397 protein-coding genes, 10 tRNA genes, 1 other RNA gene and 1 pseudogene (1 of these 409 cut by a window edge) are annotated in these 461,373 nt (G+C 67.6%); 195 read left to right on the top strand and 214 right to left on the bottom strand.

Translation table 11 applies throughout. From position 1 onward, the window contains the following. On the top strand, positions 1 to 565 hold the 3' portion of the coding sequence (locus tag ACFVVI_RS18465) for an NAD-dependent epimerase/dehydratase family protein (RefSeq protein WP_387446080.1). It extends 362 nt beyond the left edge of the window; 565 of the gene's 927 nt are visible here — the last part of the coding sequence; the start codon falls outside the window, past its left edge; it ends in the stop codon at positions 563 to 565. A 34-nt stretch (positions 566 to 599) separates the two neighbouring features. Here the strand turns inward: ACFVVI_RS18465 and ACFVVI_RS18460 are convergent, their stop codons facing one another. The 4 genes from ACFVVI_RS18460 to ACFVVI_RS18445 form a co-directional block, all read right to left on the bottom strand. Beyond that, positions 600 to 1,541 carry an MBL fold metallo-hydrolase gene (locus ACFVVI_RS18460; protein WP_378989286.1) on the bottom strand — a complete coding sequence of 314 codons (942 nt, stop codon included), beginning with the start codon at positions 1,539 to 1,541 and terminating at the stop codon, positions 600 to 602. 91 nt (positions 1,542 to 1,632) lie between these two features. Then, on the bottom strand, positions 1,633 to 2,019 hold the full coding sequence (locus tag ACFVVI_RS18455; protein ID WP_378989287.1) for an RNA-binding S4 domain-containing protein: 387 nt from the start codon (positions 2,017 to 2,019) through the stop codon (positions 1,633 to 1,635). Positions 2,020 to 2,022: 3 nt separating this feature from the next. Further along, positions 2,023 to 2,586: a C40 family peptidase gene (locus ACFVVI_RS18450; protein WP_387446177.1), complete on the bottom strand. Its 564-nt coding sequence runs from the start codon at positions 2,584 to 2,586 to the stop codon at positions 2,023 to 2,025. 330 nt (positions 2,587 to 2,916) lie between these two features. After that, entirely contained in the window at positions 2,917 to 3,189 is a 273-nt protein-coding gene (locus ACFVVI_RS18445) for a hypothetical protein (protein ID WP_378989288.1), read from the bottom strand. Between the two features lie 108 nt (positions 3,190 to 3,297). Between ACFVVI_RS18445 and ACFVVI_RS18440 the strand changes: the two genes are divergently transcribed. The 3 genes from ACFVVI_RS18440 to ACFVVI_RS18430 all read left to right on the top strand — a co-directional run bounded on the left by ACFVVI_RS18440 (position 3,298) and on the right by ACFVVI_RS18430 (position 6,174). Continuing rightward, positions 3,298 to 4,479 (top strand): AAA family ATPase, encoded by a 1,182-nt coding sequence (locus ACFVVI_RS18440; RefSeq protein WP_378989289.1) that lies wholly within the window; start codon positions 3,298 to 3,300, stop codon positions 4,477 to 4,479. A 262-nt stretch (positions 4,480 to 4,741) separates the two neighbouring features. Further along, on the top strand, positions 4,742 to 5,692 hold the full coding sequence (locus ACFVVI_RS18435) for an alpha/beta fold hydrolase (protein ID WP_387446079.1): 951 nt from the start codon (positions 4,742 to 4,744) through the stop codon (positions 5,690 to 5,692). Positions 5,693 to 5,883: 191 nt separating this feature from the next. Then, positions 5,884 to 6,174, top strand: a complete 291-nt coding sequence (locus tag ACFVVI_RS18430) for a hypothetical protein (RefSeq protein WP_056824003.1) — start codon at positions 5,884 to 5,886, stop codon at positions 6,172 to 6,174. Positions 6,175 to 6,258: 84 nt separating this feature from the next. Here ACFVVI_RS18430 and ACFVVI_RS18425 read toward each other — a convergent pair whose 3' ends face one another. Next, positions 6,259 to 7,437: an acetyl-CoA acetyltransferase gene (locus ACFVVI_RS18425; protein ID WP_378989291.1), complete on the bottom strand. Its 1,179-nt coding sequence runs from the start codon at positions 7,435 to 7,437 to the stop codon at positions 6,259 to 6,261. A 247-nt stretch (positions 7,438 to 7,684) separates the two neighbouring features. Here ACFVVI_RS18425 and ACFVVI_RS18420 point away from each other — a divergent pair, with 247 nt between their 5' ends. From ACFVVI_RS18420 to ACFVVI_RS18410, 3 genes are read left to right on the top strand one after another with little or no spacing between them, the layout of a single operon-like run. Further along, a complete protein-coding gene (locus ACFVVI_RS18420; protein ID WP_378634809.1) occupies positions 7,685 to 8,524 on the top strand; it encodes a hypothetical protein in 840 nt (279 codons plus the stop codon). Between the two features lie 30 nt (positions 8,525 to 8,554). Continuing rightward, positions 8,555 to 10,477, top strand: a complete 1,923-nt coding sequence (locus tag ACFVVI_RS18415; RefSeq protein ID WP_378989292.1) for a fumarate reductase/succinate dehydrogenase flavoprotein subunit — start codon at positions 8,555 to 8,557, stop codon at positions 10,475 to 10,477. Between the two features lie 2 nt (positions 10,478 to 10,479). Further along, positions 10,480 to 11,226 (top strand): succinate dehydrogenase/fumarate reductase iron-sulfur subunit, encoded by a 747-nt coding sequence (locus ACFVVI_RS18410; RefSeq protein ID WP_378989293.1) that lies wholly within the window; start codon positions 10,480 to 10,482, stop codon positions 11,224 to 11,226. Positions 11,227 to 11,548: 322 nt separating this feature from the next. Here ACFVVI_RS18410 and ACFVVI_RS18405 read toward each other — a convergent pair whose 3' ends face one another. Genes ACFVVI_RS18405 through ACFVVI_RS18395 form a run of 3 tightly spaced genes read right to left on the bottom strand, consistent with a single transcriptional unit; the run spans position 11,549 to position 12,866 of the window. Next, entirely contained in the window at positions 11,549 to 11,758 is a 210-nt protein-coding gene (locus ACFVVI_RS18405) for a DUF397 domain-containing protein (protein ID WP_378634801.1), read from the bottom strand. After that, a complete protein-coding gene (locus ACFVVI_RS18400) occupies positions 11,755 to 11,955 on the bottom strand; it encodes a DUF397 domain-containing protein (RefSeq protein WP_378634799.1) in 201 nt (66 codons plus the stop codon). The genes ACFVVI_RS18405 and ACFVVI_RS18400 overlap by 4 nt, the downstream gene beginning before the upstream one ends. After that, positions 11,952 to 12,866: a helix-turn-helix domain-containing protein gene (locus ACFVVI_RS18395; RefSeq protein ID WP_378989294.1), complete on the bottom strand. Its 915-nt coding sequence runs from the start codon at positions 12,864 to 12,866 to the stop codon at positions 11,952 to 11,954. Before ACFVVI_RS18395 ends, ACFVVI_RS18400 begins: the two co-directional genes overlap by 4 nt. A 182-nt stretch (positions 12,867 to 13,048) precedes the next feature. Between ACFVVI_RS18395 and ACFVVI_RS18390 the strand changes: the two genes are divergently transcribed. After that, on the top strand, positions 13,049 to 13,255 hold the full coding sequence (locus tag ACFVVI_RS18390; protein ID WP_101465132.1) for a hypothetical protein: 207 nt from the start codon (positions 13,049 to 13,051) through the stop codon (positions 13,253 to 13,255). Here the strand turns inward: ACFVVI_RS18390 and ACFVVI_RS18385 are convergent. Continuing rightward, the gene (locus ACFVVI_RS18385; protein WP_387446078.1) at positions 13,252 to 14,199 is read right to left on the bottom strand and encodes a DNA-3-methyladenine glycosylase family protein; all 948 of its coding nucleotides are present in this window, start codon (positions 14,197 to 14,199) and stop codon (positions 13,252 to 13,254) included. The genes ACFVVI_RS18390 and ACFVVI_RS18385 overlap by 4 nt on opposite strands. A 27-nt stretch (positions 14,200 to 14,226) precedes the next feature. Continuing rightward, positions 14,227 to 17,040 carry an FAD-binding and (Fe-S)-binding domain-containing protein gene (locus tag ACFVVI_RS18380; protein WP_387446077.1) on the bottom strand — a complete coding sequence of 938 codons (2,814 nt, stop codon included), beginning with the start codon at positions 17,038 to 17,040 and terminating at the stop codon, positions 14,227 to 14,229. A 158-nt stretch (positions 17,041 to 17,198) separates the two neighbouring features. On the opposite strand from ACFVVI_RS18380, the gene ACFVVI_RS18375 reads away from it, so the two are divergent. Next, positions 17,199 to 19,082 carry an ABC transporter ATP-binding protein gene (locus tag ACFVVI_RS18375; RefSeq protein WP_387446076.1) on the top strand — a complete coding sequence of 628 codons (1,884 nt, stop codon included), beginning with the start codon at positions 17,199 to 17,201 and terminating at the stop codon, positions 19,080 to 19,082. A 44-nt stretch (positions 19,083 to 19,126) separates the two neighbouring features. Here ACFVVI_RS18375 and ACFVVI_RS18370 read toward each other — a convergent pair whose 3' ends face one another. Beyond that, positions 19,127 to 19,840, bottom strand: coding sequence for a GntR family transcriptional regulator (locus ACFVVI_RS18370; RefSeq protein ID WP_378989298.1), 714 nt, complete (start codon positions 19,838 to 19,840; stop codon positions 19,127 to 19,129). 287 nt (positions 19,841 to 20,127) lie between these two features. Between ACFVVI_RS18370 and ACFVVI_RS18365 the strand changes: the two genes are divergently transcribed. From ACFVVI_RS18365 to ACFVVI_RS18335, 7 genes are read left to right on the top strand one after another with little or no spacing between them, the layout of a single operon-like run. Next, on the top strand, positions 20,128 to 21,048 hold the full coding sequence (locus ACFVVI_RS18365) for an ABC transporter permease (RefSeq protein WP_378989299.1): 921 nt from the start codon (positions 20,128 to 20,130) through the stop codon (positions 21,046 to 21,048). Beyond that, positions 21,045 to 21,917: an ABC transporter permease gene (locus ACFVVI_RS18360; protein WP_387446075.1), complete on the top strand. Its 873-nt coding sequence runs from the start codon at positions 21,045 to 21,047 to the stop codon at positions 21,915 to 21,917. The genes ACFVVI_RS18365 and ACFVVI_RS18360 overlap by 4 nt, the downstream gene beginning before the upstream one ends. Then, the gene (locus ACFVVI_RS18355; protein ID WP_387446074.1) at positions 21,914 to 22,912 is read left to right on the top strand and encodes an ABC transporter ATP-binding protein; all 999 of its coding nucleotides are present in this window, start codon (positions 21,914 to 21,916) and stop codon (positions 22,910 to 22,912) included. The genes ACFVVI_RS18360 and ACFVVI_RS18355 overlap by 4 nt, the downstream gene beginning before the upstream one ends. Beyond that, positions 22,909 to 23,901 (top strand): ABC transporter ATP-binding protein, encoded by a 993-nt coding sequence (locus tag ACFVVI_RS18350; protein ID WP_387446073.1) that lies wholly within the window; start codon positions 22,909 to 22,911, stop codon positions 23,899 to 23,901. The genes ACFVVI_RS18355 and ACFVVI_RS18350 overlap by 4 nt, the downstream gene beginning before the upstream one ends. A 7-nt stretch (positions 23,902 to 23,908) precedes the next feature. Then, a complete protein-coding gene (locus tag ACFVVI_RS18345; RefSeq protein ID WP_387446072.1) occupies positions 23,909 to 25,438 on the top strand; it encodes an ABC transporter substrate-binding protein in 1,530 nt (509 codons plus the stop codon). Positions 25,439 to 25,442: 4 nt separating this feature from the next. After that, positions 25,443 to 26,696: an amidohydrolase family protein gene (locus ACFVVI_RS18340; protein WP_387446071.1), complete on the top strand. Its 1,254-nt coding sequence runs from the start codon at positions 25,443 to 25,445 to the stop codon at positions 26,694 to 26,696. A gap of 1 nt (position 26,697) precedes the next feature. Continuing rightward, the gene (locus ACFVVI_RS18335; protein ID WP_387446070.1) at positions 26,698 to 28,269 is read left to right on the top strand and encodes a chlorohydrolase family protein; all 1,572 of its coding nucleotides are present in this window, start codon (positions 26,698 to 26,700) and stop codon (positions 28,267 to 28,269) included. Here ACFVVI_RS18335 and ACFVVI_RS18330 read toward each other — a convergent pair. From ACFVVI_RS18330 to ACFVVI_RS18320, 3 genes are read right to left on the bottom strand one after another with little or no spacing between them, the layout of a single operon-like run. Then, on the bottom strand, positions 28,223 to 29,665 hold the full coding sequence (locus ACFVVI_RS18330; protein WP_387446069.1) for an amidase: 1,443 nt from the start codon (positions 29,663 to 29,665) through the stop codon (positions 28,223 to 28,225). The two genes, ACFVVI_RS18335 and ACFVVI_RS18330, sit on opposite strands and share 47 nt — an antisense overlap. A 53-nt stretch (positions 29,666 to 29,718) precedes the next feature. Beyond that, a complete protein-coding gene (locus ACFVVI_RS18325; RefSeq protein ID WP_387446068.1) occupies positions 29,719 to 30,714 on the bottom strand; it encodes an acryloyl-CoA reductase in 996 nt (331 codons plus the stop codon). A gap of 44 nt (positions 30,715 to 30,758) precedes the next feature. Beyond that, positions 30,759 to 31,826: a DNA polymerase IV gene (locus ACFVVI_RS18320; protein ID WP_387446067.1), complete on the bottom strand. Its 1,068-nt coding sequence runs from the start codon at positions 31,824 to 31,826 to the stop codon at positions 30,759 to 30,761. Positions 31,827 to 31,898: 72 nt separating this feature from the next. Between ACFVVI_RS18320 and ACFVVI_RS18315 the strand changes: the two genes are divergently transcribed. Further along, the gene (locus ACFVVI_RS18315; protein ID WP_387446066.1) at positions 31,899 to 32,462 is read left to right on the top strand and encodes a TetR/AcrR family transcriptional regulator; all 564 of its coding nucleotides are present in this window, start codon (positions 31,899 to 31,901) and stop codon (positions 32,460 to 32,462) included. Between the two features lie 41 nt (positions 32,463 to 32,503). Further along, positions 32,504 to 32,911: pseudogene (locus ACFVVI_RS18310) on the top strand (PaaI family thioesterase); the annotation flags it as partial. A gap of 240 nt (positions 32,912 to 33,151) precedes the next feature. On the opposite strand, the gene lon reads toward ACFVVI_RS18310, so the two are convergent. Then, positions 33,152 to 35,638, bottom strand: coding sequence for an endopeptidase La (gene lon / locus ACFVVI_RS18305; RefSeq protein ID WP_387446065.1), 2,487 nt, complete (start codon positions 35,636 to 35,638; stop codon positions 33,152 to 33,154). A gap of 188 nt (positions 35,639 to 35,826) precedes the next feature. Between lon and ACFVVI_RS18300 the strand changes: the two genes are divergently transcribed. Together ACFVVI_RS18300 and ACFVVI_RS18295 are read left to right on the top strand one after the other, a co-directional pair. After that, the gene (locus tag ACFVVI_RS18300) at positions 35,827 to 36,234 is read left to right on the top strand and encodes a YciI family protein (protein ID WP_387446064.1); all 408 of its coding nucleotides are present in this window, start codon (positions 35,827 to 35,829) and stop codon (positions 36,232 to 36,234) included. Further along, positions 36,231 to 37,373 carry an RNA polymerase sigma factor gene (locus ACFVVI_RS18295; RefSeq protein ID WP_387446063.1) on the top strand — a complete coding sequence of 381 codons (1,143 nt, stop codon included), beginning with the start codon at positions 36,231 to 36,233 and terminating at the stop codon, positions 37,371 to 37,373. The genes ACFVVI_RS18300 and ACFVVI_RS18295 overlap by 4 nt, the downstream gene beginning before the upstream one ends. A 100-nt stretch (positions 37,374 to 37,473) precedes the next feature. On the opposite strand, the gene ACFVVI_RS18290 is transcribed toward ACFVVI_RS18295, so the two are convergent. From ACFVVI_RS18290 to ACFVVI_RS18280, 3 genes are read right to left on the bottom strand one after another with little or no spacing between them, the layout of a single operon-like run. Further along, positions 37,474 to 38,547, bottom strand: a complete 1,074-nt coding sequence (locus tag ACFVVI_RS18290; RefSeq protein WP_378989313.1) for a DUF3068 domain-containing protein — start codon at positions 38,545 to 38,547, stop codon at positions 37,474 to 37,476. Beyond that, complete coding sequence (locus tag ACFVVI_RS18285; protein WP_082844323.1) at positions 38,544 to 38,714, bottom strand: DUF2613 domain-containing protein; 171 nt, start codon at positions 38,712 to 38,714, stop codon at positions 38,544 to 38,546. The genes ACFVVI_RS18290 and ACFVVI_RS18285 overlap by 4 nt, the downstream gene beginning before the upstream one ends. A 30-nt stretch (positions 38,715 to 38,744) precedes the next feature. Next, the gene (locus ACFVVI_RS18280; protein ID WP_378989314.1) at positions 38,745 to 39,524 is read right to left on the bottom strand and encodes a hypothetical protein; all 780 of its coding nucleotides are present in this window, start codon (positions 39,522 to 39,524) and stop codon (positions 38,745 to 38,747) included. 83 nt (positions 39,525 to 39,607) lie between these two features. On the opposite strand from ACFVVI_RS18280, the gene ACFVVI_RS18275 reads away from it, so the two are divergent. Next, positions 39,608 to 40,225 (top strand): TetR/AcrR family transcriptional regulator, encoded by a 618-nt coding sequence (locus tag ACFVVI_RS18275; protein ID WP_378989315.1) that lies wholly within the window; start codon positions 39,608 to 39,610, stop codon positions 40,223 to 40,225. Positions 40,226 to 40,542: 317 nt separating this feature from the next. On the opposite strand, the gene ACFVVI_RS18270 is transcribed toward ACFVVI_RS18275, so the two are convergent. From ACFVVI_RS18270 to ACFVVI_RS18255, 4 genes are all read right to left on the bottom strand, one after another. After that, on the bottom strand, positions 40,543 to 42,279 hold the full coding sequence (locus tag ACFVVI_RS18270; protein ID WP_387446062.1) for a protein kinase: 1,737 nt from the start codon (positions 42,277 to 42,279) through the stop codon (positions 40,543 to 40,545). Between the two features lie 30 nt (positions 42,280 to 42,309). Then, on the bottom strand, positions 42,310 to 45,141 hold the full coding sequence (locus tag ACFVVI_RS18265; RefSeq protein ID WP_387446061.1) for a hypothetical protein: 2,832 nt from the start codon (positions 45,139 to 45,141) through the stop codon (positions 42,310 to 42,312). After that, entirely contained in the window at positions 45,141 to 46,937 is a 1,797-nt protein-coding gene (locus ACFVVI_RS18260; protein ID WP_387446060.1) for an HSP90 family protein, read from the bottom strand. The genes ACFVVI_RS18265 and ACFVVI_RS18260 overlap by 1 nt, the downstream gene beginning before the upstream one ends. A gap of 117 nt (positions 46,938 to 47,054) precedes the next feature. Then, positions 47,055 to 49,850, bottom strand: a complete 2,796-nt coding sequence (locus tag ACFVVI_RS18255) for an AAA family ATPase (RefSeq protein WP_387446059.1) — start codon at positions 49,848 to 49,850, stop codon at positions 47,055 to 47,057. 122 nt (positions 49,851 to 49,972) lie between these two features. Between ACFVVI_RS18255 and ACFVVI_RS18250 the strand changes: the two genes are divergently transcribed. Next, positions 49,973 to 50,308 carry a hypothetical protein gene (locus ACFVVI_RS18250; RefSeq protein ID WP_378989320.1) on the top strand — a complete coding sequence of 112 codons (336 nt, stop codon included), beginning with the start codon at positions 49,973 to 49,975 and terminating at the stop codon, positions 50,306 to 50,308. Positions 50,309 to 50,414: 106 nt separating this feature from the next. Here the strand turns inward: ACFVVI_RS18250 and ACFVVI_RS18245 are convergent, their stop codons facing one another. After that, positions 50,415 to 51,272 (bottom strand): hypothetical protein, encoded by an 858-nt coding sequence (locus ACFVVI_RS18245; protein ID WP_378989321.1) that lies wholly within the window; start codon positions 51,270 to 51,272, stop codon positions 50,415 to 50,417. A gap of 45 nt (positions 51,273 to 51,317) precedes the next feature. Continuing rightward, positions 51,318 to 52,193, bottom strand: a complete 876-nt coding sequence (locus ACFVVI_RS18240; protein ID WP_387446058.1) for a 3-hydroxyacyl-CoA dehydrogenase family protein — start codon at positions 52,191 to 52,193, stop codon at positions 51,318 to 51,320. Positions 52,194 to 52,343: 150 nt separating this feature from the next. Here ACFVVI_RS18240 and ACFVVI_RS18235 point away from each other — a divergent pair, with 150 nt between their 5' ends. From ACFVVI_RS18235 to ACFVVI_RS18205, 7 genes are all read left to right on the top strand, one after another. Beyond that, on the top strand, positions 52,344 to 52,637 hold the full coding sequence (locus ACFVVI_RS18235) for a zinc ribbon domain-containing protein (protein ID WP_387446057.1): 294 nt from the start codon (positions 52,344 to 52,346) through the stop codon (positions 52,635 to 52,637). A gap of 184 nt (positions 52,638 to 52,821) precedes the next feature. After that, a complete protein-coding gene (locus ACFVVI_RS18230; RefSeq protein WP_378653593.1) occupies positions 52,822 to 54,177 on the top strand; it encodes a hypothetical protein in 1,356 nt (451 codons plus the stop codon). A gap of 99 nt (positions 54,178 to 54,276) precedes the next feature. Then, positions 54,277 to 55,068 carry a TIGR03084 family metal-binding protein gene (locus ACFVVI_RS18225; protein WP_387446056.1) on the top strand — a complete coding sequence of 264 codons (792 nt, stop codon included), beginning with the start codon at positions 54,277 to 54,279 and terminating at the stop codon, positions 55,066 to 55,068. A gap of 335 nt (positions 55,069 to 55,403) precedes the next feature. Continuing rightward, positions 55,404 to 56,105, top strand: a complete 702-nt coding sequence (locus ACFVVI_RS18220) for a hypothetical protein (protein ID WP_387446055.1) — start codon at positions 55,404 to 55,406, stop codon at positions 56,103 to 56,105. Continuing rightward, positions 56,102 to 57,319: an L-2-hydroxyglutarate oxidase gene (gene lhgO, locus ACFVVI_RS18215; protein WP_387446054.1), complete on the top strand. Its 1,218-nt coding sequence runs from the start codon at positions 56,102 to 56,104 to the stop codon at positions 57,317 to 57,319. Before ACFVVI_RS18220 ends, lhgO begins: the two co-directional genes overlap by 4 nt. 71 nt (positions 57,320 to 57,390) lie before the next feature. Beyond that, on the top strand, positions 57,391 to 57,864 hold the full coding sequence (locus ACFVVI_RS18210; protein ID WP_378989329.1) for an SRPBCC family protein: 474 nt from the start codon (positions 57,391 to 57,393) through the stop codon (positions 57,862 to 57,864). 10 nt (positions 57,865 to 57,874) lie between these two features. After that, on the top strand, positions 57,875 to 58,459 hold the full coding sequence (locus ACFVVI_RS18205; RefSeq protein WP_378989330.1) for a ribonuclease H: 585 nt from the start codon (positions 57,875 to 57,877) through the stop codon (positions 58,457 to 58,459). Between the two features lie 92 nt (positions 58,460 to 58,551). Here the strand turns inward: ACFVVI_RS18205 and ACFVVI_RS18200 are convergent, their stop codons facing one another. The 9 genes from ACFVVI_RS18200 to ACFVVI_RS18160 form a co-directional block, all read right to left on the bottom strand. Continuing rightward, a complete protein-coding gene (locus tag ACFVVI_RS18200; RefSeq protein ID WP_378989331.1) occupies positions 58,552 to 59,310 on the bottom strand; it encodes a hypothetical protein in 759 nt (252 codons plus the stop codon). Positions 59,311 to 59,439: 129 nt separating this feature from the next. Next, a complete protein-coding gene (locus ACFVVI_RS18195; RefSeq protein WP_387446053.1) occupies positions 59,440 to 60,618 on the bottom strand; it encodes an MlaD family protein in 1,179 nt (392 codons plus the stop codon). Further along, on the bottom strand, positions 60,615 to 61,703 hold the full coding sequence (locus ACFVVI_RS18190; protein WP_387446052.1) for an MCE family protein: 1,089 nt from the start codon (positions 61,701 to 61,703) through the stop codon (positions 60,615 to 60,617). The genes ACFVVI_RS18195 and ACFVVI_RS18190 overlap by 4 nt, the downstream gene beginning before the upstream one ends. An 8-nt stretch (positions 61,704 to 61,711) precedes the next feature. Beyond that, entirely contained in the window at positions 61,712 to 62,815 is a 1,104-nt protein-coding gene (locus ACFVVI_RS18185) for an MlaD family protein (RefSeq protein WP_387446051.1), read from the bottom strand. Further along, complete coding sequence (locus ACFVVI_RS18180) at positions 62,812 to 63,807, bottom strand: MCE family protein (protein ID WP_387446050.1); 996 nt, start codon at positions 63,805 to 63,807, stop codon at positions 62,812 to 62,814. Before ACFVVI_RS18180 ends, ACFVVI_RS18185 begins: the two co-directional genes overlap by 4 nt. Further along, complete coding sequence (locus tag ACFVVI_RS18175; RefSeq protein ID WP_378989338.1) at positions 63,804 to 64,829, bottom strand: MCE family protein; 1,026 nt, start codon at positions 64,827 to 64,829, stop codon at positions 63,804 to 63,806. Before ACFVVI_RS18175 ends, ACFVVI_RS18180 begins: the two co-directional genes overlap by 4 nt. Beyond that, complete coding sequence (locus ACFVVI_RS18170) at positions 64,826 to 66,325, bottom strand: MlaD family protein (RefSeq protein WP_387446049.1); 1,500 nt, start codon at positions 66,323 to 66,325, stop codon at positions 64,826 to 64,828. Before ACFVVI_RS18170 ends, ACFVVI_RS18175 begins: the two co-directional genes overlap by 4 nt. A gap of 7 nt (positions 66,326 to 66,332) precedes the next feature. Continuing rightward, entirely contained in the window at positions 66,333 to 67,196 is an 864-nt protein-coding gene (locus ACFVVI_RS18165) for an MlaE family ABC transporter permease (RefSeq protein WP_378989340.1), read from the bottom strand. Positions 67,197 to 67,199: 3 nt separating this feature from the next. Further along, entirely contained in the window at positions 67,200 to 68,054 is an 855-nt protein-coding gene (locus ACFVVI_RS18160; protein WP_266294734.1) for an ABC transporter permease, read from the bottom strand. Between the two features lie 489 nt (positions 68,055 to 68,543). On the opposite strand from ACFVVI_RS18160, the gene ACFVVI_RS18155 reads away from it, so the two are divergent. Next, the gene (locus ACFVVI_RS18155; RefSeq protein ID WP_379314142.1) at positions 68,544 to 69,212 is read left to right on the top strand and encodes a S1 family peptidase; all 669 of its coding nucleotides are present in this window, start codon (positions 68,544 to 68,546) and stop codon (positions 69,210 to 69,212) included. Between the two features lie 63 nt (positions 69,213 to 69,275). On the opposite strand, the gene ACFVVI_RS18150 is transcribed toward ACFVVI_RS18155, so the two are convergent. Both ACFVVI_RS18150 and ACFVVI_RS18145 read right to left on the bottom strand, forming a co-directional pair. After that, positions 69,276 to 70,724, bottom strand: a complete 1,449-nt coding sequence (locus ACFVVI_RS18150; protein WP_387446048.1) for an MFS transporter — start codon at positions 70,722 to 70,724, stop codon at positions 69,276 to 69,278. A 38-nt stretch (positions 70,725 to 70,762) separates the two neighbouring features. After that, positions 70,763 to 71,395, bottom strand: a complete 633-nt coding sequence (locus ACFVVI_RS18145) for a hypothetical protein (protein ID WP_378989343.1) — start codon at positions 71,393 to 71,395, stop codon at positions 70,763 to 70,765. 171 nt (positions 71,396 to 71,566) lie between these two features. On the opposite strand from ACFVVI_RS18145, the gene ACFVVI_RS18140 reads away from it, so the two are divergent. From ACFVVI_RS18140 to ACFVVI_RS18110, 7 genes are all read left to right on the top strand, one after another. Further along, positions 71,567 to 72,745 carry a serine hydrolase domain-containing protein gene (locus ACFVVI_RS18140; RefSeq protein ID WP_378989545.1) on the top strand — a complete coding sequence of 393 codons (1,179 nt, stop codon included), beginning with the start codon at positions 71,567 to 71,569 and terminating at the stop codon, positions 72,743 to 72,745. Between the two features lie 8 nt (positions 72,746 to 72,753). Then, positions 72,754 to 74,091, top strand: coding sequence for a cytochrome P450 (locus tag ACFVVI_RS18135; protein ID WP_387446047.1), 1,338 nt, complete (start codon positions 72,754 to 72,756; stop codon positions 74,089 to 74,091). 320 nt (positions 74,092 to 74,411) lie between these two features. Continuing rightward, positions 74,412 to 75,302 carry a L,D-transpeptidase gene (locus tag ACFVVI_RS18130; RefSeq protein ID WP_378989345.1) on the top strand — a complete coding sequence of 297 codons (891 nt, stop codon included), beginning with the start codon at positions 74,412 to 74,414 and terminating at the stop codon, positions 75,300 to 75,302. A 158-nt stretch (positions 75,303 to 75,460) separates the two neighbouring features. Continuing rightward, on the top strand, positions 75,461 to 76,372 hold the full coding sequence (locus ACFVVI_RS18125) for a carbohydrate ABC transporter permease (RefSeq protein WP_378989547.1): 912 nt from the start codon (positions 75,461 to 75,463) through the stop codon (positions 76,370 to 76,372). Further along, positions 76,369 to 77,235 (top strand): carbohydrate ABC transporter permease, encoded by an 867-nt coding sequence (locus ACFVVI_RS18120; RefSeq protein WP_387446046.1) that lies wholly within the window; start codon positions 76,369 to 76,371, stop codon positions 77,233 to 77,235. Before ACFVVI_RS18125 ends, ACFVVI_RS18120 begins: the two co-directional genes overlap by 4 nt. A gap of 21 nt (positions 77,236 to 77,256) precedes the next feature. After that, positions 77,257 to 78,585, top strand: a complete 1,329-nt coding sequence (locus ACFVVI_RS18115) for an ABC transporter substrate-binding protein (protein ID WP_378634671.1) — start codon at positions 77,257 to 77,259, stop codon at positions 78,583 to 78,585. A 69-nt stretch (positions 78,586 to 78,654) separates the two neighbouring features. Then, positions 78,655 to 79,731, top strand: a complete 1,077-nt coding sequence (locus ACFVVI_RS18110) for an ABC transporter ATP-binding protein (RefSeq protein ID WP_387446045.1) — start codon at positions 78,655 to 78,657, stop codon at positions 79,729 to 79,731. Positions 79,732 to 79,779: 48 nt separating this feature from the next. On the opposite strand, the gene ACFVVI_RS18105 is transcribed toward ACFVVI_RS18110, so the two are convergent. From ACFVVI_RS18105 to ACFVVI_RS18085, 5 genes are all read right to left on the bottom strand, one after another. Further along, positions 79,780 to 80,961, bottom strand: a complete 1,182-nt coding sequence (locus ACFVVI_RS18105) for a Fic family protein (protein WP_387446044.1) — start codon at positions 80,959 to 80,961, stop codon at positions 79,780 to 79,782. A 94-nt stretch (positions 80,962 to 81,055) separates the two neighbouring features. Next, a complete protein-coding gene (locus tag ACFVVI_RS18100) occupies positions 81,056 to 81,811 on the bottom strand; it encodes an MBL fold metallo-hydrolase (protein WP_387446043.1) in 756 nt (251 codons plus the stop codon). A gap of 64 nt (positions 81,812 to 81,875) precedes the next feature. Continuing rightward, positions 81,876 to 83,891 carry a M13 family metallopeptidase gene (locus tag ACFVVI_RS18095; RefSeq protein ID WP_387446042.1) on the bottom strand — a complete coding sequence of 672 codons (2,016 nt, stop codon included), beginning with the start codon at positions 83,889 to 83,891 and terminating at the stop codon, positions 81,876 to 81,878. 42 nt (positions 83,892 to 83,933) lie between these two features. Next, entirely contained in the window at positions 83,934 to 84,299 is a 366-nt protein-coding gene (locus tag ACFVVI_RS18090) for a DUF397 domain-containing protein (RefSeq protein ID WP_387446041.1), read from the bottom strand. Between the two features lie 10 nt (positions 84,300 to 84,309). After that, the gene (locus tag ACFVVI_RS18085) at positions 84,310 to 85,164 is read right to left on the bottom strand and encodes a helix-turn-helix domain-containing protein (protein WP_378989353.1); all 855 of its coding nucleotides are present in this window, start codon (positions 85,162 to 85,164) and stop codon (positions 84,310 to 84,312) included. Positions 85,165 to 85,385: 221 nt separating this feature from the next. On the opposite strand from ACFVVI_RS18085, the gene ACFVVI_RS18080 reads away from it, so the two are divergent. Next, positions 85,386 to 85,916, top strand: coding sequence for a hypothetical protein (locus ACFVVI_RS18080; RefSeq protein WP_378989354.1), 531 nt, complete (start codon positions 85,386 to 85,388; stop codon positions 85,914 to 85,916). Position 85,917: 1 nt separating this feature from the next. Here the strand turns inward: ACFVVI_RS18080 and ACFVVI_RS18075 are convergent, their stop codons facing one another. Next, complete coding sequence (locus ACFVVI_RS18075) at positions 85,918 to 86,637, bottom strand: pirin family protein (RefSeq protein WP_378989548.1); 720 nt, start codon at positions 86,635 to 86,637, stop codon at positions 85,918 to 85,920. Between the two features lie 142 nt (positions 86,638 to 86,779). Here ACFVVI_RS18075 and ACFVVI_RS18070 point away from each other — a divergent pair, with 142 nt between their 5' ends. Then, positions 86,780 to 88,093, top strand: coding sequence for an MFS transporter (locus ACFVVI_RS18070; protein ID WP_387446040.1), 1,314 nt, complete (start codon positions 86,780 to 86,782; stop codon positions 88,091 to 88,093). Here the strand turns inward: ACFVVI_RS18070 and ACFVVI_RS18065 are convergent. Then, positions 88,062 to 88,298, bottom strand: a complete 237-nt coding sequence (locus ACFVVI_RS18065; RefSeq protein WP_387446039.1) for a hypothetical protein — start codon at positions 88,296 to 88,298, stop codon at positions 88,062 to 88,064. The genes ACFVVI_RS18070 and ACFVVI_RS18065 overlap by 32 nt on opposite strands. Before the next feature lie 92 nt (positions 88,299 to 88,390). Here ACFVVI_RS18065 and ACFVVI_RS18060 point away from each other — a divergent pair, with 92 nt between their 5' ends. Beyond that, a complete protein-coding gene (locus tag ACFVVI_RS18060) occupies positions 88,391 to 89,914 on the top strand; it encodes a DUF4185 domain-containing protein (RefSeq protein ID WP_387446038.1) in 1,524 nt (507 codons plus the stop codon). 1 nt (position 89,915) lies between these two features. Here the strand turns inward: ACFVVI_RS18060 and ACFVVI_RS18055 are convergent, their stop codons facing one another. The 7 genes from ACFVVI_RS18055 to ACFVVI_RS18025 form a co-directional block, all read right to left on the bottom strand. After that, positions 89,916 to 90,773, bottom strand: coding sequence for a biotin-dependent carboxyltransferase family protein (locus tag ACFVVI_RS18055; protein WP_378989359.1), 858 nt, complete (start codon positions 90,771 to 90,773; stop codon positions 89,916 to 89,918). Positions 90,774 to 90,842: 69 nt separating this feature from the next. After that, complete coding sequence (locus ACFVVI_RS18050) at positions 90,843 to 91,517, bottom strand: allophanate hydrolase subunit 1 (RefSeq protein WP_378989360.1); 675 nt, start codon at positions 91,515 to 91,517, stop codon at positions 90,843 to 90,845. Between the two features lie 15 nt (positions 91,518 to 91,532). Beyond that, entirely contained in the window at positions 91,533 to 92,282 is a 750-nt protein-coding gene (locus ACFVVI_RS18045) for a LamB/YcsF family protein (RefSeq protein ID WP_378989361.1), read from the bottom strand. A gap of 99 nt (positions 92,283 to 92,381) precedes the next feature. Further along, positions 92,382 to 93,626 (bottom strand): sulfate/molybdate ABC transporter ATP-binding protein, encoded by a 1,245-nt coding sequence (locus tag ACFVVI_RS18040; protein WP_387446037.1) that lies wholly within the window; start codon positions 93,624 to 93,626, stop codon positions 92,382 to 92,384. Between the two features lies 1 nt (position 93,627). Then, complete coding sequence (locus ACFVVI_RS18035) at positions 93,628 to 94,458, bottom strand: ABC transporter permease (RefSeq protein WP_378989363.1); 831 nt, start codon at positions 94,456 to 94,458, stop codon at positions 93,628 to 93,630. A gap of 121 nt (positions 94,459 to 94,579) precedes the next feature. Then, complete coding sequence (modA, locus tag ACFVVI_RS18030; protein WP_387446036.1) at positions 94,580 to 95,323, bottom strand: molybdate ABC transporter substrate-binding protein; 744 nt, start codon at positions 95,321 to 95,323, stop codon at positions 94,580 to 94,582. Continuing rightward, the gene (locus ACFVVI_RS18025) at positions 95,320 to 95,718 is read right to left on the bottom strand and encodes a molybdopterin-binding protein (RefSeq protein ID WP_387446035.1); all 399 of its coding nucleotides are present in this window, start codon (positions 95,716 to 95,718) and stop codon (positions 95,320 to 95,322) included. The genes modA and ACFVVI_RS18025 overlap by 4 nt, the downstream gene beginning before the upstream one ends. Positions 95,719 to 95,856: 138 nt before the next feature. On the opposite strand from ACFVVI_RS18025, the gene ACFVVI_RS18020 reads away from it, so the two are divergent. Beyond that, positions 95,857 to 96,672, top strand: a complete 816-nt coding sequence (locus ACFVVI_RS18020) for a hypothetical protein (RefSeq protein WP_387446034.1) — start codon at positions 95,857 to 95,859, stop codon at positions 96,670 to 96,672. Here the strand turns inward: ACFVVI_RS18020 and ACFVVI_RS18015 are convergent, their stop codons facing one another. Further along, positions 96,673 to 98,136, bottom strand: coding sequence for a CCA tRNA nucleotidyltransferase (locus ACFVVI_RS18015; protein ID WP_387446033.1), 1,464 nt, complete (start codon positions 98,134 to 98,136; stop codon positions 96,673 to 96,675). A 221-nt stretch (positions 98,137 to 98,357) separates the two neighbouring features. On the opposite strand from ACFVVI_RS18015, the gene ACFVVI_RS18010 reads away from it, so the two are divergent. Beyond that, a complete protein-coding gene (locus ACFVVI_RS18010) occupies positions 98,358 to 98,813 on the top strand; it encodes an NUDIX hydrolase (RefSeq protein WP_228536794.1) in 456 nt (151 codons plus the stop codon). Beyond that, positions 98,810 to 101,278: a DUF6049 family protein gene (locus ACFVVI_RS18005; RefSeq protein WP_378989367.1), complete on the top strand. Its 2,469-nt coding sequence runs from the start codon at positions 98,810 to 98,812 to the stop codon at positions 101,276 to 101,278. The genes ACFVVI_RS18010 and ACFVVI_RS18005 overlap by 4 nt, the downstream gene beginning before the upstream one ends. 72 nt (positions 101,279 to 101,350) lie before the next feature. On the opposite strand, the gene ACFVVI_RS18000 is transcribed toward ACFVVI_RS18005, so the two are convergent. Beyond that, on the bottom strand, positions 101,351 to 101,968 hold the full coding sequence (locus tag ACFVVI_RS18000) for a hypothetical protein (RefSeq protein ID WP_387446032.1): 618 nt from the start codon (positions 101,966 to 101,968) through the stop codon (positions 101,351 to 101,353). Between the two features lie 660 nt (positions 101,969 to 102,628). On the opposite strand from ACFVVI_RS18000, the gene ACFVVI_RS17995 reads away from it, so the two are divergent. From ACFVVI_RS17995 to ACFVVI_RS17970, 6 genes are all read left to right on the top strand, one after another. Beyond that, on the top strand, positions 102,629 to 106,246 hold the full coding sequence (locus ACFVVI_RS17995) for a murein biosynthesis integral membrane protein MurJ (RefSeq protein WP_387446175.1): 3,618 nt from the start codon (positions 102,629 to 102,631) through the stop codon (positions 106,244 to 106,246). A 295-nt stretch (positions 106,247 to 106,541) separates the two neighbouring features. Further along, positions 106,542 to 107,138, top strand: coding sequence for an RNA polymerase sigma factor SigM (sigM, locus tag ACFVVI_RS17990; protein ID WP_378635242.1), 597 nt, complete (start codon positions 106,542 to 106,544; stop codon positions 107,136 to 107,138). Between the two features lie 96 nt (positions 107,139 to 107,234). After that, positions 107,235 to 107,975 (top strand): hypothetical protein, encoded by a 741-nt coding sequence (locus ACFVVI_RS17985; RefSeq protein ID WP_387446031.1) that lies wholly within the window; start codon positions 107,235 to 107,237, stop codon positions 107,973 to 107,975. Between the two features lie 88 nt (positions 107,976 to 108,063). Continuing rightward, positions 108,064 to 109,050, top strand: a complete 987-nt coding sequence (gene trxB / locus ACFVVI_RS17980) for a thioredoxin-disulfide reductase (RefSeq protein WP_378634632.1) — start codon at positions 108,064 to 108,066, stop codon at positions 109,048 to 109,050. Between the two features lie 32 nt (positions 109,051 to 109,082). Beyond that, positions 109,083 to 109,415: a thioredoxin gene (gene trxA, locus ACFVVI_RS17975; protein WP_189031738.1), complete on the top strand. Its 333-nt coding sequence runs from the start codon at positions 109,083 to 109,085 to the stop codon at positions 109,413 to 109,415. 132 nt (positions 109,416 to 109,547) lie between these two features. Further along, on the top strand, positions 109,548 to 110,759 hold the full coding sequence (locus ACFVVI_RS17970) for a peptidoglycan-binding protein (protein WP_378989372.1): 1,212 nt from the start codon (positions 109,548 to 109,550) through the stop codon (positions 110,757 to 110,759). Positions 110,760 to 110,817: 58 nt separating this feature from the next. Here ACFVVI_RS17970 and ACFVVI_RS17965 read toward each other — a convergent pair whose 3' ends face one another. The 9 genes from ACFVVI_RS17965 to rpmH form a co-directional block, all read right to left on the bottom strand. Continuing rightward, positions 110,818 to 111,543, bottom strand: a complete 726-nt coding sequence (locus tag ACFVVI_RS17965) for a GNAT family N-acetyltransferase (protein WP_378635240.1) — start codon at positions 111,541 to 111,543, stop codon at positions 110,818 to 110,820. Positions 111,544 to 111,623: 80 nt separating this feature from the next. Beyond that, positions 111,624 to 112,667 carry a ParB/RepB/Spo0J family partition protein gene (locus ACFVVI_RS17960; RefSeq protein WP_387446030.1) on the bottom strand — a complete coding sequence of 348 codons (1,044 nt, stop codon included), beginning with the start codon at positions 112,665 to 112,667 and terminating at the stop codon, positions 111,624 to 111,626. A gap of 34 nt (positions 112,668 to 112,701) precedes the next feature. Continuing rightward, positions 112,702 to 113,697 carry a ParA family protein gene (locus tag ACFVVI_RS17955; RefSeq protein ID WP_378989374.1) on the bottom strand — a complete coding sequence of 332 codons (996 nt, stop codon included), beginning with the start codon at positions 113,695 to 113,697 and terminating at the stop codon, positions 112,702 to 112,704. Positions 113,698 to 115,233: 1,536 nt separating this feature from the next. Next, positions 115,234 to 115,980, bottom strand: a complete 747-nt coding sequence (gene rsmG, locus ACFVVI_RS17950; protein WP_378989375.1) for a 16S rRNA (guanine(527)-N(7))-methyltransferase RsmG — start codon at positions 115,978 to 115,980, stop codon at positions 115,234 to 115,236. An 84-nt stretch (positions 115,981 to 116,064) separates the two neighbouring features. Next, positions 116,065 to 116,601, bottom strand: coding sequence for a R3H domain-containing nucleic acid-binding protein (locus ACFVVI_RS17945; protein ID WP_266294803.1), 537 nt, complete (start codon positions 116,599 to 116,601; stop codon positions 116,065 to 116,067). Between the two features lie 25 nt (positions 116,602 to 116,626). Beyond that, positions 116,627 to 117,709: a membrane protein insertase YidC gene (yidC, locus tag ACFVVI_RS17940; RefSeq protein WP_378989376.1), complete on the bottom strand. Its 1,083-nt coding sequence runs from the start codon at positions 117,707 to 117,709 to the stop codon at positions 116,627 to 116,629. 4 nt (positions 117,710 to 117,713) lie between these two features. After that, positions 117,714 to 118,013 (bottom strand): membrane protein insertion efficiency factor YidD, encoded by a 300-nt coding sequence (yidD, locus tag ACFVVI_RS17935; RefSeq protein ID WP_101465063.1) that lies wholly within the window; start codon positions 118,011 to 118,013, stop codon positions 117,714 to 117,716. After that, on the bottom strand, positions 118,010 to 118,429 hold the full coding sequence (gene rnpA, locus ACFVVI_RS17930; protein ID WP_378634616.1) for a ribonuclease P protein component: 420 nt from the start codon (positions 118,427 to 118,429) through the stop codon (positions 118,010 to 118,012). The genes yidD and rnpA overlap by 4 nt, the downstream gene beginning before the upstream one ends. A gap of 22 nt (positions 118,430 to 118,451) precedes the next feature. After that, positions 118,452 to 118,595, bottom strand: a complete 144-nt coding sequence (gene rpmH / locus ACFVVI_RS17925) for a 50S ribosomal protein L34 (protein ID WP_082843828.1) — start codon at positions 118,593 to 118,595, stop codon at positions 118,452 to 118,454. 648 nt (positions 118,596 to 119,243) lie between these two features. Between rpmH and dnaA the strand changes: the two genes are divergently transcribed. The 11 genes from dnaA (at position 119,244) to ACFVVI_RS17870 (ending at position 132,796) form a co-directional block, all read left to right on the top strand. Beyond that, positions 119,244 to 121,529 carry a chromosomal replication initiator protein DnaA gene (gene dnaA / locus ACFVVI_RS17920; protein WP_387446029.1) on the top strand — a complete coding sequence of 762 codons (2,286 nt, stop codon included), beginning with the start codon at positions 119,244 to 119,246 and terminating at the stop codon, positions 121,527 to 121,529. Between the two features lie 786 nt (positions 121,530 to 122,315). Next, entirely contained in the window at positions 122,316 to 123,491 is a 1,176-nt protein-coding gene (dnaN, locus tag ACFVVI_RS17915; protein ID WP_378634611.1) for a DNA polymerase III subunit beta, read from the top strand. A 24-nt stretch (positions 123,492 to 123,515) separates the two neighbouring features. Continuing rightward, positions 123,516 to 124,718 carry a DNA replication/repair protein RecF gene (recF, locus tag ACFVVI_RS17910; RefSeq protein ID WP_378989378.1) on the top strand — a complete coding sequence of 401 codons (1,203 nt, stop codon included), beginning with the start codon at positions 123,516 to 123,518 and terminating at the stop codon, positions 124,716 to 124,718. 132 nt (positions 124,719 to 124,850) lie between these two features. Beyond that, positions 124,851 to 125,387: a DUF721 family protein gene (locus ACFVVI_RS17905; RefSeq protein ID WP_245914449.1), complete on the top strand. Its 537-nt coding sequence runs from the start codon at positions 124,851 to 124,853 to the stop codon at positions 125,385 to 125,387. A 441-nt stretch (positions 125,388 to 125,828) separates the two neighbouring features. Then, entirely contained in the window at positions 125,829 to 127,862 is a 2,034-nt protein-coding gene (gyrB, locus tag ACFVVI_RS17900) for a DNA topoisomerase (ATP-hydrolyzing) subunit B (protein ID WP_378989379.1), read from the top strand. A 58-nt stretch (positions 127,863 to 127,920) separates the two neighbouring features. Beyond that, entirely contained in the window at positions 127,921 to 130,428 is a 2,508-nt protein-coding gene (gene gyrA, locus ACFVVI_RS17895; protein WP_378634601.1) for a DNA gyrase subunit A, read from the top strand. A gap of 42 nt (positions 130,429 to 130,470) precedes the next feature. Then, complete coding sequence (locus ACFVVI_RS17890) at positions 130,471 to 131,442, top strand: DUF3566 domain-containing protein (protein WP_378989380.1); 972 nt, start codon at positions 130,471 to 130,473, stop codon at positions 131,440 to 131,442. A gap of 133 nt (positions 131,443 to 131,575) precedes the next feature. Then, positions 131,576 to 131,649 (top strand) — tRNA-Ile (locus tag ACFVVI_RS17885). 29 nt (positions 131,650 to 131,678) lie between these two features. Continuing rightward, positions 131,679 to 131,786 carry a DLW-39 family protein gene (locus ACFVVI_RS17880; protein ID WP_214516728.1) on the top strand — a complete coding sequence of 36 codons (108 nt, stop codon included), beginning with the start codon at positions 131,679 to 131,681 and terminating at the stop codon, positions 131,784 to 131,786. Positions 131,787 to 131,818: 32 nt separating this feature from the next. Next, positions 131,819 to 131,891 (top strand) — tRNA-Ala (locus ACFVVI_RS17875). Between the two features lie 5 nt (positions 131,892 to 131,896). Further along, complete coding sequence (locus tag ACFVVI_RS17870; protein WP_387446028.1) at positions 131,897 to 132,796, top strand: acyl-CoA dehydrogenase; 900 nt, start codon at positions 131,897 to 131,899, stop codon at positions 132,794 to 132,796. Positions 132,797 to 132,858: 62 nt separating this feature from the next. Here ACFVVI_RS17870 and ACFVVI_RS17865 read toward each other — a convergent pair whose 3' ends face one another. Next, entirely contained in the window at positions 132,859 to 134,442 is a 1,584-nt protein-coding gene (locus ACFVVI_RS17865) for a serine hydrolase (protein ID WP_387446027.1), read from the bottom strand. Between the two features lie 607 nt (positions 134,443 to 135,049). On the opposite strand from ACFVVI_RS17865, the gene ACFVVI_RS17860 reads away from it, so the two are divergent. Together ACFVVI_RS17860 and ACFVVI_RS17855 are read left to right on the top strand one after the other, a co-directional pair. After that, entirely contained in the window at positions 135,050 to 136,051 is a 1,002-nt protein-coding gene (locus tag ACFVVI_RS17860; RefSeq protein ID WP_387446026.1) for an ATP-binding cassette domain-containing protein, read from the top strand. After that, positions 136,048 to 136,902: an ABC transporter permease gene (locus tag ACFVVI_RS17855; protein ID WP_378989384.1), complete on the top strand. Its 855-nt coding sequence runs from the start codon at positions 136,048 to 136,050 to the stop codon at positions 136,900 to 136,902. The genes ACFVVI_RS17860 and ACFVVI_RS17855 overlap by 4 nt, the downstream gene beginning before the upstream one ends. Positions 136,903 to 136,915: 13 nt before the next feature. Here ACFVVI_RS17855 and ACFVVI_RS17850 read toward each other — a convergent pair whose 3' ends face one another. Beyond that, positions 136,916 to 137,065 (bottom strand): hypothetical protein, encoded by a 150-nt coding sequence (locus ACFVVI_RS17850; RefSeq protein WP_170112099.1) that lies wholly within the window; start codon positions 137,063 to 137,065, stop codon positions 136,916 to 136,918. A gap of 52 nt (positions 137,066 to 137,117) precedes the next feature. Here ACFVVI_RS17850 and ACFVVI_RS17845 point away from each other — a divergent pair, with 52 nt between their 5' ends. Continuing rightward, on the top strand, positions 137,118 to 137,651 hold the full coding sequence (locus tag ACFVVI_RS17845; RefSeq protein WP_378634585.1) for a peptidylprolyl isomerase: 534 nt from the start codon (positions 137,118 to 137,120) through the stop codon (positions 137,649 to 137,651). A 74-nt stretch (positions 137,652 to 137,725) separates the two neighbouring features. Here the strand turns inward: ACFVVI_RS17845 and ACFVVI_RS17840 are convergent, their stop codons facing one another. Together ACFVVI_RS17840 and crgA are read right to left on the bottom strand one after the other, a co-directional pair. After that, entirely contained in the window at positions 137,726 to 138,175 is a 450-nt protein-coding gene (locus ACFVVI_RS17840; protein ID WP_378989385.1) for a PH domain-containing protein, read from the bottom strand. Between the two features lie 84 nt (positions 138,176 to 138,259). Continuing rightward, positions 138,260 to 138,523 carry a cell division protein CrgA gene (gene crgA / locus ACFVVI_RS17835; RefSeq protein ID WP_387446025.1) on the bottom strand — a complete coding sequence of 88 codons (264 nt, stop codon included), beginning with the start codon at positions 138,521 to 138,523 and terminating at the stop codon, positions 138,260 to 138,262. A 63-nt stretch (positions 138,524 to 138,586) separates the two neighbouring features. Here crgA and ACFVVI_RS17830 point away from each other — a divergent pair, with 63 nt between their 5' ends. The 3 genes from ACFVVI_RS17830 to ACFVVI_RS17820 all read left to right on the top strand — a co-directional run bounded on the left by ACFVVI_RS17830 (position 138,587) and on the right by ACFVVI_RS17820 (position 140,535). Continuing rightward, entirely contained in the window at positions 138,587 to 139,249 is a 663-nt protein-coding gene (locus tag ACFVVI_RS17830; protein WP_387446024.1) for an aminodeoxychorismate/anthranilate synthase component II, read from the top strand. An 8-nt stretch (positions 139,250 to 139,257) separates the two neighbouring features. Further along, positions 139,258 to 139,932, top strand: a complete 675-nt coding sequence (locus ACFVVI_RS17825; RefSeq protein WP_387446023.1) for a RibD family protein — start codon at positions 139,258 to 139,260, stop codon at positions 139,930 to 139,932. Between the two features lie 144 nt (positions 139,933 to 140,076). Further along, positions 140,077 to 140,535: a deaminase gene (locus ACFVVI_RS17820; RefSeq protein WP_387446022.1), complete on the top strand. Its 459-nt coding sequence runs from the start codon at positions 140,077 to 140,079 to the stop codon at positions 140,533 to 140,535. Position 140,536: 1 nt separating this feature from the next. On the opposite strand, the gene ACFVVI_RS17815 is transcribed toward ACFVVI_RS17820, so the two are convergent. From ACFVVI_RS17815 to ACFVVI_RS17780, 8 genes are all read right to left on the bottom strand, one after another. Continuing rightward, entirely contained in the window at positions 140,537 to 140,956 is a 420-nt protein-coding gene (locus ACFVVI_RS17815; protein ID WP_378634571.1) for a CBS domain-containing protein, read from the bottom strand. Positions 140,957 to 141,056: 100 nt separating this feature from the next. Beyond that, positions 141,057 to 142,952, bottom strand: a complete 1,896-nt coding sequence (pknB, locus tag ACFVVI_RS17810) for a Stk1 family PASTA domain-containing Ser/Thr kinase (protein WP_378989389.1) — start codon at positions 142,950 to 142,952, stop codon at positions 141,057 to 141,059. Beyond that, a complete protein-coding gene (locus ACFVVI_RS17805) occupies positions 142,949 to 144,478 on the bottom strand; it encodes a protein kinase (protein WP_378989390.1) in 1,530 nt (509 codons plus the stop codon). The genes pknB and ACFVVI_RS17805 overlap by 4 nt, the downstream gene beginning before the upstream one ends. A gap of 37 nt (positions 144,479 to 144,515) precedes the next feature. Further along, the gene (locus ACFVVI_RS17800; protein WP_378989391.1) at positions 144,516 to 145,988 is read right to left on the bottom strand and encodes a peptidoglycan D,D-transpeptidase FtsI family protein; all 1,473 of its coding nucleotides are present in this window, start codon (positions 145,986 to 145,988) and stop codon (positions 144,516 to 144,518) included. After that, positions 145,985 to 147,457, bottom strand: a complete 1,473-nt coding sequence (locus ACFVVI_RS17795) for an FtsW/RodA/SpoVE family cell cycle protein (protein ID WP_378634561.1) — start codon at positions 147,455 to 147,457, stop codon at positions 145,985 to 145,987. The genes ACFVVI_RS17800 and ACFVVI_RS17795 overlap by 4 nt, the downstream gene beginning before the upstream one ends. Further along, positions 147,457 to 148,908, bottom strand: a complete 1,452-nt coding sequence (locus ACFVVI_RS17790) for a PP2C family protein-serine/threonine phosphatase (RefSeq protein ID WP_378989392.1) — start codon at positions 148,906 to 148,908, stop codon at positions 147,457 to 147,459. Before ACFVVI_RS17790 ends, ACFVVI_RS17795 begins: the two co-directional genes overlap by 1 nt. Then, positions 148,905 to 149,381, bottom strand: coding sequence for an FHA domain-containing protein (locus ACFVVI_RS17785; RefSeq protein ID WP_062992366.1), 477 nt, complete (start codon positions 149,379 to 149,381; stop codon positions 148,905 to 148,907). The genes ACFVVI_RS17790 and ACFVVI_RS17785 overlap by 4 nt, the downstream gene beginning before the upstream one ends. Positions 149,382 to 149,549: 168 nt before the next feature. Next, on the bottom strand, positions 149,550 to 150,974 hold the full coding sequence (locus tag ACFVVI_RS17780) for a DUF3662 and FHA domain-containing protein (protein WP_387446021.1): 1,425 nt from the start codon (positions 150,972 to 150,974) through the stop codon (positions 149,550 to 149,552). 219 nt (positions 150,975 to 151,193) lie between these two features. Here ACFVVI_RS17780 and ACFVVI_RS17775 point away from each other — a divergent pair. Beyond that, positions 151,194 to 151,276, top strand: a tRNA-Leu gene (locus ACFVVI_RS17775). 51 nt (positions 151,277 to 151,327) lie between these two features. Here ACFVVI_RS17775 and ACFVVI_RS17770 read toward each other — a convergent pair. From ACFVVI_RS17770 to ACFVVI_RS17755, 4 genes are all read right to left on the bottom strand, one after another. After that, on the bottom strand, positions 151,328 to 151,864 hold the full coding sequence (locus ACFVVI_RS17770) for a TetR/AcrR family transcriptional regulator (protein WP_378989394.1): 537 nt from the start codon (positions 151,862 to 151,864) through the stop codon (positions 151,328 to 151,330). Beyond that, a complete protein-coding gene (locus ACFVVI_RS17765) occupies positions 151,861 to 152,700 on the bottom strand; it encodes an alpha/beta hydrolase (RefSeq protein WP_387446020.1) in 840 nt (279 codons plus the stop codon). The genes ACFVVI_RS17770 and ACFVVI_RS17765 overlap by 4 nt, the downstream gene beginning before the upstream one ends. Positions 152,701 to 152,743: 43 nt before the next feature. After that, a complete protein-coding gene (locus ACFVVI_RS17760; RefSeq protein ID WP_387446019.1) occupies positions 152,744 to 153,382 on the bottom strand; it encodes a class I SAM-dependent methyltransferase in 639 nt (212 codons plus the stop codon). Between the two features lie 1,126 nt (positions 153,383 to 154,508). Beyond that, on the bottom strand, positions 154,509 to 155,543 hold the full coding sequence (locus ACFVVI_RS17755) for a stage II sporulation protein M (RefSeq protein ID WP_378989397.1): 1,035 nt from the start codon (positions 155,541 to 155,543) through the stop codon (positions 154,509 to 154,511). Positions 155,544 to 155,561: 18 nt separating this feature from the next. Here ACFVVI_RS17755 and ACFVVI_RS17750 point away from each other — a divergent pair, with 18 nt between their 5' ends. Beyond that, positions 155,562 to 156,308 (top strand): RDD family protein, encoded by a 747-nt coding sequence (locus tag ACFVVI_RS17750; protein ID WP_379312232.1) that lies wholly within the window; start codon positions 155,562 to 155,564, stop codon positions 156,306 to 156,308. A 178-nt stretch (positions 156,309 to 156,486) separates the two neighbouring features. Here ACFVVI_RS17750 and ACFVVI_RS17745 read toward each other — a convergent pair whose 3' ends face one another. The 6 genes from ACFVVI_RS17745 to ACFVVI_RS17720 form a co-directional block, all read right to left on the bottom strand. Further along, positions 156,487 to 157,773 (bottom strand): DUF58 domain-containing protein, encoded by a 1,287-nt coding sequence (locus ACFVVI_RS17745; RefSeq protein WP_387446018.1) that lies wholly within the window; start codon positions 157,771 to 157,773, stop codon positions 156,487 to 156,489. Positions 157,774 to 157,777: 4 nt separating this feature from the next. Then, positions 157,778 to 158,773: an AAA family ATPase gene (locus ACFVVI_RS17740; RefSeq protein WP_378634537.1), complete on the bottom strand. Its 996-nt coding sequence runs from the start codon at positions 158,771 to 158,773 to the stop codon at positions 157,778 to 157,780. Then, positions 158,770 to 159,795, bottom strand: coding sequence for a DUF4129 domain-containing protein (locus tag ACFVVI_RS17735; protein WP_387446017.1), 1,026 nt, complete (start codon positions 159,793 to 159,795; stop codon positions 158,770 to 158,772). The genes ACFVVI_RS17740 and ACFVVI_RS17735 overlap by 4 nt, the downstream gene beginning before the upstream one ends. Next, positions 159,792 to 160,646, bottom strand: a complete 855-nt coding sequence (locus ACFVVI_RS17730) for a hypothetical protein (protein WP_387446016.1) — start codon at positions 160,644 to 160,646, stop codon at positions 159,792 to 159,794. Before ACFVVI_RS17730 ends, ACFVVI_RS17735 begins: the two co-directional genes overlap by 4 nt. A gap of 239 nt (positions 160,647 to 160,885) precedes the next feature. After that, on the bottom strand, positions 160,886 to 162,499 hold the full coding sequence (locus ACFVVI_RS17725; protein WP_387446015.1) for an adenylate/guanylate cyclase domain-containing protein: 1,614 nt from the start codon (positions 162,497 to 162,499) through the stop codon (positions 160,886 to 160,888). Positions 162,500 to 162,662: 163 nt separating this feature from the next. After that, entirely contained in the window at positions 162,663 to 163,208 is a 546-nt protein-coding gene (locus ACFVVI_RS17720; RefSeq protein WP_387446014.1) for a TetR/AcrR family transcriptional regulator, read from the bottom strand. A gap of 80 nt (positions 163,209 to 163,288) precedes the next feature. On the opposite strand from ACFVVI_RS17720, the gene ACFVVI_RS17715 reads away from it, so the two are divergent. Then, positions 163,289 to 164,800: an MFS transporter gene (locus ACFVVI_RS17715; RefSeq protein WP_387446013.1), complete on the top strand. Its 1,512-nt coding sequence runs from the start codon at positions 163,289 to 163,291 to the stop codon at positions 164,798 to 164,800. Between the two features lie 36 nt (positions 164,801 to 164,836). Here the strand turns inward: ACFVVI_RS17715 and ACFVVI_RS17710 are convergent, their stop codons facing one another. Continuing rightward, the gene (locus ACFVVI_RS17710; RefSeq protein ID WP_387446012.1) at positions 164,837 to 166,660 is read right to left on the bottom strand and encodes a DUF4407 domain-containing protein; all 1,824 of its coding nucleotides are present in this window, start codon (positions 166,658 to 166,660) and stop codon (positions 164,837 to 164,839) included. A 928-nt stretch (positions 166,661 to 167,588) separates the two neighbouring features. Here ACFVVI_RS17710 and gltB point away from each other — a divergent pair. The 8 genes from gltB (at position 167,589) to ACFVVI_RS17670 (ending at position 178,199) form a co-directional block, all read left to right on the top strand. Further along, entirely contained in the window at positions 167,589 to 172,256 is a 4,668-nt protein-coding gene (gltB, locus tag ACFVVI_RS17705) for a glutamate synthase large subunit (RefSeq protein ID WP_387446011.1), read from the top strand. After that, positions 172,249 to 173,721 (top strand): glutamate synthase subunit beta, encoded by a 1,473-nt coding sequence (locus tag ACFVVI_RS17700; RefSeq protein ID WP_378989407.1) that lies wholly within the window; start codon positions 172,249 to 172,251, stop codon positions 173,719 to 173,721. The genes gltB and ACFVVI_RS17700 overlap by 8 nt, the downstream gene beginning before the upstream one ends. Before the next feature lie 256 nt (positions 173,722 to 173,977). Continuing rightward, complete coding sequence (locus ACFVVI_RS17695; protein WP_378989408.1) at positions 173,978 to 174,604, top strand: tetratricopeptide repeat protein; 627 nt, start codon at positions 173,978 to 173,980, stop codon at positions 174,602 to 174,604. Positions 174,605 to 174,944: 340 nt separating this feature from the next. Beyond that, on the top strand, positions 174,945 to 175,292 hold the full coding sequence (locus ACFVVI_RS17690) for a hypothetical protein (protein WP_378989409.1): 348 nt from the start codon (positions 174,945 to 174,947) through the stop codon (positions 175,290 to 175,292). Then, entirely contained in the window at positions 175,289 to 176,221 is a 933-nt protein-coding gene (locus tag ACFVVI_RS17685; protein ID WP_378989410.1) for a hypothetical protein, read from the top strand. Before ACFVVI_RS17690 ends, ACFVVI_RS17685 begins: the two co-directional genes overlap by 4 nt. Next, on the top strand, positions 176,218 to 176,694 hold the full coding sequence (locus tag ACFVVI_RS17680) for a roadblock/LC7 domain-containing protein (RefSeq protein WP_378989411.1): 477 nt from the start codon (positions 176,218 to 176,220) through the stop codon (positions 176,692 to 176,694). The genes ACFVVI_RS17685 and ACFVVI_RS17680 overlap by 4 nt, the downstream gene beginning before the upstream one ends. A gap of 10 nt (positions 176,695 to 176,704) precedes the next feature. Continuing rightward, positions 176,705 to 177,076 carry a hypothetical protein gene (locus tag ACFVVI_RS17675; RefSeq protein WP_378653460.1) on the top strand — a complete coding sequence of 124 codons (372 nt, stop codon included), beginning with the start codon at positions 176,705 to 176,707 and terminating at the stop codon, positions 177,074 to 177,076. 223 nt (positions 177,077 to 177,299) lie between these two features. Then, positions 177,300 to 178,199: a cutinase family protein gene (locus tag ACFVVI_RS17670; RefSeq protein ID WP_378989549.1), complete on the top strand. Its 900-nt coding sequence runs from the start codon at positions 177,300 to 177,302 to the stop codon at positions 178,197 to 178,199. A gap of 54 nt (positions 178,200 to 178,253) precedes the next feature. Here the strand turns inward: ACFVVI_RS17670 and ACFVVI_RS17665 are convergent, their stop codons facing one another. The 3 genes from ACFVVI_RS17665 to lysX form a co-directional block, all read right to left on the bottom strand. Beyond that, positions 178,254 to 178,874 (bottom strand): histidine phosphatase family protein, encoded by a 621-nt coding sequence (locus ACFVVI_RS17665; protein WP_387446010.1) that lies wholly within the window; start codon positions 178,872 to 178,874, stop codon positions 178,254 to 178,256. A gap of 118 nt (positions 178,875 to 178,992) precedes the next feature. Continuing rightward, a complete protein-coding gene (locus tag ACFVVI_RS17660) occupies positions 178,993 to 179,310 on the bottom strand; it encodes a hypothetical protein (RefSeq protein ID WP_378989413.1) in 318 nt (105 codons plus the stop codon). A gap of 162 nt (positions 179,311 to 179,472) precedes the next feature. Further along, a complete protein-coding gene (gene lysX / locus ACFVVI_RS17655) occupies positions 179,473 to 182,781 on the bottom strand; it encodes a bifunctional lysylphosphatidylglycerol synthetase/lysine--tRNA ligase LysX (protein WP_387446009.1) in 3,309 nt (1,102 codons plus the stop codon). Positions 182,782 to 182,902: 121 nt separating this feature from the next. On the opposite strand from lysX, the gene ACFVVI_RS17650 reads away from it, so the two are divergent. Further along, positions 182,903 to 183,124, top strand: a complete 222-nt coding sequence (locus ACFVVI_RS17650) for an RNA-binding S4 domain-containing protein (protein WP_378989415.1) — start codon at positions 182,903 to 182,905, stop codon at positions 183,122 to 183,124. 22 nt (positions 183,125 to 183,146) lie between these two features. Here ACFVVI_RS17650 and rraA read toward each other — a convergent pair whose 3' ends face one another. The 7 genes from rraA to ACFVVI_RS17615 form a co-directional block, all read right to left on the bottom strand. Further along, a complete protein-coding gene (gene rraA / locus ACFVVI_RS17645; RefSeq protein WP_378989416.1) occupies positions 183,147 to 183,635 on the bottom strand; it encodes a ribonuclease E activity regulator RraA in 489 nt (162 codons plus the stop codon). A gap of 46 nt (positions 183,636 to 183,681) precedes the next feature. Next, positions 183,682 to 184,137 carry an SRPBCC family protein gene (locus tag ACFVVI_RS17640; RefSeq protein WP_378989418.1) on the bottom strand — a complete coding sequence of 152 codons (456 nt, stop codon included), beginning with the start codon at positions 184,135 to 184,137 and terminating at the stop codon, positions 183,682 to 183,684. Positions 184,138 to 184,202: 65 nt separating this feature from the next. Continuing rightward, positions 184,203 to 185,147, bottom strand: a complete 945-nt coding sequence (locus ACFVVI_RS17635; RefSeq protein ID WP_387446008.1) for a copper resistance D family protein — start codon at positions 185,145 to 185,147, stop codon at positions 184,203 to 184,205. Between the two features lie 6 nt (positions 185,148 to 185,153). After that, on the bottom strand, positions 185,154 to 185,678 hold the full coding sequence (locus tag ACFVVI_RS17630) for a copper resistance protein CopC (RefSeq protein WP_378989420.1): 525 nt from the start codon (positions 185,676 to 185,678) through the stop codon (positions 185,154 to 185,156). Then, positions 185,678 to 186,331, bottom strand: a complete 654-nt coding sequence (locus ACFVVI_RS17625; RefSeq protein WP_387446007.1) for a YcnI family protein — start codon at positions 186,329 to 186,331, stop codon at positions 185,678 to 185,680. The genes ACFVVI_RS17630 and ACFVVI_RS17625 overlap by 1 nt, the downstream gene beginning before the upstream one ends. 41 nt (positions 186,332 to 186,372) lie before the next feature. Then, a complete protein-coding gene (locus ACFVVI_RS17620; protein WP_387446006.1) occupies positions 186,373 to 186,906 on the bottom strand; it encodes a hypothetical protein in 534 nt (177 codons plus the stop codon). A gap of 7 nt (positions 186,907 to 186,913) precedes the next feature. Then, complete coding sequence (locus ACFVVI_RS17615; RefSeq protein WP_387446005.1) at positions 186,914 to 187,588, bottom strand: DUF6474 family protein; 675 nt, start codon at positions 187,586 to 187,588, stop codon at positions 186,914 to 186,916. Positions 187,589 to 187,758: 170 nt separating this feature from the next. On the opposite strand from ACFVVI_RS17615, the gene ACFVVI_RS17610 reads away from it, so the two are divergent. The 4 genes from ACFVVI_RS17610 (at position 187,759) to ACFVVI_RS17595 (ending at position 192,811) form a co-directional block, all read left to right on the top strand. Further along, the gene (locus tag ACFVVI_RS17610; protein ID WP_387446174.1) at positions 187,759 to 189,471 is read left to right on the top strand and encodes a TM0106 family RecB-like putative nuclease; all 1,713 of its coding nucleotides are present in this window, start codon (positions 187,759 to 187,761) and stop codon (positions 189,469 to 189,471) included. Positions 189,472 to 189,484: 13 nt separating this feature from the next. Next, positions 189,485 to 191,446, top strand: coding sequence for a molecular chaperone HtpG (gene htpG, locus ACFVVI_RS17605; protein ID WP_378989424.1), 1,962 nt, complete (start codon positions 189,485 to 189,487; stop codon positions 191,444 to 191,446). 100 nt (positions 191,447 to 191,546) lie between these two features. Next, positions 191,547 to 191,996, top strand: coding sequence for a GNAT family N-acetyltransferase (locus tag ACFVVI_RS17600; RefSeq protein ID WP_378989425.1), 450 nt, complete (start codon positions 191,547 to 191,549; stop codon positions 191,994 to 191,996). Between the two features lie 8 nt (positions 191,997 to 192,004). Continuing rightward, positions 192,005 to 192,811 (top strand): class I SAM-dependent methyltransferase, encoded by an 807-nt coding sequence (locus ACFVVI_RS17595; RefSeq protein WP_387446004.1) that lies wholly within the window; start codon positions 192,005 to 192,007, stop codon positions 192,809 to 192,811. Positions 192,812 to 192,867: 56 nt separating this feature from the next. Here the strand turns inward: ACFVVI_RS17595 and ACFVVI_RS17590 are convergent, their stop codons facing one another. Continuing rightward, entirely contained in the window at positions 192,868 to 193,635 is a 768-nt protein-coding gene (locus ACFVVI_RS17590) for an SDR family NAD(P)-dependent oxidoreductase (RefSeq protein ID WP_379222154.1), read from the bottom strand. A gap of 149 nt (positions 193,636 to 193,784) precedes the next feature. Here ACFVVI_RS17590 and ACFVVI_RS17585 point away from each other — a divergent pair, with 149 nt between their 5' ends. Next, complete coding sequence (locus ACFVVI_RS17585; protein ID WP_378637828.1) at positions 193,785 to 194,663, top strand: SDR family NAD(P)-dependent oxidoreductase; 879 nt, start codon at positions 193,785 to 193,787, stop codon at positions 194,661 to 194,663. Continuing rightward, positions 194,660 to 195,298 (top strand): TetR/AcrR family transcriptional regulator, encoded by a 639-nt coding sequence (locus ACFVVI_RS17580; protein ID WP_387446003.1) that lies wholly within the window; start codon positions 194,660 to 194,662, stop codon positions 195,296 to 195,298. The genes ACFVVI_RS17585 and ACFVVI_RS17580 overlap by 4 nt, the downstream gene beginning before the upstream one ends. Here the strand turns inward: ACFVVI_RS17580 and ACFVVI_RS17575 are convergent. The 5 genes from ACFVVI_RS17575 to ACFVVI_RS17555 form a co-directional block, all read right to left on the bottom strand. Further along, a complete protein-coding gene (locus ACFVVI_RS17575) occupies positions 195,295 to 198,879 on the bottom strand; it encodes a P-loop NTPase fold protein (RefSeq protein ID WP_387446002.1) in 3,585 nt (1,194 codons plus the stop codon). The genes ACFVVI_RS17580 and ACFVVI_RS17575 overlap by 4 nt on opposite strands. A gap of 117 nt (positions 198,880 to 198,996) precedes the next feature. After that, positions 198,997 to 199,704: a TMEM165/GDT1 family protein gene (locus ACFVVI_RS17570; RefSeq protein WP_387446001.1), complete on the bottom strand. Its 708-nt coding sequence runs from the start codon at positions 199,702 to 199,704 to the stop codon at positions 198,997 to 198,999. Positions 199,705 to 200,063: 359 nt separating this feature from the next. After that, positions 200,064 to 200,591, bottom strand: a complete 528-nt coding sequence (locus ACFVVI_RS17565; protein WP_378989431.1) for a peptidase — start codon at positions 200,589 to 200,591, stop codon at positions 200,064 to 200,066. 271 nt (positions 200,592 to 200,862) lie between these two features. Further along, complete coding sequence (locus tag ACFVVI_RS17560; RefSeq protein WP_194825332.1) at positions 200,863 to 201,486, bottom strand: superoxide dismutase; 624 nt, start codon at positions 201,484 to 201,486, stop codon at positions 200,863 to 200,865. A gap of 167 nt (positions 201,487 to 201,653) precedes the next feature. Then, a complete protein-coding gene (locus tag ACFVVI_RS17555; protein WP_378989432.1) occupies positions 201,654 to 202,265 on the bottom strand; it encodes a hypothetical protein in 612 nt (203 codons plus the stop codon). Between the two features lie 336 nt (positions 202,266 to 202,601). Between ACFVVI_RS17555 and ACFVVI_RS17550 the strand changes: the two genes are divergently transcribed. The 4 genes from ACFVVI_RS17550 (at position 202,602) to ACFVVI_RS17535 (ending at position 205,779) form a co-directional block, all read left to right on the top strand. Next, complete coding sequence (locus ACFVVI_RS17550) at positions 202,602 to 202,961, top strand: rhodanese-like domain-containing protein (protein ID WP_378989433.1); 360 nt, start codon at positions 202,602 to 202,604, stop codon at positions 202,959 to 202,961. 20 nt (positions 202,962 to 202,981) lie between these two features. Continuing rightward, on the top strand, positions 202,982 to 204,031 hold the full coding sequence (locus ACFVVI_RS17545; protein WP_387446000.1) for a DUF4328 domain-containing protein: 1,050 nt from the start codon (positions 202,982 to 202,984) through the stop codon (positions 204,029 to 204,031). Continuing rightward, on the top strand, positions 204,028 to 204,795 hold the full coding sequence (locus ACFVVI_RS17540) for a glycerophosphodiester phosphodiesterase (protein WP_378989435.1): 768 nt from the start codon (positions 204,028 to 204,030) through the stop codon (positions 204,793 to 204,795). Before ACFVVI_RS17545 ends, ACFVVI_RS17540 begins: the two co-directional genes overlap by 4 nt. A gap of 63 nt (positions 204,796 to 204,858) precedes the next feature. Then, positions 204,859 to 205,779 carry a DUF5926 family protein gene (locus tag ACFVVI_RS17535; protein ID WP_378637844.1) on the top strand — a complete coding sequence of 307 codons (921 nt, stop codon included), beginning with the start codon at positions 204,859 to 204,861 and terminating at the stop codon, positions 205,777 to 205,779. A 242-nt stretch (positions 205,780 to 206,021) separates the two neighbouring features. Here ACFVVI_RS17535 and ACFVVI_RS17530 read toward each other — a convergent pair whose 3' ends face one another. The 5 genes from ACFVVI_RS17530 to ACFVVI_RS17510 all read right to left on the bottom strand — a co-directional run bounded on the left by ACFVVI_RS17530 (position 206,022) and on the right by ACFVVI_RS17510 (position 210,668). Continuing rightward, positions 206,022 to 206,570, bottom strand: coding sequence for a ferritin (locus ACFVVI_RS17530; protein ID WP_378989436.1), 549 nt, complete (start codon positions 206,568 to 206,570; stop codon positions 206,022 to 206,024). Between the two features lie 142 nt (positions 206,571 to 206,712). After that, on the bottom strand, positions 206,713 to 207,249 hold the full coding sequence (locus ACFVVI_RS17525) for a ferritin (RefSeq protein WP_387445999.1): 537 nt from the start codon (positions 207,247 to 207,249) through the stop codon (positions 206,713 to 206,715). 9 nt (positions 207,250 to 207,258) lie between these two features. Then, positions 207,259 to 208,653, bottom strand: a complete 1,395-nt coding sequence (locus ACFVVI_RS17520; RefSeq protein ID WP_378989551.1) for an LCP family protein — start codon at positions 208,651 to 208,653, stop codon at positions 207,259 to 207,261. A 167-nt stretch (positions 208,654 to 208,820) separates the two neighbouring features. Further along, entirely contained in the window at positions 208,821 to 209,597 is a 777-nt protein-coding gene (locus ACFVVI_RS17515) for a type II CAAX prenyl endopeptidase Rce1 family protein (protein WP_378989438.1), read from the bottom strand. 309 nt (positions 209,598 to 209,906) lie between these two features. Further along, the gene (locus ACFVVI_RS17510) at positions 209,907 to 210,668 is read right to left on the bottom strand and encodes a DUF2470 domain-containing protein (protein WP_266294944.1); all 762 of its coding nucleotides are present in this window, start codon (positions 210,666 to 210,668) and stop codon (positions 209,907 to 209,909) included. A 101-nt stretch (positions 210,669 to 210,769) separates the two neighbouring features. On the opposite strand from ACFVVI_RS17510, the gene ACFVVI_RS17505 reads away from it, so the two are divergent. From ACFVVI_RS17505 to ACFVVI_RS17495, 3 genes are all read left to right on the top strand, one after another. Beyond that, positions 210,770 to 211,189 (top strand): hypothetical protein, encoded by a 420-nt coding sequence (locus ACFVVI_RS17505; RefSeq protein WP_387445998.1) that lies wholly within the window; start codon positions 210,770 to 210,772, stop codon positions 211,187 to 211,189. A gap of 337 nt (positions 211,190 to 211,526) precedes the next feature. Further along, positions 211,527 to 212,441 carry a prephenate dehydratase gene (gene pheA / locus ACFVVI_RS17500; RefSeq protein WP_387445997.1) on the top strand — a complete coding sequence of 305 codons (915 nt, stop codon included), beginning with the start codon at positions 211,527 to 211,529 and terminating at the stop codon, positions 212,439 to 212,441. After that, on the top strand, positions 212,438 to 213,106 hold the full coding sequence (locus tag ACFVVI_RS17495; RefSeq protein WP_379313866.1) for a histidine phosphatase family protein: 669 nt from the start codon (positions 212,438 to 212,440) through the stop codon (positions 213,104 to 213,106). Before pheA ends, ACFVVI_RS17495 begins: the two co-directional genes overlap by 4 nt. Positions 213,107 to 213,178: 72 nt before the next feature. On the opposite strand, the gene ACFVVI_RS17490 is transcribed toward ACFVVI_RS17495, so the two are convergent. From ACFVVI_RS17490 to ACFVVI_RS17465, 6 genes are all read right to left on the bottom strand, one after another. Next, positions 213,179 to 214,015 (bottom strand): ESX secretion-associated protein EspG, encoded by an 837-nt coding sequence (locus ACFVVI_RS17490; protein WP_379313865.1) that lies wholly within the window; start codon positions 214,013 to 214,015, stop codon positions 213,179 to 213,181. Beyond that, positions 214,012 to 215,133: a PPE family protein gene (locus ACFVVI_RS17485; RefSeq protein ID WP_387445996.1), complete on the bottom strand. Its 1,122-nt coding sequence runs from the start codon at positions 215,131 to 215,133 to the stop codon at positions 214,012 to 214,014. The genes ACFVVI_RS17490 and ACFVVI_RS17485 overlap by 4 nt, the downstream gene beginning before the upstream one ends. 48 nt (positions 215,134 to 215,181) lie before the next feature. Further along, positions 215,182 to 215,493: a PE family protein gene (locus tag ACFVVI_RS17480; RefSeq protein ID WP_378637867.1), complete on the bottom strand. Its 312-nt coding sequence runs from the start codon at positions 215,491 to 215,493 to the stop codon at positions 215,182 to 215,184. 109 nt (positions 215,494 to 215,602) lie between these two features. Further along, positions 215,603 to 215,941, bottom strand: coding sequence for a metallopeptidase family protein (locus ACFVVI_RS17475; RefSeq protein ID WP_378661368.1), 339 nt, complete (start codon positions 215,939 to 215,941; stop codon positions 215,603 to 215,605). 14 nt (positions 215,942 to 215,955) lie between these two features. Continuing rightward, positions 215,956 to 217,023: a septum formation family protein gene (locus tag ACFVVI_RS17470; protein ID WP_387445995.1), complete on the bottom strand. Its 1,068-nt coding sequence runs from the start codon at positions 217,021 to 217,023 to the stop codon at positions 215,956 to 215,958. A 36-nt stretch (positions 217,024 to 217,059) separates the two neighbouring features. Beyond that, entirely contained in the window at positions 217,060 to 218,742 is a 1,683-nt protein-coding gene (locus ACFVVI_RS17465; protein ID WP_387445994.1) for an aldehyde dehydrogenase family protein, read from the bottom strand. A 55-nt stretch (positions 218,743 to 218,797) separates the two neighbouring features. On the opposite strand from ACFVVI_RS17465, the gene serS reads away from it, so the two are divergent. From serS to ACFVVI_RS17420, 9 genes are all read left to right on the top strand, one after another. Then, positions 218,798 to 220,054, top strand: a complete 1,257-nt coding sequence (gene serS / locus ACFVVI_RS17460; protein WP_378989447.1) for a serine--tRNA ligase — start codon at positions 218,798 to 218,800, stop codon at positions 220,052 to 220,054. Positions 220,055 to 220,131: 77 nt separating this feature from the next. Continuing rightward, entirely contained in the window at positions 220,132 to 221,964 is a 1,833-nt protein-coding gene (locus ACFVVI_RS17455) for a putative bifunctional diguanylate cyclase/phosphodiesterase (protein WP_378637876.1), read from the top strand. 88 nt (positions 221,965 to 222,052) lie between these two features. Next, complete coding sequence (locus ACFVVI_RS17450; protein WP_387445993.1) at positions 222,053 to 223,414, top strand: MFS transporter; 1,362 nt, start codon at positions 222,053 to 222,055, stop codon at positions 223,412 to 223,414. A 101-nt stretch (positions 223,415 to 223,515) separates the two neighbouring features. Next, a complete protein-coding gene (locus ACFVVI_RS17445) occupies positions 223,516 to 224,421 on the top strand; it encodes a DMT family transporter (RefSeq protein WP_387445992.1) in 906 nt (301 codons plus the stop codon). Positions 224,422 to 224,549: 128 nt separating this feature from the next. Beyond that, positions 224,550 to 226,412, top strand: coding sequence for a protein kinase (locus ACFVVI_RS17440; protein WP_387445991.1), 1,863 nt, complete (start codon positions 224,550 to 224,552; stop codon positions 226,410 to 226,412). Between the two features lie 83 nt (positions 226,413 to 226,495). Further along, the gene (locus tag ACFVVI_RS17435; RefSeq protein WP_387445990.1) at positions 226,496 to 227,656 is read left to right on the top strand and encodes a hypothetical protein; all 1,161 of its coding nucleotides are present in this window, start codon (positions 226,496 to 226,498) and stop codon (positions 227,654 to 227,656) included. A 17-nt stretch (positions 227,657 to 227,673) separates the two neighbouring features. Further along, positions 227,674 to 229,539 carry a serine/threonine-protein kinase gene (locus ACFVVI_RS17430; RefSeq protein WP_387445989.1) on the top strand — a complete coding sequence of 622 codons (1,866 nt, stop codon included), beginning with the start codon at positions 227,674 to 227,676 and terminating at the stop codon, positions 229,537 to 229,539. Beyond that, entirely contained in the window at positions 229,536 to 231,452 is a 1,917-nt protein-coding gene (locus ACFVVI_RS17425; RefSeq protein ID WP_387445988.1) for a protein kinase, read from the top strand. The genes ACFVVI_RS17430 and ACFVVI_RS17425 overlap by 4 nt, the downstream gene beginning before the upstream one ends. 56 nt (positions 231,453 to 231,508) lie before the next feature. Next, positions 231,509 to 232,558: a Gfo/Idh/MocA family oxidoreductase gene (locus ACFVVI_RS17420; RefSeq protein ID WP_387445987.1), complete on the top strand. Its 1,050-nt coding sequence runs from the start codon at positions 231,509 to 231,511 to the stop codon at positions 232,556 to 232,558. Positions 232,559 to 232,656: 98 nt separating this feature from the next. Here the strand turns inward: ACFVVI_RS17420 and ACFVVI_RS17415 are convergent, their stop codons facing one another. The 3 genes from ACFVVI_RS17415 to ACFVVI_RS17405 form a co-directional block, all read right to left on the bottom strand. Next, positions 232,657 to 234,033: an FAD-binding oxidoreductase gene (locus tag ACFVVI_RS17415; protein WP_387445986.1), complete on the bottom strand. Its 1,377-nt coding sequence runs from the start codon at positions 234,031 to 234,033 to the stop codon at positions 232,657 to 232,659. A gap of 131 nt (positions 234,034 to 234,164) precedes the next feature. Beyond that, complete coding sequence (locus tag ACFVVI_RS17410) at positions 234,165 to 235,700, bottom strand: Rieske 2Fe-2S domain-containing protein (RefSeq protein ID WP_378989456.1); 1,536 nt, start codon at positions 235,698 to 235,700, stop codon at positions 234,165 to 234,167. 101 nt (positions 235,701 to 235,801) lie between these two features. Beyond that, entirely contained in the window at positions 235,802 to 236,695 is an 894-nt protein-coding gene (locus tag ACFVVI_RS17405; RefSeq protein ID WP_387445985.1) for a hypothetical protein, read from the bottom strand. A gap of 206 nt (positions 236,696 to 236,901) precedes the next feature. On the opposite strand from ACFVVI_RS17405, the gene ACFVVI_RS17400 reads away from it, so the two are divergent. Then, positions 236,902 to 237,663, top strand: coding sequence for a lysophospholipid acyltransferase family protein (locus tag ACFVVI_RS17400; RefSeq protein ID WP_378989458.1), 762 nt, complete (start codon positions 236,902 to 236,904; stop codon positions 237,661 to 237,663). 33 nt (positions 237,664 to 237,696) lie between these two features. After that, complete coding sequence (locus tag ACFVVI_RS17395; protein ID WP_378989460.1) at positions 237,697 to 238,218, top strand: OsmC family protein; 522 nt, start codon at positions 237,697 to 237,699, stop codon at positions 238,216 to 238,218. Between the two features lie 57 nt (positions 238,219 to 238,275). On the opposite strand, the gene ACFVVI_RS17390 is transcribed toward ACFVVI_RS17395, so the two are convergent. After that, complete coding sequence (locus ACFVVI_RS17390) at positions 238,276 to 239,067, bottom strand: helix-turn-helix domain-containing protein (protein ID WP_387445984.1); 792 nt, start codon at positions 239,065 to 239,067, stop codon at positions 238,276 to 238,278. Between the two features lie 85 nt (positions 239,068 to 239,152). On the opposite strand from ACFVVI_RS17390, the gene ACFVVI_RS17385 reads away from it, so the two are divergent. After that, positions 239,153 to 240,034: an SDR family oxidoreductase gene (locus tag ACFVVI_RS17385; protein ID WP_387445983.1), complete on the top strand. Its 882-nt coding sequence runs from the start codon at positions 239,153 to 239,155 to the stop codon at positions 240,032 to 240,034. 19 nt (positions 240,035 to 240,053) lie between these two features. Here ACFVVI_RS17385 and ACFVVI_RS17380 read toward each other — a convergent pair whose 3' ends face one another. Continuing rightward, entirely contained in the window at positions 240,054 to 240,476 is a 423-nt protein-coding gene (locus ACFVVI_RS17380) for a hypothetical protein (protein ID WP_387445982.1), read from the bottom strand. A 227-nt stretch (positions 240,477 to 240,703) separates the two neighbouring features. On the opposite strand from ACFVVI_RS17380, the gene ACFVVI_RS17375 reads away from it, so the two are divergent. Then, a tRNA-Gly gene (locus tag ACFVVI_RS17375) sits at positions 240,704 to 240,775 on the top strand. Between the two features lie 34 nt (positions 240,776 to 240,809). Here ACFVVI_RS17375 and ACFVVI_RS17370 read toward each other — a convergent pair. Both ACFVVI_RS17370 and ACFVVI_RS17365 read right to left on the bottom strand, forming a co-directional pair. Continuing rightward, complete coding sequence (locus ACFVVI_RS17370; protein WP_387445981.1) at positions 240,810 to 242,240, bottom strand: lipase maturation factor family protein; 1,431 nt, start codon at positions 242,238 to 242,240, stop codon at positions 240,810 to 240,812. A 63-nt stretch (positions 242,241 to 242,303) separates the two neighbouring features. Continuing rightward, positions 242,304 to 242,960 carry a histone deacetylase gene (locus tag ACFVVI_RS17365; protein ID WP_378989465.1) on the bottom strand — a complete coding sequence of 219 codons (657 nt, stop codon included), beginning with the start codon at positions 242,958 to 242,960 and terminating at the stop codon, positions 242,304 to 242,306. 102 nt (positions 242,961 to 243,062) lie between these two features. Between ACFVVI_RS17365 and ACFVVI_RS17360 the strand changes: the two genes are divergently transcribed. Continuing rightward, the gene (locus ACFVVI_RS17360; RefSeq protein ID WP_378989466.1) at positions 243,063 to 243,674 is read left to right on the top strand and encodes a DUF6636 domain-containing protein; all 612 of its coding nucleotides are present in this window, start codon (positions 243,063 to 243,065) and stop codon (positions 243,672 to 243,674) included. Positions 243,675 to 243,741: 67 nt separating this feature from the next. Here the strand turns inward: ACFVVI_RS17360 and ACFVVI_RS17355 are convergent, their stop codons facing one another. The 13 genes from ACFVVI_RS17355 to ACFVVI_RS17295 form a co-directional block, all read right to left on the bottom strand. Beyond that, positions 243,742 to 245,997 (bottom strand): heavy metal translocating P-type ATPase, encoded by a 2,256-nt coding sequence (locus tag ACFVVI_RS17355; protein WP_387445980.1) that lies wholly within the window; start codon positions 245,995 to 245,997, stop codon positions 243,742 to 243,744. Positions 245,998 to 246,059: 62 nt separating this feature from the next. After that, entirely contained in the window at positions 246,060 to 246,998 is a 939-nt protein-coding gene (locus ACFVVI_RS17350; protein ID WP_378989468.1) for a hypothetical protein, read from the bottom strand. 19 nt (positions 246,999 to 247,017) lie between these two features. After that, entirely contained in the window at positions 247,018 to 247,221 is a 204-nt protein-coding gene (locus ACFVVI_RS17345) for a heavy-metal-associated domain-containing protein (protein WP_101464960.1), read from the bottom strand. 54 nt (positions 247,222 to 247,275) lie between these two features. Further along, a complete protein-coding gene (locus tag ACFVVI_RS17340) occupies positions 247,276 to 248,691 on the bottom strand; it encodes an MFS transporter (RefSeq protein ID WP_387445979.1) in 1,416 nt (471 codons plus the stop codon). A 138-nt stretch (positions 248,692 to 248,829) separates the two neighbouring features. Continuing rightward, positions 248,830 to 249,456, bottom strand: a complete 627-nt coding sequence (locus ACFVVI_RS17335; protein ID WP_387446173.1) for a sterol desaturase family protein — start codon at positions 249,454 to 249,456, stop codon at positions 248,830 to 248,832. A gap of 125 nt (positions 249,457 to 249,581) precedes the next feature. Beyond that, a complete protein-coding gene (locus ACFVVI_RS17330; RefSeq protein WP_387445978.1) occupies positions 249,582 to 250,319 on the bottom strand; it encodes a FadR/GntR family transcriptional regulator in 738 nt (245 codons plus the stop codon). Positions 250,320 to 250,406: 87 nt separating this feature from the next. Next, entirely contained in the window at positions 250,407 to 251,048 is a 642-nt protein-coding gene (locus tag ACFVVI_RS17325; RefSeq protein ID WP_387445977.1) for a hypothetical protein, read from the bottom strand. After that, positions 251,045 to 252,715 (bottom strand): ABC transporter family substrate-binding protein, encoded by a 1,671-nt coding sequence (locus ACFVVI_RS17320; RefSeq protein ID WP_378989474.1) that lies wholly within the window; start codon positions 252,713 to 252,715, stop codon positions 251,045 to 251,047. The genes ACFVVI_RS17325 and ACFVVI_RS17320 overlap by 4 nt, the downstream gene beginning before the upstream one ends. Before the next feature lie 32 nt (positions 252,716 to 252,747). After that, entirely contained in the window at positions 252,748 to 254,436 is a 1,689-nt protein-coding gene (locus ACFVVI_RS17315; RefSeq protein WP_378989475.1) for an ABC transporter family substrate-binding protein, read from the bottom strand. Further along, positions 254,433 to 256,127, bottom strand: coding sequence for an ABC transporter family substrate-binding protein (locus ACFVVI_RS17310; protein WP_387445976.1), 1,695 nt, complete (start codon positions 256,125 to 256,127; stop codon positions 254,433 to 254,435). The genes ACFVVI_RS17315 and ACFVVI_RS17310 overlap by 4 nt, the downstream gene beginning before the upstream one ends. A gap of 31 nt (positions 256,128 to 256,158) precedes the next feature. After that, positions 256,159 to 258,003, bottom strand: a complete 1,845-nt coding sequence (locus tag ACFVVI_RS17305; protein ID WP_387445975.1) for an ABC transporter ATP-binding protein — start codon at positions 258,001 to 258,003, stop codon at positions 256,159 to 256,161. Continuing rightward, positions 258,000 to 258,968, bottom strand: a complete 969-nt coding sequence (locus tag ACFVVI_RS17300) for an ABC transporter permease (RefSeq protein WP_378989479.1) — start codon at positions 258,966 to 258,968, stop codon at positions 258,000 to 258,002. Before ACFVVI_RS17300 ends, ACFVVI_RS17305 begins: the two co-directional genes overlap by 4 nt. Beyond that, complete coding sequence (locus ACFVVI_RS17295) at positions 258,965 to 259,942, bottom strand: ABC transporter permease (protein ID WP_378661275.1); 978 nt, start codon at positions 259,940 to 259,942, stop codon at positions 258,965 to 258,967. The genes ACFVVI_RS17300 and ACFVVI_RS17295 overlap by 4 nt, the downstream gene beginning before the upstream one ends. Before the next feature lie 86 nt (positions 259,943 to 260,028). Here ACFVVI_RS17295 and ACFVVI_RS17290 point away from each other — a divergent pair, with 86 nt between their 5' ends. Continuing rightward, complete coding sequence (locus ACFVVI_RS17290; protein WP_387445974.1) at positions 260,029 to 260,856, top strand: HAD family hydrolase; 828 nt, start codon at positions 260,029 to 260,031, stop codon at positions 260,854 to 260,856. Positions 260,857 to 261,057: 201 nt separating this feature from the next. On the opposite strand, the gene ACFVVI_RS17285 is transcribed toward ACFVVI_RS17290, so the two are convergent. Next, positions 261,058 to 263,505 carry an N-acetylmuramoyl-L-alanine amidase gene (locus tag ACFVVI_RS17285; RefSeq protein WP_387445973.1) on the bottom strand — a complete coding sequence of 816 codons (2,448 nt, stop codon included), beginning with the start codon at positions 263,503 to 263,505 and terminating at the stop codon, positions 261,058 to 261,060. A gap of 216 nt (positions 263,506 to 263,721) precedes the next feature. On the opposite strand from ACFVVI_RS17285, the gene ACFVVI_RS17280 reads away from it, so the two are divergent. Further along, positions 263,722 to 265,242: a SpoIID/LytB domain-containing protein gene (locus tag ACFVVI_RS17280; protein ID WP_387445972.1), complete on the top strand. Its 1,521-nt coding sequence runs from the start codon at positions 263,722 to 263,724 to the stop codon at positions 265,240 to 265,242. Positions 265,243 to 265,265: 23 nt separating this feature from the next. On the opposite strand, the gene ACFVVI_RS17275 is transcribed toward ACFVVI_RS17280, so the two are convergent. Beyond that, a complete protein-coding gene (locus tag ACFVVI_RS17275; RefSeq protein WP_378989483.1) occupies positions 265,266 to 265,766 on the bottom strand; it encodes a MarR family winged helix-turn-helix transcriptional regulator in 501 nt (166 codons plus the stop codon). A 103-nt stretch (positions 265,767 to 265,869) separates the two neighbouring features. Between ACFVVI_RS17275 and ACFVVI_RS17270 the strand changes: the two genes are divergently transcribed. Beyond that, positions 265,870 to 266,886, top strand: coding sequence for an EamA family transporter (locus ACFVVI_RS17270; RefSeq protein ID WP_387445971.1), 1,017 nt, complete (start codon positions 265,870 to 265,872; stop codon positions 266,884 to 266,886). Between the two features lie 12 nt (positions 266,887 to 266,898). Here ACFVVI_RS17270 and ACFVVI_RS17265 read toward each other — a convergent pair whose 3' ends face one another. After that, a complete protein-coding gene (locus tag ACFVVI_RS17265) occupies positions 266,899 to 267,525 on the bottom strand; it encodes a TetR/AcrR family transcriptional regulator (protein ID WP_387445970.1) in 627 nt (208 codons plus the stop codon). Positions 267,526 to 267,628: 103 nt separating this feature from the next. On the opposite strand from ACFVVI_RS17265, the gene ACFVVI_RS17260 reads away from it, so the two are divergent. The 20 genes from ACFVVI_RS17260 to ACFVVI_RS17165 all read left to right on the top strand — a co-directional run bounded on the left by ACFVVI_RS17260 (position 267,629) and on the right by ACFVVI_RS17165 (position 295,548). Beyond that, positions 267,629 to 268,339, top strand: a complete 711-nt coding sequence (locus ACFVVI_RS17260) for an SDR family NAD(P)-dependent oxidoreductase (protein WP_387445969.1) — start codon at positions 267,629 to 267,631, stop codon at positions 268,337 to 268,339. Between the two features lie 55 nt (positions 268,340 to 268,394). Beyond that, the gene (locus ACFVVI_RS17255; RefSeq protein WP_387445968.1) at positions 268,395 to 269,153 is read left to right on the top strand and encodes a MerR family transcriptional regulator; all 759 of its coding nucleotides are present in this window, start codon (positions 268,395 to 268,397) and stop codon (positions 269,151 to 269,153) included. 111 nt (positions 269,154 to 269,264) lie between these two features. After that, positions 269,265 to 269,675: a hypothetical protein gene (locus ACFVVI_RS17250; RefSeq protein ID WP_378989488.1), complete on the top strand. Its 411-nt coding sequence runs from the start codon at positions 269,265 to 269,267 to the stop codon at positions 269,673 to 269,675. A 79-nt stretch (positions 269,676 to 269,754) separates the two neighbouring features. Further along, entirely contained in the window at positions 269,755 to 270,300 is a 546-nt protein-coding gene (locus ACFVVI_RS17245) for a hypothetical protein (RefSeq protein WP_378989489.1), read from the top strand. A gap of 91 nt (positions 270,301 to 270,391) precedes the next feature. After that, positions 270,392 to 271,045: a hypothetical protein gene (locus ACFVVI_RS17240; protein WP_387445967.1), complete on the top strand. Its 654-nt coding sequence runs from the start codon at positions 270,392 to 270,394 to the stop codon at positions 271,043 to 271,045. A 206-nt stretch (positions 271,046 to 271,251) separates the two neighbouring features. Then, the gene (gene glf / locus ACFVVI_RS17235; RefSeq protein WP_378989491.1) at positions 271,252 to 272,490 is read left to right on the top strand and encodes a UDP-galactopyranose mutase; all 1,239 of its coding nucleotides are present in this window, start codon (positions 271,252 to 271,254) and stop codon (positions 272,488 to 272,490) included. A gap of 8 nt (positions 272,491 to 272,498) precedes the next feature. Next, positions 272,499 to 274,409 (top strand): glycosyltransferase, encoded by a 1,911-nt coding sequence (locus ACFVVI_RS17230; protein ID WP_387446172.1) that lies wholly within the window; start codon positions 272,499 to 272,501, stop codon positions 274,407 to 274,409. A 74-nt stretch (positions 274,410 to 274,483) separates the two neighbouring features. Next, positions 274,484 to 274,996 (top strand): phosphatase PAP2 family protein, encoded by a 513-nt coding sequence (locus ACFVVI_RS17225; protein ID WP_364403367.1) that lies wholly within the window; start codon positions 274,484 to 274,486, stop codon positions 274,994 to 274,996. 26 nt (positions 274,997 to 275,022) lie between these two features. After that, positions 275,023 to 275,955 (top strand): decaprenyl-phosphate phosphoribosyltransferase, encoded by a 933-nt coding sequence (locus ACFVVI_RS17220; protein ID WP_378989492.1) that lies wholly within the window; start codon positions 275,023 to 275,025, stop codon positions 275,953 to 275,955. Positions 275,956 to 275,959: 4 nt separating this feature from the next. Beyond that, positions 275,960 to 277,855 carry a flagellar motor control protein ZomB gene (zomB, locus tag ACFVVI_RS17215; protein ID WP_378989493.1) on the top strand — a complete coding sequence of 632 codons (1,896 nt, stop codon included), beginning with the start codon at positions 275,960 to 275,962 and terminating at the stop codon, positions 277,853 to 277,855. A gap of 233 nt (positions 277,856 to 278,088) precedes the next feature. Continuing rightward, a complete protein-coding gene (locus tag ACFVVI_RS17210; protein ID WP_378637999.1) occupies positions 278,089 to 279,159 on the top strand; it encodes an alpha/beta hydrolase in 1,071 nt (356 codons plus the stop codon). A 301-nt stretch (positions 279,160 to 279,460) separates the two neighbouring features. After that, positions 279,461 to 280,522: an alpha/beta hydrolase gene (locus tag ACFVVI_RS17205; protein WP_378989494.1), complete on the top strand. Its 1,062-nt coding sequence runs from the start codon at positions 279,461 to 279,463 to the stop codon at positions 280,520 to 280,522. Positions 280,523 to 280,820: 298 nt separating this feature from the next. Then, on the top strand, positions 280,821 to 281,825 hold the full coding sequence (locus ACFVVI_RS17200; protein WP_378989495.1) for an alpha/beta hydrolase: 1,005 nt from the start codon (positions 280,821 to 280,823) through the stop codon (positions 281,823 to 281,825). 203 nt (positions 281,826 to 282,028) lie between these two features. After that, positions 282,029 to 283,822 carry an alpha/beta hydrolase-fold protein gene (locus ACFVVI_RS17195; protein WP_387445966.1) on the top strand — a complete coding sequence of 598 codons (1,794 nt, stop codon included), beginning with the start codon at positions 282,029 to 282,031 and terminating at the stop codon, positions 283,820 to 283,822. A gap of 113 nt (positions 283,823 to 283,935) precedes the next feature. Further along, on the top strand, positions 283,936 to 284,439 hold the full coding sequence (locus ACFVVI_RS17190) for a DUF732 domain-containing protein (RefSeq protein ID WP_378989498.1): 504 nt from the start codon (positions 283,936 to 283,938) through the stop codon (positions 284,437 to 284,439). Continuing rightward, on the top strand, positions 284,433 to 285,425 hold the full coding sequence (locus tag ACFVVI_RS17185) for a cutinase family protein (RefSeq protein WP_378989553.1): 993 nt from the start codon (positions 284,433 to 284,435) through the stop codon (positions 285,423 to 285,425). Before ACFVVI_RS17190 ends, ACFVVI_RS17185 begins: the two co-directional genes overlap by 7 nt. A gap of 140 nt (positions 285,426 to 285,565) precedes the next feature. Continuing rightward, on the top strand, positions 285,566 to 286,585 hold the full coding sequence (locus ACFVVI_RS17180) for an LLM class F420-dependent oxidoreductase (RefSeq protein WP_378638012.1): 1,020 nt from the start codon (positions 285,566 to 285,568) through the stop codon (positions 286,583 to 286,585). A gap of 181 nt (positions 286,586 to 286,766) precedes the next feature. Further along, a complete protein-coding gene (gene fadD32, locus ACFVVI_RS17175) occupies positions 286,767 to 288,677 on the top strand; it encodes a long-chain-fatty-acid--AMP ligase FadD32 (protein ID WP_378989499.1) in 1,911 nt (636 codons plus the stop codon). A 99-nt stretch (positions 288,678 to 288,776) separates the two neighbouring features. After that, positions 288,777 to 293,999 carry a polyketide synthase Pks13 gene (pks13, locus tag ACFVVI_RS17170; RefSeq protein WP_387445965.1) on the top strand — a complete coding sequence of 1,741 codons (5,223 nt, stop codon included), beginning with the start codon at positions 288,777 to 288,779 and terminating at the stop codon, positions 293,997 to 293,999. A 4-nt stretch (positions 294,000 to 294,003) separates the two neighbouring features. After that, positions 294,004 to 295,548, top strand: coding sequence for an acyl-CoA carboxylase subunit beta (locus tag ACFVVI_RS17165; protein WP_378638019.1), 1,545 nt, complete (start codon positions 294,004 to 294,006; stop codon positions 295,546 to 295,548). A 214-nt stretch (positions 295,549 to 295,762) separates the two neighbouring features. Here the strand turns inward: ACFVVI_RS17165 and ACFVVI_RS17160 are convergent, their stop codons facing one another. Both ACFVVI_RS17160 and ACFVVI_RS17155 read right to left on the bottom strand, forming a co-directional pair. Further along, the gene (locus tag ACFVVI_RS17160) at positions 295,763 to 296,296 is read right to left on the bottom strand and encodes a hypothetical protein (protein ID WP_378989501.1); all 534 of its coding nucleotides are present in this window, start codon (positions 296,294 to 296,296) and stop codon (positions 295,763 to 295,765) included. A gap of 170 nt (positions 296,297 to 296,466) precedes the next feature. After that, on the bottom strand, positions 296,467 to 296,964 hold the full coding sequence (locus tag ACFVVI_RS17155; RefSeq protein ID WP_378638030.1) for a peptidylprolyl isomerase: 498 nt from the start codon (positions 296,962 to 296,964) through the stop codon (positions 296,467 to 296,469). A gap of 78 nt (positions 296,965 to 297,042) precedes the next feature. On the opposite strand from ACFVVI_RS17155, the gene ACFVVI_RS17150 reads away from it, so the two are divergent. Next, positions 297,043 to 300,375: an arabinosyltransferase domain-containing protein gene (locus ACFVVI_RS17150; RefSeq protein WP_387445964.1), complete on the top strand. Its 3,333-nt coding sequence runs from the start codon at positions 297,043 to 297,045 to the stop codon at positions 300,373 to 300,375. A gap of 73 nt (positions 300,376 to 300,448) precedes the next feature. Here the strand turns inward: ACFVVI_RS17150 and ACFVVI_RS17145 are convergent, their stop codons facing one another. From ACFVVI_RS17145 to ACFVVI_RS17125, 5 genes are all read right to left on the bottom strand, one after another. Next, positions 300,449 to 300,610 carry a hypothetical protein gene (locus ACFVVI_RS17145; RefSeq protein ID WP_156677619.1) on the bottom strand — a complete coding sequence of 54 codons (162 nt, stop codon included), beginning with the start codon at positions 300,608 to 300,610 and terminating at the stop codon, positions 300,449 to 300,451. 162 nt (positions 300,611 to 300,772) lie between these two features. After that, positions 300,773 to 304,177 carry an arabinosyltransferase domain-containing protein gene (locus tag ACFVVI_RS17140; RefSeq protein WP_387445963.1) on the bottom strand — a complete coding sequence of 1,135 codons (3,405 nt, stop codon included), beginning with the start codon at positions 304,175 to 304,177 and terminating at the stop codon, positions 300,773 to 300,775. A gap of 82 nt (positions 304,178 to 304,259) precedes the next feature. Next, entirely contained in the window at positions 304,260 to 304,772 is a 513-nt protein-coding gene (locus ACFVVI_RS17135) for a hypothetical protein (RefSeq protein WP_387445962.1), read from the bottom strand. A 215-nt stretch (positions 304,773 to 304,987) separates the two neighbouring features. Then, positions 304,988 to 305,530: a hypothetical protein gene (locus tag ACFVVI_RS17130; RefSeq protein WP_378989507.1), complete on the bottom strand. Its 543-nt coding sequence runs from the start codon at positions 305,528 to 305,530 to the stop codon at positions 304,988 to 304,990. Between the two features lie 176 nt (positions 305,531 to 305,706). Continuing rightward, complete coding sequence (locus ACFVVI_RS17125) at positions 305,707 to 306,669, bottom strand: helix-turn-helix transcriptional regulator (RefSeq protein WP_387445961.1); 963 nt, start codon at positions 306,667 to 306,669, stop codon at positions 305,707 to 305,709. Between the two features lie 83 nt (positions 306,670 to 306,752). Between ACFVVI_RS17125 and ACFVVI_RS17120 the strand changes: the two genes are divergently transcribed. After that, the gene (locus ACFVVI_RS17120; RefSeq protein WP_378989509.1) at positions 306,753 to 307,382 is read left to right on the top strand and encodes a TIGR03086 family metal-binding protein; all 630 of its coding nucleotides are present in this window, start codon (positions 306,753 to 306,755) and stop codon (positions 307,380 to 307,382) included. 55 nt (positions 307,383 to 307,437) lie between these two features. On the opposite strand, the gene ACFVVI_RS17115 is transcribed toward ACFVVI_RS17120, so the two are convergent. From ACFVVI_RS17115 to ACFVVI_RS17105, 3 genes are all read right to left on the bottom strand, one after another. After that, entirely contained in the window at positions 307,438 to 309,447 is a 2,010-nt protein-coding gene (locus ACFVVI_RS17115) for an arabinofuranosyltransferase (RefSeq protein WP_387445960.1), read from the bottom strand. Between the two features lie 115 nt (positions 309,448 to 309,562). After that, a complete protein-coding gene (locus ACFVVI_RS17110; RefSeq protein ID WP_378989511.1) occupies positions 309,563 to 310,342 on the bottom strand; it encodes a decaprenylphospho-beta-D-erythro-pentofuranosid-2-ulose 2-reductase in 780 nt (259 codons plus the stop codon). After that, positions 310,339 to 311,754, bottom strand: coding sequence for an FAD-binding protein (locus ACFVVI_RS17105; RefSeq protein ID WP_378989554.1), 1,416 nt, complete (start codon positions 311,752 to 311,754; stop codon positions 310,339 to 310,341). The genes ACFVVI_RS17110 and ACFVVI_RS17105 overlap by 4 nt, the downstream gene beginning before the upstream one ends. A 27-nt stretch (positions 311,755 to 311,781) precedes the next feature. Here ACFVVI_RS17105 and ACFVVI_RS17100 point away from each other — a divergent pair, with 27 nt between their 5' ends. After that, positions 311,782 to 312,279 (top strand): GtrA family protein, encoded by a 498-nt coding sequence (locus tag ACFVVI_RS17100; RefSeq protein ID WP_378989513.1) that lies wholly within the window; start codon positions 311,782 to 311,784, stop codon positions 312,277 to 312,279. Here the strand turns inward: ACFVVI_RS17100 and ACFVVI_RS17095 are convergent, their stop codons facing one another. The 3 genes from ACFVVI_RS17095 to ACFVVI_RS17085 form a co-directional block, all read right to left on the bottom strand. Further along, on the bottom strand, positions 312,280 to 312,906 hold the full coding sequence (locus tag ACFVVI_RS17095; protein WP_378989514.1) for a pyridoxamine 5'-phosphate oxidase family protein: 627 nt from the start codon (positions 312,904 to 312,906) through the stop codon (positions 312,280 to 312,282). A 168-nt stretch (positions 312,907 to 313,074) separates the two neighbouring features. After that, positions 313,075 to 315,234, bottom strand: a complete 2,160-nt coding sequence (locus ACFVVI_RS17090; protein ID WP_387445959.1) for a molybdopterin oxidoreductase family protein — start codon at positions 315,232 to 315,234, stop codon at positions 313,075 to 313,077. Between the two features lie 107 nt (positions 315,235 to 315,341). Beyond that, the gene (locus ACFVVI_RS17085) at positions 315,342 to 315,845 is read right to left on the bottom strand and encodes a hypothetical protein (protein ID WP_378989518.1); all 504 of its coding nucleotides are present in this window, start codon (positions 315,843 to 315,845) and stop codon (positions 315,342 to 315,344) included. 191 nt (positions 315,846 to 316,036) lie between these two features. On the opposite strand from ACFVVI_RS17085, the gene ACFVVI_RS17080 reads away from it, so the two are divergent. Further along, positions 316,037 to 316,621 (top strand): DUF4282 domain-containing protein, encoded by a 585-nt coding sequence (locus tag ACFVVI_RS17080; RefSeq protein ID WP_378638068.1) that lies wholly within the window; start codon positions 316,037 to 316,039, stop codon positions 316,619 to 316,621. A gap of 121 nt (positions 316,622 to 316,742) precedes the next feature. Further along, positions 316,743 to 317,588, top strand: coding sequence for a helix-turn-helix domain-containing protein (locus ACFVVI_RS17075; protein WP_378989519.1), 846 nt, complete (start codon positions 316,743 to 316,745; stop codon positions 317,586 to 317,588). On the opposite strand, the gene ACFVVI_RS17070 is transcribed toward ACFVVI_RS17075, so the two are convergent. Beyond that, entirely contained in the window at positions 317,572 to 317,991 is a 420-nt protein-coding gene (locus ACFVVI_RS17070; protein WP_378638073.1) for a MarR family winged helix-turn-helix transcriptional regulator, read from the bottom strand. The two genes, ACFVVI_RS17075 and ACFVVI_RS17070, sit on opposite strands and share 17 nt — an antisense overlap. Positions 317,992 to 318,076: 85 nt before the next feature. On the opposite strand from ACFVVI_RS17070, the gene ACFVVI_RS17065 reads away from it, so the two are divergent. Then, positions 318,077 to 319,552: an MFS transporter gene (locus tag ACFVVI_RS17065; RefSeq protein WP_387445958.1), complete on the top strand. Its 1,476-nt coding sequence runs from the start codon at positions 318,077 to 318,079 to the stop codon at positions 319,550 to 319,552. Positions 319,553 to 319,612: 60 nt separating this feature from the next. Here the strand turns inward: ACFVVI_RS17065 and ACFVVI_RS17060 are convergent, their stop codons facing one another. Next, positions 319,613 to 320,164: a dTDP-4-dehydrorhamnose 3,5-epimerase family protein gene (locus ACFVVI_RS17060; RefSeq protein WP_387445957.1), complete on the bottom strand. Its 552-nt coding sequence runs from the start codon at positions 320,162 to 320,164 to the stop codon at positions 319,613 to 319,615. Positions 320,165 to 320,167: 3 nt separating this feature from the next. Continuing rightward, positions 320,168 to 321,040: a glucose-1-phosphate thymidylyltransferase RfbA gene (gene rfbA / locus ACFVVI_RS17055; protein ID WP_378638078.1), complete on the bottom strand. Its 873-nt coding sequence runs from the start codon at positions 321,038 to 321,040 to the stop codon at positions 320,168 to 320,170. Positions 321,041 to 321,285: 245 nt separating this feature from the next. On the opposite strand from rfbA, the gene ACFVVI_RS17050 reads away from it, so the two are divergent. Further along, positions 321,286 to 322,332: an alpha/beta hydrolase gene (locus tag ACFVVI_RS17050; RefSeq protein ID WP_378989523.1), complete on the top strand. Its 1,047-nt coding sequence runs from the start codon at positions 321,286 to 321,288 to the stop codon at positions 322,330 to 322,332. 118 nt (positions 322,333 to 322,450) lie between these two features. Here ACFVVI_RS17050 and ACFVVI_RS17045 read toward each other — a convergent pair whose 3' ends face one another. After that, complete coding sequence (locus ACFVVI_RS17045; protein WP_378989524.1) at positions 322,451 to 323,149, bottom strand: hypothetical protein; 699 nt, start codon at positions 323,147 to 323,149, stop codon at positions 322,451 to 322,453. A 326-nt stretch (positions 323,150 to 323,475) separates the two neighbouring features. On the opposite strand from ACFVVI_RS17045, the gene rfbB reads away from it, so the two are divergent. Continuing rightward, positions 323,476 to 324,477 carry a dTDP-glucose 4,6-dehydratase gene (gene rfbB, locus ACFVVI_RS17040; protein ID WP_378989525.1) on the top strand — a complete coding sequence of 334 codons (1,002 nt, stop codon included), beginning with the start codon at positions 323,476 to 323,478 and terminating at the stop codon, positions 324,475 to 324,477. A gap of 21 nt (positions 324,478 to 324,498) precedes the next feature. Here the strand turns inward: rfbB and ACFVVI_RS17035 are convergent, their stop codons facing one another. Together ACFVVI_RS17035 and ACFVVI_RS17030 are read right to left on the bottom strand one after the other, a co-directional pair. Further along, positions 324,499 to 326,022, bottom strand: a complete 1,524-nt coding sequence (locus tag ACFVVI_RS17035) for a DUF2142 domain-containing protein (protein WP_378989526.1) — start codon at positions 326,020 to 326,022, stop codon at positions 324,499 to 324,501. Beyond that, positions 326,019 to 326,987, bottom strand: coding sequence for a glycosyltransferase family 2 protein (locus ACFVVI_RS17030; protein ID WP_378989527.1), 969 nt, complete (start codon positions 326,985 to 326,987; stop codon positions 326,019 to 326,021). Before ACFVVI_RS17030 ends, ACFVVI_RS17035 begins: the two co-directional genes overlap by 4 nt. Positions 326,988 to 327,191: 204 nt before the next feature. Between ACFVVI_RS17030 and ACFVVI_RS17025 the strand changes: the two genes are divergently transcribed. The 3 genes from ACFVVI_RS17025 to ACFVVI_RS17015 all read left to right on the top strand — a co-directional run bounded on the left by ACFVVI_RS17025 (position 327,192) and on the right by ACFVVI_RS17015 (position 330,666). After that, a complete protein-coding gene (locus ACFVVI_RS17025) occupies positions 327,192 to 327,740 on the top strand; it encodes a GtrA family protein (RefSeq protein WP_378996790.1) in 549 nt (182 codons plus the stop codon). Positions 327,741 to 327,849: 109 nt separating this feature from the next. Next, a complete protein-coding gene (locus ACFVVI_RS17020; RefSeq protein WP_378996792.1) occupies positions 327,850 to 329,748 on the top strand; it encodes a glycosyltransferase in 1,899 nt (632 codons plus the stop codon). Positions 329,749 to 329,751: 3 nt separating this feature from the next. Continuing rightward, the gene (locus ACFVVI_RS17015; protein WP_387445956.1) at positions 329,752 to 330,666 is read left to right on the top strand and encodes a GNAT family N-acetyltransferase; all 915 of its coding nucleotides are present in this window, start codon (positions 329,752 to 329,754) and stop codon (positions 330,664 to 330,666) included. 76 nt (positions 330,667 to 330,742) lie between these two features. Here the strand turns inward: ACFVVI_RS17015 and rsgA are convergent, their stop codons facing one another. The 6 genes from rsgA to ACFVVI_RS16985 form a co-directional block, all read right to left on the bottom strand. Then, positions 330,743 to 331,774 carry a ribosome small subunit-dependent GTPase A gene (rsgA, locus tag ACFVVI_RS17010; RefSeq protein WP_387445955.1) on the bottom strand — a complete coding sequence of 344 codons (1,032 nt, stop codon included), beginning with the start codon at positions 331,772 to 331,774 and terminating at the stop codon, positions 330,743 to 330,745. Positions 331,775 to 332,071: 297 nt separating this feature from the next. Then, positions 332,072 to 332,608: a hypothetical protein gene (locus ACFVVI_RS17005; protein ID WP_378996799.1), complete on the bottom strand. Its 537-nt coding sequence runs from the start codon at positions 332,606 to 332,608 to the stop codon at positions 332,072 to 332,074. 64 nt (positions 332,609 to 332,672) lie between these two features. Further along, complete coding sequence (locus tag ACFVVI_RS17000) at positions 332,673 to 333,761, bottom strand: glycosyltransferase (RefSeq protein ID WP_378996802.1); 1,089 nt, start codon at positions 333,759 to 333,761, stop codon at positions 332,673 to 332,675. Next, positions 333,758 to 334,600 carry an ABC transporter ATP-binding protein gene (locus ACFVVI_RS16995; RefSeq protein WP_378996804.1) on the bottom strand — a complete coding sequence of 281 codons (843 nt, stop codon included), beginning with the start codon at positions 334,598 to 334,600 and terminating at the stop codon, positions 333,758 to 333,760. The genes ACFVVI_RS17000 and ACFVVI_RS16995 overlap by 4 nt, the downstream gene beginning before the upstream one ends. Positions 334,601 to 334,612: 12 nt before the next feature. Further along, complete coding sequence (locus ACFVVI_RS16990; protein ID WP_379301792.1) at positions 334,613 to 335,440, bottom strand: ABC transporter permease; 828 nt, start codon at positions 335,438 to 335,440, stop codon at positions 334,613 to 334,615. Between the two features lie 311 nt (positions 335,441 to 335,751). Then, positions 335,752 to 336,330 (bottom strand): bacterial proteasome activator family protein, encoded by a 579-nt coding sequence (locus ACFVVI_RS16985; RefSeq protein WP_387445954.1) that lies wholly within the window; start codon positions 336,328 to 336,330, stop codon positions 335,752 to 335,754. Positions 336,331 to 336,416: 86 nt separating this feature from the next. Between ACFVVI_RS16985 and ACFVVI_RS16980 the strand changes: the two genes are divergently transcribed. Beyond that, the gene (locus tag ACFVVI_RS16980; RefSeq protein ID WP_358185869.1) at positions 336,417 to 337,619 is read left to right on the top strand and encodes a cysteine desulfurase-like protein; all 1,203 of its coding nucleotides are present in this window, start codon (positions 336,417 to 336,419) and stop codon (positions 337,617 to 337,619) included. A gap of 6 nt (positions 337,620 to 337,625) precedes the next feature. Here the strand turns inward: ACFVVI_RS16980 and ACFVVI_RS16975 are convergent, their stop codons facing one another. Then, entirely contained in the window at positions 337,626 to 338,609 is a 984-nt protein-coding gene (locus ACFVVI_RS16975) for an NAD(P)H-quinone oxidoreductase (RefSeq protein ID WP_379316834.1), read from the bottom strand. 144 nt (positions 338,610 to 338,753) lie between these two features. Between ACFVVI_RS16975 and ACFVVI_RS16970 the strand changes: the two genes are divergently transcribed. Continuing rightward, positions 338,754 to 338,841, top strand: a tRNA-Ser gene (locus ACFVVI_RS16970). Positions 338,842 to 338,853: 12 nt separating this feature from the next. Here ACFVVI_RS16970 and ACFVVI_RS16965 read toward each other — a convergent pair. Continuing rightward, positions 338,854 to 339,270 carry a winged helix-turn-helix transcriptional regulator gene (locus tag ACFVVI_RS16965; RefSeq protein ID WP_378996810.1) on the bottom strand — a complete coding sequence of 139 codons (417 nt, stop codon included), beginning with the start codon at positions 339,268 to 339,270 and terminating at the stop codon, positions 338,854 to 338,856. A gap of 62 nt (positions 339,271 to 339,332) precedes the next feature. Here ACFVVI_RS16965 and ACFVVI_RS16960 point away from each other — a divergent pair, with 62 nt between their 5' ends. Continuing rightward, positions 339,333 to 340,187 (top strand): NAD(P)H-binding protein, encoded by an 855-nt coding sequence (locus ACFVVI_RS16960; protein WP_387445953.1) that lies wholly within the window; start codon positions 339,333 to 339,335, stop codon positions 340,185 to 340,187. On the opposite strand, the gene ACFVVI_RS16955 is transcribed toward ACFVVI_RS16960, so the two are convergent. The 4 genes from ACFVVI_RS16955 to hisC form a co-directional block, all read right to left on the bottom strand. Further along, the gene (locus ACFVVI_RS16955) at positions 340,188 to 340,556 is read right to left on the bottom strand and encodes a nuclear transport factor 2 family protein (RefSeq protein ID WP_378638491.1); all 369 of its coding nucleotides are present in this window, start codon (positions 340,554 to 340,556) and stop codon (positions 340,188 to 340,190) included. It abuts the gene before it with no gap. Between the two features lie 156 nt (positions 340,557 to 340,712). Further along, positions 340,713 to 341,510, bottom strand: coding sequence for a DUF2382 domain-containing protein (locus ACFVVI_RS16950; RefSeq protein ID WP_378996818.1), 798 nt, complete (start codon positions 341,508 to 341,510; stop codon positions 340,713 to 340,715). 170 nt (positions 341,511 to 341,680) lie between these two features. Then, positions 341,681 to 342,793 carry a nitric oxide synthase oxygenase gene (locus tag ACFVVI_RS16945; protein WP_379312393.1) on the bottom strand — a complete coding sequence of 371 codons (1,113 nt, stop codon included), beginning with the start codon at positions 342,791 to 342,793 and terminating at the stop codon, positions 341,681 to 341,683. 276 nt (positions 342,794 to 343,069) lie between these two features. After that, positions 343,070 to 344,146, bottom strand: coding sequence for a histidinol-phosphate transaminase (gene hisC / locus ACFVVI_RS16940; protein ID WP_378996822.1), 1,077 nt, complete (start codon positions 344,144 to 344,146; stop codon positions 343,070 to 343,072). An 89-nt stretch (positions 344,147 to 344,235) separates the two neighbouring features. On the opposite strand from hisC, the gene ACFVVI_RS16935 reads away from it, so the two are divergent. The 3 genes from ACFVVI_RS16935 (at position 344,236) to ACFVVI_RS16925 (ending at position 345,248) form a co-directional block, all read left to right on the top strand. Beyond that, positions 344,236 to 344,952: a dienelactone hydrolase family protein gene (locus tag ACFVVI_RS16935; RefSeq protein ID WP_387445952.1), complete on the top strand. Its 717-nt coding sequence runs from the start codon at positions 344,236 to 344,238 to the stop codon at positions 344,950 to 344,952. A gap of 93 nt (positions 344,953 to 345,045) precedes the next feature. Further along, positions 345,046 to 345,135, top strand: a tRNA-Ser gene (locus tag ACFVVI_RS16930). Positions 345,136 to 345,175: 40 nt separating this feature from the next. Beyond that, positions 345,176 to 345,248 (top strand) — tRNA-Arg (locus ACFVVI_RS16925). A gap of 56 nt (positions 345,249 to 345,304) precedes the next feature. Here ACFVVI_RS16925 and ACFVVI_RS16920 read toward each other — a convergent pair. Then, complete coding sequence (locus ACFVVI_RS16920; RefSeq protein WP_378994490.1) at positions 345,305 to 346,354, bottom strand: isopenicillin N synthase family dioxygenase; 1,050 nt, start codon at positions 346,352 to 346,354, stop codon at positions 345,305 to 345,307. A gap of 145 nt (positions 346,355 to 346,499) precedes the next feature. Between ACFVVI_RS16920 and ACFVVI_RS16915 the strand changes: the two genes are divergently transcribed. Then, a complete protein-coding gene (locus ACFVVI_RS16915; RefSeq protein ID WP_378994488.1) occupies positions 346,500 to 347,678 on the top strand; it encodes a nitrate ABC transporter substrate-binding protein in 1,179 nt (392 codons plus the stop codon). A gap of 69 nt (positions 347,679 to 347,747) precedes the next feature. Here the strand turns inward: ACFVVI_RS16915 and ACFVVI_RS16910 are convergent, their stop codons facing one another. Both ACFVVI_RS16910 and ACFVVI_RS16905 read right to left on the bottom strand, forming a co-directional pair. Continuing rightward, entirely contained in the window at positions 347,748 to 348,473 is a 726-nt protein-coding gene (locus tag ACFVVI_RS16910) for a maleylpyruvate isomerase family mycothiol-dependent enzyme (RefSeq protein WP_378994486.1), read from the bottom strand. Between the two features lie 143 nt (positions 348,474 to 348,616). After that, complete coding sequence (locus tag ACFVVI_RS16905; protein WP_387445951.1) at positions 348,617 to 349,012, bottom strand: RidA family protein; 396 nt, start codon at positions 349,010 to 349,012, stop codon at positions 348,617 to 348,619. Positions 349,013 to 349,097: 85 nt separating this feature from the next. On the opposite strand from ACFVVI_RS16905, the gene ACFVVI_RS16900 reads away from it, so the two are divergent. Then, complete coding sequence (locus ACFVVI_RS16900) at positions 349,098 to 350,678, top strand: esterase-like activity of phytase family protein (protein WP_387445950.1); 1,581 nt, start codon at positions 349,098 to 349,100, stop codon at positions 350,676 to 350,678. On the opposite strand, the gene ACFVVI_RS16895 is transcribed toward ACFVVI_RS16900, so the two are convergent. Next, positions 350,671 to 351,351: a DUF998 domain-containing protein gene (locus ACFVVI_RS16895; protein WP_387445949.1), complete on the bottom strand. Its 681-nt coding sequence runs from the start codon at positions 351,349 to 351,351 to the stop codon at positions 350,671 to 350,673. The two genes, ACFVVI_RS16900 and ACFVVI_RS16895, sit on opposite strands and share 8 nt — an antisense overlap. Positions 351,352 to 351,498: 147 nt before the next feature. Here ACFVVI_RS16895 and ACFVVI_RS16890 point away from each other — a divergent pair, with 147 nt between their 5' ends. After that, on the top strand, positions 351,499 to 351,627 hold the full coding sequence (locus ACFVVI_RS16890; RefSeq protein WP_387445948.1) for a hypothetical protein: 129 nt from the start codon (positions 351,499 to 351,501) through the stop codon (positions 351,625 to 351,627). Positions 351,628 to 351,639: 12 nt separating this feature from the next. Here the strand turns inward: ACFVVI_RS16890 and ACFVVI_RS16885 are convergent, their stop codons facing one another. Both ACFVVI_RS16885 and ACFVVI_RS16880 read right to left on the bottom strand, forming a co-directional pair. Continuing rightward, complete coding sequence (locus ACFVVI_RS16885; RefSeq protein ID WP_387445947.1) at positions 351,640 to 352,131, bottom strand: very short patch repair endonuclease; 492 nt, start codon at positions 352,129 to 352,131, stop codon at positions 351,640 to 351,642. Continuing rightward, positions 352,128 to 353,261 (bottom strand): DNA cytosine methyltransferase, encoded by a 1,134-nt coding sequence (locus ACFVVI_RS16880; RefSeq protein WP_378638684.1) that lies wholly within the window; start codon positions 353,259 to 353,261, stop codon positions 352,128 to 352,130. The genes ACFVVI_RS16885 and ACFVVI_RS16880 overlap by 4 nt, the downstream gene beginning before the upstream one ends. A 336-nt stretch (positions 353,262 to 353,597) precedes the next feature. Here ACFVVI_RS16880 and ACFVVI_RS16875 point away from each other — a divergent pair, with 336 nt between their 5' ends. Genes ACFVVI_RS16875 through ACFVVI_RS16865 form a run of 3 tightly spaced genes read left to right on the top strand, consistent with a single transcriptional unit; the run spans position 353,598 to position 357,950 of the window. Next, positions 353,598 to 355,427: an ABC transporter ATP-binding protein gene (locus ACFVVI_RS16875; RefSeq protein ID WP_387445946.1), complete on the top strand. Its 1,830-nt coding sequence runs from the start codon at positions 353,598 to 353,600 to the stop codon at positions 355,425 to 355,427. Further along, positions 355,424 to 357,283, top strand: coding sequence for an ABC transporter ATP-binding protein (locus ACFVVI_RS16870; protein ID WP_387445945.1), 1,860 nt, complete (start codon positions 355,424 to 355,426; stop codon positions 357,281 to 357,283). The genes ACFVVI_RS16875 and ACFVVI_RS16870 overlap by 4 nt, the downstream gene beginning before the upstream one ends. A gap of 49 nt (positions 357,284 to 357,332) precedes the next feature. Continuing rightward, entirely contained in the window at positions 357,333 to 357,950 is a 618-nt protein-coding gene (locus tag ACFVVI_RS16865) for a putative glycolipid-binding domain-containing protein (protein ID WP_378994471.1), read from the top strand. Positions 357,951 to 357,965: 15 nt separating this feature from the next. On the opposite strand, the gene ACFVVI_RS16860 is transcribed toward ACFVVI_RS16865, so the two are convergent. Then, positions 357,966 to 358,913 (bottom strand): prephenate dehydrogenase, encoded by a 948-nt coding sequence (locus tag ACFVVI_RS16860; RefSeq protein ID WP_378994468.1) that lies wholly within the window; start codon positions 358,911 to 358,913, stop codon positions 357,966 to 357,968. 58 nt (positions 358,914 to 358,971) lie between these two features. On the opposite strand from ACFVVI_RS16860, the gene ACFVVI_RS16855 reads away from it, so the two are divergent. The 3 genes from ACFVVI_RS16855 (at position 358,972) to ACFVVI_RS16845 (ending at position 360,094) form a co-directional block, all read left to right on the top strand. Further along, on the top strand, positions 358,972 to 359,511 hold the full coding sequence (locus ACFVVI_RS16855; protein WP_378638527.1) for a tRNA adenosine deaminase-associated protein: 540 nt from the start codon (positions 358,972 to 358,974) through the stop codon (positions 359,509 to 359,511). 11 nt (positions 359,512 to 359,522) lie between these two features. Then, positions 359,523 to 359,957, top strand: coding sequence for a nucleoside deaminase (locus ACFVVI_RS16850; protein ID WP_378638685.1), 435 nt, complete (start codon positions 359,523 to 359,525; stop codon positions 359,955 to 359,957). A gap of 46 nt (positions 359,958 to 360,003) precedes the next feature. After that, a tRNA-Ser gene (locus ACFVVI_RS16845) sits at positions 360,004 to 360,094 on the top strand. A 16-nt stretch (positions 360,095 to 360,110) separates the two neighbouring features. Here ACFVVI_RS16845 and ACFVVI_RS16840 read toward each other — a convergent pair. Next, on the bottom strand, positions 360,111 to 361,079 hold the full coding sequence (locus ACFVVI_RS16840) for a GlxA family transcriptional regulator (RefSeq protein WP_387445944.1): 969 nt from the start codon (positions 361,077 to 361,079) through the stop codon (positions 360,111 to 360,113). A gap of 303 nt (positions 361,080 to 361,382) precedes the next feature. Between ACFVVI_RS16840 and ACFVVI_RS16835 the strand changes: the two genes are divergently transcribed. Next, positions 361,383 to 361,631, top strand: a complete 249-nt coding sequence (locus ACFVVI_RS16835) for a hypothetical protein (RefSeq protein WP_378638529.1) — start codon at positions 361,383 to 361,385, stop codon at positions 361,629 to 361,631. Between the two features lie 40 nt (positions 361,632 to 361,671). Here the strand turns inward: ACFVVI_RS16835 and ACFVVI_RS16830 are convergent, their stop codons facing one another. Both ACFVVI_RS16830 and ACFVVI_RS16825 read right to left on the bottom strand, forming a co-directional pair. Then, positions 361,672 to 363,963, bottom strand: a complete 2,292-nt coding sequence (locus ACFVVI_RS16830; protein ID WP_378994460.1) for an MMPL family transporter — start codon at positions 363,961 to 363,963, stop codon at positions 361,672 to 361,674. A 176-nt stretch (positions 363,964 to 364,139) separates the two neighbouring features. After that, entirely contained in the window at positions 364,140 to 366,434 is a 2,295-nt protein-coding gene (locus ACFVVI_RS16825) for an MMPL family transporter (RefSeq protein WP_378994458.1), read from the bottom strand. Between the two features lie 201 nt (positions 366,435 to 366,635). Between ACFVVI_RS16825 and ACFVVI_RS16820 the strand changes: the two genes are divergently transcribed. From ACFVVI_RS16820 to tgt, 5 genes are all read left to right on the top strand, one after another. Beyond that, positions 366,636 to 367,232 (top strand): TetR/AcrR family transcriptional regulator, encoded by a 597-nt coding sequence (locus ACFVVI_RS16820; RefSeq protein ID WP_379313779.1) that lies wholly within the window; start codon positions 366,636 to 366,638, stop codon positions 367,230 to 367,232. Between the two features lie 83 nt (positions 367,233 to 367,315). Then, positions 367,316 to 367,792: an Rrf2 family transcriptional regulator gene (locus ACFVVI_RS16815; RefSeq protein WP_358102957.1), complete on the top strand. Its 477-nt coding sequence runs from the start codon at positions 367,316 to 367,318 to the stop codon at positions 367,790 to 367,792. An 84-nt stretch (positions 367,793 to 367,876) separates the two neighbouring features. Further along, complete coding sequence (locus ACFVVI_RS16810; protein ID WP_378994454.1) at positions 367,877 to 369,610, top strand: ABC transporter ATP-binding protein; 1,734 nt, start codon at positions 367,877 to 367,879, stop codon at positions 369,608 to 369,610. After that, positions 369,607 to 371,511 carry an ABC transporter ATP-binding protein gene (locus ACFVVI_RS16805; RefSeq protein WP_378994451.1) on the top strand — a complete coding sequence of 635 codons (1,905 nt, stop codon included), beginning with the start codon at positions 369,607 to 369,609 and terminating at the stop codon, positions 371,509 to 371,511. Before ACFVVI_RS16810 ends, ACFVVI_RS16805 begins: the two co-directional genes overlap by 4 nt. 20 nt (positions 371,512 to 371,531) lie before the next feature. Beyond that, the gene (gene tgt / locus ACFVVI_RS16800; RefSeq protein ID WP_378994448.1) at positions 371,532 to 372,785 is read left to right on the top strand and encodes a tRNA guanosine(34) transglycosylase Tgt; all 1,254 of its coding nucleotides are present in this window, start codon (positions 371,532 to 371,534) and stop codon (positions 372,783 to 372,785) included. A gap of 36 nt (positions 372,786 to 372,821) precedes the next feature. On the opposite strand, the gene ACFVVI_RS16795 is transcribed toward tgt, so the two are convergent. Beyond that, positions 372,822 to 373,604, bottom strand: coding sequence for a queuosine precursor transporter (locus tag ACFVVI_RS16795; protein WP_378994446.1), 783 nt, complete (start codon positions 373,602 to 373,604; stop codon positions 372,822 to 372,824). A 274-nt stretch (positions 373,605 to 373,878) separates the two neighbouring features. Here ACFVVI_RS16795 and ACFVVI_RS16790 point away from each other — a divergent pair, with 274 nt between their 5' ends. Further along, entirely contained in the window at positions 373,879 to 374,469 is a 591-nt protein-coding gene (locus ACFVVI_RS16790; RefSeq protein WP_378994444.1) for a DUF4190 domain-containing protein, read from the top strand. A 69-nt stretch (positions 374,470 to 374,538) separates the two neighbouring features. Here ACFVVI_RS16790 and ACFVVI_RS16785 read toward each other — a convergent pair whose 3' ends face one another. Genes ACFVVI_RS16785 through ACFVVI_RS16775 form a run of 3 tightly spaced genes read right to left on the bottom strand, consistent with a single transcriptional unit; the run spans position 374,539 to position 376,701 of the window. Next, the gene (locus tag ACFVVI_RS16785; protein WP_378994442.1) at positions 374,539 to 375,240 is read right to left on the bottom strand and encodes an RDD family protein; all 702 of its coding nucleotides are present in this window, start codon (positions 375,238 to 375,240) and stop codon (positions 374,539 to 374,541) included. 45 nt (positions 375,241 to 375,285) lie between these two features. Continuing rightward, on the bottom strand, positions 375,286 to 376,206 hold the full coding sequence (gene gluQRS / locus ACFVVI_RS16780; protein ID WP_387445943.1) for a tRNA glutamyl-Q(34) synthetase GluQRS: 921 nt from the start codon (positions 376,204 to 376,206) through the stop codon (positions 375,286 to 375,288). 9 nt (positions 376,207 to 376,215) lie between these two features. Next, the gene (locus ACFVVI_RS16775; RefSeq protein WP_378994438.1) at positions 376,216 to 376,701 is read right to left on the bottom strand and encodes a DUF309 domain-containing protein; all 486 of its coding nucleotides are present in this window, start codon (positions 376,699 to 376,701) and stop codon (positions 376,216 to 376,218) included. Positions 376,702 to 377,121: 420 nt separating this feature from the next. Between ACFVVI_RS16775 and ACFVVI_RS16770 the strand changes: the two genes are divergently transcribed. Together ACFVVI_RS16770 and ACFVVI_RS16765 are read left to right on the top strand one after the other, a co-directional pair. Beyond that, positions 377,122 to 377,331 carry a DUF397 domain-containing protein gene (locus tag ACFVVI_RS16770; protein ID WP_378638552.1) on the top strand — a complete coding sequence of 70 codons (210 nt, stop codon included), beginning with the start codon at positions 377,122 to 377,124 and terminating at the stop codon, positions 377,329 to 377,331. Between the two features lie 96 nt (positions 377,332 to 377,427). After that, on the top strand, positions 377,428 to 378,858 hold the full coding sequence (locus ACFVVI_RS16765) for a hypothetical protein (RefSeq protein ID WP_387445942.1): 1,431 nt from the start codon (positions 377,428 to 377,430) through the stop codon (positions 378,856 to 378,858). 21 nt (positions 378,859 to 378,879) lie between these two features. On the opposite strand, the gene ACFVVI_RS16760 is transcribed toward ACFVVI_RS16765, so the two are convergent. Then, entirely contained in the window at positions 378,880 to 379,362 is a 483-nt protein-coding gene (locus tag ACFVVI_RS16760; RefSeq protein WP_378994434.1) for a helix-turn-helix domain-containing protein, read from the bottom strand. A gap of 267 nt (positions 379,363 to 379,629) precedes the next feature. Beyond that, a complete protein-coding gene (locus tag ACFVVI_RS16755) occupies positions 379,630 to 380,274 on the bottom strand; it encodes a helix-turn-helix domain-containing protein (RefSeq protein WP_378994432.1) in 645 nt (214 codons plus the stop codon). Positions 380,275 to 380,653: 379 nt separating this feature from the next. Between ACFVVI_RS16755 and ACFVVI_RS16750 the strand changes: the two genes are divergently transcribed. After that, entirely contained in the window at positions 380,654 to 382,105 is a 1,452-nt protein-coding gene (locus tag ACFVVI_RS16750; protein WP_378994430.1) for a threonine/serine exporter ThrE family protein, read from the top strand. A 39-nt stretch (positions 382,106 to 382,144) separates the two neighbouring features. On the opposite strand, the gene ACFVVI_RS16745 is transcribed toward ACFVVI_RS16750, so the two are convergent. From ACFVVI_RS16745 to ACFVVI_RS16735, 3 genes are all read right to left on the bottom strand, one after another. After that, the gene (locus ACFVVI_RS16745) at positions 382,145 to 382,573 is read right to left on the bottom strand and encodes a DUF5994 family protein (protein WP_378638566.1); all 429 of its coding nucleotides are present in this window, start codon (positions 382,571 to 382,573) and stop codon (positions 382,145 to 382,147) included. A gap of 263 nt (positions 382,574 to 382,836) precedes the next feature. Next, a tRNA-Ser gene (locus ACFVVI_RS16740) sits at positions 382,837 to 382,921 on the bottom strand. 67 nt (positions 382,922 to 382,988) lie between these two features. Next, entirely contained in the window at positions 382,989 to 383,978 is a 990-nt protein-coding gene (locus ACFVVI_RS16735) for a hypothetical protein (RefSeq protein ID WP_378994428.1), read from the bottom strand. Between the two features lie 153 nt (positions 383,979 to 384,131). Here ACFVVI_RS16735 and ACFVVI_RS16730 point away from each other — a divergent pair, with 153 nt between their 5' ends. From ACFVVI_RS16730 to ACFVVI_RS16720, 3 genes are all read left to right on the top strand, one after another. After that, positions 384,132 to 384,698, top strand: a complete 567-nt coding sequence (locus ACFVVI_RS16730) for a TetR/AcrR family transcriptional regulator (RefSeq protein ID WP_378638571.1) — start codon at positions 384,132 to 384,134, stop codon at positions 384,696 to 384,698. Between the two features lie 26 nt (positions 384,699 to 384,724). Then, positions 384,725 to 384,819: signal recognition particle sRNA small type (ffs, locus tag ACFVVI_RS16725), an RNA gene on the top strand. Between the two features lie 164 nt (positions 384,820 to 384,983). Then, entirely contained in the window at positions 384,984 to 386,267 is a 1,284-nt protein-coding gene (locus ACFVVI_RS16720) for an aminotransferase class I/II-fold pyridoxal phosphate-dependent enzyme (RefSeq protein ID WP_387445941.1), read from the top strand. 40 nt (positions 386,268 to 386,307) lie between these two features. Here ACFVVI_RS16720 and ACFVVI_RS16715 read toward each other — a convergent pair whose 3' ends face one another. Next, entirely contained in the window at positions 386,308 to 387,114 is an 807-nt protein-coding gene (locus ACFVVI_RS16715) for a methyltransferase domain-containing protein (RefSeq protein ID WP_387446171.1), read from the bottom strand. Between the two features lie 76 nt (positions 387,115 to 387,190). Between ACFVVI_RS16715 and ACFVVI_RS16710 the strand changes: the two genes are divergently transcribed. The 3 genes from ACFVVI_RS16710 to ACFVVI_RS16700 all read left to right on the top strand — a co-directional run bounded on the left by ACFVVI_RS16710 (position 387,191) and on the right by ACFVVI_RS16700 (position 390,225). Next, positions 387,191 to 387,769: an HhH-GPD-type base excision DNA repair protein gene (locus ACFVVI_RS16710; RefSeq protein WP_378994424.1), complete on the top strand. Its 579-nt coding sequence runs from the start codon at positions 387,191 to 387,193 to the stop codon at positions 387,767 to 387,769. A gap of 105 nt (positions 387,770 to 387,874) precedes the next feature. Further along, positions 387,875 to 388,579, top strand: coding sequence for a hypothetical protein (locus ACFVVI_RS16705; RefSeq protein ID WP_378638579.1), 705 nt, complete (start codon positions 387,875 to 387,877; stop codon positions 388,577 to 388,579). A 365-nt stretch (positions 388,580 to 388,944) separates the two neighbouring features. Continuing rightward, positions 388,945 to 390,225, top strand: a complete 1,281-nt coding sequence (locus ACFVVI_RS16700) for an ROK family protein (RefSeq protein ID WP_378994422.1) — start codon at positions 388,945 to 388,947, stop codon at positions 390,223 to 390,225. 61 nt (positions 390,226 to 390,286) lie between these two features. Here ACFVVI_RS16700 and ACFVVI_RS16695 read toward each other — a convergent pair whose 3' ends face one another. Then, positions 390,287 to 391,909, bottom strand: a complete 1,623-nt coding sequence (locus ACFVVI_RS16695; RefSeq protein ID WP_387445940.1) for a DUF2207 family protein — start codon at positions 391,907 to 391,909, stop codon at positions 390,287 to 390,289. A gap of 278 nt (positions 391,910 to 392,187) precedes the next feature. Here ACFVVI_RS16695 and ACFVVI_RS16690 point away from each other — a divergent pair, with 278 nt between their 5' ends. Both ACFVVI_RS16690 and ACFVVI_RS16685 read left to right on the top strand, forming a co-directional pair. Then, entirely contained in the window at positions 392,188 to 393,099 is a 912-nt protein-coding gene (locus ACFVVI_RS16690; RefSeq protein ID WP_378994418.1) for a neutral zinc metallopeptidase, read from the top strand. 204 nt (positions 393,100 to 393,303) lie between these two features. Beyond that, the gene (locus tag ACFVVI_RS16685; RefSeq protein WP_387445939.1) at positions 393,304 to 394,350 is read left to right on the top strand and encodes a neutral zinc metallopeptidase; all 1,047 of its coding nucleotides are present in this window, start codon (positions 393,304 to 393,306) and stop codon (positions 394,348 to 394,350) included. On the opposite strand, the gene ACFVVI_RS16680 is transcribed toward ACFVVI_RS16685, so the two are convergent. Both ACFVVI_RS16680 and ACFVVI_RS16675 read right to left on the bottom strand, forming a co-directional pair. Then, positions 394,347 to 395,624 (bottom strand): ammonium transporter, encoded by a 1,278-nt coding sequence (locus ACFVVI_RS16680; protein ID WP_378994414.1) that lies wholly within the window; start codon positions 395,622 to 395,624, stop codon positions 394,347 to 394,349. The genes ACFVVI_RS16685 and ACFVVI_RS16680 overlap by 4 nt on opposite strands. A 66-nt stretch (positions 395,625 to 395,690) precedes the next feature. After that, positions 395,691 to 396,515, bottom strand: coding sequence for a hypothetical protein (locus ACFVVI_RS16675; RefSeq protein ID WP_378994412.1), 825 nt, complete (start codon positions 396,513 to 396,515; stop codon positions 395,691 to 395,693). Between the two features lie 445 nt (positions 396,516 to 396,960). Between ACFVVI_RS16675 and ACFVVI_RS16670 the strand changes: the two genes are divergently transcribed. The 5 genes from ACFVVI_RS16670 to ACFVVI_RS16650 all read left to right on the top strand — a co-directional run bounded on the left by ACFVVI_RS16670 (position 396,961) and on the right by ACFVVI_RS16650 (position 407,989). After that, on the top strand, positions 396,961 to 399,429 hold the full coding sequence (locus ACFVVI_RS16670; RefSeq protein ID WP_387445938.1) for a DNA polymerase III subunit gamma and tau: 2,469 nt from the start codon (positions 396,961 to 396,963) through the stop codon (positions 399,427 to 399,429). Between the two features lie 189 nt (positions 399,430 to 399,618). Next, positions 399,619 to 400,833, top strand: a complete 1,215-nt coding sequence (locus tag ACFVVI_RS16665) for an acetyl-CoA C-acetyltransferase (protein ID WP_379219863.1) — start codon at positions 399,619 to 399,621, stop codon at positions 400,831 to 400,833. Between the two features lie 43 nt (positions 400,834 to 400,876). After that, complete coding sequence (locus ACFVVI_RS16660) at positions 400,877 to 403,033, top strand: 3-hydroxyacyl-CoA dehydrogenase NAD-binding domain-containing protein (RefSeq protein ID WP_378994405.1); 2,157 nt, start codon at positions 400,877 to 400,879, stop codon at positions 403,031 to 403,033. Between the two features lie 190 nt (positions 403,034 to 403,223). After that, a complete protein-coding gene (locus ACFVVI_RS16655) occupies positions 403,224 to 404,297 on the top strand; it encodes an esterase-like activity of phytase family protein (RefSeq protein WP_387445937.1) in 1,074 nt (357 codons plus the stop codon). Between the two features lie 152 nt (positions 404,298 to 404,449). Next, complete coding sequence (locus ACFVVI_RS16650; protein ID WP_387445936.1) at positions 404,450 to 407,989, top strand: protein kinase; 3,540 nt, start codon at positions 404,450 to 404,452, stop codon at positions 407,987 to 407,989. A 34-nt stretch (positions 407,990 to 408,023) separates the two neighbouring features. Here ACFVVI_RS16650 and ACFVVI_RS16645 read toward each other — a convergent pair whose 3' ends face one another. Together ACFVVI_RS16645 and ACFVVI_RS16640 are read right to left on the bottom strand one after the other, a co-directional pair. Next, the gene (locus tag ACFVVI_RS16645) at positions 408,024 to 409,340 is read right to left on the bottom strand and encodes a class I SAM-dependent methyltransferase (RefSeq protein WP_378994398.1); all 1,317 of its coding nucleotides are present in this window, start codon (positions 409,338 to 409,340) and stop codon (positions 408,024 to 408,026) included. Then, a complete protein-coding gene (locus tag ACFVVI_RS16640) occupies positions 409,337 to 410,779 on the bottom strand; it encodes an FAD-binding oxidoreductase (RefSeq protein WP_387446170.1) in 1,443 nt (480 codons plus the stop codon). The genes ACFVVI_RS16645 and ACFVVI_RS16640 overlap by 4 nt, the downstream gene beginning before the upstream one ends. A 177-nt stretch (positions 410,780 to 410,956) precedes the next feature. Between ACFVVI_RS16640 and ACFVVI_RS16635 the strand changes: the two genes are divergently transcribed. Continuing rightward, positions 410,957 to 411,391: an SRPBCC family protein gene (locus ACFVVI_RS16635; protein ID WP_056822013.1), complete on the top strand. Its 435-nt coding sequence runs from the start codon at positions 410,957 to 410,959 to the stop codon at positions 411,389 to 411,391. A gap of 14 nt (positions 411,392 to 411,405) precedes the next feature. On the opposite strand, the gene ACFVVI_RS16630 is transcribed toward ACFVVI_RS16635, so the two are convergent. Genes ACFVVI_RS16630 through ACFVVI_RS16620 form a run of 3 tightly spaced genes read right to left on the bottom strand, consistent with a single transcriptional unit; the run spans position 411,406 to position 413,204 of the window. Beyond that, positions 411,406 to 411,756 carry a VOC family protein gene (locus tag ACFVVI_RS16630; protein WP_378994395.1) on the bottom strand — a complete coding sequence of 117 codons (351 nt, stop codon included), beginning with the start codon at positions 411,754 to 411,756 and terminating at the stop codon, positions 411,406 to 411,408. Beyond that, a complete protein-coding gene (locus tag ACFVVI_RS16625) occupies positions 411,756 to 412,583 on the bottom strand; it encodes a MerR family transcriptional regulator (protein ID WP_378994393.1) in 828 nt (275 codons plus the stop codon). Before ACFVVI_RS16625 ends, ACFVVI_RS16630 begins: the two co-directional genes overlap by 1 nt. 45 nt (positions 412,584 to 412,628) lie before the next feature. Then, positions 412,629 to 413,204 (bottom strand): hypothetical protein, encoded by a 576-nt coding sequence (locus tag ACFVVI_RS16620; protein WP_378994391.1) that lies wholly within the window; start codon positions 413,202 to 413,204, stop codon positions 412,629 to 412,631. 300 nt (positions 413,205 to 413,504) lie between these two features. Between ACFVVI_RS16620 and ACFVVI_RS16615 the strand changes: the two genes are divergently transcribed. Beyond that, entirely contained in the window at positions 413,505 to 413,822 is a 318-nt protein-coding gene (locus tag ACFVVI_RS16615) for a YbaB/EbfC family nucleoid-associated protein (protein ID WP_378994502.1), read from the top strand. Beyond that, positions 413,822 to 414,430, top strand: a complete 609-nt coding sequence (gene recR, locus ACFVVI_RS16610; protein WP_056822003.1) for a recombination mediator RecR — start codon at positions 413,822 to 413,824, stop codon at positions 414,428 to 414,430. Before ACFVVI_RS16615 ends, recR begins: the two co-directional genes overlap by 1 nt. Before the next feature lie 47 nt (positions 414,431 to 414,477). Here the strand turns inward: recR and ACFVVI_RS16605 are convergent, their stop codons facing one another. After that, entirely contained in the window at positions 414,478 to 415,119 is a 642-nt protein-coding gene (locus ACFVVI_RS16605) for a hypothetical protein (protein WP_378638622.1), read from the bottom strand. Positions 415,120 to 415,267: 148 nt separating this feature from the next. Between ACFVVI_RS16605 and ACFVVI_RS16600 the strand changes: the two genes are divergently transcribed. The 5 genes from ACFVVI_RS16600 (at position 415,268) to ACFVVI_RS16580 (ending at position 425,681) form a co-directional block, all read left to right on the top strand. Beyond that, positions 415,268 to 419,380, top strand: a complete 4,113-nt coding sequence (locus ACFVVI_RS16600) for a transglutaminase family protein (RefSeq protein ID WP_387445935.1) — start codon at positions 415,268 to 415,270, stop codon at positions 419,378 to 419,380. Positions 419,381 to 419,597: 217 nt separating this feature from the next. Next, positions 419,598 to 422,726 (top strand): circularly permuted type 2 ATP-grasp protein, encoded by a 3,129-nt coding sequence (locus ACFVVI_RS16595; protein WP_387445934.1) that lies wholly within the window; start codon positions 419,598 to 419,600, stop codon positions 422,724 to 422,726. Next, positions 422,723 to 423,619: a transglutaminase N-terminal domain-containing protein gene (locus ACFVVI_RS16590; RefSeq protein WP_379312832.1), complete on the top strand. Its 897-nt coding sequence runs from the start codon at positions 422,723 to 422,725 to the stop codon at positions 423,617 to 423,619. Before ACFVVI_RS16595 ends, ACFVVI_RS16590 begins: the two co-directional genes overlap by 4 nt. A gap of 3 nt (positions 423,620 to 423,622) precedes the next feature. Next, positions 423,623 to 424,690 (top strand): putative zinc-binding metallopeptidase, encoded by a 1,068-nt coding sequence (locus tag ACFVVI_RS16585; RefSeq protein WP_378994383.1) that lies wholly within the window; start codon positions 423,623 to 423,625, stop codon positions 424,688 to 424,690. Positions 424,691 to 424,808: 118 nt separating this feature from the next. Further along, positions 424,809 to 425,681, top strand: coding sequence for a bile acid:sodium symporter family protein (locus tag ACFVVI_RS16580; RefSeq protein WP_378994381.1), 873 nt, complete (start codon positions 424,809 to 424,811; stop codon positions 425,679 to 425,681). Between the two features lies 1 nt (position 425,682). Here the strand turns inward: ACFVVI_RS16580 and ACFVVI_RS16575 are convergent, their stop codons facing one another. The 7 genes from ACFVVI_RS16575 to ACFVVI_RS16545 all read right to left on the bottom strand — a co-directional run bounded on the left by ACFVVI_RS16575 (position 425,683) and on the right by ACFVVI_RS16545 (position 433,420). Continuing rightward, positions 425,683 to 426,474: an ABC transporter ATP-binding protein gene (locus tag ACFVVI_RS16575; RefSeq protein ID WP_387445933.1), complete on the bottom strand. Its 792-nt coding sequence runs from the start codon at positions 426,472 to 426,474 to the stop codon at positions 425,683 to 425,685. Further along, entirely contained in the window at positions 426,471 to 427,529 is a 1,059-nt protein-coding gene (locus tag ACFVVI_RS16570; protein ID WP_387445932.1) for an ABC transporter substrate-binding protein, read from the bottom strand. The genes ACFVVI_RS16575 and ACFVVI_RS16570 overlap by 4 nt, the downstream gene beginning before the upstream one ends. Beyond that, positions 427,526 to 428,392 carry an ABC transporter permease gene (locus ACFVVI_RS16565; protein WP_387446168.1) on the bottom strand — a complete coding sequence of 289 codons (867 nt, stop codon included), beginning with the start codon at positions 428,390 to 428,392 and terminating at the stop codon, positions 427,526 to 427,528. The genes ACFVVI_RS16570 and ACFVVI_RS16565 overlap by 4 nt, the downstream gene beginning before the upstream one ends. A gap of 149 nt (positions 428,393 to 428,541) precedes the next feature. Next, positions 428,542 to 429,258 (bottom strand): type 1 glutamine amidotransferase, encoded by a 717-nt coding sequence (locus ACFVVI_RS16560; protein WP_378660960.1) that lies wholly within the window; start codon positions 429,256 to 429,258, stop codon positions 428,542 to 428,544. Next, positions 429,255 to 430,490, bottom strand: coding sequence for a MurT ligase domain-containing protein (locus ACFVVI_RS16555; RefSeq protein WP_387445931.1), 1,236 nt, complete (start codon positions 430,488 to 430,490; stop codon positions 429,255 to 429,257). The genes ACFVVI_RS16560 and ACFVVI_RS16555 overlap by 4 nt, the downstream gene beginning before the upstream one ends. Positions 430,491 to 430,552: 62 nt before the next feature. Next, entirely contained in the window at positions 430,553 to 432,307 is a 1,755-nt protein-coding gene (locus tag ACFVVI_RS16550) for an FAD-dependent oxidoreductase (protein ID WP_378994372.1), read from the bottom strand. 186 nt (positions 432,308 to 432,493) lie between these two features. After that, positions 432,494 to 433,420 carry an EamA family transporter gene (locus ACFVVI_RS16545; RefSeq protein WP_378994370.1) on the bottom strand — a complete coding sequence of 309 codons (927 nt, stop codon included), beginning with the start codon at positions 433,418 to 433,420 and terminating at the stop codon, positions 432,494 to 432,496. 71 nt (positions 433,421 to 433,491) lie between these two features. On the opposite strand from ACFVVI_RS16545, the gene ACFVVI_RS16540 reads away from it, so the two are divergent. Next, positions 433,492 to 434,391: a LysR family transcriptional regulator gene (locus ACFVVI_RS16540; RefSeq protein WP_387445930.1), complete on the top strand. Its 900-nt coding sequence runs from the start codon at positions 433,492 to 433,494 to the stop codon at positions 434,389 to 434,391. Between the two features lie 10 nt (positions 434,392 to 434,401). On the opposite strand, the gene ACFVVI_RS16535 is transcribed toward ACFVVI_RS16540, so the two are convergent. Both ACFVVI_RS16535 and leuA read right to left on the bottom strand, forming a co-directional pair. Then, positions 434,402 to 436,132 carry an AAA family ATPase gene (locus ACFVVI_RS16535; RefSeq protein WP_387445929.1) on the bottom strand — a complete coding sequence of 577 codons (1,731 nt, stop codon included), beginning with the start codon at positions 436,130 to 436,132 and terminating at the stop codon, positions 434,402 to 434,404. A 314-nt stretch (positions 436,133 to 436,446) separates the two neighbouring features. Next, positions 436,447 to 438,243: a 2-isopropylmalate synthase gene (leuA, locus tag ACFVVI_RS16530; RefSeq protein WP_387445928.1), complete on the bottom strand. Its 1,797-nt coding sequence runs from the start codon at positions 438,241 to 438,243 to the stop codon at positions 436,447 to 436,449. Positions 438,244 to 438,542: 299 nt separating this feature from the next. Between leuA and ACFVVI_RS16525 the strand changes: the two genes are divergently transcribed. From ACFVVI_RS16525 to ACFVVI_RS16515, 3 genes are all read left to right on the top strand, one after another. Next, entirely contained in the window at positions 438,543 to 439,310 is a 768-nt protein-coding gene (locus ACFVVI_RS16525) for a sulfite exporter TauE/SafE family protein (protein ID WP_378994362.1), read from the top strand. 118 nt (positions 439,311 to 439,428) lie between these two features. Beyond that, entirely contained in the window at positions 439,429 to 441,039 is a 1,611-nt protein-coding gene (locus tag ACFVVI_RS16520; RefSeq protein WP_387445927.1) for a GMC oxidoreductase, read from the top strand. Positions 441,040 to 441,156: 117 nt separating this feature from the next. Continuing rightward, a complete protein-coding gene (locus ACFVVI_RS16515; protein WP_378994358.1) occupies positions 441,157 to 441,990 on the top strand; it encodes an ion transporter in 834 nt (277 codons plus the stop codon). Here ACFVVI_RS16515 and ACFVVI_RS16510 read toward each other — a convergent pair. From ACFVVI_RS16510 to ACFVVI_RS16500, 3 genes are all read right to left on the bottom strand, one after another. Then, positions 441,977 to 443,179 carry a low temperature requirement protein A gene (locus ACFVVI_RS16510; protein ID WP_387445926.1) on the bottom strand — a complete coding sequence of 401 codons (1,203 nt, stop codon included), beginning with the start codon at positions 443,177 to 443,179 and terminating at the stop codon, positions 441,977 to 441,979. The genes ACFVVI_RS16515 and ACFVVI_RS16510 overlap by 14 nt on opposite strands. A gap of 76 nt (positions 443,180 to 443,255) precedes the next feature. Further along, complete coding sequence (locus tag ACFVVI_RS16505; RefSeq protein WP_378994354.1) at positions 443,256 to 443,714, bottom strand: SRPBCC family protein; 459 nt, start codon at positions 443,712 to 443,714, stop codon at positions 443,256 to 443,258. A gap of 98 nt (positions 443,715 to 443,812) precedes the next feature. Next, positions 443,813 to 444,385, bottom strand: coding sequence for a TetR/AcrR family transcriptional regulator (locus tag ACFVVI_RS16500; RefSeq protein WP_378994352.1), 573 nt, complete (start codon positions 444,383 to 444,385; stop codon positions 443,813 to 443,815). Between the two features lie 71 nt (positions 444,386 to 444,456). Here ACFVVI_RS16500 and ACFVVI_RS16495 point away from each other — a divergent pair, with 71 nt between their 5' ends. The 3 genes from ACFVVI_RS16495 (at position 444,457) to ACFVVI_RS16485 (ending at position 447,468) form a co-directional block, all read left to right on the top strand. After that, a complete protein-coding gene (locus tag ACFVVI_RS16495; RefSeq protein WP_387445925.1) occupies positions 444,457 to 445,029 on the top strand; it encodes a dihydrofolate reductase family protein in 573 nt (190 codons plus the stop codon). Between the two features lie 135 nt (positions 445,030 to 445,164). Beyond that, positions 445,165 to 446,430: an aspartate kinase gene (locus ACFVVI_RS16490; RefSeq protein WP_378638675.1), complete on the top strand. Its 1,266-nt coding sequence runs from the start codon at positions 445,165 to 445,167 to the stop codon at positions 446,428 to 446,430. Positions 446,431 to 446,433: 3 nt separating this feature from the next. Beyond that, positions 446,434 to 447,468 carry an aspartate-semialdehyde dehydrogenase gene (locus tag ACFVVI_RS16485; RefSeq protein ID WP_387445924.1) on the top strand — a complete coding sequence of 345 codons (1,035 nt, stop codon included), beginning with the start codon at positions 446,434 to 446,436 and terminating at the stop codon, positions 447,466 to 447,468. Positions 447,469 to 447,519: 51 nt separating this feature from the next. On the opposite strand, the gene ACFVVI_RS16480 is transcribed toward ACFVVI_RS16485, so the two are convergent. Next, positions 447,520 to 448,077, bottom strand: coding sequence for a TetR/AcrR family transcriptional regulator (locus ACFVVI_RS16480; protein WP_387445923.1), 558 nt, complete (start codon positions 448,075 to 448,077; stop codon positions 447,520 to 447,522). 91 nt (positions 448,078 to 448,168) lie between these two features. On the opposite strand from ACFVVI_RS16480, the gene ACFVVI_RS16475 reads away from it, so the two are divergent. Beyond that, on the top strand, positions 448,169 to 448,576 hold the full coding sequence (locus tag ACFVVI_RS16475) for a nuclear transport factor 2 family protein (protein ID WP_387445922.1): 408 nt from the start codon (positions 448,169 to 448,171) through the stop codon (positions 448,574 to 448,576). Here ACFVVI_RS16475 and ACFVVI_RS16470 read toward each other — a convergent pair. Together ACFVVI_RS16470 and ACFVVI_RS16465 are read right to left on the bottom strand one after the other, a co-directional pair. Then, entirely contained in the window at positions 448,573 to 449,916 is a 1,344-nt protein-coding gene (locus ACFVVI_RS16470) for a serine hydrolase domain-containing protein (protein ID WP_378994341.1), read from the bottom strand. The genes ACFVVI_RS16475 and ACFVVI_RS16470 overlap by 4 nt on opposite strands. Positions 449,917 to 449,991: 75 nt before the next feature. After that, complete coding sequence (locus tag ACFVVI_RS16465; RefSeq protein WP_387445921.1) at positions 449,992 to 451,230, bottom strand: APC family permease; 1,239 nt, start codon at positions 451,228 to 451,230, stop codon at positions 449,992 to 449,994. Between the two features lie 762 nt (positions 451,231 to 451,992). Here ACFVVI_RS16465 and ACFVVI_RS16460 point away from each other — a divergent pair. Next, entirely contained in the window at positions 451,993 to 452,661 is a 669-nt protein-coding gene (locus tag ACFVVI_RS16460; RefSeq protein WP_378994336.1) for an arsenate reductase ArsC, read from the top strand. Here ACFVVI_RS16460 and atzF read toward each other — a convergent pair. The 5 genes from atzF to ACFVVI_RS16435 all read right to left on the bottom strand — a co-directional run bounded on the left by atzF (position 452,618) and on the right by ACFVVI_RS16435 (position 458,149). Further along, entirely contained in the window at positions 452,618 to 454,315 is a 1,698-nt protein-coding gene (atzF, locus tag ACFVVI_RS16455; RefSeq protein ID WP_387445920.1) for an allophanate hydrolase, read from the bottom strand. The genes ACFVVI_RS16460 and atzF overlap by 44 nt on opposite strands. Before the next feature lie 10 nt (positions 454,316 to 454,325). Then, positions 454,326 to 455,030: a GntR family transcriptional regulator gene (locus ACFVVI_RS16450; protein ID WP_387445919.1), complete on the bottom strand. Its 705-nt coding sequence runs from the start codon at positions 455,028 to 455,030 to the stop codon at positions 454,326 to 454,328. A 382-nt stretch (positions 455,031 to 455,412) separates the two neighbouring features. Beyond that, positions 455,413 to 455,486: transfer RNA gene (locus ACFVVI_RS16445), tRNA-Pro, on the bottom strand. Between the two features lie 67 nt (positions 455,487 to 455,553). After that, positions 455,554 to 457,137 (bottom strand): hypothetical protein, encoded by a 1,584-nt coding sequence (locus ACFVVI_RS16440; protein ID WP_387445918.1) that lies wholly within the window; start codon positions 457,135 to 457,137, stop codon positions 455,554 to 455,556. 49 nt (positions 457,138 to 457,186) lie between these two features. After that, positions 457,187 to 458,149 carry a metallophosphoesterase gene (locus ACFVVI_RS16435; RefSeq protein ID WP_101464816.1) on the bottom strand — a complete coding sequence of 321 codons (963 nt, stop codon included), beginning with the start codon at positions 458,147 to 458,149 and terminating at the stop codon, positions 457,187 to 457,189. Between the two features lie 122 nt (positions 458,150 to 458,271). Between ACFVVI_RS16435 and ACFVVI_RS16430 the strand changes: the two genes are divergently transcribed. Then, positions 458,272 to 458,736, top strand: a complete 465-nt coding sequence (locus tag ACFVVI_RS16430; RefSeq protein WP_378994328.1) for a GatB/YqeY domain-containing protein — start codon at positions 458,272 to 458,274, stop codon at positions 458,734 to 458,736. Positions 458,737 to 458,786: 50 nt separating this feature from the next. Here ACFVVI_RS16430 and ACFVVI_RS16425 read toward each other — a convergent pair whose 3' ends face one another. Beyond that, positions 458,787 to 461,165, bottom strand: a complete 2,379-nt coding sequence (locus tag ACFVVI_RS16425; RefSeq protein ID WP_387445917.1) for a penicillin-binding protein — start codon at positions 461,163 to 461,165, stop codon at positions 458,787 to 458,789. Between the last annotated feature and the right edge of the window lie 208 nt (positions 461,166 to 461,373).

Below are 461,373 nucleotides of genomic sequence, written 5' to 3'. Positions count from 1 at the left end.
CCTCGGCTACGGGTACCACGACCACGGTGACCGGCTGGTCACCGAGCGCGATCAGTTCGGGGTGTACGACGGTGGGGTGGCCGACGAGGTGGTCCGAGCGTGCGTGGCCGGCGAGAGCCAGGTCTTCGACGCGCCCGGTGTCGACGCCATCGCGTTGCGGTACGGGCTCTTCTACGGTCCCGGCGCGTTCAGTGACCTGTTCGCGGACATGATGCGCAAGCACCGCCCGGTCGGCCCGCTCGGTTCCGGCGGGGTGAATACCTGGGTCCATGTCGACGACGCGGCCGCCGCGACTGTGGCCGCACTCGAGCGCGGCACACCTGGTCGCGCCTACAACATCGCCGATGACCATCCGATCACCTGGCGGGAGTTCTTCACGGAGGTCTCCCGAGCTCAGCGGACCCCACGCCCGATCCGGCTGCCCGCCTGGATGATCCGATGGGCGGTCCCCTATATCGGCGCCCTCATGTCCGACACCTCGATGCGGATCTCGAGTCAGCTCGCCCACGATGAATTGGGTTGGCGTCCGAGGTACGCCGATGTCGCCGCCGGTCTCGCGGACTGATCCTCCGGTCGGGCACCACGCCGATATCCGGCGATCAGGGTGCGGTGCGGGCGGTCACGGCGGCACGGTCGTGACCGGGGATCACTTCGATCTCGGCGGGAAGCGCGTGCAGGCGGTGGATGGTCTCGAACGCCCGGTTGCGGTCGGCGTCGAGGAGTTCCCCGAGCAGCGGCGCTTTCTCGCGCAGGAGGTCGATCTGCAGGGTGCTCCAGACCGCGTCGCCCGCGAGCAGGACGCGGGAGCCGTCGTCGACCGCGAGCAGGATCCCGACGCTGCCGGGGGTGTGCCCCGCCAGGTCGACGATCAGCACGGATCCGTCGCCGAACAGGTCGTGACTGCGGGCGAAGGTCAGCACCGGCGGGCCGTCGAGTTCGTAGAGATCGAACGCGCGACCGCGCAGCGGCCCGCGGGCCACGCCGAGGGGGGCGTGCGAACCGGTCATGGCCCAGCTGTATTCGACGGTGGGCACCCGGATCGGAACCAGGCCGGGTAGTTCGTACAGCCCGGCGACGTGGTCCCAGTGCAGATGTGTCGGCAGCACGAAGTCGATGTCGTTGCCGGTGAGGTCGTGGGCGGCCAGTACCTCGCTCAGTCCGCGCACCGGGCTGTCGGGCCCGACCAGCAGCGGCACCGGGAAGGGCAGCTCGGGCAGCACCCGCTGGTGCACGCCCGCGCAGATCGCCGGGTCGACCAGGAAGGTGGCGTCCGGGTGGCGGATCAGGAAGGTCGACATGGTCAGCGGCGTCGACCGCAGGGTCCGCACCCCCTCGGCGACGATCGTCGTCGGCGCGGACAGCTCCGCCTGGGTGAGCGCGGTCAGGGCGACGGTGTTGTGCGCGGGAGGAACAGGAGCGCACTCCAGTCCGTCGAGAAATGCGGTATCGGCGCCGCGCGGCCAGAGCAGCCGCGGCCCCGTGGTGGCGACAGCGATACAGCAGGCGAGAACAGTCGATAACATCGTCGTGCGCTCACCCATACGTGCCACCGTAGGCGATCGCCCACACCGCGACCACCAGACCCGGTCGAGCCGCCGCTGTTCATCGCTAACGCCCGATTACATCCAGCGGCTAGTCGGTGCGACCCATGAGCCGATCTGTTTCGCGCCGTTCACGTTTCGTAGGCCGACCGGCACCACGCTCACGCTGCGGCAGGGTGGCGAGGACTTCCTTCGGCGGCGGCGGGGGGCTGCGATCGATCAGGCACTGGGCGGCGACGGGCGGGCCGACGCGCTTGTGAATGATCCGCTCGACCACGACGATGCGCTCGAGACCTGCGTGGCGAATCCTGATCTCGTCACCGGGGCGGACGGTCAGCGCCGGTTTCGCGGTAACCCCATTAACGCGCACATGCCCGGCGCGACAGGCTTCTGCCGCGGCCGAGCGTGTTTTGAACAGGCGCACCGACCAGGTCCACGCGTCGACGCGGGCCTGGCTGTCGGAGTGCTGGGGGGTCACCCCTTAGACGATACGGCGAGCCGTGACGACGTCGTCTGCGCTGAGGTGGGTGTAGGACACCGGGGTGCCCGACTGCACGGCGTTGAGGAGCTGACCGTTGCCCGCGTAGATACCGACGTGGCCACCACCGTTGGTGATGACGATGTCACCGGCCTGCAGGTTGTCGAACGAGACGGGAGCGCCGACGTGCGACTGCTCGAAGCTGGTGCGCGGCAGTTCGACACCGGCCTGGCGGTATGCCCACTGCACGAGGCCGGAGCAGTCGAAGCTCTGCGGGCCTGCGGCACCCCAGTTGTACTGGGCGCCCAGCTTGCCGCGGGCGGCGTCGAGGGCGATATTGCCCGCCGTCTGCTGCTGCTGCTGGAACGGGTTTTCGAACTGGACACTCGGGAGCTGCGGTGCGGCCTGGCCCTGCGGGGCGACCATCGCCTGGAGCTGCTTCTCGACCTGCTGTGCCGGCTGCTCGAGCTCTGGCGGCAGATCGAAGTTACCGAGACCGGGAATGTTGATCGTGGCGGCCTGCGAAATCGCGGGCATCGCACCGGTTGTAGCGGCCACCGCGCCCATGACGAGGGCACCCTTGACGGAATTCGGCAGTCGAGAATCCCGCTGCAAGCTGTGTTTACCCACCGAGACGAGTCTCCGATCTTGCTACTCTCCCGCCGCTCGGTCGCGAATCGCTTGGCGACAACGACTTTTCGGCGGTGACCCAATGGCGCCGCTTCTCTGACGAACCGACAGACTCCACTAAGTCACGAGAAGATTACGGCCTGTGATGAGCGCTGTCCAGCGAAGCACGCAAGTTGTTTTCCTACGACCGGAAAAGCCCAGAACAGAGGCCACGGTACCGGCGTGTCGGCGCGAGTAACGATTTCATCGTCCGCGCCGCGCGGCGCGTTACCCAGTGCGCCGCTCGCGCAGGGCGCGCTCGAGTTCGTCGATGCGCGTTCGGGCGTCGGCCAGGTCGACCTCGAGCCTGCCGAGCACGATCATCATCGGTCCGAGCGCCAGGTGAGCGAGCGACTCCGGCGGTATTTCGCCGTAGCCCCCCTCCAGCGTCGCCTCGAGCGTCGCCAGCAGGTTGCGCCGGACCGCGTCGGCCAGGTGCGCTTCCGGCGGCAGCGGCCATGCGGCGACGATTTCGGCGGCGGACACAGGTTGCTCGGACATCACCCTCCATCTCGGACCCAAGGACAGTCTCGTGTTCGCTAGCAGTATCTAGGACACAGCCCAGAGTTACCGAGATTCTCCCGTGCACACGCGCTACGGTTGTCCGGCATGGACCCCGTGCGCAATCCGTATGCACCCGGCGCCGGCCAGCGTCCGCCCGAATTGGCCGGGCGCGACAAACAACTCGCGGCGTTCGACATCGTGCTCGAGCGCATTGCCCGCGGTCGGCCCGAACGCAGCGTGATGCTCACCGGCCTGCGCGGTGTCGGGAAGACCGTGCTGCTCAACCAGCTTCGCTCGGCCGCCATCTCGCGCGGCTGGGGCACCGGCAAGATCGAAGCGAGACCCGACCAGGATCTGCGCAGACCGCTGTCCTCGGCGCTGCACATGGCGGTGCGCGCGATCGCGATGTCGGCCCGCAACGCCGAACAGGTCGACGATTTCCTCGGCATTCTCAAGGCCTTCGCGTTGCGCGCCACCGCGGACAAGGGCATGCGCGAACGGTGGCAGCCCGGTATCGATGTACCCGCGGTGACCGGCCGCGCCGACTCGGGCGATATCGAGATCGATCTGATCGAACTGTTCAAAGAGGCTGCGGCCCTTGCCTCCGACATCGGTGTCGGCATTGCCATCTTCATCGACGAAATGCAAGACCTCGGACCCGCCGACGTGTCCGCGATCTGCGGTGCCTGCCACGAACTGAGCCAGGACGGCGCCCCGCTGATCGTCGTCGGCGCGGGCCTACCCCACCTCCCCGCGGTGCTCTCGGCCTCGAAAAGCTACTCGGAGCGACTGTTCAGCTACCACCGCATAGATCGCCTCGACCGCGAATCGGCCGACCTCGCGCTCATCGCGCCCGCCGAACGCGAAGAGGTGAAGTTCACCGAAACCGCACTCGATTCGCTCTATCAAAGAGCCGACGGCTACCCGTATTTCGTGCAGGCCTACGGCAAGGCGGCCTGGGATCAGGCACCCGAGAGCCCGATCACCGCCGAGGACGTCGCGGTGGCCTCCCCCGCCGCCGAGGAGGAACTCGCGGTCGGTTTCTTCGGCTCCCGCTACGAACGCGCGACCCCCGCCGAACGCGAGTACATGCGTGCCATGGCCGACCTCGCCGGCGACGACGCCCCGGTCGCCACCTCGGCGGTGGCCGCCGAGCTCGGCCGCAAACCCGCCTCGGTGTCCCCCGCGCGCGACGGCCTGATCAAGAAGGGCCTCATCTACTCGGCCGAACGCGGCACCATCGGCTTCACCGTCCCTCACTTCGGGCGCTACCTCCGGAGCGTATGAAAATCTTCGGGATTCTAGGGAATCACCTAGAGAGTCTGAGAAAGTTCTGCCGAACGACTCCTCGACAACTATCTACAGTTTTCTAGTTCAAGGGCTAGATATCCGAAGAATTTCCTGGGTAACGGTATGAGCCTGCCCGGGATCGGTTGCGCATCGGGTGGATAACGCGAGGGTTGACCGGCTAACACGCTGGAAACCTTCTCCGAAACACCAGCAGGACCCGCCGCTGAAGGTGGTCCCGCCGGAGGCGGAGGAGGCTCCAATGTCGAAGACCTTCCCTATCACCGACACCGACGGCCGTCGCTGCACCGTCGTCGCCGATGACGGCGTGCCGATCGCGGTCCGCAGCTTCGGCGCAGCGGACGCGGCCCTGACCGTGGTTTTCGTGCACGGCCACTGCCTGCACACCGAATCCTGGTCGTTCCTGCGCGAACATCTTCTGCGGGAGTGGGACGCCGACGCCCGCATGGTCTTCTACGACCACCGCGGCCACGGCGAGTCCGGGCACGCTCACCACACCACCTACACGATCGACCAGCTCGCCACCGATCTCGACGCGGTACTGCGCGCGGTCGCCCCGACCGGGCCCTTGGTGCTCGTCGGTCATTCGATGGGCGCGATGGTGGTGCTCGCCTACGCCCGCCTCTATCCGGCGGCCATCGGTCACCGGGTCGCCGGGATCGGCCTGATCGCCGGCGCCGCGGGCGGCATCACCGAGGCCGGCCTCGGCAGGCTGCTCAACCGGCACGCCGTTGCCTCACTGCAGCGCGCCGTCGTGCACGCACCGCGAGTGATGCAGGCGTCGAAGCGCTTGTCCCGCTGGATCTTCGCACCCCTGATCCGCGAGGCGAGCACGGGTACCCGGCGGGTGAATCCGCGCGTCGCGGCCATCGCCACGGCGGTGCTCAACGAGACCGCGCTGCTGACCATGTCCGGCTTCCTGAGCTCGCTGCTCGACTTCGACGAGGCCCACACCCTGCCCCACTTCGGCGATCTGCCCGCCCTCGTCCTGTCGGGCTCGGCCGACCTCATGGTGCCGTTCGCGCACTCGGTGGTGCTGGCCTCGCAGCTGGCGGGCGCCGAACTGGTGCGGGTCGAGGGCGCGGGTCACAGCGTCATCCTCGAACGCGCGGAGGAGGTGGCCCGGTCGATCATCGCGTTGGTCGAGCGGGCGAGCATCGACGCCCGTACGCGCTACGCCGTCGCCGGGTGAACGCAACAGTTACCGGATGGCAATCCTGTGATCCCCGACAACATCGGGCGTAAACCGAAAAGATCCGTTATTGTGGTGGAGATCACGTTGTGTGGTGAGTCACACAGCTCGGTGCAGTGCGGCCCGAGGCTTTTCGGGCGTGCCCGTGATCCGGCGAGTCGGTATGCCCGCCATATACACAGGAGGTAACGATGACACGCAGCGATATCGCGGAACTGCGCTACGCGGTCGGCCAACTCCGGCAATCGATAGGCGCACTGCGCTCCAACTACGGCGACGCGGCCACCATCCGTCGTCTGGAGAACGACCTCGAGCGGCTCGTCATCGACGCCGAGGACTTCGAGCAGGCACCACCGCCGGAACTCGCCGTCCCCCGCAGGTCGGAGCCGATCTACGTGCCCGACAGCAAGTCCGACGAAGCGGCATGGATGGGCGCTCAGGACGAAGGGCTCGGGTTTCATTCGCGCCCTAGAACAAAGTAAGACCTGATCACCGGCGCGACGGCCCTGCTGACAGGGTCGTCGCGCCGACCTCTTTCTGTCGGCCCCGGCCCGGGTGTCTCAGGACTACCCGGCTCGGTGTCGGCCCAGTTTGCGGGTTCGGGAGCCGTGGAAGCGGGCGCCTCGGGGGACTTCGGTCGGTTCGTCGATTTCGGCGGATTCGAACAGGGCGGCGATGCCGTGGTCGTGGCCGAGGGCGATGGCCTCGAGGCCGTAGCGGCCGCCGGTGCGGCCCAGTTCGTGCAGCATCGTGGTCATGATTCGCAGGCCGGTGGCGCCGACCGGGTGCCCGAGTGCGATATCGGAGCCGTTCACGTTGAGCCGGTCGAGTGGGTCGAGTTCCCACTCGGTGGCCAACGCGAGCACCTCCACCGCGTAGCCCTCGTTGATTTCGAGCAGATCGATCTCGTCCAGCGAGCATCCGGTACGCCCGAGCAGCTTCGACACCGCCGGTGCCGCCCCGAGCCCTGGCCCCGCGTTGTCACAACCGGCCGCGGCCCAGCCCGCGAGAAACGCCATCGGCGTCAGCCCGAGCTCGCCGAGCCGATCCTCGGCCACGACCAGGCACGCCGACGCCCCGAGCCGATGCGAACTCATGTTCCCTACCGTCACCACGCCCTCGCGCAGCAGCGGGCGCAAACCGGCCAGCGTGTGGGTCGACAGGTCGTCGCGCACACCCTCGTCCCGGGTGATCTGGTGATCGCCGTAACCGGCGGCCACCCCGACGACCTCGGCCGCGAACGCACCCTGGCGCCAGGCGCGGGCCGCCTTGCGATGACTGGCCACCGCGAATTCGTCGGCGGCACTGCGGTCGATCCCGTAGTAGTGCGCCAACCGCTCGGCATTGTGCAATCCCGCGGTCCCGCCGGGCAGCCCGGCCGGTGTCGCCGCGCACTCCACCCCGCCCGCGACCACCACGTCGGCGGCGCCGGTCTGCACCATCATCGCCGCGGTGATCACCGCCTGCAGGCCGCTGCCGCCGTGTTTGTCGGTCACAAAACCGGGTACTGCGAAAGGTAATCCGGCACCACGAGCGGCGAGCGAGCCCACCGCGGGTTTGTCGGAGAGGCCGCCGTCGATACAGGCCATGGCCACATCGTCGATGCGTAGCGGGTCGATGCCCGAGCGTTCGATCACGGCGGACAACACCGTGGTCGCCAGCCACTCGGCGGGCATACCCGACAGCGCGCCACCCTCGACGCCACTGGGCGTGCGGACGGGTGCCACGATCGCGGCTCTTCTCATTGCGCGTCACGCTCCTCTCCCCGGTGCGGGGAATACCTGTCACAGGGCACCACAGGTTTGTTGCACGGGCATGACGGGTCGTCACGGACGTCACGGCTGTGATCGAGATCACCGGCATGTGTGACAACCGAGTGGGTGAGACCCACCGCGAGCGGCGCGAACACAGGCGTATGGTGCTCCACATCACAATCCATCGCGGTGGGTAATGATCACTGCCGCAGACCCGAGGATCAGCGAGGCATCCACCGTGAGTGCCGCACCGACCGCCTCCCCCGCGTCACACTCCGCGGGCACCGGCGTCTTCAGCAGAACGCGTGCCCGCATCTCCGCGCGCACCCTCCGCACCGACCGCTGGTGGCTACCACCGCTGTTCACCGCGCTCGGGCTCGCCGCGTTCGTCATCTACGCGACGATCAGATCCTTTGTGCGGACGGCCTACTGGGTCCCCGAGTTCCACTATCTGACGCCGTTCTACTCGCCGTGTCTGAGCGACTCGTGCGCACCGGGATCGGCGCACTTCGGCACCCCGTTCCCCGAGCTGCCGATGTGGATTCCGCTCGGTTTCGTGGTGCTGCCGTTCCTGCTCGGCTTCCGGCTCACCTGCTACTACTACCGCAAGGCCTACTACCGCTCGGTGTGGTTCTCGCCGCCGGCCTGCGCGGTGGCCGAGCCGCACGCGCGCTACACCGGAGAGTCGCGGCTGCCGTTGATCATCCAGAACGCGCACCGCTACTTCTTCTACGTGGCGCTGGTGGTCTCGCTGGTCAACACCTACGACGCGATCACCGCGTTCCATGGCAGCAGTGGCGGTTTCGGTTTCGGCCTCGGCAACATCGTGCTGCTGGTGAACGTGATCCTGCTGTGGGCCTACACCCTGTCGTGTCATTCGTGCAGGCACATCGCGGGCGGGCGGCTCAAGAACTTCTCCGCCCACCCGGTGCGGTACTGGTACTGGACCCAGATCTCCAAGCTCAACACCCGCCACATGGCGCTGGCCTGGACCACCCTCGGCACCCTCGTGCTCACCGACTTCTACGTGATGTTGGTTGCGAGCCACACCATTTCGGACCTGCGGTTCGTCAACTGAGCTGCGACAACGCGAGGAGCTTGTATTTCAATGCCAGACGTGGAACGGCACGACTACGACGTCGTGGTGATCGGGGCGGGCGGCGCGGGTCTGCGAGCCGTGATCGAGGCACGCGAACAAGGGCTTTCGGTGGCGGTGGTGTGTAAGTCGTTGTTCGGCAAGGCACATACCGTGATGGCCGAGGGCGGCTGCGCGGCCTCGATGGGCAATGCCAACGAGAAGGACAACTGGCAGACGCACTTCAAGGACACCATGCGCGGCGGCAAGTTCCTCAACAACTGGCGCATGGCCGAACTGCATGCCCAGGAGGCCGCCGACCGGGTGTGGGAGCTGGAAACCTATGGCGCGCTGTTCGATCGGACGCCCGACGGCCGGATCAGCCAGCGCAACTTCGGCGGCCACACCTATCCGCGCCTGGCCCATGTCGGCGACCGGACCGGCCTCGAACTGATCCGCACGATGCAGCAGAAGATCGTCTCGTTGCAGCAGGAGGACTACGCGGCCACGGGCGACTACGAGGCCAGGATCAAGGTCTTCGCCGAGTGCACGATCACCGAATTGCTCACCGACGCCGGCGCTGTCGCGGGTGCGTTCGGCTACTGGCGCGAATCCGGCGGCTTCGTGCTGTTCAAGGCGCCGGCCATCGTGTTGGCCACCGGCGGAATCGGCAAGTCCTACAAGGTGACATCGAACTCCTGGGAGTACACCGGCGACGGCCACGCGCTGGCGCTGCGCTCCGGCGCGACGCTGATCAATATGGAGTTCCTGCAGTTCCACCCCACCGGCATGGTCTGGCCACCGAGTGTGAAGGGCATCCTCGTCACCGAGGGCGTGCGCGGCGACGGCGGGGTGCTGAAGAACTCCGACGGCAAGCGGTTCATGTTCGACTACATCCCGCCGGTCTTCAAGGGCCAGTACGCCGAAACCGAGGAGGAAGCCGATCAGTGGTTGCGCGACAACGATTCCGCGCGCCGCACTCCTGATCTCCTCCCCCGCGACGAGGTCGCGCGGGCGATCAACGAGGAGGTGAAGGCGGGCCGCGGCACCGAGCACGGCGGCGTCTATCTCGACATCGCCTCCCGCATGCCCGCCGACGAGATCGTGCGCAGGCTGCCGTCGATGCACCATCAGTTCAAGGAACTGGCCGATGTCGACATCACGGCCGAGCCGATGGAAGTCGGCCCCACCTGCCACTACGTGATGGGTGGGATCGAGGTGAACCCCGATTCCGGTGCGGCGGTCGTGCCCGGATTGTTCGCTGCCGGTGAGTGTTCCGGCGGCATGCACGGCTCGAACCGGCTCGGCGGCAACTCGCTGTCGGACCTGTTGGTGTTCGGCCGCCGCGCGGGGCTCGGCGCGTCGGCCTACGTGCAGCAACTCACCGACAAGCCGACACCCGCCGAAACCGATATCGAGGCGGCTGTGAAAACCGCGCTGGCGCCGTTCGATTCGCGTGCGGAGGGCTCCGGCGAGAACCCGTACACCCTGCACTCCGAACTCCAGCAGACGATGAACGACCTGGTCGGCATCATCCGCAAGGAACACGAGGTGCGCGCGGCGATCGACAAACTCGGCGAGCTGCGTGTCCGCTACGCCGATGTGGCGGTGGAGGGCAAGCGACCGTTCAACCCCGGTTGGCACCTGGCGCTGGACCTGGCCAACATGCTGATCGTGAGCGAATGTGTCGCGCAGGCAGCGCTGTTGCGCACCGAGAGTCGCGGTGGCCACACCCGCGACGATCATCCCGGCATGAACCCGGACTGGCGCAACACACTGCTGGTCTGCGCCGTCGATCCGGCGTCGGACGCGCAGATCCCCGACGTCACCGTCACCCCGGCCGATCAGACGCCGATGCGCGACGACCTACTCGCCCTGTTCGAACTGAGCGAGCTCGAAAAGTACTACACCGAGCAAGAATTGGCTGCGCACCCGGCAGCCGAGGGAAAGGCGTAACCATGGGATACGACGCCCGGTTCCGGGTCTGGCGCGGCGACATCGACGGCGGGAGCCTCGAGGACTACACGGTGGCGGTGAACGAGGGCGAAGTGGTGCTCGACATCATCCACCGGCTCCAGGCCACCCAGACCCCCGACCTCGCTGTGCGCTGGAATTGCAAAGCGGGCAAGTGTGGTTCGTGTTCGGCGGAGGTGAACGGGCGCCCGCGCCTGCTGTGCATGACGCGGATGTCGACGTTCACCCCGGACGAGGTCATCACTGTCACCCCGATGCGGACGTTCCCGATCATCAAGGATCTGGTCACCGACGTCTCGTTCAACTACGAGAAGGCAAGGGAGATACCGTCGTTCGCGCCACCGGCCGGTCTCGCTCCGGGCGAGTACCGAATGAAGCAGGTCGACGTCGAGCGCTCACAGGAGTTCCGCAAGTGCATCGAGTGCTTCCTGTGTCAGGACACCTGCCATGTGGTGCGTGATCACGAGGAGAACAAGACCTCCTTCGCGGGTCCGCGTTATCTGATGCGTATCACGGAGTTGGAGATGCACCCGCTCGACACCCGTGACCGACGCGAAATGGCCCAGGAGGAAGCAGGTTTGGGCTATTGCAATATCACCAAGTGCTGCACCGATGTGTGCCCCGAGCACATCAAGATCACCGACAACGCGTTGATTCCCTTGAAAGAACGGGTCGTGGATAGGCGATATGACCCGATTGTCTGGCTCGGCAATAAATTGTTCCGGCGGTAGGAAACTGTTGTCGCTGCGGGGTGCGAAACCCCGCAGCGACGGCTGCCTACAAGACAGCGACAGTCCCTACAGCGACTAATCCGACCAGTAATCCGATGAACAGCGCCGACAGCAAAGAGGCGGTGAGTACGTAGATTCCGATCGCGGATACCGCGAACAGCAGTACCACGATCAGGCGTTCCACACCGTCCTCAGGCGCTAGCCTCCGGTACCGGGGTGGCATTTTCTTCAACCCTCGGTCCATATACCTGGGTTACCCGACCCGACGCCGCACCAAACCTCGACCTATGCCGAAAATCTATCGTTCCGTGATCTACCGTGATCAAGGACGATCGAACTCGCCGTCGTGTACGCCCGCGGTGAAGGCGGTCCATTCACTCGGGGTGAAGATCAGCACGGGGCCGCCGGGATTCTTGCTGTCGCGTAGCGCGACGTACCCGTCTGCCAGCATGGCGACCTCCACGCTGCCGTCGTCGGTGCCCGCGCGCAGCCAGGTGGCACCGGAGGTGTCGATGTCGCGCTTGGTGTTCACGCGAACGCGCCGGTGTCAATGCCGCGGGTGAAGGCGTCCCAGCTCGCGCCGTCGAAGACCAGGGCGGGACCGGCGGGATTCTTGCTGTCGCGCACCCCGACGTGCCCGCCGAACAGGAAAGCAACTTCGACGCAATCCTTGCCCGCACCACTGCGGGTGCTCTTGAACCAGTGTGCGTCGACGAGATCGAAACTCATGCCACATACTCCTTCGCGACCTGCCGCAGCAGGTGTCTACTCGGTTGGATATCCAGCGCATGACGCTGGAGGCATTCGTGAGCCCGGTCGTACCTTCGAACATCCGCGCGTCGTTCCAGGTAGAGGTCACCGGTAAAGCCTTCGGCGTACACCACTGGTGGTTCGACCGGTTGCCCTTTGCTGTCGGTACCGAACTCGAGAACCGTGAAAGGTCCGGTAGAGACTCCGAGTGGAACACCGGCGGCAAACGGCAGGATGCGCAATGCCACATTACTTCGGGTACTCGCGTCGGCGAGGTGTCGCAACTGCGCAGCCATCACCTTTGCATCACCGACGATGCTACGCAATACCGATTCGTGCAGAACCACGTCGATCTCGGCGGGCGAATGCTTGCGGGTGATCAACACCTGCCGTTGCAGCCGCAGTGCGACCCGCCGATCGAGCTCGTCGACCGAATCCTGGGGGAAGCCCAGATGATTCAGCGCGCGAGCGTATTCCGCGGTCTGCAGCAGACCGGGAACCAGCTCGGACTGGTAGGCGCGTAACCGTTGCGCCGATGCCTCCAAACCCACATAGATATCGAAGTTTTCGGGAATCAAGTCGCCGTAGGCGTGCCACCAGCTCTTGACGGCGGCCTGCTGCGCCAGACCGGCGAAGCCTTCGGCGAGATCGTCGGGAATGCCGTAGATCCGGCACAGCTCGTGGATGTCGATGGTGCGAATGCGATCGGCCTGACCCTTTTCCAGTCGCTGGAGGGTGCTGGCTCCCCACTCCATCAGCCGTGCCGCCTCGGCGATGGTGAGCCCGGCCTGGGTGCGCCAATCACGCAGGTAGCGACCGAGTTGGCGGCGCGGCAGAGTCGAGGAGACGCCCGCCTGCCCCGCTGTTCCGTTCGATGCGTTCGCTGCCACAGCCCCACTCCTTCTGTGTCGCATACCCGTCATCCCCGCCATGCCCCGCTGCGGCGGTGGATTCGTCCAGTCTGGGGAATCCTGCACTCCCCGTTGGATGTCGTGCTGGGAATTCGCGGTAAATCCCATCTTTCGCGCGTGTACTCACCGTTAGCCGGGCGTTTGCGTGCTGTGCTGTTTTCATGCAATTGAGCGAAGTGAACATGCGCGTCGCCACAGCACTGCTGAGTTGCTCCATCGATCCGGGCCCGATGGAGCCCGAACAAGCCCACGCCGCAATGCAACTACACCTCGACTGCACAGTCGAAGAGTGCCGGGTGCGCCGACGGGCGCGCAACACCCTCGTCGAAGCGGGCCGCTGCGTGCTGGACGCACGCGCGACACGCTAGTGATGACGATGGTCGGTGATCGGGTCGCGCGGGCCGAACTTCGGTTTGCGCGCCTGCCCGCTGAGCCCCAGCAGCCGCACCGCGCGGTAGCGGTGGGGTTGTAGCGGTCGCAGGTATTCGATCATCGCGTCGTCGTCGATCGGGTGGCCGAGCAGACTCCAGCCGACGACGGCGGCGAGGTGGTAGTCGCCGACCGAGAGGGCATCAGCGTCACCGAACGCGCGTTGCGCGGTCTCGGCCACCGTCCACACCCCGATACCGGGCAGGCTGCGCAGACGTCGCGCGGCCTCGGCCGGGTCGAGCGTGGCGGTGCGTTCGATCGCGTCGGCGACTCTGGCAGCGCGCACGATGGTCTGTGCGCGCTGCGGCCCGACATTGGCCCGGTGGTACTTCCACGACGGGATCAATCGCCAGGTCTCGGCGTCCGGCGCCACCATCAGGCCGGTCGGCGCCGGGCCGGGGGCCTTGGTCCCGAACTCGCGGACCAGGGTGCGCCAGGCGGCGAACGACGACTTCGTGTGCACCTTCTGTTCGAGGATGGCCGGGATGAGCGACTCCATCACCAGGCCGGTCTTCAGCATGCGCAGGCCGGGCACCGTGCGGTGGGCTTCGACCAGCTTGGGGTGTGCGGGGGCGAAGTCGTCGAGGTCTTCCTCGAGACAGAGCATGCGGTCGAGGCCGGCCAGGAATTCCTCGGCTCCCGGCCCCCAGGCGCGGGCGGCGGCGCCGTCACGGCCGTCCTGGGTCAGCCGGTAGGTGACCACGCCGGTCGGCATTCGCGAAGCGTGCCAGTGGCTGCCGTCCGGGCCGATGTGGTGGCAGGGATCGCCGCCGCCGCGGCGCAGGGGCGAGACGGTGATGCCGACGTCGAAGGGCCTGCTCGACCGGACGGTCCTGGACAGGCAGGCCGAGGCCAGGTCCGGGTCCAGGGTTTGGTCACGCATTCGACCATTGTGCGCCTGTGATCGGCGTCAACCGGCAGCCGGTGCGCTCGAACAATCGAGCAGGTACCTGGCCAGATGCACGCCGGGGGTATGGGCGAGTTGGTCGGCCTGGGTGCGGCAGGAGAAGCCGTCGGCCAGGAAGACGGCATGCGGCGGGGCGTTCCTCAGCGCCGGGAGCAGGGCGTTCTCGGCGACCGCGACCGAGATGTCGTAGTGGCCGCGTTGCATGCCGAAGTTGCCGGCCAGACCGCAGCAGCCCGCCAGTTCCCCGACGGTGACGCCCATCGCGGCGAGGATTCGGCGTTCGGCGTCGAAGCCGCCTACCGCGTGCTGGTGGCAGTGCGGCTGGACGATCACGGTGTCGTGCGGTCGACGGGGTGGTTGCCAGCCGGGGTGCTCCAGCAGGAACTCGGCGAGGGTGCGGACCGCGGCGGCGACCTGTTTCGCTCGTGGATCGCCGGGGAGCAGTTCGGGGAGGTCGGCACGCAGGGTGGCGGTGCAGGACGGTTCGAGACCGACGATCAGGCCACCGGCGGCTACGTGGGTGGCCAGTGCGTCCACGGTGGCGCGCAGCCGGGCGCGGGCGCCGTCCAGTTGGCCGGTGCTGATCCAGGTCAGGCCACAGCACACCCGGTCACTGGGGATGCGCACGCGATAGCCGAGTTGTTCGATCAGTTGGGTCGCGGCTGCCGCGTTTTCCGGGTCGAAGGTGTCGGTGAAGGTGTCGATCCACAGCATGACCTCGGTGGCCGAGGTCTCGCTGTGGCCTGTGCGGTCGTCGCTGCCCAGCGATCGGCGAAACGACTTCGAGGCGAGTCGCGGCGCTGCTCGCCTCGGGTCGATTCCGGCCAGGCGCATGCCGGCCCGGCGCAGGCGCGGACGGGCCGCGACGGCATTGGCCAGGCGTGGGAAGTGCTGGGCGATGGCGAGCCAGCGCGGGAGCCGGCCGAGCACGTAGTGATCCACCGGCCGTAAGCGTCCGCGGTAGCGCCGATACAGCGCCTCGGATTTGTAAGTGGCCATGTCGACGCCCGCGGGGCAGTCGGCGGCGCAGGCCTTGCACGAGAGGCAGAGATCGAGGGATTGCTCGACTGCCGGTGCACGCCAGTCGAGTTCGCCTCGAACGACTTCCTGGAGAACTCTGGCCCTGGCCCGGGTGGTGTCCTTCTCGTCGGCGGTGGCCAGGTACGAGGGACACATGAAGCCGCCGGAACCGCCGGTGTCCGCGCGGCACTTGCCGATTCCTACACATCTGTGCACAGCTGTGGACAAATCGCCGGAGTCCGCGGACAGGGCGAACCCCCGCGAGGGGACCGGCGCGATCCCGGCTACCCGCAGGTCGGCGTCGACGGGGCTCGGGGCGACGAGGACGCCGGGGTTGAGCAGGTCGCCGGGATCGAACAGGGACTTGAAGCCCGCGAAGGCCGCGCGAGCGGCCGGTGAGTACATCACTTCGAGCAGTTCGGATCTGGCGCGGCCGTCACCGTGTTCGCCCGAGAGCGATCCACCGTGGCGCACAACGAGTTCGGCGGCGTCGAAGAGGAAGGTGCGAAAACGCCGGGGCGCGTCGGTGATCGGGAAGTCGAGGCGCACGTGGATGCAACCGTCGCCGATGTGTCCGTACAGCAGGCCACCCACGTCGTATTCTGCGGTGAGCGTGGCGAATTCGCGCAGGTACGCCCCCAGATTCTCCGGCGGGACAGCGGCGTCCTCCCACCCGGGCCAGGCGGGCTTCCCGTCGGGGGTTCGTCCCGCCAGACCGGCACCATCGGCCCGAATGCGCCAGAGTGCCGCTGTGGCCACCGGATCGGTGACGATCCGGTGATCATCGGCGTGGCTCGCCGCGCACAGCCGCCGGGCCGCGGCCAGCGCCTCGGCCGGGCTCGCCCCCGCGGTTTCGACGAACAGCCAGCCGCGACCTCGTGGCAACTCCGGCACGGCCCCCCGATGCGCGCGGACCACATCGACCAGTCCGGCATCGATGCCTTCGACCGCGATCGGCGCGCAGCTGGTCACCGCGGCGATATCGTCCGCGGCCGAGGCGATGTCGGGATACCCGAGCACCGTGAGCACCGTCGCGGCGGGCACCGGCGTGAGCGCGACCTCCGCTTCCAGGAGTAGTCCACAGGTGCCTTCGGAACCGGCGAACGCCTTCGCCACCGACGAACCGCGTTCCGGTAGTAGGTGTTCCAGCCCGTAGCCGGATGCCTGCCGATCGAACCGTCCCAGCTCGGTGCGCAGTATCGCCAGATTCGTGGTGGTGAACTTCGCCAGGCCGGGCACCGCGGCCAGGTCGGTACCGAGTGTCCGCCGTTCCCCCGTGCCGTCGAGAACGCGCAGCTCACGCACCGTATCGGAGGTACGACCCCAGGCCAGCGCATGCGGTCCGCACGCGTTGTTGCCGATCATCCCGCCCAGGGTGCACCGGTCCTGCGTCGACGGGTCGGGCCCGAACCGCAACCCGTGCGGCCGCAGCTGCCGTTGCAGATCCGACAGCACCAGCCCCGGCTGCACGATCGCTGTTCGCGCCTCGAGGTCGACCGCGCGCACGGCGTTCATCTGCCTGCTGAAATCCAGCACGATGCCGGGTCCGATGGCGTTGCCCGCGACCGAGGTGCCCGCGCCGCGAGCGGTGATCGACAGCCCGTTCTCGCGGGCGAAGTTCACGGTGGCGGCGACGTCGTCCTCGCCACGGGGAAACACGACCATGGCGGGCCGGACGCGGTAGTTGGAGGCGTCGGCGGAGTACTCGACGCGTCTGCGCACCGACGCGTCGACCGGGCAGCCGGTCCGCGTGCGCAGTGCGTCGGCCAGCTTTTCCGAGCTCCGGTCGTCGTCCACCCGACCAGCCTATTCCGGTCACCTGGTGGTGATCGGCCGCTGGTTTCGCTGTGCGCTGAACCCGGTGCGCCCGGAAAGTATTTGCGGTCAACCTTTGTTGAGGTTTTAGTGTCGGTGGGCAGGAGTTCAATGGGCGGGGAGCCTCGAGGAGAGTGGCAGTGAGTATCGAATCAGTGGCCTACAGCCAGATGTACCGGCGCGTGAACGCACCGGAGGAACAGCGCCCGTTCAGCATGGTGACAGCACGGCGGATCCTGCGCTTCGCCGAGCATCACCGGCGCCGGATCGGCGGGTTCCTGCTGCTCAGCGTGGTGGCGGCGGTGCTCGGTGTGGCCACCCCGGTGCTGGCGGGGCGGGTTGTCAACGGGATCGTCGACGGTGCGGCGCCGCGCACCGTGGTGCTGCTCGCACTCGCCATCGCGGCCCTGGCCGTCCTCGACGCGGCCCTCGGCATCGCCATCCGCTGGCTGTCGGCAAGGATCGGCGAGGGCCTGATCCTCGATCTGCGCACCGCCGTGTTCGATCACGTGCAGAAGATGCCCGTCGCGTTCTTCACCCGGACCCGCACCGGCGCGCTGGTGAGCCGGCTGAACAGCGATGTGATCGGCGCGCAGCGCGCGTTCAGCGACACTCTGTCCGGCGTGATCACCAACCTCGTCACCCTGGTGCTCACGCTCGCCGTGATGCTCAGCATCTCCTGGCAGATCACCCTGCTCGCCCTTGTCCTTCTCCCCGTCTTCGTGATCCCCGCCCGGCGCGCCGGCAACAAACTCGCCGCCATGCAGCGTGAGGCGGCCCAGCTCAATGCCGCCATGAGCACCCAGATGACCGAGCGTTTCTCCGCACCGGGCGCCACGTTGGTGAAGCTGTTCGGCAGGCCGAAGCAGGAATCGTCGGAGTTCGCGGAGCGCGCCACCCGCGTGCGCGACATCGGCGTACGCACCGCGATGCTGCAGACCACCTTCGTCACCTCGCTCACCCTGGTCTCCGCGCTCGCGCTCGCCCTGGTCTACGGGCTCGGCGGCTGGTACGCGCTGACGGGCAGCCTCGACGCGGGCTCGGTCGTCGCGCTTTCGCTGCTGCTCACCCGCCTCTACACCCCGCTCACCGCGCTGGCCAGCGCCCGCCTGGAGATCATGTCCGCGCTGGTGAGTTTCGAGCGTGTCTTCGAGGTGCTCGACCTGAAGCCGCTGATCGAGGACGCCCCGCACGCCACCTCGGTGCCCGACGGCCCGGTCGCGGTGGAACTGGACGCGGTGAACTTCGGTTACCCGTCGGCCGACAAGGTCTCGCTCGCTTCGCTGGAAGATGTCGCGACACTGGACCGCCGTGGCGGCGTCGAGGTGCTGCACGAGGTGTCGCTGCGCGCCGAACCCGGACAGCTCATCGCGCTGGTCGGCTCCTCCGGCGCGGGCAAATCCACTATCGCCCAGCTGGTTTCGCGCCTCTACGACGTCGACTCCGGCGCGGTCCGCCTCAACGGGTCCGACGTGCGCGACCTGACCACCGAATCCATCCAGCGCACTGTCGGCCTGGTCACCCAGGACGGGCACCTCTTCCACGACACCATCCGCGCGAATCTCCTGCTGGCCCGGCCGGAAGCCACCGAAAACGAACTGTGGGACGCCCTCGGTCGCGCCCGGCTCGGCGACCTGGTCGATTCGCTGTCCGACGGTCTGGACACGGTGGTCGGCGAACGCGGTTACCGCCTCTCCGGCGGTGAACGCCAACGCCTCACCATCGCCCGCCTGCTTCTCAAGCAGCCGAGAGTCGTCATCCTCGACGAGGCGACCGCGTCCCTCGACTCCACCTCGGAGGCCGCGGTTCAGGAAGCCCTCACCGAAGCGCTGACCGGCCGCACCGCACTGGTCATCGCCCACCGCCTGTCCACCATCCGCGCCGCCGACCAGATCCTGGTCCTCGAGGACGGCCGCGTCGTCGAGCGTGGCACCCACGCCACCCTCCTCAACGCCGACGGCCGGTACGCCGAGCTCTACCGAACCCAGTTCGCCGACAACCCGGTGGCCCCTGCCACCGTCTGAGCGAACGGTCTGTTCAGCCCAGCTCCCCGATCGTGGGGGCTGGGCTAGCGGTCGTCGCCAGGAGCATGGTCATGGTCGGCATGCCGTAGCGCGGTGACGATCGTGAGGGTGGGGGTGCGACCTGCTTCGGTGTGGCTGAGCATGGCGTATTCGGCCAGGCGTTCGTCGCCCGAGGAGATCGCGTCGATGAGGTGCTGGTGTTCGTCGCGCTGTTCCTCGGTGTTGCGTTCGGTGGTGAGGAAGAACAGCCAGGCCATCCGGGCGAGGATGGTGCGCATCAGCTGAGTGAGCAGCGAGTTGCCGGACAGTTCCACGATGGCGCCGTGCAGCTTCGCGTTCGTCTCGGCGATCCGGAGCGGATCACCAGAATCGGTGGCCTCCTGCGCTTCTCGCAACGCGGCCCGCAGGGGCGAGCTGTCGTGCCCCTGCCTGATCCGGGCAGCGGCGAGTCGGGCCGCCAGCGGTTCCAGGCCGATGCGGACATCGAAGAGTTCTTCCACCGCGGTGGTATCCCAGGACCGCACGACCGCGCTGCGACGCGGCAGCGCGCTGACGATGCCGTCGAATTCGAGTAATGCCAGGGCTTCTCGCACCGGCAGGCGCGAGGTGCCGAGCATGGCGGCCAGGCGCGCCTCCGGCAGTTTCTCGCCTTCGCGGTACTCCCCCGTGATGATCGCGCGGCGCAGATCGTCGTATATCCGTCGCGTCTGCGAAGTGTCGTCGACGACTTCTACCGGCGGACGTAGGTTTCGGGCCACCCGAACAGTCTACGAAGCCGCGCCGATGGTGACGGCCGGCGATCGCACAGTCTAGCGGCGGACCTACCGAATTCAATCCGGTAGACCAAATATATCTTTGTCCACCTCAGACCACCTGCAAACCAGCCTGCCCAGCGGGTCGAGTATGGCCCTTGACGAAGGCATTCCTGCCGGTTGGCAGCATCGAAATCATTCACGGACCCGAAACTTTCGGAACACAATGGGGATACACGGGAATCCAATTCTGTATACCGAATGACATTCTCGGCACACAGAGAGGATCAGTGTTGGCCGTCTATCTGATCCGCCGCCTCATCCAGGCGGTGATCACCGTGTTCGCCGTCATCTCGCTGGCGTTCCTGCTCGGCAGATCGACCGGAAGTCCCGTGGCCTCTCTCCTGCCGGAAACGGCGAGCGAGGCCGACATCGCGGCGCTGGAAGCCGAACTCGGCTTCGACAAACCGCCACTGACCCAGTACTTCGACTACGTGACCGGCGTGCTGTCCGGCGATTTCGGTGACTCGTACCAGCAGACCGGCACCTCGTCGATGACGCTGGTCCTGCAACGCCTGCCCGCTTCGCTCCAACTCGGTGTCGCGGGCTTCGCGATCGGTCTCGCACTCGCTTTCGCCGTGGTGCTCGCCATCCACCTGAGCGGCCGCTGGTCGCTACGCGGGGTAGCGCTCGGTGTCGGCGCGGCGCGACTGGCGGTGCCGGACTTCCTGTTCGGGCTGCTGCTGGTGCTGGTGTTCTCGGTGACGCTCGGCTGGTTGCCCTCACTCGCCGGTGCCGACCCGCTCGCGATCATCATGCCCGCCCTCACCATCGCCACCGCGCAGTTCGTCGTCTACTCACGGCTGCTGGACAATTCGCTGGTCGCCGAGAGCTCCCAGGACTATGTGCGCACCGCGTACGCGCGCGGCGAGCGCAGATCCTCGGTGCTCCTGCGCGATGTGCTGCCGAACGCGCTGCTGCCGGTGCTCACCATCTCCGGAATCACGCTCGGCACGCTGCTCGGTGGGCTGGTGATCGTCGAAAACGTCTTCGCCTGGCCCGGTTTGGGCACGTTGATGCTCGACGCGGTGTTCAACCGGGACTTTCCGGTGGTCCAGTCCGGGCTGGTGGTGATCGCGACCATCTTCGTAATCGTCAACTTCGGAATCGACGTCCTCTACGGCGTCATCGATCCGAGAGCGAGAGTCCGATGATCCGTCCCCGCGACTACGCCACGATCGCGGGCGTCGCCATGATCCTCGCAGTCGTGCTGTTCTCCCTGCTGTATCCCCTCTTCCCCGGTTACGACCCCTACGGGCAGGACCTCGCGGCCGCGTTCTCCGCGCCGTTCACCACCGGGAACTACCCGCTCGGAACCGATTCGCTCGGTCGCGATCTGGCGAGCAGGCTGGCGCTGGCCGGACGGATCACGCTCGGGTTGGTCCTGGTGATCGTGCTGGTCAACGCGGTGATCGGCATGACGATCGGCACGGTGTCGGGCTACTTTCGCGGTGTCACCGACAGCGTGCTGATGGGTGTCGCCGATGTGCAGCTCGCGGTCCCGATGACGCTGGTGATCATGGCGGTGTCGGCGATACGCGGGCCGAGTACCGCGCTGATGGCGACGATCCTCGGCGTCACCTTCTGGGTCGGCTACGCCAGGGTGGCGCGCTCGGTCGCGCTCGGGCTGTCCGGTCGCGATTTCGTGATCGCGCCGAAACTGCTCGGCGCGCGCTCTGGCTGGGTGATGCGCAAGCACGTCGTCGGACACGTCACGGTCCCTGTGCTGATTCTGGCGACCGCCGATCTCGGCAATGTGCTGATCATGATCTCGTCGTTCGACTATCTCGGCCTCGGCGTGCAACCACCAACTCCCAGTTGGGGATTGATGATCACCGACGGACAGAAGTACCTGCGCCAGGCGCCCTATCTGACGATCGTTCCGGCGGTGGCACTGCTGCTGGTGATCGGCGGAACCCTGTTGGCCAGCCGGCGATTCACCGATGAAGGCCAGGGGTTGCGCCGAGTTCGACGGGCACCACGCGCTCGCCGCGGCGCTCTCGCGAAAGAGGTTGTGGCATGAGCCCATTGCTGGAGATCACCGATCTCACCGTCGGCTACGAGACAGCCGCGGGCGACCGTGTGGTGCTCGTCGACGGGGTGAGCCTGCGCCTGGAGGAGAGCGAAGTGCTCTGTCTCGTCGGCGAATCCGGATCGGGCAAGTCGGTGACGATGCTCGCCGCCCTCGGCCTGCTCCCCCCGGCATTGACGATCTTCTCGGGCAGCGTGCGTTTCCGCGGCGACGAACTCGTCGGCGCCGACGACGAAACCCTGCGCCGCCTGCGGGGCGCCGAACTCGGCATGGTCTTCCAGGACCCGATGACCACCCTCAATCCGGTGCGCCGGGTCGGCACGCAGATCGGTCGCGCGCTGGCGGTGCATCAGCGGCTCGACGCAAGGAAACGCAAGCAGCGCGTAGTCGAACTCCTTGCCTCCGTGGGTATCCCACAACCTGCCGAGCGGGCGCGCGCCTATCCCCACCAGTGGTCGGGTGGTATGCGCCAGCGTGCGGTGATCGCCATGGCGATGGCCAACGATCCGGCGGTGCTCATCGCCGACGAGCCGACCACCGCGCTCGACGTGACCATCCAGGCCCAGCTCATGGAGGTGCTGGCACAGGCTCGCGCCCGCAGCGGCGCGGCGATGGTGTTGATCACCCATGATCTCGGGTTGGTCGCCCAGTACGCCGATCGGGTGGCGATCATGTACGCGGGCCGGGTGGTCGAGACCGGCACGGTGTGGCAGATCTTCGACGACGCCGCCCACCCGTACACCCGTGGCCTGCAGGGCAGTCTGCTCGGGCAGGCGGGCGCGGGCCGCGCCTACGCCATCCCCGGCTCGCCACCATCACCGACGAAACGTCCGGCCGGGTGCGGGTTCGCCCCGCGTTGCGAGTTCGCGGGCAAGAGCCGCGAATGCGACACAGCCCCACCACCTCTCGTCGCCATCGGCGACGGTCGCGCGCTCGCCTGCCCGCCCGCGCTCGCCGCCCCTCTCCGAGAGGACATTTCGGCATGACCGTGATCGATACCGCAGAGGAAGTGATCCGGGTCGACGGCCTCGAGGTGAGCTTCACCAGCAGGCGCGGTCTCACCGGCAAGCGCAGACTGCGAGCCCTCGACGGCGTGAGCTTCGGGGTCGTACGCGGTGAAACCTTCGGCTTGGTCGGCGAATCCGGTGGCGGGAAGTCCACGCTGGTCCGCACGATCTTCGGCATCAACACCCCGACCGCGGGTTCGGTGCGCATCCTCGGCCACGACCTGGCCGCCCTGCGACCGGCCGCGCGCAGGGCGCTGCGCAACCGGGTGCAGCTGGTGTTCCAGGACCCGTACTCCTCCCTCGACCCGCGAATGAGCGCGCACGACATCATCGCCGAACCGCTCCGGATCGCGGGCGGTTACTCCCGCGCCCGCGTGCTCGGACTGCTCGACCAGGTCGGGCTCGGACCGGACGCGCTCGACCGGCGCCCGGCCGAGTTCTCCGGCGGACAGCGGCAACGGCTCGGGATCGCCAGGGCGCTCGCGCCGAGGCCGGAGGTGCTGGTGCTCGACGAACCGGTGTCCGCGCTCGACGCCTCGGTACAGGCCCAGGTGATCAACCTGCTCCAAGACCTGCAAGAACAGCTCGGCCTGTCGTATCTGTTCATCGCCCACGATCTCTCGGTCGTGCGGCACCTGTCGGACCGGGTCGCGGTGATGCATCTGGGCAAGCTCGTCGAGATCGGCGCCACCGAGGACGTGTTCACCAGTCCCCGGCATCCGTACACGCGCGCGCTGATCGCCTCGGCTCCCGTACCCGACCCCCATCAACGCCGCCGCGACACCTCGGCGCTGATCCGCGGCGAACTCCCCGATGCCGCGAATCCACCGAGCGGCTGCACCTTCCGCACCCGCTGCCCATCGGCGACCGGCGAATGCGCCACGCGCATACCGGAACTCGAGCCGCTCGGGCCCGCCGGGCATGTCGCGGCGTGCCTGCATCCACTTCCCCGCTCCACGAAAGATTAGGAAACCCATGAGACCGATCACCCGCAGTGTGGCTACCGGACTCGCGATCCTCGCGTTCTCCACCGTCACCCTGAGTGCCTGCGCACCCGCGGGCACCGACACCGCGTCGACGAAGACCCTCGTGGTCGGCGCGGTCACCGAACCGACGGACGTGCCGGACCCGATCAGCGACGGTTCGCTGGCAGGCTACAACTACTACTTCGCGACCTTCGACCAGCTCGCCCGATTCGACGCGGAAGGCGTGATCGGCCCGAAGCTCGCGACCTCGTGGGAGCACAACGCCGATTTCACCCAGTGGACGTTCACGATTCGTGAGGACGCGAAGTTCCACAACGGCGAACCGGTGAAAGCCTCCGATGTCGCGTTCACCTACAACCAGATCAAGGCGACACCCAACGGCGATCCGGCCACCTATATGGAGATGTTCACCTCAGCCGCCGCCGGTCCCGGCAATACCGTGGTGTTCAGCCTCAACGCCCCTTTCTCCGCGTGGCCGACCATCACCACCGGCGTCTCGATCGTGCCCGAAAGTGTTTACACCAAGCTCGGTTCCGCGGGATTCGCGGCCGCACCGGTCGGCTCGGGGCCGTTCGTGTTCGACCACTACACGCGCGGCGTCGAATACGTCGTCAAGCGCAATCCGAACTACTGGGGCGACAAGGCCGCACTGGAGACCGTGACCTTCAAGACGGTGGCCGACGCCGACGCCCGACTCAACGGTGTTCAGTCCGGCAGTCTCGATGTGGCCTTGATCGCGCCCAATCAGGTTGCCGCCGTGGATGGTTCGAAGAGTGTGCACATCGAGTCGCGGGTCTCCAACGGCGTCACCTTCCTCGGCATGAACGCCACGGCGGGTCCGCTGGCCGACCAGCGGGTACGCGAGGCGATCGCACTGTCGATCGACCGGGACGCCATCGTCAAGAGTCTGCTCGCGGGCCGCGCGACGGTCGACAGCCAACTGGTCGCCAAGAACGTCGGCGGCTACGACCCGAAATATGCCGCGCCGGTGCGTGATACGGCCAGGGCCAAGCAGCTGCTGGCCGCGGCGGGCTACAACGGCACGCCGATCCCCTTCCAGTACGCGACGAACGGACGCATCCCGCTGAGCTCGGAGATCGCCCAGTCGATCCAGGCGAACCTTGCCGAAGTCGGCATCACCATCACCCTGCACGGCACCGATCAGAGCAGCCATTCCCAGATGATCTACACGAAGAAGGCCGCCACCGGCATCTACCTCAACACCTACGCACCGTCCACCATGGACGGCGACGCCCCGATCGCCTCGATGTTCGGCGGGCAGTGGAACGACTACGCGATGCTGCCGGAAACCCAGGCCCTGGTCGCCAAGACCCGGACCGTCGCCGGACAGGCCAGGATCGATGTCTACCGAGATCTGTTCACCCTCAACGATTCCAAGGCGCTGCTGCTCGGCCTCTACACCCCCGATGCCAGCTACGCGGTGGACCCGGCGCTGAACTGGAAGCCGCGGGCGGACGGGATGATCACCGTCGACGCCGCGACCTTCGGCAAGGACTGAGCGCGTGGGTGATTCGCTGTTGATCACCGATGTTCGCCCCTGGGGCGGCCCGCCGGTGGACCTGCTGATCGAGAACGGCACGGTGGCCGCGGTATCCGCGGCCACCGGTTCGCCGGTGCCCGCCGGCGAGCTCGTCGACGGCGCGGGCCGGTTGATCCTGCCCGCACTGTCGGATGTGCACCTGCATCTCGACTCGAGCAGGCTCGGGCTGCCGTTCCGTGCCCAGACCGGGATGCCGGGACGGTGGGGCCGGATCATGAACGATCGCGAGCACTGGCGGTCGGCGGAACGTTCCGTGGCCGAACGTGCCTCGTTCACCCTCGCGGTGGCAGTGGCCAACGGGGCCACCAGGATTCGCAGTCACGCCCAGGTGGACGCCGATTCCGGGCTCACCAAGCTCGAAGGCGAACTCGCGGCGCGGGAACGCTACGACAACGTGTGCGACGTGGAGATCGTGGCGTTTCCACAGGTCGGAATCCTGCTCGAGCCCGGCGTCGTCGACCTCATGGACGCGGCACTGTCGGCCGGGGCCGACCTGGTCGGCGGGATGGATCCGTGCGAACTCGACCGCGATCCGGTGCGACATCTCGACGCGGTGTTCGGGCTGGCCGACAAGCATCAGGTCGGCGTCGACATCCACCTGCACGAAGCGGGTGAGCTGGGGCTGTTCACCCTGTCGCTGATCATCGAACGGGTGCGGGCGCTCGGGATGACCGGTCTGGCGACCATCTCCCATGCCCGGTGCCTGGCCGGTGGGCTGCCCGCTGTGCCTGCGGCGATCGAGCAGCTGGCGGAGCTCGACATCGCCCTCACCCACGCGGCGGGCGCGCAGGGTTGGGCGTTGCCGTTGCTCGACCTGGCCGCGGCCGGTGTGCGCGTCGGGGTCGGGATGGACGGTCAGCGGGACTACTGGTCGCCCTACGGCAACGGCGACATGCTCGACCGCGCCTGGCAACTGGCGTTCGTCAACGGGTTCGGATCCGACGAGCACGTGGAACACGCTCTCGCCGTGGCCAGTTGGGGTGGTGCGAGCGTGCTCGACCGCAGTCTGCGCCCGCTCGGCCGGAGCGAGCCGCATCCAGGTTTCGAGGTCGGTGACCCGGCCGAGTTCTTCCTCGTCGACGCGGCCAGCCCGACTTCGGCTGTGATGGACCGCCCGGCCGAGCGCACTGTAATCCACCGGGGCAGTGTCGTTTCCGTCGATACGGCACTGGACGGATTCGAGATTCCCGGTCGTTGGGGCAGGGGGAGGAGCTGAGATGCGGCGCGGTATTCGAGCACGCCATGTGCTCGCGTCGGGGATCGTCGGCGGCCACGTGATGCTCACCGATGGCGAAGTGGTGGTGGAGGATTCGCGCATCGTCGCCGCCGGTCCGCGCGGTCTGGAGACCGTCGACGAGGTGATCGAGCTCGGGGACGCGATCTTGATGCCCGGGCTCATCGACCTCGACGCGCTCACCGACATCGACCACACGATCCTGGATTCGTGGCAGTCGCGCGAGCTCGGCCTCGGTCTGCAATGGTCGCGCGAGTACGCCACGCAGCGGCGGCGCGCGGTGTTCGACGCCGAGGAGCGGGCGTTCATCCGTGAGTACGGGTTCGTCCAGCTGCTGCTGCACGGGGTGACGACGGCGATGCCGATCGCGTCGGAGGTACACAGCGATTGGGCGGAGACCTACTCCGACGCCGTGGCGATGGCCGAATCCGCACAACGTCTGGGCCTGCGGGTGTACCTCGGGCCCGCGTACCGATCCGGGGTCAACGTGGTCGACGACGACGGCTCGCGGTCCATCTACTGGAACGAAGAACTCGGGCTCGACGGGTTCGAGGGTGCGGCGCGGTTCCTGGAGTGGGCCTCGGCGCAGGACACCGATCTGATCCACGGGACGCTGCTCCCGTGCCGGATCGAGACGCTGTCCGAGGATCTGCTGCACCGGACCTCCGCGCTGGCCGCGGCGACCGGTGCGCTGGTCCGCCTGCACGCGCTCCAAGGGCTGCACGAACGCGCGTTCGTGATCGAGCGGTTCGGCATGTCACCGCTGGCCGTGCTCGAGCGGACCGGTCTCCTCGGACCGAATCTGCTCATCCCCCACGGGATCTACATCGACTCGAACCCGCACGTGGACGCCGATACCGATGACGATCTCGGCACGCTCGCGGCGTCGGGAGCATCGATCGTGCACTGCCCGCTCACCTCGGCCAGACACGGATCGGCGCTCGACAGTTTCGATCGGTACCGGGCAGCGGGCGTGCGCATCGCCCTCGGCACCGACTCTTTTCCGCCGGATCTGGTGCGCGGCATCGACATCGGCGTCACCCTGGCCAAGGTGCTGGCATCGCGGCTCGACGCGGCCACCTACGGCGACTACGTCTCGGCGGCGACGCTCGGCGGTGCCGAAGCGCTGCACCGACCGGACCTGGGCACGATCGCGGTGGGGGCGACCGCCGACCTGGTCGCCTTCCGCCTCGACGACCCGCGCGACGGCGTCCTCGACGATCCGATCCGGACCCTGTGCATGAACAGCACCGGGCGCGCGGCGGATTTCTCCATGGTCGCCGGGCGGATCACTCTGCGCGACGGGGTAATTCCCGGCATCGACCTGCCTGCGATGACCCGGCGGGCGCAGTCACTGTTCGACCGGATGCGGGCGGCCTACACCGAGCGCGACTACCTACGCCGTCCCGCCGGCGAACTGTTCCCGGCGTCCTTTCCGGCCGAGCCGTCGATACCGCGCGGCGATGGCGTTGCTCCCGAGCACGTGAGCACACCCGGAGGGGGAGTGGTCAGCCCCGCGGGCGGACCCAGCCGCCGAACGCCTTCTCGAGAGTGAGGGCCGCGGCGATCGAGAGGTGATCGCGGTTGGGTCCCGCAACCACCTGTACCCCGAGTGGCAGACCGTGGGTGCCGCGGCCGAGCGGCACCTGGGTGACGGGGAGCCCGGCGAGGCTGAACGGTGCGACCGTGTTCGTGCGCCACAGGCGGCCGGTGGTGCGGCCGTGACGGGGCGCGACCGTGCTCAGGGTCGGATGCAGGAGCAATCCGTCACCGATGATCTCGGTGATCTCGGCGGCAGTGCGGTGTGCGGCGGCGGTGATGCGCCGGGCCACCCGGGTGGGTAGCCGGGCCGCGATCAGCTCGCCGAGTGCGAGGAGACGGGTGGCGAGGGTGTGGTCGCCGCGCAGGGCGGTGAGTTGACCCGGCGCGAGGATGTCGGCGCCCTCGCCGCGCATGATCTCGGCGAAGCTGATCCCGGTCTCCTCGGCCAGCACGATCGTGGCGAAGAGCCCGATCGTCCGCAGCGAACGCATCGGTACCCGGGTGACCTCGGCGCCCGCCTCGGTGAGCGCGGCGGCGGCGCGGTCGCGCGCGGCCAGTACCTCACGGCCGAAGCCGGGGGCGAAGGTTCCGTCGAGCAGCACGACGGGCACACCTCGCATCGAGGTGGTCGCCGGATCGCCGAGGGTGGCCGCGCGGACCAGGGGATCGGTCCCGTCGGGGCCTGCCATGATCCGCAGCAGCGGCATGAGATCGGCCGCACGGCGGGCGATGACCCCGTTGGAGCACAGGGCGGCCACGCCGAACGGTGGTGGCCACGCACCGGTGGTCGGGAGCAGGCCGGTCGACGGGCGGTGCCCGAAGACGCCGTTGCAGAAGGCGGGCACCCGGATCGAGCCGAGGGTATCGGTGGCCAGGCCGAGCGGGGAGCCGCCGCTGCCGACGGCGGCGCCCTCACCGCCCGATGACCCGCCCGCCGTTCGTGTCCGGTCGTGCACGTTGCTGGTTCGCCCGTAGACCCGGTTCGTCGACTCGAGCCACATGCACCCCTCGGCGGTGTTGGTCAGCCCGAGCACGATCGCACCCGCGTCCAGAACTCGTTGCACCACCGTGGCATTCGCGGTGGGCCGCAGGTGCCGCCGAGCCACGACGCCCGCCGTGTTGGGCAGGCCCGCGACCGCCAAGGACTCCTTGACGGTGATCGGGACGCCGAACAGCGGCGGCAGGTGCTCCGGCCCGGTCGCGAGGTGGGCGTCGGCGGCGTCGGCCTGTGCCCGCGCGGTGTCGTAGCAGTCCACCACCACGGCGTTCGTGGCGGGCGCGAAACGTTCCAGCACGGCGATGTGGGCATCGATCACCGCGCGGACGCTGACCTCACGGGCGCGAATGGACGCGGCCAGCGCGATCGCGGACTCGTCGGTGATCGTGGTGCCGTCTGGGCGGAGCATCATGTCGTTACAGTATTACATTATCCGTAACGTCGTCGTGTGGACTTCTGGCGGGCTCAGAACTCGTTGGCCACGCCGATCACGGTGCGCCCGGAGTGGGTGCCGTCCTTGATCGACTGCAGGACGGTGCCGACCTCGGTGATCGGTGCGAAGGACTCGATCGTCGACAGATGCTGGGGGCGAAGCTGTTTGCCCAGTGCTGTCCACAGTGCGCGGCGCTTCTCGATCGGGAGCTGGACCGAGTCGATGCCGAGCAGGCTGACGCCGCGCAGGATGAACGGGAGCACGGTGGTGGGAAGCTCGGCGCCGCCGGTGAGGCCGCTGGCCGCTACCGCCCCGCCGTAACCGATGGCGCTGAGGACGTGGGCCAGCGACGCGCCGCCGACGCTGTCCACCGCCGACGCCCAGTTGGCCTTGTTGAGCGGGCGCGGCTTGGCATCGGGGTCGAGGGGCAGCCGGCCGATGACCTCGTTGGCGCCGAGCTCGGCCAGCAGGTCGTTCGCGTCGGTCTTGCCGGTGGAAGCGATCACCTCGAAGCCGAGGCCGGAGAGGATGTCGATGGCCACGGTGCCGACACCGCCGGTCGCGCCGGTGACCAGGACGGCGCCGTCGTCGGGGGTCAGGCCGTGGTCGAGCAGGGCCTGCACGCTCAGGGCGGCGGTGAAGCCCGCGGTGCCGATGGTGGCGGCGTCTCGGGTGTCGAGGCAGTCGAGCTTCACCACCCATTCGGCAGGCACCTTGGTGTATTCGGCAAAGCCACCGTTGCGCGAAACGCCCAGGTCGTAGCCATGGGCGATGACCTGATCGCCGGGGGAGAAGTCATCGATCTCCGAGGCGATCACCTCACCGGTGAGGTCGATGCCCGGCACGATCGGATAGTTGCGCACCACCCCACCGCGCGGCGTGATCGCCAGCAGATCTTTGTAGTTCGCGCTCGAGTAATGAACCTTGATCGTCACCTCGCCGCTACCGAGGAAGTCGTCTCCCACCGTTTCACGAGCGAGAACGATCCCACCATCGGATTCACGGGCCACCATCGCAGAAAACTCCATTGCCCGAGCATACGAGTTCGCGAGACCGCGGGGGAGGACCCACGTCAGGGCGGGACGAGTTCCAGGCGGACGCCGAGGAGGCGGATCGGGCGGTCCAGGTCGAAGCGGTCGATGATCGCCAGGGCGGTGTCGGTGATGGTGGTGATGTCGTCGGTGGGGGCGGGGAGTTTTTGCTGTTTGCTGCGGGTGTAGAAGGTTTTCGTGCGGACGGTGACCGAGACCCGGGTGCTGACGCGGTGGTGTTCGCGCATCTCCTCGGCGACCTCGGTGGCGATGCGGGCGACCTCGCGGCGGATTTCGCCGGGATCGGTGAGGTCGTGCGGGAAGGTCTCGGACTTGCTGCGGCCCACGGGGATTCGTGGGGTGGTCGAGAGTTCGGTGTCGCCTTTGCCGTGGCCGAGGACCCACAGGTAGGGGCCGGTGCTCGGGCCGAACTCGGCGGCCAGGCGCGCGCGGTCGGCGGACATGAGATCGGCGACCGTGGTGATGTCGAGGTCGGCCAGACGGTGGGCGATGCGGGCACCGACGCCCCAGAGCGCGTCGGTGGGGCGGTGGCCCATGAGTTCGGTCCAGTTGGCGGCGGTGAGCTCGAAGATGCCGGTGGCGGCGCCGGGGTCGTGCTCGGGTTCGGCGGAGGTCTTGCCGGTGGACTTGGCGAAACCGGTGGCGAGCTTCGCGGTGAGCTTGTTGTCGCCGATGCCGACCGCGCACGTGAGGCCGAGTTCGATGATGGCGGTGCGGATTTCGGCGGCCAGCTGCCACGGATCGCCGTCGGTGGCGACGAACGCCTCGTCCATCCCCCACACCTCGACCGCGCCGGCCACCCGGCCCAGCGTCGCCATGATCTCTTCGGAGGCCACCTCGTAGGCGGCCATGTCGACCGGCAGGAAAACGCCCTCCGGGCACTTGCGCTGCGCCATTCTCAACGCCATCCCCGCACGCACGCCGTAGGCCCGCGCGGGATAAGACGCGCAGGTCACGACCTTGCGGGGCTGCGCGGGATCGCCCTCGCCGCCGACGATCACCGGCAGGCCGCGCAGCTCAGGGCGACGCCGGAATTCCACCGCCGCCTGGAACTGGTCGAGATCCACATGCAGGAGCCACCGGGGCACAGTTCCGTCTTACCGCATCGCACCGACAGATCGGCTCTTGCCACGTCAGCCGGACAGAACTAAATTCTGTATATGGAGATGCGAGATCGGTTGTTGCTCGCCGCGGAGCGGCAGTTCGCCGAACACGGCGTGCTCGATGCCACGCTGAGCGATATCCGCGCCGCCGCCGATGCCAGCGTCGGCGCGCTGTACCACCACTTTCCGGACAAGTCCGACCTCTATCGGCAGGTCTGGATGGCCGCGCTCACCGACTACCAGCAACACTTCTGGAATGCCGTCGCCGACAGTCCCGACGCGCGGACCGGCGTCGAGGCCGGGGTGCGCGCGCACCTGCACTGGGTGCACGAATATCAATATCGCGCAACGGTTCTCACGGGTTCGCGGCCGCCCGGGGCCCGGGAGAGCGAGCGCAATGTGGAGTTCCTCACGGCCGTCCGGCGGTGGTGGCGCACGCACGCGGGATACGGCGCGGTGCGTGACCTGGAACTCGATCTCGTCTACGCGCTGTGGCTCGGTGCGGCACAGGAATACTCCCGCCAATGGCTTGGTGGCAATATCCGTACCGCGCCAACCGATGTCGCCCCCGAGCTCGCCGCCGCCGCGTGGGCGACACTGCGGGCCGACGGCACCGAATAGTCACCATGCAGGGCCACGCAACTCGAAGAACGGAACACCCGATGCCGACCGAAGCTTCCACCCTCGACCTCGACCTGGCGCGCCAGGTACTAGCCGCGCAGCCGTTCGCCCGTCTGGTCGGCACCGAGCTCACCGAATTCGGTGAGGGCGCAGCCACTCTCATCATCGACATCCAGCCAGAACACGGCCAGCAGTTCGGCTTCGTGCACGGCGGGGTGCTCGCCTACGCCGCCGACAACGCCCTCACCTTCGCCGCGGGTACCGTCCTGGGCCCCAACGTCCTCACCGGCGGCTTCACCATCACCTACCTGCGCCCTGCCCAGGGCGAGCGCCTGCGCGTGCACGCCACCGTCCTTGGCGCCACCCGCCGCCAGGCCGTCACCCACTGCGACGTCTACGCCGAGACCGAGGGCGAGGAACCTGTCCTCTGCGCGGTCGCCCAGGGCACCACTCGCCGCGTCGAGAAGGACCTCGCCCCCACCACCGAGGAAGACGCGGACGGTTTCGACGACGACGATCTCGACGACGACCTCGACGACCTCGACGACCTCGACGACCAGGACAACTACGACACCGACCAACTCGCCGTAGTCACCGTCGCGGGCCCGATGCTGCCGCCGACCGTCAGCCGCTAGCCGGACACGTCAACGGGCCGTACACAGCTGTGCACGGCCCGTTGACAGCGGGGATCAGGCGCTGACGGCCAAGGTCTTGCCGTCGGCGGCGGGTTCGGCGATCGGCTCGATCGCGTAGGCCAGGATGTCTGCCACGTCGGCGACGGGGCGGACGTTCAGGGCGGCCAGTACTTCCGCCGGGACTTCGTCCAGGTCCGGTTCGTTGCGGGCCGGGATGAAGACGGTCTTCAGGCCGGCTCGCTGGGCGGCGAGCAGCTTCTGCTTCACGCCGCCGATCGGCAGGACACTGCCGTTCAGGGTGACCTCGCCGGTCATCCCCACATCGCCGCGGACCGGGCGACCGAGGGCCAGCGACACCAGGGCGGTGACCATGGTGACGCCCGCCGAAGGGCCGTCCTTGGGGACCGCACCCGCGGGGAAGTGGATGTGGATGTTGCGGTCGAGGACCTTCGGCTCGATACCGATTTCCTCCAGGTGCGAGCGGACGTAGGTGAGGGCGATCTGAGCCGATTCCTTCATCACGTCACCGAGCTGGCCGGTGAGGGTGAGCGAACGCTCGCCCTCGGCGCCGTTGGCCTCGATGTAGAGGACATCGCCGCCCGCACCGGTCACCGCGAGGCCGGTCGCCACGCCCGGGACGGAGGTGCGCTCCATCGAGTCCGGGGTGAAGCGGGGACGCCCGAGGTAGTCGGTGAGGTTGTCGAGGTCGACCACCAGGCTCGTCACCTGACCGACCGGCTGTGGACCGGCCGCGATGTCGATGACGTTGTCGTAGCCGAGTTCGGGGTCGTACCCGAGCACCGCGCCCTCGCCCAGCGCGCCCTTGTCGACGAGCGGGGCGTCCACGGCAGCGTCGCCGACGCTCGCGGGGTCGCCTGTGACCAGGCGAGTTGCCGCCTTGCGCAAGGCTTTTGCCACCAGGCGCTCCATTTGACGCACGCCCGCCTCCCGGGTGTAGTTCGCCGCGATCTCGCGCAGGGCCGCGTCGGTGATCGACACTTCTTCCGCGGTCAGCGCGTTGCGCTCCAGCTGGCGGGGAACCAGGAAGTCGCGCGCGATCGCCACCTTGTCGGCCTCGGTGTAACCGTCGACGGTGATGAGCTCCATACGGTCCAGCAGGGGACCGGGGATGGTGTCCATGACGTTGGCGGTCGCGATGAACAGGACATTCGACAGGTCGAGGTCCAGGTCCAGGTAGTGGTCGCGGAAGGTGTGGTTCTGCGCGGGGTCGAGGACCTCGAGCAGAGCCGCCGCCGGATCACCACGGAAGTCGGAGCCGACCTTGTCGATCTCGTCCAGCAGGACAACGGGATTCATCGAACCCGCCTCCTTCACCGCACGCACGATCCGGCCCGGCAGCGCGCCGACGTAGGTGCGGCGGTGGCCACGGATCTCGGCCTCGTCGCGCACGCCGCCGAGGGCGACGCGAACGAACTTGCGGCCCAGCGCCTTGGCGACCGATTCACCCAGCGAGGTCTTACCGACACCGGGGGGACCCACCAGCACGAGCACCGCGCCGGACCCGCGTCCGCCCACGACCTCGAGACCGCGCGCGGCCCGCCGCGAACGCACCGCCAGGTACTCGACCATCCGGTCCTTCACCTCGTCGAGGCCGTGGTGATCGGCGTCGAGCACCGCTCGCGCGGCCGAGACATCGGTGCTGTCCTCGGTTTTCACCGTCCACGGCAGATCGAGCACGGTGTCGAGCCAGGTACGGATCCAGCCGGATTCCGGGCTCTGGTCGCTGGCGCGCTCCAACCGGCCGACCTCGCGCAGCGCCTCCGCGCGCACGTTCTCGGGCAGGTCCGCGTTCTCCACGCGAGTGCGGTAATCGTCGGCGCCGTCGGGTTCGTCCTCGCCGAGTTCCTTGCGGATGGCGTTGAGCTGCTGACGCAGCAGGAACTCGCGCTGACTCTTCTCCATGCCGTCGCGGACGTCTTCGGAGATCTTGTCGGTGACCTCCACCTCGGCGATGTGGTCCTTGATCCAGTCGATCTGCTTGGTCAGCCGCACCGCTACATCGGGGGTCTCGAGCAGTTCGCGCTTCTGGTCGTCGGACAGGTACGGCGCGTAGCCCGCGGTGTCGGCGATGGCCTCTACGTCGTCGAGCTGGTTGACGATGTCGATGATCTGCCAGGCCTCACGCCGCTGCAGCACGGCGACGACCAGCTTCTTGTACTCGGCGGCGAGCTCGGTGGTCCGCTCGTCGGGCTCGACCGCCTCGACGAGTTCGGCCTCCACCCACAGCGCGGCTCCCGGCCCGGTGACACCGTGCCCGATCCGGGCGCGGCGCTCGGCCTTCAACACGGCGGCGGGCGCGCCGCCGCGCATCCGGCCGACCTGTTCGATGGTGGCGACGACGCCGTAGGACGCGTAGCCCTCGTCGAGGCGCGGCGCGACCAGCACCGAACCGGTTTTGGCCGCCTGGGCGGCATCGATGGCGGCCTGCGCGGATTCGTCCAGTTCGATGGGCACGACCATGCCCGGCAGCACGATCGGATCGGTCAGGAACAGCACCGGCAGGTTCTGAGCTGAAGTCATGTCGACCCTTCCAAAGTTGAGCTTTGCTGACTCAACATGGACCCCCGGCGGTTTGTTCCTGCAGGTGGCGCCGTTCACTCACGGCGAAAATAATCGGCCGGGATTCTTGTGCCGCCGATGTCGAGAACGCGTGGGTGGCTCCGTCCCAGGGGTACAACCCACACAGAACACCAACCGAGGAGAACATCATGGCCAAGTACCTGCTGCTCAAGCACTACCGTGGCGCGCCGGCATCGGTCAACGACGCGCCGATGGATCAGTGGACGGCGGACGAGGTGTCCGCGCATGTGCAGTACATGGTGGATTTCGCCGATCGATTGCGATCGACCGGCGAGTTCGTCGACGGTCAGGCACTGTCCACCCAGGGCACGTGGGTCCGCTCGGACGGCGCGGGTCGCCCGCCGGTCACCGACGGGCCGTTCGCGGAGACCAAGGACCTGATCGCCGGGTGGATGGTCATCGATGTCGAGACCTATGACCGGGCGCTCGAACTCGCCGGGGAGCTGTCGGCGGCACCGGGCGCAGGTGGGAAGCCGGTGCAGGAATGGCTCGAACTGCGGCCGTTCTACACAGAGTTGCCCACGGTGACCGAATGAACGACGCGCTACTGCGCGAACTCGTCCCCGCGGTGATCGCGATCCTCGTCCGCCGCGGGGCCGGGTTCGCGGCGGCCGAGGACGCGGTGCAGGAGGCGCTGATCCGGGCGCTGGAAACCTGGCCCGACGATCCACCGCGCGACGCGAAGGGCTGGCTCGTCGCCGTCGCCTGGCGGAAGTTCATCGATGCGACACGGGCCGAAACATCCAGGCGTGGGCGGGAATTCGCGGTCGATGCCGAGCCCGAAGCCGGTCCGGTGCCCGCCACGGACGACACGCTGTGGCTGTATTTCCTGTGCGCGCATCCCTCGCTGTCGCCGGGCTCGGCCGTCGCGCTGACCTTGCGTGCGGTCGGCGGCCTGACGACCCGGCAGATCGCGACGGCCTACCTGGTTCCGGAATCGACTATGGCGCAACGGATCAGCCGGGCCAAGAAGCGGATCACGGGCTTACCGCTGGACCGTCCCAGCGATCCGGCAACGGTGCTGCGGGTGCTCTACCTCGTCTTCAACGAGGGCTACAGCGGCGACATCGATCTGGCCGCCGAAGCCATCCGCCTCACCCGTCAGCTCGCCGCCTCGACCGGCGAACCCGAGGTCTCGGGGCTGCTCGCGCTGATGCTGCTGCACCACGCCCGCCGTGCGTCGCGTATCGAGGGCGGGCGCTTGATCTCGCTGGCCGCACAGGACCGATCCCGTTGGGACACACACCTTATCGCCGAGGGCGTGACGATCCTGCAAGCCGCACTGGCCCGTGACCGCCTGGGCGAATACCAGGCCCAAGCCGCGATCGCGGCCCTGCACGCGGACGCCCCGAGCACCGCCGAAACGGACTGGATACAGATCGTGGAGTGGTACGACGAACTACTGCTTCTCACCGACAGCCCGGTGGTGCGCCTGAATCGCGCGGTCGCGGTCGGTGAGGCCGACGGCCCCCGAGCAGGGCTGGCCGCCCTCGCGGATCTCGACCCGGAACTACCGCGCCACAGCGCATCCCGGGCCTACCTACTCGAACGAGCGGGCGAACTCGAAGAGGCCGCGACCCTGTACGCCGCAGCGGCCCGCGCGGCCACCACAGTTCTCGAGCGCGACCATCTCACCCGCGAGGCGGCTCGAGTTCGGCAATTACCGCGACCCTGAATCCGATTGCCGCGCGGTCGCACTGGGCAAACCTGCCCGCAAAACAGCTCGGCCTCCCCCGGGTTGAGGACCGGGGGAGGCCGAGTTGTGGACAGGTGGCTTACAGGTTCGAGGAACGAATCCGCTCGGTCGGGGGATCGAACGGACGGCCCGCGGTGGAGCCCGAGCTCAGGAATCCGAGGACCGCGCCGCCGATGAGGAAGATGGCGGCGAGGATGCCCAGGATGATCGGCAGGGTCTTGCCGTACAGGTCGAGCTTGTCGAGGCTCTCCTGGGTGACGGCCATCTGGGCTTCGATGGTCTCTTCGTCGAAGACGAGGTGCGACTTCAGGATGTTGACGTCCACCTGCCCGGCGCTACGGCCGTAGTACATGTGGAGGTTCTCGCCACCCTTGAGAACCGCGCCGGTCCTCGGCTCCACCCACACGTCGCGGGTGTTGGTGTAGAAGCGCGTCATGGTGACCGGCTCGGTGCCCTCGAGGCCCCACTTGGCGGCGGGCAGGGCGAGCTGATGGGACGGGTGCTTGACGACGTCCCACATGTTCGTCACCGGGATGGTCTGCCGGAAGTGGTAGACCGGCACGCCGTTGATCTCCGACTCGTCGATGAAATCGATGTCGTAGGTGGCGCGGGCGTTGAGGTCGAAGTACGGGTACGACTTCTTCTCGGTGCCGATCGGGAAGCGGTACTGCAGGCCGCGCCGCTGCGACTCGGTGGGGATCGCGGCGCCCGACTTGGGGTCCTGAGCCACGGCGATCGAACCGTTGGGCGAGGCGTCGATCGGCGCGCCGGTGACGCGGTCGATGGTGACGCGGTCGACCGAGGCGGTGAGCAGGCCGTCCTTGGGGTCCTGGTCGTCGCGACGCAGGGTCTGGCCGGCCTGGACGGTCATCTCGTCGGCGTCCGAGGGCTCCTCGACCGTCAGGAAGCGCTGGGAAACGAGCGGCACATTGGTGTTCACCTTGGCAGCGCCCTCGGTCGCGGTGAGCGACTTCGCGTCCAGCACGAGGCTTTCCTCGCCGGGCACGCTCTTGGCGACCGTGGTGATGCGCAGGTCGAGCGGGGTCTTGGCGACCTTGCCGACCGTGTAGGTGGGAATCATGACCGCGGCCGCGAGCAGCAGCGCGCCGAGACCGACGAGGATGCAGGCGATGAGCCTGCGTACGTTGCTCATCGCGAGCCGTACTGCACGTTGCCGAGCAGCGACGAGCCCGGGTCACCGGACTCCTCGGGCGCGGGGATCGAATTCTGTTGCGCGCCCGCGGTGATGCCGAGTACGGCAATCACCCCGATGACCGCGCCGGCCAGGCCGCTGACCAGGCCGGGGACGACAAACTTCATAGATCGAACTCCAATTGCGTGGTGCGAGACTCAGCCGACGGAGAAGAAACCGAGGGTCGGGGCGAACGAGCAGGTGCGGTCACCATCGGCGGTGGCCGTGGTGAGCGAACCGGTGATCACTGCCGCGACCCGGCCGGGACCGGTGTCGGCGATAGCGGTGAGAGTGGCCGGGCCGTCGGCGTTGATGCCCGCCTCGGTGGTGAGCGGCTGGGTACCGGTGCGACGGTTGTCGAGGTTGACCCACTGCACCGTCATCGGCGGATTCTGCACGACCGTGGCGGTCTTCGTGCCGAGCGCGGTGAAGACGAAGCCGGTCTGGCCCGCGGCCGGTCCGGGCGGCGGCAGCGTCGCCGGGCCGGGGACCGCCAGCGCGGTGCCGACGGAATCCGACGTCGGGCCGATGCAGCCCTTGCCGATGGTCGGGTAGAGGAACTGCGCGATGCGCGGACCGTCCGAAGGCGGCAATTCGGGACCGCCGCCGCCACTGCCGTCGAGGAAGGTGATGACCTTTTCGAGGGTGGCCTTGACCTGCGCCGGGATGCCGGGCGTGGCCAGCAGCACGCGAGCCTGGGCCAGGATCGCGGCCTGTCCGCCGTCGGCGATGGGGCCGGGGGCCGAAATCGCGCCTACGATCGTCGGAGCCAGCGCCGCGAGTGTCCCGGAGGGGACGTTCTCGGCGATGGCGGGGACGCTCGGCTGCGTCGCGGCGGACTGCGGGGCAGCCATCGTGGGCGTGGGTGCCACGAGTGCCGCACCCGCCGCTAGTACGAGGGCGGACAATGCGGTCCGCGATGCTCGGGTGCTCAGCACTGGTCGGCCGTCCTTTGTTCGGTGGATAGATGAAGCGACCCGGAAAGGTCAGTGTTATCCCGGGTTTCAGATACTTTGGAGAGGTGACTACAGCGGACAGGCGGTATGGGGGTCGTACGGTCGTCGCGCGAAAAGCCGAACGACGACTGCGATTCCTGGAAGCAGCGACGCAGATCTTCGCGGAACGTGGCTACGCCACGTGCTCGCTCGCCGAGGTGTGCGCGGCGGCCGGGCTGTCCAAGCGGCAGTTCTACGAGGAGTTCGAAACTCGTGAAGACGTGCTGGTAGCGGCCTACGACCGGATCCAGGACGACGCGGCGGCCGCGGTCGGCACCGCGCTGGTCGCGCTCGGCTCGACCGATCCGCAGCTCGCGTTGCGAGCCGGCTTCGGCGCGTACCTGGAGTCGCTCGGCTCCGACCCGTATCGCGCGCAGGTGGCGCTGATCGAGGTGGTCGGGGTGAGCGATCGGATGGAGACCCATCGCCGGACCCGCAGGCACGCCTGGTCGGCACTGATCGAGGGCGCGCTGGAGCGGGTGGGGGTGCGCCTGCGCGGTGATGCCGAGCTGACCACCGCGCTGATCACGGGCGCGGTCACCGGCGTGGCGCACGAATGGTTGCTGCGCAAGTCGCGTCCGCCCGTCGACGAGCTGGTCGATCTGCTCACCGGCGCCGCTCTGGCACTGGTCACGTTCGACTGACATCAAGGCAGCCTTCGGGACGGTGGCAACCTTGCTCACCTGCCGCCCGCTCAATCGACTCCCTTTCCAGACATTGTGAGACCGACTGGCTTCACAGTGTGGGCGAGAGTTTGACATATTAGTGACCCAGATCGCAACGGCAGAGTTTGCGAGACCGACGCTACCTGCGGGTATGGATTGACGGCGCTGCCCGTCAGCGGCGCGACACCGCGTTTCACGTAGAGGTTTGCTACTGGACGAACGACCGGGTGCACCTGCGCCGAGGGCATCGCGGGCTATCCGGTAGCAACCTGTTCCAGTTCGGTCGGAGCCCATTGTCAGCCCTTCCGCAGGGTGCCGGCGATGGTGCCGCCGAGGACACCAGGGGTTCGATAGGCCAGCGTGCCGTCGGGTTGCAGAGTGACCGTCGAGGTAGCGCCCTCGTCGAAGCATCCGCTACCGGCGGTGAGCCTGGCCCGGAAGGTGAGGCGCTGCGCGGTGGCCTCGGTGAGGGTTTCCGCACGGCCGCAGCGGTCGCGGGAGAGGGCGCCGGTGTTGGCCGAGGTCGCGAGTTCCTGACCGACCGCACCGGCGGCGATGGTGAGTTCGATGTCGAACTGAACCGGGCCGTCGGCGGCACGGCCCTTCCAGGTGCCGACGAACTCGGCCGGGACGGAGTCCGTGCCCGATCCGGTGGCGGTCGAGCTGGGTGCGGTCTCGGTCGAGCTCGAAGCGACGGAGGTCGAGGCGGCGGAGGTCGAGGCGGCGGAGGTCGAGGCGGCGGAGGTGCTCGATCCGGTGCCGCCGGTGGACCCGGCATGCAGTTGGGTCCCGATCAGATAGGCGCCACCCGCGACCGCCACCGCCACCGTCGCGGACGCGGCGATCAACAGAGTCCGGGTTCGTCGCGACGCGGTGGCACGTGCCGGCGCGGGCGGCGGGCGACCGGTGAACGTGTCGGCGGAATTGTGCGCGACCACAAAGGGCGGCGGGGTGAATTCGCCGGGCTCTCCATAGGGAGTCGGCGGCGATCCGCTGGTGACGGTCGGTCCGTGCGGTCTCGAGGAGCCGGTCGGAGAGACCTGCGCGGGGTTCGCGGCCGGCAGGTTCGGTACCGAAGTGCCTGTCGACCAGCCTGGTGCGGAAGTCGCGGCGGCATCGAGAGGCGATGCGCCGGAGGGGTCGGCAGGATCGAAATCCAGGTCGAGTAGCCGGACGGCGCTGGTACTGATGTGCGCGACTACTTGTGGCGGCAGCCAATCGGTTCGTTCGGCAGTGCCGATGCGGGCCAGTTCCGAAAGGACTTGTTCCGGGGTCGGTCTGGCAGCGGGGTCTTTGGCCAAACAGGACGAGACGAGCGGTCGCAGGGCGGAAGGAAGAGCCTCGAGACGGGGTTCCTCGTACACGATGCGCCAGAGCATCTGCATCACCTCGGCCGTACCGAAGGGGCCGTGACCCGCGGCGGCGAAGGTGAGGACGCCGCCGAGAGCGAAGACATCGCAGGCGGGACTGAGGGTTTCGCCGCTCACCTGCTCGGGACACATGAAACCCGGTGAGCCGAGAAACTTTCCGGTGGTGGTGAGGGCGGAATCCGCGATCACCCTGGCAATGCCGAAATCGATCACCTTGGGGCCGTCGATCGCGAGCATCACGTTCGACGGCTTCAGGTCGCGGTGCACGATGCCTGCCGCGTGCACCGCCACGAGCGCTTCGGCGAGCCCGTGTGCCAACGCCGGCAGCGCGGGCTCGGCGAACGGCCCGAACCGGTTGACCGCGTCGGTCAGCGAGATCCCGGCGACATAGCCGGTGGCCAGCCACGGCGCCCGCGCATCGACATCGGCGTCGAGCACCGGCGCGGTGTAGGCCCCGCCGACGCGCTGAGCCGCCGCGACCTCACGACGGAACCTCGCACGGAACTCCGCATCGATCAGATCCGGGCGGATCACCTTCACGGCGACCGTGCGCCCGCCCGGGTTCCGGCCCAGATACACCTTGCCCATGCCCCCGGCACCCAGCACGCCCAGCAGTCGGTAGTCGCCGATCCGCCGAGGATCGTTCGGGTCGAGCGGTTGCATCGCGGGTGGTTCCTTCGGATCAGGTGCGCGTCAGGCGAGCTGGGCTCGGGTGTCGGCCAGCAGTTCCGACAGCATCGGCTTGGCCGCGTGGTCGTCGGCCAATTCCGCGACGGCCTCGGTGAGGATCTTCTCGGCTTCGGTGGGGCGGTTCAGCTCGATCAGGAGTACGGCGCGCTCGTAGTCGGAACGGGTGGCCTGGTCGCCTGCGTCGATGGCGCGGAAACCCGCGGCGGCGGCGTCTGCGCGCGGAAGGGCGTCGTCGGGGCGTTGCGCGCGACGCAGGATCCGGGCGGCGTTGTGGTTGTGCCGGGCCGTGTGCCAGGTGAGCAGTTCGGTGTCCGGGTGGGCGGTGGCGAGCTTCGCGATCGCTTCGTCGGAGGCCGCGATGGCCGTGATCGCGGCGGCGTAGTCGCCGGTCCAGTGCAGCGACAGCGCGGCGCTGTAGCGGCAGTAGGCGACGCGCACCGGATCACCGAATCTCGCGGCGACCTCGGCGGCCAGCACGTAGCGCTCGGCGGCCTCGGCATCGCGATCGAGCACGTCGAGCAGATCGGCGGTCTCGACGAGGGCATGGGATTCGCCGCCGAGATTGCCGGTGGCGCGGTCGAATTCGATGATCTCGTCGAGGACGGTGAGTGCCGGTTCGTCCTCGTCCAGCCGGCGATGCAGATCGACCAGCAGGAAGCGGCAGGTCCTGGCCTGCTCGAGGGCGCCGGCGCGCTCCAGCCCGGCGATCGCCTCTTCGGCCTGGTCGGCGGCATCGAGCAACTGGCCGACGGCGCGGTAGGCGACAGCCAGATCCCATTGCACGTACGGCACCTGCGGACTCCCCGCCGCGATACCGATCGCGATGGCGGTCAACAGCTCGCTGACTGCCTCCTCGTGCCTGTTCAGGTGGATGAGCAGGGCACCGCGCCGGGCGTGCACGATGAGGCGCACGCTGTCGGGGAGGTCGGCGTCGACCAGCCGAACCGCCTCATCGATCATTTCCAGCGCCGCGACCGAATCGCCCGCGTCGAGGTGGATTCCGGAAAGGTACTGGGCCACATCGGCGACCCGCCACGCCTGACCGGCCCGGCGATACGCCGCGACGGCTTCCTGTCCAGCCACTACCGCGTCGGCGAGTTCAGTGTTGTTCTGGTGCAGATACATTCGGTGCCGGGCGACATTACCGAGCAGGATGTCCTCGCCGGCCTCGGCGGCGTCGGCCGCGGCCCGGTCGAGCAACGCGGGTAGCTCGGCGGCGTCCTCCTCGGACAGCTCGCCGCGATCGAACAGTGCGAACATGCCGCCGGAAAGCCTCAGTGTCGCAGCCGCTCTCGTCTGCGGTTCCGGCGAATTCGCCAGGTGTGACAGGGAATCCCGCAGCAGCCCGACAGCTTCCGCCACGTCGCCGTGCCTACTGAGGAGCAGGCCGAGCCGACCCAGGTCGGTTTGACGGCGATCCTGCTCGCCGGTCGCGGCGAAATACGCTGCCGCCCGGCGTAACAGTGATTCGGCGTGATCGTGATCGGTCGTCTGCAAGGCTGCGCCGGCCAGCACGGAGGCGCGTCGCCCGGCCAGACTCGGATCGCCCGGCTCCGGCTCGGCCGCCAACCGCTGCGCCAGGGCCCGTATTTCGGCGGGGGCGTGCTGCGTGGTCGCCTGTTCCGCGCGTTCGATCAGTTCGAGGGTGGTGAGCTCGGGGATCTCGACCGCCGCAGCCGCCGGACCCCGCTCGACCGGCACCCGGTGCGCGGCGGCCGCGGACAGCGGCAGGTAGTCGACGATCGGGCGGCTCGCCAGCTTCTGGTGGACCGATGCCGTCTGGTGATCGGTCCCGTTGCGGTGATCGAAGCGAGCGGCGATGGCCAGTGCCTCGTCGGTGAGCTCCACGTGCATTGCGCGCACGGTGGATTCGGCGGCGGGACGATCGGCGGCGGCCGGGCGGCAGAGCAACGTATCACCGTTGCCCGCATCGACGAGGGTGCGCAGGAGCAGCGCCGCGCAGGTCAGGAAGGCTAGCGCGTCCTTCGGGCTCGGCGCGCGATCGAGCCAGGAGAAATGGCGGTCGAGCAGTTCCAAGCCGCGCACCTGATTGCCCGACAGCGCGCAGAACTCGAGGTGGTCGCCGATCGCGGCGAGGTCCTGCGGCTTGGTGCGCAGCAGACGGTAGGAGCGGCGGTGCGCGCTGCGCGCCTCGTCGAGCTGGCCGGTGCGCAGGTAGGGCAGCAGCAGTTCGGTCAGAATGAGCTGCGGTTGCTCCGAACAGCCGAGTTCGCCGGCGAGGACCGGAGCGGCGAGCTCGACGGCTTCGATGTCGCGGCCCTGGCTCGCCAGCCAGGCGACCCGGTTGGTGGGGTCACAGCCTTCACAATCGGAGTTCTCGTCACGCGGTGTGGTGCACCACCTTTCGTACCACTCGGCGGCCGCGTCGAGGTCGCCGATGTGGACCGCCACCCGATGCCTACGGCCGTACACCGCGTTCAGGCTCTGACCCTCGACCCGATAGCGGCGTTCCATCTGATCGAGGGCGGCCAGCGCCCGATCCATCGGTACCTCGGGGAATTTCGTCATCGCGCCCACCGCGGTCTTGAACTTCCACCGCAGCGACGGCGCCACCCACGACTCGTGGGCGCCGGGGTCGCGATCGTATTCGGCCAGGCAGCGGGCGAACGGGACGAACAATTTGGCCGGGCTCATCCCGTGTCCGTACGCGTCGACCATCGCCATGCGAACGTGGAACGCGAGCTCGGTGTGCGCGCCCGCCTCCGCGTGCCGCAGCACCTGTTCCAGCAGTGCGTCTTTGGCGTCACCGTAGGGCATGTCGTAGGCCTGGAACAGCAGCCGTTGCAGGTCGTCGGGGGTATTGGCGTCGGACATCAGAGCTCTCCCCGGGGATCGTGAACCGCCCAGTCGAGCAACCCGACGAATGATTTGTTCAGCAGCGCGGTGTCGACCGGCCGCATCGGATGCTGGCCCAGCAGCAGCGCCTGACTGTAGAGCGCCTCGACCGCCGTGGTGACCAAACGGGCATCGGCGAGCCCGGTGATGCGGCGTACCAGCGGATTCCGGTAGTTGAGCACGAGCTGCGGACGGTCGCCCGCCTGGTCGGTATCGAAAGCACCCAGAACATCGGCCCACAGTTCGTCGGCGACCTCGCGGGTGGCGCGCAGTTCGGCGCGATGCTGGGCATCGCGGTCGAGCAGATACAGCGCGGCCAGCGACGGCGGATCGAAAGTGCGCAGTACCACTTCGCATTCGAGGCGATCGAGCACCCGCTGGGCGGTGGTCAGGAAGGGCCGAAGCGCCAGCTCCGTCGCCGGATCGACGAGATCGAAATGGGTGGCCAGTTCGGCGGGATCCAAACGGCGCACCCGGATCTCGGGATCGATCGCGGGCAAGCGCTCGAGAATGTCGGTGATATAGGAGTAGCCGCCGTTCACCAAGCCGATGCCCGCGGCACTCGCCACCGCGGCCAGCTGCCGGAACTCCTCCACCGACGGGGTGTAGCGGACCTCGCCGAAGCGGCGGCGGAATTCGGCGAGCGGGATCTGGCCCGCGTTGGTCTCCACCGGCAACCAGCGGTCGACCAGGCGCAACATGTCGTCGTCGTGCAGGGCGAGGGCCTTCACGCCGAGATCGTGAATACGCAGGAAACGGTGCAGCGCGGACGGATCGGAGGTGGACAGTTCCACCAGCCAGTCCCTGATCCGGCCGCCGAGCGCTTCCCTCGTGCTCTCCAGCAGGTCGTCCTCGTAGAGGGCTTCGCGGCTCGCGGTGGGGCGCAGCTCGGTGGTGTCGACCACACAGCGGACGAAGAAGGCCCAGTCGGGCAGCAGGCCGGTGACGCTCTCCGCCAACAGCATTCGCTTCAGATACACACGGTGTCCGGCCTTCGCCGCCGGGTTGACCGGCTGCGGGAGCACGAAAGCCACACCGCTGACGCCGGATTCGGCGCACGCGAGATCAAAGGTGGCGAACGGAGTGAAGCCGAAGGTGTCCTCGGCGTACGCAGCGAGCGCGTTCGTGCGGTCCGAAGGAGTGGGGTGGGTTGCGCGCCAAGGAACTTCGGGCTCGGTGATCGGCTCACCGTCGACGGTGACCTCGAACGGCAGCAGGCTACCGAACAGCCGCGCCAGCTCGACGACGGTCGTCGGAGTGAGCCACTGCTCGGCGCCTCGGCGCGGCGCGAGGATCACGGTGGTGCCGGGTTCGTCGCGTTCCCGCGCGGCGGGCTCGACGCGGTAGCGGCCGTCGGCGAAACCGGTCCAGCGCACGGTCGGGCCGCCGCGCGCGGACCGGGTGAGAACCTCGGCCTCGTCCGCGACCAGGAAGCACGACAGCAGGCCGATACCGAACTGGCCGAGGAACTCGTGCCGGGCGAAGCCGAGGTCGTCGCGCTTGCCGCTGCGGCCGATCGTGGCGAGGAAGGTGTGCACCTCGGCCTCGGTCAGGCCGACACCGCTGTCATGGACACGGATGGTGCCGTCACCGGTGCCGGCGGGCGTCTCGATCCTGACCTGCGCGCGAGCCTGTGGGTCGAGGGCGTGGCGGGCGGTGATGGCGTCGACCGCGTTCTGCAGCAACTCGCGGACGTAGACCCGTGGGCTGCCGTACAGGTGATGGCTGAGCAGGTCGACGATGCCCCGCAAGTCGACCTGGAATACCTGCTCCACCGGGGTTCCCTCCCAAAACGCTGACCATCCGCTGGGTCACTGTAACTGGATCTCCGTTGGCTGGCGGCGCAGTTCTTCGCGCTCGACTCCGCCGAGAACGCAGCGGCCGGGGTTCGGTCAGTGGGGACCGCGGGTGAGCTCGGTGCGGTTGGTGACGGCGAGTTTGGCGAGGATGTTGCGGACGTGGGTTTCCACCGTGCGCTCGGAAAGGACCAGGTGGGTCGCGATTTCCCGATTGGTGAGGCCGGTGGCGACGAGGCCGTGCACTTCGCGTTCGCGGCGGGTCAGTGGGTCGGCGGTGCGGGTGGCCGTGGTGATGTCGGCGAGTAGGGTGTCGGCCGCGCGCAGACGGTGTGGCATGTCGAGGCGGCGGAAGGCGGCGGCGGCCCGGTCGGCTGCTTCGCGGGCGGCGGGGAGGTCGCCGCGGGCGAAGAGGGTGCGGGCCAGGCCGAGGTGGCCGAGGGCGACGAAGGGGCGCGCCCCGATCGCGGCGTCCATCGTCAGGCCCTGCTGGTAGAGGCCGACGGCGGCGTCGAGATGGCCTGCGACGCGGGCGTTGTCGGCGCGGATACGCGCGATCGAACCCACACAGATGAGCGCGCCCGTGCCGTCGGCGGCGTAGTGGTGTTCGCGGCCCCGCAAGGCCCGAAAGACGCGGTCGGCAGTCTCGGCGTCGTCCAGGAATTCGGCCACGATGCCCACCGAATACACCGTGCCGGACCAGCGCGGGCCGATCTCGAGGGTGTCGGGCAGCAGGCGGAACGGCGCGAACAGGGCCTGCGCCTCCTCGAGATCGCCTGCCATCGCGTGCAGCATCGGGGCGAACAGCTGGGCGATCGTGATCTTCGGGGCGAAGGCCAGCGAAGCCAGCGCCGCGGTGAGCTCGTCGCGGTCGATGTGACCGACGATCACGGCATACATGCCACGGAAGGCATGGTGCAGGCCGGCGAGGGAGTAGTCGCCGATGCCGACCGCCAGTTCGTGGGCGGCGGTGTCGGATGCCAGGGCAGCGGGGAAGTCGCCGACCAGGGCCGCGCGGGTGGCCCGCAGGCGCAACAGGTGCCAGCGGGCGAGCGGGAGGCGGCGGCGGTCGGCGAGGAGTTCGATGTGGTCGAGGGCGTTGTCGAAGGCAGGCAGGTCGCCGTGTTGCAGGGATGCGTCAGCTGTCCACACGTATCCCCAGAGTTGTGCCAGCGGCTGCTCGGCGTCGGCCGCGATCTCGATTGCCCTCGCCGCGAGCACCGTTCGCTCCGCCAGGAAGTCCACAGCCGCAAGCGAGAGATGGCGGGCGTGGATCGCGTCGAGGACGACGTCGGGATCGGTGGACCGTTCGGCGGCGCGCATGGCCCGGTCGGAGAGTTCCCTGGCCCGCGCGCCCGCGCCGCGGTCGGCGGCCGACAGGGCACGCTGCGCGAGGATGCGGGCGACGAGGTCGGGATGCTTGTCGGTTTCGAGCAGGCGTAATGCCTTGCCGCAGAGGGCATCCAGTTGCGTCATCACGGTCGGGGTGGTGACGCCCTGCACCACCAAGCCTGCTTCCGCGAGCAGGTCGGGGCGGTCTGCTCGTTCGGCCGACGCGCCCGCCGCGACACAGTGGTCGAGGCTGGTGGCCACCCAACCGGCGGCGAACTCGTCGCGCGCCAGCTCGATCAGCAGCTCGGCGCGCTCGGCATCGGAGGCGGTGCCGCCCGCGGCATCGATGGCCCACTGCCCGAATCGGATCGCCTCGGCGTAGGCGGCACTCGCGCGGGCCGATCGCGCGGCCCGACGGGACCAATGGCGGCCGGACGGGGAGTCCGCACAGCCGCTCGCCTGCCGCCAGTGGGTCGCGATCGCCCCTGCCACCGCCGAATCCGGACCACCTCGCCCACTCAGCACCTCGGCGGCCGCGCGGTGACAGGCCGCTCGCCGCGAAGGGGCGAGGTCGGCGTACACGGCATCGCGCACCACAGCGTGCGTGAAACCCGTGGTGTCGTCGGCGAAACGACGGACGATACCGGCCGCGGTTGCCGCATCGAGCGCCTTCGCCACCGGATCGGAGACCGGAACGGGCTCCGACGGCAGCACCGATCCGTAGACCTGCGCCAGCAATTCGGTATCGATGCGTTCACCGAGCACGCTCGCGGCACCGAGAACCTCGATATGGGTGGGGTCGATACGGTCGAGCTGGGCGAGGATCAGGCGGCGGATTCCGGGGACCGACAGGAGCGGGTCGTCGCCGGCGCCCATGTCGGCATCGATGACCAGGCGGACCAGCAGGGGAGTGCCGCCGGTGCGTTCGTGCACGCGGTGCGCGAGATCCGGTGTGAGGCCGCGCTGTTCGAGCCAGTAGCGGACCTCGTGTTCGGAAAGACCTGGTACGGACAGGGACTGGAAGTGGGGTAGGCGCAGCCAGGCGGGCTGGTCGGCGAGCAGGGTTTCGCCCATCGGTTCGCGAGCGGTGCCGACGATGAGCACCTTGGTGCGCGGCGTTTCGGTCGCCACGTGGGTGAGCAGCGCCAGCGACGTGGGATCGGACCAGTGCAGATCCTCGAGCACCAGCAGCAAACCCGACGGCGCGGCGGCCGCGACGAGGACATCGGCGACCTCGGTGAACATCCGGAAGCGCTGGGCGGCGGGCCCGCCACCGGGCTCGGTGACGGTGTCGAGGGCGGCGGCCAGTTCGGGGAGCTCGCGCGCGGCCCGGCGCCACGGCCACAGCGGCGGCATCCCCGCGTCGTCGAGGGCACTGCCACGGGCAACCCGCAATCCCGCCTCGGCGGCCAGCGAGCCGACCTGCTCGGCCAACCACGATTTGCCGATCCCCGCTGTGCCGCTGACCAGCACGAATCGGCCCGCACCCGAGGCCGCGGCCACCACCGCGGCGCGCAGGCGGGCGATCTCCTCATGCCGTCCGACGGCCGGAGTCTGCACCGCCCCAGTATCTCGCGCGGGCGCGAGTTCAGTACTGCGAATACGTACCGGCACTGATCCGCGCGATGCCGTTCGGCGCGACGCTTGATCTGTCCGATTCCCCCAGTTCAGGAGATGAAATCATGTACGCACACGTCATCTGGTTCGACCAGCCACGCACGGCGACCGAACTCGCCGCCGTAGACTTCGCCAACGCCAACCGCATCGAGCCCGCCGTCGCGGGAGTGCCTGGGCTGCTCGACTTCTACGAACTGCGGCGCGCCGACGGCTCCGGCATGGTGATCGGCATCGCCGAGACCGAGGACGCCCTGCACGCGGTGCGCGAGGCGATCCTGGCCACCGAACTGCTGCCGGGGGAGGACCCCGCCCTGCTGCCCGGCCCCGACCGGGTGGAGATCTGCCCGGTGCTCACCCACCGCGACCGAGCCGCCATCTACGCCAGGGCGGACGAGTCATGAACCTGATCATGCTGGGCAGCCGGATGCCGGTCGGCCGGTGCGTCGGCCTCGCCGTGCAAGCCGTGCTGCGGTCGGCGGTTCCCGCCCGCGAGCGGGAACCGCGGCGCTACAGGTCGGCCAGGGCGATACCCGTGAGCGGGCTGCCGATACGGACCAGGTCGGTATCGGTACCGGTGCCGATGTCGACCAGGCGGATCGTGCCGCCGAGATCGCTCACATAGAAGCGGGAATCGAAACCGGTGACGCCGATCGCCTCGCGGTAGCCGGTGGAGATGATCGCCGGGGTCCCGACCTCCGGCTGGACCTTGGCCTCGTACAGCGCGTTGCCGCGGGGGGCGGCACCGCGGTCGGTCCAGACGAGATCGCCGAGACCGTGGAGTTCGACATCGATCGGCTCGGGCAAGTTCTCCCAGAGCAGCTCGATATCGGTGCGGGCGGCAGGATCCGCGCCGGGGGGCAGATCCATCCGAGTGCGGAAGATCCGGCCCTCGCCGCCCTTGGCCGCGCCCTTCTGCGTCCAGTAGAGCAGGCGGCGGTCGAGGTCGAGGCAGATGCCGACGCACCAGTTGCGCGGGAGGGAGGCATCGGCATCGCCCTCGCCGGTCACCACGAGGGCGTGCAGGTCGTCACCGTTCAGATCACAGGTGAGAACCTGCATGCCCTCGCGATCACACCAATACAGCCTGCCCCCTTCAACATCGGCGGCGAGCTGTTTGCCGGTGGTGAAGGCGCCGATCGGGACGATCGTGGTGCGGTTGCCGCCGTCGAGGTCGACCCGTTCGATGGAACCGTTGCGGGAGAAGAACTCCGGTTCGACGCCCGGCTCCGGACGCGCGTCGGGGGTGCCCATGTTGGTCCAATAGATATGGCCACGCAATTTGTCGACGACGACACCGTCGGGAAAACGATCGAGGCCGTCGACCACGGTGCGCACGTGTTTGCCGTCGAGCGAAATAGCATGCATCGCAGCTGCTTCGAGATCTAGAGCGACTATCTCGGTCATGGGGGCTCAGCCCTGCTTCGGCTTCGGGTAGTCGTCGTAGAAACCCGCACCCGTCTTCACCCCGAGTTTGCCCGCGTCGACATATTTCTTGAGCAGCTCGACCGGGCCCTTCGGCAGGTTCGGGTTCTCCTGCTCGTAGTGCTCCTCGATATCGAGCACCACATCCAGACCCACCTGGTCCATCATCCGGAACGGGCCCGCCTTGGTGCCGAAATTCCGCATGAACATCTCGTCGACATCATGGGGAATCGACACACCCTCGTGCACCACCTCGAGCGACTCGCGCTTGATGGCGGCCCAGATGCGGTTGAAGATGAAGCCGGTCGACTCCTTGCGCACCAGGTACGGGTGCAGGCCGTACTCCGGGAAGGTCTTCAGGACGAAGTCGAGGACGTCCTGCGAGGTCTGACCGTCCGACATCACGTCGAGCACCGTCGACTGCGGCGGCATATAGAAGTGGGTGTTGAGCATCCGGTCGTTGGTCGTCAAACCCTCGGTGAACAACCGGCTCGCGTACGACGACGAGTTCGAGGCGACGATCGCGTCGGCATCGGCATCGGCGTCGAGCTGGGCGAAGACCTTCTTCTTCAGGTCGAGGATCTCCGGCACCGCCTCGACCACCAGCCACGCGCCCTTCACGCCGATCGCCTGATCGGGCACATACTCAGCGGTGCCCGGCTTACCGTCGGGCACCGCCGCGGCCACCTCGGGCAGCTGTTTCTCCACGAAGGCCACAGCCGCATTGCCTACCTCGCCAGCGGGATCGATGATGCGGACCTCACCGCCCCTGGTGGCGAACATCAGGGCGATCCTTCTACCCAAGGTGCCACCACCGATCACCGCGACCGGACGCTCGAAATGATTCTTCGGAACATTGCTCACAGCGACTCCCTCTGCACAGGCGACGGGGGAAGAACTCAGTGACGCAGACAACAGCTATGCCAGCCTAGCTCCGACGTGCGACAGCGCGGTTGTCCCACGCACGCCTCGCGTTGACTCCCCTCGCGACCCGGGCCGCATCAGCGATGTCGGGTGGGCCGACTTCGCCCGACTTTTGACCTACAACAGGCATGGCGTAGCGGCACGGTCGCCACCGCGGATCGTTGGTACCCGTCGAGTAAGCGGTGCTCGGCCTGCGCGACAATCAATCCCGCCCTGAAGTTGGCCGATCGAGTGTTTATCTGCGGGTGTGGGTTTCGTGCCGACCGTGACCACAACGGCGATCAACCTTGCTTGCTGGCCCACGATTCACCAAGACGCTCCACGATCCCCGGACCCCCGAGCAAGAGGCCGGGTTACCGAAGTCCGCCGACGGGAAGGCGCTGACCGATACCCTTCGGGTGTCGGTGTAACCGACCCGGGAGAAGCGGAAACCGACGTTCACGCCGCATTCGTGGCCTGAACCGAGGACGCCCGAGAAGGGCGGTGTCTGGCCCCATCGGGTGCCCAGACATGCTGTTATCCTCACGTTCTTCACGTATTTCGCGCGTCAGCACTAGGGGGCTCCTCGATGACCACACTGGCCTCCGGACTCTTCATCGATTGGGAAGAGCTGACGGGGCAGTCGAAGTTCGTCGTCGAGCTGATCAGTTTCCCGATCTTCAGCGCGCTGGCCGGTTGGCTCACCAACTGGACCGGCGTGCTGATGCTGTTCTGGCCGCTGTACTTCAAGGGCTTCCGGGTGCCGATGCTGCACGTGCTGTACCCGTACCTACCCCGGCGCGTGCAGGTGCTGCCCACGTTTTCCGGTGACGGGCGCATGCTCGGTTTCCAGGGCTTCATCCCGGCACGCGCGGAGAAGATGGCGAGCATCTGCGTCGATTCGGCGCTGTTGCGGATCGGCAGCCCACGCGACTTCATCCATGAACTCGATCTCGACGGGATCGGCGACTATCTCGCCGAACGGGCGCGCGATCAGGTGCAGCCGATCGTCGACGAGATCATGTACCGGGAGAACCCCGATTTGTGGCGCTCGCTGCCCAGACCCGTGAAACAGGCCATCTACCAGCGGGTCGACCGGCAGCTGCCCGCGCTGTGCCGGCGCGCGTTCGAGAGCCTCGGCGACAATATCGACCAGCTGCTCGACGTGAAGAACTTCGTGATCCGGTACCTGGAGAAGAACCCGGCCATCCTGAAGGACCTGACCACCACCATCGCCGCGCCCGAACTCAAGTTCATGGCGCGGATCGGTCTGCTCGGCGCGCCCTTCGGCTTGATTCTGGCGCTCTACCTGCACGTGCACTCGAAGATCCCGTACTTCGGCGCGATCCCGGCCTGGGTGATCGTGCTGTTCGCGTCGGCCATGATCGGCGTGACGGTGAACGTGATCGCGATCAAGATGGTGTTCGAACCCGGCGATCCGCAGCCGCGCTACAAGTATCTGTGGCGTCAGGCGCTGCTGGCCAAGCGTCAGCCCCAGGCCGCCACCGACCTCGCCCACATCCTGGCGTACCAGGTGCTGACCGTGGAGAACCTCTCCGTCGAGCTCTTGGAAGGGCCGAACGGGGACAAGACGCGTCAGCTCATCGAGCGGGTGGTGTCGGAGGAGATCCACAAGCAGCTCGGCGCGACCGCGTTCATGGTGCGAGCCGCACTCGGCAAGAAACAGTTCGAGAATCTGGCGGTCTCGGGCGCCGGCGCCGGGCTGGTTTCGGCGCGCACGATGATCGAGGACGAGCAGTTCGTGCTGGAACAGGCGAAGAAGATCGACGACTTCGCGGCGCGCAAGCTGCGGACATTGACGCCCGGCGAGTTCATGGAGATGTTCTACGCGTCGGTCGAACAGGACGCGTGGTTGCTGTATCTGCACGGTGGGGCGCTGGGCATCGGTGTCGGCGCGCTCCACCTGCTGACCTTCGGCTGGTAATAACAAGCACGCGTGCTTGCATTTTTTGACGGTCGCTGCGACTCTTGGTGACGACGGCGCACCGGCACCGGGTCGCGCCATGATCGGCAAGGGAACTCCATGGCTGACCTCGCAGCGCTGCTCGACGATTACGCCGCCGAATGCGCGGATCTGGAAAACCTGGTCGCACCGCTGACCCCCGAGCAGTGGCAGACGCCGACACCCGCGCCACGCTGGGACATCGCCACCCAGATCGCCCACCTGACCTGGACCGACGAGGTATCGCTGATCGCCGCCACCGACGCCGAGGGCTTCGCGGCCTTCCTCGCCGAAGCTGCCCCGCGCGGCCTGACCATCGTCGACGACGGCGCCGAGGAAATCGCCCGGACCCCACCCGCCGACCTGCTGGTTCGCTGGCGGACCGGACGCGAGCAGTTGATCGCCGCGCTGGCCGCCGTCCCCGCGGGCACCAAGCTGCCGTGGTTCGGCCCGCCGATGAGCGCCGCGTCGATGATCTCGGCCCGCATCATGGAAACCTGGGCCCACGGGCAGGACGTCGCCGACGCGCTCGACGTCACCCGCGTCCCCACCGCCCGCCTGCGCACAGTGGCCCACATCAGCGTCCGCGCCAGGAACTACGCCTACCTGGTCAACGGCGAATCCGGCCCCACCGATGAATTCCGCGTGGAACTGACCGCCCCCGACGGCACTCTGTGGACCTGGGGCCCCGAAGACGCACCCCAGCGCGTCACCGGCCCCGCCATCGATTTCTGCCTCGTGGCGACCCAGCGTCGCCACCGCGAAGACACCGCCCTGACCACCGAGGGCCCGGACGCCGACCACTGGCTCGGCATCGCCCAGGCCTTCGCCGGCCCGCCCGGACCAGGCCGCCACGCAGGCCAGTTCGCCTGAAAGTCAGCATGAGAACAGGCGAGCGCCTTCCCAGAGCGCCATTCGTGCCGACTGCCCCGGACTTCGTTGGCCGGGGGTGACCACCGTGGCAGTCGTGAATGACGCTCGCCTGCTCCCTTCAGATACCCGATACCGGGTGTGAGAAACACTTGCCCAGCCGAAAACCCGCCCCGACTAGGACTGATACGGCGCCGTTTCGGATGTGGCTCTGATCTCAGCCGTGGGAGGCGCTCACCGCGCGCGGTACTCGGTACCGTAGGTATCAGCACGTGGCTTTCAACGATGCGGGCCCGCTCTACTCGGGTATACCCACAGCCACAGGAGGGAACCGCATCGTGACCGCACATCGGCCTGCTCAGATCGTGCGCCTGTCCGCGATCATCTTCTCCGGCGCCGCCAGCCTCTGCCTCACCGTGGCCGCGGGCGCCTACATCGTCAATCACATGCCGGAACTGGCACCGCCGCCCACCGAATTCGCGGGACCGGCCGCGACGCCGAATCCCGGCCACCACCGCCCCTTCTCGATCGAGGACTCCGCACCCCGCGTCGGCGGTGTGGAGCTGGCCATGTCCTTCGGCGCGCCGACGCTGTCCACGGAGCGCTCCGACCCCGCCGCCACGCGCACGCCGATCACCGCGCAGCAGTCCGGAGTCGGTGCGCGACCGGGTAATTCACCGCTGACCGGGCGGGTCGGGATCGGCGGCACCTATGTCGGCGCGCAGGTGACGCCGCCGCGCAGCGATACCGTGGCGTTCACCGTCGACACCAACCTCGTCACGGTGGCGGCGAAATACCTCGGCCTGGCGGTGGATCCGGCCGCGGTCACCGCGCTGCACACCGAATTCGACGCGCGCCGTGGCGAGTTGGTTTTCGTGCTGTCGGATCCCGGCCTCGGCAGCCACACGTTGCGGGTCGAGGGCACAGGCACCGAACCGGCCGAGACCCCCGGCACCGTCGCGACATCGTCCGAAGACGAGGGCGACGCCGAGGCACCGCGATCCGCGACCGAGGAACTGCCGACTACCGTCGGCGTGTGACTCCTCGCGGCACCTCGAACGGTGCGTACGACTTCTGCGTGGTCGGCGGCGGCATCGTCGGCGTGGCCACCGCGCATCGGTTGCTGACCCAGCATCCCGAGGCGAGCCTGGTGCTCATCGAGAAGGAAGACACGCTCGGCGCGCATCAGACCGGGCACAACAGCGGCGTCATCCACTCCGGGATCTATTACCCCCCGGACAGTTTGAAGGCACGGCTGTGCCGGGCCGGTGCGCGATGGACGAAGGAATTCGCCGCGGCCCACGACATTCCGTTCCGTGAATGCGGAAAGTTGCTGGTAGCCACCGATTCCGCCGAACACGCGCGGATGCTGGCGCTGTACGAGCGTTCGATCGCCAACGGCGTGGAGGTCGAGGCGATCGACGCGGCCGAACTGCGGCGGCGCGAACCACGGATCGCTGGGGTCGGCGCGCTGTTCGTGCCCGCCACCGGCATCATCGACTACACGTTGGTCACCGCCGCGCTCGCCGCCGAGGTCGAGTCGATGGGCGGCAGGATTCTGCTCGGCACCGCAGTCGAGGCGATCACCGAGAGTGTCTCCGCCGTCACTGTTTCGGGTCCGGGTGGTTCGGTCACCGCGGGCACACTGATCGTGTGCGCGGGCCTGCAGGCCGACCGGATGGCACGAAAGGCCGGGATAGAAACGGACTTTCGGATCGTTCCGTTCCGTGGCGAGTACTACCGGCTCCCCGCCGAGCGATCGGATCTGGTACGCACGCTGATCTATCCGGTGCCCGACCCCGCGCTGCCGTTCCTCGGCGTGCACCTGAGCCCCACCATCGACGGCGAACTCACCGTCGGCCCCAACGCGGTGCTCGGGTTGTCGCGGGAGGGGTATCGCAAGGGCAGCGTGAACCGACGTGACGCCATCGACGTGCTGGGTTTCGCCGGCGTGCGCCGGGTGGCCCGCGACCATCTCGCCACCGGGATCCGCGAGCTCCGCAATTCGGTGTTCAAGCGCGGCTACCTCGCCGAATGCCGCAAATATTGCCCCGAACTCAGCACCAACGACCTGCTCCCGCACCGTGCGGGCATCCGGGCCCAGGCGGTGCTGCGTGACGGCACGCTGGTGCACGACTTCCTCATCGAACGCACGCCGCGCTCCATCCACGTGCTCAACGCACCGTCCCCGGCCGCCACGTCGGCGATGCCGATTGCGGAATACCTGGTCGAACAACTCCATTCCGCTAAATAAAGAGGAGATTTGTAGTACTTTTGGCTCCTGTACGCGTGGGCGAGGAAACCCATCCGGAGCAGGGAGGGCCGATGGGCCACATCAGGTTTGCGAGTGACGTCGGCGCACCGGTCGATGCCGCCTTCGCCTACACCGAGGATTTCCGCCACGCGCCGCAGTGGCTGGTCGGCGTCACCGACGTCGCGCCGCTGGGCGAACCGGATCAGGGCTTGGGCGCCGCGTTCGCGGTGAAAGTCCGGTTGTTCGGAGTGATCCCGCTGCGTTCATCGGTGGAGATCACCGAATATCGGCGCAATGCCGTCATCGGGTATACCCTGCGTGGGCGGGTATACGGAACCGTTACCCTGCGATTCGATCCACTCGGCTACGAACGGTCGGTGCTGACCTCCGAAGCCGACTATCCACCACCACGCGGCATGTTCGGCCGCCTGTGCCACGGCCTCGTCGACGCGGCCGCGAAATCGGCACTGCGCCGAACGGAATCGCGGTTGCGAAGGGAGATAGAGGCATTCCACGGTACCGATCTTGTCGGCCGCATCGCCTAGGGTGGCGGTCATGATCATCGTGAGCACCGACGGGTCCTGCCTGCGCAATCCCGGTGGTGCCATCGGCTGGGCATGGGTGAATCATTCCGGGCCCGCCGACAGTGGTGGCGCGGCCAGCGGCACCAACCAGATCGCCGAACTGCGCGGGGTACTGGAAGCCATCCTCGCCCACCCCGGCGCCGAACCGATGCTCATCGAGAGCGACTCCCAGTACGCCATCAAGTGCGCCTCGGAATGGATCACCAGCTGGCGACGCAACGGCTGGCGCACCTCCACCGGCGGCGCGGTGAAGAACGTCGAGATCATCAAGCAGATCGACCGGGCAATCACCGGCCGCGAAGGACCGGTGCGGTTCCGCTGGGTGCGCGGCCACGTGGGCAACTACTTCAACGAACAAGCCGACAAACTGGCGGGCGAAGCGGCACGAGCCGTCCGCGAGAACCCGGCTCTCGGCCGCGAGTCGGCCCCGGTCGCGCCGGAACCGGCAAGGATTCGGCGCCGGGAACCCGCGGCGCCTGTCCCCACGAACTCGGTCTCCACAGGGAAGTCGGTCGCAGCTGAAGTGCCGGTAGCAGGGACTCTGACCCTGTTCTAGGTGCGGTGCGACCGGAGTGGGACCGCACAGCGAAACGCCGCGGGCGATGAATCTGCCCGCGGCGTTTCGATTGGCTCGGTTTCCCCGTGCGCTCAGTTCCCGGGTGTCGGGACAGGCGCGGGAGCCGGAGACGGAACGGCCTGACCGGGCGCCGTACCACCGGCGGCCTCGCCGCCGCCGTTCTTGAGCAACGGCGAGTCCAGCTTGCTGACCAGCCACTTGTCGCCCGAGTGCTCGAGGCTCATCTCGATCGCGAACATCATCCGGTCGGGCTGGGTCTGGGTGAAGTTGGTGCGGTACTGGGTCATGGTGACCATGGCCTTGACATCGTCGGTGCTGCCCGAGATGTAGGCGCACTGCACGTCTTCACCGGTCGACTTGACCTGGGCCTGCACCATGGCGCCCTTGAGCGCATCGCTGGCGTCGCTGAACTCCTTGAGGTAGTCGCCGGTGGCGCCCGCCTTCATCGACGCGATGTAGCCGTCGAGATCCTTGGAGTAGTCGTAGTTGGCCAGGATGGCACCGTAATCACAGGCGGCCTTGGTGGACTCGGCGATCGCGTCGAGCTTCTCGGCCTTGTTGCTGTTCTGCAGGAAGAACACCACGCCCGCGGTGATCGCGCCGACCGCGACCACACCGGCCACACCTGCGGCGATCCAGCCCTTCGAGCTCGATGCCGCGCTCGGGGCAGCGGCCGGAGCCGGCGCCTCGGTCACGGTCTGTGCCTGCACAGTCGGCTGATCGACCTCGGGAGTCGCCGCCGCACCCTTCACAGTGTCGTCGGCCTTCGCCAGATCGGGCTTGTCTGCTGCGGCAGCATCGGACTTACTCTGGGCATCGTCGCTGGTCATCGAATCAATCCTGCTCTTTCCCGGCGCACATATCGCACCGATTTCCGATCGTGGTCCGTGAGCCGGGCCACACGTTCTTCCCCGCGAGTATGCCCGGTCAAGCTGTGAACAGCCTGGCCGGGCACCATCTCACTTGGCGGGAATGGGTGTCCGCTCGTTCGGGTCGACACCGGGCGGCATCTGCGCGCCGTTGTTGGGCACGTTCGGCCGCGGGGCGTTGGCCGAACCACGGATCTGCAGGTCAGAGGTCGGGTTGGTGCAGTAGTTCCACTTCGGAATGCTGCCGTCCTGTACCTCTTCGTTGCGCCGGTACGCGGTGTCGTAGTTACACGTCGGGCGCGGCCAGATGTCGAGGATGGTGTGGAACTCGCCGTCGTGCGCCGGAGCGCTGATCGACCCGAGCCCCAGTGCCAGCGACGGGAACAGCAGCCGCAGCGCGGGCGTACGCAGCTGCGCGGCCTTGGTGATCGCCACGAAGTTGGCCGCCAGCGAACTGATCGGATCGGCGGTCGCGTCAAGCACCGCGCCGAGCGTTTCGAACTGCGCAGGCGCGTTGTCGAGCACGCTCTGCAGCTCGGCGTTGGCGTTGTTGAACTGCGTGAGCAGCGCACCCGAATTCTGGGTGAGCGTCTGCAGATCGGGCTGGGCGTGCGAGGTGGTCTCGGCGATCACCCGCAGGTTGGCGATGAGGTTCACCGTCTGCGGAAGCAGGTTGTCCAGACCCGCGACCACCAGGCTGACGCCGTTGATCAGGCCGCGCAGCTGATCGGGACCGGCACCGAGCGCGATGTCGAGCTCGTCGAGGATCACGTCGAACTGCTTCGGATTCACCTGGGCGATCAGCGCGCTGGTGTCGTCGAGCACAGCCCACACCGGAACCGGCGTCTGGATCTGCTCCGGGTTGTACTTGATCACCGCGCCGTCCCGGAGGAACGGACCGACATCGCTCTTCGGCCGGAAGTCGATGTACTGCTCGCCCGCGGCCGAGAGCGCCGCCACCTGGATCATGGTGTCGACCGGGATCTTGAAATCCTTGTCGATCCGGGTCTTGGCGGCGATCGCCTCGCCGTCGTTGATCAGCTCGATCGAGGTGACCTTGCCGATCCGGAACCCGCGCATGGTCACGTCGTTGCCCGGCTGCAGACCGCCGGAGCGATCCAGGTTCACGGTGACGTCGTACTCGGACCGCAGCGGGTTGACCCGCATCACGTTGACCAGCAGGTACGACCCACCGAGCAACAGCACGACTACGAGCGCGCTGTTCGCCAGCAAGATCTTGCTGCTCGCGAACTTCTTCAGCCTGCTCATCGGTGGCCTCCCACTCGGCCCTGAACGATCTGCAGCACCTGGATGAAGCTGCCGACGAAATCGTTCACATCTTTCAAGTCCCAGAGCTTGCTGTTCGCCGGGTCGGTCAACAGGCCCACATCGAGGTTGGTCAGCGTCGCGTACGGCGCCAGGCTCTTGCCCTTGAACGTCTGGTTGGCGCCGGGTCGGATCGCGTGCAACTGATCCATCACATACCCGAAGTCGCTGCCGGTCGCGGCCAGCGCGTTCATCAGGTTGTCGAGATTGGTGAGCAGCTCGGACAGCTGGTCACCGGTGGTGTTGGAGTAGTCGCCGATGGCGGCGGTGGCCGTGGCGAGCTTGCTGAGCAGGTCGCCGATCGCCCGGTTGTTCTCGGCGATCGCGCCGATGGCCTGGGGCAGTGTGTCGGCCACCTGGCCGAGCTGACCCTTGTTGGCCTCGATGGTGTTGGCGAGGGTGTTGAACTCCGTCAGCACCGAGTCGACCTTGGTGCTGTTGGCGTTCAGTTCGCCGATGACACCGGTCATCTCGTAGATCAGATGGCCGAGTTCGGTGCCGTGCCCGTTGAGAATCGAGCCGAGTTCGGTGCCGAGCCGGCTCAGGCTGGCGACACCGCCGCCGTTGAACAGCATCGACACCGAGACCAGCAGCTCTTCCACCGTGGCGCCGGCCGAGGTGGCTTCCAGGGTGAACGTGTCGCCCGCGGCCATATCGGGCGCGCCCGCCGCGTTCTTCGGGCTGCTCAGCGCGATGAAGACGTCACCGAGGGGAGTGGCCTGGCGCAACTCCGCCGTACTGCCCTTCGGCAACTTGAAATCGGTGTTGATCTCCATGTCGACCACGGCTTCGAAGTTCTTGGTCGTGATCGCCGACACGACGCCGACATCGGAACCACCGACCTTCACCTTGGCCTGATCGGGCAGGTTCAGCGCGTTCTCGAACTTCGCGTGCAGGGTGTAGGTGTCGCCGCCGGTGCCCGGTTTGGGCAGCGGCAGGTCCTCTACAGTGAAGCCACAGCCGGTCGTGATCGTGACCGTGGCCAGTGCGGCCGCGGAGAGCAGCGCGCGGCGGGCCTTCATCGTCATTCGTCGGTTCATTTCGTCAGTCCGAGCAGTGCGGCGGTGAGCCCGTAGTCGGGGCCGAAGTCCTGGACGTTGCCGGTGGTGCGGCACCCATCGGGCCGCATCTGGATCCGCTCACAGAACGCGCTGACGATCTCGCCCGAGAGGGCGGTGCCGATCAGCGCCTGCAGGCGGACGAAGCCCTTTTCCTTGTTGATCGCGCCGTCGATGTTCTGCATGAGCAGCGGCACCACGTCGACGATCTCGACCATCGCGCCCGAGTTGGCGCGCAACTGGTTGGTCACGGTGGTCAGGCCGGTCAGCGAGGCGGCCAGTTCTTCCTGATGCCCGGCGAAGGTCGTCGAGGTGTTGTTCAGGAACTGGTTGAGCTGATCGAGGGTGGCCTGCAGACCGGGCGCCTGGTCGGCGAGCAGCCCCGACATGGCGGTCACCCGGTCGCTGAAGTCGCGCACGGACTGATCGTTGTCGGCCAGCATCGTCGTGAGCTCGTTGAGCTTGATGATGATGTTGGCGATGGCGTCCTTGTTGTCGACACCGACCTTCAAAGCACCCGAGAGCGCGTCGAGGGTCTCGCGGATCTTCTGACCGTTGCCGTTGAGCACCGGGTAGAGCACCCGGCCCGACAGCGGGCCCAGACCCTCCTGGCCGGGTTCGGGCTTCAGCGAGGCGGCGAACTGGTCGATCGTCTTGATCATCGTGTCCAGCTCGACCGGGGTCCTGGTGCGCGCCTTGGGCAGGTGATCGCCGGACTTCAGTGTCTCACCGCCGGTGAACGGCGGGCTCACCTCGATGTGGCGATCGGTGACGATCGAGGGCGAAATGATCGCCGCGATCGCGTCTTTCGGAACCTTGACGCCGGCGTCGATGGTCATGTGGACCTCGACATAGGTGCCCTTGGGCACGATCTTGTCGACCTTGCCCACCGCGAGACCGAGGACCATGATCTCGTTGCCCTCGTACATGCCGGCGATGTTCTCGAAGTCGGCGGTGATCTTGGTCGAGCGGCCGAGCGCGTCGTCGAACTGGCTCGGCATCAGCGAGCAGCTGCCGAGGGCCAGCGCGGTGGTGGCGATCATCATGGTCCGCGCGATGCGGAGCTTGTTGGTCAGTTTCATCCTTGGCACCCCTGGATCACCTGAACGAAGCACAGCCAGTTGTCCGGGAAAATCCACGGCAGTGCGACCGAGCCGTAGTTACCGTTGCCGAGCGCGTTGTTGAAGTAGCGCGCCGTGGGCTGACCGATCTGCAGCAGCTTGTCGAGATTGTCCTTGTTCTTCTGCAGACCCTCGGCCATGGTGTTGAGCTGGCTGATGGTGCCGCCGAACTGGTCGCCGTTCTGGGCGCCGATCTCCTCCAGCTGACGGGTCAGCGTGGCGACGTTGTCCAGCAGCTGGCGCAGCAGGCTCTGCCGTTCCATCACCCGGTTGGCGATGGCCTCGCCCTGGGTGATCACGAGCAGGATCGAGTTGCGGTTGTCGGCGAGCAGCTGGGTGACCCGGTTGAGGTCCTTGATCAGACTGTCGACCTCACCCTTGCGCTGGTCGACGACCTTCGCGACCGCACCGACACTGTCGAGCGCCTGGGCGACCAGCTCCGGCGAATCGCCGAGCTGGGAGTTGATGGTGTTGAGCGAGGCGGCGAGCTTCTTGGTGTCGAGCGCCTCGAACTTCGGCGTACCGACCTGCACCACATCGGCGATGTTGTACGGCACGTCGGTGTTGCTGCGCGGGATCGTCTTGTTCTTCAGACCCGATCCGTCGCCGGGCTGCAGGTCGACGTAGCGCGCGCCGAGCAGGGTCGCCATCTTGATCGCGGCGTGCGCGTCGGGACCGAGCTTCAGCGAGCTGTCCACGTCGAGGGTGATCACCACGTGATCGCCCTCGATCTTGGCGCCGGAGACCGTGCCGACCTGCACACCCGAGACAGCGACCTTGTCACCGGTCTTGATGCCCGCGGCCTGCACGAATTCGGCGTCGATGGACTGTTTTCCGAGCCCGATGAACTGGAAGATGCTCGAACCGACCAGCAGCAGCACGATGCACAGCGCACCGACCACCCCCAGCCAGAAGTTGCGGTTGCCGACGAAGGCTGACTTGATCTTGCTCATCTGCACACCTCGGAATGGCCGGTGCCACCGATCTGGCTGACCAGGCCGCGCGGGAACAGAACCCCGTACAGCGAGATGTCCAGACCACACAGGTAGGCGTTGGCGTGGGTGCCTTCCGATGTCATCCGGCCGAGGTCGGCGAGCATCGAAGGCATGTCGATCGCGACCTGGTCGAGCTTGGCACCGTTGGCCAGCAGCAGATTCAGCGCCGCGGTGGTCGAGTTCTGGGTCGCGGCCAGCTTCGGCTGGATCTTGGTCATCATCCCGACCAGCGCGGTCGTGGAATCGGCGAGGGTGACCGTGGACGCCTGCAGCGACTGACCCTGGTCGTAGAGTCCGCCGATCAATGCCCTGGTCTGGGTAATCAGGGTCTCCAATTCATCCCCTCGCTTCGCCAACCCGGCCATCACACCGGACAGGTTGGTGATCACGTCGGACAGGATCGCGTCGCGACGCTGGAAATCGGTGGCCAGCTGGGCCGCCTGAACGATGAACGCCGACAGCGAGACCCCATCGCCCTGCAGCGCCTGGATCAGGGTCTCCGACATCGCGTTGACCTCGGCGGGCTCGAGCGCCTGGAACAGCGGCTGGAAACCGTTGAGCAGGGCCGAGATGTCGAACGAGGGCTCGGTGCGGTCGAGCGGAATGGTGGAGCCGCTCTTGAGCGGCTCCGGGCTCGGCGTCGCGCCCGGGGTCAGCGCCACGTAGCGCTGACCGATCAGGTTCTGGTACCTGACCAGCGCCTTGGTGTCGTTGAACAGGGTCTGGTCGCTCTGCACGATGAACGACACCTTGGCGTCGTTCTTGCCGTCGAGCTCGATGGCCTCGACCTTGCCGACGCGCACGCCGGCCATCCGGACATCGTCGCCGGGCCGCAGCCCGAGGACGTCGGTGAAGATCGCGGTGTACTTGCGGGTGTCACCGTCGACCGTGCGGGCCAGTGTGTTCCACACGACCACGGTGACGAGCAGTGAGACGAGCGCGAAGATACTGAACCCGATCAGTGGCTTACGGATACTCATGCGCCACCCCCGTTTTCGGACACTTGCAGGGTTCCGCCCTTCAAAATCGGACCGAGCAGCAGATATTCGGACGCGTTCGGCTTGCGACCGAGCAGCTGAGTCATCGCCGCGTCACCGGAGTAGGAGATCGGTGTCGCGGTGGGCACGCTCGCCGCAGCGGGCGCCGCGGCCGGAGCGGCCGCGGGAGCGGGCGCACCGCCCAGCACACCGGGCAGGCCCGGAATCTGGATCGACGGGACGAGACCCTCGAGCGGGGTGCCCTGGAACGGCTTGATCTCGGTGCCGTTGGCCGTGTGCATCGGCGCCACACCGGGACTGGTGAGACCCGGGATGTCGGGCATGCCCGGGATCGACACCAGCGGCGGGAGGCCCGCGGCCGTGTCGAGCCTGCGCGGACGCAGGTTGTCCGGGATCGCCGGCAGCGAGGCTTCGGCCGGTGCGGTGAAGCAGCTCGGTCCGAGCAGGTCGCCGTAGCGCGGGCAGTCGGCGACGGTGTTGGGCTGGTACGGCGTGAAGGTCAGGCCGGCGTTCCACACCATCTGCTTGCCGCTCGGGCCACCGTGGAAGGTGGTGTTGAGCTGGGCCAGCGAGGGACCGAAGACCTGGAAGGTCCTGGTGATCGACGCGGGGTCGGCGGCCAGCGCACCCAGGGTGGCGTTCATGCCGACCGTGACTTCCTTGCCCACATCGGGATTCGATGCGAACAGGTCGTTCACCCGGTCGGTGGTGGCGCTCGCACCGGCCAGCAGCGCGATCAGCTGTTCGCGCTTGGTGGCGATGGTGTTCGCGGTCTGTACCGAGGAGCCGAGCACGTCGAGCAGTTCCGGCGCCGACTGGTTCAGCGCGTGCGCGGAGTCGGAGAAGTTGTCCAGCATGCCGCCCAGGTTCGGTCCCGCGTCGGCGACCGTGGTCAGCCAGTGGTCGAGGCGCTGAATGGTCGAGCCGGGGACCCGGCCGCTGCCGTCGAGTGCCTGGGTGAGCGTGCCGAGCACGCGACCGAACTGCACCGGATCGACCTCGTCGAGGATGTCGCGCACCGTGGTGAGCGTGTCCTGCAGCGCGATGGTGCCCTGGCTGCGGTCCTCGGGGATCTGCGAGCCCTCCTTCAGGTGCTGGCTGTTCGCACCGTTGTAGACCAGCTCCACGGAGGTGACCGCGAACAGGTTGGAGGGCACCACGCGGGCGGTGACGGTGTTGGGGATGCCGTCGGCGAACTCGGGCTTGAGCTCGATGTTCACCTTCTGCTCGGCGTCCTTGCCGATCTCGACGTTCTTCACCACGCCCACGAGCACGCCGCGGAACTTCACGTCGGCGTCCGACGGCAGGCCGTCACCGGTGGTCGACAGGTTCGCGACCACGTTGACCTTGGGAACGAAGTAGCCCTGGTAGCGGGCCGTGAGGAAAGCCAGGATGACGCCGAAGACGATCAGACCGGCCGCGCCGGCCACGTACAGCTGCTTCATGGTGGGACCGCGCCCACTCGGATCGATGATCATCGCGCCCTTACCCCGAGATCCTGATGCCGGGGTTGATGCCCCAGATCGCCAACGTCATGACGAGGTCGGCGAACACGACCAGGATGATGCACATCTTGATCGCGCGGCCTGCCGCCACACCGACGCCTTCGGGACCGCCCGAGGCGAAGAAGCCGTAGTAGCACTGGATGAACGTCGTGATCATGACGAAGATGATCGCCTTGAGCAGGGAGTAGAGCACGTCCGTCGGCACCAGGAATTGGAAGAAGTAGTGCGAGTAGGTGCCCGACGCCGTACCGCCGATCAATTGCACGGTGACCGAGCAGGCCAGGTAGGCCATGGTCAAACCGAGGGCGTACAGCGGCACGATCGCCATCACCGCGGCCATCATCCGGGTGCTCACCAGGTAGGGCAGCGGGCGAATCGCCACCGACTCGAGCGCGTCGATCTCCTCGGAGATGCGCATGGCGCCCAGCTGTGCGGTGAATCGACAGCCCGCCTGGGCCGCGAAGGCCAGGGCCGCCAGCAGCGGGCCGAGCTCGCGGGTGGTGGCGAAGGCGGAGATCGCGCCCGTGATGGGGCTCAATCCGAGCAGGTTCAGCGAGGTGTGGCCCTGAATGGCCACCGTCATGCCGCCGAAGGCACTGATGATCAGGATGACGCCGATGGTGCCGCCACCGACGACGATGTTGCCGTTACCCCAGGTGACGTCGGAGAGCAGACGCCAGACCTCCTTCGGGTACTGCTTGAAGGCCAGCGGGATGGACCCGACCGAACGCAGGAAGAAGAAGACCTGGTGGCCGAGGCGGGCGAGCAGGTCGCCGGGCGCCTTGCTGGCCTTCTGCAGCGACCGGATCGGTCGCAGTAGCGGAGGTACGTATGTGGATGACATGGCTCAGACCACCTGTGGGGGGAAGACGGCGGCGTAGATCTGGGTGATCGCCACGTTGACACCGAGCAGCATGACGGTGGAGCTGACCACCGCGGAGTTCACCGCGTTGGCGACACCACCGGGACCACCGCGAGCGTTCAGGCCGCAGTCGCAGGCGATGATCGAGGCGATCAGACCGAACAGGACCGACTTCAACAGCGCCACCGCGAGGTCGCGGGTGACCGCGAACGAGGCGAAGGTGCTCATGTAGGAGCCGGGCGTACCGCCCTGGGCGAAGATGTTGAACATGTAGCCGGTGAGGAAGCCGACGAAGACGACGAAGCCACAGAGCAGGAAGCTGACCAGCATCGCGGCGCCCAGGCGGGGAGCCACCAGGCGGCGCAGCGGGTCGACACCCATGACCTTCATCGCGTCGATCTCTTCACGGATGGTGCGGGAACCGAGGTCGGCGCAGATGGCCGAACCGACGGCACCGGCGATCATCAGCGCGGTGACCAGCGGGGCGCCCTGCTGGATGATGCCGAGCCCGTTGGCCGCACCGATGAACGAGGTGGCACCGACCTGGCCCGCGACCGCGCCGACCTGGATCGAGACGATCACCGCGATCGGGATGGCGACCAGCAGCGTCGGCGCCGCGGCGACACTGGCCATGAACGCGGACTGCCGGACGAACTCGTCGAAAGGAAAACGCCGACGGAAGATCGCGACGATCAACTCCGTGATCGCTTCGATACCCATCGTGATCTGTCGACCGAAGGTTTCCAGCGACTTCTTCGGATGGTCGTCCCAAAGGCCCTTCGTCCAGTCGACAGCCTCGCTGACTCGTGAACGTGTGGGCGGACTCTCGGTCGACTGCACTGCATAACCCCTCTCGACGCCGGGCCCTCAACGCCCCGGCGACTTGTTTGCTTGACGCACCTTACTACGGAGTAGCGCAGAACACATCACCGACATGTGAGCGCTGTCATAGATAGAGGTCACTGTCCGAAACGGCTATGAGACCGGCCATGCCGGACCCTACCGCCCGTAATTCCGGGATTCCAGGGATTACCCGCGAAGTCCTTTTCCAGCATGGTTTCCCAGTACCAGCGGTCGCGGTAAAGGAATATTGCGGAATTTTGTCATTCATAACGAAGTCCTCGTCGAATTATCCGAACACATCACGCGAGAAACACGAACGACGCGCCGCGCCGCGATTGCAATAGGGAATCGCTATGACAACCAACTCAGGAAGGCCAGCACGACACGGCGGCAAACGCACCGGTCCGGAGGCGCGCCCGGGACCGAATACAGGCACGATAGACAGACCGTATTGATACTGTGCGAACTTCCGACATCTGGAGGGACATGTTCAGCAAACTCGCCAAGGTGGCCAACACCGCCTTCGCCCTCGCCCTCGGTGCAGCTCTGCTGGGCACCGGTGCGGCCAACGCGCAAGCAGGCCCCCCGGTGATCGGCGGCGGCTCCGGCATCGTGATCGACAACGCGTTCGAGTGCACCGTCACCACGGTGGGACACGACGGCGCGGGCAGGCTGGTCGGACTGACCGCGGGCCACTGCGGCGACGCGGGCGCTCCGGTCAGCGCCGAGGTGGATCGAGGCTACGGCGAGATCGGCCGTTTCGTGTACAGCAACTCCGAACTCGACTACGCGGTCATCGAGTTCACGCCGGGCCGGATCATCCCGGTCAACCGGATCGGCAACGTCACCATCACCGGCGTCGGCGGACCGGCGCAGTTCCCGACGATCGTCTGTAAGGAAGGCCGGACCACCGGCAATACCTGCGGCATCACCTGGGGCGACGTGTTCGCGACCAATACCGAGACCTGGTCGCAGATGTGCGTGGTCGAGGGCGATTCCGGTGCGCCGGTCGTCGTCGGCTCGACACTGGTGGGCATGGTCAACGCCTATCTGGCGCTGGCCTGCTTCGGGCCGGAGGTCGGGACGAACATGAACTCGATCATGGCCGACATCAACGCCCGCGGCGGCGTGGGTTCGGGGTATCACCCGATCTAGTCCCTCGCCCGTACTCCCCGGATGTCGAGCGGGTCGCGTGGTTGTCCACGCGGCCCGCTCTTGCTATGTGGCAAGCGATTTCGGTGCGAGCGCGGGTCCGTCGGCGCCGGCGCAGTGCGGCAGGCAGTCGACGCGTTCGGGCTGCGGAGGCTGACGCGGCACGCGGAGCAGGACCGCCGCGACACCCCCGCCGAGCAGCAGCAGCACCGCGCACCAGCGCATCGCGGTGTCGAAGCCGGCGGCGAAGGCGACCGGGTCGCCGAACGCGCCGGACAACCCGGCCAGCCCTGGCAACGCCGCCACGGCGAGTAGCTGTGCCGTTCGCGCCACGGCGTTGTTCACCCCGGAGGCGATGCCGGCCTCGCCCTCGCGCACCGCGGCGAGCACCGCACCGGTCAATGGCGCTACCAGCACCGACAGTCCGAGCCCGAAGACGAATACGCCGGGCAGCACATCGGTGAGATAGTCCGCGCCCGGTCCGATCCGCTGCAACGCGAACACCCCACCCGCGGCCAGCAGCGGACCGAACGTCATCGGAATCCGCGGCCCGTGCTGTTGCGCCCATCGGCCCGCGGGCGCCGAGAGCACCAGCATCAGCAGGGTGACGGGCAGTCCGGCGGCGCCCGACGCCATCGGCGAGTACCCGGCCACCAGCTGCAGTTGCAGCACCAGCAGGAAGAAGACGCCGCCGAGCGCGGCGTACACGAACAACGTCACCAGGTTCGCCACCGTGAACACCCGCGACCGGAACAGCGACGGCGGTACCAGCGGATTCGGGCTGCGCAGTTCCACCAGCACGAAACACGCCAGCGCGGCCAGCCCGACCGCCACCAGCACCACCCGGGAATCGATGAGTCCCAGCGTGAGCGCACCGAGCGCGAGCGCGACGATCACCGCGCCCGGTATGTCGATCCGCGCGGGCGCCTCCGGATCACGGCTCTCCGGGACATATTTGAGCGTGACGACGGCGACCACCAGCGCGAGCGGCACATTGAGCAGGAAGATCGCCCGCCAGCCGACCAGATCGATCAAGCCGCCACCGAGCAGTGGCCCGAACGCACCGGCCACCCCGCCGAGACCGGACCACAGTCCGATCGCACTGCCCTGATCGCCTTTGTCGATCGACGCCGAGATCAGCGCGAGGCTCCCCGGCGTGAGCAACGCGCCCGCCACGCCCTGGAGCAAGCGCGCGGCCACGAGCATCTCGATGTTCACCGCGGCCGCGCACAGCAGCGAGGTGATCGCGAATCCGACGATGCCCCAGACGAAGACGCGCCGGCGGCCGAGCCGGTCGCCGAGCGAACCGCCGAGCAGGATGAAGGAGGCCAGGGTGAGCGTGTAACCGTTCACGGTCCACTGCAACCCGGCGACATCGGTGTGCAGCGATTCGCCGATCCGCGGCAGCGCGACGGAGACGACGGTGGCGTCCAGCGACGCCATCGACGAGCCGAGGATGGTGGCGAGCAGAATCCACCGGCCCGTGGCCGAGTTCAGCCGAACCGTCTGTGGCACTACTCCAAACTAGCCGCCACCCACGTCTTTCGTCGGGACTACAGGCTCTCCACGCAGACGACGACGTGGCGCTCGGCGTACTTGAAGCCGGAATCGGCGGCATCGGGGCAGTCGTCGACGCTGTCGGAGTTCTTGTTGATCGTGATGACCTTGACCGGTTCGGTCCCGCCCTCGCCGCACTCGATGCGCTTGGGTTCGTCGCCGCCCACGTCGATGCAGCCGCCGACGACCCAGTCGATGTCGAGGCACAGCGCGCCGGTCTCGATGCCGTTGAGCGTCTCGGCGTAGAAGTTGTCGCGGTCGCCGACGCAGCCGTTGCTGGTCTTGGCCTTGCCGATGACCTTGTAGTTCGACGAACGGCTACCGCACGCGGCCTTCTCGATGGTCGCGTCGTTGACCGTGCCGCCGAGCGCGACGCAGTCGCCGACGTTGGCCTGGAAGTCGGTCTTGCCGCCCTTGCTCGATGTCGGCGCGGGCTTGCTGGCGGTGGGTTTGCCGGTGGTCGACTTGCCCGGCTTGGTGGTCGGCGTCGCGGTGCTGGTCGCGGGGACGACATCGATCGCCGGCTGAGCGTGGCCGTCGATGGTGCCTCCGCAACCGGTCGAGACGAACGCGGTCACGGTGATGGCGATCGCGCCGACGAGCCGGCCGATTGGCAAATCTGCAAACACCCATTGTGAATACACCACCGGTGCCACCCCCGTCGACTCCAACCGGCGGGTCTGTCCCTGCGATACCCTTGGGATTCCGGTCGCCGTGTGCGGCGCGGGGCCCCCGATCGCGTGTATCAGGAGGTATCCATCGTGTCAGCACCGGTCGACGACTTCGCGGCGCCACGGCAAATGGTGGTCGATCCGCGCTTCATCCGGCTCGCGGATCATTTCTTCGGGATGTTCACCCAGCCCAGTCGTGGCGGCGGGGCGCTGGCGATCTACCTGGACGGACGCCCGGTCGTCGATATCTGGGCGGGCTGGGCGGCCAAGGATCAGCGCTGGACCGGCGAGAACATCGCGCTCACCTTCTCCACCGGCAAGGGTGTCGCCGCCACCGTGCTGCATCGCCTGGCCGAGCGCGGGCTCATCGATTACGAGGAGCCGGTGGCCACCTACTGGCCGGAGTTCGGGTCGCACGGCAAGGACGACATCACCGTGCGCGATGTGCTGTCCCATCGCGCGGGCCTGCACCGCGTACGCGGGCTGGTGCCGGGTCGCGAGGGCATTCTCGACTACGACGCGGTGGTGGCCGCCCTCGCCGAGAGCCCCGCCGACCCGCGCCGCATCCGCACCTCGGGCTATCACGCGATCACTTTCGGCTGGTTGGTCGCCGAGATCGTGCAGCGGGTCACCGGCGATCCGTTCACGGCGGTATTGCGCCGAGAAGTGGCCCAGCCCTTGGGAATCGACGAGTTCTGGTTTCAGGTACCGCCGGGCGAGCGGCATCGGATCGCGAAGATCTTTCCGCATCTGGCGCCACCGGGGATCCGCTGGAACACCGCGTCGTCGGTGCTGTCGTGGGTGCGACCCGCGCGTGGTCTGGCCGAGGCGGGTATGCCGGAGAGCTTCGACGAACTGGTCCGCGATCCACGGGTGCACGACGCGGTGATGCCCGGCTGGAACGGGGTGTTCTCGGCGCGGGCGCTGGCCAGGATGTACGGGGCTCTCGCCAACGGTGGGCAGGTGGGCGACGTGCGGTTCCTGCGCCCGGAGACGATCGAGACGATCAACCGCACCCAGCAGACCAGCAGCCGCGACTATGTCCTCGGACTGCCACTGCGGTTCACCCTCGGCTACCACCGGCCGGTACTGATGACCAAGCAGCAACCACGACATGCCTTCGGCCACTACGGTGTCGGCGGTTCCGGTGCCTATGCCGATCCCGATCTGGGGATGTCGATCGCGTTCGTCACCAATCGGCTGGGCGGGGCCGTGACGGCGCTCGGTGACGCGCGGTTGGCCAAGCTGGCGGCGATGGCGCAGGGGACGGTGCGGGGCGATCGAACCTCTCGAAGAGATGCCACGTAGTACCAGGTATGAGTTCGCCGAGCCCCGCGCCCACCGCGCCGCGGTTGTCCCTGCTGCACGGCGTGGCCGCGGGGCGGGATTTCGAGGGCTACCTGCGACGACGCGCCGCGCGCAGTGATCCGTTCGCAGTCGGGTTCCCCGGGTTTCCGCCGGTGCTGTTCACCGGAACGGCCGAGGGCGCACGCGCGTTGTTCCGGGCGCCGGTGGCGCTGCTGGAGCCGCCGCGGCCCAATCCGATCGAGCCGATGGTCGGGGCCGCATCGCTGATTCTGAGTTCGGGGACACGCCATCGCACCGATCGCGCGCTGCTGGCGCCCGCACTGCACGGCGCGCGGGTGCGACTGCTGGGCAAGGTGATTCGCGAGGCGACACTGAACGAGATCCATCATGGCGCGCGAGGTCCCTGGCAACTCGGCACGCGAATCGATGCGCTCGCGGCCGCGCGCGCCATCACCTTGCGCGTCATCCTCGCCGCGGTGTTCGGCGCCGATTCCGATCGCGCAGCCGAATACGGCGGCGTGGTCACCGATTTCCTCACCGCCTTCACCACCCCGCTTCTGGTGGCACCCGTATTGCGCCGTGACATCGGCGGTTTCGGTCCGTGGGAGCGGTTCACCGCGGCTCGGGAGCAGCTCGACGAGCTGATCCTGGCCGACATCACCCGCCGGCGCCGCACCGGCCCCGCCGACGGTGACCTGCTCGATCTCCTCCTCGCCACCCGCTACGACGACGGCACCACCCTCACCGACGCCGAACTGTGCGAGCAGCTGCGCACCCTGCTCGTCGCGGGCCACGAAACCACCGCGACCACTCTCACCTGGGCGCTGTATCACCTGCACCGCGAACCCGGCCTGCTCGCCCGACTGCTCACCGAGCTACCCACCGCGGGCGGCGACCCGGCCGAGCAGGCCCGGCTACCGCTGCTCGACGCCGTCTGCCAGGAAACCCTGCGCCTGCATCCACCGGTGCCGATCGTGCTGCGCACGGTGAAGGAGCCGCTGCGCTGGCTCGGAGTCGACGTGGCGGCGGGCGCCACCATCGGCCTCGCCGTCGGCGTCCTGCACAGCCAACCGTCCACCTGGCCCGCACCGCACCTGTTCCACCCCGACCGGTTCCTCGACCGCACCGTCACGCCGTTCGAGTTCGCGCCGTTCGGCGGTGGTCACCGGCGCTGTATCGGCGCGACACTGGCCGACTACGAGCTGCGGATCGTGCTGGCAACGCTGCTGACCGAGGTCCGGTTGACCCTGGATCCCGCGCTGGCGCTCGGTGGACGACCGCGCACCGTGCCCCGCAATCTCGCGACCGCACCGGATCGGGCGATCCACTTCACACGCACCGGGTGATCTGCCTCACGTGACGTTTGAGAGTCACACCGGTGTGTTTCCCCGCTGTTCGCACGCACCGCCGCCGACTCGCCGCTGTGAGCGCGGCGTTTGACGGAAGCCGATGAATAACAGCATGTTATGTGACCCACGGCACATAGTTGCGCGCCTGTTATCACCGCTCGGCGCGGCTGGCACCGTGTCACCTGGTGCGGGTAGTAATGGAGGGTCAGGGTCGGGGAAGTCGTTACCCCGTAGAGACCCGTTGCGGCCTCTACGGCACATGAGAACGAGCGTCACTGAGTAGATCTCGCGCCGCCGCATGCGGAACGAGAGATGGAATGGACGAGAAACCTATGCACTACGAGGCAAATATGCGGCAATCGCACTGGCTCCGCCGGGGTCTGCTGCTGTCGGCGGCGATCGCAGCGACCGGCGCGTTGATCGCCGTGCCCGCGCAGGCTCAGCCGACTCTGCCGGGCTTCGGCGCCGGTTCGAGCCAGCCCGCGGTGAACGAGCCCGCGCAGCAGGCGCCCTTCGCGCCGCCGAACATCAACATCGCCGACGGCGAGACCGTCGGCGTCGCGCAGCCGATCATCATCACCTTCCAGGAGCCGGTCGAGGACCGCGCGGCCGCCGAGCGGGCCATCAAGGTCACCTCGAGCACCAACGCGCCCGGCTACTTCTACTGGACCTCGAGCAAGCAGGTCCGCTGGAAGCCCACCGAGTTCTGGCCGGCCAACACCAACGTGACCGTGGTCGCGGGTGGTACCTCCAGCGCGTTCCACATCGGTGACGCGTTCGTCGCCACCGTCGACGACGCCACCAAGATGATCGTCGTGACGATCAACGGTGAAGTCGTGCGCGAGATGCCGACCTCGCTCGGCAAGACCGGCCACGAGACCCCCAACGGCACCTACATCGTGGGTGAGCGGCTCGAGAAGATGACCATGGACTCGTCCACCTACGGCGTGCCGGTCACCGATCCCGAGGGCTACAAGCTCGAGGTCGAATACGCGACCCGCATCTCCAACAGCGGCATCTTCGTGCACGCCGCACCGTGGTCGGTTGCGCAGCAGGGCTATTCCAACGCCAGCCACGGCTGCCTCAACGTGAGCACCGAGGACGCGAAGTGGTTCCTGGAGAACTCGCACCGCGGTGACGCCGTGGTCATCACCGGCACCCAGGGCGGAACCCTCAGTGCGGGCGACGGTCTCGGCGACTGGAACTGATGTACTGAGCGCACTGCGCTGAACAAAACCCGAACAATACGATCAATCGAGGTCGTGTTGTTCGGGTTTTTGCTGTAATCGGCACTGTGTGCCCGATGTTCAGGAAATCGGCGGGCAGGGTTAACCAATGGTTCGCCGTGCACCGTAAAGCTGCCGCGGTGCGAAAGAGTCCAGAGCGGGTACTCCCCGGGAGAAGCCGTCCGTGGCAGGACTACGCGCTGTTCGCGGTACTCGTGGTGCCGAACCTGGCGCTGCTCACCCTGTTCGTTTACCGACCGCTTGCCGATAACATCCGGCTATCGTTCACCGACTGGAATATCGCTGACCCGGTGGCGAATTCGGTCGGGTTCGACAACTACATCGAGTGGTGGCAGCGCGACGACTCATGGAAGGTCGTCAGCAATACGCTGATCTTCACCGTGGCGGCGGTTGTGGTGAGTATGGCGCTCGGTCTCGCGCTCGCCATGCTGCTCGATCGAAAACTGTTCGGGCGCAATGTAGTCCGCTCGGCAATTTTCGCCCCGTTCGTGATTTCGGGCGCGGCGATCGGCGTAGCTTTTCAATTCATCTTCGATCCGAGTTTCGGTCTGGTACAGGACGTCCTGCACCGGCTCGGCGTCGACAATGTGCCGGATTTCTATCAGGACCCGAATTGGGCCCTGTTCATGGTGACGCTCACCTACATCTGGAAGAACCTCGGCTATGCCTTCGTGATCTATCTGGCCGCGCTGCAAGGCGTGCGCGCCGAATTGCTCGAAGCAGCCGAAATGGATGGCGCGAGCAGCTGGACTCGATTCACGAAAGTTCTTCTGCCACAACTGCGTCCGACAACCTTCTTTCTGTCGATCACCGTGTTGCTGAACTCGCTGCAAGTCTTCGACATCATCAATGTGATGACGCGCGGCGGACCGCTCGGCAACGGCACGACGACGATGGTGTTCCAGGTGTACGAGGAGTCGTTCCGCAATTTCCGGGCCGGCTACGGCGCCACCGTGGCCACGATCATGTTCGTGGTGCTGCTGGTGGTCACGTTGATCCAGGTGCGCGTGATGGACCGAGGCGAACGATGAAACATATAGGCCCGCAGACACTCTCGTACAAGCGGCGCGAACGTGCCGTCACCGGACTCGGCTACGCGGCGATGGTGTGTGTGCTGATCATCGTCGGAGTCCCGCTGTTCTGGATCCTGATCACCTCGCTCAAGGACCGCTCCGACATCTACACCCAGCCCGCGGTCTACTGGCCGCACAGCTGGCACCCGGAGAACTACAGCCACGCCACCACTACGGTGCCGTTCTGGACGTTCCTGCGCAACTCGCTGATCGTCACCGGCGTGGTGTCGGTGGTGAAGTTCGCGCTCGGGGTGTTCAGCGCCTACGGCCTGGTGTTCCTGCGCTTCCCCGGCAAGAACATCGTGTTCCTGGTGATCATCGCGGCGCTGATGGTGCCCAACCAGATCACCGTCATCTCCAACTACGCGTTCATCGCGCAGCTCGGCTGGCGAAACACCTTCCAGGGCATCATCATTCCGCTCTGCGGGGTCGCCTTCGGCACCTTCCTGATGCGCAACCACTTCCTGTCGCTGCCCGCCGAGGTGATCGAGGCGGCGCGGATGGACGGGGCGAACTGGTGGCGGCTGCTCACTCGCGTGGTGCTGCCCATGTCGGGACCGACGATGGTGGCGTTCGCGGTGGTGACGCTGGTCAACGAATGGAACGAGTACCTCTGGCCGTTCCTGATGGCCGATTCCGCCGATGTCGCGACGCTGCCGGTGGGGCTGACCCTGCTGCAGAACACCGAGAACCCCAGCGTCACCAACTGGGGGCCGGTGATGGCGGGCACCGTGCTCACCATGTTGCCGATCCTCATCGTCTTCCTTGCCCTGCAACGTCACATGATCAAGGGCCTCACCTCCGGTGCGGTCAAGGGATAGATCTCGAACAGGAGTTCGCCAGTGTCCAACTCACGATTCCCGGCGTTGAGCCGCCGTGGCTTCCTCGGCCTGACCGGCGGCGTCGCCGCTGCCGCGGCGCTGTCCGCGTGCGCGGGCACCGGCGGCGGATCCGGTGATTCCGGTGACGCCAACACCATCACCTTCTGGTCCAACCACCCCGGCACCTCCAAGGAGCTGGAGCTGGAGCTGATCAACCGGTTCCAGGCGAAGAACCCCGACCTGAAGGTGAACCTGGTCGACGCGGGCAAGAACTACGAGGAGGTGGCGCAGAAGTTCAACGCCGCGCTCACCGGTGGTGACCTGCCCGATGTTGTGGTGCTGTCGGATGTCTGGTGGTTCAACTACGCGCTGAGCAAGGCCATCGAACCGCTCGACGGACACTTCGGCGCCGCGGGTGTGCAGCTGAGCGACTACGTCGACTCCCTCGCCGCCGACTACCTGTTCGACGGCAAGCACTACGCGCTGCCCTACGCCCGCTCGACGCCGCTGTTCTACTACAACAAGGACGTCTGGGCGAAGGCCGGGCTGCCCGACCGCGGCCCGAACTCCTGGCAGGAATTCGACGAGTGGGGCCCGAAGCTGCAGTCGCTCGTCGGCGCCGACAAGTTCGCGCACGCCTGGGGTGACGCGAAGAACTACCTGGGCTGGACCTTCCAGGGCCCGAACTGGACCTTCGGCGGCGCCTACTCCGATCAGTGGAAGCTGAAGTTCACCGATCCGGGTTCGATCGCCGCGGCCACGTACCTGCGCGACTCGATCAACGTCAAGAAGTACGCCGCGATCCGCCCGCAGATCGCGGTCGACTTCGGCACCGGCGTCGCGGCCTCGACCATCGCCTCCACCGGCGACCTCAAGGGCATCAAGAAGAACGCCGACGGCAAGTTCGAGGTCGGCACCGCGTTCCTGCCGCACCCGAACGGTCCCGGCGTCACCACCGGCGGCGCCGGTCTGGCGATTCCGTCGCGGATCTCGGATACGCGAAAGGTCAACGCGCTCAAGTTCATCGAGTTCATCACCAATGCGGCCAACACGGCGTACTTCACGCAGAACACGGGCTATATGCCGGTGCGCAAGTCGGCCGTGACCGACCCCAGCGAGATCGACTTCCTGGCGAAGAACCCCAACTCCAAGGTCGCCATCGACCAGCTCTCGGTAGCGAAGTCGCAGGACTACGCGCGCGTGTTCGTGCCCGGCGCCGATCAGATCATCGGTACCGGCTACGAGCAGATCGGTCTCCAGAACGCCGATCCGGCCACGGTTCTCGCGAAGGTGGCCGCCGACGTGCAGGCGATCATCGACCGGCAGATCACGCCCAAGCTGCCCAAGTAGTTCCCCCACGGGCCGGTGGTTCGTTGTGACCACCGGCCCGTTTCGCTTTCCCCGCTAGGAGAATTCGCCATGGCGACAGTGCAGTTCGACGGTGTGACCCATCGCTATCCCGGCGCCGACGCCCCCGCCGTCGACGCACTCGACATCGACATCGCCGATGGTGAATTCCTCGTGCTGGTCGGCCCATCCGGCTGCGGCAAGTCGACCAGTCTGCGGATGCTGGCCGGACTCGAATCCGTCGAGGGGGGCACGATTCGGATCGGTGAGCGCGATGTCACCGACCTGCCGCCGCGCGCCCGCGACGTGGCGATGGTGTTCCAGAGCTACGCGCTCTACCCGAACATGACCGTCGCCGAGAACATGGGCTTCGCGCTGCGCAACGTGGGAATGTCGAAGTCCGACACCTTGGTTCGGGTGAAGGAAGCCGCGGCGATGCTCGAACTCGAGCCGCTGCTCGACCGCAAACCGGCCAAGCTCTCCGGCGGTCAGCGTCAGCGCGTGGCCATGGGCCGGGCCATCGTGCGCCGCCCCCAGGTGTTCTGCATGGACGAGCCGCTGTCCAACCTGGACGCGAAGTTGCGGGTGAGCACCAGATCCCAGATCGCCGCGTTGCAGCAGCGACTCGGCACGACCACTGTCTACGTCACCCACGACCAGGTGGAGGCGATGACGATGGGGCACCGTGTCGCGGTGCTGCGCGACGGAAGGTTGCAGCAGATCGCGTCTCCGCGTGAGCTGTACGACAATCCGCTGAACACCTTCGTCGCCGGGTTCATCGGCTCGCCCGGCATGAACCTGCTCGAAGCGCCCGTCGTCGACGGCGAGGCGGTGCTCGACGGACTGCGAATCCCGGTGCCCCGCACTGTTTCCGGTACGCGCGTCGTTCTGGGCATCCGCCCCGAATCCTGGGAAGTCACCACCGATCCCGCCGGGATCACCGTCGTCGCCGAACTACTCGAGGAACTCGGCGCCGAATCCTTCGTCTACACCCACGGCGCGGGCACCGACTGGTCCACCCGCTCGGGCAAGATCGTGGTCCGAGTCGATCGCCGGTTCCAGACCACGCTCGGCGAGACCTTGCACCTGCGGCCGAAGCCGGAGGAAGTCTTCTTCTTCGACGCCGGCACCGAACTGCGTCTGCGCTGATCAGGGCATTCGGTCAGGCGGTACCGCGACGCGGCCGAGCGGCCTGCGCTAGGACAGGCCCGCCGCGGTGCGTCGGCCGATCGCGGCGTTGAGGGCGTCGAGTTCGGCGAGGATGTCGGTGGCGGCCCATATTCGGTTTCGTTTGGAGTCGGAGACGACGTCGAGGATCCCCGCGTCGACGAGTCGTTCGAGGGCACGGTAGGTAGCCGAATCGGTGGTCGCCGTGATGGCGTTCGCGCCGGCGACAGTGAGAATCGGGTGCCCGACCAGGTTCGCCAGGAGCGCTTCGTCCGCGGAACCGCCGCGAGGGCGGGCGCGGTCTCGCCATCGCTGGGGGAGCGCGGCGAGCGTGCGGGCCGAGTCGATCGCCGCCTCGCTGGCGTACACCGCGGCGAGCGCCAGATAGATGACGAATTCGTCGGCGGCGCCGGCGCGGTAGGCGGCCAGTTGGGCGAAATAGCGCGAGGTGTCGGCGAGCATGACCGATGCCAGGGGAACGGTGACTCTGTCGGTCAGCCCGCGTCTGCGCAGAATGGCGCTCACCAGGGCGCGTCCGATCCGGCCGTTGCCGCTGACGAACGGGTGGATCGACACGAACTGCGCGTGCGCGATCGCGGCTTGGACCAGGATCGGCAGATCACCACGCGCGACGAAGGCCAGCAGGTCGGCGACCAATTCGGGCACGAGTTCCGGTGGCGGCGGTACGTACAGGGCGTGCAGCGGCGTGTAATCGCTTCCGCCGATCCAGGTTTGGACGGTCCGGAAGCGTCCCGCCTTCTCCCATTCCGGAGCGATCAGCACGCGATGGGCGCTGAGCAGATTCGCCTCCGTGATCCGGCCGGTCGCCGCACTGTCGACCAGTCCGGTGAGGGCCCGGACCGCGCTGACCTGTGACGCCGCCTCAGGTCCGGTCGTCGCGCCGCCGAAGGATTTGCTGAATGCTCGCCACCCCGCATCGATGTGCTCGATCCGCGACGACGCGACAGCCTCGCTGCGCAGCAGGAATTCGCGCAGCGGTGCCGAATACTGGCCCTGGCCGGCTTCGAGATGTGTCACCGCGATCACCGCGGCCTCGCTCGCCGATGTTGTTCGCCTGGTGGCGAAGTCGAGTTCGGCGATGCGCGGTGGGATCGACACCGCTGCCTGCTCGGGGACGGGGCCGACTCGCGGACTTCGTCCGTCACGCGCCTGCCAGGAATGTTGTTCCGTGCGGTGGGCCGGCCAATCCATCTGCTCTTACTGTACTTTCGCTATCACAAACTCTACTTACATGGTCACTACTCGCGTTTGCCCAGAGTGACGACAGCAATCAGCTGACTACTCGTTATTCGCGCCGTTCGGTTCTCGCGTGGGTTCGCGCCCGGTCGACAGCTTGCCGGATGCCCTCGGTGAAGGGGGCACCGTGGCCGGGGAGAACCAGATCGGCGGCGAGCGGCTCGAGGGCCTCGAGTGCGGTGAGGGTTTCCGGGGTCGAGTGGTTGAAGAAGTCGGGAAGTAATTGGGGGCCTGTGAATTTCGAGGTGGGATGCGCGGTAACCAGGGTGTCGCCGGTAACTACCGCACCGGCCGCTGCGAGATGGAAGGCCGAATGACCCGAGGTGTGTCCCGGGGTGGCGATCGGCGTGGGGCGGCCGGGAAGATCCAGCTCGCCCGCAGTGCGGAAGGGCTGGATATGGGGGACCGGGTTCTTGCGGAGGCCACCCGCGCGAGTGATCCGCAGCGCCCAGCCGCAGGTGGAGACGTCGGTGAGCCGTTTGATGACGTCGAGCGGAGTGGCGGACTCATGGACCTCACCTTTGGCATGGGCCACCTCGAGCCGGCTGGTGTAGGCGGGGATGCCGTACTTCGCTTGGAGGTGGTTGAGGGCGCCGACGTGATCCAGGTGCGCATGGGTCAGCAGAACCGCGGCGATGTCTTCGACGCGATGTCCGAGGGCCTCGACACTGGCCTCGATCAGGCCGGCGTCGCCGTACCACCCCGCGTCGATCAGCGTGAGGTCACGGCCCTCGCGGAGTAGGACCATGTTCACGTCCGTACCCGCGATGGTGAAGACGTTGTCGGCTACCTGCTGGTGACGCATGAGATTGCCCCTCTGCGATGGAGTGGTGTCGACCCTACCGGCGACCGGCAGGGTCGAGACCGCGTCACCAGATGGTCACACGTTCCTCCGGCTTCAAGTAGAGCTTGTCGTCCGGAGTCACACCGAAAGCGTCATAGAAGCTGTCGATATTGCGGATCACCGCGTTGCAGCGGAACTCCGGCGGGGAGTGCGGGTCGACGGCGAGGCGGCGGATGGCCTCCTCGGTGCGGGCCTTGGTGCGCCAGACCTGCGCCCAGCCGTAGAAGACGCGCTGCAGACCGGTGAGGCCGTCGATCACCGGAGGCTGATGGCCTTCGAGCGAAATCTTGTAGGCGGCAAGAGCGATGGACAGTCCGCCGAGGTCGCCGATGTTCTCACCGATGGTGAATTCGCCGTTCACGGTGTGCTCGTCGTCCAGGTCGGCGGGGGAGAGCACGTTGTACTGGTCGATCAGGGCCTTGGTGCGCTTGCCGAACTCGGCGCGATCCTCGTCGGTCCACCAGTCCTGCATGTTGCCGTCGCCGTCGTATTTCGCGCCCTGGTCGTCGAAGCCGTGCCCGATCTCGTGGCCGATCACCGCGCCGATCCCGCCGTAGTTGGCGGCGTCGTCGGCGTTCATGTCGAAGAACGGCGGCTGCAGGATCGCCGCGGGGAACACGATCTCGTTCATGCCGGGGTTGTAGTAGGCGTTCACGGTCTGCGGGGTCATGAACCATTCGCCGCGATCGACTTCGCCACCCAGTTTGCCCAGGTCGCGGTCGTGCTCGGCGGCATGGCCACGGCGGTAGTTGCCGACGAGGTCGCTCGCGTCGATCTCGACCGCGGAGTAGTCGCGCCAGGTGTCGGGGTAGCCGATCTTGGGGGTGAACTTCTCCAGCTTGGTCAGTGCGGCCGCGCGGGTGTCGGGGCCCATCCACTCGAGGTCGGCGATATTGCGGCGGTAGGCCTCCTGGAGATTGGCTACCAGCTCCACCATGCGGGCCTTGGCCTGCGGCGGGAAGTGCCGGGCCACATACAATTTGCCGACTGCTTCGCCGAGCAGTTCCTGCACCAGCGACACTCCGCGCTTCCAGCGTTCGCGGTTCTCCTCGGCGCCGGTGAGGGTGCGTCCGTAGAAGTCGAAGTACTCCTCGACGATCTCGTCGGTGAGGAACCCCGAGCGCGCGTGCAGCACCTGCCACGCCGCCCACGCTTGCCAATCCGCCTGCGGCACCTCGGCCCAGGCGGTGGCGAAGGCGCGCAGGTAGCCGGGCTGGCGCACGACGAGCTCGGCGAACAGGTCCTTGCCGTCACGGTCGAGTCCGGTGGCGACACCGTCTACCCAAGCGGCCCAGTCGAATTCCGGGTTCTCGGCGACCAGGTCGGCGAAAGTGGTGAGGTTGTAGCTCTTCTCGGCGTCGCGGCGCCGCACGACATCCCAATGACCCGCGGCGAGTGTGCGTTCCAGCTCGAACACGCGACGGGCGGCGTCGGCCGGGTCGGCGGGGAGCAGGCCCGCCAGCGACGCGTCCGCGGCGGCGATGGTGAACGTCTTGGTGATGTGCGCGAGGTACGCGTCGCGGATGTCCGCGAACTCGTCGGCGCGGTAGTAGGACTCGTCGGGCAGCCCGATGCCCGACTGGGTCGCGTGCACGAGGTAGCGGGTGGAGTTCTTGTCGTCGGTGTCCACGTAGTAGGCGAGCGCGCCACGGATCCCCGTGCGCTGCAAGCGCCCGAGCAGCGCGGCGAACGCGCTCGGATCGCCGACCTCGGCGATCGCGCGCAGCTCCTCGGCGACAGGCGTGAACCCGGCCGCCGCGACCACATCGGTGGCCATGAAGCTCGAGAACAGATCCCCGATCTTGCGGGCATCGGCATCGTCGGCGGCACCAGCCGCGCTATCGGTGATGATCGCCTGCACATCTAGCTCGGCCTGGTCGTAGAGCGTGCGAAAAGCACCGTCGACGGCCCGGTCGGCCGGGATCTCGTACCCGGCCAACCACTGCCCGTTGACATGCGCGAACAGATCGTCCTGCACCCGCACATCCTGATCGCGGAAGGACAGATCAATACCGGAGGGAGCGCTCAGATCAGAAGTCACGCCCCCCAGTATGCCGAAATACCGATGGCCGGCGATGTGGTCTTACGCGCAGGCGAACTCGTCGTCTCGGACGCCGGCGGTGAAGGCATTCCACTCTTCGGGGGTGAAGTGCAGCAGGACGGCTTCGTGGCGGAGCGTGGTCGAGCCGTCGGAGGAGGTGTGGGCTACCAGTTCCGAGTGGGGGCGGGCGGTGAGCAGGCAGTGGAGGAAGGCTGTCCACAGGGGGGCGTCGACGGTGATGACGGGCTCGACCAAGCCGGCGTTCATCGGATTGCGGCGAAATTTGCTGTCTCGTATCTGGACAGCGTCTCCGTCGAAACGAACCTCGACACACTGGTTGCCGTTATTCGAGCGTGACGAGGTGAACCAGCCGTGTTCGGCCGGGCGGCGGCGAGCGGTGGTGGACATAACCAGAATCTTACACGCTTGCATACTCCCTGATCAGGGCGAGAGATTCGGTGCGGGAAAGGGATTGCTCGCGGGCGCGCACGTAGGCGAAGCCGAGATCGCGGACCTGTTCGGCATCGTCGACATGGCCGCCGAACACCGCGCTCTCAGCCCAGGCGAAGGTAGGTAGCTGATCGCTTGCGAAGTCGAGCAGATGGAAGCTGGAACCGCCGAGCACGGCCCCCTCGGGCGCGCTGAACGGGATGACGCGCACGTCGACGGTGTCGAGTTCGCGCACCAGCGCGACCAGGTGCCGCAACTGCCCGCGCAGCACCTCGCCACCGCCGGTCTGCTGACGCAAGGTCGCCTCACCGAGCACCGCGGTGAGTTCCAGCGGATCGGGCCCGCGCAGCCGCTGCTGGCGGCGTAGTCGTATCGAGACTAATTGGTCAACCTGAACCGGGCGGATCATCACATCGGCACTGATCAGCGCCCGCGCGTACGCCTCGGTCTGCAGCAGACCGGGCACGATCATGCTGTCGTAGCTGCGGATACTCTGCGCGCCCGCCTCCATCCCGTACAGCCGCTGCAACTCGGGACCGATCAGCGCCGAGGAGGCCGTCGTCCACCAGCCACGCTGTTTACTCGCCTCGAGCAGGGCGAGCAGTTCGCGGCGTTCGTCGGGTGTCACATCGAGAACATCGAGGACCGGCTCGATGGTGGTGCGGGTGAGCACCCGCCTGCCCTTCTCGACATGCGACCAGTTCGCGGGCGTGAACCCGACACGACGGGCGAACCCGGCCGAATCGAATCCGCGCTGCTCGCGGAGTTCGCGCAGCCGCAGGACGAGTTCCCAGCGCGCGACGGTCGGCGAAACGGGAGCCATGGGCGAATATCGTACGCCGATCGACACGCCAGCTACTGACTATTGTCAGCATGGTTGTGCGGCTATAGGCTGTCCGGAACGGTCTTTTTCTCTCACGTCCTGCCGTTATGAAAAAGTTTCCCGCGCCACCCGGTCGTGATGCTCCACCACCCACCGAGTTTCGCCCCGATCGAGCGAACTCACAGCTACATCGAACCACCGTCGACAGAGACGAGGTCGTGATGAGCACGTTGCACACCGATGAGGACAAGGGCGGGTATACGGCGGCCGAGGAATACTCGGCCACCCAGGACGCTTTGGCGCGCTGTCGCCAATACCGCAAGCACCATGGCCTCTACGGCGTCGTCGACGCGGCGCTGGGGCGGATCGTGCTCGAGATCGGCTCGGTCGGCGCGGTGGTGATGCCGTCGACGCTGGGCGAACGGGTCCGCGGGCTGCTCGTCACGCGGGGCCTGCGCTGCGGGCCGATCATCGCCCACCCACGCTCCGGTCGCTGGACCTTCCTCACCGGCCCGGTAGACAACTCCTACCTCGACACCGTGCTGTTCGCCGAGCTGTTCCGGGTCTGCGCCTCGGTCGCCCTGCCCGGTAGCGAGGTGGTGCTGCCCTCGCCGGCCGACGAGCGCAGCGGATATCGCACCTGGATGCAGGCGCCAGACGGCGACTTCCGACCCGAATTCGCGCAGATCGTCGCCGCTACCAGGACAAATGCCAAGTCGGCGACCTTGACCCGGCAGCCGGGTTCAGCCTGAGCTACCCGCCGCCGAGGCGCGCGTGCATCTCCCAGACGAGCACCTCGGCGTCGCCGTGCGGACGGATCAACTGACCACCGGAGCGGGTCAGCCGAATCGCGTCGCCCTGGGACAGGGTGCCGAGGCCCTCGACGTCGACCTCACCGCGTGCGACGAAGACATGCAGGTAGGGAGCATCGGGGAGGGTGACGCCGGGACTGTCGGCCGTCATCCTGGCAACGTGCATGGCGGCATGTGAGGAATTGATCGCGATGGCCGTGCGGTCGCGATAGCGGGGTAGGCCCGACGCGACCGTCACCAGATCGCCGCGCGCGAGTTCGTCGTCGATCTCGAGCTGCTGGTAGCCGGGGTCGACGCCCGGCTCATCCGGAACCACCCACATCTGCACGAAGTGCACCGGCTCGTCGTGGGTCTTGCCGTCGAGGCGCCACGAATCGTTCTTCTCCGAGTGCTGGATGCCGGTGCCCGCGCTCATCCGCTGGGCCAGACCCGGATAGATGACGCCGTTGTGGCCGAGCGAATCCTGATGCACGAGGCTGCCGCCGAGCACCCAGGTGACGATTTCCATGTCCCGATGCGGATGGGTGTCGAAGCCCTCGCCGGGCAGCACCACGTCCTCGTTGTTCACCAGCAGCAGCCCGTGATGGGTGTTGTCGGGGTCGTAGTGCTCGCCGAAGGAGAACGAATGCTTGGAGTCGAGCCACGGGATCCGCGTCTTCATCCGGTCGCCACCGCGGTGTAGTTCGATCCGCGGCGGTGTCGTCGATGTGGGCGTCACCCTTCAATTCTGGCACCACTATGGTCATGACGTGTCGACTCATCCCCCTGACGGCTCGAATACGGCGGATGAGCAGCCGATCTCGATGAGACATCTGCTTCGCGACACCCGCGAGGTGGTCCGCCGGAACCCGCGGGTGCCACGTCTGGCCCTGTTGCGGCTGGCCGCGCAGTTCGGTGACGGGATGTTCCAGGCGGCCCTGTCGGGCGCGATCCTGTTCAACCCGGAACGCGAGACCGATCCGCTGGCCATCGCCGCCGGTTTCGCGGTGCTGCTGCTGCCCTATTCGGTGCTCGGGCCGTATGCGGGCGCGCTGCTGGATCGATGGGATCGGCGCAATGTGCTGCTGGTGGCGAGTGTGGCGCGGGCGGTACTGATCGGCGTGGCCGCGATCGGGCTGTTCGTGGGCGTGGGGGAGACGCCACTGCTGGTGCTGGCGCTGGCGACGGTGGGGATCAGCAGGTTCGTGCTGGCCGGTGTGTCGGCGGCGCTGCCGCGCGTGCTCGAACAGCGCTGGCTGGTGCCGATGAATTCGGTGCTGGCGACGGTGGCCTCGGTATGTGCCGGGATCGGCGCCGCGGCGTCGGTGGCGGTGATCGCGCTGATCGGCGCGGGTGACGCGGCCTCGGCGGTCGCGGTCGCGTTGAGCGGGATCGGCTCGCTGGTCGGCGCGGTGCTGGCCTTGGGGTTCCGCCCGCATGTGCTCGGTCCCGACCGCGGCTCGGCGGGGACCGAGAGCACCGTGCACGCCATCGCGACCGGTCTGCGCACCGGCGCGCGGGCCGTGTGGCATTCGGCCCAGGTGACCACGGCGATGATCGGGATCGGCGCGCATCGCGTCGTCTTCGGGATGAACACGCTGATCATGGTGCTGGTGCTGCGTCAGCCCACCGACGGCACCGAGATGAGCGGCGGGCTGGTCGGCTTCGGGGTCGCGATCGGCTTCGCGGCGGCGGGCATGCTGCTGGCCGCGATCGGCGCGCCGATCCTGATTCCGCGCCTCGGCAGGCCGCGCACGGTACTGGTGGGGCTCTCGACGGCGGTGATCGTGCAACTCACGCTCGTGACGCCCATCGCGCTGGCCACCGGGCCCGCGGTCGACAACGCGCACCGGCTGCTGCTGGCAGGCGCGTTCGGGCTCGGCCTCGCCGGGCAGACGATCAAGCTCACCGGCGACGCGAGCATGCAGATCGACATCGACGACGACCAGCGCGGGCAGGTATTCGCCCTGCAGGACACGGTTTTCAACGTCTGCTTCGTCTTGGCGATCGCGGTGACCGCGCTGGTGATCCCGGCCGACGGACGTTCGATCGGGGTGGTGCTGGCCGGCGCCGGGGTGTACGCCCTCGGCATCGCGGCCATCGCGCTCAATTCCCGTCGAGCCAGGGTGGCCTGCTGAGGGTGCCCGCGGTTTCCTGGGCCAGCACCGTGCGGTGATCGGCGGTGGCCAGCGGGATATCGGGCAGGAGCGTGTCGTGGTCGATCCCGGTGTCGTAATCGATCCAGAGGGCGTCGACGACGCTCGTGTCGGCCAGTTCGTCGTGGCTCGACCAGTGGTGCACGACCGCGTCGCCGGTTCCGAAGACGTACTCGATTTCGTTCACATGTGTTTGGACGCACGGCAACAGCGATCGGTTCCGGTAAGTTCTCACAAGATCACAGGTGTTCCTCGCCGACACCGATTCGAGGGAGCCAGATGCGCGCAAGACCGGTATCGCACGGAACTGCCGCCGTGGGTGTGGTGCTGTCCGCCATCCTCGCCGTCCCCGCGCAGGCGGGCCCACTGCCGTGGGTGCCCCCGCCGGTGAATCTCTGCGGAGAAACAGGATTCGACCCGGTCAACCGGCTGCCCGACCCGGCCGCACCGCCGGCGCCGGTCCTGCCGCCGAGCATCGACATCCCCGTCTGGGTGCCGCAGCTGACGCCGGTACCGATTCCCGACCCGCCGCACGACAACACGCGCGTCGCACAGGTTCCGCTGCCCACGGATCCGTGCCGCAATCCGTGCCCGGAGGTCCGTGACACGCCGGAACCCGAACCCGAAAGTTCGGACGAGTCCACCTCGACCGGATCGGCGATCGCGTTGCCGCGGATCAGGATCAACCCGGAGATCGAGCCGATTCCGATCCCGGTGCCCGGCGGCGAGAGCGAACCGGCCCAGGAAGCGCCGGAACCGGTGATCCGGCCGATCGAACGTGGCCCGCTCGCGGCGCCGGTCGCGCCCGCGAAGGTGGAATCCGTCCGCCTCGTGGACCAGGTCACCGGACACGGCTCGACCAACCGGACCGATATGCGCTGGCAGGTCGACGGCACCGACCTCGGGCTGTTCTGGGAAACCGAACCGGGCAAGGTGGCCATGGTGTTCGGCGACACCTTCGGCGAGGGCTGGGCCTACGGCGGCGCGGGCTCCGACGGCGCCGACTGGCGATCGAATGTGCTGGCCTACAGCACCGACAAGGATCTGAACGATGGCATCACCATCGACTCGATGGTGCAGGACAGCCCCTGTCACGCCGCCGAACTCCTCGGCAGCCGCAAGATCAAGAACTGGGAGACCACCACGATCCCGACCTCGGGGTTCGCGCTCGGCAAACGGCAGTTCATGAGCTACATGTCGGTGAACCACTGGTCGAAGATCCCCGGCATGTGGATGACGAACTACGGCGGACTCGCCTACTCCGACGACGGCGGCTCGACCTGGACCAAAGATCAGTATGCCCGCTGGGAGAACATGTTCGGTCTCGGGCAGTTCCAGGTGGCGGCGATGGTGCCGCACGGGGATTACGTCTACATGTTCGGCACGCCCAACGGCCGGATCGGGATGATCGGCCTGGCCAGGGTGCGCAAGGCCGACGTGCTCAACAAGACCGCCTATCAGTACTGGGTGGACGGCAATTGGGCGCCCGCGGCGCAGAACTCGGCGACACCGCTCGTGAACGGGATGGCCAGCGAGCTGTCGGTGCGGTTCGACGAGGAAAGCCGGCAGTGGCAGATGGTCTATCTCGATTCGGCCGCGAGCCAGATCGTGTTGCGGACCGCGGGCCAGCCACAGGGCGCCTGGACCTCGACCGTGCCGCTGGTGTCCACCGAGATGTATCCGAAGGCGTACGGCGGGTTCATCCATCCCTGGTCGACCGCGCAGGACCTCTACTTCACGATGTCGGCGTGGGACAGCTACAACGTGTACCTCATGCACGCGCGATTGAATCCGCCGCGCTGAGTCAGGACGCCGCTACGAACAGCAGCCGGTCGCCGGGGCGAGCCTGCGCGACACGGTCGACATCGGCATCGAGGACGACGGCGATCACCGGATAACCGCCGGTGATCGGGTGATCGGCCAGGAAGACGACGGGCTGACCGCTCGGTGGCACCTGCACCGAGCCCAGCGCTACACCCTCGGAGGGCAATTCGCGGCCGATCGACCGCACCAGCGGGGGTCCGTCGGCGCGATCCAGCCGGGCGCCGACCCGGTCGGTGTCGGTGGAAACGATCCAGGAACCGCGGAACAGCTGATCGGGATCGGTGAACCAGTCCGCGCGCGGGCCCGGACACGCTCGGACCGTGAGCACTTTCGGCGGCAACGGAACCGGCGCGAATTCCACGGTCGGCAGGGTGCGCGGCGGGGGACCGACCGGCAACTGCGTGCCGACCACCAGCGGGTCGGGACCGATACCGGACAAGGTGTCGCGGCTACGCGAACCCAGCACCTTGGCCACATCGATACCGCCGCGCACCGCCACGTAGCTGCGCAGACCGGTGTTCGCGAGGCCGAGTCGCAGCACCTGGCCCTCGTCGAGTTCGAGCACACTCGCATGCCCGACCGGGGTGCCGTCGACGGTGGCGGGGGCGGGCGCGCCGGTGACCGCGACGGTGAGGTGACCGTCGGCTCGCAGGGCGAGGCCGCCGAGCAGTGCTTCGATGGCGGCGAAGTTCTCCGGATTGCCGACCAGCCGGTTCGCCAGCCGCAGCGACCCGCGGTCGGCCGCACCCGCCTGGCCGACGCCGGAATCGAACCAGCCCTGTCTGCCCAGGTCCTGCACTGTCGCGAGCGGCCCCACCCGTTCGATGAAGATCAGCATTCGATCTCTCCCCGATTCGCTGTCGAGGCGGCGCACCGTTGAGCAGCCCTTGATTTTCCGCCGAAGCAGCTATTCCTCGGAAGCGACGAACCTGATCGCCGAACCCGCCCGCACCAGCGCGGGTGGATCGCGGTCCACCGCCCACATTCGCAGATCGGTGGTGCCGATCAACTGCCAACCGCCCGGCGTGCCGCGCGGGTAGACCGCCGAATATCCGCCGGCCAGCGCCACCGCGCCCGCCGGGATGGCCGTGCGGGCATGGGTGCGGCGTGGCACCGTGAGCCTGCCGTCGGGCGAGGTGAGGTAGCCGAAACCGGGCGCGAAACCGACGAACGCGCACCGCCAGACAGTGCCGGTGTGCGCCGCGATCACCTCCGGGATCGACAGGTCGAGCAACCGGGCCACCTCGGGCAGGTCCGCGCCGTCGTAGTGCACCGGGATCTCCACGACCGCCTCGGTATCCGGCACTGTTCCACGGGAAACATCCGGCGAATCCGCTTGCGGTGGCTCGTGATCCAGCCGGTCGAGCAGCGCGACGAGTTCACGGCGGACCTGCACGCCATAACTCACCGAATGCATGGTGACCAGCACGGTTTCCGCCGCGGGCAGCACATCCTCGACACCGGCTATCGCGTGCACGCGCAGCGCGGAGGCCAACCGCTGTACCGGGCGCGGGTCGTCGAGGGTGATGAGCACGGCGCGGTCACCCGCGGGCCGGATCCGCGCGTTCCAATCGATGTCCATCGTGCCTCCCACCCCTCAGCTGAACGGCTCCACCGGTATCCCGGCTTCGTCGAGCGCCCCCCGGATCCGGCGGGCCATCTCGACGGCCGCCGGAGAGTCGCCGTGGACGCACACGCTGGCCACGGACACGGCGACCGTACCGGGACCGTCTACGGTACGCGCGGTCCCCGACAGCGCAAGAGTTGTCGCCTGGGCCACGGCGTCGTCGGCCGACAGCACCGCCCCGGCAACTCCGCGCGGGGCCAGCGAACCCGTTGCAGTGTAAGCCCGGTCGGCGAATCCCTCACCGACGAAACGCACCCGCTGAGCGGCCCGTTCCAGTTCGGTACCCGCCGGTCCGAGCAGCGCGAGACCGGGTTCGGCTTCGGCCACCGCGGCGACAAGGGCTTCGGCGAGCAGGCGATCGCGGGCGGCCGCGTGGTAGAGCGCGCCGTGCGGTTTCACATAGCGGACCCGGTCGCCCGCCGCCCGCGCGAAGGCCGCGAGCGCGCCGATCTGATAGAGCACCTCGTCGCGCAGATCGGCCGGGGCGATGGCGATATCGCGGCGGCCGAAACCGACCAGATCGCGATAGCCGACGTGCGCGCCGATCCGCACACCCTTGGCCACGGCGAGTTCGCAGGTGCGGCGCATGGTGGCCGGGTCGCCTGCATGGAAACCACACGCGATGTTCGCGCTGGTCACGATGTCGAGCATGGCGGCGTCGTCGCCCATCCGCCACGGGCCGAAGCCCTCGCCCAGATCACTGTTCAGGTCCAGCGGCATGTGATGCCCTCCGGTCTTCGCGGGTCACTCGCCGGGAATGTACCCCGGTATTTCGAGCATGAACGCACAGATTCATACCGTTATCACCCGGGGCGTGGTTCAGCAGGCGTACACGCGGACCTCGGTGGCCTTCACCGCGAAGTACACCCGCGCACCGATGGTGAGCTGGAGTTGGGCGACGGCCGCCGGGGTCAGATCGGCGCACAGGCCGGGAGCCCGCGGTGCGTCACCGCGGACTCGGACGATGCCGCCCCGGTCGGTGATCTCCGCGATGTCGACGGTGAAGACGTTGCGTGGGCTGCCGCCGGGCCGGGTGCGGAAGACCGACACCGCGGCCGGGGAGAACACCGCGGCCGCGCGGGCACCGGGTACGAAATCCCCGACAACGCGGCCGTCGACGCCGAGGTCTTCGACCAGCACAGTCCCGAAGGCCGGGGCCTGCTCGTCGAGGGGCGTACGCGGCATCGCCGGTTCATCGGCACCTGGCTGATCCGCTGAACTCGGCTGATCCCAGGATTGAGCCGCCGACGCGGGCAGCAGCGCCGACTCGACCCCGGTGCCGCGCAGGAGGTTGAGGCCGGCGACGCGGGCGGCGAAGGGGTTGCGCGGGTGCGACATCACCTCCGCGACCGGGCCGGACTCGACGACGCGGCCCGCCTCCAGAACGACGAGGCGGTCAGCGAGGGTGATGGCGTCGATGATGTCGTGGGTGACCAGGACGGCGCATCGGGGGTGGGCGCGGCCGGGTTCGTCGCGCAGGACACGACGCAGCAGGGTGCGCATGGCCGGGGCTACGTCGACGTCGAGCGCCGACATGGGTTCGTCGAGGAGCAGCAGGTCGGGGTCGACAGCGAGGGCGCGGGCCAGGGCGACGCGCTGGGCCTGGCCGCCGGAGAGGGCACCGGGGTGGCGGTCGGCGAAAGCGGTCGCGTCGACCGCGGTCAGCCAGTCTTCCGCGATTTTCCGGGCGGTGCGGGTGCTCGCGCCGCGGCTGCGCGGGCCGAACGCGACGTTGTCGCGCACGCTGAGGTGGGGGAACAGGAGCGGATCCTGGGCGAGGAGGGAGACGGCGCGTCGATGTGGCGGTAGCGCGATGCCTTCGGCGGTGTCGGTGAGGCTGCGATCGCCGAGTAGTACGTGGCCGTCGTCTGGGACGACCAGCCCGGCGATCACCTGGAGCAGACTGGATTTGCCGGCACCGTTGGGGCCGAGCACGGCAAGCACCTCGCCCGGGGCGACGTCGATCCGCACGTCGAGATCGCGGGCGGCGATCCGCGCCGATACCGACAGACCGGTCGGATGGTTCGACGCCGCAGCGGGCGAGAGCGCGGATTCCTCGGTCACTTCACGCCGCCGATCGCTCTCGCGGAGCACCGGCGCCGCTGCGCAGCTGGGTGCCGGGGATCGGGCTGGTGCGGCGGTAGGCGAGCAGGACGATCAGGACGGCGACGACGATCAGCACCACCGACAGGGCGACGGCCGCGTCGGGATCGGCTTCCCGCTGGAGGTAGATCTCCAGCGGGAGGGTGCGGGTGCGGCCTTGGAGACTGCCCGCGAAGGTGAGGGTGGCGCCGAATTCGCCGAGTGCGCGGGCGAAGGCGAGGACCGCGCCGGAGATCAGCGCGGGTCGAAGCAGGGGCAGGGTGATCCGCCACCAGACCGTATTCGGGCCCGCACCCAGCGTCGCGGCGATCTGCTCGTAGCGGCTACCCGCCGTCCGCAACGCCCCTTCGAGAGTGAGCACCAGAAAGGGCAGTGCCACAAAGGTTTGCGCCAGCACGACCGCGGTCGTGCTGAACGCGATCTGAATCCCCGCGGCTTCCAGGTGTTCGCCGAGCAGCCCCCGTCGGCCGAAGGTGTAGAGCAGCGCGATACCGCCGACCACCGGCGGTAATACCAAGGGCAACAACACCAGAGCGCGCAACACCGGCATCCCCGGCCACCGTGCCCGGGCCAGCACCGCCGCCATCGGCACCCCGAACACCAGGCACAGCACGGTGCTCGCGGTCGCGGTGCGCAGGCTCAACCACAGTGCGTCCCTTGATGCTTCGGTACTCACGAGCTCGACGAACCGACCCCACTCCACTCCCCAGGCCAACGCGGCCAGCGGGAGCACCACCAGCGCGAACCCGATGACGGCGGGCACCGGCAACCACCGAGGCAACCCGGTGCTCACGCGACACCGACCCCCGGCCGATCCGGAATCTTCACGACACCAGCCAACCAGCAGGCCCGGGCACGGCCCGCGCAACACGCGGCGATGCCGGGTCCGCCTGCGCCGCCGATGCCGACACCGATCACGGCGCGCCGAACCCCGCCGCGGCCAAGGCTGCCCGACCGGTGGGGCCGGTGACCAGTTCGGAGAATTTCTGCGCGTTCGCGGCTTGCTTCGAATCCGCCACCACGGCAATCGGATACGTGTTCACGGCCGCCGACGCCTCGGGCACCGCCACGACGCCCACCTTCGCGCCCGCGGCGGACGCATCGGTGACGTAGACGAAGCCGGCGTCGGCCTGGCCGGAGGTCACCTTGGTGAGAACATCGGCCACGGAGGACTCCTCACTCACCGGACGCAGCGTGGCGCCCGCGGCGTCGGCGACCTTCTTCGTCGCCCGGCCGCACGGAACCTGGGGAGCACAGACCACCAGGGTGGCGTCGGCGAGGTCGTTGATTCCGTTGATGCCCTTGGGATTTCCCGGTGCGGTGACCAAGGTGAGGACGTTGGTAGCGAAAGTGGCCGGGGCCGCGGTGATTCGGCCGCTCTGGACCGCCTTGTCCATGGTCGGCTGGTCGGCCGAGGCGAAAACATCAGCGGGAGCGCCCGCTTGGAGCTGGGCGGCCAGGTCCGACGAACCGGCGAACGAGAACTGCACATCCACACCGGGATTGGCGGTCTCGAAGTCCTTCTCCAAACCGGTGAACACGCTCTTCAGTGACGCCGCGGCGAACACGGTGAGCGTGGATTGCTCGGTATCGCCACTCCCGCAACCACTCACGGTGACCAGCACCAGCGCGGCACCGAGCGCGACCCGGCCGATCATTCGGCGGCCTTCTCGACCACCACTGTCGTGGCCTTGACGCTCGCCAGCGCGACGCTGCCCGGCTCGAGCCCCAGCTCGCGCACCGATTCGCTGCTCATCAGCGAAACCACCGTGAAAGGACCGCATTGCATCTCCACCTGTGCCATCACCGTGTCGGTCACCACGCGAGTGACCAGACCCGGAAACCGATTGCGTGCCGAACTGGCACTACCCACCTGGGTGTGTGGCGTGCGTGCCTGGTCGACGGCGTGTTCGGCCAGCTCCCGGCCGTCCAGCACCAGGCGGCCCGCGGCGTCCTTGGTCGCCGAGAGGGCGCCCGTGTCGATCCAGCGACGCACCGTGTCGTCGCTGACACCGAGCAGATCGGCCGCTTCCTTGATTCGCAGTTTCGCCACCCGATCAGAATATGTCCGCATATTCGGATGTAACAAGAAAACAACTCCGCACCTTCGGAAGCAACCGGTGGTGATATCCCATAAACGGGTCACACTTCATGGCCACCGGCGACGCGGCCAAGTACGCTCGGAGCCATCATGGCCACGTATTTCGATCCGAAGTCCTGGTCACTGGCAGGCGCTGTCGATATGGGCAAACGTCTGCTCGACCCGTCATGGATCGACCAGTGGCTCGGCTTCACCACGTCCTGGGCCGACCCCTTTGCCGACCTCGGTTCCGGCACCGTCACCGCGCTCATGCCCGATGTGCTGATGACCGTGCTCAGCGAGGGCATCCTCAGCCGTTTCGGCGGCCAGGAGATCAGTGCCACGCTGCTCGGGCACGACCTCACCGCCACCCTCGACACGTTCAAGCTGCGCAGACGCAGCGCTCACTTCCAGAGCAAGACCGTGCTGTCGAACCTGGTCTGGGACTCACATCCGTTCGACACGGTCACCGTGGTCGCGCACGGTGTGCGGCTGATTCCCGGTGTGCCGACCAAGGTCCGGGTCCAGCAACTCGACATCGAGGGCGCCATCGGCATCGGCGCGCTGGCGGACTGGGTGGACGCCCAGAACCTGGATTGGCGGGTGCGCCTCGACCAGCGCGGACAGATCGTCGCGACGCATCGCACGCGCAAGATGCGGGCGGTCGTCGACGGGCAGGTCTACGACAACCTGCTCACCCTCGACATCCGCAAGGCCAGTTGGTACGGCATCCGGCTCCCCAAGCGCGTGGTGCCCGCGCCCGCGCTACTGCTCGACGACCTGCCCAACCGGGCCAGCATCTCCTACGCGCACCGGCGCGGTGACGTGGTGAAATTCCGGCTCGAACTGCCCGAGACCACCGGCTCGTTCGACCTGACCCAGATCCGCGACGCCATCATCGCGGGAACAACGCTGATCGTCTTCTGATCAGTTCTGCGTGGCCCACCATTCCCGCAGGGCGGCTTCGGCCTCGTCGCGCGTCATCGGGCCGCGGTCGAGTCGCAGATCCTTCAGGTACTTCCATGCCTTACCGACCTGCGGCCCCGGCGGCAGGCCGAGCAGTTCCATGATCGCGTTGCCGTCCAGATCCGGGCGCACCCGGGCCAGGTCCTCCTGCTCACGCAGCGCCGCGATCCGCTCCTCCAGCTCGTCGTAGGTCGAGCGCAGGGCCGCGGCGCGGCGCTTGTTGCGGGTGGTGCAGTCGGCGCGCACGAGCTTGTGCAGGCGTTCGAGCAGGTCGTCGGCGTCGGTGACGTATCGGCGCACCGCCGAATCGGTCCACTGTCCCTTGCCGTAACCGTGGAAACGCAGGTGCAGGAACACCAGGCGCGCAACCTCTTCGGTGAACGCCTTCGGGTACTTCAGCGCTCGCATCCGCTTGCGCACCATCTTCGCGCCGACCACCTCGTGGTGGTGGAAGCTCACGCCGCCCGCGGGCTCGTTGCGTTTGGTGTCGGGCTTGCCGATGTCGTGCAGCAGTGCCGCCCAGCGCAATACCAGGTCGGCGTCGCCTTCCTCCTGGTCGATCGCCTGCTGCAGCACGGTCAGCGAATGCTGGTACACGTCCTTGTGCTGGTGGTGCTCGTCGATCTCGAGCTTCATCGCGGGCACCTCGGGCAGCACGCGCTGCGCCAGTCCGGTGTCGCACATGAGGTTGATGCCGTCGATCGGGTGGTCGGCGCCGATCAGTTTGTCGAGTTCGGCGCGCACCCGCTCGGCGGTGATCCGGTCGATCTGATCGGCCATCTCGATGATCGCCGCACGCACCCGCGGCGCGACCTCGAAACCCAGCTGGGCGACGAAGCGCGCGGCCCGCAGCATCCGCAGCGGATCGTCGTCGAACGAATCCTGTGGCGCCGCAGGAGTATCCAGCACGCCTTCGAGCAGCGCTTCGATCCCGTTGAGCGGGTCGACGAATTCCAGCGACCCGTCGGCGGCGATCTTGACCGCCATCGCGTTCACCGTGAAATCGCGGCGCACCAGGTCACCCTCGAGTGAGTCGCCGAAGGTGACCTCGGGATTACGCGAGACCCGGTCGTAGGTATCGGCGCGGAAGGTGGTGATCTCGAGCTGCTGATCTTTCTTGGCCGCGCTGACCGTACCGAAGGCCAAGCCGCCGGTATCCCACAGGTGGTCGGCCCACCCACGCATCAGCTCCTGCACGACCTCCGGCCGCGCGTCGGTGGTGAAATCCAGGTCGTTGCCGAGCCGGCCGAGCACCGCGTCACGCACGCTGCCACCGACCAGATAAAGACTGTGCCCCTTCTCGGCGAACATCGCCCCCAACGGCGTCAAAACATCATTGAGCTGCCCCAAAGTCACCGCCGCCCCCGCCAGCAGGCGAGCACGACGATCCGCCACAGCATCAGGGACAACATCGGGGGAAACCACGAACGTCGACTTTACCGACCCGGTCCAATCGATTGCGCCCCTGCCGCCTCTGAGCGCCCCCAACTGCGGGACACCAGGGGGCGCAAACCCCGCGGCACCGCAGGTGCCGCAAAAACAAACCCAGCTAAGCTGGCGAGGTGTCTCCTCCGGCCGATCGCGCGAACAGTCGACGCCGCCAGCCGCGGCGGCGCGGTTCGGCGAACAACGCCGGCAAACCCCGCATGCGCACCGTGCGGGAAACCTCGGCGGGCGGCCTGGTCGTCGAAGGGCTCGACGGCCCCAAGGAACAGCGCACCGCCGCGCTGATCGGGCGCACCGACCGTCGCGGACGACTGTTGTGGTCGCTGCCCAAAGGGCATATCGAAGAGGGCGAGACCTCCGAGCAGACCGCGATCCGCGAAGTCGCCGAGGAAACCGGAATCGACGGGGAAGTGGTCGCCGAGCTCGGCAGCATCGATTACTGGTTCGTCACCGAGGGCAGACGGGTACACAAGACCGTGCACCATTTTCTGCTGCGGTGTCTGGGCGGTGAGCTGTCCGACGCCGACGTCGAAGTGACCCAGGTTGCGTGGGTTCCGTTGAGCGAGTTGGATTCCCGACTGGCCTACGCCGACGAACGGCGGTTGGCCGAAGTGGCGAACCGATTGATCGACCGGATGGAGACCGGCAAGCGATGACGGGTGGACTGATCCGGCTGATCACGGCGGTCCTGACCATCTTGGGTTCGATGACGCTGCTGCCCGCGGTCGCGCACGCTCAAACGGACGGGTCGGGAACGCCGAAGTTTCTCAAGCTGACCCTGGACGCGGTGGCGCCGGGCACGGTCACCACCGGCAGCGACCCGAAGCTGACCATCTCCGGCACAGTCACCAATATCGGCGACCGGGTCGTCGACGACGTGAGCGTGCGGATCCAACGGGCCGCCGCGGTGGCTTCGCCGAGTGGGTTGCGCAGTTCGCTACGGCTGGACCAGGTGAACTACGAGGTGACCGGTCCGTTCCAGGATGTGGCGCCGCAGTTGAGTCCCGGTCAGCGCAAACAGTTCTCGGTGAGCATCGCGTTGCGCGCGGGCTCGGAGGCATCGCTCGGGCTCACCGATCCCGGGGTGTATCCGCTGCTGCTCAACGTCAACGGTGAACCCGCCTACGGCACCCAGGCCAGGCTCGACGACGCGCGCTTCCTGCTCCCCGTCCTCGGACTGCCGCCGACCGGTGTGGACGGCAGCGCGGAACCGGCGGTGACACCGCCGCCGGAAGCGTCACCGATCGCGACCACGATGATCTGGCCGCTGGCCGACCGGCCGCGCATGGTCGCGGGCAAGCCCGGCTCGGTGAACGGCCAGGCCGAACTGCTCGATGACGAACTGGCGGCCTCGGTCGGCAAGGGCGGGCGGCTCGAACAGCTCGTCGCCGCGCTGGAATCGGTGGTGCCCGCGCCGGGCAAGGACAGAAGTGTGGCCGGATCGGTGTGTATCGCCATCGATCCGGACCTGGTCTCGACCGTGCAGACGATGACGCGCGGCTATCGGGTGCTGGCCAGTCCGTCGGATCCGAGCGGGGCGACCAGGGAAGGGACCGGGGCGGCCAACGCGCAAGCCTGGCTCGACCGGTTGCGTGCGCTGGCCGGGTCGATGTGCACGGTGGCCCTGCCGTTCGCGCAGGTCGACGTGTCGGCACTGGCCGCGGTGAACGATCCGGGTCTGTCGGCGCGGGCCCTGCTCGCGCCCGCCGACGTCGTGGACTCGATCCTCGGCACGCAGTCGCTGCGCGGGGTGAGCCTGCCCGATTCGGGCAGCATCGACGATCCGGCCGGGCTGTTGTTGCGCGAGCACGGATACGGCACGGCGGTGCTGGCCGGTTCCGCGGTGTCGGGTGACGGGTCGCCCGCCGATACCGACAACGCGCTCACCTCCGCCCCGACCACGCTCACCCCCGATGTGGTCGTCGGTGGGGAACAGTCCGCGCCCGATGTCGTGCGGGTGCCGGGCGTGAGCGTGGAACCGCCCGCCGGCGCCGCCGCCGGGACCGATCCCGCGCTGCGGGTGACCACCTTCGACATCTGGTCGGCGACCGCGCTGGCCGCGGTCGGCTCGAACCCCCCGACGCCGTCGTTCACACCGTCGAAGGTGCGGTTCGACGTCACCAACGACTCACGCGCGGCCCGGTTGCAGGACGCGCTCGGCGCGATGGCCTGGAGTGCGCTCAATCCGTCGCCGGACCGGCCGCGCTCGCAGCTGCTGATGCCACCGCAGCAGTGGGGTGCCAGCCGGGAGGAGGGCGTCGCGCTGCTCAAGCAGGTCGAACTGCTCACCCGCAACAACCTCGCCGGCCCGCGCAGCTTCACCGACCTCGTCACACAGGCACCCGACCCGCGGCCGTTCGCGCTGGAGTATCTGCCGCGCGCCGCCCAGGACGCCGCGCCGGAACAGTTCATCGGACCGGTGCACGACCAGGGCGCCCGGGTGACCGAGCTGATGCGCGCGCTGGTCGAACTGCCCGAATCCGAGCTCACCCCGCACGCGTTCCTCACCCCGGCACGCGAGGATCTGCTGCGCGCGCTGAGCCTGTCCGACCGCAGGGCCGACAACGACACGCTCGCCGACCTGCACGCCCAGCGGCGCATCGACCAGGCGACCCGCGAACTGGACACGATGTTCTCCTCGGTCTCGGTGCTGCCACCGGGCGGGGTGTACACGCTGGCCTCCGAGCAGAGCCCGTTGTTGCTGGTGGCGCGCAATGAACTGCCCGTCGCCATCCGGGTGATGTTCCGGATCGAAGCGCCCGCCGAGACGAACATCACCGATATCGGCGAACAGCTGCTTCCGCCGTCCGGGACCCGGTCGTTCCAGATCCCGACCGAGGTGAGCGACAGCCGTAAGCTGGTCATTCCGATCGCCCTTACCACCCCGGACGGGATAGCGCTAGGAGAGGCGACCTCGGTCTCGGTGCGCTCGAACGCCTACGGTCAGGCCCTGGCCATAATTACCGCATGTGCCGCGATACTGCTGTTGCTGCTGGCCGGGCGCCGACTGCTGCGGCGGTTCCGCGGACAGCCCGACCCCGCCGACGAAGGGTTCACCCCGGAGACGGTCGAACGGGCGGGTCGACTGCGGCGGGCACGTCAGCGGCTGCAACGGCAGTGAACACCCGCGCCTGACGCGCGGTCAGGGCACCATGACAGACAAGGACGAGAGTGGCACTGGTGAGCGAAACGCTCATCGGACCGGCGGGATTCGCGGGTTACGCCGGGTACAGGAGGCATGATGGGCGACGATGATTCCGCTCATCGGCGTGACCACGACGACGACCCGACCCTGCGCCGGGCGCCCAGTGCTCCGTGGGAACGCGGGATGACGGCCGGACAGGACGCCGACCGCGACGAGGCTGCACAGCACGTGGATCGGCGGCCCGGCGCGCCTGGTCATCGACCGGACCCCGCGCCTCGCGATGGCCGACCGCCGGTACGCCCCGGTGATCCGGCGTTCGAACAGCCCGGTGGATTTCGTCAGCCGGGGAATCGGCCCGCGGTGGATCTGCCCGGCGCGCCACGTCATCCCGGTGAGCGGCCCGCCGCGCCAGGTCCTCGGCCCGGCGTGCGCCCCGAACAGGCCGGATACCGTCCCGGGCCGGATCACGGCGCCGCGCCGGCTCCCGGTCGCCCCACTGAACAGCCACCGGCCGGGTTCCGCCCGGCACAGGGTCAGCCACGCCCGGCCGACTACCGCCCGGATCAGCAGCGCCCGCCCCAGGGCGACCGCCAAGGGCGCGGGCCCGCTCCACGTCAACGACCGCCCGGCCAGGCGAATCGTTCGGGTGAATTCCCGCAGCAGCAACGTCCCGGACCGCCGCCGCGCCCCGGTGTAGGCGGCCCTCCCGGCGCACCGCAGCCTCCTGCCGGTCCGCCCGGCCTGCCCCCGCGCCCCCCTGCTTACGGGCCGGACGGTCGCCCTGTACCTCCCCAGCAACGCCACGCACCTGGTTCCGGCGCGCGCTCGGGCGAATTCCCGCAACAGCAGCGCCCCGGACCTGGTTCCGCCGGCCGTTCGGGCGAATTCCCGCAACAGCAGCGCCCCGGACCTGGTTCCGCCGGGCGCTCGGGTGAGTTTCCGCAGCAGCAACGTCCCGGACCGGACGGGTTCGCCCCGCGGCGATCCGGGCCGAACCCGTCGGGCGAGTTCCCCCAGCAACGACCGGTCCCGCCGCGCGGTGGGCAGTCCGGCGCCATTCCGAGACAGGATCGGCCCGATCAGGCCGGTGGCCGCAGGCAAACTCCGCCGGAGCAGGGACGTCCAATGCCGTCGCGGGGGAGTTTCCCCGGGATGCCCGCCGCGGACCCCGCCCGGGATGGCCGCCAGGCAGGCGCCGGATTCGGCGATCGTGGACGGAACGCGAGCGGTGTGCCCGCCGGCGATCGGTCAGCGGAGCGGACTCAGGTCATCGCCCGGCCGAAGAAGGTAGCGGCCGAACCTGCCGCCAAGGCGGGCGGCGCCCCGATGAGTGCCAACGCGAAGCTGCTCAAGGACTCGGGTTCGATCGCCGTCGCGACGCTGATCAGCCGGATCACCGGATTCGCCAAGCAGCTGCTGTTGCTGACCGTGCTCGGTCCGGCCATCGCGAGTGCGTTCATCTCGGCGAACCTGATCCCGAACATGGTCGCCGAGCTCGTCCTCGGCGCCGTGCTCACCGCCATCGTCGTGCCGACCCTGATCCGCGCCGAGCAGGAGGACGCCGACAACGGCGCCGCGTTCGTGCGCAGATTGGTGACAGCGGCCTTCACCGTGCTGTTCGTCGCCACGGTGCTCACCTTGGCGGCCACGCCGATCCTGGCCGGTCACGTGCTCGTCTCCTCCGACGGCAAGGTGAATACGAACCTGACCGTCGCGCTGACCTACCTACTGGCACCCGCGCTGCTCTTCTATGGCATGTCCGCGCTGTTCACCGCGATCCTCAACACCAGACAGGCGTTCAAACCGGGTGCGTGGGCACCCGTGATGAACAATGTGGTCGCGTTGACGGTGCTGGCGGTCTACGCGCTGACACCCGGCGAGATCACGCTCGACCCGGTGCGCATGAGCGACCCGAAACTGCTGGTCCTCGGCCTCGGCATCACCGCGGGCGTGGCGACACAGGCGCTCTGCCTGCTGCCCGCGATCCGCAGGCACGGGATCAACCTGCGTCCGCTGTGGGGAGTCGACGCGCGGCTCAAGCAGTTCGGCAAGATGGGCATCGCGATCATCTTGTACGTGCTGATCAGCCAGGTCGGCTTGGTGGTCGCGAACAACATCGCCTCCTCGGCCGACGAAGCGGGTCCCGCGATCTTCGCGAACGCGTGGGCGCTGTTGCAGCTGCCCTACGGCGTGATCGGGGTAACCCTGCTCACCGCGATCATGCCGAGGCTGAGCCGCAGCGCCGCCGACGACGACACCCCCGCCGTGGTCGACGACCTGTCCGTAGCCACGCGACTCACGATGATCGCGATGCTGCCGATCGTCACCTTCATGACGCTCGCGGGCCCGGAGATCGGCCAGGCGCTCTACGGCTACGCGCGATTCTCCGGTGACGCCGAACGGCTCGGCAGCGCGGTGAGCTGGTCGGCGTTCTCGCTCATCCCGTATTCGCTCGTACTCATCCATCTGCGGGTGTTCTATGCGCGCGAGCAGGCATGGACACCGACCTGGATCATCCTCGGCATCACGACGATCAAGATCCTGATCTCGGCGCTGGCACCGGTCATCGCCCGCGACAGCGACGACGTGGTGATCGTTCTCGGTGTCGCCACCGGCCTCGGATTCACCGCGGGCGCGGTGATCGGCGGCGTGCTGCTGCACCGCAGCCTCGGCGACCTGCGAATGGTCAATGTCGGCCGAACTGTGACCAGAGTGTTGCTCGCCTCGATCGCGGGCGGCGCGGTGATGCTGATCGTCGACTCGGTGACCGGACTCGACCGTGTCTCCGGCGGCGCGGGCTCGCTGCTGCGCGTTGTCGTCGATTCGCTGGTCATGTTCTCGGTGGCCTTCGGCCTGATGCGTCTGGCCGGTATCCCCGAGGTCGTCGCCATCACCGTGGCGATCTCGCGCAAGCTCGGCATCACCCCGCCCGCGCCGGATCTCGGACTCGACGACACCCCGGCAGACGACATCTACGCGACCACCGTCCTGCGCCGTCCCGATACCTACGGATTCCCCGCATATGGGCAGTCTTTGGACACCCAGACCATGGTGCTTCCCGTCATTCGACCGGGCGCTGTTGACAGCACCGGTAAAGCACAGTTCCCGTACGCTGTTCCGCAGACCGACACGGGTTTTCAGGCCGAAGGAGGACCGAGGGTGAGCGATGACGCGGTGGGCGGCGTCCCGGCCGCTGATTCTGCGGCGCGCGCGGCAGCAGGAATGTCCACCGAGGTCGGGCCCGATGCGCCGAACTCGACGGATTCCGAACATACCGACGCGCCAGACGAAGGCGATACGCACGAAGACGACGCACGTTCGGCCATGCCGCCGCACGATCCGACGTACGACACCGGCATGCTGCCGATTCCCCCGCAGGTGCCCCCGAGCGCGGCGGCCAACCGTGGACAGCGTGGCCCCAAGCTCATCCCCGGCGCGTCCGTCGCCGGTGGCCGGTACCGATTGCTGGCCGGTCACGGGGGTGCGCGCGGGCTGAAGTTCTGGCAGGCACTCGATATCAAGCTCGATCGCGAGGTCGCGCTGACCTTCGTGGACGCGGATCAGACCTCGGGCGAGAACTCCGGTCACGACGGCCCGCAGGCGGTGCTGTCGCGCACGCTGCGATTGGGCAGGATCAATTCGCCCGGCCTGGCCAGGGTGCTCGACGTGGTCCGTGGCAGCTCCGGCGGCATCGTCGTGGCCGAGTGGACCCCCGGTCGTTCGCTGCGTGAGATGGCCGAGACCGTGCCGTCGCCGGTCGGCGCGGCGCGGGCCATCAGGGCGCTCGCCTCGGCGGCCGAACTCGCGCACCGTGGCGGCGGCTCGCTGTCGATCGATCACCCCGATCGGATCCGGATCAGTGCCTCCGGTGACGCCGTCCTCGCGTTCCCCGGCACCCTCGGCGATTCCGACGCGCAAGGCGACGTCCGCGGCCTCGGCGCGATGCTCTACGCCCTGATCACCGCACGCTGGCCGATTCGCGTCGGCGGTGTCACCGGGTCGGCGGCCACCATCGGCGGCCTGCGACTGGCCGATTTCGGGCCGGACGGCACGCCGGTGGAACCGCGGCAGATCCGGCCGGAGGTGCCGTTCGAGATCTCGGCCGTCGCGGTTCGCTCGCTGGAATCCAACAAGGGCGTGCGCACCGCTGCCACCGTGCAGCACGTGCTCGAGCAGGCCTCGGTCGTCGATCAGAAGACCGACTTCATTCCGGTCTTACGTCTGGGTCAGCGGGCTGTGGCCCCCGGTGCCGATTCACTCGCCGACCCGGAACTGCTCGCGGCCGAGCGGGAACGCTCCAAGCGGATGATGTGGATCATGGTCGGCCTCGGCGTGCTCGCCGCGCTGGTGGTCGGCGTGCTGATCTGGTGGATGGTCAGCATCTTCGCGCCCGGCGCGTCGGACAAGCCGCTGGACCAGCAGATCAATATCGGCCTCACCTCGAGTGTGGCTCCGCCCGCGGCGTCCGCACCGCCCGCCGACGACCCCGCGGCACCGCCGACGAGTGTGCCGGTGCCGGTCACCGGTGCCGCGGTGTTCTCCCCGGAGGGCACCCCCGACGGCGCCGCGGCGGCGGGCGCGGTGCTCGACCACAACGCGGCGACGGTGTGGCGCACCGATCAGTACTTCCAGCAGTTCCCCGCCCTCAAGAAGGGCGTGGGGCTGCTGGCCACGCTGCCGACGCCGGCCAAGCTCACCAATGTGTCGATCACCTCACCCAGTGCGGGCAGCACGGTCGAGATCCGTACCTCGCCCACCGAGGCGCCCACGCTCGACCAGACCCAGCTGATCGGTTCGGCCAAGCTCGGTGACGGCGTCACCGATATCGCCGTGCAGACCGATCAGGCCGCTCGTTTCGTGCTCGTCTGGATCACCGGACTGGCGAATTCCGGCGGTCAGTTCCAGACCGCGATCGCCGACGTCCGCTTCGACGCGGCCCCTTAGTCTCATCGCGCCGTAAAACCCTCCCACCTCTGCTATCTGCGCAGGTGGTCGATCATTTCCGGGCCCATTGCCGATCTTCATCGAACCGCGGTCCGGTTGGTGCGTAATTGTTATCAACGATATGATCCCCCCGCGCTCTCGGTTGAGAGTTACCCAGGATTTGTTGACGTCGATCCTGGACGTCGCGTTGTAGTCAGGTGATGGATCGGCCTTGTTCGTCGGCTCGAAGTCGCCGTAATGAGCGCTGTCCAAGGGGTCAGTTTTGTCGCCGGATGTCAACGAGCAAGTCCGCGGTGTGCCACCGCGGCAGGTCGCGCCCAGCGTCCGCTCGTTCCTGGAGAACGGCAGCGACAAGCAACTGCTTGCCGCCCACGTTCGCGGGGAACCGTATGTCTTCGCCGAACTGCTGCGCAGGCATTCCGACCATCTCTGGCAGACCGCGCTGCGCACGTCCTACAACCGCGAGGACGCCGCCGACTGTCTGCAGGACGCCTTGTTCTCGGCCCATCGCACCGCCGACTCGTTCCGCGCCGAATCCGAGGTGCGTAGCTGGCTGCACGCGATCGTGGTGAATGCCTGCCTCGACCGGATCCGGCGCAACAAGACCCGTCGCGCCGTGTCGATCCTGCCCGACACCATGCCCGAGGCGGTCGACCCGCACGACGCCTTCGCGCATTACGAACTGTCCACCGTCGTGAGCGAGGCGCTGTTCACCCTCCCTGACGAACAACGATTGGCCCTGGTCATGACCGAGATGGAGGGCCGCAGCGTCGCCGAAACCGCCGCTGCGCTCGGCGTGGCGCCGGGCACGATCAAGAGCCGATGCGCCCGAGCGCGCGTACGTTTGCAAGAACGTTTGGAATTTTTCCGGGATCCAGGGAACCGGATGTAGTCGGGATGCGTCATTAACAGTGACGAACAAGTCAGCGATGTAAATCCTGCGATCCGATATCGACAGAACAGGGGAGGTGCGAGGGTGTCTCGATCCGTGCCGCAGCCTCCGTTCCCGTCGGAACTGCTGGCCGATCTGCATGCCGACAACCTCGCGCCCGAATTGTGCGAGCAGCTGTGGCCCATGGTCCGCACCGACGAAGACGCGCTGCACTACCTGAACAAGCTCGACGAGGTGAACACCCACCTCCGCACGCTCGCCACCGACGAGCGGGTCATGCACCGCATGCCCGACGACGTGGCCGACCGCATGTTCCGATTCGTCGCCGAACTCGACGCGGGGGAGGGCCCGACCGAGCGCATCACGCCGCTCGCTGCTGTTCCCCCCGCACCGGCCGGCGAGGCCCCGATCTCGCTGGACCGCTACCGCTCCCGGCGCCGACTGGGGCTACTCGCCGCGGCCGCCGCCACCGTGGCCGTCCTGGCGGGCGCCGGTGCCGTGTTCAGCACGTTCGACACCACCGAGGGCACCCCCACCGCCGCGCCGTTCACCGAACCGGCGGCCGCCGACGAACTCACCACCGCCGCCGCACTCCGCGCACTGGGCAAACGCGACGTGATCGGCCCGCTGGCCGACGAAGCGGCCCTCACCCGCTGCGTGCAAGCCAACGGCATCGACCGCGCGGTACTGGGAGCGTCGAATATCACTTTCCGTGGCTCCGACGCCGTCCTGGTCCTCGTCCAGGGCGAGCAGGCCCCCACCATCACCGCCCTGGTGGTCGGTACCGGCTGCACCACCGGCACCCCGGAACGGCTCACCCTGCGCGACATCGGTTGAGGGACCAGCCGCAAAGAAATACCGGGAACAACACCGTTTAGGCTGTTGTTGACCGACACGTCCCAGCTTTACTTCTCGGAAGGTCCCCATGAGCACGCCAGTTCGCGACCTGATCATCGTCGGCTCAGGACCCGCCGGCTACACGGCGGCCGTCTACGCCGCCCGCGCGGAGCTTTCGCCGCTGGTCTTCGAGGGCACCCAGTTCGGTGGCGCCCTGATGACCACCACCGAGGTGGAGAACTTCCCCGGCTTCCGCGACGGCATCATGGGCCCCGACCTCATGGAGCAGATGCGCGACCAGGCCAAGCGTTTCGGCGCCGAGCTGCGCACCGAGGACGTCGACGCGATCGACCTGTCCGGCCCCGTGAAGAAGGTCACCGTCGGTGACGAGACCTTCGAGGCCTACGCCGTGATCCTCGCGATGGGTTCGGCCGCGCGCTACCTGAACGTGCCGGGGGAGCAGGACCTGCTCGGCCGCGGTGTGAGCGCCTGCGCCACCTGCGACGGCTTCTTCTTCAAGGGCCAGGACATCGTCGTGGTCGGCGGCGGCGACTCCGCCATGGAGGAAGCGACCTTCCTCACCAAGTTCGCCGCGAGCGTCACCATCGTGCACCGCCGTGAGGAGTTCCGTGCGTCACGGATCATGCTCGAGCGTGCCAAGGCCAACGAGAAGATCAAGTTCCAGCTCAACTCCGAGGTCGTGAAGGTCAACGGTGAGAAGAGCGTCACCAGCCTCACCCTGCGCGACACCCGCACCGGCGCGGAGTCCGAGCTCGACGCGACCGGCCTGTTCGTCGCCATCGGGCACGATCCGCGCAGCGAACTCGTCAAGGGCCAGGTCGCACTCGACGGCGAAGGCTATGTGCAGGTGACCGATCCGGGCACCGCCACCGATGTCGCGGGCGTTTTCGCCGTGGGCGACCTCGTCGACCACACCTACCGGCAGGCGATCACCGCCGCGGGCACCGGCTGCCGCGCCGCGATCGACGCCGAACGCTGGCTCGCCGAGCAGGGCGACATCACCGCCAACACGCTCGACCACGCCGATGGCCCGGCCGCCGTGCGCGCCAACTGATTTCGAGTTCCACCCCTGTCGAGGAGACACCCATGGCCGAGAGTGCCAACACCATCACCGTCACCGACCAGTCCTTCGCCGACGACGTCCTGCTCAGCGAAAAGCCGGTGCTCGTCGACTTCTGGGCCGACTGGTGCGGCCCGTGCAAGATGGTCGCCCCCGTGCTGGAGGAGATCGCAGGCACCCACGCCGACAAGCTGACCATCGCCAAGCTCGACACCGAGGCCAATCCCGGCACCGCCCGCGACTACCAGATCCTGTCGCTGCCCACGATGATCTTGTTCCAGGGTGGCAAGCCGGTGAAGCAGATCGTCGGCGCGAAAGGTAAGGCGGCGCTGCTGCGCGAGCTCGACGGTCTCATCTAACACAGAGCATCCGATAAAAGCGTCTCCTACCGGCCGACGCGCCGTAGGATGCCTGGACCCGGGATTCCCGCAAAGCGGCCCGGGTCTGAGACAATCGACGGACGCTCCGGCCGAAGGAAAGGGCTCTTACGCATGCACCGACTTCGTCACGGCGATTCAGGACCAGCCGTCGCAGAGGTTCGGAGCACCCTCGCAAGCCTCGGTTTCCTGCATCTCCCACACGTCGAATCCACTGACGGACCGGAGTATTGGAAGGACACCGAGGCGGTGTTCGATCGGCCCCTCGATTCGGCGATCCGCGCGTTCCAGCAGCAGCGCGGTCTGCTCGTCGACGGGGTGGTCGGTCCGGCCACCTATCGCGCGCTGAAGGAAGCCTCCTACCGGCTGGGTGCTCGCACGTTGATCTACCAATTGTCGGCGCCGCTCTACGGTGACGACGTGGCCACCCTGCAGCGCAAGCTGCAGGATCTCGGCTTCTACGTGTACCGGGTGGACGGGCACTTCGGCCCGCATACCCACGACGGGCTCAGCGCGTTCCAGCGCGAGATCGGCCTGTCCGCCGACGGTATCTGCGGACCCGACACCTTGCGCTCGCTGGATCTGCTCGGCGCGCGCGTCACCGGTGGCAACCCGCATCGCATCGCCGAGGAAGAAGTGGTGCACCGGGCGGGCCCGCAGCTCACCGGCAAGCGGATCGTCATCGACCCCGGATTCGGCGGCGCCGACAAGGGTTTCGCGGTACCCACCGAATACGGTGACGTCTACGAGTCGGAGATCCTGTGGGATCTCGCTTCCAGGCTCGAAGGCCGGATGGCCGCGACCGGTATGGAAACCTTCCTGTCCCGGCCGTGGGGCGCCAACCCCACCGATGTCGAACGCGCCGACACCTCCAACGCCTTCGATGCCGACCTGATGATCTCGTTGCGCTGCGCGACCAGCGACAACCCGTCCGCGAAGGGAGTGGCCGGTTTCTACTGGGGCAACTCGCACGGTTCGGTGTCGATGATCGGTCAGGTACTGGCCGGTTTCATCCAGCGCGAAGTGGTGGCCCGAACCTCGGTGCAGGACTGCCGGACTCATCAGCGCACCTGGGACCTGTTGCGCCTGACCAAGATGCCGACCGTGCAGGTCGACCTCGGCTACCTCACCAACGACTACGACGCCTCGGTGCTCACCAACCCGCGCATGCGCGACGTGATCGCCGAAGCGATTCTGATCTCGGTGAAGCGGCTCTATCTGCTCGGCCAGGACGATCAGCCGACCGGCACCTACACCTTCGCCGAGTTGCTCGCCGAAGAGCTGGCGGCCGCCGACGCGGGCAATGTTCCCGCCCCGCGCGTCTAGCCTCACACAAGACCAACGGCCCCGCGGTTATCCGCGGGGCCGTTCTTGTTGTCTCGGGTCAGTGCGCGCCGACGCGCGAGGGCGGTTCCATCGACGCCGCCGCCAGGAGTTGATCGAGCGCGCGCTCGACATCCTCCTTCCAGCCGTGATCGGAGTCGAGTTCCAGGCGCAGCCGGGGGAAGCGGTGGTGCGGGGCCACCACTTCGAAACCGACCTCGGCGAGGAAATCCGCGTCGATCATGCAGGTTTCGGGAGTGCACCTCGTCGCGGACGACGGGTCCCGCAGCGGCGCCGCGATCCGTTCCATCAGCCGCATCGACGATCCGAAGCCGCGATCGGCTACCGAACTCGACGGTGGGCCGTTGCGAATGCCGAATGCTTCCAGCGCCCGCACGCCACGACGCACCAGATCGGCCACCACGGCCTGAACAAGGCGATGGGCTACATCGGCCTCATCGTAGGGGAATTCGGCCTGCAGCGTGGTCAGCAGGACCGCGTCCGGGCTTACTGGGGACGTGGGGAACAGCGCGGAACGTGGCACGGCACTCGGGGGGGAGTACAGCGCACAGCCCGCGAGGTTGTTGTCCACGTGGGCCACCTGCCCGCACGAACCCCACTCGAGCATCACCGTCGAGAGCCAGGCTTCCTTTTCGAAGACCGGATCGCTGAACGCGTGCGAGTCCGCGGCGACGGCCGGGTCGAGCTCCCAGAACACACACCGCCGGGTGTGCGCCGGGAGCTGACCGAGCCCGTCGAGAGTCAAAGCCGTGACGCTGGTCGACACCGCTCTGTTCAGCCTCCAGCTGTCGGATTCATCCACGCTCACGCCACATCACTATCCACAGTACGTGCCGCCTCTTTCAGTCACAGTGACGTTTCGGGGCCGACTTGCTCCATCAGCGCCACGATGCGCTCGAGATCTTCGACGGACCCGAACTCGACAACGATCTTGCCCTTGTTCTTGCCGAGGCTGACCGTGACTCGGGTGTCGTAGGACCCCGACAGTCTCTCGGCAACATCTTGCAGACCCGGCATGTGGATCGGTTTGCGCTTCGGTGCCGGGGGAGCGGTCGGCGTGGGCTCGCGGTTCGCGAGTTGCACCGCTTCCTCCGTAGACCGAACCGACATTCCCTCACGAACGATTCGTGCAGCCAATTCTTCCTGTGCGTCCGCGCCGGCATCCAAGCCGAGCAGCGCCCTGGCGTGTCCGGCCGAGAGCACCCCGGCGGCCACCCGACGCTGCACGGGAATCGGCAGCTTCAGCAAACGAATCATATTCGTCACCACCGGCCGCGAGCGACCGATTCGCGAAGCCAATTCCTCGTGCGTGACGTCGAACTCCTCGAGCAGCTGCTGATAGGCCGCCGCCTCCTCGAGGGGGTTCAGCTGCACGCGGTGGATGTTCTCCAGGAGCGCGTCGCGCAGCATCGAGCCGTCGTCGGTGTCCCGGATGATGGCCGGGATCGTGGCGAGTCCGGCCTCTTGGCATGCGCGCCAGCGGCGCTCGCCCATGACCAACTGGAACTTGTCGACGCCCGGTTCGAGGCGGCGCACGACGATCGGCTGCATGAGACCGAACTCGCGAATCGAGTGCACGAGCTCCGCGAGTGCGTCTTCCTCGAAGACCTGACGCGGCTGCTTCGGGTTCGGCTCGATCAGGTCGGCGGGAACCTCGCGGTACACCGCGCCGCCGGGGGAGACCAGATCGGATTCGGGCTCGGGTTCGGGCTCCGGCTCGGGCTCCGCGTCCGGAACACGATGCAGGAACGCCTCGGCCGGTTGCGGGCCGATCGGGTTGATTCCGATCACGCTCGCGGCGGCACTGCTCAAGCCCGGCGCCACTGCCGGACCCGTCGGGATCAATGCGGCCAACCCGCGACCGAGACCGCCCTTTTTCGCCTGACTCATCGGCTACCGATCCCTTCCTCGTTCCAACTCACGCTTAAGACGCGTCTTGCTTCAGCTGCGCACGAGCGGCCAGCTCGCGCCCCGCGTCCATGTAGCTCATCGCACCGCGCGAGCCTGGATCGTAATCGAGCACGGTCATCCCATAGCCCGGCGCCTCCGAGACCTTCACGCTGCGCGGGATCATCGACTTGAGGACCACATCGCCGAAGTGATTACGCACTTCCTCGGCCACCTGGTCGGCCAGCTTGGTGCGGCCGTCGTACATCGTCAGCAGGACGGTCGACACATGTAGCTCCGGGTTCAGGTGCGCCTGCACCAGCCCGATATTGCGGAGCAGCTGACCGACACCCTCCAGCGCGTAGTACTCACACTGGATCGGAATCAGCACCTCCTTGGCCGCCACGAGCGCGTTGACCGTGAGCAAACCGAGGGAGGGCGGGCAGTCGATCAACACGTAATCGATGTCGAAGCCGACCATGCCCGCCTCGCGGATCGCGGTCTTCAACCGGCCTTCCCGGGCGACCATCGAGACCAGTTCGATCTCCGCGCCGGCCAGGTCGATCGTGGCCGGGACACACAGCAATCGCTCGCTGTGCGGGCTCACTTGGATCGCGTCCTTGACCGTCACTTCACCGATCAGGAGCTCGTAGCTGGACGGCACACCCGAGTTGTGTGCGACGCCCAGCGCCGTACTCGCGTTGCCCTGCGGATCAAGATCGACCACAAGGACCGTCATTCCCTGGTGCGCTAGCGCCGCAGCGAGATTGACCGTCGTAGTCGTCTTACCGACGCCGCCCTTCTGGTTGGCGATAGTGATGATCCGTTGCTCGCGAGGTTTCGGCACAGTGACCTTTCCTGGATGCAGAATCTGGCTGGCGCGTTGCGCTTCCGCCGCGATCGGGGTCTCGGCCGGGGAGATGTGCCCGAAAGGAGTATTCCCGAACGTCTCCGCGTCGAAGCTGCTGGAATCCAGCATCCCCGGGACCCGCGACGCTGTTTCCCGTGAAACATTCGCCGGACCGCTCGACATAGATTGCTCCTAACCCGAGAAACTTCAGATCACGTATCCCCGACGAACGTCGGCGCCGTGTCGTCACAAACTAACTGTGTCGGTGGAGAACTCGAAGACTCGAGGAGGGTGGCTCACTCCCGCCCGACTCTGACAGCTTGCCAGCCTCGAGACACTTAGGAAAGCTGAATCGCGGCACGCCGACAAGGACACACCCAACACTCACAAATTAGCGCCCGCGATCGATGTTTCACGGGAAACAACGGGGGAGCGGGGCACCACATCAGACGGCCGATGAGTGCCGCAACGCATGGTCCGAGCTCGCCCAAGAGCTCCCACACTCAGCCCGTCCCATCCACCCCTGCCCTCAAATCCATCTGGGGTCCGCACTCCCACCCAGCATCCAGACCGCGCACCGCACTCCCATCCAGACAGCACGCCCCGCCACACCGCACTCCCCAGATCCGCCATGACCGCACACCCAACCCCGCACCCGCGACCCCTAGGGAGCGGCGGCCACGAAGTGGCCGGTCCGCGGCCGGGTCGCCGGTCAGCGCTCGAAGCGCATGCGCCGCAGGCGCGAGTCTCGAGCGCTGACCGGCGGCCCCTCAGGGCCGCGGACACGCGCGCGCCAGCGCGCCAAAAACACAGCCTCAAACCCCTGGGACTACCGAACACCCAATCCCAGCCACAAATCCCACCCGCACTCCCCATCACCCACGCACCCCGGAGTCAGCCGAGAAGCACCCCCTCAGCATCAGCACAGCACCCCAACCAATTCACCGCTCGCCCCGCGCCCCATCTCACACAGATCCACATGAGTCATCGGCTCACAGTCCCAGCCCGCCTCGCCGACATCCGACTCGCCAAGTTTCTGACCCCACCCCTACGTGGACCAAACGACGCCCGATCACCACCAGACTTCTCCGCACCGATCTCCACACACCCAAGCGGTCGACGAGCGTCCGGCCGAACACGTCGCCCGCGACGATCACCGTGTCGCTACTCAACGAGAGAAGCGGAGCCCAGCTGCCGCCGAGAAGAACCGATGCCACACATCTTCCGATAGGACACCAACGCCCATTGCTGATCGGCAAACACGCGCTGCCGAACACGCTCGCTCACGGCAACTTCCATCCCAGGAACTGCCACACAACAGACGACCAGATTCTCCCTCGACTTCGCCGACGCTCACCCACCCAACGGACGCCCGACGATCACCCCCACCCGTGAGCCCGAAGATTCGATCTCACCAGACCTGCCTCGACTCACAGGCAACGCACTTCCCGGACAGATCGCGTTCCGCTTCAAACCGAGCGAGCGAATCCACCACGACCAAACCCGACTGGCGAAGTCCGCCCGACGCATACGAAATTCGATCAACAACGAAGAGGAGCGGCTGTCGCGTTCCACGTGAAACACTTCCGCTCCCCGAACGCGACACCCATCCGCAACTACCGAAAATAGACCCGCCTCAAGCCCATACAACGACCCTCGGCATGATTCGTCACGTTACGAAACGCGCGAACCCGCTAGATGGAAGAGATTTCAGGTCGATCAGGATTCGCGACGCTTCCGAGCTTTCTTCTCCACTCCGGCGGCCTTCCGTTCACTGCGACGAGTCGGACGCTCGGCACGGGGGAGTAGCTCGGCACTGATGACAAGAGTGGGGATTTCCACGATGCCGGCGCCACACCCGACGACCCGGAGATCGGTCGCACCGTCACGAATCAGCTCGGCACCGTCGCGTTCGAGTTCTTCGGCGGCACTGGTTCCTTTGAGAGCGAGCATGCGACCGTGGTCGCGAAGAAGGGGGAGCGACCAGTGGGCGAGTTTGGCGAGAGGAGCCACCGCGCGCGAAGTGACGACATCCGCGCCGCCCGCTTCTTTGATCACGCCGGACTGCTCCGCCCGACCGCGAACCACCGTGACATCCAACCCGGCTTCTTCGATGAACTCGCTCAGGAAGATCGTCCGCCGCAGCAGCGGTTCCACGAGAGTGATGCGAAGGTCGGGCCGGGCGATCGCGAGGGGGATTCCGGGAAGCCCGGCACCGCTGCCGATATCGACAACCGAAGCGCCTTCATCGATCAGCTCGCCGATGACGGCACAGTTGAGAATGTGGCGCTCCCACAGCCGGGGAACCTCACGGGGACCGATGAGACCGCGTTCCACACCGGCCGTCGCCAGCGCCGCGTAGTACCGGCGGGCGATGTCCAAGCGGTCGCCGAACACTCGGGCAGCGGCGGCGGGCGGTTCCTGCTCGTCGGACGGCGCACCCAGTTCTCGTTCCACGTGAAACATCCTTCCGAGTGATGGCAATGAAAAAGCCCCCGGTCCAAGACCGGAGGCCTAATCACATCGTTCGTGGTTACGGCGGAAGTCAGCCTACTCGGGCACTACCACCACATGACGATTCGGCTCGACGCCTTCACTCTCGCTCGCTACGCCATCGATATCGGCGACAGCGTCGTGCACGATCTTGCGCTCGAACGGAGTCATCGCGGACAGCGCTTCGGGTGCGCCCGACTCGAGCACCCGCTTCGCGGCGGCGACGCCGATCTCGCTCAGATCGGTCCGGCGCTGTGCACGCCAGCCGGCCACATCGAGCATCAGACGGCTACGCACGCCGGTCGCCTGCTGCACGGCGAGCCGAGTCAGCTCCTGCAGCGCGTCGAGCACTTCACCGTTTCGCCCGACGAGCTTGGTCAGATCACGGCCGCCGTCGATGCTCACGATGGCGCGGTCGCCCTCGACATCGAGGTCGATATCGCCGTCGAAGTCGAGCACATCGAGTAGCTGCTCGAGGTAGTCGCCCGCGATCTCGCCCTCTTCGATCAACGCTTCTTCGGCGTCGTTCACGACGTCAACAGCAGTCGTCGCCACAGTGGCGTCCCCTCCGTCGGTCTCGGTCTCAACAGTCATTGGATTCCCTCTATCCGATCGCGTCTCAGCGCTTACGCTTCTGGTTCGCACGGCCACGGTTACCCGGCCGCTGCTGCCCGCCGGGCCTGCGCTTGCCACCGCCCTGCTTGGCCGACTGTTTAGGAGTGGTGCCGTTGGTCGCCGCGGTGCCGTTCACCGAAGGCTCGTCATCGACGGCCGGGGCGTCCTGCTTCTTGCGGACGTCGACCGGCTTGGCACCGGGCTTGGGCGCGTTCTGCGACCGCAGCTCCAGCTTCTTCTGCTTACGCTCTTCGTCTTCCTTTTCCATCCGGCCGAACACCAGGTGCTGCTGTCCGTAGGTCCAGATGTTGTTGGCCACCCAGTAGAGCAGGATGCCGATCATCAGGAAGGGGCCACCGACCATCACGCCGAGCGGGAAGACCCACAGCGACAGCTTGTTCATGATGGCGGCCTGCGGGTTGGCGGCGGCTTCGGGAGTCTGCCGCTGCACCGAGGCGCGGGCGTTGAAGTGGGTCGCCAGACCGGCGATGATCATCAGCGGCACGGCGACGAGAGCGATGTTCAGCTTGGTGGGCGTACCGCCCCAGTCCGCGAAGGCTTCCAGCTGCTCGGGCGGCGCGGTGATGAACGCCGCGATCGGCGCACCGAAGATACGGGCACTCAGGAACGACTGGACGTCGGCCGCGCTGAAGATGTAGTTCGCGGTATGCGCGTTGTCATAGTTCGACATCCCGACCTGGCCCCAGCCGGTGCCGGTTCGGTTGAACGAACGAAGCACGTGGAACAGACCGAGGAAGACCGGCACCTGCACCAGGACGGGCAGGCAGCCCATGAGCGGGTTGAAGCCGTGCTCCTTCTGGAGCTTCTGCATCTCCTTCGCCATGGTCTCGCGGTCGTTCTTGTACTTCTTCTGCAGCTCCTTGATCTGGGGCTGCAGCTCTTGCATCTGTTTGGTTGTGCGTACCTGCTTGACGAACGGCTTGTACAGCACCAGGCGCAGCGTGAACACGAGGAACACGATCGCCAGTGCCCAAGTGAGACCGCTGTCAGGCCCGAACACAAAGCCGAAGGCTTTGTGCCAGAACCACAGAATTGCGGATACCGGCCAATAGATGATGTCGAGCACGGCTCTAGGTACTCCCGTCGTTCGTATCGCCGATCAGCGCGGGCGATGACTTTGTGCAGGCATTCGACCCGCGCTCTGGCACGGGATCCCACCCTCCAGGGTGCCAGGGCGCGCATTTCGCGAGCCGCACGACCGTGAGGGCCGATCCGACGACCAGCCCGCGGGTACGCAAGGCAGTCACCGCGTACTCACTGCAGGTGGGGGTGAACCGGCAGATCGGCATTCGGGTGGGGGAGACATAGGTCCGGTAGAGCTCGATCAGGGCGATCAGGGCTTTCGCGGGCAGGCGGGTGAGGGTCCTCATCGCCGTTCACCGGCCGAGGTGCGACCGAGCGCGAGCTCCGGTTCCCCGCGCAAGCCGAGCTTGCGCAGGCCGGTGCGCAGCTGGCGCAGCAACTCGGCGGAATCGGCGGTGGCGGCGCCGGGCAGTGCCCGGATCACGACATCGGTGCCGACCGGCAGTTCATCGACCACCTGGGCGCACATATGACGCAGGCGGCGGGCCACCCGGTGGCGAACCACCGCGTTTCCCACCGCCTTGCTGACAATCAGTCCGAACCGAGGACCACCTACGCGGACCAGAGAATCGCCGTCGGCGACATCGTCGTACGCGTGCGTGAGCGCGTGTACGACGAGATCTCGCCTCCCGATTCGCTGACCGCGGCGCACCGTGCGGGAGAATTCGGCACGGTGGTGCAACCGATACGGCTCAGGCAACACCCGAGCGTCCGACTACGCGCGATCAGGCAGTCAGTTCGGTACGGCCCTTACGGCGACGCGCCGCAACGATGGCGCGGCCCGCACGGGTCCGCATCCGGAGACGGAAGCCGTGGACGCGCGCCCGACGACGGTTGTTCGGCTGGAACGTCCGCTTGCCCTTGGCCACGGTCAACACTCCTGTAGTAGGTGGGCACCATTCGGCGCCCGAAGTCTGTACAAATGATTTGTCTGCGCTGCGGACCGCGGTCTACGCACAGATTGCCTTGGCGATCGATGTGCAGCAGACAGCCGCCAACCGCGCCAAGGGGTGACTGTACGAGGGTACTTATCCCGAAGGAACGGGTCAAACTCGGCCCCCACGTACCTGTCACCGGCACAGGTCAAGGCTACCGGACGCCCGAACGGACCAGAGGTCTGGCCCGACCAGGCACGACACGCCCGGGCCGCAGTGACGCATGCGGCCACTTTTCGTGAGTTCTTCCACACCCCTGGCGTTGTGCGGCGCGGCCAGCTAACCTCTGTAGCCGGGGGATTGCTGAAGAACCGCAGGTCCAGCCCCATTCACTGCCACACGCTGGCAGAATTCCTTTATCCCCAGGTTTGTCCACATCTGTGGATAATTATGTGGACAGACGGCCGCAGTGGCATATTCGTAAGGCCGTCGGTGCCCGCGCCGCAGTCCGAATTACCGGGCCACAGCGTTCGAACCGGCTTCGGTTGTACGCAGGATCACTGGATTACACCTGTTCACGGGTGCTTTCCGGCGTGCGCGAAGGCCGTGGGCCCCAACAAACCGGTCCGGGGAGGACGCTGTATGGACGACGAGCAGAACGTGCTGGCCACAGTGTGGCCGGAGGTGGTTGCCGAGCTCACCACCGGCTCTGCCGACGGCGCCATCCCCGCGGTGAGTCGTGCACAGCAGGCCTGGTTGAAGCTGGTGAAGCCACTCACCGTCGCGCAGGGTTTCGCGTTGCTGTCGGTCCCGTCCTCGCTGGCACAGGAGGCGATCGAGCGTGATCTGCGCGAGCCGATCCTGCGATCGCTCGGCCGTCGGCTGGGTCCCCAGGTGGAAGGACTCGGGGTGCGCATCGCCGCGCCGAGCCCGGCCGCGGGGGAGCGGGCCGGTAGTTCGCCCCGGCACGCCAGGATGACGAGCAGGCCGGAGCGTCCGCGCGAGCAGGTGCGCCCACCCGCCGGTTATCCCGGTCCCGATTTCAGTGTTCCCGATTACGCCACCCGTGGTGAGTACGGCAGGCCGCGCTACGGCGCGGGCGAGTACCCCGGCCAGGGTGGCGAGTACGGCAACGACTATCAGTCGTCCCCCGACTATCCGGCCAACGGCGAGTACCCGAGCAGCTACGGCGGCCGTGAGTACCCCGGGCAGGCCGGCGAGTACGGCGAGCGCAACGACTACGCGGGGCACCGCGAGTACCCGGCCGAATCGGAGTACCAGCAGCAACAGCCCGATTACCAGCAGCAGCCGGAGTACCAGCAGAATCCGTCGGAATTCGGCCAGCAGCCCGAGTACCAGCAGACACCGCCGGAGTACGGCCAGCAACCGGAGTACAAGCAGCCGCCCGCGGAATACGGCCAGCAGTCCGAATACCAGCAGGCACCGTCCGATTTCGGCCAGCCTGCCGAGTACCAGGGCGACCGCAACGAGTTCCCCGGCACCGATTTCGAGCCGACTGGGGCGTACCCCGTCCCCGACTATCCCGGCGCCGAGTTCGGTGGGCGCGGTGAGTTTCGTGGCGCGCGTCCGGACCAGCGAGTTCCTGAGACCGCACCGCCCGCCCGCCGCGAGCAAGCCGCGGCACCGCGTCGCGACCACTCCGGCCAGGAGTCGCTGTTCACTCCCGACCCGGCGCCGCAGCGCGCGCCGAACCGCGGCAGGCCGTCCGAAGAGCCCGCCGCCGCTCGTGCCGAGGAACCGAGCGCCGAGGGCCAGGACAAGCCGTTCCCCGGTCAGCCCGGCGCGCAGCCGGCCGACGACGAACCCGTGGTGAGCAACCGCAACAACTGGCCGACCTATTTCAGCAAGTCGCCCGAGGCGCCGCCGCAGTCCTCCTCGTCGGCCAGTCTCAATGCCAAGTACACGTTCGAGACCTTCGTCATCGGCGCGTCCAACCGGTTCGCGCATGCTGCCGCGGTCGCCATCGCGGAGGCGCCTGCGCGCGCCTACAACCCGCTGTTCGTCTGGGGCGCTTCGGGATTGGGCAAAACCCACCTGCTGCACGCGGCGGGTCACTACGCACAGCGGCTGTTCCCCGGCATGCGGGTGAAGTACGTATCGACCGAGGAATTCACCAACGACTTCATCAACAGCCTGCGCGACGACCGCAAGGTCGCGTTCAAGCGGCGCTACCGCGAGACCGACATCCTGCTGGTCGACGACATCCAGTTCATCGAGGGCAAGGAAGGCATCCAGGAGGAGTTCTTCCACACCTTCAACACCCTGCACAACGCGAACAAGCAGATCGTGGTGTCCTCGGACCGCCCGCCCAAGCAGCTGGCCACCCTGGAGGAACGGCTGCGGACTCGCTTCGAGTGGGGCCTGATCACCGATGTGCAGCCGCCTGAGCTGGAGACTCGCATCGCGATTCTGCGCAAGAAGGCGCGGATGGACCGGCTCGATGTGCCGCACGACGTGCTCGAGCTGATCGCGAGCCGGGTGGAGCGCAATATCCGCGAGCTCGAGGGTGCGCTGATCCGGGTGACGGCGTTCGCCTCGCTCAACGGTCAGCCGCTCGACCTCTCGCTGGCCGAGGTGGTGCTGCGCGACCTGATGCCCGACACGGCGGCACTGGAGATCAACGCGGCGACGATCATGGCTGTCACCGCCGAGTACTTCAACACCACGCTCGAGGAGCTGACCGGCCCTGGTAAGGCGCGTCCGCTGGCGCAGGCCAGGCAGATCGCGATGTACCTGTGCCGCGAGCTCACCGATCTGTCGCTGCCCAAGATCGGGCAGGCGTTCGGTCGAGACCACACCACGGTGATGTACGCGGAGAAAAAAGTCCGCAAGGAGATGACCGAGCGCCGTCGGGTCTACGACCAGGTCCAAGAACTCACAGCCCGAATCAAACAGCGCTCCCGCTGATTTCATCCCCAACCCGGAACACCGCCCTGACCTGGGGCGGTGTTCTTTTTTGCCCTGGGGATTCCTCGAGGAATTCCTGTGGATTCCTCGAGGAATCCACACCTTTGTGCACCGGTCGGTGCACAGGGTGTTGGGCGAGGGTGTGCAGCGTTCATGCACAGGCAGTTGTCCACATCATCCACAAGACGCTCCACTAACACCTGTGCACTAGCGGTGACCTGCGGCGTCACCGAATCCGGCCTGTGGATTCCTCGAGGAGTCCCTGTGGAGTCCTCGAGGAATCCACACCGTTGCCACCAGGCTGACCCGACGTGTGAACAACTGGGTGAATCCGGTGGAACAACTCGAGGACAACTCGAGGATGGAATGGGGACAACTTCACGCCTCCACAGCCACCGCTGATTCATCCTCGAGTCACCCCAAGGCCATCCCCATGCCATCAAGCGCTCTGACCTGCGGATTCGGGCGAAATCCACAGATTCCACAGTGCCTACTACTACTTCAGTTCTCCTTCTAGAGAGAACTCTTTTAAAACAGGGTGTGTGGAAACTCGGTTGGGGAGGCTTGAGTCGAGCGGTCGTTCACTCACAGACAGGCAAGGAGGAGCGGAGTGGTTCGACGAGCGGGAATCGACCGGGAGGGTCGATGCGGAGTTCGCGCACTGCACGGGTACCGTTTGGTTGTCGGTCGGTTGTGCGAGACTCAATGCGCGGCCGACACAGCAGTTCAACTCCGCTGACACACACCCGCACACGGATTCGAAACTCGGAGAGGACAAATCGGGCGATGGAGCTTGCGAGCATGAAGTTTCGGGTCGCCCGAGAGGACTTCGCCGAATCGGTGGCCTGGGTGGCGCGCAGTCTCCCGTCCCGGCCTCCGGTGCCTGTTCTGGGCGGTGTGCTGCTGGTGGCCGACGAGAACGGCCTGACGGTCTCCGGATTCGACTACGAGGTCTCCGCGCAGATGCGTGTCGCGGCCGAGGTCGCCGGTCCCGGCCAGGTGCTGGTCTCGGGCCGCCTGCTCGCCGACATCACCAAGTCGCTGTCGAACAAGCCGGTCGATGTCTCCGTCGACGGCACCCGTGTGCTCATCGCCTGTGGCAGCGCGAAGTTCTCGCTGCCGACCATGCCGGTCGAGGACTATCCCCAACTGCCCGAGGTGCCGCAGCAAACCGGTGAACTCACCGTCGACGTGTTCGCCGAGGCGGTCGGCCAGGTCGCCGTCGCCGCGGGCCGTGACGACACCCTGCCGATGCTCACCGGCATCCGGGTCGAGATCGAGGGCAACGACGTGGTGCTCGCCGCCACCGACCGTTTCCGACTCGCTGTGCGCCACTTGCAGTGGAACCCGACCCGCTCCGACATCGAGACCGCGGTGCTCATTCCCGCGCGCACGCTGTCCGAGGCCGCCAAGACTCTCGGTGCCGCCGAGGCCCCGGTCCAGCTGTCGCTGGGCAGTGGTGGCGGCGCCGACGGCCTGCTCGGCATCGTCAACGGCGGCCGGCGGACCACCACCCGACTGCTCGACGCGGAATTCCCCAAGTTCCGCCAGTTGCTCCCCAAGGAGCACACCTCCATCGCCACCCTGCCCGTCGCGGTGCTGTCCGAGGCGATCAAGCGTGTCGCCCTGGTGGCCGAGCGCGGTGCCCAGGTGCGGCTCGAGTTCTCCACAGACGGCGTGCTGCTGTCGGCGGGTGGGGACGATGCGGGCCGGGCCGAGGAATGGCTGGAAGCCGATTTCCGCGGCGAACCGCTCACCATCGCGTTCAACCCCGGCTACCTGACCGAGGGCCTGGCCGCGCTGCACACCGACCGGGTCACGTTCGGGTTCACCACGCCCAGCCGTCCGGCGGTGCTGCTGCCCGCCTCCGACGAGGAGCCCAAGGTGCTCGAGTCGGGTGCGTTCGCGGCGCTGGAGAGCCAGTACATCTACCTGTTGATGCCGGTCCGGCTGCCCGGCTGAGCAGGCAGGGGCGGCTAGGCCTACATGTTCATCCGTGAGCTGTCGGTCCGTGATTTCCGTTCGTGGGAACACGCCGATCTCGAGTTGTCCCCAGGGCGCACGGTGCTCCTGGGGGCAAATGGCAACGGCAAGACGAATCTGCTCGAGGCCGTCGGTTATCTGGCGACGCTCGGCTCGCACCGGGTCTCCGCCGACGCGCCGCTGATCCGGATGGGCGCCACCCAGGCCAGGATCGGGGCCACCGTGGTGAACACCGGGCGGGAACTGCGCGTGGATGTGGAACTCAAGGCGGGCAGCGCCAACCGCGCGCAGATCAATCGCTCGCCGGTGCGCCGCTCGCGCGAGATCCTGGGGATTCTGCAGACCGTGTTGTTCGCGCCGGAGGATCTGGCGCTGGTGCGTGGGGATCCGGGGGAGCGGCGCCGGTTCCTCGACGAGTTGTCCACAGCCCGGTTGCCCAGGCTCGCGGGTGTGCGCGCCGATTACGACAAGGTGTTGCGGCAGCGTTCGGCGCTGTTGAAAACCGCTGGGCGCCAATCGCGTTCACGTGCCGATCTGGGCACCCTCGACGTGTGGGACGGGCACCTCGCCGATCATGCGGCGGTGCTGCTCGCCGAACGATTGCGCTTGGTCCACGACCTGTATCCCCATCTGTCCCAGGCATATCGGTCGATCGCACCCGAATCACGTCCTGCCGCAATCACTTACCGCTCCGGGTATCTCCCACCGGAACTCCTCGATCCGGCCAGAGTGCCCGCGGCCGGTGACGCACAGCTGCTGCACGAGATCATGCTGCGCGAGCTGGCCGCTGCGAGGAACCGGGAACTCGATCGCGGGGTCTGTCTGGTCGGCCCGCATCGCGACGATCTCGAGTTACTGCTCGGCAGCGCACCGGCGAAGGGATTCGCCAGTCATGGGGAGTCCTGGTCGTTCGCTCTCGCGCTGCGGTTGGCCTCGTTCGAGCTGTTGCGCGGAGAAGGTTCCGAACCGGTGCTGCTGCTCGACGACGTGTTCGCCGAGCTCGACCGCCGGCGGCGCACCGCGCTCGCGGAGGTGGCCGCGGGTGCCGAGCAGGTGTTGATCACGGCCGCGGTGGCCGAGGACGTGCCGTCGGAACTGGCCGCCGAACCGTTGCGTGTGCACACGACCGGCGAGGCGGACCGGCGTACCTCACAGATCGTCCCCGAAGTCGTCCAACACGCCGAAGATATGCACAGATCGCGATAGTTATCCCCAGCCCCTGTGGAAAACCGGCAACATGCTGGATATATGCCGGATCGGTGCTCGACGAGCCCGTCGGCGCCCCGGCGTAGACTCCATCCACACTCGGCCACCCTCGACACCGGAAGGCGGAAACCCGTGCCGGAAGAACCCGCACCGGAGCTGCGCGGCATCGATCTGGCCCGCCGGGCGCTGGAAGAGGCGCGGGCCGCGGCCAAGGCCAGCGGCAAGTCCGTGGGGCAGGGCAGGGCCTCGCCGGTACGCAAGCTGCGGGCCGGTGGCAGGCGCCGTAGTGGTTGGTCCGGGTCGGGTCCCGATGCCCGTGATCCCCAGCTCCTCGGTGCGCTCAGCGGCACGCTTGCGAAGAATCGTGGCTGGTCAGGCAAGGTAGCCGAGGGCACGGTGTTCGGCAGCTGGCCGCGGGTGGTCGGTGAGGACATCGCCTCCCACGCCACTCCGGTGACCTTGGAGAACGGTGTGCTCAAGATCGCCGCCGAGTCCACCGCGTGGGCCACCCAGCTACGCATGTTGCAGAGCCAGATCCTGGCCAAGATCAATGCCGCGGTCGGTCATGGCGTGGTGACGTCGCTGCGCATCACCGGCCCCGCCGCGCCGAGCTGGCGCAAGGGCGATCGCCACATCAAGGGCCGCGGCCCGCGCGACACCTACGGGTAGCCGCGCGGTGACCGGAGCGAGATCCGTTGCGCCCGCGCCGCTCTCAGGCCCCAAGTTGTGGACATGTGCATAGAGCCTGTGGATAACTTCGGAGGCGACATCTGATCCCGCGCGGACACGGGTAACTCCCCGGGAACCCCACACATCTCACGCGTCCCGGCAGCCGGTCCGAGGACATACTCTATTCGCGCCTACGACCGGCAAAATACCCGAGGAGGCGGAACCGCCTCGCGGTCGGACGATTTCTTGCATTCACGGCGAAGCCAGGGGTGTCGTAGGTGCACTGTAAGTTGGGCTTACCAGTAGGATGGTGACGTAACCAGCGGCGAACCCTCGGCGCGTGCTGTGCAGTCCGTGATATTCGATGGCTCTTTCCGAGCCGTGCGCGTGCTGCCCGGATCGCTGCGCCAGGGATCAGCAAGTAAGGAGAGCTACCGAGAAGTGGCTGCCAACGACTCCAACGCATCGGGCAACAATTCAGGCTACGGTGCCTCTTCCATCACGGTCCTCGAAGGCCTCGAGGCGGTGCGCAAGCGCCCTGGCATGTACATCGGTTCCACCGGTGAACGCGGTCTGCACCACCTCATCTGGGAGGTTGTGGACAACTCGGTCGATGAGGCGATGGCCGGCTACGCCACCAAGGTCGAGGTGACCTTGCTCGCCGACGGCGGCGTCGAGGTGATCGACGACGGCCGTGGTATCCCGGTCGGGATGCACGCACAGGGCGTGCCCACGATCGAGGTCGTCATGACCCAGCTGCACGCCGGTGGCAAGTTCGACTCCGACTCCTACGCGGTGTCGGGTGGTCTGCACGGTGTCGGTATCTCGGTGGTGAACGCGCTCTCGACCAAGGTCGAGGTCGAGATCGACGTCGACGGCTACCACTGGACCCAGACCTACAAGGACGCCAAGCCCGGCAAGCTGGCGCAGGGCGAGCCGACCAAGGTCACCGGCACCACGGTGCGATTCTGGGCCGATCCCGACATCTTCGAGACCACGACCTACAACTTCGAGACCGTGGCGCGGCGCCTGCAGGAGATGGCCTTCCTGAACAAGGGCCTCACCATCAAGCTCACCGACGAGCGGGTCGCCGTCGGCGACGTGACCGACGAAGTGGTCAGTGAGACCGCCGAGGCGCCCAAGCACGCCGAGGAGGTCGCCGCCGAAGCGGTCGAGCACAAGGTGAAGACCCGCACCTACCACTACCCGGGCGGCCTGGTGGACTTCGTCCGCCACATCAACCGCACCAAGTCGGCCATCCACAACTCGGTCGTCGGCTACACGGTCAAGGGCACCGGCCACGAGCTCGAGGTCGCGATGCAGTGGAACTCGGGCTACTCCGAGTCGGTCCACACCTTCGCCAACACGATCAACACCCATGAGGGCGGCACCCACGAAGAGGGCTTCCGCGCGGCGCTCACCACGGTGGTCAACAAGTACGCCAAGGAGAAGAAGCTCCTCAAGGAGAAGGACGGCAACCTCACCGGTGACGACATCCGCGAGGGCCTGGCCGCCATCGTGAGCGTCAAGGTCGGCGAGCCGCAGTTCGAGGGCCAGACCAAGACCAAGCTCGGCAACACCGAGGTCAAGTCGTTCGTGCAGCGTGCCTGCAACGAGCACCTGCAGCACTGGTTCGAGGCCAATCCGGCCGACGCGAAGACCATCGTGCAGAAGGCGGTGTCCTCGGCACAGGCCCGCATGGCCGCCCGCAAGGCGCGCGAGCTGGTGCGTCGCAAGTCGGCGACCGACCTGGGCGGACTGCCGGGCAAGCTGGCCGACTGCCGGTCGAAGGACCCGGGCAAGTGCGAGATCTACATCGTCGAGGGTGACTCCGCCGGTGGCTCGGCGAAGTCGGGCCGCGACTCGATGTACCAGGCGATCCTGCCGCTGCGCGGCAAGATCATCAACGTCGAGAAGGCCCGCATCGACCGCGTCCTCAAGAACAACGAGGTCCAGTCGATCATCACCGCGTTCGGCACCGGTATCCACGACGAGTTCGATATCGCCAAGCTGCGCTACAACAAGATCATCCTGATGGCCGACGCCGACGTCGACGGCCAGCACATCGCGACGCTGCTGCTCACGCTGCTGTTCCGCTTCATGCGTCCGCTGGTCGAGCACGGTCACGTGTTCCTCGCGCAGCCGCCGCTGTACAAGCTCAAGTGGATGCGGTCCGATCCCGAGTTCGCCTACTCCGACCGTGAGCGCGACGCGCTGGTCGAGGCCGGGCTCGCCGCGGGCAAGAAGATCAACAAGGACGACGGGATCCAGCGCTACAAGGGTCTGGGCGAGATGAACGCCAAGGAGCTGTGGGAGACCACGATGGATCCCTCGGTGCGGGTGCTTCGTCAGGTGACGCTGGACGACGCGGCCGCGGCCGACGAACTGTTCTCCGTGCTGATGGGCGAGGACGTGGAGGCGCGTCGCAGCTTCATCACCCGCAATGCCAAGGACGTCCGTTTCCTCGATGTGTAAGCGGCGCTGCGCCTGATAGGCGCGCCCGCTCGCATGTCGGCCCCTCGAAGGAGATTTGATGACTGAGACCACGCTGCCCCCGTCCGGCGGTGCGGGCGACCGGACCGAACCGGTCGATATCCAGACCGAGATGCAGAACAGCTACATCGACTACGCGATGAGCGTGATCGTGGGCCGTGCGCTGCCCGACGTGCGCGACGGCCTCAAGCCGGTGCACCGTCGCGTGCTCTACGCGATGTACGACAACGGCTACCGCCCGGACCGCGGCTACGTGAAGTCCGCGCGCCCGGTCGCCGAGACCATGGGTAACTACCACCCGCACGGCGACTCGTCGATCTACGACACCCTCGTGCGCATGGCTCAGCCGTGGTCGCTGCGCTATCCGCTGGTCGACGGCCAGGGCAACTTCGGTTCCCGCGGCAACGACGGCGCGGCCGCCATGCGCTACACCGAGTGCCGCCTGACGCCGCTCGCGATGGAGATGCTGCGCGATATCGACTCCGAGACGGTCGATTTCGTCCCGAACTACGACGGTCGCTCGCAGGAGCCGACCGTGCTGCCCGCCCGCGTGCCCGCCCTGTTGATGAACGGCTCCAACGGCATCGCGGTCGGCATGGCCACCAACATCCCGCCGCACAACCTCAACGAGCTGGCCGACGCCATCTACTGGGCGCTGGAGAACTACGAGGCCGACGAGGAATCCACCCTCGCCGCCTGCATGGAACGGGTCAAGGGCCCCGACTTCCCGACGCACGGCCTGATCGTCGGCAGCCAGGGCATCCACGACGCGTACACCACCGGCCGCGGTTCCATCCGCATGCGCGGTGTGGTGGAGATCGAGGAAGACGCGCGTGGCCGCACCACGATCGTCATCACCGAACTGCCGTACCAGGTCAACACCGACAACTTCGTCAACTCCATCGCCGAGCAGGTGAAGGACGCGAAGATCGCGGGTATCTCCGATATCCACGACGAGTCCTCGGACCGCGTCGGCATGCGCATCGTGGTCACGGTCAAGCGTGACGCGGTGGCCAAGGTGGTGCTGAACAACCTCTACAAGCACACCCAGCTGCAGACCAGCTTCGGCGCGAACATGCTCTCGATCGTCGACGGTGTCCCGCGCACGCTGCGGCTGGATCAGATGATTCGCTACTACGTGAATCACCAGCTCGAGGTCATCGTGCGGCGCACCCGCTACCTGCTGCGCAAGGCCGAGGAGCGGGCCCACATCCTGCGCGGCCTGGTCAAGGCACTGGACATGCTCGACCAGGTCATCGCGTTGATCCGCGGCGCGGCCAACACCGATACCGCGCGCACCGGCCTGATGCAGTTGCTCGACATCGACGAGATCCAGTCGACCGCCATCCTCGACATGCAGCTGCGTCGCCTGTCGGCCCTGGAACGTCAGCGCATCATCGACGATCTGGCCAAGATCGAGATCGAGATCGCCGACTACAAGGACATTCTCGACAAGCCCGAGCGTCAGCGCGCGATCGTGCGCGACGAGCTGGCCGAGATCGTCGAGAAGTACGGCGACGACCGCCGGACCAGGATCATCGCCGCCGACGGTGACGTCGCCGACGAGGATCTGATCGCCCGCGAAGACGTAGTGGTCACGATCACCGAGACCGGCTACGCCAAGCGCACCAAGACCGACCTCTACCGCTCGCAGAAGCGCGGCGGCAAGGGCGTGATGGGCGCGGGTCTCAAGCAGGACGACATCGTCAAGCACTTCTTCGTGTCGTCCACGCACGACTGGCTGCTGTTCTTCACCAACAAGGGCCGCGTCTACCGGGCCAAGGCGTACGAGCTGCCCGAGGCCAACCGGACCGCGCGTGGTCAGCACGTGGCCAACCTGCTCGCCTTCCAGCCGGACGAGAAGATCGCCCAGATCATCCAGCTCAAGACCTACGAGGACGCGCCGTACCTCGTGCTCGCGACACGCGCGGGTTTGGTGAAGAAGTCGAAACTCACCGATTTCGACTCCAACCGCTCCGGCGGCATCGTCGCGGTGAACCTGCGCGATGACGACGAATTGGTCGGTGCGGTGCTGTGCTCGTCCGACGATGACCTGCTCCTGGTCTCGGCGCACGGTCAGTCGATCCGCTTCGCGGCGACCGATGAGGCGCTGCGTCCGATGGGCCGCGCCACCTCCGGCGTGCAGGGTATGCGCTTCAACACCGACGACGAGCTGCTCTCGCTCAATGTGGTGCGTCTGGAGACATATCTGCTGGTCGCGACGGCCGGCGGGTACGCGAAGCGGACCGCGATCGAGGAGTACACCGCGCAGGGACGTGGCGGAAAAGGCGTATTGACAATCCAATACGATCCGAAGCGTGGCAGCCTGGTGGGTGCGCTCATCGTCGACGACGAGGACGAGTTGTACGCGATCACTTCCAGTGGTGGCGTCATCCGCACCGCAGCCAAGCAGGTTCGTAAGGCCGGACGCCAGACCAAGGGCGTGCGATTGATGAACCTCGCGGATGGCGATACCTTGCTAGCGATCGCGCGCAACGCCGACGAGCCCGATCCCGATCAGCTCCTCGGCGACGTGGCTTCGGAGTAACACACCAAATAGCGGCGGCAACGAACGGATCTGAGGATTCCATTGACCACACCGAATCAGTCGAACGACGATCGGAACCAGACCAACGGCGTCACCGAGCGGATCGCCACGTCTCCGATCCCGCCGCGGCCGATCCCACGCCAGGGCGGTCCGGCCGAGGGCGCGGCGCCGGAATCCGGTGCGGCCGGGACCGATTCGTTCGACGGCAAGGGCAGCAAATCCTCGCCCTACCAGGACGGGTGGGCTCAGCTTCCGCAGCGTGAACCGCAGTCGAACCTGTACCGGCCCGGCGAATCGCCGAGTCAGGGGCGGCCTTCGTCCGGGGCACCGGGCGGCGGCGGTCTCAAGGGCAGTGGGGCGTCCAATGCCCGCACCACCGCCGACCTGGCGGCCAAGGCGGCTCGCAAGGAAGCGGCGATGGTGAAGTCCGTCGGGATCGACGGGCCGACCCGCAGCATCGCGCGTCCGGAGCTGGTCAAGGACATGCCAGACCTGTCCGACGTGCGCCACCCGGCACCCGAGGCGCCGGTGGCGCCGCCCGGGCTGCCGATGGCGCCGCAGCCCCAGCACAACATGGGGCCGAGCGCGCGGGCAGCCGCGGCGGGCAGCGTCTCGCCCGCGGTGCCGGTGGCCATCGCGGCTGCCGCGTCGGGCGAGCCACTACGCGCGACCGTGCAGATCCGCCGGATCGACCCGTGGTCGACCCTGAAGATCACCCTGGTGATCAGTGTCGCGCTGTTCTTCGTGTGGATGCTGGCCGTCGGCCTGCTCTACATCGTGCTGGCGGGCATGGGCGTGTGGGACAACCTGGACAACTCGCTGGGCGAGATGCTGAACCAGGAGGGCAGCTCGTCGAGCCTGATCGACGCTGGCACAGTGTTCGGCTACGCGGGTGTGATCGGCCTGATCAACGTGGTGCTGTTCACCGCGCTGGCCACGGTCGGCGTGTTCATCTACAACCAGTGCTGCGATCTGGTCGGCGGCATCCAGATAACCCTGGCCGATCCCGACTAGGAGCAGGTTTCCGGTACGGCCGGTCGGTCCCAGGAAACTGGGTCTGACCGGCCGTTTTGGTTATCGGCAGGCAGGTAAGGTAACCTCGTTTCTCGTTGCGGTTCACTGCTCCGGCGGGGATCGAAATGAGTTCGGGCCTATAGCTCAGGCGGTTAGAGCGCTTCGCTGATAACGAAGAGGTCGGAGGTTCAAGTCCTCCTAGGCCCACTCCCGAACAGCACAGTAGGGTGGGAATCATGAAGATTGTCCTCATGGTCGGTGTTGTGATCGCCGTTCTCATCGGTGTCAACAAATTCCGCAAGCGCGACGACGCAGACCTCTGGCGCGAGGTCACCACCCGCTGATTTCGGGTTGCCAACCGGTCGATGACCGGTAAGGGGCCTTAGCTCAATTGGCAGAGCACTGCCTTTGCAAGGCAGGGGTTAGGGGTTCGATTCCCCTAGGCTCCACATCTGTGAATTCCTCGGTATTCGATTTTCTTCTCACCACCACTCCCGCCGACGCCGTTTCGGCTGATTTCGCGGCGGACTGGGCGCGACACCGCACCAGGACAGCCGGGTTCCCGAGTTCGCTCGATCGGGCCGCGATCGCCGGATTCGACGGTGCGGGAACAGGTCCCGCCTTCCTCGGTGGCTATCAGGAAGCCCTGCACGCGCTGGTTCCCTCGCTCGATCCCGCCGAGCTCTCCTCGATGTGCGCGACCGAGGGCGCCGGTGCGCGACCGTCGACGATGACGACAACAGTGCGCGAGGACGGCACCGTCAGCGGCACCAAATCCTTCGCCACGCTGGGCGCGTTCGCCGATCGGTTCCTGGTGATCGCCCGCTCCGGCACCCAGCCCGACGGCAGGCCGCTGCTGCGCGCCGTGCTCGTCGGCGCCGGTGCGTCCGCCGCGGTGACGCCGCTGCCCACGCTGCCGTTCGCGCCGGAGATCCCACACGCGGAAGTCGTCTTCGATGCCGCGCCGGGCGAGCTGCTGCCCGGTGACGGCTACGCCGACTACCTGAAGCCGTTCCGGACGGTCGAGGACCTGCATGTGCTGGCCGCTGTGCTCGGTCAGCTCGTTCGGGTCGCCCGGCTAGCGCAGTGGCCCGCGGAGCCCGTAGAACAGCTGCTGGCGCTGTTTGCGGCGGTGCGTGGGGTCGGTGCCGAGGATCCGAGCTCCCCGGGTGTGCACATCGCGCTCGGCGGCATCTTCGATCGGCTGACCGGTCTGCGTACCGAACTGGAGCCGCTGTGGGCGCCGGTGGATCCGGAGGTCAGGAAGCGCTGGGAGCGTGATGCGCCGCTGCTCGGGGTCGCGGGCAAGGTGCGGGCGGCGCGGCTGGCGACCGCGTGGCGCACGCTCGCCTGATCGACCGGTTCCGGTGCTGTGTCACTCGCTCTGGTGCTGCGTCACTTCGTTCTGGTGCTGCGTCATTTTGTTCTGGTGAACGTGCCGAGACCGCTCTCGTCGAAGTAGTCGATGGTCAGTGTGCCGTCGGCGAACCGTGCCGAGGTGACGCTGCCGGGCGGGGCGTTCTCGCCGCTCAGGTCGAAGGCGAAGGTGTCGCCGTCCCAGTGCCGGAGTTGATAGGTCCGCTGCTCGGGGCCGATGGTCAGGCGCAAGCCGTTATCGGTCGCGACGATCGTGGCGGGTCCCCAATAGGCGCTGTCGTAGCTGCCCTCGTAGGTCGGTAGCGGCTGTGCGGGGGCAGGATTCGCCGGGGCGGGCTGACCGGACAGGGCACCTTCCGGATCGTCGATGGCGGCGAAAGCGTCGCGGTACAGGCCGCGCCAGTCCTCGCGCACCTCGCCGAACTGCACCAGATCGGCGAACTCGGCGGTCAACGTCTCCGGGATGCCGAGCGGCGCGGCGTTCGTCAGCGCGACGATGGCCACGTCGGCGGACGGGATCACCAGGAAGTTGGTCGCCGCGCCGAGGCCGAAGGCGCCGGAATGACTGGTGACCGTGCGCCCGGCCGCGGAGACCGACACATTGAAGCCGTACCCGTAGCTGCCCGCCCGCGCGGTGGGGGAGGCGGGCGGCGCCGAGACGATCTGGGGTGTGACGGCGGGCAGCAGCGCTTCGGGCGGGGCGATGGTTGTCGCGCCCGCCGTGCCGTTACCGAGCAGCATCGTCAGCCAGCGGGCCATATCGTTCACCGAGGAGCTCGCCCCGCCGGCGGGGGACTGGGGGTCGGGGTCACGCACGTAGCGGGCCACCCAGTCGCCGTCGATGTTCACGTGTCCCACCGCGTGATTCGGCCGGGCGAGGAAGTCGTCGAAGCGAGAGCTGGTGTCGCGCATGCCGAGTGGCGTGTAGAGGGCATCCGACGAGAGTTGGGCCCAATCCTTCCCGGCCGCCGCGGCCACGGCTTCGGCGCCGGCGGTGAGTCCGAAGTTGGTGTAGTGATAGGTGATCCGGAAGGGGTCGAGGGGCTCGAGGCGCAGCTTGTCGAAGATCGCGGCCTGGTCGTAGCCGAGGTCTTCGAGCCGGTCGCCCGCGTGATCGGGCAGGCCGCTGCGGTGCGCGAACAGGTCGCCGACGGTGAGCTGGGCGGTGGTGGCGGGATCGGCCAGCGCGAACGACGGGAGGTGGGCGACCACCGGGGTCGTCCACTCGATCGTGTCCGCGCCGACCTGGTTGGCCACGACGGTCGCGGCGAGCGACTTCGACACCGAGGCGAGTTGGAAGACGGTGTCGGCGTCGACCTTGTCGGGCGTGCCTGCCGCGCGAACACCGAAACCCTTGGCGTACACGGTCTTTCCACCATGGACCACGGCGACAGCCATGCCGGGAATGCGGCTGGAGTCCATCAGCGAGCCCACCAGTTCGTCGAGCTGCCCGACGGCTTTGCCGACCGCGTCGGCGGGCAGGGCGACGCCTGCGACTTGATTCGGGGGGAGCTCGGCGGTGGTCGTCGTGGTGGTGTGCGTGTCGTCGGTGGATCCGCTACAACCAACGAGGATCGTCATCGAGAGGACGACCCCGGCGATCGCACCGCGACCAGGCACCATGGGCCGACGATAACCCTGGTTGCCGGGTGATCGCCGGAACGTGGCCGGACTGTGACGCCCGGCGTTGCGGTGCGCTTCGGCTGATCTGCCGAGCTGCGACCTTGCCGGAAAATGGGGAGCGGGCCTCGGCGAAGGGGGGGAGTTAGCCGAGGCCCGCGTAGGGTCGGCCCGGGGGGGAGGGGCCGACCTGAACGATCCTACGCGATACGCGCGGAATTCGTGTACGCGCACCGGGCGAGTTCACGAGATTTTTCGGGTGCCGGTGCGGGTGTCGGCGGTGGTCCGGGGTGCGGCGGTCGGCCGGTGCGCGCTCCCGGTACCTGTCAGGTGTCTTACGAACATCGGAATCGGCTGGTACGCAACGTTTTACGGGGAATCAACGGTGAACATGTTCTCGTCTCGCGTGTGGCGACCGTCCAGCGAACAGGCGCTCTTGTTCGTGTCGGGAGACAGAAAATCAGTCCGATTCGCCGCGTGTCGCGACACGTCGGCATGTCGAACAATTGTGTACATCTGACTTGCGGTCGCGCGGAAATTTGGGATGCGACTTGTCGGTGGGTAGGGCAATACTGGGCACAGCATCGCCAACCACGACTTCAGGAGAATCATGCCCGACGCAATCGTCGCCGAGGGTCTGGTCAAACGGTATGGGCAGCTCGTCGCCCTCGACGGACTCGACCTGTCCGTTCCGGAAGGTACCGTCACCGCGCTTCTCGGCCCCAACGGCGCGGGAAAGACCACGACTGTTCGCGTTCTCACCACGCTGCTGATACCCGACGAGGGCACCGCCACCGTCGCCGGCATCGACGTGCTCGGCAACCCACAGGCCCTGCGCTCGCGCATCGGCGCCTCCGGCCAGTATTCCGCCGTCGACGAATACCTCACCGGTTTCGAGAACCTCGAAATGGTCGGCAGGCTCTACCACCTCGGCACCCAGCGAAGTAAGGAGCGGGCCCGCGAACTGCTCGACCGCTTCCGCCTCAGCGACGCGGCCGACCGGCCGGTGAAGGGTTACTCGGGCGGTATGCGCAGGCGCCTCGACCTGGCAGGCGCCCTCGTGGCCAACCCGCCGGTGCTGTTCCTCGACGAACCGACCACGGGTCTGGACCCGCGTGCCCGGCTCGACCTGTGGGACGTCATCGAGGAGCTGGTCGCCGGCGGCACCACCCTGCTGCTCACCACCCAGTACATGGACGAGGCCGACCGCCTCGCCGATTCGATCGCGGTGATCGACCACGGCAAGGTGATCGCCCGCGGCACCGCCGACGAACTCAAGGCCCTCGTCGGCGGCGACCGGATCGAACTCACCGTCGGCGCCGCCGACCAGCTCGCCGTCGCCCAGCAGGTGCTCAGCGGGCTCGCCGACGGCGAGATCCATCTCGAACCCGGCCTGCGCAAGCTCATCGTGCCGGTCTCCGACGGGTCACAGGACCTGGTCACCGCCATCGGCAGGCTCACCGAGCACAAGGTGGACATCAACGATGTCGCCCTGCGCAGACCCTCGCTCGACGACGTCTTCCTGACGCTCACCGGGCACGAGGCCGAAGAACTCGTCAACGGCGATCGCGAGTCGGAGACCGTGGGCGCCGCGGAAGGAAAGAACCGATGACCGTCGCACTCGACAAGGCCGAGCTGCACCCTCCCAGCCTCGGCGAACGACTGTCGATGGTGGTGAGCGACAGCATCACCATCGCCAAACGCAACGTCATCAAGATCAAGCGCGTACCCGACGTGCTGATCTTCACGACGCTGTCGCCCATCATGTTCGTGCTGCTGTTCGCCTACGTCTTCGGCTCGGCGATCTCGATCCCCGGGCTCGAAGGTGGCTATCGGGAGTTCTTGATCGCCGGCATTTTCGCCCAGACCGTGGTGTTCGGCGCCACCTTCACCGGTGCGGGCCTGGCCGAAGACATGCAGAAGGGCATCATCGACCGGTTCCGGTCGCTGCCGATGGCGCCGTCGGCCGTGCTGGTCGGGCGCACGATCAGCGATGTGGTGATCAACGTGGTCAGCCTGGTAGTGATGTCGCTGACCGGTCTGGTCGTGGGCTGGCGGATCCGCGGATCGTTCCTCGACGCGGTGCTCGCGTACGCGCTGATGCTGCTGTTCGCCTACGCGCTGTCGTGGATGATGGCCGTGGTCGGCCTGATCGTGCGCGCGCCGGAGGTGTTCAACAACGCCAGCTTCATGGTGATCTTCCCGCTGACGTTCCTGTCCAACGCGTTCGTTCCGCTCGACAACATGCCTGCTCCGCTGCGGGTCTTCGCCGAATGGAACCCGGTCTCGGCGCTCACCCAGGCGGTGCGTGACCTGTTCGGCAACGTCAACCCGATGGCGCCGCCCTCGGACGCGTGGCCGATGCAGCATCCAGTGACCACCACGCTGATGTGGATCGTGGTGATCCTGATCGTCTTCGTGCCGCTGGCTCAGATCCAGTACAAGAAGTCGGTCAGTCGCTGAACAACAGCCGGAACTAGTGCGCCGAGCCGTTGCGGGAATACCCCAGACGCGGCGGCTCGGCGGCGGGTTCCGGCAGTTGTGGACGCTTGGCGCGGGCCAGGTAGGCCAGGGCGCCCGCCCCGGCGAGCGCGATCGACGCGAGCAGCGGATTACGAAGCTTCATTCGACCACTGTGGCACAAACAGATTCGACGTGTCGCGTGGCACCATAACTGCGTGACCTCACCCAACCAGACGGCCGTGGCAACTCTGCACACCAACCACGGCGATATCAGGATCGCGCTTTTCGGTAACCACGCCCCGAAGACGGTGCGCAACTTCGTCGGTCTCGCCGACGGCACCGCGCCGTACTCCACCGTCAATGCCGGTGGGACGGAAAGTGGCCCGTTCTACGACGGCGCCGTCTTTCACCGGATCATTCCGGGGTTCATGATCCAGGGCGGCGATCCGACAGGCACCGGCCGTGGTGGGCCGGGCTTCGAGTTCGCCGACGAGTTCCACCCGGATCTGCGCTTCGACCGGGGCTATCTGCTCGCGATGGCGAATGCGGGCGCCGGCACCGAGACCAACGGTTCGCAGTTCTTCATCACCGTCGGCGCGCAGCCGCACCTCAACCGCAAGCATTCGATCTTCGGGGAGGTGGTCGACCCCGATTCGCGCAAGGTCGTCGACGCCATCGCCTCGGTGAAGACCGATCGCAATGATCGACCCGACGAGCCGGTCATCATCTCGGCCGTCACGATCGACTGATCAAGGCCATACACAGAACTCCCCGCCGCGGACCGTCGCGGCGGGGAGTTCTCTTTGCTTCACGTGAAACAACGTCAGTCCGAAGTCACCGAGGCGAAGCCGTTGACGACCAGAGCGTCGTACACGTCGTGGGGATTGGTACCGAGGTCCCAGCGGCCGAAGATCAGCAATCGCTCGGTGTCCTCGTGGCGCACGTCGACCTCGAGCATCGCGGATTTGCGGCCGATGCGGCGGTAAGAGACCATCCGGATCCGGTCGATCCGGTCGAGTGGGTAGTCCTTCGGGCCGGTGAGCGTGCCGACCACCAGCCGCGGCGCGGGGCCGGGAACCATGGTGAGCCGAGGGCGCTGCCGGATGCCGAGTGCGGACATCGCCAGCACGGCGACGGCGGCGATGCCGATGAGCAGCCTGCTCGGGCCGTCCTGGGCGAGGACTGCCAGCACGGCCAGCAGGATTCCGCCACCGCTGATGGCGAGCAGACCTGCGACAGGGGTGGACCACGAGACGGGTTGTGCATCGTTCACGCGGTTGTTCGCCCCTCTATCCTCGAGTTGTGCACAGGGTTATCCACAGGTGTGCATGAATAACACCGGTGTAATCCGCTGCGATCAGCGCCATCGCATGGTCATGACCAGGCCGATGACCATCAGGCCGAACCCGATCAGGAAGTTCCAGGCGCCCAGATCGAGCATGAAGCTGATGTGGTCCTGCGCCAGGTAGTAGACGATCAGCCACACCAAGCCGGCGAGCATGAAGCCCAGCATGATCGCGACGTACCAGACCGGCGACGGCCCCGCTTTCACCTTCACCGGCGTGCGGCTGGCGGGGCTCGGGGTGTAGTCGGCCTTCTTGCGGACCTTGGACTTGGGCATGACGTCCTCGAATTCGGAGTACAGGTAACTCCTAGGCTATCGCAACTCCCGTACCCTCGACGCATGCGTGTATTGGTCGTCGACAACTACGACAGCTTCGTGTTCAACCTGGTGCAGTACCTCGGCCAGCTTGGTGCCGACGTCGTGGTCTGGCGCAATGATGACCCCCGCCTCGACGATCTGGACACCCTGCTCACCGTCGGGGACGAGGGTGGAGCGTTCGACGGCGTGCTGGTGAGCCCCGGCCCAGGCAGTCCCGACCGGGCGGGCGCGAGCATCCCGCTCGTGCACGCGGCGGCCCGGCACAACAAGCCGCTGCTCGGCGTGTGCCTCGGGCACCAGGCGATCGGCGAGGCGTTCGGCGGCACCGTCGACCGGGCGCCCGAATTGCTGCACGGCAAGACCAGTGATGTTTTCCATCTCGGGTCCGGCGTGTTGGCCGGCCTGCCCGACCCCTTCACCGCCACCCGATACCACTCGCTGACGGTTCTCCCGGAAACCATTCCCGAGGAGCTGGTGGTGGTCGGCCACACCGAGAGCGGCATCGTGATGGCGATGCGTCACCGCACGCTGCCCATCCACGGCGTGCAGTTCCACCCCGAGTCCGTGCTCACCCAGGGCGGCCACCGGATGCTCGCCAACTGGCTCGAGGTCTGCGGCGAACGTCCGTCCGAGGCACTCGTCGCCGCGCTCGAGGCGGAGGTCGCCGCGCTGGTCACGCAGTGAGGCCGTGGGTGCGGTTGTCGGTGGCGGCGAGTCTGGACGGCTATATCGACGACGCGAGCGCACAGCGCCTGCTGCTGTCGAACAGTGCCGACTTCGATCGGGTTGACCAGATCCGTGCCGAATCCGACGCGATCCTGATCGGTGCGCACACGCTGCGCACCGACAACCCCCGCCTGCTGGTGAACAGCGCCGAGCGCCGGGCCGCTCGGGTGGCAGCGGGCGAACCGGAGTTCCCGGTGAAGGTGACCGTCACCGATTCCGGTGATCTCGATCCGGGGCTGCGCTTCTGGCACACCGGCGGCGACAAACTCGTCTACACCTCCGATGCGGGTGCCGGGAGGCTGGGCGACCGGCTCGACGGACTCGCCGAGGTGGTGAGCCTCGGCGAGCGTCTCGCGCTCCCGGCCCTCGTCGCCGACCTCGGCGCGCGAGGTATCCACAGGCTGATGGTCGAAGGGGGTACCGGCATGCACACCGGCTTCCTCGCGGCCGATCTGGTCGACGAGATCCGGCTGGCGATCGCGCCGATCCTGGTCGGCGATCCGGCTGCGCCGCGCTTCGTCGGACCGGCGCAGTTCCCCGGCGGGGCCGGTCGCAGGTTGCACCTGGCGGGTGTGGAACAACTTGGGGATGTCGCTGTGCTGAACTACCTGGTCAGCCCCGATCCACAGCCCCGCAACTAACTGATACCGCGAACAGAATCACTGCATTGACCTGGGAAAATTCAGCTGTCCACAGTTCACGGACAACTTTGCTCCACACCTGAACATGACCGATTCCACATCACGCGAGAGTTGTGGATAACTCGCCGACCACAGGGAAATGACATGAGCCACGACGACACCGACCACCGGTTCATGCACAGGGCGATAGCGCTCGCCAGGAACTGTCCGCCCAGCGAGACGGCCTATTCGGTCGGCGCCGTAATCGTCGCCGACGGGGTGGAGATCGCGACCGGCTTCTCTCGCGAAACCGACGAGAAGGTGCACGCCGAGGAGTCCGCGCTCAACAAGCTCGACCCCGACGACCCCCGCCTGACCAGGGCCACGATCTACAGCACCCTCGAACCGTGCTCCACCCGCGCCACCGCCACCCGGCTGCCGTGCACCGATCGCATCCTGGCCGCCGGCATTCCCACGGTGGTGATCGCCTGGCGCGAGCCGAGCCTGTTCGTCGCCGCCTGCGAGGGTGTGGACAAACTGCGCACCCATGGCGTGCGCGTGGTGGAGCTCACCGACCTGGCCGCGGAAGCCAAGTCGATGAACATCCACCTCGACCTGAGTTAGCTCAGGGCCGCCCGTAGATGGCGGTCACGAATTCGCCGAGCTGATTGTCATCGAGGTGCCGAGCCAGATCGGCCTCGCTGATCATCCCGACCAGGCGCTTGTTCTCGATCACCGGCATCCGCTTCACGCGGTGCGATTCCATCTGGTCGAGCACGTCTTCCACATCGGCGTCCGCGCTGACCCACCGCGGCGTCGACTCGCAGAGTTCCGCCGCTGTCGTCAGATCAGGTGACAGACCGAGCGCGACGCACTTCACCACGATGTCGCGGTCGGTGATGATGCCGCACATGCGCTCGTCGTCATCGGCGACGACGATCGATCCGACCCCGAGATCGGCCATCGCCGTCGCCGCGGTCGTCACGGTGTCACCACGGGTGATCCACTGCGCACCGGGCTTCATGATGTCCCTGGCTGTCGTCATAGGGGGCTACCTCCTCGTCAGCAACGCTGGATGGGATGAAAGCAGCCTCATTCTGCGCCCGCGCGGACGCGGCGGGCGTGTTCGCCATCCAATCGAGACCTCATCGCGGAATCGGCGACGCTCCCACGTGCAGCACCACATTGCCGTTGATCGTCACTGCCGAACCGGCCGCCGGATTCTGCCCGACGACCTTGCCCGAGGCATTGCCGTCGAGCGTGATCACCGTGGTCTGGCTGAGCTGACCGGTCCATCCGAGCCCGCGCAACGTCTCCTGCGCCTGCACCGGCGTGAGCCCGGTCAGATCGGGGACGGTGATCCGGTCACCGGCGGAGACCTGGACCGTGATGGTCGAGCCCTTCTCCGCGTTGCTACCGCCGGCCGGGTTGGTGGCGAGCACCTGGCCCTTGGGCAGCGAGGACTTCACTTCCTGGATCTCGACCTTGAAACCGGCGGAGGCGACCAGATTCGGCTGAGCGATGGAGATGTCCTGGCCCACCACGGTCGGCACACGCACCTCTTCCGGCCCGCCGCCGATGGTGACGACGATCGGCCGGTCGATGTCCACCCGCACACCCGCGCTCGGGTCCTGGGCGATCACCTTGTCGGTCTCGGCGGTGCTCGACGGTTTGCGCACCACATTCGGATCCAGTTGCAGACCGAGCGAATTCAGCTTCTGCTCGGCATCGGCCTGACTCATCCCGATCAGCCGCGGCAACTGCACCTGCGTGGGCCCGGTCGAGACCTGCAACGTCACCGTGCTGCCTTTGTCGATGCGCGAACCGCCGAGCGGCTGGGTCGCGATCACATTGCCCGGCGCCACCTTGCCGTCCGGCTTCTCCAGCCTGGCCACGTGGAAACCGGCCTGCTGGAGGTCGTCCTGTGCCTGCTGCGCGGGCTTGCCTGACAGATCGGGGACGGCAACTTGATCGGCCCGGCTACCTGGACCGACCAGCACCCAGAACAGGCCGAACGCCACAGCGAGCGCGGCCGCGACACCGAGCGCGATCAGCCCGGTGCGGTTACGTTCCTCGCCGTCGGGCCCGACCACGGGGTGCTCGGAGGTGTCGTCGCGGCGGTCGTGGAAACTCCGCGGCCCCGGCTCGTCGTCGTAATCGGTGCGGTCTTCCTCGTTCATCACCATCGGCGCGCTGGGCTTCTGCCCACCGAGCACCCGGATCAGGTCGGCGCGCATCTCCGCTGCCGTCTGGTAGCGGTTGGCCGGGTTCTTGGCCATCGCCTTGAGGATCACCGAATCGAGCTCACGCGGCACGCCGGGATTGACCGACGACGGTAGCGGCGGATCCTCCTTCACATGCTGGTAGGCGACCGCGACCGGCGAATCACCGGTGAACGGCGGCTGCCCGGTGAGGATCTCGAAGAGCACGCAGCCCACCGAGTACACGTCCGAGCGCGCGTCGACGGTCTCGCCGCGCGCCTGCTCGGGCGAGAGGTACTGGGCGGTGCCGATCACCGCGGCGGTCTGGGTCATCGGGTTGGCGCTGTCGGCGATCGCGCGCGCGATGCCGAAGTCCATCACCTTCACCGCACCGGCGCGGTTGATCATGATGTTGGCCGGCTTCATATCGCGGTGCACGATCCCGGCTTTATGGCTGAAGTCGAGCGCGGCGCACACGTCGGCCACGACTTCCATCGCCTTGCGCGGCGCGAGCGGTCCCTTGCCGCGCACGATGTCGCGCAGGGTGTCGCCCTCGACGTATTCCATGACGATGTAGGGCAGCGGCCCGCCGTCGACGGTGGCTTCGCCGGTGTCGTACACGGCCACGATGGCCGGGTGGTTCAGCGCGGCCGCGTTCTGGGCTTCGCGCTTGAACCGCAGGTAGAACGTGGGATCGCGGGCCAGATCGGCCCGCAGCACCTTGATCGCCACGTCACGCGACAGCCGCACGTCGCGGGCGCGGTGCACCTCCGACATGCCGCCGAACCCGATGATCTCGCCCAGCTCGTACCGCGAGGAGAGGTTCTTCGGGGTCGTCATGGTTGTCCTATGGTCGGGCCTACCGCCGTGTCGCCATCGGGGAACGGCAGGTCGAAGGTGGGCAGCCGGGGACGACCGACGGTGGTGGTGCCCGCGGCCGGCGCCGTGGTGGTCGGCTCCGGTTTGGTCGGCTTCGGTGTGGTCGTCGGCTTGGTCTTGGTCGTGGTGGTCGGCGGCACCGTCGTGGTGGTCGGCGGCTCGGTGGTCGTCGTCGGCGGCTCGGTGGTCGTCGTCGGACGTTGCGTGGTGGTCGGCGGTTCCTCGGTGGTCACCGGCGGCGGCGGGACCGGCCGGGTGGTGGTCACCGGCGGCGGCAGCGGTTTGGTGGTCTGCACGGTGGTGGTCGTGGTCCCCGAATCCCGGTTCGGTTCACCGCCGAACAGCAGCCACAGCACACCACCGCCGAGCAGCAGCGCGCCGACACCGAGCGCGATCAGCCACTTCTGGTTGTTCTTGGCGTTGCTCGCGGGCACCGGCGCGGGCGCGGAAGCCTGGGTGGCCGGACCGCCGTAACCGCCGGTGGGCGGACCGACCGGACCGCCGGGCTGATGGCCGAAGCGCATGGTCGCGCCGTCGTAGTCCGCCGCGGCCGCGGCTGCCGCGGCGGCGGGGAGCACCACGGTCGGGCCGGGCGGAAGTACCCGGGTGGCCCCGGTCATCGACGGACCGGTGGCGCCACCGGGGAGCGGCGGCATGTGCCCGGCACGCACCGCGGCCACGGCATCAGCGAACTCGCCGCCGCTGCGGTAGCGCTGCAGCGGGTCCTTGGCCATGGTGATGGCGATCAGTTCGTGCACGTTCGCGGGCAGGTCGTCGGGCATCGGCGGCGGTGCGTCGCGCACGTGCTTCATCGCGACGGTGATCGCGCCCTCACCGGTGAACGGGCGGACGCCGGCCAGTGCTTCGTAGCCGACGATGCCGAGGGAGTAGACGTCCGACGCCGCGGTGGCGTCCTCGCCGACGGCCTGTTCGGGCGCGATGTACTGGGCGGTGCCCATCACCATGCCGGTCTTGGTCACCGGTGAGGCGTCGACCGCCTTGGCGATGCCGAAGTCGGTGATCTTCACCTGTCCGGTCGGCGTCACCAGGATGTTGCCCGGCTTCACGTCACGGTGCACCACCCCGGCCGCGTGGGCGACCTCGAGCGCGCGCCCGGTCTGCTCGAGCATGTCGAGACCCTGGACGACCGAGAGCCTGCCCATCCGGTTGAGCACCGCGTTGAGCGGTTCGCCCTGCACGAGCTCCATCACCAGGTAGGCGGTCTCGCCGCCCGACGGGTCGGTGGTCTCGCCGTAGTCGTAGATACCCGCGATCCCGGGCGCGTTGAGCTGCGCGGTGGTCCGCGCCTCGACGCGGAACCGCGCACGGAAGGTCGGGTCGGCGGAGAACTCGGTCTTGAGGACCTTGACCGCCACCCGGCGATCCAGCCGGGTGTCCATCGCCTCCCACACCTGACCCATACCGCCCGTGGCGATGAGCCGCTGCAGGCGGTAGCGGTCGGCGATCATGGCGCCGTTGTTCAGCATCGGGGCCCCCGTGTTGTCACTCGCACACTCATTTCGTTCAGCCCCCTGCCAGGCCCGCGTCCAGTACCGACCTGGCGATCGGCGCGGCTACCGAACCTCCGGTGGCCGCCAGGGCCCGATCGCCGCCGTTCTCGACGATCACCGCGATGGCGATCTTCGGGTTCTGCGCGGGCGCGAAGGCCATATACCAGGCGTGTGGCGGGGTGTTACGGGGATTACTGCCGTGTTCGGCGGTTCCGGTCTTGGACGCGATCTGGTACGGCGACCGTCCGCCGCCCGCGGTATTGGCTTCCGAGGCGACCATCAGATCCGTCAGGGTCGACGCTACCTGGGGGCTCACCGCCTGCCCGACGCTGACCGGCTTGGTCTTGCTGAGCTCCGACAGATCGGGCGCTTGGGTCTGATCGACCAGATACGGCTGCATCCTGGTGCCGCCGTTGGCGATGGTCGCGGCGATCACCGCGACATTGAGCGGCGTCACCGACACATCGCGCTGGCCGATGCTCGACTGGCCGAGCGCGGCGTTGTCCGGGATCGGGCCGACGGTCGATTCGGCGACCGGGATCGGCACACCGGGCGGATCCTCGACTCCGATGCCGAACGCGGCGGCCTCGTCCTTGAGCTTCGCCGCGCCGACCTTCACGCCGAGTTCGACGAACGCGGTGTTGCACGAACGCCGGAACGCGTCGTAGAGGCTGGCCGTCGGCTGGTCGCCGCAGGTGCTGCCGTTGTAGTTCTCCAGCGTGGTGCTGGTTCCGGGCAGGGTGATGTTGGGCGCGGCTGTGAACTGGTCGTTCGGACCGGCGACGCCGTTGGACAGTGCGGCCGCGGTGACGACGGTCTTGAACGTCGACCCCGGCGGATAGGTCTGCGAGACGGCGCGATTGAGCATCGGCTGACTCGGATCGGTGCTCAGTCGTTCCCAGGCGGCGCGACCCGCCGCGCCGTCGTGGCCCGACAGCTCGTTGGGGTCGTAGCTGGGCGTGGAGACCATGGTCAAGATCTTGCCGGTGCTCGGCTCGATCGCCACGACGGCGCCGGTGTAGCCCTTCGACGTCATCTGTTCGTAGGCGACCTGCTGCATCATCGGATTCAGCGTGGTGAGCACGTTCGCGCCGCGCGGATCGCGTCCGGAGAACATGTCGATGAGCCGGCGGCCGAACAGACTCGAGTCGTTGCCGGAGAGCAGCGGATCCGCGGCCAGCTCGAGCCCGGTCTTGCCGTACTGCATCGAGTAGAAGCCGGTGACCGGCGCGTACGCCGAGGGGTCGGAGGGGTATTCGCGCAGGTACTTGTACCGGTCGTCGGTCGCGACGGAGCCGGCGAGCACCGTGCCGCCCGCGGAGATCTGACCGCGCTGGCGTGAGTACTCGTCGAGCAGCACCCGCGAGTTGCGCGGATCGCTGCGCAGGTCGTCGGCCTTGACCACCTGCAGGTAGGTCGCGTTCACGAGCAACGCCACCACCATCACCATCACGGCGACGGCGACGCGACGCAGAGGTGTGTTCATTCGCTCACCCTGCTTTCCGGCCTGCGGACCAGTTCGGTGGCCGCGTCCGCGATCGGGGCGGGCGCGCGCTTACGGGCCGGTGCCGGTGCGCGGGCCGCATCGGAGATCTTGATCAACAGCCCGAGCAGCGCGTAGTTCGCCAGCAGCGACGAACCACCATAGGAGATGAACGGCGTGGTCAGACCGGTGAGTGGAATCAGTTTGGTGACACCGCCGACGACCACGAAGATCTGGATCGCGATGGTGAAGGACAGGCCCGCCGCGAGCAACTTGCCGAAGCTGTCCCGCACGGCGAGCGCGGTGCGCAGCCCGCGGACGATGAAGATCAGGAACAGCATCAGCACCGCGGTGAGCCCGATCAGGCCGAGTTCCTCGCCGATGGTGGTGACGATGAAGTCGGTCTTGGCGAAGGGCACCTGCTGGGGCCGTCCGCTGCCGAGGCCGGTGCCTGCGAGTCCGCCGGTGGCGAAGCCGAACATCGACTGCGAGATCTGGTAGCCGGTGTTGTGGTAGTCGTCGAACGGGTGCAGCCAGGTGTCCACGCGCACGCGTACGTGCCCGAACAGTTCGTAGGCGAACACGAATCCGAGCGCGAGCAGGCCGCCGCCGATGATCAGCCAGCCCACCCGTTCGGTGGCGATGTAGATCATCACCAGCACCGTGCCGAAGATGAGCAGCGAAGTGCCGAGGTCTTTTTCGAGCACGAGTACGCCGATGCAGACGATCCACACGATCAGGATCGGGCCCATATCGCGCGGTCGCGGCCATTCCATGCCGAGGAAGTGCTTGCCCGCCGCGGTGAACAGGTCACGCTTAGCCACCAGCACGCCCGCGAAGAAGATGATCAGCAGGATCTTCGCGAATTCGCCCGGCTGCATGCTGAATCCGGGCAGCCGGATCCAGATCTTGGCGCCGTTGACTTCGGAGAACCGGCTCGGCAACAGTGCCGGAATCGCCAGCGCGACCAGCCCTACCAGGCCTAGTGTGTAGGTGTAGCGCGCCAGCGTGCGGTAGTCCCGCAAGACGATGAGCAGGCTGATGAACACCACGATGCCGAGGCCGGTCCACATGATCTGCTGGTTGGCGTCGGGGGAGGGGACCGATGTCGCGTCGTACGCCGCCTTCTGCGCTTCGGCGAGATCGAGCCGGTGGATCAGCACCAGCCCCAATCCGTTGAGCAGCGCCACAATCGGTAGTAGGAGCGGGTCCGCGAACGGCGCGAACCGGCGCACCGCGAGATGCGCGATCCCGAACAGCGCGAGGAAAGCCACCCCGTACTTGGCGATGTCGGTGGTGATCGACTGTTCCTGGCTCGCCTCGACGATGAACAACGACACCGTGGTGATGCCCGCCGCGCCCGCCAGCAGCAGCAACTCCTGGTTGCGTCGCGTCGACGGCGGCGGCGCCGGCGCGAATCCACCAGGGGGACTGGGGAACGCCCCAGCCGACGGCGGTGGCGGTGCGGACATCAGTCCGTCACCCGGCAGTTCTCCCCTGAGATCTGCGGGGTTGTCGGGGGGACGGTGGTGGTGGTCGGGGCAGGCGTGGTCGTGGTCGGTGTCGCGGGCTGGTCGGGGCCGGGAGTCGGTGCGCCGCCGGGGATCACCGGGGTCTGCTCGGGCGGCAGCACGCCGGGCTGCGGTACCGATTCCTTCTTCGGGCACGGCGGCAGGAGCTCGTTCTGCGCCAGCACCTTCATGCTGCCGCGCGCCTTGTCCAGCGAATCCGGCGGCAGGCCCTTCTGCACCTGGTCGCGCCCGGTCTGCTTCAGGTCACTGACCAGCAGCGGCTTGCACCCACTCGGCGCGGACTTGCCGACCTCGACGAGCGTGAGCTCGCTCTTGCTGTTCACACAGCCCGTCAGCTCCACATCGTGGATCGAGTAGCCGAGGATCGAACCGGGCAGGCCGCGCATCACGACCACCTTGTCGTTGTCGGCGCCCACGTAGTAGTTGCTGCGAATCATCTTGTAGCCCACCACGAGTCCGACGGCGACCGCGGCGATCAACGCCAGCGACAGCAGCAGCCAGCGCAGCTTGTGCGACTTCGTCTCCGGCGGCGGTGGTGCGGCGGCTGCCCGGCGCGGTTGCGCCCGCGGCGGACGCATCGCGGCGGCACGCCCTGCCGCGGTGTTCGGCGGCGGGGAGTCTTCCTCCTCCTCGGTGGAGGCGGCGCCCGCGAGAATCGGGTGGCTCTGGCCGTAGTCGAGGTCGATCACATCGGCGACGACAACGGTCACATTGTCGGGCCCACCACTGCGCAGCGCCAATTCGATGAGCCGGTCGGCGCACTCGTCGGTGTTGCCCTCGCGCATGGTGTTGCCGATGGTCTCGTCACTCACCACGTCCGAAAGTCCGTCGGAGCACAGCAGATAACGATCACCGGCGCGGGCTTCGCGCATGATCAGCGTCGGCTCGATCTCGTTGCCGGTGAGGGCACGCATGATCAGCGAACGCTGGGGATGGGTGTGCGCCTGTTCGGCGGTGATCCGGCCCTCGTCGACGAGCGACTGCACGAACGTGTCGTCGCGGGTGATCTGGGCGAGTTCGCTGTCGCGCAGCAGGTAGGCACGCGAGTCGCCGATGTGGACCAGGCCGAGTTTGCGGCCCGCGAACAGGATGGCGGTGAGCGTGGTGCCCATGCCGTCGAGTTCGGGTTCGGCCTCGACGTGGTCGGCGATGGCGGCGTTGCCGGAATGCGTGGCGTGGTCGAGCTTGCCGAGGATGTCGTCGCCGGGCTCGTCGTCGTCGAGATGCGCCAGCGCGGCGATCATCAACTGGGAGGCCACTTCTCCGGCGGCGTGCCCACCCATGCCGTCGGCCAGCGCTAGCAGGCGTGCGCCCGCGTAGACCGAATCTTCGTTGTTGCCCCGGACGAGTCCGCGGTCGCTTCGCGCGGTGTAGCGCAGAACAAGTGTCACGATCGCAGCTCGATCACTGTTTTGCCGACTCGCACAGGAGTGCCGAGCGGAACACGGACGGCGGTGGTGACTTTCGCGCGGTCTAGATATGTGCCGTTGGTGGAACCGAGGTCTTCCACGTACCAGTCGTCACCACGCTGAGACAGTCGCGCGTGCCTGGTCGAGGCGTAGTCGTCGGTGAGTACCAGCGTGGAATCGTCGGCGCGTCCGATGAGGACCGGTTGCGTGCCGAGGGTGATTCGAGTGCCGGCGAGTGAACCATGAGTCACCACTAGATACTTGGCGCCCTTCTGGCTTCGGCTGAAGGAGGGCAGACCGATGGATCCGCGATTTCCGCGGGTTGCCCTCGGCTGTATCCGTATGCCGGATGCCGCGTAGATATCGCTGCGCAAGGTCCGCAGAACGGCCCAGACGAACAACCAGAGCAGCAGCAGGAACCCCGCGCGGGTCAATTGCAGGATCAATCCCTGCACGGCGTTCCACCTCCTGTTCGCCCGGGTACGTCGGTACGGCAGGTGCGGGGCGAACCACCCCCACCAGCGTGCTGGCTTGCGGGCCCCGAGGTCGGGACCGTGCGTGTAATGGCAGCATCATAGAGCCGACAGCGTCGACTCGTGACGTGCACCGCGCAGCTTACGGGATCAGACGATCCGGATCAGGATCTCGGAATGTCCGGCCCGGATGACGTCGCCATCGGCGAGCTGCCAATCCTGCACGGGGGATCCGTTGACGAGCGTTCCGTTGGTGGAACCCAGGTCGGAGAGCATGGCCGTCTGGCCGTCCCAGCGCACCTCGATATGGCGACGCGACACCCCCGTGTCGGGTAGCCGGAAGTGGGCGTCCTGGCCGCGGCCGATGATGTTGGAACCCTCGCGCAGCGCGTAGGTGCGGCCGCTGCCGTCGTCGAGCTGGAGCGTGGCCGAGTAGCTCGACTGGGCGGCGCCGTAGCCCGCGCCCTGCTGCTGGCCGTAGCCCTGCTGGCCGTAACCGGCGGCGGGCTGGGCGTAGCCGCCCTGCTCCTCCTGGCCGTAGGCGGGCTCGGCGTAACCGGGCTGCGCGCCGTATCCCTGCTGGCCGTAGCCCTGCTGCTGGGGTTCGGCGTAGCCCTGCTGGCCGTAGCCGCCCTGCTGGTCGTAGCCCGGGTCGGCGTAGCCCTGCTGGCCGTACCCACCCTGCTGGCCGTAGCCCTGCTGGGGTTCGGCGTAGCCCTGCTGGCCGTAGCCGCCCTGCTGGTCGTAGCCCGGGTCGGCGTAACCGGCCTGGCCGCCCTGCGCGCCGTAGCCGCCCTGCTGGCTGTAGGCCTGCTGGCCGTAGCCGCCCTGCTGGTCGTAGCCGGGCTCGCCGTACGCGGGCGCGGCGCCGTAGCCACCCTGCTGGCCGTAGCCCTGCTGGGCGGGCGCGGCGGGGTCGTAGCCGTTCTGGTATTCGCCGCCCTGCTGGCCGTATGCGTCGCCGTATCCGGGCTGCGCCTCGGGCGCGCCGTAGCCGCCACCGCGGCCGTAATCGTCGGCCGGGTAGGAAGCCCCTGGTGCGCCGGCGGGCGGCGGTGCGTACCCGCGGTTGCGTGGATCGGACTCCGCGGGCTCTCGGCCGGGCTCGTAGCCTGAGTTATGCGTCATGGGGCCAGCTCCTGGTTGCGGGTGTGCGGGTCGTTGTGGCGGTCCGGGGCGAGGTGGGGCCGTCCCACGACCGGCGTCGGGGTCGACGCGGCCGCTCGCTCTGAACATTCCGGTGTGCAGCGTAGGTGATGCCTCGAACGCCACGTGTACTTCGCCGTAGGTCTGCCAGCCCTGCTCGCGGATGTAATCCTGCAGATGTTTGGCGAACGCTTTGGTTGTCAGGTCGTGATCGGCGTCCAGCTTGCCGTGATCGGTCTCGTTGATCGTGATCACGTAACTGTTCGGCGCGAGACGGTGCCCGCCCTCCAGATCCTGGATCTGATCTGCGGCTTCCTGCTGCAGCGCGGCCTCCACTTCCTGGGGAACCACACTGCCGCCGAACACCCTCGCGAACACGTCACCGACAGCGCCCTGCAAGCGACGTTCGAATCTCGACACGATGCCCATCACAGCCCTCCCTTCGGTGCGCGTGTCCGCCCTCCTCGACACGCTGGTTACGGCGTGTCCGGACCCGACCACGTTCCTTGCATGATATCCACGATCCTCTACCTGGGTAACTCCCGGCGGCGTGACCCAGTTCCCGCGCCCTTTCAATCGACATCGCCGCAGGTCAGGGAATCGATTTTATTTTCGGCCGCGGGGCATGTTAGATTTTTCCAGTCGCTCGGGCGAGTGGCGGAATGGCAGACGCGCTGGCTTCAGGTGCCAGTGTCCGTAAGGACGTGGGGGTTCAAGTCCCCCTTCGCCCACAAGACTAAAGGCTCGATCCTTCCGGATCGGGCCTTCGGTCGTTTCCGGGGTCAGTGACGGGCGATGCGAAACAGGGCCGCCCGCAGATCCGGCCGGGGCGACTGTGCGTCCAGCTCGAGTAGGGCGGTTTCGGCTATCGCGGCTACCAACAGGACGGCGACGGGCGCGGCGTCGGACCAGCCCATCGCCGTGAGGTTCGTGGCGAGCAGGCCGGCGGCGGCGGAATTGCGGGCGCTCACCTCGGTGGCCAGACCCGCGTCGGTTCTGGCCTGTACTAATAGGCCCTTCGTCGCGGGGGCGGCCAGACAGCCGTCGAGGTAGGCGGCGATCCCGGCCGCGAGGCGTGCTTCGCCGGGTGGGAGGTCGGCGGTCGCCGCGCTGACCTGGTCGTCGAGATCGTCGTGGAAGGCGCGGTGCAGGGCGAGTATGTAGGACTCGCGGCTCGGCCAGTGCTGGTAGAAGCTGCCCTTGGCCATGTTGGCCTCGGCCGCGATCGCGTTGACCGAGAGCTTGCTCAGATTCTCGGTGGCCAGTAGCTGCCTGCCCGCGTTCAGGAGGGCGCGGCGCCCGGGTTCGGCGGATCTCATTGCGGCATTCCAGCACGGGCGGTGAGGAACTCGCGCACAGCGTCGAGGAACAACCGGGGCGCCTGAGCGAACGGTTCGTGCCGCGTGGGCAGTACGGCGACCGGCGCGCCGGGCAGGGCGCGGGTGATGCCGCGCCGGTTCATCAGCCAGGGATTGGTGGGGTCGTCGCGGCCCCAGACGACCTGGACGGGTAGCCCGGGCAGCAGTGGGGCCGCGGCGGGCAGGTCGACGCGCGGGTCGTCCAGGCTCCGCCAGAGGCTGCGATATACGGCGAGCCGGATCGGATCGCCGGATACCTCGCGTGCCCGCTCGAAGAGGGGGCGAACACCCTCGTTGCGCAGCGAGCCCAGGTAGAGCCGCGCGTGCGGGACGACGAACCGCCGGGCTACCGAGGGGCGCGCGATCAGCCCGAACATGGTTCTGGTCAACGGATTCAGCGGTGCGAACCCGGCCGACTGCACCAGGACCAGCCCGCGCACCAGGTCCGGTGCGCGCTCGGCCAACCGCACTGCGGCGTATCCGCCGACGCTGTTGCCGATCACGGTGAGTGAACCGAAACCGATCTGCGCCAACGATGTCGACACCTGCACGGCGATGTCGCCGAGCGCGTCGACGGTGACGGCGTTCGGGTCGGTGACCGTGGACGCGCCGTAGCCCGGCCAGTCGACCGCGGCGACGGCCCACGTCTTGCCCAGCGTCGGCACGATCTGATCGAAGTCGCGATGGTCACCCGGATTCGCGTGCAGCAGAAGCAGTCCCGGTGCGTCGTCGGGCGAGCATCCGCTCAGGTGTACCGCGATCTCGCCGTACGGCGTGGTGACGGTGAACGGTGTCATGGACCGACGGTAGCCATGACCGACCGGTCGGTCAAGGCTTGGGTCAGGCCTTGCGGGCGATCAGCAGGTGGTGGGGGATGGGCGGATTCGGCAAGGTGCGCTGCTCCACCGTCAGTCCCGCGGAACTCAGCGCCGCCACCACATCGGCGACCGGGCGCAAGGTGAATCCATAAGGGGTGAAGGGCATTCTGGCCATGGCGTCGGGATCTCCGATGCCGATCACCGCGACGCCGCCCCGGCGCAGGACTCGGGCGAGTTCGGTGCAGGCGGCCGGGAGATCGGCGAGGAAGTAGATGGTGTTGACGGTGATCGCCGCGTGCAGGCTCGCGTCGGGCAGTGGGAGCGCGGTGAGCGTGCCGTCGGCGAGGAGGAGGCGGCCCTCCGCGACCTCCACCGCGAAAGGACCACGGGCACGGGCGAGCATGTCGGGGGAGGGCTCGATGCCGTGCACCGTGCCCTCGGCACCGACGCGCGCCAGCAGCAACTCCAGTCCCACCCCGCCGCCGAAGCCGATATCGGCGACCGTCGCTCCGGTGGGCGGCGCCGCGGCATCGACCGCCGCCGCGATGGCCCGCTTGTTCCCGCGATTGAGGACGAACGCCACGCCCTTACCGAGCACACCGTGCGGATTCCCGAGCTGTCCGGCGATTGTCGTGAGCAGGCGATCTTTGACCCCGGTCATTTCGCCATCGTAGGCGGCGTTTTCGCGCCGCCGTCGGCCGTCGGCCGAGGGCGGCTTGCTCGGCGCGGTGGTACGCCTCTCTCGGCAACGGGGGTCGGCTGGTCGTCGACGGCGGCATCCGCACCCGGCGGCGCATCGGGGCCGACGCGACAACCCCCCTCGACGGATTCGACTCTGCCGTTGTCGACCCCTCGACCGGCGCCGTACGCCCCTCGACTCCGCTGCCGGGCACGGTCGCCGGGGACCCGCTACAGCGAGCCGCGCTCATCACCAGGGGCGGCGGCTCCGGCAGGCAACGTCACCGAGGTCGTTCGAATCGGCTGAGCCCCTCTCGCGCGCTGAACCCGACCTCGCGTCTGTTTCGGCAGCCCGATGACCACCGTGGCCTGCCGGTATCGCTGCTGCCCCTGCCGAGGCGCACATGCCCGCTCGCGCCGTCGGATACTCCTGATCCTCGCAGGTGAGGCGAAGGTCACACTGCCTGTGCAACCTTGTATTCCGGATGTTCTTCTGCCGATTTCTGTCCGTTCGGCGGACCGTTCGCAACCAGTCGTTCGTCCAGTTTGAGGCGATGAATTCGGTGTTTCACTGTGATTGCTGGGCGCGCATCTCGTTTGCAACGTAGTTAACAAACCTGAGGTTTCTTTTAACGTTTCAAGTAGGCGGCAACCGTAATTCCGTTGCCGAAACCCCAGGTGACAGCTATGTCTTGGCCTCAGTGTGATCCGAAGCAACCTTGCCCGACATTCGCGAGCGGGACCCGTCGAGGGTGCGTGATTCGTTATCGAAGGTTTGCTCGGGGTGAATTCTCGGTGCCGCCGACTGCTCGGTGAGGGGCGCGCCAGAAGTTTGCTAGAGGTGTGAAAATCGGTGCGTCCACAGGGCTTTGCAGGTTCACAATTCCTACCCCGGACCTGCGCGTTGGGGGTTGCGTGGGCATAACGATTGTGTACAGTTGACGGTAACGCTGGCCGCAGTTCGAGCCCGACTCACTGCGGCCAGCGGAACTCAAATGGGGGAGTTCGTCACCGTCTCTTAACCTTCTGTAGCTGCCGATTGTCCGGTGCTGTCCCGACGCGGTGTGCTCGGAGTTGTCGGCCTCACAAATGCACGCACAGTTGCGAACTCACGCCCGGTCAACGGCCTTCGCCGGCGTCATCAGCCACCGATCGGCCGGATCCGCCGCCGCGACCGGCACCGCCGCCGCGGCATCCTGTTCCTCGGCCACCCGCCTGCCGATCCCGAACACGTAGTAGAGGAACAGCGCCTCGGCCGCGAACCCCAGTGCGATCCGTACGGGCGCAGGCAGCGGACTCGGCGTCACGAAACCCTCGAGCAGGCCGCATACCAGCAGCACGCACACCAGCCCGAGGGCCACGGTCGCGGTCGCACGCCCCTGCCTGGCCATCGCCGCCGCCCTGCTGCGCCGACCCGGGTCGACCAGCGTCCACCCGAGCTTCAACCCCACCCCGCCCGCGACGAACAGCGCGGTGAGCTCCAGCGTGCCGTGCGGCAGGATGAAGCCGAAGAACGAATCCAGTCGCCCCGCCTCGGCCATCAATCCACCGGTTATCCCCAGATTCAGCGCATTCATGAACAGTGCGTACACAGCCGGGAGGATCAGGACACCGGTGAACAACGCGATCGCCGATACCAGCGAATTGTGTGTCCACACCTTCGCGGCGAAGGCCTCGTTGGGGTGGGCGGAGTAGTACGACTCGAACGAACCCCCAGGTCCGGTGACATCCGACAGGTCGCCCTCCGGTATCCCCAGCGCATCGCGGGCCGCCGCCGAACGATCCACAAGCACGCCGATCACGCCCGCGACGCCGAGGAAGATCGCAGTTGTCCCCAACCACCACGGCCAAGCTCTGTACACAGCCGCGGGAAAGTGCCGGGTGAAGAACCGGCCGACTTCGCGCCACGGCTGCGACCGCGCCGCCAGCACCCGCCCACGGGCCCGCGCCAGCAGCGCGCTCAGCCGGCCGACGAGCTCCGGATCCGGGTGGTGCCCCTGCAATCTCGCCAGCTGCTGCGACGTGGACCGGTACAACCGGACCAGCTCGTCGGCCTCCGCGCCGGACAGCTTGCGCTGGCGGACGAGCTGATCGAGCCGATACCACGACCGTTGACGTGCCCAGCTGTAGGCATCGGTGTCCATATCGGGAATGCTAGCCACATGGCTGAATTCACCACCGGCGAAGCGGTGGCGCTCGACCTCCCCATCGCGCGCATCCCCAGCCGTGCGGGCGCTTTTCTGCTCGACCTGATGCTCCAGTTGGCCCTCGCCGCGACGCTGGAATATGTCCTGATGCTCGTGCTGTTGGCCACCGATGCCGACTCGGCCTGGTTCTCGGTGACGGCGGTCATCACGCTGGTGGCCGTGCTGATCGCCTATCCGGTGGTCAGCGAAACCGTCTCGCGCGGCCGGTCACTGGGCAAGCTGGCCTTCGGCCTGCGTGTTGTGCGCGCCGACGCCGGGCCGATCGACTTCCGGCACGCGCTCACCCGCGGCCTCGCGGGCGCGATTGTGGATTTCTGGATGCTCGGTGCGTTCGGCGCGGTCGCGGTTGTCACGTCGCTGTGTTCGCGCGAGGGCAGACGAGTGGGTGACGTGCTCGCCGGGACGGTAGTTGTGCACACCCGCCAGACCATGCCGGTACCGTCGCTGGCGGTCGCCCCGCCCTGGTTGACAGGCTGGTCGGCGCAGCTGGATCCGAGCGGGATCTCCGACGAACTGGCCGCGGCAGCACGGCGGTATCTGACCAGGCTGCCCACGCTGACGCCGCCCACACAGCACTATCTGGGCACCCAGCTCGTCGAGGCCATGTGCGCCGCACTGCGCTGCCCGGTGCCCGTCGGCTACCCGCCCTATCACGTGCTCGGCGCGATTCTCGCTCGGCGACAGCAGCTTTCACGGGTCTAGCTCCACAGCCTGTGGATGAATCGCCTGTGTACGAATCAGGTTGCGCGGGAACCCACCTGTGCACAAACCCACCTGTGGATGAATCTGTTGGTGAGTCGGTGGATGAACTGTGAGTACCGGTGGAAACTGCGGTTATCCACAACCACGTGCGGTTGTGCACAATTCGCGATGCCACCGATCACAGCGAGCCGGACTGCTTGAGCTCGAGGTATTCGTCGGCCAGCGCCTCGGGCAGTCGATCGGGTGCCGCGGCCACCGCGGCCACCCCGCGCCGCCGCAGCGATTCCTGCACGAGCGCACGCTCGGCCAGCACAGTCTCGGCCGCGGCCGCCGTGTAGACCTGCGAACGGTCACTCGCCGCCGCCGCGATGTCGGGATCGATCACAGAGACGATCAGCACCCGATGACGCCGTGTCAGCGTCGGCAGCGCGGGCAACAGGTGCTCGGTGACGGTCGGCCCGTCGAGACTGGTGAACCATACGATCAATGCCCGCCGTCGAACCCGCGAGATCACGGCGCGTACCAGCCCATCGGTGTCGGTGTCCACCAGCTGTGGAGTAACCCCGGCGAGGGTGTGCATAAGTTTCAAAGGCAGCTGATTACCGCCTACGCCACTCACTTCCGCGCGGACTCGGCGGTCGTAGGCCAGCAGGTCGACCGTGTCGCCCGCGGCGGCGGCCAGACCACCGAGTAGCAGCGCCGCTTCGATCGCGCTGTCGAGCCGCGTTCCCTCACCGACCCGGCCCGCGCCGGCCCGCCCGGTATCGAGGACCATCAGCATGTGCCGGTTGCGTTCCGGCCGCCACGTCCGCACCAGCACGCCGTTCGCGCGCGCGGTGGCCCGCCAGTCGATGCTGCGCACGTCGTCGCCCGCCACGTACTCGCGGAACGAATCGAACTCGGTGCCCTGCCCGCGCGTATTGGCGACATTGCGCCCCTCGAGATGATGCAGCCGCTTCACCTTCGAACGCAGCAGCCGCTCACTGCGAAACGCGGGCAGTGCGCGCACCCTGGCAGGCACGTCGATCCGGCTCTGCCGTCCGGCCAGACCCAGCGGACCGAGCAGCCGCACCGTCACCGGGCCTGCGACCCGATCACCGCGATAAGTGGGAGTCAGGCTGGTGCGCAGCCGGATTCGGGTGTGCGGGGCCAGATCCAGCTGGTGTTCGCGGATGTCGGCACGCGCGCTGTCGGGCCAGGCGTCCCACAGCAGGCCCCGCACCGTGGCCGTGCCGGTATTGGTGACCGCCAACTCCACCTCGGTGCCGCGTCCCAGCCGCACCACCGTCAGCGGATCACGGGTCAGCGACAGCGCATCCGCCCGCGCGGCGAGCGCGATATCGGTCAGCAGCAGCGCCACCAGCACCGCGCAGGCGCCGAGCACGCCGGCCCATGTCGGCACCACGAACATCACCACCGCCGCCGCGACCGTGGCGAGCAGCGCGAACCGGCCTGTGACCACCACGTCGCTAGACCGGAACCGGTACCGAGACCAGCAACGACGAGAGCACGCCCTCGGTGCTCACCCCGTCCAGCTCGGCCTCCGGCCGCAACTGCAAGCGATGCCGAAGGACCGCCATCGCCACGGTTTTCACGTCGTCGGGCGTCACGTACGCGCGGCCGTTGAGCCAGGCGAAGGCGCGGGCGGCGGCCAGCAGCGCGGTCGCGCCACGGGTGGACGCGCCGTGCGCGACGGCGGGGGAGGAGCGGGTGGCACGGCACAGATCGACGATGTAGGCCAGCACCTCCGGGCTCACGGTCACCTGGCCCACCGCGGCGCGCGCGGCCGCGATGTGTTCGGGTCCGGCCACCGGTCGCAGTCCGGCGGCGCCGAGGTCGCGCGGATCGAAGCCGCTCGCGTGGCGTTGCAGGATGCGGAACTCGTCGTCGCGGTCGGGCAGCCGGATGTCGACCTTGAACAGGAACCGGTCGAGTTGCGCCTCGGGCAGGGGATAGGTGCCCTCCTGCTCGATCGGGTTCTGGGTGGCGACCACCACGAACGGATCGGGCAGCGGACGCGGCTGACCGTCCACCGAAACCTGGCGCTCCTCCATCGATTCCAGCAGCGAGGACTGGGTTTTCGGTGGGGTGCGGTTGATCTCGTCGGCCAGCAGCAGGTTGGTGAAGACCGGACCCTTGCGGAAGGTGAACTCGGCCGAATGCGGGTCGTAGATCTGGGATCCGGTGACATCGCCCGGCATCAGATCCGGGGTGAACTGCACGCGTGCGTGCTCGAGCGCCAACGAGGTGGCAAGGGCGCGCACCAGCAGCGTCTTCGCCACGCCGGGAACACCTTCGAGCAGCACGTGACCTCGGCACAGCAGGGCGAGCACGAGGTACAGCACGGCCTGGTCGTTGCCGACCACCGCCTTGCCGATCTCGGTGCGCAGTGCGGCCAGTGCCGCCGCGGCCTCCTGCGCGCTCGGCGTCTCGAGCAGCACAGCGTCCTTGGAAATATTTGTCATCCGAGCTCCGTCTCGATCCATTCGAGGTGTGCGGCAATGTAATGGAGGGTTGTCTCGTCCGGCACCTCGCCGAACAGGACAGTGCCGATCTGCCGACCGGGTACGCCGAGACGGCTGGACACGGCTTCGACGAGTTGATCGCCGGTGAGTTCGCCGCCCAGCCGCGGTGTGATCCGGCGCAGCGTCGCCGCGCGCAGGACATGGGCCACATGGGCCACGTCGCCGGAGCGGCGATACAGGCCCGCCTGTCCCGCGAGCAGCTCGTTCGCGGGGACCTCGACCGGGCGCGGCTCGCCGACCAGCGCGCCACGCCTGCGGGCCCGCCACCAGATCAGCGCCACGAAGGCGAGCAGGAACTGCAAGCCGCCGAACGCCAGCCAGCCGGGCAGGCGGGTGAAGATCGAGTCCTTGCCGCTGCCGAAATCGAGGTCGTTGTCATCAGGAGGTGACTCGGGCGGGTCGGGTGGGTTGGGCAGATCGGGCGGGTGGGGTGCGTTGGGGGCGCCGCACGACTGCATGGTGGCGTAGACCAGCAGGGCGATGGCGAGTCCCGCCGCGAGCACCGCCCAGAAGCGGGGGCTGCGCAGGATCGGGGGCAGGGGTGGAAGCTTCCTGCGCTGCTTGGGTTCTCGCTCGACCACCTCGACCTCGAGCGGATCGAGAACGGGAGGTGGTGCGGACTGGGAGTACCGGTCGGCGTATTCGAGCCGACGGTACTCGTCCTCGGTGGCGCTACGTCCGCCGTAGACGACCTCGTCGAAACTCCTTGCCGCCGGATGCAATTCGGTGGACTGCTCCAGCGGCAATGCCGTGGTCGCGTCGTCGGCGGTCTCCTGCGCGGTGCGCGAGCGGCGCACCGGCAAGCTGCCGTCCTGTTCGAGTCCGCGCAGGACGGCGCGGAAGCGTTCGCGCAGTGCGCGGTCGTAATCGCGGCGGCCCGCGGCGTTCTCGGCGGCGGCGCGATGTTCGGCGGCGGCGCCGAGACGGGGCTGCGGTGGGACGCCGTCAGGGAACTCGGTCACCGGCGATCACCGGGAATTCGAATGTCCATGCCTTCGCGCACACACCGCCGGCTGATGTAGCACAGCACGCGGCTGGTCGCCTCGACGATCTCGCTCACGGTCACCACCAGCAGAAACCCGCCGACGAGCAGGGTGATGAAAGCCCAGCGATGAGTGCCGGAGAAGTCGGAGAGGAAGAACGGAATTCCGAACGCGGGCACCGCGAGGACCGCGAAGATGCACCGCTGGGTGAGCCACAGACCCGCGGTCGACCAGTCGGCACCCTGCACGAGCTCCTTCGAACGGGCAACGCCCACACCGAAACCCGCGTGCTCGGCCACGATCGCCGGCTCGGTGACGAACCGCCGCGCCCGGACATACGAAAGCCAGATCAGCGCGAGCGGATAGGTGATCACCAGAATGCTGCCGAGCAGCAGCACCCCGATCCCGGTGAGCGTGAACATGATCTGCGCGAGCACCAGCGGCGTCGCCTGCCTGCCCGCGGCCCGCAACCCGTCGAGCACGCCGTAGCGCACCCCGTGGAAGTCGGCGAGCGCGATCGCGACGGTCGCGCCGCGCAGGACCAGGCGAACCACCCACACGCAGGCCGCGGTCGCCAGGATCGCCGCCCACGCGGTGCCCGCGTCGGAGCCGTCGGTGAGGTGGGAAACCAGACCGGTCACCCCGAGCGTGACGAGCACACCGATCACGAGCGCACTGCCGCCGAGCACCGCGAAGGTCCGGATATGGGCCTGGATCAGGGCGAACGGCTCATCGAGCAATTCGCGGAAACGCAAGGGGCGGATCGGCACCGTCGGCGGTGTTGGCGGCCCCGGCGCAGGCCCCGGTGCCGGATCGACTCCCGCCCTCACGACGCCAACCGTATCGGCGGGACGCACGGGCCGAGTCTAGTCAATCCCGTCCGCCCCGCCCGGTATGTCTTCACCGAGAGGGGCCCGCCCCGATCTGGACTGACCGGAGGGTGCGACGAAGGAGTACCCGGAGGGAGGGAAGATCGGGGGCCCGAAGGGCCCCGACTCGAGCGCGTCAGCGCTCCGGCAAACACAGCAAGGTACACCCGCCCCTGGCCCGGTTTTACGGTTGACAATTCCTACCGAACATCGGCGGACCCGCGCCCGACAGCTGACCGCTCATCAACCGACGCCGATACCCTCGGCAGCGCAACCTGCGTGGGCTTCAATCGCCCACGCAGCGTGACCGTCTCACCGAGAATCCACTGCGCGGATTCTGAGTCGGCCGCAGCGGCAAGCGTGGTCGCCGACGTGAGCAAACGTTCGTCGTGCTGCTTGGACAGCTCGCACAGCCGAGCCGCCTCGTTCACAGCGTCACCGATCACCGTGAACTCGTACCGATTGTGCGTACCGACGTTGCCCGCGACCACCCGCCCCGCCGCGACGCCGATACCCGCGTCGAGATCGGAGGCGTCGCGCAATCGGCGCTGGATCGCCCGACCGCACGACAGCGCCGATCCAGCCAGGTCGTCGAGCGGAGCGGGGGTACCGAACACCGCCAGCGCCGCGTCGCCCTCGAACTTGTTGAGCAGCCCGCCGTGCCGTTCCACCTCGTCGACGACGATGTCGAAGAACCGGTTGAGAATGCCGACGATCTCGGGTGCGGGCAGGGTGGCCGCCATCGTGGTGGAGCCGATGATGTCGATGAACAGGGCCGCTGCCTCGGTTTCGGTGCCGCCGAGCACCGGCTGGGAGGCGATCGCCGCCATCGCGACATCGTGGCCGACATGCTTGCCGAACAGGTCCTCGATCATCGCCCGCTCGCGTAGCCCGTGCACCATCGTGTTGAAGCCGCTCTGCAGTTCGCCCAGTTCGGTGCCGTCGTAGAGGGCGATCTCGGCGTCGAGGTCGCCGTTCTCCACGTGCCGCAGCGCCTGGCGCACCCCCTTGATCGGGGCCACTGTCGCCGCGACGACCTGGGCCATCAGGATCAACCCGAACACCAGCGCGGAGCCGCCGAGGCTGAGCATGCACACCGCCAGCCTGGCCTTGCTCACCGCGGGATCGGCCAGCGCCCACACCGCCACCGTCATCGTGAGCGCCACCGGTACGCCGACCCCGACGAACCACGACAGCATGGTCCGGCCGAACACGCCGATGCCACGGCGGCGGTGCGGGTCGGCGGCCAGCACGCGCGCGGTCACCGGGCGCAGCGCGAATTCGATGATCAGGTAGCTGTTGGCGCACACGACGATCGCGGCGGCGCCGGTGGAGAGGATGACCTTGGGGATCAGCGCCGGCTCGAGCACCCCGTAGACGATGGTGAGCACGGTCAACGTCAGCGTCCACAGGATGGCCTGCTGCAGCACCATCCAGCGCGGCGCCGACACGGTGACCTGCTGTTCGGCCGGCGTCGGCACGTGCTCGGGATCGGTGGCCCAGCCCATCGAGCGCACCCCGGCCACGGTGCCCCACACGGTGCCGCCCGCCAGCGCGAGCGCAGCGCACAGCGGTGTGAACACGCTGTTGACCAGCAGGAGTTGCCGAGTGAACACGGTGGGACCGGGCAGCACGAAGCCCGCGAGCACCACCACCATGGCGATGCCGATCAGATTGGCGATGAGCAGCGGGACGGTGAGTAGTAACTGCACCCGAACTCGACGGATCTTCGATGCCTCGTCGACTGGCCCGAGCAGCGGCGAGCCCCATGGCGCTGATCGTGCCGCGCCCGCCGGTCCATCGCGGTTGATCACTTCTGAACTGTAAACCGGTGAACCCGGTGTCGGCCACAGAGTTGCGCAGGTCACTGCATTAGTCAGGCGGCTATACCAACTGGTCGCACCCAGTTTTGTGACCGTCCACCGGTCCGTCGACCGTCCTGTTGTCCGCAGCCTCGTTCGGTGTACAAATGTGCACTCAACCCTGGAGCAGGTTGTCGACGACGGCCCGGTAGCGCGCGGGTTCGATCTGCGGCAGACCGAGCAGGGCGCGCAGGTAGACCCCGTCGCCCACCAGTCGGATGGTGTCGGCGCGGACGGGGTCGTCCACCTCGGTCTCGAGGTTGTCCGACCAGGCCGCCATCACCTCGTCGAGCGCGCGCTGCACCTCGTCGGGTTCGCTGCCCGCCGACGCGTCGATCGTGCGCATGGTCGCCAGCAGTGAGCGGTACAGGGCGAGTTCTACAGCGTCGTCCTGCGCGGTGGGGTCGGGCGTCTGCAGGTACCACTCGGCGATGGAGCTCCCGCTCGATCTGGCGTCGTCGAGTTGGGTGCGGGCACGCTCGCCGAGCCGCTGTACCAGGCCGACGAGCAGGGCGTCCTTGCTCTTGAAGTGGTAGAGGAGCCCGCCCTTCGACACGCCCGCCGCGGCGGCGACGTTGTCGAGGGTCATCTGTGCCGCGCCGCGTTCGAGCAGCAGGGTCTCCAGGGCGTCGAGGATGCGATCGCGGGTGTCAGAGCTCACGGCAATCACTGTACCGTCTGGACGGTTTTCTTGTTACTGTACCGTCTGGACGGTTTACCAACCTGAAAGACGAGAGACCGATGAACACCCCCACAGCACTCACCCCGACGCGCGCCACCCCGCGTGAGTGGGCGGGCCTCGGCGTACTCGCCCTGGCCCTGCTGCTGCTCGCCGTGGACGCGACCGTGCTGGACCTGGCCGTGCCCGCGATCAGCGCCGACCTCGCCCCGAGCACGCCACAGCTGCTCTGGATCATCGACGTGTACTCCTTCGTGCTCGCCGGTCTGCTGGTGGTGATGGGCAATCTCGGCGACCGGATCGGCAGGCGCAAGCTCCTGCTGATCGGTGCGGTCGGCTTCGGCATCGCCTCGGCGCTGGCCGCGTGGGCGGTGTCGCCGGAGATGCTGATCGCCGCGCGCGTCCTACAGGGCGTCGCGGGCGCCACGCTGATGCCCGCCACGCTCGGCCTGATCCGATCGATGTTCCAGAACCCGCGTCAGCGCACCGTCGCGATCGGTGTGTGGAGTGCGATGGCCGGTGGCGGCGCCGCGGCCGGTCCGCTGGTCGGCGGCTGGCTGCTCGAGCACTTCTGGTGGGGCTCGGTGTTCCTGGTGAACCTGCCGGTGATGCTGGTGCTGCTCGCCCTCGCCCCGCTGCTCATCCCCGAGTCACGTGACCCGAACCCGGGCCGGTTCGACGCGCTGAGCGCGCTGCTGTCGATGCTGGCGCTGGTGCCGGTGGTCTACGCGGTGAAGGAAACCGCCGCGCACGGTCCGGCGGTGAGCGCGCTGCTGGTCGGCCTGGTCGGTGTGGTCTCGGCCGTGCTGTTCGTGCGCAGGCAGCGTCGCCTGACCGATCCGATGCTCGACCTGCGGCTGTTCGAACTGCCGCGGTTCCGGGTGGCGGTGTTCACCAACCTGCTCGCGGTGTTCGCGCTGGCGGGCGTGCTGTTCTTCGGATCGCAGTATCTGCAGCTGGTGCTCGGCCGCACGCCCTTGGAGGCGGGTCTGCTGATGCTGCCGGGGCTCGCGGCGAGCGTGTTCGGTTCGCTGGCGGCGGCCTGGCTCGTGCGGCGCTGGCGTGCGGCGCTGGTACTGGCCGGTGCGCTGGTCGTCACCGCGATCGGCGCGGCGGCCTTCCTCGCGGTCGACGCGGTGAGCGGCGCCGAGGCGTTCGTGCTCGGTTTCGTCGGCATCGGTCTGGGTGCCGGTGTGGCCATGACCGTGGCCGCCGACCTGGTCGTCGGATCGGCGCCGGAGGAACGCGCCGGTGCGGCCGCGGCGATCTCGGAGACCGCCTACGAAACGGGTCTTGCCCTCGGTGTCGCCCTGCTCGGCAGCACCGTGATGGCGATCTTCCGGCGTGGTCTGGACGTGTCCTTGCTGCCGGATGACGCCGTGGCGGCCGCGTCGGGCTCGCTCAGCGGTGCCGTCGAGGTGGCCGGTGAGCTGCCCGCCGCGGTGGCGGCGGAGTTCCTGTCGTCGGCGAACCAGGCGTTCGTCAGCGGCATCCATCTGACGGTGCTCGGCATCGTCGCGGTGCTGTTGTTCGCGGCCTACAGCGCGGTCCGGACGAAGACCACGCGCGGCTGAGCCGGGGTGGCCGAGATTGTCGGCCACCCCGTGCGATCAGCGGGCGGGCGGCAGCTGACGCCGGTTGCCGGGCAGCTCGTTGGCGTTTCCGCCGGCGAGCTCGCCGTGGCTGTCCGCCTCGGGCAGGCCATTGCCTTGACCGGCGGGCAGCGCGGTGTAGTTCGGCGCCGAGGGGTACTGACGCGGGTCCGGGTGGAAGCGGCTCGACGGCGCGTCGACCACGTTCGAGGCGATCTGCTGGGCGTACGGCTGGTACGGCTGCTGGTACTGCTGCTGCGGGTAGGCGCCGGGCGGCAGGAAACCCTGCGCGGGCTGACCCTGCAACTGATATCCGGCGGGGACCTGCTGTTGCTGCGCGGAATCCTGCGTGTCGACGGTGACCTTGCGCGTGCGGCGCAGCGTGAACGTCACCTCTTCGACCTCTTCGAACGCCTGCCGCGCGGTCCGCATCGGGTGGGTGGCCGAGTCGAAGGCATTGGCCACGAAAGCCGGTACCAGCGGACGGATCCAGCGGGCGGCGGTGTCGGTGAACGGCACCGTCCCGATGATCGGCAACTCCAAACCGCCACCGCCGGCCGGTGCTTGCGCGGGCGGCTGCTGGGTGGGCGTCTGGTGGGCGGGGACGAGAGCCCCGGCGGTGCCGGCGGGCAGCGCGTGCTGGACGTACCCCGCGGGCAGCTGCGATGTGACGTTCGGCTCCAGAGACACGGAGTCGTCCTTTCGATGCGGCTCGGTGAACCCGAGCTCGAAACCGCCGATCGCGGCGATGATCCTGGTGCGCTGACGTTCTCGATCGATCACGGTATCGGCTTCGATGGCCAGTTGCGCGGCGGTGAGCTCGTGTTCGGCGCGCAAGGCGGCCGTCTCGGTGCGCACTTCGGCGCGTTTCACCGCGATGGCGGCGTCGGCCTCGCGCTGGGCCCGATCGGCCACCTCCGCGGCGTCGACCCGGCGGTCGAGCGAGGTTTCCCCGCGCCACCAGCGCAGCAGCAGCGGCAGCAGGGCCACGACGATGCCCGCGAGCAGGATGAGCAGGCGCAGCGCGGCGGCGCCCGCGTGTGACGCGGTGTAGCTGTTCATGGCCAGCCAGCGGGCGCCCAAGCCACGGTCGCCGTCGGCGAACGCGCTGGTCCGCGCGGTGGCGAGCGCGGCGGACTCGGTGCGAACCCGCTGGTCGAGGCCCTCGATGCGGCCCTGCGCCGTGGCGAGCTGTTTGCGGGCGTCGTCGAGCATGTCGTTGGCGGTCTGCGTTTCCGGACCGCGACCCGGTACCCCGGTGATTCTGGTCCGCGGGCATTCCGCGGTGGGGTTGTACTCGCAGCGGGCGATCACCAGCGCGCGGTCGATGTCGGCCTGCGACTTGGCGATACTCAGATCGAGCGCGGCCCGGTCGGCGGTGGCGAGGTCGAACGAGGTGCGGGCGGCGACCACGGCAGGCGCGTTCTCGGCACTCGCCTGGGCGCGCACATCCAGTTCCCGGTCGACGGTCCCGCCGAGCAGCACGGTGGCGGCGAGTTCGGCCACGAAGACCCCGGCCAGCACCCCGACCCCGATCCGGGCCGCGATTCCGAACCGATCGTCGTCCGCACCGGGCCGCGCGGTCGCCAGTGCCCGGCCGAGCGCTCCCGCGGCGACGGCGATGACCAGCGCGAACAGCACCGCGACGAGCACGGCAGCGTCGGCGGCGAGCAGTGCGGACATCGCGACGAGACCGGCGATCACGGCGAACAACGTCACGGCGGCACCGGTGACGAGATAACGGCCCTGTTCATGGCTGAAAGCCAGGTCGGCGCCCGATTCGTGGTCCCGGCGCCGTGGCGAGGCGAGGCCTCCGCCGAGCCAGGTGAGTAAGCCGGTCATGAGTTCTCCCCGGGTCGTGCGCTCCACTGGGCATGGCGAAACTGGTAGATAAGGCGAAACTGGCATGGATTCGTTGTGTCAGCGTGACAGGCCGGACACCGACACACCGAGTGCCGAGGTACTGCTTGTGGTCAGCCTCACAGTGGATGGGTCCAGTCATCGCGCTGACCGAAACATTTCTGTGCCGACCTCGGCGTGTCGCGCGCGGCGAGCCGGGCCGCACCGCCGTCTGTGCCCGATTTGTGTCGAACGACACTGCCAGAAGTTTGCCAGCAGTGTGCTGTGGCGCACATTTCGCAATACAGACCGTACGGTCGGCTGACTGGAGCGCTTGTGGGGGCCCGTGTCGGGAATATCTCACAGTCCCCACCCCTGGTTAGCGGAGGTGGGAGGTTTGACCAGGGCATCTGCAGGGAAATCTGCTGCGGTGCAGGTGAGTTCAGCTTTCGGCCCCCGGCCGACGGTGGAACCGAGTCTGCTCGTCGACTGTGTTCACGCAGGTAGGCGGGGGTTGTCCGGGATCGATCCGGTCCCCGGTCTGCTTTACACTGGACGACGCGCGCGACGATGCAAGCAGCCGTTACAAACCCCAGCTAGACGGGTTACTTAGCACAACCTTAGTTGGTTGGGTCTGCGGTCTGACTTATCGTTTGCTCTTACGCCGAACGCACCCAGTTCGGCACAACCACCTGTTCGAGGTCCGGTGAAACCGGGCCAAGAGTAGCGGGTGAAACCCCGCGCAGAGGTAAGGGAGAAGTAAGCATCCCGTTACCTCTGAGCACCCCAACTACGTCAACGCCGCAAACCACCACCGTCGCTGGTTTCGGATCGTACGGACGCAGTCTTGACGGAGGCGAAACGACGAAGGGCCCACGCTCAGCTTGCTGGGTGGCCGACATCGACAGCCGACTTTCTTGAAGGCAGAGGCATGACGCAACTTCCTGGCCACAGGTCACCCGGAGTCACCGGGCTCTACGATCCGGCATTCGAACACGACGCCTGCGGCGTCGCGTTCGTTGCCGACATGCATGGACGACGCAGTCGAGACATCGTCGACAAGGCCATCACGGCCCTCCTGAACCTGGAGCACCGCGGTGCTGCGGGTGCCGAGCCGAACTCCGGCGACGGCGCGGGCGTCCTGCTGCAGCTCCCGGACAAGTTCTTCCGTGCGATCCTCGCCGAAGAAGGCGCCGCTTTCGAGTTGCCCCCGGAAGGCTCCTACGCCTCCGGTATCGCCTTCCTGCCGCAGGCCCGCCGCGAAGCCGCGCGGGCCGCCTACGGCGTCGAGAAGATCGTCACCGAAGAGGGCCTGGCCGTGCTCGGCTGGCGCGAGGTGCCGATCGACGAGACCTCGCTCGGCGCGCTGGCCCGCGATGCCATGCCCACCTTCCGGCAGATCTTCATCGGCTCGCCGAAGAACTCCGCCGAGCAGCTCTCGGGCATGGACCTGGAGCGTCGCGCCTACGTGATCCGCAAGCGGATCGAGCACGAGCTCGGCAAGGCAGGCCCCGGCGAGGGCACCGTCGGCAAGGAATCGGTGTACTTCCCGAGCCTGTCCGGCCAGACCTTCATCTACAAGGGCATGTTCACCACGCCCCAGCTGCGTGCGTTCTACCTGGACCTGCAGGACGAGCGCGTCGAGTCGGCCATCGGCATCGTGCACTCGCGCTTCTCCACCAACACCTTCCCCTCGTGGCCGCTGGCGCACCCGTTCCGCCGGGTCGCCCACAACGGTGAGATCAACACCGTCACCGGTAACGAGAACTGGATGCGCGCCCGTGAGGCGCTGCTGCGCAGCGACGTGTTCGGCAAGGACGAAGCGGGCAAGGACCGGCTGCAGAAGATCTTCCCCGTCTGCACCCCCGGCGCCTCCGACACCGCGCGTTTCGATGAGGTGCTCGAACTGCTGCACCTGGGCGGTCGCGAACTGCACCACGCCATCATGATGATGATTCCCGAGGCGTGGGAGCGTAACGAGAACCTCGACCCCGACCGGCGCGCGTTCTACGAGTACCACTCGATGCTGATGGAGCCGTGGGACGGCCCGGCAGCGGTGTGCTTCTCCGACGGCACCAAGATCGGCGCCGTGCTCGACCGCAACGGTCTGCGCCCGGGTCGCATCTGGGTCACCGAGGACGGCCTCGTCGTGCTCGCCTCCGAGGTCGGCGTGCTCGACATCGACCCCGCCACCGTGGTCCAGAAGATCCGCCTGCAGCCGGGCAAGATGTTCCTGGTCGACACCGAGCAGGGCCGCATCGTCACCGACGAGGAGGTCAAGTCGGAACTGGCCGCGGCGCAGCCGTACCAGCAGTGGCTCGACGAGGGCGTCAGCCGCCTGGCCGACCTGCCCGACCGCCCGCACGTGCACATGTCGCACGACCGCGTGCTGATCCGTCAGCAGATCTTCGGTTACACCACCGAGGACCTGAACCTGCTGATCACGCCGATGGCCAAGACCGGCGGCGAGGCACTGGGCTCGATGGGTACCGATACGCCGATCGCGGTGCTGTCGAACCGGTCGCGTCTGCTGTTCGACTACTTCTCGCAGCTGTTCGCGCAGGTCACCAACCCGCCGCTGGACGCCATCCGCGAGAAGGTCGTCACCAGCCTCAAGCGCAACCTCGGCCCCGAGGCCGATCTGCTGCATCCGGGTCCCGACTCCTGTCGCATGATCGCGCTCGAACAGCCCATTCTCGACAACGACGAGCTGGCCAAGCTCGTCCACATCAACGACGACGGCAGCCAGCCGGGCCTGCGCTCGGTGGTCGTGCGCGGTCTGTACCCGGTCGCCGAGGGCGGCGAGGGTCTGCGCAAGGCGCTCGCGGCCATCAACACCCAGGTCTCGGCCGCCATCGACGGCGGCGCGCGCATCATCGTGCTGTCCGACCGTGAGTCCAACGAGAAGCTGGCGCCGATCCCGTCGCTGCTGCTCACCTCGTCGGTGCACCACCACCTGGTGCGCGAGCGGACCCGCACCATGGTCGGCCTGGTCGTGGAGGCCGGTGACGCCCGCGAGGTGCACCACATGGCCCTGCTGATCGGTTTCGGCGCCGCCGCGATCAACCCGTACATGGCCTTCGAGACCATCGAGGACATGCTCGAGCGCGGCTCGCTGCAGATTCCGGGCAGCACCGGCGATCTGGGCGCCGACTTCCGCAAGGCCGTCGCGAACTACTGCACCGCGGCCAGCAACGGCGTGCTCAAGGTGATGTCGAAGATGGGCATCTCCACCCTGGCCTCCTACAACGGCGCCCAGCTGTACCAGGTCATCGGCCTGGCCCAGGACCTGGTCGACGAGTACTTCACCGGCCTGCGCTCCGCGCTGGGCGGCATCGGTCTCGACGAGATCGCCGAAGAGGTGGCCATCCGCCACCGCGTCGCGTTCCTGGAGAACCGCAACGAGCGCGCGCATCGCGAGCTCGAGGTCGGTGGCGAGTACCAGTGGCGTCGTGAGGGCGAGTACCACCTGTTCAACCCGGACACGGTGTTCAAGCTCCAGCACGCGACCCGCACCGGCCAGTACTCGATCTTCAAGGAGTACACCAAGCTGGTCGACGATCAGTCCGAGCGCTTGGCGGCGCTGCGTGGCCTGTTCAAGTTCAAGTCGAACCAGCGCGCGTCGATCTCCATCGACGAGGTCGAGCCCGCGAGCGAGATCGTGAAGCGCTTCTCGACCGGTGCGATGAGCTACGGCTCCATCTCCGCCGAGGCGCACGAGTCCCTCGCCATCGCGATGAACCGCATCGGCGCTCGCTCGAACTCCGGTGAGGGCGGCGAGAGCCCCGCTCGCTTCGAGGTCGAGGAGAACGGTGACTGGCGTCGTTCGGCGATCAAGCAGGTCGCGTCGGGTCGCTTCGGCGTCACCGCGCACTACCTGACCAACGCCACCGACATCCAGATCAAGATGGCCCAGGGTGCCAAGCCGGGCGAGGGCGGCCAGCTGCCCGCGCACAAGGTGTACCCGTGGGTCGCCGAGGTGCGCCACTCCACGCCGGGCGTCGGCCTGATCTCGCCGCCGCCGCACCACGACATCTACTCGATCGAGGATCTGGCGCAGCTGATCCACGATCTGAAGAACGCGAACCCGCAGGCTCGGATTCACGTGAAACTTGTCGCGGAGCCGGGTGTCGGCACCGTCGCCACCGGTGTGTCCAAGGCACACGCCGACGTCGTGCTCATCTCGGGCCACGACGGCGGCACCGGCGCGTCGCCGCTGACCTCGCTCAAGCACGCGGGTGGACCCTGGGAGCTCGGCCTGGCCGAGACCCAGCAGACCCTGCTGCTCAACGGCCTGCGTGACCGCATCGTCGTCCAGGTCGACGGTCAGATGAAGACCGGCCGCGACGTGATGATCGCCGCCCTGCTCGGCGCCGAGGAGTTCGGTTTCGCGACCGCGCCCCTGGTGGTCTCGGGTTGCGTCATGATGCGCGTGTGTCACCTCGACACCTGTCCGGTCGGCATCGCCACCCAGAACCCGGTGCTGCGCGAGCGCTTCACCGGCAAGCCGGAATTCGTCGAGAACTTCATGATGTTCATCGCCGAGGAGGTGCGTGAGCTGCTCGCCGAGCTGGGCTTCCGCACCCTCGACGAGGCCGTCGGCCGGGTCGACCTGCTCGACACCGCCAAGGCCAAGCAGCACTACAAGGCCGCCAAGCTGGACCTGTCGCCGATCCTGGACATGCCGGAGACGGCGTTCATGAACCAGAACACCCGGTGCACCGGTACCCAGGACCACGGTCTGGACAAGGCGCTGGACAACGAGCTGATCGCGCAGAGCGCTCCCGCGCTCGAGCGTGGCCAGGCGGTCAAGATCGAAACCAAGATCACCAACGTGAACCGCACGGTCGGCACCATGCTCGGCCACGAGGTGACCAAGCTCTACGGTGGCGCGGGCCTGCCCGACGACACCATCGACATCACCTTCACCGGTTCGGCGGGCAACAGCTTCGGCGCGTTCGTCCCGGCCGGCATCACGCTGCGGGTCTTCGGTGACGCCAACGACTACGTCGGCAAGGGTCTGTCGGGTGGCCGCATCGTGGTCCGCCCGTCGGCTTCGGCTCCGGAAGCCTTTGTCGCCGAAGACAACATCATCGCGGGCAACGTGATCATGTTCGGCGCCACCAGCGGTCGCATCCTGATCAACGGTGTCGCGGGCGAGCGCTTCGGCGTGCGTAACTCCGGTGCCACCGCGGTCGTCGAGGGTGTGGGCGACCACGCGCTCGAGTACATGACCGGTGGCCGCGTGGTCATCCTCGGTGACACCGGCCGCAACCTCGGTGCCGGTATGTCCGGTGGCGTCGCCTACTTCTACGACCCCGAGGGCAAGCTGCCCGGCCGGGTCAACCCGGATCAGGTCGACGCGATCGAGCAGCTCTCCGGTGACGACTTCACCTGGCTGCGCGACATCATCGCGACCCACCGCGACGAAACGGGATCGGCTGTGGCCGAACGCATCCTGAGCGACTGGTCCCAGCAGGTGAACCACTTCGTGAAGGTCATGCCCCGCGAATACAAGAAGGTTCTACTCGCCATTTCCGAAGCCGAGAAGGCCGGCAAGGACGTGGATACCGCGATCATGGAGGCGGCTCGTGGCTGACCCACAGGGATTTTTGAAGCACACCTCGAGGGAAACCCCGGCCCGTCGTCCGGTCGAGCTGCGTCTGCTCGACTGGAAAGAGGTCTACGAGGAGAAGAAGTTCTCCCAGGACACCTTGAAGACCCAGGCCAGCCGCTGCATGGACTGCGGTATCCCCTTCTGTCACAACGGCTGTCCGCTCGGGAACCTGATTCCCGAGTGGAACGACCTGGTCTACAAGGGCGCGTGGCGCGAAGGCATCGACCGCCTGCACGCCACCAACAACTTCCCGGAGTTCACCGGCCGCCTGTGCCCGGCTCCGTGTGAGGCGTCCTGCGTGCTCGGCATCAACCAGGAGCCGGTCACGATCAAGCAGGTCGAGGTCGAGCTCATCGAGAACGCCTTCGACGAGGGCTGGGTCACCCCGGTGTACCCGACCCGTCTCACCGGCAAGAAGATCGCCGTCGTCGGCTCGGGCCCGGCCGGTCTGGCCGCCGCCCAGCAGCTCACTCGCGCCGGTCACACCGTGACCGTGTTCGAGCGTGACGACCGCATCGGCGGCCTGATGCGCTACGGCATCCCGGAATTCAAGATGGAGAAGTCGGTCATCGACCGTCGTCTGGCCCAGATGGAAGCCGAAGGCACCATCTTCAAGGCGGGCGTCAACGTGGGTGTCGACATCACCGCCGAGCAGCTGCGTGAGCGTTTCGACGCGATCGTGCTGGCCGGTGGCGCCACCATCGCCCGCGATCTGCCGATCCCGGGCCGCGAGCTCGACGGCATCCACCAGGCGATGGAGTTCCTGCCGCTGTCCAACCGGGTGCAGCTCGGTGACGACATCGCCGACTCCGACGGCCTGCCGCCGATCCACGCCAAGGGCAAGAAGGTCATCATCATCGGCGGTGGCGACACCGGCGCCGACTGCCTGGGCACCTCGCACCGTCACGGCGCCGAGTCGGTGCACCAGTTCGAGATCATGCCGCGTCCTCCCGAGGAGCGCGCGGGCTCGACCCCGTGGCCGACCTACCCGCTGATGTACCGGGTCGCCTCGGCGCACGAAGAGGGCGGCGAACGTCTGTTCTCGGTGAACACCGAGCGTTTCGTCGGCGCGGACGGCAAGGTCACCGGTCTCGATGCGCACGAGGTCAAGATGGTCAACGGCCGTTTCGAAAAGGTCGAGGGCACCGACTTCACCCTCGAAGCCGACCTGGTCCTGCTGGCCATGGGCTTCGTCGGTCCCCAGAAGCCGGGCCTGCTCACCGATCTCGGTGTCGGCTACGACGGTCGCGGCAATGTCCAGCGCGACAAGAGCTGGGCCACCAACATCCCCGGCGTCTTCGTGGCCGGTGACATGGGCCGTGGCCAGTCGCTGATCGTCTGGGCCATTGCCGAGGGCCGCGCCGCCGCGTCGGCCGTCGACAAGTTCCTCGAGGGCGAGACCGCGCTGCCTGCGCCGATCCCCCCGACGGCTGTCGCCCAGCGCTAGCCGCGCAACCAGTAAGGCGCCCGCAGGCTTTCGAGCCCGCGGGCGTCTTTTTTTGTCATTCCCCCCACACGAGGCAGGTGTCCCGCCGAATCCGGACGCCTTGCCAGATACCTGCGGGTTTGCGGGGAATGTGCGTAGGGGGGTGAACGGGGAAGGGGTGCAAGGGGTTCGGTAGGCGAGCGAACGACGTGGCTGATCTTCCCTGCAGCACATAGACTTTCCGTGTCGAGGTGTACGGGAGATCCGAGGGGGAGCTGTGCCGTTGCCGCCGGAAGCGTTGGCGAACCTTCGCCGCGCCGCAGAGCGTGGTGACGGTACCGCCATGCACAATCTCGCCCACTTCTACCACGACCACAGCGATTTCGAAGCCGCCGAGTACTGGTTCCGGCGCGCCGCCGCCGCGGGGCACACACGCTCGATGAACAACCTGGCCGTGTTGCTCGACCAGTTCGGTGAACTCGACGAGGCCGAGTCCTGGTACCGCCGTGCGGCTGTCGCGGGCAATGCCAACGCCATGTTCAATCTGGCCACCATGCTCTACCAGTGCGGTGACCGCCGGGACGCCGAAACCTGGTACCACCACGCCGCGATGGCGGGCCATGTCGACGCCATGTTCAATCTCGCGCGACTCCTCCAGGATCAGGACCGCCTCGACGACGCCGAAGCCTGGTTCGGCGAGGCCGCCGACCACGGCGACATCGACGCCGTGAACAACCTCGGCATCCTGCTGCGCCACCGCGGCGCCATCACCGAGGCCCGCCGCTGCTTCCGTCGCGCGGCCGATCTCGGCCACCCGCGGGCCATGGCCAACCTCGCCGCCCTGCTGGAATCCCAAGGCGCCCACCGCGAAGCGGAAACCTGGTACCGCCGCGCCGCCGGCTGATCGCACACTCCGAGCACATCGGTGGGGAACCGCTGTGCGTCGGGTTCGGCGAGGTCTGCGAAGACACAATTATCGATGTTTACGCGATGATCGCTGGCGGGTGGAACAGGCGAGTGATCACCGGTTATAGCTGCTCGCAGCGAATGGGCGCCGAAGTTACTCAAAAGTATTGATACCGAGCGGTTTTCCAGCAACCATCAGCAAACATATTGTGCGGCAGCAATTTTCCGGCGTTCAAGATGCGAGGAATAGCGGAGGGGTATAACGTCTCGTCTCGATCAATAGTCGATGACGGTTCGGGGGCTCGGTGAATTCTCTTGATGGGTGTCTGAAACGCATCATGGATATTCCCGGGGCGCGCAGTGTGACGCTGGTGGACGGGGCGAGCGGGTTGGCCGTCGCCGGTGCAGGCGAGCGCCGAGGCGTCGACGAGCACGAGGACGCGGCGGGGACCACCGATGTGATGCGGGCCGCGCTCGCGTGTCCGGCCCTGGGGAGCTCCGACGACGACCTCACCGAGATCGTGGTGTGCCGGACCAGGGGATTTCACCTCCTCCACCTGGTCGACGGCGATTTCGACGGCAGGTTGTTCATGCATGTCGTCTTCGACGGCGACACCGGCAATCTCGGGATGGCCCGCTATCAGCTCAGGTCGGCACTGCAGGAATTGACGGGCGGGGATCGATGAGTGTCGCGCTCGCCGATGAATTGCATCGGCTCGGCGAAGAAGGCTCGACCGGAGTATTGCGCGCAGGCGACGGCGAATTCCACTTGGTGCGCGGCACTATCGCCTCGGTCGGCTGCGGGCGGACCATCGGACTCGACAGATTGGTCGTCGAAGCGGGCGTAGCAACGGCGGAGGATTGGCGTCGCGCCGGTGCGGGCGACCCGGGTCCGCTGCTGGACCAGCCACAACTGGAAACCCTGGCGCTGCTGTCGGTGTTCGACGCCGCCTATTTTTTGCTGGCCTCCGCGGGTGAGCCGGAATTCCGTCCGACAACCGAACACTGGCTGGCGCCGGTCTGCCACATCGCGCCCCGCGCGCTTGTTCACGAATGCGAACGCCGCACCGACAACGAGTACGGCCCGTGGACCGCCGACCTCGTCACCCTGGTTCCGGTGGTCCCGGCCCGCCGGATCAAGCGGAACCAGGTGGTACTCACCGGAAGTCAGGCAGAGGTTCTCGCCGCCGCCGACACCCGCCGCAGCATCGCCGACATCGCCCGCGATCTGGGCCGCACCACCTACGGCTGCCTCGTCGCGGTCCGCGACCTGACCACAGCGGGCCTGATCGAAGCGCCGGAACCCGTCGCGACCGAACAACCACCGCGCGGGCGCCACCTCGCCCTCGCACCGGACCCGGCCGACCACCGGAGCTCGACTCGGTCGACAACATCCGTGCCCACGCTGCCCCGACGCGTTCCGGGCAGCGCGGGACCGACCCGCCCCCAGCAGGAGACGGGTGCACGACAGGGCAGGCACGCGATCGACGAGGAAGCGACCGCGACCGCCCGACACCGCGGAAAACCGGCCGGCGCAGCGGAACCCGAACGCTGGCAGCAGGTCGACCGCGAAACACTCATCCGGCTCAGGGCGGCGTTGGAGGAGCTTGCGTGACCGTGCGGAAGAAGCTGCTCGGTGATTGGAGGGGAAGGTTGACCAAGGTGGCGATGACCACACCCGAACCCAGGGCGCCCGAACACACAGCGCCCCAGAACTACCCGGCTGTGCAGGCCGAACTGCAGTCGTTGCGCGAACGGCTACCTCAGCTCACCGGGTCGCTGGTGGCCTCCAGCGACGGGCTGCTCATCGAACACGACCTCCCCGCCCATCTCGAACCCGCGGGCCTGGCCGCGCTGTCGGCCGCGCAGTTGTCGCTGTCGTACCGGCTGGCGAACACCGCGCACGGCGGCGGGTTCAGCGAGGTCGTCGTGCACGGCACCGAGGGGCAGGTGGTGATCTACGCCGCCGGGCGCACCTCGCTGACCGTGCTCGCCGGACCCGAAGTGAATGTCGGTCGACTTCATCTGGAGTCGCGACCGGTAGCTCGCGCGATCGCCGGCCATCTGGCGGCGGCGCACAACGATTGAAAGGCACACGATGTCGAATATGGATCTGGCTCTGAAGGACATGATGGTGATCGAGGGCGCGATCGGCGCCGCGATCGTCGACTACAGCAGTGGCATGGCCCTCGGAATGCTCAGCAGCACCAAGTCGCTAGACCTGCAGGTCGCCGCGGCGGGCAACACCGAGGTGGTGCGGGCGAAGATGCGCACCATCGAGCAGCTCGGCCTCAACGAGGAGATCGAGGACATCCTCATCACCCTGGGCACGCAATACCACCTGATCCGCCCGATGACGGGGCGCAAGTCCAAAGGGCTGTTCCTCTACCTCGCCCTCGATCGCGGCCGGGCCAATCTGGCGCTGGCGCGGCACAAGCTCAAGGGCATCGAAGAAGACCTGGAGGTGTGAGTTTCGCGAACGGGGGGCGTGTCGGCGGTGACGTGCCGCCGACATCCCGTCATCGGCGGGGTGAACCCTGCGCGATCAGTCGGTGCGACCCATCACAAGATCGAGAGGTTGTGTGGCATGGGATGGCTCGTACGCCTATTGTGATTCGCGGCGAGGTCTGGGGCCACAACGTCAGTAATCGGGGTTGCTCTCACATCGACGAGCAAGGGTGAACTGGAGCGGTATGCAGTTGAAGAAGGTTGTCGCGGCTCTGGGAGCGTCCGCGGCGATGATGTCCGGAATTGTTGTCGGCAGCACGAGCGCGAGCGCGGCGCCCGCCTGCCCGAGTCTTTATGTCGTCGCCATTCCCGGCACCTGGGAAACCGGCCACGAGAAGGCCCCCGGCCCCGGCATGCTCGCCGGCGTCACCAACGGCCTACCGAGAAACACCGACGTCGACTACGTCACCTATGCCGCGACCGCGTTCCCCTGGGAGGGCGATGTCTACGGCAACTCCAAGAAGCAGGCGGTCGACGCCGCCCGCGGGCTGATCAGCGAGAAGCTGGCCTCCTGCGGCAACACCAAGGCCGCGATCGTCGGCTACAGCCAGGGTGCCGACGCCGCAGGCGATCTGGCCGCCGAGATCGGCACGGGTATCAGCCCGATCCCGCAGGACCGGGTCGCCGCTGTCGGCCTCATCTCCGATCCTCGTCGTTCGCCGACCGATATCCAGGTCGGCCCGCATGCCGCGGGCGCCGGTGCCGGTGGCGCTCGGCCGGGTGGCTTCGGTTGGCTGAGCGACCGCACCCGCACGATCTGCGCGGTCGACGATCTGTACTGCGCGACCGCTACCGACGACTTCGTGACGCGGTTCGCCGGCTTCCTCGCACAGAGCTCGGACGCGAACCCGGCCAACCTGTGGCGCTACCAGCTCGAGGCCGGAGCGATCGTGAGCGACCTGATGTCGTTCGGCGGCATCCCGACGCTGGGGGCGCAGCTGACGGACGCGGCCAACCAGAAGCGGGCCAAGGACCTGGAGCAGTTCTACCGTTCGCAGGCGCACACGCTGTACGGCAGTTACTCGGTGGGTGGCGGGCAGACCGCCATCAGCTGGATGCACAACTGGATCGCTCAGGCGGCCTGAGTCGTTCGCGCAGAGCCCGGTATCGCTTCGGCGGTGCCGGGCTCTTTCGTGGATCTAGGGCGTGGTTCGGGACAGGTACCTGGGGAGCAGGTTCCAGACGTGGGCGTTCTCGTTGATGGTGGCGGCGGTGCGGGTGCCGGTGCGGGAGTAGAGGATTCGGGTGATCGAGCAGTAGTCGATCGGGAAGGTGAGGGGGCGGGGGAGGGCCAGGATGTCGGCCAGGAGGACGTTGATGACGCCACCGTGGGCGAAGGCTACGACGGTGTCGCCGGGAGCTGTGGTGGCGACCAGGGTTTCGACGGCGGTGAGGACTCGCGTGGTGAAGGCGGGGCCGTCGATCTGGTCGGGGAGATGGCCCGCCTTGATGCGGGCGTAGGCGTCGGCGAATTCGGTTTTCGCGTCTTCGATCGGGATGTAGGCGGGTAGGTCGCGGTCGTACTCGGCGAGGTCGTCGATGACGTCGACCGGTAGGTCGCGTGCGGTCGCGGTGGGGAGCGCGGTGTCGCGGGCGCGGCGCTGGGGGCTGCTGACGATGCGAGCGATGTCGTGGGGTGCGAGCGCGGCGGGGACGCGGTCGGCTTGGAGCTTGCCGATGTCGGTGAGGCCGGGGTCGGCGGCGGTGGTGTCGCCGACTACGCGTTCGGGTTGGGCATGACGCACGAGTATCAGCTGCACGGTCAACACTCTGCCCTATCCGCCGGATACCAGGGCTCGGGGCCACCCACAGCCGAAACGGACTCGCGGGGATGCCTCGTCGTCGACCGAGGGTATCGCCGCGAGTCCTCCGGCTAGGTCAGGACTGGCCGTAGGGCGGCTGGCCGTAAGGCGGCTGACCACCCTGCGGGCCGTTGTACGGCGGCTGACCACCGTTGTACGGCGGCTGGTCGCCCTTCTTCTTGTTCTTGAGCAGGAAGATGCCGCCGACGATGAGCACCACGATGATCAGGCAGCAGATGCCGCCGATGATCAGGCCGGAGCTGTTCTTCTTTTTCTTCTTGGCCGCGAGTTCCAGCGCGGTGTTGACTGCGTCCGAGCTCGCCAGGGTGTCGAAACTGCTGGTGAACATGTGCGGATCGACGAGTGTGGCTGTGGTCAGCAAGTCCAGATACATGAAATCCCATCCCGATGTGTTGGTGGTCCGGCATCCTCCCGGTGCCGGAACTCCGAGAGTAACGGTCTCACTGTGGCTTTCGGTTCGAAAGCCTCGCAAGCGCCACACAGAGCATGTGTTGATCGCGAACGCGTCGCGATCCGTATACACCTGTACCCGATTTCACCGCGGTTTCACCAACGGGAACGGCAGCGTCTCACGGATGCTGCGCCCGGTGATCAACATGACCACCCGGTCGACGCCCATCCCGAGTCCGCCCGTGGGCGGCATCGCGTGTTCGAGCGCGGTCAGGAAGTCCTCGTCGAGTTCCATCGCCTCCGGATCGCCACCGGCGGCCAGCATCGACTGCTCGGTGAGCCTGCGCCGCTGGTCCACCGGGTCGGTGAGTTCGCTGTAGGCCGTGCCCAACTCGACGCCCCAGGCCACCAGGTCCCAGCGCTCGGCCACCCCCTCGATGCTGCGGTGCGAGCGGGTGAGCGGGGAGACCGAGGTGGGGAAGTCCAGGTAGAAGGTGGGGTAGGTGGTCTGCGACTCCACCAGGTGCTCGTACATCTCCAGCACCACTTGGCCCGCGTCCCAACCGTGTTGGTAGGCCACGCCCGCCTCGTCGCACAGCTCGCGCAGCCGGGCCAGCTCGGTCCGCGCGGTCACCTCGGCGCCGATCGCCTCGGAGACCGCGCCGTGCACGGTCTTCACCCGCCACTCGCCGGAGATGTCGACGGTGTCGAAGCCGCCGTCGTCGTTGGGCCGCAATGCCACCTCGGCACCGTTGGCGGCCATCGCCGCGTGCTGGATCAGCCTGCGGCACAGGTGCATCATCTGCTGGTAATCGCTGTGTGCCTCATAGGCTTCCAGGATCGTGAACTCGGGATTATGGCTGAAGTCGACGCCTTCGTTGCGGAAGGTACGGCCGATCTCGAACACCTTCTCCATGCCACCGACGCACAGCCGTTTGAGGTAGAGCTCGGGGGCGATGCGCAGGTACAGGTCGAGGTCGTAGGCATTGATGTGGGTGCGGAACGGAGTGGCGTTGGCGCCGCCGTGCACCTGTTGCAGAATCGGCGTCTCCACCTCGAGAAAGCCCCAGACATAGAGCGAATCGCGCAGTGAGTGCAGGACCGCGCTGCGCTTGGCCATCACCTCGCGGGTCTCGGGGTTGATCGCCATGTCCACATAGCGTTGCCGGACCTTGGCTTCCTGATCGGCCAGCCCACGCCACTTGTCGGGCAGCGGATGCAGGCATTTGCCGTTCATCCGCCAGTCCTGCGCGAGCAGTGACAGCTCACCGTTGCGGCTGGCGCCGATCTGCCCGCTCACCTCGATGAGATCGCCCAGGTCGAAGAATTCGGTGAACTCGTTGCTGCGATCGGCGCCCACCCGTTCGCGATCGATCACCAGCTGGATCTCGCCGGTCCAATCGCGGACCAGCGCGAAGATCACGCCGCCGTAGTCGCGAATCCGCAAGAGCCTGCCCGCGATACGCACGGTGGTGCCCTTGGGGCAGCGTCTGGCCTCGGCGATGTCGTGGGTCGGCGGGTAGGCGACCGGATAGGCATCGATGCCCGAAGCCGTGAGCCGGTCGAGTTTGTCCAGGCGCACCCGCACCTGTTCGGGCCTGCGTGGACCCTGTTCGGCATCGGCGCCCTCCGGTGCGTCCGGTGCGCTGCCGTCGGCGTGCAGGCCGGTGACCGTCGCGGGGACCGCCGCCGTCGTGCCGGTGTGCACGCCCGCGTCGGGCGCCTTGCCGATGCGCGGCAGGAACCCTTCGGCCAGCCCGCTCGCCGTGGCCACCCGCGGCAACTGCCTGCGTTCCTCGAACAGGAAGAACCGCGGCACCCAGCGCGGGTGGTATTTCACGTTCGACCGGTACAGGGCCTCGAGCTGCCACCAGCGCGAGAAGAACAGCAGCACCCCGCGCCAGGCCCGCAGGATCGGACCTGCGCCGATCCGGCCGCCTTCTTCGAACACCGATCGGAACACCGCGAAGTTCAGCGACACCTTGGTGATGCCGTACTGGTCGGAGTTCAGGGCGAGCTGCGAGATCATCAGCTCCATCACGCCGTTCGGGCTCTGCGGGTCGCGGCGCATCAGTTCCAGCGAGACGCCGGTGCGCCCCCACGGGACCAGCGAGAGCATGCCGTGCACGCGGTCGTCGTGGTCCACCGCTTCGACCAGCAGGCAGTCGCCGTCGAGTGGGTCGCCGAGGCGGCCCAGCGCCATCGAGAAGCCGCGCTCGGTCTCGGTATCGCGCCAGGCGTCGGCCCGCGTGACGATCTCGGCGAACTCGGTGGCGGGAATGTCTCGGTGCCTGCGGATCCGCACCTCGAGGCCGTTCTTGCGCAACCGGTTCGCGGCCTGACGCACCTGCTTCATCTCCGGGCCCGCCAGCGAGAACGTGCGGGTGTCGAGGATCGCCTCGTCACCCAGCCGCAGCGCCGACAGGCCCGCCTTGCGGTACGCGGTGGCGCCGAGTTCGCCGGCGCCCATCACCGCCGGCTGCCAGCCGAACCGGTCGGCCTGCTCGAGCCACGCCTGAATCGCCTGTGGCCACGCCTGTTTCGGGCCGATCGGATCGCCACTGGCCAGGCACACACCCAACTCGACGCGATAGGTGATCGCCGCCTTGCCGTTCGGCGCGAACACCACCGCCTTGTCGCGACGGGTCGCGAAGTAGCCGAGTGAGTCCTCGACATCGCTGCTCGCGAGCAGGCCGCGGATCGCCGACTCGTCCAGCGCGGTCATCGCGTTGTCGGCGCGCTGCGAGCGCAACAGCACGACCACCGCGGCCAGCAGCGCGATCGCGCCGAACAGGCCGAGCAGGAAGTTCACCCAGGCTCGCGGATGCCCGTCGAAATGCTCGTTGTTCACCAGCACGGCGGCGGTGACGCGGTACACCGCCCACAGCGGACGCTGCACACCCGCGGGCAGCGAACCGGGGAACAGTTCGACCAGGCCCCAGCCGAGCAGGCAGCCGAGCGCGAGCCCGGACACCAGGACACCCAGCGCCTTCCACAGCGCGCCGGGCCGAACCCGGGTGTAGAACTCCTTGCGCGCGGCCACCAGTATCGCGATGACCACCACATGCACGACGAAGGCGACCAGCGCGTCCACATCGTCGTCGGCGAAGAAGTCCAGGATGTTCGCCACCGCGTACAGCAGCAGGTACACGACCAGCAGCCACCAGGCGATCCGCTTGCGGGCCGCGGTCGCCCCCGCGAGCAAGCCGACGATCAACGCCCATACGAGGCTCGTGTCGGGGGCATCGAAATAGTAGGTGTCCACATAGTGCCGCGGCACCTGCGTGAGGATCCGCAGGCTGGGCGAAACACTCCACAAGAACAGCAGCACCGCGAACACACCGAGGACCAATCCGGCGATGTGCGGTACCTCGGACAACTTGCCGTGCGCGCGATGGGGCACCGGCGTGCGGTCCTCGACGATGGGGTGCTGCTCGGCCTGCGTGGAAGTCACCGATCCAGTGTGCGTCCAATCGAGCCGGAACCGGGTGGCGGTGGCTGCGGCGTGTTCGTCACCACCCGCAACGCCGGGGCCGGTGGTGACCGGTTTCGCGCGACGGGGTAAGTATTAGCGCATGTCGGAACCAGTTGATGTGCCGATCGATGACGCTGTCATCCGGCTCGGGCAATTCCTGAAACTGGCCAACCTGATCGATTCGGGTTCCGAGGCCAAGACGGTGATCGCGCAGGGCTTGGTGCGCGTGAACGACGAAGTGGAGCTACGCCGCGGCAGGCAACTCGAGATCGGCGACATCGTCGTCCTGGCCGGCAACAAAGTACGGGTGTCCGAGGGCTGACCCTCGAACACCCGCGTCGCCGTCAGTCTTCGGCGCGAACGACCACGCCGTCGGAGTCGCTGTAGAGCATCTCGCCCGGCACGAAGGTGATGCCGCCGAACTCGACGGGCACATCCTGCTCGCCGCTGCCGGTCTGGGTGCTCTTGCGCGGGTTGGTGCCCAGCGCCTTCACCCCGATGTCGAGGGTGCGCAGGATCGCGGAGTCGCGCACGGCGCCGTTGACGACCACGCCGGCCCAGCCGTTGTCCACGCCACGGCCGGCGATGATGTCGCCCACCAGCGCGGTGTGCACGCTCGCGCCGCCGTCGACGACGAGCACCTTGCCCTCGCCCGGCCCGCTCAGTGTCTGCTTGACCAGCAGGTTGTCCTGGAAGCAGCGGATCGTGGTGATCCGGCCCGAGAATTCGGCACGGCCGCCGAACTGGATGAACTGCGTATCGCAGCTACGGATCTCGGGGCCGATCTCGTCGGCCAGATCGGCGGTGGCCACAACATTCGCTGATTCGGTCATGGATCAGATTGTGTCAGGCCCGCCAGGCCGCGCCATTCGTAGGCTCTCAGACCTGCTCGCTGTGTGATTTCTCGATCTCGCGAATGAGCGCGTCGGTGGTGTGCTGAACCGCGATCTTCACGAACGGCTCGATCGTCTTGCCGAGCATCTTGCCTGTGATGCCGCCGCCGACGGAGAAATCGATGTCCGCGTCCACGGTGCACGCGATCTCACCCTTGGGAATGAACCTGAAGGTGGCGACGATCTCGATGCCCTTGATCGACTTGGTGGCGATCAACCGGCCCTCTTCCCAGCCGACGACCTCGACGCGCGAGGTCAGCGACGCGGGGCCGAGCTTCATCTTCCCGTCGAACGTCGCGCCGAGGCCGTCGGTCTGCGCGGTGAGGGGTGTGAAGGATTCGATGCCGTACCAGAACTTCGGCAGATTGCGGTAGTCGTTCATGAACGCGAACGCCGCTTCGGCGGGCGCGGCGCAATCTTCGGCGATCCTCACTTCGGTCATAGCGGCCACTCTAATCGGTGGAATCGACGCCGAACGGCACTCGACGCCGAACGTGATCGAGGTGACTACCCGGTCACGGCCAGCGTCGCTGCCAGGCCGAATGCCACCGCCATCACCAGTACCTCGGCCGCCGCGTTGCGCAGGGAGACCTCGGCGGTCACGCGGTGGTCGCCGGCCTTGGGGACCCAGGATCGACGCCACCACCAGCCCAGCGCGACGAGCACACCCAGGATGATGAGCTTCGCGAGCAGAATCCGTCCGTAGCCGCTGGTCAGCAGCGAGGTGATGTCGCCGAGGCGGACCAGTCCGTTGATCAGGCCGGTGAGCGCGACGACAACGACCAGGGGCGCGGCGAGCCTCGAGTAGTGCGGCAGCGTCGCGGCCCATTCGCCCCGGGTGCGCAGCACCAGGACCATCGCGAGCAGCAGGCCGAGCCACAAGGCGGCGGCGAGTGCGTGGACCGCGGCGAGTACCGAGCCGAACATCTGCTGGGACATGTGCCCGGTGATCGGCCGCAGCGACAGCGCGACCGCCGCGAACACGAGCACCAGATCCGCCGACGCGGTGTCGGGTCTGCGGAAGGCCAGCGCCGAGTAGCAGGCGATCGCGCCGGTGCAGAACAGGATCGCGATCCCGATCTGGCCGCCGCTGAGTCTGCCGAGGAAGGTGATGAAATCGCCCGCGTCGAGCTGGGTCACGGGCACGCCGACGATCTCGGCGGCCTCACACACCAGCACGGTGAACTCGGCAGCGAACCAGATACCGGCCAGCGCGGCCAGCGGTCGCCAGGTGACCGTCAGCCGGTCGTTGAGCCGGGGCAGCGCGGCCAGGCCGAGCACCACCGCGCCCACGCCATCGGCGAGCACGCGCGCGAACGCCACCCACGCGAACCCGCCGGAGCTGCGCAGTATCCAGGCCAGCACCACCCCGAGCAGCGCGGCGACCACGACCGGCACCAGGACACGCCACTGCCGCAGCGCGGCACCGGGCACCCGGCGACCGGTCGTCATCGTCGACTACTTCTTGCGGCCGGACCGGCCGCCGAGCAACGCCACCGCGAGGCCGGCGCCGAACAGCACCACGCCGCCGGCGATGAACACCCACACGGGCACCCCGCCGTCGCCGCCGTCGTCGGCCGTGTCCGCACCCGGACGCGCGCCCGGCGTGCCGGTGCCCGCCTTGCTCAGCGTGAAAGTCCGCGTGCCGCTCACGGGATGACCGTCGGCCGAGGTGACCCGGAACGCGATCGTGTACTCGCCGACCGGCCCCAGCTCACCCAGTTCCACACTCACACTGCGTCCTTCGACCAGCGCCTTGCCCTTCGACCACAGCCTGCCATCCGGGCCGACCACGGTCAGCGACGGAAAGTTCTGCTGCAGTTCCTCATTGAAGGTGACGCTGGCCCGCGCCGGTCCGGCCTCGACGGTCGAACCGTTCTCGGGAACGCTGCTCACCGCGCCGGAATGCGCACTCGCCGTGCCTGCCGCCGCGAAGGCGCAGGCGAACAGCACCGCGAGCAGGCCGACGAGCATCTTGCGCATCACGACGACCGCCGGGAGCGCACGACCAGGCCGAGGCCGAGCGCGGCGGCGAACAGGCCGAGGGCCAGGCCGATGCCACCCATCCATCGGGCGACGTCGTCGGTCTCCGACTGGGTCGATTCGCCGGAGGCGACCTGGTGATCGCCGCCCTCTGCGCCGCCCTTCGCAGTCAGCGTGATAACCGGCGCGGGGTGCTCGGGCTCGGCGCCGCCGGTGCTCAGCTGGTTCCAGGCCACGACCTTGCCGTCGCTGTAGGTCTGCTGGGTCGGGAAGTTCACGGTGTCCTGGGTCGGCAGCGGGCCGAGCGAGAGCACGAACCGCTGGAACTGGCCGGGTCCGACACCGGGATTACCCGGATCGGCGGACCACGCTACGGCTACCGTCTCGCCCTTGTCGTTGCGCTCGACCTTCGACGTCCAGCCCGGCATCGGCTCGGTCCGAACACTTTTCAGGTTCGGCACGGTGACGCGCAGCGCGGTGGTGGACGCGGTATCGGATTCGGTCGGCACCTTGAAGGTGGCGACGGTGTACTTGCCCTGGGCGGCGCCCGGAGCGTCGACGGTGACGTGCGCGGCCGCCGAACCGCAGGCAGCGAGGACCAGGCCCGCCGCGAGAGCGACGGTGCCGGTGCCGCGGGTGATGAAGTTGTGCATGGAATGCCTTGTCGTCCGAAGAATTCTGAGGTGGTCGCGAATCAGGCGAACACCGGCGGTGCGCGCGGACATCGCGCACCCCTCGGACGAGTCCCGCGCGCGACGGCGAGCGGGCCGAACCAGCGAGCGGTCGGGTGGGCAACAGCGAAGGGACTGCCGAGTACAGCCCGAATCACGCTCGACGCAACGAGGTACAGCCGCTCGGCGACGAGAATCAGTGCGGCACAGGCACACGCTGCCACCAGGTGCGCGGCGATCATCGGCAGGCTCGGCAGATGCAGTAGTCCGTGATGGTCGAGTGTTGCCGACAGCGCGAAGTGCCCGGCCCACTGACCACCGATCAACGCGGCGGCCGTGCGCATCGTCGCGGCATTCGCGAATCGGGCGGAGGGCCCGCGTGGCCCGGTGCCATGGGCGAACATCCCGGCGGTCAGCGAAACCAGCAGCAGCAGTGCGATTTCCGACGACCGCGGCACCCCGCCGCCGCCGATCCCGTGGGCGGCCACCGCCAGCCCGCCCACGAGTACGCCGCAGCCACCACCGCGTAAGCGGGAGGTGAGCTGCGGCGTTGTCACGGCAGGATCAGCGGACGCCGAGGCGGGCGAGCACGTCGTTTTCCAGCACGGACAGCTCGGCCGAGATCGACGCGTGCACGGCCTTGCGACGCGCGGCAGGCATCTGCTCGGCCGTGCGCACGGCCACGTTCAGATCGGCCATGCGCGAGCGGGCCGCTTCGACGAACTTCGTGGTGTCGGCATCGCCCGCCTTGTCGGCGGCGATCTTGTCGAGGGCTTCTTCGGTGTTGGTGATGCGGGCCTGCAGGCGCGCTCCGTGCCCGCTGAACTCGCTCAGCTGGTCCATGCCGATACCGAGCTGCTGGGCCTTGCGCGCGTCGAGCTGCCCGCGCACCATCGTCGCGCCGCGGTAGGCCAGCGGGGCGAGCACGGGGATCAGTACCCGGGCCACGCCGATGTACTTGCGGATCTGGCTCGCGCTGAACAGTTCGCGATCGGCCTTCGCGGCCGCCTTCTGCGCGGCCTTCTCCTCGGCCTGCAGGGTCGCGATCTGCGCCTTGGCCACCTTGTCGGCCGTGCGTGTCTGAGCCTTGGCCGCGCGCCGGGTGACGCGCTCGCCCGCCTTGGCCGCCTTGCGCTCGTTCTTGGCGCTCAGCTTCGCCTCCACCGCGGCTTTGTGCTTGAGTGCTTTCGCCTCAGCGCGTCGGCTCGGCCGCCGCTTCCGCTTGCTGAACAACCCCATGGGATCAGGCCCTCCGTCATGCTCGCCAAGTCATGAGGCAGGACCGCCTTCAAGCGGCCTGCCGTTCTTCGTAGCGTAGTGGGATGAGGGTAGCGATTGGGCATTGTGTCGGGGGTAAGGCCCATACTGCTTGCGTGCGTGCAGCCGAGGACGACTTCGACGGCGGGCCGGTGCGTAGCCCGGTCCCCGCTTCCGCTGCGGATTTCCGCATCGCCTTCCTGGACGCGCGTTCACTGATCGGATGCAGGCATCGCCTGCGCCTCGATGCCGAGAATCCGGGCGTGCTCGCCGAGGTGCGCGAGGATCCGGGCGTGCAGCAGCGGCGCGACGCCGCCACCGCCCATCGCACCAAGGTCCGCGACGAACTGGTCGCGGCCGCCCCCGCCGACTGGGTGGTGATCGACCCGGACCTGCGTGGCGCCGCCAAGGCCGCGGCGACGATGGCCGCCATCGAGGCGGGCGCCCCGCGCATCTGGGGCGGGCTGCTGCCCCAGGAAGCCGACACCGGGCGACGCGGCGGTGTCGAGATCCTGCTGCGCGACGACGATCGTGGCGGTTATATCCCGATCATCGTGGTCAACCACAAGGTCACCGACCCGCGCAGGCCCGACCCGGCCGATTTCCACCCACTGACCTCGGACCTGTTCCGCTGGCAGCCCCGCCGCGACAAGCACGTGAAACTGCGCCCGCAGCCGCGCGACCAGCAGCGCCTGGCCCACCTGTACCGCATGTTGCAGCGCTACGGAATGGCGAGCCCCGCCCTGATCGGCGGCGCGATCGGCCTGGTCAGCGACCGCATCCTGGTGCACGATCTGACGAACGTGCTGGCCGATTACGACCAGCGCTACGCCGACCGTATCGCGGTGGTGCGCGGCGAACTGCCGACCCAGCCGTCGAAGGTGCCCGAGTGCAGGCAGTGCCCGTGGTGGGTGCGCGGGCCCGACGCGCAGCGACCGGCGGGCCCGGAGGCGGTAGCGGAGCGTGACCACGCAGGGCCCTCGGGAGCGCAGCAGTCAGGCACAGCCGAGCCGAGTTGTGAGGCCACACTGGCGCAGATGCGGGATGTGAGCCTGGTCGCGCCGGGTTCGCGGGCCGACGTGCTGCGCCTGCACGGGATCGAAACGGTCGACGAGCTGGCCGCGTGGGAAGGCGACGATCCCGACGACTGGCAGCACGGACCGTTCGCCGAAACCGTCGTCACCGCACGCGCCTGGATCGACGGCGCCCCGCTCGTGCGCCGGTTCGAGCAGGTCAGCGTGCGTCGCGCCGATGTGGAGATCGACGTCGACCTGGAGAGTTACCAGGAGGACGGCGCCTACCTGTGGGGCACCCTGCTCGACGACGTCTACCGCCCGTTCGTCACCTGGGATCCGCTGCCCACCGAGGACGAGGGCCGCTCGTTCGGCGAGTTCTGGACCTGGCTGATGGAGCGGCGCGCCGAAGCCCACGCCCAGGGCAAAACCTTCGCGGCCTACTGCTATTCGCGAACCGCCGAGGACAAGTGGCTCTACGAATCGGCCCGCCGGTTCGCCGGCCGCCCCGGCGTGCCTACCCACGAGGAAGTGCGCGCGTTCGTCGACTCCAAGGAATGGGTCGACATGTTCCAGGCCGTCACCGAGCAGTTCATCTGCCCGAACGGCAAGGGGCTCAAGAAGATCGCGCCGGTCGCCGGGTTCGGCTGGCGTGATCCGGAAGCGGGCGGTGAGGCGTCGATGGGCTGGTACCGCCGGGCCGTCGGTTACGACGACGACATCGACATGTCGCAGCGCACCCGCCTGTTCGTCTACAACGAAGACGATGTCCGCGCCACCCAGGTGCTGCGCGATTGGATGTCGAAGCGGGCCGTAGCCGAGGTTCCCTCACTGGCCGATTTCGGACGGTAATAACATCGGGGGCGTGACTGAGCAGCACGTCGAAACCCTCGAGTTCCAGGCCGAAACCCACCAGCTCCTCGAGCTGATGATCCACTCGGTCTACTCCAACAAAGACACCTTCCTGCGGGAGCTGATCTCGAACGCTTCCGATGCGCTGGACAAGCTCAAACTTGCCGCTTACCAGGACAAAGACCTGGGCGCAGACACCTCCGACCTGCACATCGAGCTGGAGGTCGACCAGGACAAGCGAGTCCTGACCGTCCGCGACAACGGCATCGGCATGTCCCGCGCCGAAGTGATCGACCTGATCGGCACCCTCGCCAAATCCGGCACCGCCGACCTGCGCCGCAAGCTCACCGAGGCCAAGTCCGACGCCGCCGCCGAGGAGCTGATCGGCCAGTTCGGCATCGGCTTCTACTCCACGTTCATGGTCGCCGACAAGGTCGTCCTCACCACCCGCAAGGCGGGCGAGACCGAAGGCACCCGCTGGGAAGCCGCCGCGGGCAGCTCCACCTACTCCATCGACACCGTCGCCGACGCACCGCAGGGCACCTCGGTGACCCTCGAGCTCAAGCCCGCCGACGAAGACGATCACCTCTTCGATTACACGCAGGAATGGAAGCTGCGCGAGATCGTCCGCAAGTACTCCGACTTCATCGCCTGGCCGATCCGCATGCAGGTCGAGCGCACGGTGACCGAAGGGGAAGGCGAGGACAAGGTCGAGAAGACCGTCGTCGAGGACCAGATCCTCAACTCGCAGAAGGCGTTGTGGACGCGACCGCGCAGCGAGGTGAGCGACGAGGAATACAAGGAGTTCTACCACCACGTCAGCCACGCCTGGGACGAGCCGCTCGAGATCATCCCGATGAAGGCCGAAGGCACCTTCGAATACCAAGCGCTGCTGTTCGTTCCGTCGATCGCGCCGTTCGACCTGTTCACCCGTGAGCACAAGCGCGGTGTGCAGCTCTACGTGCGTCGCGTGTTCATCATGGACAACTGCGAAGAACTGATGCCGGAGTACCTGCGTTTCGTCAAGGGCGTCGTCGACGCCCAGGACCTCTCGCTCAACGTCTCGCGCGAGATCCTGCAGCAGGACCGCCAGATCCAGATGATCCGCAAGCGCCTGGTGAAGAAGGTGCTGTCCACGGTCAAGGACATGCAGGGCGCCGAGGACCAGACCAAGTACCAGACGTTCTGGGCGCAGTTCGGCCGAGTCCTCAAGGAGGGCTTGCTCTCCGATACCGACAACCGCGAAACCCTGCTCACCGTCTCGTCTTTCGCCTCCACGGCCTCGGAGTCCGAGCTCACCACGCTCGCGCAGTACGTGGAGCGGATGAAGGACGGGCAGGACTCGATCTACTACATGACCGGCGAAAGCCGTGCGCAGGTGGAGAATTCGCCGCACCTGGAAGCCTTCACGGCCAAGGGTCGCGAGGTGCTGATCCTCACCGATCCGGTCGACGAGATGTGGGTCGGTTCGGTGCCGGAATTCCAGGGCAAGACCTTCCAGTCCATCGCCAAGGGCGAGGTCGACCTGGAAACCGAGGACGAGAAGAAGGAAACCGAAGCCCTGCGCGAACAGCAGGACAAGGACTTCGGTGACCTGCTCACCTGGCTCGGCGGCACGCTCACCGACGTCGCCAAGGAAGTCCGCCTCACCAACCGTCTCACCACCTCGCCCGCGTGCCTGGTCGGTGACGTCTACGACTTCACCCCCATGCTCGAGCGCATGTACCGGGCCTCGGGCCAGGCCCTGCCGGAGTCCAAGCGCATCCTCGAGCTCAACCCGGCCCACCCCCTGGTGACGGGCCTGCGCGACGCCTACGACGCCCGCAAGTCCGACGCGGACGAAGGCAAGGTCCCCGAGCTCGCCGAAACCGCCGAGCTCCTCTACGGCACAGCGGTTCTCGCCGAGGGCGGCGAACTCAAGGACCCCGCCCGCTTCGCCCAGCTGCTGACCGAACGCCTGACCCGCACCGTCTGATCTGGAAATACTGAACTGCCCGCTGCCGTTTCGGTGGCGGGCAGTTTTGTTCACCGGCAATTCTGGTGCTGACTGGTCACATCGGGGTCACCATGGAGTGATGGTGGGGCACGAGATTCGTCGCGCAAGACCCGGCGACTACGACAGCATCATCGGCGTGGTCGACAACTGGTGGGGAAGAGCGGCCGTCCACAACCTTCCCCGCATGTTCCTCGACCACTTCCATCGCACCAGCCTGATCGCCTCCGACGACAACGGAATCTCCGGTTTCCTGGTGGGTTTCGGCTCACCCTCCGACCCCTACACGGCCTACATCCATTTCGTCGCCGTCCGCCCGGATGCTCGCAAAGCCGGCCTGGGCAGAACCCTCTACGAAGCGTTCTTCACCATCGCCCGCTCCGACAACCGCACCGTCGTCACCGCGATAACCTCGCCCGCCAATTACACCTCGATCGACTTCCACCGCAGCCTCGGTTTCGCGGTCGCAGGCCCCATCCCGGACTACAACGGTCCCGGCCGCGCCCTGATCACCTTCTCCCGCCCGGTATGAATGTTGTTATGTCAGAACAGTTGTCCTCCGATGTTCGTCCGTGGGACCTCGTCGCCGAGGGATATGCCGAGACCGGTGCGACCGTGCTCGCGCCCTTCGCCGCGCACGCACTCGAATACGTCACTCTCAGCTCGGAATCGGAGATCGTCGACATCGCGGCGGGTACCGGGTTGCTGAGCATCGCCGCCGCCGAGCTCGGCGCCCGAGTGCAGGCCATCGATCTCTCGCCGTCGATGATCGACCAGCTGGTCGCGGCGGCCGCCGACCACCCCACGGTCATCGCGCAGGTCGGCGACGGACAGGCCCTGCCCTACGAAGACAACCGATTCGACGCGGGCTTCTCCCTGTTCGGGCTGATGTTCTTCCCCGACCGGCCCGAGGGCTTCGCCGAGCTGTGCCGCGTCCTGCGCCCCGGTGCCACCGCGGTGGTCGCCGCCTGGGCGCCCGCGGCCGAATCCTCCCTCATGCGAGCGTTGTTCGGCGCATTGACCGCGGCGGACCCGACAGCCACACTCCCGCAACCGGATTCGCGCAGCCTCCAGAATCCCCGAGTGTTCGGCGCGGAGATGCGCGCGGCGGGCCTGCTCGACGTGCGGATCGAGCAGCACACCGCCGAGCTCTGCTACCCGGACGCCACCACCCTGTGGGAATCCCTGACCCGCAGCAGCGCGCCGCTGGCTGTCGTGAGAGACGAAGTGGGCGAGGAGGAATGGCAGCGCCGCAGCGAAGCGGCCATCGCCCACCTCACCGTCACCTACCGCCCGAACACCCCGCTGCGCACCACCGCCCTCTTCGGCATCGGTACCGCACCCTGAGACGCCGACGGCGCCCTGCCCGGGTGGGCAGAGCGCCGTGTGGGTGTGCCGCGTGACTAGCGCGGGGCCATGCGCAGCGCGCCGTCCATGCGGATGGTCTCGCCGTTGAGGTAGTCGTGGGAGGCGATGTACTCCACCAGCTGGGCGTACTCGTCCGGACGGCCGAGACGCGACGGGAACGGGACGCCTGCTTCGAGGCCCGCGCGGTACTCGGGGGTGACGCCGGCGAGCATCGGGGTGTCGATGATGCCGGGGGCGATGGTGTTGACGCGGATGCCGAACTGGGCGAGGTCGCGCGCGGCGGGGACGGTCATGCCGTGGACGCCGCCCTTGGACGCGGAGTAGGCGATCTGACCGACCTGGCCCTCGAAGGCCGCGACCGAGGCGGTGTTGATCACCACGCCGCGCTGGCCGTACTCGTCGACCGGCTCGGTCTTGGCGATGGCGTCGGCGGCCAGGCGCATCACGTTGAACGTGCCGAGCAGGTTCACGGTGATGACCGTGCGGAACAGCTCCAGGTCGTGCGGGCCGTTCTTGGACAGGATGCGACCCGCCCAGCCGACACCGGCACAGTTCACCACGATGCGCAGCGGCGCCGGGCCCTCGGTGATCTGGGCGATCGCCGCGGCGACCTCGTCACCGCTGGTCACGTCGGCCGCGATCAAGGTGACGCCCGCGGGCACGTTGTCGCCCGCGCGCTCGATGGACGCGGGTACATCAAGCCCGAACACAGTGGCGCCCGCGTCGGCGAGGCGCTTGGCGGTGGCGGCACCGAGACCGGACGCGCCTCCCGTAACGATGGCAGCGGAACCCGAAATCTCCACGACAAATCCTCCTGTATTGAATGGCGGCTTATTGTGCCGCTTGCCAATAGTGGCACCCTAGCGTGAACCGGGTGTGGTCTGGAACACGCAGCCACAGCGCTGGGGAAATCGTCGTGAACACCGGTGTTTACCGGTGGTAGCGTGCCGTCATGAGATCGTTCGCCGGTCCGTCGGTAGCCGGACGCAGGGTCCTGATCACCGGGGCCGCTCGTGGGATCGGTGCCGCGCTCGCCCGCAGACTGGCCGCGCGCGGGGCCCACGTCGCCTTGCTCGGGCTGGAGCCGGAACTGCTGGCCGAAGTGGCCGCGGAATGCGGCGACGTGCCGTGGCGGTATTGCGATGTGGCCGATCGGGGGCAGGTCGAGCGGGTGGTCGAGGTACTGGTCGCCGAACTCGGCGGCCTCGATGTGCTGGTGGCCAACGCGGGAGTCGCCAAGCAGATGGCGATGATCGGCGGGGATCCGTCGGTGCTGGAGGAAACCCTCGCGGTGAACGTGCTCGGGGTCGCCTACACAGTGTCGGCGGCGGGTGCGCATCTTTCGCATCCGGGCGGGTATGTGCTGATGATGTCGTCTATCTCCACCGCCGTGCAGTTGCCGCTGGGCGGGGCCTACAGCGCCTCGGCGGCGGCGGTTGCCTCGCTCGGCGCCACGCTGCGCGCGGAACTCCGGTCGACCGGGGCCAAGGTGGGGGTCAGCTATTTCGCCGGGATCGACACCGACATGACGGCGCGTGGATTCGGCACGGCCGCCGCGCACACCGTGCTGGGGGAGACCAGCCTCACCGGGAGCTCACCCGTCGGTCCCGCCGTCGAAGCCCTGGAACGCGCCATCGCCCGACGACGCAAGACCGTGGTCTCGCCCTGGTGGGTAGCGTTGGTCCGCCCGTTCCGGCTGCTGGCCCAACTGGTCGTGCAGCGCGTGCAGGGCGATCGCCTGGCCCGCGCCATCGACATCGCCCGGACCGAGGATGTCCCCTTCACCACCGAACAGCCGGCCCGGCCCCGCAGAATGGAACGGCAATCATGAGCGATTCGACCCTGCGGCAACAACTTCCGCGTGGACGCCACCACCTGTCGCGTGAGGAAGTGATCGCCTCTCAGCGTGAGCGCATTCTGGTCGCGATGGGGGAGGCGATGACCGTGGGCGGCTATGTCGGCACGCCGGTGGCGGCCGTGCTCAAGCGCGCCGGGGTTTCCCGGGAAACGTTCTACGAGCTGTTCCGGTCGAAGGAGGACTGCTTCAACGCGGCCTTCGACCGGGTGTCGAGCGCGCTGGCCGAGAAGCTCCGGACGGTGATCGCCGACTGCGCCGACACCGACGCGCTCACCAGAATGGATCGGATCCTCACCGCCTACTTCGACCACATGATCGACGACCCGGCCTCGGCCCGGCTGTTCCTGGTGGAGGTCTACGCGGTCGGCCCGTCGGCCATCGAGGCGCGGATGGACTTGCAACATCGATTCGTCGAGGTGGTCTCCACCATGCTCGGCGCCGAATCCGAGGACCAGCGGTTCGCCTGCGCGACCCTGGCCGCCGCGATCGGCGCCATGGTCACCGGCCGGATCGCCGCCGACGACCCGGAAAGTCTGCGCGGCATCAAGGATCAGCTGATCGCATTGGCCCGCCGTTCCGGAACGCTCTACGGCAACGCGTTCGCTTAGGTTCGGTGGCGGCTGAGCCCGGAAATCACCCGGCCCGCCGGGAACGACAGCCTGCCGACCTGCTGCACCCACCGCTGCCACGCCGTGATGCTCTCGGGCAACACGATCCCGGCCTGTCCGGCGCGTGCGGTGATATCGCGCAGCGAATCGGACAGCAGCCGCCACGCCTGCGCCTCGGTCGCCGTGAGCCTGGCGTCGGCGGCATTGGCCCAGTGCTCGGTCGACGATCGCGGGCAGAGCCCTTCGACGAATTCCGTCCACGTCGAGGTCGGCGCCGCAGTGTGCAGATGCGTGAGTAGCACCGGGCCCAACTGCGGGAACGCGACGAGGGCGCCGAGCAGGACGAGCGCGGGCAGACGAGCTTCGTCGGAGCCCTCGTCGGATCGGAGCCGTTCGATCGCGGAGAACAAGCCGTAGCTGTTGGCCAGCCGTTTGACCGAGCGCGGAGTGTTGATCAGTGGGGGACCGAGGAGCCCGAGCAACGTGATCTCGTTGTCGCCCATCGTCATCGGCGCGATGGTCTCGGTGAGCTCGAGGCGGCCGAGGTCGGGAACGGTGGTGGTGCGTCGCGGTGCGGGCAGAGATTCCTGGCGACGGGTCGGCGACGGTGGCGGGGGAGTCGTTGTCGCGGTGGACTGTTCGACCGGCACGACCGTGCTCGGCGCCTCGGCCCGGCGGCCCACGAGGGTGTTCATCATCGAGAGATAGCCGCCCGTTGCGAGCGGCGGCAAGGTGAACACCACCTGGAAGATCTTCTCCAGGTACTGCGGGGGCGTCGACGACCAGTGACCGTCATCGTCGGGGTCGACGACCAAACCGTCGGATTCCGTTCCACCCATGAGCATTTCGCGGTAGTGCGTGGCGATCGAGCGCAGCATCCAGCGCGGGTCGACGGCGACGACAACGACGAACAGTTCGACCGCGAGCAGGAGGTGGATGGCCTCGAGCAGTTGCACCACCCGCTGCGGCGGACAGCGATCGAGGTCGTCGATGTAGAGGACGATGCGGTCGATCGACGGAAACTCGTCGCCTACCGAATCCCGTGCGTTCCGCGGTGATTCGGTGTCGTTCGCGAGCAACAGCCGCGACATCTTGTCGAAGTCCTCACGGATGCGCGTCATCACACCGAGGCTGCTCCGATAGCCGCCCTCGGCCGCACGGTCGGTGACCAGACCTGCCAATTGGCCTGCGGCGGTGAGGTTGTGCTTCTCGCGTCGCAAGGCATCGAGGTTGGCTCGGCTGACCGCCAGCGCGGTCGCGCGCTTACTCGCGATGCGTGCGCGTTCGACCTCGACGTTGCGCATGAGCTCCGCGACCGAGTCGGTGTAGCGCTTGCTCATGTGGTGCAACCGTTGCAGGAAGGCGATGGCGAGCACCACCGCCGCGGTGCTCGCGCCACGGGCCAGGTCGGAGAGGAAGAACAGGCCGACGACGCCGGCGATCACCAAGATCAAGGTCAGTGCCCAGCGGACGCGGTTGCCCTTACCGCACAATGCCGCGGTCTCGCGGGCGTTCTGCCACCACTTCTCGTCGGTGGCGGCGCCGGCCCGCTGGTCGAGGGCGTCGCGCTGCTGTATCGCCCGCTCCCACAGCGCGTTCGAGAAGGCGGCACGCAACGCCAGCAGTTCCATCTGCCATCGCGGCGTGGCGGACGGCTCGGCTTCCAGCTCGGCGATCCGCTCGGACTCGGCGGCGATCCGCTCATCGATGTGATGCGCGGCGACGAGGGCGGTCTCCAGCCGCGACATCTGACGCTGCGCTGTCGCGGGATCGATGCCTTCGGTGCGAGACAACTGCCCGAACATCTCGGTGACCAGGCTCGACCACAGATCGGTCTCGGCGTAGTGCCAGGCATTGAACCGCACCTGCCGCACATGGTGACACGCCCACTGCTGCTTCATGGCGTCGCGCACCCGGTCGTGCAGGAGTCCGAGGAAATGACTCTTGCCCTCACCCCACTCACCGAAGAGGCCGACAGCCAACGGCAGGCTGGTCGAGGCGGAGGTGAGCAGCTCGGCCAGCGCTGTGGCCTCGGTGGTGCGGTCGAGTTGGTCGACGGTGGTGGTGTTGTCGGTGCGATAGGCCGGCAGGCGCGGGTGTTCGAGCTCGGCCTCGAGTCGCCGGACGGTGACGGTGCCGGTGGCGGCGTCGCCGGTGGTGAGGGTGGGTTTGCCGTCGATCAGCTGCCAGATACCCCAATTGCCCTGGGGACGGGTCGCTGTCAGATCGACCACGAGTCGTCGATCGAAGAGTTGCAGCTGCATGACACCGCCGGCATAGCCCGTCGCCAGCACGGGGAGACCATTGATTCTCGCCCACGATCCCCAGGTGCTCGGCCCGGCCGAGGAAGCCGGGACCGCCATGTGGGAATCCGCGAATCTCGCGGGGTTCATCGGCGACGTCTCCGAGCGGGCGCCGACGGTGAAGTGGCTGATGCGGGTAATGACGGTCAAGCCGTCGTCGAAGCCGCACGCGAGCCAATAGCGAGGTTCCTCCGGCGAACTCGAGCCGTCGGCGGGGAACCTGTCATCGAACGTGGCCAACCAGCGGGCAGGGCCCAGGTGACCGCCCTGCGAGCTCGCCGCACCCGGTTGCCGCGCCGGGTGGTTGTCGAAAAGCGAGGTGCGCTGGAGCTGGTCGTACCCGACGGACAGGTATACCTCGACCTCTCCTCGGCCGGTGCCGACCACCAGCAGCCTGCCGTCTTCGGTCTCGGCGACCCAGGCACCGCAGGTGGCAGCGCTGCCGACCTCGACCCGCCCCACCGCTTCCCATGGGCCGGGGGCGTTCGGCTGAATTCGCCAGACGATGACGACGCCGTCGTCGTCCCCGGTGGCGAGCAGATCGGTGCCCGCGTTCCACGCCCCCCACCGCACCTCGGCGAGATGACCGCGCAGCAGTCGTTCGATGTATGGCGCGGTCGGATCGTCCGCACCGGAAGGGGGCCGCTTGACCGGCACCTGACGCACCACCACCGCGCCGTTGCCGTATCCGCAGGCCAGGGTCGGTCGCCCGGCGATCGTGGTCCACGCGCCCCATCGCGCCGGTCCACCCGGTTGGTCACTGAACACCCAGAGCGGGTCGAAGAACGAATCCGCGATATCCGCGGAGGTCCGCCGTACCGGCGGCGCCGCGAAGTCGCGCCACTCGGGTGCCGACCAGACGCGTACCTCGCCGTTGCCCATCCCGACCGCGAGCAACCACGCGCCGTCCACCTCGGTTTGCGTGCCCCACAGTGCCGGCCCGCTGCCGTCGGTCCGCAGGTATATCGACCGCCCGTCGGGCGCTGTCCGTGACTCGCTTCGGCTGATGGCGGTCGCGGTGGATCCGGACGACAGTCTGCCCGCCGGGATATCGGTAGCCCCGGACTGAAACCGCAAGGTCCCGTCGGCGCAGCCACAAACGAGCACCTGCCGACCTTCGATCGTCGCCCACAGGCCCCATTCGGTGGGTGACGCGGCCAGGCTGTCCGGGTCGTCGCTGCCGAAATAGGTGGCCGACGGCGTCAGCCGTAGGTGGTCGAAAGCTGTCGCCGGTTCACCGGTTGTCGCTGAGCCCGCATCGCCTGCGGCCGCTGTCATCGGACAATTCAACCGCCGAATACCGCGGCCCCGCAACAGATTCGCGCGTATCGAGGGGGGTGCACAGCAGTGGCGCGACACCGTGTCGGTGTCGCGCCGCTGCGAACCGGCGTGAACTCAGCGTGCGGTCTCGGCCAGCTCATCGCCGTGCACGGCGGGCTTCGCACGCGTGCGCCAGACGGCGACACCGAGGCCGAGCAGCGTGGGTGCGATCAGGGCGAGCACGGCCGAACCCCAACCGCCCAGCTGGGGCGCGAACGCGTCGAGCACGGTTTTGCCCGCGAAGAACAGGAACAGCAGGCCCGAGGCGATGGCGATGCCGCGCTCGGGCAGGTGCTTGCCCGCGAACTTGCCGACCAGGATTGCCAGTCCGCCCGCGGCAACCATGCCGGCGACCGAGCCGATCCAGACGGCCAGCCAGTTGTTGTTGGAGGCGAGGGCGGCGGCGGCGAACATGGTGCGGTCGCCGAGTTCGGCGAGGGTGAAGGCGGAGATGACCACCAGGAAGGCGTTGCGGGCGCTCGGCGGCTCCGGGGCCTCTTCGGAGTCGCTGTCGCTGCTCAGCGCGTCGTGCAGGGTCCAGAGGCCGACTACCAGCAGGGTGAGCGCGGTGATGACGGCGATCGCGTTCGCGGGCAGGGCGGTGCCGAGGAAGTGGCCGACGCCCGCGGCGATGAGGTTCACGGCGACGCTGGCGACGCTGATGCCTGCCAGCACCACCCACCAGCGGTAACGCAGCGAGAAGGTCAGCGCCATGAGTTGGGATTTGTCGCCGAGTTCGGCGAGGAAGAGCACGCCGAAGCTCAGCAGGATCGTGGCGATCATGAAGTCAGCTCCCAGGAAAATACTCCGGCCTGTGGCTGAAAGACGGGTGCGCCTTCAGCCACACCGGTCGACGGATCGGTTCGTGGCCGAAGGTCTCGCCCACCGGTGGTCACCGGTTCACGCAGCCGGACCGCGCCGAATTCGGCGGCGATCAGTATGTCGACTGGGCGATTGCGGGCTACTCCCCTTCGCTGTTCACCACTCTAGTCCGGTTGCTCCCGGTATGCCAAGTCCTGGTAATCCAAATCTCAATGGGCACAATAAGTTTGGGTGTGCGGCGGTGATAGTTCGGTTTCCCTGATTTCAGTGGCACGCAGACCCGTTGCCGAACATTCGCCCGCCCGTCGCGGGCGAAAGAGTCAGGCCGCCAGCAGCATTGCGAGCACGGCGGTATCGGGATCGCTGATCAGATCCATCCCGACCCGGCTCACCAGCGAGGTGATGGTGCCGTCGAGTTCGGCCTCGGCCCATGCCGCGCGATGCTCCAAACCGAGGTGTGGCACGCCGGGCAGCAGCACGCAGCCCGAGGCCGCACCCGCGCATTCGGGCAGCGACGGACGGGTCTCCGACGGTGGGTGCAGCATCAGCAGCGCCGGCGGGGTGTGCGCGGCGAACCGGCCGGGTTCGATCGCTTCATCGCCGAGTACCGGCCCCTCGGCCATCACCAGGCCCACCGTGCCCGGTTCCGGGTCGTCGGGTAGCTCCTCGCGCACCCCGAACACCGTGCTGGTCACCAGCAAGCCCGGCATCGACGCCACCCGCACGGCCAGCACCAGCACCTGTGCCCATTCCTTGGTGGTATCCGGCCACCGCCCCGACACCACGAACCCGCTCAATCGTCCCCGCGCCTGAAACGGCGTGATCCCGATCGGACCCTGTGTATTCATGATGGCCTCCCGACTAACGGGGGCGACTGTGCCCGTATGACAGGAATAACCCCAAACCCGTCTGGCACACAAGTACCAGTGAGTGCCAGAACGGGCAATCCACGCAAAAGACCTCCCAGTCGATGACCGGGAGGTCTTTCGCGCAACGCCTGATTTCGCAAGAACATGGGTAACTCGTCGGGCACGCCCAGAAGCCTGGGGCACACGACCGCGAGTCCGGTCAAGAACCCGTGGAGCTACCTACGACCGGCAAAATACGCGGAGAGGCGGATCAGCCGAAGATGAGGCCCTTGCCCTGGCCGACGGCCCGGGCGAAGCGGTCCTGCACGTCGGCCCAGTTGACGACGTTCCAGAACGCGGTCACGTAATCGGCCTTGACGTTCTTGTACTGCAGGTAGAACGCGTGCTCCCACATGTCCACCTGCAGCAGCGGGATGATGCCGGTGGGCACGTTGGCCTGCTGGTCGTACAGCTGGAAGGTCAGCAGCTTCTGGCCCAGGGTGTCGTAACCCAGGACGGCCCAGCCGGAGCCCTGCAGCCCGTTGGCGGCAGCGGTGAACTGCGCGCGGAACTTGTCGAACGAACCGAACTGGTCGGCGATGGCCGCGGCCAGGTCGCCGTCCGGCTGGTCGCCGCCGTTGGGGGAGAGGTTCTTCCACCAGACGGAGTGGTTGTAGTGGCCACCGAGGTGGAAGGCCAGGTTCTTCTCCAGCAGCAGGATGGCAGCCAGGTCGCCGGACTCACGGGCTTCCTCGAGCTGCTCGAGTGCCTTGTTCGCGCCTGCGACGTAGGCGGCGTGGTGCTTGGTGTAGTGGATCTCGTTGATCTCACCGGAGATGTGAGGCTCCAGTGCGCCGAAGTCGTAATCCAGTTCCGGCAGCGTGTAGACGGCCACGATGTCCCTTTCCGTGTGTCGGGCTGTGTGCGCCCAGTTCGGACGACAACACCAACCATCATTCGTACACCCGCTCGCTGCAACCCCGCACACGCGGTTCCGCATTCCCTTGCGATCACCGAGATGGAAACTTCGCGGGCGTGGCCTGCGGTCGCGGGCCGCGAACACTACAGCGGCGGTGCGATGTCGGCTTTGGTGGTCCGGGCGTCCCCGGTGGCATGCGCGTCCCACCACCGACGACCACCCTCGATGAACTCGTTCATCGGAATCTCCAGGCCGGCGGTGTTCGTGACGACGATCTTGTCGAACCACACGCGGACGTCGAGTTCGCGCGGGTCGATGCCTTCTTCCTGGGAGAACTCGATGACGTGCGCGGCGATGCGCTGATCGAGCACCGTGTCGAAGCTGAGCAACTCGCTCCACAGCGTCCAGCCGCTGTCGTCGAGGTCGATGAACTCCCAGCCGTGCAACCCGCCGCCGCCGAAGCTCTCGATGGCCTCGTCGAGCTGGTCGAGGCTCAGGGGAAGCACACGGGCGTCGACATCGTCCCAGCGCTGGATGCGCAGGGAGGCCGCGACGCGGGTGACTCCGGTGAAGGTGAGCAGAACTTTCGTGTCGATCGGCGCGGGTCCATCCGTGGGTAGCGTCAGCACCTCCAGAGCGAGTTGCAGCCGGCCCGCCGCGGCATCCACTTCTACCCCTAGACACGTGGATTCGGACAAAGCGGTATTCAAGCCGTTGATGTCGAAACTGTCGAGTAGCCCCCTGCTCACGTTCATGCGCCCAGGCTACCGATCTGGCCGCCCAGATCCCAGGATTTAAGATTTTCTCTAGTGTTCTCGTTTTTATGGAACCGAATCGGTCCCGCTTGCGTCCAAGTAGATGTCGGGACAGAACACACTCCACGAATCCCGACGTCAGCGGCGAACGACCGCTCCGGGATGACATGGAGGGGAGTCCCGGATCGGTCGTTCCCGGCTGGTTCCACCCGGCTGTCGGCGTTGTCGGCAGCCGGTTCCCGTTGGCCATGTGCTGACCGGTAGCTGAGGCCCGCGCAGCACCTCGTCGTCGCCCAGGCTCGCCCGGCAACGCGCGCGGCATGGCAGGATCGAGGCGTGACGAGCTCCGATGTCCCCACCGTGCCGGTGGGTGCGGTACCCGCCGCGTTCGACGACGCGGACCCCGCGCCGGGTGCGCAGCTGCTCGACGTGCGCGAACCCGACGAATGGAACCTCGGGCACGCGCCGGGCGCGATCCACATCCCGATGGTCGACGTGCCCGCCCGCCTCGACGAGCTCGATATCGACGCCGAGCTCTACGTCGTGTGCCGACAGGGCGGCCGGTCCATCGAGGTCGTCCGGTATCTCGCCCACATCGGGTACGAAGCGGTCAACGTCGCGGGGGGCATGGTGGCCTGGCAGCAGACCGGCCGCCCGGTGGTCGCCGACGGCGACCACGAAGCCAAGATCTACTAGTCCGGAAGCGGGGTGCGCGGGTGAGTTCGGTGGTGCAACCATGTGCACGCTGTGGTGCGCGGTGGGCCGTGCAGGGCGCGCCGATGCACTGGTGCCCGCGCTGCCGAGGAGTACTGCTCTCGCCCGGCAAGGTCGACGCGCCCGCGACCCAGCGCAACTACCGCTGGGTCGCGCGCCGACCCGACCACCGCACCCGTAAGGCGGGCGCCACCAGCACCGCCCCGCTCGGGCCGACTCCGCGCTACGCCCAGACCCCGCGCTGGGGGCTGCTCGACCCGCCGCCGTCCGCGACCCCCACGCCCGAACGTCCGCTGCGCGGCATCGCGGCCCACCGCGACCGGCTGCTGCTCGGCACCACGATCGTCTTCCTGCTCGCCGGGCTGGCCGAGTACGGCCGCTACCTGATCCTGTTGCAGAACCGCGCCCGGCTCATCCCCGGCTGGCTGCTGTCGATCTCCGACGCGACGGTGCTGGTGTTCGGCGTCATCGCGCCGATCTACGCGCTGGTGACCGCGGTGGCGCTGGTCGCCTGGCTGATCGAGGCGCGCACGATCGTGTTCACCGCCTACGGCAAGCGCGACCCACGCAAGCGCTGGTCGCTGATCGCGGGATGCCTTGTGCCGGGCGTCAATCTGATCTGGCCGGGCGTGTTCCTCACCGAGCTCCTCGGTGCCGACCCCGATCCGCGTTCGTGGCGGGCCGTGCGGATCTGGTGGGCCGCTTGGGTGTTCAGCGGGCTGCTGTTGATCGCGGCGACGCTGTGGCGCGATGCGTCGACCCTGCAGGCCGAGGCCGACGGTGTCTCGTTCACCGGTTTCACCAACCTGTGTGCTGCCGGGTTCGCGATGCTCACGCTGTGGATGGTGCGCACGCTGGAAGGTCGCGACCTGCGCGGCGACATCAGGTCCGCGCATCGCTGGGTGATGGCGGCCGACCCCGCGCAGGTCGTCATCGCGCCCGTCGAGCCGGGCGCTGTCGCGGCGCGCGACGACGCCGGGCACGATGAGGCCGAACGCGCGGATGTTGTCCGGGCAGGCGAGAATACGCAGGAGGAGGTCGTGGCCAAGTGAGCCAGAACAATCGCCCACCCTTCGTGGTGGCGCATCGTGGCGCGTCGGCGGCACGACCCGAGCACACTCTCGCCGCGTACGAGCTAGCCCTGCAGGAGGGGGCCGACGGTGTGGAATGCGACGTCCGGCTCACCCGCGACGGCCACCTGGTCTGCGTGCACGACCGCACCGTCGACCGCACCGCCGACGCCACCGGCCTGGTCAGCGAACTGACGCTGGACGAGCTGCGCGACATGAACTTCGGCACCGACGACGCGCCGCAGGGCGTGCTCGCGCTCAGCGATCTGATCGGACTCGTCCTCGACTGGCGCACCCGCCCGACGAAACTGTTCATCGAGACCAAACACCCGGTGCGCTACGGCGCCCTGGTGGAGAACAAGGTGCTCGCCGAACTGCAGCGCTTCGGCATCGCCACCCCCGCCTCGGCCGATCATTCCCGCGCGGTGGTGATGTCGTTCGCGGCGACCGCGGTCTGGCGGATCCGCCGCGCCGCCCCGCTGCTGCCGACGGTGCTGCTCGGCGAATCGTCGCGGTTTCTCGGCGGCGGCGCGGCCACCACGGTCGGCGCTACCGCGGTGGGGCCGTCGGTGAAAACGCTGCGTGAGCATCCCGAACTCGTCGACAAGGCCGCCGCGGCGGGGCGGGCCACCTACTGCTGGACCGTCGACGATCCCGAGGACGTGACGTTGTGCGCCGACCTGGGCGTCAGCTGGGTCGCGACCAATCACCCCGGTCGTACCAAGGCGCTACTCGCCGGAGTCTGACCGGACGCGCCCTGGGCAGGGGGCGCGGTAAGCGAACTTGCCGCCCGGCCATAAACTCCACGCGTGGGTAAAAGCAAGCGGAACAGTCCGAAGCCCGACAGTAATCGGGCTCAGCGTCTCGCGCAGCGGCGTGCGGCGCAGGAGCAGGCATCCGCGGCCGTGACACGGCCGTTCGAGGGTCTTGCCGCCGAATGTGATCTGGTGGCGCTGCGGGAGTTCGTGCCGTCGGCGACCGCGACCTTGAAGCTCGCGCCGGGAGTGGCCGCGCAGCGTGAGGTCACCCTGGCGACGGTGCTGCCCGGCGCGGTGGCCGCGCTCGTGCGGGCAGGCGACGAGCCGGTCGGCTTCGTCGGCACGCAGATGCAGTTCCGTGGCGAGGACCCGTCGGCCGACATCGCGGCGGCGATCCTGTGGACCCAGTCGGCCGAGCCCGGTGAGTCGCTGAACTCCGCCGAGGCTGCCGACGGTGGTCCGCGCCTGGCCGATGTCATCGATCCCGGCGCCGATCTCGAGCTCACCGTGCACCAGGACTTCGACTGGTGGGTGCCCGAGGGTGTCACCCCGGATCCGCAGGTGGCGGCGACGATCGAGCAGGCCAAGCAGGCCATCATGCCGTCGGCGCGGCTGGATCTCGGCCCGGATTCCGTCGGCGCGGCCTGGTGGGTCGACGCGGGCGAGAAGGCGCATGTGCGCTGGGTGCGTCCCGAAGACGAGGACGCGCTGATGCTGGCGCTGGCTCGCGTGCACGCCACCGGTGGTCTGCACCTGGGTGAGGGTTCGCGCTTCGCCGGTTCGTTCCGCACACACGGTCTGCTGGTGCCGGTGTTCGACCTCGATCCCGAGCGGCACCCGGCCGAATGGGAGGCCCCGGCACGTGAATTCGGTGCTCGCCTGGCCGAGGCGCTGGCCTCCGACGCGCCGATGACCAGCGAAGAGCGTCGTTCGCGCGATGGTTTGCGGTCGCGTCAGGTCACCCTGCGCTGAACTTAATGAAACATGCCTCTTTCACAGATTTGGTCGGCTAGGTTCACGACTGAACCGGACAATCGGTGACAAGGAAAGTAAGAGGCATCGTGGAATTTCTCGGATCTATCGCCGGTCTCGCCCAGATCTTGATCGGCACCGTGCTGGCCAACACCGGCTCGGGCGGCTCCGGCTCCGGCTGGTAAAGCGCTCGCGAAGGATTCGGCTCGCTGCCCGCGAGCCGAATCCTTGTCGCGTTCGAGCTAGACGCTGCCGCCGGCCACCGACGGTGCGCCGGACGCGTCCTTCGGGGTGCTCAGCTCACGCCACATGAACGCCTCCAGATCGAACAGGTTCGACCCGGCGCGATCGGCGATATTGAGCAGCGTGGTCATGTGCGCCACTTCCTCGACCTGTTCCTTCAGGAACCACTGCATGAACTGCTCGCCGAGGTAATCGCCCTCTTCACGGGCGGTGCTCGCCAGCTGCACGATCTGGTCGGTGACCGTCTTCTCCTGGGCCAGCGCCAGTTCGATCGGCTCACGCGCGGACTCGAACTTCGACTTCGCCGCGTCGATGCCCGAGATCTCCACGGCGATGTCGCGGTCGACGAAATACTGCACGATCATCATCGCGTGATTGCGTTCTTCCACCGACTGTGCGTAGAAACGCTTCGCCAGCTGCGGGAGGTCGTTGTTGTCGAACCACACCGCGATCGCGATGTACTGGTGCTCGGCATTGAACTCATGCCGGATCTGGTCTTGGAGCAGAGTGTGGAACTTGCTTCGCGGGGTTTCCGGATGAATCGACATGGCGGCAACATTAATGCTGGTCATAGGGGGTTGTCATCCAAGTGCAGCCTTATTGAGGACAGTATTCCCTAACCAAGTATTTCCTAATAAGCGCCGATGTGCAGCCATTCCTGGGCTGCGCACGGCCGGCGCGCAGGCGCGGCTATGCCTTACTCGCGCCTGCCATTCGGGGCGCCGTGGTGTCGACGCGCACCGCGCCGCGCAGTTCACGGCGAATGAATTCCTCGACGTCGAACAGGTTGTCCTGCCGGTCGAGCACAGTGAGCAGCGTGGTCATTCCGGCGACATCGTCGACTTGCTCCCCCAGGAACCACTGCATGAATTGTTCGCCGAGGAAATCATTGGTGTCACGCGCGGCCGCTGTGAGCGCGCTGATCTGCGCGGTGGTGACCCGTTCACGGTCGAGCAGAAAGGCGATCGCGGCGCGCGGGGAATCGAATTCCGACCGCACTTCGCCGAGCCCGCCGATGCTGACCGGCACGTCGCGGTCGAGGAGGTACTGCACCATGCGCATCGCGTGCCCGTGGTTGGCCGTCGAACGCGCGTAGGTTTGCCCGGCCAGCTCGGGTAAATCCTGCGCGTCGAAATAGACGGCGGCGGCCAGATACTGATGAGCCGCGGTCAGACCGGCACTGACCTGGTCGCGCAGGAGTTCGGTGAACGACAGGTACTCGGGCATACCTCGACGTTACCGCGTCAGCAGCTCCTCCGGAATCTGCTGATCGGTGGCGAGCGCCTCGAAGAACCCGGAGGCCTTCGACTTGTCCCAGAGCAACACGTTGCCCACGTCGGTGTCGTCGAATCCGCCGATCGGGACGCTGGTGGTGACGGTGTCGCCGCGCATCGCCCAGCCCAGTGCCGCCAGGTTCCAGATGTGGTCCCCGTCGTCGACCTTGAGCGACCCCGCGACCCCGGTTGCCATGGGCCACAAGGCGAACGGATTGGCGAGAGTGCCCATGCCCGTTGCCTTCTTCAGCAGCGCCGCCATGAACATCCGCTGGCGGTTCATCCGGTCGACATCGGCAGTCGGGGTCGCGCGGGTGCGCACGAATCCGAGGGCCTGCGGGCCGGACAGTTTCTGACAACCCGCGGCCAGGTCGAGCCCGGCCAGCGGGTCGACGATCGGCTCGTCCAGGCACATCTCGATCCCGCCGATCGCGTCCACCACGCTCGCGAAACCACCGAAACCGATCTGCGCGTAGTGGTCGATGCGTACTCCCGTGGCTTCCTCCACCGTCTGGACCAGCAGCGGAGCGCCGCCGAGCGCGAATGACGCGTTCAGCTTGTCCTTGCCGTGGCCGGGGATGTTCACGTAGGAGTCGCGCGGGAGACTCACCATCGTGGTCGCGCCGGAGGACGGGATGTGCACCATCATGATCGTGTCGGTGCGTTCGGGTCCGGTGTCGCCGCCGGTCGCGAGTTCCTGTTCCTGCTCGGTCGAGAGGTCACCGCGGCCGTCGGAGCCGACGAGCAGCCAGTTGGTGCCCGGGGTATTGCTCACGCGGTCGCTGTAGGAGGGCAGCGCGGTGATGCGGGTCAGCGAGTTGTCCAGGTGTACGACCGCGGCGATGAGGCCGGCGATCAGCAACACGACAATCAGTGTGAACCACCGGAACGGATGCCGTTTGCGCCTGCGCCGCGGGGGCTGCGGCTGCCTGCCCCCAACGACCGGCGGGGGGTTGCGGCGGGGCGGCAGCGCGTCGTGATGGGGGACCGGCCGCTGGGTCGGCGCGTGTCTGACCTGCTCACGACGCGGCGGTGGTGGTGGTTGACGCGGCTTCTCGCGCTCGTACGGCATCTGCGAGTAGGCCAGCGGCTGGTCGCCGGAGTTGCCGCGGTGCAGCACCTGGGTGGGTTCGACGTGCGAGGCGCCGCGCCGGGGGGCCGGGTTGTAGCGCACCGTCGGCCCGTCCTCGGGATTCGGGCGGCGATCGTTGCCGGGCGGACGGCCGTAGCGCGGATCCGGCGGCATCGCGCGGCCGGGCGGCGGCACAGGACGACCTGGTGGGGGCACCGCGGGGCGGCCGGACGCCGGCGGCACCCGGCGTCTACGGGGGTCCTCGCGGGGATCGTCGCCGTTCATCACCGTCAAACTCTACTGATCGTGGAGAGCGCGAGTCGGTTCTGCGCGCTCGGTTACTACTGGGATACCCCGTCGGCGGGCCACTGTTAGCGCGAAACGCGGTGATGTGGTGAAACTCGCCGCGACACGCCGACCGCATCAGTGCACCGGCACGTTGCCGGTGCGTCTCACGGCAGCCAGCCGACCCGTCCGCGCAGCACGTTGTAGCCGAGATAGGCGACAGCGTCGATCGTCGCGTGGGCCAGGATCAGGGGCCACAGGCGGTTGGTGCGCTGCCAGTAGCGGCCGAAGATCAGGCCCATCACGATATTGCCGAGGCCGCCGCCGATCCCCTGGTACAGGTGATAGCTGCCGCGCAGCAGCGCCGAGGCGGCCAGCGACGAGTTCTCCGACCAGCCGAGTCTGCGCAGCCGGGTGATCAGATAACCCACTACCAGTACTTCCTCGGCCACGGAATTCGCACAGGCCGACAGGACCAGCACCGGCAGCCGCCACCAGTGCTCCGACAGCGAACTCGGCACGATGGTGACGCTCATCCCCATCGCGTGCGCGATCAGATACAGCGCGAGTCCCGGCACCCCGATCACCGCGGCCAGCGCCAGGCCCGCCACGACATCGCCGCGCCGGATCCGCGCCAGCCCGATCAATTTCGGCCCGATCCCGCTGCGCCACAACAGATACAGTCCCAGCGCGGCCCACGCCAACAGCCGGGTCACCCCGACGAGCTGGAACAGCAGATCGAGGAACGAGTTGTTCGACCGCGACGCGTTCAATGCCACCGTGCGCCCGCCGACCCCGCCCGGCGACAACGCCGAATCGAGCAGGGACAGACCGGCACTGATCCCACTCAACCCGAAGGTCACGAGCAGAACGATCGCGATCTCGACTCGCAGCCCGAACCTGTCCCGCTCGCTCAGCGGGGCCTGGGGAGGATCGACACGCATGCGCGCAGTGTAAGCAGCGAACGCGCCGCAGCAGGTTCCCGCCGAGCCCGGCAACCCGAAGTGAGACGCACCCCCCACCGAGAGCCCAACGCAGAACCCCCAGACAGCCTGGGCCGGGTGATCCTGATGGTCTCTACCAACGCAGAACCCCCACACAGCCTGGGCCGGGTGGTCCTGATGTGTCTCTACCCAAAGGGGCCCGCCCCGATCTGGACTGACCGGAGGGTGCGACGAAGGAGTACCCGGAGGGAGGGAAGATCGGGGCCTCCAGGGCCCCGCTCGAGCGCGCCAGCGCTCCAAAATCACAGCTCAGATGCGGCGCAGACCGTTCAGAAACGGGCAGCCGGCCAGCACCCGCACCGCGCGGCTCAGCGATTCGATGTCGTCGGCCGGGGTGGGGAAGGGCAGCCGGACATCGTGGTCGCCGTCGTTGCTCTCGACCCGGAGGGTGAGCCCGTAGCGGTCGATGGCCAGCGGATGCACCAGCCCGCCCCGCAGCCGAGTCGGCAGGTGGCGGGCCAGCTGGGCGACCACGTCGGCGTGATCCTCGGACATGTGTTGCAGCCAGGCGCTTTCCAGCTCGCAGAACGGGTCGGCCGTGGCGGCGCGCAGGTCGGCGTGGTCGACGGATTCGGCGCCTGCGGTGTCGGCCAGTACCGCCGAGTTCACCACGATCCGCAGCAGCGTGACGCCGTGCCCGACATCGAGCAGACCCGGATGCGGGTACTCCTTGGCGATTTCGACGGCGAGCGCGCGTTGCGCCTGCTCCGGTACCTGGCGCACCCAACCGCGCAACCACACCAGCGCCCGCACCGGCTCGCGCAGCGGCAGCGGCGCGTGATCGGTGAGTTCGAGGACCGCCGAGGTCTCGTTGGCCGTGGCGGCCAGTGCGGCCGCGAGTGAGGACCCGGGCACCGCGATCACCGCGTCGCCGCAACGGCGCAGGTGATGCAGCGTGGTGGGGACCGGGTCGATACCGGGGAGCGCGAGCACCGCAGTCTCGGCATGAGCGCACGCACTTCGCACCCGCTCGGCGGTGGTCGGCGCGAGGATCGTGGTGGGGCTCGACATGACAACCTCCGCGAACGTTTGATTAGGTAAACCTAAGCTAAGTTACAAACGTCCGACACGCAAGAGGACACCCCGATGAATCGAGCCGATACGGTGGACGGATGACGCACGACGACCACGGCGACGACCATTCCGCCCCCGCCGAACCCGTCCTGCTGAACCTGTCGGCCCCCGCCCGCCGCAGCCTCGTGGCCGACCTGGTCCGCCCCGACGGCAGTTCCCCCGCCCCCGTGGACGTCGACATCCCCGACCCCGACCTCACCGCCTTCCTGGCCGGCATCGCCCACGCCGACCACGGCTTCGTCGCCCGCACCACCAGCGGCCCCCGCGCCCTGGCAATCGTCGCGGGCACCGTGGCCGCCCTCTGCGGCGAAGACATCCCCACCGCCCTCACCACCCCCGACCTCCCTTTTCTCAAGTCACTGAAACCCGCCGCGATCGAGGCCACCCGCACCGTCCTCCTGGCCATCGAAACCCCCCACGAACAGGCCATCACCGAGGCCTTGCGCGTCCTGAACTGACCCACCCCACACAGGGCACCCCGATGCGACTGGCCCTGCCCGCGACCGCCCGGGCCGGGTAGCCCGTGGATGTCTCTACCCAAAGGGGCCCGCCCCGATCTGGACTGACCGGAGGGTGCGACGAAGGAGTACCCGGAGGGAGGGAAGATCGGGGCCTCCAGGGCCCCGCTCGAGCGCGCCAGCGCTCCAAAAACACAGCCCCCAACTAACCCGGACCCGGTAAACCCCGATGCGCCCTCACCAACCCCACCCGGCCGACCGCCACGCGGTAGCTGTGCACGATATCCCCGATCTTCGAGTCCGAAACCCAGCCGACGCCAGCCGCTAAAGTTGCAGTGTGCCGTCTATTGCGTATTTCGGGCCGTCCGGGACCTTCACCGAGATGGCTCTGGCGAAGTTCGAGAACTCGGGGGCCTTCGACGGGCCGGTCGAGCGGATTGCCGCGCCCAGTCAAGGGGCGGCGCTCGACCTGATCCGGACCGGCGAGGTCGACGGCGCGGTGGTGCCGATCGAGAGTTCGGTCGAGGGCTCGATCCCGGCGACCCTGGATTCCCTCGCCATCGGACCGCGCTTGCAGATCATGGCCGAAACCGAGCTCGAGGTCACCTTCACGATCCTGGCGCGCCCCGGCACCTCGCTGGCCGATGTGCGCACACTCGCCGCCTATCCCGTGGCAGCCGCGCAGGTCAGGGAGTGGGTGGCCCGGAACATGCCGGAGGCGCGCCCGTTCACCTCGGCGTCCAACGCGGCAGCCGCCGAAGACGTGGCCGCGGGCACCGCGGACGCCGCGATCTCGACCGCGCTGGCAGGCGAACGACTCGGCCTGCGGACCCTGGCCGCGGGGGTGGCCGACCACGACCAGGCCATCACCCGCTTCGTGCTGGTCACCCAGCCGGGCATCGCCCCCGCGGCCACCGGCGCCGACCGGACCTCCGTTGTCCTCGAACTGCCCAACGAGCCCGGTTCGCTGATGCGCGCGTTCGCCGAATTCGCCACGCGTGGGGTCGATCTCACGCGCATCGAATCGCGCCCGACCCGCACCGGTATGGGCACCTACCGGTTCTATCTCGACTGTGTCGGACACCTCGACGACCCGGCGGTAGCGGAAACTCTGAAGGCCCTGCACCGCACGACCCAGGTCCGCTTCCTCGGATCATGGCCCGCGACAGCGGCAGTCGGCACACCTCCGCCGTCGGACGAACCGGCCGCAGAATGGTTGACGCAATTGCGAAAGGGGGTCGCGGACCTATGACTACCCGCGCGAAACTGATTCTGGTGCGCCACGGCGAGACCGAGGGCAATGTCGCGAAGATTCTCGACACCGCCGTGCCCGGCCTGCCGCTGACCGAACGTGGTGTGGCACAAGCGAAAGCATTCGGCGCCGGCCTGGAGCGCGCGCCCCAGGTACTGGTGTCGTCGGACGCGTTACGCGCCCGGCAGACCGCGAGTCACATCGAAGAAGCCACCGGCACACCGGCTTACGTTCTCGACGGCCTGTACGAGGTGCAGGTGGGCGATCTGCACGGCCGCTCCGACCGGGAAGCGCACGAACTCTTCCAGCAGATCTATCGCGGCTGGCACCTCGGCGAACTCGACGTGCGAGCCCCCGGCGGCGAATCCGGCCACGAAGTGCTGGCCCGCATCCTGCCCGTCCTCGACGGCCTGCGCGAGGAATTCCTGACCGCCGACGCCGACGCCGACGTGGTGGTGGTGAACCACGGTGCCGCAATGCGCCTGGTCGGCAAGGCGCTGGCCGGGGTGGCGCCGCCGTTCACAACGAACAACCACCTCGACAACACCGAGACCATCGAACTGCTCCCCACCGAAGACGGTGGCTGGGAATGCCTACGCTGGGGCAGATTCACCCCGCCGTTCACCATCAAAGCCGACCCTTCCGCCGACGACCCCATGGGTTAAACGCTCCGGCTGCGCCTACGGTTTACGGCTAAGTTGTGGGGGCGTTTGGTGGGCGGTTGCGGTGGGGTGGGCTTACGCCGGGTTAGCGGCTGCCGCGGTAGGGAATTCGGTGCGGACCGGGAGGGACTCGATGAGGTCGGCTACCGCGGTGCGGAGGCGGGCGTTGGTGCCGCTGGCGATGGACGACCATTTCACGCCGTCGTCGGCGACGCTGGCGGTGATGATGAATCTGCCTGCGCGCGTGTTGAAGACGGCGATGTGGTTGTCCTGGACATCGCGGGTGCCGTCGCCGTAGGCCACGCCGACGATCTCGGCGTAGGAGTGGATCTCCACCAGCGCCGAGGCCAGTGCCTGCGCGTCGGTAGCCGGATTGCCCACCTCGGCCAGGCGTTTCGTGGTGGCGGCCGCGTCGCCGGTGTCGCCGAAGATCGGCGCCAATTGTTCGGTGGGCGCATTCATCCCGTACAGCTCGAGCGCTTCGACCGGTCCGAGCGCCTGCAGCACCGCGCCGGGCAGATCGAGCCCGGCGTCGTCGATGACGTAGGACTGCGGCCCGCGCAGGGCGACGACCGCGCGGTCGTCGCCCTGCGCCAGACAGAATCGGTTGACCTGGCCTGCCACCACCCACCGCAGCGCGATGATCCACTGCGGCCGGTAGAGCACCCGCAGCCGTTCGGCGAGCTCGGGTGCCACCGCCTGGCCGAACAGCAGCTCGCGTTCGGCCAGGGCGGTCTGTGCCACGTTCATGGCGGCGTCGTGCGCGGTGACATTGTCATAGCGGCCCATGGCGTCGAGCACCACGGGCATCTCGTCGAATTCCAGTTTCTCCAGGAGGAACTGCATGTCGTCGAGCGAGAGCACGACGGCGCCGAGCAGCGAACCTCCGCTGCCCGTGCCGAGAACCGTCACTTGGCCGTTCCGGCGAGGTCGGCGCCGATCACACCTTCGGCCGCGTAGCGGCCGTCGGTGAACTCGTCGGAGCGCACGTAGTCGACGCCATCGTGCTCGTCGTCTTCCTCGCCCTTCTGCCGGTTGCCCATCAGCGGGTTGGTGCCGCTGTTGGCGTTGCGCACGGGTGCGCTCTCGACCCGGTTGACGACCGATTCCGAGACCGGCGCGCTCGCTGCCGCGTTCGAGGCGGGCGCACCCCAGCCCTCGGGCAGCTTCAGCGACCCCGCGCTGACGCCACCGAGACCGGCCGAGGTGGTGGCCATGCCGCCCACCGCGGCACCGGCGGCGCCGACACCCGCCATGACGGGCGCGGCGGCGGTGCCCGCGGGCACGGTGGCCGTGGCCGCCGAGATCGCGGAAGCGCCGATGTTGCCGACCGTGCTGACGCCGCCGGTGAGCACGCCACCCGCGGTGTTGGCCGCCTGGGTGGCCGCGCTGACCACACCGGGGTTGGAGACGAAGGCCTGCGCCGCGGCGACCGCGGTCTGCAGCGGATCGCCACCGCCGAAGTCGCCCTGCGAGGCGGAACCCGCACCGCTGGCGATGGCGGGCGGCATGGTGAACTCGCTGGGGACGGCGACGGTGGCCGAGGTAGCGGCCTCGTAGGTCTCCATCACCAGCGCGGCGCGGATGTCCATGGCATTGCGCGCGACTTCGGCGACCTCGAAGGCGCCGGAGACGACACCGGGCGGGTTGGCCGAAGCGGCCACCGCGCTGTTGGTGGCGACGATCTCGGGCAGGCTCGGCATCGCGATCGAGGCGACGGTGTAGGCGGTGGCGTTGGCCGCGCACTTGGCACTGATCGCCGCGGACGCGATGCCCTGCTGGCTGGCCCAGCCCGCGAACGGCGCCAGACGGGCGAGCACGGCGATGCCGTTGACACCCTGGAGGCCGACTCCGACTTCGGCGATCACGCGCGTGATGGTGAAGGCGGCGTCGCCCCACGCGGCGGCCAGCGTGCCCCACGAGGTGGCGGCGGCGCTGATCGGGATCGCGTGTGCGCCCGCGTTGAGGGTGGTGGAGTTCACTTCGGCCATACGAGGCAGCCAGAACACCCCGGTGATCCCTGCGGTCATGTTTGTTTCTCCCCTGAGTAAATGATCGTCGACAGGATCTCGGTGCGACTACACCTGGACGGCGTTGATCGTCGCCGCGCGAGCCACGTCTTCCCCGATGTGAGTGGTCAGCTGCGAGCGCAGGGTCGCGGCCGCGTGATGCAGCTCGAGGATCGCCTGGGCGACCGAACCGTCGTGCTTGCCCGCCGCGGTGTTGAAGTGGGTCGCCGCGAGCAGCGACACCTCTTCGGCGCCGGAAGGCAGCACGTGCGTGGTCGGCCCGGCGAGCCCGGCCGCGATGGCGAGGCGCTCGGCGAGCAGATCCAGCTCCGCGGATGCGGCGAGGACGATTTCAGGTGCAACGAGAACGTGTCCAACCATGACCCGACTCCTTCTGGTGGCGGCTATCGGGAACCACGAGAATTCCCCCTACGAGTACTAGGACGCGAGAGCGGTTCATTCGGTTCCATCGATTCCCCACCCAGTTTCGCTAACCCCATCCCAGCTCATGCAACCGGTCGTCGTCAATCCCGAAATGGTGTGCTATTTCATGGATCACGGTGATCGCGACTTCTTCGACCACCTCGTCGTCGCTGTTGCAGATGTCGAGAATAGCCTCACGATAGATCGTGATCGTATCCGGCAACGATCCGGCGTAGTAGCTGTCGCGCTCGGTGAGGGCGATGCCGTGGTACAGCCCGAGCAGCGACGGTTCCTCGTCGTTTCGGGGCTCTACCAGCACCACAACATTGTCTATGGCACTGGACAGCTCCGCCGGGATCTGGTCGAGGGCATCACTGACCAGCTCCTCGAAACGCCGCTCCGGCATCCGCTCGGACAACGTCACCTCGGCTGGGGCTGCGGCGGCAGTGGCGCGGCGCCCGGCAGCGGCGCCGGGGTGGAACGTCCGGTGTTGGGCGGGGGCACCGGGGCCTGTCCGTCGATCAGGATCTCGCCGCGGGCCGAGCCGACGATGGGCGCGAAACCCTCACGGTCGGCGCCTTTTCCGAGCCAGCAGTCCAATTTGTGGCTGCCCGCGAGCCAGCTGGCGGGCTCCAGATAGTCGAAGAACAGGGTGAGTGTCTTGTTGCGGATGGCATCGGGGCTGCCGAGGTAGTCGCCCGAGAGCCGGTTGCACTCGGCCTCGACGAACTTGTCCTGATCGGCTTCCGACGGCGGTCCGCCGGTGAAGGCGGTGGCCAGGTCGACGGTGCCGACGATCTCCACCGAGTGCGGCTGGGCGCAGTCGACCGGGTCGGTGGGCAGGTTCTGATTGATGCCGAGGCAGGTGCCGGTGGCATGGGTCTTGGACTGATCACTCTCGGCGAGAGTGCCGGTGGTGGCCGGGCTCGTGGCGGTGGCCGCGACCTGGACACCGCAGCGCAGAGTCCGGTCGCCGTGCTGCCAACCGGCCGGGCTCGGCGACATCACATTCACCATGAACTTGCCGCGCGGGTCGAACCGGCCGCCCAGGTATTTCTGGACAGCGGTCACGCAGTGCTCGTCGCGCAGCTCGGTCATGCGCAGCGAATCGGGGTGACGGGTGCCGTCGGCGAACTCACGCCCCGGATAGGCGCTGAGGTCGATGACACCCGCCACCTCGAACAGGTGCTTGTCGCCGCAGCCCACCTTCACGAGGTCGCTGCGGTCGGGTTTGGACCAGGTCAGGCAGTCGCCCTGCGCGGCGCTGCTGAACTCTTTGTCACGCACCACCGGTTCGGCGCCGGGTTGGTGCGCTTCCACCTTGTCGGTGTCGAAGCCTGTCACGGCCATGGTGACCATGGCCGCGACGATCGCCCCGAGGGCGCCTATCAGCAGCCCCCAACGCAGTTTCGTCGCGGACAGGTGCAGGGCGCCGCCGCGACTGGGCGCGGCGGGTCCCTCGGCTGGGTTGCTCTGCTTCTTCGACATCGTCGACGAGTGTATTTGTCGCGGCGGACTGCCGGGTCAGCCCCGCAGAGCTGACACGAAGATGCCCGGTATGCGGCGCAGTTTGCCGTCGCCGTAGAAGTCGGTCAGTTTGCGTCCGGTGGAGGTGCCGGTCTTGTTCGAGACGAACCACGGCGGCTTCGGGGTCAGGGCGAATTCACCGCGCAGAATCGAGCGCGGAGCGGGGCGGAAGGGACCGCGGACCACGGTGCGTTCCACATCGTCGAGGAGGAAGGCGTTGTGTACGACGCCGATGCCGCTCTGGATGTCGTCGATGGTGTGGCCGGGGTAGGCGCCCCAGCTGGCGCGCGGCGTCAGGAACGCGAGACCGGTCCAGGCGTTGAGGGCGACGGTGCCGTAGCGCAGGTCCTCGATCGCGGTGTCGAGTTTCGCGCCGAGCTCGATGATGGTCGCGGGGTCGGCGATGATGTTGGCGCCGAGCGTGCCCATCAGCTCCGCATTGGCGAAGTCGACCGCGTTGCCGAGGAATTCGGCCCCGGCGCCGGGGAGCTCGACCACGCCGAGCACCGGCGAGAAGTACTCGGTGCGCAGCAGCGGAGTGTCGCCTGCGGGCAGGTTCTCGACCAGGAGGCGGCCGTTGGCGCGGGCGGCGTCGGGGTAGCTCGCCAGCGCGCCCGCTACGCGGTTGTCGCTGCCCGGGTAGTAGGCGGTGCGCGCGGGAGCGTTGTCGATCGCGGCGCGCAGTTCGGTGAGGAACTGCTCCTTGAGCGGCCAGTCCGCGGCGAGTACCACCGTCTGCGCGGCGACACAGTTGTAGCCGCCGTTGTGCAGGCGCTGGGTGGCCACGTGCTCGGCCTGGAACTTCAGATCGGCGGCCGACCACTCACCGGGCACCACGATGCACGGCGCGACACCGCCGAGCTCGCTGGTGATCGGCTTGTCCAGAATGGGCTCGCCGGTCTTGTCCGCGCCCTGACCCCAGACGATCGCGTCGTGGGTCGGCGCGCCGCCGGTCATGTGCACGTGCGCGACCAGCGGATGGTTCACCAGGTAGCCGCCCTCGGGGGCCCCGCCGGTGAGGATGCGTACCACGCCGAGCTCGATGAACGGCGCGAAGATCGCCTGGAACACCGGCAGCAGCGGATCGGTGATCGGGTTGAGCTTGAGCGCGACGACGCGGTTGTTGGCGTAGAGCTCGTAGAGGGTGTCCAGCGGCGCGATCGACATGATGTTGCCCGCGCCGAGCACCGCGCCCACACCGTTGGTCTTCGCGGGGTCGCGCTGGGCCAGGCCGGCCTTGCGGCGCGCGGTCGCGGCATCGACGCCGGGCTTCAGCCACACGTCGGCGCTGAATCCGCTCAGCAGCAGCTTGTCGTAGACGCCGTGCGGCAGCGCGGGCACCGCCACCCGGCCGCCGGGGGCGGTGGTGAGGTCGACACCGTCGAGCGGGCTCGCACCCTTCTCGAGCGCCGCCATCGACTCGCTCAGCGCCTGCGCGCCCGCGAGCATCGTCATCGGGCCCGACATCCACTCCTCCCCGAGCAGCGGGCTGTCGGCGTCGAGTTTCTTGATGGTGCGGGCGGCCGCGACCCACGCCTCGGCGTCGCGGGCGGTGAGCGCGTGCAGTTCGTCGAGCAGTTCGCGGCGGCGACGCAGGTCGGTCGCGGCCCAGGTCTTTTCCCCTTGGGTGAGATCGGCGAGCGCGGTATCGATGACGGCGGTGTCGAAAGAGGTACTCACACCGCAACTATGCCCCTGTGCTGCCCGATTGGCACTTCAACTAGGCTGTTTTCTCATGATCGACCTCCGATTCCTGCGCGAGAACCCGGAAGCCGTCCGTGCCTCGCAGCGGACCCGCGGTGAGGACCCCGCGCTCGTCGACGCCCTGCTCGAAGCCGACGCCGCGCGCCGGGCCGCCGTGGCCACCGCCGACAACTTGCGTGCCGAACACAAGGCCATGGGCAAGGTGATCGGCAAGGCGAGCAAAGAGGAGCGCCCCGCGCTGCTGGCCGCCGCCACCGACATGTCCACCAAGGTCAAAGAGGCCGAGCTCGCCGAGAACGCCGCCGACGCCGAACTCGACGCCGCGCAGCGCGCCATCTCCAATGTCGTGCAGGACGGCGCGCCCGCGGGCGGCGAGGACGACTATGTCGTGCTCGAAACCGTCGGCGCCCCACCAGTTTTCGACTTCGAGCCCAAGGATCACCTCGAGTTGGGCGAGTCGCTGCACCTGTTCGACATGGAACGTGGCGCCAAGGTGTCGGGCTCGCGGTTCTACTTCATGACCGGCTACGGCGCGTTGCTGCAGATGGGTCTGCTGCAGCTGGCCGCGCAGAAAGCCGTGGCCAACGGGTTCACCATGATGATCCCGCCGGTGCTCGTGCGACCGGAGATCATGGCGGGGACCGGGTTCCTCGGTCAGCATTCGGCCGAGGTCTACCACCTCGAAGAGGACGACCTCTACCTCGTCGGGACCTCGGAGGTGCCGCTGGCCGGCTACCACTCCGACGAGATCCTCGATCTGAGTGCGGGCCCGAAGCGCTATGCGGGCTGGTCGTCGTGCTTCCGCCGCGAGGCCGGTAGCTACGGCAAGGACACCCGCGGCATCATCCGCGTGCACCAGTTCGACAAGGTCGAGATGTTCGTCTACACCACCCCTGAGCAGGCCGATGCCGAGCATCAGCGGCTGCTGGCCTGGGAGCGCGAGATGCTGGCCGCCATCGATGTGCCCTACCGGGTGATCGACGTGGCGGGTGGCGACCTGGGTAGCTCGGCGGCGCGCAAATTCGACTGCGAGGCCTGGGTGCCCACTCAGCAGACCTACCGCGAACTCACCTCCACCTCGAACTGCACCACTTTCCAGGCGCGCAGGCTCTCGGTCCGCTACCGCGACGAGAACGGGAAAGCGCAGATCGCGGCCACGTTGAACGGCACTTTGGCCACGACGCGCTGGATTGTGGCGATCCTGGAGAACCACCAGCAGGCCGACGGTTCGGTGCGGGTGCCCGAGGCGCTGGTCCCGTTCGTCGGTACCGATATCCTGAAGCCGTAAGATGCTCAGTGTTTGCTGGCGACCCATTTGCCGGATGTGGCAAACACCCTGACCCATCAACATCTAGGCTGGTGCACGTGCGAGGAATCGGGGCGCGCGGCGATACCCGAACCCGGGTGCGGGCGGCATCGGCGTTGGCGACGGCAAAGGTCATGGCCAGGACAACGGGGGCGTTCTACGTTCTCGGTGGTGTCCTCGGCCTGATGATCACTGCCGTCGCGCCGGGCGACGACGGCAATCGCGCCGTGGTCGGCACCGCGGCGGCGATCTCGGTGGTTCTCGGTCTCACGCTGCTCGCGTGGGGTCCGCGGATGCCGCACGGCCTGCACCACGCCTACCTCGCCACCGCGGCGGTGCTCGTCGCGATCGCGGTGTACGACTTCCCCAACCTGGTCGGCGCCATCACCCTGGCCTCGTTCTTCGTCTTCGTCGCCTGCGACGCGGCGCTGTTCTTCGCCTGGACCCAGGCTGCCGCGCACATCGGTTTCGCGATGGTGCTGTGCCTGCTGGTGTTGCCCGCGCGCGGGTTGCCGTGGTGGTCCGGGCTGATCCCGGCCGGTGTCACCTTCGGTGCCGGCGTGGTGGTCGGCATCCTCACCAGGATGGCGTCGGAAGCCGATATCGACGTGCTCACCGGCCTGCTCAACCGGCGCGGTTTCGAGAAGCAGCTCAACCCGGCGATCGACGCGGCCGGTCGCGGCGGTCAGGGCATGGCCCTGGTGCTGGTCGACCTCGACCGATTCCAGAAGATCAACGATCACCTCGGCCACCGCGCGGGCGACGCCGTCCTGCAGCGGGTCGCCGATACCTGGCTCGACCTGCTCGCGCCCGGCCAGGTGCTGGCCCGCTTCGGCGGCGACGTGTTCGCGCTGCTGTTGCCCGGGACCACCGAGCAGGCCGCGATCCTGCTCACCGAACAACTGCGGGCCGCGGTGACCATGGGCTGCTCGGCCGGTGTCACCTCCTGGCAGCCGGGCGAGTCCGGTTCGCTGCTGGTCAGCCGTGCCGACGTGGGCCTGTACCGGGCCAAGCAGGCGGGCCGCAACCGCACGGTGCTGGAATCGTCGCGTCAGCTCCCACTGGCGGTGGAACTGCGCGAGGCCATCGACCGCGGTGCGCTCGACGTGCACTACCAGCCGATCGTCAGCCTCACCGAGGACGGCGGCCAGGCGGTCGGCGTCGAGGCGCTGCTGCGCTGGTCGTCGAGCGCGCAGCCCGAGGTCACCACCGAGGGCCTGATCCGTGTCGCCGAGGAATACGACCTCATCTCCGACCTGGACGAGCTGGTCCTGCGCCGCGCCTGCGCCGACGCCGCCCGCCTGCAGGAGAGCTTCGCGTCGCTGAACCTCACCCTCAACGTGAACGTCTCCGGCCTCGAACTGGCCGAGACCGAATACGCCGAGCGGGTCGCGACCATCCTGTCCGATACCGGCTGGCCCGCCGACCAGCTCGTCCTCGAGGTGACCGAGAGCGAGCTCGCCGCCGAATCCCAGACCGCGATCACCAACCTGCACACCCTGCGCGACCGTGGCGTGCGCATCGCCATCGACGATTTCGGCACCGGTTACTCCTCGCTGAGCCGCCTGGCCACCATCCCCAGCGACATCCTGAAGGTCGACCAGTCCTTCGTCGCCGCCATCCGCTCCGATTCCCCCGCCCCTCCGCTGCTCAGCGTCATCGCCGCGCTGAGCAAATCGCTCGACCTGCAGGTCATCGCCGAGGGCGTGGAAACCGAATACCAGGCCGCCGTCCTCACCGAACTCGGCTTCGCCCTGGCCCAGGGCTACCACTACAGCGACTCGCACCCGGTCTCGGAGCTCATCAACGATCTCAACGACGGCCGTCCGCTGGTGAGCGCCACCGACGAGGACGATTCCCTTGCCGCCAACGGCTGGATCCCGCTCGGATAATCGCTTGACCCGGCCGGTCGTGGCGCGAACGATAGAACCCATGCGGATGCTCGTCTACGGCTGTTGATCTTTCCCGCTCCGGCACGCGGTGGCCTGGTTGAGGCGTGAGCCGACCGGCGTCGGCGACCTCACGGTGCGCGCGGTCCTGTTCAAGGGCACCCGCGACCTGCTACCGATCTATGCCCTCTACGGCGTTCTCTTCGCCGATCACGGGCTGAGTACCGCGCAGATCTCGCTGCTGTTGGCGATCTGGTCGGTGACGGCGTTCCTGCTCGAGGTGCCATCCGGCGCGTGGGCCGACACGGTGCCGCGTCGTCGCCTGCTCGTCCTGAGCTGTGTGTTGCAGGCCGCGTGTTTCACCCTCTGGATGCTGGTGCCGTCGTTCGCCGGCTTCGCGCTCGGCTTTCTCGTCTGGGGTATCGCGAGCGCATTGGAATCGGGAACCTTCGAGGCGCTGATCTACGACGATCTGGTCGCGCGCGGTGCACCGTCCGCCTACCCGCGAATCATGGGGTGGACGCGCGGTGCGCAGGAGAGCACCGTGCTCGTGGCGATCATCGCCGCCGCCCCGCTCTTCGCCATCGGCGGCTATGCGCTGGTCGGCTGGGTCAGTGTCGGTGTCGGCCTCCTTCACACGCTGACCGCGCTGGCTCTGCCCAGCGCGCCCGTCGCCATCTCCGCCACCGCTGTCGACGATCTCGAAGACGAGCCCGCACCCGGACCGGTGGGCCCGCACGTCAAACCGGGAGCGGTGGCGCCACAGTCGAGTTCGCCCGGTTCCACCTCGTCGCGCTATCTCGCCATGCTCAAAACGGGTCTCGCCGAAGCACTTCATGTCCGCCGGGTGCGTCGAGGCGTGCTGCTCGGCGCGCTGCTGTACGGCGTCACCGCCTTCGATGAGTACTTCGGCTTGCTCGCGGTGTCCGGCGGCGCGTCGACCAGTACGTCGGCGCTGCTGGTCGGCGTCACCGTCGCGGGTTCGCTGATCGGTTCGCTGCTGGCGGGCCGCACCGAGGTCGTGTCGGCTCGCACGTTGGCCGTCGCGCTGTTCGTCGCCGGAATCCTGTTCATCGCGGGCGCGTTGGCGGTCGGGGTGGCGGCGGGCCCCGCGCTGGTCTGGGTGGGATTCGTCGGCATCGGCATCGCCTACGGCATCGACTTCAACGCCGAGGTCATCGCGGGTGCGCGGCTTCAGGATGCGATCGAGGGCCCGGCCAGAGCCACCGTCACCTCGGTGTCCGGGCTGCTCTCCGAGATCGTCGCGCTGGGTGTGTTCGCGTTCGTCGCGGCCGCGACGCAGTGGCTCGCGATGTCGACGACTATCGCGCTGCTCGGATCGGTGTTGCTGGTCGCCGCCGCGTTGACGCCGACCTGGCTGCCGCCGCGTCACGGCACCGAGCGTGGTAGGACTGAGAACGCAACCCCTGAGCAAGGGGGAGACTTCGGGTAGCACCCACCTCGCACCAAGGACGCCCATACGTGACGCCGACCGCCAACCGTCGAGGTCCCGGACGAGCGAGCTTCGCTGGGAGGCGCAAGACCGCTGGGCTCGTGTTCGGGTTCGCTATCGGGGCGGGAGTCGCGGTACAGGGGCGGATCAACGGTGCGCTGGGTGCGCGGCTGGCCGACGGGATCGCGGCGGCCACCATCAGCTTCGGCACCGGGCTCATCGCTCTGCTGATCGCCTTCGCTGTCAGCCCGGCGCTGCGCGCGGGCGTCACCAAGGTGCGTGTGGCGGTATCGGAGGGCAGGTTGGCGCCCTGGCAGTTGCTCGGCGGATTGTGCGGCGCGTTCTTCGTAGCGGCACAGGGACTCACCATCGCGGCGATCGGCGTCACCGCGTTCACTGTCGCGGTGGTCGCGGGCCAGCTCCTGAGCAGCCTCGTGGTCGACCGGCTCGGCCTCGCCCCGAACGGCCGAACCCCGATCACCGCGTGGCGCCTCGCCGCGGCCGCCCTCGGCATCACCGGGGTCGTGCTCTCGGCAGGCGGCAGTTCCGCCCCGGCCACCGTCACCACCGGCGTCCCGGATATCCCAGCCCTGCTCATCGTCCTGCCCGCCCTCGCGGGCATCGGTCTGGCCTGGCAACAGGCGGTCAACGGCCGGGTCGGCGCCACCGGCGGCCCCTTCACCGCCACCCTGCTCAACTTCGGCGTTGGCCTGACCGCGCTGCTCCTGCTCGACCTGTACACCCTGGCCACCACGGGCCTGCCCACCGAATTCCCCGCCGACCTCTGGCTCTACACCGGCGGCTTGATCGGCGTCGCGTTCATCGCCCTGGCCGCCGTGACGGTCGGCCTGATCGGCGTCCTGCTGCTCGGCCTCACCTCGGTGGCCGGCCAGCTGGTCGCGGCGATGGTGCTCGACGCCGCCGACGCGAGACTGTCGCTCACCACCGTTGTGAGCTGTGCGATCGTGCTGGCGGCGGTGGTGGTGGCGAGCCGGAGCAGTCGCTGACCCAGACGCCGAAATGCTAGGTTTCAGGCGAACTGCGGCTGGGATCTCGGCCGTTTCGCCGGGTGCGGCGGAGAGCGAGTTGGGGGAGTACCGAATTGATCGAGCCGCTGTCGACGAGTGACTCGCCGATGATCGGACGCTATCGGGTGCGCGGTGTGCTCGGTGCGGGCGGAATGGGCCGGGTCGTCCTGGCGACGGGCCCCGACGGGCGCTTCGTCGCGATCAAGCAGATTCATTCGCATCTGCTCGACGATCGTGAGTTCCGGGCACGGTTCGAGCGTGAAGTCGCCATCTCCGCCCGGGTGTCGGGGGCATTCACGGCGGCGGTGGTCGATTTCGAGACCACCGGCGAAACACCGTGGCTCGCTTCGGTCTTCATCGCAGGGGTGGGGCTGGACAAAGCGGTGCGCGAGCTGGGCCCACTGCCGGTCCCCGCGTTGCGCACCCTGGCTTCCGGCATGGCCTCCGCGCTGCACTCGATCCACAGCACCGGCCTGGTGCATCGAGATCTCAAACCCGCCAACGTGATTCTGGCCGCCGACGGACCGCGCGTGATCGACTTCGGCATCGCGCAGGCGGTCGGCACCGGGGCCGCGCTCACCGAAGTGGGTGCCGTGGTCGGCTCGCCCGCGTACATGTCACCGGAACAGGCGAACAGCGAACCGATCACCTCCGCGAGCGATGTCTTCTCCCTCGGCTCGCTGCTGTGCATGGCCGCGACGGGAACGGCACCGTTCGCGGCGTCCTCCGCTCCCTACACCCTGTTCAACATCGTCCACAGCGAGCCGCAACTCGACGATGTCCCCGCGCCGCTGCGCGATCTGATCGCGGGTTGTCTGCGCAAGGACCCGAGGGCCAGACCGACACCCGCTCAGATCCTGGACTACCTGGGGGTCCTGCCCGTTCAGGCGCACCCGTGGCCCGCGCCTGTCCATGCCGAAATCGCCGCCCAGACACAGAAACTGGTCGCGCTGACCTCGGACCCCGAAGCGACGCAGATTATTCCGGCGTACACAATGGGCGAGCCGCCGCCGGTCGAGGTGCCGGTCAGGAAGCGCCGGACAGCGCTCCGGCTGGGGATCGCCGCGGCGACTGCTGTGGTGATCGCCGGGGCGCTCACAGCAGTTGTGCTGCGCGGCAATGAGTCCGGCACACACCCGCAGGACACACCACAGGCGATACCGACCGCGACTCTCCCTGGTCTCGACAAGATACGTGGCGCCGACGCGTGCGCATGGGTGCGAGCGGCTCTCGGCAAGACCCTGCCTGCCGAGGTGGCCGTGAAGGCGTCGACAGACGTCTCGTCCTGGCGCTGGCAGTCGACCTCGAGCTGGGGTTGCGACGCCAGCTCGGGCGGCGCGCGCATCGCCGTCGAAATCGGTGCCGCTCTGGATGGGTTCGAGACGGGCAAGCAAGTAGTCAACAATTACGCGGTCGCGCGCCGCGGTGATGACTGTGCGCTCGCCATCGAGGGCGGCGACCAGGGCAGGCGCTGGGGGATCGTCGTGGACTCCTTCTCGCGCACCGAGTGCCCGCTTGCCGACCATGTTGTCGATCGGCTCACCACCTCGCTCGGCGAACTGCGCCCCGAAGCCACCGCACAACAGTCCCTGTCATCGGTAGATCCCTGTGCGTTGGTAGACAATTCGGCATTCGCCTCGCTCGGCCCCGCAGTCGCGAAGTCGGCGCACGTGTGCGAGTGGACGGCCGATACCAGCGTGCGGATCACACTGTCGCAGCCGCGGCAGCGGGCAACGTCGGCGGGGGTGAAGATGATCGATATCGGTGACGGTGTGCTGGTCGAGGATCTTGACATCGGCTTGGTCGGGTTGCACGAATGCCGCAGGGTGTATCGGTTCCGCAAGGTCGGCGAGACGTTCCGCGAAGACCTCGAAGTGTTCGTCAGCAATCCGAACCGGCGTGAAGACGAGCTGTGCGCTATTGCCGATCCCCTTGTGAAGCAGGTTGTCGGACGGTTGCCCGCGCGGTAGCGGGAGCGATCACGCGGGTGATAGTTTCACGGAGAAGTTCGGGAGGGGCCCGGCGTTTCAAGCCGCGGTCGGAGGGGAATTACGTGCGTAATCGGTCGCATTGGTTGGCGGCATTGTTGTCGCTGGCCCTGTTCACCGCCGCTTGTGGTGAGGACGCCGCATTCGATCACGGCGACTACGGCCTCGAACCGGTGGCAGGTGACTACGACGACGCGCCGAACACCGTGCGTGGAACGCTGGCTGAATCTCTGCGCATCGGCGAACGCCTGCTGTTCGCAGACCGTGTCGACCCGGAGCTGACCGAGGGCAACGGAGGCGGTCTGATCGTCGGAGTGCGTGGCGTCGACGACCTGCTCTCCGGCGCGCAGCGGACCGCGCTCTTGCCGTTCGATGTCCTGGCGGGCTTCGGTGCGATCGCAGGCAACGGCCAGCAGGATAACGAACCGAAGTACAAGCTGTTGTCGATCGCCATCCTGTCGTTGCCGGACGAGGTGCAGGCGACGGCAGCTATGCAGGCGATGGCCGCCGCGGACTTCACCGCGAATGCTGAGAACGCACCACTTCAGGTCCCGGATTACCCGGCAGCACTGTCGCATTGGCGGCCCGGAGTGCCAACGGTCGGTAGTTGGTTGGTGTGGAAGAACCTGGTGATCAGGTTGTACGCGAAGATCATCGATCCCAGCCCTGAGCAGTTGATCGAGCTGATCGTGCGCACCTATCGCGGGCAGCTGGCCGAACTCGAATCCTTCCTCCCGACGCCCGCCGCAGACGTGTCGAAGTTGAAACTCGACAGCGACAAGTTGCTCACCCACGTGGTGAAGACCGGCGACTACTGGCCCGACAAGTGGGACTTCATGGTCTACGGACCCCGCTCATATGCGCTGCTGCGGGACAAACCCTCGGCAACCCTGCGCGAGTTCGAAGAGAACTCGATCAATGCGATCGCGGTGTCCTATAACAAGTTTCTGTATCGTGCGCAAAACAGTGATGCCGCGCAGGCCTACGCCGATACCGAGGAAAAGCACTCGCTGGCAGCTGACTACACCCCGATGACCGGTGTGCCGGGGCTCGATGGAGTTTCCTGTTATCGCGCGGCAAGGCCGAACAACATCTCGGTTCCCGCCCGGCGGTTCTCCTGCCTGGTGCGCCACAACGAGTTCGTGGTCCGCCTCTACAGCAATCAGGAAACCGATATTCGGCAGCAGGCGGTCGCGCAGCACGCGCTCCTGAGCGGGTCGTGGTGAGCACGGGAGGCGCGGCGATGAAACCGCTGGGTTCGCAGGATCCCGAACAGCTGGGCCGCTATCGCCTGCTGGCCGTGATCGGCCGGGGTGGCATGGGACAGGTGCTGCTCGGCCAGGGTCAGGACGGCCGGTTGGTCGCGGTGAAGCAGATCCACCGCCAGTTCACCGGCAATCCGGAATTCCGTGCCAGGTTCCGGCGAGAGGTGCTCGCGTCACAGCAGGTCACCGGCGCCTACACCGCGGGCGTGGTCGACCACGACGCGGAATCCGAAACACCATGGCTGGCTTCCGAATACATCGCGGGCCCCGGCTTGCAGGACATGGTCGGCGAGTTCGGCCGCCTGAACCTGAACGGGCTGAAACTCCTGGCCACCGGCCTGGCGATGGCGCTGCTCGAGATCCACCGCACCGGCCTGGTGCACCGCGACCTCAAGCCGAGCAACATCCTGCTCACCAACGACGGTCCACGTGTGATCGACTTCGGCATCGCCAGGGCGCTCGAGGACGACGTCAACCTCACCGCCACCGGTGCCGTGATCGGCTCGCCCGCGTATATGTCGCCCGAACAGGCCGAATGCCGCCCGCTCACACCGGCTTCCGATGTGTTCGCCGTCGGCGCGGTCCTCGCGATGGCGGCCACCGGCGCGAGCCCGTTCGACGCGGCCTCCACCCCGCAGGTCCTCTACAACGTCCTCTACAGCTCCCCGGACACCACCGCGATTCCGGAGCCGATCCGCGCGCTGGTCGATGCCTGCCTCGCCAAGGACCCGTCGGCGCGACCGACCCCCGAGCAGTTGCTCGACGCGGCGAGCCGGATCGACGCCGAACCCGTCTGGCCGGTCCGGATTCGCCGGCGCATCGCCGACTGTCAGGCCGAGGCGGGTCGCTGGGCTGACGGAACCGCCTCTGCCGCAGCGTCGACCGCGCCCGAACAGCCGAAGCCGAAGTGGATGCGACTGGTTCCCGCCGCCGCGGCGGTGTCGGCACTGGTACTGGGCGCTATCACGTTCTGGGGTATCGGCGTCGAAGGCAACGCGGTGGCGATGGAAGATCCGCCGCTCGCACTGACCACCGACGAGTCCCGCCGACTCGATCTCTGTGCGTTGCTCGAGCCGTCAGTACTCGGCGAACTCGGCACGGCAGTCGGCGAGTTCGTGCAGAACGGAGCGACCAGTTGCAGCATGTCCTATCGCGATCAGACTGGCCGCAAGGTGTCGTTCGGCCTGGATACGGCGTTCACGGTCGCTGAGGCGCGAGATGACAAACAGCCGATGGGTAGCACCATCAACTGGATGCCGGTGCTCGGTTTACACAAAGAATCCGGTTCTTGTGACCGCACGGTGATGACGCAGAGTGGTCTGCCGATGGTGCTGACGATGAGTGCGAGCGCATATCCGTCCGTGGGCGACCTCTGCCCGTCGTCCGAGCGAGCACTTGCCGCCGTGGTTCAGCGGCTGTCGGTCAACCCGCCATTGACAAGCCTCCCACCGGACTCGCTACTACGTCTCGATCCCTGCACGATGATCGACGTCTCGATCACTCGCTCGTCGATAGGTGACCCCGTGCGTTCATCGTCGGCACACCGCTGCGTTCTGACCGGCGCCGCTGGCTCATACTCCATCACTGTCGACGAGCGCGTTCGGCCTGACAACGTGGTCGGCGGAAGGAATCGACAGACGCGGAAGATCGGGGATCGCACGGTCTACCTGGACGGCAGCGGCCCCAGCTATTGCGAATTCATCGTCATGGCCCGACCGACCAAGGACGATCAGGCCGAGCAGGTGCGGGTCACGTATTTCTCGAGCCGACCGCAGGCTCAGCCACACTGCGATACCGCTGCCACTCTGCTCGAACCCGTCCTCGAGAAGTTGCCCCCATCATGACGATCCATCCGCCCGGTCCCAGCGATCCACCCACCATCGGTCGCTACCGAGTGCTCGGCACCCTCGAGTCCGCGGCCGGATTCCGGTCCGTGCTGGCCTCCGGCCCCGATGACTCGCTGGTCGTGGTGCGACAGGCGCTACCGGAACTTCTCGACGAGCCGGATTTCCGGATCAGGATGCGGCACAGCGCGATTGCCGCGATGCGTGTCTCCGGTTCCGCCAACACCACGGTGATCGATGTCGATGCCGACGCTGAGAAGCCCTGGGTGGCATCGGCATTCGTGCCAGGCGTGCGCCTCGATACCGCCGTAGCCGAGCACGGGCCACTGCCTGTACCTGCCGTTCGTGCCCTGGCCGCCGCGCTCGCCTCCGCACTGCGGACCGTGCATGCCGCAGGCCTCGTGCATCAGCGCATCCGGGCCGACACGGTGCTGTTGGCCAGGGACAGTGGCCGTCTCGGTGAAGTCGGTATCACCCCGGCCGCTGGGACCGCCACTGCGACGGCGACGGGCACGCCGGACTTCCTGTCGCCGGAGCAGTCGCTCGGGTACGAGCTGACGCCGGCTTCGGACGTGTTCTCCCTCGGTTCCGTCCTCGCTTTCGCGGCCTCCGGCGTCGCACCGTTCGCCGCACCGTCGGTGCCGTACACGCTGTTCAACATCGCCCAGCGCGAACCCGATCTGAGCCGGGTGCCGGAGCCACTGTTCGAGATGCTGGCCGCGTGCCTGCGCAAGGATCCGGCAGCCCGCCCCACGCCAGGACAGATCCTCGACTATCTCGGTGCCCAGCCGAGCGGTCCGCCACCGTGGCCCGCCCCCGTGCTCGATGACATCGGGCGCCAGCAACACGAGATCTCGGCGCTGCTGGCCGCCCTGCCCGCGATCACCGCACCGGAACCCATACCTGGACGGCCTTTTTCGGTGGTCATCACCGAATCGGGTCGTGCGGCCGTCGAATACGGCAGGCGTGCACTGGAATCCGGTCGTCGTCGTTGGAGTGCGGCGAGTCCGAGGGCGCGCGGCGGTCTGGCAGGTGGACTGGCGGCACTGCTCGTGGCGCTCGCCGGGATCAGTTACTTCGCGACACGCGAAGAAAGCGAGCCGGGACCGGTGACCGGGCTGACCCTGGCGCAGTTGCGGCAGATCGATGCCTGCCCCTGGCTGACCTCGGCCCTCGGCGACTCGGTGCCGGTCGCGCCGACCCCACTGGCCGCGGCAACATGGGAGCTGAGTCCGTCCCCGAGCTGGGGGTGTAGCGCCAGTTCCAACCGCTACGCCCTCTACCTCTACCTGGGGCAGGAGGACGAATACCTGACGCCGAACAAGACGGTGGTAGAAGGGGTTCCGATCATCGACGGCAGCGCGGCAGCCTGCACGCGAGCCATCGCGAGCCCCGGCGCCGAGCACGAGTCCGGCATCGTCATCGTCCTCAGCAATCCGTCCGGGGTGAAGGAATGCGCGGGCCTCGACTACATCGCGGCCAACCTCGCCCGGTCACTGACGTCCGCGCCGCGCGCCGAGGGCAGGGACTCCTCGCTGGCGCTGCTGGAACCGTGCGCGCTGCTCGACCGCGCCGCCGTCGCCGAGAAGATCGGCGTCCTGCCGCCCGAGCCCACGATCGCCGACGCGCACACCTGCCGGTGGGACGGGCGCGTGCGAGTCACCCTGGAGCTGGTCAGCACCAGCACGAGCACTACGGGCAAGGACCTGGAGCTCGTCACGGTCGACGGGGTCCAGGTGTATCTCGGCAAGGGCGGTTCGAAGGCCATCTGCTCCCGTGCCTTCCTGGTGCCGGATGCCGGGGAGGAGACCATCGAGGTCTCGGTACACGGAACCGAGGGATTCCGCGACGAGTATTGCGCGATCGCCTCGTCCCTGCTGCGACAGGCGGTCAGGAATCTGCCCGAGCGTTGAGCCGGGCCCGGCTACGGTGAAGACTGCGATCCGCAGACCACCACGAAGGGGCAACGATGGACCAGCTCGGAGTAGCGGTAGTCGGGTACGGCCTGGCCGGGTCGGTGTTCCACGCACCTCTCATCGCCGCCGATCCGCGGATGCGGGTGGCCGCGGTGGTGACCGCATCGCAGGAGCGGGCCGCACAGGCGCGGGCCGAGCATCCGGGGGTGCGGGTGTGGGCGTCGGCGCAGGAGATGTTCGTCGAGGACGAGGACGTCGATCTCGCGGTGATCGCCACGCCGAATCGCTCGCACGCGCCGCTGGCGTTGCAGGCGCTGGCCGCGGGGTTGCCCGTGGTGGTGGACAAGCCCTTCGCGGTGACGGCGGCCGACGCCGAGGAAGTGGTCGACGCTGCTGCGCGGGCCGATCTGCCGCTGAGTGTTTTCCAGAATCGTCGCTGGGACAACGACTTTCTGACCGTACGGGCGCTGATGGAGGCCGGCGAGCTGGGTGAGGTCCGCCGGTTCGAGTCCAGGTTCGAGCGGTGGCGGCCGGTTCCCAAGGGTGGCTGGCGTGAAGTGGGCGATGCCGAGGACGGTGCGGGCATCCTGTTCGATCTGGGCAGTCACCTGGTCGACCAGGCGCTGACGCTGTTCGGCCCGGTCACCGAGGTCTACGCCGAACTCGACCGCCGCCGCCCGGAGGTCGGAGCCGACGACGACGCCTTCATCGCCCTCACCCACGCCAACGGCACCCGGTCGCAGTTGTGGATGAGTGCCGTCGCGCCACAGCTCGGTCCGCGTCTGCGCGTCCTCGGCGCCACCAACGGCTACACCGTCTCCGGCCTCGACCCTCAGGAAGACGAACTGCGTGCTGGCCGCCGCCCGGACGATGGAAAGCCTTGGGGCACAGTCACACCTGACAGATGGGGCACCTTCGGCGCGGGCGATGACCTACGCACCATCCCCACCCTTCCCGGCGACTACCCCGCCTTCTACGCGGGAATGGCCGCCGCCCTGCTCGACGGAGCTCCGGTCCCGGTCGACCCCCGCGACGCCGTGGAAACCCTGCGAATTCTCGAATACGCCCGCCACGTAGCCGAACCCGCCGATCTCACTTCTTGACCACCGGCACCGAGTCGAGCCGAAGGTGTGATCCGACGGCTCCGTCGAGCACATCCATGCAGAGCCGCAGCACGATGATGCGGAACGGCCGTAGCCGGCTATTGCGCCGGCGCGATGTTCTGGTTGAGGTGGAACAGGTTGGCCGGGTCGTAGGTCTTCTTGACCGCGGCCAGGCGGTCGAAGTTCGGGCCGTAGTTGGCGCCGATGCGGCCCTGATCGTCGGAGCCCATGAAGTTGATGTAGCCGCCGTCGGCGGTGTGGGGCTCCAGCGCGGAGTGGTAGTCGCGGACCCACCTGATGTTGGCGTCGTTGTCGATCGCATCGGGCCACATCCCGGCGATCACGGGGGCGAAATTCGCGGTGCGGTAGGCGAACGCGGTGTCGTCCACCGCGACGTCCTGCACGGCGCCGTCGATCGGGTAGAGGTGCATGGTGGACTGCACCGCGGGCACTCGCGGGCCGAACTCGAGATGAGCGGCGAGGGCGCCGTCGGTGAGTTCGGGTTGGAACGCCGCCTTCCAGTAGTGCTGCAGGCCGGGAGGAAGGAGACCGTCGAATGCGCTGTTGAGGGCCGGGTAGGGCATCCGGCCGACGTGCTCGGCCACCGGCGTCGCGACCGCCCGCAGGTCCGCGAGCAGGGCTTCGGCCTCCTGATCGGGGCCGTTGAAGCAGGACACCAGCAGGACGAACGGTTCGCCGACCCGTTCCTCGGGAATGAACGGCAGCGGCGGCGCGATCTGGAAGCCGGGGAAGGCGCCCATCGCGCGCGGTGCCGCCGCGATCCAGTCGCGGTAGGTCCGCAACAGCTCTTCGGCAACGTCGAGCTCGAAGAACATGGGTCCGCCGTAGATCGTGTCCACCGGGTGCAGGTCGAACTCCATTTCGGTGACCACCCCGAAGTTGCCGCCGCCGCCGCGCAGCGCCCAGTACAGATCGGGGTGCTCGGCCGCGTTCGCGGTCACGAAGGTGCCGTCGGCCAGCACCACATCGGCGGACCGGAGGTTGTCGATGGACAGACCGTAGGCGCGGGCGAGGTAGCCGATTCCGCCGCCGAGAGTCAGGCCGGTGACCCCGGTGGTGGAGATGATGCCGCCGGTGGTGGCGAGCCCGAAGGAATGCGCGGCGTGGTCGAAGTCGCCCCAGTCGCAGCCGCCCTGTACGCGGGCGATCCGCCGTTCGGGGTCGACGCGGATGCCCTTCATGGCGCTCAGGTCCAAGACGATGCCGTCGTCGACGGTGCCGAAACCGGGCACGCTGTGGGCGCCTGCGCGGATGGCGAGGTCGAGTCCGCTCTCGCGGGCGGCCTCGACGGTGGTACGCACGTCGGCGACGTCGACCGCGCGGACGACCGCGAGGGGCCGGCGGTCGATCATCGCGTTGTAGACCGAACGCGCCTGGTCGTAGCCGGGTGAGTCCGCGGTGATCACCTCACCGCGAATCGCTTCGAGGATGGTCGATACAGGTGTGCCGTTCATTGTCGCTCCCTGGTCGGGTCGAGAATGAGCCGAACAAACGCAGTGCGTGATCGTGGAACGGAGGGGTGGATCGGACTGTCTCGATGGACCCCGAACTCAAATTACCCCGGTCGCCGTCCCTGGTTCAAGGTTCAGAGCTTGCGAGAGCGCAGCTCGTGACCCTTGGAGGTCTTGCAGCGCCCCGATTCCAGGTCCCATTGCCAGCCGTGCAGGTTGCAGGTGAGGTTGTTACCTTCCACCACACCGAATTTGGAGAGGTCGGCCTTGAGGTGGGGGCAGCGGCGCTGGACTTCCCAGCCGTCGAGTTCGGTGACGGCGGAGTCGTCGTGTGCCTCGGAGAACCAGCCGTCGGCGTAGGCGATGCGCTCGTCGGTGAGGCACTTGAAGAAGGTGTAGAGGAACTCGTTGTAGCCGCCGATGCGCCACGCCTGGAAGCGGGTGGACAGGAAGATCGTGTTCACCCAGTCCGGCTCGTTGTCGCGCAGCACGGTGCGTACCAGTTCGGGGGCGATGCGGAAGCCGTAGCGGTAGCGGCCTTCGCCCTCGAGCGGCGCGCGCACGGTGCGGTGCGGGAAGTCCAGGACGATGGTCTCCTCGCCGATCACCAGGCCCACGGGGTAGCCGATGCCGTCGCTGATCAGCGCGCTCTGCTTCATGATCGGTTCGAAGAGCTCACGCAGCGGCTCGAGCAGCGAACCCTCGCCGGTCTCCCACGACGCCTTCTCCGCGGCCAGCACCGGCGCGAAACGCTGTGCCATCTCCGCGATGTAGGCGGCCTTGTCGCCGTAGATCCGATCCGGGTCGAACGGGTGCGCGAGGTCGAGCTCCTTACCGCGCACATCGGCGACCGAACCGGGGATCATCAGGATCCCGCCGGAGTTGCCGTGAATGTTCATCTGATCGAGGAACACGATCTGGTCGGGGAAGATGTTGCCTTCGTCGCCGCGATCGTCGTTGAGGTAGCGCAGCTCGTCGTCGAGGAACACCGGCGGACCCGCCGAGGGCACCACCCAGGTCGCGCCGACCTGCTCGATGTAGGAGCGCGCGCGATCCATGCCACGCTGACGCTTCTGCTTGCCGAAGTTGGCCTTGGTCCGCGCCGGGATGTCGTACACGGCCGGGTACCAGATCGCGCCCGAGTACTGCAGCAGGTGGATGTCGATGTCGCCGAACGCGTCGTGGATGACGTCCATGTCCACCGGTCGGGCGTCGTTCATGTTGAAACAGGTGGTCTCACCGTCGGAGATGAGAATTCCGGAGTCGCCGATCGGGCCGTCGGCGGGCGCGCGCAACGCGACGATCATGATGTCCACGGAGCCCTTCGGCCCGGTGATCGTGTGCTTGACCGAGTCCTCGGTCTCGAAGAACTTGGTGAAACCCAGCGCCTCGAGCTCACGGCGCAGGTCGAGCACCGGGTAGTCGGGCAGCAGGATCGTGGCGTCCTTGTTCACGTACTTCGCCAGGTGGGCGGCGTCGAAGTGATCGCGGTGCAGGTGCGAGACGTACAGGTAGTCGACATCGCCGAGGGTCTCCCAGTCGAGCTGGGAGTTGTCCGGGAAGGGGAACCACGACGCGAAGTACGCGGGGTTCACCCAGGGATCGCACAGGATCGTGCCGGCCTCGGTTCGGATATGGAAGCCGGCGTGTCCGACGCTGGTGATCTGCACGAGCTGTTTCCTCCTACCAGGATCTGATTCGCCGGATCAATGGCGAGCTACCGCCTCGGGCCCCCTGACTGCTTCGGCGTACCAGCCAACCAGGGTAGTGGCTAAATCGTTACGTCACCGATGCAATAGCCCTCAGCGGTCGCGACAACCGTGAAAGTGCGCGTCCGCGTGCCCCCGGGTGAGGTGGTCACAGGGACGTGAACTGCCAGGTAGTCGCCACGAACCTGCTCGGATCGTAGCTCCTCGCCGGTGTAGGAGGTGACATTGCCTACTTTGCCCGAGTCGCCTGTCAAGGGGGCTGCTATGGGGTTGCCGGTGCCCTCGGGATCCCAGCTCGCGGGCGAGGCCTTGCAGGTCAGCGGATGGTCTGCTTCGATATCTGCCGCGTTGAGTGGTTTGCCGGTGGCGCGGGCTAGGTAGCGGCGCACGGTGTGGCGCGCGTCGGCGTCGTCGTAACCGGGCTCGACGCCCGCCGCGGACACCCGTCCGCAGGCATATCCGGATGCCACGGATTCGCGGTCGACGGTGACGGTGACGGTTCGGTTACGCCAGGTCACGGTATCGGCGGTCGCGGAGCCCGGCGTGGCCAGGGCAGCCAGCACCGCCTGGGGATCGGCGTACATCTCGGCGACGGTGGCAGGCGGGATGGTCCAGCAGTTGTCCTGGAGTTCTTTCACCGTGCCGGTCTGTAGGTCGGCGGCCCAACGGCGCACGGCGGTGACGGCGTCGGCGTGGCCCGCGACCGCGCCGACCTGGGGTGCGTCGGCGGGGAGCGGGCTGTTCGGCGCCGGTTCGCCGGGTGCGATGGCCTGGGTCGCCGTGGTCGTCGGCGCCGCGGCGGCCGTGGTCGACGCGGTAGTGGTCGTCTCGACCGGATCGCCCGGGATCCCCGACACCGAATCGCACCCGGCGACCAGGGCCGCGGCGACGGTCAGGCCCGTGACCAGCGCGTAGGCGCGGTGCGGGCGGGTCAGGGCAAGCTGGGCGCGTTCCACTACGACGTTCCTCGATTCCTAGGTCGTGGCACCCGCCTGTGACGACGGCGGGGGAGTGACTGTCGGGGCGAGCGGACTCGCCGGGGTGTAGACCGGTGTGCGCGAAGCGGATTCGCTGCGCGGGCGAACGCCGCGATTCTACGGTCACGGCCCGCGCCGATGGCACCCCTGCCGATGCGGAGATCTACGACTACGCTTGCGTACTTGTGGAACCCCTCTACTTCTCGATCATCGGCGTGGCCCGAACCCTGTTCTTCCTCGAAGGTCTGAAGTTCACTGTCAAGGGGGCGGAAAACATCCCCGCCACCGGCGGCGCCGTGCTGGCGGTCAACCACACCGGTTACATGGACTTCACCTACGCGGGTCTGCCTGTGCGCACCCCCCGTCGCTACATCAGGTTCATGGCCAAGCAGGAAGTGTTCGACAACAACATCTCCGGCCCGATCATGCGCACCCTCAAGCACATCCCGGTCGACCGCACCGCGGGCGCCGACTCCTACCAATCGGCGGTGCAGTACCTGCGCGACGGCGAGCTCGTCGGCGTGTATCCCGAGGCCACGATCAGCCGCAGCTTCGAGATCAAGGAATTCAAGTCCGGCGCGGCCCGCATGGCACTGGAGGCGGGTGTGCCGATCATCCCGATCACCATCTGGGGCGCCCAGCGCGTCTGGACCAAGGGCTTCCCCAAGCGGCTCGGCCGCACCAACACCCCCATCTCGATCGCCGTCGGCACCCCCATCCAGCCCTACGAACCCGCCGCCGACCTCACCGCACAGCTGCGCTCCACCATGCAGGAAATGCTCGCCGACCTGCAAGAATCCTATGAGCACGAGCCCGGCGCCTACTGGGTCCCGAAACGGCTCGGTGGCAGTGCCCCTTCCCTCGAAGAGGCCACCGCTCTCGACGAAGCCGAAGCGGCCGAACGTTTCGCCCGCAAGGCCGAGAAAACGCAGGACACCGAGGGCTGATATTTCGGCCTCGGGCGGGCTTACGCTCGAGAGATGACCACCGCGGCGGAGTTGAAGGCCCTGCAAGCTCCGGTGAAACAGCGCTACCGGGACGACCCGGCCGCCGCGGTCACCGCCCTGCGCGGCGCCGGTTCGTTCGCCGACCCCGGCATCACCTGCACGGTGCGGACCTTCGCTGGCCCGGTCCGCGCCGGCCTGCACCGCGCCACCGGCGGTGACGGCGCCGACGCCTGCTCGGGCGACATGCTGCTGGAGGCGGTGGCGGCCTGCGCCGGGGTGACCTGCCGCAGCGTCGCCACCGCGATGGGCCTGCCCATCACCGGCGCCGAGGTCGAGGCGGCGGGGTCCTTCGACGCCACCGGCACCCTGGGCATCGATCGAACCGTGGAGGTCGGGGTTTCGCCGATCGCCGTGACGATCACCGTCACCACCTCGGCTGCTGTCGACGACGCCGCCCTGGTCAAGCTCGGCGAACTCACCGAGCGCTACTGCGTGGTCGGTCAGAGCTTGCGGAATCCGCCGACTGTCCGGGTGGTGAGCGCTCCTGCGCCGTGATCGCTACTGTGCCCGTTCGGCTCGCGTGCGATGTGGCGGATGCCTGCCGAGGCGGACTCAGCGCGGAATCCGGCAGCGGGTCGGTGCCGGTAGCTTGCCGCGAAGGTAGGCGGCGGGTGGGACGCCCATGAGGGTGCGGAAGTCGGCGGTGAGGTGGGACTGGTCGTAGTAGCCGGTACTCGCCGCGAGGTGTGACCAGGGGGTGTCGCCCGCGTAGGAGAGGACCCGCCGCAGGCGTTGAATGCGAGCGAAATGCTTGGGGGACAGGCCGATTCCCATGGTGAACAGGTTGCGCAGCTGGCGCTCGCTGACAGCGAGGCGCGCGGTGAGTTCGGAGAGTGCGGGGGCGTTGTCGGCGGTGAGCGCCGAGATCGCCTCGCGCAGCACGATCCGGTGCGCCCGATCGGTATCCGATTCCGAGATAGTGTGCGGCAGTAGATCTTCCAGGTGGGTGATCGCGTGTGCGGCGGGCACGCCCGTCAGTTCCGTCGCGAAACCGCCCAGCGGACCCGGCAATTCGTCGAGACGAAAGACGCGGTCGGTGAGTTCGCCCGCGGTCACGCCGAGCAGCTGGCGGGTCACGCCCGGTTCCAGGCGCAGCCGCACGCACCCGGCGGGCTCCTCGGGTGTCGAGTAGGACGCCTTCGTCTGCGCGCCGACGACGAACGCGCTACCGCGACCGGACTTTTCGGTGCGCAGGACGACCGTGGTGGTCGCGACGGGCGGATGCGCGAACGGCTGAGCGAGGTCGTCGAACAGTGGCGTGCTGGTGAGTTCGGTGAGCCACGGGCGCAACGATTCCGGTGTCGTCACGGGCGTCTCGATGTGCGCCGAGGTCAGATACTCCACCTGGTCGACTGTAGGCGGCGCGGGCCGGGATGTCCGTGCCGATTTCTCCTATCTTCGCAGGCAGCGCGGCGGCCATGCTCGTTCCATGATCCTGATCACCGGTGCGACAGGCACCATCGGAAGCGACATCGTGCGACAGCTGGCAGCCGAGGGCGTCGCCGTCCGGGCGGCGACCCGCGACCCGGAGCGGGCAGGGTTCCCCGCCGGGGTCGAGGTGGTGCGGGTGGACTACCGCGACCCGGCGACGTTCGGACCCGCCATGACGGGCGTAGCGGCCGCGTTCCTCGTCGGGATTCCTGGCCCGGACAGCACCGGCACCGATGCCGAACTGGTGGCTGCCGCGCGAAAGGCCGGTGTGCGGCGAGTGGTGAAGCTGTCCGCGGTCGGCACCGGCGACCCACGTCTCGGCGTGCCGGGTTCCTGGCATGTGCCAGGGGAGCAGGCCGTGCGCGACTCCGGCTTGCAGTGGACGATTCTGCGCCCCAATACTTTCGCGTCGAACACGTTCAGCTGGATCGAACCCCTCAGCAACGGTCACCCCGTCCCGAACCTCACCGGCGACGGCAGGCAGGCCGTGGTCGACCCACGCGATGTCTCGGCGGTCGCCGCAGCGGCGCTGCGCTCGAACGACCACCACGGCCGTATCTACACCCTGACCGGCCCCGACCTGCACACGGGCCGCGACCAGGCCGCCGTTCTCGCGCGGGTTCTCGACCGCCCGATCGCCGTCACCGACATCGCCGAAGCCGATGCCCTCGCGTTCATGGTCGCCGCGGGTCTTCCGCCCGCTTTCGTGGAAGGCTCACTGATCGGCCAGTCCTTCATCCGCGGCGGCCACAACGAGCTCGTCACCGACGACATCGAACGCGTCCTCGGCAGACCACCCCGCGGCTACGCCGCCTGGGCCGCCGACCACCGCGCCGCCTTCGCCCCCGTCGTCGCAGGCGGCGCGTTGAAGCCGAGCTGACCGGGCCGGACCCTGCCGCTCAGTTCATGGTCAGCACCCACGACCCGTTGCAACCCCTGCGGGTGTTCATGTTGCCGTCGTAGACCCAGTTGAACCTGATCGGCGGGTTCGTCCGCACATTCCAATTGCCGGACGGTGAGGTGACCACCTTGCCGTTGCGCATCAGCACACCGACCTGATCGTGGTTGAACAGCCACTTTCCGCCGCTGGTCGGGTAGTTCAACCGGACCGTCACCTGCCCGCCGGTGTGGTTCTGCACCACCAGGCACGAGTTCGGGTCGGAACGGTTGACCGCGTACTCCCCGAACCCTTCGTCCTCCATGTTCTCCCCACTGTCGGTGTACTCCACCGGGTCGGTGAAGTCGGCGTGCGCCGGTCCGGCCCCCAACACGGTCAGCGCCGTCATCGCGACGCCCGCCGCGATCATCCCCAGAGACTTCACAGTCGTTCCTCCCATGATTCCCGCGGTCACGACCGCCTGCGAAAAACCTTCCCCCGCAGCCTTTTCCGCATCCTTGTGACCTGCTTAACGACGCCCGCCGATGCGGGGTCTCACCGCCGCCCCGGGTGATGAGTGAGCCCGGATTTCGTAGTTCGGGAGTTTCGCGCTAAAGTTCGTACTCGCACGACGAAGTCACCGGCGCTCGCCGGATCGGTTTCGGAGGGCACGCGGATGTGGCGCAGTGGTAGCGCATCACCTTGCCAAGGTGAGGGTCGCGAGTTCGAATCTCGTCATCCGCTCAACGAAAAGCCCGGCCATCGTGCCGGGCTTTTCTCATTCCCGGTGCCGGTCGAGGCGTGGGTGACGCAGCGCAGGCAGGAACTCGCCGATCAGGGTTCGGCGCCACCAGATCCGTTCGCGGAACAGTTCGGCGGGCGTACTGAAGTGGTACTCGTACAGCCGGGCGCGCACGTAGTGCGGCGGTGCGTCGGGGAAGGGGCAGCGCCGCAGCAGGCGCAGGGTATCGGGGTCGTTGTCGAGCAGCCGGATCGCCAACGGCAGTGCCCACGATCGCGCGTAGGCCGGCGACAGCGCGGCGAACCACATCAACCAGTCCAGCCGCAGGTGATAGGGCGCCCACTGGCGCGGACGGTACCGGGGGTCGCCCGGTTTGCCCTTGAACTCGTATTCGCGCCACACCGTGTCCGGCGTGAGGTGGGTGGCGTCGGTGCCCTCGAGCACGATCTCCTGGCGGACCCGGGTGATGCTGCCGAACGCTCCATAGGTGTTGACCAGGTGCAACGGGTCGAACGAGGCGTTCATCGCCTGCTGTGCGGAGAGGAGGTTGCGCACCGGCCAGAAGCTCAGCACCACGACCATCGCGACGAAGGCGACGACGGCGCCGAGGAACCATCCGGGCGGGTCGGCCACCGGCGGCGCGTCCGGCAGTACCGGGTACGCGCTGACCGCGGTGGTTGCCAGCAGCAGAGTCACCCAGTTGAGCCAGGCGAAATTGCCGGAGAGCACCAGCCACGACTGCGTGACGATGATGATGCCCGCCGCGACGCTCGCCACCGGCTGCGGCGCGAACAGCCCGAACGGCACGATCAGCTGCGCGGCATGATTGGCGGCGACCTCCACCCGGTGCAGTGGCCGGGGCAGATGGTGGAAGAACCAGCTCAGCGGACCGGGCATCGGCTGGGTCTCGTGGTGGTAGTACAGGCAGGTCAGGTCCCGCCAGCACCGATCGCCGCGCATCTTGATCAGCCCGGCCCCGAACTCCACCCGGAACAGCAGCCAGCGCGCGGCGAACAACACCAGCAGCGGCGGCGCGACGGTGTCGTTGCCGAGGAAGATCGCCAGGAACCCCGCCTCGAGCAGCAGCGATTCCCAGCCGAACGAGTACCAGGTCTGCCCCACGTTGACGATCGACAGATACAGCGCCCACAGCAGCAACCACAACGCCATGGCCGCCCACAGCGGCACCAGATCGGCGACACCGAGCGCGACCGCCATCGCGAGCACCGCACCGAACCAGGCGATGCCGGCATAGAACCGATCGGAGTAGTGCAGCTGGAACAGGCTGGGTGACCGGCGGAACGGCGTCCGGGCCAGGTATCGCGGGATGGGCAGCATCCCGCGCTCACCGAGGAGCGCGCGGAACTGTAGTGCCGCCGTCAGGAAGGCGAGGGCGTAGATCACCGCCAGGCCACGCTGGAAGATCAGCCTGCCCTGCCAGTACTCCGGTGCCGTGAACCACTCCATGCGTGTGCTCCCGGTGGTCGACGCCCGCACCAGGGGAGTACCCGCGATCGGCGCGACGAAAATCTAGGGCCGCTCGAGTCCGGTGCCGCTGACTAGCGCGCCGCGCAGGTCGGGCTCGGTCCAGTGCCCGGCGATGCCGGGCCACACCCGCAGATAGTCGACGATGCGATCCAGATCCCAGCCGTGTGATTCGCGCAGCCCGGCGCCGATCATCGTCAGATATCGGGCCGAGGGCCGTCGCAGGGCCACGGTTTCCGGATCCCACGGTGAGGTGAAGGTGAGGACGGGAATCCCGTCGTGCGTCCCCGCGTGCACCACCGTCTCGTACCGACCCGGCCCGAGCCGCACCGCACCGTCGGCGAGGACCGGCGCCGGATCGAAGTCGATCGCCGGGCTTCGATACATCTCCTGCGCCAGCAGGTCACCGAACTGACCGACGGTCAGCAAGTATCCCCGTGCCGCCGCGCCGACCGGCCTGCCCGCCGCCGGGCGCGCGGCATAGAACCCGACCCCGCCGGTCCACACGGGGCTCTGCCAGGCGAAATACAGACTTCCCGGTAGGTCGAGCGGTGCGACGGCGGCCGGTGCGGACCGGTCACGGAACCCCGGATAGGTGTGGTCGGTTCCGGGCGGGGTGCCGCCTTCGCGGTAGTAGGCGAACCGCCGCGCGTGCATGTTGGAGCCGTACGCGGCGTACCAGACGTGCTGAGCTGTCGTCACGGGCTCACCTCGGGTGGGTCACGGTTCATGAGCGCAGGAAACGAATCCGCTTCTGCTGTCGATTCTTCCTTCGAATGGGGTCGGACATCGAGGGGAGAGATCATGAGATCAGTAATCACGGTGGCCGCGCTGGCGGTGCTCGCCGGTGGGCTCGCCGCGTGTGACGGTGCGTCCACGCCATCGCGCCTTCCGGTGACCACCCAGCCCGCGGATCAGGGCAACGCTTCGACTGTCGCGCCTGCCTCCAACGAGCCACCCACCGCGCCCGGCACCGGCCCGAGTCCGGCCGACCTGCCCACCCGCGACGACGCCACCGTCGACGCCCGCGACTACCAGCAGCGCAACAACTTCTACTTCCAGTCGCCCACCGGCAACATCCTGTGCGGCTTCGTCGAAGAGGGCACCCTCGGCGTCGGCTGCCAGCTGGCCGACACACACGTGATCCCGCCCGAACTCCCCACCTGCGACAACTCCCCGGCCCGCAAGGTCGCCGCCCACATCTACGGCGGCACAGCGGAATTCCTGTGCACCAACCAGGGCTTCTTCGTCGGCGAGCCGGTGGACGGCACCACCAAGGGCGGCGGAAAAACCCTGAACTACGGCGACACCATCATCGTCCGCGGCGCCGCCTGCACCTCCACCCAACAGGGCGTCCGCTGCGACGCCGGCGGTCACGGCTTCTTCATCTCGGCAGACCAGCAGTACCTGTTCTGACTCCGATCACCCGACAGAAACAGAGGCGAGGTCCGTAGATCTACGGACCTCGCCTCTTGCCGACGGCCTACTGCGCGGTCGACTTGAACCGGCGCAGGCGCAGGCTGTTGCTCACCACGAAGACCGAGCTGAACGCCATCGCGGCGCCGGCCAGCATCGGGTTGAGCAGGCCCGCCATGGCCAGGGGAATCGCGGCCACGTTGTAGGCGAAGGCCCAGAACAGGTTGCCCTTGATCGTGGCCAGGGTGCGCCGCGACAGGCGGATCGCGTCGGCTGCGGCGCGCAGATCGCCGCGGACGAGGGTGAGGTCGCTGGCCTCGATGGCCACGTCGGTGCCGGTGCCCATCGACAGGCCGAGGTCGGCCTGCGCCAGGGCGGCCGCGTCGTTGACGCCGTCACCGACCATGGCGACGACCTTGCCCTCGGCCTGCAGCCGCTTGACGGTGTCGACCTTGTCCTGCGGCAGCACCTCGGCGATGACCTCGGCGATGCCCACTTCGTCGCCGATGGTGCGGGCCGCGCGGGCGTTGTCACCGGTGAGCAGGATCGGCGTCAGCCCGAGCTCGCGGAACTGCGCGATGGCCTGCGCCGAGCTCGGCTTCACCGCGTCGGCGACAACCAGCACGCCACGCGCGCTGCCGTCCCAGCCGATCGCGACCGCGGTCTTGCCTGCCGATTCCGCTTCCGCCAGCGCGGTTTCCAGCGTCTCGGGCAGCGGTTGTGACCAGTCGGCCAGCAGTCGCGCCCGGCCGACGATCACCGCGTGACCGTCGATCACGCCCTGCACACCGAGGCCTTCGACATTGGCGAAACCCTCCACCGGCAGCAGGGTGCCGAACTCGTCGCGTGCGCCCTTGGCGATGGCCTGCGCGATCGGGTGTTCCGACGAATCCTCCAGCGCACCAGCGAGTTCCAGCACCTTGCTGCCGAGTTCGCCCTCGGCGGGGATCACGTCGAGCAGCGTCATCTTGCCGGTGGTGACGGTGCCGGTCTTGTCCAGCACGATGGTGTCGACCTTGCGGGTGGATTCGAGCACTTCGGGTCCCTTGATCAGGATGCCCAGCTGCGCGCCGCGGCCGGTGCCGACCATGAGCGCCGTCGGGGTGGCCAGGCCGAGGGCGCAGGGGCAGGCGATGATCAGTACCGCCACGCCCGCCGTGAAGGCGGCGGCGATGGCTCCGCCGGTGCCGAGCCAGAATCCGAGGGTGGCGACGGCGAGCGCGATGACGATCGGGACGAAGATGCCGGAGATCCGGTCGGCCAGCCGCTGTGCCTGTGCCTTGCCGGTCTGCGCGTCCTCGACGAGCTGTGCCATCTGGGCGAGCTGGGTGTCGGCGCCGATCCTGGTGGCGCGCACGACGAGTCGTCCACCGACGTTCACGGTGGCGCCGGTGACGCCATCGTCGACGCCGACCTCCACCGGCACCGACTCACCGGTGAGCATGGACGCGTCGACCGCCGACGTCCCCTCGGTGATCACACCGTCGGTGGCGATCTTCTCACCCGGCCGCACGACGAACTCGTCACCGACGGCCAGCTGTTCCACCGGAATTCGCGTCTCGACGCCGCCGCGAAGAACCGCGACATCCTTCGCGCCGAGCTCGAGCAGGGCCCTCAGCGCCGCGCCCGCCCGTCGCTTCGACCGTGCCTCGAAATACCGCCCGGCCAGGATGAACGTGGTCACGCCCGCCGCGGCTTCGAGGTAGATGCTGCCGGTGCCGTCCATCCGCGCGATGGTGAACTCGAACGGGTGTTTCATGCCCGGCGTGCCCGCCGTGCCCCAGAACAGCGCGTACAGCGACCAGCCGAAGGCCGCGAGCGTACCCATCGACACCAGGGTGTCCATGGTGGCGGTGCCGTGCTTCAGGTTGGTCCACGCGGCTTTGTGGAAGGGCAGCGCGCCCCAGATCACGACCGGTGCGGCCAGCGTGAGCGAGAGCCACTGCCAGTTGGTGAACTGCAGCGCCGGGATCATCGCCATCGCGATCACCGGCACGGTGAGCAGCGCCGACACGATCAGCCGAGTGCGCAGCGAAGCCGTCGGGTCGGCGTCGGCGACCGGCGTTTCGTCGGTCTCGGGCTTCTTCGGCGCGGGGAGTGCCGCGGTGTAGCCGGCCTGCTCGACGGTGGCGATCAGCGCCTCGGGGGAGACGTCACCGGTGAAGTCGACGCGTGCCTTCTCGGTCGCGTAGTTGACCGTGGCGGTGACCCCGTCGAGCTTGTTGAGCTTCTTCTCGATCCGGTTCGCGCAGGAAGCGCAGGTCATGCCACCGATCACCAGTTCTACCTGGCCGGTGCCCGGTGGGTGTGTCACGGCGGTCATGGGGTGCTCCTTCGTTCCTGATAGCAATTCTTGCTGAGCGATCACGGGTGAAACAGGTGGGGTCAGTGGCCGTGGCCGGGGGTGCCGTGGTCGGCGGGCGCGCTGGTCGGGGCGGGGTTGCTCGCACCGGTGGCGTTCGGCGTGGCGACCCGCACCGTGAACTCGGCGGTGCGCACCACGCCCTGGTGCTGGAAGTCGAGGAACAGGCGATAGTCGCCGGCGCTCGGTGCGTTCACGATGAAGTCGATGCCGGGTCCGGCGGGGGTGACTCCGTCGCCGGGCGCGCCCTCGGGATGAACGTGCAGGTAGGCGAGGTCGGCGGCGCGCAGGGCCACCAGGTGACCGTAGGCCCCGAGGTAGGGCTGCAGGTCGGTGACCGGGGTGCCGTTGCGGCTGACCGAGAGCGTCACCTTCGACGCGGTGCCGGGGGCGACCGTGCCGTTCAGCGCGACCGTGTACTCGCCGACCTGCGCGGTGGCGGCGGGGGCGGGCAGTGCCTGCACGTCGTAGGTGCCCGCGACCCGCAGATCGGCGCCGAGCGTCAGGTTCGACCCACCCTCGGGGGTGAAGTCGGCGTAGACGCGGTAGTCGCCGCCCCGGCTGAGGTTCAGCGGAACTGTCCAGGTTCCGGCCGGGTCGAGGACCGGGTGGACGTGCTGGAAGCCCGCCATGTCGCGTCGGACCACGATCAGGTGCAGGTCCTTGTCGTGGCTGTTCACGTACTTCGTCACCGGTGCGCCGTTCGCGTCGAGGATGCGAAAACTTGTCGGCGACTGCGGTGCGGTGGTGGTGTTCGGCTTGTCCAAGGCCAGCGTGTAGCCCTGGTCGGTGGCGAGCAGCCCGCCGGGGAGATCGGCGGACGGTGCCGCCGCGGTCGAGTGCTCGCCGTGCCCGGCCGGTTCGGAAGGTTGCGGACCGACCAGGGCGCCTGCGGCCAGAGCGATCCCGAAGACCGCCGCGAGGCCGAGGGCGAATCCGGCGAACTTGCCTGTTGCGTTCATCGGGATGCTCCGTATCCGTTCAGTCTGCGAGCTGGAAGCCGGCCGCGGCTACGGCGTCGGCGAGGGCGGTGCGTTCGGGCTCGGTGCCGTCGATGGTTACCGAGCCCGCGGCCAGGTCGACATCGACGCCGGTGACGCCGGGTAGGGCGCCGACCTTGTCGCGGACCTTGTTGACGCAGCAGCCGCAGGTCATACCGGTGACGGTGACGGTGGTGGTGCTCATGGAACTCTCCTCGTTTCGCTCTCGATCATTACCATACCCCCCTAGGGTACTTTGTCAAACGGTCGCGCCGGCCTTGTCGGCGGCCGGGGTCCGCATGGTCGCCGCGGTGATGCCCGCCCCTGCCAGGGCGAGCACGCCCGCCCCCAGGAAGGCCGCGGAATAGCCGTCGGTCAGTGCCGAGGTATCTCCCAGCTCGCTCGCGCCGAACGCGGCGGCCACCGCCGTCATCGCGGCCAGTCCGAGCGCCGAACCCACCTGGTAGCTGACGTTGACGATGCCCGAGGCCAGCCCACCTTCCTCGGGTCGTGCCGCCGAGATAGCGGTGCCGAGCGAGGGAATGAAGGCCAGCGACATACCCCCCGCCGCTATCAGCGAGGCGGGCAGCACGTCGATCCAGAAGTTTCCGGTCGGCCGCACCAGCGACATCACCCCGAGGCCGAGACCGAGCACGATCAGGCCGGTGACGATCATCGGCTTGGCGCCGAAACGCTGCATCGCCTTCGGGGCGAGCACCACCATGCCGAGCATGATCAGCGTGGTCATCGGCAGTAGTGCCGCACCCGACGGGAACGCGCTGTACCCGAGCACCTGCTGCAGGTACAGGTTGAGGAAGAACCACATCGGCACCCACGCGGCGGCCAGCGCGAACTGGGCGAAGTTGGCGGCGGCCAGGTTCGGTGCGCGGAAGATGCTCAGCCGCATGAGCGGCTCGCCGCGCCGGGACTGGATGGCGACGAAGCCGGCCAGCAGCGCGGCGGCCAGCGCCAGCACACCCGAGGTCTCGCCCGAAGCCCAACCGACCTCCGGTGCCTGCACGATCGCGTACACCGCGGCCGCCAAACCGGCTGTCACAGTGACGGATCCGGCGATATCGATGGACCCCTTGCGCGCCGGAGCGGCGGGCATCAGCAGCGGCACGGCGATCAGCGCCAGCACGGCGATCGGAATGTTGATGTAGAAAACCCAAGGCCAGCTGATGTATTCGGTGATCACACCGCCGAGGAACACGCCCGCGGTGCCACCGGCGGGCGCGGCCGCGCCGTACACGGCGAGCGCCTTGGTGAGCTCCTGGGGCGAGCCGCCGAACAGCATCATCAGCAGCGTGAGCGCGGAAGGCGCGATCAGCGCCGCACCACCACCTTGGATCGCCCGACCGGCCAGCTCGACGCCGACAGTGCCCGCGGCACCGGCGATGACGGAGCCGACGCCGAGCACCACCCAGCCCGCGGCGAATACCCGGCGAGCGCCGAGTAGGTCGGAGAGCCTGCCGCCGAGCAGCAGCAGACCGCCGAACGCCACCACGTAGGCGTTGAACACCCACGTCAGATTGCCCGGCGTGAATCCGAGTTCGGCCTGCATCTTGGGCAGCGCGATCCCGATGATCGAGGTGTCCATGATGACCATGAACTGCGCGGCGGCGATCACCGCCAGCGCCCACCACTTCCGGGTGGATTGCGATTGCGTAGTCACGACTTTCGTCCTTTCGAGCGGGGTGTGTCCCGTGCTCGGTACCATACCCCCCTAGGGTATTAATGTGTCAAGCAAAAACCCGGCTCGCGTGATGGTGCGAGCCGGGTCTGAGTGCTGCCCCGAGGTGTGCCCTGGGATTTAGCCGGCGTGGAGGTTGCGCGCCGTGGGGGAGGTCGGTGTCGTGGCCGGGTCGGGGGCGGTGCCGAGGAGGCGGTCGGCGGTGCCGGAGGTGGTCACGGTGAACCAGTAGTGCTCGTTCTTGTAGTGGTGGTGGCGGTGGTTACGCCAAATAGCCCGGTACAGGGCACGTTTCGGCTTGTAGTCGGTGTGGATCAGGTAGTGCGTCCACTCGTAGAGCAGGCCGAGTGTGGTGATGGTGAGCAGGAAGGTGAGGCCGAGGCCGGTGCGGGGGAAGGCCAGTAGGGCGATCGCGACCAGGGCGACGATCGTGAGCAGCAGCGACTTCGGCGGGATGAAGATCAGCGGGATGTCACGCGGGTCGACGTGGTGCTCGCGGTGTTTGCGGGCCAGCTCGCTGTCGAGAGTCAGCGGGCCGAGATGCCGTGGACGCCAGTGCAGCACGGTGACGTGGATGATCCACTCGATGAGCGGGAACGCGGCCAGAATCAGCACGGGGACAAGGGCATCGGTGAGCTGCCAGTCGCCGATGGCGATGCGGGTACCGGCTGCGACCACGAAGACCGCGGCGATCATCCAGGGTGACGGATGCCGGAGGAATTCGCGGGCCGCCTCGCTCAGGGGCATGCTGCGCCGGATCGACCGTGGCGAGCCTCGGTCAGGGGTTCGGCGGGTTTCGGTCGCACGGGATTCTTCGGAGTCGTGCGACGTCGTTGTCGGACGGTGATCGGTCATGTCATTCCTCGGGTGGATCATGCCCCGTCGAGGGCATGGATCAGGGCGGTGGTCGCCGGCCCGAGCAGTGCTCGAGCGGTGTCGGCGGCCCGTTCCGGCTCGCCCGCGGCGATCGCGGCGGCCAGGTCTCGATAGGCGACGCCATTGCCCACCTCGGCGGACATGATCGGCGCCAGCGCGGCCAAGGCGGGTTCGTAAGCGGCGCGCAGCATGGAATACATCAGCCGGAAGGCGATCGAATCGGCGAGGTCGAGGATGTGGTCCCAGAATTCGAGGGCGATCCGTTGCTGGGTGAGTGGATCCGATTCGGCGACAAGGGAATCGACGGATTCGCCCAACAGCGTGAGGTCGCTCGCGACGCGCGAATCGTCCGCACCGCGCGATCGAACCCGCGCGGCGGCCAGCTCGGCGATCTTCGGCCCGTTGTGCAGCCGCGCCTCGAGAATGCTGCGAGCGACCGCGGGATCGATCGAATCACCCCGAAGCAGCAGTCGCGGAAGCACTTCCAGTCCGGCGCTGCGCCGATAGTCGAGCACGGTCGTCGCCTCGCCTTGCCGAACGGCCACCAGCCCCGCCGCGGCCAACCGCTGCAACGCCTCCCGCACCGCGGGCCGCGACACCCCCAGCGCCTCGGCCAGCTGCCGCTCACTCGGCAGCGTGCTTCCCGCCGCCAATTCCCCGCCCAGCACTTCGGCGGCGATCTGTTCGAACACATCACCGGAAACCGAGCGCTTCACCACGGGAGTCCATGCCATACCTCGATGATGCGCCATCGGAGGTAAGAGGTCAAGTGGTCAGACCAGTTGGATCACGAAAGAAGGGTGGCAAAGCTACCTGGTGGTCTAGCTGGGGTCGGAGCCCCGGATGGCGGAAAGCCAGGTGAAGGTGGCGGCGGCGACCGTCGTGGTGGCGACGAACGCGCCGATTCCGCCGTTCATGACATAGACCCACAGCAGGCCGACGAGGGGAGCGCCGACCGCCTGCTGAATATCGAGGACCAGACGGCGGGCGATCCCGAACGTGGGCGGATCGATAGGGCGGGAGGGATTGTCCACGAGCTTGCCCGCCGGCTCGGTGGTGCGCACACGCCCCGAGGGGAAGAATCGCGTGTCCCCCGCGTGGATGGATCGGCCAGTCAGCTCCAGCTCGGCCGGAGTGAGCGTCGACAGCGCCGGCTCATAGAACACCGGCTGCCACACCATCCGATCACCACTGCTGATCTCCAGCCACGACCGGCTGACCAGCCGATACTGCTGCCGAACCCGCCTACCGCGCACAGCCCCTGTCGCAACAAGCCCGCTCGGGAAAACCCCGAAGGCAAGTCCGCCTTGATACGCGGTATAGGCGAGTACGGCGAGAGCGACCACGGCGAGCGCACTCAGCTGATCGACATCCGCGAACGGCACCCACACGGCGATCACCGCGAGGGTGCCGCTCGTGACGAGCAGCGGATAGGTGAGTGCGCGCGCCGGGCCGTCGCTCACTTCAGGAAGCCGACCTTGGTGTAGTCGGCGGTGGCGAGCCCGAACGCGCCGTAGTTCGCGAGATTCTCCCGCACCGCATACGTTCCCGAAGCCTGGTTCAGCGGAATCGAATAGCCTTCGGCGAAGATCATCTGATCGCACTGATTGGCGAGTTCGCGCGCCTTGTCGGGGTCGAGTTCGGCGATGGTCCGCTCGATCAGGGCATTGAGCTCCGGCGAACCGATCCGTGCCTTGTTGGACTGCAAGTTGTTCGGATCATAGGCGTAGATCTGCGGCAACGCGCCGAGCGGGAGATAGCTACCGCCCCAGCTGAATTGCGCCAGCTCGAAATTTCCCGGGTCGATCACGTCCTTGAAAAGTCCACTACCCGGCACAGTTTGGATGTTCAGCTTCACCCCGATCTGTGCCAGATTCTGCTGGACGATCTGTGCGGTCTGGACCCAACCGTCCTGCTGGTACATCACATCGCGGATCTCGAGGCGGCGGCCGTTCTTCTCACGCACGTCGCCGTTGAGCTTCCAGCCCAGGTCGTCGAGCATTTTCGCGGCCGCGGTCGGGTCGAAGGAGATGGGTGCCGAATTATCCTGGTACCCCTTCTGTCCGTTCATGAAGATGTGGTTGTTGAGCGGCTTCGGATCGTCGACTACGCCATTCTGGGACGCGTTGACGATGCCCTGACGGTCGATCGCTTTGGAGATAGCGATTCGCACCTGTGGATCTTCGAGCAGTGAACCCGGCGCGCCGTTGAACGTGATGTGCGACCAGCTGGGCTCCGGCGTGCGCCGCAGCACTACGCCGGCGGCCTGCTTCGCGCCGGTGACATTCTCGATGCCTGACATGTAGGCGATGTCGAGTTCGTTGTTCTGGATCGCGGGCAGCCACGCCGAACTGTCGAGCACGCTGAAGGTGATGGTGTCGAGCTTAGGGGTGGCGCCCCACCATGCCGGATTGCGGCTCAACGTGATTCGGTTCTGTCCACGATCGATCGCGCTGATCTGGAACGGACCCGCGCTCACCGCGAGCCCGTTGCGATCACGGTCGTTGAACGCGGCGGCGGACTCGGTGGTGGCCTTCGGATACAGCGGACTGAACTGACCCTGCCATTCGGCATAGGGCTGGGAGAAGGTGACGATCGCCTGCCGGTCGTCGACACCGCGCTCGACCTTCTCCACCCGCTCGAAGCCGCTGGTGGCTGTCATCAGATACGTCGTGTCACGTCCGCTCAGCGCCGCCGCCTGCGAACGCATGTCCTCCCAGGTGATCGGCGTCCCGTCGGTCCACACCGCCTTGGGATTGATCGTGTAGGTGACCTGCTGCGGGTTGTTGCCGGTGAGCTGGATATCGGTGAAGTAGTCGTGGTTGATCGCCAGTTCCCCGGCCGCATTGCTGGTGTATGCCACGGGCAACGTCGGTTCGATCACGTCACCGGTGCTCTCGGTGCCGCCGTCGACTTGCAGATAGTTGAACGACTCCGGGAACGAGCTCAACACCAACCGCAGATTGCCGCCATCACGCAGGTCCGCCACATCGTGGGGGTTGATGTCGTTGGTGCTGCCGATCGTGGCGGTGCCCGGTGTAACGGCGTTGTCGGAGGAACAGCCTGACAGGATCAGGCCGACCGCCACGCACGGAATGGCGAACTTGGTACCCAGCGAGCGAATTCGCATGGTGATCCTTCCTTTCCGCGCGTGGCGGAGAGTTACTTGACGAAGCCGACCTTGGTCGCATCTGTCGATGCGAGACCGAAGGCACCGTAGTTGGCTACCGTAGAACGCACCGCAATCGCGCCGGGTGACTGCACGATGGGGAGTGAGAACCCGATATCGAAGATCATCCGGTCGGCCTTGTTGGCGAGCTCGATGGCCTTTTCCGGGTCGAGCTCGGCGATGGTCTCTTCGACCAGCGCATTGAGTTCAGGGGTTCCGATTCGGCCCTTGTTGCTCAGCCGGTTGTTCGGATCGTAGGCGTAGATCTGCGGCAATACGCCGAGCGGCAGAATGCCACCGGACCAGCTGAACTGGACGATATCGAAGTTGCCCGGGTCGACGACATCTTTGAACAGACCGTTACCCGGCACGGTGCGGATATTCAGCTTCACACCCACTGCGGCCAGATTCTGCTGAGCGATCGTGGCGATCTGCACCCAGGCGTCCTGCTGGTACATGACGTCGGTCAGCTCGAGCTTTCGCCCGTTCTTCTCCCTGACCTCACCATTGAGCTTCCAGCCCAGGTCGTCCAGCATCTTGGCGGCTGCAGCAGGGTCGTAGGACAATGGGGCGGAGTTGTCCTGGTAGCCCTTCTGGCCCTTCATGAAGATGTGGTTGTTCAGCGGCTCCGGCTTCTCTACCAAGCCGTTCTGGCGTGCGTTCGCGATCGTCTGTCGGTCGATCGCCTTCGAGATCGCGACCCGCAATTGCGGATCCTCGAGAATCGCACCCGGGGCGCCATTGAAGGTGAAGTGCGAGTAGGTCGTCGATGGCGCGCGCCGCACAACCAGCCCCGGCGAACCGGCCGCAGTCTTCACTTCCTCGATGCCGGAAATGGAAGCCGCGTCGAGTTCGTTGTTCTGCAGGGCTGCCATGCGCGCGGAGTAGTCGAGCACGGCGAAGGTGATCGTATCGAGCTTGGGCGTATTGCCCCACCACTTGGGGTTGCGATTCAGCGTGATGCGCTGTTGGGCGCGGTCGATCGCGCCCACCATAAACGGACCTGCGGATACAGGCAGACTATTGCGTGCCCAGTTTTCGAACGTGGCAGGTGATTCGGTGGATGCCTTCGGATAGAGCGGGTTGAACATGCCTTTCCACTCGGCGTAATGCTTGGCGAAGGTGACCACGGCCTGGCGATCGTCGACGCCGCGCTCGACCTTCTCCACCCGGTCGAATCCGTCGGTGCCGCGGACCTGGAACGCGACGTCCTTGCCGCTCAGTGCCTGCGCCTGGGAGCGCATGTCCTCCCAGGTGATGGGAGTGCCGTCAGACCATACTGCCTTCGGATTGATGGTGTAGGTCACCTGTTGCGGCGCGGTGCCGGTGAGTTGGATATCGGTGAAGTAATCGTGGTCGACCGACAGCTCACCCGCCGCGTTCGACGTGACCGTGCCCGGCAGCGTCCATCCGATGACTGCCGAGACATCGGCACTCGCGTCCACATGGTCCGAATTGAAGGTTTCAGGGAAAGCAGTCAGCGCCAGGCGGAAGTTGCCACCGTCCTGGACTTCACTGACATCCTTGGGATTGATGTCGTTCACGGCACCGATGGAATCTGCGCCGATCTGCGAACTGTCATCGGACGCACAACCACCAATCGCCAACGTCATAGCGAAAACGGGCACCGCGATGCGGAAACCTGCCTGGCGGAGCCGCCTGGCGTACGTAGCTGTGGTCATTTCGTGAATCCGATCTTCGTGTAGTCGTACGTTGCCAACCCGGGGGAGCCGATGTTGGCGAGGGTGGTGCGGGCGCCGAAGCTGCCGTCGGACTGCATCAGGGGGAGGGAGTGGCCTTCTTCGAATACCTGGCGGTCGACCTGGTTCGCGAGGGCGATGGACTTTTGCGGATCCAGTTCGGTGAGTGTGCGTTCGATGAGCGCGTTGAGTTCAGGGGATCCGATGCGACCGAAGTTGCCTTGGAGGTCGTTCGGGTCGTAGTAGTAGATCTGGCGCAGGCTGGCGAGGGGGAAAGGGTCGCCCTGGAAGATGAACTGCGCGGCATCGAAATCGCCGGGCTGGATGACATCGGTGAAATAGCCTGTGGCGGGCTTGGTATCGATGGTGAGTTCGACGCCGATGGTGGCCAGGTTCTGCTGGATGATCTGCGCGATCTGGACCCAGGTCGGATCGTTGTACATGACGTCGCGGATAACGAGCTTGCGACCGTCCTTGGTGCGGCTGTCGCCGGTGCGGACCCAGCCGAGGGCATCGAGTTCGCGCGACGCTGCGTCCGGGTCGTAGCCGAGGCTGTTGTCCTGGTAGCCCTTTTGGCCCTGGAGAAAAACGTGGTTGTTCAGCGGCCGGGGGTTTTCGACGAGTCCGTTCTGGATGGCCGAAACGATGCCCTGCCGGTCGATCGCCTTCGAGATCGCCACGCGGACAGCCGGATCGGCGAGAATCGAACCGGGCGCGCCGTTGAAGGTGATGTGGCGCCAGCGATTACCGGGAGCCCGGCGGATGACCAGGTTCTCCGTGCCGCCGACTGTCTTCACGTCGTCGATGGTGGCGAGCTGGGCGAGGTCGAGTTCGTTGTTCTGCAAAGCCTGTACCCACGAGGTGCGGTCGAGCACGCTGTAGGTGATGGTGTCGAGGACCGGCTTGTCGCCCCACCATTTCGGGTTGTGGCCCAAGACGATTCGGCCTTGCGATCGGTCGGTGTTCGTGACGGCGAACGGACCAGCCGTGAGGCTGATCGCATCGACGAGGCTGGTGTTGAAGGCTTCCGGCGTGCTGGTCACCGACTTGGGGTACAGAGTGCTGTTACCCGCGAACTGGCCCCGCCAGTCGGCGAAGGGCGTGCTGAAGGTGAGGACCGCCTGGCGGTCATCGGTGCCACGCTCCACCTTCTCGACGAATTCGAAGCCGTTGGTGATCGCGATCAGGTAGCGCTTGTCCCGGCCGCTGAGCGCGTTCGCCTGGGCGGCGATATCTTCCCAGGTGATGGGCGAACCGTCCGACCACACCGCACTCGGGTTGATCGAGTACGTCACTTGCATCGGGTCGGTGCTGGTCAGCGCCACATCGGTGAAATAGTCGGTGTCGACACTGAGCTGGCCCGCCGCATCGATCTCGAAAGAGCGCGGCATCATCGGGCGCACGATCTCGGCGATCTCGGCTTCGTTTCCGTCGTTGGACAGCGTGTTCCAATTCGCCGGGTACGAGGTGGTCGCCAAGCGCAGGTTGCCGCCCTCGCGCAATTCATCGACACCCTTGGGGTTGATGTCGCTGGTGGACCCGATCGCATCGCTCAGCCCGGTCGCGGACTCGTTGCCACTCCCACAACCCGCCACGATCATCCCGGCCGCCACCACCACGGCAGCACATCGCAATCGGGCCCTGCGGCCTGCTTGCATTCGACGGGTTCTCATGGCGCCTCCTCTTTCGGCTGGACCGACGTTCTCAGCCGCTGACGACGGGTTCCGGTACGGCCGCGATGAGCGAGCGCGTGTATTCGTGCTGCGGATCGGCGAAGATCTGCTCGGCCGGACCGGATTCGACGATCTTGCCCTGCAGCATCACCGCGATGTCGTGGGCGAGGTTGCGCACCACCGACAGGTCGTGGGAGACGAACAGGTAGGACAGTCCGTGCTCGGCCTGGAGGTCGCGCAGCAGGTTGAGGACGCCGGCCTGGATCGACACGTCCAGCGACGAGACGGGCTCGTCGAGGACCAGCAGCTGGGTGTCGAGGGCCAGCGCGCGGGCGATGCTGATGCGCTGCTTCTGGCCGCCGGAGAAGTCCGAGGGGTAGCGATCGGCGTGCTCGGGACGCAACCCGACCTGCCGCAGCAACTCCGGCACCCGCCGGTTGACCTCGTCGCGCGACCGGCCGTCGATGCGCAGCGGCTCGGCCAGGACGTCGAAGATCGGCAGGCGCGGGTCCAGCGACGAGCTGGGGTCCTGGAAGACGATCTGCATCCTCCGGCGGATCTCGCGGGTGCGCGCCTTGGTGAGGGTGGCGACGTCGTTGCCGAGCACCTCGATGCTGCCCGACTGTGGGGGCGCCAGGTCCATGATCTGCGACAGGGTGGTCGACTTGCCCGAACCGGATTCGCCGACCAGCGCCAGGGTGCGGCCCGCGCGCACGGAGAAGCTGATGCCGTCGACCGCACGGACCTCGCCGGTGCGGCGGCGCAGCAGCACCCCGGAGGTGAGGGGGAAGGTTTTCACCAGGTCGGTGACGCGCAGGACCACGTCGTCGTCGGTGCGGTCGGGGTGCGCCGGGGCCGGGATCTCCTTGCGGTAGGCCTCGAAGAGCTGGTGCGTGCCGACCTCGGCGGTGCGGATGCAGGCGACCGAGTGACCGGGGCTCACCTTCTCCAGCGGAGGTTCGGCGGCGGTGCAGTCGCCGATCGAGACCGGGCACCGTGGCGCGAACGAGCAACCGGGCGGCAGGGCGTGCATGGCGGGCGGGGCGCCGAGGATCGGGATCAGCGGGGTGCGCGGCGGGCCGTCCATGCGCGGGATGGAGCCGAGCAGGCCGACGGTGTACGGCATGCGCGGCGCCGCGAAAAGTTCTGCGACCGGTGCGGTTTCGACGACCTTGCCCGCGTACATCACCGCGACCCGGTCGGCGACGGTGGCCGCGATGCCCATGTCGTGGGTGATCATGATGACGCCCGCGCCGGTGATATCGCGCGCCTTGCGCAGCAGCGCGAGGATCTGGGCCTGCACCGTCACGTCGAGCGCGGTGGTCGGTTCGTCGCAGATGATCAGCGCGGGATCGTTGGCGATGGCCATGGCGATCACCACGCGCTGTCGCATACCGCCGGAGAACTCGTGCGGGAACGCCCTGGAACGGGCCCTGGCATCGGTGATGCCGACGAGTTCGAGCAGCTCGATGGCCCGCTCGCCTGCCTCCTTGCGGCTCATCTCGCCGTGCGCGAGCAGGGCTTCCGCGATCTGATCACCGATCCGATACACCGGTGTCAGCGCGGAGAGCGGATCCTGGAACACCATGCTGATCGAGGAACCGCGCAGCTTCGACATCTGCTTGTCGCCAAGGCCCAGCAGTTCGCGGCCGCGCAGGCGCACCGATCCCTGCACCCGTGCCTGGTCGGGCAGCAGGCCGATCACCGCGAGCGAGGACACCGACTTGCCCGAACCGGACTCGCCGACGATGGCGAGCACCTCGCCGTCGGCGACGGTGTAGTTCACCCCACGCACCGCCTCGACGCGGCCTTCCTCGCCGGGGAACGAGACCCGCAGGTCGGTGACCTCGAGCAGGGGTGCGGTCGACGCGGTCATCGCTTCTCGGCTTTCTTCAACTCCACCTGCGCCTGGTCCTTGTGCTCGGCGACCTCCTTGCGCGACTTGCGCGCACCGCGGGCACCGGGGTCGAACGCGTCACGCAGGCCGTCGCCGACCAGGTTGGCGGACAACACGATCGTGATCAGCAGGCCACCGGCGAACAGGAACAGCCACGGATAGGTGAGCGCCGATTTGGTGCCCGCCGCGATGAGTGAACCCAGCGAGACGTCCGGCGGCTGCACACCGAAACCCAGGAAGCTCAAACCGGTTTCGGCGCCGATCGCCGCGCCGACGGCCAGTGTGGTGTCGATGATCAGGATCGAGGCGATGTTCGGGATGATGTGACTGAGGATCACCGTGCGAGTCGGTGCGCCCATATACCGCGCGGCGCGGACGAATTCGCGGTCACGCAGACTCAAGGTGAGGCCGCGGACGATGCGGGCGGCGATCATCCAGCCGAAGACGCTCAGCAGCACGATCAGGATCGCGATCGATCCGGATCCCTTGGTGCGCGGCGCGAACAGCGCGATGATGATGAAACTGGGGACCACCAGCAGCAGATCGACGAACCACATGATCGCGCGGTCGGTCCAACCGCCGAGCAGCCCGGCCACCGCACCCGCTGTCGCGGCGATGACGCTGGAACAGATCGCCACGCAGAAGCCGATGATCAGTGACTTCTGCAGGCCGCGCATGGTCTGGGCGAGCACGTCCTGACCGATCTGCGTGGTGCCGAACGGGTGCTCGAGGCTCGGCGGTTTCAGCAGCGCCTTGTAGTCCATCTGCTGGTAGTCCCACGGCAGCAGTGGCGGCAGCGCGAAACTGGCGACCAGCAGCACCACCAGGACCACCGCGCCGACCACAGCGGGCTTGTTGCGCAGGAAACGGCGCCACACCAGTTTGCGACGCCCGGCGGCGGCGACCTCGGGTGCGCCGACGGCGATGAGTTCGGTTTCGGTCATGAGACACGCACCCTCGGGTCGAGCAGGGCAAGGACGACATCGGAGAGCAAGCCCGACACCAGCACCACCAGGCCGGCGAACGCCGTCACCGTCACCACGACGTACAGGTCCTGGGCGTTGATCGAATCGACCAGCCATTCGCCGACACCGTGCCAGCCGAAGATCTTCTCGACGAAGGTGGCGCCGGTGATCAGGCCGCCGAGGCTGTAGGCGAACAGGGTGGCCATCGGAATCAGCGCGGTGCGCAGGCCGTGCTTGTACAGGGCGCGATTACGGCTGAGGCCTTTGGCTCTCGCTGTTCGGATGAAGTCGCTCTGCAGTACGTCGAGCATGGCGTTGCGCTGGTAACGGCTGTAGCCGGCCATGCCGTAGAGCGCCAGCGCCAGGGTCGGCAGCACCAGATGTTGTGCGCGGTCGACCATTTCGTTCCAGAAACCGTTGACCTGAGTGGCCGACGTCTCGCCGGTGTAGAGGAAGATCTGTGAACCGGTCATCGTATTGATCTGCAGCGCACCGTATTTCAGCAGTGTTGCCAGCAAGAAGATCGGTGTCGAGATGATCAGCAGCGACAGCACCGTCGAGAAATAGTCGCTGAACTTGTACTGCCGGATCGCCCCCGCCGCACCGATCAGCACGCCGAGCACGGTGCCGATGACGGAACCGAGAATCAGCAGCCGCAGACTCACCGCGACCCGCCTGCCCAGTTCCTCGCTCACCGGCTGCCCGGCCAGGGTGGTCCCGAAATCCCCTTGCACGACGCCGCCGAGCCAGGTGAGATAGCGCTGCGGGATCGGCTCGTCGAGATGCAGCTGGTCGGCCTTCGCGTCGATCACCGACTGCGGCGGGCGTGGGTTGCGCTGCTCGAGGCTCTCGAGCGGGTTGAACGTGAGTGATGCGAGGCTGAACGTCAGAAATGATGCCAGCAGAAGGAGCACAACGTAGTTGAGTGTGCGCCGCAACAAGAAGCCGGTCATCAGTCCCCTCTGGATCGGGTAATCAGGCCCTGATCATAGGGACAGTCCGGCGTCCCCGCGTGGCGACGTGCGGCAGGATAGATGGGATGACGCACCTGCACCCGAAACCGCTGCTGGTGGCCAGCGACGTCGACGGCACCCTGATCGACGATTCCGACAAGATCTCGGCGCGCACCAAGGCGGCCGTCGGGGCCCTCGTCGCCGACGGCGCCACCTTCGTGCTCGCCACCGGCCGCCCGCCGCGCTGGATCGACCCGGTCGTCAGTGAGCTCGAGTACGCACCGCTCGCCATCTGCGGAAACGGCGCGGTCATCTACGACAGCGCCACCGATCGGGTGCTGTCGAGCCACACCCTCGACGTCGAGACCCTGAGCTGGCTGGCCGACATCGCCGAGCACGCGCTGCCGGGTTGCGGCCTGGCCACCGAGCGGGTCGGGGCCAGCGCGCACGACGCCGTGACCCCGCAGTTCGTCAGCTCACCGACATACGAACACGCCTGGCTCAACCCCGACGACACCGTCGTCTCACACGCCGAGGTGATCGACTCACCCGCGATCAAAATGCTCATCCGGCTCAGTTCGGCCCGCAGCTCCGACATGCGCGCGGCGCTGGCCCCGCTGATCGGCGACCGCGCCGAGATCACCTACTCCACCGAGAGCGGGCTGATCGAGCTGGCGGTGCCCCAGGTGACGAAGGCGTCCGGGCTGGCCGAGGTCGCGCGCCGGATCGGCGCCGAACACTCGTCGATCGTCGCCTTCGGCGACATGCCCAACGATGTCCCGATGCTGGCGATGGCCGGGCACGGCGTCGCGATGGGCAACGCCCATCCCGAGGCCCGGGCCGCGGCCGACGAGGTGACCGGCAGCAATATCGACCACGGTGTGGCGATGGTCCTCGAACGCTGGTGGCGCTAGCCGAGCGGCGCACCCCGTATGTCTCTACCCGAAGGGGCCCGCCCTGATCTGGACTGACCGGAGGGTGCGACGAAGGAGTACCCGGAGGGAGGGAAGATCAGGGGCCCGAAGGGCCCCGCTCGAGCGCGCCAGCGCTCCAAATAAACGGCCGGTGCCCCTCGCTCGGAGGGTGCACCGGCCGTTCTTCGCCGTGACCGGGGGTTAGCCGATCGGGGCGGGTTCGGGAGCCGGCGGGTCTGCCGGAACCTGCTCGAGGGGGATCTGTTCAGCGGATGCAGGTGGGGCCTGTGGTTCGGCGGGGACTTGCGGGTCGGCCGGAGCCGGGGCAGGCACCGCCAGTCCGAGCGTCGGGGCGGTAGGCGCCTGACCCGGCTTCGGTGGACCGTTCATTTCCTGCTTGTAGGTCTCGTCGTAGGTCTTCCAGAACGTCGTGACGATGCCCGTGAGCTCGTTGAGCACCAGCGAACCGTGCTGGAAGTCGGTGCGTAGACCGTTCGGGACGAGGTAGGAACTCGCGGTCGGCAGGCCGAGGACGCCCGAATCGGCGCCCAGGCTCAGATACTTGTCGAGAATCGCGCCGACCACCTCGAATACCTGACCGCCCTCGCCCGAATAGACGAAACCGTGGGCGAACTTCGCGTACTGACGGCCCTGCGCGCCCGAGATCAGGTCCGATTGCGGTGCGCCGAGCGGACCGTCGACCCCGCCCTTGGCCACCCAGTGCTTGGCGATCGCGTTGTCGACGGACAGGCCGAGGAACTTGTCCACCATCGCGCCCAGTTCGGCCATATTGCCCTGCGGTGCACGGGCTTGCTGGCTCGGCGGGCGGTTCACCGTCGGGGGCGAGGTGTAGGTGCCGGAATTGCCCGCCGCGATTCCGCGGATGCGATCCATCAGCGCGTAGGCGGCGTCACCGGGGCAGTCGGTGTTGCCGACATCGCGGTGCGCGAACACCACCGGCAGATCGACCGCTTCGTCCTGGGCGTAGGGCGTGAACTCGGTGCCCTCGGAGTACATCGTGGTCGTGCCCTTGGGATCGATTCCGGCGAGCTTGGCCCGCCAGCCGATGAACTTGCCGATCGCGTTGATCGCCTCGTTGCTCGGCTCCTCGTTCTCGTAGTTGCCCATCAGCGCCACACCCGCGGTGTTCTCGTTGAAACCGCCCGCGTGCGCGCCCTGGACCGCGCGGTCGAGGCCGCCGTAGCGGCCCTCGAAGATCTGGCCGTACTGGTCGACCAAGGCGTTGTAGCCGACGTCGCACCAGCCGAGCGTCTCGGCGTGATAGGCGTAGATCGCGCGGACGATGCCCGCGGATTCGGAGCGGCTGTAGTCGTTGCGACCGGCCGTGTGGTGCACGGTGATGCCGCCGACGCCGTCGTCGTAGGTGGGTTCCTCGCAGCGGATCGACTCGTCGGCACCCCACTGCGCGCGGGTGATGACCTTCGGTCCGCCACCGGGCAGCGCCGCGGCGACGTCGTTGAGCGCGGCATCGATCGCGGCCCGCCCCGGATTGATCAGGACGGCCTTGAGCGCGGCCTCGGTGAGGTGGGCCGGGTCGTGGTCCGGGCCCGCGGTGGGCTTGCGGGTGACCAGCATCTGCACCGCGGTGGTCTCGCCGACGTAGATCGGTTCGGTGCCGGTCGGTGCGTCGGCCGGGGTCTGATCGGTGGCCCTGGTATCGACCGGATCGGCGTTGTACCAGGGGCCCCAGTTGCCGTCGAGCTGGCGAGCTCGCAGCTTGGTGGTGGTGTTCGCCATGTCGCGGGCGGTGACGGCGACCATGCTGAACGGGGTGTCCTGGGTGAGTTCCTTGACCTGCGCGCCCACCTGATCGATGACGTCCGCGCCGACCGCGCCCGGCGAGAGGGCGGGAGTGTCGGGGGTCGTGCCGGGTTCGAGATTTTCCGGGTCGGCGATGAATTTGGCTCCGCCGGAACGGCTTTGGGAGACCGGGGCACCGGTCGGAGGCTGGGCGGCGGGCGCCGGTGCGGCCGACGTCGGCGTGGCCCCAGCGGGAGCTTCGGGTGCGCCCGGAGCTGGTTGCGCTGGAACCGGCGCGGCCGGGGCAGCCTGAGCTTGGGCCGGGGCCGGCGCGGCAGGAGCCGCTGGGGCCTGGGTGGCCGCGCCCCCTGGTGCCGGAGCGGGCGCGCCCGGAGCGGGCGGTTGGGCTTGCGGTGTCGCGGCCGGTGGCGCCGGCGGCGCGGTCGGGACCGATGTACTCGGGACCGGTGGGCGCGCAGGCGTTGCGGCCCCGGGTGCCGCGGCGCCCGGGGCGGCCTGCTGCGTCGGGGTGGGCTGCGGCTTCGTCGGCAGCTGCGGCAGCTGGATCTCGGTGGGCAGCGCCACGCCCGGGGGCACCGGCAATCCCGGGGGGATCGGGATCGAGCTCGGCAGCTGCAACATGCGCAGGTCCGAGAGGTGCAGGTCGGGCAGATCGAGGCCGGTCAGGTCACGCAGCGGGACCGTGATGTCAGGAGCCGTGGTCAGCGCGACCTCGGCCAGCTGCGTCGGCACGGCCGCGACCTGGGAATCGTTCGCGCTGCGGTAGTCGGTCGAGTCGCTGAGGGCGAACGCGCCGATCGGTGCGGCGACAACAAGGGTCGTGACCACCGGGAGCACGTAGGAACGTTTCGGCTTTCGGTATCGCACGTGCGACTCCTATCGGGTCGAGCTCGTGTTTTTCCGCGCATGTGATGCTTGCTTCCTCTAACCTCACGCATCACACTAGTTAACATACGTCACACATCTCAACCTCAACTCGAGACTTATGTGATTGCTCGAATGTAGCCCTCGGAGCCCGCTAGGCGACGACGACATGCCGACGCGAGCTCCGCCGGTCGAACCGCGAAACCGTGGGAGCGCAGTATGAGAGCGGACACCAAGATCACCCGCAGTACCGGCCGTGGCACCCGTCGCAGGGCTGTGCCGATGATCCGGACCGTGCCGCTGCCGGTGCTGGTCAGCGGAACTGTGCTGGCGATGGCCGGGGCGATCGGGCTGTGGCAGATCGCCCCGGGACAGATCACGCCTACCGCCGGTGCCGGACACGGTCGCGGCATGAGTCAGGTCGGGGCTTTCGACAACGCGCGGGCGGGCTGGACGGCCGAGGAGATTCTCGGGCACTACTACCCCGGGGCTGATCTCGGGCAAATCGGCCCCACAACGATCGGTGTCCGGCTCCAGGCGCAGGACGACGCCACCCTCGACACCTTCGCCGCCGCCGGTGCGCAGGTCGCCGGTCGCACGATCGGACCCGGCGACGCCGCCCATCTCACCCCGCTGCCCGACGGCGGGGCGAGCGTGGTGGTGACCGCGGGCTGCGACGGCGAAGTTCTGTGGCAGGCCGCGACCGACGATCCGTTCGTCTACCCGGTCGGCGCCGGTGCGGGCAGACCCGCCGACGAACATCTGACCCTCTGCGGCGGCACCGCCTACCGTGGCGCACTCGGGGTGGCGCTCGAGGGCGAGTCCTTCCGCACCGTCAACCAGGTGGACCTCGACGACTATCTAGCCGGCGTACTACCCGCGGAAATGCAGGCCAACTGGGCAGACCAGGGTGCCTTCGAAGCCTTACGCGCACAGGCGATCGCGGCCCGCTCCTACGCGCTCGCCGAGAGTCGCTACGCCTACGCGCAGACCTGCGACACCACCGACTGCCAGGCGTATCCCGGTACGGTGAAGGAGGATTCGCGTAGTACCGAAGCCGTCGCCGCCACCACGGGCACGGTGTTGCTGCGTGACGGGCAGATCCTGCGCTCGGAATACTCGGCGGCGCCGGATGGCGGCAGGCCCGCCGACATCCAGACCTTCGAGGTCGGACCGGCACCCAGCGAACTCGTCGAATCCGCGCCCGCCCCCGCCCCCGTGGTTCCCGCGACACCCGCACAGCCGGATCTGACCATCGAGGCGCTGGCGGGTGAGTCGGTGATCGACACCGAGTACCGGCGGATCGGCGGTGCGGGCAGTTCGGTGGGCGAGCCGATCGGTCCGGAAATGCTGTTGCCGCAACGGGCGGGCACGTATCGGCTGTACACGAACGGTGTGATCGTCGCGACGAAGACGCTCGGCGCGCAGGTCGTCGACTTCTCCACGCTGCTCCAGCTCGTTCCGGACGCGGGTGACCAGTTGCCCGCGACGGCCTCGGGCCGGCCCACCCTGAAGATGCCGGAAGGCAATGTCCCCCAAGCTGTTGCACCGGGCAATCCCCAGGGAGTGCAGTTCCCTACGGATGCCGAGGTCAGGGGCGAGCCGGTACACGGTCCGGTGAATCCCGCTGCGCCCGGCGCACACGATGGGGCACTGAACGGCCCGGCCGCCGTACCCGGCGCGCACAATGGGGTTCCGCACGGCCCAGCCGCCGTTCCCGGCGTGAACGACGGGGAGTAGACGGACCGAACGTACGGGTCGGGTCAATCGAGCGTTGTGTCGTCCAGCGCGACGGCCAGGGTGCGCAACAGGTCGGCGAGCTGCTCGCGGTCCGTGGCGCCGAGGGCGGAGAGCAGGCGCTGCTCGTTGGCCACATGCAGCGGCAGCAGCCGGTCGACGAGCTCGCGGCCCTCTGCGGTGAGCTGCACGAAGACCGAGCGCCGATCGTCGGGGGAGGGGACGCGTCGGACCAGGTTCTTCGCGGCCAGGCGGTCGATGCGGTTGGTGATGGCCCCCGAGGTGACCATGGCGGCGCGGTTGAGCGCACCGGCGGTGAGGCCGGTCTCGCCGCCGGAGCGGCGCAGCGTGGCCAGCACGTCGAACTCCCAGAATTCCAGGCCATGACCTGCGAAGAAGCGTTTCAGATCCTGTTCGAGGACGCGCGAGAGCCGGGTGATCCGGCCGACGATCGCCATCGGTGACACGTCGACATCCGGGCGTTCGATGTTCCAGTGCTCGGTGATCAGGTCGACCGCGTCGCGCATCTGTTTTTCCTCTCGGTTGAAACTCTTAACGTTCATCTACTTGACGCAGAGATACCTAGGCGGGTAGATATTTCAACGTTGAGATTATCAATCAGGAGTGAACATGACGACCGCAACCCGCCCCACCGGCTACGTGGGCACCCTCGCGCTCACGGCTCTCACCCCGATCGTGTGGGGCTCCACCTACGCGGTGACCACGGAATTCCTGCCCCCGGACCGGCCGCTGTTCACGGCGCTCATGCGCGCGCTCCCCGCCGGATTGATCTTGCTCGCGCTCACCAGGGTGCTGCCGCACGGCAAGTGGCTGGGTCGGGCCGCGGTACTCGGCGTGCTCAATATCGGCGCGTTCTTCCCGCTGCTCTTCCTGGCCGCGTACCGGCTGCCCGGTGGTGTCGCCGGGGTGCTCGGCGCGGTGGCGCCGATGTTCGCGCTCGGATTCGCGGCGGTGCTGCTGGCCGAAGCGCCGACGCGGCGCAAGGTGATCGCGGGTGTCGTCGGGGTGTTCGGTGTCTCGCTGGTCGTGCTCCGCGGCAGCGCTGAGCTCGATCTCCTCGGTGTGGTCGCCGGTCTCGCCGGTGCGGCCTCGATGGGCGCGGGAACTGTGCTCACCAAGAAGTGGGGGCGTCCGGACGGTGTCGGCCCGCTGGCGATGACCGGGTGGCAGCTCACCGCGGGCGGGCTGTTCATCGTGCCGCTCGCCCTGCTGATCGAAGGCGCGCCGCCCGCGCTCGACGGAGAGGCCGTCGGCGGCTACCTGTACCTCGGCATCATCGGCACCGCGCTGGCCTACTGGCTGTGGGTCCGCGGAATCTCGCGGGTGCCTGCGACTTCGGTGTCCTTCCTCGGTCTGCTCAGTCCGGTGTCGGCCGCGGTGATCGGCTGGATCGCGCTGGGTCAGGCGCTGACCGCGCTGCAGATCGTCGGTCTCGGTGTCGCGCTCGCGGCTACCGTCTTCGGACAGATGCCGTCCAAGTCTGTCGGCGTCCCCGTTGGAGATGTTGCGGGAGAACAGGATTCGCCTGCGGATGCGGTGCCGGATCCGGCCGGGCGGCACGGTGATGCCGAGGCGGCCGTGAATTCGGTTGCACCGAAGCTGATTCCAGCGCCGGTTCGGGTCTGACCGCTGATCAGGTCAGCCGCGCATCGCCTGCATCAACTGGTCCTCGGTGAGGGCCGGAACCGGCAGGGGGTGCGCGGCTTTCGCGCGTAGGCCGTCGAAGATGAGGGCGAGATTGCGTCGCCAGAGGTCGGGGGCGACGGTGCTGGTGGCGGCGAGAACGCTGATGTGGGACCAGGTGATGAAGGCGATGTCCTCGAGGGTCCAGTCCGGGCGAAGGGCGCCGGCTTGCTGGGCGCGGACGATGATGCGGCGCATGAGGCTGTGGCCGTATTCGCGTGCGCGTTCGACGGCGGCGCTGGGGGGATTTCGCAGCGCGAGGTCGCCGAGAATGCGGTCGGACGCCTGGAGTTCGCAGATCTTCTCGACCAGGAAGACGAACGACTCCCACGGGTCGGTCATGTCGAGTGCCTGTTCGGCGACCCGGCCGCCCGCTTCCAGCCGGTCGGCCACGGCGGCGGCGATCAGTGCGTCGCGGGTGGGGAAGCGGTTGTAGAGGGTGCCGATCGCGACGCCCGCGTGGGCGGCGATGTCCTTGAGCGGAGCGTCGAGCCCGCGTTCTTCGAAGATCTCGCGGGCCGCCGTCACCAGCGCGACGCGGTTGCGCTCGGCGTCACTGCGCAACGGCTTGTCCTCGGGCATCCGCTGATCCTACAAATCCGGTGTCCGAAATATCTTGAGCATGGGTTCAACTTAGTGCTACGTTCGGCATAACTTGAACCAACACTCAACTTAGGGGTATCTGATGAGTACGCTCGCGATCTTCGGCTACGGACCAGGACTCGGCGCCGGGACAGCACGACACTTCGGCCGCAACGGTTTTCGGGTCGCGGTGATCGGACGCGACCCGGTAGAACGCGCCGCGGCGCTGCGGGCGGAGGGCATCGACGCCGAACCGTTCATCGCCGACGTCACCGATCCCGCGCAAGTGCTCGACGTGATCGGCCGGGTCGAGGAGAAGCTGGGGCCGATCGACGTCGCGCTGCATGCGGCGGCCGCCGATATGTCGGTGCGCAGCGCCACGACCATCGACGTCGACCTGCCGTCCCTCGCCCTGCCGATCGCGCTCAAGGTGCACTCGCCGATCCTGCTCACCCGCGCTCTGCTGCCCGCGATGCTCGCCCGCGGCAGTGGCACGCTGCTGTTCACCTCCGGCGCCTCCGAGGAGCATTTGCAGCCCTACCTGGCCAATGTCGGGGTCGCGTTGGGGGCCCAGCGCGCCTACGTGCGGCAGCTGGCACGCGAAGTGGACGGCACCGGCGTCTATGTCGGGCTGTTCGCCATCGGCTCGCTCATCGAGAACAGTGCGGTCCAGTCGGTCATCGATGCCAACCCCGACCTCGTGCCCGCCGGGCTGGTGCTGCCGCGGATCGGCAATGCCGAGCTCGGCGCGCGGTTGTGGCAGATGTACACCGAGCGCGACACGGTCGAAGTCGAGGTCGGTTTCGCCTCTTGACATTGACGTAGCGTCAACTTGCACAGTGGAGGTACCGACGAGAAAGGAGCAGGTCATGGTGGGTGAATGGGCCATTCAGGACCTCGCGAAGGCCGCGGGAACCACCAGTCGTACGTTGCGCCACTACGGGCAGCTCGGGCTGTTGGAGCCGAGCCGGATCGGGGCCAACGGCTATCGCTACTACGGCCAGACCTCTCTTGTTCGGCTGCAGCGAATTCTGCTGCTGCGCGAACTCGGCCTCGGCCTTCCCGTGATCGCCGAGGTCCTCGCCGGGGAACAGGACACCGCCGGTGCGCTGCGCACCCATCTGGCACTGCTTCGGCAGCAGCAGGATCGGGTGGCGCGACAGATCGAATCGGTGTCGACCACTCTGCACAAGACGGAAAGAGGTGAACCACTCATGGCCGCAGAGGTTTTCGATGGTTTCGACCACACGCAGTACAAGGACGAAGTCACCGAGCGCTGGGGTAAGGAGGCCTACGAGAGCGGCGATCGCTGGTGGCGTTCGCTGACCGAGGCCGAGAAGAAGGGCTTCCAGCAGACCCAGCTCGACATCGCCACCGACTTCGGAAAGGCCTTCACCGCAGGACTTCCCGTGGAAGGCGACGTCGTCCAGGCGATCGTCACCCGGCATCGCGCCTGGCTCGGCGTCGGCACACAGGGCAAGGCGGTATCGAACGAATACCTGCTCGGCCTCGGCGAAATGTACGTCGCCGACCCTCGCTTCCGGGGTAACTACGACGTGCACGGCCAGGGCGTGGCCGAGTACATCCTCGAAGCCTTCCGCGCTTACGTCGCAGCTCATCCCGCCTGAGCGGTTGACGGGCGCACGATCGGGTAGTGAGGTGACAATCGCCCACACCGTGCTCGATCGGGCGTCGCGCCGTATAACTGACGGCGACGTCGAGAAATAGCGGGGGCAGTGGTGGAACAGGTGCGGCCGGAGCGGCCTTCGCGTGCGGTGACCGCGCTGATCGCGGGCTGGCTCGGGGTGCTGGTCGGCGCGGCGGGAATCTTCGTCGGCACGGCGACCGCCGTACTCCGGGTGCTCGGGCGCGAGATCGACCTCGACTACGTGGGCGCGGGGATCGTCGGCGGGCTCGGGGTGGTGTATCTGCTCGGGGCGGTGCTGCTGTTGCGTCGGCGGATGCTCGGCAGGCGAATGCTGCTCACCATGGCCGCGGTGATGGCGGGGGCGACGTTGCTGGTCGTCGTGCTCAACGGGGCCGGTCACGGCTGGCGGTTCGGGCCGCTGGACGCGTGGCTGGCGCTCAACGTGGTGATCCTCGCGCTCAGCCTGAGTGAGCCGACGCGGCGCTGGACCATCACGCGATAGGGCGTAGCGGTGGCGGTCGGCTCGACGCGCGTGCTTCTCGAACTCGGTACGTCGCGGCTGATGGCGCTACGGTCGGGGGATGGTCGTGCTGGAGACGAAGTCGAAGAGCGGTGAGGTGGCGGCGATCGTCGCCGGGTGCCTCGCGGGGATCGCCGCCGCGGCGAATCTGGTGGGTGCGGTGGTTCTCGTGCGGTCGTTCCTGAGCGATCCGGGCGAACTCGACGACTCGCTCACGCTGTTCGCCACGCTCGGCGGGCTGGTGTCGATGTTCGCGTTCGCTTACGGCGGCCTGCTGCTGGCGCGCAGGGACGACACCGGGCGCTGGGTGATCGTGGTCGCAGCCGGCGCACAGCTCGCCCTCGGGGCGCTCGGCCTGCTCGCCGCGCTCGTGAACTACGACTCCGGGTACGGAATCCACTGGTTCGCCGACGAACCCGTCATCCGCTCGATTGCGACCGGCCTCGGCGGGGTACCCGGCGCGGTGACGGCGATCGTGAATCACAGTTGGGCGGCGGCACTTTCGGGCGCGCTGTTCGGTGGGCTCGTGCTGTTGTCCGCGGCACTGCCGTGGACCGCGGCCTACACACTCGCTCGCCCGGACGATGTTGCCGGACCGAACGTATAGTTTCAGCAGGTCAGCATTGCCGTGGAGGGTGCTGCGAGGCCGGGAAACGAGTTAGCGGCTTCAGGGACAGCTCGTCAGGAGGGGGAACACGATGGGGTATCCGTACGGTCCACAGCAGGGCCATGACCCGTACGCGGGGCAGGGGTATGCGCAACCCGGTTACGGACCCGACCCGTACGGCGGTCAGCCGGGCTATCCGCAACCCTACGGCGCACCCGTCCAAAACGGTTATGGCGCACCGGCTTACGGCGCCGCGCCCTATCCGTACGCTCCGGGCTACGGTGAGCCGCGAGCGGGCGGCGGCACGGCGATCACCGCCGCGGTCATCTCACTGCTGCTGTCACTGCTCGCACTGGCCGGCCTCGGTATCGCCGCGGCGATCCTGTTCGGCGAGAACACCGGAAGTGCCGCCGGGGACGAGGTTCGATCCGCGGCGACCGTCAGCCTGCTGATCGGTGCCGCGGTGGGCCTGCTGTGGTTGCTCGGCGCGATTCTGCTGTTCCGCCGCAAGACCGCGGGCCGGGTGATCCTCATCCTGCTGTCCACGCTTGCCCTGGTCTTCAGTGCGATTTCGATCGTAGCGGCGATCTCGACCGGGTCGGAAGAGCCGGCGGTCACCCTGGTCGTCGGGATAATCACCAGCATCATCCCCCTGCTGATCCTGGTTCTGGCGGCCGCTCCGTCCACGGGCCGCTGGATCCGGGCAGGGCGGCCGGGCGGTTATCAGCAATACCCGCAGTACTGACGGTCGGCGCCGGCGGCTCGGTGCCGGCCGCCGCGCTGTCCACCGGTCGCTGGGTACGGGCCGAGTGACCCGGCGGATACCCGTTTCAGGGGTACTGACCCGGTCTGCTGGGCCGGCGCCTTCCTGAAGGATGGATCGGCCCTGGTCAAGGCGTGGTCGGAGACTCCGCCGGGACAAACGGTGGTCTTCCGATACGCTGGGCACCCGTGACCGCCGCATCGTCCTCGGGTAACTCCGTCAACGCAGATTCCAATGCCCCGGCAAACCAGTACGACCTGATCGTGGTCGGCTCCGGTTTCTTCGGGCTGACCGTCGCCGAGCGTGCAGCGAACGTGCTGGGCAAGCGGGTATTGGTGATCGACCGCCGCTACCACCTGGGTGGCAACGCCTACTCCGAACCCGAACCGGAAACCGGTATCGAGATCCACAAGTACGGCGCCCACCTGTTCCACACGTCCAACAAGAAGGTCTGGGACTACGTCACCCAGTTCACCGAGTTCACCGGGTACCAGCACCGGGTGTTCGGGCTGCACAAGGGTCAGGCGTACCCGCTGCCGATGGGCCTCGGCATGATCTCGCAGTTCTTCGGCCGCTACTTCACCCCGGAAGAGGCTCGCAAGCTCATCGCCGAGCAGGCCGCCGAGGTCGAATCCGCCGACGCGCAGAACCTCGAGGAGAAGGCGATCTCGTTGATCGGCCGCCCGCTCTACGAGGCGTTCATCCGCGACTACACCGCCAAGCAGTGGCAGACCGACCCGAAGGAACTGCCCGCGGGCAACATCACCCGCCTGCCGGTGCGCTACACCTTCGACAACCGCTACTTCAACGACACCTACGAGGGTCTGCCCAAGAACGGCTACACGAAGTGGCTGGAGAACATGGCCGCCTCCGACCTCATCGAGGTCAGGGTGAACACCGACTGGTTCGACGTGCGTGACGAGATCGTCGCGGCCAACCCGGAAGCACCCGTCGTCTACACGGGCCCGCTGGACCACTACTTCGACTACGCCGAGGGCGAATTGGGCTGGCGCACCATCGACTTCGAGACCGAAGTCCTCGAGACCGGCGACTACCAGGGCACCAGCGTCATGAACTACAACGACGCCGACGTCCCGTTCACCCGCATCATCGAGCCGCGCCACTTCCACCCCGAGCGCGACTACCCGACCGACAAGACGGTCATCATGCGCGAGTTCTCCCGCTTCGCGCAGACCGGCGACGAGCCGTACTACCCGATCAACACCCCCGAGGACCGCGCCAAGCTGCTGGCCTACCGCGAGCGGGCCAAGCAGGAGACCGCCGAGAAGAAGGTGCTGTTCGGCGGCCGTCTGGGGACCTACCAGTACCTGGACATGCACATGGCGATCGGTTCGGCGCTGAGCATGTTCGAGAACGTGCTGCGTCCGCACCTGGAATCCGGCGCGGCATTGGTGGACGAGGCGTGACGAAAGCCATGCTCGAAGACGTGACCACCGAAACTCGCGCCATCTCGCTGCTGCAGCGGGTCATCCTGCCGCGGCCGGGTGAGCCCCTCGACGTGCGGACCCTCTACCTGGAGGAGTCCACCACCAACGCCCGTCGCGCGCACGCCACCAGCCGCACCGCGCTGTCGATCGGCGCGGAGTCGGAGGTGTCGTTCTGCACCTACTTCAACGCGCTGCCCGCCAGCTACTGGCGTCGCTGGAGCGTGCTGAAGTCGGTGGTCCTTCGTCTGGAACTGGCCGGGCACGGCCGCGCCGACGTCTACCGGTCCAAGGCCGACGGTTCGCGAATTCACGTGCAGGGCAAGGAGTTCGCCGTCGCGCAAGGCGCGGACTCGGTGGTCGTGGAATTCGAGACCGATCTGGGCCCGTTCGAAGACGGCGGCTGGATCTGGTTCGACATCACCACCGACACGGCCGTCACGCTGCTGTCCGGCGGTTGGTACGCACCGCAGGAAGCGGCGGGCACCGGCTCGATCGCGGTCGGCATGCCCACCTTCAACCGCCCCACTGACCTGGTCAAGACGCTCGGTGCGCTCGGCTCGGATCCGTTGGTGCTCGGCAACATCGCCGCGGTGATCGTCGCGGACCAGGGCAACCGCAAGGTGGTCGACGAGCCCGGCTTCACCGAAGCCGCCGCGACCCTCGGCGACCGGCTCTCGATCTGTGATCAGCCCAACCTCGGTGGTTCCGGCGGATACAGCCGGGTCATGTACGAGGCGCTCAAGACCGACGCCGAGTACATCGTCTACATGGACGACGACATCGAGATCGAGCCCGACTCCATCCTGCGTGCCCTCGCGTTCTCCCGGTTCGCGAAGTCGCCGCTGCTGGTCGGCGGGCAGATGCTGAACCTGCAGGAGCGTTCGCACCTGCACAGCATGGGCGAGGTCGTCGACCGCGGGATCTTCATGTGGTCCTCCGCGCCCAATGTCGAATACGACCACGACTTCTCGAAGTACCCGCTCAAGGACCGCGACAACTCCAAGCTGCTGCACCGGCGCATCGCCGTCGACTTCAACGGCTGGTGGACCTGCGTGATCCCGCGTCAGGTCGCCGAACAGATCGGTCAGCCGCTGCCGCTGTTCCTCAAGTGGGACGACGTCGAGTACGGCCTGCGCGCCCGCGAAGCCGGCTACCCGACCATCACCCTGCCGGGTGCGGCGGTGTGGCACATGGCCTGGTCCGACAAGGACGACGCCATCGACTGGCAGGCCTACTTCCACCTGCGCAACCGCCTCGTGGTCGCGTCCCTGCACCTGCCCGGCGATGGCAAGCCGATGATCGTGAACACGATCAAGGCCACCCTCAAGCACCTGCTGTGCCTGGAGTACTCCACGGTCGCCATCCAGAACGAGGCGATCCGCGACTTCCTGGCCGGTCCCGAGGGTCTGTTCGACCTGCTCCCCACCGCGCTGGGCAAGATCCACGGTATGCGCAAGGAGTTCCCGGACGCCGTGGTCGTGCCCTCGTCCACCGAACTGCCGCTGGCCAACCGCCACGGCGTCGGCGCGGTCGGCGAACCGGGCAACCCCATCGCCAAGGTCGCGCGCCTGGCCAAGGGCGTGGTGCACAACTTCCGCAAGGCCGATCCGGCCGCCTACGAGACGCCGCAGCTCAACGTGCCGACGCTGGACGCGCGCTGGTACCTGCTCTCGCAGGTCGACGGCGTCACCGTGACCACCGCTGACGGCCGCGGCGTCGTCTACCGCAAGCGCGACCCACGCCAGGCCCGCGACCTGCTCAAGGAAGCCATGCGCCTGCGCAAGGAACTCACCGCCCGCTTCCCGGAGATGCAGCAGCGCTACCGGGCCGCGCACGCCGAGCTCACCAGCACGGCGGCGTGGGAGAAGACCTTCGGCCTGAACGGAACCGCGAAGTGACCGACACCGAACTGCCCGAGCTCGAGCTGGCCGAGGAAGGCTGCTGCGGCGGCTGCGATTGCAGCGGCGACTACGTGGAGGTCCCGGTCGAGGTCGCGATCCTCAACGCCGTGCAGGGCACCATCGGCAGCAACCCGGCCGTCGTCTCCGCCGCGCGCGGCATGTCGCACTTCGGCGAGCACGCGCTCGGCTGGGTCGGCATCGCCGCCGCGGGCTGGCTGGTCGACAAGCCGCGCCGCCGCCAGTGGGCCGGTGTCGCGGTCGGCGCGGTCGGCGCGCACGCCGCGTCCATCGTGATCAAGCGGATCGTTCGCCGCCCGCGCCCCAACGATCCGTCGGTGCAGGTCAACGTGTCGACGCCGAGCAAGCTGAGCTTCCCGTCCTCGCACGCCACGTCCACCACGGCCGCGGCGGTGTTGCTCGGGCGGCTGACCGGGCTACCCTTGCCAGCGGTGATCGTCCCACCGATGCTGCTGTCCCGAGTTGTACTCGGGGTGCATTACCCTTCCGACGTGATCGCCGGTTCCGCTTTGGGGGCCGCGTCGGCTGCTGCCGTGCTAGCCGCCGAAAAGAGACTCCGACAGTGACCGCAACTGAAAGAACTTTGGCCCAGATGAGCGAAGAACCGTCCGCCGCCGTCCTTGACGAGGGTGCTGTGAAGGGCCCGCCGAAGACGCTGCTCGGTGGTGTCATCAAGGCCATGCGCCCACGTCAGTGGGTCAAGAACGTCCTGGTGCTCGCCGCACCGCTCGCCGTAGGGCCGGAAGCGGTGGGCGACGCGGGCGTGCTCGTGCATGTCGCGATCGCGTTCATCGTGTTCTGCATGGCGGCCTCGGGCATCTACCTGGTCAACGACTCGCTCGACGTCGACGCCGACCGGGCGCACCCGACCAAGCGGTTCCGGCCGATCGCGGCGGGCGTCGTTCCTGTCAACCTGGCTTACGCGCTGTCGGCGGTGCTGCTGATCGGTTCGATCGCCGGTTCGTTCCTGGCATCGTGGCACCTGGCCGTGGTGATGGCGATCTACATCGGCATCCAGCTGGCCTACTGCCTCGGGCTCAAGCACCAGGCCGTGCTCGATATCTGCATCGTGTCCTCGGGCTTCCTGCTGCGCGCCGTCGCCGGTGGCGCGGCGGCCGGAATCGCGCTGTCGCAGTGGTTCCTGCTGATCATGGCGTTCGGCTCGCTGTTCATGGCCGCGGGCAAGCGGTACGCCGAACTGGCGATCGCGCTCGACACCGGCGCCAAGATCCGCAAGTCGCTCGAGTACTACACCCCGACCTACCTGCGCTTCATCTGGACGCTCGCGGCCACCGCGGTCGTGGTCTTCTACGGCCTCTGGGCCTTCCAGCAGGACTCGGCTCGAGACACCCAGTGGTACTCGATCTCGATGATCCCGTTTACCATCGCAATCCTGCGTTACGCGGTCGACGTCGATGGTGGCGAGGCCGGTGAACCCGAAGAGATCGCGTTGGGGGACCGCATCCTGCAGTTCCTCGCTATTGCCTGGATCGGAGCGGTAGGTGTCGCTGTCTATCTCACCTGACGAGATGTTGGTAGCGGAGCAGGATTCAACCGAAGACGAGCAGCTACGCGACGACGAGTCGCCGCGTCCTGACGCGCGTTCCTCGGTTCTGTCCCGCGCCATCTTCGTCGGTGGGGTGGTCATCACCGCCGTGCTGTTCACGGTGGGTGCGTGGCAGCGGCGCTGGATCGCCGATGACGGCCTGATCGTGCTGCGCACGGTCCGCAACCTGCTCGCGGGCAACGGCCCGGTCTTCAATGCCGACGAGCGGGTCGAGGCGAACACCAGCACCGCGTGGACCTACCTGGTCTGGTTCTTCTCCTGGCTTACCCAGGCCCGCCTCGAGTACGTGGTGCTCGGGGTGGCGCTGGTGGTCTCGGTGCTCGCGGTGGTGTTCGCGATGCTCGGCACCGCGCGGCTGTGGGGCGGAACCAGCGGTCAGTTGCTGATCCCTGCCGGTGTGCTGGTCTACATCGCGCTGCCGCCCGCGCGTGACTACGCGACCTCCGGGCTGGAGAGCGGCCTGGTGATCTGCTGGGTCGGGCTGCTGTGGTGGTTGATGATCCGCTGGAGTCAGGCCGCCGTCGTCCGCGTGCCGAGCCTGTTGGGCCTGGTGTTCCTGGCCGGGCTCGCGCCGCTGGTTCGTCCCGAGGCCACGCTGATCGGCGTGCTCGCGCTCGGGATGATCTTCCTGGCGCCGATGCCCGCGTTCCGGTTCGGGCCGATCGCGCTGCGGGCGCTGATCGTGTTCGTCGCCGGGATCGTGCCGGTGGGGTACCAGATCTGGCGGATGGGCTACTACGGCCTGCCCTACCCGAACACCGCGGTCGCCAAGGACGCGGGCGGGGCCAAATGGGGGCAGGGCGCCATCTACCTGTGGGACCTCGTCGGTCCGTACTACCTGTGGATTCCGCTGCTCGTGCTGCTGATCGCCGGTGTGGTGGCCGGGGTCGCGCGCGGCTTCGCGCTGCCGCCGTTCTCGGTGGCTGGCCTGCGTGCGTGGCTGCGTTCGCCGAGCGCGGTCGTGGTGATGGTGCTCGGCAGCGGTCTGCTGCTCACCGTGTACGCGGTGCGCGTCGGCGGCGACTTCATGCACGGGCGGATGCTGCTCACCCAGCTGTTCCTGCTGCTGTTGCCGGTGGCCGTGGTCCCGATTCCGATGCGATCGCGGCGCAGCGACTGGTCTGTCGGACTGCTGTTGATCGCGCTGCTCGGCACCGCGGGCTGGTCGCTGTACGCGTCGAACACGACGGCGATCACGACCGGCACGAAGATCCGCTCGTCGGGCATCGTCGACGAGCGCATCTACTACGTCCTCAACACCGGCCGCGACCACCCGATCCTCGCCGAGGACTACCTCGACTACCCGCGTATGCGGGCCATGGTCAACGACATCGCCGCCAACCCCAAGGGCGGCCTGCTGCTGAACTCGCCCGCGTTCACGTTCTGGTACCTCGACCCGCCGCCGGAGCCGATCCCCGAGGAGGGTTCCGGGCACACGGTCTACTTCCTGAACCTGGGCATGACGAGCATGAACGTGCCGCTGGACGTCCGCGTGATCGACCCGATGGGCCTGGCCTACCCGCTGGCCGCGCACTCGGACCGGCTCGCCGACGGCCGCATCGGCCACGACAAGAGCCTGCTGCCGGACTGGGTCGTGGCGGACTCGGGCATGGTCGACATCCACCCGTGGATGCCCTGGTACATGGACGAGAAATGGGTCACCCAGGCGCGCACGGCGATGTCGTGCCCGCAGACCCAGGCGCTGATGATCTCTGTGCGCGAACCGCTCACCCTGGACCGGTTCAAGCACAACTTCCGCAATGCCCTCGCCTTCTCGAAATACCGGATCGACCGGGTGCCCAAGTACGAGATCCAGCGTTGTGGGCTGGTTGATCCTTTCCCCGAGCCCCCACGCTGAACAGGCCCGGCCGGTCGGTATCGATACCCGTCGACCTATGACACACACCGGCTGGCCAGGCCTTATTTAGTGGTGTTCGCCGCTAAATCACTTTTCGGTAACGCCAAGCTATGTATGTAGCGATATGGTCACTGGAGGAACGGCCCGTCGGCGCACTGGTGTGCCGGTAACTAGTCGGCGGTCATTGCAACCGCGGTTCCGCGCGAACCGCATGAGGAAAGGCCCATAACAGAATGCGTGGCGGACGTCTCAGAGCCCGGGGAGCCGGCTGGCTCAAACGATCGGTGCTTCTCTCCCTGGCTGTAGTGCTGCCGATCGGTGCGGCTGTGGCCGGTCCCACCGGCACCGCGACGGCGGCCTTCGATCCCACAGGTTTCGACTTCTGGGTCGACTCGGAGATGGGCCCGATCAAGTCGCGGATCTTCCGCGCGGCCGATGGCAACACCAATCGGGTCGTGTACGCGCTCGACGGTATGCGTGCGGGCGACGACCTCAGCGGCTGGGAGAAAGACACCAATGTCGCCCGCGCGCTGATGGACGCCAACATCAACGTCGTGATGCCGGTCGGTGGCCAGTCCAGCTTCTATGCCGACTGGAACGCGCCGAGCAGCTTCTTCGGCCTCGACGCCGGTTCGGGTGGTAGCTCCACCGGTTCGGCGGCGACCGGTTCGGCGATGACCGGTTCGTCGGTCGCGCCCACCCAGGTGGCGGGCAAGAAGAACACCTACAAGTGGGAAACCTTCCTCACGAGCCACCTGCGCAACGCGCTGTCGGCGCGCTTGGGCTTCAACCCCAACAACAACGGCGTGTTCGGTCTGTCGATGGGTGGCTCCGCCGCGCTGACGCTGGCCGCCTACCACCCCGACCAGTTCAGCTTCGCGGGCTCGTTCTCCGGGTACCTGAACATCTCGGCGCCCGGTATGCGTGAAGCCATGCGCGTGGCGATGGTCTCGGCGGGCGCGTTCAACATCGACGCGATGGCGCCGCCGTGGGGCCAGCAGTGGTTCCACATGGACCCGTTCGTCTTCGCCCCGCGCCTGGTCGGCAACGGCACCCGCATCTGGGTCTCCGCGGCCAGCGGTATCCCCGGCGCCGGTGACGTGTCCAACCCGATGGAGATCGTCCAGGGCGTCCCGCTGGAGCTGCTCGCGATGGTGAACAGCCGCGCGTTCCAGGTCCGGATGGCCACCCTCGGTGGCGGCAACGCCCACTTCGACTTCCCGATCACCGGCGTGCACAACTGGCGCAACTGGGAGACCGAAGTCAACCGCATGATCCCGGACCTGTCCGCGAACATCGGCTAGTCACTCCAGCTCGACCCGAAAACCGCCCGGTGCCTCGTCAGCGCCGGGCGGTTTTCTTCGTTTTCGTCACGATCCGAGCCACAGGCGGTGACGAATCATGTGCGACAGATCACCGGGAGTTGTGCTCTGGGTCACTTTCCAGCAACATGTAGACCATTCGTCACCGATTTATACACAGTGAGCATGCGTCGAGGTTGAATCGTCCGTTTTGCCCTGGATTGGTTTCTCTCGACGTCCGATGAGGGATCCGACTGCGTAGCTCGGGATTTGCGCGTTCGGTCTGCGAGAAAGGTCTAGTCGAATGCGAACACTGCGCCGCAAGCGTAGGCCCGTGAAGACCGCAGCCCCTGGTTCGTGGGCTCGGCGCTGGGCCGCGGGCGTATCCATGGCTCTGCTCGTTCCGATCGCGACGGCCGTCACCGGAGGAATCGCCCCCGCCTCGGCCGGCTTCAACGGCAACGCCTTCGATTTCTGGGTCGATTCCGGGATGGGTCCGATCAAGTCGCGCGTGCTGCGCGCCGCCGACGGCAATACCAACCGTGTCGTCTACGTCCTCGACGGCATGCGCGCACCGGAGACGCTCAACGGCTGGGAGATCGAAACCGATATCCCCAACGCGCTCGCCGCGGCGAATATCAATGTGGTGATGCCCGTAGGCGGCATGTCGAGCTTCTACGCCGACTGGAACGCGCCGAGCGATTTCTTCGGTATCGCGGGCAACGGTGCGCCGTCGTCGGGTTCCGGCGCGGGCAACGCGCTGGCCGGTGGACCGGGCAAGAGCTACCGCTATCAGTGGGAATCGTTCCTCACCGGCGATCTGCGCAACGCGCTCGCCGACCGCCTCGGCTTCAACCGCTTCCGCAACGGCGTGTTCGGCCTGTCGATGGGCGGCTCGGCCGCGCTGACGCTGGCCGCCTACCACCCGGACCAATTCTCCTTCGCCGGTGCGTATTCGGGGTACCTGAACATCTCGGCGCCCGGCATGCGCGAGGCCATCCGGCTCGCGATGCTCGACGCGGGCGGCTACAACGTGGACTCCATGGCACCGCCGTGGGGCCCACAGTGGCTGCGGATGGACCCGTTCGTGTTCGCCCCCAACCTGGTGGGCAACAACACCCGGCTGTGGATAGCGGCCGGCTCAGGCTTGCCGACGAGTACCGACGGCCCGAACATGGGCACCGTCAACGGGATGGCGCTGGAAGCCTTGGCGCTGGCCAACACCAAGGCTTTCGAAGTCAGGATGGCGACGCTGGGCGCCCGTAACGTCACCTACTCTTTCCCGGCCTTCGGCATCCACGCCTGGAACAACTGGAATGACGAAGCACTGCGGATGATCCCGGATTTGTCGAACAACATCGGCTAGCCGATCTCCGGAAACGCCCGGCGCATAACTGCGCCGGGCGTTTCTTTTCTCCCGCTGACCCCTCGCCACGTCCGTCTACCAGGGTTGATCAGGCCAGCCCGACACGCCGCTCATACGGGCATTTCACAGCCGACTTCTGTTGGCCTTGCAGTTAATTCGTGCGTGGAATATCCTCCAGCGAGCGTAAGTGTGACCAGATCGTTGTTTCATCCGTCTGATCGACCGGGCTGTCGGGGCCGCGTCGAGGACGGCAGACGAGGCTGGCATGCCATAACAGCAGAAAGAGAGCGGAATTCACATGCGTTTCGGCAAGGCCGTCGCGCCGGCATCTCGTGGTTGGCGTAATCGAATTCTAGCTGTCGGCGCTGCAGCCCTTGTGCTGCCGATCGCCGCGGGAGCGGCCCCGACCGCGCTTGCCGCACCATCGGTGTCGGCACCCGTGTTGCGCGCACCGGCCGGTGGCTACGAAGAACTCATGGTGCCCTCGAAGATGGGCCCGGTGAAGGTCCAGGTGCAGTGGGCGCGCAACGGCGGCAACGCCGCGCTCTACCTGCTCGACGGCCTTCGCGCCCGTGACGACCGCAACGCCTGGTCGTTCGAGACCAACGCGATGCAGCAGTTCAGCAACGACAACGTCACCCTGGTGATGCCGGTCGGTGGCCAGTCCAGCTGGTACGCCGACTGGACCGCCGCCAGCAACACCAACGGCCAGAAGACCACCTACAAGTGGGAGACCTTCCTGACCGAAGAGCTCCCGGCCTTCCTCGAGGGCTACGGCGTGTCCCGCTCGAACAACGCGGTGCTCGGCCTGTCGATGTCGGGTCCGGCCGCGCTGCGCCTCGCCGCGCTGAACCGCGATCAGTTCAAGCACGCGTCCTCGCTCTCGGGCCCGCTGAACTGGGGTGCCCCCGGCATGCGTGAGGCCATCCGCGTGATGATGCTCGACGCGGGCCGTTTCAACGTCGACGCCATGGCCGCGCCGTGGAGCTCGGCGTGGCTGCGGATGGACCCGATGGTGTTCGCCCCCGAGCTGCGCGGCCTGCCGCTGTTCATCTCCTCGGCCAACGGCCTGCCCGCCCAGCACGACAAGCCGGCCGGCCTCGGCGGTGCCTACAACACCGCCAACGCGATGGGCATCGAGGCCATCTCGTTCGTGAGCACGCTCGCGTTCCAGCGTCGCCTCAACACCCTCGGCATCAACGCCGTCTACGACGTCGGTGCCGCCGGTACCCACTCGTGGAAGTACTGGGAAGACGAGCTGTGGAAGGCGCGTCCGCACATCCTGAATGCACTGGGCGCCTAGTAGTTTCCGCTCAGCAACAACTCGAAGACCGGCTCACCCCCAGGGTGGGCCGGTCTTTTTGCTGCGCACACGGCTCGCGTGTCCTCCCCAGTTATCGCTCATTATTGCGGTACAACCGACGGTGATGCTGTGTCCCAATTCCGGGATGAGGAGGGTCGCGTGTGATGAAACATCGTGTCTCGGTTCATAGTGTTTCAGCGCCGATGCGGCGGATCCTCGGCATCGCGGCCATGGCGGCGGCGCTGCTCGCGCCGACGATCACCGTTCCGGCGCAGGCGCAACCCGCGGTGTCGGCGGTGCAGCGGGTGGACTGGCTCTCGGATCGGCGGGTGGCGCTGTGGGTGTACTCGGCCGCCATGAAGACCCCGATCCAGGTGCAGATGCTGTTGGCGCGGGACTGGAATGTGCGCCCCGACGCGAAGTTCCCGATGATGCTCATGCTCGACGGTCTGCGCGCGCAGGACGACGAGAACGGCTGGACCAAAGACGCCGACGCCGAGGGTTTCTACGCCGACAAGAACGTCAATGTGGTGCTGCCGGTGGGTGGTCAGTCGAGCTGGTACTCCGACTGGCTCGCGCCCGACAACGGCTTCACCTACAAGTGGGAGACCTTCCTGACCAAGGAACTCCCGCCGATCCTGGAACGGGACTGGCGAACCACGGATGTGCGTGGCGTACAAGGACTTTCGATGGGCGGCACGGCGGCGATGAACCTCGCGGGCCGCAATCCGGGGCTGATGAAATACGTGGCCTCGTACTCGGGCCTGCTCACCACGACGACACTCGGCATGCCGCAGGCGATCACCTTCGCCAACAAGGACGCGGGCGGTTTCGACGCGGGCGCGATGTGGGGCCCGCCCGGCAGCCCCGAATGGGAGGCGCACGACCCGTACCTGCTGGCCGACAAGCTCAAAGGCGTGAGCATGTACGTCTCCAGCGGCAGCGGCCTGGCCGGCTCGCACGATCAGCTCGGCGAAGTGCCGTTGATGAGCGAGAACTGGGCGGGTACCGGCCTGGAGATCCTCTCGCGCCTGTCGACCCAGAATTTCGTCGCCAAGCTGGAGAAGCTGGCGATCCCGGTGCAGGCGAACTATCGGCCCGCGGGCACCCATACCTGGCCGTACTGGGATTTCGAGATGCGTCAGTCGTGGTCGCAGGCCGCCGCGGCGCTCGGGACCGATCCCGGCGGCGCCACCTGCACGCTGGGCGGGGCCATCGCCGGGGTCGCCCAGGCGGCGAACTGGCTGGGTAACTGCCTCACCGCCGAATACCCGGCGGGCACCGGAATGGTGCAGGACTTCCCGAACGGCCGGGTGTTCCATTCCGCGGCGGCGGGCACGCACGCGGTGGGCGGGCGCATCGGCGGCACCTACGCCGGTATCGGCGGACCGGCCTCGCCGCTCGGCATGCCCACCGGCGACGAGCACGGCCTGCCCGACGGGCGTGGGCGCATGCAGACCTTCGAAGGCGGCTCGATCTACTGGACCCCGCAGACCGGCGCGCAGGTGATGCGCGGCGCGTTCCTCGAGGAGTGGGGCAAGCAGGGTTTCGAGGGCGGTCCCGCCGGTTACCCGGTGGCCGCCGAGGCGCGCACACCCAGCCGTGACGGCTCGGTACAGGCCTTCGAACACGGTCCGATGTTCTACAGCCCGGCCACCGGCGCACACCGGGTGCAGGGCTTCGTCCTGGACAAGTACAGCCAGCTCGGCTTCGAGAACAGCCCGCTCGGTTTCCCGGTCGCCGAGGAGGCGCCGCTGAAGGATCTCGGCCGATTCAGCCGGTTCGAGGGCGGCAACATCTATTGGAGCCCGCTCTCGGGCGCCTGGTCGGTGCGCAACGGCGCGCTCGCCGACGCCTGGGGCGCGCAGGGGTTCGAGAACGGCAGGCTCGGGTATCCGGTGAGCGACGAGTTCACCGTTCCCGGCGGAATCCAGCAGAACTTTCAGACCGGGTTCATCGTGGTGCGAGACGGCAAATCCGAAGTCCACGGGGTGTGATCTCGGGCTGAGAACTCTCTGAGCTTCGCCGCGCAGTGCCCGGCAGTGCCGATCCTCCGGCTAGCCTGGTCTGCGACCGCTTCCCTGACGAACGATCGAGGAAAGACATCTTCATGCATCGGATCCCTGGCACGGTAGCCGGATCGGTCGCGGCCCTGGCTGCCGTCGCCCTGTTGTCCGCCTGCGGCGGCAACGACTCGACCGCGTCGCAGACGCCCACCCTGTCCACCAGCGCGGCCGCGAAGTCGACGACGACGCCGCCCGTGGTCATCGAGCCGCCGGCCGAGGCCCCGTCGAGCACCGCGCCGGAGACCAGTGCGCCCGCCGAGGAGCCGACGCCCCTCCCGCAGACCAGCGCCGCCGCACCCGCGACCGGCAAGGACAAGGCGTTCCTGGACGAGCTGGCCAAGAACGGGATCACCCCGGGCGACCAGACGACCGCGATCACCACGGCGACCTACATCTGTTCCACCAAGGGCACCGGTGCCAGTGACGCCGACGTGGCCACCTTCGTCGCGGCGATGGCGGGCACCGACCCGTCCTTCGACGCCTCGAAGATGGACGTCAACAAGGCAGCACAGATCTACATCGCTGCCGCGAACTCCACCTACTGCTAGTGACGCCCCGACCGACGCGACGCACCCGCAGGTTCTGGCCTGCGGGGTGCTTGACCGTGCTGGCGCTGCTCGTGCTGGCGATCATCGTCATCGTGCTGCTCTGGTACCTGCTCGCGGGCCGGTTGAAGGAGCCGGGGCCGACGCCGCCCGGCCCGCCGCCGCCGACGTCGCAGTCGGCCGATTGCCCCGATGTGATGCTGCTCTCGATCCCGGGCACCTGGGAGTCGTCGAGCGCCGACGATCCGTACAACCCGCAGGCGAACCCGATCTCGTTGATGCTCAGCGTGTCCGGGCCACTGCGCGCGCAGTTCCCGGACAACCGGCTCGAGGTGTACACGGTTCCGTACGTGGCGCAGTTCTCGAACCCGATCGCGTTCCCGCCCGACGGTCAGGCTTCCTACAACAACAGCCGCACCGAAGGCACCGCGCGCGCTACCGACGTGCTGGCTCAGCGCCACAAGGAATGCCCGTTGACGAACTTCGTCATCGCGGGCTTCTCCCAGGGCGCGGTGATCGCCGGTGACGTGGCCGCCCAGATCGGCGCGGGCAACGGCCCGATCCCGGAGGCCAACGTGCTCGGCGTGACAGTGATCGCCGACGGCCGCCGCACCGCGACCGGCCCGGGGCAGCCCACCGAGATCGGTGATCCGCCGCCCGCCGGCGAGGGCGCCGAGGTGGCGCTCAAGGGCGTCAACGTGCCAGGCATCAGCATGACCGGGCCGCGGCCCGGCGGTTTCGGCACGCTGGCACCGAAGGTGAACTCCCTCTGCGCGCCCGGCGACATGATCTGCGACGCGCCGCGCCAGGCGCTCAATCCGGCCAACGCGCTGGGCAGTCTCGCGGCGCTGATCCGCTCGGCGGGTAACCCGGTGCACGCGCTGTACGCCTCGAACACGGTGGACGGCAACGGCACAACGGCCACTCAATGGACGGTGAATTGGGCCGCGGGGCTCATCGAGAACGCGCCACATCCGCCCCATTCCTGACGGAGTTGTCACAGTCACAGTGGGGGCGTGATTGCCATGGATCATGCCTCGCTGTGACATCCGCACGCCGGATCGCTCACACGCTGTAAAGTGCGCTGGGAATTGCGCCCGAGTACACACCAGCCAGGAGCGAAGAGTTCATGACCGAAGCTGCCGCACCCGTCGGTGAGTTGACCGCGCTGGGTACGCCGCTGCGTCCGTTCCGCTTCGGAGCGGCCGGAGAGGGCAACAAGCAGGAAGGTGGCGCGCGCAAGTTCGTTCAGACGGCGCAGGAAGCCGAAGAGATGGGTTACGACACCTTCTTCGTTCCTGATCACCTGGGCGATCAGATCGGCCCGATCGCCGCGCTGGGCGCACTCACGCAGGCCACCTCCAAGATCCGCCTCGGCACCTCGGTGCTGGCCAATGGTTTACGTCATCCGGTCGTGGTCGCCAAGGAGCTGGCCACCCTCGACGTCCTGTCCAAGGGGCGCCTCGAGGTCGGCGTCGGCGCGGGCTGGATCAAGGAAGAGTTCGACAACGCGGGCATCGCGTTCGAGCGTCCCGGCATCCGGCTGGAGAAGCTCGACGAGTCGCTGACCATCCTGGACACGCTGCTGCGCGGCCAGGAGTGCAATTTCGAGGGCAAGCACTACCAGGTGCGCGGCATCAAGGGCACGCCGCGCCCTCGGCAGGGCCCGCGCCCGCCGCTGTGTACCGGTGGCGGCGGTCCGAAGATGCTGGCGCTGGCGGCCAAGCACGCCGATATCGTCTCGGTCGTCCCGCAGACCACCAAGAACGGCAAGGGCCTGCTCTCGGGCATTACCCTCGAGAAGACGATCGAGAAGGTCAACATCGTCAAGGCCGCTGCCGGTGACCGGTTCGCCGATATCGAACTGAACTGGGCCATCACCGCCATCGTCATCACCGACGACCGGGAGAAGACCGCCGAGATGGCGCTGCGCGCGATCGAACGCGGCCTGCATCCCGACCTCGAAGTCGACGTCGAACTGACCGTCGAGGAAATCCTGAGCTCGCCCTACATCGCGATCGGCACGTTCGAGGAAATCGCCGAACAGGTCAAGCGTGTGCGCCAACTCACTTCGATGTCGTATGTGGGCATCTTCCCCACCCAGATGGACGCATTCGCGCCTGTCATTCCGCTGCTGCGGGAGGACTGAGCGGGGGCTCTCTGTAACATGACTCTGGTTTGAGAACATCTAGCCGATAGCGGTCACCGCGCAGACCGCTCGAAAATCCGCAGGTTGTCGACGCACGTTCGTGTGAGTTCGACGGCCGGTGGCGATATAGCGAGTCGAGGCCGCAGAGCTTGTCATCGCGTCCTCGCAAGGAGAAGAAGGAATGGAAGAGACTTTCGACGACTACCTGGACGCAACCGGGAATATCAACATTCCCGAGGGTCGGACCCTGGTCGATCACGTCGAGAAGCACACCCGTAACGATGCGAATACGCTCGCGTACCGCTACATCGACTATTCGCGGGAACGCGACGGCGAGGTGCACGAGCTGACCTGGCAGGAGTTCGGAGTACGGCTGCGCGCGGTGGCCGCTCGCCTGCAACAGGTGACCAACCCGGGCGACCGGGTCGCGATCCTCGCGCCGCAAGGCCTGGATTACGTGATCTCCTTCTTCGCGGCGATCTACGCCGGCACCATCTCGGTGCCGCTGTTCGATCCCGACGAGCCGGGTCACACCGACCGCCTGCACGCCGTCCTCGGTGACTGTGAGCCCTCGGCGATCCTCACCGCGACCTCCTCGGCCGCCGGTGTGCGCCAGTTCTTCCGCTCGCTGCCCGCCGCGCAGCGCCCGCGCATCATCGCCGTCGACGCGATCCCGGACACCCTCGGTGACTCCTGGGTGCGCCCCGACACCGCGATCGACGACATCGCCTACCTGCAGTACACCTCGGGTTCCACCCGGGTGCCCGCCGGTGTGGAGATCACCCACCGCGCGGTCGGCACCAACCTGCTGCAGATGATCAACTCGCTGAACATGAACGAGAACTCGCGCGGCGTCACCTGGCTCCCGCTGTTCCACGACATGGGCCTGCTCACGGTGATCCTGCCCGCGGTCGGCGGCAAGTTCATCACCATCATGTCGCCGAGTGCTTTCGTGCGTCGCCCCTCGCGCTGGATCAACGAGCTGGCCGCCGTCTCCGACGGTGCGGGCACGTTCGCGGCCGCGCCGAACTTCGCGTTCGAGCACGCCGCCGCGCGTGGTGTGCCCAAGGCAGGAGAGTCGCTGGACCTGTCGAACGTGATCGGCCTGATCAACGGGTCCGAGCCGGTGACGGTCTCCTCGATGAAGAAGTTCAACGAGGCGTTCGCGCCGTACGGTCTGCCCAAGACCGCGATCAAGCCCTGCTACGGCATGGCGGAGGCCACGTTGTTCGTCTCGGCCACTCGCGCCGAGGACGAGGCCAAGTACGTCTACGTCGACCGCAACGAGCTCAACGCGGGCCGCATGGTGCGCGTCGACCAGTCCGACGAGACCGCCATCGCGCAGGTGTCGTGTGGTTACGTCGGGCTGTCGCAGTGGGCCGCGATCATCGATCCCGAATCGGCGGACACCGCGCAGGGTCGCGAGCTGCCCGACGGTCAGGTCGGCGAGATCTGGCTGCACGGCAACAACATGGGCATCGGTTACTGGGGTCGCCCCGCCGAGTCCACCAAGGCGTTCCGCAACAAGGTCACCGAGCCCATCGAAGGTGGGCACACCGACGGCACCGATCCCGATGCCGACTGGATGCGCACCGGCGACTTCGGCGTGTACTTCGAGGGTGAGCTCTACATCACCGGTCGCGTGAAGGACCTGGTGATCGTCGACGGTCGCAACCACTACCCGCAGGATCTGGAGTACTCCGCACAGGAGGCCTCCAAGGCGCTGCGTCCCGGTTTCGTCGCGGCCTTCGCGGTGCCTGCCAACCAGCTGCCCGCCGAGGTCTTCGCCGCCGACAGCCATTCCGGCCTGAAGTTCGACGTCGACGACGCGTCCGAGCAGCTGGTGGTCGTGGCCGAACGTGGCCCCGGCGCCGGTAAGGCCGATCCCGGCCCGATCGCCGACGCGGTGCGTGCCGCGGTCTCGATGCGTCATGGTGTGACCGCTCGTGACATCCTGCTGGTCCCCGCGGGTTCCATCCCGCGGACCTCCAGCGGCAAGATCGCCCGGCGCGCCTGCAAGGCCGCCTACCTCGAGGGAACGCTGCGCGGTGGTTACACCCAGCAGGCTTTCCCCGATGCACCGGAAGAGTAATTCGGCACGTCCGAAAAGGAGGTGACGTCCGGTGTGCGATGCAGGCCGGGCGTCATTCCACGGCGCGCCCTGTACGCAGACAGGTAGCTTGAGGAATTGATGGCTAACAACGAGGGCACGCCCACCCCGAACCCTGACGTCCCTGCCGAGACGAACGCTCTCTCGGTAGCCGAGCTGCGCGAATGGCTGCGCCGCTGGGTCGCCGACGCGACCGGGCAGTCTGTCGACGCGATCACCGTCGACCGGCCGATGGAGGAGTTCGGGCTCGCTTCGCGCGATGCTCTCGCCCTCGGTGGTGACATCGAGGACCACACCGGGGTCGCTCTCGCCCCGACGGTGATCTACCAGCATCCGACGATCGCGTCGCTGGCCGAGATCATCGTCAACGGTGAGCCGGAGCCTGAGCCCGAGGATTCCTCGGAGTACACGGCCGCGTTCGCGCCTTCCGAGGCGCACGACGTCGCCGTGGTCGGTCTGTCCACGCGTCTGCCGGGTGCGGGCACCACGCCCGAGTCGACCTGGGAGTTCATCATCGGTCGCGGTGACGCGATCCGTGAGCTGCCCGAGGGTCGCTGGTCGGAGTTCCTGACCGACCCGTCGGTGGCCAAGTCCATCGATCAGGCCAACACCCTCGGCGGCTACCTGGACCAGGACGTCATCAAGGGCTTCGACGCCGAGTTCTTCGCGATGTCGCCGATCGAGGTCGAGCAGGTCGACCCGCAGCAGCGGTTGATGATGGAGCTCACCTGGGAGGCGCTCGAGCACGCGCGCATCCCGGCCAGCGACCTCAAGGGCGGTCAGGTCGGCGTGTTCGTCGGCTCGTCCACCAACGATTTTCAGATGATCGCCTCGCTCGGTCTCGGCGACACCGATCCCGATGCGCCCGCCTCATCGCGCGGATACGCGTTGCTCGGCGGCTCGACCGGCATCATCGCCAACCGTGTCTCCTACTTCTACGACTTCCGTGGCCCTTCGGTCACCGTCGACACCGCCTGCTCGTCGACCATCGTGGCGGTGCACCAGGCCGTGCGCGCGTTGCGCAGCGGTGAGGCCGAGGTGGCGCTCGCCGGTGGCGTGAACATGATCCTGGCCCCGGTCATCACCCTCGGTTTCGACCAGAACGGCGCCGTCGCCAAGGACGGGCACATCAAGGCGTTCTCCTCCGACGCCGACGGCATGGTTCGCTCCGAGGGCGCGGGCATGGTCGTGCTCAAGCGCCTGGCCGACGCCGAGCGAGACGGCGACAACATCCTGGGCGTCATCAAGGGTTCGGCGGTGAATTCCGACGGCCGCTCCAACGGTCTGTTCGCGCCCAACCCCGACGCGCAGGCCGATGTTCTGCGCGCCGCCTACCGCGATGCGGGCATCGTCCCCAACACCGTCGACTACATCGAGGCGCACGGCACCGGCACGCCGATCGGCGACCCGATCGAAGCCGAGGCGCTGGCCCGGGTGATCGGTCGCGGCCGTGACGCGGACAAGCCCGCCCTGCTCGGTTCGGCCAAGACCAACTTCGGCCACCTCGAGTCCGGCGCGGGCGTGCCGGCTCTCGCGAAGGTGCTGATGTCGTTCCAGCACAACGTGATTCCGCCGAACATCAACTACGCGGGCCCGAGCCCCTACATCCCGTTCGAGCAGGCCAACCTCAAGGTCGTCGACGAGGCCACCGAGTACCCGCGCTACAGCGGCGTCGCGACTGTCGGCATCTCCGGTTTCGGTTTCGGTGGCACCAACGCGCACATGGTGCTCCAGGAGTACGTGCCCACGGCCGCGGTCGTCGAGGACGTCACCTCTGAGCAGGTCGCCGCCGAGGAGATCGAGGGCGAGGAGACCACCGATGTGGTCGCCGAGGCCGTCGCGATCACCGAGGCCGCGGTCGAGCCGGTGCCGCCGTTCGTCGAGTGGGACGGCGAGCGCGACGAGCCGCTGCCCGTGGTCCTTGCCGTTTCCGCCTACCTGCCGTCGCGTCGTAAGCGTGCCGCCGCCGAGCTGGCCGACTGGCTGGAAGGCGCGGGCGCCGATGTCGCGTTGACCGATGTCGCCCGCTCGCTGGCCAAGCGCAGCCACCAGCGTTCACGTGGCGTGGTGGTGGCCAAGACCCGCGAAGAGGCCGTCGCGGGCTTGCGCGCCATCGCCGAGGGTAAGCCGGGCGCCGGTGTGTTCACCGCCGATTCGCCCGCGTCCAACGGTCCGATCTGGGTGTTCTCCGGTTTCGGTTCCCAGCATCGCAAGATGGCCAAGCAGCTCTACGGCGAGAACGCGATCTTCCGCAAGACCGTCGACGAGGTCGACGAGCTCGTGCAGGACGAAGCGGGTTACTCGATCCGCGAAATGTTCCTCGACGACGAGCAGGACTACGACGTCGGCACCTGCCAGGTCGGCATCTTCACCATCCAGCTCGGCCTCGCCGCGTTGTTGCGCGCGCACGGCGCCGAACCGGCTGCGGTGGTCGGTCATTCGATGGGCGAGGTGGCCGGCTCCTACATCGCCGGTGGCCTGACGATCGAAGACGCGGTGCGCGTGATCTGCGCCCGCTCGCGCCTGATGGGCGAGGGCGAGCAGATGCTCACCGACGACGAAGTGCGCAATATGGCACTGGTCGAACTCAGCGCCCACGACGTGGCGCTGCTGCTGCCGAAGTACCCCGACGTGGAGTGCGCGGTGTACGCCGCGCCGACCAACACCGTCATCGGCGGTCCGCGTGAGCAGGTCGAGCAGATCGTCGCCGAGGTCGAGGCGATGGGCAAGTTCGCCCGCATCCTGCCGACCCGCGGCGCGGGCCACACCTCCCAGATGGACCCGCTGCTCGGCGAACTCGCCGCGGAACTGGCGGGCATCGAGCCGACCTCGCTGAAGACCGGTCTGTACTCCACCGTGCACGAGGGGCTGTACTTCAAGCCCGGTTCCGATCCGATCCACGACGAGCCCTACTGGGTGAAGAACCTGCGCCACAGCGTGTGGTTCACCAACGCGGTGAAGGCCGCCGTCGACTCCGGGCACACCACCTTCCTCGAACTGGCGCCCAATTCCGTTGCGCTGATGCAGGTTCTGGGCACCACGTTCGCGGCGGGCGTGCACGACGCGCAGCTCATTCCCACGCTCAAGCGCAAGGAAGACGAGTCCGCCGGTGTGATCGGCGCGCTCGCCCAGCTCTACGTACACGGCCACGCCGTGAACCTGAGTTCGCTGCTGCCCGAAGGTGATTACGCCGATGTGCCGCGAACGGCGTTCGTGCGCAAGGAGTACTGGCCCAAGGTCTCGATGACCTCGGGCGGCGGGAACACTCGCGTGCCCGGCGCGCACGTGGCCATGCCGGACGGCCGTCACGCCTGGGAGGTTCAGGCCACTTCGGTGAGCAACCTGGCCGCGCTGGTGAAAGCCGCTGCCGCCCAGGTTCTCTCCGATGTCGCGGTCTCGGTGTCCCATCCGCACGCTGCCCTGCCCACCGCGGGCACGCTCACCACCACGTTGACTCCGCACCTCGGTGGCGCGTCGGTCCAGGTGCACGCCAAGTCCGGCACCGGGTTCGTCCTGCTGTTCGACGCGGTCGTCACCTCCGGTGCGGCGCTGCCCGAACCGGTTGCCGCCGTCGCGATTCCGGCTGCCGTGCCAGAGCCCACCGCCGCCGAGATCGCCATCGCCACCGGCGACCGCTGGAGCGCCGACAGCGGCGAGACCATCGAGCAGCGGCTGTGCGTCATCGTCGCCGAATCCATGGGTTACGCCGTCGAGGACCTCCCGATGGAGATCCCGCTGATGGAGCTCGGCCTCGATTCGCTGATGGCCATGCGCATCAAGAACCGCGTCGAATACGAATTCGACATCCCGCAGCTGCAGATCTCCGCGGTGCGCGACGCCAGCCTCAACGAGGTGTCGAAGGTGCTGCGCTACGCGATCGAGCATCGCGACGAGGTCGCGGCGATGGCGGAGAAGCAGGCTGCCGCCAAGGCCGCCGGTGAAGATGTCGAGCTGGGTGTCGACGCCAACTTCGTCGAGGCGGCTCGGGCCGCGATCGCCGCGGGTGAGGATCCGCTGGCGGTGGCGAAGAAGGCCGAAGCCGAGCTGTCGTCGGAAGCTGCTGCTACCGAACCGGTTTCGGATGCCGCGCCGGCCGATGTCGCTGCTCCGGTCGCTGCCGCCGACGTAGCGACTGCGGGTGAATCGGCTTCGGAGCAGACTGCTGCCGAGCCGGTGGTTGCCGACATCGACTACTTCGCCGATGCCGCCGCCGGTGACGAGGACAACGTTCCGCCACGTGACGCGGCTGAGCGCCTGGCCTACGCCACCTGGGCGGTTGTCACCGGCACTTCGCCCGGTGGTGTCTACAACACCTTGCCGATCCTCGAGGAGGACGTCGCCGAGAAGATGGCGGCCCGTCTCACCGAGCGGGTCAAGGCCGAGGTCACCGTCGATGACGTGCTCGATTGCGAGTCGATCGAACAGCTCGCCGAAATCGTGCGCAATCTGCAGGACAGTGGCGCCGACGTCGACGGCTTCGTGCGTCCGCTGCGGGCGCGTGCCGAGGGCTCGGATGCCGTGCCGGTGTTCGTGTTCCATCCGTCGGGTGGCAACACCCTCGTGTACGAGCCGCTGCTGAAGCGACTCGCCGCGGACACCCCGATGTACGGATTCGAGCGGGTAGAAGGCGATATCGAAGCACGCGCTCGCCAGTACCTGCCCGAATTGCGCAAGCTGCAGGGCAACGGCCCGTACGTGCTGTACGGCTGGTCGCTCGGTGCGGTGCTGTCGCTGCAGGTCGCTCAGCTCCTTCGCGAAGAAGGCGCCGACGTGCGCGTTGTCGGTCTGATCGACCTGGCTCTTCCGGTCGAGGGCGAGGACAACAGCCCCGAAGAGCGGGTGCGCCGCATCCAGCGCTACCAGCAGTTCGCCAAGACCACCTATGGGGTCGAGGGCGAATTGCCCGACGAGCAACTCCAGGAACTTGCCCAGGCCAACGACGAAGAGCAATACGACATCGTCGCCAGCCTGGTGAAGCTGACCGGTGCGAAAATCCCCGGTGGTGTGCTCGAACACCAGCGCACCTCGTGGATCGAGAGCCGTCATCTCGCGAAGGCGAAGCCGACTCGGTACGACGGTGACGCCGTGCTCTACCTGGCTGACCGCTACCACGACGGCATGATCCAGCTCGAGCCGCGTTTCGCGGACCGCAAGCCCAACGGTGGTTGGGACGAGTACATTCCGAACCTCGAAGTGGTCCGCATCCCCGGCGACCACCTGCAGATTGTCGACGAACCGCGGATCGGCCAGATCGGTGCCGACCTCGCCGCCAAACTGGCCGCGATTTCCGCTAAGGGAGAATAAGTAAGTGAGCACGACCGCCGAAAAGCTTGCCGATCTACACGAGCGGCTCGAGCTCGCCAAAGAGCCCGCTGGTGAGAAGGGCATCGCGAAGCGGGCGCACAAGGGCATTCCCAGTGCCCGCGACCGGATCAACCAGCTGCTCGATCCCGGCACCTTCGTCGAGATCGGCGCGCTGGTGCGCAAGCCCGGCGACCCGACCGCCCTCTACGGCGACGGCGTCGTCGTGGGCCACGGCAAGGTCGAGGGTCGCCCGGTGGCGGTGTTCTCCCATGATCAGACCGTGTACGGCGGTTCGGTCGGTGAGGCGTTCGGTCGCAAACTGTGCGGTCTGATGCAGTACGCGTCGAAGGTCGGCATCCCGCTGGTCGGCATCAACGATTCCGGTGGCGCGCGCGTGCAGGAAGCGATCAGCTCGCTGGCCTGGTACGCCTGGATGGCGACCAATCTCGAGCCGCTGTCCGGCATGGTTCCGCTGGTGTCGGTGATCCTCGGTAACTGCGCCGGTGGCGCGGTGTACGAGCCGATCTGCACCGATGTGGTGGTTGCGACCGAGTCGGCGCACATGTTCGTCACCGGCCCGAAGATCATCAAAGAGGTCACCGGCGAGGACGTGAGCCTCGAGGAGCTCGGCGGTGCGCGCACGCAGGCCCAGTACGGCAACATCCACCACGTCGCCAAGGACGAGGAAGCGGCTTTCACCTGGGTGCGCGAGTACCTGGGTTACATGCCGAGCAGCTGCCAGGAACTGCCGCCGGTGGTGAACCCCGGTCTGGAGCCGGAGATCACCGATTCCGACCGCGAGCTGAACACGTTCATGCCGGATTCCGACAATGCCGGCTACGACATGTACGACATCCTGCTGCGCATCTTCGACGACGGTGAGTTCAAGGAGATCAGCGCCGACACCGGCCAGAACATCATCACCGGTTACGCCCGTATCGACGGCCGCACCGTCGGTGTCGTCGCCAACCAGCCGATGGCCGCGGCAGGCGCCCTCGACGCCCGCGCCTCCGACAAGGCCTCGCACTTCGTCCGCCTGTGCGACGCCTTCGAGATCCCGCTGATCTTCGTCGTCGACACCCCCGGCTTCCTGCCCGGCGTCGAACAGGAGAAGGTCGGCGTCATCAAGCGCGGCGGCCGCTTCCTGTTCTCCTATGTCGAGGCCTCGGTCCCCAAGATCACCCTGGTGGTCCGCAAGTCCTACGGCGGCGGCTACGCGGTGATGGGCTCCAAGCAGCTCGGCGCCGACATCAACCTCGCCTGGCCCACCGCCCGCATCGCCGTGATGGGCGCCGAGGGCGCCGTCAGCCTCCTGGGCGCCGCCCAGATCGCCGCCGCCCCCGAGGACCAGCGCGCCGCCATCCGCCAGAACCTGATCAACTTCTACAACGAAAACGTAGCCACCCCCTGGGTAGCCGCCGAACGAGGCTTCATCGACGCCATCATCGAACCGGCCACCACCCGCCTCGAACTCCGCCGAGCCCTGAAGCTGCTCCAGGACAAGAAGATCCAGCGCAACCCGCGCAAGCACCACGTCCTGCCGCTGTAACCAGAACCTCGAACGGGCCGCCCCGGAAGTTCTCCGAGGCGGCCCGTTCGCGCAGTCCGGATCACATTTTCCCGAGGTCGATATCCGCGGGAAAGGGAGCCGAGGCATCGACCGCTCCTGTGAACGTGTCGCCGGTCCGGTATGACCCGGTCGCCCGATCGAGAATGTAGCGGTCGGAGAACTCGCTGGACCAAGTCTGATCGCGTGCGACCCGTTACCGCCGGTAGTTCGGGTGCGGGTTGTACCCGGCGCCTGGTTGCGGTGCCTGCGATTGATTCTGAGGGTGCGGCGCGTAGGCGGGTGCGCCGTATCCGGGAGGTCCCTGCTGCCACTGGCCCTGGGCTTGCGGCGCGCCGTACGGAGCGGGTGCGCCCTGTGGCCAGTGGCCCTGCGCCTGTGGCAGCCCGTTGGGGGCGGGCGGCGGCCCGCCGACGGGCGGGTAGCCCTGGGGTGCGGTAGCGGCGCGGCGGGCCCGGCGCGACCGGAGATTGCTCCGCAGCCAGAACGCGGAGCCGATGCTCATCACGGCGCCGCCGCCGATCAGCATCCACCCGGTGCGTTTGTTCTGGGCTTCTTGCTCGCCGGCGTCACGCTCCACCGACGAGCCCTTACTGGTCGTCACGCAGGTCTGGCCCGCCGACATGGCCTTGCCGTCGCAGTCGGCACCACTGTTGAGTGTGACGATTCCGCCGAAAACGAGAAAGGCGCCGAACACTACGCCCAGCACCGAGTAGAGAAGGTCTTTCACGTATTCCCCCAAGAACTTTGATCAGTCGAGACACCGTACCCCGTGCCCCGCGACACCTTCACGAGCGCATCGGCGACGACTCGACGGCCGTAATCGCATTCTGGGAGCCGATCGAAAAACGGGCCGCCACCGATGAATTCGGTGGCGGCCCGGCACGCTGCGTCGAAGAACTAGGCGACAGAAGCGGATTCGATGATGACGTCGTCGACGGGGACGTCCTGGTGGGGGCCCGCGCTGCCGGTGGTGACGGCGGCGATCTTGTCGACTACCTCGGTGCCGTCGGTGACCTTGCCGAAGACGGCGTAGCCCCAGCCCTGGCCCTGGGGGGCGGTGTGGTTGAGGAAGGCGTTGTCGGAGATGTTGATGAAGAACTGGGCGGTGGCCGAGTGCGGGTCGTTGGTGCGGGCCATCGCCACGGTGTACTTGTCGTTCTTCAGGCCGTTGGTGGCCTCGTTCTGGATCGGCGCCTGCGTCGGCTTCTGCTTCAGGCCGGGTTCGAAGCCGCCGCCCTGCACCATGAAACCGGGGATGACGCGATGGAACACGGTGCCGGCGTAATGGCCCGAGTTCACGTAGTTCACGAAGTTGGCGACCGTGTTCGGCGCGGCCTGGTCGTCCAACTCGAGCACGATCGGTCCGTAATTGGTTTCGAGATTCACCTTGGTCATGGAGTCGAGTCTAGGGAAGTGCACTGCTGAGGCGTGCGACCCCTCACAAGTACCGAGGGACAGATAGCATGTCGAACCGTGCCAGACGCCGCAACAGCTGTTCTCTCCAAGCCTCCTGCCGAACCGGTGGCCTCCGCGAAGGACTTCCGGACCGCGCGATGGATCGCGATGGTCGCCGGGATTCTCGGCGCCCTGTTCGCGGTGGCGACGCCGTTTCTGCCGGTCACCCAGACGACCGCGCAATTGAACTGGCCGCAGAACGGTTCGCTCGGCAATGTGCAGGCGCCGCTGATGTCGCAGGTGCCGATCGATCTGACGGTGTCGATTCCGTGTAGTGCCGTGTCGACGCTGCCCGAGCAGGGCGGGATGCTGCTGGCGACCGCGCCCCCGCAGGGCGACCGGGCGGCCTTGGAGGCGCTGTTCGTGCGCGTCTCCGATACCGCGGTCGACGTGGTGGACCGCAATGCGGTGGTCGCGTCGGCGGACCGGTCGGCGATGGACGGGTGCTCGGCGATCCTGATCACGTCCGATCAGGACCGCACGACCGCGGAGTTCGTGGGACTGACCAAGCAGGTCGAGCGGCCGATCGCCGGTCAGCCCGGTGCGGTGGAAACCGTGCAGGTGCCCGTGCAGGGGCAACTCGCCGGTGACCTGCGGCCGCAGATCGTGGGCGTGTTCACCGATCTGAAGGGTGAGGTGCCGCAGGGTCTTTCGCTCACCTCGACGATCGACACCCGTTTCTCGTCGAGCCCGTCGCTGATCAAGCTGGTCGCGATCATCGCGGCCGTGCTGTGCACCCTGCTGGCGCTGGCCGCGCTGGGCCGCCTCGACGGCAGTGACGGGCGTGGGCACCGCCGCTTCCTGCCGCGCAACTGGCTGAAGCCGACCTGGGCCGATGGTGCGGTGATCGGCACGCTGCTGGTCTGGCATTTCGTCGGCGCCAACACCTCCGACGACGGCTACATCCTGTCGATGGTGCGCGTGGCCCCCGACGCGGGCTATACGGCCAACTACTTCCGCTGGTACGGCGTCCCCGAGGCCCCGTTCGGCTGGTACTACTACGTCATCCAGGTGTTCGCGGAGATCTCCACGGCCAGCCCGTGGGTGCGCGTGCCCGCGCTGATCTGCGCGATCCTGTGCTGGATGGTGATCAGCCGCGAGGTGGTGCCGCGCCTGGGCAATGCCGTGAAGCGCTCGCAGGTGGCGCTGTGGACCGGTGGACTGGTGTTCCTGGCGTTCTGGCTGCCGTTCGACAACGGCCTGCGCTCGGAGCCCATCGTCGCCCTCGGCGCACTGCTCACCTGGGTGTCCATCGAACGCGCCATCGCCACCGGCCGTCTGCTGCCCGCGGGCATCGCGGTGCTGATCGCGGCGTTCACCCTCGCCGCCGCGCCGACCGGTTTGATGTGTGTGGCCGCGCTGCTGGCCGGTATCCGGCCGCTGGTGCGGATCATCGTGCGCCGTCATCGCCAGTTCGGCACGCTGCCGCTGCTGGCTCCGATCGCCTCGGCGGGCGTGCTCGTGCTCACCGTGGTCTACGGCGACCAGACCTTCGCCGGCATCCAGGAAGCCAACCGGGTCCGTCAGGCCACCGGCCCGAACCTGGCCTGGTACGAGGACTACCTGCGCTACTACTACATGTTCGTCGAGACCGTCGACGGCTCGCTGGCCCGCCGGTTCGCCTTCCTGGTGATGCTGCTGTGCCTGTTCACGACGCTGCTGGTGCTGCTGCGCCGCCGTCAGGTGCCGGGGATCGCGTCGGGTCCGACGTGGCGGCTGATGGGGATCGTCTTCGGCACGATCTTCTTCATGATGTTCAACCCCACCAAGTGGACCCACCACTTCGGCGCCTACGCGGGCATCGCGGGTGGGCTCGCGGCGGTGACGGCGGTGGCGGTGTCGCAGAGCGCGCTGCGCTCCCGCAAGAACCGGGCGATCTTCCTGGCCGGTTTGCTGTTCGTGCTGGCGCTGTCGTTCTCGGGCATCAACGGCTACTGGTACGTGTCCAGCTACGGCGTGCCGTGGTTCGACAAGACCATCTCGCTGCGCGGCGTCCACTCGAACACGGTGATGCTCGTCCTGTTCGGCGTGGCCTTGGCCCTGGTCGGCTGGTACGCGCTGCGCGAGGACTATGTGAAGCCGGTGCCGTCGGTGAAAACCAAGCGCGGCAACAGGATCCGCAAGTTCGCGGCTATTCCGCTGACCGTCGTGGTCGGCCTGATGGTGCTGTTCGAAGTGCTCTCGCTGGTCAAGGGCGCGACGCAGCAGTACCCCGGCTACTCGCTCGGCCGCTCCAACATCGACGCGCTGAGCGACAACTCGTGTGGCCTGGCCAACGACGTGCTGGTCGAATCCGACCCGAACGGCGGCAGGCTCGACCCCATCGTCGACCCGGCCCGTCCGTTCACCGACCCCAACGATCCCCTCGCGGGCACCGGCTCGGTCGGGTTCACACCCAACGGCGTGCCGAGCGACCTGTCCGCCGACGCGGTCGAGGTGAAGCCGGGCACCGGCAACACCAGCAACCAGTCGGTCGGCGCGGCCTTCGCCGAAGGCGAGAGCGCGGGCACCGGCGGTGGTGAGGGCGCACTCGGCGTCAACGGTTCCACCGTGGCGCTGCCGTTCGGCCTCGACCCCGCGCAGACCCCGATTCTCGGCTCCTACCAGGAGGGCATGCAGCAGCCCGCCCACCTGGAATCGGCCTGGTACGGCCTGCCCGCCCGCTCGGACGACTCGCCGCTGGTCGTGATCAGCGCGGCCGGTCGCATCGCCTCCAAGGACGACTCCGGCTCCGACAAGTACGGTCAGGCGCTGTTCGTCGAATACGGCACCCGCAACCCCGACGGCAGCGTCACCACGCTCGGCGCCTACCAGCCGCGCGATATCGGTCCCGCCCCGTCGTGGCGCAACCTGCGCGTGCCGCTGGCCGACCTTCCGGCCGAGGTGAACGCGGTGCGCGTGATGGTGAACGACCCGATCCTGATCGGTGACCAGTGGCTGGCGTTCACCCCGCCGCGGGTGCCCGAGTTGCAGACTCTGGACACGTTCATCGGCCGTGACCAGCCGGTACTGCTGGACTGGGCCGTCGGCCTGCAGTTCCCGTGCCAGCGTCCGTTCGCGCACAAGAACGGCGTGGCCGAGGTGCCGAACTACCGGATCCTGCCGGACCGTCCGCTGGCGATCTCGTCGACCGACACCTGGCAGGCGCAGGAGTTCGGTGGTCCGCTCGGCATGACGCAGATGCTGGCGGCCCGGGTCACCATCCCGACCTACCTGAAGGACGACTGGGCCCGCGACTGGGGCTCGCTGGAACGCTACGACCAGTACGCGCAGGCCACGCCCGCGCAGCTCGAGACCGGCACGGCGGCGCGCAACGGGCTGTGGAGCCCGGGACCGCTGCGGGTGTTCTGACCTCGGACGAACAGTAAAAGGCGCGGATCACGTTATGTGGTCCGCGCCTTTTCGGTTGGATGGGGGACAGGAGTCAGACGTTGAGCATGCGACGGTTCAGGTCGCGGCGTAATACCTCTTGTGAAGGCAGTCTTTCCAGTACCCGCATTACGGCCGGTCGTAGTTCTTGCTTCTCGTCGTTGCTGAGCAACTCGACGAGATCTCGTAGATCCATGTCATCGAAGGCTCCTGTCATACCCACCAGGGTACGTGCTCAAACGTGCAGGCACAGGACCTTTACGCTGTCATTTACAGGTGTTTCATCAAACCGAAACCCTAACGGACACTGAGGGTTTCGTAAGTGACATGGGCAAGTGCCCGGTCACTGCCCTTGCGCTGCCATAGTCTCTACGCCGTTCTACTGCGCCCGAATTGCCGGTTCTTTCGCTCGTCCTGTCTGATCGATCACAGTCACCCCGATCTTCGCGGGCGGTGCCGGCTGATAGGGCGTGAACCGCTCGAGCGAGCCCCAGTCCCGGCCGAGATCGTGGTCGAGATAGGTGGGCACAGTCTCGGCCTTCAGGAGCAGATTTGTCCACCCGAGCGGGCCGCCGCCGATGTCGTCCTGCCAGGCGTTGGACGCGTCCGAGCCGACCCGGTCGGGCAGAATCCGCCACTGCGGAGCCTCCGCGACGCCGTCGTGATGCTCGAACGGGCGCTGACAGGGGAACGCGAGGCCGACGTGCCAGTCGAGCAGCACCGGCGCGGTCCGGCCGACCACCGAGTCCAGGGTGGCCAGTTTCGGCAGCCGCGGCGGCGTCACCGCGAGCCACTGCTTGCCGGTGATGTCGTTGTCGGCGGCGACCAGGCGCACCGCGTTCACGCCTGCGGGCAGCTGATCGATCGGCACACGCAGGTTGCGCCACGACGGGGCCGGGCCGATGTCCATCGGCGCGACCGAGCCCGTCACCTCGACGGAACCGTCGGCGGCGCGGGTGCCGTATTCCAGACGCAACTCCTGGCCGTAGTGCACGACGCCGTCGGTGTCGACGTAGCGGATCCGCCCGGCCGCGGTGACCACGAGGGCCTGATACGCGGGATCGTCGCGCACGCTGTCGCCGAGGTCGACGCGATACCACTGTGAGGTCAGCTTCGCCTGCTGCTGCACGCCGTCCTGGAAGGAGCCGAGGACCGGAGTGCGGGCGGGGTCGAGGCCGAACGGCAGGGCGACGGTGCTGCCGTTGATGCCGGGTTCGGCGCTGGTGCCGCCGCCGGTGCCCGCGCCGGTGGTCTTGGTGGTCTTGTTGGCGGAATCGGTGTCGACCGAGTTGGCGCCGCCGACCACGGTCTCGTCGGCATCGGCGGTGAGGTCGTCGGCCACGCCGTCCGGGGTGAAGCCGGTGGATTCGGCGTTCAGTCCGTCGGCGGGGGCGCCGGTATAGGGGGTGAGCAGGGAATCGGCCGTATTCGATTCCACCAGAACGTCATTGGCCAGGCCACACGTATTGCCTTGCAGCGAATTGAGATTCGACTTCGCGATGGAGTACGCGGGGTACTGGGTGATGGCGCCCTTGGCCATCGACGCCACCTCGAACAGCACCAGCAGGGCGGCCGCGATGGTGAGCGGCATGGTCGCGAAGCGGTCGAAACGCCCGGTGTCGCTCGGTGTCCGGTACGGGGCGCGCAGGTGGAAGTACAGGGCGACCAGCAGCGCGAGGATGCTGAGACCGAGGAACAGCGTCGAAACGCCCTTGCCCGCCACCATCGGCGCCTTGTCCCAGAACGGCACGCCGTAGCTGGAGACATACCACCAGCCGTTGGAGCCGGTGAAAGTCATCGCGAGCAGGAACAATACCGCCGCGGTGAACAGCGCTCGATTGCGTGGAGCCTTGATTCCGTTGGTGCCCACCGCAACCGCGGCCAGTGCCGCCAGCGAACCCGCCAGGCCCGCGTAGACGCCGAAGTGGTGGGTCCACTTGGTGGGCGTCCACATCATCAGCAGGAGCGCGGCGAAGACGATGCCGAGGATGCGCACCGACGGGCCGCGCGAGGTGCCGGGGATGCGGCCCTTGCGCAGCACCTGCAGGATGCAGACGAGCAGGCACAGCAGCAGCACCAGGACGCCGAACCGGCGGGCGAGCGAGCCGTCGGGCGACAGCATGAACAGCGAGTCCCAGCGGGTGCGTTCGTCGAACCAGGCGACGTTCGGTCCGACGAGGGTGCGGACTCGGGTGGCCTCCATGACGGTGGCCAGCGTCTGGTCGGCGAAAACGATGATGAGCACCAGCGTGCCCGCCGCGATGCCGGGGGCCAGCAGCGCGGCGTAGCGGAAGATCTTGGCGCCCAGCGAGAGCCGATCCGCCTCGTCCGGGCTTGCCGAGTTGTTCGTGCGAGCCGGGCTGGTGGCGTTGGTCTTCGCCGTACTGCGGGCGACGGGCGACGGTTGGTCGTCGGCGGCGTCGAACTCGCTGTCGGCGGCGATCCGACGCGGGCGCAGACCCTGCGCGCGTTTGATGATGACCTGCATGACCGGCCGGGTACCGGCGATCAGGGCGGCGATGCAGATCAGGCCGGTCGGGCCCGCCGCCAGCGAGAACGCGGCGACGAGGATCGCCAAGGCGGCAGGCAGCAGTCGCGCGGTGGCGATGGCGCGTTCGATGAGGCACCAGGTGAGCAGCGCGCCCGCCGCGATCAGCGGTTCGGGGCGAAGGCCGTTGTCGTACGGAAGCCAGAAGGCGAGGAACACCAGGCCCGCCGCCCACAGCGCCACCTTGTCGCGGCGCACACGAGCACCGAGACGGGGCAGCACTTCTCGGCTGATCACCGCCCAGCAGACCAATCCGGCGGCGAGCGCGGGCAGGCGCATCCAGGGACTGGCGTCGGAGATCTTCGTCATCCAGGCGAGCAGTTCGTAGGACCAGCCGAACGGCGCCTCCGGCACCCCGAACCAGCGGTAGTAGTTCGCCATGTAGCCCGACGGGCCCGACGCGCGCGCCATATTGAGGATGTAGCCGTCGTCGGAGGTGTTCGCGCCGATCACATGCCAGCTGAGCAGCGTCACGACCACCACCACGTCGGTCGGGGTGATCCGCCACCAGTGCCGGGGCAGGAAGCGGCGGGCGCGGCGGCCGTCGGTGGTGTCGAGCAGGTGCAACGCGATCAGCGCGAGCAGGGTGAACACACCGGCGCCGATCATCGTCGCCAGTTTCAGCGTCGTCGGCGTCGAGGTGAAGCGGGAGTCGATATCGGCGTGCAGCCGGGCGCCGGTGAGAGTGGCCGAGTCGAGGTCGGTGTAGACGCCGACGATCTGCGGGCGCTTGTCCACGGTGACGGTGTTGCGGAACGGCGTCCCGTCCTGACGTGCCGCACCGACGAACTCCACGGTCGTGGCCTCGACGGTCGAGACGATGCTGATCCGCTCACACCCGGCGATCTCGGCGATCGGCGCCGACAGCATCGGCACATCGCGCGCCTGCACCCCCAGCACGCCGTCACGCACGGTGACGCTCAGTCCGCGGTCGGCCTTGCCCGAGGCGACCGGAATCGTCGTGAGCAGGGTGGTCGCGGTGGGGTTCTCCGCCCCGGGACCCGGCAATCCGCTCAGCATCGTGCACGGCAGCTGGGCGTCGAGCCGCTGCGGCACATACGACACCAGGGGTGCCTCGACGCTGGTCGCGCCCGCTTGCGGCCAGTCCAGGCTCGCGCGGTCCTGGCGCACCGGTAACAGCGGTGTGAGCAGGGCAAGCACGAACCCGAGCAGCCCACAGACGAGGGCGATCAGGCGGTATCGGGTGAACGCTCGTTCAGATCGGTCCGGTCGCACGGGGTCTGATGCTAGCCATCGAACCTGTGCGCGGGTCGGCGCCGCTCCTAACGGGCCGCCGCAGCGACGGCGCAGGTACGTCTCAACCCGTGCGGCGGTCGGCCCAGTCGAGTTGGGATCGGGCCCAGTCGGGGATCTCGGTGTCGGGGCGCGGGAAGGCGGCGAATTCGGCGCGCAGGTCGTCGGCGGTGACCTCGGGCATCCAGTCGGCGACCGAGCCGGTGGAGTAGTTGGTCTTGTACCGGGTGGGACCGGCGATGAAGATCTCGGCGCTGAGCCAGGCCCCGATGTTCGGGTCGTAGGACATGCGCTTGTGATCGGTGAGGTATTCGAGCACCTCGGTGGGCGGCATCAGGTTGGTGACCGTTCCGTCGCGCTCTTTGATCTGCACGCCGGCGACGGTTTGCTCGCCGACCTGCAGTGACCACAGCAGGGCGAATTTCTGGCCGGGCGCGAGCATGGCGATGGTGGCGTCGATGACGACCCGCTCGATCGCGGCGAGCGAGTCGAGCTGCTCGCGCGGTTCCGGTTCACGGCCGATACGTTGCGGCCGTGACAACAAAAGATCGATCCGCTCCGGTCGGTTGAGCGTCATAGCTATACCTCTGCATCCGTACCGATCAGCGCTACCAAAACCTGATTTCGGTCGGCCGAACTTCCAACATTTCGCAGCGTACTCGCCCCGCGACACCGACCGCGCGGTTTGTTGACACTGACCGGACATATTGTGGTCTATCGAGCTTCCGCACACCAGTAGCTATCGGGTGTCGATAGACACAGGGTCGACGCCGTCACACCGCGGGGATCAGCTCACGCCGCCGATGCGCGCAGCGCGAACCAGCCTTCGCGCGGGTCGGCGAAGCCGTGATAGACCAGGGGAATGCGCTGGTCGATCGCGAAATACCGGTAGACGGCCTCCATCGCCTGGCGGACCGAATGCGCCTGGAAATCATCGATGCGGCGCACTCCGATGCGCCACTCGGGCAGCATCGCCAGCCGGGTCAGTTCCGCGGGATCGTCCACATCCAGCCCCCATGGGGCGGGTTCCTCGATGAGATGGTCGTGCAGCACCTCGCGCGCGACCGGCGGATCGTGGCGCGGACCGGAGAACGCGACTTGCTGCGCGCGTGCCAGCCCCCGGGTGTCCAGCGGCGTGCGCACGGCCTGGATCAAGTCGATCAGCTCGGCGTCCGGGGTGGGTTGCGGTATTCGCCCGGCGAGGGGCGCCTGTTCGAGCAGGTGCATCATCTGACCGCCGAGAACCAGCGGTTCCGGCACCAGGAAAACGCTGATGCTCGGGCAGGAACAGTTCAAGCCGGTGAGGCACACCCTCGTGTGCAACGGATCGGACATACGTCCTCCTCCGATAGCGGGTCGCCGGGACCCGTGACGTGCAGGATCTGGTTTCTACGCCAGCCGCCGGGAGAGTTCGAATCCGCCGGCGACGACCGTGCCGCACCAGTCAGTGTAGTGCCGTCGAGCGGGATGAACACCTGCTTCCGGCACGGAAGGGGCACGATCTGCGGCGGCTACCCGGCGACCGATTCGGTGTAGCGGCGGGCCAGGGTGCGCAGGTGCGCGACCAGCTCGGGCGGGCCGTCGACGCGGAAATCCATCATCAACATGCTGAGGTAGATCGCGATCGTCTCCATCGCGTCGGCGCCGGTGAGCAGCACGCAACTGTGCTCGTCGATCGGCTCGACCACGCCGACCGCCGGGTTGATCCTGGCGATCACGGTCTCCGCGGATTCGAGGACGGTGACGCGGGCGTGGACGCGCCAGCCGGTGGAGGCGATATGACGCATGACGAAGGCGACCAGGTCGTCGTGTGGGAGGGAGCGCGGGGCGAACACGCGGGTGCCCGCCTCGGCCCGGGTGATCCCGGCGGCGGGCAGTGCCGTCCAGTCGTGGGTGCGCATGCTGTAGGCGACCAGGTACCAGCGACGTTGCCAGTTGATCAGCCGGTAGGGCTCGAGTTCCGTTGCACCGTCGGAGGTTTCGACGGTGACAGCGGTCGTGCGGCGGACCGCGTCGGCGAGGGTGGTGAGGATCCCCGCGGCGACCGGTGCGTCCGGTTCGCGGGAACCGGTGGTGGCGGGGCCGATCTCGGTGGCGTCGCGCAACGCGGAGACCTTGCGCTGCAAGCGTTTCGGGAGGATCTGTTCGATCTTGCGCAGTGCTCTGGTGAGCTGGTCGCCGATGTCGGAGACGGCGAGCGAGCCGTCGTGGGCCACGGCGATGGACAGCGCGACCGCCACCGCTTCCTCGTCGTCGAGGAGCAGCGGCGGCATGGTCGCGCCGCGGCCGAGGCGGTAGCCGCCGATCGCGCCCCGTTCGGCGTGGACGGGATAGCCGAGTTCGCGCAGCCGTGAAATGTCGTTGCGCACGGTGCGTTCGGTGATCTCGAGGCGGTCGGCGAGCTCGCGCCCGGTGTAGGCGCGGTCCTGCAGCAGGGCGAGCAGACGCAGGACGCGCGGGGTTGTCGCAGCCATTTTCCACCTCGTCGAAAATTAGGAAAGAAACGAGCCTAATAGGTTTCTAGGCTGGAGTCATCACCGAAACGAAAGGCACCATCATGAACAGCACCGCAGCCCTCGAAACCGTCTGGCGCGACGTGGTCGCCACCTCCTACCGGGCCCTCGGCGACGTCGTGGCCGGGATCGCCGACGACCAGTGGAACCTGCCCACCCCCTGCTCGGACTGGACCGTCACCCAGGTCATCCAGCACGCCGCGGGCGACCAACTCGCCTACGCCGCTGCACTGGGAGTCGGCCCCGGCCCGTCCTACAACCCCTTCGACCCCTCCGGCGAGATCGACGGTTCCGCCGCCGCCCTGGTCCGCGAAGCCGTCGACCAGACCGCCGCGGCGTGGGCCACGGTCGCCGACGAAACCACCACTGTCCCCACGCCACTCCCGCACGGCGACCTCCCGACCCCCGTCGCGGCCACCCTCGCCGCTCTCGACGCCGCGGTCCACGCCTGGGACATCGCGATCGCCACCGGTCAGCCGTCGCCCCTCACCGACGACCTCTCCGCCCATCTTCTGACCGCCGCCCGCACCATTCACCCGGCCCCCGGTTCAGGCACCGACGCCGAAATCATCGAACCCCTGCGCCAGTGGGGCGCCTACGCCGCCGTTGTCGAAACAGCGGCCACCACGCCCACCGCCGAACTCCTGCACTACCTCGGCCGCGCCGCTGTGTGAGCCGGGGTTCGGCCACCGGTCGAGGACATGGCCTCGCCACAGTGGTCGTCGAGTATCAGCGGCGCACGGTGATCAGGGTGAAGGGGCCGATTTCGGTGGCGGTGAAGGCGGGGTCGGTGAAGAGAGACTTGGGGAAAGAGACTGTGTAGCGCTTGACGTTCGGGTCGTTGGGGTAGACGTCTTCGGCCAGGCGCAGGGTGTAGTTGTCGCCGTCGTTGCGGAAGAGGAAGGCGTCGGGGGCGCGCCACGGGGACTTCGCGAGGGCTTCGACGAGGGCAGGGGAGTCGGGGAGCTTGCTCCAGTCGGCGATGGTGGCGGCGCGAGCCTTGAAGTCCGACAGGGGGTTCGCGTAGTGGGAGGTGAGGGCCTGGAAGCCCCAGTAGGGGTAGAAGGCCAGGAAAGTGGTGTCCGCGGTGAGGACGACGGATTCGTCTCGGGGACGGCCGGTTTGCGCCAGGATGGCCGCATCGATCTCGCGGTAGTGCGAGACGGCGGAGGGTTTGCGCTGGTCGGCTCGTTCGCCGTTGCCGTCGGTGTCGGTGTAAGCGGTGTCGATCTCGTGGGTCAGCACGGTGGGGATCGTCTGGGCGAAGGCGATGGCGCCGAGGACGGCGATCGCGGCAGCCGCGGTGCGCATCGGGGCGGGCTCGTTCACCGCCTGGTAGAGGGCGGTCGCGCCTTCGACGAAGCCGAAAACGCCCGCGGCGGCGAGCAACGCGAGCAGGACCGGCTCCAGCCGGAAGGACAGCAGGGTCGTGCCTGCCGCGGTCGCCATCATCGAGAGCAGGGTCCACAGATAGATCGATACGACGCCGAGGCCCAGTGCCTGTGCGCGCCTAGATGATCCGGCGCGAACTACGAGCCACAGCACGCCGATCATGCACAGGGCTCCCCGCAGGGAGAACTCCAGCATCGGGAACGCCAGCTGTGCGCCGGACTCCGGCAGATAGTGGAAAGCGCTGCCGGAGGGAAGTTTCGCACCGGACGCCATCTTCAGCAGATACGGCGTCCACACGACCAGGGCGAGCACGATGGCGATGCCGCCGATTGCCGCCAGCCTGGTCAGCGGCGCGATCGCGGCGCGCCAGGCGGGCGGAGCGCTCAGCGGGACAGTTCCGCCCGTGGCCGGGGAAACGCCGGGGGTACCGGCGTCAGCAGCCGCGCCCGCTCGCGCGCCGCCCAGCCGGCTTGCCCGCCGCCCGGCTGCCCGCTGTGCGTAGACCGCGAACCCGGCCGCCACCACCGCCATGATCACCACGGTGAACGCCGCGATCGCCAGGTACAACGTGTAGAAACACGCCGCCACCCCGAGGAACAGTCCCGTACCGAGCACCGCGCCCCACCCACCGGACCGCCGATGCAGCGCACCCCACGCCAGCACCAGCACCGGCGGAACGAATACCACGAGCACCGCGCCATAAGCCTCGGGCGAGGCGTACGCCAACGTCATCGCCGTGACCGCGGCGGCCGCGCCCACCGCCATGTCGGCCCGCACCAACTGCATCCACAACACCAGCGCCACCGCGGCGGCGATGGCGAGCAGCCCGATCGCGTACGGCTTGAACACTTCCCAGCCGTCCATCCCGAGCACGTTGCCCACGCGCCCGCCGATCCAGAACCACCCGGCCGGATAGAACGGCGGCAGATCCACATACGTCATATCGCGCAGCGCGGCACTGTCGGTGAGCCGGGTCAGGTACTCGGTCCGGAATTCCTGATCCACCGAGACACCGAACAGGTACAGCTTCGTCGCGGCCAGCGGCATCCCCAGCGTGACCGTGACAAAGCTCGAGATGCCCACCCAGGACAGCAGTTTCGCCACCACCGGCCACTTGCGCAGCCGGATCAGCAGCACCGAGACCACCAGCAGCGCGACCGCGACGACCTGTCCCACCGTGGTCAGCGCACGAGTCACATTGGAGGAGTTGAACGCGGGCCACTGCACCGCCGAGAACGCGAACAGCCCCACCACGGCGACCACCAGCGCTACACCCGCGGCGGCAGCCCCCTCGCCGACCCCGCTCCAGATCTTGCGCCCCGCCCGCACCTCGTCATTGGTCGTCATCGGCGCGCAATCCTCCGGCTCCACTGTGCTCAACGGTCCGGGCCAGCCTAGTGGAGCCGAAAAGCAGAACTGCCGCACCATCCGGGGATGATGCGGCAGTCCTGAACGCAGTCGATCAGATCGGGAGCTTGCGGAAGATCGGGCGCGGCACGTGGCGCAGGGCCGACATCAGGAAGCGGGCCTCGCCCGGCGCCCAGACGATCTCGGTGCCCTTCTCCGACGCGGTGACGGCGAGCTTGGCGACGTCTTCCGGGTCGACGGTGAGCGGAGCTTCCTTGGCGCCGGTGGCTTCCCAGTGGGCCTTGGTCGCCGAGGTGCGCACCTGCATCGGCCGGATCACGGTGACGCGCGGCCCGAAGGGACGCAGCGCCTCGCCGAGGCCGAGGTAGAAACCGTCGAGGCCGGCCTTGGTGGAGCCGTAGACGAAGTTGGAGCGGCGAACGCGCTCACCGGCCACCGAGGACATCACGATGATCCGGCCGTGGCCCTGGGCCTTGAACTTGTCGCCCACCAGCACGCCCACCGACACACCGGCGGTGTAGTTGATGCCGACGGTCATGACCGCCTTGCGCTGGTTCTGCCACAGCTCCTCGGCATCGCCGAGCACACCGAACGCCACGATCGCGACATCGACGTCGCCCGCGGCGAACGCGGAGTCGACGACCTTGGGGTGCGACTCGGTGTCGAGCGCGTCGAAGTCGACGACGTCGACCTGGGTCGCGCCCGCGGCCTTCACCTGGGTGACGGCGTTCTCGAGCAGCGGGTCGCCGGGCAGGTTCGCCAGGATGACCCGGGCCGGGCTCTTGGCCAGGTACTCGGCCACGATCGCGAGACCGATCTCGGAGGTGCCGCCGAAGAGCAGGATGGTCTGCGGGTTGCCAACTGCGTTGATCACTGGAGCTCCAGCCTCCTGGCCATATCGGACATGAACACGCCATTCGGGTCGACGCTGCGGCGGACCTTGATCCACTCGTCGATCCGCGGGTACATCTTGTGGAAGGTCTCGGCCGAGGTGCGCGAATCCTTCGCGGTGTAGAGCCGCCCGCCGAACTCGAGCACGCGCCGGTCGAGCTCGGTGACGAACTCGTTGAGCCCGCGCGAGATCGGGAAGTCGACGCAGATGTTCCAGCCGGCCATCGGGAAGCTCAGCGGCGCCTGGTTGCCCTCGCCGAACAGCTTGAACACATTGAGGAACGAGTAGAAACCCGAGCTCTGGATGTCGATGATGATGCGCTTGAACTCTTCGACCGACTCCGGCGGAACCACGAACTGGTACTGCAGGAAGCCGTTGGAGCCGTAGCCGCGGTTCCATTCGCCCATCATGTCGAGCGGGTGATAGAAGGCGGTCAGGCTCTGCGCCTTGCCCCGGTAGGTGCCCGATTTGCGGTACCAGATCTCACCGATCGGCCCGAAGGTGTACTTGTTGGCCAGCCCGTTGGGGAACACATCGGGCAGCGTGAAGAAGGTCTTGCCGTTGAAGCGCAGCGGGTCTTTCTGCAGCTTCTTCGGCAGCTGGTCGACCTTGGCCAGGTTGCCGCGTGAGATGGCCGCGCGTCCCAGGTTGGGCAGCGGGCTGATGGCGTCGAACCAGGCCGAGCTGTATTCGTACTTGTCCTCGGAGCCGTCGCTGTGGAAGGCGATGGTCTCGTCGAGGGTACTGGTCACGTCGCCGTCGGCGATGAAGTACGCCGTCTCGGTGGGGGTCATCTCGACGGTGGCCCGCAGGATGATGCCGGTCAGGCCGCAGCCGCCGATGGTCGCCCAGAACAGCTCCGGATCGGACGCGGCGGTGATCGTGCGGACGACACCGTCGGCGGTGAGCAGATCCATCGAACGCACGTGGTTGCCGAAGCTACCGGCGCTGTGGTGGTTCTTGCCGTGGATATCGGAGCCGATGGCGCCGCCGACGGTGACCTGGCGGGTACCGGGTAGGACCGGAACCCATAGGCCGAACGGCAGCGCTGCCTTCATCAGCTGGTCGAGGTCGACGCCGCCGTCCACGTCGACGAGGCGGGTGGCCGCGTCGATGCTGTGGATCTTGTTCAGCGCGGGCATGTCGATCACGAGGCCGCCCGCGTTTTGCGAGTTGTCGCCGTAGGAGCGGCCGAGGCCACGCGCGATCACGCCGCGTCGCAGATGCGCCGGCTTCGAGTCGTTGTCCTGCGCCACCATGCTCACGGCCTTGGCGATCAGTTCCGGATCGCTGGTCGAGAGCACTTCGGCGGAGGTGGGTGCGGTGCGACCCCAACCGGTGAGCTTGCGGGTGCGCGTAGGGAGCGCGAACGCCTCATCGTTGGTGGTCGAAATGTTCTCAGACATCGGCTAAGAGGCTACATGCATGGCGCGAGGAGCGACCGGTCTCGTAGTCTTCCTCACGTGCAAGCCCAACCGCATCTGCCGCTGCCCGCCGAAATTCCCCTGGTCGACGAGCCCGGCGGGACCGAAGTCGACCTCAAGACGCAGATCGTGCGGTTCACGCTGACGGGTGGTTTGTCGGCGATCGTCGACTACGGCATCTACAGCCTGCTGCTGAATCTGCTCGGGTGGCCGGTGAGCCTGGCGAAGGCGATCAGTTTCGTCGCAGGCACCACCACGGCGTACCTGATCAACCGGCGCTGGACGTTCAAGGCAGAGCCGAGCAGGGCCAGGTTCTTCGCGGTGGTGGCGCTCTACGCGGTGACGTTCGCGGTGCAGGTGGGGATCAACGCGGCGCTGTACTTCGCGCTGCCCGACGAGTGGTGGCGCCAGCCCCTCGCGTTCGTGATCGCGCAGGGCACCGCAACCGTCATCAACTTCGTCGTGCAGCGTGTGGTGATCTTCAAGATCGAGTAGCTAGCTGGCCTCGGCGATGGCCGGTGCCTGCTTGCCCGCCTTGACGCCGAAGTAGTCGCCGCCTTTGGCGCGCACGTTGTCGGTGCCCCATTCGCGCTGGTCCCGCGAGACCGGCACCATCTGCGGGATGTGCTTGCGGCAGTGGATGTAGGCCTCTTCGACATCGACCACCACCCACACCTGCGAGGTCTTTCCTCGCTCGGCGGGCGGCAGATCGGTGACGTCCTCGCGCAGCTCGCTGTCGGCGACCATGCGGGCTTTTCCGTTGATGTGCAGGCCGATGAGGTCGCGAACGAAGTCGATCATCAGGATTCCCACGTGCGGGTTCTCGAGGATATTGCCCAGGCTGGCCATCACCCCGTTACCTCGATATTCGGGGTACGCAATCGTGCGATCGTCGATCACGTGCAGGAATCCGGGGGTCCCCGCCCGGAAGCTGGAGTCACATTCGCCGTGTGAATCGGAGGTGGCGATGAAGGCCATGTCCATGCGGGCGACGAAATCGACCATCGTGGGATTCAGATAGTCGATCACCTGGTCGTCGTAGAAGCGCTCGGCTCTGTCCGAGGTGCCCAACGTGTCCTGTAGCTCGTGTTCTCCGTCGCTACCGACGAATTTTTCGGGCATCGGGCCCCCTCTGCTAGCCGTACCGGTTGATGCGGGCTTCTAGACGAAACCCCCGCTGTGACCGCAATCTCACCCAGTCTAGGGGACTCTCACTGCCGGTGGGGCGTGTCCATTGTTGCGAAGGATATGAAAGCCGAGTTTGCGCAACGGTTTCCGGACCCAGACTGATCAGGCCGGACCTACCGTCACCGGTACCCCGTTGAACACGGCGGTTCCGGACACCACGTCGACCACCGAATCATCGGTCAGCACATTGGCGTTCACGCCCGCGTGCGCCAGCGCGACCGACTGGGTGCTGCTCGCGCCGTGGCCCCAGCCGTGCGGCAGGCTCACCACGCCGCGCATGATCGTCGGCGTGAGCTCGACCTGCACCGTCAACGAGCCCGCCGCCGAAGTGATCTCGGCCTGTTCGCCGAGGCCGAGGCGGGTCGCGTCGTCGGGGTGGACCTGGAGAGTGCAGCGGTTGGAGCCACCGACCAGACCCGCGATGTTGTGCATCCAGCTGTTGTTGGAGCGCAGCTGACGTCGTCCGATCAGCACCATCGCGGGCGCGGTGCTCGCCAGCCCGGCGCGCAGCCGCTCCACGTCCGCGAGCAGTTGCGGCGGTGCCAGCTCGACCAGCTTCGACGCGGTGCGCAGGACACCGGGCAGTCGTGGGCGCAGTGGGCCGAGGTCGATGCCGTGCGGGTTGTCCAGGAGGGTTTTCAGGCTCAGGTCGCCGCCGTTCCACGCGCCGTACGGGCCGAGCTTGAGCATCAGATCGAGGCGCTGTTCGGTGGTGTCCGTGCCGGTCAGCTCGTCGCGGCGTTCGCTCATGCCGGCCTTGTGCAGGGTGCCGGCGATCACGAGCTCGTCGACCATCGCGATCGGACTGGCCGCGCCCGTCCCGGCATGCGGCTGACCACTCACCGCGGCGGCGAGCCGGGCCACCACGGCCGATTCCGAGGGCCGCTCGCCCAGCGCGACCAACGGCGGCGAGTAGCGAGCGTAATTGCGCACCGCGAACTGCAGCAGCGCGAAATCGAAGTGCGGTGACTGCACCGAACGCGGTGGCGGCAGGATCACGTTCGCGTGTCTCGTCGTCTCGTTGACGTAGCGATCCACACTGACCATGAACTCGAGCCCGGCCAGGCCACGGTCGAGTCGCGCACCGCTCGGCGCGGACAGCACGGGGTTGCCCGCCACCGTCACCAGCGCCTTGATCTGCCCCTCACCCGGTGTTTCGATCTCGTCGGCGAGGGTGGCGACGGGCAGTTCGCCCATGGCCTCCGGCAGCTCGCGGACTCGGCTGGTCCAGCGGCCGAGGCGGAACGGCTTGCTGCGCTGCACCCCGCCCGCCGCGGCATCGGCGAACATGGCGCCGCCGGGGGAGTCCAGGTTGCCGGTGAGGGTGTTGACGGCGTCGACCAGCCACTGGGTGAGCGTGCCGAACTCGGCGGTGCACGTGCCGATCCGCGCGTAGACGGCCGACGAGGGCGCGGCCGCGAGTTCGCGGGCCAGCGCGCGGATGGTGCCGGCGGGGATGCCGGTGCGCTCGGCCACCGCTTCCGGTGGGAAATCGAGGGCGGCCGTGCGTAGTTCGTCGAGTCCGGCCACGTCGACGCGCACGTCGGTCAGGCCCTCGTCGAACAGCGTGTGCACGACCCCGAACAGCAGATACGCGTCCGAACCCGGCCGGATGAACAGGTGCTGGTCGGCGAGTGCCGCGGTTCTGGTCTCGCGCGGATCGACCACCACCAGCTTGCCCCCGCGCGCCCGCAACGCCTTCAGCCGCCCGGGGAAGTCGGGCGCGGTGCACAGCGACCCATTGGATTCGAGCGGATTGGCGCCCAGCATCAGCAGGAAGTCGGTGCGATCGAGGTCGGGGACCGGCACCGTCAGCGGGTCGCCGAACATGAGTCCGGCCGCGACCTGCTTGGGCATCTGATCGGCCGAGCTCGCGGTGTAGATGTGACGGGTGCTCAGCGCCCGGATCAGGACGGGCAGATAGAGCGCGCCCGCGACGGTGTGCGCGTTGGGGTTGCCCAGGTACACCGCGGACGCGCCACGGGGGATCTCGGCGAACGCGGCCGCGATGAGGTCGAACGCCTCGTCCCAGCTTGCCGCGCGGAACCCGTCACCGTCGCGGATCAGCGGGGTGGTGACGAGGTCGGGATCGCCGTCGAGCTTGCCGAAGCTGGCGCCTTTCGGGCACAGGAAGCCCTTGCTGAACGGGTCGTCGCGGTCGCCGCGTACCGACAGCACCTGGTCGGCGTCGTCGAGGGTGACCGTGAGACCGCAGACGGCCTCACACAGCGGACAGGTACGCAGGAGCGAACGTGGAGCCATACCCCATGCTTACGCCCACTGGGGCGGGCGATGGCCGGAAACGCCGAAAACCCGCGAGCTGCGACGTCGGGGAGGCGTCGCGGATCGCGGGTTCGGGCTGGTTCAGGTCAGCTGGCCAGGGTCAGCGCCGCGCGCTTGCCGACCTGCTTGCCGGTCTGCCTGCGGGCCATTGCCGAGCGAACGGCCGCACCGAGGGCGACGACCGGCGGGATCCAGCGAGCCTCGGTGGGGGCGACGCCCCAGGAGGCGCTGCCCGCGGCGAGCTGGGTGGGCGGCAGCGGGATGCTGGCGCCGTCGGTGTGCACGATGACGCCTGCCTCACGCATGGCCTCGATCGCCATGGCGGCCTTGCGGACACCGGTGACCAGGTGGATCTCGCGACGCTCCTGGCCCGGGATCTCGATCACGGGGCCGGACAGGTTGTTGGCGCGCAGGAAGCGGCGAACGTCGCCCGCGATCTCACCGGTGATCTCGATGGCCGAGACCTCGTCGTCGGTGATCAAGCACAGACCGTTGGTGGTTTCAGCGACCGTCCATCCACGCGCGGTGTACTCCTGCGCGGCGGCACCTTTGTCGGCGGCCGTAGTGGTGGTCGGAAACGTCGTGCGCACTGTGTTCTCCATTCCCCGAAGAGCTCTGTTCCTGCGTTCATGGGCGTATCGGCGGGAGGTGGCCGACTCGTTACGCCGTTACCGAAAAATATTCGAGAGTGTCTGCTTCGTCTCAGTCCGGTAACCTTCGCTATCGCAGGTAAGGCGCCGACAGGTTGGCGTCGGGGTTGAAAGCGGGCAGGATTCGAAGCATGACCGAAGCGCCTGGCACCCCCGAGTCGAACGACGAGGATGTCGAGGAATTCGACGCCGAATCCCGTTGGCTCTCTTGGAAAGAGGCCGGTGGCAAGCGGCCCGATCGTGCCGGTGAAGTCTCCTACGAAGCCGATCTGGCGCGCGACGCGGGGTTCGAAGAGCCGTTCCGCAGTACCGGTTCGGCCAAACAGTGGGCCGCCGAGGCTGCCCGTTCGCTGCTGGATGTGCAGTTCCGCAGGCCCGCGACCAGGACTTTGCTACCGCTGGCGTACGTGCTCGGTGTCGCGTCCTTCGGCATCGGCCTGCCGATCGCCTTCACCGTGCTGATGTGGAAAGCCTCCGCGGTGCTGGGGGTGCTCGCCGCGCTGGTGTCGATCCCGTTGGGGCTCACCATCGCGGCCTCGGTCCGCCTGATGCTCGAGTTCGCCGACAACGCCGCCCGGTTGGCCGGCCGCGTCGAACACATCAGTGATCTGGCCGACGGCCTGTTCCAGGCGCTGTCCGATGTCGCCGAGCCGGTGAGTCAGCTCTCCGAAGACGTTCGTGCGGTGCAGTTCTGGCGGTTCCGCAAGAAAAAATAGGTCTTGCGCGGTGTCCGATTCATTGTGAAACAATCCGTACGCAGATCCGGATATGTCGGCTGCGTAGGTCGGTCTCCGAAAGTTCTGTCCGGAGACCGGAGTTCGGATACAGGGGGGAAGTATGGCTTCACCACAGGGCGTCACCGGTTCCACGATGCCGCGCAGGCAGTTGGGCAGGCACTTACGTGACCTGCGCAATCGTGCGCGGATGACAACCAGAACCGCGGCGGCGCAACTGGAGTGGTCGGAAGCGAAGATCTGGCGGATCGAAACGGGGCAGACGTCGTTGCGCAGCCTCGACGTCGAGGCCATGTGCAAGGTGTACGGCGCGCCGGCCGATCTGGTCGAACCGCTGGCCGCGTTGGCTCGCGAAACCAAAGCACGGGGTTGGTGGACGAGCTACGGCGACGTGATCGCGGAGGGATTCGAGGTCTACATCGGCCTCGAGGAAGCCGCGTCGGGGCTCGCGCTCTACGAGGACGGCCTCGTCCCCGTCCTGTTGCAGACCGAGGACTACACGAAAGCGCTGCTGGAGCAGACGATCCCCGGGCTGACCGAGGCGGAGCTCGAGCGCAGGCTGCGGGTGTCGGCGGCCAGGCAAGCTCTGGTGACCAGGGCGGATGCTCCGTTGCGACTGGACGTGGTGCTGGCCGAGTCGGTGCTCACCCGTGTGATCGGTGACGACCGCGTCCGCGCGGGCCAGCTCGCGCGATTGCGGGAGCTGGCCGAGCGCGAAACGGTGCGGATCCAGGTGGTTCCCGGCGATTCCGGCTACCACGCGGGTCTCGAATCGGGCCGGTTCGTGATCCTGGATTTCGGGGTCGACGATTCAGTGGATCGACCGGAGCCGCCGGTGGTCTACGTGGAGACCTTCGCGGGCAGCACCTACCTGGACAAGCCTGCCGAATGTGATCGCTACCGGCGTGCTTTCACCGGTATCACCGCGGCGGCTACGGGCACGTTGTAGGGCTGTCCCAGGAACCGGCGAGCACCGAACGGTGGGTGGGCAGGGCTCGGTCGTAGACCGCCCTGCCCTTGTCGGTGAGCTGGACGAAGATGGCGCGACGGTCGAGATCGCACATGCTCCGTTCGACCAGGCCGTCGCGTTCCAGCCTGGCCACCGCGCGCGAGAGCGCACTCTGGCTCAGGTAGATGTCCTGGGCCAGTTCTGTCATGCGGTACTTCTGACACGCCGCGTCGACCAGTCGGTCCAGCGTTTCGAATTCGCTGAGGCCGATCTCGTGGTCCCTTTGGAGCGCCTTCTCCAGGGCGCAACTCACGGCGGCGTGCCTGCCGAGTAGTTCGCGCCACTGACCGACCAGCTCGGTGGGCGCTTCGGTGCGCCGAGCTGACGTTACGGCCGGGTTCATGGCCCCATCTTAGTGGTAGGCGCATGTTCATGCAACGGCATTTTATGTGTTGGCAATTAATGCACACGCATGTAATGTCCTCCGCATGACTTCGCCAGCAACGCTCTCGGCCGCAGATCAGGCGACCGATCCCACCAGGTGGCCCCTCCGCCTCTGGGGAATGCTGATCACTCTGTGCATCGTCCTTTTCCTCGACGGGCTCGACGTCTCGATGATCGGCGTCGCGCTGCCGTCCATCGGCGCCGAACTCGATCTGTCCACCTCCACCCTGCAGTGGCTCGTCAGCGGCTACATCCTCGGCTACGGCGGCCTGCTGCTGCTGGGCGGACGCACCGCCGACCTGCTCGGCCGCCGCAAGGTCTTCCTCATCGCCCTCGCGGTGTTCGCGGTCGCCTCGCTCGTCGGTGGCCTGGTGAGCGACCCCGCGCTGCTGATCGCCACCCGTTTCATCAAGGGCCTGGCCGCCGCGTTCACCGCGCCGACCGGTCTGTCGATCATCACCACCACGTTCGCCGAAGGAAAAGCGCGCAACAAGGCGCTGTCGATCTACACCGTCTTCGGCGCGGGCGGCTACTCCATGGGCCTGCTGTTCGGTGGCCTGATGACCGGCGTCGGCTGGCGCTGGACCTTCCTGCTGCCCGTCCCGATCGCGCTCGCCGCCCTGGCCGCCGCCTTCGTGCTGGTGCCCAAGGACGGTAAGGCCGAAGAAGGCGGACACGATCTACTCGGCGCGCTGCTGTCCACCGCGGGCATGTTGCTGCTGGTCTACACCGTGGTCACCGCGCCGGAAGTCGGTTGGGCCTCGGGTCGCACCATCGGTTCGTTCCTCGCCGTGATCGCCCTGTTCGCCGCGTTCGTCGTCACCGAACAGCGGGTGAAGCACCCGCTGGTCCGCCTCGGCATCCTGCGCAAGGCCTCGCTCGTGCGAGCCAGCCTGGCCATCATCGCGGTCGCCGGTTCCTACTTCTCCTGGCAGTTCATCGTGACCCTGTACATGCAGGACACCCTGGAGTGGTCGGCGCTGAAGCTGGCGATGGCCCTGCTGCCGGTCGGCATCCTGGTCGTCGGGTCGGCCTTCTTCTCCGAGAAGCTGATCGACCGTTTCGGCACCGGACCGGTCATCGCGGTCACCATGAGCGTCATGGCGATCGGCTACCTGCTGTTCCTGCGGATCGACACGGCACCCGGCTACTTCACCGTGCTGCTGCCCGCGATTCTGCTGATCGGCATCGGCTGGGTCGGTTTCCCCGCCATCAATGTGCAGGCCACCAGCGGTATCGACGACGACGAGCAGGGTCTCGCCGCAGGCGTACTGCAGACCTCGATGCAGGTCGGCGCGGCCGTCGTGCTCGCGGTGACCACCGCCATCGTCACCTCCGGCGGGCACGGTACGAGTGCCACTCCGCAGCAGATGCTCGACACCTACCGGCCGGGCCTGGAGTTCGCGGCGGGCGTCACCATCGTCGGCGCGCTGCTCGCGCTCACGGTCTTCCTGCCCCGGTTCCGCAAGCCGGCGGAGGTCGCACCGGTCGAGGCGAAGGTTCTCGAACCGGTGGCCTGATCGGAAAACGCTGAACGGCACCACCTCGCGCAGGTGGTGCCGTTCGACGTTTCACGTGAATCAGGCGGAAAACTTCTGCGCTGCTTCGTCTTTCGCCGAGCGAACATAGGTCAGCGGGCGGCCGTCGCGGCCCTCGGTCGGCCATTCGATGCCGAGGCGCGGATCGAAAGCGTCCAGGTCCCTGTCGAACTCGGGGGAGTACTCGAGCGAACAGAGGTAGGTCACCGTCGACCGGTTCTCCAGCGAGAGGATGGCGTGGCCGAGACCCTCGGACAGGAACACCGAGCGCCGCGAGACGTCATCGAGCAGCACGCTGTCCCAGCGGCCGTAGGTCGGTGAGCCCGGCCGCAGGTCGACCACCACATCCAGGAACGCACCGCGCACACAGGTCACATACTTGGCCTGACCGGGCGGATCGTCGGTGTAGTGGATGCCGCGCAGCACCCCGGCGGCCGAGACCGAGGTGTTCACCTGGTGCAGCTCGAACGGGCGCCCGGTGGCCTTCTCGAACTCCGAGGCCTTGAACGACTCGCAGAACATGCCGCGGTCGTCGCCGAGCAGACGCGGGGTCACCACCCAGGCGCCGGGGATCGCCAGTTCACGAAATTCCATGCGCTACCAGTCTTTTCCGCGGTCGATCAGATCCAGCAGGTAGCGGCCGTAGCCCGAGCGCACCATCGGTTCGGCGAGCTTGCACAGCTGCTCGTCGGAGATGAGGCCGCGGCGCCAGGCCACTTCCTCGGGCACGCCGATCTTGAGGCCCTGCCGCTCCTCGATCGTGCGCACGTAATTGGCCGCGTCGAGCAGGGAATCGAAGGTGCCGGTGTCGAGCCAGGCGGTGCCGCGGGCGAGCACGTCGACACTGAGCCGGTTCTGCTCGAGGTAGGCGCGGTTGATATCGGTGATCTCGTACTCGCCGCGCGCCGACGGCTTCAGCTCGCGGGCGATCTCGACCACGTCGTTGTCGTAGAAGTAGAGGCCGGGGATGGCGTAGTTCGAGCGCGGGACCTTCGGCTTCTCCTCGATGGAGACCGCGCGGCCCTGGTCGAACTCCACCACGCCGTAGGCGGTCGGGTCCTTCACCCAGTAGGCGAACACCGCGCCGCCGTCGATGTCGTGGAAGCGTTCCAGGCTGGCGCCGAGGCCGGGCCCGTGGAAGATGTTGTCGCCGAGGACCAGCGCCGCCGGTTCGTTGCCGATGTGATCGGCCCCGAGGACGAAGGCGCTCGCGAGACCGTCGGGTTCGGGCTGCACCACGTAGCTGATCGCGACGCCGAACTGGCTGCCGTCGCCCAGCAGCCGGGAAAACGCGTCGGCGTCCTCCGGCGTGGTGATCACCAGAATGTCGTCGATCCCTGCCAGCATGAGGGTGGACAACGGGTAGTAGACCATGGGTTTGTCGTAGACCGGGACAAGCTGCTTGCTCACCCCGCGCGTGATCGGGTGCAACCGTGAACCGGTGCCGCCCGCCAAGATGATTCCGCGCATAGGTGGCAAGTCTGCCAGTCCCGTCCGCCCCGGAGACGGGGAGGTTCCGACACGTCGACGAATTGGTCACGAACGTTTCGTGACCGGGTGTGTCGGGCGATAACTGAGACAGACAAGACGTTCATCTGATTATGTGAGCGTCGATGTGTGAAACATCACTGTGTTAGATGTCAGCGCCGACATCCGATCCGGGGGGTTTACGCCTGGTCAGGGGTCGACGCGCCAGCTGTAGAGGTAGGTGCGCGATGGTAGCCACAAAGATCACCGGCGTGATGGGTGGGCTCGCGCCCGTGGCCCCGATCAGCACCGCCGAGAGGCCGGAGTCGGGCATCATCGTCAACTCCGGCCGGACCAGTACCTCCTCGCGAGTCCTGATGGGCGCCTGCCTCGGCCTGATCGGACCGCTGCTGCGCACCGTGCCCATCAACCGGGCCACCATTCCGGTCGGCGCCGTCGCGGTCGACCTGCTGTCGCGGCTGCGGCCCGAACCGCACGGCATCGAGCGCGAGCAGATCCAGCTCCAGGGCTTCAAGATGGAAATGGTGCGGCCCGCGGGCGGATCTCGCGCGTTGCGCCACGGCGCGTTGCTGTACATGCACGGCGGCGGCTTCGCGGTCTGCGGATTGCAGACACACCGCGCGGTCGTGGCCGGACTGGCCCGGCGCACCGGACTGCCCGTCCTCAATGTCGAGTACCGGCAGCTGCCCGGTGATTCGATCGACACCTCGATCGACGACTGTGTGCTCGCGTACCGCTGGCTGCTGCGCCACGGGGCCGATCCGGCGCGCATCGTGTTCGCCGGCGACTCGGCGGGTGGGTTCCTGACCTTCGCGACCGCGATCCGCTCTCGCGAGATCGGCCTGCCGCTGCCCGCCGCCCTCGTGGGCCTCAGCCCGCTGCTCGATCTGGACTACCGGGCCAAAGAGGGCTACGTCAATGTCAACCGGGACGCCTACATTCCGCTGAAGGGCCTGGAGGCGGTCGTCCACCTGGGCGCCGAGCACGCCGGTCCGCTCGATCCCGCGCTGTCGCCGGTCAACGCCGAGCTGGCCGGGATGCCGCCGGTGCTGCTCATCGCCGCCGAGGACGAGCTCCTGCGCTACGACTGTGAACTGATGGCCCACCGGCTCACCGCCGCGGGCGTGCCCAACACCCTGGAGCTGTGGCGCGGGCAGGTGCACGCGTTCATGAGCATCCTGCCGAGCATGCCGGAGAGCCGTTCGGCGCTGGGCCGGGTGGCGAAGTTCGTCCGTACCGCGGTGGAACCGGCCCAGCGGGCACGTACGGCCTGAGAACGGCTCGGGCGGTCCTGACCACGGTCGGCCGACCGAGCCACCTCCGACACGAAGAAGCGGCCCCCGCCCGGATTTCTCCGGGCGGGGGCCGCTTTCCTTCTGTCCTGCGGCGAAATTACTTGGCCGGAGCGACGAAGGGCTGGTTGATCGTGGTGAAGTACTGGATCGCAGCACCGATCGCGACCGGAGCGGTCACGAAGATCTGGCCCAGGATGACGCCGAGGGCGCCGATGGTGGTGGCGCCGACGACGCAACCCGCGATCGGGCCCGCGCCGAACAGGGCGAGCAGCACACCGGTGGCGACCAGGCCGGCCGCGGCACCCGCGATGCAGCCGATGGTCGCGCCGCCGAGGCCGCCGGCCAGGGTGCCGATGGTGGCGCCCATGGAGATGGTGGAGGTCAGACGGCTCCAGGCGGCCTGCTCACGCTCGTACTCGGTCTTCCAGGGAGCCTTGTCCTCGTAAGGCAGGGCCACCGGCTTGTAGACGGCCTGGGCCGGGTCGAGCTGGGGGGTCAGGACGGCCTTGTTGCCCGAGATCTCGGCGGCGATCGGCAGCTCGAAGTCATCGAGGCGGAACGACAGCGGGGTGCCGGCGACGGTGGTGCCGTTGGCAGCCTTGATCTTGAAGGCGCCGTCTTCGACGACCAGCGAGCCGGCGTCGGTGGTGATGACGGACTTGGAACCGTCGACGACCTCGGCGGAGTAGTTGATCGGGGCGGCTTCTTCGGCCGGCGCGGCGTTCACGGTGCCGGCGGTGACGCCCATGGCGGCGATCAGCAGCGCCGACGTGGCGGCGAATTTCCTCATCAGCATTTTTGTTGAACCTCAAGTTTGGAGCGTGCGGAGGGGACTCGTAGATCAAAAGCTCCCGCAGCTAACCAGAGGTGAACCTGCTGTGACTGTTAGTTCAAGTTTTGTTCACCATTGATACTCCGATGCCTGTGCGCTGATAGAAACCTGAGCGTTGACCGGGCTTTTTCTCAGGAAAACCGACTTTGAGTCTTAACCTACCTACAGGTAATGTGACGGAGATCACTGTGTAAATATATGCCGGGTCACAGGTCAGAGACGTTCCAGCAACACATAACGGTGACACCTTTCGTCACGAGCGTCCACGGAATGCACGTATCGTTGACCGAGTGCGAGTGCTCGTAACCGGCGGGGCCGGGTTCATCGGTGCGAATTTCGTCCAGCAGACCGTGGCCACGCGCCCGGATGTCCAAGTGACCGTGCTCGACGCGCTCACTTACGCGGGCAACCGGGCATCGCTGGATCCGGTCGCGGATCGGATCGAATTCGTGCACGGCGATATCGCCGATCTCGATCTTGTCGACAATCTGGTCAGTGGGGTGGACGCGGTCGTGCATTTCGCGGCCGAATCCCACAACGACAACTCCCTGGCCGAGCCGTGGCCGTTCGTGCAGACCAATATCGTCGGCACCTACTCGCTGTTGCAGGCGGTACGCCGCCACGAGGTGCGCTACCACCACGTCTCCACCGACGAGGTGTACGGCGATCTCACCCCCGACGAGCCGGGCTTCACCGAATCCACCGCCTACAACCCGTCGAGCCCGTATTCGGCGACCAAAGCGGGCAGCGACATGCTGGTACGCGCCTGGACCAGGTCTTTCGGTGTCCGCGCGACCCTGTCGAACTGCTCCAACAATTACGGCCCGTACCAGCACGTGGAGAAATTCATCCCGCGCCAGATCACCAACCTGATCGACGGTGTGCGCCCACGGCTGTACGGCGCGGGTCATCAGGTGCGCGACTGGATCCACGTCGACGACCACAACCGCGCGGTCTGGGACATTCTCGAGCGTGGCCGGACCGGCAAGACCTATCTGATCGGCGCCCAGGGTGAACTCGACAACCTCACGGTCGTCCAGCTCATTCTGCAGGCGTTCGATCGAGAGCCCACCGACTTCGATCACGTGACGGACCGCCCCGGCCACGACCAGCGCTACGCCATCGACGCGAGTCTGCTGCGCGAGGAGCTGGGCTGGTCACCGCGCTACGCGGACTTCCGCGCCGGCCTGGCCGACACCGTCGCCTGGTACCGCGACAACGAGAACTGGTGGCGACCGAAAAAGGCCGATACCGAACGCGCCTACGCGGCAGCGGGCGAGAAAACTCTGTAATCCCCACCGTCGTCTGGGGAATTATCCCCAGACGACGGTGTAATACGTTGCGGCGGTAGCGACAAGCGCGAAAGTCGATGCGCAGGCGATGGTGATCGCGGTCCCGCGGGCCGGAATCACGCCATCGGAATTCGTGAGTCGCAGCCCCACCACGCGAGCCAGCACCGCCAGTCCCATGATTGCCAGCGGCACGAAATACCGGCCCTGCACACCGTCGATGATATAGAAATCGACCGGCGTGAACGACATGTACAGCGTCACGTAGATCATCGCCACACTCGCGAGCACCGTGAGCGCCACGATCAGCGTGCGACGGAAAGTGGCTGTGGTGGTACTCATCCGGTCGACGATGCCGAAACTCACCGCGAAGGCGAGCAGGCACGCCAGCATCGAAATCGCGGGCACGTCCACATACGCGAAACCGAGTTCGCCGAAGAACTGGTTGAACCAGCGATGGTCGCGCAGCGCGATGCTCTCGCCGAAGGTGTGCACGAATTGCACCGGGTCGCTGAGGATTCCCTTCAGCTGATCGCCCGGTCGCACCTGGCCCCACTGATGGGGCGGGCGCATCAGGCCCATGCCGTCGCCGGTGGGCGCCGCGATCTTCGTCCAGGCGAGGAAAAGCACCCCGCCCGTCACCGCGAATGCCCACGGGACGAATTTCAGTTTTCCGCTGAAACCGAGCCGGTCGGCGGGCACCACCACAACCAGCATCGCCAGCAGCACATAGGTCGGTTTGCTCAGCGGCAGCGCGATCGTCGCGGCGAGCAGCGCGGCGGTTTCCGCCCGGTGCAGTCGATCGCCGACGAACAGCGCTTTCAGCAACAGCGCCGACACCATGATGGCGAGCGCGTTGGTGAGCGTGTCCGCGGTGACGGTGCCCGCCTGGAAAAGCGCGATCGGCAGCACCGCCACGGTGAATACCAGCCACTGGCTACGCCGCTCGCGCAGCGCGTAGAGCCCGAATCCGACAACCGCGAGATAGGCGACCAGGCCGGCGAAACGGGTGAGCAAATACATGCCACCCACGTCGAGGCCGAGCGCCTCGCCCAGCCGAATGCCAACGGCGGCGGGCACATACGGCACCGGCGAGTAGGCGGCGGTGTTGGTGAACCACATCTGCCGGGTCGTCGAGGAGACCTCGGCCGCGGCGAGCCGGTCGTAGGCGCCGGGGTCGGCCACCATCGCGTCGGGCTCTTCGGGGTTGTCGTTGTAGTCGGTGAAGGCGTAGCCCATCAGCGCGTCGATGCTCACCGGGATCTGCCCGCCGTAGGCCACACCGCGATCGTCGACGATGCGCTGGGGGAACACGCCGCCGTGGGCGACCTGGTAGGCGCGGCCGAACTGGGTGATCTCGTCGTGGCCCCAGAACGCGGGCGTGAGCACGGCGAACACGGCGCCGAAGACGGTCGCGATCATCGCGAACGCGACGGTCGCGGCGCCGAACCGCTGGGTCACAGTCCGGATGGGCGCCAGCGCCCGATCCTTGCGTGCGGGGGTCTTGCTGGGTTCTACAGTCGTCTCGGGCTCGATGGACGTGGTCACCGACGGTCTCCGGCCGCGACGTCCTCGTTCACCCCGGCGGCCGAATAACGCAGGTAGACCAACCGCGCCGTCTCGTGGCGGGAGCGGCGGATGCCGTCCAGGATCAGGCCCGCGGTCCACGCGAGGCTGCCGAGCAGCAACAGCGTGAACGCGAGGAACAGCGTCGGGAACCGCGCCACCTGGTGAGTGTTGTAGAAGTCGATCACGATCGGCACGGTCAGAATCACCGAGACCAGCCAGGCGATGGTGCCGAACAGGCCGTAGAACGCGACGGGGCGTTCGTGGCGGGCCAGGCCCAGGATCAGCGCGAGGATCTTGGTGCCGTCGCGGTAGGTGCGCAGCTTGGATTCGCTGCCCGCGGGGCGGTCGCGGAAACCGACCGGCACCGAGGTCTGCGGCACGCGCAGGTGCAGCGAATGCACGGTCAGCTCGGTCTCGATCTCGAACTCGCGCGACACGGCCGGGAAACTCTTCACGAACCGGCGCGAGAACACCCGGAAACCGCTCAGCATGTCTTCGACGTTCTCGCCGAACACCTTGCCCACCACGCCGTTGAGCACCTTGTTGCCGGTCTCGTGACCGCTGCGGTAGGCGCTGGCGTCGGCGTCGTCCTGCTTGCGCACACCGAGGATGTGGTCGTAGGGGCCCTCCAGCAGCGTCTTGATCATCAGCGGAGCGGCCGACGCCTCGTAGGTGTCGTCGCCGTCGATCATCAGATAGACGTCGGCGTCGATATCGGCGAAGGCGCGGCGCACCACATTGCCCTTGCCCTTGGTGTTCTCGAAGCGCACGATCGCCCCGGCCTCACGGGCGCATTCGGCGGTGCGGTCGGTGCTCAGGTTGTCGTAGACGTAGACGACGATCCCCGGCACAGCGGCTTTGAGGTCGGTGACGACCTTGGCGACCGCGGCCTCTTCATTGTGGCAGGGGACCACGGCGGCAATGCGAAGCTCGGTGGAGTCCACCCGGGTCAATCCTCGGAGTTAGGCAGCAGTGGGACACCGGGAGGCTACAGGATTTCTGGCGGCGCGGGCGCCGCGTGTTCGCGGCCCCGAGGGGCCGCCGGTCAGGCACCGTTGCTTGCTCCTTCGTCGCCTACGCAACGGCGCCTGACCGGCGACCCGGCCGCGAACCGGCCACTGCGTGGCCGACCCTCCCTAGGGGTCGGGGTGTTGGTTGGCTACCGTCATGGCGTGTCGCAATCAGTTGAACCGCCTGCTGTTCCCCTCGTATCGAAGGTGATAGCGGGTTTGCGGCAGGGTGCGGCGTTTCTTGTTGTCGGGGCGATCGGGTTTCTGGTCGACGCGGGGACCTACAACCTTTTGGTGTTCTGGGGTGGGGGTTTCTCCTTCTCCGAAGGTGTGCTCTATCACTCGCCGCTGGTCGCCAAGATCATCGCGATCGTGGTGGCGACGGTGGTCACCTACTTCGGCAACAAGTGGTGGACCTACTCGCACCGCAAGTCCGGCAGCCCTGTTCGGGAATATGTTCTGTACGCGATCGTCAATGTCGTAGCGATCCTCCTGCAACTCGGCTGCCTCGGCTTTTCCCGATATGTGCTCGACCTGTCGTCACCGCTGGCGGACAACATTTCCGCCACTGTGGTCGGGCAGACGATGGCGGTCGTATTCCGCTATTGGGCCTACAGCAAATTCGTTTTCACCGGCTCATCGGCAAGCGATGAGCAACACGCGCGGAGTGCGGCAACTCCTCACTGACAACGCGCGGGTGGCGTGTGATTGATATCCTCGCCCCGCCCGCCGCGACGCCCTTCTTTACGTGACTGCCTGCGCCGGCGCAGTCGATACCGAGAATTTCGAGGACTTCATGGAGCAGTCGGCTACCAAAGCCGTGACCGAATCGAACGATCGGCGCGAGGCCGCGCCCGCATCGTTGCGCGGTGAACACTCAGCGCCCGAGCGGCTGGTGCTGGCCCGAGGCATCTTCACCGGGCCCTCGGCGCGGGTGAACGACGACCTCTACGCCGTCGTCAAGGGGGGTGCCGCCGTCCGCGAACGGCACTCGCTGCACCTGCCCAAGGGCGCGACCGCGCACACCAACACCTACTTCGGCCGATTCGCCGCCAGCTACTGGCAGCGCTGGACCACCGTCACCGAGGTATCGGTGGGTGCGCATCTGGTGGTCGGCAACAAAGCGAATGTGCGGCTGGTCGCCTCCGATATCGCCGGGCACCGCCGGATCATCGCCTCGCTGGTGGCAACGAGCAGCGGGGTCGTCTCGCTGACGGCACCGCTGGATCAGTACGTCGACGGCGGCGCGTTGTGGCTCGAGTTCGACGCCGTCGGGGGCGAACTCGACATCACCGAACTCGCCTGGACCGCGCAGGCGCCCGAGAAGGTGCGCCCGGTCGCCATCGCGATCTGCACCTTCAACCGGGCCGAGGACTGCGCGCACACCGTCGCCGCGCTGGCCTCGGACGCGACCGTGCTGGCCGCGATCGACGCGGTGTACGTCGTCGACCAGGGCACCGACCTGGTCGAGGACCGCCCGCTGTTCCAGCAGGTCCGTCCTGATTTCGGTGACAAACTGCGCTACATCCGCCAGCCCAACCTCGGCGGCGCGGGCGGCTTCACCCGTGGCCTCTACGAGGTGTCGGCGGCCAACGAGCACGCCGACGTCATCCTGATGGACGACGACATCCTCTGCGAGCCCGAGACCGTGCTGCGCCTGCAGGCGTTCGCCAACCTCACCGTCGAACCGACCCTGGTCGGCGCGCAGATGCTGTTCCTGCTCAACCCCGACTACCTCAATGTCGGCGCGGAGGAGGTGCACCTGCACGAGCTCAAGCACGGCCAGAAGGTGCCCAAGGCGCTGCGCAACACCTCCATGCTCAAGAAGAACCAGGAGCGCCGGGTCGACGCGGGCTACAACGCCTGGTGGACCTGTTTGATCCCGGCCGAGGTGGTGTCGAAGATCGGGCTGCCGGTGCCGATCTTCTTCCAGTGGGACGACGTCGAGTACGGCATCCGCGCGCGCGAGCACGGTTTCGTCACCGTCACGCTGCCCAACGCCGCCGTCTGGCACGCCGACTTCTACTGGAAGGACTACGACGACTGGGCGCGGTACTTCTCCACCCGTAACTCGCTCATCGTCGGCGCCCTGCACACCGATCTCGACGGCAAGTCGATCACGCGCGAGTTCTTCCGCTACATCGCCGAGCACCTGGTCGGCATGCAGTACGGGCTGGTGCACACCACGCTGCAGGGCATCGAGGACTTCATGAAGGGTCCGAAGGCGTTGCGCGACGGCGGTATCGACGCGCTGGCCGCCGCCCGCAGCACCCGCAACGACTACCCCGAGACGATCAAGCACCCCGCGGCCACCCCGCCGGTGAACTCCGCCGACATCTCGGTTCGCCGGGCCAGCGGCGAACCGAGCCGCGTCACCCTGGTGCTGATCAAGCGCGCCATCACCCAGTGGACCGGCCGCACGCAGCCCGGTCTGATCGGCGTCACCCGCGAGGACGCGCACTGGTGGCACATCGGCCTGTTCGAGCACGTGGTGGTCACCGACGCTTCCCAGTCCGGCGTGCGGGTACGTCGCCGGGACAAGGCTCGTGCTCGCGCACTGCTCATCCGCGCCTACCGCACCTTGCGCAAGCTCCGTAAGGAACTCCCGGCACTGCAGGCCGAATATCGCAGGGCCGTACCGGAACTCACGAGCCGGGAGAACTGGGCGCGGCTGTACGGCATCGACCCGAGCTGACCCGTGACGCGTTTCGTCCGGGCCGCCTCCGCCGCTGACGCGGAGGCGGCCGCCGGGCTGCAAGCCGAATTGCACGCGCATTTCGAGGTGCACCGTCCGGCCGACATCATGCGCCGCACACGGCGGCTAGCCAACAACGACTACTCCGCCTGGCGACCGGCGCCACTGCTGATCGTCGAAGACGAAACACCGATCGGTTTCGCGACTTACGACTTGTTCCAGCCGAGCAAGTGGTCGGCGGGTGAGCTACGGATCTCGGAATTCCTGATCACGGAGTCCTCGCGTGGCGCAGGTGCCGGCGCGGCCCTGCTCGCCGCCGTCCACGAGGTAGCGAGCGCCGCAGGAGTAGCGGTGAGCGAGCCGAACCAGGCCGACCCGGATGTGTTCACGACCGTGGAGTGCTACATCGGCTCCCACGTCATCGACTTCGCCTACGAGCGGGCTCGAGCCGGGCACTGGTCGTCGCTGCGTGCCGAGGCCGAGGAAAAAGGCTGGCCCGCACCACGACTCGACGACCTGTGGCACACCGAACTCCACGACGATCCCGAGCCCGGCCACCTGTACGCCGAGGGCGAGGTTCCGTTCATCCTGCTGCCCGACGGCCGGGTGATCACCGCGCGATTCCGGACGATCTATGTCAAGGAATATCTCGGTCACGGCCCGGAGAACCGCTGGACGCTGGCTCTGTCAGGGAGCGAGTTGCGCACGGTGGGCGGGCTGGAGATCGACCACAGCTGGTCACGAGCGGAGAACCGTCCCGCGCTCGCGGTGGCCACCGACGACGGCCGGCTCATGGTGAATTACTCCTACTACGCCGGCAATCATTTCGGCTCCGACTCGGGCACCATCGACTACATCATCGATCTGGCCGAGGCCACCGTGTCCCATCGCGCACACGTCACCTTCGAACAGGATTAGCGAGATCATCAGGCACTGACGCGGTTCGGCTCTCGGCCGGTGTTCGCGTGCGTGCCTGATGATCAACTACTCCGGCTCAGCGGCGGCCGCGTTCGCGGTAGTTCCTCCGCTGCTGTTTGCTGATGTCGCGCCAGACTCGTTCGCGTTCGGCGGCCAGGCGTTTGTCGGTGCGGGCCGCCATCCAGTCGTTCTCTCTCGCGAGTTTGCGATAGCTGGTCAGCCTGCGTTCGGTGATGGTGCCATCGGCCAGTCCGGCCTGCACCGCGCAGCCGGGTTCGGTCTCGTGGACGCAGTCGGCGAAACGGCAATCGGCAGCGAGGGATTCGATGTCGCTGAAGGTCTTGCCGATGCCTTCCGCGGCGTCGTAGAGCCCGATGCCGCGCAGGCCGGGGGTGTCGATGAGCGTGCCGCCGCCGGGCAGTGGCCGCAGCTCACGGTGCACCGTGGTGTGGCGGCCTTTGCCGTCCACCGCGCGAACCGCGTTGGTGGCGAACACGTCCGCGCCCAGCAGTGCGTTGGCGAGGGTGGATTTGCCCGCTCCGGACGGCCCGATCAGGGCGACGGTGCCGTTGAGCACCGCGGTGAGCACCTCGAGACCGACCGCGGCGGCGGCACTCACCGCCACCACGGTCGCGCCGGGCGCCACCGCACGCACCTCGTCGAGCGGAAGATATTCCGCCGCATCGGCTTTGGTGAGCACGACGACCGGCTGGGCATTGCTCTCCCACGCGAGGGCGAGCATTCGTTCGATCCGCCCCAGGTCGACGTCACCATCGGCGGCAGAGCAGATCAGCACGGTATCGACATTGGTGGCCAGCACCTGGGCCACCGAGCGCCCCGACACCGACGATCGCATGATCGCCGAGCGCCGGGGGAGCAGTTGCCGCACAGTGCCTTCGGCATCGAGTCCGACCCAGTCGCCGGTGCACAGTCCGGTGATGTCGCGCGGGCAGGCGGCTCGCGCCGGGCCGTGCGGTGTCACCACATCGCATTCGCTGCGGTCCATCCGCACGATGCGAGCGGGTGCGAGATCGCCGAGCAGCGGCAGATATTCAGAAGCTACGGTTTCGGTCCAGCCGTAAGGGACGAGCAGGTCGTAGTCGACCATCGTAAGGAATCCTTCGTCGGGTGCCGAACCCGAACGACGGGTTCAGCGAGTAGAGGTGATGTCCGGAGCAACCTGGGCAGGCGCACAATCGCGCCGCCCGGCCACGGCAATCCACACGTGTGTACTCACGGACATCCACCTCCTCTCCAACGTTCGAACACCACTGTGCCCGACCACGCCGACACCCGGCAACTCATTTTCCGTGCGCGGTCCTGCGCCGTCGTCACAGAGGCGAACTCGCGCTGTTGCGCGGCCCGATGACGGCACGCCTGCGGTCCCGCAGGTAGGCGTTCGGGGCTACGGCACGAAAACTTCGGTCGACTGGGGGATGTTGGGCTTGTCGGTGCGGACCGTGACCTGGACTCGACCGGGGCCGGTGTTCGCGATCACGTCCTGGACCGGGTAGGTGCTGGTGCTGGTGGCCGGGATGAAGCGGGTCACCGAGCCGGTGGCGCCGCTGTCCAGGTTCTTCCAGTCGACGACAACGTTCACATCGCATGCCAGCACGGTGGGCGCCCAGTTGCCGAGTGGGGAGAAGCCCTGCGAGACGCGCAGGGCGATGCTGTGGGTGGCGCCTGGCGCCACGCTCGGGGAATTGAGCGGTCCGTCGAACGCGGTGCCCGCCACGTTCAGGAGGCCGACGCAGACGCCGTTGCCCAGGGTAGCCACCGGCGCGGTCCTGACTTCGTTCATCACGCAGGAGCGCGGGCCGACATTGGACCAGCCGAGCTGGCACTGGTCGTCCGCCTGGGCGGTGCCGGGGGCGGCGAGACAGAGCGCGGCGCCGGCGAGCACGGTCGCCGCGGCGGATGCGAAACTCTTTGCGAAGGTCACGGTTCGCATCGTAAGACCGAACGGCAGATTGTTGCCAGAGGGAACTACCCCCTAGTTTCGGGGGCTAGTCGGGTTTACCGAAGTGCTCGTTGCGGCCCAGCGACCGCAGCCGGAACCATTCCTTGAGGCCGGCCGGGTCGCGGCGGGTCACCAGGAAGAACCAGGAGAATCGGATCCACTCCTGCGGCAACAGCTTCCGCATACCGGGCTGCGACATCAGGTAACCGCGATTGCGGTAGGTGAAGTAGCGCTTCACCGGATCGTCCGGGTACTGGGTGTGCATTCGCCCGCCCAGGATCGGCTTGAATTCCTCGGCGCCGTTGGGATGCAGGTAGGCGGTCTGCAAGCAGGTGCCGAACGGCAGCCCGGAGCGGACCAGGCGGCGATGCACCTCCACCTCGTCGCCGCGCACGAACAGCCGCAGGTCGGGCACGCCGATCAGGTCGACGGCCTTCGCCGAGATCAGCGCGCCGTTGAACAGCGACGCGATGCCGGGCAGGAAGTCCTCGTCGCCGAGCTCCGAACGCAGCCGCCGCCACACCACGCCGCGGCGCAGCGGGAACGCGAGCCGGTCCGGCTCATCGATATCGCAGACCACCGGCGACACCTCGACCAGGTTGTGCCTGCGCGCGCAATCGATCAGTGTCGCGAGTACTTCGGGCCCGTCGGGGCGGCCGTCGTCATCGGCCAGCCACACCCAATCCGCACCCTGGGTGAGCGCGTGCAGCATGCCGAGCGCGAAACCGCCCGCGCCGCCGAGGTTGTGGCGTGAACCCAGGTAGGTCGCCTCGATCGGCTGCTGCGCGACCAGCTCGGCCACCGCGTCCTCGTTGGCGTTGTCGACAACGATCAGATGGTCCACCGGACGCGTCTGCGAGGCGAGCACTTTCAACGACTCGGCGAGCAGTTCGCGACGCTTGTGCGTGACGACCACCGCGATGATCCGCGCGGTCGGGCCGGTCTCGGTCGTGATGTCGGCGGGTTCGGCACCGGGGGGCAGTTCCGCGTCGTCGGGCAGCACCACCGCGGGCAGCGCGTCGCCGGGCAGCACGGCGGCGGGCTCGACGGGTGCCGGCGTCGCCTCGAGACGGTCGGTCATGCTGAACCCACCCGGCACGGCAGCCGGGGCAGCCTCGTCACGTTGACCGCTCATACCTGATTCTGCTCCAGCTTCTTCTCGCCCGCCGCGCCGAGTGCGCCCTCGGTTTCCAGATCACGCAACACCTGTGCCACGTGATTACCCGCCTCGGGCCCTTCATACGCTCGCACAACGTCCTCGATCCCGCCCTGTTCGCGGATCTGACCGTGGTCGATCCACATCGCGGTATCGCAGAGCTGGGCGAGGAATTCGTTGGAGTGGCTGGCGAACACCAAAATGCCCGACCGCGCGACCAGCGACTGCAGCCGCGTGCGGGCCTTCTTCATGAACTCCGCGTCGACCGCGCCGATGCCCTCGTCGAGCAGCAGGATCTCGGGGTCGATCGAGGTGACCACACCCATCGCCAGCCGCACCCGCATGCCGGTGGAGTAGGTGCGCAGCGGCATCGACAGGTACTCACCGAGCTCGGTGAAGTCGGCGATCTCGTCGATCTTGGCCATCATCTGCTTGCGCGTCTGCCCGAGGAACAGGCCGCGGATGATGATGTTCTCGTAGCCGGAGATCTCCGGGTCCATGCCGACGCCGAGGTCGAACACCGGCGCCACCCGGCCGCGGATGCGCGCACTGCCGCGCGAGGGTTCGTAGATGCCCGAGAGCAAACGCAGCAGCGTCGACTTGCCCGCGCCGTTGTGGCCGACCAGGCCCACCCGGTCGCCTTCTTTGAGCGAGAGGTTGATGTCGCGCAGCGCCTCGACCACCACCACGTCGGAGCTGTTGCGCCCGATCGCGCCGCCCGCCTTGCCGAGGAACGCCTTCTTCAGCGACCGCGACTTGGCGTCGAAGATCGGGAACTCGACCCACGCCTCATGGGTTTCGATACTCACACGGCTCATCGAGAACTGCTCCTAAACCCAGTACGGGACGCGGGCACGGTACTGCTTGAGCGCCAGGATCGCGACAGCCCAGCCGACGACGGTGATCGCACCGACGATCGCCCAGTGATGCCACTGCGACGGCTCACCGAGCAGGGGAGCGCGCACGATCTCCAGGTAGTGATAGGTGGGGATGATCTCGAGGAGCTTGGCGCGGTCGCCCGCCCCGCCGACCGAGTTCTCCAGCGCCTTCGTCGACCACATCACCGGCGTCAGCACGAACAGCATCAGCGTCATCGAGCCCAGAATCGGGGCGATATCGCGGTAGCGGGTGGAGAAGATGCCGAAGACGATCGTCACCCACATCGCGTTGAGGAACAGCAGCAGGATCGCGGGGAACACCAGCAGGAACGACAGATCCAGGTCACGCCAGATCGAGAACGCCACCACCAGCAGCGCGTAGATCGCGGCGTTGTGGATGAAGAACAGGAACTGCCGCCACACCAGGCGATACACGTGCACACTCAGCGCCGAGGGCAACTGTTTGATCAGTCCCTCGTTGGCGATGAACACATCGGAGCCCTCGAGAATCGAGGCACTGATGACGTTCCACACGATCAGGCCGACGGTCACATACGGCAGGTACTCACTGATCGGCTGGTCCAGCAGCGTCGAATACAGCAGACCCATCGCCAGCGCCTGCAAACCGGTCGCGATGGTGATCCAGAACGGACCGAGCACCGACCGGCGGTAGCGCTGCTTGATGTCCTGCCAGCCCAGCGACAACCACAGCTCGCGCTGGTGTAGTCCGTCGCGCATGTCCTTGAAAGCACGCCCGAAGGTCTGCGAATCCGACACCATCGGCGTCTTCACCAGCAGCGGCGCATCGGTGGTGTGCTCGGCAGCGGCGACTTCGGCTAGCGCCGCGTCGGCGGGAATGTCGTCAGAATGCACGGGGCTCTCTTCGGTACGCACGTCACCCTCATCGGAGACCGATTCAGGACGGGCGGCAGCGGCGGGCACGGTCCCCGACCTTACAGTGTTGTTTTCCGGCTGGCGCCGGGTGTCGCGGCCCCGAGGGGCCTCGATCTCGCCTCCCTCCGGGTACTCCTTCGTCGCACCCTCCACTCAGTCCAGATCGAGGCGGGCCGCGAACAAGAGACTCGGGGGGTTCACAGGTACTGGCCGCCGCCCACATGGCCGCCTGGCTTGGCGTCCGCCGCGTGCATTCCGGGCGGAAGCGCACCCTGGCGCATCTGCTCCAGCTGAGCGCGGGCGGCCATCTGCTGGGCGAACAGCGCGGTCTGGATGCCGTGGAACAGGCCCTCCAGCCAGCCGACGAGCTGAGCCTGAGCGATGCGTAGTTCCGCGTCCGAGGGCACTGAGTCGTCGGTGAACGGGAGGGTGAGGCGTTCGAGTTCCTCGCGCAGTTCCGGGGCGAGGCCCTGTTCGAGCTCACGCACCGAGGACTTGTGGATCTCCTTGAGGCGCGAGCGGCTGGCGTCGTCCAGCGGTGCGGCGCGAACCTCCTCGAGGAGCTGCTTGATCATCGTGCCGATGCGCATCACCTTGGCGGGCTGCTCGACCATGTCCGTCAGCGACTCCGCCGACTCGCTCGCGGCCTTCTCGTCGTCCGGCACGACCTGAGCGGTGAACGCGGACGCGTTGTCGGCGTCGGCGGGCACGGTCAGTGGACGGCCGTCGGGACCGATCACGACGATGGATTCGGGGACATCCTCCGAGTGCGTCATATCCCCATCATTGCGTGTGCGCCGGGTTCGCGCTAAAACCCCCACGCGGTTACCCCGGGAGGCCCCCTGCCCTTAAAGTGGCCACCATGACTTATGACGTCGCGAGGGTTCGGGGCCTGATACCGTCCCTGGGCGACGGCTGGATCCATCTGGACCCGCAGGCGGGGATGCTGGTTCCCGATTCGGTATCTCGTGCCGTCTCAACGGGTTTCCGCACCTCTTCGTTTTCCCACATCGGCCGCCACGGTGCGGCATCGCGCAGCGGCGCGATCCTCGACGCCGCACGGGAAGCTGTCGCCGATCTGGTCGGTGGAGATCCGGCCGGCGTCGTCCTCGGTCCCGATCGCGCGGTTCTGCTGGCCTGGCTGGCCGAATCGCTGAGCTCACGCCTCGGTCTCGGTACCGGCATCGTGCTCTCCCGTTTGGACGACGAGGCCAACGTCGCCCCGTGGCTGCGCATCGCCAACCGCTACGGCGCGCACGTGCGCTGGGCCGAGGTGGAGATCGAGACCTGCGAGATGCCGTCGTGGCAGTTCGAGGAGCTGATCGGGCCGACCGCGCGCTTGGTGGCGCTCACTGCCGCGTCACCGATCGTCGGGTCGGCGCCCGGTGTCCGGGTGGCCGCCGATCGGGTCCACGACGTGGGCGGACTGCTGGTGGCCGACGCGTTCGGCGCGGCGCCGTACGCGCTGATCGACATCGACGAACTCAATGCCGACGTCGTCGCGCTGAGCGCGCCGTCGTGGGGCGGACCGCAGGTGGGCGCACTGGTTTTCCGCGACCCGGCGTTCCTCGATCGCATCCCCTCGATGTCGCTCAACCCCTATGCCAAGGGTGCTGAACGCCTCGAAGTGGGCGGGCATCAGTACGCGCTGCTGGCCGGGCTCACCGAGTCGATCGACTTCCTCGCCGGGCTCGACGAGCGCGCCACGGGCACCCGCCGCGAACGCCTCGAGATGTCGATCACCTCGCTGCAGGACTATCACGACCAGCTCTTCGATCACCTCATGCAGGTGCTGGAGAAGGTCGACAACCTCACCGTGATCGGCCGGGCCTCCACCCGCATCCCGACGGTCAGTTTCACGATGGCCGGAATGCAGGCGGAGAAGGTGGCGGCCAAGCTGGCCGATGCCAGGATCGGGACGGTCAGCGGTGTGCACGGCGGCAGCCGACTACTCGACGCGCTGGGTGTGAACGATGAGGGCGGTGCGGTGACGATCGGGCTCGCGCCCTATACGACCCGCTACGAGATCGACCAGCTCGGCCGTGCCCTCAGCGCCCTCGAATAGCGTGCGCTAGTCGCGAACCCGCAGGATCACCTTGCCGAAGGTCTGCGAGTCGTCGAGCAGTTCGTGCGCGCGGGCGGCTTCGGTGATCGGCAGCTCGGTGGAGATCACCGGCACGATCTCGCCTGCGGCCACCTGCGGCCACAGTTGTGCGCGGACCGCCGCGATGATCTCGGCCTTGCTCCCCGGCCCCGATCGTGGACGGCCGCGCACGTTGGTCGCCGCCACGGTGCCCCACTTACGCAGCAGTGCGGCGATATTCAGCGTTCCGCTGACGCCCCCTTGCATTCCGATCACCACCAGCTGCCCATAGGGTGCGAGCGCCTCCACGTTTCGTTCCAGGTACTTCGCACCCATGTTGTCGAGAATCACGTCGGCCCCGCCCTGATCCGCGACCGTTGCGACGAAGTCGCCGGTCCGGTAGTTGATCAAGATCTCCGCCCCCAGCTCGGCGCACTTGGTCAGCTTCGCGTCCGACCCGGCCGTCACCGCGACGCGCGCTCCGAGCCCGCGCGCCACCTGGATCGCGTGCGTCCCGATCCCGCCACCGCCGCCGTGGATCAACACCAGCTGCCCCGATCGCAGCCCCGCCGTCATCACCAGGTTCGACCACACGGTCGCCGCCACCTCCGGCAACCCCGCGGCCGCGACAGCGTCCATCCCCTCCGGAATCGGCAACAGCTGCGTCGCGGGCACCGCCACGAACTGGGCGTACCCACCCCCGGCGAGCAACGCGCACACCCGATCCCCGACCTGCCAGTCCGTCACCCCCGCTCCCAACCGCGCGATCGTCCCCGAACACTCCAACCCGAGGATCGAACTCGCATCCGCGGGCGGCGGATAGAACCCCTTCCGCTGCATCACATCGGCCCGATTGACCCCTGCCGCAACAACTTCCACCAACACTTCACCGGGCCCCGGCTCCGGATCGATCGTCACGGTCCACTCCATGACCTCCGGCCCACCGAACCCGTTCAGCTCAATCGCGTACATGACACCAATCCTCTCCCCACACCCCGCCGGTAGCCAGAACCCCGCGCCGATGTCGCCGACAGTTCTCGCCGGCGCGAGACAACCCGGCCCAGGTCCGCCCGGACTTGCGGAAGGCCGGATCAGGTCGGCTACCATCCTTCCCAGGGAGACGTGGCAGAGCGGCCGAATGCACTCGCCTTGAAAGCGAGCATGGGTAACACCATCGGGGGTTCAAATCCCTCCGTCTCCGCCAAAGGCCCGCAGGTCAGGATCGGTCGAGGAGCTTCGGTCCTGGCACGGGTCCACCCGTTCGGAAGGTTTCGATTTCCTCGGCTCGGGTGCTCACCCATTCCAGCAGGCCGTGGAGCTTTTCGGCTGCCTCGTGGCCGATCGGGGTCAGGGCGTAGGAAACCTGTGGGGGCACAGTGGGTTCGACGGTGCGCTCGACCAGGCCGTAGTCGGTGAAGGTGCGCAGGTTCTGCGACAGCATCTTCTCGCTGATGCTGCCGATTCGGTCACGCAGGACGTGGTAGCGCATCGAGCCGTCGAGTAGCGCGGCCAGGATCAGGACGCCCCAGCGACTGGTGACTTTGCCGAGGATGGCGTGGGCCGGACACTCTTTGTCGAATACGTCACGTTGACCGAGTGTGGGCCGGTCGCTGTCCGGGACTCCTACCGCCATGCCATGAGCTTACCTATCGGTATGCCCTTTCCAATGGAAAGTCCCCTTCCTACGGTTGGCCCATGGTGGATATCAGCAGGGTTCTGGTGATCGGGGCGACCGGTCATGTCGGCGGTCAGGTGGCGGCGCAGCTCGCCGCGGGCGGAACGTGGGTGCGGGCATCGGCGCGCGACCCGCGCGCGGCGTCGCTGCCTACGGGTATCGAGGTGGTGCAGGGCGACCTGACAGTCCCGGAGACCCTGGACAGTGCCCTCGACGGCATCGACGCGGTGTACCTGACCTGGCCGATGCTGTCGGCGGAGATCGCGGAGCGGGTCGTCGCCCGCGTCGCCGCACACGCGCGCCGCATCGTCCTGCTCTCCTCCGCCTCGGTCCGCGACGAACTGGATGAGCAGGACCACCCGATCGGCCGGGCACACGCCCTCATCGAGCAGCCGATCACCGAGTCGTCATTGGAATGGACCTTCCTGCGGCCCGGTGGTTTCGCTACCAACACGGTCGAATGGGCACCTCAGATTCGCGCGGGCGACGTCGTGCGCGGCGCGTACGGCGCCGCCACGATGCCCCTGCTGCACGAGGCGGATATCGCCGCGGTCGCCGTGCGCGCACTGACCACCGACGGCCACGCCGGGGCGAAGTACCACCTGACCGGCCCGGCCGCGCTGAGCCGAATCGACCAGGTCGAAGCGATCGGCGCCGCACTCGGCCGCACGTTGGTCTGGGAGGAGATCAGCCCCGAAGACGCAGTGGCGCACATGGGTTGGCTCCCGCCCGACATCGCGCGCGTGGTGCTGCACGGACTCGCCGGACTCGTCGGCACACCGGGCTCGGTGACCTCCACCGTGCACGACGTCACCGGGTCACCGGCCCGCGACTATCGCCGATGGGCAGCCGACCACGTCGCCGATTTCCGCTGACTACTCCTCGTCCCACGCCTGGATCGACGTCTGGTCGACTATGCGACCGTCGCGCAGGTTCGCCATCGAGTGGGCGAGGACGCGCGTGCCGTCCGGATATCGGCACGATTCCACGAAGGCGATGTGGTCGCCGTCGATCAAGACGCTGTCGAGGGAGTGGGTCATCTCCCTGGAACACACGTCGTCGAACATCGCGCTGATCGCCGAGCGACCGTGCATCACCCGGGGGTGACTCGGTTGGTCGCGGTGGTCGACCATGCGGATCTCGGCATCGTCGCTGTAGAGCGTCAGCAGTGTTGCGGCATCACGGCTTTCGATTCCGCGGCGCAGTGCGTCGGCATCGAATCCCGAACTGGATGCGGTGCTCATCGGGGGCTCCCTCGCTCGTCGAAACGAGCCGGACCAGGGCGATTCGGCCCGTATCGAGAACCCTACGCTCGCCGCCGACCGCGCGTAACCCGTCGAGAACCGGCCACCCACCGGGTGGGTGGCCGGTTCGGCCGAGCGGGATGTCGACGCGCGGAGTCAGGGTTCCTGACGGCGGCGGTCGTCGATCCCTTCGGCTTCCACGCGTTCCTTGCGGACCGTTTCGGAGACCGTCTTCTCGTCGTCGATCTCGTCGACCGCCAGCCGTACACGCTCCACCGGGACGGCTTCCTTCTCGACGTGCACCTGGTCGGCGTGCAGGGTGACCTCGCGGTCCTCCTCGCCGATGGTCGTGCGCCCCGTGCGGTCGGTGATCGGCTCGCGTTCGACGTGCACTTCCTCGTGCGTCACGGGCACCTTGAACGTCTGCTCCTCGGTGACCACCGACTTGTGCAACCGTGCGGTGCCGACCTCTTCGCTCTCGGTGTCGATGCGCAACTGCTCTTCGGAGCGCACCATCGAGTCGTCACCGTAGCGAGCGGTGTCGGACTGGCCGGTCACGGTCCGCGGCGGGTTGCCATGGGTCATCGGCAGGTCGTCTTCGGGTCGAATCCGCGGGCGCCCTTCGGCATTCCAGCCCGAAGCCCGTGGATCGACGTGGTAGTGCTCGAACAGTTCCTGTTCCGATTGTGCGCTGATCCGGGACCCGTCGTGGTAAGGCGCCGATTTCACCAGCTCCTTGTTCACATGCAGTCGGAGCGAGTCGTCGTCGGGCAGATGTTCGGCGCCGGCCAGCGGAACCAGCGAGTCGTGGCTGAAGAAGCCGGTCGAGACGGCAACCCAGGTGGGCGCTCCGGACTGGTTGTCGAGGTAGATCTGCTTGACCTTGCCGATCTTGTCGCCGCGTTCGTCGTAGGCGGTGGTGCCGATCAGCGATTCCAGGGTCGATTTGCTCATGATGATCCCTCCTACCTGGTACGGAGGCCGGTCGCGGGCATGTTGGGCTCGTTCGCCGGCTCCGCTGGGGGTTGTTGGATGATCAATCGGGCGTAGCGTCCGGCACGACCGGATTCGGCTACGTCACAGCAAATACCCGGTCGGTCGCGAGTCAAACAGCCCGCCGTAGCTCAGTCTCGGCGGACGAAATTCGGTCGAACGTCCAGGTCGGGCGCGTCGTAGTAGCGGTGGAAGGTGGGCGTCAGCCCGGACGAGATGGGCGGATTGACCCAACTCCAGTCGGTCGGGCACGCGCGCCCGGCGGCTTCCTCGCGCTGGACGTGATCGCAGAACTGCTTGGCCACGGTGTGGTGGTCGACCATGTGCACGCCGGATGTGCGAAAGCTGTGCAGCACAGCATGATTGAGCTCGATCAGCGCCTTGTCCCGCCACAGCGTCCGCACCGACGAGGTGTCGAGACCCATCATGTCGGCGATCAGCGGCAGCATGTTGTAGCGATCGGTGTCGCTGAGGTTGCGCGCGCCGATCTCGGTGCCGACGTACCAGCCGTTGAAGGGAGCGAAGGGGTAGCAAACACCGCCCACCTCCAGGTCCATGTTCGAAACGGCGGGCAGCGCGTGCCATTTCAGGCCGAGTGCGGCGAACCACGGGTAGTCGGGGTGGATCAGGTCGACCTCGCGGACCAATTCGCGCGGAACGTCGAAATACTGCACGTCCTCGGTGGGTGTGGTGATCAGCACCGGCAGCACGTCGAACGGCGTACGCGCCCCGCGCCAGCCCAGCTCCAGCGCCTGTTCGGTGGCCGCGATATTGGCCGGATCACCGGTGACGGTGCCGTCGCCGTTGCGGTAGCCGGCATAGCGGATCAGCTGCGAGCTCTCGATCCGGTACTCGCCGCCGCCGGGTTCGGCCGCCGGGCCGACCGTGATCATCGACTGAATCGCGCCGCCGTTGGTGGCCAGGCGCAGATGTTGCCAGCACACCTCGGAAAGTTCCCGCGCGGAAGTAACTCGGCGGGCGTCGAGTAGTTTCAGTGATCGCCAATGTTTGCGGCCGACACAGCGAGCGTGGTTGCGCCACGCCAGTTTCGCGCCGATCAAGATCTCCTCGGCGGTCTGGGTATACGTCCCGGTATCGCGCAATTCGGCGAGCGCGCCGAGGCGACGCTGGGTGGGCAGGTGCCCGAGTTCGGGGTAGCGGAAGAACTCGTCGCAGTCGCGCAGGCGACGATCCAGCTCGATCGGCGGCGGCACGGCGACATCGACATCGGGCGCCAAAGTCACTGTGGGGGTTGATTTTTCGCAGACGGCAGGGCGAGAGCCTTGATTCACGGTATATCTCCGGTCGGGCAGCAGGGTGCGGGGCCGTGCGGGTGCACCCTCCGACGCGGGAAGATTGCCCGCCGAGAACACATTCACTCGACCGGTGGCGCGCCGACCGGGTGATCGGTCGACCCGAAATCAGCTTCGGCAAGCCTACGACCGGTGTGCTGGCGGTGTGCTCGAATTCGGGGTAATCCCACGGCAACCCGCGTCAAGGGTTGCTGACCGTGCGCCGGACTAACGGAATCGGGCCGCCGTTTCGGGTGCGGTGGCGAAGCTGAGGAACTGCTCGTTCTCGTGCGGATCGCCGACCGTCACCCGCACACCGTCACCGGCGAACGGCCGAACCAGCACGCCCGCAAGGGCACTCGCCTCGGCGAACTCGATACTGCGCTCGCGCAACGGCAACCAGACGAAATTGGCCTCGCTCGGCGGCACCTCGTAGCCCGCGGCCAGTAGCGCCTCGCGCAGCTGATGCCGTTGCGCCACCAGCACATCGGTGCGATCGAGCAGTTCGCCACGCGCCTGCAACGAGGCGATCGCGGCCGCCTGCGCGATCCGGTTCACGCTGAACGGAATGTGGACCTTCAGCAGCGCTGCGATCACCTCGGGATCGCCCACCGCGTAGCCGACGCGCAGCCCGGCCAGCCCGTAGGCCTTCGAGAATGTGCGCAGCACAACCACATTCGGCCGGGTGCGGCCGATCTCGACGCCGTCGGGGCGGGTCTCGGGCGTCAGCCGCAGGTACTCGTAGTAGGCCTCGTCGAGCACGACGAGAACGTGCGCGGGCACCCGGTCGAGGAACCGCTCCAGCTCGGCGCGCCCGTGCGCGGTGCCGCTGGGGTTGTTCGGGTTGCACACGAAGATCAGCTTGGTGCGCTCGGTGACCGCGTCGGCCATCGCGTCCAGATCGTGCAGGTGATCCTCGGTCAGCGGTACCCGCACCGCGGTCGCGTTGCCCACCTGCGTGACGATCGGGTAGGCCTCGAACGAACGCCACGCGAACACCACCTCGTCGGCGGGGGCGTCGCAGGTGATCTGCACGAGTTCCTGGCACAGCGCCACGCTGCCACAGCCGACCGCGACATTCGCCACGGTGACCTCGAGGAACTCGGCGAGCGCCGCCCGCAGCTCGCTGACCTGATTGTCCGGATAGCGGTTGGCCAGCTCGGCGGACTCCGCGATCGCCTTGGCCGCGCTCGGCAACGGACCGAAGGTCGTCTCGTTGGACGCGAGCTTCACCGCATCCGGGTGGTTACGGCCGGGAACGTAGGCCGGGATGGTGGCGAGGTCGGGGCGGATGTGCGCGGTCACGCCTCCACCCTACGATGATCGGCCGCCGCGACATGCGGCACGGCCGTCCAGACCTACCCAAGTGCAGTTCTGCCGCCTACGCTGGGTTTATGCCGGGCACTTACGACGACGTCGCCCCCCTGCGGCCGGTGGATGCCGACACGGCCGCCGTCGCGCGGCGCACTGCCGTGCCGATCACCGTGGTGGAGCCCGAACGGGTGGCCCGCGGTGGCATCGTTGTCCTGCACGAATCCCGAGAATTCTCCCCCCAGCTACTCGATCTGATGCGGGCGCTGTCGTTCGAGGGCTGGATCGTCGTCGCGCCGCATCTGTTCGACCGCATCGCCGACGCGCAGCGACACGAGGTGTTCGGTGACGAACTCTTCGACGACTTCGACGCCGGTTTCGACTGGCTCACCGGCCGCGGCGTCTTCCCTGACACGATCGGCGTTCTGGGCTTCGACAGCGCGGGCACCGCGGCCTTCCTCGTCGCCGCCACCCGCCCGATCGGCGCCGCGGTGAGTGTGGCCGCCCCCGGCATCTCCGAACCGCTTCCCGACCAGAACGCGGCCCTGATCGACATCGCCGCCGACCTCCAGGCCCCTTGGCTCGGGATCTTCGGCGCGGACGACCCGGCCACCCCACCCGAGGCGGTCGACCGCCTCCGCGAGGCCACCGCGAAGGCGGATGTGGCCAGTCTCACAATCACTTATCCGGGCCTGAGTCGCCGTGTCGACCGATCCGATCCCGAAGACGAGGCGGCCACCGCCATTCGCATCGACTCCCAGACTCGTATCTACGACTGGTTCGACAGCAACTTACGCTGATTGACCAGGCGTTTTGGACTACTACCACTGCTCGTGTAATCTTCATTCCCGGCGGTTCGACAAGGACCGGTGCCCTCGAAAGAGAAGGCTCCAGGAGGCGTGCCAGAGCGGCCGAATGGGACTCACTGCTAATGAGTTGTCCCTTCACGGGGACCGGAGGTTCAAATCCTCTCGCCTCCGCCACACCCAGCTTGCTGGGTAACAACTGAAGATGCACCACCATGCGCCCGTAGCTCAACGGATAGAGCACTTGACTACGGATCAAGAGGTTAGGGGTTCGAATCCCTTCGGGCGCACCGAAATCGACCCCGTATCTGTAGATACGGGGTCGATTTTTTCGTGGGAGGTGTGGTCAATCCGGGCTGGTCGCTGCCAGGACTCTGGCGGTTTCGCGGGCGGTCGGGGCGGGGGTGGCTATTCCTTTGAGGCCGGCGACTTTCGCGTTGATGTTGTCGGCGACGGTGATCGGGGGGTAGCCCTGTTCGCCGGGGGCGAGGGTGCCGGGGAGGGCTTGGATCACCGCGTCGTGGTTGCCGTCGAAGAAGAAGGCGGCGGAGCGGCGGCGGCGGATGTGGCCGTCGATGATCGGCGGATCGACACGGTGGAGGGTGGACATCCAGCGGTCGTTGGTCCAGCGGGCCATCGCGTCGCCGAGGTTGATCAGTAGAGCGCCTTGCGCGGGCTGCACGTTGTGCCAGTGGCCGTGTTTGTCGAGCACCTGCAGACCCGGGACGCGGTCGGCCCACAGGATGGTGAGGATGCCGAAGTCGGTGTGTGCGCCCATGCCGGTCATGTCGCCGTCGAGACGCAGTTCGCCCTCTGGCAGGGCGTAGTTGTTCATCTTCAGCGCGTCGATGGAATGGTCGGTGAGGGTGTCGAAGTAGTCGGCGGGTAGCCGCAGGGCTGCGGTGAAGGCGCGCAACAGGATTCGCGACAGTCGCTGTGCGTGGGCGAAGTAGGTGTCGATCGCGGGACGGAAGCCCGGCGCGGCCTCGGGCCAGTTATTGGCGGCATACGACGACGCGGGTAGGTCGAGGCCGGGGAAGTCGGTGGACTGGGTGCCGACGATGAAAGCCTCGTAGAAGTCGTTCATCTGATTCGCCGTGGGCAGTCCCAGACTCAGGCTCAGCGATTCCGACCTCGGCGGCGAGTAGCCACGGTTCTCCGAGGTCGAGCGCCGGTAGCGCTTCTTGATGTCGAGTGGCAGTGCGAAGAACTCGTCGAGCGCGTCGGTGAGTCCGGCCAGTACCTCGTCGGGGATGGCATGGCCGACGATCTGCATGAAGCCGACCTCGCGGCAAGCGGTGTCGATTGCGGCGGCGACCGCCGCGCGACCGGCATCGTCGGTGCCGGTCAGAAAGGGAGTGATGTCGATGGTGGGGACGGTGAACGGGGACGTCATCTCTTCAGGGTCTATTGCATGTATTGCCTCCGCATTACAGAACTGATGGAAGAGCAGACATGTAGTGAGTACGTAACGGTCCGGAAATCGACCACAAGTTGCATGTAGTCATCGCGCAGAGGGGCGCGACGACCAGGAGGACGACATGCAGAACCACCGACACCGCAGGCGCGCCGCGACCTCGGGAGCAGTGCTGTTGGCGGCGCTGCTCGCCGTCGCCGGTTGCGGCACCGATTCCCCGGATCAGGGTGGCGCCGCTGTCGCGCTCGAACCCGCGGCGCCCGCGCAGACACTGCGCGGGGTGTGCCCGGACACGGTCACCATCCAGCTGCAGTGGCAGCCGCAATCCGATCAGGGCGGGTTGTTCCAGCTGCTCGGGCCCGGGTACCGCGTGGACGAGGAGACCAAGTCGGTCGAAGGGCCGCTGGTGGCAGGCGGTAAGGACACCGGTGTGCGGTTGCAGCTGCGCGCGGGTGGGCCCGCGATCGGTTTCCAGTCCGTCCCCTCGCGCATGTACGTCGACGACACCGTCACGCTCGGGGTGGTGCACGGCGAGCAGGTGATCGCGGCGAGTGCCGCCAAGTCTGTCGTCGCTGTCACGCCGCTGCTGAAGTACAGCCCGTCCATTCTGATGTGGGATCCGGCGAGTCACCCGGACTGGCGTTCGATCGCCGACATCGGCCGCTCGAACGCGCCCGTTGTGGTGTCGAAGGAGCAGATCTTTCCGCAGTGGCTGGTGGCCAAGGGCCTGCTGAAACAGTCGCAGATCGATACCGGATACGACGGCGCCCCGGCCCGCTTCGTCGCCGACCCGACGATCGCCCAGCAGGGTTTCGCCAGCGCGGAACCGTACGTCTACGAGCACGAGGCCCGTGCCTGGAACAAGCCGGTGGCCTACGACCTGATCAAGAACTCCGGCTTCGACACCTATGCCTCGAATCTCACCGTGCGCGCCGACACAGTCGACGGACTGGCACCGTGTCTGGCCAAGTTGGTACCGATCGTGCAGCAGGCCGGCGCCGACTTCGGCTCCGCACCAGCCGACGCCAATGCCAAGGTCGTCGATATCGTGTCCCGCACACCGGCATTCACTCCCTATCCGGCAGGTGAGGCGGAGTTCGCCGCGAAGCAGCTCGTCGAGCTCGGCCTGTTGGCCAACGAGGCCGACGGCTCCTTCGGCACCTACGAGCAGGCTCGAACCCAGCGCAACCTCGAGGACCTGCGGCCGATCCTGGTGGCAGGCGGTGCGGCGATCCCACCGGCGCTGACAGCGGGCGAGATCTTCACCAACCGCTTCACCGACCCGAAAATCGGCATTCGCTGACCACGTGGAACCTCCGAACTGTGCTGGAGCGAAGGTTCTTTCGTAGGTCGCGAGGTTTCCCTGTCGGGACTACTTCCAAGCCGGGAGCGGCGGTAAGGGGCCGGTCAGGTCGCTACCTGAGGTACGGCCGACGAGCCAGCCGAGGAGGGCGGTGGCGGGGCCGAGGACGGTGTGGTGGGGACGGCCAGGGCCGACGGTGGCGATGAAATCTGTGTCGGTGGACTGGATGTCGAAGGTGGGGGTGGCTTCGGGCTGGAGTTTGGCGGAGAGGTCCGCGATGGTCTCGGGGAGAAGCCGCGCGACGAAGGGGGCAGGCCAATCGGCGGCGGTGTAGCCGACGTCGAGGTCCACGTGGTGGATCTCGGTCTCGCGCAGGCGCATCCAGGGGATCTGGTCGGCGGTGAGGGTGCCGCCCTGGCGGTTGCGGACCTCGACCTGCCAGTCGGCGGCGGGCATGGTGGTGGCGACGGCCTGCCAGCGGTGCGCGGTGGCGGTGAAGTCCGCGTGCTGCACGGTCAGCGGTCGGGGTGCGCCTGCCTCGATATCGGCATCACGAATGGCGACGCTCGGGTACTGCGGCATCTCGATGCCGGTGCGGGCCCACAGCAGCAGGTTCAGCAGGCTGTCGGCATTGCGTGCCATGTGCGCCAGCACGTGACCGCGCGTCCACCCCGGTAACAGGGACGGTTCGGCCAACGCCGGATCGGTGAGGGTGCCGATGGCGGCGTCGAAGCGCGCGGTGGAGGCGGCGACCTGATCGAGCAGGTCGGTGGGAGTAGCCGTTTCGCTGGTCACGGATTCGAGGGTAGTGCGCCGCCGTCGCCACGGACGCGAGAACGACGGCGTCGAACCTGCTCTGTGGGCAACTCCGAACCTGTGGACAACTGGGGATTATCGGCCGTCGACGCCGGATCGCCGGAGCGGCTCCGTGTGACGATTCAGCTAGCGATGATCGCGTCGGCCTCGATCTCCACCAGCAGGTCAGGGGCGATCAGCGCGGTGACCTCATACATGGAGGCCGCGGGGCGGATCGTGCCGAACACTTCGGCATGGGCGGCCGCGACCTCGGGCCAGCGGGCGATATCGGTGACGAACATGCGCGTGCGCACCACGTCGCGCACGCTTGCCCCGGCCTGCTCCAGCGCCGCGGCGATGCGAGCCAGGACCTCACGGGTCTGGGCCCCGATATCGTCGCCGCCGACAGCGCCACCACCGGCGACAGCGGCGGTGGTACCGCTGACGATTACCTGGTCGCCGACCCGTACCGCTCGCGAATACCCGACGACATCTTCGAAATCGGAGGCTGAGGAAATGTTCACCCGAGTTGTGGTCATGGTTGCCAGAATGGTCCACCGCGTGGTGGAGGACAATTCATTTCCCGGTCGTCTCGTGGTCGGATCGCGACGGTATGCATGGCAAATGAACGTGCGTCCAGGTCTTCGTCTTTTCCCTCTCACCGCAGCTTTGTGCGCCGCCGCCGTGGTGGCGGGCTGCTCGTCGCCGGACTCCGCGGCCGGCTTCACCGCCGGCAAGGACCAGCCGCTGGTGATCTCGCTCGACGACCTGGTCGCCAAGGCGGGTACCAGCGCGGTGCTCGGGGTCAGCCTCGAGCCCGAGCACGGCAATGTCACCCGCCGGGCCGACGGCGCCTACGTCTACACCCCGAGCGCCGGCTACACCGGTCTCGACCAGTTCACCGTCACCACCACCGACGCGGTTCGCCTCTACACGACCGATATTCCGGTGCTCGGCGAGTTCGGTGGCACCACGGTGCAGGGCAGTGGGTTCGGCTCGGCCTGGACCGCGGTGCCCGGTAGCACCGACGAGTTCTACGGGCTCACCGACCGCGGCCCGAACGTCGACGGTCCGGCGAAGAACGAGAAGCTCTCGCCCACACCGGGTTTCGTGCCCAAGATCGGCCGGTTCAAGCTGGTCGACACCAAGGCCGTGCTGCAGTCGAGCATCGAACTGCGGAGCAAGTCGGGCGTGCCGTTCAACGGGCAGGTCGACACCTCGGCGAGCACCGGCGAGACCATCAAGGACCTCCAGGGCAATGTCCTGCCGCCCACCGATCACGGCATCGATCCCGAAGGCCTCGTTGCACTGGCCGACGGCACCTTCTGGATCTCCGACGAATACGGTCCGTTCCTGGTGCATTTCGATGCCACGGGCACCGAGATCGAGCGGCTCGCGCCCGGCAGCGGCCTGCCGAAGGAGATCGCGCTGCGCACACCCAACCAGGGCATGGAGGGGCTGACCATCACTCCCGACGGCAGCACCCTGGTCGGCATGGTGCAGAGCGCGCTCAACACCCCCGGACTGAGCGGCTCGGCCAAGGAGGTGCCGTTCGCGCGGATTGTGACCGTCGATCTGAAGACCAAGGCGCAGAAGGAATTCCTGTACCCGCTGGAAAACCCGAAGCAGTCGAAGGTCGCGGTCTCGGAGATCACCGCGCTGAGCGCCACCACGTTCCTGGTCGACGAGCGTGACGGCAACCTCGCGCCCAAGTCGGACAAGAAGATCTGGACCATCGACATCGCGGGCGCGACCGATGTCGGCCCGCAGTCCGCCGTGCCGGGCGCGACTTACGACGCCGAGAAGGGCGGCCTGCTGATCGACGGCAAGCCCCTGGAGACGCTGATCGGGGTCACCCCGACCACCGAAGCCGTCGCCGCGCTGACCAAGGCGGGCGTCACCCCGGTCGCGAAGAAGAGCAACCTCGACCTCTCCGCGCTGGTCGCCGCACTCGACGAGAAGGGCGGGTTCTTCGGTCACGACAAGATCGAGGGCATCGCCACCCTCGACGGCGGCAAGACCATCTACATCGCCAACGACAGCGACTTCGGCCTGGCCGCCAGCCAGGGTGAACAGCCCCCGTTCGGGCTGAAGCCCAAGACGCTGCCCAACGGTGCACAGGACACCGGCGAGGTGCTCGCGGTGGACACGACCAAGCTGCCGGCGAAGATCGACGGCTACACGGTGAAGATCACCGTCAAGTAGTCCACTCGCGGGCTTCGACGAGTACCGCGGTGGCCAGGGCGAGCAACCACAGCGACATGGTTCCGACCTGGATTCGCTGGGCTATGCCGAGCGCGTAGGAGCCGGACAGGTTGTCGGCGACCATCATCCAGATGGTCGCCGCCGACCCGAGAACCAGTACGGCGACACCGAATTCCCGCAGGATCCGCCAGCGGTGGTAGCGGTAGGCGGCGGCGCTGAAGGCGAACGCCGCCACCGCGATCGAGGTGACGGCCAGTGTGCTCGTGAGCGCGTGCGGTTGATGCAGTTGCGGAAACAGTCCGCTGTCGCCGCCGCACGCGCTGTCTCCCGGGGCGCAGTCGTGGAGCGGGAGCAGGGCGTCGGCGATGGTGGACGCGCCGAAACACAACAGCGCTGTCCAGCCGATCGTGGTCAGCCGGCGGCGCCGGAAAACGAGCAGTCCGCCCAGCGCCGCGGGGATCAGCAACAGGCCGACCACGGTGTCGGCGGTGCCGAACACCTCACGGTAGGGCTTGCCCTCGGCATCGAGTTCGCTGAGGAAGTCGTTGACCGGGTCGGTGTCGATCGGCAGCGCGAATTCCAGCAGCCAGGACGAGTAGCACAGGCCCGCGATCGCGATCGCGATCGCGATCAGCAACGAGTAGCCACGGGTGTGCCGTGCGAATTCGGTCACACCGACCATTGTGCGTGTCCGGCCGCCACCGCCCGGATCAGGCGCGTCGAAAGCGGGGACGTGGTTTCATCGTGGCAGCACAGGCACGCACAGGTTGCTGTCAGGTTCGCCGTGCAGGGTGTTTGGTAACCAACGGAGAGGTCCTCGATGAGCTACATGATCGCGCTGGCAGGTTTTGCCACGATCCTCGCGCTGGCCGTGTCCGGATTCGTCGCGGCGGAGTCGTCGCGCGCACGGGTGCGGGTTCGCGCCGAACGCAGTCCGCGTCGTCGCTGAAGAACTCGATATTCACCGGTCAGGATTGGAGCGTTTCACCAGTGCGGTGATCCGCTTGGCCGCCGCCTGCGGATCTTCGTGCTCCCACACCCGGATGACCGCCCAGCCCGCCGCTGTCAACGCGATGTCGGTGGCGCGATCGCGGGCGACATTGCCTGCCAGCTTGTCGGCCCACCACTGCGCGTTGTTCTTCGGATCGGTCGCGTGGTCAGGGCAGCGATGCCAGAAACAGCCGTCGACGTAGACGGCGATGCGCAGTCGTGGAAACACCACATCCGCGCGACGGCGCTGACCTTTGATGGGCGGACGGTCGACGAAATAGCGCAGTCCCGCCCGGTGCAATTCGCGGCGTAGTGCCAGCTCGGGAGCGGTATCAGCGCGTCGCTGCTTGGACATGCGCGCGCTTGTGGCGGCGTCGGTGACGAGCTTGCGCGCAGCGGATGACCTCGACGAGGCGGCGGACTCGTCGGGCGATTCCCGGTTGTCTGCCCGCCGCGCGCTCATGCCGCCCAGCCGCCCATGCGGTCGAGGTGATCCCGGACGTCGTCGAGGAATCCGGGCGGGAAGCGCAGGCTTCCCATCTCGGTGCGGCGCAGGAATCCCGCCGTCGCGCGGGGAGAGAGCAGGCGGGGCTCGGTGAGGAAGTTCTTCAGGTCCTCGTAGGGCTCGTGGACCGGCCAGGTCGAGAGGGGGACGCGGTGCACGACGCCCGCGTGTCCCCAGGCGGCGCTCGGCCACGGCTGGCCCGCGGCTATCGGCTCTCCCACGGTGAGCGGGTCCGACGGCGCGGCCAGGCGTTCGCCGACCCAGTTCGCCATCCGCACGCTTACCGCGTTGCCCACCAGTTTCCAGCGATGACCGTGGCGCACGCCGGGAACATCGAGGGCGGGGGCGGTCCAGTCGGCGTCGAACCCCTGTAATCGTTCGCCGTCGACGATCCCCGGCGTCACGATCTCGCCCGCGGGCAACCGGACCGCGGGCGGACTGGCGATGCCGAGACCGGAACCGCCCTTGAGGGTGGGCACCGCGTTCACCGCCCAGCCGAGGCCGCGCACACCCTCGGTCCAGTAGAAGCCGCACGGATCGCAGTCCGGATCGCCGTAGTCGCGGGGACCGGCGTCGTCGCCGAACAGCACCTGGCGGGGGTCCTCGGTGCGCGAAGCCAGCATCAGCACGCGCTGACGTCGTTGCGGCAAGCCGAACGCGCGACCGTCGACGACCCGATAGGCCCAGGCGTACCCGAGCTCCTCCAGCGCGGCGGTGATGTGGCGCATGGCCGCGCCGCGACCCAGCTGCAGCATGAACGGGACATTCTCGATCAACAGCCACCGCGGTCCGCGCTGCCTGCGGACCAGCCGGAAAACCTCGTCGACCAGGCCGGATCGACGACCGGTGATGCCCGCGGTGCGCCCGGCTTGTGAGAGGTCCTGGCACGGGAAACCCGCCGCGACCAGCTCGGTGCCCGCGGGGAGCGACCGCAGGCGGGTGATGTCGCCGTGCAGGTCGGTGTCGGGGAACCGCGCCGCGAGGACACCCTGGGCACCGGGATCGATCTCACACAGCAGCTCCGACGCCCAACCATGCCTGCTCAGACCGAGTTCGAGCCCGCCGATCCCGGCGAACAACCCGACCATCCGCGACAACGAGACTCCTGTGTTTTCGGAGCGCCGGCGCGCTCGGGTTAGCGGCCACCGGGTGGTCCGCTCTTCAGCGACCCGTTCCCTCGCGCCTGGGGCGAATTGTATCGGTCCCCTGAACAGGTGCGGGCCGCGAACGAATCCTTCCCGACGACGGGTGCCGCGTGGCTCGGCAGGGGGTAGACGGGTGGGCTCGGGCCGAGGAAAATCGGTGGCCGGGGGTGGGGGTGCTCTGGGACTCTTGATGGGCCGAACTTGTCGGACCCAAGTGCGAACATCACCTGGCGTCCGTACCGGAAAACCAACCAGCCGACCGGACATCAAGGGGGAGTTTTGTCTGTCACATCAGAGCTGGCGGCCGCCGAATCGGAGGCCGACAGATCGGAGCGGCCGTCGCCGCAGTCGAGTGGGGGAATGCGGTCGCTGCGGCGATTTCTGCCCTTTCTCCGGCCCTACCGGGTGCCGCTGCTGCTGGCCAACGCGCTGGCGATCGTCACCGCGAGCACCGCGATCGCGATTCCGCTCGTCATCGCACGGGTGGTCGACGGGCCGATCGCGCGGCGCGATTTCGTCGGTCTGCTGGCGCCGGTCGCGCTGATCTTCCTGCTCGGATCACTCGAATCGTTCGGTATGTGGGGCAGGCGATGGCTGGTGTCCAAGCCCTCGACGATGTTCGAAATCACCATGCGCGCCAAGCTTTTCACGCAACTGCAGGCCCTCTCGATCGGCCGTCACGACGGCTGGCAGTCGGGTCAGCTGCTCTCGCGCGCCATCGACGATCTGTCGGTGCTGCGGCGGTTCGTCGCGTTCGCCGGTCCGTTCCTCATCGTCAACGGGGTGATCATGCCCACCGGGCTGATCGTGTTGTTCGCGATGAACTGGCAAGTGGGACTGATCTTCACGGTGACCTCCCTGCCGCTGACGCTGTTCTGCGCGCGCTTCGTCCGCCGCTTCGAGGTGGCCTCGCGGCGTTCGCAGGACCAGTCCGGCGACCTGGCCACCATCGCTCAGGAATCGGCGCAGGGCGTGCGGGTGCTCAAGGCGCTGGGGCGCGGCCGCTTCTTCGGGACGCGTTTCACCGCGCTCTCGCGCGAGCTGCAGCGCACGGAAATGGAGAAGGTGCGCCTGGACGCCACGCTGTGGGCGGCGTTGGTGACCTTGCCGACCGTGTCGATCGCGGTGTCGCTCGGGGTGGGTGGCTACTCGGTGGTGCACGGCTCGATGACGATCGGCACGCTGGTCGCGAGCATCACGCTGGCCACGTTCCTGCAGTGGCCGATCATCTGGCTCGGCTTCCTGCTGTCGGAGCTGTTCGAGGCGCGCACCGCGGCCGATCGATTCTGGGAGATCATCGACACCCCGCTCGACATCACCGACCCGCCGCACCCGGCGGAACTACCTGACCCGCTGCGCGGGGAACTGGTCATCGACCGGGTCCGCTTCGCCTACCCGCGATCCGGGGGCGGTCCGGACCACACCGTGCTGGAAGAGATCTCGCTGCGGATCCGGCCGGGGGAGACGGTCGCGCTCGTCGGCGCGACGGGTAGCGGCAAGACCGCGCTGCTCGAGCTGATTCCCCGGCTCTACGACGTCAGCGGCGGCCGGATCACCATCGACGGTGTCGACATCGCCACGCTGCGCCTGGCGGAGCTGCGCCGGGTGGTGACGGTGGCTTTCGAGGAACCGGTGCTGTTCTCGGCCAGCGTGCGCGAGAACGTGGCACTGGGCGACGCGCGTGCCACCGATGTCGACGTGCGGCAGGCGCTCGATATCGCGCAGGCGAGCGAATTCGTCGACGCGTTGCCGTGGGGGCTCGACACCCGCATCGGTGAGCAGGGCCTGAGTCTGTCGGGCGGCCAGCGTCAGCGTCTGGCCCTGGCCAGAGCTGTGCTCACCGGCGACACCGCCGCCCATGGCCGGATCATGGTCCTCGACGACCCGCTGTCGGCGCTGGACGTGGAAACCGAAGAGCGCGTGCAGGATCAGCTGCGGGCGGTGCTCTCCGGCGCGACCACTCTGCTCGTCGCGCACCGGCCGTCCACCGCCGCGCTGGCCGACCGCGTCGCGCTGCTCGCCGACGGACGCATCGTCGCCGAGGGCAGCCACGAGAAACTGCTGCGCACGAGCAGCCACTACCGCGAACTGATGGGAGGTGAAGCATGAGCACCGAGACGGTGACGACGGAAAAGGAAGTGCCGGAGGAGAAGTCCGATCTGGCGGCCGACTGGCGCGGTATCGCCAAGGAGGACGACGCCGTCACCGGGACCGGAAACCTGGTGCTGGCCGGGCGATCCCGGCGATTGCTCCTCGATCTGGTGCGGCCCTACCGCAAGCAGGCGATTCTCACCTTCGTCCTGATCCTGCTCGACAACGCGGCCAAGGTGTCGCTGCCACTGTTCATCGCCTACGGGCTCGACCACGGCATCAGCCAAGGCCGCCAGGGCAATTGGACGCCGATGATCGCGACCGTCGCCGGATTCGTCGCGGTGACGTTGCTGTCGGGACTCACCACGTTCGCCTTCCTGCGGGCCTCCGGGTCGCTGAGTCAGCGGGTGCTGTTCGACCTGCGGGTGCGCGCGTTCCGGCACACGCAGCGATTGAGCGTGTCGTTCCACGAGAAGTACACCTCGGGCAAGGTCGTCACCCGGCTCACCAGCGATATCGAAGCACTCCAGGAACTGCTCGAAGGCGCGCTGAATCAGGCGCTGAGCGCGGTGATCTCGGTGGTGACCATCGCTGCCCTGCTGATCTGGCTCGACCCGCTGCTCGCCTCGATCGTGCTGATCGGGTTCGTGCCGCTGGTGCTGGTCACCCGGTGGGCGCAGCGGCGTCAGCGCGCGGGCTACCGGCGCACGCGCGGGGCGATCTCGCGCGTTGTCGTGCAGTTCGTCGAGTCGATGAGCGGCATGCGGGCGGTGCAGGCGTTCCGGCGCGAACATCGCAACGAGGAGGTCCTCGGCGTCGAGGATTCGGCGTACCAGAAGGCGACGACCACCGCGGTCCGCGGGATGGGCGACTACGTCGGGCTCTCCAACTTCATCGGCAAGCTGACCACGGTGATCGTGCTGCTGGTCGGCGCCTGGCAGGTGATGGAGGGCAACCTCGCGATCGGTGTGCTCGCCGCGTACCTGCTCTACCTCGACCAGTTCTACGGTCCCCTCGACGAACTCGCGCAGGTGTTCAACTCCTACCAGTCCGCCGCCGCGGCGCTGGAGAAGATCTCCGGCGTGCTCGAGGAGGAACCGGCGGTCGCCGAACCCGAACGCCCGGTGACACTCGAGCGGGCGACCGGTGCGGTGCGGATGGACCAGGTCTGGTTCGGCTACAACACCACGTCGGTGCTGCCGGAATTCGACCTGGAGATCCCGGCCGGACAGGTGGTGGCGCTGGTCGGTGCCACCGGTGCGGGCAAGTCGACGCTGGCGAAACTGCTCACCCGGTTCTACGACCCGAGCGGTGGCGTCATCACGCTCGACGACGTGGATCTGCGCCACCTGGCCGATGTCGAGCTGCGCAGGCACGTCGTGATGATCACGCAGGAGGCCTACCTGTTCTCCGGCACCATCGCCGACAACATCCGGCTCGGCAGGCCCGAGGCGACCGACGCCGAGGTCACCGCAGCCGCGCGCGCGGTGGGGCTGGATGCCTTCGTCGGCGGGCTTCCCGACGGCTACGCCACCGACGTGCGCACGCGTGGCGGCAGGCTCTCGGCGGGCCAGCGTCAGCTGGTGGCGTTCGCACGGGTGTTCCTGGCCGATCCGGCGGTGATCGTCCTCGACGAGGCCACCTCCAGCCTGGATATCCCCGGTGAGCGGCTGGTGCAGCACGCGCTGGAGACCCTGCTGCGCGACCGCACTGCCGTGATCATCGCCCACCGGCTGTCCACCGTGGCCATTGCCGACCGGGTGCTGGTGCTCGACGGCGGCCGGATCGTGGAGGACGGCGCACCGGCCGAGCTGATCGCGGGCCAGGGCCGCTTCGCAGGATTGCACGCCGCATGGCGGGATTCGCTGGTGTGATGCGCCCGTGTTGTGCAGCGCCGGGGCTGGTGTCGCTTACCGTAGAGAGGTGACGACCCCAGCCCCGGGCCCGGCCGACGGCCCCACCGAGATCAGACCTGCCTCCCGGTGGCCTGCGGTGCTCACCTGGCGTGCCCACGACAACACCCGCATGGAATCGGTGCGGGTGACGGTGAACGGCAATCGGATCAGGGCGGCGGGCCGGATGATCGGCTGCGCCGGCGATGAGCACCCGGCATTCAGCGCGTCGTACGACCTGGTCACCGACGAAGCGGGCGCGACGCGACGGTTGTCGCTGCGCACCACCACGGCGGCCGGTGAACGCCATGCCTCGATCTCGCGCGACGAGGAGAACTACTGGCTCGTCGACGCCGGCGGCACGCACGTGCGCTCCACCTTCGGCGGCGCCCTCGACGTCGACGTGGTGCTGAGCCCGTTCTTCAACACCCTGCCGATCCGCCGGTTCGGCCTGCAGAACGCCGTCGGCGACGTCCAGGTCCCCGTCGTCTACGTGCGACTACCCGACCTGCTGGTGCAGGAGGCCGAGCTCATCTACTCGAGCGCGTCCGACGGGATCAACGTCCTCTCGCCGGTCTCGAGCGCCACCCTGACGGTCGATCCGGAGGGTTTCGTCCTCGACTACCCGGGGCTGGCCGAACGCGCCTGATCTCGCGAGAGGTACTCAGAGCGCGCGGAGCACCCCACCGTCACGACCGGCGCGGTGAAGTTCACCGAGCCAGTCGCCGGCGCCGGGCGTGATGCCGGTGATGTTCCAGGTCGTGCGGTCGTCGTAGGCGGTGCGGCCGCGGAAACCCGTCTCGACGAGTTCGCCGAGACGGCTGTCCGCGCGCAGGGATTCGCGGGCAGTGACGAGTGTCTCGATGGCCTCGTCGAGCACCCGTTCCAGCGCGGTCGCGTTCGGCTCGCAAATGGCACGCACGAGGTCGGGCGCGGTACCCGCGACGCGGGTACCGTCTCGGAACGAGCCCGCCGCCAGGCCGAGCGCCAGCTTCCCGCCCGCGGCCCCCGCCGCGGCCAGCGCTTCGGCCAGCACATGCGGCAGGTGCGAGATCCGCGCGACAGCTCGATCGTGTTCCTCGGCGAGCACCGGAACCACCACCGAACCACAGTCCAACGCGAGCCGCACCACTCGCGACCACGGTTGCACCCGCGTTCCCTCGTCCACTCCCACCGCCCAGACCGCACCCTGGAAAAGATCGGAATCAGTGGCAGCCCAACCGGATTGGGACGTTCCCGTCATCGGATGCCCGCCAACGTACAAAGCCTCGAGTCCGTGCTTTCGCACCGCGTCCAGCACCGGCCCCTTCACGCTCACCACATCGGTCAGCGGGCACCCGGGCGCGAGCACGGCGATGTCGGCCAGCAGGTGTTCGACCGCGGGCATCGGCACCGCGATCACCAGCAGCGCGTCCAGCTCGGCAGCCCGGACCAGCACCGCGGACAGGTCGCCGGACACCTCGAAACCGTCCTGACACGCCGCGGAGACGCCGGATTCGGAGCGGTTGTAGCCGAACGCCCGGTACCCCGCCGCGACGGCGGCGCGCAGCAGCGAACCGCCGATCAGGCCGGTCCCGAGGACGCACACAGCCCCACGCTCGTCGATGCTCATCCGAACAGATTGGCACACGAGTTCATCATTAGGGGTGGGACAGACTACCGTTTGGTCCATGGCAGCACAGCGCTCGGGCACGAACAGGGCGACGTCGGATGACGACTTCGACGTCGAAGGGTTCGCAGTGGCCGTGGTCCGCGAAGAAGGCACATGGCGGGTCAGCCCGCTCAGCTCCGATGCCCTGCACGATCTGTCGGCCGCCGAGACCGAATTGAAGGCTTTGCGCAGCTCAGGTGCGGTGTTCGGCCTGATCGACGTCGACGATGAATTCTTCATCGTGTTGCGTCCCGCGCCGAGCGGCACCCGTCTGCTCGTCTCCGACGCCACCGCGGCGATCGACTACGACATCGCCGCCGACGTCCTCGACGCGCTCAATGTCGAGATTCCCGACATCGACCCCGACGATCTCGACGACGTCGAACCGTGGGAGGAGGGCGACCTGGGCGTCCTGGCCGACCTGGGCCTGCCCGAACCGGTTCTCAGCGTGATCATCGCCGACACCGACCTCTACCCCGACGAGCAGCTCGGCATGATCGCCCAGCGTCTCGGTTTCGCCGACGAATTCGCCGCGGTCCTGGACAAAATGCCGAGGTGACCGACGAGGAGATGATGCGCGCCGCCCTGGCGGCCGCAGCCGACGCCGACCCGCGCGATGTGCCGGTCGGCGCCGTCGTCTTCGACGCGCAAGGTCGTGAACTGGCCCGCGCCACCAACGCGCGCGAAGCCCTCGGCGACCCCACCGCGCATGCCGAAGTCCTGGCCTTGCGCGCGGCCGCGGCAGTCCACGGCGACGGCTGGCGACTCGAAGGCGCGACCCTCGCTGTCACCCTCGAACCGTGCACGATGTGCGCGGGCGCCCTGGTGCTGGCGCGAATCGGCAAGGTCGTGTTCGGCGCCTGGGAACCCAAAACCGGTGCCGTCGGCTCGCTCTGGGACGTCGTCCGCGATCGCCGCCTCAACCACCGCCCCGAAGTCCGCGGCGGCATCCTCGAACCGGACTGTGTCGCCCTCCTCGACACCTTCTTCAAAAACCAGCGCTGACCAGCCGATTTAACAATCTCGCACCCACTCCGGTACCGTAGTCGGCGGTGGCGTGTCCGAGCGGCCTAAGGAGCACGCCTCGAAAGCGTGTGAGGGGTAACCCCCCTCCGAGGGTTCAAATCCCTCCGCCACCGCCATGAGCCCCTCACTTGTTCACGCAGGTGGGGGGCTTTTTCTTGCCCGAAAGGTGCGCCGGTACGACGACGGCGAGGTCCGCACGGCTCGCGTGAAATGGTGCCGGAAGGTGACCGGGGTGGCGAAACCGGCTGCGGTCGCGATTTCCTCGATGGGCGCGTCGCCGGTCTCGAGCATGGCCAGTGCCGCCTGAATCCGCTGGGCGATCAGCCATTTGCTCGGCGTCGCCCCGGTTTCCCGGACGAAATGGCGCAGGTAGGTGCGCGGTGAGAGTCCTGCGACCCGGGCCAGATCGGGTACGCCGATCGGGTCGGCGAGGTGTTCGAGCGCCCAGGAGAGGCTGCGGGCGATGGGGGCGTCGAGGGGTTCGGGGGGCATGGGCGATTCGATGTATTGAGCTTGGCCGCCCGCGCGGTGGGGCTGGATGACGAGGCGGCGGGCGACGGCGTTGGCGACGGACGCGCCCAGGTCGTTGCGAACCAGATGGAGCGCCAGGTCCAGCCCGGCGGCGCAGCCCGCGCTGGTCAGGATGTCGCCTTCGTCGGTGTAGAGGGGCTCGGGGTCGACCTCGACCAGGGGGTAGCGCTCGCGCAGCAGGTCGGCGTATCGCCAGTGCGTGGTGGCCCGGCGGCCGTCGAGCAGGCCGGCGGCGGCCAGGGCGAACGCGCCGGAGCAGATCGACACGATCCGGGAGCCGTTGCGGTGCGCCCGGCGCAGCGCGTCGATCAATTCCGGCGAGGTCCGCGCGCGCGGGTTGGCGACGCTCGGGACCACGACCGTGTCGGCGGCGGCGAATTCCGCGAGACCGTACGGGCTGGTCATGGTCGCGCCGCCGATCACGCGGACGGGTTCGGGGGTTTCGGTGCAGATTTTCAGCTCGTACCAGGGCTGCTCGATATCGGGCCAGGTCAGGCCGAAGACCTCGATGACGATGCCGGTTTCGAACGCCGTCATCCCGTCGTACGCCAGCACGGAGACAGACTTCATGTCTAAATCTTAGCGATAGTCGTCATCTATGCCACTTCTCCCGATGACACGGAAGTCCGACCATGGAGATATGTTGAAGCAACTCAAGGACTTCGCCATCGGAATCCACACCGCGAACGCGATCCGGCACGGCATCCGCCCACCTGTCGCGGCTCGGCCGGAAAGCCGGAAGTCGCGGTGCGGGGGAGCGCGGACCACCCGGTAGCGGCAAGATCTGTCGTCGGGTATTCACCTCGTCCGACCTGCGGTGTATTCCTCGCGTAATAGACTGGGTTACACCGAATCCGGGAAGGAACGATGATTATGCGCGGGCGACAGCCGCCACCCGCGAAGTCCGGAATCGGGCTCGGGGGAAAACTTCTGGTTCTCATCGTGCTCGGCTGGGTCGCTGTCGGGCTGCTCGCGGCCGGCCAGCGGCACCACTTCGCCCACCTGCCCAAGCAGTGTTCGGACTGGGCGACCATCGCGGTCACCGCCGCGGCGGGGCCCGCGAACTACATCGGGCTCAATCCGCGCGTCACCGAATGTCAAGTGCCGCAGCCGAGTCAGTAGCGAAACGGCCGGGGAACACGAGTTCCCCGGCCGTCGACGCTCAGCCTTGCGGTAGCGGCGCGACCTGCCGCTGTTCGGCCTGGACCTCGCGCAGCCGCGAGCCCTCGATGTCGATATCGGGCACGATCCGGTCCAGCCACTTCGGCATCCACCACGCCCACTTGCCCAGCAGCACAAGCAGAGCGGGAATGAGCACCATCCGGACGACGAACGCGTCCAAGGCCACGCCCGCGGCCAGCGCGAAGCCCATCGACTTGGCGGTGACATCGGATTCCAGCAGGAACGAACCGAACACCGAGATCATGATGATCGCCGCGGAGGTCACCACGCGCGCTCCGTGGTGATAACCCTTGATCACGGCCTCGGTGGGGTCGGCGCCGTGCACGTATTCCTCGCGCATGCGGGTCACCAGGAACACCTGGTAGTCCATGGCCAAGCCGAAGACCAAGCCGATCAACATGATCGGCAGGAAGCTCACCAGTGGATGTGGATCCTTGATCAGCCCGAGCTCGCCCTCCTGGAAGATCAGCACGGTCGCGCCGAAGGTGGCGCCCATCGACAGCAGGAAGCCGAGCGCGGCGGTGAGCGGGACCAGGATGGACCGGAACACCAGGATCAGCAGGATGAACGCCGCGCCCGCCACGATCGCCATGTACGGCACGATCTTGCTCAGCAGGACATGGTCGATGTCGGCGTAGATGGCGGTGGTTCCGGTGATGCCGTACGACATCTTGTACTGCTCGTTCAGATCGGATTCCGCAGCGCGCGCCGACTGCACCAGATCCTTCGTCGACTGCGCGTTGGGCCCGGTCTTGGGTATGCCGTTGATCAGGGCGCCCGCGCCGTCCTTGCTCATCTGCGGCTCGGTGACCAGATCCATGTCGGGGTAGGACTGTAGCTTGTCGCGCAAGGCATTCAGCGCCGCCTGCCGCTGGTCAGCGGGGGTTTCGCTGAGGTCGACGGCCACCTGCAAAACACCGTTGCTGCCCTCGCCGAAGCCTTCGGTGCGCAGATCGTAGGCCTTACGGACGGTGGTCGACTTGGGCAGGCTGTCCTCGCCCGGCAGGCCGAGATTCAGGTTCAGCGCCGGTGCGGCGAGCAGGCCGAGCACCACGATGGCCAGGATCATCGTGACCGCGGGGAACTTGGCGATCCCCCTGGCCACCCGGGTGCCGTTGGTGACGACGCTGTCGTCCTCGGGATCGTGCTGGGCGATCAGCGGCAGTTTCGGCTTGAACAGCGCCTTGCCGAAGGCGCCGAGCAGCGCGGGCATCAGGGTGATGGCGGTGAGCACGGCGAACGCCGCCGCGATGGCGCCACCCAGACCCATGAACGTCAGGAACCTGACCCCGACGATGCTCAGCCCGACCAGCGCGATGATCACGGTGAGCCCGGCGAACACCACCGCCGAGCCCGCGGTACCCAACGCGGTACCGGCCGCTTCCTCGGCGGAATCCTGCACCGCCAGTTCGTGTTTGTAGCGCGAGACGATGAACAGCGCGTAGTCGATGGAGAGGGCGATGCCGATCATCGAGGCCAGGAACGTGGTGAAGCTCGGCACCGACAGCACCGAGGTCGACAGGAAGATCAGCGAGGTCGCCGCGCCCAGCCCGACGATCGCGGTGATGATCGGCACGAACGCGGCGACGATGGCGCCGAACGCCACGATCATCACCACCAATGCCACGGCCATACCGATCATCTCGGACTTGCCGCTCGGCATCTCCTGTTCCATCGCGATGGTGCCGCTGATCTCGACCGTCAGCCCGGCCGCGCGGGCGGAGTCGCCGGCGTTGTAGGCGGCCTCGCGTTCGTCGGCGGTGATGTCGGCGAAGTCCTTGATCGCGAACGGGACACTGAAGTACGCGACGGTCTCGGGTGCGGTCTCGTTCAGCACATTCAGGGGCGCGCCACTGCAGGTCGACGGATCGGGTTGCCCGGTGAGACAGCCCATTTCCTCGGTCGCGGTGATCGGATTCACGATCGGTTCGGCATGGTCGACGATGTCGAGCTGCTCGAGGTCGGCGATCAGGTCATCGATCGCGGCGCGGTTGGCCGGGTCGGTGAGCTTCTGGCCCGCGGGCGCTCCCACAACATAGGTACCGGTCACCGCGTCGAACGCGAACGCCTCCGACATACCGGGGAAGTGCTTGTCGAGGATTTCGGTGGCCCGTTCCGAGGGCAGGTTCGGCATGCTGAAGTCATCGGTCATCGGCTTCTGCAACGAGGATCCCAGCCCCGCGAGCACCATGAAGAGCAGCAACCAGACGGGCAGCACAATCCATTTGCGGCGAAAGGCCAGCTTGCCCCACCGGTAGAGATAGATGGACACGGTTCTTCTCCTCGTGGATCGGTGCGGAGCGCGGATCGGAGGTGTAGCCGGGTCGAACTAGCCCTGAGTCTGGTGCCCAGCAACGGTGATATCAAGCACCGGTGCAGCGCGGATGCCGAAAACGAACGGCCCCGCAATCCGGTAGCGGATTGCGGGGCCGTGCTCGAGGTCTCGGGTCAGCCGACCGAAACCGGGTGCTTCACCGTTTCGACGTTCTCGGTACGCAGCTGCTCGAGCTTCGCACCCTCGACGTCGATATCGGGCACGACGCGGTCGAGCCACTTCGGCATCCACCACGCCCACTTGCCCATGATCACCAGCAGCGCGGGCACCACGACCATGCGAACGATGAACGCGTCGATCGCCACACCGGCGGCCAGCGCGAAACCGAACGACTTGGCGGTGACGTCGGTCTCCAGGATGAAGGAGCCGAACACCGAGATCATGATGATCGCGGCCGAGGTCACCACGCGCGCACCGTGGTGGTAACCGGCGACCATCGCGTCCTTGGCCGACTTGCCGTGCACGAATTCCTCGCGCATGCGGGTCACCAGGAACACCTGGTAGTCCATGGCCAAGCCGAAGACCAAGCCGATCAACATGATCGGCAGGAAGCTGACCAGTGGCTGCGGATCTTCGATCAGGCCGAACTTGCCCTGCTGGAAGATCAGCACCGTCGCACCGAAGGTGGCGCCCATCGACAAAAGGAAGCCGAGCGCGGCGGTGAGCGGGACCAGGATCGAGCGGAACACCAGGATCAGCAGGATGAACGCGGCACCGGCCACGATCGCCAGGTACGGCAGGATCTTGCTGAGCAGTACATGGTCGACATCGGCGTAGATGGCGGTGGTGCCGGTGATGCCGTACTCCATGCCGTACTGCGCGTTCAGATCCGCTTCCGCGCCACGCGCTTCGGCGACCAGATCCTTGGTGTCCTGGTTGTTCGGACCGGACTTCGGGACACCGTTGAGCATGGCGCCCTGGTTGTCCTTGCTCCACATCGGCTCGGTGACGTAATCCATGCCCTCGTAGGACTCGAGCTTGGCGCGCAGCGCGCCGACGGCGGCCTCGCGCTCACCCTCGGGCGTCGCACTCAGGTCAGCGGCCACCATGAGCACACCGTTGCTGCCCTCGCCGAAGCCTTCGGTCCGCAGGTCGTAGGCCTTACGGATGGTGGAGGTCTTCGGCATGCTGTCGTCACCGGGCAGGCCGAGGTTCAGGCCGGCGGCGGGCGCGGCGAGCGCGCCGAGCACGATCACCGACAGGATCAGCGCGACCCACGGCGCCTTGGCGATCAGCTTGGCGAAACGCTGGCCGTTGGTGACCGAGGTGTCGTCGTCGGGATCGTGCTGCGCCACGATCGGCAGCTTCGGCTTGAACAGCGACTTGCCGAAGGCGCCCATCAGCGCCGGCATCAAGGTGACGGCGGTGAGCACGGCGAACGCGGCGGCGATGGCGCCACCCAGACCCATGAAGGTCAGGAATTCCACGCCGACGATGCCGAGCGCGCCGAGCGCGATGATGACGGTGAGACCGGCGAACACCACGGCCGAACCGGCGGTACCGAGCGCGGTACCCGCGGCTTCTTCGGCCGAATCACGCACGGCCAGTTCGTGTTTGTACCGGGAGACGATGAACAGCGCGTAGTCGATCGACAGCGCGATACCGATCATCGAGGCCAGGAAGGTGGTGAAGCCGGGCACCTCCATCACCGAGGTGCCGAGCATGATCAGCGAGGTCGCCGCGCCGAGGCCGACGATGGCGGTGATGATGGGCACGACCGCGGCGACGATGGCGCCGAAGGCCACCACCATCACGATCAGCGCGACACCCATGCCGATCAGTTCGGACTTGCCGCTCGGCTGTTCCTGCTTCATCGCGATCGAGCCGCTGAGTTCGACGGTCAGCCCGGCGTTGCGGGCTTCGGCGCCGACCTCGAAGGCGGCGTCGCGCTCGGCGTCGGTCACGTCGGTGACGGCCTTGATGGTGAACGGGACGCTGAGCACGCCGACGGTGCCGGGTGCGGTCTCGCTCAGCACGTTGAGCGGGGCCGACGAACACTTCGACGGGTCAGGGGCGGCGAGGCAGCCCATCTCCTCGGTGGCCGCGATGGGGCTGGCCAGCTTCTTCTCGTGATCGACGATCGACAGGTCGTTGAGCTTGGCGATGAACGCGTCGATCGCGGCCCGGTTGGCCGGGTCGGTGAGCTTCTGCCCCTCCGGCGCGCCGATCACGTAGGTGCCGGTCACGGCATCCATCGAGAACTGCTCCGACATGCCTTCGAAGTGCTTGTCGAGGATCTCGTTGGCGCGGGCCGACGGGAGCTCGGGCATGCTGAAGTCGTTGGACATCGGCTTGCTCAGGGTGGCGCCGAGGCCGCCGAGCAGCACGAACAGCAGTAGCCAGACCGGCAGGACAATCCATTTACGGCGGAAAGCGAACTTTCCCCATCTGTACAGGTATACGGACACGCGTGTGCTCCTAGCGCGAAGAACGGGTGGGTGGCATGGCTCGTAGACAGCACTCGCGGGCCACCCCTGCGGGACCCGCCTCCACAACATCGTTTTCTGCCTACCGTGCGGTAGGTAGACTACCTAGTGGATAAGTGGAGGAGCAACCTCAATATTGGGGGCGCCGGATCCGTCACATCGAATCATGGGAGGATTGCCGCCATGCCCGCCCGAGACATCGCCGACACCGTCACCGCAGGTGGGGGTACTAAACAGGCGATCCGCGACGCCGCAGTGCAGCTGTTCGCCGCCAAGGGTTTCGAACAGACGAGCCTGCGCGAAGTAGCGGATGTGGTGGGAATCACGAAGGCTTCGCTCTATTACCACTACGCGTCGAAGCTCGATCTGCTTCTGGCGATCATCGATCCGATCATCGATCACATGCGCGACATCGTCGAGGACATCGAGGCCGTTCCCTACAACGACGAAGGCATTCGCGCGGTCCTGCGCACCTACCTGCGCGGCATGATCCGCCATCGCGACGCGGGGGCGCTCTGCGTGCGCGACACCGCGGCCATCGTCAACGCCATCGCCGATCGCTATCCCGACCTGATGGAACCCACCCGTGAGCTGCGGCTGTGGCTGGCCGGGCCCGATCCGACCCAGAACTCGATGCTGCGTGCCGCCGCCGCCATCGAGGTGCTCGGAGTGGCGCTGCTGTCCTCGGAGCTGGCACCGGGCGCCACCGACGAGCTGGTCGAGAAGACTCTCCTCGACGCGGCAACCTGCGTACTGACCGGCTGTATCAATTCGGCGTGAGCGGGCGGCCCGCGTGGTGACGCTTCGCTACCGCCTCCGGCCGCTGACCGCTCGATCCAGGAGCACCGCGTAAGTTCGACACCGTGCATATCACCGCCAGGGTCGATTACGCGGTGCGAACGCTGCTCGAGCTCGCCGCGGCCGACGGAGTCGTCAAGTCCGAGGCCATCGCCGCCGCCGCACAGATCCCACCGAAGGTGCTGGAGACGGTGCTGGCCGAACTGCGTCGCGCCGAGCTAGTGCTGAGCAGGCGCGGGCCCGACGGCGGGTATCGCCTCGGCAGGCCCGCGACCGAGATCTCGGTGGCCGATGTGATCCGCGCCGTGGAGTCGCCGCTGGCGTCGGTGCGCGGGCAGCGGCCCGAAGATGTGCGGTATCCGGGCGCGGCGGAACCGCTGCAGCAGGTATGGATCGCGCTGCGGGTCAATATTCGGGCCGTGCTGGAGAACGTCTCCATCGCCGACGTCGCCACCGACCGGCTGCCCGGTTTCATCGGTGAACTGGTCGCCGACCCCGGCGCCTGGGTGCGTCGCGAGCCGCGTACACCCGCAGGCACATGAAGTTGTCCACAGGCTGAGAGTTGTCCACAGGGCAGGTAAAAGTGCTCGGCGCTGCTCACCCGCGCGCTGTAGCCTTCGACCATCATGTTGATCACCCTGCTGCGGACCTACCTGGCCCCGTACCGCGCCCAGCTGGCGGGTGTCCTCGTACTCCAGCTGATCTCGGTTATCGCGATGCTCTACCTGCCCAGCCTCAATGCCGATCTGATCGACGACGGTGTCACCAAGGGCGACATCGGTTTCATCTGGACCACCGGGCTGTGGATGCTCGCGGTGAGCTGCGTGCAGATCGTGGCCTCGGCCGCGTCGGTGTACTTCGGCGCGCAGGCGGCGATGGGCGCCGGTCGCGACATGCGCGGTGGCGTGCTGCACCGGGTGGAGACGTTCTCGGCCAGAGAGGTGGGGATGTTCGGCGCGCCGTCGCTGATCACCCGCTCGACCAACGACATCCAGCAGGTCCAGCTGCTCATCGTGATGTCGGTGACGATCCTGGTGATGGCGCCGATCATGTGCGTCGGTGGCGTCATCATGGCGCTGCGCGAGGATCTCGGGCTCTCGTGGTTGCTGCTGATCGCGGTGCCCGCCCTCGCCCTCTCCATGGGCACGATCGTGGCCAGGATGGTGCCGGGGTTCCGGCAGATGCAGGAACGCATCGACGGAGTCAACCGCGTGCTGCGCGAGCAGATCACCGGTATCAGGGTGGTCCGCGCGTTCGTGCGCGAGCGGCAGGAGATCTGGCGCTTCGGGATGGCCAACACCGCGCTCACCGACGCGTCGCTGCGCGTCGGCAAGCTGATGGCGCTGATGTTCCCGACCGTGATGTTGATCAGTAATCTCACCGCTGTCGGCGTGATCTGGTTCGGCGGTCACCATGTGGACAACGGCACGATGCAGATCGGCTCGCTCACCGCGATGCTGTCCTATGTCATGCAGATCCTGATGGCCGTCATGATGGCCTCGTTCCTGGCGATGATGGCCCCGCGCGCGGCCGTCTCCGCCGATCGGATCGGCGCGGTGCTCGAGACCGAGTCCTCGGTGCGCCCGCCGCGGTTGCCGCAGTCGTTCAAGGGCGACCAGGCCACGGTCGACCTGCAGTTCGCGGAATTCGCCTACCCCGGCGCGGAGAAGCCGGTGTTGCGCGGTATCCGATTCCAGGTGTCGCCCGGCACCACCACTGCCGTCGTCGGTTCCACCGGCGCGGGCAAGACCACGCTGATCAACCTGATCCCGCGCCTGATCGACGTCACCGACGGCGCGGTCTACGTCGGCGGCACCGATGTACGCCACCTCGACCTCGAACTTCTGCGTAGTGGGATCGGATTGGTGCCGCAGAAGGCCTATCTGTTCTCCGGCACCATCGCGACCAACCTGCGCTACGGCAACCCCGACGCCACCGACGACGAACTCTGGCACGCGCTCGAGGTCGCCCAGGCGGCCGACTTCGTGCGGGAGATGCCGCAGGGTCTCGACACTCCGGTGGCCCAGGGCGGCACCACGGTGTCGGGCGGTCAGCGTCAGCGGCTGTGTATCGCCCGCGCGCTGGTGCGCAGGCCGCGGATCTTCCTGTTCGACGATTCGTTCTCCGCGCTCGATGTCGCCACCGACGCCCGGCTGCGCGCCGCGCTCAAGCCCGAGACCGCCGACGCGTCGGTGATCATCGTGGCCCAGCGGATTCAGACGATTCGCGACGCCGACCAGATCGTCGTCCTCGAAGACGGTGCGATGGCCGGCATCGGAACCCATGACCAATTGATGCAGCGCTGCTCGGAGTACCGCGAGATCGTCGAGTCCCAGCTGAGCGTGGAGGAAGCCCGATGAGGCCAGGTGGACCCGTTCCCGGAGCGCCGGGAACGAAGGCCAAGTCGTTCCGTCCATCGCTGAAGCGACTGGTGAGCAGGCTGGCCCCCGAGAAGTTCACGGTCGGTGTGATCGTCGCGCTGGTGATCACTTCCGTGGTGCTCAATACGCTCGGCCCGTATCTGCTCGGCAGGGCGACGAACCTGGTGTTCGACGGCTTCGTCGGTAAGCAGCTCGAGCCCGGCCTCACCAAGGACCAGACCGTCGAGCTGCTACGCAGCCAGGGCGAGACCACCCGCGCCGACATGCTCTCGGCGATGAACGTGATCCCCGGTACCGGCATCGACTTCGACGCCGTCGGCCGCGTGCTGATGCTCGTGCTCGCGCTGTACGTGGCCGCCGCGATCTTCGGCTGGCTGCAGGGTTATCTGCTCAATATCGCCATCAACCGCACCGTGAAGCGGCTGCGCGACGAGGTGGAGCAGAAGCTGCACCGGCTGCCGCTGCGCTACTTCGACACCGCGCCGCGTGGTGACGTGCTCAGCCGCGTCACCAACGACGTCGACAATGTCTCGCAGAGCCTGCAGCAGACGATGAGCCAGCTGCTGGTCTCGCTGTTCACCGTGGTCGGCATCCTGATCATGATGTTCTGGATCTCGCCGCTGCTGGCACTGATCGCGCTGCTCACGGTGCCCGCCGCGATCGTGGTCACCGCGCAGATCGCCAAGCGGTCCAAGCCGCACTTCGTCAACCAGTGGAAATTCACCGGCGAGGTGAACTCCTCGGTGGAAGAGGCCTACACCGGCCACGAGATCATCACCGCGTTCGGCCGCGGCCGCGAGGTCGGCGAGGAGTTCGACAAGCGCAACGACAAGCTCTACGACGCGAGCTTCAAGGCGCAGTTCATCTCCGGCCTGATCATGCCCGCCATCATGTTCCTCGGGAACGTGAACTTCGTGTTCATCGCACTGGTCGGCGGGCTGCGGGTGGCCACCGGCAATCTGTCGCTCGGCGACGTGCAGGCGTTCATCCAGTACTCGCGCCAGTTCAGCCAGCCGCTCACCCAGATCGGTGCGATGGCGAACCTGCTGCAGTCCGGCGTCGCCTCGGCGGAACGGATCTTCGAGATCCTCGACGCCGAGGAGCAGTCCCCCGATCCGGTGGTGGAGATCGCGCGCCCGGTGGATCGCGGGCGGGTGGAGTTCGAGGCGGTGTCCTTCGGTTACGACCCGGAAACCCCTGTCATCGAACGGCTTTCGCTGGTGGCCGATCCCGGCCACGTGGTCGCCATCGTCGGCCCGACCGGCGCGGGCAAAACCACGCTGGTGAACCTGCTGATGCGCTTCTACGAACTCGACGCGGGCACCATCGCCATCGACGACGTCGACATCACCACCATCACCCGCGACCACCTGCGCTCGCGCATCGGCATGGTGCTGCAGGACACCTGGCTGTTCAAGGGCACCATCCGCGAGAACATCGCCTACGGCAATCCGACGGCGCCGGAAGCCGACATCCAGGCCGCGGCCAGGGCGGCCTACGTCGACCGGTTCGTGCACTCGCTCCCCAACGGCTACGACACGGTCATCGACGAAGAGGGCGGCGGGGTGAGCGCGGGCGAGAAGCAGCTCATCACGATCGCCCGCGCGTTCCTGGCCAAGCCGTCGATCCTGATCCTGGACGAGGCGACCAGCTCGGTCGACACCCGTACCGAGTCGCTGGTCCAGCACGCCACCGCGGCCCTGCGCCGCGATCGCACCAGTTTCGTGATCGCGCATCGGCTTTCGACGATCCGGGACGCGGATCTGATCGTCGTGATGGACAAGGGGCGCATCGTCGAACACGGCACCCATGAGCGGCTGCTGGCCGAACGCGGGCCCTACTACAACCTGTACAACGCCCAGTTCGCGGCCGCTCAGTAAGGCCCTGGCACGATGGGTCGGTGGCCGACAGCAGCGAGTTCTCCTTCGAAGTAGGCACCCGTCTGGACGGGGGCAGGCACGGCCGGACCGGCGTGATCTCCACCCCGCACGGCGAGATCGCCACGCCCGCTTTCATTCCGGTGGGAACGAAGGCTTCGGTGAAGGCCGTGCTGCCGGAGACGATGCGCGAGATCGGGGCGCAGGCGCTGCTGGCCAACGCCTACCACCTGTACCTGCAGCCCGGCGCCGACGTGGTCGACGAGGCGGGTGGGCTCGGGAAGTTCATGAACTGGCCGGGGCCCACCTTCACCGACAGCGGCGGATTCCAGGTGATGTCGCTGGGGGTCGGTTTCAAGAAGGTCCTCGCCATGGAGGCTGTGGACATCCGGTCCGATCAGGTGATCGCGGCGGGCAAGGAGCGCCTGGCCACCGTCGATGACGACGGGGTCACCTTCCGTTCGCACCTGGACGGTTCGAAGCATCGCTTCACACCCGAGGTGTCGATGGGCATCCAGCACGAACTCGGGGCCGACATCATGTTCGCCTTCGACGAGCTGACCACCTTGATGAATACCCGCGGCTATCAGGAGAAGTCGTTGCAGCGCACGCACGAGTGGGCGCAGCGGTGCATCGACGAGCACGAACGGCTCACCGCGGTGCGCGGTCATCGTCCGTATCAGGCGCTGTTCGCGGTGATCCAGGGTGCGCAGTACGAAGACCTGCGGCGCAAGGCGTGTCGTGAGCTGGAGTCGATCCGGGGCAGTGGTGGAACGGAATTCGACGGTTACGGCATCGGCGGAGCGCTGGAGAAACACAATCTCGGCACGATCGTCGGGTGGTGCTGTGATGAGCTGCCCGAGGCCAAACCGCGCCACATGCTGGGAATCAGCGAGCCGGAGGACATGTTCACCGCGATCGAGAACGGGGCGGACACGTTCGACTGCGTCAATCCCTCGCGGGTGGCGCGCAATGCCGCGATCTATGTCGACGAGGGGCGGTTCAACATCAACACCGCCCGGTTCCGTCGCGACTTCACCCCGATCGACGAGAACTGTGACTGCTACACCTGCGCCCACTACACCCGCGCCTACCTGCATCACCTGTTCAAGGCCAAGGAAATGCTCTCGGCGACGCTGTGCACAATTCACAACGAGCGCTTCACGATTCGCCTCGTCGACCGGATCAGGGCCAGCATCGAGGGCGGCTACTTCGACGAGTTCAAGAAGGAGTTCCTGGGCCAGTGGCGGGGCCGGATCAAGGTGCCGGGGGAGTAGGCGGCGGACCTTCCGATCCGCCGCCCACCCTGCGGGCTAGTCGTGCAGCGCGTCGACCTTCGCCGGAGCGTAGGTCGGTTCGGTCTTCTTGAGGACGGCGATGACGCGGTAGGTGATCGGCATGACGAGCACCTCGCACAGGGTCTTCCACAGGAAGCCGACGATGACGTAGTTGATGAACGACTGCCAGGTGTTGATGCCGATGGCGGTAGCGGCGATCGAGCAGAAGATCAGGGTGTCGGCGAACTCGCCGACAACGGTGGAGCCGATCAGGCGAGCCCACAGGTGCTTTTCCTTGGTGCGCTCTTTGATCAGTACCAGGGTGGCCGAGTTCAGCAGCTGACCGACGAAGTAGCCGGCGAGGCCGGCGAGCACCAGCTGAGGGGTGGTGCCGAGGACCGTGCGGAAGGCTTCCTGGTTCTCGTAGAAGCCCGCGGGGGGCAGCTGGATGGCGATGTAGAAGCAGGCGACGGTCAGCAGCAGCGCGGCGAAACCGGTGTAGATGGCGTGGCGGGTGGCGCGGAAGCCGTAGACCTCGCTGAGCACGTCGCCGAGGATGTAGGCCAGCGGGAACAGGAAGAAGGCGCCGTCGGTCGCGATCGGCAGGATCTGGATCGGGCCCAGCATCACCGAACTGTCGGTGAAGAACTCCACACCTTTGGTGGCGCAGATATTGGAGATGATCAGCGTCGCGGTGAACAGGGCGACGATTACCGGATAGAACCCCCGCGCAACCTGGGCGAATGCCGCATGTTCCGGCGCGGGGTGCCCAGATTCAGCTGGTTTGTCGAGCGAGTTTGTATCAGTCACGAGCCCCATTCTCCCAAGAAACACCCCGTCCACTACCCGGGCCCGCTAAACCCGATACGTCTCTACCCAAAGGGGCCCGCCCCGATCTGGACTGACCGGAGGGTGCGACGAAGGAGTACCCGGAGGGAGGGAAGATCGGGGCCTCCAGGGCCCCGCTCGAGCGCGCCAGCGCTCCAAAAACACAGCCCGTACACTACCCGGGGCCGGTGCGCCCGATATGTCCTCTTCCCGCCTCGAAACGCCCAGCGTTCCACGGAACACCGTTGTGGAATACCCTGTAGCAATGACGAATCCCGGCGATTCCGACGAGTGGTGGAAGCAGTACGGCGGCTCCGGCGTGTCCCCGGAGTCCGGCGCGCCGGGTTCGGTGCCGCAGCATCCGACCGCCCAGCCGTCGCAGCCTTCCCAATATCCGTCGTCGCCGCAGTATCCCCAGCAGCCGGCGCCGCCCCCCTCGCAGCCGCAGTACCCGCAGCAGCCGTCGCAGCCGCAGTACCAGCAGCCCAATCAGCCGCAGTACCCGCAGCAGCCGCCCGCTTACGGGCAGCAGCCCGGCTACGGCGGCTATCCGGCGGCGGGCGCGTACCAGCCCTACGGGCAGTACCCGCAGCCGCAGGGCACCAACGGTCTGGCGATCGGCGCGCTGGTCTCCTCGCTGATCGGGCTGTGCAGCTGCGGTGTCGGCGCGATCGTCGGCATCATCCTCGGCGTGATGGCGCTCAACCAGATCAAGGAGCGCGGCGGCGAAGGTAAGGGCATGGCGCAGGCAGGCATCTGGATCGGTGTCGCCGCGATCGTGGGCTGGATCCTCTACATTCTCTTCTTCGTGGTGCTCGGCATCGCCGGTGGACTCGACTCGTCCACGACCTACTGATCTCACAACGAAACAGGGGCGCTTCCGGATTCCGGAAGCGCCCCTGTTGTTTTCGTCAGGTGTGAAGAATCAGCCCTTGACGACCTGCGTGCCGCCGGCGAACTTGTCGTGCCAGCCCTGCTTGTTCGGGTCGTTGCTGATCGTGACCATGATGTAGATCGCCAGGCCGAGGCTGACGAGCCCACCGACGCAGGGAATCAGGCCGACAATCGTGAACAGGTTGCGCTTGAGGGACTGCTCGGGCGTCAGGCTCGGCGCGCCACCGGGGGCGAGTACGCGCAGGCCGAGGATCTTCTTGCCCAGGCTCTGGCCCTGCTGGGTGACCTCCATGGCGACGAAGTAGCCGTAGATGGCCAGCGACAAGATCAAACTGGTGGCGATCTGGCCACCGGTGCCGCTACCGACGATGAGCCCGAGCACGATCGCGACGGGGATACCGACGATCAGGTAGTCGATCAGACGCGCACCGATCCGGATTCCCAGGTCGGCGGCCTGTACCCCGCCGAAGCCCTGCTGCTGACCGTACTGGCCCTGCTGCGGGTAGGGCTGCTGCTGACCGTACGGGTCCTGCCCGTAGGCCGGCTGCTGCTGGCCGTAGGGGTCCGGCTGGCCGTAACCGGGCTGGGGTGCGCCGCCGTGTCCGGGCTGGCCGTACGGCTGCTGCTGGCCGTAGCCGGGCTGCGGCTGCTGCTGGCCGTAGGGGTCCTGGCCGTAGCCGCCGGGCTGACCGCCCTGCGGGTACTGGTTGGGGTCGTAACCACCGCTGGTCATAATCTCAGTCCTCGTTTTGATCTTCTAGATCGGTCTATGCGTACGTTACGGACATCCCTCTGGTCGGAACAACCCGATAGGCTCGAGTATCCATGGTTTCTCGGGGATACGCGCTGGGTCGAAAACATCGCGCAGCTCGCCGGTCGTCCGCGCGGAATACCCGAGTGACTCCGCGATCGCCGCCACCACGTCTCCGGGCGTGTGGCCCAGGGCACGTTGGTCCGAAAGGCTCACGGCGCCATCGCGTTTCGCCAGCCGCTTGCCTTCCCCGTTGAGCACGAGCGGCACGTGGGCGTAAGTCGGGGCGGTGAGTCCGAGCAGTTCCGCGAGATATGCCTGGCGCGGGGTGGACGGCAGCAGATCGTCGCCGCGAACCACCTGGTCGACGCCCTGGGCGGCATCGTCGACGACGACGGTGAGGTTGTAGGCGGGGACACCGTCGCCGCGGCGCAACACCAAATCGTCGACAGCACCCCGATATCGGCCGTGCAATAGGTCGGTGATCTCGTACTCGGTGACGTCGGCGCGCAATCGCACTGCGCCGACGCGTCCTTCGGCCCGCTTGGCCGCGCGCTGGGCGTCGCTGAGCTCACGGCAGGTGCCGGGGTAGGCGCCCATCGGCCCGTGCGGCGCGGTGGCGGCCTGCTGGATTTCGCGTCTGGTGCAGAAACATTCATAGGTGCGCCCGGCTGCGCTCAGTTCGGCCACAGCGGCCGCGTAGCTCGGCAGCCGTTCGGATTGGTAGACCACGGGGCCGTCCCAGTCGATGCCGATCGCGGCGAGGTCGTCGAGCTGACCCGCGGCGGCGCCGGGCCGGACCCGGTCCAGATCGTCGACGCGGATCAGGAACTCGCGCGCGGAAGTTCGCGCGAAAAGCCAGGCGAGTACCGCGGTACGCAGGTTTCCCACGTGCAGCTCGCCCGAAGGGCTCGGCGCGTAGCGGCCCGCGCCTCGACTCGTTGGCACTCCACGATCCTAGGTGGGCTCGCGGCACAGCCGCGTGCGTAGCCGCTCCTCGGCGATGCCGTCGCCGGCATCGAGCGCGTCGAGCAGCTCCCGCGCGTGCGCGATCAGTCCGGCGCGGTCGACATCGTGCTGCTGGGCATTCGCCGGGTAGGACCCGAGTCGCTCGCTCGCCCGGCGCAGTAGAGTACCCGCGCCTTTGGCGTTGCCGCGCTGGATGTGGGTGAGGCCGACGGCGTATTGGGCCAGCCCTTGCCAGAGCATCCGTTCGGCAACCGGCCCGTTCTTCCATGCCGCCTCCAATACCTCGTGGGCATTGAATGCCAATCCGTCGTCCAGCAGTTGCTGAGCGAAGGTGAGAGTTTGCTGGGGTCCGAGGTCGAGGTCGTCGGGAATTCGGGCGACTCCGGCACTGCCGGGGGGCAGCGGTCGGCCGAGTCGATCGCGGGGACGGTCGTTACGGGCACGACCTGCGGTGTCGCGGTCACGGGAGATCATTCCCCCATGATCCACGCCTGCCCTCGATGGTGCTCATGTGACTGCTGAGGTACTCGAGAAATTGACGTATCACGGACTAATCACACGGAAGTAAATGGGGATGTGTCAACCAGATCGGGAATGGGTAAGAGGCCTGGCAATGCCTCCGCAAACGTGAAGCTTCGCAAGGTTGGCAAAACGATATGGGAAAGCAAATTCTCTTCCGCAACATTGCGGAAGACCTGCTAGTGTTTCTTCCGCGGGGGCAGCCCCCGGAGGCGGAAACGCCTCGATGCGCTGGTTCGTGCCGGTCGGTTGCGCGCGCCGTGTGGCAGTGCCTTGTGTGCCACGAAGTAACTCATCGGTCGCGCCGGATTTCGGAATGTTGCAACGATTCCAGGAGTTATCCCCTCTTCTCGATGAACCAAAGGAGCAAGTGCCGTGGAAGTTGATGTAACCGACGCTGTGTGGCGGAAGAGCACCTACAGCGGACCCGATGGGAACTGCGTCGAAGTAGCCTTTCTCGCCGGCGGCGACATCGCCGTTCGTGACACCAAGGATCGTGGTCGCGGACCCGTACTGGCCTTCGGTCCAGGGCAGTGGCGAGCCTTCCTCGCCGATGTCACCGCGGGAGAGTTCGCGCGGGGCTGAACCGCGAGATGCATCTCGAATGGGCAATACCGGCCCCGAGTCGAGCGGACTCGGGGCCTTCTCAGTGATCTCGGCGGGGTGGCCTATCGTGGCCGGATGACCACGATGGCCGCGCGTGACGCGACGATGTACTGGCTGTCGCGGCGCACCGCCAACGACGTGTTCCTGCTCTACTCTTTCGCCGAAACCGATTCCGCCACCGACGAACTCCGCGCTTTCATCGCCGCGCGCGCCGCGCGCATTCCGGATCTGCGGATCCGGTTGCAGGAGATTCCGGGCGATCTCGACTACCCGCGCTGGGTTCCGGCCGAATTCACCTCCCAGCAATTCGTGCACCACAGGCCGGACGGTCTGTCGTGGCAGGCGTTGCTCGCGGATCTGGGCGAACTCCTGGGAACCGGTGTCGTCGCGACCGAATTTCCGTGGCGTGTCCATGTTTTCCGGTCGGTTCACTCCGCACCACGGTCGGCCGCGCCCGTTGTGGTGGTGGTGCTGCAACTTTCGCACGCACTGGCCGACGGCACCCGTGCCGCCGCCATCGCGCGAGCGCTCTTCGGGATGGCTGTGGATGAAGCTGTTGTCCACAGCACACCCGATGCGCCTGTGGACAACTCGGCAGATCACCCGGTCGGACCTGGTAAAACTTCTGCACAGCCTGGGGATTCCTGTGGACAACCCTGTGGATGGATCGCTCGGCGAGTCGATCCGAGAGTGCTTGGGGTGCTGCGTCTTCCCGCACAGCTCGCGGCGACGGTGTGGCGCGGGCGGGCCGCGTACCTCGCGCAGCGGGAATTGGCGGACCGGACGGCCGCCGGTGAGGTACCCGCGGCCACAACCGGGTTCGTGCCCTGTGCGCTGAATCCGGCAACCGCGGTCGACGGTCACACCGTGAGAATGCTCGTCGTCGATGCGGACGACCTCCGCATTCCGGGCAAAACCGTCACTGTTGTTGCGCTGACGGCGATTTCGCGGGCACTGGTCGACTATCTCTCGCAGCGAGGCGAGCAACCGGAACGGCTGGGTACCGCACTACCGATGGCACTTCCGGGGCCGAGTGCGGCCCGCAACAACTACCGCGGACTGTCCATCGACCTGCACATCGACGAACCCGACCTGCGTACGCGCGCGAACCTCATCGCCGATGAACTCGCTGCCCGCCGCGAACGAGCGCTGAATCCGCTGCTCTCCGCACAGGATCGAGTCGGCGATGTCGTCCCCGCGGTGCTGGCGGTACGTGATGTCGAACGGGCCGAACTGGACAATGTCCCCGCGGCGCTCGATGGCAATACCGTCGTGTCCAGTGTGTATCGCGGGCCGGCCGATCTCGCCTTCGCGGGTGCCCCGGTCCTGTTCACAGGGGGTTTCCCGGCCCTCGGTACCGTCATGCACCTGACTCACGGTGTCCACGGGATCGGCGAAACGATCACGCTGTCCGTGCATTCCGATCCGCGGGTGCTGTCCGATCCGGACCGCTACCTGGACTTGCTCGCCGTCGCGCTCGATGCGGTCGTCGCCGCGCACCGCTGATCCGCGGGGCAGGACCAGTTTTCACCGACGTCGACCGTGGCCGACGCTGTTTCCCGCGCGATCGAGCTCCGCGCCCACCGCGAGCAGCGCCGAGTGCAAGGCCGTCGCCGGGTCGGTTCCCGCGGCTTCACCCTCGATCACGCCGTCGATCCGGAACGGGCAGAAGTATCCGGTTCCGCTGTCTCCCCGGTGTGGTCGCCCGATCTCGATCAGCGGGCCGGTTCGATGCGCCGCGGCGATCGCCGTCGCGAGGGCCGCATCGGCAGCTCGCGGATCACGTCGACGAGTGCCTGGCAGCGCGGGCGTCGATTGCGCGTGTACCCGCTCGTACCACGCGATCACCTCGAAAGACGCGGCTCGCGTGCCGGTTTCGTAGTGTCCCAGCGCCGCCCTGCTGTACGGAACGCGCGCGGCCAACGCCGCCAGCGACAACCCCGACTCTTCCCGCAATCGCCGCAACCGAGCTCCGACGACGCCGTTCCCCTGCTCGCCCCGACTGGACATGGGCTCATCGTAGAGAACTGTAGACGTTTGTAGACGCTTTTTGCTGTCCAAAAGGTCTTGGCGGCGACCATACTTTCTCGTGGCGGCTCGGCGACCACCATACCGCGCCACTCGTGCAAGCACTGACTCGTTCGGAGGGGAACCGATGGAGATCTATCTGTGGATTGCCGTGGGGCTGTTCGTGTTCGGGGCGCTGAGCCGCTACCTACTACTCACACCGCCCGCCGAACGCGGGCGCCCGAGCGTCGCCGAGATCAGGCGGCGGCTTCAGGCCGAGCGCGAGGGACCCGGCCACGACTCGACATTGCCGTCGGTGCGCAGCATTTCCGCCAGCAGCTTCTCGGCGTCGGATTTCTCCCGCGCCAGCACGCTCCAGCCGCGTACCAGGCCGTCGGGGCCCGATTTCGTCGTCCACGAGCCGACGGCATGAGCACCCTGGGGATGCAGCGAGTAGTAGATGGTGCCGACCGGGAACGCGATGTCCATGCCGCGCATCCAGCCGGTGAGCGCCTCGCCCTCCCAGACCCGCATCTCGCCACGTACCTGGGCGACCGGATCGGCTTCGGGCGCAGGCGGTTCAGCGGCCGAGTCGAGCATCAGATGGTCACCCTCGTGCCGGATGGTCACCGCCGCTACCTCGACCTCGTCCGCGTGGTTCGCCGGTTTCTGCCAGGCTGCCCACCAGTCACCCGCCAGGTCGACGCGGTTGTCGACGATGCCCGCCAGCTCCGCCAGCGAGACCTGCAACGCGTCGGCCAATCGGACAGCGACCGGCAGTGTCGGCGATTGCTCCTCGGACTCGTACCTGGTGATCTGGCGCGAGCTCACCCCGATCGCGGTGGCCAGCGCGGGCTGCGAGAGCCCGAGCAGCCTGCGCCGCTCCTGGATCACCTTCCCCGTCCCGGTGTTCATACAGTCATCGCCTCCATTGCCTGCCCCTCCCGTCACACCCTGCTGGACACTTCCGCACCAGACCCGCCGACATCGCGGGCCGCCGCCCTCCGCTACGAAGACCACTGGCGCGCCGCACATGCCGACTGTCTGGCCGATTCTTCCATTTCTTCGCTCCAGCAGGCCCGTTTCGTGCTGACTCAGCACAACGGATGCGGCCCGCGCTGCCTACAGCACCTGGCGGCGACGGCCTACAGCACCGGATTGATCGACGACATCTGACCCTACGGCGCGACCTCGGACGTCGTCACCGTTCGGCTACCAGCGAATCCGGACCCGACACGTTGACGAACTGATTGCGAGACGGCGAAGGTGCTGCGATCGCTATTACCGTCGAGGTATGAGTGTGGACCCCTTGGCGGAAGGCGACGGCGCCACCATCCTCGAACGCCCAGGTCTGCGCCAGCGATGGTGGCGTTTGCGCAGGCCGTTCGTCCTGCCGTCACAACGGGCCACCGCCGACAACATCGTCGCCGCACCCACCCCGCTGCAACCGATCGACCTCGCCGACGACGCCGAGGTGTCGCAGGTACTCGACCTGGCCGTGCGCGTGGGTGAGGTCGTCCTCTCCGCGGGTACCGGTGTCGGTGACACGTCAGCGCAGGTCCGCTTCATCGCCTCGACCTACGGTCTGAACAGCTGCGATATCGACGTCACCTTCGACGCGATCCGTATCTGGGCCGACCGTGGACCCAGCCTGCCGCCGGCCAGCGATATGCGCGTCGTGAAGTACCGCTCGCTCGACTTCACGCGGTTGGCCGCGGTCGACCGGCTGACGCGCCGCATTCGCAGCCAGATCGTCCCCGTCGACCAAGCGCACGCCGCCCTCGACGAACTGATCTCGTCGCGCCACCCCTACCCGCGCTGGGTGTCGACGGCGGGTTGGTCGCTGCTGGCGGCGGCGATCGCGGTGCTGCTCGGCGGTGGGTTCGTTCTCGCCGCGATCAGTTTCGTGAGCACCGCGGCGATCGACGTGGTGAACCGGTACCTGCATCAGCTCGGTCTGCCGATGTTCTTCCAGCACATGGTCGGTGGTGTCATCGCCACGATCCCGGCCATCGCGCTCGCCTCGATCAGCGACCACTGGCGTTCCGACGCGGCGCTGATCGTCGCGGCGGGCATCACCGTGCTGCTGTCCGGTCAGCAGTTGGTGGGTTCGGTGCAGGATGCCATCACCGGCGCGCCGATCACCGCGGCCGCCCGCATGCTCGAGGTGGTGATGATGACCGGCGGCATCGTCGCGGGCATCGGTCTGGCCCTGCGGATCTCGACGATGATGGGGATCGCGGTGCCCGAGATCGCGGCCAGCGCGGGCCGCGACACCGATGATCTGGCGATCAAGCTGGTGGCCGGTGCGGTCGCGGCGATCGCGTTCGCGATGGCCTGTTACGCGGAGCGGCGCGCGCTGTTCGCGGCCGGGCTCAGCGGTGCGGGCGGCACCATGGCCTTCCTCGGCGCGCAGGACATCGGGTTCGGGCCGGTGGTGTCCGCCGGCCTGGCGGCCACGGTGATCGGCCTCGCCGGTGGTCTGATGGCGCGTCGCGCGCTCACCCCGCCCCTGGTCGTCGCGGCGGCGGGCATCACGCCGCTGCTGCCGGGTCTGAAGGTATATCGCGGGCTGTATGCCCTGCTCGAGGACGAAACGCTGCTCGGTTTCGGGCAGATCCTCGGGGCGTTCGGTGTCGGCTGCGCGCTGGCCGCGGGCGTCATCCTGGGTGAATGGTTCGACCGGTTGCTGAGTCGTCGTGGTGCGCCGCGCGACTTCGATCCGTCGTTCACCAGCGACCGATGAGGTAGATCGGCGAAGTTCAGATCTGCACGAGGGTGCTGGTCAGATCTGCACGAGGGTGCGTGGCCCGTCGGCGGCCGTGTCGGCGGGCGCCGGGTCCTGGATGCGTGGTTTTCCTGCCGCCCAGCGCATCTGGCTGCGCGCCGCGGGTGCCTCGGTGGCCGCGGGGATGACCAGCAGCGCTAGGGCGGCGCCGTTGCTGCCGACCACGTGCATGATGCGCGCGGCCTGGTCGTTGCGGGCTGTGCTGTCGCCGGATTCGCTGGTGGTCCAGTCGAATCCGAGCCGGGCCAGCTTGCCGATCCGCGGTCCGACCGCGGTCACCAACTGGTGCAACTCGGTCATCGGCTGGTCGGTTCGCGGCCACCAGGCGCCGTCGATCGGCCCGGTGGTGGCTGTGCGGTCACGCAGCATCAGCCGGATCGGCCCGGACGCGTCGCGCCCGATGCTCGTTTCAGGTGATGTGTTCACTTCGTTCTGTACTTTCTGATTTCTGTGCGATCGACGCGCTCGTGGCATCGACCGGCGCGATCCGAACTCCGGATCGGCGCGAAGGCTGGGTACCCACTGGACTGCGTCGGCACGCACATCTGTGTTGGGGCGGCGACGACGGTATGTGGGTGTGGTGGGGGTCTCCCGCACCATCGGGGCTCACTCTACGGAAGCCCACTGACAGATCCACCGATTAAACGAACAGGGCCCCGACCGGCGAACCGATCAGGGCCCTGCTGTTGCGGAGGATAGGGGATTTGAACCCCTGAGGGCGTTAACCCAACCCGCGTTCCAGGCGAGCGCCATAGGCCACTAGGCGAATCCTCCGTGGAGCAGCATAGCGGGTCGCAGGGGGTCGATGCCAAACCGGGCCCCCGCGACCGCTTCTGACCTGCTACTTCTTCAGAGCGGCCAGTACCTTGCGGACCTGGGTCTCGGCGGCGGTGCGCATGGCCGCCTTGTCGACGGTGCGCATCGTCGACACCTCGATCTCCACCTTCACCGAGATGTTGCTGTCGTGCGCGGCCACCACGACGGAGTAGTCGCTCGGGATGGAGCCGTAGGTGTGCTGCTCGCTGGCGTAGTACGCCTCCGTGCCGAGGCCGCTCACCGGGCCGTGGTCGTAGTCCTTGCCGGTGGTCTTGGTGTCGTAGCCCTTCCAGCGCGCGTAGTCGGACTCGGTCTCGCTCTCGGTCTTGAACTCGACCTCGAGACCCAAGGCCGCGTCGTTGGCGTTGCGGCCCGACTCCTGGTTCTTGGCGTCGCAGTCGTAGGAGCCGCCGCCGATGTACTCCGACGGGCCACGCTCGGTGTGGGTGGTCGTCTCGCGCGTGGACGACCACTGGTTCAGCACGGTGAGATCGACCAGGTCGCAGGCGTTCTTGCCGTCTTTGTAGACGTAGCTACCCGCCCACTTGTCCGGATCGGGTCCGAAGGGGTTGTCGTCGTCGACCTTGTTGGCCGTGAACGCGATCAGCCCGATCACGAGCGCGCCCACCGCCACGATGGCGCCACCGACGATCCACCAGACCGCCTTGTTGCCCGACGAGGGCGGCCGCGGCGGTGCGCCCCATTGCGGCTGCGGCGCTTGATAGGCGCCCGCTTGCGGATGCGCGTACTGCTGCGGCTGTGGGAACGGTTGTGGATTCGCTCCGCTCTGATAAGGCCCGGGCGGCGCGGTGTAGGGCTGGGGGTTCGCGCCGCTCTGATAGGGCCCGGGCGGTGCGGTGTACGGGCCGGGCGCGCCGATATTGCCGCGCAGCACTGTCGGGTCGGCTTGGGCGGGGTTCTGACCTGCGCCTTCGCCTGGTCGTTCCCACCATGCGACGGTGGGGTCGGACGGCGGCACACCGTCGCCGGGTGGTCGCTGATTCGGGCCGGTCACGATCGGGCCCCCTCTCCAGTCATGGGGAACACCGAACCCCCGCTGCCGATATCGGATAGATCGTAGCCAGCGTCACCGTCGGCGCGGCGGTTATACGGTTGCGTACACTCGAGTATCGACTGGTCGGATGCGGTCGTCGTCGAGGGATATGAGGTGGAACACGTCGTGGGTACCGCGCGAACGCCCCGGGCCAGATGGGTCGAGGAGGGCCTGGCCGTACTGGCGTCCTCCGGCGTCGACGCCGTGCGGGTCGAGGCGCTGGCCAAGCGCATCGGCGTGACCAAAGGCGGGTTCTACGGTTACTTCGCCGACCGTGACGCACTGCTCACCGCGATGCTCGACGTGTGGGAGAGCGAAGCGACAGACCAGGTGCTCGAACGCGTCGAAACCCTCGACCCGAAGACCAAGGCGCGCGTGGCGGGCCTGCTCACCTTCTCCAGCAATCGACTGCTCCCGATCGACCTCGCGATCCGTGACTGGGCCCGCCGCGACGACGACGTCGCCGCACGCCTTCGCCGCGTCGACAACACGCGAATGGCGTTGCTGCGCGAGACAATCGGCGTGTTCTGCGAAGATCCCGACGAGGTCGAAGCCAGGAGTCTGCTCGCCTTCTGCGCCACCATCGGCAGCCACTTCCTGGCCGCCGATCACGCGGGCCGCACCCGCGTCGAGGTCCTCACGCGCGCCGCCGACCTGCTGTTCGAAGACCGGAATCGCTAGTACCGCGAACAACCGCTACACTGGCCGACGGATCCCGCGCGGCGAGCATCCTGTGAACTCCCCCAGGGCCGGAAGGCAGCAAGGGTCAACGGGCTCTGCCGGGTGCGCGGGGTCCCCTTTAATTTCAGGGGTCCCCACTCCGACCGATCGGCCTACGCACCTTCGCAGCGTGCGAGCCTGATCCCGGCCCCGATACCCCGCCGATTGCGGGCAATCGCCGGGTAACGTTGCGCCTGTCAGCACGCATAGCGTGCACCCCCTTGCTGCTTCGAAAGGCTGCCCAGGATGCCCCGGCAAACGCAGATCGGTTTGATGAGCCACGAGGAACTCGTGTCCGAGCACGAGTCCCAGACCGCGAAATACGCGACGCTCAAAACTGAGAAGCTCACGCTGGATCTCACCCGAGGTAAGCCCTCGCCGGAGCAACTCGACCTGTCCTCGTCGCTGCTGTCCCTGCCGGGCGAGGGCGACTTCCGCGACGGCTCGGGCACCGACTGCCGCAACTACGGCGGCCTCACCGGTCTGCCGGAACTGCGCGCGATCTTCGGCGAACTGCTCGGTATCCCCGTCGAGCGACTGCTGGCGGGCAACAATGCCAGCCTCGAGATCATGCACGACATCATCGTGTTCTCGATGCTCTACGGCACCCCCGACTCCCCGCGCCGCTGGGTCGGCGACGAGCCGATCAAGTGGCTGTGTCCGGCCCCCGGCTACGACCGTCACTTCGCCATCACCGAGGCGCTCGGCATCGAGATGATCACCATCCCGATGCGCCACGACGGCCCCGATGTCCACGCCATCGCGACGCTGCTGGCGAACGATCCGCAGATCAAGGGCCTGTGGGCGGTGCCGAACTACTCCAACCCCACCGGTGTCGTCTACTCGGAAGAGATTGTCCGCGAACTGGTTTCGCTGCCCGCCGCGGCACCGGACTTCCGGCTGTTCTGGGACAACGCCTACGCGGTGCACCCGCTCACCGATATCGCGGCGCCGGTCGTCGACGTACTCGGCCTGGCCGCGGCGGCGGGCAACCCGAACCGTCCACTGGTGTTCGCGTCGACCTCCAAGATCACCTTCGCCGGTGCGGGCGTGAGCTTCTTCGGAGCGTCGCAGGCCAACATCGACTGGTATCTGTCGCACGCCGCGAAGAAGAGCATCGGCCCCGACAAGCTCAACCAGCTGCGGCACCTGCGCTTCTTCACCGATGCCGAGGGTGTGCGCGACCACATGCAGAAGCACCGTGCGCTGCTCGAACCCAAGTTCGCGCTCGTGCGCCGCATCCTGGAAGACCGCCTCGGCGCGTCGAAGGTCGCGTCGTGGACCGAGCCCAAGGGCGGCTACTTCATCAGTCTCGACGTGCTCGAGGGCACCGCGGCCCGGGTGATCGCGCTGGCCAAGGAGGCGGGCATCGCGCTCACCGCCGCGGGCTCGGCGTTCCCGTACAGCAAGGATCCCGAGGACAAGAACATCCGCATCGCCCCCAGCTTCCCGCAGCTGCCGGAACTGGAGAAGGCGATGGACGGACTCGCGACCTGCGTGCTGCTCGCGGCCACGGAGAAGCTGCTCTGAGATCGCCTGCGTTGGCGGGGCCTCGAGGCCCCGCCAACGCTCAGTGCGGTTTGGTCACCAGCGTGCCGAACAGGGTGACCGAGATATGGATGTCGCCGCGGTCCGCGCCTGCCTGCAGGTCGGCGAGGAGTTGATCGCGATCGCTCGCGGTGATCGCCCCGCGCAGGGCGGCCAGGTCCGCGATGCGGCGCACCAGCGCTCCCGCGCCGACCGTTCGGTCCTGCACCAGTGCGTGTGAGCCGATCTCCTCGACCACCAGGCCGGTGCCGCTGAGCAGCCCGGGGAGGCGTCGGCCCGAGAGCGGATTGGTGGTCGAGGAGATCAGGGTGTCGATCACCGCGCTCACCACCCGGGGGCTGCCAGGATGCACGATCGCGGTCGCCCAGTCGCAGTCCACCACCACCGCGCGCCCACCGGGCCGCAGCACCCTGGCGATCTCGGCCGCCGCCCGCGCGGGTGCGGTGAGGTGCTGGAACACCCGTTCGCACAGCACCGCGTCGAAGGTATCGGTGCCGAACGGTAAGCCGTAGGCATCGCCGGAGACGAAGCTCGCGCTCGACCCGGACTCGATCGCGCGGCGCTGCGCCGAGGCGAGCAGATGCGGATCCGGCTCGACGCCGATCGCGGTGCCGTGGGGCCCGACTTCCTCGGCGAAGGTGAACACCTCCGATCCGGTGCCCGACCCGATGTCGAGCGCGCTCTCGCCGGGCCGCAGCGCCAGCGCGGTGTGACTCCAGGCGCCGAGCGCGCGCATACCGGGTCGGGTGACTTCCAGATCATGGGCGTCGATCAGCTGATCCCGGGCCGCTCGGTCGAAGCGGGCCGGGCGTGGGGTGTAGTCGGTCATTCGCACCGCCAGAGTGGGAGCAGTCCTCGTGAGCATGGACTCAGAGGCTACTGGTGAAATGTGTCACGATGAATGTATGACTCGCACGCTGTGCCTCGCGCAGGAATCCGAGGCCGACGAACTGCTCAGCACCGACGATTTCGCGCTGCTGCTGGGAATGCTGCTCGACCAGCAGTACCCGATGGAGCACGCGTTTCGTGGGCCGCGCAAACTCGCCGAGCGCATGGGCGGATTCGATCTGCGCCGCATCGCCGAAGCGGATCCGGCCGAATTCGAGGAACTCGCGGCCACCCCGCCGGCGATTCACCGTTATGGGCGGTCGATGGCGCGGCGGGCCCAAGCGCTCGCCCAGTATGTGATCGAGCACTATGACGGCCTACCTGCGCAGATCTGGACCGCGGGCGATCCCGACGGCGCGGAGGTGCTGCGCCGGTTGCAGGACCTGCCGGGGTTCGGGGCGCAGAAGGCGAAGATCTTCCTCGCATTGCTCGGAAAACAGCGGGGCGTGCAGCCCGACGGCTGGCGAAAAGCGGCCGGATCCTATGGCGACGACGGGTCGCGACGCTCGGTCGCCGACGTCGTCGATGCCGAAACATTGTCGGAAGTACGAGAATTCAAGAAGCAGGCCAAGGCGGCGGCCAAAGCCTCGAAATGAATTCCTAGTTAAGATCTAGCTGCTTTTTTCCCTCGTCACGAGGGTGGATCTGCTCGAAGCTTGCATCTCGAACAGCTCCACAACAGATGAGGGATTGGCAGTTTTATGAAGATGAGGAAGTTCGCCGTTGTCGCGGCGCTCCTGACCGTGGCTACGGGCATCACGGCAGGCACCGTGAACGCCGCGCCGGCCGAGGAAGCCGCCCCGATCAACTACACCGCCGAGGTCGTCGACGATTCGAAGGCCGTCATCACCACCGATGCCGGCTCGCTGGTCGAAGAGGACGGTGTCTTCAAGATCAAGGCCCCCAACGGCGCCACCCTCGCGGGCACCCCCCTGAGTTTCCGCCTCGACGAGTTCGAGCTGCCGATCGCGGCCGAGATCTCGGGCAACACCGCGACCCTGACCCCGCAGCTGGATCCGGCCAAGGCTGTCTACAAGCCGGTCGCGCTGCCCTACGAGGACAAGGCGCCGTGGAAGACCGAGTACGAGCGTGAGCAGGCCGCCTGGAGCCGTCTGACCTCCACCATCTCGCTGGGTGCCGCGATCGGCACCCTGGTCGGTGGCCTCGGCGGCGCCGCGCTCGGTTGCGTCGCGGGTGCGGCGGGCGGCCTGGTCGCCGGTGGCGTGCTCGGCGCGATCTTCGGCGCCCTCCCCGGCGGCATCGGCGGCTGCGTCGTCGGCGCCACCACGATCGGCGCCCTCGGCGTCATCCTGGGTCAGATCTTCATCACCGCCCCGGTGGCGATCGGTGCTGCGATCCAGTACTTCTCCACGATCTCCGCGCCCTTCAACGCGCCGGCCAAGTAAGTCCGACCGGATCGTCGAAACCCTCTGCGGGAACTCGGTTCCCGCAGAGGGTTTCCCCCGTTTGTACCCATTGCGCCTGTCGTGTGCCCCCGCTGACCTGCGGCGATGATGTGCCTCAGCGCACAATTCGCCGGTTTGGCTTGGATGGGTCGGGATTAGGTGTTAACTTGATTGTTATGTCCAGCAACCATCTCCCCGCCCAGCGGGTCACGTACGTGACCGCCGCTCTGGGCTTGCGGTTGCCGTTGACGCGCGAACTGTGTCGTTCCTGCTTCTGCAGCTGAGCCCTTCAGGTTCGCGAGCTGCCACGCCCCACGTGTAGGCAATCCCGTTGGGATAACGGGATTTTTGGCAAGGAACTTCATATGTCTGCTCCCATCATCGATCGCCCCGTCTCCCGGACGGGCGCCGGTCGCCCTCGTGTTTCCCGCCCCGTTGTGCCGCCGGAGCTGCGGCGTAGTGACAACCCCGCCGCAGCGGTGCTGCGTACCGCGGCCTCCGGTCCGGTCTCGCGCGACAACGCCGCGCGAGCAACGGGTTTGAGTATCGCCACCGTCAATCGGCAAGTGGCGTCGCTGCTTTCGGCCGGACTGCTGCGTGAGCGGCCCGATCTGACCGCCGCGGGCGCGGTCGGCAGGCCGCGGGTGCCCTTCGAGATCGATCACGACGCCTACCTGACGCTGGGCATTCATATCGGCGCCGAGGCGACGAAGATCGTCGCCGCTGATCTGCGTGGCCGCATTCTCGGCGGGCTCGCCATCGCCACACCGCAGACCGGGCAGGAATTCGCGGTCACCACCGTCGCGCGCAGCGCCAAGGCGTTCCTGCAGCGGTGGCATCGGCGGACGCCGCTGTGGGCGGGTGTGGCCATCGGTGGGCGGGTGGATCCGCAGAGCGGTGTGGTCGACCATCCGAAGCTGGAATGGAAGGGTGCGCCGATCGGGCAGGTGCTCGGCGATGTGCTCGAGCTGCCGGTTTCCGTCGCGCCGCACGTCGAGGCGATGGCTGCCTCGGAGCTGCTGCTGCCCACCTTCGACGCGCGCAGGCCCGAGCCCGATACCGAACTTCCCGCTGCTCAGCACGGCAGCAGCCTCTACTTCTACGTCCGTGAGACCGCGGGCATCGCCGTCACCCTCGACGGCCGGGTACACACCCCGAGCAACGGGCCTGGGTCGATCGCGCATCTGCCGACGGGCTCCGATGTGCAGTGCACGTGCGGCCGGCGTGGATGCTTGGAAGTGACCGTCGGTGATCGGGCCCTGCAGGCGCGGGCTGTCGGCCGTGGAATCATCCCGGCGCACAACGGGACTGCCGGGACCACGATCAATGATCTGTATCGGGCGGCCGAGTCCGGGTCCGAATCGGCGCGGGAACTGCTCGCCGAGCGGGCGACGATGCTCGGACAGACTGTCGCGCTGGTTCGCGACATGCTCAACCCGGATCGAGTTGTGCTGGGCGGTCAGGCGTTCACGGGGTACCGGCCCGCGCTGGGGCATGTGGCTCGCTCGTTTTCGCAGAGCACGCAGTTGGCGGCCACCGATATCCGGATCAGTGGATTCGGGGGGAAGGTCCAGGAGTTCGCGGCGGTGGTTACTTCGCTGAGCGCGCTGTACGCGGACCCGTTGGCGGCCATCCGCCGGGTGTGAGAGCCGAGAAAGGCCCTGCGACTCTTCATGAGTGGCAGGGCCTTTTCGTATGCCGGGTCGCTCAGCGCGGGTTGAAGGCGCCTTCCAGTGCGGTGATGAAGAACGGGAACTGGGCGGCGAAGCGGTGGAGGTTGGGGTCTCGGTCGTAGCCGGCGAACCAGTAGAGGCCGGGTTGGGAGTCGGCTGCGGGGTTCATGTCGCGGAAGGTGCGGATCCAGTTGTCCGCTCGGCCGCTGATCACCGTGTAGGGGAGGGCGCGGGAGAAGATCGTCTCCTGGTCGATGGGCGGGATCCGGTCGCGTACGACGGTGTCGAGACCACGGTGCATCGCGCGGATTCGGCCTGCGACGGTGTCGCCGAGTGGGGTTCGGGTGGGGAGGTAGTTGGGGAGCAGCATCGCCGCTCCGCCTGCCAGGGCGATGGCGACGCCGACCAGGGCGTGTCCCGCGGTCAGGGCGAGGGTGACCGTGATGATCAGGCCGAGGGCGATCAGGGCGGCGCCGATCCAGCGGGGGAGCGCGCGCTGTTTCGGGTCGGCGAAGGCGCCGGTGGCGACGGCGTCGTTGCGCATGGCGGCGCGGATCGGGTCCAGTTGCAGGCGGCCGGGGGCGCGCAGTTCGCGGACGGCGACGGTGTCGGTGCCTTCGGGCAGCAGCATGTCGTAGACGGTGCGCTCGTATTCGCGCAGCTGGTCGTCGGGGGCGTTGACGCGGCTGATGCGCCAATCGTCTTCGCCCCGCGCGTTCACGGGGGTGATCCACAGGTAGCGCCGGACGGCGAGATCGACGACGGTGGCGGCGATGTCGACCGGATCGGCGTGTTCGTCGATGATCAGGCCGGCCTCGCCGGGGAGCACGCCGTCGGGGGAGGTGAACTCGACGCGGCCTGCCTGCTGGATCAGCGGATCGAAGGTATCGCTACCCGCCACCGCGGCGGCAGCCCGCTTCCGCGCCAGCAGTACGTAGGCGATCATGCCCGCCAGCGCGAGCAGGAAGGCGCCGAAGGCCGCGAGCACGGGGGTGGTGAAGGCGAACGGGCCCGTACCGCCGCCGCGCACATCGGCATTCGCGGGCACGGTGCCGGGCGGCATCTGCAAGGTGAGGTCGATGGCATCGCCCTTGCGCAGGTCGGTCTGGTGCAGATACAGCACGCCGTCGGGTTCGGTGTGGACATCGGCGCACGGCTTGGCATTGCCCGCGGAGCCGAGTTTGCAGTCGACGATGCCCATTTGGAAGCTCGGGCTGATCACCGAGACGTCGAGCACGGCGATATCGGCGTTGAGCACGCCCAGCCAGTGGAACACCTGCGTGCCCGGCATGTCGGAGACGGTGTTGTGCACCGTATACGTGAACTTCGATTCGCCCGGCTTCGCCTCGACGACGAACTGGTCGTTGACAGTGGTGGCGGTGCCCGTACCGCTCGCGGTCACATCGGTGACCTTGAAGACCCGTTCCACGTCGTCACCGACCTTGAGGCGCAACGGCAGCGACATCGTGAAATTTCCGTCGGCGGGTACCGCGACAGTTTCGATGACTTCGAGCACACCGGTTTCGGTGAGCGTGAGGTCGGCGGTGATCGAAACACCGGAGGTGGAGGGCTCCGTATGGGCTACCGGCGCGGCCACGAGCAAACCCGCCGCAGCGAGCAGCAGCGCGCCAGCGGCGCCCCCCCGAAAAGTCAGCATGGGTGCTTACTCTAGACAGCTTGCTATTCTGCGTCAGCGGCTGTCGACGACTCATGAGACGAGGGGGGTACGGGGGAGTGACTCAACCACCGTACGGTTATGGGCCGAACGGCCCAGGTGGACGACCGGTTCCACCACCCCCCGGCTATGGTCCGCCCCCGGGATACCGGCCACAACCGGGATATGGGCAGCCGGGTTATCCACAGCCGCAGGGCTATCCACAGGGTTATGGGCAGCGTCCGGCGTATGGTCCGCCGCCGGGTTACCGCCCGCCGCCGATGCCCTACGGGCCGCCGGGCAGGCCGACTCCGCCGCCGCGTAAGCGGGGCGGTGGCTTCACCTCGGCAATCCTGGTCGTCATCTTCCTGCTGGTCGGCGGGCTGGTGAAGTACGCCGTCAATACCGGCGTCGACCTCGGGATCGGCGCGATCGGTCCGAAACCGACCACTACCTATACCCCGCAGCCGGGGACCGCGCCCGCCGCGACCGGCGACAACCCGCTGCTCACCGACTCCGACGGCACCCTGGTCCCGGCATCGTGCAATTACGCGCCGTGGGGCACGCAGGTGGACAAGGCGCGCGCCTTCTTCGAGTCGGCCGCCAAGTGCCTCGAGTCGGCATGGAAACCGCTGCTGGCGGAGAACAATCTGCCCTTCGAGTCGCCGACGCTCAGCGTCACCGCGACCACCGACGGCATCACCACCCCGTGCACCGGGTCGACGAGCAACTTCGCCGCCTTCTACTGCCCGGCGAACAAGACCATCTACATGCCGATCAGCCAGCTGCAGACCGAGCAGTTCCGCGACAACTGGGTGGTGTACCTCTCGGTGTTCGCGCACGAGTACGGCCACCACGTGCAGGCCCAGTCGGGCATCCTGCGCAAGGCCAACAGCGAGCGCGTCGACGCGGGCGCCCGCTCGGCCAAGGGTCTGGAGCTCTCGCGCCGAGTCGAGTTGCAGGCCAACTGCTTCGACGGCATGTTCATCGCCTCCTCGAAGGGCGGTGGTTCGCTGACCTCCTCGCAGGTCACGGTCGCCACCAAGGATTCCTACGGCCGCGGTGACGGCCCCGGCGACATGCGCGACCACGGCACCGCCGAGCACGGTGGCCAGTGGTTCGAAACCGGCCTGGACCGCAACCTCACGGCCCAGTGCAACACCTTCACCGTCGCTGCGAGCGAAGTGAACTGAGGCACCCCGCCTCTCCGCGCCTGCCGGGCTCGGGCGCCACACCGGTAGCGTGAGCGGCCGACGGCGGGGCGCGGGGTGAGTCAGCCCGTTCCCGGTGAGTTACCCATATCCGCGCGTGACCAGTTGTCAGGTGATTTCATGTATCCCCCGCCTCCTCCGCAGCCGCCGTACGGTAGGCCCCTGCCGCCACCGTATGGCGGGCAGATGCCGCCGTATGGGGGACAGATGCCGCCTTACGGCAGACCGTTGCCGCCGCCTTACGGCTATGCGCCGCAGGGGTATCCGCCGCCGCGTCGGGGTGGTTCGGGTGCGGTCGGTGCGGTGTTGACGGTGTTGACCGTGTTCGGGGTCATCGGGTTGCTGGTCGCCGCGGTGGCCCTGTCCGATCAGAGCTCGCCGGGCTCGGTCGCCAAGACGACGCCGCCGAGTTTCACCTACAGCTCGAATTCGCCGGTGCCGACCACGAATCCGACGACAGCGCGCGCTACGACCACCGCGCGCACCACGGCGCCGACAACGACCAAACCGGCGGGGCCGCAACCTGTTATCGCCCTCGGTCAGCATCCGCTGTTCAGCAACGACGACGCGGGCCTGACGAACATGGACTGCGATCTGCCGCGCTGGTCGACCGCCGCGGCGGTGGCCAAGGCGTTCTTCGCGGCGGCTCAGGTGTGCCTCGATCAGATGTGGCGATCGAATCTGACCGCCGCGAATCTGCCGTTCCAGAGCCCGGGTCTGGTTGTCGCGGAACAGCCGTCGCAGCTGTCGTCGCCGTGTGGTGGTTCAACCAGCGACGCGTTCTACTGCAGTGCCTCGAGCACCATCTACATGTCGACGGAGGGGTTGGTGCTGCACAACACCCCGTATCCGCCGATGGAGGCGCTGTCGGTCTACGCCCACGAATACGGTCACCACATCCAGGGGCTCACCGGCCTGATGCAGGCCTCGTCGAACCAGCGTCGCGAGCAGGGCACGATGTCGGCGGGCGGGCTGGAGACCTCGCGTCGAATGGAGCTGCAGGCCAGCTGTTTCGGCGGCATGTACATCGGTTCGTCGGAAGCAGGCGGTTCGTGGACCTCGCAGGAGGGCTACGCCGCGGTGAAGCACAACTACAACCGCGGTGACGGCGACGGCCGCCACCGCGATCACGGCACCCCGGACCACAACGGCAACTGGTACAACCAGGGCTACTCGAAGAACCGCAATTTCGAATGCAACACCTGGTTGGCACCAGCCGACGAGGTCAGTTAGTTGCCGTAGTGGCCCTCGCCGAAGCGGCGGGGCGAGGAGCCGTGCACCCCTTCGGCGTAGGCGGTTTCGGCGTGGAGGGCGAAGTCGATGCCCGCTGTTTCGTCTTCCTTGCTCACCCGGAAGCCGATGATCTTGTCGATGCCCTTGCCGAGCACCCACGAGACCGCGAAGGCGTAGGCCGCGACCACCAGGACCGCGACGAGCTGCTTGCCGAGCTGGGCGAGGCCGCCGCCGTAGAGCAGCCCGTTCACGCCGCCGGTCATCACCTGGGTGGCCAGCAGGCCGATCAGGACCGTGCCCACGATGCCGCCTACGAAGTGCACGCCGACCACGTCGAGCGAATCGTCATAGCCCGCTTTGTGTTTCCAGCCGACCGCGAACGAACACACCACGCCGGCGGCCAAGCCGACCAGCACCGCGCCGAGGGTGTTCACCACGCCGCAGGACGGGGTGATCGCGACCAGACCGGCCACCGCGCCCGAAGCCGCACCGAACGTGGTGGGCCTGCCGTCGCGGATCTGTTCGACGATGAGCCAGCCGAGCATGCCGAGACTGCCCGCGACCAGGGTGTTCAGGAAGACAGCCGCCGCGGTGCCGGTGGCGCCCAGCGCGGAGCCCGCGTTGAAACCGAACCAGCCGAACCACAGCAGACCGGCGCCGAGCAGCACGAACGGCAGGTTGTGCGGACGCATCGCATCGATGTTGAAACCGATGCGCGGTCCGAGGACCAGCGCCAAGGCGAGGGCGGAAGCGCCGGAGGCGATCTCGACCACCAGCCCGCCCGCGTAGTCGAGCGCGCCGAAGTTCAGCAGCCAGCCGTCCGGCCCCCACACCCAGTGCGCGATCGGCGCGTACACCGCCAGCGTCCACAGCGGAACGAACACCATCCAGCCCGCGAACTTGGCACGGTCGGCGATGGCGCCGGAGACCAGGGCGGCGGTCAGGATCGCGAACGTCAGCTGGAAGGTGACGAACAGCAGCTCCGGAATGGTGCCGCGGACGGAGTCGGGATTGATCCCGGCCAGCCCGAGATGCTCGAGATCGCCGATCAGACCACCACCCGCGTCGTCGCCGAACGCGAGGCTGTAGCCGGCGACCAGCCAGACCACGGTGACCAGCGGGATCGCGATGAAGCTCATCATCAGCATGTTCAGCACGCCGGTCGAGCGCACCATCCCGCCGTAGAACACGGCCAGTGCGGGCGTCATCAACAGCACCATGGCGGTGGCCGCGAGTAGCCAAGCAGTGGCCGCCGGGTCGATCGTTGCGGGCACGGTAACTCCTTTCACGCGTGGATGCGTTGCGAGAAAGTTACCGAACACTCACCACGGATGGCGGCGCTAGCCCCGGTTTTCCTTGGCCAGCGCCCGCACGCCGCGCTTGCCGGGAACGGGCAGGTCATCGCCGTCGGCGAGCCACTCGGCAGTGGTGAGCCAGCGGCGCTGGGCATGCGCGTCGGCCACGTCGAAGAACAGGCGGCGGCCGCGATCGTCGCGCGCGTCGCGGGCGAGCACCGCCCAGCTCGGCGGCTTGCCCCGGTCGGCGGTGTGTTCCACGACGAAGCCCGCGACCAGCTTGCCGATCATGTTGACCGGCTTCTGCGAGACCCGGTTGCCGTATTTGGTGGTGTGCCAGCGCCGCGCCGGGCACAGCGAACCGGGGCTCGCGTTCGAGGCGATCCAGCCCGCGCGCTGTGCCCGTTCGATCAGCCACAGATGCTTGACCGCCGACGGCGCGATCTCACCCACCCGTTCGGCGATGAGCGTGCAGACCTCGGCATCGGCGAGGATATCGCGCCTGGTGGGGCCGATATCGTGGTCGGTCCAGTGCGCCGCGGCGAGGCGGGCCAGCACGCGCCCGAACTCGTCGATGCTGCGCTGGGCGCGACGGCCGAGCCGCTCGATCCGCTCGGCCTCGCGGCGCATCTCGTTCTGCGCGGTGAGCGTGCGAATGGCCGCCATCGTCGGCACCTGCCCGCGTTCGAGCAGTTGCAGGATGGCGTCGGCGGTCGCCGGGTCGGCTGCGGCAGCGACGGGTAACGAGTCGCGTTTGATGTCGAAGTCTTGTGGGCTGATTGCCCGGCTCAGTAGCCCGACTGCGGCGTTGTCGCCGGCGAAGTCGGTGTGGGCGAGCCAGGCGGTTGCGATGTCATCACACGACAGCACGGTGAAACGTTCCTCCGGTCGGTGCGGTGGGGGAGCGATCGGTGCGCGAAGGTTGTGCCCCGGTCGGGATGAGGGACCGGCCGGGGTCACCAACCTGATGAAGGTTTGGCCACCGAAGTTGCCGAGATCCACGGTAGCCAGGCACTTGCGCCGCTGTCACGACCGTTCATTGTTTCGTTACATCCGGTAAGGGGCCGTCAATCGGGGAATTGGTTTGGATTGCCGTGGCAACCAGTATCAACAGACTGTTCGATGGCGGATTCGCCACGTGTGTGGCAGTCGATAGCTCAGCCGTTGCGCCTAGCGGCACGCTTTGCACCTACGCTCCATACCGCGAAATTCAATGTGATTTAGATCACATCATTATCAAGGCTTCGTTACCGCGCGCGGGTACAGTGCCAGCCGCCGATAAACCCTGTCGGACACTCTCGGTAGCCTGTGGGTCGTGGCTCTGTACCGGAAGTATCGACCGGCGACATTCGCAGAAGTAGTGGGTCAGGAGCACGTCACCGACCCGCTGAGTACAGCGCTGGATACCGGACGGATCAGTCACGCGTATCTGTTCTCCGGGCCGCGTGGTTGCGGTAAGACGTCGTCCGCGCGCATCCTCGCGCGGTCGCTGAACTGCGTGGACGGGCCGACGTCGACCCCGTGCGGCACGTGCTCGTCGTGTGTGGCGCTCGGGCCGGGCGGCTCGGGCAACCTCGACGTGATCGAACTCGACGCGGCCAGTCACGGTGGTGTCGACGACACCCGCGAGCTGCGCGATCGCGCCTTCTACGCGCCCGCCGAGTCGCGCTACCGCGTGTTCATCGTCGACGAGGCGCACATGGTCACCACGGCCGGTTTCAACGCGCTGCTCAAGATCGTCGAGGAACCGCCCGCTCACCTGATCTTCATCTTCGCCACCACCGAGCCGGACAAGGTGCTGCCGACGATTCGCTCACGCACGCACCACTATCCGTTCCGGCTCCTGCCGCCCGCCACCATGCGCGGACTGCTCGGCAAGATCTGCGAGCAGGAGCACGTACCGGTGGAGGAGGCGGTGTACCCGCTGGTCATCCGGGCCGGTGGTGGTTCGCCGCGCGACAGCCTGAGCGTGCTCGACCAGCTGCTGGCCGGCGCCGGGCCCGACGGTGTCACCTACCCGCGCGCGGTCTCGCTGCTCGGCGTCACCGATGTGGCGCTGATCGACGACGCCATCGACGCGCTGGCCGCCGATGATGGTGCGGCTTTGTTCAACACGGTCGATTCGGTGATGGAAGCGGGCCACGACCCGCGCCGGTTCGCCGTCGACCTGCTCGAACGGCTGCGCGACCTGATCCTGCTGCGCGCGGTCCCCGATGCCGCCGACCGCGGCCTGGTCTCCGGTCCAGGCGACGTCCTGGAAAGAATGCGTGACCAGGCCGAACGCCTGGGCCCCGCCACCCTCACCCGCTACGCCGAACTCCTGCACGAGGGCCTCGGTGAAATGCGCGGCGCCACCGCCCCGCGCCTGCTCCTCGAAGTGATCTGCGCCCGCATGCTCCTGCCGTCGGTGTCCGACGCCGAGTCGGCCACCCTGCAACGGCTGGAACGGCTGGAACGCGGATTCGCGAGCGGATCGGCCCCCGCGCCCGCCCGCCCGGGGCCTGCGGCGGGTGAGTCACCCGCCGAACGCCCGGCCGTCCCGGCCTCCCGTGGCCGCCGAGGTGCGGAACTCCTCGCCGCCGCGCGCGCCGAGAAGGAAGCGGCGACCGGCGGATCGTCGGCATCCGGCGCCGCGAGCCCTGTTGTCGCGGAACAGAAGACCGCAGCCCCGGCCACACCGCCGCCACCCGTGACGTCCGCACCGAGTGTGTCCCCGACAGTGTCTGCACCCGGTTCGCCGACCGCACCGCAAGCATCGGCCACACCCGCTGCACCGCAAGCGCCGACCGCATCACCCGAGCAGGCAGCGCCGACGGCGCAGTCCGCGCCGACGGCACCGCCTGCGCAGCTCGAGCCCTCCGCGCCGCCCATCGATTCCGGGCACAGTGCCGTTGACATCTCGTCGGAAGGACTCGCTTCCCAGCGGCTCGCGGCAGATTCTCCCGAGGTCGAGGCGGCCCGTCTGACCGGCAGCGGCTCGCCTGCCGCCGACATCGACTCGATTCCGGAAGCGGTAGCACCGCAGGTGGATTCGCCGGTTCAGCCGGAACCCGAACTGGGTGAAGCCGAAGCGCAGTCGCGGGTCGAGACTGCTTCTGCGCAGGTGGAGCCGCAGGTCGGCGCGGCACCCACCGAGGATCTGGTCGGGATCGTCGATGCCGCGTGGCCGGAGATCAAGGGCAGGGTGCGGGAGTTCGGGGCTACCTTGCAGGCGCTGTTGTCGGGGGCGGCGGTGTCGCGGGTCGAGGGCGAGGTGATCGTTTTCGCGCATCCGGCCGCGCCGTTGGCGCAGCGGTTGTCCGATCCGCGCAATATCGAGGCAGTGCGTTCGGCGGTGCGGGCCGTGCTCGGGCGTGAACTGGATGTGCGCTGGGAGACCGGTGCGCCCGCGCCGCGACCCGCGCCCGCCGCCAAGGCCGGGCCCGCGCGGGGGCCGGGAAATCCGGAGGGTAAGCCCGCGGGACGCCCCAAGTTCTCGCGGCCGAGCCAGGCGGCGGGCAACCAGTCGCCGAACCGGGCGAACCGGCCGTCCGACGACGACATTCCGCCGCCGGATTTCCCTGACCTCCCCGACGACCCCGGCCCGGACGAGGGGTCCGAGTCCCGGTCCGGTGGCGATTCCGCGCGCAGCGCCGCCGTTCTCGCCCCGCCGACCCCGGAGGAAGAACGGGAGATGCTGGCCGCCGCCGCGGTGCCGGTGGCTCCCGGTGACCGTCAAGACCCGGACGAGGTCGCGCTGGCGTTGCTACGTGAACAGTTCGGAGCAAAGAGTCTGGATGGTTGACAGCCACCGTCCGTACCGCGTTAAGTTAACCGGAGTTCGCACACCACGGTAGTATGAACGGGTGGCCGGTTTCACCGGATGAGCATGGTTCTATGCTCCGCTGGTGTTTGCCGGGATTTGTACGGCGTCGAGACAATTGGTCGTGGCGTTCGTGCGGCCACCGCACCCCAAGGAAGGAAACACTCCGATATGACCACAGAGGCCTACATCTACGAGGCCATCCGCACTCCGCGCGGCCGCGGCAAGAAGAACGGCTCGCTGCACTCGGTCAAGCCGATCGATCTGACTGTTGGTCTGATCCAGGAGCTGCGTGGCCGCTTCCCGAACCTCGACGAGGACCAGATCTCGGACCTCATCCTCGGCGTGGTCACCCCCGTCGGTGACCAGGGCATGGACATCGCCCGCACCGCGGTCACCATCGCCGGCCTGCCCGACACCGTCGGTGGCTTCCAGCTCAACCGCTTCTGTGCTTCCGGCCTCGAGGCCGTGAACCTGGCTGCGCAGAAGGTTCGCTCCGGCTTCGACGACCTCGTCATCGCCGGTGGCGTCGAGTCGATGTCGCGCGTACCGATGGGCTCCGACGGCGGCTCCTGGGCGCTCGACCCGGCCACCAACTACGACGGCTACTTCGTGCCCCAGGGCATCTCGGCCGACCTGATCGCCACCATCGAGGGTTTCACCCGCGATGACGTCGACGCCTACGCGGTGCGCTCGCAGGACCTGGCCGCCGCGGCGACCACCGGCGGCTACTTCGCCAAGTCGATCGTCCCGGTCAAGGACATCAACGGCCTGGTCGTGCTCGACAACGACGAGCACATGCGTCCCGGCACCACCGCCGCCGACCTCGGCAAGCTGAACCCGGCCTTCGCCGGCATCGGTGAGATGGGCGGCTTCGACGCCGTCGCGCTGCAGAAGTTCACCTACATCGAGAAGATCAACCACGTCCACCACGGTGGCAACAGCTCGGGCATCGTCGACGGCGCCGCCCTGCTGCTGATCGGTTCCGAAGAGGCGGGCAAGAACTCGGGTCTGACCCCGCGTGCCCGCGTCGTCGCGACCGCCACCTCCGGTGCGGACTCCACCATCATGCTCACCGGTCCCACCCCGGCCGCCAAGAAGGCGCTGGCCAAGGCCGGTCTGACGATCGAGGACATGGACCTCGTCGAGATCAACGAGGCCTTCGCCTCCGTGGTGCTGAAGTTCCAGAAGGACCTGAACGTCCCGGACGAGAAGCTGAACGTCAACGGTGGCGCGATCGCGATGGGCCACCCGCTGGGTGCCACCGGCGCGATGATCACCGGCACGGTGCTCGACGAGCTGGAGCGTCGCAACGCGCGCTACGGCCTGATCACCCTGTGCATCGGCGGCGGCATGGGCGTCGCCACCATCATCGAGCGCGTCTGAGCTCCGGCCGACTTTCACTTCTCATAGGAGAGAACGAAAAACTATGACTGACAACATCATCGGCTGGGAGAAGGACGCCGACGGCGTGGTCGTCCTCACTATCGACGACCCCAGCCAGGGCGCCAACACCATGAACGACGCGTACCTCGCGTCGATGAACGCCACCGTCGACCGCCTCGAGGCGGAGAAGGACGACATCACCGGTGTCGTCATCACCTCCGGCAAGAAGACCTTCTTCGCCGGCGGCGACCTGAAGAACATGATGAAGGTCGGCCCGGACAACGCGGCCGAGGTCGTCAAGATGGTCACCGACGTCAAGGCCCCGCTGCGTCGCCTCGAGCAGCTCGGCAAGCCGGTCGTCGCCGCCATCAACGGCGCTGCCCTCGGTGGCGGCCTGGAGATTGCGCTGGCCACCCACTACCGCATCGCGGCCGACGTCAAGGGTTCGGCCATCGGCCTGCCCGAGGTCTCCCTGGGCCTGCTGCCCGGTGGCGGCGGCGTGACCCGCACCGTGCGCATGCTCGGTCTGCAGAACGCGCTGATGCAGGTGCTGCTGCAGGGCCAGCGTCACCGCGTGACCAAGGCCAAGGAAATCGGCCTGATCGACGAGGTCGTCGCCACGGTCGAGGAACTGATCCCCGCCGCCAAGGTGTGGATCGCGGCCAACCCCGAAGCGGCGCAGCCGTGGGACAAGAAGGGCTACCGGATCCCCGGCGGCACCCCGTCCACCCCGGCCTTCGCGGCGAACCTGCCCGCGTTCCCGGCCAACCTGCGCAAGCAGATCAAGGGCACCAACATGCCCGCCCCGCGCGCCATCATGGCCGCGGCGGTCGAGGGTGCGCAGGTCGACATCGACAACGCGCTGACCATCGAGGGCCGTTACTTCACGAGCCTGCTGACCGGTCCGGTCGCGAAGAACATGATCCAGGCGTTCTTCTTCGACCTCAACCACATCAACGGTGGCGGCTCGCGTCCGTCCGTCGAGGATGTGCCCAAGCGTGAGATCAAGAAGATCGGTGTCGTCGGCGCCGGCATGATGGGCGCGGGCATCGCCTACGTCTCCGCCAAGGCCGGCTACGACGTCGTCCTCAAGGACGTCGAGCTCGCCAACGCCGTCAAGGGCAAGGGCTACGCCGAGGCCATCGAGGCCAAGGCTCTCTCGCGTGGCAAGACCACCCAGGAGAAGTCCGACGCGCTGCTGGCTCGCATCACCCCGACCGCGGACGCCGCCGACTTCAAGGGCGTCGACTTCGTGATCGAGGCCGTGTTCGAGAACCCGGACCTCAAGAACAAGGTCTTCCAGGAGATCGAGGACATCGTCGACGCCGATGCCCTGCTCGGCTCGAACACCTCGACCCTGCCGATCACCCTGCTCGCCAACGGTGTGAAGCGCTCCGAGGACTTCATCGGTATCCACTTCTTCTCCCCCGTGGACAAGATGCCGCTGGTGGAGATCATCAAGGGCGAGAAGACCTCCGACGAGGCGCTGGCCCGGGTGTACGACTACACCCTCGCCATCAAGAAGACCCCGATCGTCGTCAACGACAGCCGTGGCTTCTTCACCTCGCGCGTGATCGGTACCTTCATCAACGAGGCCATCTCCATGGTCGCCGAGGGTGTCGACCCGGCCACTGTCGAGCAGGCCGGTCTGCAGGCGGGCTACCCGGCCGCGCCGCTGAAGCTCAGCGACGAGCTGAACTTCACCACCATGCAGAAGATCTACAAGGAGACCTCCGAGGCCATCCTTGCTGCCGGTGGTGAGCTCAACGCCGCGTCCGCGAAGACCGCCGAGGTCCTCAACACCCTGATCGACAAGTACGACCGCAAGGGCAAGCTGGGCGGCGCGGGCTTCTACGAGTACGTCGACGGCAAGGCCACCGGCCTGTGGGACGAGCTGCGCGAGATCTTCAGCTCGAGCCGTGAGCTCCCGGAGGGTGTCACCTTCCAGGACCTCAAGGACCGGATGATGTTCGCCGAGTCCATCGAGACCCAGAAGTGCTTCGACGAAGGCGTGCTCACCAGCACCGCCGACGCGAACATCGGCTCGATCTTCGGCATCGGCTTCCCGGCCTGGTCGGGTGGCTCGCACCAGTTCATCGTCGGCTACCCCGGTGGCCAGGAGGCCTTCGTGGCCCGCGCCGACGAGCTGGCCGCGAAGTTCGGCCCGCGTTTCGAGGTCCCGGCCTCGCTGCGCAAGTAAGTCGGTAGTTCCCGGTTTCGCACCGGGTCGGCGCCCGTCACCTCAACGAGGTGGCGGGCGTTCGCCGTTGTCGGGGCCAACCAAGAGTCCAGCTCGGACTTCGGAGGTGGTGGGGCGGCGACCGACAGTTCGGGTGGTGTTCACCTGGGGGTGTGGTGCGGTGGATAGCTTGTCGGTCATGGGACGTCGGGTGGCTGCAGCGGTTCTGGGAATTGTCGTCGCGGGGGGCGCGGTGCCGGATGCGGGGGCCGCGGTCGATGGCGTGCGGGTGCTGGGGGAACAGGTCGTGGGGCACGACGTCGAATTCGGGGAGACGGTGGTCGGCGGGCTGTCGGGCATCGACTATCGCGCCGACGCCGGTGAATTCGTCTTGATCAGCGATGACCGGTCGGAAAAGGGGCCCGCCAGGGTGTACACGGCTCGGATTCCAGTGGGGGAGACGGGTATCGGGCCCGTGAGCTTCACCGGCACGAAGCCGCTGCTGCGGGCGGACGGCGGCGTGTATCCGCCGAAATCGGTGGATCCCGAGGATATTCGGGTTGATCCGTGGACGGGGGACTACTTCTGGACACAGGAGGGCGAGCGGGCCGGTGAGGTGCTTGCCGATCCTTCGGTACGGGTGGCTCGCGCGGACGGCGGGTTCGTCGCGGAGCTGCCGATTCCGGAAAACGAACGGATGCGCGCTGATTCGGGGCCACGGCAGAATCAGGCGCTCGAGGGGGCGACGTTCGCGGCCGGTGGGGCGTTGTTCGTGACCGCGATGGAGGGGCCGCTGCTCCAAGACGGTCCGGGCGCGACCACGACGGCGGGGGCCACGACGCGGATCACCGTCCAGGCCAGGTTCGGGCCGGTGCTCGCGCAGTACGCGTACCCGCTGGAGCCGGTGTTCGCCGAGTCGCGCCCGGAGGCCGGGCAGGCGAGCAACGGCGTGACTGCGATCCTCGCCGACGACAGCTTCGATCCGACCCGATTCCTGGTGGTCGAACGGGCTTTCGCCAAGGGGGTGGGGAATCGGGTGCGGATCTTCGAGATCGACACCACGGCCGCGAGTACTGTGCTCGACGCGCCGATCGCGGGTGCTCGCCCGGTGGCCAAGCGGCTCGTCGCCGACCTCGCCGATCTGGGGATCGAGGCCGTCGACAACATCGAGGGAATGACCTGGGGCCCGCGCCTGCCCTCGGGTGAGCGCACGTTGGTGCTGGTCGCGGACAACAACTTCGCGTCCGAACAGCGCACTCAGCTGATCGCGCTCGCGGTGCGCTGAACCGCGGGTTTCGGACAACCGTTGCCGCCACAGCGTCGAATCTCCACCCGATAGACGCCGGATCGCGCTAGCTTGGATATGTGCGGTGATGTCGGTGACCTCCCCGCATGCCGACCGAAACGCCGGTGACGCCGATGGTGAGAGGTGGTCACATGGATCCGGAGCAGACGCGTATGCGGCGCGGCCTGGCCGAGGCGGCGCCGGTGGGGCTCAATACGCAGCGGACGGTGGCGCCGGGAGTGCCCGACGAGGCCGTGATCGCGGAACTCGATGCCATGGGCCTCACGGGGGCCAAGGAGATCGGACGCGGCGGATTCGGCGTGGTGTACCGCGCATTGCAGCCGGCGCTGGATCGCGTGGTCGCGGTGAAGGTGCTGTCCTCGGAGATCGATGTGGAGAGCCGGGAACGGTTCCTGCGCGAGGAACAGGCGATGGGCAGGCTGTCCGGACATCCGAATATCGTCGACATCCTGCAGGTCGACGTGACCGCGACCGGGCTGCCGCTGATCGTGATGCCCTACGCCTCGCGCGGCTCACTCGAACGCCTCATCCACGATCGTGGCCCGCTGACCTGGTCGGATACGCTGCGCGCCGGGGTGAAGCTGGCCGCGGCGATCGAATCGGCGCATCGGGCGGGCATCCTGCACCGGGATGTGAAACCGGCGAACGTGCTGATCAGCGGGTACGGCGAACCGCAACTCACCGATTTCGGCATCGCCCGCATCCCCGGCGGATTCCAGACGTCGAGCAGCTTGATCACCGGATCGCCCGCGTTCACCGCGCCGGAATTGCTCAAGGGCAGTGAACCGACCGTGCGGTCTGATGTCTACGGTCTCGGCGCGACCCTGTTCGCCCTGCTGACCGGCCATGCCGCGTTCGAACGCCAGGCGGGGGAGAAGGTGGTCGCGCAATTCCTGCGCATCACCACCCAGCATGTTCCCGACCTGCGCGCCCAGGACATCCCCGGCGACGTGGCGGAAGTGATCGAACGGGCCATGTCCCCCGAGCCCGCCGACCGCCCGGCCTCGGCCTACGAGTTCGGCGAACTGCTCCGCGAAGTGCAGCGCGCGCACGGCCAGATGCCAGACGAAATGGCATTGCTCGACTCCGAGGAGACCACCGACGACGCCCCGGAGGTCCTGAAGTCGGTCACCGGCCGCCGCAGCTGGCCGCTGACCCTGCAGGCCGCAGGCGCCTCGGTGCCCATGCCGGGTTCGACGACCGGCACGTTTCCGCCGACCGCCGCCACCAAATTCCGCCCACCCACGCCCGCGCGCGAACCCTTCCCGCGCCAGCGCCTGCTCGACGTGCTGCGTGCGGGCGGCGAGCGCCGACTCGCCCTGATCCACGCGCCCGCCGGTTTCGGCAAGAGCACCATCGCCACGCAGTGGCGCGCCGACCTGGCCACCCGCGACATTCCGGTGGCGTGGCTGGGCGTCGACCAGGACGACGACAGCGAGATCTGGTTCCTCGCCCACCTCATCGAGGCCATCCGCCGGGTGCGCCCCGATGTCGGCGCGGGTCTCGAGCAGGTGCTGGAGGAGCGGCCCGCCGACGCGGTCGCCTATGTGATCGCCACCCTGATCGACGAGATCCACGCGAGCGGGCGCCCGGTGGTCGTCGTGGTGGACGACTGGCACCGGGTGCGCGATCCCGGCGTGCAACGCGCGATGGCGACCCTGCTCGACAACGGCTGCCACCACGTGCGGTTCGTCATCACCAGCCGCGATCAGTCCGGCCTGCCGATCAGCAGGTTGCGGGTGCGCGACGAACTGGTGGAGCTGGACGCGGCCACGCTGCGGCTCACCGAATCGGAGACCCGGCAGATCCTGGTGGAGCGCAACGGTTTCGCGCTCACCGACGAGCAGGTCGAACAGATCCACCTCGCGACCGACGGCTGGCCCGCCGCGATCCAGCTGGTGAGCCTCACATTGCGCGACAAGGCCGATCCGGCCCAGTTGCTCGCCTCGCTCGCCGAGGGCGGGCACGGGATGCGCGAGTATCTGGCCGAGAACGTGCTCGACGCGCTGGCGCCCGAGCAGCTGGAGTTCCTGATGGCGATCTCGGTGGTCGAGCGGGTGAACGGGTCGCTGGCCGGGGTGCTCGCCGATGTCTCCGATGGTGCGGCGATGCTGGAGCAGGCCGAGCAGCGTGAGCTCTTCCTGCATCGGATCCAGCACGATCCGGAGTGGTACCGCATGCAACCGCTGTTCGCCGAGCATCTGCGCGCCCGCCTCGACCGTGAACATCCAGGACGTTCGAAAGCGCTGCACCGCAAGGCCGCTCGCTGGTACGCCGAGCATCAACTGCTGCGCAAGTCGGTGGATCACGCGCTGGCCGCGACCGATCTCAAACTCGCCGCCGACCTGCTCGAGAGCGGGGGCATGGACCTGATCGACGGATCCCGGCTCGCCACCCTGCTCGGCACCGTCTCGAAACTACCTGTGCAGCAGGTGACCTCACGGTCGAAGCTCTTGATGGCGGTGGCCAGGGCGAATATGAACATGCAGCAGACGGGGACCGCCCGCAACGCGCTCGGCCGGCTCTCGAATCTGCTGGCCCGCAGCTCACCCGGCGAACCGGAACTGACCGAACAGCGATGTGTGGCAACGGTGCTGGACGCTGCCGACCGGGTAGCCCACGATGACATCGCCGAGGTAGCCGACAGTCTGGTACCCATTCTGGACGAACCCGGCGACCTGCCCGCCTGGACGGTGTCGACCGCCGCGAATCTGATGTCGTTCGTTCGGCTGTGCGAGTTCGACTTCAGCGCGGTGACCGAGCTCCAGGATTGGGCCGCCGACTATCACACCCAGTCGAAGGACCCACTCGGTCCGGTATTCGGGCTGTGCGCGCTGGGCGACGCCGCCTACGAGCAACTCGACATCGCCTCTGCTACCACCTCTTTCGAGCAGGCATACGAAGCCGCGCGCACCAAGTCGGGGCCGCGCTCGGACGCCGCACGGATCGCGGCCGCCCTGCTCGGCGAAGTGGCCTATCGCCGTGGCGATCTGGCGCTGGCCGATCGGCTCCTCGACGAGAGCCACGAGCTGGTCACCCGGGTCGGTCCCGTCGACTTCCTGATCGCGACCTTCGTGGTCGGTGCCAGGGTGAAGGCGGCTCTCGGCGATCAGTACACCGCCTCGGCCCGCCTCGACGAAGGCGCGCGAGTGGCCGCGGAGAACGGCTTGGCTCGCCTGGACGCGCATGTGCGGGCCGAGCGGGCCAGGCTCGGATTCCCCACCGGCGAAGACACCTTCGTCCCCGACAGCTCCGGTAACGGCGCACGGCGCAAGAAGGGCGCCGCCGCGCTGATCACCGAGGCGCGGGCCATCGCCGACATTCGGCGGCTACTGGCCGAACAGCGCCTGCGTGCCGATGATCGCGCGGCCCGCCATGCGCGGGTGATCTACGCGAAAACACTCGAACAGGGCCGTCCCCGGGCGGAATTGGACGCGACCCTGCTGCTCGCGGAGTGTCTCGCGTCGGCGGGATGGGTCGGGGAGGCGACCGGGCTGGTGCTTCCGGTCCTGCGCACCTGCGCCGAACTGGGCTGGACCAGACCGCTGCTGGACGCGGGGCCGGGGGTCGTCGGCCTGCTCCACGTACTGCGCACGCAATCCCATGACGGGCAGGATCATCCGATCCTGCGCGCCCTGCCCGGTCACTTCCTCGACGAATTACTGGTCTGATCGCGGCCCGGTGGCCCGGGCCGCGATCAGCGACCTACGGCTGCCACCACGGGCGCAACGGGACGTCCCAGGCGCCGTTCGCGTCGAGCTTCACGCCGAGCACATGGTGCAGCTGGATCACGTTGCGCTGGAAGCCGAGTCGGCATCCCGCCATGTACAGGCCCCACACCTTCGCGGTGCCCTCGCCGACCTCGGCGACGGCCGCGTCCCAATTGGCGACCAGGTTCTTGCACCACTCGTGCAGCGTCAGCGCGTAGTGCTCGCGCAGATTCTCCTCGTGCAGCACCTCGAGGCCGACGTTCTGGATATCGGAGATGATGCGTCCGGAGCCGATCAGCTCCCCGTCGGGGAACACGTAGCGGTCGATGAAATCGCCCGCCTTGGTGGTGCGGGTGTTGTCGTGGCGGGTGATGCAGTGATTGAGGAACAGGCCGCCCACCCGCAGCTTGTCCTTGATGTAGCCGAAGTAGAACGGGTAGTTGTGCACACCGATGTGCTCGGTGAGGCCGATCGAGGAGACCGCGTCGAATTCGCCCTCGGGGATGTCGCGGTAGTCGCTGTGCCGGACCTCGGCGAGCTCGCTGAGACCTTCCTCGGCGATCTTCTGCTGTGCCCAGGCGGCCTGTTCGGCCGACAGCGTCGCCCCGATCACCTTCACGCCACGGCGCGCCGCATAGCGGACCATGCCGCCCCAGCCACAGCCGATGTCGAGCAGCCGGTCGCCTTCCTTCAGGCGCAGCTTGTCGAAGATCAGCCGGTACTTGTTCTCCTGTGCCTGCTCGAGCGTCCAGTCCTCGTCGCCGTACACCGCACAGGTGTAGGTCATCGACGGGCCGAGGACGTACTCGTAGAACTTGTTGGAGACGTCGTAGTGGTGGTGGATCGCCTCGGCATCGCGAGTCTTGGAGTGGCGTAAGCCTTCCAGCGCGATCCGGCGCCAGCGCGGCAGCGTTTCCTGCGGCGGGGGCGCGATCGGCTTGAGCCGCTCCCAGCCCAGCGAGCGCGCGATGGTGACCAGCGACAATGCCGAAGGACGATGGAACTTCATGTCCTGCATGGCCTTCAAGATGTCGTACGGGTCGCCGGGATGCACTCCCTCGGCGATCATGTCGCCGGCGATATAGGCCCGCGCCATGCCGAGGTCGCCGGGGGCGCCTGCCAGGTAGTTGATGCCGCGTGGGGTCTTGATCTCGAGCGCGTAGGGCGCGTCCTCCGGGCCGGTCGCGCTGCCGTCGTAGGCGGTCAGGCGGACGGGGATTTCGCCGTCTACGAGGCTCTCGACGACCTCGGCGATGTTGAGCCGGGTGCCCAGCTCGGCCAATACCTCGGATCGGTCCTTGAATGTCGTCACTTGCGTTGCACCGCCTTCGAATACAGATTCAGCAGTCGTTGGTCCGGGTCGTAACGGGTCTTCAGTTCGGTGTAGGTGTCGCCGCCGTAGAGCTCGGCGAACTCGGCCTCGTCGTAGTAGGAGTCCGAGTAGAGCGACTTGTGTCCGTCGAACGCGGACACGATCTTCTCGATGGCGCGGTTGGCCGCCCCTTCCGGTTGACCTCGCTCTGTCGGCACCGCCGACCAGAATCCGACATTGACGTAGGTGCGCTGTGGCTCGAGCGGATACAGCGGCCACGGACGCGCACCGTCCGTCGCCGGCGCGTCGTCGAGCGCACGCAAGCGCAATGGGCACAACCAGATCGGCTCGATGGGTATTTCCCGCAGGAACCATTCGACGAAGTCGGCGGTGTGCTGGACCGGCACCTCGATGTCCTGTACGACGCGTTCCTGCGGCGGGTTGCCCTTGCGGGCCTGCCTGCGGTCGTCGATGTGGTACTTGCGATCGAGCGCGACCAGTTTCCAGTAGAAACTGCTGCGGCGGCGCGACTTCGGCCAGAGCCTGCGGATCTTCGGGTTCTGCGCGCCGAACGCGCGCGAGCACCAGAACCAGTCGGTGTCCCAGCGCCACAGGTAATCGTGGATGGTCAGCCGGTCCCGGATCACGCCGTCGGGGTGCTGCAGGGAGCGGTAGAAGATGTCCATTCCGGTGTAGTCGCTGACCGGGCCGGGCTCGTCGGTCTGGCGACCCAGGGTCAGGTAGCTCTCGTTCGCGCTGAACACCACGCCGTCGATGTAGTCGACAGCTTCGTCCTGGAAGCGGCGTTCGACCACGATCCGATCGAGTTCGGCTTCCAGTTCGCGCAGGTCGTGGAATCGCACGTGGCGTAATTCCACGAACGGCAGGACGGGTTCGAGTTCGATCTTCAGCCGGACGGAGTATCCGAGAGTGCCGTAGGAGTTGGGGAAGCCGTGGAACAGGTCGGCGTGCTCGCCGGTCGGCGTCGCGGTGACGATCTCCCCGGCCCCGGTCAAAATGTCCATTTCCAGCACGGATTCGTGGGGTAGCCCGTTGCGGAACGAGGTGGATTCGATGCCGAGACCGGTCACCGCTCCGCCCAGGGTGATGGTCTTGAGCTGGGGCACCACCAGCGGCGCCAGCCCGTAGGGGAGGGTGGCCGCCACCAGGTCCTCATAGGTGGTCATGCCCGCGACGTCGGCCGTGCGGGCCTGCGGATCTACCGCGATCACCTGCCCGAGGCCGGACACGTCGAGACCGGGCGCGGTGGGTGCCGCCCTGGCCCGGAACAAGTTCGATGTCTTCTTCGCCAGCCGGACGACGGCGCCGGGGGGGATGGCGCGATAGCTTGCCAGCAGTCGCTCCACTCCCGCTCGATGCGCGGCATATCCGGACTCGCGTGTGGCCGGTTCGTGACCAGCCCTACCCAAAAGACTCACTGCCACCCTTTGACGCTAGTACGACCGTGTCCGCCGGGCCACCGGATACTTGCGCGCCGCGACAAAATGTCACGCACATGTTCCCGCAGCGCCCGAACCTGGTCGGGTGAAGCGGTCGGGGACAGGGCAGGATGTAACCCGGTCGAGATATCGCCACACCCCAGCAAGGAGTCAACAGTGGGACAGGTCAGCGCCAGCAGTTCGATCGTCGTCGCCGCGGATCCGCAGCGCACGCTCGCCGCGATCGGCGACTACGAGACGATCCGGCCGCGCATTCTTTCCTCGCACTACCGCGACTACAAGGTTGTCGAGGGCGGCAACGGCGCGGGCACCGTGGTGGAGTGGACGCTGCAGGCCACCGAGAAGCGCTCACGCAACGTGCGCGCGACCGTGACGGTGGCCGATTCGGTTCTCACCGAGCGCGACGCCAACTCCACCATGGTCAACACCTGGACCGTCACCCCCGACGGCACCGGCTCGAAGGTCACCGTCGAGACCACCTGGAAGGGTGCGGGCGGCATCTCGGGCATCTTCGAGGGCATCTTCGCCCCGCTCGGCCTGAAGAAGATCCAGGCCGAGGTGCTGGGCAACCTCTCGCGCGAACTGGCCTGAGCTCAGTTCACGGGTCAGTCCTTGCCGATGTCGAAGAGGTTTCCTTCGGGGTCGGCGAGGGTGGTCCACTGGAGGCCGTACTCGTCGAAGTCGCCGATGTGCTTGCCGCCCAGGCTGACTGCGCGTTCGATGTAGTCGGCCCACTCGGCTGTGTGGAAATCCAGATGGACCACGTTCTTGCCAGGTGTCTTGTCGGGAACCTGGATGAACATCAGGATCGGGGCGAGACCGGCGGATCTGCCGACGGTGGCGAAGAACTGCGAGGCCTCCGGGTCGACGGGTACGTCGAGCAGTTGCGCGTAGAACTCGGCCTGGGCCGTGGCGTTGTGGCAGTCCATGGTGATGTTCGCCAGGGCGATGGTCATCAGATTTCTCCTTCGGTGATCGGCCAGCACACTTCGGTGCGGTAGTCGGCCGGGTTATCGGTGATGTCCGGTCCCACGAGGTAGCGCTCGCGGACCGGCTCGTCGGGCAGTGCGGCGCCGTGCTCGGCGACGTGGCTGCCGAGGGCGCCATAGGTGCGGTCGAAGTCTTCGAACGGGCCGTCGTGCACCGCCACGGCGAAGTGGCGGGCGGGAAAGTCGACGATGGCGAGGCCGCGGGTGGGGATGAACTCGGCCCCGGGCGGCAGCGGCACGTACGCGGTGACCTCGCCGTTGGCCTCGGTGAAGAACTCGGTCGAATACGTCGCGCCCGCAACGCCTCCCGGATCGACACCGGACTCCAGCAGGATCATGTACAGCTGCTCGAACGCCGTGCCGCACCAGTCGGCGATGTCGGTGCGCTCGACCTGTTCGGTGACCGTGAGCGCCGTGAACGCGGGCTCGATCCGGTAGTCGACCTCGATCGGCAGCGGGGGCGTGGTGAGCAGGGCGCGCAGCGAGACCACCACCTCACGGGTGCGTTGCAGCGCCGCCTCCATCCTGGTGAGGTGCGCCCGCAGGGTGGTGTCACGCTCGGCGGGATCCGCGGTGGCGAGCACGGTGCGGATCTCCGGGAGCGGCATGTCCAGGTCGCGCAGGCGGCGGATCAGATGCGCCCGCTCCACCTGGTCGGTGGAATAGCGGCGGTAGCCGGTGCCCGCGTCCACCGCGGCGGGCTCGAGTAGCTCGATCTCGTGGTAGTACCGCAGCGTCTTGACGCTCAGATGGGTGAGGCGGGCGAACTCGCCGATCGCCACGGTTGCTGTCATGAAGTCCAGGGAACACCCTCCAGCGGGTGGAGGGTCAAGAACCGATCAGGCGGGCGTCAGCACGAAGGCGGCGAGCAGCGGCCACGAGCCCTCGCGCCACCACGAATAGCCGAACCAGACGCCGGGGGTGACCTCGCGGATCTCGTCGTAGACCTGCGGGGTGGGTGACGGCGCGTAGTTCAGCGCCCAGGTGGGGGCGCCGTCGAGGATCGACGGTGCGCGATAGACATCGGCGGGAAATGCCTCGATCCCGGCCCCGGTGACCCGGTTGGTCAGTGTGCCGCCGTCGGGCCCGGTGCGGAACACCTTGCCGATCCACAGCGACTCGGCGGCCCCCCTGAACTGCTGCGGGCGTGTCACCCACCCGTTGGTGAGGCCCACCGGCACCGCGCCCGCCTGCGAGTCCCGGTAGATCTGGTCCTGCTGGGTGACACTGCACCGGAAACGCAACGAATCAACGGTCGCCGCCCGATTGCCGGAATCAAGAACGCAGCCGTTGCCGTAGTCGTTGATCCCGGTCCCGGAATCGGCCGATACGGCGGCGGGTGCGAGAAGAAGCAGGCTGGAGAACGATACGCCCAAGGCCATCATCGAAGCCAGGCGCGCACGGGACACATTCATCGGATCTCCTAGAGATTGCTGAATCATTGCCCTACCTAGGCTGATCGTATGCGCGAATCGTCTGCGGAACCATCGTTTCAGTGACCGTTTCCCACGACTAAACTGGCAACCGCACGCGGCCATGCCCCGCACCCGACGTATCCCACGGTTTTCGGCCGCCTCGCACCCGAGGGGCGAGACGGAAACGCCGAAGGCGCAGTATCGTCCCTCGGGTGCGAGGCCCCCAGGGCCGAAAACCCCGCGGCGCCAGCCGCCAAAAAACACAGGAGTGTTGTGCAACCCGGTGATGGTCAGTTCGATATGCAGGCACTGCTCGCCCAGGCTCAGCAGATGCAGCAGGCAGTGATGCAGGCGCAGGCCGAGCTCGCCGAGACCGAGGTGGCGGGTCAGGCCGGCGGCGGTCTGGTGCAGGCCAAAATCAAGGTCAGCGGCGAGGTGATCGCGCTGACGATCGACCCGAAGGTGGTCGATCCGGAGGATGTCGACGGACTGCAGGACCTGGTGATCGGTGCGATCAACGACGCGATGGCCAATGCGCAGCAGCTCGCGGCCGAGCGCCTCGGCCCGCTGTCGCAGGGTCTCGGCGGCGGCTCGATGCCCGGTCTGCCCGACTTCTGATGTATGAGGGGCCGGTTCAGGATCTGATCGACGAGCTGGGCAAACTGCCCGGCGTGGGTCCGAAGAGCGCACAGCGCATCGCTTTTCATCTGCTGCAGGTGGAGCCGCCGGATATCGACCGGCTGCAAGCCGCTCTCCAGAAGGTGCGCGACGGCGTCCAGTTCTGTGTGTCGTGCGGCACCGTCGCCGATGGCGAGCTGTGCCGGATCTGTGCCGACCCACGCCGCGACCGCACGATGATCTGTGTGGTCGAGGAACCCAAGGATGTGCAGGCGATCGAGCGCACCCGCGAGTTCCGTGGTCGCTACCACGTGCTCGGTGGTGCGCTCGATCCGCTCAGCGGCGTCGGGCCGGATCAGCTGCGGATCAGGGAACTGCTCACCCGCATCGGCAATCAGGAGGACGGCATCGATGTGAGCGAGGTGATCATCGCGACCGACCCGAATACCGAGGGCGAGGCGACGGCCACCTATCTCGTGCGGATGCTGCGCGATTTCCCCGGGCTCACCGTCACCCGGTTGGCCTCCGGGCTGCCGATGGGCGGCGACCTGGAATTCGCCGACGAATTGACCCTCGGACGGGCACTGTCCGGCAGGCGGACGCTGTAGGACGGATGGCGGCGCGGTGGTCGCCGCCGGTCACGTCCGTACCGGGATCAGAGCTCGACGCGGGTCCAGGCGACGCCGTCGGTGGTGGCGGGCTTGCCGTTGGCCCACTCCCAGATGATGCGGGCGACCTGCGCCGGGTCGTCGAGGGTCGTGCCGAAATGCCGGTCGGGGCCGCCGTCGCGATATTCGAGGGTGTAGGGCCCGTTCGGGTCGCGATAGGTCTGGATGTAGCGCTGTTCGCCCTGCTCGACGATGAGATACGGGTTGGGCGCGGCGAGCCCGGCCACCCAGTGGTGGGCCAATTCCTCGGTGAGATAGGGGAATTCGCCCGCGCCACCGTGCGTGACGTTGATCGGAATGTGGCCCGCCGGGTCGATGAGCCAGGTCAGCTGCGGATCGTAGACGGCGTAGCCGCGCGGGGTGGCGAGGTCGAAGAGCAGATTGCGGACGAAGCCGATGGCGTCGTACGGCGAGGGGATGTAGAGCGTGTCGCCGCTGGGACCGCCGACGGATTCGACGCTGAGGAACGAGTCGTCCACCGGCAGTTCGGCGTTGCGCGCGTTCAGTTCGGCCGCGATCTCGGCGATCGATGCGGACTCGGTCACGCCTTCCTGGGCGGCCAGGTACGCGTCGATCTCGTCGACAGAGCTGGCGACGCCGGACGGCAGGAGGATGTGGTCGTAGCTCACCCGGCCAGCCTACGGGGAGCGGAGTCGGCGGTAATCGATGTGGTCCCTGCCCCGCGCTATTACCAGCGTGTTTCGAAAGGGGGGCCGGTCGGGAAACTCAGGTTTCGTCGACCCGCGCGGTGTCGGGGGTGTGTGGTCCACTTGTTGGATGGGCATCAAGGTGTCACTCGAGCACCGCACGGCATACTCCTTCGATCGTCTCGTCGAGGTGCATCCGCATGAAGTGCGGTTGCGCCCCGCGCCGCACTCGCGGACGCCGATCGAGGCGTATTCGCTCGAGGTGTCGCCGGCCGAGCACTTCGTCAACTGGCAGCAGGACGCGTTCGGCAATTTCGTTGCGCGCCTGGTGTTTCCGAATCCGACCAAGGAGTTGTCGATCACCGTGGGGTTGATCGCCGACCTCGAGGTGGTCAACCCGTTCGACTTCTTCATCGAGGATTACGCGGAGTTCTTCCCGTTCGAGTACGACACCGCACTCGCCGAGGATCTCGCGCCCTATCTGCGGCGCGTCGACGAGGCGGAGCCGGGCAGCGGCCCCGGCGAGTTGTTGCGGGAGTGGGCGCGGGTACACCGGCCGCAGGGCCGGACCCGTGCCATCGACTACCTCGTGGAACTCAACTACGCGCTGCGCAATTCGGTCGACTACACCGTGCGCATGGAGGCGGGTGTGCAGACACCCGATCACACCTTGCGCACCGCGCTCGGGTCCTGCCGCGACTCGGCCTGGCTGCTGGTCGGCGTGCTGCGTGAGCTGGGGCTGGCCGCCCGCTTCGTCTCCGGCTACCTGGTCCAGCTCACCTCCGACGTGCCCTCGCTGGACGGCCCGTCGGGCCCGACCGCCGACTTCACCGACCTGCACGCCTGGACCGAGGTGTATCTGCCCGGCGCGGGCTGGGTCGGCATGGATCCCACCTCCGGACTGTTCGCGGGCGAGGGCCACATCCCACTCGCGGCCACCCCGCATCCCGGCGCCGCCGCCCCGATCACCGGGGCGACCGGGATCACCGAGGCCACCCTCGACTTCAGCAATGTGGTTCGGCGTATCCACGAGGATCCGCGAGTCACGCTGCCCTATACCGATTCCCAGTGGGACCGCATCGTCGCCTCCGGCGCCGCGATCGACGCGCGGATGGCCGCGGCCGATGTGGGCCTCACCATGGGCGGCGAGCCCACCTTCGTCTCCATCGACGACCAGATGAGCGCCCAGTGGACCACCGACGCAGACGGCAGACACAAACGTGAGCGCGCCGTCGACCTGGCCGACAGGCTCCGCGCGATCTACGCGCCGACCGGCATCGTGCAGTATCGCCAGGGCAAGTGGTATCCCGGAGAACCGTTGCCCCGCTGGGAGATTGCGATCGCGTGGCGGCCCGATGGCGAGCCGGTCTGGCAGCGCCAGGACCTGCTCACCGACCCGTGGACACCGATTTCGCAGCACACGCCGGTGAAGCCGGTCGCCGAGACCGGCGGGCACTCGAACGGCTACGCCTCGGCCGGTGCCGAGGTCGCGACCGCTGTTGTCGCGCTGGGCCTGGCGGACGAGTCCGGCGTGAACGCGGCCGATGACGTGCCGGGGCCGGTCGACGCGGTGTCGGTGCTCGATGCGCAGCTACCCCCCGTTGGCCCGGTCGACATGGTCGCGGTCTTCGACGCGCGCCGTCGGGTCGGCGGTGACGAACTCGCTGCCGCCGTCGTCGCGCTGGGGCTCGCCGACGATGACGATGTCCGGCGCGACAGCGAGCCGGTCGGTATCGACGTGGTCGACGAGGCCGATCTCGCGGAAGCCGCGGAACCTGCTCTCGAGGCCGTGGACCTGGAGGTGGTGGAGTTCGACGACGGACCGGCGCTGATCGACGAGCCTGTCGAGTTCGTCGCCGCCGAGCACCGCCGGGCCGCGGAGAGTCAGCAGGCCAGCGCTGAAGCCGGCGGTTCCGTTCGCCCCGCGAAGAGGGCCGAGGAGCCGAAGAGGGCCGAGGAGTCGACGAAGGTCGAGGAGCCGACGAAGGAAGCCGCGGAGTCGGTCAAGGCTGCCGAGAAGGCCGAGGACCCACTGCGAAAAGTGCTGCGGAAGAGCAAACTTCGCGGGAAGAAGGGCAAGGCGAGTGCGCCGCAGTCGGCCTACCCACCCATCCAGCTCGCCCGTTCGCAGCCGATCAACTCGGCCGCCGGAGTGATCCCCGACCGGGCGCCCGCTGCCGATATCGGCGCGGCCAAGGCGCTGATCGCTGAGATCGCGGGCACCCTGGGGTTGCCCGATGGACAGGTGCGGCCCGCGTTCGAGGATCCGCTGGCGCGGTTGGCGGCGACCGTGAGTGCGCCGTACGGCGATCCGCCGCCCGCCGACATCGACCCGGCCGAGGACTCGCCCGAGGTGCGGCGGGTACTGCTCGAGAGCCTGGAGGAGTCGGTCGATCAGCCGTCGGCGTATGTGCTGCCGATTCATCGACGGGCCGACGGCGCGGGCTGGGCCAGTGCCGACTGGCAGCTGCGTCGCGGGCGTGCCGAGGGCGGCCGGGGCCGGATCGTGTTGGCCGATGGTGATTCGCCTGCCGGACTTCGCCTTCCGATCGGGTCGGTGTCCTGGCACGCGCCGCCGATCCTGCCCGACAGCGACCCGCTCTATCAGAAACCGCTGCGCGCGGAACGGGCCGAGCCGCCCGCCGCGGTGGAGCCCGCCGATTTCACCCCGACGACCGCGCTGGTCGCCGAGGTCAGACAGGGGCGGCTGCACGTGTTCCTGCCGCCGGTCGCCGAGCTCGACGACTTCCTCGATCTGATCGCCAAGGTCGAGGCGGCCGCGGTGGCGATCGGCCAGCCCGTGGTGCTGGAGGGCTACGCCCCGCCGAGTGATGCACGGCTACAGACGTTTTCGGTGACGCCCGACCCGGGCGTGATCGAGGTGAACATCATGCCCACCAGCTCGTTCGCCGAGCAGGCCGAGGTGCTGAACACCCTCTACGAGCAGGCCAGGTTCGCCCGGCTGAGCACCGAGTCGTTCGACGTGGACGGCACGCACGGCGGCACCGGCGGCGGCAACCACATCACCCTCGGCGGGGTCACCCCGGCGCGTTCGCCGATGCTGCGCCGCCCCGACCTGCTGGTCTCCATGCTCACCTACTGGCAGCGTCATCCCGCGCTGTCGTACCTGTTCGCGGGTCGTTTCGTCGGCCCGACCTCGCAGGCGCCCCGCGCGGACGAGGGTCGCGAAGGCGCGCTCTACGAACTCGAGATCGCCTTCGCCGAGGTCGCCAGGCTCACCGCCGAGCAAGCCCACGGGCCGACGCCGTCCGAGATCCAGTCGGCCCCTTGGCATATCGATCGCGCACTGCGCCATCTGCTCACCGATCTCACCGGCAACACCCACCGTGCCGAGTTCTGCATCGACAAGCTGTACAGCCCCGACTCCGCGCGCGGCCGTCTCGGGTTGCTCGAACTGCGCGGCTTCGAGATGCCGCCGCATTTCCAGATGGCGATGGTGCAATCGCTGCTGGTGCGTGGCCTGGTCGCGATGTTCTGGGACAAGCCGCTGCGCGCACCGCTGATCCGGCACGGGTCCAACCTGCACGGCCGCTATCTGCTGCCGCACTTCCTGATGAACGACATCGCCGAAGTGGCCGCCGACCTGCGCGCGGCGGGCGTCGACTTCGACACGGCCTGGCTCGACCCCTTCACCGAATTCCGCTTCCCCCGTATCGGCACCGCCATGATCGGTGAGGCGGAGCTGGAACTGCGCGGGGCGATCGAACCCTGGCTCACCCTCGGTGAACAGACCACCGGCCAGGGCACCGCTCGCTACGTGGACTCCTCGGTGGAACGGTTGCAGGTGCGACTGGTCGGCGCCGACCGCGGCCGCTACGTCCTCACCTGCAACGGCATGCCGGTTCCGCTGCTGGCCACCGACAAATCCGATGTGCAGGTGGCGGGCGTGCGCTACCGCGCCTGGCAGCCGCCGAACTCCCTGCACCCCTCGATCACCGTCGACGCCCCCCTGGTGTTCGACCTGATAGACGTCGCGACGGGCATCTCCCGTGGCGGCTGCACCTACCACGTCGTGCACCCCGGCGGCCGCGCCTACGACGACGCCCCTGTCAACGCCGTCGCCGCCCAATCGCGCCGTAACCGCCGTTTCGAGGCCGCCGGTCATACGGTGAACCCGATCGATCCCGCCGAACTCCGTGCGAAGATCGCGGCACAGTCGACCGATGTGGGAGCACCAGGCATCCTGGACCTACGCCGCGCGCGAACAGTGTGGGGCCAGTAGGAAAGGGGAGGCCCGGCGCGCCACAGAACGCCGGGGCGACCAGCACACCGATCTGGTCACCAGTCGATGGAAGTCACCGGCTTTGGGTTTTGCGGCCGTCCCGATTCTGGACTGACGGAGGGAGGGAGCGCAGCGACTGACCGGAGGAGGGAAGAATCGGGACAATCGGGGCCGCAAAACCCCGCGGCGCCAGCCGCAAATAGACACAGGAGGCTCGGTGGCTCAGCGCGATGAAGCGCAACGGGGCGGGAATCGGCCGGGATCGGGCGTTCGCGCTCAGGTTGCCGAGCAGTTCGCGCGGTATCGGGCTGACAGTTCGGCGGGGGCGCGCTTCGACGAGTGCGGCAGGCCGACCAGGGGCTATTACGACGAGTTGGTCGACGGTCGTGGGCGGGTGCGGTCGATGTGGTCGGAGCTGTCGGCCGACTTCATCGACCAGGGGATCGGCGGGATCGACCGGATCGATCACCGGGTGCGCAGGCAGATCGAGGACGACGGTGTCACCTACACCGAGGTCGGCCTGGGCGGCGACGACGACACCGCGATACCGCAACCGTGGCGGCTGGACCCGATTCCGCTGCTGGTGTCCGCCGAGGACTGGACCCGCCTCGAAACCGGTCTCGTGCAGCGCTCGCTGGTACTCGATGAGGTGCTCACCGACGTCTACGGCCCGCGCAGGCTGCTGAGTTCGGGCCTGTTGCCGCCGGAGGTGGTGTTCGGCAATACCGGGTATGTGCGGGCCGCGCACGGCATCACGATCCCCGGCACCCACCAGCTCTTTCTGCACGCCTGCGACATCAGCCGGTGGAGTGACGGGCAGTTCCGGGTTCTCGCCGACTGGGCGCAGGCACCTTCGGGCGCCGGGTACGCGCTGGCCGACCGTCGTGTGGTGGCTTCGGCCATTCCCGAGGCTTTCGAGCACGCGGGACCGCGTCCACTCAGCCCGTTCGCGCGGGCCATGCGGTTGATGCTCGAGGAGGCGGCGCCCGAACTGGCCGATGGGGAAGAGCCGGTCGTCGTCGTACTCAGCCCGGGTTCGCATTCCGAAACCGCCTTCGACCAGGCTTATCTCGCGCAGATGCTCGGGTTCCCGCTGGTGGAGAGTTCCGATCTGGTGGTGCGCGACGGTGCGCTGTGGATGCGCTCGCTCGGCAGCTTGGAACGGGTCGACGTGGTGTTGCGGCGGGTGGACGCCGAGTTCTCCGACCCGCTGGATCTGCGCCCCGATTCGCGGCTCGGCGTGGTCGGGTTGGTCGAGGTGCTGCGTCGCGGTGCGGTGACGGTGGTGAACACCCTCGGTAGCGGGTTGCTGGAATCGCCCGCGCTGAGCCCGTTCCTGCCGCGCATCGCCCGCTCGGTGCTCGGCGAGGATCTGCTGCTCGATGCGACCCCCACCTACTGGGGTGGCGACGACACCGAGCGCGCGCACTTGGTGTCGCACGTCGGTGACCTGGTGATCCGCTCCGCTGTCGACGGCTCGACGATCTTCGGACCGAGCCTGTCGGCGGCCGAGCGCGCCGATCTCGCCGCCCGGATCGAGGTCGAGCGATGGAAGTGGGTGGGGCAGGAGCCCGCCGAGTTCTCGGTCGCGCCCGCGGTCGACGGCCCGGCGGGGCTGGCGCCGGCACCGGTGGGCATGCGATTGTTCTCGCTGGCCAGGCGGGGCAGCTATACGGCGATGTCGGGAGGCCTGGGTCAGCAGCGCATGCGGCTCGAACCGACCCGCAGCGTGATCAAAGTGGCCGCGAAGGACGTGTGGGTCCGCGCGGCTCCGGCCGCCGTGCCCGCGGCGAGTTCCGAAGCGCCGCACGAGGAGCGGTTGCGCAGGGCGGTGCCGGTCGTCGAGGCGATCAGCTCGCCGCGCGTGCTCAACGACCTGTTCTGGATGGGCCGCTACAGCGAACGCGCCGAGTCGGTGGTCCGCCTGCTCGCCGCCACCCATGACGTCTATCAGGACTATCGCTACCGACCATGGCTCGATGGCGCCGAAGCCTTGCCGATCCTCATGCGTGCCCTGTCGATCACCACGGGCACCGTCGCTCCACAGTCGGTGCTGCCCAACGGAATCGGTCAGCTGGTGGCCGTGCGATCCGGCGATGTCGCAACCGAAGATCCGAACCCCGATGCTGGGCACCGTGATTCGGTAGGCGCCGAAGCGCCTGACCCGTTGGCGACGCGGTCATCGCGGTCCTCGGTCAGCGAAGATGCAGGAACGGAGGCGGTGGAGCACGACGCGCCCGCTGAACCGAAGGCATCACAGTCGGCGGGGCAGAGCCGGTCCGCTGGTCGGGATCAGCCCACAGCGGACGAGCCCGAACCCGATTCCGAGGCAGAGGCGCCGTGGGAGCGGGCGGGCACCAGTGCGCTGGCCCGCGCGCTGCGCACCACCGGTGTCACGCCCGAACGTGGTTCGGAGCCGGTGCCGGCCCCCGAGCCCGAGCCGGTGCTCGCTCGGTCGCGACAGGCGCAGGGCCAGTTCACCCACCGAGCCATGGATTCCAGTGGTCAGGACGGTGTGGCCGCGCGCCGTGCGGTGGCCGGAGCTTCGGCTGAGGGATTCGGGTACCTGGCCTCGTTGACCGGTGATCGTGAGCTGGCCGGGTCGCTGTCGTACGCGGTGGATCACTACGGATCCGCCGCGCGAGCGGTGCGCGATCAATTGTCCGGTGACACCTGGATGATCATCGGCGCCGTCGACCGCGCACTGGCCGAATTCCGCAGCGCCAGTACCGAACAGGAGACGGCGTTGTCGTCGGTGCATTCGCTGGCGCTGGCAGCGTTGCTATCGCTGTCGGGGATCGGCGCGGAGTCGCTGGTGCGCGACACCGGCTGGTACGTCATGGATATCGGTAAACGGATCGAGCGCGGGCTGGCGGTGACGTCGCTGATCAATGCCGCACTGGGGCGACGGAGTTCGGCCGAAGTGCAAGGGGTGGTCGCGGAGGCGGTGCTCACCGCCACCGAGTCGGCGGTGAGTTACCGTCGCCGCCATCGTGGTTCGGCGCACGTGGCCGCGCTCGCGGGACTGCTGCTGTTCGACCCGGGCAACCCGCGGTCGCTGATCTATCAGCTCGACCGTCTCGAGGCCGACTTCCAGGCGCTGCCCGGTGGTTCCGGCGCCTCGCGTTCGCAGCGCCTGCTCGCCGACGCCCAGCGCATGCTGCGCCGCGTCGACCCGGCCGACCTGGAACACACCGACGACGACGGCGTGCGCACCGAACTGGTGGAACTGCTGGAGGGGGTGCACTTGCGACTGCGCAAGCTGGCCGAATCGTTCGAGGCCACCAAACTCACCGTCCCGCTGGGTATTCAGCCGCTCTGGGGCAATACCAGGATGGTCGGATGACCCGGCGATACATGGTGGTGCACCGCACCACCTACAGCTACTCCGACGAGGTGACCAGCTCCTACGGTCGCGCGTATCTCACCCCGCGCGAATATCCGGGTCAGCGCCTGCTCGAGCACGAGATCTACATCGACCCGGTGCCCTCGGACCGCTCGGTGGGCACCGACGTCTACGGCAACACCACGACGTATTTCCACGTGACCTCCGAGCATCGCAACCTCGAGGTCACCGGCGAGTCCCTCATCGATGTCGACGGCGAAGACCCGGCGGCGCTGCCGGGTGCCGACATGCCTTGGGAGTCGGCGCGTCCTACGTCTGCCACCGGCCCGCTGGCCGTCGAGTTCACCCTCGATCTGCTCCCGCCCGAGATCACCCCCGACGTCGTCGCGTACGCCGTGGAGAGTTTTCCGCCGGGCAGGCCGCTGCTCGAAGCCGTGACCGAGCTGAACACGCGCATCCACCACGACTTCCAGTACCGTTCCGGGTCCACGACGGTGAGCACCAGCGTGGCCGACGTGTTCGCCGCCCGCGAAGGCGTATGCCAGGACTTCGCCCGAATCGGCGCGGCGTGCCTGCGCGCGCAGGGCCTGGCCGCACGCTACGTCTCCGGCTATCTCGCCACCGACCCGCCGCCGGGCAAGGAACGCATGGTCGGCGTCGACGCCACGCACGCGTGGGCCGCGGTCTGGCTGCCCGGCGCCGACGACACCGATCGCACCGGCCGCTGGATCGCCTTCGACCCCACCAACGACCAGTTCGCCGACGAGCGGTACGTGACCGTGGCGTGGGGTCGCGATTACCAGGACGTTCCGCCGCTGCGTGGCATCATCTACACCGACGCGAAGCAGTCCACAATCAAGGTATCGGTCGATGTGGCCCCGGTGGAGGTGTAGTCCGTGCGTGATTTCGTCTGTCCGAACTGTGGCCAGCAGCTGGCTTTCGAGAACTCTGTCTGCCTGTCGTGCCGCAGCGCACTGGGTTTCAGCCTGGGGGAACGGGCGCTGGTGGTGATCGGTGACCCGCCGAGCGACGAGGCGATCGACCACGTGGCCGGCGTCGTCGACAGCGATCGCTTCCGCCTGTGCGACAACCTGCATGTGGCGCAGTGCAATTGGCTGGTCGACGGTGACGCGTCCGGTCCCGGCCTGTGCGTGTCGTGCAAGCTCACCAGGACCAGGCCCAACGACACCGACACCGACGGCCTCGCCGCGTTCGCCGAGGCCGAGACGGCCAAACGGCGACTGATCTTCGAGCTGGTCGAGCTCGGGCTGCCGATCGTCGGCCGCGACGAGGATCCCGAACACGGGCTGGCCTTCGATCTGCTGTCCAGCCGGACCGACGGCGTGCTCACCGGCCATATGGACGGCGTGGTCACCCTCGACCTGGCCGAGGCCGACGACCCGCACCGCGAGCAGTTGCGCATCGAGATGGCCGAGCCGTACCGCACGTTGCTCGGCCACTTCCGGCACGAGACCGGGCACTACTACTTCTCCGTGCTCGTCGCCGACGACGCTGCCCTGCAACGCTTTCGCGACCTGTTCGGCGATCCCTTCGCCGACTACCAGGCGGCGCTGGACCGCCACTATTCCCAGGGTGCGCCCAGCGGCTGGAAACGCGACCACGTCTCCTCCTACGCCACGATGCACGCCGCCGAGGACTGGGCCGAGACCTTCGCCCACTACCTGCACATCCGCGACACCCTCGACACGGCGGCCGCTTTCGGACTCGCCCCGGCGGGCGCGACGCTGGACCGCCCACAGATCGGCCGCGCCGGGTTCGACAAGATCATCGAGCTCTGGCTGCCGCTGACCTGGTCGCTGAACATGGTCAACCGCTCGATGGGCCGCGACGACCTGTACCCCTTCGTGTTGCCGGAGCGGGTGCTGGAGAAGATGCGCTTCGTCCACGATCTGTGCACCGGCAGTCATGCCGCCGCTCCGGAGGCTGTCGTCTCGACGGGGTAATACCTTGTCGATTTCGCTGCGACGAACGTCACAGCTGGCTACGCTGCGAGATTGAGACCGGAGCGTCTCAATCCGGTCGGTACCTCGACCCGGACTGCTCGACGAGAAGTGTGTGGCTATGAACTCTCCACTGGTATCAGTCGGTCTGCCGTTGGCGCTGGCGGTGATCATGTTCGGCCTCGGGCTCTCGCTCACCGGCGCCGACTTCGCCCGCATCGCGAAGACGCCGCGCATCGTCGCCATCGCGCTGGTCTGCCAATTGCTGGTGCTACCGGTGGTCGCGTTCGGCCTGGTGCTGCTGTTCGACCTGACGCCGATTCTGGCGGTCGGCATGATGCTGCTCGCCGCCTCGCCCGGCGGGACGACAGCGAACCTGTTCAGCCACCTCTTCCGTGGTGACGTGGCGCTGAATGTGTCGCTGACCGCGGTCAATTCGATCATCGCGGTCGTCACCGTGCCGCTGGTGACCAACTTCGCCATCGGTTACTTCGAGCCGAGCGGCGAGGACGGTTCCGTCGGTTTGCAGCTGAGCAAGGTGATCCAGGTGTTCGCCATCGTGCTGGTTCCGGTCGGCCTCGGCATGCTGGTGCGCCGTTGGTCGGCGGAGTTCGCGGACCGGATGGACAAGCCGGTCCGCATCGGGTCGGCGATCACCTTGCTGCTGGTGATCGTCGGCACCATCGTCAGCGAGCGGGAGACCCTGACCGACTCGCTCGCCGACGTCGGCGCCATCACCGTCGTGTTCTGCCTGATCAGCCTGTCGGTCGGCTACTACCTGCCGCGCCTGCTCGGCGTCGCCGACCGCCAGGCCATCGCCTGCTCGTTCGAGGTCGGTATCCACAACAGCACCATCGCCATCACCATCGCGATCAGCGTGCTCGACAGCACCGAGCTGGCCGTTCCCGCCGCGGTCTACGGCGTGCTGATGTTCCCGCTCGCCGCGCTCGTCGGCTGGCTCATCACCCGTCGGCAGGTGAGCGTCGCCGTCTAGATCAGGCGTGCGCCGCGTAGATGTGGCGAGCCAATTCGTCTCGGACGGCGCTGAACTCGGGGTCGGCACGGATCGTGGCGAAGTCGGCGCCCGCCTCGAAGGTGGGCGTGACGTCGTGCACGATCCGGCCGGGCTCGGTGCCCATCACCAGGATTCGGGTGCCGAGGAGGATGGCTTCCTCGATGCCGTGGGTGACGAACAGCACCGTCTTGCGGCGATCGCGCCACAGGGTGAGCAGTTCGCGCTGGAGTCGTTCCCTGGTCAACGCGTCGAGGGCGCCGAATGGCTCGTCCATGAGCACGATGCCGGGATCGTTGATCAGCACGCGGGCGATCTGCGCGCGCTGCTGCTGGCCGCCGGAGAGCTCGTAGGGCTTGCGGTCGCCGAGCTGGTCGAGTCCGACCAGCTCCAGCAGCCGCTGCGCGTCGGCCCGCCGCGTCTGCTTCGACACCCCACGGACTTTCGGACCGAACTCGACATTGCCGCGGACCGAGAGCCAGGGGTAGAGGTTGGCCTGCTGGAAGACCACGCCGCGGTCGGGATCGGGTCCATCGACCACTCGATCGCCGACCCGCACCGCACCCGAGGTCGGTGGGAGGAATCCGGCGAGGATGTTGAGCAGGGTGGACTTGCCGCAGCCGGAAGGGCCGATGACGCAGACGAATTCGCCGGGTTCGATGGTGAGGTCGGTCGGCGCGAGCACCACGACGTCGCCGTCGGGACCGGGGTAGCTCTTGCTCACCCCGGTCAACGTCACCCGCTCGGCATCGGCGGCCACCGGCCCCGTGGTCACGAGCCCGCGCCCGCCGCGGCAGTGGCGGAGATGCCGTCGCGGTACTGCTGATCGGTGCCGACCGCGGCGATGCCGCCCTGGCTCAACAGGAATCGCGCGGTACCGGCGAGGTCCGCGCCGAAGCCGCCACCCAGGTACTTCGCGCCTGCCTGCTCGGCGGCGGGCAGGTACTGGTAGCCCGCCAGCTGCGGAACGACCTTGTCGGGGGCGATACCGAGCTGCGCGCCGATCGACACCGCGGCCTCGGCCTGCTGGTTCTTCAGCTGACCGACGGCGTAGTCCTGCACCTTGGCCCAGGTCTTCGCGAACGCGGCGTTGTCGGCGAGGAATTTCTTGTCGGCGATCGCGACGTCGAAGGTCGGCGCACCGCCCGCCGCGGTCTCGGCACTACTGGTGAGCACCGTACCGCCCGCCGCGGTGAGCTTGGACAGCGTCGGGTCCCAGACCCAGGCGGCATCGATCTGATTGCCTTGCCACGCACCGGGAATCGCGTCGGGAGCGAGGTTGATCAGCTCCACCTTGCCGGTGAGACCGGCCTTGTCCAGCGCGGCGAGCAAGCTGTAGTGGGAGGTGGAGCCGAAGGGCGTGGCGACCTTCCTGCCCGCCAGCCCGGCCAAGCTGGTGATCGACTTGTCCCGCACGACAAGCGATTCCGAGGTGCCGATCACGTCGTGGATCCACACCACCTGCACGGGCAGGTTCAGCGGTGCGGACAGCGCCTTGGTCGCCGGGCTCGAACCGAGCGTGCCGATATCGAGTCCGCCCGCGCCGAAGGCCTGCACCACATCGGCGCCGGAGGAGAACTGGCTCCAGGTGATCTTCGCGTTCGGCAGGCACGCCTGCAGCAGGTTGCGGTCCTTCACCACCAGATCGCCGTTGGGGATGGCTTGGAAGCCGAGGCGAACGGTGCTGGTAACGCTCGGATCGGCGGCGAACGGGCAGCTCGCGGCCGCGCCGGTGTCCTCCCGCCCCGATTCCACGCAGCCCGCGGTGACAGCGACAACGGCGGAGAGTGCGGCCGAGGTCGCGACGACCCTGCGCAGTGCGGTTTTCATACTTTGCCTTTCCAGGGAACAGCTCGGGCGCCGATGAACACGATCACCGCGTCCAGCAGCATCGCCGCCACGCCGATCACGATGATGCAGGCGATGGTGAGCGGCGTATTCAGTTGCGTGCCCGCGATATACGCGAGTCCGCCGATGCCGGGGATGCCGTTGTTGAGTTCGGCGGCCACGACCGTGGTCCAGGCGAAAGCCGTCGCGATGCGGATACCGCTGATCACGTTGGGCAGGGTCGCGGGGAGTACGACGAGGGAAATGACCTGTGCGCGACCGGCGCCCAGTGAGCGCGCCGCGTTGAGGTAGTCCTGTTTCACGCCCAGTACGCCGTCGAGCGTCGCGATGACGATCGGCGGGAACGCGGCGAGGAACAGCAGCCAGATCTTGGCGGTGTCGCCGATGCCGAACCACACGATGAGCAGACCGATGTAACCCAGCGGCGGCAGGGCGCGCAGAAAGTTCAGGATCGGCTCGGTGACCCACCGCACCGGCGCGACCATCCCCATCACGAACCCGACCAGCGGCCCGACCACGATCGCCGCACCCACCCCGATCGCGATCCGCTGGAGGCTGGCCAGCAGGTGTTCCCACAGGTAGTAGTTCTGCTCGCCGACCACGAACCGATCCACGCCGTCGGCGATCCGATGCGTGGAATTGGCGCGCACGAAGGCATCCCACACCGCCTTCGGCGACGGCAGATACAGCGGGTCGACCAATCCGGCCGCCGTCACCACCGTCCAGCCGGCCAGCACGACGCCGAGCGCCACCACCGCGGCCAGCACCGAACCACCCCGCCGAGGTGCCTTCGCAGTGCTCGGTTTCGCACCGGCCGCTTCGTCGGCGTCCACGGTCGACACCACTGCGGTCACCTCGGCACTCCTCACCTCCGGTGCCGGGCGGATTCGTCCAGCACTGCGAAGGGAGACGCTATCGGCGCAGGTAGCGATTACGGGAGGTTAAAAGTCGCGATGAGCGGAAGTCCGCGTGGCGGCGTCGATCCGCTGTCGGGTCAGGCGCGCAGGCGTTCCTTGCGGAGGCGATCGACCTCGGGAAGGTCGAGGGGAGCCAGGTCGGTGGCGGGGATACCGAGGGCCTTGGCGATGAGGAGGTCGGCCAGCTCGGGGTTGCGGGCGAGCGCGGGGCCGTGCAGGTAGGTGCCGAAGACCGAGCCCTGGACCACGCCCTCGGTGCCGTCGCCGACGCCGTTGCCGACACCTCGGGTCACGCGGGCCAGCGGGGTGGCATCGGAGCCGAGAGTCGTGCCGCCCCGGTGGTTCTCGAAGCCGGTGAGGGGCGCTTTCAGGCCGGGAACCAGCGGCGTGGTGGTGACCTCACCGATGGCGCGCACCTTCTGCGGCGAGGTGGTGACGTCGAAAAGGCTGACGCCGTCGACCTTTTCGCCCGCCGAGGTCTCGTACCAGTTGCCGAGCACCTGGATGGCGGCGCAGATGGCGAGCACCGGTGCGCCCTTGGCGGCGGCCTGCTGGAGGCCGGGGTACTTCTGCAGGTGGCGGGTGGCCAGGCGCTGCGCGGAGTCCTCGGCGCCGCCGAGGGTGTAGATGTCGAAGGAATCCGGGACGGGATCGGCGAGGGTGATGTCGATGATCTCGGCGTCGTAGCCCCGCATCCGCAGGCGCTGGCGCAGGACCAGGGCATTGCCGCCGTCGCCGTAGGTGCCCATCACGTCGGGCAGCACGAGGCCGATACGAAGGGTTGACTCGCTCACTTGCGGGCCTCCAGGTCACGGTTGAGATCGCGGAACGCGGTGTAGTTGGCCAGCACCTCGACATGTCCGGGGGGACAGGAGGCGATGGCGCGCACGGGATCCGGGACGAGCGTGTGCTCGACACCCGCGTAGGTGAGGCGCACGGCGAGATCGGTGGCGCGCTCGCCCGAGGCGACCACCTGCACGCCCTCGAAGTGCTCGAACCGCACGTCCCACAGCCACGACAGGTCCTCGCCGTCGGGCACCTGACCGTTCACCGCGATCACCAGACCGGCCGAGGCCGGGTCGATCATCGACAGCGCTTCCTGCCAGCCCGCGGGGTTCTTGGCCAGCAGCAACCGCGCGTCGTGGTCGCCGACGGTGACGGTGCGGTAGCGGCCCGCGATCTCGCGCACAGTGCCGGTGGCATCGGTGGCCTTCGCGGGCTCGGCGCCCATCGCGACCGCCGCGGCCACCGCCTGCGCGGCATTGCCGCGATTCGCGCGACCCGGCAGCGCCAGATGCAGTGGAGCGCGGAAACCGTCAGGGCCGCACAGGTCTTCGCCCTCGAGCCACCACACCGGCTGCGGGCGATGGAAATCGGCACCGGTCGAGCGCCAGTTCTCGCCCTCCCAGACGATCGGCTCGCCGCTGCGCGGACAACTCGTCGCGTCGACGGCCCAGCCGCTGCCCGCCGACACCCACACCACATTCGGGTGGTCGTAGGCGATGGAGGCCACCAGCACGTCGTCACAGTTGGCGATGACGACCGTGTCGGGATGACGCAGGAGCCCGGCACGCAGCTTGCGTTCGATCATGTTGATCTCGCCGACCCGGTCGAGCTGGTCGCGGCTGAGGTTGAGCAGTACCACGGCGGCCGGATCCAGCGCGTCGCTCACGTGCGGCAGGTGCAGCTCGTCGACCTCGATCGCGGCCAGCGCCACACCCGGGTGCAGGCTGAGCGCGGCCACGATGCCCGCGTCCATATTGGCGCCGTCGGCCTGGGTGGCGACGTCGCCGAGCGTGCCGAGCGCGGCGGTCGTCATCCGGGTGGTGGTCGACTTACCGTTCGTGCCGGTGATCAGCACCGTTCGCCGACCGCGCCCGAGCTGCGTCATGATCGACGGATCGATCTTCAACGCGATCAGGCCGCCGATCATCGAACCCTTGCCGCGACCCGCCTTCTGCGAAGCCCACGACGCTGCTGCCGCTGCTCGCAAGGCCAAGCGCCCACGCACCGAGATGTCTGCCACGCCGCGAGTCTATGTGCGCGCCGTCCGGGCGCGCGTGCGGGAGCGGTGTGAGCTTGTCCGGGTCAGGTCGGTTCGTCGAAAAGGTTGGGCATGCCCTTGGCGTAGCGGTCGGCGTCGATGATGCGCAGCGGCTCCAGTTCGGGGGTGCGGCGCAGCCGGAAACCACGGCAGCGCGGTGCCGGCGAGCCCGCCACGTCGAGCAGCGCGTTCACCGCCGCACGGGCCGACTCGTTGGCGCCCTCCATGGTCGCCAGGTCCACATCGGTGCGCACGTAGTCACCGGCGAGGAAGAGATTCTCGATCGACCCGTGCGCCTCGGGGCGGGCATCCCACGAGCCGGCGGTATTGATGAGCAACGGGTCGGCATTCGCGTTGTGACTGCCCTGCCAGGTGATTCCCGGATCGAGAAACCAGGAATGCACATCGGCGGGCCGGAGCAATTGTTCACGATCGTTGAGATGGCTGCTCAACTGTGCCCAGACTTCGCGGAAGATCTCCTCGTGGGTGCACGCGGTGGCGGGTTTGCCGTACAGCATTCCCGGCGAATTCCAGTCGGAGATATCGATCGAAAGGCAATCGGCCACCGTGCCGTCGCCGAAGGACGGCAGTTTGTCGGTCCACAACTGATTCTGGCTGATCGAGGTGAGTGACCACGGTGAATCGACATAGGCCGTGTGTCCGCGCGAAATATGCAGGGGCGCACGGAAATAGATCTGTATTCCGTTCATCCAGTCGACGAAGAGCCGCTCCGTCGCGGCGAGTTCGGGCGCCACGGCGAGTACCTGCGACGACCACAGTTTTCTCGCGTGTTCCACCGGCAGCGCCACCACGAAATAGTCGGCGTCGACGGTGCGCGCGCCCGTGGCGTCGGTGATCCGGGCCGCCCGGATCCGCCGGTCGCGCACCTCGAGTTCGCTGACCCGCGCGCCGAGTTCGAAACGCACGCCCAGCTCACGCAGGTGCCGCACCCACGGATCGATCCAGGCGGCGTTGGTCGTGTTGTTGAGCACGCGGTCGAGGCCGCCGTCGTTGCCGAGGCCGAGCGGGTTGCCGAGGAACTGTTCGCCCATGCTGCCGATGGTGCGAGTGCTGGCCAGGTTCTCCTTGGCGGCGACCATGATCGATGTCAGCGACCGGGACACGACCGCGCGGAACTCGTGCGACCGTTCGTGCCCGTGCACGAAGTCGTACCAGGAGGTGTGCTCCCACTGGCCGAAACGGCGGGCATCGCAGCTGGTGTTGAACACCATCAGCCGATTGGCGAAGAACAGGCCTTCCGCCGCCGACATCTTGGCGGTCGTGGCGATGGTGCCGGCCAGGGTTTCGCGGATCGAGTCCGGCGTCGCCTGCGCGGCGGTGAAGCTGTCGGGCAGGGCAAGGGTGATGTCGTCGCTGTCACGGCGGGAGAACCGGGCCTCCGGCACGGCGATGAGGTTGTTCCACACGCCGTCGGGATTGCCCGGATGCGGAATGCGGCGCATCGTGTCGGGCAGGTTCTGATAGAAGCCGGGGAAGAAACGGAACCCGTGCTCGCCGGGCAGATCGGGTCTGCCGTCGCGGCCGGTACCCGGCACCCCCACGCTGCGGGCCTTGCCACCCAGCGCGCGTGCCTCGTACACGGTGACCTCGAACCCGCGCTCGGCCAGTTCGTGCGCGGCCGTGAGCCCGGCGACACCGCCGCCCAGAACCGCTACCCGGCGCCCCGGCGGCGCGGCGAATCCCGGCGCTCCCGCCACGGCCCCCGCCGCTATCACCCCCGCTGCGACCGTGCCACGAAGAAGGTTCCTTCGCGAAACGGGCCACCGCTGTTCCGCCATACGCTGTTCAGCTGCCTTGCTCGAGTATTGCCTGGGATTTGCTACCACTCTAGAGCGCGGCGAAGACCTGGCTGTATCGACCTGTGCGTCGTTCGCGAGCTCAAAACCGACCGGTCGCACGGAAACACATCGGGCGACCGGTCACATGCTAGCCAGAGCTCGAGCGGTCGTGGGCTGAATTCGGGTTCAGGCTCGGGCCAATTCCGGGGTGGGGGCGGGCGATGGCGCCTTCGGAAGGCCCAGGCCGGTGGTTGCCGCGAAGGCGCCCGCGATCACGATCGCCCCGCCGATCAGCGCGGCCACCGACGGCTGTTCGTCGAGGACCACCCACGCCGCCGCGATGCCGACGACCGGCACGAGCAGCGACAACGGCGCCACGGTGCCCGCCGGATAGCGGCTCATCAGATAGGTCCACAGGCCCGAACCGCACACGGTCGCGAGGACGGCGATGTAGGCGACGGCGCCGAGTGCGGGCAGGCCGTCGGCGGAGAACGCGGCGCCGACCGCGCGGAAACCGGTGCCAGGCCCCTCGACAGCCATCGACAGCGCCAGCATCGGCACGACGGGAACCACCGACATCCACAGCGTCAGGTGCAGGGGGTTGTAGCCGGGGGAGTCGGCACCGGCCTGACGGGCGCCGATATTGCCGAACGCCCAGCCCAGGCCGCCCGCCAACGTCAGCAGGACCGGCAGCAGGGTGGCGTTGGCCAAGCGGTCGGCGCCGATGATGACCATGCCGAACACGGCCACCGCGAGTCCGGCGACCTGCACCGGCCGCAAGCGCTCGCGCAACAGCACCGCGCCCAGCATCACCGTGAACGGCGCCGAGGACTGCAGTACCAGTGAGGCGAGGCCGGTCGGCATGCCGGTGCGCATCGCCGTGAACAGGAACGCGAACTGCAGAATGCCGAAGCCGGTGCCGTAGAGCAGCAGCCAGCGGGTGCGCACGGCCGGACGTGGAATGAAGATCAGCACGGGGATCGCGATGACGGCGAAGCGCAGCGCGACGAAGAAAAAGGGCGGGAAGTGGTCGAGGCCGATGCGGATGGCCAGGAAGTTCAGGCCCCAGAGCACAACGACGGTCAGTCCGAGCAGGCGATCACGGGAGGTCACGCCCTTATCGTGCGGGCCGCTAAAGATCAGCACAATCGAATAAATGTGGATAGATAACGTAGTTTTACTTCATGTTCTCGATCGAGCGACTGCGCATTCTGCGCGAGCTGGCCGACCGCGGCACGGTCGCCGCCGTCGCCGAGGTGCTGTCGATGACCCCGTCGGCGGTCTCGCAGCAGTTGAAGGTGCTGGCCAGAGAGGCCGGGGTCGCGCTGCTCGAACCGGACGGACGCCGGGTGCGGCTCACCGACGCGGGGCAGGCGCTGGTGCTCCGGGCCGACGACGTGCTCGCCGCGATGGACCGGGCCACCGCCGAGATGGCCCACTACCGGGGCTCACCGCGGGGTCAGGTGCGGGTGGCGTTGTTCCCGTCCGGTGCGGCACTGCTGTTGCCGCTCGTGCTCGCCACGCTGGCCACCAGCGGGGTCGAACTGGTCGCGGGCGACGAGGACCTCCCGCCGAGTGAGGCGTCGAAACTGCTGGCCGACTACGACATCGTGCTCACCCATCGCGACGAACGCGCGCCGTCGCTGGCCGGGCCCAGATTGTCGGCGCGGGTGCTGATGCGTGAGCCCATCGATGTCGTTGTCGCACCGGATCATCCGCTGGCCGGGCGTTCGTCGGTGCGCCCGGAAGAACTCGCCGAGGAGACCTGGGTGAGCGTGCGCGGCGGGTTCCCGGTCGACGACGTGCTCGAGTCCATCGCCACCGTCACCGGGGTACGGCCACGGATCGCGCAGCGGCTCAACGAGTTCCGGGTGATCGAAACGCTCGTGGTCTCCGGCTACGGCGTCGCGCTGATGCCGCGCTACGCCGTAGCCCACCCCGACTTGTCGGTGCTACCGCTGGCCGGAGTCCGCGCGGCTAGGGTCTACGAGATCATCACCCGCCCGCAGGCGCACCGCAGCCCCGCCATCGCGACGGTGCTCGACGCGTTCGAGGCCGCGGCGCGCGAGGTGATCGCGCGCTGACGGTGCTACCTCAGAACTGACCCGGCTGGTACTGCTGACCCGGGTAGGGCTGGCCCGGCTGATACGGCTGCTGCTGCTGCTGACCGTGGTAGCTGAAGTCGTCGGCGACCATCGCGGCCAGTTCGAGCAGGGCCCGCCTGGTCGGCTTGCTGACCAGTTCGAGGTCGATCTCGGCGCCCTCGGCCAGGTGATCGTCGAACGGGACGATCTGCACGGCGCGGGTGCGGTCGAGGAACAGCTTGCGCAGCTGATCCAGGTCGACCGTGGAAGCGCCACGGCGAGAAGCGTTCACGACGACGACGGTGCGTTCGACCAGCTTGGAGTAGCCGTGGTGATCGAGCCAGTCCAGCGTCGCCGACGCGCTGCGCGCACCGTCGATCGCGGGGGAGGTGACCAGCACCAGCGAGCTCGCCATGTCCAGCACGCCCGACATCGCCGAGTGCATCAGGCCGGTGCCGCAGTCGGTGAGGATGATGTTGTAGAACGACTGCAGGATGCCGATGGCCTTGCGGTAGTCGGCCTCGCTGAAGGCCTCCGACACGGCCGGATCCTGTTCGGAGGCAAGCACTTCCAGTCGGCTCGGGGCCTGCGAGGTGTGTGCGCGGACATCCGAGTAGCGGGTGATCTGCTGGTCTTCGAGCAGATTGCGCACCGTCGAACGGGTCTGGCGCGGTACCCGGTGGGCGAGCGTGCCCAGGTCGGGGTTGGCATCGATGGCGATGACGCGGTCACCACGCTGGGACGCGAAGGTGGAGCCGAGACCGACCGTGGTGGTGGTCTTGCCGACACCGCCCTTGAGCGAGAGGATCGCGATCCGGTAGTCGCCGCGCACGGGCTGGTTGACCCGTTCGCCGAGATCGCGGTAGACGACATCCGCCGCCGACTCACCCGGATTGATCACACCGCCGGACACCTTGTGCACAGCCTTGCGCCACCCGCTGCGCGGCGACTTCCGCGCGCGCTTGAGCAGGTTCAGGTCGTTGACCGAATGGCCGGGCTGGCCCGGTGCCTGCATGTGCTGCGGCTGGAACGGCTGCTGCTGCTGGGGAGCCGGGCCGCCGCCCCACTGCTGACCCGGCGGGGGACCAGGCTGGCCGAGCTGGCCGGGGAACTGCCCGTGCTGACCGGGGAACTGTCCCTGATCGGGATGCTGGCCGGGAAACTGCCCCGGCTGTTCCGGCTGCTGACCGGGCGGCATCCCACCCTGCATCGGCTGCTGGTACATCGGCGGCGGCGGAGGCGCCCAGCTGTAGATGGGCTCGGACTGCGGGCCCTGCTCCTGGGCGGGGAACTGCTGCTGCTGTTCGGGACTGGGGTACGGCTGACCCTCCGCGCCGGGGTACTGCGGCGGCACGCCGGGCTGCGGCTGCTCGCCCGTCGCGTGCGGACCGGGGTAAGGCTGTTCGGCGCTCGGCTGACCAGGAAGCCACGGCTGCTCGCCCGGCTGACCCGGCCACGGCTGCTGCTCGGGGCCGTTCACCGGCGGCTGCCCGCCGTTGTTCTGGTACGGATCCGGCACCGAGTACGGCGCGCCCTGCGCGAACTGGCCCGGCGGCGCGAAACCGGCGGGCTGGTACACGGTCTGGTCGGCGAGGCCGGCCGCGCCGGGCTCGGCGACGGGCTGGTCACCGGTCGACGGCTCGACGGCGTCACCGGTCGGCTCGGCAGCGGTGTCGGCGGGCTCGATGTCGTCCTCGGTCGCAATCTGCACACCGGAGGGACCGGACGCAGCTTCGGACACGTCAGCCGACGGACTCTGCAGCCACGGCGGCGAGGTCGGATTATGGTCGTTGTTGGTCACAGTTCCCCCACTTGCTCGCTGAACGAGCAGGAAAGCTCGGCGCTGAATATGCCCTAAAACGCTAACACGGAGGCAATTTTCGCGCGTCGGGGGCAGTAACTCCCATGCCCCAGAGCGAATTCGAATGCTCCCAGCTCAACCGGTATATCCGGAACGAGGCCGACCGGGCGAACCGAAGTTGTCCACAGGCCCGAGAATCTATCCACAGGCGCAAAAGCGGCCGGGACCTCAGGTCCCGGCCGCCATAGAGCGAGCTACTGCGCCGCGCGGTTCACGGCCGAGACGACGGCTCGCAGCGAGGCGGTGGTGATCGAGGTGGCGATGCCGACGCCCCAGACGACCTTGTCGCCGATGGCTACCTCGACGTAAGCCGCGGCCTGGGCGTCGTCGCCCGCGGACATGGCGTGCTCGCTGTAGTCCAGGACGCGGACCTCGAAGCCCACGGTCGCGATCGCGTCGACGAACGCCGCCAGCGGGCCGTTGCCGGAACCGCTGATCTCCTGCTCGACGCCGTCGACCTTCACGGTGGCCACGATCGAGTCGACGCCGCCGTCGGTCTCGGCCGCGGTGACCTTCTGCTTGATCCGCTCGAGCGGCAGGATCGGGTTCAGGTACTCGGTGGCGAAGACGTCCCACATCTCCTTGGGCGTCACCTCGCCGCCCTCACCGTCGGTGATCGCCTGGATCGCCTGCGAGAACTCGATCTGCAGGCGACGCGGCAGCACCAGACCGTGATCGGTCTTCATGATGTAGGCCACGCCGCCCTTGCCCGACTGCGAGTTCACCCGGATGACGGCCTCGTAGGTGCGGCCGACATCCTTCGGGTCGATCGGCAGGTACGGGACCTCCCAGACGATGTCGGCCACATCGGCGCCCTGGGCGTCGGCGGCGGCCTTCATCGCGTCCAGGCCCTTGTTGATCGCGTCCTGGTGGCTGCCGGAGAAGGCGGTGTAGACCAGATCGCCGCCGTAGGGGTGACGCTCGGCGACGGCCAGCTGGTTGCAGTACTCCACCGTGCGACGGACCTCGTCGATATCGGAGAAGTTGATCTGCGGGTCGATGCCGCGCGAGAACATGTTCATGCCCAGGGTGACCAGGCAGACGTTGCCGGTGCGCTCACCGTTGCCGAACAGGCAGCCCTCGATGCGGTCGGCGCCGGCCTGGTAACCCAGCTCGGCGGCCGCGACGGCGGTGCCACGGTCGTTGTGCGGGTGCAGCGACAGCACGATCGAGTCGCGGCGGGCCAGGTTGCGGTGCATCCACTCGATCGAGTCGGCGTACACGTTCGGCGTGGCCATCTCGACGGTCGCGGGCAGGTTGATGATCAGCGGCTTGGCCGGGGTCGGCGCGATGATCTCGGAGACCGCGTCGCAGACCTCGCGGGCGTAGTCGAGCTCGGTGCCGGTGTAGGACTCCGGGCTGTACTCGTAGCGCCACTCGGTGTCGGGGTAGCGCTTCTCGATCTCCAGGCACAGCGACGCCGCGTCGGTGGCGATCTTCTTCACCGCGTCGCGCTCGGCGCGGAAGACCACGCGACGCTGCAGGATCGAGGTGGAGTTGTAGAAGTGCACGATCACGTTCGGTGCGCCCGCGCAGGCCTGGAAGGTGCGCTCGATCAGCTCGGGGCGGCACTGGGTGAGGACCTGGATGGTGACGTCGGCGGGGACCGCGCCGTCTTCGATGATCTCGCGGACGAAATCGAAGTCGGTCTGGCTCGCGGCCGGGAAACCGACCTCGATCTCCTTGTAGCCCATCCGCACCAGCAGGTCGAACATGCGGCGCTTGCGGGCCGGGCTCATCGGGTCGATCAGGGCCTGGTTGCCGTCGCGCAGGTCGACGGCGCACCACGCGGGGGCGCGATCGATGATCTTGTCCGGCCAGGTGCGGTCGGGCACCGTGATCGGCTCGACCTCTTCGGCGAAGGGGCGATACCGGAACGACGGCATCGAGGAGTTCTTCTGGGTGTTCCAGGCGGGCTGGTCGGCCGGTGCGGGTTTGCCGGGGGCCGAAATGGTGCGCGAAGCGGATACGAATGCGTCAGCCGAGGACATGCAAGTTTCTCCGTGGGTGTGATGGATTCCCGTGAATGGGAGCGGGTCGACCGGCGCGTTGGAACCCCGCGACGGGAGCCGGTCCGTATCAGGACCCGTCGCGGCGGCCGAGAAGAAGAGCCCGCTGCAGCATGATCCTCCGAGCTTACCGCGTGCCCACCCTTGCTCGTAAGCGACCCGGGCCAATTAGGTGAACCGAGTCCGCTGGCTTTCGCTCACCGGTTGACCAGTACGGTTTCCCCCATAACGCACGCTTGTACGGACCTTCGCGTCCGACGAGACGTACCAAAGGAATTCGCATGACTTGGTTACAACAGGTGGCCATCTTCGCCGCGGGCATCGCGGCGGGTGGCATCAATACGATCGTCGGATCGGGCACGCTGATCACCTTTCCCACGCTGCTCGCGTTCGGGTTGCCGCCGGTGACAGCGAATGTGTCGAACACGATCGGTCTCGTCCCCGGCTCGGTGAGCGGGGTGATCGGCTATCGGCGGGAACTGGAGGGACAGCGGTCCCGACTGCTGCAGCTGGGCACCGCGTCGCTGCTGGGCGGCATCACCGGCGCGATCCTGCTGCTGACGATGCCCGCGGAGGCGTTCAAGGCGATCGTCCCCGTCCTCATCATCGTGGCGCTGATCCTGGTCGTCGTGCAGCCGCGACTGGCCGCGTGGGTGAAGCAGCGCAGGGCGAACGGTGCGTCGGCGGCGCCGGAACACGGCGGCCCGATTCTGCTGGTCGCGGTCTTCGCCACCGGCATCTACGGCGGCTACTTCGGGGCCGCCCAGGGTGTGCTGCTGATCGGTCTGCTCGGGGTGTTCGTGCACGAGGACATCCAGCGGCTCAACGGCGTGAAGAACGTGCTCGCGCTGATCGTCAACGGGGTGTCGGCGGTGATCTTCATCGCGATCGCGGAGGTGGACTGGCAGGTGGTCGCGTTGATCGCGGTCGGCTCGATCATCGGCGGGCAGCTCGGCGCGAAGGTCGGGCGGAAGTTACCGCCGAATGCGCTCAGAGGGGTGATCGTGGTTGTCGGCACGATCGCGGTGATCCGCCTGCTCACCAGCTGAGGTCCCACCCCGCACCACGCGTCGCCATGACATGTGACAAATACCCGTACGACCGGGCGATTGTCCGGTTTGCAAGGTATTCTTCGCGTCGGCCATGCGTGATGAGGGAGGTGGCCTGGTGCACAGACGTGCCTTTTTCAAGGCGGCGGGACTGGCGGCTGTTGCCGGTGCTGTGGGAACGACGCTGGCGAGCGTGCCCGCTTCGGCGGATCCGCGCGAGGCGATGTTCCAGTCCTGGGTGCCGGAGATCTTCGCGCCGATTCCGGACGCACCCGCCCACACGCAGGCCATCGTCATCGGATCCGGCTTCGGCGCCGCCGTGACGGCGCTGCGCCTGGCCGAGGCCGGGATCGCCAACACCGTGCTCGAGCGCGGTTCACACTGGCCCAACGACCCGTGGCGTGAGATCTTCACCGGCGACGATCTGCCCGACGGCCGCGGGTTCTGGCATCGCACCAGCTTCACCGGCGTCACCAAGGTGCCGATGAGTTTCAGCGCGTTCGGCGGGGTGCTGGATGTGACCGAATATTCCGGGCTCGACGTGTGGCGCGCCGCCGCGGTCGGTGGCGGTTCGGTGATCTTCAGCGGAGCGATGGTGGCTCCGCAACGCACACTGTTCGACCAGGTCTTCGGTGGCGTCGTCGATTACGGCGAGCTGGAAAGCGTCTACTACCCGCGGGTGCGCCAGATGCTGCGGCTCGACACGATGCCGGCCGACATCTACAACTCCTCGCCGTTCGCGCACTCGCGCGCCTGGGACGACCAGGTGCGCGCGGCCGGATACCAGCCGCTGCCCAACGACTCGATCTTCACCTGGGACGTGCTGCGCAGCGAGCTCGCGGGCACCTCCCGTGCCTCCGCCACCACGGCCCGCTCGAACCTCGGCAACTCCAACGGCGCCAAGTTCGACCTCAACCAGAACTACCTGCGCTACGCCCGCGAGACCGGCAAGTCCCAGGTGTTCCCCGGCCACCGCGTCGACGCCATCGCCCAGGAGGCGAGCGGCCGGTTCGTGGTGGCCGTATCGAAACTGGCTCCGACCGGTCAGGTGCTGAGCACCCGCAACCTGACGTGCGACAAGCTGTTCCTCGGCGCGGGCTCCATCGGTACTTCGGAGCTGCTGGTCCGCGCCCAGGCCACCGGCACGCTGCCCAACCTGAACGAGCACATCGGCGACGGCTTCGGCACCAACGGTGACGTGGTGCTGGCCCGCGGCGCGAGCGCTATCGCGGGCCAGGGCCAAGGTGTGCCGAGCGCCAGCCGGATCCACGACGAATCCAACGTGCCCCTCACCCTGGAGAACTGGTACATCCCCGGTATCCCGTTCGAGACCGGCGCGCTGGCCTCGCTCGGCATGGTCCTCGACCCGACCCGTGCCCGTTTCGGCTATCACACGGCGTCTGGCGGCGTCGGCCTGAACTGGTCGGCGGCCACGCAGCACGCGGTCGCCGCGGCGGCTCGCGTGGTCGACCACCGGATCGCCGAGCGCGCGGGCGCGGTCGCCGAGTACGGCGCGCTCGGCTACGACGCCAACGCCCAGTTCACCGCGCACCCGCTCGGCGGCGCGGTCCTCGGCAAAGCCACCGACGCCTTCGGCCGCGTCCACGGACACTCCGGCCTCTATGTGATGGACGGTGCCGCGATTCCCGGCAGCACCGCGACGGTCAACCCGTCCCTGACCATCACCGCACTGGCGGAACGCAACATCGAGGCCGTCCTGCGCGGCTGAACACGCCACCGACCGGCGTCGGCAACTCCCCTCGCGGCGTCGGTCGACCAATTAGCGTGGGCAGCGATGTCAAGGCCGACCTACGCGGCGCCGACCGCCAGATATTCAGGAGCAACAGTGGCTTCACCGGGGATCGAACGGGTCGAGGCCCTGCCGGACGTGCGCTCGAAAACGCCGACCTTGCGTACCGACATCCTCATGCTGATCCTCGCGATCATCTCGGTGGTGCTGGTCGTGTGGATCACCTTCTTCGAGGTCAGCGGCCCGACGTACCACGCGATCGTCATCGTCGACACGTCGATCTGCGCGATCTTCCTCGTCGAGTTCATCTGGCGCTGGCGGCGGGCGGGGTGGCCGTGGTCGTTCCCGTTCATCTACTGGTACGAAGTGCTCGGCATGATCCCGGTGACCAGCCCGCTGTTCCGCAGTTTCCGGCTGCTGCGCATCGTGGTGATCTTGATCCGGCTGGGCCGGGTAGCCGACCGGGCGCTGGGGGAGCGGGTCACCGCGACGATCGTCAACCGGTTCGTCGGCACGATCGTCGACGTGATCAAGCGTCCGATGACGATCGCGATCCTCGACGAGGTCTCCAAGGTCCTGCGCGCGGGCCACTACACCCAGAACATCGCCGCCGCGCTGGAGGAGAACCACGCCGAGGTCGACCAGCTGATCATGGACCTGATCAAGAACGATCCGCAGACCGGCAAACTGCGCTACGTCCCGTTCCACGACGACATCATCCGGCTCGTCGCCGACACGGTCTACCGGATGCTGCGCCAGCTGCTCGACGACCCGCGCACCGACGAACTGGTCGCGGACATGCTGCGGGAGAACCTCGACCAGATCAACGACGCGGTGCGTGCCGGGGTGCGGGTCCCGCCCTCACACCGAGGGGCGACGCCCGCCGAGCACGGCGTGCGCCACCACCTCGGTCAGGTCAAGCGTGCCTGATCTGGTCGCGCGGCTGGGCGAAGCGCAGGGTCTCGAAGATCACCAGCACGGACAGCAGCGCGCACAGCAGGGTGAGCGAGGCGAGCGCGGGCAGGTGCGCGGCGAACGGGATGAGCGCGAACAGCAACGCGGCTACCACCAGGCGTTCGGTCGACAATGACTTGGTCGCATAGTATTTCGCGAACGTGATGCCGAGCAGGAACAGCGCGGGGCCACCGTAGAGCGCACCGAGCGGGATGCCGTACAGCGGATCGGTGAGCGTGTGATGCGAGGAATCGCCGACGTAGTACAGCACCTTCTTCAAGCCGAGCGAGAGCCCGATGATGCCGACGATCATCGGGAAATGCCCGTACATGTAGGTGTTCTGGGCGATCTTGATCTGTCGCGCGTCCTTGGCATGGGCGAACGCGTGCTCGATCGAGATCGCGGCGACATCGAAGTACAGCCACCACAGCAGGCCGGATATGGCCAAGCCGAGCATCGAACCGAGCGTGATCGGCCACGAAATGGGCAGTCCGGCCACTCCGATGCCGATCGAGACGATGGATTCGCCCAGCGCCACGATGATGATGAGCCCGTAGCGTTCGGAGTAGTGCTTGGCCGAGTTGAGGCGCCAGTCGGTGCCCGCCGCCCAGGTCCAGACCATGTCCCCGACGATCGCGGCGAGCCACAGCAGGATCTGGGTGAGACCTGTCCTCATCGCGGCGACGACCAGCAGTGTCGTTCCGACGGTGACCGAGCCGACCGCCCAGCGCAGCAACTGCCTGCGCAGCTGGGCATCCCCGGCGCTGATCGTCCAGAACACCACCACGTGCACCAGTCGCACGACCAGATAGGCCACCGCGAACACCAGCGGACCGAACCAGCCACCGGCCAGATCGCTGAAGGCCTCGGGAATGGTGAGCGCGGCCAGGAACGCACCGCCCATCGCGACGAACATCGCGACCCGCGTGATGCCCTCGTCGGCACGCACCACATTGCCCAGCCACGAATACGCGATCCACAGCCACCACATCAGGGCCAGTACCAGCGTCGCACGCAGCATGTTCGCCGCGGTGGTGTCGTCGGCGGCCAGTGCGGTGACCATGGTGAACGCGAAGACGATCACCAGGTCGAAGAACAGCTCGAGCTGGGTCACCGAGTTCTCTTCGGTGACGGGCTGGAACCGGACCCGTCGATTTCCGATCATGGGGTCAATATTCGCACCCCGGGTCGCGATTCGCGGACTGAAGATCGACGACGCGGGGGTTCGGCGACGGCGCGAACTAGCCGGCCGCGAAGCCACCGACCTCTGGGTACCGCTCGGCGAAGTCGATGAAGTTCGCGACCGTCTCGTCGTGCAGTTTGCGCAGGCTTCGGTTGAACAGGATGCCCGGAATGGGCAGCGGAAGGGAGAGTTCTACGTGGTAGTCGACCTCGGTGCCCTCCGGGGTGTCGACCAGTTCGATCCAGCCGCCGCCCTTGGAACCGCGGCTGCTGTCGACCACCCGCCACTCGGACCGGTACTGCTCCCAGGAGTATTCGAGCACCTGGGCGTCGGAGTTACCCATGAAGTGGGCGGTGGCGAAAACTCGGCGCGGCCTGCCGTCGGCATCGCGCGGCCCGACCCGGACATCACTGAGCGAGGTCGACCACTCCGACATCAGGTCAACGGCCAGTAGTGCGTCCATCACTTGGTCGATCTCGGCGTCAACGGTGAATCGGATGTCGATCTTCGAGCGCATCTGTGTCTATCCTCCGAACCCCCGCAGCTTTCGCGCCCGATTGTGCACAGTGGTACCAGTGATCGTCAACACGTCTATGGTCTGGACAAATGACCGGGTCAGCTGCTTATCACACGCTCGACGGCCGTTTCGATCAGTGCCATGCTCTGCTCCTCGGTGAAGATTCCGGGCAGTGTGAGGTGTTCGACGATGAGCCAATTGAGCGCCAGATAGAGCAGTAGTACCGACTCCGCGTCACCGGGTAGACCGGACGCCAGATGGTTGCGGACGTTGAAATCGATGTCGGCCCGGACGCGTTCGGTGAGCACCGTGCGCAGTTCGGGCCGCCGGGTTGCCTCGAGTCGTAGTTCGAGCAGCGCGAGATAGGCCTTGCGATGCGATTCGATGCGCCCGACCACCTCTTTCATCAGCGTGGTGATGTTGTCGATGTCCTTCGGGCCATCGCTGACCAGGGCCATCGTCTCCTCGCTCGGCTGCACCACCTCGTAGAAGCGGACACCGGCCTGGGTGAGCAGTTCGTCGCGATTGGCGAAGTAGTTCGACGCGGTGCCCGCGGGGACGGCCGCCTGTTTGTCCACCGCGCGGAAGGTGAGGCCGCGGGCGCCCTCGTCGGCGAGGACCTCGATGGCCGCGTCGAGCAGGGCTTGCCGACGTTCGGGATTAGTTCGCACTTGACACCACTCCATCCGTAGTACTACGTTGAAACCACTTCAAACAGAGTACTACATCTGAGGCGGTAACCATGCGAAAGCTTGTCTACTACATCGGCGTCTCCCTGGACGGCTACATCGCGGGCTCCGGCGGCGAGGTCGACTTCTATCCGACACCGCAGAACTATGTGGAGTGGATGATGACGGAGTTTCCCGACGCCATCCCGACCCACCTGCGCGCGCACTTCGGCATGGACCCCGACCTGCCTGCCAAGAACTGGGACACCGTGCTGATGGGGCGCGGCACCTACGTGCTGCCGGATGAGCACGTCGAGAGCCCGTTCTCGCACCTGAAGCAGTACGTCATCTCGTCCACACTCGACCAGGCCGACCATCCCGGAGTCGAGATCGTCTCCGGTGATCCCCTCGAGCTGGTGCGCGAGCTCAAGCAGCGCGAGGGCGGCGACATCTGGCTGTGTGGCGGCGGGAAGCTGGCCGGGCAGCTGCTCGACGAGATCGACGCGATGATCATCAAGAGCTATCCGATCGTCGCGGGCGAGGGTGTCCCGGTCTTCACCGGCGTCTTCAAACCGACACAGTTCGTTCCGGTACAGCGCAAGGAATTCGACAACGGCACGCAGGTCACCTGGTTCGATCGCGCGTGAATTCCGTGGTTATCCACAGGTGACAAGCCTGTGTCGTTTTCCACAGGCAGGGCAGGTAGCAGCAAAACCGGTGGCCCGCGCCCGGTACTCTTGGTCGCTGATACCAACCTGACACTCGATCGTGAAGGACCTGCTGTGGCTCTCGTAGTTCAGAAGTACGGAGGATCCTCGGTGGCTACCGCCGAGCGGATCCGGCGCGTCGCTGAACGGATCGTGGAGACCAAGAAGCAGGGGCACGATGTAGTTGTCGTGTGCTCGGCGATGGGCGACACGACCGATGAGTTGCTCGATCTCGCGGAGCAGGTGGCCCCGGCGCCGCCTGCTCGCGAGATGGATATGCTGCTCACCTCGGGCGAGCGCATCTCGAATGCCTTGGTGGCCATGGCTATTCACACGCTCGGCGCCGAAGCTCGCTCGTTCACCGGCTCGCAGGCCGGCGTGATCACCACCGGCGCGCACGGCAACGCCAAGATCATCGACGTGACCCCGGGCCGCCTGCAAGAGGCGCTGGCCGAGGGGCAGATCGTGCTGGTGGCCGGCTTCCAGGGCGTGAGCCAGGACAGCAAGGACGTCACCACGCTGGGCCGCGGCGGCTCCGACACCACCGCCGTCGCGCTGGCCGCGGCGCTGAAAGCCGATGTCTGCGAGATCTACACCGACGTCGACGGCATCTTCTCCGCCGACCCGCGCATCGTCCCCGACGCCCAGAAGCTCGACAAGATCTCCTACGAGGAGATGCTCGAGATGGCGGCCTGCGGGTCGAAGGTGCTCATGCTGCGCTGCGTGGAGTACGCGCGCCGCTACAACGTTCCCGTTCATGTTCGGTCGTCCTACACCGACAAGATCGGCACCACTGTTTTCGGATCGATGGAGGACATTCCCGTGGAGCAGGCAATCCTGACCGGCGTCGCACACGACCGCAGCGAGGCCAAGGTGACCGTCGTCGCCCTGCCCGACGAGCCGGGCTACGCGGCCAAGGTGTTCCGCGCGGTGGCCGACGCCGAGATCAACATCGACATGGTGCTGCAGAACATCTCCAAGGTCGACACGGGCAAGACCGACATCACCTTCACCTGCCCCAAGACCGACCTGGTCCGCGCGGTGCAGAAGCTCACCGAGCGTCAGGACGAGATCGGCTTCGCCGAGATCCTCTCCGACGATCACATCGGCAAGGTCTCCCTGGTCGGCGCGGGGATGAAGTCGCACCCGGGCGTCACCGCCACCTTCTGTGAGGCGCTGGCCAACGCGGGCGTCAACATCGACCTGATCTCCACCTCGGAGATCCGGATCTCGGTGCTCGTGCGTGATACGGAACTGGATGAAGCGGTGCAGGTGTTGCACAAGGCATTCGATCTCGGCGGCGACGAAGCCGCTGTCGTCCACGGCGGAACGGGGCGTTAAGCAATGGGTGTACGTGTAGGTGTTGTCGGTGCGACCGGTCAGGTCGGCGCCGTCATGCGCAAGCTGCTCGAAGAGCGCAACTTCCCGGCCGACGAGGTGCGGTTCTTCGCCTCCTCGCGTTCGGCGGGCAAGACGCTGCCCTGGCGCGGTGGCGAGATCGTCGTCGAGGACACCGAGACGGCCGATCCGTCGGGCCTCGACATCGCGCTGTTCTCGGCCGGTGCCACCATGTCGCGTGTGCAGGCCCCGCGCTTCGCCGCGGCGGGCGTCACCGTGATCGATAATTCCTCGGCATGGCGCAAGGACCCCGATGTGCCGCTGGTGGTGTCGGAGGTCAACCCCGAGGCCACCCGCAACCTGCCCAAGGGCATCATCGCGAACCCGAACTGCACCACCATGGCTGCGATGCCGGTGCTCAAGCCGCTGCACGATGTGGCCGGTTTGCAGCGCCTGATCGTGTCCAGCTACCAGGCTGTATCCGGCTCCGGTCTGTCCGGTGTCGAGGAACTCGCCTCGCAGATCCGCGCGGTGTCCGCCGACGCGGAGAAGCTGGTGCACGACGGTTCGGACGCCGAGTTCCCCGCGCCGAACAACTACGTCGCGCCGATCGCCTTCAACGTGATCCCGCTGGCCGGCGCGCTGGTCGACGACGGTTCCTTCGAGACCGACGAAGACCAGAAGCTGCGCAACGAGAGCCGCAAGATCCTGGGCCTGCCCGATCTGCTGGTGAGCGGCACCTGCGTGCGGGTCCCGGTCTTCACCGGGCACTCGTTGTCGATCAATGCCGAATTCGCCGAACCGATTTCGGTGCAGCAGGCCAAGGACCTGCTGGCCAAGGCATCGGGCGTACGTCTGGTCGACGTGCCGACCCCGCTGGCCGCCGCAGGCCAGGACGACTCCCTCGTCGGCCGCATCCGCCAGGATCCGGGCGTGCCGAGCGGTCGCGGTCTCGCGCTCTTCATCTCGGGCGACAACCTCCGAAAGGGCGCCGCGCTGAACACGATTCAAATCGCGGAAGTTCTGCTCGAGAACCGCTGATCACCCGTCGACGGCCGGGCCACCTTCGGGTGTGCCCGGCCTTTGTCGTTGTCAGGGCTCGACCCGGCGCAACCCGTCGAGAATGACCGAGAAGGTGAGACGGCGCCGGCGATCGTCGGCGTCGCGGGTGGCGGCGAACCCCGCTTTCAGGATGAGCATCAGGTCGTCGACCTCCAGGTCCGGTCGGATCGCGCCCGCCTTTTGCGCCCGCACCAGCAGGATGCCGATCGCCGTACTCAGGTCGGCGGTAGGCCCTAGCGCGGCCAGCCGCTCCGAGCCGACCGCGTCGGCCAGCTCGCGTTTCACGCCGTTCTCGCTTCCGAGGAAGGCCAGGAATTCGAAGAAGGCGCTGCCCGCGTCGTCGGCGGTACCGAGTGCGCGCGCGTAGGCGGCGGCACGTTCGACTCGGTCGATGATCGCGGCGGTGAACAGCGCTTCCTTGGTCGGAAAATGCCGGTAGACGGTGCCCGCGCCGACGCCGGCGCGCCGGGCGATGTCGTCGAGGGGAACCGAAATCCCTTCGGCGGCAAAGGCTTCCTGGGCCGCGGCCAGCACCCGTTCGCGGTTGCGGCGGGCATCGGCGCGCAGCGGGCGTGGTTCGTCGGTCACGGCTGTGATTGTATCGGCGGCCGTTGACAAGCGGGGCGAGCGTTCCGGATGATAAGCGGGTCCATCGTTCCGTTTCATCGAAAGGCCGCCGATGATCCCCACTCCGGTCCAGGTCGCCGAACGGCTCATGGCCGTTCTCCCCGCCCGCGACGCGGCCGCGTTCACCGAGTCGTTCGCCGCCGACGGCGTTTTCGAGCTGCCGTTCACGCCGCCGGGCGCACCAGCTCGGATCGAGGGCAGGGCGGCGATCCGCGCCGCCCTGGACGAGGCTTGGGCCGCCACGTCATCGGTCCGGATCCACGCGGTTCATCCTCGTATCTACGCCACCGACGATCCGGAGACCGTGGTGGTCGAGACCGAGGTCGAGGTGACCAAGCCCGGGGCGCAGCGGATCCGAGTGCGCTCCGCCATCACGGTGATCCGGGTTCGGGAGGGGGAAGTGGTGCTGTTTCGCGACTACCTGGACTCGGGCCGACTCGCCGCGGCTGTGAACGGCTAGCGGATTCCCGGGGTGCGTGGGTCGTGGCCTACGCAGGCCAGGATGGCGCAGCCCGGTGGGATGCTGGCGAAGGGTGCGGCCAGGGGCTGGTTGAGGCAATCGAAGACGGTGCAGCCGGGGTAGGCGCCGGGGCCGATGCCGAATACGGCCAGCAGGATGTTGGCGTCGATGAGTTTGCCCGCGTCGAATTCCAGCGGGGGCTCCACGTACGGTTCGGCGATCGGCACCGCGGCGTCGGTGACGGCGGCGAACAGACGGCGGAAGAACTCGTGGGGCAGTTCTTCGGCGTGGGCGAGGATGCCGCTCGGGCCGTAGGCGGTCTGGTTGCCGAACGGGCCTGTCCACATCACCGTCATGTCCAGGCTCGGCAGGAAGAAGACGTTCTGCAGGCCGAGTCCGGACATGAAAAACGTGTCGGGGGGCAGGAAGTCGGGGGATTCGCTGCAATCGGCGCCCAGCCAGAACAGGTAGCCGTAGCAGCTGTTCGCCGCCGACGGTGTGCGGGCTTTGCGCAGATAGTCCGAGGAGATCACCCGGTCGGCGCCCCAGCGGCCGTCGTTCGAGACGAGCAGGCCGATCTTGGCCAGGTCGTTGGGCGGCAGCAGGAGATGGGCGTAGCCGTAGGTATGGCCGGATCGGTCACTTGCCCAGTAATAGTCGCTGCGCGGGATGCCGAGCGGGTCGAACAATTCCCGCTGCGCGAACTGCTGTAGCGGTTCGCCGACGGCCAGCTCGATCACGTAGGACAGCAGATCGACATTGCGCTGGCTATAGCTGAACGTGGTGCCGGGCGGATTGGTCAGCTGCACCGACAGCGCCTGCACCGCCGAGTGCGGGTCGATGGGGATCACCGCGGTGATGCCCTCGGACAGCACTCCCACCTGCATGCCGGAGGTCTCGGTGAGCAGGTTCTCGACGGTGATCGACCGGTGCGCCGCGTCGCCGAGTCCGGGCGGCAGGTAGCGGTCGATGGGGGCGGCGATATCGATTCTGCCTTCGTCGGAAGCGATTCCGGCCAGCATCGACACCACCGACTTGGTGACGCTCCAGACGTTCCACGGCGTATTGCCGGTCTCGTCGTTGCGCAGGCCCTCACCGACGAGGCAGTTGTGCCGGAAGATCTGGACATTGAGCCGGTTGCGGGTGGCCGCGAACTGCAGTGCCGCTTCGATTTTCGCCGAATCCAGCCCCACCTGTTCGGGCTCGGCGCGCTCCAGGTCGCGACCCGAGGTCACCTCGCAGGTCGTACTCGGCGCGGCGTGCGCCGGAACGGCGAATAGGCACGCCGAGGCCAGCACCGCAGCGATCGTTCCCGCGAAAACGCCCGTGATGTGCCGCATGCGGGCGAGAGTAGCCCGTGCCGCGCACCGTAACCCGTATAGCGTGGCCGCTGAATCCCCTAATCACAGGCATGTTCACTTCCCCGCAACACTGCGAATCCCGTAGACCCCCGCGCCGGCCGCGAGGACCGTGAGCCCGGCCAGCACCGACTCGATCGGCAACGCGAACCCGACCACCACGCAACCCGCCGCTCCGAGCACCGGAACCCAGCGCTGCGGCCTGCCCTCGGCGGCGGTCAGTGTGGCCGCGGACAGGTTGGCGACAAGGTAATAGGCGAGCACGGCGAACGAGGAGAACCCGATCGCCGCGCGCAGATCCACCGTCGCCGCGAGCACCGCGACCACCACACCCACCGCGAGCTCGGCCCGATGCGGCACCGCGTATTTCGGATGGATCATCGCCAGCGCCCGCGGCAGATGCCCGTCGCGCGCCATCGCCAGTGCGGTCCGCGAGACCCCCAGGACCAACGCCATCAGCGAACCCGCCGCCGCCAGCACCGCACCCACCCGAACCACCGGCGCCAGCCATCCCGCCCCCGCCGCCTCGACCACCTGCGCGAGCGGATCACGCGCGGCCGCCAGCCCACCCGACCCCAACGTCAGCAACGCGGCCACCGCCACCAGCGCGTACACCGCCAATGCCACTGCCAGCGCCAGCATGATCGCCCGCGGAATGGTCCGCTCCGGCGCACGCACCTCCTCGCCGAGCGTGGCGATCCGCGCGTACCCGGCGAACGCGAAGAACAACAACCCCGCCGCCTGCAACACCCCGTACGGCCCGATCTCCTGGTCGAGAACCGATGCCCCCGAATGACTCCCACCGACTCCCACCACGACAACCGCCGCCAGCACCGCCAGCACCACGCCCACGATCACCCGCGAAGCCAGCGCGGACTTCTGCACCCCCACATAGTTGATCCCCGTCACCACCACCACGGCCCCCACCGCCACCGCGTGCGCCTGCTCAGGCCACGCGTAACTCCCCACCGTCAACGCCATCGCCGCGCACGACGCCGTCTTGCCGACCACGAACCCCCACCCCGCCAGATACCCCCAGAACGCCCCCAGCCGTTCCCGCCCGTACACATACGTCCCCCCGGACACCGGATACAACGCAGCCAACCGCGCCGACGACATCGCATTGCAATAGGCGATAACCGCGGCCACCCCCAAGGCCACCAGCAACCAGGACCCACTCACCCCCGCCGCAGGGCCCAACGCCGCGAACACCCCGGCCCCCACCATCGCCCCCAACCCCACCACTACTGAATCACCCAGCCCCAGCCCCCGCCGCAACTGCCCATCCGAAGTCATGCACCCATCCTCGAGCACACGCGCGTGGCCCGCGACCCGGATACGGCAAACGCCGCCAGGTCGATGAGGGTGACCTGGCGGCGTTCGAGTCGATGGGCCGCCTCGAGGACGGCCCGTCAGGGTGCCGACGCCCCACAAGCGCCTCTCGGCGGGTGGTCGCTCGTAGCGACAAATGGGGTGAGGCCCGGGGCTGTTCGGACGTCGACAGTGAGTCCAACCGCTGCTGCCGGTGAACTATTCCGGCGGCTCGATGTGATCCGCACAACGGCACGAGGCAGGTACGGCGATACGCGTACCTGCCTCGTCTCATGGGTGGGCGAAGGGCCTGATTCCGGGCTCTCTCGTGGACGGTGTCAGGGGATCAGAAGTTGCTGAACCAGTACAGAAGGCTTGCCAGCAACCAGACGATCGCGGTTTCCATGGTCGATCTCCTTGCGTCGGTACTTCTATCATCGCCGAAAACCCGACTTCGCCGACAAGTTGTTCTTAAGAAGCTCTAGAGACCGACACCGCATTGTTGCTTCAGACACCGGAACAACCGGGTCCGATCGGTCTCGAGGGGTGATCGGTCGGACCCGGCGGTGCAGACCAGAAGGTGGCTCTTCCAGACGCTGAAGACGCACTGCCGACGGTAACCACACCGACGGGCTGGGCCGAAGATGTTCCACGTTGTGTCGGTGAGTACGCGTGCCGGGCCGGTCGATCGAGGGGTGATCGGCCCGGGCGTTTGCGTATGGCCCGGATTCGGGTAAGTGTTGGGGGGTGGTCGAAATTGCGGAGCACTCCGACGCGCTCGACCGTGCCGAGGCGCGGCTGCGCGAAGAATTCGCGACGATGTTCGAGCTGGAGACGATCCATCGTTTCCTGCATTCCTCCTACGAGAATTTCGCTGCTCGGGCGACGGTGACCCTGTACTTACCGCTGCTGGCCGAGCGGTTCGGGCGCCAACGGTTGCAGGCGCTGGCCAAGATCGAGGGCAAGGTGGCCCGGCCGCGTCCGACGGTGCTGTTCCTGTGTACCCACAACGCGGGCCGGTCGCAGATGGCGCTCGGATTCTTCGAAGAGCTGGCGCTGGGCCGAGCGGTGGCCTGGTCGGGCGGGTCGGTGCCCAGTGGGCAGCTCAATCCGGCCGCGGTGGCGGTGATGGCGGAGGTCGACATCGACATCTCACGCGAGTACCCGAAACCGTGGACCGATGAGATCATCCGTGCCGCCGATGTGATCGTCACGATGGGCTGCGGTGATACCTGTCCGCTGGTACCCGGGGTGCGCTACGTGGAGTGGATCATCGATGATCCGGCCGGCCTCGAGACCGAGCAGGTGCGGCCCATCCGCGACGACATCGGCCATCGCGTGACGGGCCTGCTCGCCGAGCTCGGCATCGACGTCACCGATCCCGTAGATACGCCACCCAGCTCCCGTACCGCGTGATGTCGGTGGCGGCGACGGCGGCGTCGTAGCTGCACGCGAAGCCGACCACCGCGCGCCCGTCGGAGAGATCGATACTGGTCAGGGCCATCGGCGGCGGTAGTTCGGCGAGGAATCGGCCGAGGCCCGCGGGGGAGACGAGGAACAGTTCGCCGAGGATCGGTGCGCCGTGTCCCTCACCGTGGCGGACCAGTCCGGGTTTGGCCGGGGTGGTGTCGAGGGCGGTCAGGCGATAGGCGTCGGAGGTGGCGATCTCGCCGGCGAAGCGGGCGCCGAGTTGTTCGAGTTGCCAGTGCAGCGGTTGGCCGCGCAGGTGGGCGCCGAACACGGCAAGGGGCACACCGGATTCCACGAGCAGCGGCGCCGGGGTGCCGAGGATGCGCGCGGCGAGGTCGACCGCAGATTGGTCGGCGAACGCGGGGACTGCGATCGTGACGCCGAACGGCAGGTTATCGGTGGTGGGCTTGCCGGGGATCGCGATAGCGGCGAGGTCGAGGAGGTTGCAGAAGTTCGTGTAGGTGCCCAGACGGCGGTTGATCGCGAGCGGGTCGGCTTTCACTTCGGCGATCGACGGGTGTTCGGTGGTGGTGGGGAGTAGGAGGCCGTCGAAGCCGGTGAGCAGCGTTGTCGCGGTGGTGCGGGCTCGGGCCAGGGCGTCCAGGTCCTGCGCGAACGCGTGCGCGTCGAGTGCTCTTGCGGCACTGATTATTCCGGCGACAGTGCGGTCGAGACCCGGTGCGCCCTTGTCGACGAACTCGCCGACCGCCGCGTACCGCTCGGCGACTATCGCGCCGTCGTAGAGCAGTCGGGCCGCGTCGAGAAGTGGCGAGATATCGATTTCGGTGAGGCGCAGGCCGTGATCACGCAGGGCCGCGACAGTTTCCGTGAACGCCGTTCGGTAGGCCGGGCTCAGCGGTTCGAGGTCTTCGGGCCGGGGGATGGCGATCTCGGGCTCGGCGGATGCCGCGAGGCGGACGTCGGCGGGCCATTCGCGGCTGCGTGGGTCGCGAGAGTCCTTGCCCGCCATCGTCTTCACGGCGGTGACCGCCAGGTCCAGGTCGGCGGCGAAAATGGTGACCGCGTCATAGTCGGCGCAGGCGGGGACGACGCCGTGGGTGGGGATCACGCCGAGCGTGGCCTTGATGCCGACGATACCGTGCAGTGCGGCGGGTACGCGTCCCGAACCCGCCGTGTCGGTGCCGATGGCGAGGTCGGCGATGCCGAGCGCGACCGCCGCCGCGGAACCGGAACTCGAACCGCCGGAGATCAATTCGGGATGAAGAGCGTTGCGGACGGCGCCGTAGGGGCTGCGCGTGCCGACGAGCCCGGTGGCGAACTGGTCGAGGTTGGTCTTGCCGAGCACCAGTGCGCCCGCCGCGACCAGCCGCTGCACCGACGACGCGCTTTCCGTTGCCTCATACGCGAATTCAGGACAGGCGGCGGTGGTGGGCAAGCCGGCCACGTCGACGTTGTCTTTCACCGCGAGGAGCAGGCCCGCCAGCGGCAGCTGCTCGCCCGCGGCGACACGGCGTTCCAGGTCGACGGCTTCGGTCGTCAGCACCTCCTGGGAGCGCAGCGTGATCCAGACCTCGGGCCGATCCACCTCGGCGATTCGTGCGTAGGCGGCGGCGACCCGTGCGGTCGGGGTGGCAGACATAAACGCTCCTCTATTCACTCAGCGACATGGCGGCGACAGCACGCGAGATCCGCTCGAGCACCACATCCAGCGAATCGCCGATGTGGGTGTGCAAGAGCTGCTGGGCCAGTGTGAGATCACCGGCGAGGACGGCGTCGAGAATGCCGAGGTGCTCGCTGATCGTGGTCTCGATGCGGTTGTTGATCATGAAGTCGTACATGCGGACATGCCGGATCCGGGAGTTCACCGCCACCAGGGCGCGCACCATCTCGGCATTGCCCGCCGCGGTCAGCAGGGCGACGTGGAATTCCTCGTCGACGACGACGAAACCCGGCTCCTGGGCGGGCGGGTCGGCCTGTAGCGCCAGCCACTTCTGCCGCTCGGCGTGGAGCAGCGCGGTGTCGTGGGTGATCCGCGGATCCGCTCGTACCCGCGTCATGCCACCCAGTTCCAGGGTCAGCCGCAGCTCGTAGAGATCGCGAATCCGCGCCACACTCGGCTGCACCGGACTGAACCCGAACTCCTCGCGCTGCAACAGCCCGTCCGAGCAGAGCATGGTGAGCGCTTCCCGAACCGGCGTGCGGGAGATTCCGAACCTGGTCGACAGTTTGGGTTCGGTGAGCCGCTCCCCGAACCGGATGTCCCCGTTCATCAACTCCCCCCGCAACGTCGAGTACACGACGTCGCGCAACGGCCTTCCCGAGCCCTCGGCCGGTGCATCCACCCTTGTCGACATGGGTGTATACGCTATCGACCGCGAATTTCTATCAAGTGACAGAAAGTAAGCGGCAGGTTATCCCTTGCTCACACCGACACCCTCACCACGGGCAACCTCGCGTGGGGAGAACTTCTCAACCAACCCCGAACACGCAGGCAACCCCGTTCGCCATGGAGGCGCCCACACTCGACACGAGCCCACCGCCGCGCTCCCACTCCGCTCACCCCGGAAGGGCGACCCCCATGTGCCCCACCATCCTGGCCCTCATCCTCAGCCTGATCTCCCTCACGGCCCTCACCATCTGCTGGCCGAACCCCCTCGACCGCAAACCCCCACAGACAAGCGAAGAGCCCCTGACCAGTGAACTGGTCAGGGGCTCTTCTGTGTCTCAACCAACACGTCGGGGTGACAGGATTTGAACCTGCGACCTCTTCGTCCCGAACGAAGCGCGCTACCAAGCTGCGCCACACCCCGTGAGGCGAACCTGAAGTAGCTTACAACGTGGGGTCGTGAAACGTTAAATTGGCTGGTCAGATGGGGGTTAGTCGAGGGATCTGATGGAGCTGAAGATGCGCTTGGCCTCGGCGGCGTCGATGGCGCCGGGAACGCCGGTGTCGGCGATCATGACCATGACGAAGCTGCCGTCCTTGGCGCCCTTGAAGGCGTAGGTGTAGACGGAGTAGGTGCCGGCGCAGCCGGGTTTGGGGGCGGGGACGGTGCCGGTGGTCTCGGTGAACATGCCCTCGGTTTTGCCGTCGATCGACTTCAGTGGCTGGGCGGGGCCGGGGGTGCCTTTCGAGCCCTGGTAGGCGAGGGGTGCGGCTTTGGTGCCGAGTTCGGCGCCCGCCGCCGCGTTGTCGGCGTTCTTGGAGCCGGTGAGCAGCGACATGGTGCGGGTGGAGTTCGGGCAGTAGTCGCGGCCGTCGGAGGCGTAGCCCTTGCCGATCACCGAGTCGCCCGGGGGTTCGCCGACGCCGCCGATGGTGGTTTCGGTGGCGACCTTCCAGCCTGCCGGGACGTCGTAGGCGGCGCCACGGTCCGGGGAGGCGACTACCTGGTAGCCCTCGATCAGGGGTTTGCGATTCGATGCGGCGCCCGAGGGGGAGGGGGTGGTGGTGCTGGGTTTGGGCTTGCTCGACGAGGCCGGTGCCGGGGTGGTGGACAGGGCGCTGACCATCGAAGGAGCGCCGCCCGCGGTGGTCGTCGGTGCGTCGTCGCCGCGGGTGAGCGCGACCGCGGTGATCGTGCCGCCGACCAGAAGTAGCGCCGCCACACCTGCCGCGGCCCAGATCGCGGCCTTGTTCCCGGATTTCTGGTTGGGCGGGAGCGGCTGGCCGTACGGCTGGATGCCCTGGTGATCCAGCGGGGGGATTTCGCCGTATTGCTGCGGTGCCTGCTGCCAGCCCGGTGCGCCGACTCTGGTCGGGTCTGCCTGCCCGGCCGGCGTGCCCCACTGCTGCTGACCGGGCGGATTCGCCGGGGCGCCCCACTGGTGCTGCGCACCGGCCGAGGGACCGCCCCACTGCTGACCGGGAGGCACCGGCGCGCCCCACTGGCCCGGAGGCTGTTGTCCGGCAGGCGGATTCATGCCCGGTTGCCACTGCTGATTCGAACCAGGGTGTCCGCCAGGAAAATTGGCGCCGGGAGCTACCGGTCCGCCCGGCTGCGGGGCCTCGGGGTGCCACGGCTGGCCAGGTTGTCCGGCAGGAGCGTTCACGCCGGGCTGCCAAGGCTGGTTCGAACCCGGCTGGCCCACAGGCGGATTCGCCCCGGGCCAGGGTGCCGGCTGACGCAGCTGGGTGGGGTCAGCCTGTCCTGGCTGCGGAACCTGCTGTCCCGCAGCGGGATTACCGGAATCCTGCCAATCCTGCGGACCCGCCGGCGCCCACTGCGTGGGTTCGGGAAGCCCGGGTGGTGGCCCGGAGCCGTCCCAGCGCAGGGTCGGAGGGAGACCGGTGCTGCCCGGCGTCCACACCGCGGTGGGATCTGGTGCGCCCGGATTCGGCTGTTCCGCAGCCGGATCCGGCGAACCGGGCCGCTGCCACTGCTGGTCGGGCTGGTTCGGTGCGCCGGGCCCGCCGAATACGGTCGGGTCGTCGCGCCTGTCGTCGGATCCACTGCTCACGGTCGTCTCCTGATGACACCTCAATGACAATGTCGTTCGGAGCCAGACCCTAGCGGGCGACGGCCTCCGAGGTCGAAATGCCGAAGCCGGTGTCGGCGGACGGCCGCTTGGGCTGGGCGCCGACCAAGGTGAGCAGCGTGGCCTCGGGACGGCAGCAGAAGCGGTAGGGCGCCCACGGTGAGGTGCCGATGCCGGCCGAGACGTGCAGCTGGGTGTGCTCGCCCCACTGCGAGGCACCCTTCACCCGGGACTTGTCGATACCGCAGTTGGTGACCAGTGCGCCGTAACCGGGGACGACCAGCTGCCCACCGTGGGTGTGACCGGCCAGCACCAGGTCGTAGCCGTCTTCGGCGAAGCGGTCGAGCACGCGCGGCTCGGGCGAATGCGTGACACCGATGCTGAGCTGGGCCAGCTGGTTCGGTGCGCCCGCGACGGTGTCGTAGCGGTCGCGCTGCAGGTGCGGGTCGTCGACGCCGGCACTGGCGATGCGGATGCCCGCCACCTCGAGGTCGCGCCGGGTGTGGGTCAGGTCGAGCCAGCCGCGCTCGGTGAATGCCGCGCGCAGGTCCTTCCACGGCAGCGGATCGCCGTAGACGCGACGGTGATCTTTCTTGAAATACTTCAGCGGATTCTTCGGCACCGGCGCGAAATAGTCATTCGAACCGAACACGAACAAGCCGGGTCGGGCCAGTAGCGCACCGAGGGATTGCACCACCGCGGGCACGGCCTTGGGATGGGAAAGATTGTCGCCGGTATTCACGACCAGGTCGGGTTCGAGGCGGTCGAGTTCGCGCAGCCACTGCTGTTTGAGCTGCTGGCCCGGCATCATGTGCAGGTCACTGACGTGCAGAATGCGCAACGTCGGCGAACCGGGCGCGAGCACCGGCATCGTGGCTTCGCGCAGGACGAACGCGTTCCGTTCGATCAGCGTGGCGTAGCCGATGCCTGCGACGGCGGCCCCGGCGGCTCCCAACGCGGTTCGGCGGACAGCGGACGTCGAGATAACGGGCATTTGCCCAGCATAGGCGACCCCCTCCCGGATCGGCGCGTGTGTTTCCGCACAAACGGTCTGGAATTTTCGCTGCGACGAAAATGTGATGGGACTCCACTGAGCGAACGACTACGGTAAACCGCATGTCGGAACTGAAAGCCAAGCTGCGCGCGGATATGACCACCGCGATGAAAGCCAAGGACAAACTGCGTCTCGCGACCCTGCGGATGCTGCTCGCCGCTATCCAGACTTCCGAGGTCTCCGGTACGGAGGCGCACGAACTCTCCGATGCCGATGTCGTGTCGCTCTTGCAGAAGGAAGCGAAGAAGCGCAACGAGGCGGCCGTGATCTACGAGCAGAACGGTCGCGGTGAACTGGCCGCGAACGAGCGGGCCGAAGAAGAGATCATCGAGGAGTACCTGCCGACTCAGCTCAACGACGCCGAGGTCGCGCAGGTCGCCGACACCGCGATCGCGGAGGTGGCCGAGCAGCTCGGTGAGCGTCCGGGAATGAAGCAGATGGGTCAGGTCATGAAGGCGGCCACCGCGCTGGCCGATGGCAAGGCCGACGGTTCGCGGCTCTCCGCCGCGGTCAAGGCCCGGCTGTAGAAACGAGCAAAGGCCGCCGTCCGAATCGGACGGCGGCCTTTGTCGTCTGACTAGCGCGGCACCGGGATGGGGATCGGTGGCAGGCGCGGAATCTGCGGCAGCCCCGGAATCACCGGTGCCGGCGCGGCGGGCGGGGGAGTCGTCGGCGCGGGCACCCGGACGGTGCCGTCACTGATGTAGATCGTGACCACCGAGCCCGGAATGGCCGAGCCGTTCGGCGAACTGCCCATCACCGTGCCCTTGGCCTGCGAACCGGCGCCCGTCACCGCGGAGACCTGGAAGCCTGCACCGGACAGGATCGAGGTGGCCTCGCCCTGCGACTTGCCCGCCACATCGGGGACCTGGGAGTTGTTCGCGCCGCGGACGTACTTGTCGTCCACCGGCGGCAGGCCCGGCGGCGGGAACCGGTCCATCAACGGCTTGATGGCGTTGAACCAGGTGCGGGCCGGTTCGTTACCACCGAACAGGCCGGACGCATCGCTGGCGCCGCAGTTGCGCAGCGGGAACGAGCAGATCTCGCCGGGGGTCGGGCTGTCGCCGTAGACGTAGACCGACGAAGCCAGCGCGTTGGTGAAGCCGAGGAACGCCGAGGAGCGGTGGCTCTCGGTGGTGCCCGTCTTACCCGACATCGGTGCCGACCACCCGGCCGCGCGCGCGGCGCCCGCGGCGGTACCGCTGACGTCGTCCTTGCTCATCGCGTTGGCGAGGGTGTTGGCCAGACCCGGGTCGACCACCTGCTCACAGGCCTGCTGGGTGAGCGGAACGGTCTTGCCGCTGCGGTCGACGACCTCCTTGATCGGCGAGGGCGGGCACCACTTGCCGCCCGAGCCGAGCGTGGCGGCCACGTTCGTCAGTTCGAGCGGGTTGATCGCGAACGGGCCGAGGGTGAACGAGCCCATGTTGTTGTTCTTGATGTGGTCGGCCAGGCTCGAGTTGCCGTGCCCGGAGGTGCCGGGGTTGGTGTAGGACCGCATGCCCAGGCGCACGGCCATGTCCACCGCGGACGAGACGCCCACGTCCTGGATCATCTTCACGAAGGTGGTGTTGGGCGAGGTCGCCAGCGCGTCGGTCACCGACATCGACCCCGGGTAGTTGCCCGCGTTCTTGACACACCACGAGTCGGCAGGGCAGCCCGGCGAGTTCGAGTAGCCCATGCCCCTGGCGGCGTAGGTGCCGGGGACGTCCACCTGGGCGGCGATGCCGAGGCCCTTCTCCATCGCGGCGGCGGTGGTGAAGAGCTTGAAGATCGAGCCCGCGCCGTCACCGGCCATCGAGTACGGCTGGCCCAGCAGCGTCTCGTTGGCGTCGCGGTTGAGGCCGTACGTGCGGCTCGACGCCATCGCGAGGACGGGGTGCGAATCCTGACCGGGCGCGACCACCGACATCACCTCGGCGATGTTGTCGAGGTCGGGGTTGGCCTGCTCGTTCACCGAACGCTTCACCGATTCCTGCAGCACCGGATCGAGTGTGGTCTTGATCAGGTAGCCGCCCTTGTCGATCTGCTCGCGACTGATCCCGGCCTCGGCCAGGTACTGCAGCGCGTAGTCGCAGAAGAAGCCCTTGTCGTTGGCGGAGATGCACCCGCGCGGCAGGCCCTTGGGTTCGGGCAGCACGCCGAGCGGTTCGGCCTTGGCCTTGCGGAACTCCTCGGCGCGGTGCGGGATGTTCTGGATCAGCGTGTCGAGCACGGTGTTGCGGCGGTCGGTGACGCCGGCCACGTTGGTGTAGGGGTTCAGCTTGGAGCTGGACTGCACCATGCCCGCCAGCATCGCTGACTGGGTGATGCTGAGCTGGGACGCGTCGATACCGAAGTAGGTCTGCGCGGCGTCCTGGATGCCGTAGGAACCGTTACCGAAGGGCACCAGGTTCAGGTAGCGGGTGAGGATCTCGTCCTTGGACAGTTCGCGGTCCAGCGTGAGCGCCATCCGGATCTCGCGCAGCTTGCGCGCCGGTGTCGTCTCGATCGCGGCGCGGCGTTCGGCGTCGGTCTTGGCGACCACGAGCAGGTTGAAGTTCTTCACGTACTGCTGGTCCAGGGTCGACGCGCCCTGCTGCACGGCACCGGAGGAGGTGTTGGTGAGGAACGCGCGCAGCGTGCCCTGCCAGTCCACGCCCTTGTGGTCGGAGAAGCGCTTGTCCTCGATGGACACGATCGCCAGCTTCATGTTGTTGGAGATCTTGTCGCTCGGCACTTCGAAGCGGCGTTGCTCGTAGAGCCACGCCAGCGGCGACCCGTTCGCGTCGACCATCGTCGACACGGCGGGGACCGTGCCCTCCACCAGTTCGGCGGAGACATTGTCGACGGCGTCGGCGGCGCGGTTGGAGATGAATCCGAATCCACCGGCCAAGGGGAACAACAGCCCAGCGACAAGCACGGCGGCCAGCGCGCAGCTGCCGGCCAGCCTCGCGAGCGTTTGAGTGATCGGCACGATCCCAGACTAGAGGGTGGGGTGGTGAGGTTCACGGCTGTGCTGCTCGACGGGGAATGTCCGGGCGGTGCCAGGGGGGTTGCTCGGGCGTGTCAACAAAATGATCACATCGGCGTGTCGCGACCGGCCACGCCGGTGATCAGCACTACTGCGCGGTTCTGGCCCGATTTGAATGGACGCCCGTACCAAAAAATCGGGGGGCGGTCTT

Origin of the sequence: Nocardia sp. NPDC058114 (assembly GCF_042884695.1) — a bacterium.
Classification (GTDB): domain Bacteria; phylum Actinomycetota; class Actinomycetes; order Mycobacteriales; family Mycobacteriaceae; genus Nocardia.
Note: the sequence above shows the minus strand (reverse complement) of the source record. Positions and strands in the feature narration are given on the sequence as shown.

Bases quoted from the DNA above. Each gene is read 5' to 3' on its own strand.
- ACFVVI_RS18175 (WP_378989338.1), bottom strand. From the start codon at position 64,829: ATGAGTATCCGTAAGCCACTGATCGGGTTCAGTATCTTCGCGCTCGTC.
- ACFVVI_RS17100 (WP_378989513.1), top strand. From the start codon at position 311,782: ATGCATGGCGCGAGGAGCGACCGGTCTCGTAGTCTTCCTCACGTGCAA.
- ACFVVI_RS17970 (WP_378989372.1), top strand. From the start codon at position 109,548: ATGCACCGACTTCGTCACGGCGATTCAGGACCAGCCGTCGCAGAGGTT.
- ACFVVI_RS16715 (WP_387446171.1), bottom strand. From the start codon at position 387,114: ATGACCGACTACACCCCACGCCCGGCCCGCTTCGACCGAGCGGCCCGG.
- serS (WP_378989447.1), top strand. From the start codon at position 218,798: ATGATCGACCTCCGATTCCTGCGCGAGAACCCGGAAGCCGTCCGTGCC.
- ACFVVI_RS17830 (WP_387446024.1), top strand. From the start codon at position 138,587: ATGCGTGTATTGGTCGTCGACAACTACGACAGCTTCGTGTTCAACCTG.
- ACFVVI_RS17080 (WP_378638068.1), top strand. From the start codon at position 316,037: ATGACCGAAGCGCCTGGCACCCCCGAGTCGAACGACGAGGATGTCGAG.
- ACFVVI_RS17635 (WP_387446008.1), bottom strand. From the start codon at position 185,147: ATGACGACCGGTCGCCGGGTGCCCGGTGCCGCGCTGCGGCAGTGGCGT.
- ACFVVI_RS16485 (WP_387445924.1), top strand. From the start codon at position 446,434: ATGGGTGTACGTGTAGGTGTTGTCGGTGCGACCGGTCAGGTCGGCGCC.
- ACFVVI_RS17220 (WP_378989492.1), top strand. From the start codon at position 275,023: ATGAGCGAAGAACCGTCCGCCGCCGTCCTTGACGAGGGTGCTGTGAAG.
- ACFVVI_RS16540 (WP_387445930.1), top strand. From the start codon at position 433,492: ATGTTCTCGATCGAGCGACTGCGCATTCTGCGCGAGCTGGCCGACCGC.
- ACFVVI_RS17145 (WP_156677619.1), bottom strand. From the start codon at position 300,610: ATGACAGGAGCCTTCGATGACATGGATCTACGAGATCTCGTCGAGTTG.
- ACFVVI_RS18440 (WP_378989289.1), top strand. From the start codon at position 3,298: ATGGACCCCGTGCGCAATCCGTATGCACCCGGCGCCGGCCAGCGTCCG.
- ACFVVI_RS17650 (WP_378989415.1), top strand. From the start codon at position 182,903: ATGTCGGAACCAGTTGATGTGCCGATCGATGACGCTGTCATCCGGCTC.
- ACFVVI_RS17430 (WP_387445989.1), top strand. From the start codon at position 227,674: ATGAAACCGCTGGGTTCGCAGGATCCCGAACAGCTGGGCCGCTATCGC.
- ACFVVI_RS16850 (WP_378638685.1), top strand. From the start codon at position 359,523: ATGATGCGCGCCGCCCTGGCGGCCGCAGCCGACGCCGACCCGCGCGAT.
- ACFVVI_RS18190 (WP_387446052.1), bottom strand. From the start codon at position 61,703: ATGACGATGAAGGCCCGCCGCGCGCTGCTCTCCGCGGCCGCACTGGCC.
- leuA (WP_387445928.1), bottom strand. From the start codon at position 438,243: ATGTCCTCGGCTGACGCATTCGTATCCGCTTCGCGCACCATTTCGGCC.
- ACFVVI_RS17075 (WP_378989519.1), top strand. From the start codon at position 316,743: ATGGCTTCACCACAGGGCGTCACCGGTTCCACGATGCCGCGCAGGCAG.
- yidD (WP_101465063.1), bottom strand. From the start codon at position 118,013: ATGAGGACCCTCACCCGCCTGCCCGCGAAAGCCCTGATCGCCCTGATC.
- ACFVVI_RS17255 (WP_387445968.1), top strand. From the start codon at position 268,395: ATGGTGGGTGAATGGGCCATTCAGGACCTCGCGAAGGCCGCGGGAACC.
- pknB (WP_378989389.1), bottom strand. From the start codon at position 142,952: ATGACGACCCCGAAGAACCTCTCCTCGCGGTACGAGCTGGGCGAGATC.
- ACFVVI_RS18100 (WP_387446043.1), bottom strand. From the start codon at position 81,811: ATGCGTCACCAGCAGGTAGCCGACAACGTCTTCACCATCGCGGGTACG.
- ACFVVI_RS18080 (WP_378989354.1), top strand. From the start codon at position 85,386: ATGAGCACGTTGCACACCGATGAGGACAAGGGCGGGTATACGGCGGCC.
- ACFVVI_RS16790 (WP_378994444.1), top strand. From the start codon at position 373,879: ATGACGAATCCCGGCGATTCCGACGAGTGGTGGAAGCAGTACGGCGGC.
- ACFVVI_RS18270 (WP_387446062.1), bottom strand. From the start codon at position 42,279: ATGCAACCGCTCGACCCGAACGATCCTCGGCGGATCGGCGACTACCGA.
- ACFVVI_RS18450 (WP_387446177.1), bottom strand. From the start codon at position 2,586: ATGGGCGCGGTGGCCGCTACAACCGGTGCGATGCCCGCGATTTCGCAG.
- ACFVVI_RS17305 (WP_387445975.1), bottom strand. From the start codon at position 258,003: ATGACCGCGTCGACCGCACCCCTGCTCGAGGTCACCGACCTGCGGGTC.
- ACFVVI_RS18070 (WP_387446040.1), top strand. From the start codon at position 86,780: ATGAGACATCTGCTTCGCGACACCCGCGAGGTGGTCCGCCGGAACCCG.
- ACFVVI_RS16885 (WP_387445947.1), bottom strand. From the start codon at position 352,131: ATGAGCGCGCGGCGGGCAGACAACCGGGAATCGCCCGACGAGTCCGCC.
- trxB (WP_378634632.1), top strand. From the start codon at position 108,064: ATGAGCACGCCAGTTCGCGACCTGATCATCGTCGGCTCAGGACCCGCC.
- ACFVVI_RS16690 (WP_378994418.1), top strand. From the start codon at position 392,188: ATGCCCTACGGGCCGCCGGGCAGGCCGACTCCGCCGCCGCGTAAGCGG.
- ACFVVI_RS18315 (WP_387446066.1), top strand. From the start codon at position 31,899: ATGGAGATGCGAGATCGGTTGTTGCTCGCCGCGGAGCGGCAGTTCGCC.
- ACFVVI_RS17070 (WP_378638073.1), bottom strand. From the start codon at position 317,991: ATGAACCCGGCCGTAACGTCAGCTCGGCGCACCGAAGCGCCCACCGAG.
- ACFVVI_RS18085 (WP_378989353.1), bottom strand. From the start codon at position 85,164: ATGGCTCCCGTTTCGCCGACCGTCGCGCGCTGGGAACTCGTCCTGCGG.
- dnaA (WP_387446029.1), top strand. From the start codon at position 119,244: ATGGACGACGAGCAGAACGTGCTGGCCACAGTGTGGCCGGAGGTGGTT.
- rfbA (WP_378638078.1), bottom strand. From the start codon at position 321,040: ATGCGCGGAATCATCTTGGCGGGCGGCACCGGTTCACGGTTGCACCCG.
- ACFVVI_RS17815 (WP_378634571.1), bottom strand. From the start codon at position 140,956: ATGACGACAGCCAGGGACATCATGAAGCCCGGTGCGCAGTGGATCACC.
- ACFVVI_RS16750 (WP_378994430.1), top strand. From the start codon at position 380,654: ATGAGTGTGGACCCCTTGGCGGAAGGCGACGGCGCCACCATCCTCGAA.
- dnaN (WP_378634611.1), top strand. From the start codon at position 122,316: ATGGAGCTTGCGAGCATGAAGTTTCGGGTCGCCCGAGAGGACTTCGCC.
- ACFVVI_RS17260 (WP_387445969.1), top strand. From the start codon at position 267,629: ATGAGTACGCTCGCGATCTTCGGCTACGGACCAGGACTCGGCGCCGGG.
- ACFVVI_RS18355 (WP_387446074.1), top strand. From the start codon at position 21,914: ATGAGCCCATTGCTGGAGATCACCGATCTCACCGTCGGCTACGAGACA.
- ACFVVI_RS18060 (WP_387446038.1), top strand. From the start codon at position 88,391: ATGCGCGCAAGACCGGTATCGCACGGAACTGCCGCCGTGGGTGTGGTG.
- ACFVVI_RS18350 (WP_387446073.1), top strand. From the start codon at position 22,909: ATGACCGTGATCGATACCGCAGAGGAAGTGATCCGGGTCGACGGCCTC.
- ACFVVI_RS17740 (WP_378634537.1), bottom strand. From the start codon at position 158,773: ATGACAAATATTTCCAAGGACGCTGTGCTGCTCGAGACGCCGAGCGCG.
- ACFVVI_RS17275 (WP_378989483.1), bottom strand. From the start codon at position 265,766: ATGCGCGACGCGGTCGACCTGATCACCGAGCACTGGAACATCGAACGC.
- ACFVVI_RS16510 (WP_387445926.1), bottom strand. From the start codon at position 443,179: ATGATCGGAAATCGACGGGTCCGGTTCCAGCCCGTCACCGAAGAGAAC.
- ACFVVI_RS17960 (WP_387446030.1), bottom strand. From the start codon at position 112,667: ATGAGTCAGGCGAAAAAGGGCGGTCTCGGTCGCGGGTTGGCCGCATTG.
- ACFVVI_RS17230 (WP_387446172.1), top strand. From the start codon at position 272,499: ATGCTCGAAGACGTGACCACCGAAACTCGCGCCATCTCGCTGCTGCAG.
- ACFVVI_RS17570 (WP_387446001.1), bottom strand. From the start codon at position 199,704: ATGATCGCCACGATCCTGCTGAGCTTCGGCGTGCTCTTCCTCGCCGAA.
- ACFVVI_RS17685 (WP_378989410.1), top strand. From the start codon at position 175,289: ATGAGTGTCGCGCTCGCCGATGAATTGCATCGGCTCGGCGAAGAAGGC.
- ACFVVI_RS17805 (WP_378989390.1), bottom strand. From the start codon at position 144,478: ATGCTGAACAACGGCGCCATGATCGCCGACCGCTACCGCCTGCAGCGG.
- ACFVVI_RS16705 (WP_378638579.1), top strand. From the start codon at position 387,875: ATGAAGATGAGGAAGTTCGCCGTTGTCGCGGCGCTCCTGACCGTGGCT.
- ACFVVI_RS17640 (WP_378989418.1), bottom strand. From the start codon at position 184,137: ATGACCGAAGTGAGGATCGCCGAAGATTGCGCCGCGCCCGCCGAAGCG.
- ACFVVI_RS16470 (WP_378994341.1), bottom strand. From the start codon at position 449,916: ATGCGGCACATCACGGGCGTTTTCGCGGGAACGATCGCTGCGGTGCTG.
- ACFVVI_RS17855 (WP_378989384.1), top strand. From the start codon at position 136,048: ATGACCGTCGCACTCGACAAGGCCGAGCTGCACCCTCCCAGCCTCGGC.
- ACFVVI_RS17155 (WP_378638030.1), bottom strand. From the start codon at position 296,964: ATGACCAAGGTGAATCTCGAAACCAATTACGGACCGATCGTGCTCGAG.
- ACFVVI_RS17525 (WP_387445999.1), bottom strand. From the start codon at position 207,249: ATGCCCGAGTACCTGTCGTTCACCGAACTCCTGCGCGACCAGGTCAGT.
- ACFVVI_RS18265 (WP_387446061.1), bottom strand. From the start codon at position 45,141: ATGTCCGACGCCAATACCCCCGACGACCTGCAACGGCTGCTGTTCCAG.
- ACFVVI_RS17515 (WP_378989438.1), bottom strand. From the start codon at position 209,597: ATGCGTGTCGATCCTCCCCAGGCCCCGCTGAGCGAGCGGGACAGGTTC.
- ACFVVI_RS17395 (WP_378989460.1), top strand. From the start codon at position 237,697: ATGACCACCGCGGCGGAGTTGAAGGCCCTGCAAGCTCCGGTGAAACAG.
- ACFVVI_RS16880 (WP_378638684.1), bottom strand. From the start codon at position 353,261: ATGGTCGGGTTGTTCGCCGGGATCGGCGGGCTCGAACTCGGTCTGAGC.
- ACFVVI_RS17565 (WP_378989431.1), bottom strand. From the start codon at position 200,591: ATGAATACACAGGGTCCGATCGGGATCACGCCGTTTCAGGCGCGGGGA.
- recF (WP_378989378.1), top strand. From the start codon at position 123,516: ATGTTCATCCGTGAGCTGTCGGTCCGTGATTTCCGTTCGTGGGAACAC.
- ACFVVI_RS17505 (WP_387445998.1), top strand. From the start codon at position 210,770: ATGACGCACGACGACCACGGCGACGACCATTCCGCCCCCGCCGAACCC.
- ACFVVI_RS18120 (WP_387446046.1), top strand. From the start codon at position 76,369: ATGAAACATATAGGCCCGCAGACACTCTCGTACAAGCGGCGCGAACGT.
- ACFVVI_RS16590 (WP_379312832.1), top strand. From the start codon at position 422,723: ATGACCCGGCGATACATGGTGGTGCACCGCACCACCTACAGCTACTCC.
- ACFVVI_RS16775 (WP_378994438.1), bottom strand. From the start codon at position 376,701: ATGATCTCCCGTGACCGCGACACCGCAGGTCGTGCCCGTAACGACCGT.
- ACFVVI_RS17850 (WP_170112099.1), bottom strand. From the start codon at position 137,065: ATGAAGCTTCGTAATCCGCTGCTCGCGTCGATCGCGCTCGCCGGGGCG.
- ACFVVI_RS16990 (WP_379301792.1), bottom strand. From the start codon at position 335,440: ATGGTGTCGGATTCGCAGACCTTCGGGCGTGCTTTCAAGGACATGCGC.
- ACFVVI_RS17795 (WP_378634561.1), bottom strand. From the start codon at position 147,457: ATGTCCGCACCGCCACCGCCGTCGGCTGGGGCGTTCCCCAGTCCCCCT.
- ACFVVI_RS17135 (WP_387445962.1), bottom strand. From the start codon at position 304,772: ATGACGCTCAACCGACCGGAGCGGATCGATCTTTTGTTGTCACGGCCG.
- ACFVVI_RS16600 (WP_387445935.1), top strand. From the start codon at position 415,268: ATGGGCATCAAGGTGTCACTCGAGCACCGCACGGCATACTCCTTCGAT.
- ACFVVI_RS18135 (WP_387446047.1), top strand. From the start codon at position 72,754: ATGAGTTCGCCGAGCCCCGCGCCCACCGCGCCGCGGTTGTCCCTGCTG.
- ACFVVI_RS17245 (WP_378989489.1), top strand. From the start codon at position 269,755: ATGGTCGTGCTGGAGACGAAGTCGAAGAGCGGTGAGGTGGCGGCGATC.
- ACFVVI_RS16450 (WP_387445919.1), bottom strand. From the start codon at position 455,030: ATGTCGACAAGGGTGGATGCACCGGCCGAGGGCTCGGGAAGGCCGTTG.
- ACFVVI_RS16805 (WP_378994451.1), top strand. From the start codon at position 369,607: ATGAGGCCAGGTGGACCCGTTCCCGGAGCGCCGGGAACGAAGGCCAAG.
- ACFVVI_RS17130 (WP_378989507.1), bottom strand. From the start codon at position 305,530: ATGTCCGATCCGTTGCACACGAGGGTGTGCCTCACCGGCTTGAACTGT.
- ACFVVI_RS16620 (WP_378994391.1), bottom strand. From the start codon at position 413,204: ATGAATGTGTCCCGTGCGCGCCTGGCTTCGATGATGGCCTTGGGCGTA.
- ACFVVI_RS17370 (WP_387445981.1), bottom strand. From the start codon at position 242,240: ATGGAGTGGTTCACGGCACCGGAGTACTGGCAGGGCAGGCTGATCTTC.
- ACFVVI_RS18425 (WP_378989291.1), bottom strand. From the start codon at position 7,437: ATGAGAAGAGCCGCGATCGTGGCACCCGTCCGCACGCCCAGTGGCGTC.
- ACFVVI_RS17195 (WP_387445966.1), top strand. From the start codon at position 282,029: ATGCGGCGGATCCTCGGCATCGCGGCCATGGCGGCGGCGCTGCTCGCG.
- fadD32 (WP_378989499.1), top strand. From the start codon at position 286,767: ATGGAAGAGACTTTCGACGACTACCTGGACGCAACCGGGAATATCAAC.
- ACFVVI_RS17955 (WP_378989374.1), bottom strand. From the start codon at position 113,697: ATGTCGAGCGGTCCGGCGAATGTTTCACGGGAAACAGCGTCGCGGGTC.
- ACFVVI_RS18045 (WP_378989361.1), bottom strand. From the start codon at position 92,282: ATGCCGCTGGACCTGAACAGTGATCTGGGCGAGGGCTTCGGCCCGTGG.
- ACFVVI_RS17755 (WP_378989397.1), bottom strand. From the start codon at position 155,543: ATGGACACCGATGCCTACAGCTGGGCACGTCAACGGTCGTGGTATCGG.
- ACFVVI_RS17335 (WP_387446173.1), bottom strand. From the start codon at position 249,456: ATGCCCCTGAGCGAGGCGGCCCGCGAATTCCTCCGGCATCCGTCACCC.
- ACFVVI_RS18195 (WP_387446053.1), bottom strand. From the start codon at position 60,618: ATGAGCAGGCTGAAGAAGTTCGCGAGCAGCAAGATCTTGCTGGCGAAC.
- ACFVVI_RS17095 (WP_378989514.1), bottom strand. From the start codon at position 312,906: ATGCCCGAAAAATTCGTCGGTAGCGACGGAGAACACGAGCTACAGGAC.
- ACFVVI_RS16650 (WP_387445936.1), top strand. From the start codon at position 404,450: ATGGATCCGGAGCAGACGCGTATGCGGCGCGGCCTGGCCGAGGCGGCG.
- ACFVVI_RS17945 (WP_266294803.1), bottom strand. From the start codon at position 116,601: ATGACTGTTGAGACCGAGACCGACGGAGGGGACGCCACTGTGGCGACG.
- ACFVVI_RS17115 (WP_387445960.1), bottom strand. From the start codon at position 309,447: ATGACGACCAATGACGAGGTGCGGGCGGGGCGCAAGATCTGGAGCGGG.
- ACFVVI_RS18435 (WP_387446079.1), top strand. From the start codon at position 4,742: ATGTCGAAGACCTTCCCTATCACCGACACCGACGGCCGTCGCTGCACC.
- ACFVVI_RS17385 (WP_387445983.1), top strand. From the start codon at position 239,153: ATGATCCTGATCACCGGTGCGACAGGCACCATCGGAAGCGACATCGTG.
- ACFVVI_RS18090 (WP_387446041.1), bottom strand. From the start codon at position 84,299: ATGTCCACCACCGCTCGCCGCCGCCCGGCCGAACACGGCTGGTTCACC.
- ACFVVI_RS18155 (WP_379314142.1), top strand. From the start codon at position 68,544: ATGTTCAGCAAACTCGCCAAGGTGGCCAACACCGCCTTCGCCCTCGCC.
- ACFVVI_RS18285 (WP_082844323.1), bottom strand. From the start codon at position 38,714: ATGAAGTTTGTCGTCCCCGGCCTGGTCAGCGGCCTGGCCGGCGCGGTC.
- ACFVVI_RS18290 (WP_378989313.1), bottom strand. From the start codon at position 38,547: ATGAGCAACGTACGCAGGCTCATCGCCTGCATCCTCGTCGGTCTCGGC.
- ACFVVI_RS17425 (WP_387445988.1), top strand. From the start codon at position 229,536: ATGACGATCCATCCGCCCGGTCCCAGCGATCCACCCACCATCGGTCGC.
- ACFVVI_RS17050 (WP_378989523.1), top strand. From the start codon at position 321,286: ATGGTAGCCACAAAGATCACCGGCGTGATGGGTGGGCTCGCGCCCGTG.
- ACFVVI_RS17630 (WP_378989420.1), bottom strand. From the start codon at position 185,678: ATGCGCAAGATGCTCGTCGGCCTGCTCGCGGTGCTGTTCGCCTGCGCC.
- ACFVVI_RS18130 (WP_378989345.1), top strand. From the start codon at position 74,412: ATGGACGAGAAACCTATGCACTACGAGGCAAATATGCGGCAATCGCAC.
- ACFVVI_RS17125 (WP_387445961.1), bottom strand. From the start codon at position 306,669: ATGGCTGCGACAACCCCGCGCGTCCTGCGTCTGCTCGCCCTGCTGCAG.
- ACFVVI_RS16570 (WP_387445932.1), bottom strand. From the start codon at position 427,529: ATGAAAACCGCACTGCGCAGGGTCGTCGCGACCTCGGCCGCACTCTCC.
- ACFVVI_RS17320 (WP_378989474.1), bottom strand. From the start codon at position 252,715: ATGCGAATTCGCTCGCTGGGTACCAAGTTCGCCATTCCGTGCGTGGCG.
- ACFVVI_RS17765 (WP_387446020.1), bottom strand. From the start codon at position 152,700: ATGACACCGTTCACCGTCACCACGCCGTACGGCGAGATCGCGGTACAC.
- ACFVVI_RS17670 (WP_378989549.1), top strand. From the start codon at position 177,300: ATGCAGTTGAAGAAGGTTGTCGCGGCTCTGGGAGCGTCCGCGGCGATG.
- ACFVVI_RS17310 (WP_387445976.1), bottom strand. From the start codon at position 256,127: ATGAGAACCCGTCGAATGCAAGCAGGCCGCAGGGCCCGATTGCGATGT.
- ACFVVI_RS16935 (WP_387445952.1), top strand. From the start codon at position 344,236: ATGCCGGGCACTTACGACGACGTCGCCCCCCTGCGGCCGGTGGATGCC.
- zomB (WP_378989493.1), top strand. From the start codon at position 275,960: ATGTTGGTAGCGGAGCAGGATTCAACCGAAGACGAGCAGCTACGCGAC.
- ACFVVI_RS17060 (WP_387445957.1), bottom strand. From the start codon at position 320,164: ATGGAATTTCGTGAACTGGCGATCCCCGGCGCCTGGGTGGTGACCCCG.
- ACFVVI_RS16960 (WP_387445953.1), top strand. From the start codon at position 339,333: ATGGTGGATATCAGCAGGGTTCTGGTGATCGGGGCGACCGGTCATGTC.
- ACFVVI_RS17575 (WP_387446002.1), bottom strand. From the start codon at position 198,879: ATGACAGCGGCCGCAGGCGATGCGGGCTCAGCGACAACCGGTGAACCG.
- ACFVVI_RS18020 (WP_387446034.1), top strand. From the start codon at position 95,857: ATGGCCACGTATTTCGATCCGAAGTCCTGGTCACTGGCAGGCGCTGTC.
- ACFVVI_RS17520 (WP_378989551.1), bottom strand. From the start codon at position 208,653: ATGAACGGCGACGATCCCCGCGAGGACCCCCGTAGACGCCGGGTGCCG.
- ACFVVI_RS16630 (WP_378994395.1), bottom strand. From the start codon at position 411,756: ATGACCATCGCCCTGGCGAACATCACCATGGACTGCCACAACGCCACG.
- ACFVVI_RS18075 (WP_378989548.1), bottom strand. From the start codon at position 86,637: ATGAAGACGCGGATCCCGTGGCTCGACTCCAAGCATTCGTTCTCCTTC.
- ACFVVI_RS16860 (WP_378994468.1), bottom strand. From the start codon at position 358,913: ATGAGCATCGACGAGCGTGGGGCTGTGTGCGTCCTCGGGACCGGCCTG.
- ACFVVI_RS17000 (WP_378996802.1), bottom strand. From the start codon at position 333,761: ATGAGCGGTCAACGTGACGAGGCTGCCCCGGCTGCCGTGCCGGGTGGG.
- rsgA (WP_387445955.1), bottom strand. From the start codon at position 331,774: ATGGTCGACTACGACCTGCTCGTCCCTTACGGCTGGACCGAAACCGTA.
- ACFVVI_RS17595 (WP_387446004.1), top strand. From the start codon at position 192,005: ATGTCAGAACAGTTGTCCTCCGATGTTCGTCCGTGGGACCTCGTCGCC.
- ACFVVI_RS16430 (WP_378994328.1), top strand. From the start codon at position 458,272: ATGTCGGAACTGAAAGCCAAGCTGCGCGCGGATATGACCACCGCGATG.
- ACFVVI_RS17065 (WP_387445958.1), top strand. From the start codon at position 318,077: ATGACTTCGCCAGCAACGCTCTCGGCCGCAGATCAGGCGACCGATCCC.
- ACFVVI_RS18230 (WP_378653593.1), top strand. From the start codon at position 52,822: ATGACCACACTGGCCTCCGGACTCTTCATCGATTGGGAAGAGCTGACG.
- ACFVVI_RS16685 (WP_387445939.1), top strand. From the start codon at position 393,304: ATGCCGCCGTATGGGGGACAGATGCCGCCTTACGGCAGACCGTTGCCG.
- atzF (WP_387445920.1), bottom strand. From the start codon at position 454,315: ATGTCTGCCACCCCGACCGCACGGGTCGCCGCCGCCTACGCACGAATC.
- ACFVVI_RS17295 (WP_378661275.1), bottom strand. From the start codon at position 259,942: ATGACCGGCTTCTTGTTGCGGCGCACACTCAACTACGTTGTGCTCCTT.
- ACFVVI_RS16505 (WP_378994354.1), bottom strand. From the start codon at position 443,714: ATGCGCTCGAAGATCGACATCCGATTCACCGTTGACGCCGAGATCGAC.
- ACFVVI_RS18325 (WP_387446068.1), bottom strand. From the start codon at position 30,714: ATGGAGTTTTCTGCGATGGTGGCCCGTGAATCCGATGGTGGGATCGTT.
- ACFVVI_RS16665 (WP_379219863.1), top strand. From the start codon at position 399,619: ATGACCACAGAGGCCTACATCTACGAGGCCATCCGCACTCCGCGCGGC.
- modA (WP_387446036.1), bottom strand. From the start codon at position 95,323: ATGATCGGCCGGGTCGCGCTCGGTGCCGCGCTGGTGCTGGTCACCGTG.
- lon (WP_387446065.1), bottom strand. From the start codon at position 35,638: ATGACTTCAGCTCAGAACCTGCCGGTGCTGTTCCTGACCGATCCGATC.
- ACFVVI_RS17510 (WP_266294944.1), bottom strand. From the start codon at position 210,668: ATGTCGAGCCCCACCACGATCCTCGCGCCGACCACCGCCGAGCGGGTG.
- ACFVVI_RS18185 (WP_387446051.1), bottom strand. From the start codon at position 62,815: ATGAAACTGACCAACAAGCTCCGCATCGCGCGGACCATGATGATCGCC.
- ACFVVI_RS18415 (WP_378989292.1), top strand. From the start codon at position 8,555: ATGCCAGACGTGGAACGGCACGACTACGACGTCGTGGTGATCGGGGCG.
- ACFVVI_RS17315 (WP_378989475.1), bottom strand. From the start codon at position 254,436: ATGACCACAGCTACGTACGCCAGGCGGCTCCGCCAGGCAGGTTTCCGC.
- ACFVVI_RS17200 (WP_378989495.1), top strand. From the start codon at position 280,821: ATGCGTTTCGGCAAGGCCGTCGCGCCGGCATCTCGTGGTTGGCGTAAT.
- ACFVVI_RS17485 (WP_387445996.1), bottom strand. From the start codon at position 215,133: ATGACCGCAGGGATCACCGGGGTGTTCTGGCTGCCTCGTATGGCCGAA.
- ACFVVI_RS17415 (WP_387445986.1), bottom strand. From the start codon at position 234,033: ATGAACGGCACACCTGTATCGACCATCCTCGAAGCGATTCGCGGTGAG.
- recR (WP_056822003.1), top strand. From the start codon at position 413,822: ATGTATGAGGGGCCGGTTCAGGATCTGATCGACGAGCTGGGCAAACTG.
- ACFVVI_RS18200 (WP_378989331.1), bottom strand. From the start codon at position 59,310: ATGACCAGCGACGATGCCCAGAGTAAGTCCGATGCTGCCGCAGCAGAC.
- ACFVVI_RS18170 (WP_387446049.1), bottom strand. From the start codon at position 66,325: ATGATCATCGATCCGAGTGGGCGCGGTCCCACCATGAAGCAGCTGTAC.
- ACFVVI_RS16820 (WP_379313779.1), top strand. From the start codon at position 366,636: ATGCCCGCCCGAGACATCGCCGACACCGTCACCGCAGGTGGGGGTACT.
- ACFVVI_RS17045 (WP_378989524.1), bottom strand. From the start codon at position 323,149: ATGCTGATGAGGAAATTCGCCGCCACGTCGGCGCTGCTGATCGCCGCC.
- ACFVVI_RS17350 (WP_378989468.1), bottom strand. From the start codon at position 246,998: ATGAACGCAACAGGCAAGTTCGCCGGATTCGCCCTCGGCCTCGCGGCG.
- ACFVVI_RS17770 (WP_378989394.1), bottom strand. From the start codon at position 151,864: ATGAGATCCGCCGAACCCGGGCGCCGCGCCCTCCTGAACGCGGGCAGG.
- ACFVVI_RS18180 (WP_387446050.1), bottom strand. From the start codon at position 63,807: ATGAGCAAGATCAAGTCAGCCTTCGTCGGCAACCGCAACTTCTGGCTG.
- ACFVVI_RS16950 (WP_378996818.1), bottom strand. From the start codon at position 341,510: ATGAGCAAATCGACCCTGGAATCGCTGATCGGCACCACCGCCTACGAC.
- ACFVVI_RS17800 (WP_378989391.1), bottom strand. From the start codon at position 145,988: ATGAACACACCTCTGCGTCGCGTCGCCGTCGCCGTGATGGTGATGGTG.
- ACFVVI_RS16785 (WP_378994442.1), bottom strand. From the start codon at position 375,240: ATGACCAGCGGTGGTTACGACCCCAACCAGTACCCGCAGGGCGGTCAG.
- ACFVVI_RS18050 (WP_378989360.1), bottom strand. From the start codon at position 91,517: ATGGACATCGATTGGAACGCGCGGATCCGGCCCGCGGGTGACCGCGCC.
- ACFVVI_RS17625 (WP_387446007.1), bottom strand. From the start codon at position 186,331: ATGCACAACTTCATCACCCGCGGCACCGGCACCGTCGCTCTCGCGGCG.
- ACFVVI_RS16435 (WP_101464816.1), bottom strand. From the start codon at position 458,149: ATGCCCGTTATCTCGACGTCCGCTGTCCGCCGAACCGCGTTGGGAGCC.
- ACFVVI_RS17710 (WP_387446012.1), bottom strand. From the start codon at position 166,660: ATGACCGGCTTACTCACCTGGCTCGGCGGAGGCCTCGCCTCGCCACGG.
- ACFVVI_RS17355 (WP_387445980.1), bottom strand. From the start codon at position 245,997: ATGACCGCCGTGACACACCCACCGGGCACCGGCCAGGTAGAACTGGTG.
- ACFVVI_RS18445 (WP_378989288.1), bottom strand. From the start codon at position 3,189: ATGTCCGAGCAACCTGTGTCCGCCGCCGAAATCGTCGCCGCATGGCCG.
- pks13 (WP_387445965.1), top strand. From the start codon at position 288,777: ATGGCTAACAACGAGGGCACGCCCACCCCGAACCCTGACGTCCCTGCC.
- ACFVVI_RS17475 (WP_378661368.1), bottom strand. From the start codon at position 215,941: ATGCCGGAGCGGCGTTTCGAGGAGCTGGTCAGTGATGCCCTCGACCAG.
- ACFVVI_RS17760 (WP_387446019.1), bottom strand. From the start codon at position 153,382: ATGACCGGGGTCAAAGATCGCCTGCTCACGACAATCGCCGGACAGCTC.
- ACFVVI_RS16465 (WP_387445921.1), bottom strand. From the start codon at position 451,230: ATGACTTCGGATGGGCAGTTGCGGCGGGGGCTGGGGCTGGGTGATTCA.
- ACFVVI_RS17240 (WP_387445967.1), top strand. From the start codon at position 270,392: ATGGGGTATCCGTACGGTCCACAGCAGGGCCATGACCCGTACGCGGGG.
- ACFVVI_RS17580 (WP_387446003.1), top strand. From the start codon at position 194,660: ATGAGCGATTCGACCCTGCGGCAACAACTTCCGCGTGGACGCCACCAC.
- ACFVVI_RS18360 (WP_387446075.1), top strand. From the start codon at position 21,045: ATGATCCGTCCCCGCGACTACGCCACGATCGCGGGCGTCGCCATGATC.
- ACFVVI_RS17330 (WP_387445978.1), bottom strand. From the start codon at position 250,319: ATGGCATGGACTCCCGTGGTGAAGCGCTCGGTTTCCGGTGATGTGTTC.
- ACFVVI_RS17090 (WP_387445959.1), bottom strand. From the start codon at position 315,234: ATGGCTCCACGTTCGCTCCTGCGTACCTGTCCGCTGTGTGAGGCCGTC.
- ACFVVI_RS16840 (WP_387445944.1), bottom strand. From the start codon at position 361,079: ATGAAGTCTGTCTCCGTGCTGGCGTACGACGGGATGACGGCGTTCGAA.
- ACFVVI_RS17585 (WP_378637828.1), top strand. From the start codon at position 193,785: ATGAGATCGTTCGCCGGTCCGTCGGTAGCCGGACGCAGGGTCCTGATC.
- ACFVVI_RS17205 (WP_378989494.1), top strand. From the start codon at position 279,461: ATGCGAACACTGCGCCGCAAGCGTAGGCCCGTGAAGACCGCAGCCCCT.
- ACFVVI_RS16975 (WP_379316834.1), bottom strand. From the start codon at position 338,609: ATGTACGCGATTGAGCTGAACGGGTTCGGTGGGCCGGAGGTCATGGAG.
- ACFVVI_RS18245 (WP_378989321.1), bottom strand. From the start codon at position 51,272: ATGCATGCTATTTCGCTCGACGGCAAACACGTGCGCACCGTGGTCGAC.
- ACFVVI_RS16760 (WP_378994434.1), bottom strand. From the start codon at position 379,362: ATGTCCAGTCGGGGCGAGCAGGGGAACGGCGTCGTCGGAGCTCGGTTG.
- ACFVVI_RS16900 (WP_387445950.1), top strand. From the start codon at position 349,098: ATGAACGTGCGTCCAGGTCTTCGTCTTTTCCCTCTCACCGCAGCTTTG.
- ACFVVI_RS17420 (WP_387445987.1), top strand. From the start codon at position 231,509: ATGGACCAGCTCGGAGTAGCGGTAGTCGGGTACGGCCTGGCCGGGTCG.
- ACFVVI_RS17860 (WP_387446026.1), top strand. From the start codon at position 135,050: ATGCCCGACGCAATCGTCGCCGAGGGTCTGGTCAAACGGTATGGGCAG.
- ACFVVI_RS18010 (WP_228536794.1), top strand. From the start codon at position 98,358: ATGCGCACCGTGCGGGAAACCTCGGCGGGCGGCCTGGTCGTCGAAGGG.
- ACFVVI_RS17270 (WP_387445971.1), top strand. From the start codon at position 265,870: ATGACGACCGCAACCCGCCCCACCGGCTACGTGGGCACCCTCGCGCTC.
- ACFVVI_RS17555 (WP_378989432.1), bottom strand. From the start codon at position 202,265: ATGAACGTGAGCAGGGGGCTACTCGACAGTTTCGACATCAACGGCTTG.
- ACFVVI_RS16920 (WP_378994490.1), bottom strand. From the start codon at position 346,354: ATGACGTCCCCGTTCACCGTCCCCACCATCGACATCACTCCCTTTCTG.
- ACFVVI_RS17360 (WP_378989466.1), top strand. From the start codon at position 243,063: ATGAGATCAGTAATCACGGTGGCCGCGCTGGCGGTGCTCGCCGGTGGG.
- ACFVVI_RS17820 (WP_387446022.1), top strand. From the start codon at position 140,077: ATGAGCCACGACGACACCGACCACCGGTTCATGCACAGGGCGATAGCG.
- ACFVVI_RS18225 (WP_387446056.1), top strand. From the start codon at position 54,277: ATGGCTGACCTCGCAGCGCTGCTCGACGATTACGCCGCCGAATGCGCG.
- ACFVVI_RS17120 (WP_378989509.1), top strand. From the start codon at position 306,753: ATGAACAGCACCGCAGCCCTCGAAACCGTCTGGCGCGACGTGGTCGCC.
- ACFVVI_RS17600 (WP_378989425.1), top strand. From the start codon at position 191,547: ATGGTGGGGCACGAGATTCGTCGCGCAAGACCCGGCGACTACGACAGC.
- ACFVVI_RS16890 (WP_387445948.1), top strand. From the start codon at position 351,499: ATGAGCTACATGATCGCGCTGGCAGGTTTTGCCACGATCCTCGCGCTG.
- ACFVVI_RS18250 (WP_378989320.1), top strand. From the start codon at position 49,973: ATGTACGCACACGTCATCTGGTTCGACCAGCCACGCACGGCGACCGAA.
- rsmG (WP_378989375.1), bottom strand. From the start codon at position 115,980: ATGTTTCACGTGGAACGAGAACTGGGTGCGCCGTCCGACGAGCAGGAA.
- ACFVVI_RS17615 (WP_387446005.1), bottom strand. From the start codon at position 187,588: ATGGGGTTGTTCAGCAAGCGGAAGCGGCGGCCGAGCCGACGCGCTGAG.
- ACFVVI_RS16765 (WP_387445942.1), top strand. From the start codon at position 377,428: ATGACCACGATGGCCGCGCGTGACGCGACGATGTACTGGCTGTCGCGG.
- ACFVVI_RS18055 (WP_378989359.1), bottom strand. From the start codon at position 90,773: ATGCTGATCTTCATCGAACGGGTGGGGCCGCTCGCGACAGTGCAGGAC.
- ACFVVI_RS18390 (WP_101465132.1), top strand. From the start codon at position 13,049: ATGCAATTGAGCGAAGTGAACATGCGCGTCGCCACAGCACTGCTGAGT.
- ACFVVI_RS16660 (WP_378994405.1), top strand. From the start codon at position 400,877: ATGACTGACAACATCATCGGCTGGGAGAAGGACGCCGACGGCGTGGTC.
- ACFVVI_RS17265 (WP_387445970.1), bottom strand. From the start codon at position 267,525: ATGCCCGAGGACAAGCCGTTGCGCAGTGACGCCGAGCGCAACCGCGTC.
- ACFVVI_RS17780 (WP_387446021.1), bottom strand. From the start codon at position 150,974: ATGGGCATCGTGTCGAGATTCGAACGTCGCTTGCAGGGCGCTGTCGGT.
- ACFVVI_RS18410 (WP_378989293.1), top strand. From the start codon at position 10,480: ATGGGATACGACGCCCGGTTCCGGGTCTGGCGCGGCGACATCGACGGC.
- ACFVVI_RS17345 (WP_101464960.1), bottom strand. From the start codon at position 247,221: ATGAGCACCACCACCGTCACCGTCACCGGTATGACCTGCGGCTGCTGC.
- ACFVVI_RS17440 (WP_387445991.1), top strand. From the start codon at position 224,550: ATGATCGGACGCTATCGGGTGCGCGGTGTGCTCGGTGCGGGCGGAATG.
- ACFVVI_RS16615 (WP_378994502.1), top strand. From the start codon at position 413,505: ATGCAGGCACTGCTCGCCCAGGCTCAGCAGATGCAGCAGGCAGTGATG.
- ACFVVI_RS17715 (WP_387446013.1), top strand. From the start codon at position 163,289: ATGAACACCCCCACAGCACTCACCCCGACGCGCGCCACCCCGCGTGAG.
- ACFVVI_RS17865 (WP_387446027.1), bottom strand. From the start codon at position 134,442: ATGGTGCCTGGTCGCGGTGCGATCGCCGGGGTCGTCCTCTCGATGACG.
- ACFVVI_RS16870 (WP_387445945.1), top strand. From the start codon at position 355,424: ATGAGCACCGAGACGGTGACGACGGAAAAGGAAGTGCCGGAGGAGAAG.
- ACFVVI_RS18335 (WP_387446070.1), top strand. From the start codon at position 26,698: ATGCGGCGCGGTATTCGAGCACGCCATGTGCTCGCGTCGGGGATCGTC.
- ACFVVI_RS16995 (WP_378996804.1), bottom strand. From the start codon at position 334,600: ATGAGCCGTGTGAGTATCGAAACCCATGAGGCGTGGGTCGAGTTCCCG.
- ACFVVI_RS17690 (WP_378989409.1), top strand. From the start codon at position 174,945: ATGGATATTCCCGGGGCGCGCAGTGTGACGCTGGTGGACGGGGCGAGC.
- ACFVVI_RS16985 (WP_387445954.1), bottom strand. From the start codon at position 336,330: ATGACGCACTCGGAGGATGTCCCCGAATCCATCGTCGTGATCGGTCCC.
- ACFVVI_RS17880 (WP_214516728.1), top strand. From the start codon at position 131,679: ATGAAGATTGTCCTCATGGTCGGTGTTGTGATCGCCGTTCTCATCGGT.
- ACFVVI_RS18400 (WP_378634799.1), bottom strand. From the start codon at position 11,955: ATGAGTTTCGATCTCGTCGACGCACACTGGTTCAAGAGCACCCGCAGT.
- ACFVVI_RS17995 (WP_387446175.1), top strand. From the start codon at position 102,629: ATGAGTGCCAACGCGAAGCTGCTCAAGGACTCGGGTTCGATCGCCGTC.
- ACFVVI_RS17280 (WP_387445972.1), top strand. From the start codon at position 263,722: ATGAGAGCGGACACCAAGATCACCCGCAGTACCGGCCGTGGCACCCGT.
- ACFVVI_RS18165 (WP_378989340.1), bottom strand. From the start codon at position 67,196: ATGTCATCCACATACGTACCTCCGCTACTGCGACCGATCCGGTCGCTG.
- ACFVVI_RS18110 (WP_387446045.1), top strand. From the start codon at position 78,655: ATGGCGACAGTGCAGTTCGACGGTGTGACCCATCGCTATCCCGGCGCC.
- ACFVVI_RS18385 (WP_387446078.1), bottom strand. From the start codon at position 14,199: ATGCGTGACCAAACCCTGGACCCGGACCTGGCCTCGGCCTGCCTGTCC.
- ACFVVI_RS18205 (WP_378989330.1), top strand. From the start codon at position 57,875: ATGATCATCGTGAGCACCGACGGGTCCTGCCTGCGCAATCCCGGTGGT.
- ACFVVI_RS17020 (WP_378996792.1), top strand. From the start codon at position 327,850: ATGGAGCAGTCGGCTACCAAAGCCGTGACCGAATCGAACGATCGGCGC.
- gyrA (WP_378634601.1), top strand. From the start codon at position 127,921: ATGACTGAGACCACGCTGCCCCCGTCCGGCGGTGCGGGCGACCGGACC.
- ACFVVI_RS17190 (WP_378989498.1), top strand. From the start codon at position 283,936: ATGCATCGGATCCCTGGCACGGTAGCCGGATCGGTCGCGGCCCTGGCT.
- trxA (WP_189031738.1), top strand. From the start codon at position 109,083: ATGGCCGAGAGTGCCAACACCATCACCGTCACCGACCAGTCCTTCGCC.
- ACFVVI_RS16835 (WP_378638529.1), top strand. From the start codon at position 361,383: ATGCGCGGGCGACAGCCGCCACCCGCGAAGTCCGGAATCGGGCTCGGG.
- ACFVVI_RS17290 (WP_387445974.1), top strand. From the start codon at position 260,029: ATGACGCACCTGCACCCGAAACCGCTGCTGGTGGCCAGCGACGTCGAC.
- ACFVVI_RS17750 (WP_379312232.1), top strand. From the start codon at position 155,562: ATGGCTGAATTCACCACCGGCGAAGCGGTGGCGCTCGACCTCCCCATC.
- ACFVVI_RS16965 (WP_378996810.1), bottom strand. From the start codon at position 339,270: ATGGCGGTAGGAGTCCCGGACAGCGACCGGCCCACACTCGGTCAACGT.
- ACFVVI_RS16695 (WP_387445940.1), bottom strand. From the start codon at position 391,909: ATGCTGACTTTTCGGGGGGGCGCCGCTGGCGCGCTGCTGCTCGCTGCG.
- ACFVVI_RS16525 (WP_378994362.1), top strand. From the start codon at position 438,543: ATGACTTGGTTACAACAGGTGGCCATCTTCGCCGCGGGCATCGCGGCG.
- ACFVVI_RS17180 (WP_378638012.1), top strand. From the start codon at position 285,566: ATGACCGAAGCTGCCGCACCCGTCGGTGAGTTGACCGCGCTGGGTACG.
- ACFVVI_RS18210 (WP_378989329.1), top strand. From the start codon at position 57,391: ATGGGCCACATCAGGTTTGCGAGTGACGTCGGCGCACCGGTCGATGCC.
- ACFVVI_RS18140 (WP_378989545.1), top strand. From the start codon at position 71,567: ATGGTGGTCGATCCGCGCTTCATCCGGCTCGCGGATCATTTCTTCGGG.
- ACFVVI_RS16810 (WP_378994454.1), top strand. From the start codon at position 367,877: ATGTTGATCACCCTGCTGCGGACCTACCTGGCCCCGTACCGCGCCCAG.
- ACFVVI_RS17495 (WP_379313866.1), top strand. From the start codon at position 212,438: ATGACTACCCGCGCGAAACTGATTCTGGTGCGCCACGGCGAGACCGAG.
- ACFVVI_RS16905 (WP_387445951.1), bottom strand. From the start codon at position 349,012: ATGACCACAACTCGGGTGAACATTTCCTCAGCCTCCGATTTCGAAGAT.
- ACFVVI_RS17660 (WP_378989413.1), bottom strand. From the start codon at position 179,310: ATGTATCTGGACTTGCTGACCACAGCCACACTCGTCGATCCGCACATG.
- ACFVVI_RS18300 (WP_387446064.1), top strand. From the start codon at position 35,827: ATGGCCAAGTACCTGCTGCTCAAGCACTACCGTGGCGCGCCGGCATCG.
- ACFVVI_RS17300 (WP_378989479.1), bottom strand. From the start codon at position 258,968: ATGACCGAAACCGAACTCATCGCCGTCGGCGCACCCGAGGTCGCCGCC.
- ACFVVI_RS16755 (WP_378994432.1), bottom strand. From the start codon at position 380,274: ATGAACACCGGGACGGGGAAGGTGATCCAGGAGCGGCGCAGGCTGCTC.
- ACFVVI_RS16720 (WP_387445941.1), top strand. From the start codon at position 384,984: ATGCCCCGGCAAACGCAGATCGGTTTGATGAGCCACGAGGAACTCGTG.
- gltB (WP_387446011.1), top strand. From the start codon at position 167,589: ATGACGCAACTTCCTGGCCACAGGTCACCCGGAGTCACCGGGCTCTAC.
- ACFVVI_RS18345 (WP_387446072.1), top strand. From the start codon at position 23,909: ATGAGACCGATCACCCGCAGTGTGGCTACCGGACTCGCGATCCTCGCG.
- ACFVVI_RS17470 (WP_387445995.1), bottom strand. From the start codon at position 217,023: ATGTCGAAGAAGCAGAGCAACCCAGCCGAGGGACCCGCCGCGCCCAGT.
- ACFVVI_RS16795 (WP_378994446.1), bottom strand. From the start codon at position 373,604: ATGGGGCTCGTGACTGATACAAACTCGCTCGACAAACCAGCTGAATCT.
- ACFVVI_RS16580 (WP_378994381.1), top strand. From the start codon at position 424,809: ATGAACTCTCCACTGGTATCAGTCGGTCTGCCGTTGGCGCTGGCGGTG.
- crgA (WP_387446025.1), bottom strand. From the start codon at position 138,523: ATGCCCAAGTCCAAGGTCCGCAAGAAGGCCGACTACACCCCGAGCCCC.
- ACFVVI_RS16980 (WP_358185869.1), top strand. From the start codon at position 336,417: ATGACTTATGACGTCGCGAGGGTTCGGGGCCTGATACCGTCCCTGGGC.
- ACFVVI_RS16915 (WP_378994488.1), top strand. From the start codon at position 346,500: ATGCAGAACCACCGACACCGCAGGCGCGCCGCGACCTCGGGAGCAGTG.
- ACFVVI_RS16710 (WP_378994424.1), top strand. From the start codon at position 387,191: ATGACTCGCACGCTGTGCCTCGCGCAGGAATCCGAGGCCGACGAACTG.
- rraA (WP_378989416.1), bottom strand. From the start codon at position 183,635: ATGACCGAATCAGCGAATGTTGTGGCCACCGCCGATCTGGCCGACGAG.
- ACFVVI_RS17210 (WP_378637999.1), top strand. From the start codon at position 278,089: ATGCGTGGCGGACGTCTCAGAGCCCGGGGAGCCGGCTGGCTCAAACGA.
- ACFVVI_RS16495 (WP_387445925.1), top strand. From the start codon at position 444,457: ATGCGAAAGCTTGTCTACTACATCGGCGTCTCCCTGGACGGCTACATC.
- ACFVVI_RS18005 (WP_378989367.1), top strand. From the start codon at position 98,810: ATGACGGGTGGACTGATCCGGCTGATCACGGCGGTCCTGACCATCTTG.
- ACFVVI_RS16700 (WP_378994422.1), top strand. From the start codon at position 388,945: ATGTCTGCTCCCATCATCGATCGCCCCGTCTCCCGGACGGGCGCCGGT.
- ACFVVI_RS18460 (WP_378989286.1), bottom strand. From the start codon at position 1,541: ATGGGTGAGCGCACGACGATGTTATCGACTGTTCTCGCCTGCTGTATC.
- ACFVVI_RS18105 (WP_387446044.1), bottom strand. From the start codon at position 80,961: ATGGATTGGCCGGCCCACCGCACGGAACAACATTCCTGGCAGGCGCGT.
- ACFVVI_RS18295 (WP_387446063.1), top strand. From the start codon at position 36,231: ATGAACGACGCGCTACTGCGCGAACTCGTCCCCGCGGTGATCGCGATC.
- ACFVVI_RS17675 (WP_378653460.1), top strand. From the start codon at position 176,705: ATGTCGAATATGGATCTGGCTCTGAAGGACATGATGGTGATCGAGGGC.
- ACFVVI_RS16475 (WP_387445922.1), top strand. From the start codon at position 448,169: ATGATCCCCACTCCGGTCCAGGTCGCCGAACGGCTCATGGCCGTTCTC.
- ACFVVI_RS17530 (WP_378989436.1), bottom strand. From the start codon at position 206,570: ATGTCGATTCATCCGGAAACCCCGCGAAGCAAGTTCCACACTCTGCTC.
- ACFVVI_RS16550 (WP_378994372.1), bottom strand. From the start codon at position 432,307: ATGGCGGAACAGCGGTGGCCCGTTTCGCGAAGGAACCTTCTTCGTGGC.
- ACFVVI_RS18430 (WP_056824003.1), top strand. From the start codon at position 5,884: ATGACACGCAGCGATATCGCGGAACTGCGCTACGCGGTCGGCCAACTC.
- ACFVVI_RS17480 (WP_378637867.1), bottom strand. From the start codon at position 215,493: ATGGTTGGACACGTTCTCGTTGCACCTGAAATCGTCCTCGCCGCATCC.
- ACFVVI_RS16625 (WP_378994393.1), bottom strand. From the start codon at position 412,583: ATGACAGCAACCGTGGCGATCGGCGAGTTCGCCCGCCTCACCCATCTG.
- ACFVVI_RS18330 (WP_387446069.1), bottom strand. From the start codon at position 29,665: ATGATGCTCCGCCCAGACGGCACCACGATCACCGACGAGTCCGCGATC.
- ACFVVI_RS16855 (WP_378638527.1), top strand. From the start codon at position 358,972: ATGGCAGCACAGCGCTCGGGCACGAACAGGGCGACGTCGGATGACGAC.
- ACFVVI_RS16955 (WP_378638491.1), bottom strand. From the start codon at position 340,556: ATGAGCACCGCATCCAGTTCGGGATTCGATGCCGACGCACTGCGCCGC.